387 protein-coding genes, 7 tRNA genes and 9 pseudogenes (2 of these 403 only partly in view) are annotated in these 461,373 nt (G+C 38.8%); 181 read left to right on the top strand and 222 right to left on the bottom strand.

Features of this window, described 5'->3' with window-relative positions; genetic code table 11:
* From HW278_RS02415 to rfbB, 13 genes and pseudogenes are all read left to right on the top strand, one after another.
* Positions 1–2,366: the 3' portion of a SusC/RagA family TonB-linked outer membrane protein gene (locus HW278_RS02415; RefSeq protein WP_178976820.1), read on the top strand. It extends 778 nt beyond the left edge of the window; the window shows 2,366 of its 3,144 coding nt (coding positions 779–3,144); its start codon lies beyond the left edge, outside the window; the stop codon is at positions 2,364–2,366.
* Between the two features lie 37 nt (positions 2,367–2,403).
* Entirely contained in the window at positions 2,404–4,074 is a 1,671-nt protein-coding gene (locus tag HW278_RS02410; RefSeq protein WP_002673155.1) for a RagB/SusD family nutrient uptake outer membrane protein, read from the top strand.
* Positions 4,061–5,440 carry a DUF4960 domain-containing protein gene (locus tag HW278_RS02405; RefSeq protein WP_009422054.1) on the top strand — a complete coding sequence of 460 codons (1,380 nt, stop codon included), beginning with the start codon at positions 4,061–4,063 and terminating at the stop codon, positions 5,438–5,440. The genes HW278_RS02410 and HW278_RS02405 overlap by 14 nt, the downstream gene beginning before the upstream one ends.
* Before the next feature lie 122 nt (positions 5,441–5,562).
* Entirely contained in the window at positions 5,563–7,020 is a 1,458-nt protein-coding gene (locus HW278_RS02400; RefSeq protein ID WP_111972695.1) for a glycoside hydrolase family 32 protein, read from the top strand.
* 36 nt (positions 7,021–7,056) lie between these two features.
* Entirely contained in the window at positions 7,057–7,209 is a 153-nt protein-coding gene (locus tag HW278_RS02395; protein WP_178976819.1) for a hypothetical protein, read from the top strand.
* 205 nt (positions 7,210–7,414) lie between these two features.
* Positions 7,415–9,631, top strand: a complete 2,217-nt coding sequence (locus tag HW278_RS02390) for a GH32 C-terminal domain-containing protein (protein WP_178976818.1) — start codon at positions 7,415–7,417, stop codon at positions 9,629–9,631.
* Positions 9,632–9,697: 66 nt separating this feature from the next.
* Positions 9,698–10,864 carry an MFS transporter gene (locus HW278_RS02385; protein WP_178976817.1) on the top strand — a complete coding sequence of 389 codons (1,167 nt, stop codon included), beginning with the start codon at positions 9,698–9,700 and terminating at the stop codon, positions 10,862–10,864.
* A 190-nt stretch (positions 10,865–11,054) separates the two neighbouring features.
* Positions 11,055–11,933, top strand: coding sequence for a carbohydrate kinase family protein (locus HW278_RS02380; RefSeq protein ID WP_178976816.1), 879 nt, complete (start codon positions 11,055–11,057; stop codon positions 11,931–11,933).
* 1 nt (position 11,934) lies between these two features.
* Positions 11,935–14,711 (top strand): annotated as a pseudogene (locus HW278_RS12785) (ABC transporter substrate binding protein).
* 955 nt (positions 14,712–15,666) lie between these two features.
* Positions 15,667–16,449, top strand: a complete 783-nt coding sequence (locus tag HW278_RS02370; protein WP_178976815.1) for a DUF481 domain-containing protein — start codon at positions 15,667–15,669, stop codon at positions 16,447–16,449.
* Positions 16,450–16,489: 40 nt separating this feature from the next.
* Positions 16,490–17,152: a DUF421 domain-containing protein gene (locus tag HW278_RS02365; protein ID WP_009418007.1), complete on the top strand. Its 663-nt coding sequence runs from the start codon at positions 16,490–16,492 to the stop codon at positions 17,150–17,152.
* Between the two features lie 87 nt (positions 17,153–17,239).
* Entirely contained in the window at positions 17,240–19,504 is a 2,265-nt protein-coding gene (locus tag HW278_RS02360; protein ID WP_178976814.1) for a GH92 family glycosyl hydrolase, read from the top strand.
* Positions 19,505–20,497, top strand: a complete 993-nt coding sequence (gene rfbB, locus HW278_RS02355; protein ID WP_178976813.1) for a dTDP-glucose 4,6-dehydratase — start codon at positions 19,505–19,507, stop codon at positions 20,495–20,497.
* A 95-nt stretch (positions 20,498–20,592) separates the two neighbouring features.
* On the opposite strand, the gene HW278_RS02350 is transcribed toward rfbB, so the two are convergent.
* From HW278_RS02350 to HW278_RS02330, 5 genes are read right to left on the bottom strand one after another with little or no spacing between them, the layout of a single operon-like run.
* Positions 20,593–21,297: a cell division protein FtsQ/DivIB gene (locus HW278_RS02350; protein WP_002673131.1), complete on the bottom strand. Its 705-nt coding sequence runs from the start codon at positions 21,295–21,297 to the stop codon at positions 20,593–20,595.
* 6 nt (positions 21,298–21,303) lie between these two features.
* Positions 21,304–22,185 carry a GTPase Era gene (gene era / locus HW278_RS02345; RefSeq protein ID WP_178976812.1) on the bottom strand — a complete coding sequence of 294 codons (882 nt, stop codon included), beginning with the start codon at positions 22,183–22,185 and terminating at the stop codon, positions 21,304–21,306.
* A 10-nt stretch (positions 22,186–22,195) separates the two neighbouring features.
* Complete coding sequence (locus HW278_RS02340; RefSeq protein WP_178976811.1) at positions 22,196–22,816, bottom strand: hypothetical protein; 621 nt, start codon at positions 22,814–22,816, stop codon at positions 22,196–22,198.
* A gap of 17 nt (positions 22,817–22,833) precedes the next feature.
* Positions 22,834–23,664: a DUF6048 family protein gene (locus tag HW278_RS02335; RefSeq protein WP_178976810.1), complete on the bottom strand. Its 831-nt coding sequence runs from the start codon at positions 23,662–23,664 to the stop codon at positions 22,834–22,836.
* Positions 23,630–24,067 carry a DUF6452 family protein gene (locus HW278_RS02330; protein ID WP_178977980.1) on the bottom strand — a complete coding sequence of 146 codons (438 nt, stop codon included), beginning with the start codon at positions 24,065–24,067 and terminating at the stop codon, positions 23,630–23,632. The genes HW278_RS02335 and HW278_RS02330 overlap by 35 nt, the downstream gene beginning before the upstream one ends.
* A 381-nt stretch (positions 24,068–24,448) precedes the next feature.
* Between HW278_RS02330 and HW278_RS12375 the strand changes: the two genes are divergently transcribed.
* Positions 24,449–24,583: a hypothetical protein gene (locus tag HW278_RS12375; protein ID WP_009417922.1), complete on the top strand. Its 135-nt coding sequence runs from the start codon at positions 24,449–24,451 to the stop codon at positions 24,581–24,583.
* A gap of 3 nt (positions 24,584–24,586) precedes the next feature.
* Positions 24,587–24,781, top strand: a complete 195-nt coding sequence (locus HW278_RS02325; RefSeq protein WP_002673120.1) for a hypothetical protein — start codon at positions 24,587–24,589, stop codon at positions 24,779–24,781.
* Between the two features lie 381 nt (positions 24,782–25,162).
* Here the strand turns inward: HW278_RS02325 and HW278_RS02320 are convergent, their stop codons facing one another.
* Positions 25,163–25,918, bottom strand: a complete 756-nt coding sequence (locus HW278_RS02320) for a response regulator transcription factor (protein WP_009410639.1) — start codon at positions 25,916–25,918, stop codon at positions 25,163–25,165.
* A gap of 48 nt (positions 25,919–25,966) precedes the next feature.
* Positions 25,967–27,565: a sensor histidine kinase gene (locus HW278_RS02315; RefSeq protein ID WP_178976809.1), complete on the bottom strand. Its 1,599-nt coding sequence runs from the start codon at positions 27,563–27,565 to the stop codon at positions 25,967–25,969.
* Positions 27,566–28,475: 910 nt separating this feature from the next.
* Here HW278_RS02315 and HW278_RS02310 point away from each other — a divergent pair.
* Together HW278_RS02310 and rpmF are read left to right on the top strand one after the other, a co-directional pair.
* The gene (locus HW278_RS02310) at positions 28,476–29,006 is read left to right on the top strand and encodes a YceD family protein (RefSeq protein ID WP_002673109.1); all 531 of its coding nucleotides are present in this window, start codon (positions 28,476–28,478) and stop codon (positions 29,004–29,006) included.
* Positions 29,007–29,022: 16 nt separating this feature from the next.
* Positions 29,023–29,217, top strand: coding sequence for a 50S ribosomal protein L32 (gene rpmF, locus HW278_RS02305; protein WP_002673108.1), 195 nt, complete (start codon positions 29,023–29,025; stop codon positions 29,215–29,217).
* A gap of 216 nt (positions 29,218–29,433) precedes the next feature.
* Here the strand turns inward: rpmF and HW278_RS02300 are convergent, their stop codons facing one another.
* Together HW278_RS02300 and def are read right to left on the bottom strand one after the other, a co-directional pair.
* Positions 29,434–29,847: a DUF5606 domain-containing protein gene (locus tag HW278_RS02300; protein ID WP_106096596.1), complete on the bottom strand. Its 414-nt coding sequence runs from the start codon at positions 29,845–29,847 to the stop codon at positions 29,434–29,436.
* 75 nt (positions 29,848–29,922) lie between these two features.
* Positions 29,923–30,513, bottom strand: a complete 591-nt coding sequence (def, locus tag HW278_RS02295; protein ID WP_178976808.1) for a peptide deformylase — start codon at positions 30,511–30,513, stop codon at positions 29,923–29,925.
* A 508-nt stretch (positions 30,514–31,021) separates the two neighbouring features.
* Between def and HW278_RS02290 the strand changes: the two genes are divergently transcribed.
* Complete coding sequence (locus HW278_RS02290) at positions 31,022–46,978, top strand: T9SS type B sorting domain-containing protein (RefSeq protein ID WP_178976807.1); 15,957 nt, start codon at positions 31,022–31,024, stop codon at positions 46,976–46,978.
* A 77-nt stretch (positions 46,979–47,055) separates the two neighbouring features.
* Here the strand turns inward: HW278_RS02290 and HW278_RS02285 are convergent, their stop codons facing one another.
* A complete protein-coding gene (locus tag HW278_RS02285; RefSeq protein WP_178976806.1) occupies positions 47,056–47,817 on the bottom strand; it encodes an acyl-[acyl-carrier-protein] thioesterase in 762 nt (253 codons plus the stop codon).
* Positions 47,818–48,176: 359 nt separating this feature from the next.
* On the opposite strand from HW278_RS02285, the gene HW278_RS02280 reads away from it, so the two are divergent.
* On the top strand, positions 48,177–48,344 hold the full coding sequence (locus HW278_RS02280; protein WP_172672731.1) for a hypothetical protein: 168 nt from the start codon (positions 48,177–48,179) through the stop codon (positions 48,342–48,344).
* Positions 48,345–48,933: 589 nt separating this feature from the next.
* Here HW278_RS02280 and HW278_RS02275 read toward each other — a convergent pair.
* From HW278_RS02275 to aspA, 10 genes are all read right to left on the bottom strand, one after another.
* The gene (locus HW278_RS02275) at positions 48,934–50,379 is read right to left on the bottom strand and encodes a beta-N-acetylhexosaminidase (RefSeq protein ID WP_178976805.1); all 1,446 of its coding nucleotides are present in this window, start codon (positions 50,377–50,379) and stop codon (positions 48,934–48,936) included.
* A gap of 111 nt (positions 50,380–50,490) precedes the next feature.
* On the bottom strand, positions 50,491–52,185 hold the full coding sequence (locus tag HW278_RS02270) for a right-handed parallel beta-helix repeat-containing protein (RefSeq protein ID WP_178976804.1): 1,695 nt from the start codon (positions 52,183–52,185) through the stop codon (positions 50,491–50,493).
* A gap of 115 nt (positions 52,186–52,300) precedes the next feature.
* On the bottom strand, positions 52,301–53,995 hold the full coding sequence (locus HW278_RS02265) for a RagB/SusD family nutrient uptake outer membrane protein (RefSeq protein WP_178976803.1): 1,695 nt from the start codon (positions 53,993–53,995) through the stop codon (positions 52,301–52,303).
* A 23-nt stretch (positions 53,996–54,018) separates the two neighbouring features.
* Entirely contained in the window at positions 54,019–56,898 is a 2,880-nt protein-coding gene (locus HW278_RS02260) for a SusC/RagA family TonB-linked outer membrane protein (protein ID WP_255493703.1), read from the bottom strand.
* Between the two features lie 8 nt (positions 56,899–56,906).
* Positions 56,907–57,182 carry a carboxypeptidase-like regulatory domain-containing protein gene (locus HW278_RS12365; RefSeq protein ID WP_255493702.1) on the bottom strand — a complete coding sequence of 92 codons (276 nt, stop codon included), beginning with the start codon at positions 57,180–57,182 and terminating at the stop codon, positions 56,907–56,909.
* Positions 57,183–57,364: 182 nt separating this feature from the next.
* Positions 57,365–59,152 (bottom strand): RagB/SusD family nutrient uptake outer membrane protein, encoded by a 1,788-nt coding sequence (locus HW278_RS02255; protein WP_178976802.1) that lies wholly within the window; start codon positions 59,150–59,152, stop codon positions 57,365–57,367.
* Between the two features lie 28 nt (positions 59,153–59,180).
* The gene (locus HW278_RS02250; protein ID WP_178976801.1) at positions 59,181–62,282 is read right to left on the bottom strand and encodes a SusC/RagA family TonB-linked outer membrane protein; all 3,102 of its coding nucleotides are present in this window, start codon (positions 62,280–62,282) and stop codon (positions 59,181–59,183) included.
* Between the two features lie 589 nt (positions 62,283–62,871).
* Positions 62,872–66,861, bottom strand: a complete 3,990-nt coding sequence (locus tag HW278_RS02245) for a glycoside hydrolase family 2 TIM barrel-domain containing protein (protein WP_178976800.1) — start codon at positions 66,859–66,861, stop codon at positions 62,872–62,874.
* On the bottom strand, positions 66,858–67,538 hold the full coding sequence (locus HW278_RS02240) for a DUF4328 domain-containing protein (protein WP_178976799.1): 681 nt from the start codon (positions 67,536–67,538) through the stop codon (positions 66,858–66,860). Before HW278_RS02240 ends, HW278_RS02245 begins: the two co-directional genes overlap by 4 nt.
* Before the next feature lie 100 nt (positions 67,539–67,638).
* The gene (gene aspA / locus HW278_RS02235; protein WP_009410654.1) at positions 67,639–69,030 is read right to left on the bottom strand and encodes an aspartate ammonia-lyase; all 1,392 of its coding nucleotides are present in this window, start codon (positions 69,028–69,030) and stop codon (positions 67,639–67,641) included.
* Positions 69,031–70,044: 1,014 nt separating this feature from the next.
* Here aspA and HW278_RS02230 point away from each other — a divergent pair.
* The 3 genes from HW278_RS02230 to HW278_RS02220 all read left to right on the top strand — a co-directional run bounded on the left by HW278_RS02230 (position 70,045) and on the right by HW278_RS02220 (position 74,414).
* Positions 70,045–71,001, top strand: a complete 957-nt coding sequence (locus HW278_RS02230; protein ID WP_002673067.1) for an acetyl-CoA carboxylase carboxyltransferase subunit alpha — start codon at positions 70,045–70,047, stop codon at positions 70,999–71,001.
* A gap of 184 nt (positions 71,002–71,185) precedes the next feature.
* A complete protein-coding gene (dnaB, locus tag HW278_RS02225; RefSeq protein WP_178976798.1) occupies positions 71,186–72,763 on the top strand; it encodes a replicative DNA helicase in 1,578 nt (525 codons plus the stop codon).
* Between the two features lie 163 nt (positions 72,764–72,926).
* Positions 72,927–74,414, top strand: coding sequence for a GH3 auxin-responsive promoter family protein (locus HW278_RS02220; RefSeq protein ID WP_178976797.1), 1,488 nt, complete (start codon positions 72,927–72,929; stop codon positions 74,412–74,414).
* A gap of 157 nt (positions 74,415–74,571) precedes the next feature.
* Here HW278_RS02220 and HW278_RS02215 read toward each other — a convergent pair whose 3' ends face one another.
* The 3 genes from HW278_RS02215 to gcvH are packed head-to-tail and all read right to left on the bottom strand — an operon-like array spanning position 74,572 to position 76,066.
* On the bottom strand, positions 74,572–75,309 hold the full coding sequence (locus tag HW278_RS02215; RefSeq protein WP_178976796.1) for an energy transducer TonB: 738 nt from the start codon (positions 75,307–75,309) through the stop codon (positions 74,572–74,574).
* A gap of 36 nt (positions 75,310–75,345) precedes the next feature.
* A complete protein-coding gene (locus tag HW278_RS02210) occupies positions 75,346–75,693 on the bottom strand; it encodes a VanZ family protein (protein WP_178976795.1) in 348 nt (115 codons plus the stop codon).
* Entirely contained in the window at positions 75,686–76,066 is a 381-nt protein-coding gene (gene gcvH, locus HW278_RS02205; RefSeq protein WP_178976794.1) for a glycine cleavage system protein GcvH, read from the bottom strand. The genes HW278_RS02210 and gcvH overlap by 8 nt, the downstream gene beginning before the upstream one ends.
* A gap of 228 nt (positions 76,067–76,294) precedes the next feature.
* Between gcvH and HW278_RS02200 the strand changes: the two genes are divergently transcribed.
* The 7 genes from HW278_RS02200 (at position 76,295) to queA (ending at position 82,205) form a co-directional block, all read left to right on the top strand.
* Positions 76,295–76,669: a hypothetical protein gene (locus tag HW278_RS02200; protein ID WP_220389387.1), complete on the top strand. Its 375-nt coding sequence runs from the start codon at positions 76,295–76,297 to the stop codon at positions 76,667–76,669.
* A gap of 144 nt (positions 76,670–76,813) precedes the next feature.
* Entirely contained in the window at positions 76,814–78,607 is a 1,794-nt protein-coding gene (argS, locus tag HW278_RS02195; RefSeq protein ID WP_178976793.1) for an arginine--tRNA ligase, read from the top strand.
* Positions 78,608–78,735: 128 nt separating this feature from the next.
* A tRNA-Gly gene (locus HW278_RS02190) sits at positions 78,736–78,808 on the top strand.
* Positions 78,809–78,832: 24 nt separating this feature from the next.
* Positions 78,833–78,918: transfer RNA gene (locus HW278_RS02185), tRNA-Leu, on the top strand.
* 152 nt (positions 78,919–79,070) lie between these two features.
* Positions 79,071–80,771 carry a bifunctional alpha/beta hydrolase/class I SAM-dependent methyltransferase gene (locus HW278_RS02180; protein WP_178977979.1) on the top strand — a complete coding sequence of 567 codons (1,701 nt, stop codon included), beginning with the start codon at positions 79,071–79,073 and terminating at the stop codon, positions 80,769–80,771.
* Between the two features lie 106 nt (positions 80,772–80,877).
* Positions 80,878–80,950: transfer RNA gene (locus tag HW278_RS02175), tRNA-Pro, on the top strand.
* A 205-nt stretch (positions 80,951–81,155) separates the two neighbouring features.
* Complete coding sequence (gene queA, locus HW278_RS02170; RefSeq protein WP_009410665.1) at positions 81,156–82,205, top strand: tRNA preQ1(34) S-adenosylmethionine ribosyltransferase-isomerase QueA; 1,050 nt, start codon at positions 81,156–81,158, stop codon at positions 82,203–82,205.
* A 161-nt stretch (positions 82,206–82,366) separates the two neighbouring features.
* Here queA and HW278_RS02165 read toward each other — a convergent pair whose 3' ends face one another.
* The 13 genes and pseudogenes from HW278_RS02165 to HW278_RS02105 form a co-directional block, all read right to left on the bottom strand.
* Complete coding sequence (locus HW278_RS02165; RefSeq protein WP_178976792.1) at positions 82,367–83,530, bottom strand: sigma-54-dependent transcriptional regulator; 1,164 nt, start codon at positions 83,528–83,530, stop codon at positions 82,367–82,369.
* Positions 83,531–83,657: 127 nt separating this feature from the next.
* Positions 83,658–84,209: a thioredoxin family protein gene (locus tag HW278_RS02160; RefSeq protein WP_002673044.1), complete on the bottom strand. Its 552-nt coding sequence runs from the start codon at positions 84,207–84,209 to the stop codon at positions 83,658–83,660.
* A 29-nt stretch (positions 84,210–84,238) separates the two neighbouring features.
* On the bottom strand, positions 84,239–85,249 hold the full coding sequence (gene lpxK, locus HW278_RS02155; RefSeq protein ID WP_178976791.1) for a tetraacyldisaccharide 4'-kinase: 1,011 nt from the start codon (positions 85,247–85,249) through the stop codon (positions 84,239–84,241).
* Entirely contained in the window at positions 85,246–86,247 is a 1,002-nt protein-coding gene (locus tag HW278_RS02150) for an NAD-dependent epimerase/dehydratase family protein (RefSeq protein WP_178976790.1), read from the bottom strand. The genes lpxK and HW278_RS02150 overlap by 4 nt, the downstream gene beginning before the upstream one ends.
* Positions 86,248–86,975: 728 nt before the next feature.
* Positions 86,976–87,823: pseudogene (locus tag HW278_RS02145) on the bottom strand (glycosyltransferase); the annotation flags it as partial.
* Positions 87,824–88,504: an ABC transporter ATP-binding protein gene (locus tag HW278_RS02140; protein ID WP_009410673.1), complete on the bottom strand. Its 681-nt coding sequence runs from the start codon at positions 88,502–88,504 to the stop codon at positions 87,824–87,826.
* A gap of 5 nt (positions 88,505–88,509) precedes the next feature.
* On the bottom strand, positions 88,510–89,091 hold the full coding sequence (locus HW278_RS02135; protein ID WP_178976789.1) for a non-canonical purine NTP diphosphatase: 582 nt from the start codon (positions 89,089–89,091) through the stop codon (positions 88,510–88,512).
* Positions 89,092–89,161: 70 nt separating this feature from the next.
* Complete coding sequence (locus HW278_RS02130; protein ID WP_178976788.1) at positions 89,162–90,994, bottom strand: DUF349 domain-containing protein; 1,833 nt, start codon at positions 90,992–90,994, stop codon at positions 89,162–89,164.
* 127 nt (positions 90,995–91,121) lie between these two features.
* Positions 91,122–92,276, bottom strand: coding sequence for a cysteine desulfurase family protein (locus HW278_RS02125; RefSeq protein WP_178976787.1), 1,155 nt, complete (start codon positions 92,274–92,276; stop codon positions 91,122–91,124).
* Positions 92,277–92,297: 21 nt separating this feature from the next.
* The gene (locus HW278_RS02120) at positions 92,298–92,564 is read right to left on the bottom strand and encodes a DUF6722 family protein (RefSeq protein ID WP_009417984.1); all 267 of its coding nucleotides are present in this window, start codon (positions 92,562–92,564) and stop codon (positions 92,298–92,300) included.
* 37 nt (positions 92,565–92,601) lie between these two features.
* Positions 92,602–94,461 carry an SLC13 family permease gene (locus tag HW278_RS02115; protein ID WP_178976786.1) on the bottom strand — a complete coding sequence of 620 codons (1,860 nt, stop codon included), beginning with the start codon at positions 94,459–94,461 and terminating at the stop codon, positions 92,602–92,604.
* A gap of 38 nt (positions 94,462–94,499) precedes the next feature.
* Positions 94,500–94,994: a phosphoribosyltransferase family protein gene (locus tag HW278_RS02110; RefSeq protein WP_178976785.1), complete on the bottom strand. Its 495-nt coding sequence runs from the start codon at positions 94,992–94,994 to the stop codon at positions 94,500–94,502.
* An 82-nt stretch (positions 94,995–95,076) separates the two neighbouring features.
* A complete protein-coding gene (locus tag HW278_RS02105; protein ID WP_178976784.1) occupies positions 95,077–96,264 on the bottom strand; it encodes a leucine-rich repeat domain-containing protein in 1,188 nt (395 codons plus the stop codon).
* A gap of 902 nt (positions 96,265–97,166) precedes the next feature.
* Between HW278_RS02105 and HW278_RS12360 the strand changes: the two genes are divergently transcribed.
* Together HW278_RS12360 and HW278_RS02100 are read left to right on the top strand one after the other, a co-directional pair.
* Positions 97,167–97,754 carry an SIR2 family protein gene (locus tag HW278_RS12360; RefSeq protein ID WP_255493701.1) on the top strand — a complete coding sequence of 196 codons (588 nt, stop codon included), beginning with the start codon at positions 97,167–97,169 and terminating at the stop codon, positions 97,752–97,754.
* Positions 97,694–99,055, top strand: coding sequence for a hypothetical protein (locus tag HW278_RS02100; RefSeq protein WP_255493700.1), 1,362 nt, complete (start codon positions 97,694–97,696; stop codon positions 99,053–99,055). The genes HW278_RS12360 and HW278_RS02100 overlap by 61 nt, the downstream gene beginning before the upstream one ends.
* A 53-nt stretch (positions 99,056–99,108) precedes the next feature.
* Here the strand turns inward: HW278_RS02100 and HW278_RS02095 are convergent, their stop codons facing one another.
* From HW278_RS02095 to HW278_RS01840, 52 genes and pseudogenes are all read right to left on the bottom strand, one after another.
* Positions 99,109–99,366 (bottom strand): RHS repeat domain-containing protein, encoded by a 258-nt coding sequence (locus HW278_RS02095; RefSeq protein ID WP_255493699.1) that lies wholly within the window; start codon positions 99,364–99,366, stop codon positions 99,109–99,111.
* Between the two features lie 9 nt (positions 99,367–99,375).
* Entirely contained in the window at positions 99,376–100,041 is a 666-nt protein-coding gene (locus HW278_RS02090) for a hypothetical protein (RefSeq protein ID WP_178976783.1), read from the bottom strand.
* Positions 100,035–101,033, bottom strand: coding sequence for a polymorphic toxin type 23 domain-containing protein (locus HW278_RS02085; RefSeq protein WP_255493698.1), 999 nt, complete (start codon positions 101,031–101,033; stop codon positions 100,035–100,037). Before HW278_RS02085 ends, HW278_RS02090 begins: the two co-directional genes overlap by 7 nt.
* Before the next feature lie 42 nt (positions 101,034–101,075).
* Complete coding sequence (locus HW278_RS12355; protein WP_255493697.1) at positions 101,076–101,483, bottom strand: RHS repeat domain-containing protein; 408 nt, start codon at positions 101,481–101,483, stop codon at positions 101,076–101,078.
* A gap of 90 nt (positions 101,484–101,573) precedes the next feature.
* Positions 101,574–101,903 carry a hypothetical protein gene (locus HW278_RS02075; protein WP_178976782.1) on the bottom strand — a complete coding sequence of 110 codons (330 nt, stop codon included), beginning with the start codon at positions 101,901–101,903 and terminating at the stop codon, positions 101,574–101,576.
* Between the two features lie 8 nt (positions 101,904–101,911).
* Positions 101,912–103,249, bottom strand: a complete 1,338-nt coding sequence (locus tag HW278_RS12350; protein ID WP_255493695.1) for an RHS repeat domain-containing protein — start codon at positions 103,247–103,249, stop codon at positions 101,912–101,914.
* A gap of 297 nt (positions 103,250–103,546) precedes the next feature.
* A complete protein-coding gene (locus HW278_RS02065) occupies positions 103,547–104,002 on the bottom strand; it encodes a hypothetical protein (protein ID WP_178976773.1) in 456 nt (151 codons plus the stop codon).
* 1 nt (position 104,003) lies between these two features.
* Positions 104,004–104,504, bottom strand: coding sequence for a hypothetical protein (locus HW278_RS02060; protein WP_178976772.1), 501 nt, complete (start codon positions 104,502–104,504; stop codon positions 104,004–104,006).
* Between the two features lie 8 nt (positions 104,505–104,512).
* Positions 104,513–105,673, bottom strand: coding sequence for an RHS repeat domain-containing protein (locus tag HW278_RS02055; RefSeq protein WP_410493732.1), 1,161 nt, complete (start codon positions 105,671–105,673; stop codon positions 104,513–104,515).
* Positions 105,674–106,046: 373 nt separating this feature from the next.
* Positions 106,047–106,295, bottom strand: a complete 249-nt coding sequence (locus HW278_RS02050; protein WP_178976781.1) for a GTP-binding protein EngB — start codon at positions 106,293–106,295, stop codon at positions 106,047–106,049.
* 4 nt (positions 106,296–106,299) lie between these two features.
* Positions 106,300–107,307, bottom strand: coding sequence for an RHS repeat-associated core domain-containing protein (locus HW278_RS02045; protein ID WP_178976780.1), 1,008 nt, complete (start codon positions 107,305–107,307; stop codon positions 106,300–106,302).
* 53 nt (positions 107,308–107,360) lie between these two features.
* Entirely contained in the window at positions 107,361–107,831 is a 471-nt protein-coding gene (locus HW278_RS02040; RefSeq protein ID WP_053580816.1) for a hypothetical protein, read from the bottom strand.
* A gap of 11 nt (positions 107,832–107,842) precedes the next feature.
* Positions 107,843–109,114: an RHS repeat domain-containing protein gene (locus HW278_RS12345; RefSeq protein WP_255493694.1), complete on the bottom strand. Its 1,272-nt coding sequence runs from the start codon at positions 109,112–109,114 to the stop codon at positions 107,843–107,845.
* Between the two features lie 256 nt (positions 109,115–109,370).
* Entirely contained in the window at positions 109,371–109,940 is a 570-nt protein-coding gene (locus HW278_RS02030) for a hypothetical protein (RefSeq protein WP_178957580.1), read from the bottom strand.
* A gap of 79 nt (positions 109,941–110,019) precedes the next feature.
* Positions 110,020–110,595, bottom strand: a complete 576-nt coding sequence (locus HW278_RS02025) for a hypothetical protein (protein WP_178957579.1) — start codon at positions 110,593–110,595, stop codon at positions 110,020–110,022.
* Positions 110,592–111,179, bottom strand: coding sequence for a hypothetical protein (locus tag HW278_RS02020; RefSeq protein ID WP_178957578.1), 588 nt, complete (start codon positions 111,177–111,179; stop codon positions 110,592–110,594). The genes HW278_RS02025 and HW278_RS02020 overlap by 4 nt, the downstream gene beginning before the upstream one ends.
* Positions 111,180–111,189: 10 nt before the next feature.
* A complete protein-coding gene (locus HW278_RS02015; protein ID WP_255493693.1) occupies positions 111,190–113,991 on the bottom strand; it encodes an RHS repeat domain-containing protein in 2,802 nt (933 codons plus the stop codon).
* A gap of 77 nt (positions 113,992–114,068) precedes the next feature.
* Entirely contained in the window at positions 114,069–114,467 is a 399-nt protein-coding gene (locus HW278_RS12340; RefSeq protein ID WP_255493692.1) for a hypothetical protein, read from the bottom strand.
* A gap of 16 nt (positions 114,468–114,483) precedes the next feature.
* On the bottom strand, positions 114,484–115,017 hold the full coding sequence (locus tag HW278_RS02005) for an O-acetyl-ADP-ribose deacetylase (RefSeq protein ID WP_178976779.1): 534 nt from the start codon (positions 115,015–115,017) through the stop codon (positions 114,484–114,486).
* Positions 115,018–115,026: 9 nt separating this feature from the next.
* Positions 115,027–115,314, bottom strand: coding sequence for a hypothetical protein (locus HW278_RS02000; protein WP_178976778.1), 288 nt, complete (start codon positions 115,312–115,314; stop codon positions 115,027–115,029).
* 3 nt (positions 115,315–115,317) lie between these two features.
* Positions 115,318–115,902, bottom strand: coding sequence for a hypothetical protein (locus HW278_RS01995; RefSeq protein WP_178976777.1), 585 nt, complete (start codon positions 115,900–115,902; stop codon positions 115,318–115,320).
* A 196-nt stretch (positions 115,903–116,098) separates the two neighbouring features.
* On the bottom strand, positions 116,099–116,356 hold the full coding sequence (locus tag HW278_RS01990) for a hypothetical protein (protein WP_178976776.1): 258 nt from the start codon (positions 116,354–116,356) through the stop codon (positions 116,099–116,101).
* A 7-nt stretch (positions 116,357–116,363) separates the two neighbouring features.
* A complete protein-coding gene (locus HW278_RS01985; protein ID WP_178976775.1) occupies positions 116,364–116,801 on the bottom strand; it encodes a DUF5958 family protein in 438 nt (145 codons plus the stop codon).
* A pseudogene (locus HW278_RS12335) lies at positions 116,798–118,351 on the bottom strand (RHS repeat domain-containing protein); the annotation flags it as partial. The gene HW278_RS01985 and the pseudogene HW278_RS12335, both read right to left, overlap by 4 nt.
* Positions 118,352–118,366: 15 nt before the next feature.
* Positions 118,367–118,732 (bottom strand): Imm40 family immunity protein, encoded by a 366-nt coding sequence (gene imm40, locus HW278_RS01975; protein ID WP_178976774.1) that lies wholly within the window; start codon positions 118,730–118,732, stop codon positions 118,367–118,369.
* 7 nt (positions 118,733–118,739) lie between these two features.
* On the bottom strand, positions 118,740–119,144 hold the full coding sequence (locus HW278_RS01970; protein WP_255493690.1) for a hypothetical protein: 405 nt from the start codon (positions 119,142–119,144) through the stop codon (positions 118,740–118,742).
* Positions 119,145–119,258: 114 nt separating this feature from the next.
* Positions 119,259–120,149, bottom strand: coding sequence for an Imm40 family immunity protein (gene imm40, locus HW278_RS01965; protein WP_255493689.1), 891 nt, complete (start codon positions 120,147–120,149; stop codon positions 119,259–119,261).
* 27 nt (positions 120,150–120,176) lie between these two features.
* Positions 120,177–120,422: a hypothetical protein gene (locus tag HW278_RS01960; RefSeq protein ID WP_053580821.1), complete on the bottom strand. Its 246-nt coding sequence runs from the start codon at positions 120,420–120,422 to the stop codon at positions 120,177–120,179.
* A gap of 21 nt (positions 120,423–120,443) precedes the next feature.
* Positions 120,444–120,812 carry an Imm40 family immunity protein gene (imm40, locus tag HW278_RS01955; protein WP_053580822.1) on the bottom strand — a complete coding sequence of 123 codons (369 nt, stop codon included), beginning with the start codon at positions 120,810–120,812 and terminating at the stop codon, positions 120,444–120,446.
* Between the two features lie 75 nt (positions 120,813–120,887).
* The gene (locus tag HW278_RS01950; protein WP_157466243.1) at positions 120,888–121,574 is read right to left on the bottom strand and encodes a hypothetical protein; all 687 of its coding nucleotides are present in this window, start codon (positions 121,572–121,574) and stop codon (positions 120,888–120,890) included.
* A gap of 4 nt (positions 121,575–121,578) precedes the next feature.
* Positions 121,579–122,964 carry an RHS repeat domain-containing protein gene (locus tag HW278_RS01945; RefSeq protein WP_255493687.1) on the bottom strand — a complete coding sequence of 462 codons (1,386 nt, stop codon included), beginning with the start codon at positions 122,962–122,964 and terminating at the stop codon, positions 121,579–121,581.
* A 225-nt stretch (positions 122,965–123,189) separates the two neighbouring features.
* Positions 123,190–123,645, bottom strand: coding sequence for a hypothetical protein (locus HW278_RS01940; protein WP_178976773.1), 456 nt, complete (start codon positions 123,643–123,645; stop codon positions 123,190–123,192).
* Between the two features lies 1 nt (position 123,646).
* On the bottom strand, positions 123,647–124,147 hold the full coding sequence (locus tag HW278_RS01935; protein ID WP_178976772.1) for a hypothetical protein: 501 nt from the start codon (positions 124,145–124,147) through the stop codon (positions 123,647–123,649).
* Positions 124,148–124,155: 8 nt separating this feature from the next.
* Positions 124,156–125,292, bottom strand: coding sequence for an RHS repeat-associated core domain-containing protein (locus HW278_RS12330; RefSeq protein WP_410493731.1), 1,137 nt, complete (start codon positions 125,290–125,292; stop codon positions 124,156–124,158).
* 35 nt (positions 125,293–125,327) lie between these two features.
* Entirely contained in the window at positions 125,328–125,858 is a 531-nt protein-coding gene (locus HW278_RS01925) for a DUF2247 family protein (protein WP_178976771.1), read from the bottom strand.
* A gap of 16 nt (positions 125,859–125,874) precedes the next feature.
* Complete coding sequence (locus HW278_RS01920; protein ID WP_255493685.1) at positions 125,875–126,429, bottom strand: hypothetical protein; 555 nt, start codon at positions 126,427–126,429, stop codon at positions 125,875–125,877.
* 153 nt (positions 126,430–126,582) lie between these two features.
* Positions 126,583–126,927, bottom strand: a complete 345-nt coding sequence (locus tag HW278_RS01915; RefSeq protein ID WP_178976769.1) for a hypothetical protein — start codon at positions 126,925–126,927, stop codon at positions 126,583–126,585.
* A gap of 174 nt (positions 126,928–127,101) precedes the next feature.
* On the bottom strand, positions 127,102–127,263 hold the full coding sequence (locus HW278_RS01910) for a hypothetical protein (RefSeq protein ID WP_178976768.1): 162 nt from the start codon (positions 127,261–127,263) through the stop codon (positions 127,102–127,104).
* Positions 127,253–127,747, bottom strand: a complete 495-nt coding sequence (locus HW278_RS01905; RefSeq protein ID WP_002672771.1) for a hypothetical protein — start codon at positions 127,745–127,747, stop codon at positions 127,253–127,255. The genes HW278_RS01910 and HW278_RS01905 overlap by 11 nt, the downstream gene beginning before the upstream one ends.
* Positions 127,748–127,756: 9 nt before the next feature.
* Positions 127,757–134,089 carry an RHS repeat-associated core domain-containing protein gene (locus HW278_RS01900; protein ID WP_178976767.1) on the bottom strand — a complete coding sequence of 2,111 codons (6,333 nt, stop codon included), beginning with the start codon at positions 134,087–134,089 and terminating at the stop codon, positions 127,757–127,759.
* A gap of 52 nt (positions 134,090–134,141) precedes the next feature.
* On the bottom strand, positions 134,142–134,588 hold the full coding sequence (locus tag HW278_RS01895) for a T9SS type A sorting domain-containing protein (protein WP_178976766.1): 447 nt from the start codon (positions 134,586–134,588) through the stop codon (positions 134,142–134,144).
* 40 nt (positions 134,589–134,628) lie between these two features.
* Complete coding sequence (locus HW278_RS01890) at positions 134,629–134,898, bottom strand: hypothetical protein (RefSeq protein WP_178976765.1); 270 nt, start codon at positions 134,896–134,898, stop codon at positions 134,629–134,631.
* 100 nt (positions 134,899–134,998) lie between these two features.
* Positions 134,999–136,864, bottom strand: coding sequence for a membrane protein insertase YidC (gene yidC / locus HW278_RS01885; protein WP_178976764.1), 1,866 nt, complete (start codon positions 136,862–136,864; stop codon positions 134,999–135,001).
* 21 nt (positions 136,865–136,885) lie between these two features.
* Entirely contained in the window at positions 136,886–138,505 is a 1,620-nt protein-coding gene (locus tag HW278_RS01880) for a CTP synthase (RefSeq protein ID WP_053580883.1), read from the bottom strand.
* 403 nt (positions 138,506–138,908) lie between these two features.
* Complete coding sequence (locus HW278_RS01875; protein ID WP_178976763.1) at positions 138,909–140,669, bottom strand: MutS-related protein; 1,761 nt, start codon at positions 140,667–140,669, stop codon at positions 138,909–138,911.
* A 2-nt stretch (positions 140,670–140,671) separates the two neighbouring features.
* A complete protein-coding gene (gene rodA / locus HW278_RS01870; RefSeq protein ID WP_009420452.1) occupies positions 140,672–141,961 on the bottom strand; it encodes a rod shape-determining protein RodA in 1,290 nt (429 codons plus the stop codon).
* A gap of 17 nt (positions 141,962–141,978) precedes the next feature.
* On the bottom strand, positions 141,979–142,221 hold the full coding sequence (locus HW278_RS01865; protein WP_002672980.1) for a DUF6327 family protein: 243 nt from the start codon (positions 142,219–142,221) through the stop codon (positions 141,979–141,981).
* Positions 142,208–142,576, bottom strand: coding sequence for a phage holin family protein (locus HW278_RS01860; RefSeq protein WP_178976762.1), 369 nt, complete (start codon positions 142,574–142,576; stop codon positions 142,208–142,210). Before HW278_RS01860 ends, HW278_RS01865 begins: the two co-directional genes overlap by 14 nt.
* 6 nt (positions 142,577–142,582) lie before the next feature.
* Positions 142,583–142,909 carry a YtxH domain-containing protein gene (locus tag HW278_RS01855; RefSeq protein WP_009420979.1) on the bottom strand — a complete coding sequence of 109 codons (327 nt, stop codon included), beginning with the start codon at positions 142,907–142,909 and terminating at the stop codon, positions 142,583–142,585.
* Between the two features lie 112 nt (positions 142,910–143,021).
* A complete protein-coding gene (locus HW278_RS01850) occupies positions 143,022–143,249 on the bottom strand; it encodes a hypothetical protein (RefSeq protein ID WP_012796932.1) in 228 nt (75 codons plus the stop codon).
* 2 nt (positions 143,250–143,251) lie between these two features.
* Positions 143,252–144,583: an MFS transporter gene (locus HW278_RS01845; RefSeq protein ID WP_012796931.1), complete on the bottom strand. Its 1,332-nt coding sequence runs from the start codon at positions 144,581–144,583 to the stop codon at positions 143,252–143,254.
* 1 nt (position 144,584) lies between these two features.
* Entirely contained in the window at positions 144,585–145,520 is a 936-nt protein-coding gene (locus HW278_RS01840) for a DUF368 domain-containing protein (protein ID WP_048746209.1), read from the bottom strand.
* A gap of 200 nt (positions 145,521–145,720) precedes the next feature.
* On the opposite strand from HW278_RS01840, the gene HW278_RS12325 reads away from it, so the two are divergent.
* The 13 genes from HW278_RS12325 to HW278_RS01780 all read left to right on the top strand — a co-directional run bounded on the left by HW278_RS12325 (position 145,721) and on the right by HW278_RS01780 (position 160,182).
* Positions 145,721–145,846 (top strand): hypothetical protein, encoded by a 126-nt coding sequence (locus tag HW278_RS12325; protein ID WP_255493684.1) that lies wholly within the window; start codon positions 145,721–145,723, stop codon positions 145,844–145,846.
* Positions 145,847–146,245: 399 nt separating this feature from the next.
* A complete protein-coding gene (locus tag HW278_RS01835) occupies positions 146,246–147,304 on the top strand; it encodes an NAD(P)/FAD-dependent oxidoreductase (RefSeq protein ID WP_178976760.1) in 1,059 nt (352 codons plus the stop codon).
* Between the two features lie 42 nt (positions 147,305–147,346).
* Entirely contained in the window at positions 147,347–148,459 is a 1,113-nt protein-coding gene (locus HW278_RS01830; RefSeq protein ID WP_178976759.1) for an RHS repeat protein, read from the top strand.
* The gene (locus tag HW278_RS01825) at positions 148,460–148,795 is read left to right on the top strand and encodes a 2Fe-2S iron-sulfur cluster-binding protein (protein ID WP_002672959.1); all 336 of its coding nucleotides are present in this window, start codon (positions 148,460–148,462) and stop codon (positions 148,793–148,795) included.
* Positions 148,796–148,879: 84 nt separating this feature from the next.
* Complete coding sequence (locus tag HW278_RS01820) at positions 148,880–151,807, top strand: M16 family metallopeptidase (RefSeq protein ID WP_178976758.1); 2,928 nt, start codon at positions 148,880–148,882, stop codon at positions 151,805–151,807.
* Positions 151,808–151,987: 180 nt separating this feature from the next.
* Complete coding sequence (locus HW278_RS01815) at positions 151,988–152,620, top strand: hypothetical protein (protein WP_178976757.1); 633 nt, start codon at positions 151,988–151,990, stop codon at positions 152,618–152,620.
* A gap of 25 nt (positions 152,621–152,645) precedes the next feature.
* On the top strand, positions 152,646–152,948 hold the full coding sequence (locus HW278_RS01810) for a winged helix-turn-helix domain-containing protein (protein ID WP_009420465.1): 303 nt from the start codon (positions 152,646–152,648) through the stop codon (positions 152,946–152,948).
* A 139-nt stretch (positions 152,949–153,087) separates the two neighbouring features.
* The gene (gene creD / locus HW278_RS01805) at positions 153,088–154,437 is read left to right on the top strand and encodes a cell envelope integrity protein CreD (protein WP_053580877.1); all 1,350 of its coding nucleotides are present in this window, start codon (positions 153,088–153,090) and stop codon (positions 154,435–154,437) included.
* A 267-nt stretch (positions 154,438–154,704) separates the two neighbouring features.
* Positions 154,705–154,956, top strand: a complete 252-nt coding sequence (locus HW278_RS01800) for a hypothetical protein (protein WP_178976756.1) — start codon at positions 154,705–154,707, stop codon at positions 154,954–154,956.
* Positions 154,957–155,035: 79 nt separating this feature from the next.
* Positions 155,036–155,392, top strand: a complete 357-nt coding sequence (locus tag HW278_RS01795; RefSeq protein ID WP_002672952.1) for a 4Fe-4S binding protein — start codon at positions 155,036–155,038, stop codon at positions 155,390–155,392.
* Between the two features lie 52 nt (positions 155,393–155,444).
* On the top strand, positions 155,445–156,698 hold the full coding sequence (locus HW278_RS01790; protein WP_178976755.1) for an NAD(P)/FAD-dependent oxidoreductase: 1,254 nt from the start codon (positions 155,445–155,447) through the stop codon (positions 156,696–156,698).
* An 89-nt stretch (positions 156,699–156,787) separates the two neighbouring features.
* Positions 156,788–158,791 (top strand): hypothetical protein, encoded by a 2,004-nt coding sequence (locus tag HW278_RS01785; protein WP_178976754.1) that lies wholly within the window; start codon positions 156,788–156,790, stop codon positions 158,789–158,791.
* An 80-nt stretch (positions 158,792–158,871) separates the two neighbouring features.
* Complete coding sequence (locus HW278_RS01780; RefSeq protein ID WP_178976753.1) at positions 158,872–160,182, top strand: phenylacetate--CoA ligase family protein; 1,311 nt, start codon at positions 158,872–158,874, stop codon at positions 160,180–160,182.
* Between the two features lie 41 nt (positions 160,183–160,223).
* Here HW278_RS01780 and HW278_RS01775 read toward each other — a convergent pair whose 3' ends face one another.
* Complete coding sequence (locus HW278_RS01775; protein ID WP_111972634.1) at positions 160,224–160,673, bottom strand: acyl-CoA thioesterase; 450 nt, start codon at positions 160,671–160,673, stop codon at positions 160,224–160,226.
* Positions 160,648–161,904, bottom strand: coding sequence for an ABC transporter permease (locus tag HW278_RS01770; protein WP_178976752.1), 1,257 nt, complete (start codon positions 161,902–161,904; stop codon positions 160,648–160,650). Before HW278_RS01770 ends, HW278_RS01775 begins: the two co-directional genes overlap by 26 nt.
* A 233-nt stretch (positions 161,905–162,137) precedes the next feature.
* Between HW278_RS01770 and HW278_RS01765 the strand changes: the two genes are divergently transcribed.
* A complete protein-coding gene (locus tag HW278_RS01765; RefSeq protein WP_255493530.1) occupies positions 162,138–163,097 on the top strand; it encodes an IS30 family transposase in 960 nt (319 codons plus the stop codon).
* 116 nt (positions 163,098–163,213) lie between these two features.
* Entirely contained in the window at positions 163,214–165,019 is a 1,806-nt protein-coding gene (typA, locus tag HW278_RS01760; protein WP_002672940.1) for a translational GTPase TypA, read from the top strand.
* 152 nt (positions 165,020–165,171) lie between these two features.
* On the opposite strand, the gene rpsA is transcribed toward typA, so the two are convergent.
* The 4 genes from rpsA to HW278_RS01740 all read right to left on the bottom strand — a co-directional run bounded on the left by rpsA (position 165,172) and on the right by HW278_RS01740 (position 170,932).
* Positions 165,172–166,932, bottom strand: a complete 1,761-nt coding sequence (gene rpsA / locus HW278_RS01755; protein ID WP_002672939.1) for a 30S ribosomal protein S1 — start codon at positions 166,930–166,932, stop codon at positions 165,172–165,174.
* A 289-nt stretch (positions 166,933–167,221) separates the two neighbouring features.
* Positions 167,222–167,785, bottom strand: coding sequence for an ACP phosphodiesterase (locus HW278_RS01750; protein ID WP_178976750.1), 564 nt, complete (start codon positions 167,783–167,785; stop codon positions 167,222–167,224).
* The gene (gene alaS / locus HW278_RS01745) at positions 167,785–170,418 is read right to left on the bottom strand and encodes an alanine--tRNA ligase (protein ID WP_178976749.1); all 2,634 of its coding nucleotides are present in this window, start codon (positions 170,416–170,418) and stop codon (positions 167,785–167,787) included. Before alaS ends, HW278_RS01750 begins: the two co-directional genes overlap by 1 nt.
* A 334-nt stretch (positions 170,419–170,752) precedes the next feature.
* Positions 170,753–170,932 (bottom strand): hypothetical protein, encoded by a 180-nt coding sequence (locus HW278_RS01740; RefSeq protein ID WP_178976748.1) that lies wholly within the window; start codon positions 170,930–170,932, stop codon positions 170,753–170,755.
* Positions 170,933–171,238: 306 nt separating this feature from the next.
* Here HW278_RS01740 and HW278_RS01735 point away from each other — a divergent pair, with 306 nt between their 5' ends.
* The 7 genes from HW278_RS01735 to HW278_RS01705 all read left to right on the top strand — a co-directional run bounded on the left by HW278_RS01735 (position 171,239) and on the right by HW278_RS01705 (position 176,870).
* Positions 171,239–171,853 (top strand): TetR/AcrR family transcriptional regulator, encoded by a 615-nt coding sequence (locus HW278_RS01735; protein ID WP_009744555.1) that lies wholly within the window; start codon positions 171,239–171,241, stop codon positions 171,851–171,853.
* Positions 171,854–172,074: 221 nt separating this feature from the next.
* Positions 172,075–173,367 (top strand): TolC family protein, encoded by a 1,293-nt coding sequence (locus tag HW278_RS01730; protein WP_178976747.1) that lies wholly within the window; start codon positions 172,075–172,077, stop codon positions 173,365–173,367.
* A gap of 109 nt (positions 173,368–173,476) precedes the next feature.
* Positions 173,477–174,409, top strand: coding sequence for an HlyD family secretion protein (locus tag HW278_RS01725; protein WP_178976746.1), 933 nt, complete (start codon positions 173,477–173,479; stop codon positions 174,407–174,409).
* A gap of 173 nt (positions 174,410–174,582) precedes the next feature.
* A complete protein-coding gene (locus tag HW278_RS01720; protein ID WP_002672919.1) occupies positions 174,583–175,182 on the top strand; it encodes a hypothetical protein in 600 nt (199 codons plus the stop codon).
* A gap of 5 nt (positions 175,183–175,187) precedes the next feature.
* Positions 175,188–175,478 (top strand): hypothetical protein, encoded by a 291-nt coding sequence (locus HW278_RS01715; RefSeq protein WP_002672917.1) that lies wholly within the window; start codon positions 175,188–175,190, stop codon positions 175,476–175,478.
* A 312-nt stretch (positions 175,479–175,790) separates the two neighbouring features.
* Positions 175,791–176,189, top strand: coding sequence for a hypothetical protein (locus tag HW278_RS01710; RefSeq protein WP_048747098.1), 399 nt, complete (start codon positions 175,791–175,793; stop codon positions 176,187–176,189).
* A gap of 123 nt (positions 176,190–176,312) precedes the next feature.
* On the top strand, positions 176,313–176,870 hold the full coding sequence (locus HW278_RS01705; RefSeq protein ID WP_178976745.1) for a hypothetical protein: 558 nt from the start codon (positions 176,313–176,315) through the stop codon (positions 176,868–176,870).
* Positions 176,871–176,878: 8 nt separating this feature from the next.
* Here HW278_RS01705 and HW278_RS01700 read toward each other — a convergent pair whose 3' ends face one another.
* A complete protein-coding gene (locus HW278_RS01700) occupies positions 176,879–177,208 on the bottom strand; it encodes a DMT family transporter (RefSeq protein ID WP_178976744.1) in 330 nt (109 codons plus the stop codon).
* Positions 177,209–177,258: 50 nt separating this feature from the next.
* Here HW278_RS01700 and HW278_RS01695 point away from each other — a divergent pair, with 50 nt between their 5' ends.
* Genes HW278_RS01695 through HW278_RS01670 form a run of 6 tightly spaced genes read left to right on the top strand, consistent with a single transcriptional unit; the run spans position 177,259 to position 182,212 of the window.
* Complete coding sequence (locus HW278_RS01695; protein WP_178976743.1) at positions 177,259–177,792, top strand: hypothetical protein; 534 nt, start codon at positions 177,259–177,261, stop codon at positions 177,790–177,792.
* Positions 177,793–177,809: 17 nt separating this feature from the next.
* Positions 177,810–178,235 carry a hypothetical protein gene (locus HW278_RS01690; protein WP_178976742.1) on the top strand — a complete coding sequence of 142 codons (426 nt, stop codon included), beginning with the start codon at positions 177,810–177,812 and terminating at the stop codon, positions 178,233–178,235.
* A gap of 35 nt (positions 178,236–178,270) precedes the next feature.
* Positions 178,271–179,242, top strand: a complete 972-nt coding sequence (locus HW278_RS01685) for an ABC transporter ATP-binding protein (protein WP_178976741.1) — start codon at positions 178,271–178,273, stop codon at positions 179,240–179,242.
* Complete coding sequence (locus HW278_RS01680) at positions 179,239–179,976, top strand: ABC transporter ATP-binding protein (protein WP_178976740.1); 738 nt, start codon at positions 179,239–179,241, stop codon at positions 179,974–179,976. Before HW278_RS01685 ends, HW278_RS01680 begins: the two co-directional genes overlap by 4 nt.
* Positions 179,977–179,979: 3 nt before the next feature.
* Complete coding sequence (locus tag HW278_RS01675; protein ID WP_178976739.1) at positions 179,980–181,086, top strand: ABC transporter permease; 1,107 nt, start codon at positions 179,980–179,982, stop codon at positions 181,084–181,086.
* A gap of 7 nt (positions 181,087–181,093) precedes the next feature.
* Positions 181,094–182,212, top strand: coding sequence for an ABC transporter permease (locus HW278_RS01670; RefSeq protein WP_178976738.1), 1,119 nt, complete (start codon positions 181,094–181,096; stop codon positions 182,210–182,212).
* 282 nt (positions 182,213–182,494) lie between these two features.
* Here HW278_RS01670 and HW278_RS01665 read toward each other — a convergent pair whose 3' ends face one another.
* The 6 genes from HW278_RS01665 to HW278_RS01640 all read right to left on the bottom strand — a co-directional run bounded on the left by HW278_RS01665 (position 182,495) and on the right by HW278_RS01640 (position 188,996).
* On the bottom strand, positions 182,495–183,223 hold the full coding sequence (locus HW278_RS01665; RefSeq protein ID WP_009410716.1) for a Bax inhibitor-1 family protein: 729 nt from the start codon (positions 183,221–183,223) through the stop codon (positions 182,495–182,497).
* A gap of 108 nt (positions 183,224–183,331) precedes the next feature.
* Positions 183,332–184,399 carry a class II fructose-bisphosphate aldolase gene (gene fbaA, locus HW278_RS01660; RefSeq protein ID WP_002672889.1) on the bottom strand — a complete coding sequence of 356 codons (1,068 nt, stop codon included), beginning with the start codon at positions 184,397–184,399 and terminating at the stop codon, positions 183,332–183,334.
* Between the two features lie 186 nt (positions 184,400–184,585).
* The gene (locus HW278_RS01655) at positions 184,586–184,744 is read right to left on the bottom strand and encodes a hypothetical protein (protein WP_220389378.1); all 159 of its coding nucleotides are present in this window, start codon (positions 184,742–184,744) and stop codon (positions 184,586–184,588) included.
* A gap of 136 nt (positions 184,745–184,880) precedes the next feature.
* Positions 184,881–186,251: a M16 family metallopeptidase gene (locus HW278_RS01650; protein WP_178976736.1), complete on the bottom strand. Its 1,371-nt coding sequence runs from the start codon at positions 186,249–186,251 to the stop codon at positions 184,881–184,883.
* A gap of 10 nt (positions 186,252–186,261) precedes the next feature.
* Entirely contained in the window at positions 186,262–187,530 is a 1,269-nt protein-coding gene (locus HW278_RS01645; RefSeq protein WP_178976735.1) for a M16 family metallopeptidase, read from the bottom strand.
* Between the two features lie 98 nt (positions 187,531–187,628).
* Complete coding sequence (locus tag HW278_RS01640) at positions 187,629–188,996, bottom strand: TlpA family protein disulfide reductase (protein ID WP_178976734.1); 1,368 nt, start codon at positions 188,994–188,996, stop codon at positions 187,629–187,631.
* A 330-nt stretch (positions 188,997–189,326) separates the two neighbouring features.
* On the opposite strand from HW278_RS01640, the gene panD reads away from it, so the two are divergent.
* Both panD and HW278_RS01630 read left to right on the top strand, forming a co-directional pair.
* Positions 189,327–189,677 (top strand): aspartate 1-decarboxylase, encoded by a 351-nt coding sequence (gene panD / locus HW278_RS01635; protein ID WP_002672875.1) that lies wholly within the window; start codon positions 189,327–189,329, stop codon positions 189,675–189,677.
* Positions 189,674–190,627 (top strand): YbhN family protein, encoded by a 954-nt coding sequence (locus tag HW278_RS01630; RefSeq protein WP_178976733.1) that lies wholly within the window; start codon positions 189,674–189,676, stop codon positions 190,625–190,627. The genes panD and HW278_RS01630 overlap by 4 nt, the downstream gene beginning before the upstream one ends.
* Positions 190,628–190,707: 80 nt before the next feature.
* On the opposite strand, the gene rimM is transcribed toward HW278_RS01630, so the two are convergent.
* Positions 190,708–191,241 (bottom strand): ribosome maturation factor RimM, encoded by a 534-nt coding sequence (gene rimM, locus HW278_RS01625; RefSeq protein WP_178976732.1) that lies wholly within the window; start codon positions 191,239–191,241, stop codon positions 190,708–190,710.
* Between the two features lie 4 nt (positions 191,242–191,245).
* Positions 191,246–191,797, bottom strand: coding sequence for a 30S ribosomal protein S16 (locus HW278_RS01620; RefSeq protein ID WP_178976731.1), 552 nt, complete (start codon positions 191,795–191,797; stop codon positions 191,246–191,248).
* A 152-nt stretch (positions 191,798–191,949) separates the two neighbouring features.
* Here HW278_RS01620 and HW278_RS01615 point away from each other — a divergent pair, with 152 nt between their 5' ends.
* A complete protein-coding gene (locus HW278_RS01615) occupies positions 191,950–192,978 on the top strand; it encodes a threonine aldolase family protein (protein WP_178976730.1) in 1,029 nt (342 codons plus the stop codon).
* 4 nt (positions 192,979–192,982) lie between these two features.
* On the opposite strand, the gene hemE is transcribed toward HW278_RS01615, so the two are convergent.
* The 8 genes from hemE to HW278_RS01575 form a co-directional block, all read right to left on the bottom strand.
* On the bottom strand, positions 192,983–194,008 hold the full coding sequence (gene hemE / locus HW278_RS01610; protein WP_178976729.1) for a uroporphyrinogen decarboxylase: 1,026 nt from the start codon (positions 194,006–194,008) through the stop codon (positions 192,983–192,985).
* Between the two features lie 74 nt (positions 194,009–194,082).
* On the bottom strand, positions 194,083–194,832 hold the full coding sequence (gene tpiA / locus HW278_RS01605) for a triose-phosphate isomerase (RefSeq protein WP_009420494.1): 750 nt from the start codon (positions 194,830–194,832) through the stop codon (positions 194,083–194,085).
* A gap of 250 nt (positions 194,833–195,082) precedes the next feature.
* A complete protein-coding gene (gene ychF, locus HW278_RS01600; protein ID WP_178976728.1) occupies positions 195,083–196,174 on the bottom strand; it encodes a redox-regulated ATPase YchF in 1,092 nt (363 codons plus the stop codon).
* Positions 196,175–196,253: 79 nt separating this feature from the next.
* Positions 196,254–197,195, bottom strand: coding sequence for an NAD(P)H-dependent flavin oxidoreductase (locus HW278_RS01595; protein ID WP_178976727.1), 942 nt, complete (start codon positions 197,193–197,195; stop codon positions 196,254–196,256).
* 3 nt (positions 197,196–197,198) lie between these two features.
* Entirely contained in the window at positions 197,199–197,618 is a 420-nt protein-coding gene (locus HW278_RS01590; RefSeq protein WP_178976726.1) for a VOC family protein, read from the bottom strand.
* Between the two features lies 1 nt (position 197,619).
* A complete protein-coding gene (locus HW278_RS01585; RefSeq protein WP_178976725.1) occupies positions 197,620–197,976 on the bottom strand; it encodes an MmcQ/YjbR family DNA-binding protein in 357 nt (118 codons plus the stop codon).
* A gap of 97 nt (positions 197,977–198,073) precedes the next feature.
* Positions 198,074–199,558, bottom strand: coding sequence for a cellulose synthase family protein (locus tag HW278_RS01580; RefSeq protein WP_009410730.1), 1,485 nt, complete (start codon positions 199,556–199,558; stop codon positions 198,074–198,076).
* A gap of 131 nt (positions 199,559–199,689) precedes the next feature.
* On the bottom strand, positions 199,690–200,202 hold the full coding sequence (locus tag HW278_RS01575; protein ID WP_178976724.1) for an NUDIX hydrolase: 513 nt from the start codon (positions 200,200–200,202) through the stop codon (positions 199,690–199,692).
* 342 nt (positions 200,203–200,544) lie between these two features.
* Between HW278_RS01575 and HW278_RS01570 the strand changes: the two genes are divergently transcribed.
* The 6 genes from HW278_RS01570 to mraY all read left to right on the top strand — a co-directional run bounded on the left by HW278_RS01570 (position 200,545) and on the right by mraY (position 206,824).
* Positions 200,545–201,801, top strand: a complete 1,257-nt coding sequence (locus tag HW278_RS01570; RefSeq protein WP_178976723.1) for a dihydroorotase — start codon at positions 200,545–200,547, stop codon at positions 201,799–201,801.
* Entirely contained in the window at positions 201,791–202,537 is a 747-nt protein-coding gene (locus tag HW278_RS01565; protein ID WP_009420501.1) for an alpha/beta hydrolase, read from the top strand. The genes HW278_RS01570 and HW278_RS01565 overlap by 11 nt, the downstream gene beginning before the upstream one ends.
* Positions 202,538–202,540: 3 nt before the next feature.
* Entirely contained in the window at positions 202,541–203,440 is a 900-nt protein-coding gene (locus HW278_RS01560; protein WP_178957530.1) for an ion transporter, read from the top strand.
* Positions 203,430–204,371, top strand: coding sequence for a tRNA (adenosine(37)-N6)-dimethylallyltransferase MiaA (gene miaA / locus HW278_RS01555; RefSeq protein ID WP_178976722.1), 942 nt, complete (start codon positions 203,430–203,432; stop codon positions 204,369–204,371). The genes HW278_RS01560 and miaA overlap by 11 nt, the downstream gene beginning before the upstream one ends.
* 485 nt (positions 204,372–204,856) lie before the next feature.
* Positions 204,857–205,555: a hypothetical protein gene (locus HW278_RS01550; RefSeq protein ID WP_178976721.1), complete on the top strand. Its 699-nt coding sequence runs from the start codon at positions 204,857–204,859 to the stop codon at positions 205,553–205,555.
* A gap of 33 nt (positions 205,556–205,588) precedes the next feature.
* The gene (gene mraY / locus HW278_RS01545) at positions 205,589–206,824 is read left to right on the top strand and encodes a phospho-N-acetylmuramoyl-pentapeptide-transferase (RefSeq protein WP_178976720.1); all 1,236 of its coding nucleotides are present in this window, start codon (positions 205,589–205,591) and stop codon (positions 206,822–206,824) included.
* 83 nt (positions 206,825–206,907) lie between these two features.
* Here the strand turns inward: mraY and HW278_RS01540 are convergent, their stop codons facing one another.
* From HW278_RS01540 to HW278_RS01525, 4 genes are read right to left on the bottom strand one after another with little or no spacing between them, the layout of a single operon-like run.
* Complete coding sequence (locus HW278_RS01540) at positions 206,908–208,077, bottom strand: MalY/PatB family protein (protein ID WP_178976719.1); 1,170 nt, start codon at positions 208,075–208,077, stop codon at positions 206,908–206,910.
* Between the two features lie 60 nt (positions 208,078–208,137).
* The gene (gene murA, locus HW278_RS01535) at positions 208,138–209,448 is read right to left on the bottom strand and encodes a UDP-N-acetylglucosamine 1-carboxyvinyltransferase (RefSeq protein ID WP_178976718.1); all 1,311 of its coding nucleotides are present in this window, start codon (positions 209,446–209,448) and stop codon (positions 208,138–208,140) included.
* Entirely contained in the window at positions 209,435–210,097 is a 663-nt protein-coding gene (locus tag HW278_RS01530; RefSeq protein ID WP_178976717.1) for a DUF4290 domain-containing protein, read from the bottom strand. Before HW278_RS01530 ends, murA begins: the two co-directional genes overlap by 14 nt.
* Positions 210,094–210,384: a DUF493 family protein gene (locus HW278_RS01525; RefSeq protein ID WP_178976716.1), complete on the bottom strand. Its 291-nt coding sequence runs from the start codon at positions 210,382–210,384 to the stop codon at positions 210,094–210,096. Before HW278_RS01525 ends, HW278_RS01530 begins: the two co-directional genes overlap by 4 nt.
* A gap of 658 nt (positions 210,385–211,042) precedes the next feature.
* On the opposite strand from HW278_RS01525, the gene HW278_RS12315 reads away from it, so the two are divergent.
* The 5 genes from HW278_RS12315 to hemW all read left to right on the top strand — a co-directional run bounded on the left by HW278_RS12315 (position 211,043) and on the right by hemW (position 214,412).
* A complete protein-coding gene (locus HW278_RS12315) occupies positions 211,043–211,204 on the top strand; it encodes a phosphinothricin acetyltransferase (RefSeq protein WP_255493679.1) in 162 nt (53 codons plus the stop codon).
* A gap of 89 nt (positions 211,205–211,293) precedes the next feature.
* Positions 211,294–211,986, top strand: a complete 693-nt coding sequence (gene pepE / locus HW278_RS01520) for a dipeptidase PepE (protein ID WP_178976715.1) — start codon at positions 211,294–211,296, stop codon at positions 211,984–211,986.
* Positions 211,987–212,154: 168 nt separating this feature from the next.
* A complete protein-coding gene (locus HW278_RS01515) occupies positions 212,155–212,688 on the top strand; it encodes a hypothetical protein (RefSeq protein ID WP_178976714.1) in 534 nt (177 codons plus the stop codon).
* Between the two features lie 13 nt (positions 212,689–212,701).
* The gene (gene ruvC, locus HW278_RS01510) at positions 212,702–213,247 is read left to right on the top strand and encodes a crossover junction endodeoxyribonuclease RuvC (protein WP_002672831.1); all 546 of its coding nucleotides are present in this window, start codon (positions 212,702–212,704) and stop codon (positions 213,245–213,247) included.
* Between the two features lie 13 nt (positions 213,248–213,260).
* Positions 213,261–214,412, top strand: coding sequence for a radical SAM family heme chaperone HemW (hemW, locus tag HW278_RS01505; protein WP_178976713.1), 1,152 nt, complete (start codon positions 213,261–213,263; stop codon positions 214,410–214,412).
* Here the strand turns inward: hemW and HW278_RS01500 are convergent.
* The 5 genes and pseudogenes from HW278_RS01500 to HW278_RS01480 all read right to left on the bottom strand — a co-directional run bounded on the left by HW278_RS01500 (position 214,386) and on the right by HW278_RS01480 (position 217,819).
* Positions 214,386–214,859 (bottom strand): hypothetical protein, encoded by a 474-nt coding sequence (locus HW278_RS01500; RefSeq protein WP_178976712.1) that lies wholly within the window; start codon positions 214,857–214,859, stop codon positions 214,386–214,388. The genes hemW and HW278_RS01500 overlap by 27 nt on opposite strands.
* The gene (locus HW278_RS01495) at positions 214,852–216,180 is read right to left on the bottom strand and encodes an exonuclease domain-containing protein (RefSeq protein WP_178976711.1); all 1,329 of its coding nucleotides are present in this window, start codon (positions 216,178–216,180) and stop codon (positions 214,852–214,854) included. Before HW278_RS01495 ends, HW278_RS01500 begins: the two co-directional genes overlap by 8 nt.
* A gap of 99 nt (positions 216,181–216,279) precedes the next feature.
* Positions 216,280–216,627, bottom strand: coding sequence for a 50S ribosomal protein L19 (gene rplS / locus HW278_RS01490; protein ID WP_002672812.1), 348 nt, complete (start codon positions 216,625–216,627; stop codon positions 216,280–216,282).
* Between the two features lie 156 nt (positions 216,628–216,783).
* Positions 216,784–217,475, bottom strand: a pseudogene (locus HW278_RS01485) (LrgB family protein).
* Positions 217,475–217,819, bottom strand: a complete 345-nt coding sequence (locus HW278_RS01480) for a CidA/LrgA family protein (RefSeq protein ID WP_009410752.1) — start codon at positions 217,817–217,819, stop codon at positions 217,475–217,477. The pseudogene HW278_RS01485 and the gene HW278_RS01480 overlap by 1 nt, the downstream one beginning before the upstream one ends.
* Before the next feature lie 127 nt (positions 217,820–217,946).
* Here HW278_RS01480 and HW278_RS01475 point away from each other — a divergent pair, with 127 nt between their 5' ends.
* Together HW278_RS01475 and HW278_RS01470 are read left to right on the top strand one after the other, a co-directional pair.
* Positions 217,947–218,912 carry a hypothetical protein gene (locus HW278_RS01475; RefSeq protein WP_002672807.1) on the top strand — a complete coding sequence of 322 codons (966 nt, stop codon included), beginning with the start codon at positions 217,947–217,949 and terminating at the stop codon, positions 218,910–218,912.
* A gap of 130 nt (positions 218,913–219,042) precedes the next feature.
* Positions 219,043–221,463 carry a glycosyl hydrolase family 95 catalytic domain-containing protein gene (locus tag HW278_RS01470; RefSeq protein ID WP_410493720.1) on the top strand — a complete coding sequence of 807 codons (2,421 nt, stop codon included), beginning with the start codon at positions 219,043–219,045 and terminating at the stop codon, positions 221,461–221,463.
* A 262-nt stretch (positions 221,464–221,725) separates the two neighbouring features.
* On the opposite strand, the gene HW278_RS01465 is transcribed toward HW278_RS01470, so the two are convergent.
* Positions 221,726–222,985, bottom strand: a complete 1,260-nt coding sequence (locus HW278_RS01465) for a M64 family metallopeptidase (RefSeq protein ID WP_178976710.1) — start codon at positions 222,983–222,985, stop codon at positions 221,726–221,728.
* A gap of 310 nt (positions 222,986–223,295) precedes the next feature.
* Between HW278_RS01465 and HW278_RS01460 the strand changes: the two genes are divergently transcribed.
* The 6 genes from HW278_RS01460 to HW278_RS01435 are packed head-to-tail and all read left to right on the top strand — an operon-like array spanning position 223,296 to position 229,748.
* Positions 223,296–224,333: a glycosyltransferase family 9 protein gene (locus HW278_RS01460; RefSeq protein ID WP_178976709.1), complete on the top strand. Its 1,038-nt coding sequence runs from the start codon at positions 223,296–223,298 to the stop codon at positions 224,331–224,333.
* A gap of 9 nt (positions 224,334–224,342) precedes the next feature.
* Positions 224,343–225,062 carry a head GIN domain-containing protein gene (locus HW278_RS01455; protein WP_009410756.1) on the top strand — a complete coding sequence of 240 codons (720 nt, stop codon included), beginning with the start codon at positions 224,343–224,345 and terminating at the stop codon, positions 225,060–225,062.
* A gap of 7 nt (positions 225,063–225,069) precedes the next feature.
* Entirely contained in the window at positions 225,070–225,489 is a 420-nt protein-coding gene (gene aroQ, locus HW278_RS01450; RefSeq protein ID WP_002672802.1) for a type II 3-dehydroquinate dehydratase, read from the top strand.
* A gap of 24 nt (positions 225,490–225,513) precedes the next feature.
* The gene (locus HW278_RS01445) at positions 225,514–228,309 is read left to right on the top strand and encodes an AsmA family protein (protein WP_178976708.1); all 2,796 of its coding nucleotides are present in this window, start codon (positions 225,514–225,516) and stop codon (positions 228,307–228,309) included.
* Complete coding sequence (locus HW278_RS01440; protein ID WP_178976707.1) at positions 228,266–228,790, top strand: methylated-DNA--[protein]-cysteine S-methyltransferase; 525 nt, start codon at positions 228,266–228,268, stop codon at positions 228,788–228,790. Before HW278_RS01445 ends, HW278_RS01440 begins: the two co-directional genes overlap by 44 nt.
* A gap of 13 nt (positions 228,791–228,803) precedes the next feature.
* Positions 228,804–229,748, top strand: coding sequence for a GSCFA domain-containing protein (locus HW278_RS01435; RefSeq protein WP_178976706.1), 945 nt, complete (start codon positions 228,804–228,806; stop codon positions 229,746–229,748).
* Between the two features lie 57 nt (positions 229,749–229,805).
* Here HW278_RS01435 and HW278_RS01430 read toward each other — a convergent pair whose 3' ends face one another.
* Positions 229,806–232,145, bottom strand: a complete 2,340-nt coding sequence (locus tag HW278_RS01430) for a beta-N-acetylhexosaminidase (RefSeq protein WP_178976705.1) — start codon at positions 232,143–232,145, stop codon at positions 229,806–229,808.
* Positions 232,146–232,406: 261 nt separating this feature from the next.
* On the opposite strand from HW278_RS01430, the gene HW278_RS01425 reads away from it, so the two are divergent.
* The 5 genes from HW278_RS01425 to HW278_RS01405 all read left to right on the top strand — a co-directional run bounded on the left by HW278_RS01425 (position 232,407) and on the right by HW278_RS01405 (position 237,577).
* Positions 232,407–232,550, top strand: coding sequence for a hypothetical protein (locus tag HW278_RS01425; protein WP_178976704.1), 144 nt, complete (start codon positions 232,407–232,409; stop codon positions 232,548–232,550).
* Positions 232,551–232,667: 117 nt separating this feature from the next.
* On the top strand, positions 232,668–233,666 hold the full coding sequence (gene pdhA / locus HW278_RS01420; RefSeq protein WP_002672792.1) for a pyruvate dehydrogenase (acetyl-transferring) E1 component subunit alpha: 999 nt from the start codon (positions 232,668–232,670) through the stop codon (positions 233,664–233,666).
* A 36-nt stretch (positions 233,667–233,702) separates the two neighbouring features.
* On the top strand, positions 233,703–235,319 hold the full coding sequence (locus HW278_RS01415; protein WP_178976703.1) for a pyruvate dehydrogenase complex dihydrolipoamide acetyltransferase: 1,617 nt from the start codon (positions 233,703–233,705) through the stop codon (positions 235,317–235,319).
* Between the two features lie 214 nt (positions 235,320–235,533).
* Positions 235,534–236,409: a succinate--CoA ligase subunit alpha gene (gene sucD / locus HW278_RS01410; protein WP_002672787.1), complete on the top strand. Its 876-nt coding sequence runs from the start codon at positions 235,534–235,536 to the stop codon at positions 236,407–236,409.
* A 16-nt stretch (positions 236,410–236,425) separates the two neighbouring features.
* Entirely contained in the window at positions 236,426–237,577 is a 1,152-nt protein-coding gene (locus HW278_RS01405) for a serine hydrolase domain-containing protein (RefSeq protein ID WP_178976702.1), read from the top strand.
* 58 nt (positions 237,578–237,635) lie between these two features.
* Here HW278_RS01405 and HW278_RS01400 read toward each other — a convergent pair whose 3' ends face one another.
* On the bottom strand, positions 237,636–238,046 hold the full coding sequence (locus tag HW278_RS01400; protein WP_009410210.1) for a BrxA/BrxB family bacilliredoxin: 411 nt from the start codon (positions 238,044–238,046) through the stop codon (positions 237,636–237,638).
* Positions 238,047–238,160: 114 nt separating this feature from the next.
* Here HW278_RS01400 and HW278_RS01395 point away from each other — a divergent pair, with 114 nt between their 5' ends.
* The 12 genes from HW278_RS01395 (at position 238,161) to HW278_RS01340 (ending at position 251,307) form a co-directional block, all read left to right on the top strand.
* Positions 238,161–239,423, top strand: a complete 1,263-nt coding sequence (locus HW278_RS01395) for an acetyl-CoA hydrolase/transferase family protein (protein ID WP_002672781.1) — start codon at positions 238,161–238,163, stop codon at positions 239,421–239,423.
* 549 nt (positions 239,424–239,972) lie between these two features.
* Positions 239,973–242,426, top strand: coding sequence for an endopeptidase La (gene lon / locus HW278_RS01390; RefSeq protein WP_178976701.1), 2,454 nt, complete (start codon positions 239,973–239,975; stop codon positions 242,424–242,426).
* Between the two features lie 37 nt (positions 242,427–242,463).
* Complete coding sequence (folE, locus tag HW278_RS01385; RefSeq protein ID WP_009410213.1) at positions 242,464–243,135, top strand: GTP cyclohydrolase I FolE; 672 nt, start codon at positions 242,464–242,466, stop codon at positions 243,133–243,135.
* Between the two features lie 376 nt (positions 243,136–243,511).
* Positions 243,512–244,867, top strand: a complete 1,356-nt coding sequence (locus tag HW278_RS01380; protein ID WP_178976700.1) for a Na(+)-translocating NADH-quinone reductase subunit A — start codon at positions 243,512–243,514, stop codon at positions 244,865–244,867.
* Positions 244,868–244,907: 40 nt separating this feature from the next.
* Positions 244,908–245,783: a hypothetical protein gene (locus tag HW278_RS01375; protein ID WP_178976699.1), complete on the top strand. Its 876-nt coding sequence runs from the start codon at positions 244,908–244,910 to the stop codon at positions 245,781–245,783.
* Positions 245,784–245,788: 5 nt separating this feature from the next.
* Positions 245,789–246,313 carry a ClbS/DfsB family four-helix bundle protein gene (locus HW278_RS01370; RefSeq protein ID WP_009410217.1) on the top strand — a complete coding sequence of 175 codons (525 nt, stop codon included), beginning with the start codon at positions 245,789–245,791 and terminating at the stop codon, positions 246,311–246,313.
* Positions 246,310–247,539: an NADH:ubiquinone reductase (Na(+)-transporting) subunit B gene (locus HW278_RS01365; protein ID WP_178976698.1), complete on the top strand. Its 1,230-nt coding sequence runs from the start codon at positions 246,310–246,312 to the stop codon at positions 247,537–247,539. The genes HW278_RS01370 and HW278_RS01365 overlap by 4 nt, the downstream gene beginning before the upstream one ends.
* A gap of 3 nt (positions 247,540–247,542) precedes the next feature.
* Positions 247,543–248,280, top strand: a complete 738-nt coding sequence (locus HW278_RS01360; RefSeq protein WP_178976697.1) for a Na(+)-translocating NADH-quinone reductase subunit C — start codon at positions 247,543–247,545, stop codon at positions 248,278–248,280.
* Positions 248,281–248,286: 6 nt separating this feature from the next.
* Positions 248,287–248,934: an NADH:ubiquinone reductase (Na(+)-transporting) subunit D gene (locus HW278_RS01355; RefSeq protein WP_009410220.1), complete on the top strand. Its 648-nt coding sequence runs from the start codon at positions 248,287–248,289 to the stop codon at positions 248,932–248,934.
* A 20-nt stretch (positions 248,935–248,954) separates the two neighbouring features.
* On the top strand, positions 248,955–249,698 hold the full coding sequence (nqrE, locus tag HW278_RS01350; RefSeq protein WP_009410221.1) for an NADH:ubiquinone reductase (Na(+)-transporting) subunit E: 744 nt from the start codon (positions 248,955–248,957) through the stop codon (positions 249,696–249,698).
* Positions 249,682–250,995: an NADH:ubiquinone reductase (Na(+)-transporting) subunit F gene (nqrF, locus tag HW278_RS01345; protein WP_009410222.1), complete on the top strand. Its 1,314-nt coding sequence runs from the start codon at positions 249,682–249,684 to the stop codon at positions 250,993–250,995. Before nqrE ends, nqrF begins: the two co-directional genes overlap by 17 nt.
* Before the next feature lie 150 nt (positions 250,996–251,145).
* Positions 251,146–251,307, top strand: a complete 162-nt coding sequence (locus HW278_RS01340; protein ID WP_178976696.1) for a hypothetical protein — start codon at positions 251,146–251,148, stop codon at positions 251,305–251,307.
* A gap of 83 nt (positions 251,308–251,390) precedes the next feature.
* On the opposite strand, the gene HW278_RS01335 is transcribed toward HW278_RS01340, so the two are convergent.
* Positions 251,391–251,464, bottom strand: a tRNA-Ala gene (locus tag HW278_RS01335).
* A gap of 89 nt (positions 251,465–251,553) precedes the next feature.
* Between HW278_RS01335 and HW278_RS01330 the strand changes: the two genes are divergently transcribed.
* The 8 genes from HW278_RS01330 to HW278_RS01295 all read left to right on the top strand — a co-directional run bounded on the left by HW278_RS01330 (position 251,554) and on the right by HW278_RS01295 (position 270,088).
* A complete protein-coding gene (locus HW278_RS01330) occupies positions 251,554–252,321 on the top strand; it encodes an enoyl-CoA hydratase/isomerase family protein (RefSeq protein ID WP_009420359.1) in 768 nt (255 codons plus the stop codon).
* Positions 252,318–253,427 (top strand): alanine racemase, encoded by a 1,110-nt coding sequence (gene alr / locus HW278_RS01325; protein ID WP_178976695.1) that lies wholly within the window; start codon positions 252,318–252,320, stop codon positions 253,425–253,427. Before HW278_RS01330 ends, alr begins: the two co-directional genes overlap by 4 nt.
* 70 nt (positions 253,428–253,497) lie before the next feature.
* Positions 253,498–253,570, top strand: a tRNA-Met gene (locus tag HW278_RS01320).
* Between the two features lie 484 nt (positions 253,571–254,054).
* Positions 254,055–265,907 (top strand): T9SS type B sorting domain-containing protein, encoded by an 11,853-nt coding sequence (locus HW278_RS01315; protein WP_178976694.1) that lies wholly within the window; start codon positions 254,055–254,057, stop codon positions 265,905–265,907.
* A gap of 379 nt (positions 265,908–266,286) precedes the next feature.
* The gene (locus HW278_RS01310; protein WP_178976693.1) at positions 266,287–266,742 is read left to right on the top strand and encodes a hypothetical protein; all 456 of its coding nucleotides are present in this window, start codon (positions 266,287–266,289) and stop codon (positions 266,740–266,742) included.
* A gap of 1 nt (position 266,743) precedes the next feature.
* Complete coding sequence (locus HW278_RS01305) at positions 266,744–267,193, top strand: hypothetical protein (RefSeq protein ID WP_178976692.1); 450 nt, start codon at positions 266,744–266,746, stop codon at positions 267,191–267,193.
* A 1-nt stretch (position 267,194) separates the two neighbouring features.
* A complete protein-coding gene (locus HW278_RS01300) occupies positions 267,195–267,641 on the top strand; it encodes a hypothetical protein (protein WP_009421345.1) in 447 nt (148 codons plus the stop codon).
* Positions 267,638–270,088 carry a S8 family peptidase gene (locus HW278_RS01295; protein ID WP_009421371.1) on the top strand — a complete coding sequence of 817 codons (2,451 nt, stop codon included), beginning with the start codon at positions 267,638–267,640 and terminating at the stop codon, positions 270,086–270,088. Before HW278_RS01300 ends, HW278_RS01295 begins: the two co-directional genes overlap by 4 nt.
* A gap of 214 nt (positions 270,089–270,302) precedes the next feature.
* Here HW278_RS01295 and HW278_RS01290 read toward each other — a convergent pair whose 3' ends face one another.
* A complete protein-coding gene (locus HW278_RS01290) occupies positions 270,303–270,626 on the bottom strand; it encodes a hypothetical protein (RefSeq protein ID WP_178976691.1) in 324 nt (107 codons plus the stop codon).
* A 1,346-nt stretch (positions 270,627–271,972) separates the two neighbouring features.
* On the opposite strand from HW278_RS01290, the gene HW278_RS01285 reads away from it, so the two are divergent.
* The 7 genes and pseudogenes from HW278_RS01285 (at position 271,973) to ftsZ (ending at position 279,635) form a co-directional block, all read left to right on the top strand.
* Positions 271,973–272,983 (top strand): beta-ketoacyl-ACP synthase III, encoded by a 1,011-nt coding sequence (locus HW278_RS01285; protein ID WP_002672722.1) that lies wholly within the window; start codon positions 271,973–271,975, stop codon positions 272,981–272,983.
* Between the two features lie 32 nt (positions 272,984–273,015).
* Entirely contained in the window at positions 273,016–273,519 is a 504-nt protein-coding gene (accB, locus tag HW278_RS01280) for an acetyl-CoA carboxylase biotin carboxyl carrier protein (RefSeq protein ID WP_002672720.1), read from the top strand.
* 11 nt (positions 273,520–273,530) lie between these two features.
* Positions 273,531–274,883 (top strand): acetyl-CoA carboxylase biotin carboxylase subunit, encoded by a 1,353-nt coding sequence (gene accC, locus HW278_RS01275; protein WP_002672717.1) that lies wholly within the window; start codon positions 273,531–273,533, stop codon positions 274,881–274,883.
* A 79-nt stretch (positions 274,884–274,962) separates the two neighbouring features.
* Positions 274,963–275,406 carry a DUF6790 family protein gene (locus tag HW278_RS01270; RefSeq protein WP_178976690.1) on the top strand — a complete coding sequence of 148 codons (444 nt, stop codon included), beginning with the start codon at positions 274,963–274,965 and terminating at the stop codon, positions 275,404–275,406.
* A 2-nt stretch (positions 275,407–275,408) separates the two neighbouring features.
* Positions 275,409–276,145, top strand: a pseudogene (gene kdsB / locus HW278_RS01265) (3-deoxy-manno-octulosonate cytidylyltransferase).
* A 251-nt stretch (positions 276,146–276,396) separates the two neighbouring features.
* Positions 276,397–277,824: a cell division protein FtsA gene (ftsA, locus tag HW278_RS01260; RefSeq protein WP_106095198.1), complete on the top strand. Its 1,428-nt coding sequence runs from the start codon at positions 276,397–276,399 to the stop codon at positions 277,822–277,824.
* 29 nt (positions 277,825–277,853) lie between these two features.
* On the top strand, positions 277,854–279,635 hold the full coding sequence (ftsZ, locus tag HW278_RS01255; protein WP_178976688.1) for a cell division protein FtsZ: 1,782 nt from the start codon (positions 277,854–277,856) through the stop codon (positions 279,633–279,635).
* 101 nt (positions 279,636–279,736) lie between these two features.
* Here the strand turns inward: ftsZ and HW278_RS01250 are convergent, their stop codons facing one another.
* The 5 genes from HW278_RS01250 to HW278_RS01230 are packed head-to-tail and all read right to left on the bottom strand — an operon-like array spanning position 279,737 to position 284,990.
* On the bottom strand, positions 279,737–281,020 hold the full coding sequence (locus HW278_RS01250) for a dihydrolipoamide acetyltransferase family protein (RefSeq protein ID WP_178976687.1): 1,284 nt from the start codon (positions 281,018–281,020) through the stop codon (positions 279,737–279,739).
* Positions 281,021–281,027: 7 nt separating this feature from the next.
* Positions 281,028–281,537: a DUF4252 domain-containing protein gene (locus HW278_RS01245; protein ID WP_002672710.1), complete on the bottom strand. Its 510-nt coding sequence runs from the start codon at positions 281,535–281,537 to the stop codon at positions 281,028–281,030.
* Positions 281,538–281,552: 15 nt separating this feature from the next.
* Complete coding sequence (locus HW278_RS01240) at positions 281,553–281,777, bottom strand: hypothetical protein (protein WP_009421325.1); 225 nt, start codon at positions 281,775–281,777, stop codon at positions 281,553–281,555.
* 17 nt (positions 281,778–281,794) lie between these two features.
* Positions 281,795–282,082, bottom strand: a complete 288-nt coding sequence (locus tag HW278_RS01235; protein ID WP_009421394.1) for a hypothetical protein — start codon at positions 282,080–282,082, stop codon at positions 281,795–281,797.
* A gap of 55 nt (positions 282,083–282,137) precedes the next feature.
* On the bottom strand, positions 282,138–284,990 hold the full coding sequence (locus HW278_RS01230) for a DEAD/DEAH box helicase (protein WP_178976686.1): 2,853 nt from the start codon (positions 284,988–284,990) through the stop codon (positions 282,138–282,140).
* 644 nt (positions 284,991–285,634) lie between these two features.
* Between HW278_RS01230 and htpG the strand changes: the two genes are divergently transcribed.
* From htpG to HW278_RS01170, 12 genes are all read left to right on the top strand, one after another.
* Positions 285,635–287,530, top strand: coding sequence for a molecular chaperone HtpG (htpG, locus tag HW278_RS01225; protein WP_178976685.1), 1,896 nt, complete (start codon positions 285,635–285,637; stop codon positions 287,528–287,530).
* Positions 287,531–287,696: 166 nt separating this feature from the next.
* On the top strand, positions 287,697–288,434 hold the full coding sequence (locus tag HW278_RS01220) for an EthD domain-containing protein (RefSeq protein ID WP_178976684.1): 738 nt from the start codon (positions 287,697–287,699) through the stop codon (positions 288,432–288,434).
* A gap of 114 nt (positions 288,435–288,548) precedes the next feature.
* Positions 288,549–289,121: a PhnA domain-containing protein gene (locus HW278_RS01215; RefSeq protein ID WP_002672699.1), complete on the top strand. Its 573-nt coding sequence runs from the start codon at positions 288,549–288,551 to the stop codon at positions 289,119–289,121.
* Positions 289,122–289,198: 77 nt separating this feature from the next.
* Positions 289,199–290,746 (top strand): sialidase family protein, encoded by a 1,548-nt coding sequence (locus HW278_RS01210; protein ID WP_178976683.1) that lies wholly within the window; start codon positions 289,199–289,201, stop codon positions 290,744–290,746.
* Between the two features lie 138 nt (positions 290,747–290,884).
* Positions 290,885–292,354, top strand: a complete 1,470-nt coding sequence (gene guaB, locus HW278_RS01205; RefSeq protein ID WP_178976682.1) for an IMP dehydrogenase — start codon at positions 290,885–290,887, stop codon at positions 292,352–292,354.
* Positions 292,355–292,492: 138 nt separating this feature from the next.
* On the top strand, positions 292,493–293,362 hold the full coding sequence (locus tag HW278_RS01200; protein ID WP_009417816.1) for a mechanosensitive ion channel family protein: 870 nt from the start codon (positions 292,493–292,495) through the stop codon (positions 293,360–293,362).
* Between the two features lie 12 nt (positions 293,363–293,374).
* Positions 293,375–294,703 carry a TrkH family potassium uptake protein gene (locus HW278_RS01195; RefSeq protein ID WP_012796825.1) on the top strand — a complete coding sequence of 443 codons (1,329 nt, stop codon included), beginning with the start codon at positions 293,375–293,377 and terminating at the stop codon, positions 294,701–294,703.
* A gap of 3 nt (positions 294,704–294,706) precedes the next feature.
* Positions 294,707–295,357 (top strand): potassium channel family protein, encoded by a 651-nt coding sequence (locus tag HW278_RS01190; RefSeq protein WP_048746314.1) that lies wholly within the window; start codon positions 294,707–294,709, stop codon positions 295,355–295,357.
* A gap of 329 nt (positions 295,358–295,686) precedes the next feature.
* Positions 295,687–295,977 (top strand): ATP-dependent Clp protease adaptor ClpS, encoded by a 291-nt coding sequence (locus tag HW278_RS01185; RefSeq protein ID WP_048746313.1) that lies wholly within the window; start codon positions 295,687–295,689, stop codon positions 295,975–295,977.
* Between the two features lie 51 nt (positions 295,978–296,028).
* Entirely contained in the window at positions 296,029–296,805 is a 777-nt protein-coding gene (locus HW278_RS01180; protein WP_053580788.1) for a 3'-5' exonuclease, read from the top strand.
* A gap of 30 nt (positions 296,806–296,835) precedes the next feature.
* Positions 296,836–299,034 carry a RelA/SpoT family protein gene (locus HW278_RS01175; RefSeq protein ID WP_178976681.1) on the top strand — a complete coding sequence of 733 codons (2,199 nt, stop codon included), beginning with the start codon at positions 296,836–296,838 and terminating at the stop codon, positions 299,032–299,034.
* 1 nt (position 299,035) lies between these two features.
* Positions 299,036–299,578 (top strand): RNA methyltransferase, encoded by a 543-nt coding sequence (locus HW278_RS01170; protein WP_178976680.1) that lies wholly within the window; start codon positions 299,036–299,038, stop codon positions 299,576–299,578.
* Between the two features lie 58 nt (positions 299,579–299,636).
* Here the strand turns inward: HW278_RS01170 and HW278_RS01165 are convergent.
* The 6 genes from HW278_RS01165 to HW278_RS01145 all read right to left on the bottom strand — a co-directional run bounded on the left by HW278_RS01165 (position 299,637) and on the right by HW278_RS01145 (position 305,374).
* Positions 299,637–299,709, bottom strand: a tRNA-Gly gene (locus HW278_RS01165).
* Positions 299,710–299,939: 230 nt separating this feature from the next.
* Entirely contained in the window at positions 299,940–300,074 is a 135-nt protein-coding gene (locus HW278_RS12310; protein ID WP_009417851.1) for a hypothetical protein, read from the bottom strand.
* A 1-nt stretch (position 300,075) separates the two neighbouring features.
* Entirely contained in the window at positions 300,076–301,131 is a 1,056-nt protein-coding gene (locus tag HW278_RS01160) for a heparan-alpha-glucosaminide N-acetyltransferase domain-containing protein (protein ID WP_048747483.1), read from the bottom strand.
* A 218-nt stretch (positions 301,132–301,349) separates the two neighbouring features.
* Positions 301,350–303,443 carry a carboxy terminal-processing peptidase gene (locus HW278_RS01155; RefSeq protein WP_009410250.1) on the bottom strand — a complete coding sequence of 698 codons (2,094 nt, stop codon included), beginning with the start codon at positions 303,441–303,443 and terminating at the stop codon, positions 301,350–301,352.
* Positions 303,444–303,499: 56 nt separating this feature from the next.
* Positions 303,500–304,450 carry a hydrogen peroxide-inducible genes activator gene (locus HW278_RS01150; protein ID WP_178976679.1) on the bottom strand — a complete coding sequence of 317 codons (951 nt, stop codon included), beginning with the start codon at positions 304,448–304,450 and terminating at the stop codon, positions 303,500–303,502.
* 9 nt (positions 304,451–304,459) lie between these two features.
* Positions 304,460–305,374, bottom strand: coding sequence for an LLM class oxidoreductase (locus tag HW278_RS01145; protein ID WP_178976678.1), 915 nt, complete (start codon positions 305,372–305,374; stop codon positions 304,460–304,462).
* Between the two features lie 920 nt (positions 305,375–306,294).
* On the opposite strand from HW278_RS01145, the gene HW278_RS01140 reads away from it, so the two are divergent.
* The 5 genes from HW278_RS01140 to HW278_RS01120 all read left to right on the top strand — a co-directional run bounded on the left by HW278_RS01140 (position 306,295) and on the right by HW278_RS01120 (position 310,607).
* Positions 306,295–306,603, top strand: a complete 309-nt coding sequence (locus HW278_RS01140; protein WP_255493675.1) for a hypothetical protein — start codon at positions 306,295–306,297, stop codon at positions 306,601–306,603.
* Between the two features lie 30 nt (positions 306,604–306,633).
* Positions 306,634–307,752: a lipid-A-disaccharide synthase gene (gene lpxB, locus HW278_RS01135; protein WP_178976677.1), complete on the top strand. Its 1,119-nt coding sequence runs from the start codon at positions 306,634–306,636 to the stop codon at positions 307,750–307,752.
* Complete coding sequence (locus HW278_RS01130) at positions 307,737–308,525, top strand: rhomboid family intramembrane serine protease (RefSeq protein WP_178976676.1); 789 nt, start codon at positions 307,737–307,739, stop codon at positions 308,523–308,525. Before lpxB ends, HW278_RS01130 begins: the two co-directional genes overlap by 16 nt.
* A gap of 147 nt (positions 308,526–308,672) precedes the next feature.
* On the top strand, positions 308,673–310,079 hold the full coding sequence (locus HW278_RS01125; RefSeq protein WP_178976675.1) for a TlpA family protein disulfide reductase: 1,407 nt from the start codon (positions 308,673–308,675) through the stop codon (positions 310,077–310,079).
* 6 nt (positions 310,080–310,085) lie between these two features.
* Positions 310,086–310,607, top strand: coding sequence for a hypothetical protein (locus HW278_RS01120; protein WP_053580781.1), 522 nt, complete (start codon positions 310,086–310,088; stop codon positions 310,605–310,607).
* Between the two features lie 79 nt (positions 310,608–310,686).
* Here the strand turns inward: HW278_RS01120 and HW278_RS01115 are convergent, their stop codons facing one another.
* From HW278_RS01115 to HW278_RS01085, 7 genes are read right to left on the bottom strand one after another with little or no spacing between them, the layout of a single operon-like run.
* Positions 310,687–311,382 carry a 5'-methylthioadenosine/adenosylhomocysteine nucleosidase gene (locus HW278_RS01115; protein WP_178976674.1) on the bottom strand — a complete coding sequence of 232 codons (696 nt, stop codon included), beginning with the start codon at positions 311,380–311,382 and terminating at the stop codon, positions 310,687–310,689.
* Between the two features lie 13 nt (positions 311,383–311,395).
* Positions 311,396–312,406 carry an FAD:protein FMN transferase gene (locus HW278_RS01110; protein ID WP_009417871.1) on the bottom strand — a complete coding sequence of 337 codons (1,011 nt, stop codon included), beginning with the start codon at positions 312,404–312,406 and terminating at the stop codon, positions 311,396–311,398.
* Positions 312,407–312,424: 18 nt separating this feature from the next.
* A complete protein-coding gene (locus HW278_RS01105; RefSeq protein ID WP_178976673.1) occupies positions 312,425–313,189 on the bottom strand; it encodes a class I SAM-dependent methyltransferase in 765 nt (254 codons plus the stop codon).
* Between the two features lie 12 nt (positions 313,190–313,201).
* On the bottom strand, positions 313,202–313,975 hold the full coding sequence (locus tag HW278_RS01100; RefSeq protein WP_178976672.1) for a phosphatase PAP2 family protein: 774 nt from the start codon (positions 313,973–313,975) through the stop codon (positions 313,202–313,204).
* A 50-nt stretch (positions 313,976–314,025) separates the two neighbouring features.
* Positions 314,026–314,835: an undecaprenyl-diphosphate phosphatase gene (locus HW278_RS01095; RefSeq protein WP_002672638.1), complete on the bottom strand. Its 810-nt coding sequence runs from the start codon at positions 314,833–314,835 to the stop codon at positions 314,026–314,028.
* A gap of 2 nt (positions 314,836–314,837) precedes the next feature.
* Positions 314,838–315,089: a DUF3098 domain-containing protein gene (locus HW278_RS01090; protein ID WP_002672637.1), complete on the bottom strand. Its 252-nt coding sequence runs from the start codon at positions 315,087–315,089 to the stop codon at positions 314,838–314,840.
* A 27-nt stretch (positions 315,090–315,116) separates the two neighbouring features.
* Positions 315,117–315,995, bottom strand: coding sequence for a cell division protein FtsX (locus tag HW278_RS01085; RefSeq protein ID WP_002672636.1), 879 nt, complete (start codon positions 315,993–315,995; stop codon positions 315,117–315,119).
* Positions 315,996–316,179: 184 nt separating this feature from the next.
* On the opposite strand from HW278_RS01085, the gene HW278_RS01080 reads away from it, so the two are divergent.
* Positions 316,180–316,416: a hypothetical protein gene (locus tag HW278_RS01080; RefSeq protein ID WP_178976671.1), complete on the top strand. Its 237-nt coding sequence runs from the start codon at positions 316,180–316,182 to the stop codon at positions 316,414–316,416.
* Positions 316,417–316,631: 215 nt separating this feature from the next.
* Here the strand turns inward: HW278_RS01080 and HW278_RS01075 are convergent, their stop codons facing one another.
* From HW278_RS01075 to secDF, 4 genes are all read right to left on the bottom strand, one after another.
* Positions 316,632–317,813, bottom strand: coding sequence for a proline dehydrogenase family protein (locus HW278_RS01075; protein WP_009410265.1), 1,182 nt, complete (start codon positions 317,811–317,813; stop codon positions 316,632–316,634).
* A gap of 131 nt (positions 317,814–317,944) precedes the next feature.
* Positions 317,945–320,293, bottom strand: coding sequence for an outer membrane beta-barrel family protein (locus HW278_RS01070; protein ID WP_178976670.1), 2,349 nt, complete (start codon positions 320,291–320,293; stop codon positions 317,945–317,947).
* 20 nt (positions 320,294–320,313) lie between these two features.
* The gene (gene lpdA, locus HW278_RS01065; protein ID WP_178976669.1) at positions 320,314–321,720 is read right to left on the bottom strand and encodes a dihydrolipoyl dehydrogenase; all 1,407 of its coding nucleotides are present in this window, start codon (positions 321,718–321,720) and stop codon (positions 320,314–320,316) included.
* Positions 321,721–321,857: 137 nt separating this feature from the next.
* Positions 321,858–324,845: a protein translocase subunit SecDF gene (gene secDF / locus HW278_RS01060; protein WP_178976668.1), complete on the bottom strand. Its 2,988-nt coding sequence runs from the start codon at positions 324,843–324,845 to the stop codon at positions 321,858–321,860.
* 317 nt (positions 324,846–325,162) lie between these two features.
* Between secDF and HW278_RS01055 the strand changes: the two genes are divergently transcribed.
* From HW278_RS01055 to HW278_RS01035, 5 genes are all read left to right on the top strand, one after another.
* Entirely contained in the window at positions 325,163–325,594 is a 432-nt protein-coding gene (locus tag HW278_RS01055) for a hypothetical protein (RefSeq protein ID WP_178976667.1), read from the top strand.
* Positions 325,595–326,024: 430 nt separating this feature from the next.
* A complete protein-coding gene (locus HW278_RS01050; RefSeq protein WP_009410348.1) occupies positions 326,025–327,617 on the top strand; it encodes a peptide chain release factor 3 in 1,593 nt (530 codons plus the stop codon).
* A 120-nt stretch (positions 327,618–327,737) separates the two neighbouring features.
* Complete coding sequence (locus tag HW278_RS01045; RefSeq protein ID WP_178976666.1) at positions 327,738–328,670, top strand: phospholipase A; 933 nt, start codon at positions 327,738–327,740, stop codon at positions 328,668–328,670.
* Between the two features lie 99 nt (positions 328,671–328,769).
* Positions 328,770–329,381 (top strand): TetR/AcrR family transcriptional regulator, encoded by a 612-nt coding sequence (locus HW278_RS01040; protein WP_178976665.1) that lies wholly within the window; start codon positions 328,770–328,772, stop codon positions 329,379–329,381.
* 175 nt (positions 329,382–329,556) lie between these two features.
* Positions 329,557–330,903 (top strand): TolC family protein, encoded by a 1,347-nt coding sequence (locus tag HW278_RS01035; protein ID WP_009419003.1) that lies wholly within the window; start codon positions 329,557–329,559, stop codon positions 330,901–330,903.
* 78 nt (positions 330,904–330,981) lie between these two features.
* Here the strand turns inward: HW278_RS01035 and HW278_RS01030 are convergent, their stop codons facing one another.
* The 9 genes from HW278_RS01030 to HW278_RS00990 all read right to left on the bottom strand — a co-directional run bounded on the left by HW278_RS01030 (position 330,982) and on the right by HW278_RS00990 (position 338,037).
* Positions 330,982–331,554: a DUF3109 family protein gene (locus HW278_RS01030; protein WP_009410352.1), complete on the bottom strand. Its 573-nt coding sequence runs from the start codon at positions 331,552–331,554 to the stop codon at positions 330,982–330,984.
* A gap of 3 nt (positions 331,555–331,557) precedes the next feature.
* Entirely contained in the window at positions 331,558–332,178 is a 621-nt protein-coding gene (gene recR / locus HW278_RS01025; RefSeq protein WP_009419002.1) for a recombination mediator RecR, read from the bottom strand.
* 18 nt (positions 332,179–332,196) lie between these two features.
* The gene (locus HW278_RS01020; RefSeq protein WP_178976664.1) at positions 332,197–332,664 is read right to left on the bottom strand and encodes a low molecular weight protein-tyrosine-phosphatase; all 468 of its coding nucleotides are present in this window, start codon (positions 332,662–332,664) and stop codon (positions 332,197–332,199) included.
* A gap of 126 nt (positions 332,665–332,790) precedes the next feature.
* Entirely contained in the window at positions 332,791–333,378 is a 588-nt protein-coding gene (nadD, locus tag HW278_RS01015; protein ID WP_178976663.1) for a nicotinate (nicotinamide) nucleotide adenylyltransferase, read from the bottom strand.
* The gene (gmk, locus tag HW278_RS01010) at positions 333,375–333,941 is read right to left on the bottom strand and encodes a guanylate kinase (protein ID WP_178976662.1); all 567 of its coding nucleotides are present in this window, start codon (positions 333,939–333,941) and stop codon (positions 333,375–333,377) included. The genes nadD and gmk overlap by 4 nt, the downstream gene beginning before the upstream one ends.
* Before the next feature lie 31 nt (positions 333,942–333,972).
* Positions 333,973–334,827 carry a YicC/YloC family endoribonuclease gene (locus tag HW278_RS01005; RefSeq protein WP_053580767.1) on the bottom strand — a complete coding sequence of 285 codons (855 nt, stop codon included), beginning with the start codon at positions 334,825–334,827 and terminating at the stop codon, positions 333,973–333,975.
* Positions 334,828–334,992: 165 nt separating this feature from the next.
* Positions 334,993–336,021 (bottom strand): quinone-dependent dihydroorotate dehydrogenase, encoded by a 1,029-nt coding sequence (locus tag HW278_RS01000; protein WP_178976661.1) that lies wholly within the window; start codon positions 336,019–336,021, stop codon positions 334,993–334,995.
* Positions 336,022–336,049: 28 nt separating this feature from the next.
* Positions 336,050–336,817, bottom strand: coding sequence for an alpha/beta fold hydrolase (locus HW278_RS00995; RefSeq protein ID WP_178976660.1), 768 nt, complete (start codon positions 336,815–336,817; stop codon positions 336,050–336,052).
* A 236-nt stretch (positions 336,818–337,053) separates the two neighbouring features.
* Positions 337,054–338,037, bottom strand: coding sequence for a hypothetical protein (locus HW278_RS00990; RefSeq protein ID WP_178976659.1), 984 nt, complete (start codon positions 338,035–338,037; stop codon positions 337,054–337,056).
* 71 nt (positions 338,038–338,108) lie between these two features.
* Between HW278_RS00990 and HW278_RS00985 the strand changes: the two genes are divergently transcribed.
* Entirely contained in the window at positions 338,109–338,858 is a 750-nt protein-coding gene (locus tag HW278_RS00985; RefSeq protein ID WP_178976658.1) for an SAM-dependent methyltransferase, read from the top strand.
* A 67-nt stretch (positions 338,859–338,925) separates the two neighbouring features.
* Here the strand turns inward: HW278_RS00985 and HW278_RS00980 are convergent, their stop codons facing one another.
* From HW278_RS00980 to rlmD, 6 genes are all read right to left on the bottom strand, one after another.
* Positions 338,926–339,273 carry a hypothetical protein gene (locus HW278_RS00980; protein WP_178958927.1) on the bottom strand — a complete coding sequence of 116 codons (348 nt, stop codon included), beginning with the start codon at positions 339,271–339,273 and terminating at the stop codon, positions 338,926–338,928.
* 139 nt (positions 339,274–339,412) lie between these two features.
* Complete coding sequence (locus HW278_RS00975) at positions 339,413–340,288, bottom strand: CPBP family intramembrane glutamic endopeptidase (RefSeq protein WP_178976657.1); 876 nt, start codon at positions 340,286–340,288, stop codon at positions 339,413–339,415.
* A 4-nt stretch (positions 340,289–340,292) separates the two neighbouring features.
* Complete coding sequence (locus HW278_RS00970) at positions 340,293–342,365, bottom strand: alpha-L-fucosidase (RefSeq protein WP_178976656.1); 2,073 nt, start codon at positions 342,363–342,365, stop codon at positions 340,293–340,295.
* A 210-nt stretch (positions 342,366–342,575) separates the two neighbouring features.
* Positions 342,576–343,853: an adenosylmethionine--8-amino-7-oxononanoate transaminase gene (gene bioA, locus HW278_RS00965; RefSeq protein ID WP_178976655.1), complete on the bottom strand. Its 1,278-nt coding sequence runs from the start codon at positions 343,851–343,853 to the stop codon at positions 342,576–342,578.
* Positions 343,850–344,479 carry an endonuclease III domain-containing protein gene (locus tag HW278_RS00960; protein ID WP_009421392.1) on the bottom strand — a complete coding sequence of 210 codons (630 nt, stop codon included), beginning with the start codon at positions 344,477–344,479 and terminating at the stop codon, positions 343,850–343,852. Before HW278_RS00960 ends, bioA begins: the two co-directional genes overlap by 4 nt.
* Positions 344,466–345,881, bottom strand: coding sequence for a 23S rRNA (uracil(1939)-C(5))-methyltransferase RlmD (gene rlmD, locus HW278_RS00955; protein ID WP_178976654.1), 1,416 nt, complete (start codon positions 345,879–345,881; stop codon positions 344,466–344,468). Before rlmD ends, HW278_RS00960 begins: the two co-directional genes overlap by 14 nt.
* Positions 345,882–346,669: 788 nt before the next feature.
* Between rlmD and recO the strand changes: the two genes are divergently transcribed.
* A complete protein-coding gene (gene recO / locus HW278_RS00950) occupies positions 346,670–347,386 on the top strand; it encodes a DNA repair protein RecO (RefSeq protein WP_178976653.1) in 717 nt (238 codons plus the stop codon).
* Positions 347,387–347,578: 192 nt separating this feature from the next.
* Here recO and lpdA (HW278_RS00945) read toward each other — a convergent pair whose 3' ends face one another.
* From lpdA (HW278_RS00945) to mutL, 7 genes and pseudogenes are all read right to left on the bottom strand, one after another.
* A complete protein-coding gene (lpdA, locus tag HW278_RS00945; RefSeq protein WP_009417852.1) occupies positions 347,579–348,976 on the bottom strand; it encodes a dihydrolipoyl dehydrogenase in 1,398 nt (465 codons plus the stop codon).
* Between the two features lie 483 nt (positions 348,977–349,459).
* Entirely contained in the window at positions 349,460–350,536 is a 1,077-nt protein-coding gene (locus HW278_RS00940) for an AI-2E family transporter (protein ID WP_178976652.1), read from the bottom strand.
* 17 nt (positions 350,537–350,553) lie between these two features.
* Positions 350,554–351,618 carry a chorismate synthase gene (aroC, locus tag HW278_RS00935; RefSeq protein ID WP_178976651.1) on the bottom strand — a complete coding sequence of 355 codons (1,065 nt, stop codon included), beginning with the start codon at positions 351,616–351,618 and terminating at the stop codon, positions 350,554–350,556.
* A complete protein-coding gene (locus tag HW278_RS00930; RefSeq protein ID WP_111972490.1) occupies positions 351,618–352,010 on the bottom strand; it encodes an SRPBCC family protein in 393 nt (130 codons plus the stop codon). Before HW278_RS00930 ends, aroC begins: the two co-directional genes overlap by 1 nt.
* A 39-nt stretch (positions 352,011–352,049) precedes the next feature.
* Entirely contained in the window at positions 352,050–352,823 is a 774-nt protein-coding gene (locus HW278_RS00925) for a DUF695 domain-containing protein (protein WP_178976650.1), read from the bottom strand.
* Positions 352,824–352,864: 41 nt separating this feature from the next.
* Complete coding sequence (locus HW278_RS00920) at positions 352,865–353,641, bottom strand: rhomboid family intramembrane serine protease (RefSeq protein WP_111972488.1); 777 nt, start codon at positions 353,639–353,641, stop codon at positions 352,865–352,867.
* Positions 353,642–353,721: 80 nt separating this feature from the next.
* Positions 353,722–355,559: pseudogene (gene mutL / locus HW278_RS00915) on the bottom strand (DNA mismatch repair endonuclease MutL).
* A 350-nt stretch (positions 355,560–355,909) separates the two neighbouring features.
* Here mutL and HW278_RS12300 point away from each other — a divergent pair.
* The 3 genes from HW278_RS12300 (at position 355,910) to HW278_RS00905 (ending at position 358,724) form a co-directional block, all read left to right on the top strand.
* A complete protein-coding gene (locus tag HW278_RS12300) occupies positions 355,910–356,041 on the top strand; it encodes a hypothetical protein (protein WP_255493669.1) in 132 nt (43 codons plus the stop codon).
* Between the two features lie 173 nt (positions 356,042–356,214).
* Complete coding sequence (locus HW278_RS00910) at positions 356,215–357,693, top strand: S41 family peptidase (RefSeq protein ID WP_178976649.1); 1,479 nt, start codon at positions 356,215–356,217, stop codon at positions 357,691–357,693.
* Positions 357,690–358,724, top strand: coding sequence for a ferredoxin--NADP reductase (locus HW278_RS00905; RefSeq protein WP_178976648.1), 1,035 nt, complete (start codon positions 357,690–357,692; stop codon positions 358,722–358,724). The genes HW278_RS00910 and HW278_RS00905 overlap by 4 nt, the downstream gene beginning before the upstream one ends.
* A gap of 39 nt (positions 358,725–358,763) precedes the next feature.
* On the opposite strand, the pseudogene ftsY reads toward HW278_RS00905, so the two are convergent.
* The 4 genes and pseudogenes from ftsY to rpmB form a co-directional block, all read right to left on the bottom strand.
* Positions 358,764–359,725: pseudogene (ftsY, locus tag HW278_RS00900) on the bottom strand (signal recognition particle-docking protein FtsY).
* A 113-nt stretch (positions 359,726–359,838) separates the two neighbouring features.
* Positions 359,839–359,991 (bottom strand): DUF4295 domain-containing protein, encoded by a 153-nt coding sequence (locus tag HW278_RS00895; RefSeq protein WP_002672546.1) that lies wholly within the window; start codon positions 359,989–359,991, stop codon positions 359,839–359,841.
* Positions 359,992–360,001: 10 nt separating this feature from the next.
* A complete protein-coding gene (gene rpmG / locus HW278_RS00890; RefSeq protein WP_002672545.1) occupies positions 360,002–360,184 on the bottom strand; it encodes a 50S ribosomal protein L33 in 183 nt (60 codons plus the stop codon).
* Between the two features lie 17 nt (positions 360,185–360,201).
* A complete protein-coding gene (gene rpmB, locus HW278_RS00885; RefSeq protein WP_002672544.1) occupies positions 360,202–360,438 on the bottom strand; it encodes a 50S ribosomal protein L28 in 237 nt (78 codons plus the stop codon).
* A gap of 741 nt (positions 360,439–361,179) precedes the next feature.
* On the opposite strand from rpmB, the gene lysA reads away from it, so the two are divergent.
* The gene (gene lysA / locus HW278_RS00880) at positions 361,180–362,376 is read left to right on the top strand and encodes a diaminopimelate decarboxylase (protein WP_178976647.1); all 1,197 of its coding nucleotides are present in this window, start codon (positions 361,180–361,182) and stop codon (positions 362,374–362,376) included.
* Positions 362,377–362,489: 113 nt separating this feature from the next.
* Here lysA and HW278_RS00875 read toward each other — a convergent pair whose 3' ends face one another.
* Positions 362,490–362,972 carry a hypothetical protein gene (locus tag HW278_RS00875; protein ID WP_002672542.1) on the bottom strand — a complete coding sequence of 161 codons (483 nt, stop codon included), beginning with the start codon at positions 362,970–362,972 and terminating at the stop codon, positions 362,490–362,492.
* 82 nt (positions 362,973–363,054) lie between these two features.
* On the bottom strand, positions 363,055–363,510 hold the full coding sequence (gene smpB / locus HW278_RS00870) for an SsrA-binding protein SmpB (protein ID WP_009410605.1): 456 nt from the start codon (positions 363,508–363,510) through the stop codon (positions 363,055–363,057).
* 78 nt (positions 363,511–363,588) lie between these two features.
* On the opposite strand from smpB, the gene HW278_RS00865 reads away from it, so the two are divergent.
* A complete protein-coding gene (locus HW278_RS00865; protein ID WP_053580750.1) occupies positions 363,589–364,191 on the top strand; it encodes a M15 family metallopeptidase in 603 nt (200 codons plus the stop codon).
* 71 nt (positions 364,192–364,262) lie between these two features.
* Here the strand turns inward: HW278_RS00865 and HW278_RS00860 are convergent, their stop codons facing one another.
* The 3 genes from HW278_RS00860 to HW278_RS00850 form a co-directional block, all read right to left on the bottom strand.
* Positions 364,263–365,441, bottom strand: a complete 1,179-nt coding sequence (locus tag HW278_RS00860; RefSeq protein ID WP_178976646.1) for a glycoside hydrolase family 6 protein — start codon at positions 365,439–365,441, stop codon at positions 364,263–364,265.
* An 80-nt stretch (positions 365,442–365,521) separates the two neighbouring features.
* A complete protein-coding gene (locus HW278_RS00855; protein ID WP_178976645.1) occupies positions 365,522–366,574 on the bottom strand; it encodes a glycoside hydrolase family 6 protein in 1,053 nt (350 codons plus the stop codon).
* 278 nt (positions 366,575–366,852) lie between these two features.
* A complete protein-coding gene (locus HW278_RS00850) occupies positions 366,853–367,023 on the bottom strand; it encodes a hypothetical protein (protein ID WP_178976644.1) in 171 nt (56 codons plus the stop codon).
* 361 nt (positions 367,024–367,384) lie between these two features.
* Between HW278_RS00850 and rfbA the strand changes: the two genes are divergently transcribed.
* The 3 genes from rfbA (at position 367,385) to HW278_RS00835 (ending at position 371,152) form a co-directional block, all read left to right on the top strand.
* The gene (gene rfbA / locus HW278_RS00845; RefSeq protein WP_178976643.1) at positions 367,385–368,266 is read left to right on the top strand and encodes a glucose-1-phosphate thymidylyltransferase RfbA; all 882 of its coding nucleotides are present in this window, start codon (positions 367,385–367,387) and stop codon (positions 368,264–368,266) included.
* A gap of 90 nt (positions 368,267–368,356) precedes the next feature.
* A complete protein-coding gene (gene radA, locus HW278_RS00840) occupies positions 368,357–369,721 on the top strand; it encodes a DNA repair protein RadA (RefSeq protein ID WP_178976642.1) in 1,365 nt (454 codons plus the stop codon).
* A gap of 12 nt (positions 369,722–369,733) precedes the next feature.
* On the top strand, positions 369,734–371,152 hold the full coding sequence (locus tag HW278_RS00835; RefSeq protein WP_178976641.1) for a lipopolysaccharide biosynthesis protein: 1,419 nt from the start codon (positions 369,734–369,736) through the stop codon (positions 371,150–371,152).
* Here the strand turns inward: HW278_RS00835 and ybeY are convergent.
* From ybeY to HW278_RS00820, 3 genes are all read right to left on the bottom strand, one after another.
* The gene (gene ybeY / locus HW278_RS00830; protein WP_015783089.1) at positions 371,139–371,558 is read right to left on the bottom strand and encodes an rRNA maturation RNase YbeY; all 420 of its coding nucleotides are present in this window, start codon (positions 371,556–371,558) and stop codon (positions 371,139–371,141) included. The two genes, HW278_RS00835 and ybeY, sit on opposite strands and share 14 nt — an antisense overlap.
* A 5-nt stretch (positions 371,559–371,563) precedes the next feature.
* A complete protein-coding gene (locus HW278_RS00825) occupies positions 371,564–371,773 on the bottom strand; it encodes a DUF2892 domain-containing protein (protein ID WP_002672528.1) in 210 nt (69 codons plus the stop codon).
* A gap of 101 nt (positions 371,774–371,874) precedes the next feature.
* The gene (locus HW278_RS00820; protein ID WP_053580744.1) at positions 371,875–373,032 is read right to left on the bottom strand and encodes an ABC transporter permease; all 1,158 of its coding nucleotides are present in this window, start codon (positions 373,030–373,032) and stop codon (positions 371,875–371,877) included.
* On the opposite strand from HW278_RS00820, the gene HW278_RS00815 reads away from it, so the two are divergent.
* The gene (locus HW278_RS00815) at positions 373,016–374,338 is read left to right on the top strand and encodes an exo-beta-N-acetylmuramidase NamZ domain-containing protein (protein WP_178977972.1); all 1,323 of its coding nucleotides are present in this window, start codon (positions 373,016–373,018) and stop codon (positions 374,336–374,338) included. The two genes, HW278_RS00820 and HW278_RS00815, sit on opposite strands and share 17 nt — an antisense overlap.
* A 156-nt stretch (positions 374,339–374,494) precedes the next feature.
* The gene (locus HW278_RS00810; protein WP_178976529.1) at positions 374,495–374,734 is read left to right on the top strand and encodes a hypothetical protein; all 240 of its coding nucleotides are present in this window, start codon (positions 374,495–374,497) and stop codon (positions 374,732–374,734) included.
* A gap of 115 nt (positions 374,735–374,849) precedes the next feature.
* Here the strand turns inward: HW278_RS00810 and HW278_RS00805 are convergent, their stop codons facing one another.
* Positions 374,850–375,434: a porin family protein gene (locus tag HW278_RS00805; protein ID WP_178976640.1), complete on the bottom strand. Its 585-nt coding sequence runs from the start codon at positions 375,432–375,434 to the stop codon at positions 374,850–374,852.
* 139 nt (positions 375,435–375,573) lie between these two features.
* On the opposite strand from HW278_RS00805, the gene upp reads away from it, so the two are divergent.
* Positions 375,574–376,227, top strand: coding sequence for a uracil phosphoribosyltransferase (upp, locus tag HW278_RS00800; RefSeq protein WP_002672507.1), 654 nt, complete (start codon positions 375,574–375,576; stop codon positions 376,225–376,227).
* Here upp and HW278_RS00795 read toward each other — a convergent pair.
* The 12 genes from HW278_RS00795 to HW278_RS12295 form a co-directional block, all read right to left on the bottom strand.
* Positions 376,201–377,133, bottom strand: a complete 933-nt coding sequence (locus HW278_RS00795) for a hypothetical protein (RefSeq protein ID WP_016479415.1) — start codon at positions 377,131–377,133, stop codon at positions 376,201–376,203. The two genes, upp and HW278_RS00795, sit on opposite strands and share 27 nt — an antisense overlap.
* Complete coding sequence (locus HW278_RS00790; RefSeq protein ID WP_178976639.1) at positions 377,133–377,609, bottom strand: hypothetical protein; 477 nt, start codon at positions 377,607–377,609, stop codon at positions 377,133–377,135. The genes HW278_RS00795 and HW278_RS00790 overlap by 1 nt, the downstream gene beginning before the upstream one ends.
* Before the next feature lie 20 nt (positions 377,610–377,629).
* Positions 377,630–378,244 (bottom strand): porin family protein, encoded by a 615-nt coding sequence (locus tag HW278_RS00785; RefSeq protein WP_178976638.1) that lies wholly within the window; start codon positions 378,242–378,244, stop codon positions 377,630–377,632.
* Positions 378,245–378,283: 39 nt separating this feature from the next.
* Complete coding sequence (locus tag HW278_RS00780; protein ID WP_002672503.1) at positions 378,284–378,514, bottom strand: ferredoxin; 231 nt, start codon at positions 378,512–378,514, stop codon at positions 378,284–378,286.
* A gap of 23 nt (positions 378,515–378,537) precedes the next feature.
* The gene (locus tag HW278_RS00775) at positions 378,538–379,788 is read right to left on the bottom strand and encodes a peptidase U32 family protein (RefSeq protein WP_178976637.1); all 1,251 of its coding nucleotides are present in this window, start codon (positions 379,786–379,788) and stop codon (positions 378,538–378,540) included.
* A gap of 121 nt (positions 379,789–379,909) precedes the next feature.
* Positions 379,910–381,775 (bottom strand): ABC-F family ATP-binding cassette domain-containing protein, encoded by a 1,866-nt coding sequence (locus tag HW278_RS00770; RefSeq protein ID WP_178976636.1) that lies wholly within the window; start codon positions 381,773–381,775, stop codon positions 379,910–379,912.
* Positions 381,776–381,798: 23 nt separating this feature from the next.
* Positions 381,799–383,109: a (Fe-S)-binding protein gene (locus tag HW278_RS00765; protein WP_178977971.1), complete on the bottom strand. Its 1,311-nt coding sequence runs from the start codon at positions 383,107–383,109 to the stop codon at positions 381,799–381,801.
* Between the two features lie 9 nt (positions 383,110–383,118).
* Entirely contained in the window at positions 383,119–384,069 is a 951-nt protein-coding gene (locus HW278_RS00760; protein WP_178976635.1) for an MlaD family protein, read from the bottom strand.
* Between the two features lie 20 nt (positions 384,070–384,089).
* Entirely contained in the window at positions 384,090–385,211 is a 1,122-nt protein-coding gene (locus HW278_RS00755; protein ID WP_009411845.1) for an N-acetylmuramoyl-L-alanine amidase, read from the bottom strand.
* 149 nt (positions 385,212–385,360) lie between these two features.
* Positions 385,361–386,107 carry a 2,3-diphosphoglycerate-dependent phosphoglycerate mutase gene (gene gpmA, locus HW278_RS00750; protein ID WP_002672496.1) on the bottom strand — a complete coding sequence of 249 codons (747 nt, stop codon included), beginning with the start codon at positions 386,105–386,107 and terminating at the stop codon, positions 385,361–385,363.
* 22 nt (positions 386,108–386,129) lie between these two features.
* The gene (locus HW278_RS00745) at positions 386,130–388,808 is read right to left on the bottom strand and encodes an AsmA-like C-terminal region-containing protein (protein ID WP_178976634.1); all 2,679 of its coding nucleotides are present in this window, start codon (positions 388,806–388,808) and stop codon (positions 386,130–386,132) included.
* A gap of 93 nt (positions 388,809–388,901) precedes the next feature.
* Positions 388,902–389,036 carry a hypothetical protein gene (locus HW278_RS12295; RefSeq protein WP_255493667.1) on the bottom strand — a complete coding sequence of 45 codons (135 nt, stop codon included), beginning with the start codon at positions 389,034–389,036 and terminating at the stop codon, positions 388,902–388,904.
* 553 nt (positions 389,037–389,589) lie between these two features.
* Here HW278_RS12295 and HW278_RS00740 point away from each other — a divergent pair.
* The 3 genes and pseudogenes from HW278_RS00740 to HW278_RS00730 all read left to right on the top strand — a co-directional run bounded on the left by HW278_RS00740 (position 389,590) and on the right by HW278_RS00730 (position 392,624).
* A complete protein-coding gene (locus tag HW278_RS00740; protein ID WP_178976633.1) occupies positions 389,590–391,008 on the top strand; it encodes an L-serine ammonia-lyase in 1,419 nt (472 codons plus the stop codon).
* Between the two features lie 25 nt (positions 391,009–391,033).
* A pseudogene (gene folP / locus HW278_RS00735) lies at positions 391,034–391,851 on the top strand (dihydropteroate synthase).
* A complete protein-coding gene (locus tag HW278_RS00730) occupies positions 391,848–392,624 on the top strand; it encodes a diadenylate cyclase (RefSeq protein WP_002672484.1) in 777 nt (258 codons plus the stop codon). Before folP ends, HW278_RS00730 begins: the two are co-directional and overlap by 4 nt.
* 98 nt (positions 392,625–392,722) lie before the next feature.
* Here the strand turns inward: HW278_RS00730 and HW278_RS00725 are convergent, their stop codons facing one another.
* On the bottom strand, positions 392,723–393,334 hold the full coding sequence (locus tag HW278_RS00725) for a fumarylacetoacetate hydrolase family protein (RefSeq protein WP_178976632.1): 612 nt from the start codon (positions 393,332–393,334) through the stop codon (positions 392,723–392,725).
* Between the two features lie 413 nt (positions 393,335–393,747).
* Between HW278_RS00725 and HW278_RS00720 the strand changes: the two genes are divergently transcribed.
* The gene (locus HW278_RS00720; RefSeq protein ID WP_178976631.1) at positions 393,748–396,126 is read left to right on the top strand and encodes a thiamine pyrophosphate-dependent enzyme; all 2,379 of its coding nucleotides are present in this window, start codon (positions 393,748–393,750) and stop codon (positions 396,124–396,126) included.
* On the opposite strand, the gene HW278_RS00715 is transcribed toward HW278_RS00720, so the two are convergent.
* Positions 396,121–396,507 carry an RNA-binding S4 domain-containing protein gene (locus HW278_RS00715; RefSeq protein WP_178976630.1) on the bottom strand — a complete coding sequence of 129 codons (387 nt, stop codon included), beginning with the start codon at positions 396,505–396,507 and terminating at the stop codon, positions 396,121–396,123. The two genes, HW278_RS00720 and HW278_RS00715, sit on opposite strands and share 6 nt — an antisense overlap.
* 80 nt (positions 396,508–396,587) lie before the next feature.
* On the opposite strand from HW278_RS00715, the gene HW278_RS00710 reads away from it, so the two are divergent.
* A complete protein-coding gene (locus HW278_RS00710; protein ID WP_178976629.1) occupies positions 396,588–397,421 on the top strand; it encodes an FKBP-type peptidyl-prolyl cis-trans isomerase in 834 nt (277 codons plus the stop codon).
* A gap of 1 nt (position 397,422) precedes the next feature.
* Entirely contained in the window at positions 397,423–398,130 is a 708-nt protein-coding gene (locus tag HW278_RS00705; RefSeq protein WP_178976628.1) for a CDP-alcohol phosphatidyltransferase family protein, read from the top strand.
* Here the strand turns inward: HW278_RS00705 and HW278_RS00700 are convergent.
* From HW278_RS00700 to HW278_RS00690, 3 genes are all read right to left on the bottom strand, one after another.
* Positions 398,116–400,026 carry a ComEC/Rec2 family competence protein gene (locus HW278_RS00700; protein ID WP_178976627.1) on the bottom strand — a complete coding sequence of 637 codons (1,911 nt, stop codon included), beginning with the start codon at positions 400,024–400,026 and terminating at the stop codon, positions 398,116–398,118. The two genes, HW278_RS00705 and HW278_RS00700, sit on opposite strands and share 15 nt — an antisense overlap.
* Entirely contained in the window at positions 400,023–400,931 is a 909-nt protein-coding gene (locus tag HW278_RS00695) for a C40 family peptidase (RefSeq protein WP_178976626.1), read from the bottom strand. The genes HW278_RS00700 and HW278_RS00695 overlap by 4 nt, the downstream gene beginning before the upstream one ends.
* A 65-nt stretch (positions 400,932–400,996) precedes the next feature.
* Positions 400,997–403,528: an ATP-dependent Clp protease ATP-binding subunit gene (locus HW278_RS00690; protein WP_015783069.1), complete on the bottom strand. Its 2,532-nt coding sequence runs from the start codon at positions 403,526–403,528 to the stop codon at positions 400,997–400,999.
* Between the two features lie 200 nt (positions 403,529–403,728).
* Here HW278_RS00690 and HW278_RS00685 point away from each other — a divergent pair, with 200 nt between their 5' ends.
* The 8 genes from HW278_RS00685 to rlmH all read left to right on the top strand — a co-directional run bounded on the left by HW278_RS00685 (position 403,729) and on the right by rlmH (position 412,809).
* Positions 403,729–404,538: a M48 family metallopeptidase gene (locus HW278_RS00685; protein WP_178976625.1), complete on the top strand. Its 810-nt coding sequence runs from the start codon at positions 403,729–403,731 to the stop codon at positions 404,536–404,538.
* Positions 404,539–405,635: 1,097 nt separating this feature from the next.
* Positions 405,636–406,592: a hypothetical protein gene (locus HW278_RS00680; RefSeq protein ID WP_178977970.1), complete on the top strand. Its 957-nt coding sequence runs from the start codon at positions 405,636–405,638 to the stop codon at positions 406,590–406,592.
* Between the two features lie 51 nt (positions 406,593–406,643).
* Positions 406,644–407,726, top strand: a complete 1,083-nt coding sequence (gene murG / locus HW278_RS00675; RefSeq protein ID WP_178976624.1) for an undecaprenyldiphospho-muramoylpentapeptide beta-N-acetylglucosaminyltransferase — start codon at positions 406,644–406,646, stop codon at positions 407,724–407,726.
* Between the two features lie 5 nt (positions 407,727–407,731).
* On the top strand, positions 407,732–408,640 hold the full coding sequence (locus HW278_RS00670; RefSeq protein WP_178976623.1) for a hypothetical protein: 909 nt from the start codon (positions 407,732–407,734) through the stop codon (positions 408,638–408,640).
* Between the two features lie 54 nt (positions 408,641–408,694).
* Positions 408,695–410,047 (top strand): UDP-N-acetylmuramate--L-alanine ligase, encoded by a 1,353-nt coding sequence (gene murC, locus HW278_RS00665; protein WP_178976622.1) that lies wholly within the window; start codon positions 408,695–408,697, stop codon positions 410,045–410,047.
* 60 nt (positions 410,048–410,107) lie between these two features.
* Positions 410,108–411,523 (top strand): S1C family serine protease, encoded by a 1,416-nt coding sequence (locus HW278_RS00660; RefSeq protein ID WP_178976621.1) that lies wholly within the window; start codon positions 410,108–410,110, stop codon positions 411,521–411,523.
* A 303-nt stretch (positions 411,524–411,826) separates the two neighbouring features.
* The gene (locus HW278_RS00655) at positions 411,827–412,291 is read left to right on the top strand and encodes a macro domain-containing protein (protein ID WP_178976620.1); all 465 of its coding nucleotides are present in this window, start codon (positions 411,827–411,829) and stop codon (positions 412,289–412,291) included.
* Between the two features lie 44 nt (positions 412,292–412,335).
* Positions 412,336–412,809, top strand: coding sequence for a 23S rRNA (pseudouridine(1915)-N(3))-methyltransferase RlmH (gene rlmH, locus HW278_RS00650; protein ID WP_178976619.1), 474 nt, complete (start codon positions 412,336–412,338; stop codon positions 412,807–412,809).
* Here rlmH and HW278_RS00645 read toward each other — a convergent pair whose 3' ends face one another.
* The 3 genes from HW278_RS00645 to HW278_RS00635 form a co-directional block, all read right to left on the bottom strand.
* Positions 412,810–413,604: a lysophospholipid acyltransferase family protein gene (locus HW278_RS00645; RefSeq protein WP_009417311.1), complete on the bottom strand. Its 795-nt coding sequence runs from the start codon at positions 413,602–413,604 to the stop codon at positions 412,810–412,812.
* Positions 413,605–413,789: 185 nt separating this feature from the next.
* Complete coding sequence (locus tag HW278_RS00640; protein WP_178976618.1) at positions 413,790–414,740, bottom strand: electron transfer flavoprotein subunit alpha/FixB family protein; 951 nt, start codon at positions 414,738–414,740, stop codon at positions 413,790–413,792.
* A gap of 6 nt (positions 414,741–414,746) precedes the next feature.
* Complete coding sequence (locus HW278_RS00635; RefSeq protein ID WP_178976617.1) at positions 414,747–415,493, bottom strand: electron transfer flavoprotein subunit beta/FixA family protein; 747 nt, start codon at positions 415,491–415,493, stop codon at positions 414,747–414,749.
* A 157-nt stretch (positions 415,494–415,650) separates the two neighbouring features.
* Here HW278_RS00635 and HW278_RS00630 point away from each other — a divergent pair, with 157 nt between their 5' ends.
* The gene (locus tag HW278_RS00630) at positions 415,651–416,310 is read left to right on the top strand and encodes a class I SAM-dependent methyltransferase (protein WP_178976616.1); all 660 of its coding nucleotides are present in this window, start codon (positions 415,651–415,653) and stop codon (positions 416,308–416,310) included.
* Between the two features lie 15 nt (positions 416,311–416,325).
* Here HW278_RS00630 and HW278_RS00625 read toward each other — a convergent pair whose 3' ends face one another.
* The 7 genes from HW278_RS00625 to lepA all read right to left on the bottom strand — a co-directional run bounded on the left by HW278_RS00625 (position 416,326) and on the right by lepA (position 424,263).
* The gene (locus HW278_RS00625) at positions 416,326–417,060 is read right to left on the bottom strand and encodes a shikimate dehydrogenase family protein (protein ID WP_178976615.1); all 735 of its coding nucleotides are present in this window, start codon (positions 417,058–417,060) and stop codon (positions 416,326–416,328) included.
* A 68-nt stretch (positions 417,061–417,128) separates the two neighbouring features.
* Positions 417,129–418,109 (bottom strand): polyprenyl synthetase family protein, encoded by a 981-nt coding sequence (locus tag HW278_RS00620; protein WP_178976614.1) that lies wholly within the window; start codon positions 418,107–418,109, stop codon positions 417,129–417,131.
* The gene (locus HW278_RS00615) at positions 418,106–419,956 is read right to left on the bottom strand and encodes a DNA topoisomerase IV subunit B (protein ID WP_178976613.1); all 1,851 of its coding nucleotides are present in this window, start codon (positions 419,954–419,956) and stop codon (positions 418,106–418,108) included. Before HW278_RS00615 ends, HW278_RS00620 begins: the two co-directional genes overlap by 4 nt.
* Positions 419,957–420,035: 79 nt before the next feature.
* Positions 420,036–420,974: a hypothetical protein gene (locus HW278_RS00610; RefSeq protein ID WP_178976612.1), complete on the bottom strand. Its 939-nt coding sequence runs from the start codon at positions 420,972–420,974 to the stop codon at positions 420,036–420,038.
* A 133-nt stretch (positions 420,975–421,107) separates the two neighbouring features.
* Positions 421,108–421,389 carry a DUF6331 family protein gene (locus tag HW278_RS00605; RefSeq protein WP_255493666.1) on the bottom strand — a complete coding sequence of 94 codons (282 nt, stop codon included), beginning with the start codon at positions 421,387–421,389 and terminating at the stop codon, positions 421,108–421,110.
* 4 nt (positions 421,390–421,393) lie between these two features.
* Positions 421,394–422,407 (bottom strand): hypothetical protein, encoded by a 1,014-nt coding sequence (locus HW278_RS00600; protein WP_016479454.1) that lies wholly within the window; start codon positions 422,405–422,407, stop codon positions 421,394–421,396.
* A 59-nt stretch (positions 422,408–422,466) separates the two neighbouring features.
* Complete coding sequence (lepA, locus tag HW278_RS00595; RefSeq protein WP_178976611.1) at positions 422,467–424,263, bottom strand: translation elongation factor 4; 1,797 nt, start codon at positions 424,261–424,263, stop codon at positions 422,467–422,469.
* A 316-nt stretch (positions 424,264–424,579) separates the two neighbouring features.
* On the opposite strand from lepA, the pseudogene HW278_RS00590 reads away from it, so the two are divergent.
* A pseudogene (locus HW278_RS00590) lies at positions 424,580–425,763 on the top strand (L-lactate dehydrogenase).
* Between the two features lie 91 nt (positions 425,764–425,854).
* Here HW278_RS00590 and HW278_RS00585 read toward each other — a convergent pair.
* From HW278_RS00585 to HW278_RS00575, 3 genes are read right to left on the bottom strand one after another with little or no spacing between them, the layout of a single operon-like run.
* Positions 425,855–426,739, bottom strand: coding sequence for a Ppx/GppA phosphatase family protein (locus tag HW278_RS00585; RefSeq protein ID WP_178976610.1), 885 nt, complete (start codon positions 426,737–426,739; stop codon positions 425,855–425,857).
* Between the two features lie 7 nt (positions 426,740–426,746).
* A complete protein-coding gene (gene pdxA, locus HW278_RS00580; RefSeq protein ID WP_178976609.1) occupies positions 426,747–427,805 on the bottom strand; it encodes a 4-hydroxythreonine-4-phosphate dehydrogenase PdxA in 1,059 nt (352 codons plus the stop codon).
* Between the two features lie 24 nt (positions 427,806–427,829).
* Entirely contained in the window at positions 427,830–428,747 is a 918-nt protein-coding gene (locus HW278_RS00575) for a leucine-rich repeat domain-containing protein (RefSeq protein WP_178976608.1), read from the bottom strand.
* Positions 428,748–428,813: 66 nt separating this feature from the next.
* Between HW278_RS00575 and HW278_RS00570 the strand changes: the two genes are divergently transcribed.
* The gene (locus HW278_RS00570) at positions 428,814–429,713 is read left to right on the top strand and encodes a GYDIA family GHMP kinase (protein WP_178976607.1); all 900 of its coding nucleotides are present in this window, start codon (positions 428,814–428,816) and stop codon (positions 429,711–429,713) included.
* 328 nt (positions 429,714–430,041) lie between these two features.
* Here the strand turns inward: HW278_RS00570 and bshA are convergent, their stop codons facing one another.
* Positions 430,042–431,166: an N-acetyl-alpha-D-glucosaminyl L-malate synthase BshA gene (gene bshA, locus HW278_RS00565; protein WP_178976606.1), complete on the bottom strand. Its 1,125-nt coding sequence runs from the start codon at positions 431,164–431,166 to the stop codon at positions 430,042–430,044.
* A gap of 100 nt (positions 431,167–431,266) precedes the next feature.
* Here bshA and HW278_RS00560 point away from each other — a divergent pair, with 100 nt between their 5' ends.
* Entirely contained in the window at positions 431,267–431,695 is a 429-nt protein-coding gene (locus HW278_RS00560; RefSeq protein WP_178976605.1) for a hypothetical protein, read from the top strand.
* 71 nt (positions 431,696–431,766) lie between these two features.
* On the opposite strand, the gene HW278_RS00555 is transcribed toward HW278_RS00560, so the two are convergent.
* Genes HW278_RS00555 through HW278_RS00545 form a run of 3 tightly spaced genes read right to left on the bottom strand, consistent with a single transcriptional unit; the run spans position 431,767 to position 436,124 of the window.
* A complete protein-coding gene (locus HW278_RS00555) occupies positions 431,767–434,136 on the bottom strand; it encodes an ATP-dependent helicase (RefSeq protein WP_178976604.1) in 2,370 nt (789 codons plus the stop codon).
* Between the two features lie 32 nt (positions 434,137–434,168).
* Positions 434,169–435,380 (bottom strand): metallophosphoesterase, encoded by a 1,212-nt coding sequence (locus HW278_RS00550; protein WP_178976603.1) that lies wholly within the window; start codon positions 435,378–435,380, stop codon positions 434,169–434,171.
* 18 nt (positions 435,381–435,398) lie between these two features.
* Positions 435,399–436,124, bottom strand: coding sequence for a copper homeostasis protein CutC (locus tag HW278_RS00545; RefSeq protein WP_178976602.1), 726 nt, complete (start codon positions 436,122–436,124; stop codon positions 435,399–435,401).
* Between the two features lie 91 nt (positions 436,125–436,215).
* Here HW278_RS00545 and HW278_RS00540 point away from each other — a divergent pair, with 91 nt between their 5' ends.
* From HW278_RS00540 to HW278_RS00510, 7 genes are all read left to right on the top strand, one after another.
* On the top strand, positions 436,216–436,458 hold the full coding sequence (locus HW278_RS00540; protein ID WP_178976528.1) for a hypothetical protein: 243 nt from the start codon (positions 436,216–436,218) through the stop codon (positions 436,456–436,458).
* A gap of 1,029 nt (positions 436,459–437,487) precedes the next feature.
* Complete coding sequence (locus HW278_RS00535) at positions 437,488–438,657, top strand: AGE family epimerase/isomerase (RefSeq protein ID WP_002672367.1); 1,170 nt, start codon at positions 437,488–437,490, stop codon at positions 438,655–438,657.
* A gap of 6 nt (positions 438,658–438,663) precedes the next feature.
* Positions 438,664–439,929: a cyclically-permuted mutarotase family protein gene (locus tag HW278_RS00530; RefSeq protein ID WP_178976601.1), complete on the top strand. Its 1,266-nt coding sequence runs from the start codon at positions 438,664–438,666 to the stop codon at positions 439,927–439,929.
* A gap of 134 nt (positions 439,930–440,063) precedes the next feature.
* Positions 440,064–441,296, top strand: coding sequence for an MFS transporter (locus tag HW278_RS00525; protein ID WP_015783040.1), 1,233 nt, complete (start codon positions 440,064–440,066; stop codon positions 441,294–441,296).
* Positions 441,297–441,441: 145 nt separating this feature from the next.
* Entirely contained in the window at positions 441,442–442,365 is a 924-nt protein-coding gene (locus tag HW278_RS00520) for a dihydrodipicolinate synthase family protein (RefSeq protein ID WP_128090685.1), read from the top strand.
* 68 nt (positions 442,366–442,433) lie between these two features.
* Positions 442,434–445,769: a SusC/RagA family TonB-linked outer membrane protein gene (locus tag HW278_RS00515; protein WP_178976600.1), complete on the top strand. Its 3,336-nt coding sequence runs from the start codon at positions 442,434–442,436 to the stop codon at positions 445,767–445,769.
* Between the two features lie 12 nt (positions 445,770–445,781).
* Positions 445,782–447,359: a RagB/SusD family nutrient uptake outer membrane protein gene (locus HW278_RS00510; RefSeq protein WP_111972438.1), complete on the top strand. Its 1,578-nt coding sequence runs from the start codon at positions 445,782–445,784 to the stop codon at positions 447,357–447,359.
* Positions 447,360–447,530: 171 nt separating this feature from the next.
* Here the strand turns inward: HW278_RS00510 and HW278_RS00505 are convergent, their stop codons facing one another.
* The 6 genes from HW278_RS00505 to HW278_RS00480 form a co-directional block, all read right to left on the bottom strand.
* Positions 447,531–449,237: a phospho-sugar mutase gene (locus HW278_RS00505; RefSeq protein ID WP_178976599.1), complete on the bottom strand. Its 1,707-nt coding sequence runs from the start codon at positions 449,235–449,237 to the stop codon at positions 447,531–447,533.
* A 93-nt stretch (positions 449,238–449,330) separates the two neighbouring features.
* Positions 449,331–450,110: a carboxypeptidase-like regulatory domain-containing protein gene (locus tag HW278_RS00500; RefSeq protein ID WP_178976598.1), complete on the bottom strand. Its 780-nt coding sequence runs from the start codon at positions 450,108–450,110 to the stop codon at positions 449,331–449,333.
* A 68-nt stretch (positions 450,111–450,178) separates the two neighbouring features.
* Positions 450,179–451,588 carry a CCA tRNA nucleotidyltransferase gene (locus HW278_RS00495; RefSeq protein ID WP_053580693.1) on the bottom strand — a complete coding sequence of 470 codons (1,410 nt, stop codon included), beginning with the start codon at positions 451,586–451,588 and terminating at the stop codon, positions 450,179–450,181.
* A complete protein-coding gene (kdsA, locus tag HW278_RS00490) occupies positions 451,588–452,379 on the bottom strand; it encodes a 3-deoxy-8-phosphooctulonate synthase (RefSeq protein WP_002672353.1) in 792 nt (263 codons plus the stop codon). Before kdsA ends, HW278_RS00495 begins: the two co-directional genes overlap by 1 nt.
* Before the next feature lie 93 nt (positions 452,380–452,472).
* A complete protein-coding gene (locus tag HW278_RS00485; RefSeq protein WP_009422166.1) occupies positions 452,473–453,054 on the bottom strand; it encodes a MarC family protein in 582 nt (193 codons plus the stop codon).
* A 574-nt stretch (positions 453,055–453,628) separates the two neighbouring features.
* A complete protein-coding gene (locus tag HW278_RS00480; RefSeq protein WP_178976597.1) occupies positions 453,629–453,856 on the bottom strand; it encodes a hypothetical protein in 228 nt (75 codons plus the stop codon).
* Between the two features lie 314 nt (positions 453,857–454,170).
* On the opposite strand from HW278_RS00480, the gene HW278_RS00475 reads away from it, so the two are divergent.
* The 7 genes from HW278_RS00475 to HW278_RS00445 form a co-directional block, all read left to right on the top strand.
* Positions 454,171–455,130: an IS30 family transposase gene (locus HW278_RS00475; protein WP_255493664.1), complete on the top strand. Its 960-nt coding sequence runs from the start codon at positions 454,171–454,173 to the stop codon at positions 455,128–455,130.
* A gap of 210 nt (positions 455,131–455,340) precedes the next feature.
* On the top strand, positions 455,341–456,990 hold the full coding sequence (rho, locus tag HW278_RS00470; RefSeq protein ID WP_178976595.1) for a transcription termination factor Rho: 1,650 nt from the start codon (positions 455,341–455,343) through the stop codon (positions 456,988–456,990).
* Positions 456,991–457,147: 157 nt separating this feature from the next.
* Positions 457,148–457,235, top strand: a tRNA-Ser gene (locus tag HW278_RS00465).
* A 253-nt stretch (positions 457,236–457,488) separates the two neighbouring features.
* Entirely contained in the window at positions 457,489–458,388 is a 900-nt protein-coding gene (gene lipA / locus HW278_RS00460) for a lipoyl synthase (RefSeq protein ID WP_002671622.1), read from the top strand.
* A gap of 3 nt (positions 458,389–458,391) precedes the next feature.
* The gene (locus tag HW278_RS00455; RefSeq protein ID WP_178976594.1) at positions 458,392–459,633 is read left to right on the top strand and encodes an ABC transporter permease; all 1,242 of its coding nucleotides are present in this window, start codon (positions 458,392–458,394) and stop codon (positions 459,631–459,633) included.
* A gap of 2 nt (positions 459,634–459,635) precedes the next feature.
* Entirely contained in the window at positions 459,636–460,574 is a 939-nt protein-coding gene (locus tag HW278_RS00450) for a 1-aminocyclopropane-1-carboxylate deaminase/D-cysteine desulfhydrase (RefSeq protein WP_178976593.1), read from the top strand.
* Positions 460,558–461,373: the 5' portion of a glucosaminidase domain-containing protein gene (locus HW278_RS00445; RefSeq protein ID WP_034554454.1), read on the top strand. 219 nt of this gene lie beyond the right edge of the window; 816 of the gene's 1,035 nt are visible here — the first part of the coding sequence; it begins with the start codon at positions 460,558–460,560; its stop codon lies off the right edge, out of view. The genes HW278_RS00450 and HW278_RS00445 overlap by 17 nt, the downstream gene beginning before the upstream one ends.

Raw genomic sequence — 461,373 nt, 5'->3', positions numbered from 1 at the left:
ATGAGTATGCACAAGTGCTTTGGAAAGCAGCTGTAAACCGTGGTAACGACCCTAACCAAAACGCTTTAGGTATTCACTACGATTATACTACCGATGCCAATGGTCACAGCACCCTTAATAATTTGTACTATCCACGTCAGTATTTTGATAAAACAGGAAGCCCTATGCTCCCTTCTAATACCGATTGGTTCAAGGAAATCACTCGTATGGGGGTAACTGAATCGTACAACCTTTCGGTTACCAATGGTACTGATAAAGGTAACTACTTCCTTTCGTTAGGCTATTATAACAACGATGGTTTGGTAAAGAATACTGATTTCTCTCGCCTCTCTGCGCGTATCAATACCGATTACAAACTCTTTGGCGATGTAGTAACCATAGGTGAAAACTTCACTGTAAACCGTACCAGCGAGGTAGAGCAACCTTACCAAATTACCGAAGCAGCAATGATAGCCGTACCTTTCATTCCGGTACGCACTCAAGACGGTAAGCATTGGGGAGGTCCTGTAAATGGGTTGCCCGACCGTCAGAACCCTGCTCGCTTAGTAAACGACAATAAGAATAATCGTTATAACTACTGGCGTATGTTCGGGAATGCTTTTGTAAACATTAAACCTATTGATAAGCTCAATATCCGTTCTAATTTTGGGGTAGATTACGGTAATTTCTATAAACGTACACTCAACCATTCGTATATTTCTGGTTTTATGGAAGAAGGCAAAGAAAAAACCTTCTCTCAACTCGAACAATCTCACTGGACGAAATGGAACTGGGCAAATACAGCTACCTACGACTTCGAGCTTGGCAAGAGCCGCTTTGAAACCTTAGCAGGTATGGAAATGTTCTCACAAGATGATATAAACTTCTCTGTAAAAGGTACTACTCTTGCCTTAGAAACTCCTGAATATATGTGGCCTAATCTCGCTACAGGAGGTATTACAGGAGGTGGTGGAGCTACCGGTTATAAGTTGCTTTCTTTCTTCGGAAAAATCAACTATGCTTATGATAACAAATACCTCGCTTCAGCTACCCTTCGTCACGATGGTTCTTCTCGCTTTGCCAAAGAGAACCGCTGGGGTACTTTCCCTGCTTTCAACTTGGGTTGGCGTCTTTCTCAAGAAGCCTTTATGGAGAATATTCGCAATACCGTTTCTGAAATCAAATTGCGCTTCGGTTGGGGGCAAAACGGTAACCAAGAAATCGGCAACTACTCTATTTACGATATTTACGATCCTTATTATGGGGTAACAGGCGACTATATTTGGTCTGGAACAGGTATTTGGAATACCTCTTACGATATCGAAGGAAAAGGCTCTGGTCAGTTAGCTTCTGGTTTCCGTCGCAGTCGTCTCGGTAACAAAGATCTCAAATGGGAAACCACCACACAAACCAACTTCGGGTTAGACTTCGGTTTCTTTAATAACAATCTCTACGGTTCAGTAGAATACTATATCAAAAAGACCAAAGACATCTTGGTAGAACCTCCTTATGCAGGTATCAAGGGTGAAGGTGCTACCCAATGGGTAAATGGTGCTGGTATGGAAAACAAAGGTTGGGAAGTATCAGTAGGTTATCGTAACGAGACCAAAGGCGGACTCAAATACGATATCAATGCCAACGTTTCAACCAATAAAAATAAAGTTACTGAATTACCAGAATCTGTAGTCAATGCTTACGGCGGAAATGGTAAATGGGATAATATCTTAGGTCGCCCTTATCAATCTTATTACGGTTATGTAGCTGATGGTATTTTCAAAACCCAAGAAGAACTCGATCAGCACCCTATACAAAACGGTAAAGGTATTGGTCGTATCCGCTACCGCGATTTGAATAACGATGGAGTAGTAAACGAAGACGACCGCACTTGGATTGGGTCTCCTTACCCTGATTTTATCTACGGTCTCAACCTCAACTTAGAGTACAAAAACTTCGATTTTACCCTCTTCTTGCAAGGCGTACAGAATGTCGATATTATCAACGATGTGAAAAAACATACTGACTTCTGGAGTGTGGTAGATACCTACTCCAATAAAGGTCGCCGTTTGCTCGATGCTTTCGACCCCGTTACCAATCCTGATTCCGATATTCCAAGTGTAGCTTACACCGATGATAATAACGAAGGACGTATGTCTACTTACTATGTAGAGAATGGCTCTTACCTAAAACTTCGTAACGTACAGTTAGGCTATACTTTACCTAAAGAAGTATCCGAAAGAATTAAGCTCAGCAAGTTGCGCTTGTATGTAAGCGGTCAGAATCTCTTTACTATCAAGAGCAAATCGTTTACAGGTAAAGACCCTGAAAACCCTAATTATGGTTATCCTATCCCAATAACATTCACTATGGGATTGAATGCTAGCTTTTAAATTATCAATAGTCTGACGTCTGATAAATAATAATAAAATGAAAAAGATAATATATACCACCACAATATTTGCAACTCTACTTACAGGTTGCAACTTCTTAGACGATAATCCACAAGGGATTATGACCGAGAAAGAAGCTATCTCTAAAGCCGATGAGTTGGTAACTACCGCTTATTCGTCTTTGGGTAACGACCACTACGATGCACCTTTTAGTCTTTGGATTTACGGTAATGTACGTGCCGATGACGCTTATAAAGGAGGTCAAGACGTGAGCGATATCCAGCATTTCCATTTCTATGAAATCGCTCAGAATATCGACCCTACTTTTGGTGAAGCTGACCGCTTTTGGTTTATGTGTTATATGGCTATTTCGCGTACCAATACTGCTCTGAAAGCCTTGCAACAGGCTTCCGATGCTGAAGTAGCAAATCGTCAATCGCGTATGGGCGAAATGTATTTCTTGCGAGGTCATTTCTATTTTGTGTTGAAAACTATCTTTGGGCATATTCCTTTTGTAGATGAGAATACACCTGATAGTGCTTACGAAACCACCCCTAACACTTTGCCTAATGATGAACAATGGCAAAAAATAGTAGCCGATTTCAAAAAAGCTTACGACTTATTGCCTAATACCCAACCTCAAAAAGGTAGAGCTGATAAATATGCAGCAGCAGCTTATTTAGCTAAAGCCTATTTGTACAAAGCGTATCGCCAATCAGAAAACAATAGTGTAACAGGTATCAATAGCCAAGATTTGCAAGAGGTACTTACTTATACAAGTTTTGCGTTAGGTTCTTCTTATGGTTTGGAAGATGACTTTGCGTTTAACTTCCTCCCCGGTGGTTATGAAAATGGTAAAGAATCTATGTTTGCGGTACAATACTCAGTGGACGATGGTACTCAGTACGGACGCCTCAACTGGGGTGACCAGCTCTCTGCTCCACAAAAGTTAGGTTGCTGTGATTTCCATAAACCAAGTCAGAATTTGGTAAACGCTTTCAAAACAGTGAATGGCTTGCCTGATTTCGATAACTTCAACAACAACGATTACAACGCTACTAGTGATAAAGCCGACCCTCGTTTGTTTCACACCGTTGCCTTACCTGGTTTGCCTTATAAGTACAATGCCGAGTTGATTTATAAGAATGATTGGAATCGCAATAGCAATGTATACGGTTTCTATGCATCACTCAAAGAGAATGTAGACCCTTCTTGCTCTTGCTTCCGCAATATCAACCCTTTCCGCGGTAACTCTAAGAATCGTATTCTTATCCGTTACGCCGATGTACTCCTAATGCGTGCTGAAGCTCTTATCGAACTCAATCGTAGCAACGAAGCCTTGTCACTTATTAACCAAGTGCGCCAACGCGCTAAACAAAGTACTTCTATGATTCCTTACGCTACCAATACTGATATAGCTGTATATCAAAATGGTGTAAACTGTACTTGGAATCAAGAATTTGCTCGCAAAGCACTCCGTTGGGAACGCCGTTTAGAGTTTGCTATGGAAGGCTCTCGTTTCTTCGACCTTGTGCGCTGGGGTATCGCCGACCAAGTGCTCAACGACTATTTCACTAAAGAGAAAACACGTCGTCCAGCGATATTCAGCAGTGCTTATTTCACTAAAAATAAAAATGAGTATATCCCTATTCCACAAAACCAAATAGGGTATGTAAAAGGTATTTACAAACAAAATGCAGGATTCTAATATGAAAACAATAGTACACAAACTCGCCCTTAGTGTAGTAGCTTTGCTCGGCTTACTCAGCTGTGACGAAAAGCACGAAGGCGAACTTATTAACGACAAAGAGGCAAAAATTAATGCCTTTCAAGCCGATGGTATCGATGGGATTATAGACGAGGAGAAACAAACTATCACGGTGTACGCTCCTTGGAATACCGACCTTACCAAAATGACCACTTCCCTCTCATTGCCCGAGGGAGCTACCTCAGTGCCTACTGCAGGAACGAATGTCGATTTGAGCAAAGGCGCCAAATACCGCATTTTCAACGGTAACCTTTATTGGGATTACACTGTTACCGCTCAATATCCACAGTTAGAGAATTTTGCTATTGGTAAATACAAAGCTACGATTGACCACAGTACGGGTAAGATAAGCGTGAAATACCCTAAGGGTGAAAGTCTTACTGCGCTTACCCCCACCTTCAGCACAACACCTAATGCTACTGTGAGCCCTGCTTCGGGAGTTACCCAAAACTTTACTCAAAGCGTTACTTATACTATGAGTTATCGTGGAAAAAGCTTTGTGTATAGCGTAGAGATTATCCCTACTAACTTTGCGCCTATTGCCTTTGTAGGTACAGCTAACAGTGCTTCTGCTATAGCCGATGAAGACGAGAAAACAGCTTACACTTGGCTTACCGAAAATTACGACACTGCTAAATACATTTCGTTTAGCGACATCAAGGACGGCAAAGTTAATCTCAACGACTACAAAGTGATTTGGTGGCATTGGGATAACAACAAAGAGTTGCCTGCTGAGGCCAAAGCAGATGCTGTCGTAAACAAGATGAAACAATTCTATGCTGCCGGTGGTTCGTTCTTATTGTCTTCTTGGGCAGTACAATACGTAGTCGATTTAGGTATCGCCTTAGACGGCAAGGTAGTAAACAATATGTGGGGTGAAAATAACGTTCCATTTACAGTAGGTGAAGATTGGTCACTTTGCTACAAAGGCAATGAAAACCACCCATTGTTTAAAGGATTGACTAAAAAGTCGGGGGTTGATTATATATCCTTCTTTCTTTCTAAAGGAACAAATACAAAAGGACATAATGCTATTTGGAACTTCGATTGGGGAGATTATGAACATAATGCTGCAGGTTGGCAAACTGCTGCAGGCTCCAAAATATTAGCAAGTTTGCATTGGGACGTAACGATGAGCAATCGCGCTGTCATCTTTGAATACCTCAAACGAGGCAATGCAGGTCGCACTATCTGTATAGGTAGTGAAGCTTACGACTGGTATAACGAAAACAATTCACCTGCCAATGCTTATAAGAGCAATATCGAATTGCTCACTGCCAACGCCTTAGAATATTTAGCGAATTAATAGAAACATAAAATACCTCTTTTCATACGTATATGTGATAACCGTCCTTTCTTCCCCCTTAAAAAGGGGGAATAGGAGGAGGTTAAATAATTAAAAAGAGGTTAAAATTAAATTAATAAACAATGAAAAAGACACTTACATTGGCACTTTGTGCTACCGCTTTAATAGCTTGTGAAAAAAAAGAATATTGTAGTAACGACCCTAATGCGGCTCCCGATGCTTCTACTTGTTATGCCGTACAAGATTACGGTCGCACTTATAAGCACTTCTTTCAGCCCAAGAACGCGTGGGTAGGAGACCCTATGCCGTTCTATGACAACGGTAAGTTCCATATCTTTTACCTATACGACCAACGTCCAGCACCTGCAACCTTCCACCCTTGGTATAGTGCTACCACTACTGATTTGGTGAACTATACCGATAATGGTGAAGCTATCCCTTGTGGTGCCGACGGTTCGCACGAAGATGCCCTCGGTACAGGTTCAGTATTCAAAGACGGGAATACCTATTACGCTTTCTACACAGGGCATAACGGCGATTTAGACCCCAAAGAAATCATCTATTGGGCTACTTCTACCGATTTGAAAACGTGGACAAAGGATACACAACATTCCTTCCGAGCTCCCGATGGCTATGACCGCAATGAGTTCCGCGACCCTATTGTCTTCAAAGAAGGAAATGCCTACAAGATGCTCCTTAGCACCCGTGCCGATATAGGAAGCGGTGTATGGAAAGGTGTCGTAGCACAATTCACTTCTACCGACCTTAAGAACTGGACAAAAGACCCGAACACTCCCTTCTTCTATACTGACCCCAGTGCTTTTATGGTAGAGTGTCCCGATGTGTTTACACAAGGAAACTATCAGTATTTAATATTCTCTAACATCGAAGAAAGCGTGCGCCGTGTGCAATACAGATACCGTCGTGTGGGTGACAAGAATTGGATTACCCCTGCACAACAAGATTTAGATGACCGTGTGTTCTATGCTGGAAAAACCGCTACCGACGGCACTCACCGCTATATATGGGGTTGGAATCCGTCGCGTATTAATTATGAAGACAATTCCGCCTATCACTGGGGAGGTTCTTTGGCAGTGCACGAGCTCACTCAAAACGCCGATGGTACCCTTAACGTAAAAATGCCTACCGCGTTCGATAGCAAACAAGCGATATCTGCTTCTTTGGGTAGCATTTCGTTAGATAATAATACTCGTGTATTCGACCGTCTCAGCAGTGGTTTCAATAAGATAGTTGCTAAAATAAAAGCCAATACCGCTACCGAGTTTGGGGTGATGTTTGGCGCTTGTGGTAACCTTTATGAAACCTATCGCGTAACGCTTAACCTCAACAAAGGAGAGTTACAACTCAACCGCGTGATTAGAGACGGAGGTACTGCTACCATTAATAGCATAAAACTCCCCGTGAACGCCAACAAGGAATACACCGTGAAAATAGTGCAAGAAGGCTCGGCAGCAGCAATCTATGTGAACGATGTAGTAGCCCTTTCTATCCGTTGCTATAAGATGAACCAAAACCCTTGGGGCATCTTTGCTAACGGAACAGCAAACTTTACTTTTTAGGTAAAAAGTAAAAGATAAGAGGTAAAAGGAGGAAGAGTGAACCTAAGACGAAGGAAAGACGAACAAAAGACGAACAAAAGACGAACAAAAGACGAAGGAAAGACGAAGGAAAGACGAACAAAGGACGAACAAAGGACGAAGAAAAGACGAACAAAAAACGAAGAAAAGATGAGTCTAAGGCAAAGCTAAAGCGAACCTAAGGCGAAGGACGGGTATAAACATCTTATCTTTTACCTCAAAAACAGATACTTTCATTACTTTATAAGTCTCAGCTTCCTCCCTCTCCTTAGTGAGAGGGAATGAAGATGAGGAATTAGTTTACTTATTTGCTAATTTAGATAAAAATAATGTATATTTGTACCATCTTTTAATTAAAAGAGATATAAAAAAGTATATGAATAACAAACTAATAGCAGGATTAGGAGTCTTAACGCTCACTGCCTGCCAGCAAAACACTGATGACCTCATTATTGAGGACTTCGAATCGGGTACTTATGCCAATTGGACGGTAGAAGGCGACGCCTTTGGCGCGACTCCCGCCACGGGTAGCTATACCGGTCAGCAACCCGTAATAGGCTTTGAAGGGAAATACCTTGCCAACAGCTTCAACAACGGCGACGACTCTCGAGGAGCACTAACCTCCAAAGAGTTCACCATCGAGCGCGATTACATCAACTTCCTCGTTGGGGGAGGCACTCACGCCGATACCTATATTGAGCTTTTGGTAGACGGAAAGAGTGTGCTACAATCGCGTTCTCTCTACGAAACCGAAACCCTACAATGGCTCACTTGGGACGTAAAACCCTATAAAGGAAAGAAAGCCACTATCCGAATTGTCGATAACCAACGTGGCGGATGGGGGCATATCCTCATCGACCAAATTGAACAAGGCAACAAACAAAAAAGCGTTTTTATGACTGATTACACCCGCACCTTTGAAGCCAAAGACAAATACTTGCTCATTCCTGTTGAAGACCAAGCAACCGAAAACAAAGTTCAACTATCGGTAGACGGTACCCCTATAGGCGAGCCAATGACCATTCGCATCGCCCAAAGCAAAATCGACTACTGGGTGCCTATTGCTATCGAGGCGTACAAAGGCAAGAAAGTAACCCTTACTTTCGCAGTAGCCAAAACTACCGATATGGGCTTAGCCGAAATCAAACAGTCGGCTGAATATAACTTCAACTACAACGAAAAATACCGTCCGCTATACCACTTCACCCCTCAATACGGCTGGATGAACGACCCTAACGGAATGGTATACCTCGACGGAGTGTTTCACCTCTTCTACCAATACAACCCTTACGGAGCGCGCTGGGGCAATATGCACTGGGGGCATACCGTTTCCAAAGACTTGGTGAATTGGGAATACAAGCCTTTAGTATTAGCCCCCGATAAGTTAGGAGCGATTTTCTCAGGCAGTGCTGTGATTGACCACGATAACACAGCCGGCTTTGGCAAAGGCGCTATGGTGGCAATTTTCACTTCAGCAGGCGAACGCCAAACACAATCTATCGCTTATAGTCTCGATGGCGGAAAAACCTTCACCAAATACGAAGGCAACCCCGTACTCACCGATGCCAATATTATCGACTTTCGCGACCCGAAAGTATTCTGGCACGCACCCTCTAAACAATGGGTGATGAGCCTTGCTACTACCCAAACGATTACCTTCTATGGCTCTAAGAACCTCAAAGAATGGACACGCCTCAGTGAATTTGGCGAAGGCTTAGGCGGACACGGCGGAGTGTGGGAATGCCCCGATCTCTTTCCGCTTACTTATGAAGGAAAAACCAAATGGGTGCTCTTCGTGAGTATCAACCCAGGCGGACCTAACGGCGGAAGTGCTACTCAGTACTTTATCGGTAATTTCGATGGCAAAACCTTCACCCCCGATACTATGAACTATCCACTTTGGTTAGACTACGGACGTGATAATTATGCAGGCGTAACGTGGAGTAATGTCCCCGCCACCGATGGTCGCCGTTTGTTCATAGGCTGGATGAGCAACTGGGATTACGCCAATGAAACCCCTACTCAAAATTTCCGTAGCGCGATGACCGTTGCCCGCGTTTTGCGTTTGATGCATAATGGCGAGCACTTGGTAGTAGCCAGTGAGCCCGTAAAAGAGTTGGAGAGCTTGCGTCGTGAAGCAGTGCTTTTAGGTGATAAAACACGTACCAACACCTCCGATGCTATAACGTTCGAAAACTTCTTGCCCAATAATCAAGGAGCTTACGAACTTACTTTTACGGTAACCCCTAACGAAACCGATAGCTTTAGCTTTGCCCTTGAGAACGCCAAAGGTGAAACTATCAAATACCTATTCGACGGCGCTAATAAAACTCTATCGGTAGACCGCAGTAAGAGCAGTGTAGCCTTCAATGCCAACTTCGCCGAAACGCTTATCAAAGCACCAATGGTAGCTAAGAAAAGCTATATCGTACGCTTATTGGTAGACAAAGCCTCAACCGAACTCTTTGTGAACAATGGTGAAGTAGTACAAACCAATGCGGTATTTCCTACCGAAGTGTACAATACTCTCCGCTTCAATACCAGCAAAGGTACCCTCACCCTTAACAATGTAACTGTCTATAAATTGAAATAATAATCCTCTCCCTCTGCACTCTCCCAAGGAGAGGGGAGTGTGTGAGACTAATAATATATTCATAGTATGCAACAGAATAACAACTATTTAAAGTATTTATTGCCCGTACTCCTATCATTCTTCTGTATGGGCTTCGTAGACCTTGTAGGCGCCGCCTCTAACTTTGTAAAAGACGATTTTGGCTTGACCGAAACCACCGCCAAAGCGCTCCCTGCAATGGTATTCTTTTGGTTTCTACTTTTCTCAGTGCCCACAGGTGTACTGATGAGCAAAATAGGGCGTCGTAAAACCGTACTCCTCAGCTTAGTGATTACTATCTTAGCAATGGTAGTGCCCTTTATCAGCTACAATTATACCACTATGCTGGTAGCTTTCTCCTTGCTTGGTATTGGTAACACGCTAATGCAAGTATCGCTAAACCCACTAATGTCAGTTATAGTAAAAGGCGACAAACTCGCGAGTTCACTCACTTTTGGTCAGTTTATCAAGGCGATAGCCTCGTTTTCTGCCCCCTTGCTGATGAGTTTCTGCTTTGATAAATTCAATGATTGGCGACTTTTCTTCCTACTCTTTGTAGCTATTTCGGTAGTAACCCTCTTGTGGCTTGGAGCTACCCATATTGAAGAAGAGAAAAACGACAGTAAGAACGCCACCTTTGCCGAGTGTTTTGCACTGCTTGCCAACCCTTATGTACTCTTGTGTTTCATTGGTATTATGTGCCACGTAGGAATAGACGTAGGAGTTAATGCCTCAGCACCTACAATCTTTATGGAACGTTTAGGGCTTACCACTACCCAAGCCTCTTTTGCCACCAGCTGGTATTTCTTGTTCCGTACCATAGGATGTTTGTCAGGAGCTTATATCCTCACCAAAGTATCTCCTAAGAGTTTCTTTACCCTTAGTGTGCTTTGTATGGTAGCCTCAATGGCGATACTGTTCTTTTTCAGTGATAAGACAATGCTCTACACCGCTATTGCTTTGGTAGGTTTTGGCAACTCCAATGTATTCTCAATCATCTTCTCGCAAGCCCTCTTGCAGAACCCTACTAAGAAAAACGAAGTATCAGGCTTGATGATTATGGGACTCTTTGGCGGTACTATCTTCCCTTTTGCAATGGGCTTAGCCTCCGATGCAATGAACGGCTCACAGATAGGAGCCCTTATTGTCCTCAGCATAGGAGTATTATATCTGTTGCTAATGAGCATTCGACTCAAAGCAAATGCTAACAATTAGTCGTTAGAGAGCCCTACAAAATGTATAAGTCGGATTAGTCAGAAAGGTTTGACGACTGATAGTATTTATTATTAGTAGTAGGAAATCTCAAAAAGAATTTATAACTTTGTACGCTGAAAAAGAATTAACAATAACACTCTCGCCTCCTTCCCCCAAGGGGAATACAGAGGAGAGGATAATATATAATACGATGAAAAATACAGTAGTAGGATTGGGGGAAATCCTTTGGGATGTTTTCCCTGAAAGAAAAGTATTAGGTGGTGCGCCCGCTAATTTCGCTTACCACGTGTCGCAATTTGGTTTCAACGGCTATGCTGTGAGTGCCATTGGTGGCGACCTCCTCGGTAAAGAAATACTAAAAAGTTTAGAAGAAAAAGAACTCAACTACATCATTGAGAAGACTGATTTCCCCACAGGTACCGTAAAAGTACAGTTGGACGGTCGCGGGGTGCCTACCTATGAGATTAGCGAAAATGTAGCGTGGGACAATATTCCATTCTCTTCGCGTATTGAGAACTTAGCAAAGAACACTAATACTGTGTGCTTCGGGTCGTTGGCACAACGCAGTGAAATATCGCGCGCTACTATCCACAAGTTCTTAGATTTGATGCCTGCCGAGAGTTTAAAAGTATTCGATATCAACCTCCGTTTGAAATACTTCAGCAAAGAGGTAATTGCCGATTCGTTAGACAAGGCAACCGCATTAAAAATCAACGATGAGGAAATAGTGAAAATTGCCGAAATGTTCAATTTGCAAGGAACTGATGAAGAAGTGTGCAAGCACCTATTGGAGAAATACAACCTCAAATTTCTTATCTTAACACAAGGTACAAGAGGTAGTTATGTGTTCACGCCTAATGAGAAATCGTTCTTAGGGACACCTAAGGTTACCATCGCCGATACGGTAGGTGCAGGCGACTCGTTCACGGCTGCCTTTGTAGCCTCTTACCTCAATGGTCGCAGTATTGCCCAATCACATCAATTGGCGGTAGAAGTATCGGCTTACGTGTGTCAGCAACACGGTGCGATGCCTCGCCTTGCCGATTCTCATTTAGAGTTGTTTAGATAAAATGACTTTTAGGAAGTATCATATACTTTTTTTATATTTCGCTCTCTTTGCTTGCTTAGCTTGCCAAAGGGAGCGAAACCCCCGTTATGTAATAGGGGTGTCGCAGTGCAGTGAAGACCTTTGGCGACAAACGATGAACGAGGAGCTAAAACGCGAAGTAGCCCTTTACCAAGCCAATACTGAGCTACTGATTCGCAGTGTGAAAGACGATACTCCCAAACAAATCGCCGATATAGAGTGGTTTATAGAGCAAAAGGTAGATGTGCTCGTCGTTTCGCCTAACGAGTCGGAAGCGTGTACACCAGTTATTGAAAAGGCTTACCAGCAGGGTATTCCCGTGATTTTGGTAGATAGGAAAATCGCTACTGAGAGTTATACTGCCTATGTGGGAGCTAACAACTACCAAATAGGCAAAGAAGCGGGACACTATGCGATAGGTATTCTCAAAGGCAAAGGCAATATAGCCGAAGTGCGTGGTACCAAAGGCTCAACTTCCGATGCGGAACGCCATAAAGGCTTTGTAGATGCCCTTAAGAACGCTCCTGAGGTGCGAATAGTAGCCGAGACCTGGGGCAACTTCCTCAAAGCAGATGCCAAAGTGCAAATGCAACAACTTTTTCAGCAACACCCCAATATCGACCTTGTGTTTGCGATGAACGACCCAATGGCAGCGGGTACTCACGAAGCAGCGATGCAATTCAACGGTAAGATACCCTTTATCATAGGGGTAGATGCGCTACAACAAGAAGGAATTAGCAATATAGAGAATAACGTGCAAGACGCGTCGTTTATCTATCCTACGGGAGGTGAAAAGGTTATTGACCTTGCAATGAAAATACTCCATAAACAACCTTTTGAGCGCGAGAATATCCTCAATACCACTGTGGTGGACAAGAGCAATGTGCGTATTTTACAGTTGCAAACAGAACAAATTGCTCAGAAACAAGCTAAGATAGAGGATATCAATCAGCAACTGAGTGAGAGCCTTATTCAGCATACTACTCAGCGCACACTCTTCTACATTTCTATTACTGCCATTGGGTTGATTACCATATTTTTGGCAATAGCTATCAGAGCATATCGCACTAAGAGTCGTGCTAATAATCTGTTAGAAAAACAAAACGAAGAAATCAAATGTCAGGCTACCGAATTGCAACAACAGAAAGAGCGCTTGGAGGAAATCTCGGCGCAATTAGAAGAGGCGACCCAAGCCAAATTACTCTTCTTTACCAATATTTCTCACGAATTTAAAACACCGCTGTCGCTTATCTTAGGTCCTGTGCAGACACTTTTGGCTCACAATTCACTTCCCAAAGAAGAACAGGACTTGTTATTCCTCATCAAAAAGAACAGCAACCGACTTTTGCATCTCATTTCCGAAGTAATTGAGTTCCGCAGTTATGAGAATGGCAAGATGCAAATGTACTTCACTAAGGGCAACCTGAAACGGTTTCTTACTGAACTCAATTCTTTTTTTAGTGACCGTATCAAACAAAAGAAACTCAACTTTCAATTTCTTGCCGAAGACACTTCTTTTGAAATGGCTTTCGATAAGGAAAAAGTAGAGAAAATCTACTTCAACCTACTTTCCAATGCACTGAAATTCACACCTCAAGGAGGAAGTATCACCGTGTCGTTAGAAAAAGAAGACCTCCCCCTAACCCCTCCAAAGGAGGAGTAGCTGTGCTACGTGTGTTCAACAGCGGTTCATATATTCCGAAAGACAAACAAAGTGAGGTGTTTGAACACTTCTACAAAATAAATCCCGATAGCGAAGGTTCGGGTATTGGTTTGGCTTTGGTACAAGCCTTAGTAGCCTCACACAACGGTACCATTAGCGTAGAGAGTACAGAAGGGGAGGGGACAACCTTCGTCATTCGCCTGCCTTTCACTCAAGAACAAGTATCGGTAAAAGCGGTATACGACAGCAATTACATAGAAACCCATCTCGACTTATTGCCTTCGTTGCCCGCACCTACCGAGAAGCTCAAACTACCTACGGCTTCTCCAACGGCTTCGGAGAAACCTACTGTACTGATTGTGGAAGACAACGAGGATATGCGTCAGTTTATTCGCTATATCCTCAGTGATGACTATAACCTTATCGAAGCTGAAAACGGTGAAGAAGGCTTTGAAGTCGCTAAAAAGCACCTTCCCGATGTAGTAATTAGCGATGTGATGATGCCCAAAACTGATGGCTTCGATTTATGTCAGTTGATAAAAACTAACGTGGCTACTAATCATATTCCTGTGATTTTGCTCACCGCTTATGCATTAGACGAGCAAAAGCAAGTAGGTTTTGAGAGTGGTGCCGATGCCTATATTGCGAAACCTTTCAACATAAAATTACTGAAAACACGGGTGCGCAAGCTCATAGAAAACCGTAAGAAGATACGTGAGAGTTTTAGTAATTTCCTCTTGAACGAAACTAAACAAGAGACTTTAGGTAAGGTAGAACAGCAGTTTATCACCGATTTTACGCATTACGTAGAGAACTCTATCGCCAATCCTGAAATGAATATAGACGAAATAGCCGACGCCTTAGGTTTGTCGCGCTCTAACCTATATCGTAAAATCAAATCTCTCACTGACTATTCACCTAATGAGCTTATTCGCACCATACGAGTAAAATACGCTAAGCAGTTGCTCAACAGCAAAGCCAAGAGCATCTCGGAAGTCGCTTATGAAGTAGGATTTTCTTCTCCTTCCTACTTTGCGAAATGCTTTAAAGATTTTTACAACGAGAGTCCGACAGAGTACTTGGAACGGATTAGGTAGTGTTATAGACTGCTTTAAAATCTTGCACTGATTTTTCCCAGATAATTTTTTATTAATGCGAGTTTGATGTAAGGAAAGTGTAGCTTACGCTACAGAAATCCTACAATTCTTTAAAAAATCAAACAAATAGGCAACAAGTTGCCTGAAAGTCTCGTATGGATTGTACGGATAGTCTTTCAATTGACAATTGATAATTGATAATTGACAAATGTGATGGGCACGAAATGGCAACTGCGTTGCTGGATTTCACAGATTGCAATGTAAATATAATTGTAAATCAGTATTATATATAACTGAGATTAATTAGCAAATGAGGGAATGAGGAAATTAGCAAATTTGGAAATTAGCAAATGGGGTAAATGCCAATAATACCAGAAATGCCAATAATACCACCAAGAGGAATGGACGGGTCGGACAGGTCAGAGGAGGGGTTAGAGGATTCGGAAGAAAACGGAGGAGTTCGGAAGTTAGTCGGGAGGAATTTTGATGAAAAAAGGCTGTGAGGAGGGTATGGTTAGCTTATAGAGAGCTTATAGGAAGCTTATACGAATCTTGGACGATTGGTATAGGAAGGGTATATAAGTGGTTGATTTATACTGTAATACAACAGTGAAAAAAATGTTAAAAACGGGGTTTCGAGGCGAAAGAAAAGGGAATAGGCACTAGGCCTTAGGCCATAGGTACTAGGGGGGAGTATGACGGAAAATCAAAAGAAACCTCCCCCTATTCACATACTCCGCTCTCGCGGACTTCCGTTCAAAGGGGGAATGTGATGACGGAAAAGGGAAGAAAAAATGAATGACGAGTGATGAATGATGAGGGTAATGTGGTGAAAAACTTCTCTTGGAAAATTGTTATAAAAAAGGTATGAAGCATTGGTTTTAAGTGAGATTTTTTTGTGTATTCGCGATTGATTTTCTACTTTTGTGCCTTATTAAATATATGCTTAAAAACGATGAAACGATTACTTTATATGTTATTGGCGCTATTGTCTTCGGCTTCTGCCTATTCACAAATGCTTTTTTCGGAAAACCTTACTATGACGATAGACAGCACCAAAACTTTGCAAGGGAGCCTAATGCCTATCTTGGATTTTAAAACCGAAAAAGAAGATGTCTTCACTTTTAAAAATACGGCTAATCTTAACTTGTTTATCAATTGCAATAGAGTTATTAATGTAATTAACAAGTTTGAGTTATCTACTTATGGTAGTCAAGTAATATTAAGTGGGGGCTATGTGCATATGGAGTACCGCTATCTGTTAGACCACGCTTTTGAGGTGTATCCTTATGCTGAGTCGCAATGGGCAGAGAGCAGGGGAATGAAACACAAGATTTCTACTGGCTTACAATCGCGTTATCGGTTGCTGAATACTCAATCCTCGCTGATGTTTGCTGCGGTGGGCTTCTTCTTTGAATACGAAAAATGGGAATATCCTGCTCCCGATAACGTTGAGGCTACTTATGCTTACAGTCGCAGTATCAAAAGTCATTTGTCGCTCAGTTATAAACTTCGAATAGGTGAAAAATGGGAGCTTACCACTACTGCCATTCATCAAACTAGACCTGATAGTACTTTTAAGGAAGCGCGCTATGGTGGGGCTATCGACCTCAAATACAATATTACGCCTACCATAGGTATACTTGGTACCTACCGACTTATCTACGACACTGCTCCTATTGTACCTATAAAAAAGGACTATCATTCGCTTGAAGTTGGGCTTAATATTTCTTTCTAATTTCCGCATTTGCTAATTTACTAATTTTCTGATTAACATTATGTATACAATTCCTTATATTGAATCCGAGGAGTTTTTCTATTTGGATGTATTTTTAAAATTGCTTTTAGGATTGTTGGCTCTTGCCTTAATCATCAACAAATCGGGCAAGGGTAATTTGGCACCGAGTTCGGCAATAGATCAGGTGCAAAATTACGTACTTGGGGGTATTATTGGAGGTGTAATTTACAGTCCATCGGTGAGTATCTTTCAGTTTGCTATCGTATTGGCTATTTGGGCATTCCTTATCATAGGGTTACGTGAGTTAAAAACTAAAAACCAAGCTTTTAGGAGGTTTATAGACGGCGCCCCTGTGATTGTTATCAATCGTGGTAAGATAGATATAGCCGCCTGCAAAAAAGCTAAAATTACGGCACACGAACTCGCTTTCAAACTGCGCAAAGAAGGGGTATACTATATCAGAGAGGTAAAAAGAGCGGTACTTGAACAGAATGGCGAACTCATTATCGTGTTGGCAGGAGAAGAAAACCCCAAATATCCTGTCATTACCGATGGAATTATTCAAAAAAGCGTGCTGGAAGATGTAGATAAAAGCGAAGAATGGCTACTTGGAGAGCTACAAAAGGCAGGATACAGCAATCCTTCCGAGGTATTTTTAGCAGAATACGAAAATGCTCAGATAAAAGTTATACCCTATATTTAGTAACAATGAGAAAGAAAAGCCCCAAAAACATTTTGCTATTCGTTGTTATTTTATTATCTTTGCCCAAAATACTTAATTGCTATTACAATGAAGTTAAAACATATTACTCTTTTGGTAGCCTCTACTTTTGTACTAGGGGCTTGTAATCAATCTAAAACAGCTTCTGAGCAAGAAGCGCAAACTCCTCAAAAACCGCTTATCAGCTATGTAGACCCGTTCATCGGTACAGGTGGACACGGGCATACCTACCCTGGAGCGACTACGCCTTTCGGTATGATACAAGTGAGCCCCGTGAATGGTCTCAGCAACTGGGATTGGTGCTCAGGTTATCACTATTCCGATAGCCTTATGGTTGGTTTTGGACATTTGAGCCTTAGTGGTACAGGTATAGGAGACCTAAACGACATCTTGCTAATGCCTACTACTAAAGAATATGACCTCAGTGTACTGAAATACGGACGCAAAGAGCAATACCCCGTGAATGCCCAAGAGTTTCGCGATATGGTACCTTACAAATCAAAATATAGCCATAAGAACGAAAAAGCAGAACCTGGCTATTACCAAGTGTATTTAGAAGACCCCAAAGTGAATGTAGAACTCACTGCGGCACAACGTTATGCCGTACATCGTTATACTTTTGAAAAAGGGGCAGAACAATCAGTACTATTGAACTTAGGATTTGCTATCAACTGGGATAGCCCTACCAAAACTTCTTTTAGCAAATTGGATAAGAAGTTAGACGCTAATAACAACGACAATATTATCACAGGTTATCGTTATAGTACTGGCTGGGCTGAAAACCAAAAAGTGTTCTTTGCGATTCAGTTTTCTAAGCCTATAAAAAATATTACCTATCAAAAACACAAAGATGATGTTACTTCAGGGCAAATCTTCTTTGATAATACTGATGAGAAGTTAGAGGTAAAAGTAGCTCTTTCTTCAGTGAATGAAGAAAATGCTTTAGATAACTTGGAGTTATATAACGCTCCTAATTTTGATAAAACCAAATCATTAGCACAACAGCAATGGGAAAAGACCCTTAGCAGTATAGTAGTAGAAACCCCTGTTGATTCTCTCAAAACCATCTTCTATACTGCCCTCTATCACGCGCAAGTAGCGCCTGTAACTTTTTCTGACAAGAATGGATGGTTTAGATTGCAAAACGACGAGATTGTAAAAACTGAAGGTACTGCTTATTCTACCCTTTCTCTGTGGGATACTTTCCGTGCCGAGCACCCACTGCTTACCCTTTTGCAACCCAAAGTAACTGCCGATATCATCAACTCAATGTTAGCCTACTATCAAGTGCACAAAGTATTGCCCGTTTGGACACTCTACGGCAACGAAACCAATACAATGACCGGCTATCACTCGGTAGCAGTGATTGCCGAAGCCTACCTTAAAGGGGTACGTGGGTTTGATGCTGAAAAGGCTTACGAGGCAATGAAAACTACAATGATGCAAGATGATCGCGGACTCAAAGCGTACAAAAAATATGGTTATATTCCTTATAACGCAGGGGTAGACGAGTCGGTTACCATTACCCTTGAATACGCTTACGACGACTGGTGTGTGGCGCAAATGGCTAAAGCCTTAGGTAAAAACGAAGATGCCGACTTCTTTACCAAACGCTCAGAAGCCTACACTCATTTATTTGATAAAGAAACGGGCTTTATGCGCGGTAAAAGCACTGATGGTAAATGGCGCACACCTTTTGATCCTAAACGCTCCGATCACCGCGAAAACACCGACTATACCGAAGGCAATGCTTGGCAACACAGTTGGTTTGTGCCTCACAACGTACAAGGTCTTATCAGCTTATTTGGAGGCAATGAGCCTTTTGTAACACACTTAGAAAAACTTTTTACCGAAAGTTCTGAAATCACCGGTGAAAACACCTCTCCTGATATCTCAGGACTCATAGGTCAGTATGCACACGGCAATGAGCCCAGTCACCATATTGCTTATATGTTCAACGTAGCAGGACAACCTAAGAAAACCCAATATTGGGTAGATCGCATCTTGCAAACTCAGTACAACACTACCCCTAACGGACTTAGTGGTAATGAGGATTGCGGACAGATGTCGGCTTGGTACATTTGGAGTGCTATGGGCTTATACCCTATGAATCCAGCTTCTACCGAGTATCAATTTGGTCGTCCACTCTTTGATAAAGTAACCATACACTTGCCTAACGGAAAGACTTTTACCATTATAGCCAAGAATGTGTCTAAAGACAATAAGTATATCCAATCTGTAAAACTCAATGGCAAAGAATATACCCAATGGCATATTTCTCACCAAGACCTTCTAAAAGGCGGTGAATTAGTTTTTGAAATGACAAACAAATAAATGAAAAGAAATATCTTAATCACAGGAGGAGCTGGATTTATCGGCTCTCACGTCGTGAGGCTATTTGTAAACAAATACCCCGACTATCACATTTTTAACTTGGATAAGCTCACTTATGCAGGTAACTTAGAGAATGTTGCCGACGTAGCCAATGCTCCTAACTATACTTTTATACAAGCGGATATTTGCGACTACGAGCGTATGAAAGCCCTCTTCGCTGAACATCGCATTGATGGGATTATTCACCTCGCTGCCGAAAGTCACGTGGATAGAAGTATTGAAGACCCTTTTATCTTCGCGAAAACGAACGTGATGGGTACTTTGAGCCTCTTGCAAGCAGCGCGTGAAGTGTGGAAAGATAATATGCAAGGCAAACGCTTTTATCACGTCTCTACCGACGAGGTATATGGAGCCTTAGAAATAGGCGAACCACTCTTTACAGAGCAAACTCCTTACGACCCTCAATCACCGTATTCGGCATCTAAAGCCTCATCAGACCATTTTGTGAGAGCTTATCACAACACTTACAAATTGCCCGTGGTGATTTCAAATTGTTCTAACAACTACGGTTCTCACCAGTACCCTGAAAAGTTAATACCGGTGTGTATCTATAATATTGTAGATAATAAGCCGCTACCTATCTATGGCAAAGGGGAAAATATTCGCGATTGGCTTTTTGTGGAAGACCACGCTCGTGCTATCGATACTATTTTCCACCGAGGAAAAGATGGTGATACCTACAACATTGGGGGCTTTAACGAATGGCGTAATATCGATTTGGTGAAGGTAATCATAAAAGAGGTGGATAAGCAGTTAGGTCGTCTCGAAGGTACTTCCGAAAGACTCATCACTTTCGTAACCGACCGTGCTGGTCACGACCTCCGTTACGCTATTGATGCTACTAAATTGAAAAATGAACTCGGCTGGGAACCTTCCTTACAGTTTGAAGAAGGTATACGGAAAACTGTAAAATGGTACCTAGCGAATAGGTAAAAGGTAAAAGATAAAAGGTAAAACAGAGGCTACTATATAGTAACCTCTGTTTTTTCTATTCTATAATTTGTTAATTATCTCATTTGCTAATTATCTCATCTTCTACATACCACTTGGTTGGTGTATTTTAGGTTTACGATGTTATATTCGTTCAGTTTATCAGTCTTCTCCAATTGCTTGTAAAAGGCTTTGAGGTTTGCTTTCTTGAGCGCTTCGTCTTCAAACTTGCCGAAAACGACCTTAAAGTGAGGTACACGCATTAAAAATTCGTATTCTCCGTTAGGTTTTACCAATACTTCGGTGATGTTCTCAGCCAGCCATTGGTCGTTTTGGATAAACTGCATCAGTGCATAGGAGGCTTGCCAATAGCGCTCGGTATTACCTCTGAGGATAGGCACGCGTGCTGAGTAAGAACTTGAAAGAGGCATCTTCTTTCCTTGTGTATCCATATAATACACTCCATTGCCGTCGTATACACGTGCGATAGGCTCTCGCTGTTTGATTTTAGCGTTTAGGGTACCATCAATAGTACAAAATACTTCCGATTTCTCAATCATCACATTGTTGTCTAAGAGTTTTTCGATTTCGCTTAAACGAAGGAGTCCCATAGGGTGTTTTGCTTGTGGGTCTTTGAAGATAGTGCGCCGTATGGCATCATCAGTTACATACATATTCTCGTCCTGATGGTCTACCACCACCTCTTTTACGGTACGTGTTTTATTACGCCCTGAAGCAAACAACTGTATACAAAAGGGCAAAAATACGATAACGAATATTTTTATGATTTTTTTTATGTACATTTTTCTTTATTTGATATCGTAACCAAACCTGCGCAATTGTCGCACATTGTTACGCCAATCTTTATTTACTTTTACGAAAAGTTCTAAGTGTATTTGTTTGCCAAAAAACTTCTCCAAATCGGTGCGAGCTTCTACACCTACCCGTTTTAAGGCTTCCCCTTTATGACCTATGATAATCCCCTTTTGGCTCTCGCGTTCTACCATTATCACTGAGCGAATGTGAATAATTGTCTCGCTATCGGCAAAACTTTCGGTCTCTACTTCTACCGAATAAGGGATTTCCTTTTTGTAATGCAATAGTATCTTTTCGCGTATAATCTCGTTTACAAAGAAACGCTCTGGTTTATCGGTGAGTTGGTCTTTTGGGAAAAATGCAGGTGACTCAGGTAAGAGTTCTATAATGCGGTTGAACACCACTTCGGTTTGAAAGTTGCGCAAAGCCGAAATAGGATATATCTCGGCACGAGGCACTTTTTCTTTCCAGTAGGCGACTTGTTCCTCTAATACATTTTGGTCGGAAGTATCCACTTTGTTAATGAGCAACAATACAGGCACGTCCAACTGGTCGATGCGCTTAAAGAAAGCCTCGTCTTTCAGCTCTTTTTCGCCTATTTCTACCATATAAATAAGAATGTCGGCGTCTTCGAAAGCACTCTTTACAAAATCCATCATCGAGGCTTGTAAGGCATACGATGGCTTGATAATACCAGGGGTATCCGAAAAAACTACCTGAAAATCATCACCACTTACGATACCAAAAATACGGTGTCGCGTGGTCTGTGCCTTGGAAGTGATAATAGAGAGTTTTTCGCCTACAAAGGCATTCATAAGGGTAGATTTTCCTACGTTGGGGTTCCCGATAATATTTACAAATCCAGCTTTGTGCACTTGTTAATTGTTATTTGTTAATTGACTCTGCCATTCCTTTGCCCCAATGAGGATGATTAGGCGTTTTTGGAGTAAAATGTTCGAACTTCTCTAAGGCTTTTTGGAGCATTGGTTTAGCTTTTGCTACGCCCCCACCAAATATTTTGGGTGTAAAGTAAATACCGATAGCACGAATGAGATAGGGTCTTGGGTTTTTGGGGTTTTCTTTAATAGATTTCTCGGAATACTCACGACTCAGCTTACCGTATTTAGCTCCGCGAAACATTGGGTTTACCTTCACTTTGGCACTATACAGATAGGCGTATAAGGCGTTGATTTCCGATGCATCGGCATCGGGTTGTTTTTGAGCTATCTTTATGTACTTTTCTGCCAGATTGCAATAACTGTCAATAGACCCTCCCGATGATTGGTCGGCAAGGCGAATGTTCACATAAGCCGCATAGTAATTTGCGAGCCAATGCGAAGGCACTGTGTTGGCAAGAGTTTCAAAATCTTTAGCTAAAGTCTGCAATTCTTTAGTAGCATAACTTTTGTCAAGGAGTTTTACTTTTTCGGTAAGCATTGTCTCCACATCTTGAGCATAAGCAACACTACAAAAAAGGAGCAAAAAAAGTGTAATATATCTGTTCATAACAACATTGTCAATTATTATCTTCTTCCTTTTGGTTTTTTAGTAGGAGCTGAAGGGGTAGGAGAGGAGTTAGTTTTTTGGGTATCTGTCTCTTCTTTCTTTTTCTCTTTTTTATAAAGAGGAATGAGATAGCTGAGAGTATAGTTGAAATTCACACCAAAACGACTCCCTTCATATACCCGACCAAAGGCAGGAATATAGTAGTTAGGGAAACCACTACTGCCCGTTTGAGCCACCAAAAGACCTACGCGTACGCTTGCTCCTGCGTAAAGGTTGTGTAAGAGTTCCGCTTTGATGCCCAATACAAGTTCCAACCAATGGGCTGTACGTCCGTCGTATTTCTTTAAGAAAGAAGGGTCGGAGCCTGTGATAGTTTCGTTCCAATATTGGTTATCTTTATGGATAATATACGAGGTAAGGTCTTGAGAGAAGAGCGAAATGCCATAGCGAGCCCCCACGTAAATCATATTCTCCATACCGTACCAATTGCCATAGGTGTTATAATCGAAGCCAGCACGTAAAAATTGACCTTCGGTAGAGTAAGTAAAGAAATCTTCGTTTTTAGTTCTTTTTTCCATACCGAGTTCAGCAGCGAAGTAGTAGTTGGTTGTTAGGCGGTAATCGCCTACCAATTCGAGTCCGTAGTAATCCTTATCAAAGAAAGGGCGTACCATTTTGCTCAGGTCGGCACCTACGCGCAAGCCATACCGCTGTTTGTACACAGGGGCTTCTTGTTTTTCGGGTAGGGCGATAGTAGTTTGTGAGGTCGTGCGGGTAGCCGTTTGAGCCATTGCACCTAAGCCCCACCAAATACTAATGATACAAATGTATATGAGCTCTTTTTTCATTATCTACGGTAGTGTTCTTGATGTTAAGACCTTTTAGCCAAGAGGTATTTGTATCTTGAATGGTAGCTGAAAGGGTGTTGTAAGTAATTTTCACTCCACAAGCCTTGCTTACGAACGACTGTTCGGGAGTATAAGTGAGCGTGAGGGTTGCGGTGCTAGTGGTAGTACCTGAAACTACGGTTTGGAACAAGTAGGTAGTAGGGGACTCCAAGCGCAAAGGTAGTGCAAGTGAATCTAAAGTTGCACTGCTTACCAGAGGCGTAGTATTTCCTTCGCCATAAACTGTAAGGTTAGCCACGCTAAAAGGTGTACGGGTGTTATTTTGGTTGTAGAAACGCACCACCAAGCGAGGTGTATTCACGCTGTGGTCGCAAAGGTCGTCGGACTCACAACTTACCAACATTGAAAGCGAGAGTATTAAAAATGATATAAAGATAGTTCTTTTCATTATCAAAAATAAAGTTGGTGCAAAGATACGAAATAATTACAAATGACAAAAAAAACTTCATAGGGCAACTTAGCATTGATACTTATTAGCTTGATGGACAAAGCTTATTCGAAGGGAGAGCGAAGCTAAAGCGAACCTAAGACGAAGGTAAGACGAACAATGAACGTACAAAAGATAGAGATAACCTGAAGCTAAGAAGAAACTTTTATGTGGCAAAAGAAGTTATTTGAGATTAGAAATTGATAAATAACCTTTCATTTAAATTTGTTAATTTACTGAGTTATTTTTATCTTTGTTGTCTTAAGTAGGTGCATTTCTTGGGGCTCGTGCCTAAAAATGCAATGCTTAAAAGAAATACAAGCCCTAAAAAAACGGCTTTCCATACCGCTACAAAAAGCCTCAGCTTTGCTCAAGCAAACTGAAGGTAACCTTAAAGGGGCTAATGGTGTAGGGAAATATATAAGATGCTGAAAAATGAACCTGAATAAACTCATAAATTCGCGACTCTTGAATGCCTCTATTGATAAAGTGATCAAAGTCAAAGAATATAACCTATTCTTAGGTTTTGTCGTAATAACAATAGCACTTTTTGTTTTCTTTATAGTGGCTATCGTTGTAATGGTAGTAGGGATACCTATTCTTTGGTTAGTGAATTTGTTTAAGAAATAAAATATGTATTGCAAAAAAATCGTAAATTACCAAGGGGAGAAATCTTCTTTGCAAACGATTTTCAAACAAGCAACTAAAAAATATTTAATTTGTTGTGATTTGTTCAATTGCTGAGGTGGTACCCTCATTTATTTTTACATCAAAAAACAAAGAGCCCGAAACGGAACGCTTCGGGCTCTTCGATATATTATACTATTCTTCTAATCAAGCAGATATGATACGATCATCACCTTCTAAAAAGGTAGAACTGATACGATATGTAATTTGACATAGGTCATTTTTCTTCGTGCACATCTTTATTTAGTTAAACAAATGTTTTTGAAATCGTGGACAAAGGTGTGACTATTTTTTGAATATGCAAGAAATAGGCTATTATTTTACCTAAATGAATTCATCGGCTTCTTTATTGGCAACCAAACGGAAGCCTTCGCCGTGAATGTTTAGGATTTCCACTTTGTCGTCTTTTTTCAAGAGTTTGCGCAGTTTTGCGATATATACGTCCATACTGCGAGAGGTGAAATAGTTGTCGTCTTTCCATATTTTGGAAAGGGCTAACTCACGTGACATAAAATCATCGGTGTGTAAGGCGAGCAAACGCAAAAGTTCATTTTCCTTAGGGGAGAGTTTTACAGGTTCTTCGTCCTTATATTTGAGAATACGCAATTTAGTATTGAGGAAGAATCTTCCTATTTCGAACTCAAACTTATTGTCGTCTACCATTGTTTCGATGCTTTTACGTTGCAAAATTGAACGTATTTTCATCAATAGGATTTCGGAGTCGAAGGGTTTGTTTAGGTAGTCATCAGCTCCTGAGCGATAGCCTTTTATCACATCTTCACGCATTGTACGAGCTGTAAGGAAGATAATAGGTATTTTCTCATCTTTCTCACGAATTTCTTTGGCTAAAGTAAAACCGTCTTTATAAGGCATCATCACGTCTAAGATACACATATCGTATGTTTCTTTCTTAAACTTTTCGAAGCCTTCCATACCGTTTTTAGCTAAAGTAACGTCGAAACCACTCATCACCAAATAGTCTTTTAGTACAGTGCCGAAGTTGGGGTCGTCTTCTACTAAGAGAATGTGTTTATTGTCCGTAGAAGCATTTGAACTGTAATAGTTTCCGTCTGTATTCATTTTTTTATTGTTTTAGGCAATTATGAATTAAATTGTTAAGTTCTTAAATTATATTACCGGCAATTTGATAAAGAAGGTACTACCTTTTCCTTTGTCGCTTTCTACATCGATGCTTCCTTGATGGTATTCTACGATACTTTTCACGTAAGCAAGCCCTAATCCGTGTCCTTTTACGTTGTGTAAATCGCCAGTATGTTCTCTATAAAACTTGGTAAATACGTGTTTCATAGCCTGTCTGCTCATTCCTTGCCCTCTATCTTTTACACGTATTAGTATTTTATTCTTTATATTTTCAGTATAAATGTCTATTTCGGGGGCATTAGGTGAGTATTTGATAGCATTTTCAATCACATTCACAAATACATTAGTAAGGTGTGATTTGTTTGCTGATACATCGCCGTTTTCTGCCAAAAAGTGAGTGCGCAATACGCCCCCACGTTCGTCGAGCATTACTTGTAGGTGCCCTATGGCATTGCTTATAAGTTCGTGCACGTCCAAGGGTTCTCTCTCTAAATGCAAGTTTCCTTTTTCGAGACGTGATATTTGTAAAATGTTTTCTACCTGAGCCAGCATTCGCTTGTTTTCCTGTTTGAGTATTTTTACATATCCTTTTATTTTCTCGGGGTCGTGCAGGGCAACAGGTGTTTTGAGACTGTCGAGCACTAAGTTCATAGTAGCAATAGGTGTTTTGAACTCGTGCGTCATATTATTGATGAAATCAGTCTTGATTTCGGAAATGCGACGCTGAGTGATGAGCTGGTGGAAGGTAACCACAAACACACCTATAACTATTAGTAAAAAGACTACTGATAGGGTTGCTACCCCTATTACTGATGATAGCACATAGCGTTCTCGCTGAGGGAATACTACTGCTAATTCATATACTGAATCGTCGGAGCTATTGCCTCCAAAAAGCAAGGTGCGATATTCCTTAGTTTCATTAGGGTCAAAGTACTTAGAGTGTATCTTCGATAAGATATTGCGGTTATACACGGCAAACTCGAAAGGTAAATTCAAGCCTCTTTTTTTGAGTTTCTGCTCTAAGAGTGTGTTTATTTGGCTTACGGACACTCGTTCGCTAATGGTTTGTTGCCTTATAATACTCTTAAATGATTCTTCTATCATTAAGCGTTCAATCTCGGGTAATTCACTTAGCTTTTCGTAGGCTTTTATGATAGGTAACTGTTTGTTATCTATATTATTACCTCTGTTGATGTGCTGGAAACTTTCTCTGTTTGTATAGTTCTTAAAGGTAAAAGAATCGGAGAGTTTCAAATCATCGATGAGTACGGGGTTGCGCAGATTGGTAGCTAAAGCGTAATCTTCCTCTAAAATACCGTGTTTATAAATAAAGGTCTCTTTGCTTAGTTTGTTTTCTTGCACATAGATAAACTCTCGCAGATGACTGTCTTTGAGCTTTAAGGTGCTATCGTTCTCGCGCAAATAGATAATTTGAGCTACGTATTTATCGACTTCATCTTGCTCTATTTGTTTAGCTACATTGTTGAGTACCTGCTGAATAGAATAAGTAAAAGCTTCTTCTTTATTATCGATGGCTGATTTAATCCAATACCCTTGTATGGCAATAATTCCTACAAGAGAAAGGCTTATGAGCACTACTGCGAGTATGTATAATCGCTTATTCACCGGGCAAAGTTAAAACAAATATTTAATATAAAAAACAAATTCTCTTAAAAATTTAACAAAAGATTAAGGAGTACCCTTTTTAAGAGGGCTAAAATACTGAGGTTTTTCTTTTATAAACCCTTGTTTTTACTAAGGAAGAGAAGCGACAATGTTAATATAATACCAAAAATGCCAATAATGCCAATAATACCGATGAGAAAATTAGGAAATGAGAAAATTAGGAAATTAGCAAATGGGTAGTGATAAAAAAGGTTTTTTGAAGGGTCTGACTTGTCGAACAAATCTGACTGGTTTGAGTTATCGGAGAAAAACGAAAAATATAAAAAGTGAGTTAGGAGAGTTTTTGATGAAAAAAGGCTATGAGAAGGGTGGGGTTAGCTTATAGGGAGCTTATAGGAAGCTTATACGAATCTTGGACGATTGTTATAGAAAGGGTATATAAGTAATTGACTCATACTGTGATACAACAAGGCTAAAAATGTTAAAAAAGAGGTTTCGAGGCGAAAGAAAGAGAAAAGGCAATAGGCCTTAGGCCATAGGCACTAGGGGGAGTATAACGGAAAAGTGTGAGCCACACAGGCAGGAGCGAGCCGCACGGGTAGGAGCAAGTCGCACGGTCAATGAGGAATGAACGAAGAATGGACGAAGAAAGAACGAAGAATGGACGAAGAATGAACGAAGAATGAACGAAGAATGAACGAAGAATGAACGAAGAATGAACGAAGATAAGACGGAGATAAGGCGGAGATGAGAATATTTGAGAAGAGGGAGTTGCTCAATGAAAGATGGGGTTTTTGAGGGGATATGATGTGGCTATGATAAAAAAGTGAGGTAAAAAGTTTGTATATAAAAATAAAGTTGTATCTTTGCACCTTGAAAAATGAACAATTGATTACTAAACTTGTAGAAAATGAGAAAGTTAAAAGAATACGATATTTCTTTTGCAGGCTTAAAACAGGGGAGACATCAATTTGTTTATGAGATTGACAAAGCGTTTTTGCAACTGTTTAATTTTGACGAGGTGAATGATATTCATCAGCAAGTAATCGTTGATTTAGACAAGAAGAGCAACTTGTTGGAACTGCATTTTCACAACAGGGGTACTGTGAATGTGAATTGTGATGTTTCTAATGAGCCTTTTGACTTGGCAGTAGAAGGAACACTTTTTTTGGTGGTGAAGTTTGGTGAAGAGTATAATGATGACGATGAAGAAATCTTGATACTTCCTCACGGAGAATACCAACTGAATGTGGCACAATATATATATGAGCTTATTGTGTTGTCAATCCCCGCTAAGCGCGTACACCCTGATGTTTTGAATGGGACGATGCACTCGGCAGTATTAGATAAATTGGAAGCACTTGCTCCAAGAGAGCACCACAATACAATGACTATAGACCCGCGTTGGGAAAGTTTAAAGAATTTAATAACAGATAAATAATATAAAGAATTAAGTAATGGCACATCCTAAGAGACGACAATCAAAAACAAGAAGAGATAAGAGAAGAACCCACGATGTAGCGGTAGTTCCTCAAATAGCAAAAGATCCAACAACTGGTGAAAACCATTTGTATCACCGCGCACACTGGCACGAAGGTAAATTGTACTATCGTGGACAGGTGCTTGTGGATAGTACAGAAGAAGCAAAATAGCTTTACTTCATTTGATTTTATAAGATTATAAAAAAAGAGAACAATATTAATATTGTTCTCTTTTTTTGCTTTGTGAGGGCGATTTGCAAATCGCCCTCACAATATAACTAAAGGAAATTGATTATCAAGATAGTCTACTCTGACAAAGGTCGTAGCAAGACAAGTGATTAAAATTTTAGCAAAATAATACTGATTGTAAAATGACTGTACTGTGAATTAGCTTTTTTGGGTGCCTTCTTGAGCGTCTTCTTCTAAGAAACCTTTGGCTAATAGAAGGTTGTACCATTGGATTATTTTCTTAATATCGCTGGCATACACACGGTCGCGGTCGTAATTAGGGAGCACTTGAGAGAAATACTCTTCGAGAGTAGCTCCATCGGATTTTGGAGAGATACGCGCTTCTTTTCCTTCTTCAAAGTTCTTCATATTAGTAAAAACTTCGGTGAGAGGCACTTCTTTTTCGAGTGTATAAATTGCGATTTCAGATAATAGGCTCACGTTGTTGCGAATGCCTACCGATATACGCTTACCATCGGCTAACGAAGTGGCTAAGAAACCAGAGCGTGTTTGAGTTTCTAAGTGATATAAACCAGGTTTGCCAGAAATGGCTAATACTTTTGTTAGATTCATTGTATTTATTTAAGAGTTAAAAAGTTAAGAGTTAAAAGTTATGAGTGTTACTAATTATAACTGTAAATTAGTGTACTATCTTTTGTTTTTGGCATCAAAGAATTTCATTCGGTAGTCTACCTTTACCTTTCCTTTACTGATATTAGTCAGCTTACTTTTGATGAGTTGGCGTTTAAAAGAAGAGAGTTTATCGGTGAACAGAATGCCTTCGATATGGTCGTATTCGTGCTGAATGATACGAGCCGCGAGTCCGCCAATAGTAAGTGTTTGCTTATTAAAGTCTTCATCAAAGTATTCAATGGTGATTTGCTTGTGCCTGCTAACGTCTTCTCGTACGCCAGGAATACTGAGACACCCTTCGTTGAAGTTCCAAGTATCGCCTGTTTCTTCTACTATTTTGGCATTGATAAAAGTTTTTTTGAAGCCTTTTAAGAAAGTTTGCTCGTCTTCTGAAAGCTCATCGTCATCGGCAAAAGGAGAGGCATCTACTACGAACAAGCGTATAGAGAGCCCTACCTGAGGAGCAGCGAGCCCTACGCCATAAGCGGCATTCATAGTGTCGTACATATTAGCAATCAGTGTTTTGAGTTGAGGATAATCGGGGGGGATTTCAGTTCCTACCTTTCTGAGCACTGGGTCGCCATAAGCAATAATAGGTAAAACCATTGTGTTTTAATTTGTTTATCGGGCGCAAAGGTAAGAATAATTTGGAAATTAGCAAATGAGGAAATGAGAGAATGAGAAAATGTGGAAATGAGAAAAGTTTGTTGTATCTTTGCACCAGAAAGAAAAGCTACACAGTTATACCGTGTAGTGTTTTTCCTTTTTTAGGGAAGAATGGAGGAAAAAACTCTTAATAAAACGCCTTTTTATTTAACAGAATACAAAATGCACAACGAGAGAGTGTAAAAGACGCTATCTGTTGATTTGCAATATATTTAATGTGTAAAAAGGTAATTTGTGTTGTGTAGCACTATGTTAAATAATGTTAAATATTTGTGTAGTGTATATTATATAAAATAAATATCTTACTTTTGCGTTTGAAGAGAGAGGTGTAACTATTATACAAAAAGATATATGAGACACCTTTATATATTATAAGATTTCAAGCAACAATATTAATAATTTCACTATTGCTATACTGCAATAGCATAAATACAAACATAACTTCCATATGAAAAAGTTATTACTATTACAATGTTTCTTTTGGGCGACCCTCTCAGTTGCCTTTGGGCAGAATTATATTCCTTTTGGTATTCGTTACCAAGGTACAGTAAAGGGGGATATGATTGTGGTGGGAAATACTATTCTTAGTCCACAGGGCAATCAAGACTATACAGGTACTCACGGGGATAATTCACGTATTGAGATGAAGTATATCAATGTGGTGCCTGAGTCGGGAGTGTTTAACTCGAGTTCGGCAACTGTGCTCGACCCTAATCCTGCATCTACCTGTAAAAAGGTAGTGAGAGCTTATTTGTATTGGGCAGCCACTTATACCAAAGAACGACTCAATAATCAAATGAGTCCTCGCTTAGAGAGAAGTAAGTTCAAGAATGTAAAATTTAAAGTAGGTTCGGGGGCTTATCACGATTTGGTGGGAGAACAAGTATATGATGGTTATGATATAGTTAGTACTATTGATAATAATGATTCCAATGCACAACGCGCTTATGTATACCGTTCTGAAGTGACCAATTACCTCAATGGTACTATTGCTAATACCTATACTGTAGGGAATATACAAGCGCCCAAAGGTAATGAAAAAACAGGGGTAGGTTATGCCGCTGGTTGGACGCTTGTAATAGTATATGAGGATTTGACTCGTGAAGCGCGTAATATAACTGTGTTTGACGGTTTTTCAGTAGTGAATAAATATAATAATCCTACTATTGACATTTCAGGATTTAAAACGGTACCTACAGGACCTGTAAAAGCTAAGATAGGCTTTGCTGCTTTGGAAGGTGAGTTAGGAATTAAAGGAGACCAGCTCACAATGATAAGAAGAGATGGCGTTTATGAAGCTCTTACAGCACCCGGTCGACCTTCTGATAACTTCTTTAATAGTACTCTTACAAATGAAAGTGGCATTAATCCTCATCGTAGACCTGCTTCTACCAACTTATTAGGATTTGATGCAGGGATTTTTGAGTTAGCCAATAGTGGCAAAACTTTTTTAGATAATAATAGTACTTCCACATCTTTTAGACCCTATTCAAACCAAGACGCATACTATCCTTTTATGTTCGCTTTTAACGTGGAAGTGATAGCACCCCATATTGTGATGGAGAAACGCGTGCTCAGCAGTGCAGGTGCCGATATTACAGGGCAAGATGTGCAAATGGGTCAGTCGTTACGTTATAAAATACGTTTCCGAAACATAGGTAATGACGATGCAAAAGATGTAGAGATTACTGATATACTTCCTGTAAACTTACAAGATTTTGACGCTACAACTGCGAATATCTCTGTACCTTCAGGGGTAACCTATACCTATGTAGCTGCTTCTCGTAAACTTACTTTTAGAATACCTGAAAATTTGGTAAAGAAAGGAAGTGTTGTACAAGAGCTTTCTTTTGGTGTAAAAGTAGTGAACGATTGTAACAAATGGCGTGATGCGTGTTCTAATGTAGTAGAGAATAGAGCCTCAGCAAGTTATAAAGGAGTGTCTAACTCAACATCTACTCCGTTGAAAGCAGGTAGCTTCAATACACAATTTACGGCTTGTAACGGTGGGGTAGAAGGTCCTTCCAATTTTATTGTAAAGCTTGATTTTACTAATTGTATGTTTAAAGCCACTACGGTATTGTGTGAGCGCACAGTTACCTTGGAGGCAGGAGCTAACTTTGACTCTTACAAATGGGAAAAAGTAGGTGGAGGTACTATAGGAGGTAACTCACGCACCTTAGTAGTAAGTGAACCAGGAGTTTACAAAGTAACGAAGAGTAAAGCAGGTTGTGCTACAATGTACGAAGAGCACACTGTGAACCCTAATGCTTATGCTAATGCAGTACACCCTATTAAAGATTTGCTTTCGAAAGGGAAATTAAATGGTGAGGTGTACATCTGTGCAGATACAGGGGGTACTGAGTATCCACAAGTGTATTTGTGCGGAGGTAGTACTACAGTGCCTGTAAGTCTTAGAATTACGGGGGCTACTGCTTATCAGTGGCAAAAATTAGGCTCTTGTGGAGCTTTGCCACCTACCCTAAGCAAAGAGTGTCCACCTTCTAACGACAACTATAACTGTAACTGGACAGATATAGGGAATAGTGGAGACATTACTTTGCGAGATGAAGGAGTATACCGTTTGGTAGTTACTTATGGCAACTGTGTGTCGCCTTATTACTATTTCCGTATTACCAAAAACAATGTAGACCCACAATTGGTAGGTCGAGACCTTATTTGTAATAAAAACGGTAGTATTACTGTAAATGGGGTGCCAGCAGGATATGAATACGGTTTGAAGAAAACAGGTTCTACTAGCTGGGTGAAAAGCTATCAAAGCAGTAATGTATTTGATATAGTAACTCCAGACAACTATACCGTGTACGTACGCCAAGTGCTTACCACTACCATTACTACAAAACCTTGTATTTTTGAAAAATCAATACAAATAAACAAACGAACTCCTGCAATGACTGCCAGCGTTACACCTATGGCTTGCAGTACCAGCAAGGGAGGTATACGTGTACAACTTAGCGGTAACCCTTATCCACCTTTTACTTATACTATTCGCAATAACAACGCTACAGGTGGAGTGGCTTATACTACGGTTACCAATACTACCGACTTAAATATTACTAACCAGTTTACTGCTGGTAATTACTATATAGAGGTAACGAGCCCAGATGGTTGTAAATTTACTACCAGTGTGCGCATTGATAAAGTGCCAGACCTTAAAGCTACGGCTTCGGTATTGCGACACTTGAGCTGTGGTACTGCTATAGTGCGTGTAACTGCGACGGGCGGTAAAACTAACAGAGCGAATGGCTATGGCTATAGTAATGATGGAGGAGCTTCCTACCAAAATAACTTCGCAAATAGTTATTACGACTTTACCTTTACTACTGCAGGAGTGAAAAACTTTAAGGTGATAGACGACAACGGCTGTATTGCTGAGGCTTCGGCTACTGTGAATACTTTGCCTACACCTGCTATCACAGCCAGCTATACCGTACAAAACTGTGGAGATAAAGCAAAGATAACTATTAGCGAACCTACTAACGCTTCCAGTTATAACGTGTTGCAATACAGTATAGACGGAGTGAATTTCCAATCAGGGCGAGACTTCCCGAACTTACAAACGGGAAGAAGCTATACCCCTGTATTGCGCTATGGTAACGGAGGAGCAGGAGCTTTATGTACAGTTACAGGTGCCACTATTACTATTCCTACTTTTGTGGGAGGTAACCTTATTGCCTCAGCAGGGGTAGAAGAATTGGTAGGTTGTGACACAGGAGTTAATGCCGGTAAAGCCCTCGTTCGTTTCTCGAACGTACAAGGTGGAAAAGAACCTTATGAATTTAACTTTGGTGATGGTAACTGGACTACTGATAAGAAAAAATGGATGTTACCAGGTACCTATAATATGGCAGTACGTGACGCAATAGGTTGTACTCGTGAAAACATAAAGGTAACTGTAGCCCCAAGAATTCCAGAACCTACCTTTACTCCTTCGCAAATTACTTACGACTGCCAAGGACGCGGTTCTGTTACGATTACTAATAACAAAAATAATTACAAATATAAATATTACATAGACGGTCAGCCTGCAACCGATAATAACTTTAAGAATCTTGCACCAGGTGTACATACTATTACTATTGAGTATGCCGATACGAATCCTCTTAGCAAAAACGTACTCTTTTTTGAGGACTTCGGTACAGGACGCAATGGTGGTAATGAATATATTAACAAGAAATACTATCTTGAATTACAAGATGGTTCAATGCCTAGAAACGGTTATGGGCAAACTTGGGCTGATGGGACGAATCACGAAGGCTTACGTCTTGCTGATGGTGAGTATATCGTTACTCAAAAACAAGATCCTAATAATCCTGCTTGGTGGCAACCTAATGACCACACAGGGTTAGCCAATGGTCGTATGTTTTTTGTGAACATTGGTAATGTATTAGGGACTGAGGGAGCTATTTTGTATCAACGTCCTATTAGAGACTTGATAGCAGGTAAAGAAGTAAAATTCTCGGTAGCCTTGATGAATTTATTAGGCTTTAATGACACTCGCTACCCTAGTGGAGCTCCAGATTTGGCCATAGAACTTTATACTGACCAAGCTGCTGTAGATGCCAAGAACCCTCTTGTTTCAGTGCGTATTGACCCCCGTATTCGTGGTTCTAAAGGTCCTAATATTAATGATTGGACAGTTTTTGAGCGTGCTCTAAACCCGGGAAATCATACTGAGCTTATTGCGGTAATACGTTCTTTCAGTTTGGTAACCAACGGTAATGACTTGGCAATGGATGATATCTACCTTTACCAAGAGCCAAAGGCTTGTGGCTTTACCTATACTACTACTGTAACGATTGCTAACGACAAGGCTTTCGGTTCTGACCCAGCCTCTCAAAAGATTGCACAACCTAACTGTAACAATGGGACAGGTAGTTATCAAATAGGCTTGAAAAATGCACCTACTACCTATTACGTACAAAAAGATAACACAGGTAGTTTTGTAGCTACTACAGGTAATCCTTTTAAATGGGATAATATACCTGCTGGTACTCATACTGTAAAAATACGTGCAGAACAAAACAATCCTAATTGTGAGGTAAGCCACACCTTTACAATTAACAATCCTACGGCTCTTACTCTTGCTTATACAGGGGATACCGTATTGGGTTGTAACCCTGCTGTGGCTACTGCCAAAGTAACCGCCTCAGGAGGAACAGGAACTTATAAGTATACCTTGTATAAAGGAGCTACCGTAATTACTACCCAAGTAGCACCACAGTTTAGTATTACCAGCGTGGGAGCTTATCGTATAGAAGTAGAAGACGCTAACGGTTGTAAAAAAGATGTGAACTTTACTATTACAGCCGCCAATGCTATTACCCTTACAGGCACTACCAATCCTGCTAATAATAACTACTGTACAACAGGAGGTACACCTGCCAAAGTGGAAGTACAAGTGAATGTAGCAGGAGGAGGCAACAATGCTCCTTATACTTTCCAACTCGATGGGGTAACCAAGGCAACCCAAAATAGTAATACTTATATCTTTAATAATCTGAGTGTAGGAACTCATATTTTTACTGTAATTGATAAATATGGTTGTAAGGCTACATATAGCGTAGAAATTAAAAACCCTATTACTATTATTACTCCTGCTGCTTCAATGGTAACCAAAGATATTTCTTGTCACCCAGGGGCGGCTGCTAATGCCAAAGTAGAGATAAAAGTAAAAGATGGTTATGCACCTTATACTTTTGTAGTGAAAAAAGCAGGAAATATTGTACAAAATACTACCTCAATGGCAGGTAATACAGCTACCTATGAAACTGCCACTCCAGGAACTTATACTATTGAAATAAGTGATGCCAAAGGATGCAAGGTGAGTGCTAATGTTACCATAGCTGCCAAAACAAATCCTACGCTCAACGCAGTAGCTACTGCTATAAGCTGTTATGGCACTAATAATGGTACTATTTCGGTAACTGTAACAGGAGGAAAGCCTCCTTACACTATTTTCTTAGATGGTGTAAACAAAGGTACGGGGGCTCAAAAAGTATTTAATAATCTTCCTGCTAAAGCTAATTACGTAGTAAAAGTAGTAGATGCTAATAACTGTGAGGCTAATCAAACCGTAGCCGTTACACAACCTGATGCCTTGAAAGGCTTCGCTTCGGTAACTCAGTTAATAGGTTGTGAAAACACAGGGACTAATAAAGACAAAGCCCAAGTGCGTATTACCAACGTAACAGGAGGTACACAGCCTTATCAATACAAATTTGAAGGCAATTATCAAGGAAATTCAATAGGTTATTTACCTGCTGGTACTCATACTGTATATGTAAAAGATGCTAAAGGTTGTGAATTGGGATTAACTGTAAATGTACCTACAAAAATATCAGAGCCAACATCAGTATATACTATTACCGGCTATGACTGTAATGGTAATGCTACTGTGCGTATTACAAGTACACCCACTACCTATGATTATGAATATGTAATTAATGGTAGAACACTTACAGGTACTACGGCTACTATTACAGGTTTAGCCCCAGGTACTTATACACTCACTGTTAGGTATAAGGATAAAAACTCACCTGCATCAGTAATATTAATGCAAGAAGATTTTGGATTTGGAGATCCAGAACCTTATGAGGGGGTTAATTCAGTATTGTTTACGTTCCACGATCCAAGAACGAGTGTAGTAGGACAACCTACACAATATACAAGAGCTGCTTATAAAGATTTTATTGCTCCTAATACATTCGGAACATCGAGAATGCCATACTATCCTACTAACCCAAATTCAGATTGGAGAGAGCCTGTTCAAGGAACTACTACTGGAGCAAATAACGACCGATTCTTATATGTAGATATGGCGCTGAATACTTATGGAAAAGTATTCTTAGAAAAGGAAGTAGAGATAGCCCCAGATAATCTTATAGAATTTAACTATCAGATAAGGAGTCACAACGCTCCTGTATCTAATTACGCAGGAGCATTAGTAAAACCTAATATGAGAATCCAAGTAGTGGATATGTCAAACAATATATTAGGATTTATAGATTCAGGAGCAATTCCTCACGATGGAGCTTGGCATTTAGTTTCTTCTAAAAACTTAGGAACTATTAACCCAGGCGGTGCTGTAACAAGAGTGAAAATTCAATTCTTGAATTCTGAACCAAGTTCTAATGGTAATGACTTTACTATTGATGATATCAATGTATACCAAGTGCCAAAAAGTTGTTATATAGAAATGGCACCTAAACAAGTACTTGTACCACAAGGCAAAGAATTTAGAGCTAGTGTAGTAAGCCAAACCAATGTAGCTTGTCAAGGAGGCAATACTGGTAAAGCTACCTTTAAGATAGAAAACTTGAATGGTGGTACTTATCACGTGCGGTTGAATGGAAGCCCTCACGGTTCTGGTGCAGGTTGGACAACTGATACTAATGCGACTACCTTTGAGATAACCGGCTTGACCGCACGTACACACCTTGTAGAATTTTTCCATAATGGTAATTGTAAAGCTACTCAAACAGTAACTATTACAGAACCTAATAAACTCACTCTTATGGCTACTATCACACAGCCTGCTATGTGTTCTAATAATAGTAAGGCACGTGTGACACTTACAGCAAATGGTGGAGTAGCTCCTTACACTTATGAGTATCTCATAGGCGGTACAGTGAAGGCAGGACCTCAAAGTAGTAATGTGTTTAATAGTGTAGAGACAGGAGCAGCTACTTTCAGAGTAACTGATAAAAATGGTTGTGTTACCAATTTAGGAAGCAACTTGAATATACCTACCCCACAAACCGTAAGCTTTACTCTTTCGGCTACTGATTGCTACGAAGGAGGTAATACTGGTGAGATAACCGTGAAAATAAATGCGGGTAATAGTGGTTATAAAGTGAAATTGAATAACGGTACTCCTGTAACTTTAGCAGCAGGAGTTACTGCTCACACCTTTACAGGACTTACTCAAGGAAACTATAGAGTAACCGTTACTGACCAATACGGTTGTAGTGCGGTACAGAATATTATAATTCGTCCTACTTTGAACACCAGTGTGAAGGTAACTAACGAAAGTTGTGTGCCAGGTAAGATAGAAGTAACTGCAACAGGAGGTGACGGTAATTATACCTATGCTTTTGCAAAAGGTTCAGTAACTACTGTTACAGCAGGAACTTTTGGAACTACCAATACTTACAATGTACCTACTATTACAGGTTCAGTACAGACTTATACCGTGTTTGTGAAGTCTGATCGTTGTGTGAAACGTCACGAAGTAGGGGTACGCAAAGCTCCAGCTATTACCTTCGATACCGAAACAATCACACCTACTTGTCAGGGTTCAGGTAACGGTAAGATAGTAGTGAAGCATATTACTGGTGATGCTAACTTTACCGTACGTTACGGTAATACAGGTACCCCAGTAATTGCTACTTTCACAGGTATTGCAACTAATACTTATACAATTGACAACTTGGTAGCAGGAGCTTACTCTATTACTGTAACCGACCGTTATGGTTGTAGTGCAAGCAAAAATGTTACCTTACAAGATATGCCAGCGCTTACTGCTAGCATCAGCTTAGCAAGTACGGCTACTTGTACAACAGGAAGTAATAAAGCCTTGCCACTTACCATCACCATACCACCAAACGTATGGAATGCTTATACCGCAGGTGGTAACAAAATATATTTCAGCTATGATAATGGTGCTAATTGGCACCCAATGACAACAAATCCATTTGATTTAGCGCCTATTAATGGTGTTACTGAACCTGGTAAGATATTTAACTTGCGTTTGGCTAATCGTCCAGCATTAGGTGGAGCTAATATATGTAGTACGAATGCTACGGCTCACGTAGTACCAAGTCCATTAGGAGGAGTGAGTGTAACTACTGATATCGGTGACTTCCATTTAGGTTGTACTGCCGCAGGTAAGACTTACTTTACTGCTACAGTGACTATTGCTAATGGAACTGGTAAAGCTCCGTTTAAGTTCAGAGTAAATGAGGGAGCTTGGGAAACCCCCACACCTGCTACATCAAGAACTCACGTCTTTACTAATTTGATAGTAGGTAGAACTTATAAGTTTGAGGTAGAGGATGATAATGGCTGTATTGCTGCCTTTACTGGTGATATCTACGGCAATGTAGCTACTCCTGCAATGACGATTACTGTATTACCCAAACCAGCTTGTAATGGTGGTCAGGGTCAAGTAACATTCAGGATTCATCGAGAACCACAATATACTACTGCAGGTACATCACTTACTTGGGTATTATATAAAAGAACACCAGGTGCAGGTTTAGGTACACCAATTGTGAATGGTACTGCTGTAATGCCAGCACCAGGTAATGATGCTACGATTACCCCAGCAGGTCCTTATAACTTAGCACCTAACGAAACTTACTATGTAGTAGTAACCGAAGGTAGTTGTAAGTGGGGTAGTCGTGATGCTCATATTAAAGAGTTAGGCACTCTTACTGCTACCGTATCAGCAAGTACACAAATTACTTGTGATAAGAACGGTATCTTAGAAGTGTTGAACCCATCAGGAGGTGGAGGTACCTATACTTATAAAGTGACTCCTGTAACACCAGGGGTTACCTTTGGAGCACCAATACAAACTGGTAACTCACGTGTTCAAATTATAAGAGATAATATTACAGCACCTGCATTGCCTGTTAATCCAGCTACACCATATTCATTCACTGTGAATTTGACAATGGAAGACCAATATGGTTGTAGTGCAAATCTTGGTAACTATACCTTTACAGTGCCACCAGCACCTAAGATTAACAAAGCTAGCTTAATGGGTTGTGTGAATGGTTCTATCAGTTTGACTATTGAACCACAAGCGAAAGCACCAGCAGGCTCTGGTACTTCGGCTACAGGAACAGAACTCAACGGTTATGAATACTCAATAGATGGTGGTTTGGATTACCAAGCAAGTCCTACTTTTGGCAACTTGGTAGCAGGTAGTTACGACTTGCAAATCCGCGATAAGGCGACAGGCTGTATAGCAACACTTACCTATACCGTTACTGCCAACTTAGAAGCTGAAGCATCACTTACTAAAGCCTTAGGTTGTGGTGCGACAGGAAATGCTGAAATTACTATAAAAGTAGACAGAGGAACCGGTAACTACACTTATGCTATTACAGGTCCTGCAGGTTATACAGTACCTTCTACAGCTATCCCACAAGTGAGTGGTAAATATGAGGCTAAAGTAAATAATATCACTACAGCAGGTGTTTATACCGTAACAGTAACTGATGTTAATGCCTCAGCAGGTTGCAACACCTTTACTAAGACTATAACCGTGTTGCCAGCAGAGTTACCACAAATAGAAACTGCAGTGAAATCAGTAACTTGTAGTGGAGGTAATGATGGTGAGATTTACATCACTGAGAAGAACGCTACTATAGGAACATTTAACTATACGAATGTACCTATTGTAGGTCCTGCTGGTTCTACACCTCTTTGGACAGCTACTACAAGAACTTACAGTAATTTGAAAGCAGGCGTGTACACAATTACAGTAGACGCTAATGGCTGTCAAGCAGTTTATACAGTAACAGTTGCAGAACCTAAACCAGTAACTATTAGCAGTACACAAATTGTGACACAACAGTTTGCTTGTACAGCGAGTGGTACAGCACAGCAAGCTACTATTAGTGTACCTAATGGAGCTATCAGTGGAGGTACCTCACCATATACAGTAGAATTTGTATATACAAGTCCTGCAGGTACTATCACTAGTACAGGCAATACTTTCACGGTGGGAGACATTCGCGGTGGAATAGTAACCATTACGGCTACCGATATGAATGGCTGTGCTACTACTACTACCCAAATGATTAAACCTTTTGAGGCATTAGACCCAGAACAAGTGAGTGTAACCGTACAAGGAACACCAACTTGTAACGCTCCAATACAAGTGAAAGTGGATATAGTAGCTGCACCAGGTATGCCTCCACTTACACAAAGTGAATTGCGTTACTATATGGGAGTTAATCAGCCTACTGTACCACCAAGTGCAGGAGCACCTTGGACAACAAATAATGTGTTCTCTGTAAATCCTAAGCAAACTTATACGTTCTGGATAGGTCACGCAGGTACAGATTGTGTAGTGAAAGCATTGTATGTAGCACCAGATCCAAATACGTTCCGCATTGTGAATCCACAAATTAAGAACGTTACTTGTAAAGGCAATAACGATGGTATAGCTACCTTCACATTGAGTAATACAGTAAGCACACATAACTATACTGTGAACTTAATAGCTTCAGGAGGAGTAACACCACCTACAGTACCAGCTGTATCAGGAGCTAATCCTACCTTTACAATTACAGGTTTGAAATCAGCTACTTATACAATGACAGTAACAAGTAGTGGTACAGGTTGCGTACAAACTTATACCTTTAATATATCAGAAGCTGACGTTGCTCTTACAGCAAGTATTAGTGTTCAGTCTATCACTTGTTTAAGTGCACCAAATTATGATAATGGTGAAATAGAGATTACCAATGCTACAGGCGGTTGGGGTGGATATCAGTACTATGTAAGTACTACACCACCTACTCCAACAAGTGCTGTATGGTCAGACACTAATGTGTTTACAGGCTTAACAGCGGGCACTTACCACGTAGTTATACGCGATAGAGGAGGTTGTATGGTAACGCTTAGCTCGACAGTGGTACTTGCTAATCCTAATAACATTACAGGTACTCTATCTATTACAGCACAAAACTGTACACCTAACTCAGGAGAGATAACCGTACAGAATGTAACAGGTGGTGAAGGACGTAATTATACTTTCCAACTCATTAGAAATGGAGTGTTACAGGGAGCTGCTCAAACAAGTACTGTATTTACAGGTTTAGGAGCAGGTACTTACCAAGTAGCTATCAGTGATACTTGGGGTTGTACCGCTACCCTTACTCAATCGGTGACTTTGTATGACCCAATTGATAGTGCAAGTATAGGAGTAGTATTTATCAAGCAAATTACTTGTAATCCTGCAACAGGAGCTACTTTATCAGTAACTCACCAAGGAGGTTCAACAAACTTGCGTTATACTTTAACTAATAATGCTGGAGGTACTCCACAAGTAAATAATACAGGTATATTTACAAATGTAGGTGCAGGTGTTTATAAAGTATCAATTGCTGACCTTACTACAGGTTGTGCTACCGTAACAGGTGCTGATATAGACGTAACAGACGCTATGCCTGTGAACTTTACTTATACCACTACGGCGGTAACTTGTCACGGTGCAAGCAACGGACGACTTGTGATTACCATACCAGGTACACAAATACAAACTGATTACCAAATTAATATTGCAGGAGCAGGAGGAACTCTCCGCAGTGAAACGGTGAACGTAACACCTAAAGATATTGAATTTGATGCAATGCCAGCAGGTACTTATACTGTAACTCTTACCTCATCACGCAATTGTACTGCTACTAAGGTTATTACTATAGGAGAACCTGATAAGTTGATAGTGAGCAATACTACGGTAACTACACACTTCAAATGTGACGCCAATAATAATGCACAACAAGCTATCATTCAAGCAACAGGTCGCGGTGGAACAGGTACTTATACTTTCAACTTTGAAGTATTTGACGGTACCTCTACTACTACCTCAGGTTGGGTAAACCATACAGGGGTATACAGTGTAACTAGCAATGGTACTCACACTCAAACAGTAATAGTGTATATACGCGATGCGAACGGTTGCCAAGCTGATAATAGTGCGAACCCATTAGTAATACCGCCATTAAAACGCATTACTAGTATTGATGTGAACCGAACAAGCCAAATAAGCTGTAATGCTACCGAAAGTATTACCTTAACTATTAATGGAGGTAATAACAAAGGATATCGTATAGAAGTAACCTCTACAGGAGCTGGAGTGGCTATCCCAAGTACACAAACGCTTACCGCAGGAGTGAACACAGCTAATATAGGCTTCAATACACCTGGTTACTATGAAATGAAAGTAATAGACCTTGAAACAGGTTGTTATGCTACCGCATCGCATACGGTTATAGATTTCAGCGATATAGAAGTAACTGCTGCACAAACCAAACCAGTATCGTGCGTAGGAGGCAATGATGGTGAGATTACCCTTACTGTAAAAGGTTATCAAGGTATTTATAACTATCAAGTGCTTAATGCGACTACCTTAGCTCCAACAGGAATAACAGGAACTGTACAAGCAAATGCGGCTACTGAGAGAAGAGAGGTAATTGCAGGTTTATCGGCAGGAACATATGTGATAAGAGTAGTGGAAACACAATCACCATACTGTACAGTAACCACTACTTCGGTGATGGTATCGGCTCCTACACAAGCTTTGACAGTGAGTCCTACTATTACAAATCGCATCACTTGTGAACCTAATGATAATAAAGGTGCCTTCAGTATAGATGTAACAGGAGGTTGGGGTGATTATCAATACCGCTTGTTAGTGGGAGGAGCTCCTCACGCTACTTATGGTACCTATACCACCACTACCTTATTTGAAGGATTGACTGCCAATACCTATACGGTAGAAGTAACAGACCGAGGAGGTTGTTCAACTACTACTAATGTAGTAATGGCACCACCAGCACCTATTTCGGCAAGCATATCATCAGCAACTACTGTTTTGAATTGCTTCAACGATAGAACAGGGGTAATAACAGTGGTGAGCCCAACAGGAGGAAGTGGTAATTACGCTTACGAATTGTGGAATGTGGGAGGTGCACAAATAGGAGGTGCACAAACTAGCACTACTTTCACTAACCTATATGCAGGTTCATATAACGTGAAGATTATAGATGGTTGGGGTTGTGATGTTACTATTCCAGTAACCATCGATGAACCTCGTGAAATGAAGGTAACTGCCTCAATTGCTAAACCGCTTATTTGCTGGCAACAAGCTACTATTTCAATTACTGTAACAGGTGGTACTCCAGGTTATACTTACTATATGGTAACCAACGGTACAACTACTACAACACTTACAGGAAATAGCACTCAAGCAGGAGTAGGAGAGTACGAGTTCTATGTGATAGATAGTCACGGTTGTCAATCGAAGTTGTCTAACAAGATAACGATAGAAGCATTACAACCATTACAATTACACGTAGATACTTCTGAGGCATATGTAAAATGTAATGGAGATAGTACAGCTAAGATTACTTTCTCAGCCACTGGCGCTTTGGGTAACTACCAATACAAATTGTATAAAGGAGGTGTAGCACAAACAGCTACTGCTACCCAAGAAAATGCTACTGATTGGGCATTTGGAGGTTTGTCTTCTGGTACTTACCAAGTGGAAGTAATTAGTGTAGACTGTGTACAAACTAGTACAGTTATAAATATTGGAGAGGCAGGACCACTTTCAGTAGCTACTGCAAGTACTGATATTAGCTGTAATGGTGAAGCCGATGGTACTATTTCGGTAACCGTAACAGGAGGTACAGGAAGAATCCTCTACGCTATTAGTCCACGATTAGACCGATTTGTAGATAGTGGTTACTTCACTAAATTAGCAAGAGGTAACTATATTGTAAGAGCTCAAGATGAAAATGGTTGCTATACTGATACTACCTTTGAAATCAAAGAACCTACTTTATTAGAGGCTTCAATAGACAAGATAACCGATGAGGTATGTAAAGGTGGTAATGATGGTACAGTATCTATCACTATCAAAGGAGGAACTGCTTCTTACAGTACTTCAATAGATAATGTAACTTGGACAGTAGGCAAGACCCTCTATACGGGATTAGCTTCTGGTACTTACACTATCTACGTGAAAGACGCTCGAAGCTGTACTACCGAAGTACCGGTAACAATCAAGGAAGGAGTAGACTTACAAGCTACTGCTACCGTAGAGTACAGTTGTGGTAATAATACCGTAGTGAATACTATTGTAGCTTCTTCTAATTCAAAATATGCAGGATATGTATCATATAGTATAGATGGAGGAGCACCACAAGCTTCAGGACGCTTTATAGTAACACCAGGTACTCACACTGTTACCATAGCACATAATAACGGTTGTACACGTACTATAACGGTAGATGTAGAAGCTTATACAAACCTTACAGTATCGTCTACTAAAACTGATATGAGTTGTTATGGTGTGAATGATGGTACGATTACTTATGCAACCACAGGTGGTACAGGAAGCTATACATTTACTATCTCACCAGAGGCAGGAACTTTTGATGGAACTAATAAGTTCACTAACTTGCCAAAAGGACAGTATATTGTGAAGGTGAAAGACAATGTGATAGGCTGTGAAGTAGAACGCACCTTTACCATTGTAGAACCTGAACAGTTGATAGCTCACGCAAGCACCGTAACAGAAACTTGCTACGGCACTAATGATGGAGCTCTAAGCTTCCGATTCACAGGTGGACGTGCACCATACAACTATACGTTGAAAGACCCATCAGGTAATGTGATAGGAACTTCAAGCAGTGTAGCAACAGGTACAGTAGTATCTAGAACAGGAATAGCACCAGGTAGATACCAATTAGAATATGGTGACTCTGGTATCTGTTCACAAACCTTAGAAATAACAGTAGCCGCTGCACCAAGCATTAATGCTACTTTTGAAAAAGGCTTTAACTGTTCTACTGTTTCTACTACTTGGACGACAGGCTACTTGATGCTAACGTTCAACAATTTGGACGGTGCACTCACACGAAGCAATACAAGCTATGCTATCAATAGTACTGATGCGCGTGATGCGAAACCATTTGAATCATTTGACGGTAATAGAGCTAAGACAGCACCTATTGAACCAGGAACGAACCAATATATAACTGTATTCTATCGCGGAGCAGGTGTAGCATCTACTTGTCAGGAAACTATTGCACAACGTTTTGATATAGAACGTTACCCAGGATTGGAATTGAAAGACAAGAGCGACCCACGTGAATTGAACCTTATAAAGGTAGAAGCAAGAGGAGGTAATCCTCCATACACTTACTACTTTAACGGAAGTTACGAAAACGGAAGCAATGAGTATACTCTTAAACCTACCGACCCAACTAGCCGTATAGTAAACGGAAGAGTATACAAAGTGGTAACCGCTACTGTACAAGATGCAAATGGTTGTGAAGCTGACTTGCGCATCGAGAAAGAGTTTATGAAGTCAGTACCACCTAACTTCTTTACACCGAATGATGATGGTAGCAACGATGGTTGGGATCCTGATAGATTCCGCAGTTATCCAAACTTGACTGTAGATATCTACGACCGCTACGGACGTTATATCACAACGTTGCGTTCAGGACAAAAATGGGACGGACGTTATGACGGTAAAGAATTACCAGCGGGTGACTACTGGTACATCTTGAAGACTCACGAAGACGGTGAAGATGCACGAGAATATATGGGTCACTTCACATTGTATAGATAGTAAGTAATATCTATAATAAATAAAACCCCTGCGAAGGAAACTTCGCAGGGGTTTTTTTATTAAAAGTAATAAATAGTTTAAATTCGTTCAGCAATCCAGCGAGATATGAACGCAGGTTTAGGAGCACCTATTTTTTGTGCATACAGATAAGTTTCTACCAAGTTATGGGCATCGTCGATGTATTTACCTTTGCTTTTAAATCCTTGCATTTCGTCTCCCATAAAAGTTTCGGATAAGAAATTGATATCATATTCTTTAATAACAAACTCACGATGGTTGCGCTCTGTCATCATATCGAGTGCCCACTGAGTGTATTTTACATTATTTACGTGTGAATTGACATCTAAATCGCTTACACGCACTTTAAAATCGTTGACCTGGTACATACCTTCTGGGAGATTGATACGGTCGGTATGGAAAGAGAGTCCGCCTTCGGTACGAGGAGAGAAGATTTCTTGGCGGTCAGTAAGCTCAATGGGGCGACGTGTTTGAATATCTAAGGTAATCCAAGTACTAGCACATTCACCTATTTTTTGGTCGTTGCAAAAAAGTTCGAATTCGCGAAAAGCATACACTCCTTTTACAGAGAGAGACCACGTTTTGACGGTGATACGTTCATTCCATTGAGGCCAATAGTACATTTTTAGTTTTTGCTGTATGAGTGCCCAAAAGAATCCTTTTTTTACTAACTCTTCATAGCCGAACCCTAAAAGAGAAGCGTGTTCGGCAGCGATATCTTGCAACATACCTAATACGCCATATAACCCGAGTTGATTGTTAAGGTTTACTTGTGTGCTACGCACTTTATAAGTTTCGGTGAAAATTGTTTTATCTTCCATAATATACTTTTTAATGATAATTTATTTTTGAATATGCAAAGATATAAAACTATTTTCTATTTACTTACTTTTTATGGGACAGAATAGAGGAAACGTACAAAATTTTCTTTAAAAAAGAAGTGTACTTGACAGTACAGAAATTGAAATAAAATAGGTGTGTGAGCCATATGAGCGGGAAAAATGAGAAAATGAGGAAATGAGAAAATGAGGAAATGAGAAAATGAGGAAATGAGAAAATGAGGAAATGAGAGAATGAGGAAATGAGAGAATTAGGAAATGAGAGAATTAGGAAATGAGAGAATTAGGAAATGAGAAAATGCCAATAATGCTAGAAATACTGATAATTAACTTTGCCAAAGATGCGAGCCGCACAGGCAGTCGTAGCACGACGGGCGATTAACTTTGGCAAAGTGTGTGCCGTAAAAGTGATACATTTGAGCTATCGGAAGGAAACGGAGAAGAACGGAAGAGGGTCGAGAGGGAATTTGATGAAAAAAGGCTATGAGAAGGGTGGGGTTAGCTTATAGAGAGCTTATAGGAAGCTTATACGAATCTTGGACGATTGGTATAGAAAGGGTATATAAATAATTGATTCATAATATGATAAAACAGTGCTAAAAATGTTAAAAACAGGGTTTCGAGACGAAAGTAAGAGAAAGGGATACTAGGCCTTAGGCCATAGGCACTAGGAGATAACATTCCCCTTTACACATACTCAGCTGTGCCTGACTACCTTCAAAGGGGAATATAATGACGGGAAAGTGAGAGGTACACTGGCGGAGGTTCGTAGGAGTTTTAGGAGAAGGTCAGAGGAGCTAGGTCGTCGTAGTGCGACAGACAATTTTAAAAATAATATTATATATTGAGGTAAGAAAAGTGTAGCTTACGCTATAAAAAAAACTACAAATTTTTACAAATCAAAGAGAAAGGCAACAAGTTGCCTGAAAGTCTCGTACAGATTACACGGATTGCACGGATAGACCAATTGACAATTGATAATTGACAAATGTGATAGACACGGATTGGCAACTGCGTTGCTGGATTTCACAAATTACAATGCAAATACAGCTGTATATCAGTATTATATACATCGAACTGACATTTACTAATAGACGGTTACTGATGCAATTCTACTGGAGGACGATAATTAATGCCTTTGTGTAGCAAATATTGCAATTGGAGGTCTAACTTTTGGGTGAATTGTTGCCAATCACGCTTAGACATCTCTGTCCACCCTGCTTCGGATAAGACTAAAGCGCGAGGATAGGTCATATAAAAAGCGCGGAATATATCTTTCACACTTTCGCCCCACAAAGTAGCTTCAACTCCTAAAATATATTGCTTTTCTTCTTCGGCTGTGAGCGAAAAGGCGGGATTAAATTCATATACGCGTTGTAGGGTGAGGGTAGGCATCCAATCTACATTAGGCAAATCGTTTTTGGCTTGTGGATAATCGAAGTAGGCGTATTCACCGGGGGAACAAATCAGTTTGAAATTATCTTTTTTAGCGCGCTCCAATACTTGCGGAGTAGTACGCATTCGCCATAGATACATCACACTATTTTTGGGATAGGAGGGGACTTCTAACTCTAACCAAATAAGAGGACGCTTGTGGTTTTTCTGTAATGATTGATTTACCCTTTTGAAAAACTCACTCATCAGTTGTTGGTTATTGGTAGTGTGAAGGCTTTGTTTGAGTTTGAGAGTAGGGGAGTGTTCAAGCCACTTGTCCATAGGTGCTTCATCACCCCCAATATGAAAATAAGGGCAGGGGAAAATAGCTGATAATTCGGTAATGACATCATCGATGAAAGTAAAGACTTCTTCTTTGCCTACACACAACAAATTATTAGAAACACCCGCGGTAGTGCGTACGCCAATGAGGGTATCGTTGCAACTGAGGAAAGGATAAGCGGCTATGGCAGCATCGCTATGACCTGGTACATCGAACTCAGGCACTAACTGTACATTGCGCTGAAGAGCGTATAGTACGAGATCTTTTATCTGCTCTTGGGTATAAAAGTCTTCGTTATTACGTTTAGAACCTTCGAAATCGGAGCGTTTGCTTCCTATTTCGGTGAGTTTAGGATATTTCTTGATTTCTATACGCCACCCTTGGTCGTCGGTGAGGTGCAAATGTAAGTAATTGAACTTGTAATGAGCCATTACATCAATGTATTTTTTAATATCGTCTATCTTCCAGTAATGCCGAGCGGGGTCAATCATTAGGGCGCGATAAGCAAAACGAGGTGCATCGGTAATGGTAAGACAAGGCAAAGATTTTTTGTGTGTTACCTCTGCCCCGAAAACAAGTTGGTTGAAGGTCTGTTCGGCATAGAACTTTCCTGCTTCGGTAGCAAACTTGATGATAATTTGGTTAGGTTTGATGATAAGCTGATAGCCTTCGGGATTATTGATGAACTTATCCTGTATATAGCTAATTTTGGTACTTATCGGACAAGTACCCTTATGATAAGTTATCTCATTAGGCTGTGGTACCACATTGATTTGTGCGTAAAGTGGTAAAGCTAAAAATAGTAAGATGTAAAATAGTTTAGACATAATATAAGAAAATGAATGATTATAAAAGTATAAAAGCCTCCCTCTCTCCCCTTAAAGAGGGGGAACTGTAGCGATGCAAAAGAGGCTTTGGTAATATTCTATTAGGGTGCATTAATCAATCTTTACATTCTTAGTGCGTTCTAACTTAAAACGTTCTTTATTCCAATGAAAAGGTTTGAACTCTTGATTTTTGATAATTTTATTATTGCGGTAAATGAGATTTTCTACTGATTTGGCATAGAGAATAGGCTCATCAAAAGTTTCAAACACATTGTTTTCAATAGTAATATTAGAATGGAAATACTTTTGTTGTGCTTCTAAGTTCGGGATTTCGGGATAGATGGAAATGATAGCGTTCGTAAATTGATAATTAGCGGTAAGTGCATTGATGAAGTGGTTGTTTTTGATGATAACATTGTGGCAAGCACCTGTTTCATACCAGCCATTACAATCGCCACAGAGTAAGATAGCAGTGCCGTGAGTATGGTCGAAGGTGTTATTGGCACAGACGACCTTTTTAGGAGTGCTAAACAGTGCTCCACGAGCCCGATTGTTACGCACTATATTGTTTTTGAAAATCACCTCAGGTGTCCAAGTAAGGTTTTCTACCCCACAGGGTGTATCGGGGTTTATTTCGGTAGGTAGTATTTCATCAAAAGTGATTTTAAATATCTTAGCACCTACTTCGGTAGGTTTATCAACGGCTTTAATGGCTTGAATGCGATAGGTTTTATCACCGATAACGTCCATTGTCTTGGAGGCAATGAACTGCACTTTATCACCTATATTGCCCCAAAGGAATCCCCACGATTGGGGGTGCATATACTGTGCTTTGATAGTGTGATTGTCTTCACGAGCTATTACTTTTAGGTAAGTGCCGTGTACGTTAATAGCATCATCAGCCATACCTTCATAGACTCCGTTTTCAGAGCGTATGAGCCCTTTGCAAGCTGAAAAGTGAGTTGCATCGGCTTGGGTAGTGAAATAGCGTTCGGTGCCTTCTTTTAAAGCTACGCGAAAGCGGTTGAGGGTTATATTTTCGGTGAGTTGCGCTAAGAGTCCCATACCTTGAGTATTATGCACAGTTATATTTTCTATCTTCACGTTCTTGCTTTCAGTAACGAAAATGGCAGGTGTAGGACGTGTGTAGGTGCGCAATACAAAACGCTCTCCTTTTTCCAAATAAGGTTGGGCTCCTATGCCTTCGATGCGGAACTCATTAGGGGTTATTTCGGTAATTTTAGTAGGGTTAAAATTTACGTCAGCTCGCTTATAAGCCAAACGTTTGTCAGCTCTGAATATCATACCTCCAAAGGGAGTTTCTTCATAATCTTCGCCAGTGAAGAAGAGTTTCCCGTTCTTGATTTTATAGTTTCCTTCGGGGTAGAGTTGGGCTTTTACGGTGTTATTTTTTGCATCTACTTCGGTAATGTGTAACTGACGCAAATGAGGGGTTGCAAAGTCTATCGAAAAGTTTTTAAGAGTGATATTGGTACAGTTTTTCACTACGATAGGCAAGATAGTGCCGTGAAAGAGCCATTCGCTGTTACTGCCGTCAATCACTACATCGTTTAAGTTTTCGAGATAAAGTCCTACTTTTTTGGGATTGGTTTGGTCGTGGTTGGAGATGTAGAGTTCTTTATCGGTAGTTTGGTTGAGATAAAAATGATAGGTATCTTTGTTAAGGACGATATGTTTATGGCTACCTACTTCCATTTGAGCGGGTGTAGCAGGGGTAGTAACGGCTGTTTTGCAAGCGACTAAAAGTAGTATCGTAAAGAATAATATAAAGTTAAAAATTTTCATTGTTTTTGGTAAGTAAATTTATAACAAACTTTGTCAAAGTCTTAGGGCTTTGACAAAGTTTTTGATACAAAAGAGAGTTTTTAAATGCCCTCTTGTATTATAAAAAATATACAAATTACCAACCAGGGTTTTGTGTGTATTTTACTAATTGTATCTGGTCGATAGGCAATGGGTATAGATATAGTTTATCGTTCCAAGTGTGGTGTCCTGCCGTAATAGAAGGGTAGATAATGAGGTAATTATCACTGTCTACAGGTAAATTACTAACGCCTGAGTTCGCAGGATATTGTGCTTTTAAGGCAGCATTGAGCTTCATTCCACGTATGATTTTAGGATTTTCAATCAGCTTTCCAGCTTTCCAGCGTTTGATATCATCGATACGAAAACCTTCACCAATGAGTTCAACACGGCGTTCACGGCGTATTTCGTACAACAAAGGGGTGACGGTATAACCGTAGTTTATAGCGTGAGTATCAGCGGTTACAGCAGTGGTAAGATGTGGCATTGCTACACGATCACGCAGTTTGTTGATAGTTTTATCTAAGTCAGCTTGAGAGAGAGAACCTAATTCATATTTAGCTTCGGCAAAATTAAGTAATATTTCGGCATAGCGGAATATAAAAAGGTCTAAATCACTTTGATTAGCAATCCACTGTTCAGGGTCACTGGAACGTCCTTTGATAAGCCAATAACCAGTGCTTGTTTGCCCTGTACCTACAGCAGGTAATGTTACTACTTGGCGTTTAGCAGGGTCAGAGTTTTCAGTCCATACAAAACCTGGAGTAGCGACTGTTTGAGCATAACGAGGATCTCGGTTGGCGGCTTCGCCTGCTGGGGTACTATCGTCATAAGTGAAGGTAGTAGTGCCAATAGGCAATCCATCAGTAAAGAGGTAAGATTCCATAAAATCCTTACTACAACCAGTGCTATTTTCACCTGCTGTACGGGTATAACCGTGAGTGCCTGTTCCTTTGATATAGGTACGGTAGAAGATAGCTTCGGAGTTGCGAGATAAATCTTGCTGAATAAACAAATTACGGTAATCTTTATCAGGGTTACCTGTAGTATAAATACTATATCTACCTGAATTAATAAGGCTTTCTGAGGCTTCGACAGCTGCTTGCAACCAAGAACTTTCATCACCCAATGTATGGTATTTGCGATAAGTACCTTCCCATAAGGCAACACGTGATTTTAAAGCTAAAGCAGCGTCTTTGTGTAAGCGTCCTGCTTCGGCTTGGGCTTTTTCAGGTAAGTTTTGGATAGCAAAATTCATATCTTCCATAACTTTGTCCATCACTTGTTTGTGAGCTACACGAGGTCCGAAAATAATAGGAGAGGCATCGTTTACTTTGGTAAGAATCAAAGGAACATCGCCAAAAGTTTTTACCTTATTCCAATAGTACAAAGCGCGGAAAAAGCGTACCTCGGCAGCATATTGTTCTTTTTTTGAACCAGTAGAGCGGTTGTAATTATCTAAGAAGAAATTGCAATTGTAAATGCCGTTCCAATCGCTAATACTCCAACCACCTCCTGTAGCAGGTATGGTGTAAGTACCTGCCAAGAAACTGTTCATATTCTTAGGAGCCATATTGTCAGAGTCGTTATCATTATAAAAGAACTGTACAGGCAAACTACCATAAAAACGGTTAGCAAAGATCTTTAAGTCTTCATCGCTATTAAAATATCCTTTTTCATTAAAAGCATCAGGAGGATATTTATCTAAGAAGTCATCATTTTTACAGCTTATTTGACTTAGCAAAGCACCTAAAAGGCCTATAAATGTGATATGTTTATATATTCTTTTCATTGTATTACTATTTAAATTATCAATTAGAAACGAGCTTGAACTCCAATCGTAATCACACGGTTGATAGGGTAATTCTGACTAAGTAGCTCAGGGTCGTATGATTTGATGAGTTTTGTCCATTCGCAGAGGTTTTGCCCTGTGATGAACAAACGCAAGTTTTGCAAACCTATATTACTTAAAACTTCTTTAGGTAAGGTGTAACCTAAGGTTATTTGTTTTAGACGTATGTAAGAAGCATCTTGCATATAGCGAGTTTGAGTTCGTGTATTTCCCCAACCACCGAAGCGCAAACGTGGATAGTAAGCGTTAGGATTTTCGGGTGTCCAGTGGTCTAATTGGTTAGTTGCAGGTACAGACCATTCGTCGGCATTACTGAATCCCCAGAAATACACATCGTTTAACATATAATCGCGTTTGCCAACTCCTTGGAAGAAAACAGTAAAATCGAAGCCTTTATATTCGGCATTTAAGTTCAAACCAAAGGTATAGCGCGCTTGGTTATTACCAATAACTGATAAGTCGCCGTGGTCATCTAAAGTATTTTTACCGTAATCGATTTTTCCATCGTTGTTTAGGTCTTTATACTTCACATCACCTGCCAACCACTTGTAGCCTGCTAATTTGGTTTTGTCAAGTTTAGCAGCATCTTCATCAGTTTGATAGAGACCTTCTGTAGTATATCCCCAAATTTCACCTATTTCTCTACCTACATAGTAATCTCCTAAGCTACCTGTAGGGTTCAAATCGTATTTAGTAATGAAAGAGCGACTATCCGCTAAGTTAAACGATATACCATATTTAAAATCTTCACCTATAGCATCGTGCCATCCGAGAGTGAGTTCAAAGCCTTTGGTTTCAAGGTCTGCAGCATTGCGTTGTGGAGCCCCTACGCCTAAAACAGCAGGTAGTGCTAATCCATTTACAAGCATACCCGTAGTGTTGCGGATGTAGTAATCAAAAGAACCAGTTAAGCGATTGTTCAAGAAGCCAAAGTCGACACCAAAGTTACGAGTAGCTACTTCTTCCCAAGTAAAATTATTGCTTACTAAACCAGGAGCTGATACATAAGGTAACTGTTGGGTACCGAAGATATAACCTGTTTGATTACCATAAGGCATAGTAGGTAAATAAGGATAAAGAGCGTTCACTTGTTGGTTAGGCAATTTACCGTATGAGACACGGAATTTCAAATCACTCACTACACTGTTGATAGGCTCAAAGAACTTCTCTTTGGAGATACGCCAACCTAAAGAAGCTGATGGACTAAATACATAGCGATTTTCACGACTGAAACGTGAAGAACCATCATATCTACCATTTACTTCTACCAAGTATTTTTGATTGTATACATAGTTTAAGCGAAAGAAAGATCCTATCAGAGCCCAGTCGGAAATACCACTACCTACACTCGGTTTATCATCATTATTAAGTTTGAGGAAAGGATAGTCTTGATTCACTAAGTTTTTCACTTGTACACTGAAAGATTCATTATGTTTAGACTCTTGGTTATAACCTACCATTGCTTTAAAGTAGTGTTTTTCAGCAAAAGTATTTTCGTATTGTGCATAAATATTAGCAGCCTTATAGAGGTCGTGGCTATTAGCTTCATACACAGTAGCAGGGTTGTTATGAGGGTAATAACCCAAATCAGTAGCCTTATCGGGGTCATAAATACTAGTACCATCAGTGGGGGCACCGTATTCTTTGAACATCTTTACGTTGTTTTTGCTATTCATATGATAAGGATTCCAAGTGTAATCACCAACTATTTTAACGTTTTTTATAGGGGTGAGAGTGAAACCAGAGGTTATCCATATATCATCTGATTTATAAGTATCACGCGCGCCAGTAGCAATTACAGCAAAAGGGTTCGTAAAGTTACCTTGCCCAGAGAAGTGTCCGTCAGGGTGATATACAGGCATTAACGGTTTTACATCGGTAGCGAAACGCTCAGCTGAAAATCCACGACCTACATTAGCAGGCTGGTCGTTATCTTTGTGATTGACTGTTGATTTCAAATGGAGAGATAACCACTTTGTAATATCGGTATTGATGTTTAGCGTAATGTTATAACGTTCAAATTTTTGTTTGGCTTTTTTGAACAAGCCATCTTCAGAAAACATACCCACTGAAGCCAAATAAGTAGTTTTATTTGTACCTCCCGAAAGCGATATATTATTCTGAGTTTGAGAAGCCCAACCAGGATACATTTCTTTTATCCAGTTAGTATTACCTACATATCGGTATTTTCGAGCATCGTTAGGGTCGATATATACTGAATTGGCAGGCGTAGGATTGGCTAAGTACTCTTTCGCTTTTTGAAGGTCAGTATCAGTGAAGTTTTGTGAACCAACCCCACTGCCGGTAGCACGACCAGTACGGTCAGCTTCCATATACATTTGCAAGTATTCTACTGAATTTACCAAATCGGGCAAACGAGTAGGACGTGTAATAGAGTAGTCGGAGGAGATGTTTATTTGCATAGGGGTTTCTTTCTTACCTTTTTTAGTGGTAATCAAAACTACCCCAAATGCAGCACGACCTCCATATATAGCTGCTGAAGCGGCATCTTTTAACACAGTAACGTTCTCTACATCGTTAGGATTGATTTGGTTAGGATCCATTTGAACGCCATCGACAAGTACTAATGGAGAACCACCGTTGAGAGAAGTATACCCGCGGATATTGAAAGAAGAACCAGAACCAGGACGACCGTTGCTAGTAGTGATGTTGAGGTTAGGGATAACACCTTGCAAGCCTTGTCCGATAGTAGTAAGGGGGCGACTTTCTAACACCTTAGCATCGACAGTAGCGATAGCTCCCGTAAGGTTTTCTTTCTTTTGAGAACCATAGCCCACTACTACTACTTCACCTAATTCTTGGGTGTCCTCTTTTAGTTTCACATTGATAATCAAGCTATTACCCCCCCCTTACCAACGGTTTTTTCTTGGGAGGCATAGCCCATAGAACTGAACAATAGCACGTTGCCTTGAGAGGCTTCAATGCTATATTTACCATCAAAATCAGTAGCTACCCCACGGGTAGTTGATTTGATTTGCACACTCACTCCGGGAAGAGGAGTGCCTTTCTCATCGGTAACAGTACCGGAAATTTGTTTGTTTTGTGCCCATAGCAGAGAGGTAGTACTCCATAGAGCTATGAGTAATAAGAAGATTTTTCGTTTCATACTTCCAAAACTTTTTATTGGTTATTTAATGGCGCAAATATATTAATAAAAAGTTATATAAAGCAAATATTTTCGCAACTTTTTATTAAAATATTTTGTTAAAAGTTTAACAATTCAATAATAAAAGGCTATCCTAAGAAAATAATTTTTCAAGATAGCCTTTTTGTGTTATTGAAATCTGATTAATATCCTGGATTTTGTTTCATACCAGCGTTTTTGTTTTTGTCTAAAGCTGTTTGTGGAATAGGCATATACATAAGGCGTGCAGACCAGGTTTTGGTAGTACCAGGGTTACCTACTACGTCTTTTATTTGTCCTCTCATTACCACACTTGCAGCTTCAGTGCCTTTAAAGCCTCCGTTACGAGTATCGTCTTCATACAAACGAATATCGAAAAAACGTAAGCCTTCACCTGCCAACTCTATACGACGTTCTTTGCGGATAAAATCGAGAGCATCGTTTTTAGAAAGACCGGTAGGTACTTCGGGCATACCCGCACGAGTGCGCAACTTGTTGAGCTCAGTTACTACTGTACCGTCATAACCTGTATTTTGGGTATGGGCTTCGGCATAGATAAGCATCATTTCAGCCAAACGAATGAGCGGGAAATCTACTCCTGTTGTGTAATAAGCGTCACCCCATACAGGCACTACGTCATCTGCACCGCTCATCTTCCTGAAGGCATAACCACTTTTACCGTAATTTACAATATCAGGAATGTATTGCTGATATTCGTTCATTCGGTATTTACTTACGGAGGAGAATGGAAAGATGATAGAAGCATACAAACGACTATCTCTATTCTTGAACTGTGTCATATAGGCTTTATCAGGCAATGTGTTCACAATACTATTTACTGCCTGACTGTAAGTAGATTTATTGGCTTCTTGAATTGCTTTTACTTCATCGGAAAGTGCTTTATAATCTAGAATACGTTGCTCCATAGTAGAAAGGGTAGGTTTGGTTTTACCATCAGTTGTCCAGTAAGCATCTACCAATTCTTGAATAGGGACAATAGTAGCCCAAGCGTGTTTAGACACTAAATTAGGAGTTAATAAGGCTGTTACTCTTAACCAGTTGCCTTCACGTTCACTTGCGATAAACTCCTTAGCAATAATGGTTTCTGGACTATTATCAGCTTTCCAAATGTTTTGATAATTGAATATGCCTTTGATAAAAATATCTTCATTAATACCATAAGCAGAAAAGTCAACAAACTTTTTGAAGTATTCAGCATCTTTTATCATATCGGGGGTAAGAGATGCTACTTGATGCAAGCGATAACCACCGTTATCAATTACATAGCGGGCTGCTGTTTCGGCTTGATCGTATTTACCAAAATAATAAGCTAAACGCGCTTTAATGGCATAGGTCATTGCTTTATTAAAACAACCTTTGTCATTAGTTTGAGGCAATATAGCAATGGCTTCGTCTAACTCTTTAAGCACCCACGATCTGATTTCAGAGGCTGGTGTTTGGGCTAACCCATCGGGGTAATCATTGGCAACGGTAGTTACGAAAGGTACATTATTAAAATAAAGCGTAAGGTTTCCGTAAATCCACGCGCGCATTACGCGAGCTTCAGTTTTATACTTCTCACGTAAATTGGCTGAAATCTGTTGAAAGTTATCGACTTGTTCAATAACTTGGTTACAAGCACGTATGCCTGAGTAAAAGCCATTATAACCATAGTCTTGAGATGATGTAAGTGTATTTCCTTGTACAGAGCTACCATTACTATCCCACAGATTTCGTGAATAGCCATTATCGGCATATCCGTCTTCGAAAATTCCGCCATAGCCATCATTTAAATGGCGATAGATACCATTTCGGAGCCCTATAAAAAGACGTTCATCTATCTTTGAAGGATCTAATGAATCTTGTGGGGTTTTATCGAAAAAGTCATCGCCACAACTCATTGTACCCATTAAGGCAAGCGCAATAAATGATTTTTGTATGATATTTTTCATTGTCTTTAAATTTAATAGTTATGATAGGTTAGAAAGAGAAAGACAGACCAGCGATATAGCTTTTTAACACCAATGAATAACCACGACCACTGGCTACTTCGGGGTCAAAGTCTTTCATACGTTTATCGCCTCTAAAAGTAAAGAGGTTTTCACCTGAAAGATATACACGCGCATTGGTTACTCCTAATATCTTTTGTACTTCATCGGGTAGTGTATATCCAAGGGTTATGTTTTTAATTCTGAAATAATCGGCATTAAATAACCAAAAAGATGAAGTTTGCGTGTTATATTTATAACGAGCATCAGAAGGGACAAAAAGTTTAGGATAAGAAGCTCCTTGATTTTCGGTTGTCCAGTTATCCCTTTGCCACTCACGAGGTACAGAGTTATCAAAGAATGATTGTGAGGCTTCATTCCTTAGATATACTTTTACGCCTTGAATACCTTGCCCCATTATGGAGAAAGAGAAGTTTTTGTAGTTAAGTTCAATGTTTACTCCATAGGTGTATTTAGGGACATCATTACCTACTACAGTACGGTCTTTGGCATCAATTTTTCCATCGCCGTTAATGTCTACATAACGAATCATACCAGCTTCAGGAACTTGTTCTCCCAGAGGCACAAATTTTCCGTCAGTAATCTCTTGTGGGGTATAGAGACCATTGGAGTCATACATATAGAAATCGCCAATAGAACCTCCTTTTTTGTATATCCAAAGATCCTCAGGAGGTAATTGGTCTACTTTATCACCTAAGTCGACAATTTCGTTGTGGTTAAAAGTGCCATTTAAAGAAACGTTATAACTGAAGTCACCAAAAGATTTATAATGAGAGAGTACTAACTCAATACCTTTATTACGTACTTTACCTACATTACGTGCAGGTATTTGACTAGAAGAGAGGCCAGTTTCAGCCATTATATCATTAGCACGGATAAGAATACCTTTTGTTAGGCGGTTGTATAAATCGGCGGTGATATTGATGAGCCCTTTACCAATACTCAAATCAAGACCTATGTTAGTGGAAGCAGTAGTTTCCCAAGTAAGGTCTGGGTTTCCTATACGTCCTTCGGTAAGGGTAGGAACGCTTACTCCACCTAATACTGTAGTACCTCCACTATCGTAAGTAGAATAAGTATCGTATAATCCTATGTTTTTAATATTACCATTCTCACCCCAAGAGGCGCGCAATTTGAGTCCGTCGAGCCAAGTGGCATTTTCCATAAACTTCTCTTGGTCTACACGCCAGCCCACTGAAAAAGAGGGGAAGTAACCCCAACGACCTTTTTTAGCGAAACGAGAAGAAGCATCGGCACGGAAATTGGCTTCGAATAGGTATTTTTGGTCGTAAGTGTAACCTATCCTACCAAAATAAGAATTAATGCTTTCTTCTTCGTAATAATTTATATTATTTTTTGTGTCTGTGAGTATTTGGTCTACTTCTTTTAAAGAACCACCTGAAAAGTCGTTCATATCATTGCTGGCGAAGTTTTTACGTCCTACGGTAAGACGCCTAAACGAATAGATATCGGTGTGCGCCCCTATCATTAAGGTTACGGCGTGTAGGTCGTTAAAGGTCTGGTCGTAGTTAAGCCAGCCGTCATAGATAAACTTATCGGAATAGAACCAATCTAAGTCCATTTGGTTATTAGTGGAGGCTGTACCTGCAATAATTCCTGAAGCAGGATTTAGGAAACTTGGTACACCTTTCTTTCTGTTAGCAAAAGAGAACCCTCGATAATCATAATAACTATAAGCGAACTGATTGGTAACTTTTACTTTTTCAAACGGACGTACTTCGGCAGCGATAGAACCTAAAAGGCGACGCGCTGTAGAACTACTTCTACCATTTTCAGCCCAAGAGCGGTAAGGGTTTGCGTTGGTTTCTTCAGAAGTTGTTTGTCGCCCGTTACGAACGGTACCCCATTCACCATTAGAATGTTTGGCTACTTGGGTGGGAGGTACGCGCAAAGCCTCTACAAAGTTAATACCACCGCGAGTATTGTTATGTTTGGTATAGATGAAATTAATATTAGAGGTAAGGGTAAGCCATTTTTTAATATCGGAAGAAGTTTTGGAGTTCAAGTTGTAGCGGTCGGTTACATCACCTATTGAAGCTCCTTCTTCTCTAAAGAAACCTCCGTCTAATAGATATTTGAACTTTTCTACGCCTCCTGAGAATTGTACGTTGTGTTTGGTAATAAAGCTTTGTTTACGCACAATGAGGTCGAACCAATTGGTATTGGGATAGCGGTCGGGGTCAGAGCCATCACGATACTTTTGTATCATCTCATCGGTAAAAGTAAGGTTGGCTTCAGGGACACCTGTGTTGCGTTCGGCTAAGCGATACATTTCGGCATATTCAGCTGAATTTACCATCTTAGGTAAGTAGGTAGGCATTTGTACCCCTGTAGCACCTTCGTAACTAATTTGCATCACGCCTGTTTTAGCGGATTTGGTAGTTACTAATACTACGCCATAAGCAGCTTTTGCTCCATAGATAGCTGCCGAAGAAGCGTCTTTTAAGAAAGAGATGTTCTCAATACTATTAGGATTCATAGCATTGAAGAAATTGCTACTTACCTCTATACCATCTACGATATAGAGAGGGTCGGAATTACCTAAGTTACCGCGCCCGCGAATGTTAAGAGTCGTACCTCCAGGACGAGAGATAACGGTAACCCCAGCTACACTTCCTTGCAAGGCTTTGGTAATGCTTGTTGCTAAACGGCTGGCTAATTTCTTAGCGTCTACCGCTGCTACAGCTCCCGTAAGGTTTTCTTTCTTTTGGGTACCATAGCCTACGACTACTACTTCACCTAGTTCTTGGGTGTCTTCTTTTAGCTTTATGTTGATAATCAAGCTATTACCCCCCCTGCCAATGGTTTTTTCTTGGGAGGCATAGCCCATAGAACTGAACAATAGCACGTTGCCTGGAGAGGCTTCAATGCTATATTTACCATCAAAATCAGTAGCTACCCCACGGGTAGTTGATTTGATTTGTACACTCACTCCGGGAAGAGGAGTGCCTTTCTCATCGGTAACAGTACCGGAAATTTGTTTGTTTTGTGCCCATAGCAGAGAGGTAGTACTCCATAGAGCTATGAGTAATAAGAAGATTTTTCGTTTCATACTTCCAAAACTTTCTATTGGTTATTTAATGGCGCAAATATATTAATAAAAAGTTATATAAAGCAAATATTTTCGCAACTTTTTAATTATTTTTTATTACGATGTAAAATATATAAGGAAAAATAAGAAAATAATAATAATACCAGAAATGCCAATAATACCAGAAATGAGAAAATGAGAGAATTAGAAAATTAGTAAATGAGTAGTGATAAAAATTGTTTATTGATAGGTGAGACTTGTCGGACAAATCGAATAGGTTAGAGAGAGCGGAAGGAAACGGAGAAGTTTGGAAGAGGCGAGAGAGGGTTTTTGATGAAAAAAGGCTATTAGATGGGTATGGTTAGCTTATAGAGAGCTTATAGGAAGCTTATACGAATCTTGGAAGATTGGTATAGAAAGGGTGTATAAATGGTTGAATAATAGCATAATATAACAAGGGTGAAAATGTTAAAAACAGTGTTTCGAGACGAAAGAAAAAGGAAGGATTGACGAATGGTGAATAACGAACAACAGAAGAGGCTGGCTCTTAAAGAGCCAGCCTCCCTTCAATTAAATTTAATTTAACTTACAATGACAACAAATTAAATTTCTATTCTAATATCACCATAAACTCGGCACCTGTGGCGAAATCTTCACCATAAAAATCACTTAGGGCGGTGAAACGCACATAGCGTGCTTTTACAACCTTGTCGAGCAACACTTGTTGGGCGCTACTCACATCTTTAAAAGCTCCTACTTTCACGGGTTCTCCCCAGTTCTTACCGTCGTTGCTCAGTTGTATTTGGTAATCTTTCACCTTTCCGCTCCAGCTATCAGTGCGCTGGGTAAAGCTAAAGCCTTTTACATTAACTACCTTTCCCATATCGAAATCTACCCAATGTGGGTGTTTGGCTACAGTAACTGAATAGGCGGAGTGCCAAATGGTATTGGGGTCGCCATCTACTAAATGTTTGGCGTCACCTACGTCTGCTTCTTCACTGCTGGCGAAAATTACTTCCATTGCCGTGCTTTCGGCTTTACCGAAAGTAAGGGTGTATTTCTGAGTTTCATTACCTGCAAACCACGCTTTTACAGTACCTCCGTTAGGCAAATCGAAAGGAAGGGTGTATTTCTGTGCTTTGCTATTATTGATGCTGTAATAGATAGTTGCAAGGGCATTGGCTGTACTGATAGATACTTTTCCTACTTTGCTACGAGTAATAGAAAGAGGTTGCTCACCGCTTGCACTTATATTGGTTATGGTTTGCAAATCTTCTTTGGCTGGACGAATAATGAAACCGAAATTATGAGGGGTTGCTAACAAACGGTCACGCAACAACGGACGAGGGCCGCAACTATGTCCGCCCAAACCTGTGTTGCCTATGTTCAGTTGCAAATACACGCCATCAGGTTCTGGCAATTGGTAGGGGTGTCCTGCCAAAGTCATATCGATAGCTTTATAAGACAAAGCTGCTACCGATAGCGGTTCAGCCCCTACAAACACTGCGCCGGCACTCTGAGCATTGGTAAGAGCTGCCCAGCGGGTTTCTTGGTGTTGCCCCATATCTTGTGGTTTAGGGAAAGGCACAAATTCATCGGCTACTTTACCGCTGTAGAGACCTACAAAAGCCCCCGATTTGCGGTCGGAATAATTATCTTGTTTACCGCGACCATAATAGGTGAAGTTCTCGTATTGCTTAGGCAGTTTGAGTAAATAGCCCAATTGTGGCAATACCAAAGAGGCATCGTTAGACACCACGCTAGCTTGTAGTTCGATAGAGCCGTCGGGATAGACGGTAAAAATTTGGTTGGTAGTGAACTTAAAGTCGTTTGCACCAAATTTCTGGTGGGTAAGTTCCTCTATCTTATTGCGTCCTGAGCTGGCACCACCTGTTATTTTAGCTGCATTAGGTGCTTGTGATTCCACCGTGAAATAGAATGTATAACCACCTTCTTTATTAGGTTTCACTGAGGAAGCAATAGCTTTATGACGCAGGTTATGCAATCCTTTTTCAAACCATTGTTCGTATATCCAATTGTCGTTATTGGTGAAGGCGCGGAAAGCGTTGAGACTTAGGTCGCTGTTGGCAATAATTGTATGCTCACCATAGCGTAGTGTGCCTATCGTACCTTTATCGAAATCAAAAGTTACTGAAAAGTCTTTTCCGGTAATGGTCTTTTTGTCTTTGCTAAGAGTGAGTTTTTCTCCTTTGGCTACAGAGGAAAGAGAAGGCTTTTGGGTAGCAGGTTGCATTAAGAATTGTTCGCGAGCTTGCACAAATCCTTTTTTAGCCCAAGGGGTATCTGCTTTAAGGCGGAATTCTACAATACTGTAATATTCTTCATTGTTATCTAAGGTTACAGGGGTAATAGTCACACTTGATTTTTGCTGTGGCATCACAGAAGGCACTTCAAAAGGACGCTCTTCTACAAGCACACCGTTCTTATAGAGTTTCCACATACCCTCATAGTTTGAAAGATCAGTAAAATAGCCTTTATTGAAAATTTCAAAAGTAAAGCTATTGAGTTTTTTCACGCCTATATTCTGATACACTTTCTGCACTTCGTAGTACTGTGGTTTTACTGTTCTATCGGCAAAGATAATGCCGTTCATCACAAACTGACCATCGTTAGGGAAGTCGCCAAAATCACCTCCATAGGCTTGATAGCGAATGCCGTCTTTGGTATAGTTGTACATCGCTTGGTCTACCCAATCCCAGATAGCACCTCCGCATAGAAAATTGGAGCTTTCGATAGCCTCCCAATAATCGGCGAGATTCCCTACTGCATTGCCCATAGAATGCGCGTATTCCGAGATGTGAAACGGATATTTGATGTCGTACTTACCTGTAGCAGCACCCTGTACCCACGCTACGGAAGGGTACTGGTTAGAGCCCATATCTACGATGTCGTTATTGCGCTCATATTGTACAGGGCGAGAAGTATCGAGTGTTTTGAGGTGTTTATAAGCCGTTACAAAGTTCTGACCAGGGCCTGCTTCATTACCAAGTGACCATATCACAATGGCAGGCGAATTATAGGTAGCCTCTACCATTTCGGTTACGCGGGCTGTGTGAGCCTTTTCCCATTCTTTAGGGTGAGAAAGTGATTCTTTGCCGTAGTAATACTCGTGAGACTCTATATTAGCTTCGTTTTCTAAATAAATACCATACTTATCGCAGAGGTAAAACCAATAAGGGTCGGGTGGATAGTGAGAGTTGCGCACGTGGTTGATATTGGCTCGCTTCATCATCATCACCTCTTCTTCCATTTGTTGATGTGTGAGCACGTGCCCTTGTGCGGGGTGACTTTCGTGACGGTTTACGCCTTTAAATTTGATAGTCTTACCATTGAGATAATAATACCTTCCTGCCTTTCCGAAAGCATCGTCTTCAGCCTTAGTATCTTTGATTTCTACTTTTCTAAAGCCAAAGTAAGACGATACTGTTTCTACCACTTTCCCTTTTTTATCCAAAAGTTGAGCTACGAGCACATAACGATGAGGCTCCTCAGCCGACCATAGTTTAGGATTCTTTACGGTTATTGTACCGCTCACCTTATCGATAGCGTTAGGGGCTACTGTTTTTAGGGGAATGCTTCCTTTGGTAGCAGTGGAGGTAACGTCGTCTTTATACAATGAGACTTCGTATACGTTATAGCGCACTTGATAATCTTTGACTGCTTTTGGGCTGAGGTTGCGCACTTCGGCATTTACTTTTAACTGCCAATCGGTGAGGTTTTGGGTATCTGTAAGAATGTTGAGGTTAAAGATTTGCACCTTAGGAGTACTGCGCAAGGCTACTGTTCTGAATATCCCAGGTAGGCGGAACATATCTTGTGATTCGAGAAAAGAACCATCGGAATTGCGGTATACTTCTACGGCTACTTTATTCTTGCCTTTGTGTAGATATTTGGTAATATCAAAAGAAGCTACATTGCGTGAGTTTTTAGAAAAGCCTACATACTGCCCATTAATCCAAAGGTAGAAGAAAGAGTCTACTCCATCGAAATCGATGAAGATTTCACGACCGTCCCAATCGGTAGGTACTTCAAAATCGCGGATATAAGAACCTACCTCATTGCGGTACTCATAGGTTGTCCACGTTTTAGGAGGTGTGCGCATTACTCCTTTACGCCAATCGTCTACCTTGCGCTCGTGATAGAAAATCACGGGTTGGTTTACATAGATAGGCACTCCATATTTGAGCGTACCGTTTTTTTGGATACCTTGTATATTCCAGTTAGAAGGCACAGGAATCGTCTCCCAAGCAGAAGCGTCGAAATCGGGTTTATAGAAGTCTTTGGGACGCTCTTCGGGGGTTTTGCACCAGTGGAATTGCCATTGTCCATTGAGAGATTTCCAATAGGGAGAATGTTCAGGCAATACTTGGGTAGCCGTCTTTTCGTCTTTAAACGAGAAGAAATAAGCACGAGGGTACTCTTTGTTAAGCGAGAGTTCTTCTACAGACTCCCATTCTTTACCCGTAGGGGCTGAGAGAGTGCCATAAGCAAAACCACCCAAAGGTTTGTGTTGGGCTAATAAATAAGGAGAGAGTAGTAAACTTAGTAGGGTACTTACTGTTCTAAAATAGTGTTTCATAAATTATTAGTATTAGTTTCGTCTTTTTGAAGATTGGATAATAAGGGTTCTACCTTGGCGTAATCTTTTACGACTTTGATGCATAAAAAAAGGGAAATGATTAACAAAAGAGTACCAATCACATTTATAATTGAGGTTGTATATGACATCTCGATAGTAGGATCATCAAGCATAGAGGCTCTAAAAACAAAGTAATTTACTACAGAAGAAATAATTGAAATCGTCCACCAAATGGTTACAAAATTAGTAGGTAGTTTGGGTTGTATGTCTCCCCTTTGTATGAAAAGATTGCGAGTACTATCGTATATTTCTTTCATTATGCGATATGGGAGTACCCAGTTAGCAAAAGGAATGAACCAGCTTCCTACTGCCCAACCATCGGTATATGAGAGGTTATTTTTCAGTTGGTGCAAGTTGTAATAAGCGCGCCTGAACCACATCAAAAAAAGAATACTCATTATAATGAATATCACAAGCCACAAAATACCTACTATACCTGAGAAAACATCACTCAGTTCAGCTCTTGCAAACAATTCGTCATCTATTTCACCTACAAGGAACTCTCTAATAATATATAGTTCAAAAATATCTGAAATCAGAAATATGAATAAAAAAGCAAAGGATATCCACAACATTATTATGGCATTCTTAGCACGGGTAGTATTATCTCTTAACATTTTTGTTGGTTTTTATAAGAAAAGGCGTAACTGGAAGTTGATATTAAAAAAGGTTACGCCTTTTCTTGTTGAATATTGAAATCTCTAAATTTATAAATTATTAAACGCCTAACATATTTTTAGGGTCTAAAATCTCATCGAGCTTATCCTTAGAAAGCAAGCCGTGTTCTAATACTAAATTGTACACTGACTTACCTGTTTCAAGGGCTTCTTTGGCTATCTTGGTGCTGTTCTTATACCCTATATGTGGGTTGAGCGCTGTAACGATACCGATACTGTGTTTTACCATATTGAGGCATACTTCGCGATTGGCGGTAATACCTTCGATACACTTGGTGCGCAAGGTGTCGATAGCGCGTTCTAAGAATACGATAGACTCGATAATGCACTGGCAGAGCACGGGTTCCATTACGTTGAGTTGCAACTGACCTGCCTCAGCGGCGAAGGTAACGGTAAGGTCATTACCAATCACTTTGAAGCATACTTGGTTCACTACTTCGGGGATAACAGGGTTTACTTTGCCGGGCATAATAGACGAACCAGGTTGCATTTTAGGCAAGTTGATTTCGTTGAGTCCTGCACGAGGTCCTGAGGAGAGCAAACGCAAGTCGTTACAAATCTTAGAGAGTTTTACTGCCATACGTTTTAGCGCAGAGGAATAAATTACATATGAACCGGTATCAGGGGTAGCTTCTACCAAGTTAGAGGCAGTAACGAAGGCTTCGCCTGTGAGCTTAGCTAAGTTTTCGGCACATAGTTTGGCATATCCCTTAGGAGCGTTGAGTCCTGTACCAATGGCGGTACCTCCCATATTGATTTCCAAGAAGAGCTTGGCGTTGCTTTGCAAGCGGGCGATTTCTTCTTCGAGGTTGGCTGCAAAAGCTTCGAATTCTTGACCAAGCGTCATAGGTACGGCATCTTGCAACTGGGTACGACCCATTTTTATTACATCGGCGAACTCTTTACCTTTCTTCCGAAAAGCCTCAATGAGCAATGATAGACGCTTGATGAGCGTTTCGTTCATCTTGATAACAGCTAACTTTACAGTAGTAGGGTAAGCGTCGTTTGTAGATTGTGATTGATTCACGTGGTCGTTAGGAGAGCAGTGTTGGTAATCACCGCGAGGATACCCCATAATTTCTAAGGCGCGATTGGCTATTACTTCATTAGCGTTCATATTCACCGAAGTACCAGCCCCTCCTTGAATCATATCTACGAGGAACTGATGGTTAAACTTCCCCTCGATTACTTCTTTGCAAGCCTCAGAAATAGGTTTGAGCAGTTCGTCGGGGAGTAATCCCAAAGCGTGGTTTGTTTGAGCTGCGGCGAGTTTTACATAACCAATAGCTTTTACAAACTCAGGGTAATCACCCATTTTAGTTCCTGTAATGCGGAAGTTTTCGATGGCGCGTTGTGTTTGTACGCCATAGTAAGCATCGGCGGGCACTTGCAAGTCGCCGATAAGGTCGGATTCTGTTCTAAATTTTGTCATAATTTTAAATTTTATATTTTTAGTAATTTTATATATGATACTTACGTTATGCAACGAAAATGTATTGGTTTAAAAAATTTCGGTAAAAGTACGGAAGTTTTTTTTAATAGAAAAGAAAAAAGAAAAATATTTTTTAAGACAACGTAACTTCGATTTAAAGGAGTGAGGTTATGCCTTAGAAATTAAATAAAAATTGGTAGATTAGTAAATTTAGAAATTAGCAAATTGGTAAAAGGAAGAGATGAAAATAGTTATTTGGCAGCTCGAACTTGTAGGACAGACCGGACGAGTCATACATTTGAGAATTGCCGAAGAAACTCCGAAAAACTCTGAGTTTTCGGGAAGGGTTGGAGAGGAAACAGAGATACTAAGGAGGTATCGGAAGAAAATGAAGAAAATCGGAAGAGGGTTGAGAGAAAAATTGGTGCAAAAAGGCTGTAAGGAGGGTGGGGTTAGCTTATAGAGAGCTTATAGGAAGCTTATACGAATCTTGGACGATTGGTATAGAAAGGGTATATAAGTGGTTGATTCATAACACAATACAACAGTGCTAAAAATGCTAAAAACGGGGTTTCGAGACGAAAGAAAAAGAATAGGCACTAGACCTTAGGCGATAGGCAATAGGGGGAAGTACGACGGAAAGGAGAAGGGATAATTAGGGAATTAGCAAATTAGAAAATTAGTAAAATGGGGAGGTGTGAGGTCTTAGGTCATAGACAATAGGGTTATGACGGAAAGTGGATAGGCGGATTGGGAAATTAGAGAATTAGCAGATTTGGAAATTGGCAAATGAGGACGAGAGGGACGAGGTAAGATGGGTGGGATAGAAGAGACGGGAGATTAAATTAGCAAATTGGTTGGAGTTATATTGAACAAACGTTGATAATCATTTAATTGCTTGGGAGAATTGCTGGACAAAAGAAAGAAGCTAAACTTATAAACAAAAAATATTAGTTCGTAATTCAAAATTATTTTATATCTTTGCATTCTAAAAAATCAAATAACGCTTAGTTTATGGAATATTTAGATTTTGAGCAACCTATTAAAGAGCTTGAAGAACAGATGGAAAAGTGTCAGGTCATCGGTAATGAAAGTGATGTGGATATGACTGATGCTTGCAAGAAGATAGAAAAGAAACTCAACCAAGTAAAGAAGGAAGTTTATGGTAATCTCACGGCGTGGCAACGAGTGCAAATCTCTCGTCACTTAGAGAGACCTTATACTCTTGACTATATCAACTCACTTGCAGGAAACACTTTTTTGGAACTTCACGGCGACCGTACAGTGAAAGACGATAAGGCGATGATAGGAGGTTTTGGAAAGATAGATGACCAGAGTTTTTTGTTTATTGGTCAGCAAAAAGGAGTAAATACTAAGATGCGACAATATCGCAATTTTGGTATGGCAAACCCCGAAGGGTATCGCAAAGCCTTGCGATTGATGAAACAAGCTGAAAAGTTTAACATTCCTATAGTGAGTTTTGTAGACACGCCAGGAGCTTTCCCTGGTATTGAAGCTGAAGAACGCGGACAAGGAGAAGCTATTGCTCGCAATATCTTGGAGATGTCACGTTTGAAAGTGCCTGTAATAGTGTTTATCATAGGCGAAGGAGCTTCGGGAGGAGCGCTAGGTATCGGTGTAGGTGATAAAGTGTATATGCTTGAAAATACTTGGTATTCGGTAATATCGCCAGAGTCTTGTTCCTCTATATTATGGCGTAGCTGGGAGTACAAAAAGGAGGCAGCTGAAGCTCTAAAACTCACCGCTCCTGATATGAAGAAGTTAAAACTGATAGATGAGATTATTAAGGAACCACTCGGGGGGGCACATCGCGATCGCGAAATGATGTTTGCTACTGTTCGCAAAGTGATATTGGACACTTATAAGGATTTGAAGAAGCTTCCCACCGATAAATTGGTTGAAAAACGAATGAACAAGTACCTGGCGATGGGAGTGTTCAGTGAGAAGTAAGAAAATGATAATATCAACAACTTATAAAGGCGCTATTTAAGCGCTTTTTTTATAAAATGAAGATAGTAAACGGTTGCTAAATAGAAGAGTAAAGAAAACTTTTCAGAAGTTATCAACAGACTATTAACAGTGTTTGTGGGTAAAATCATCTACCCCAAATTAAACTATTTCGTATCTTTGCCGTATGAACGAAACAGAAAACACATCAGTACCAGAAATTGTTCCTGCAATACAACCATTCTCGCGAACACAAGTGAGTTTAGAGCGAGGAAAGCTCCCTCCACAAGACCTCAATCTTGAAGAAGCTATCTTGGGAGCTATGCTCATTGACAAGAAAGGCGTTGATGATGTGATAGACATACTCAACCCTGAAGTTTTTTATAAAAAGCAACATCAACTTATCTATCAAGCTATCTTTGAACTTTTCAACGAATCGGAAGCTATCGACCTGCTTACGGTGGCAGAACAACTTCGCAAAAATGGCAATTTGGAGGCGGTGGGAGGAGAGTTTTACCTTATTAATCTCACCCAACGAGTATCATCATCTGCTAACGTAGAATTTCACGCGCGTATTATTTTACAAAAGTTCATCAAGCGCAAGCTCATTGAAATTTCTTCGGAAATTATAGAAGACGCTTACGACGATACTCGCGATGTGTTTGATTCGTTGGACAGTGCTGAGCAGAAACTCTATGAAGTAACACAAGGTAACCTAAAGCGTTCCAGTGAAGCAGCGGGAGATTTGGTGATAAAAGCACTCAAGAAAATACAAGACCTCTCTAATAAAACTGATGGGTTTAGTGGAGTACCTTCGGGCTTTACTAAACTCGACCAACTCACCTCAGGGTGGCAAGCGAGCGACCTTATTATCGTAGCGGCACGCCCAGGTATGGGGAAAACAGCCCTCACGCTTTCTATGGCACGCAATATAGCAGTAGGGCAGGGGATACCCGTAGCGTTTTTCTCGTTGGAAATGTCTTCGGTACAGCTTATTACGCGTTTGATTTCCTCAGAAACAGGTCTGTCGTCAGAGAAATTGCGTACAGGGAAGTTGGAAGAGCACGAGTGGTATGTGCTAAATACTAAGGTGAAAGACCTGGAAAAGGCACCTCTTTTTATAGATGATACGCCTTCTATATCAATTTTTGACCTCCGAGCTAAAGCGCGCCGACTCTCTACACAGCACGGCATTCAGCTAATTATTATTGATTACTTACAGTTGATGACGGCAGGAGGTAGCAAAGGAGTGGGTAACCGCGAGCAAGAGATTTCTACAATTTCTCGTAACTTAAAAGCTCTTGCTAAAGAGTTGAACATACCCGTAATAGCGCTTTCACAGCTTTCGCGTAATGTGGAATCACGTCCTGGACAGCAAAAGCGTCCGCAGTTATCCGACTTACGTGAATCAGGAGCTATTGAGCAAGACGCCGATATTGTATCGTTTATCTACCGTCCTGAATACTATAAAATTACAGAATGGGACGACGAATCAGGGACACCTACCGCTGGACAAGCTGAGTTTATTGTGGCTAAACACCGCAATGGAGGTTTGGATAGTATCCGATTGAAGTTTGAAGGACATTTGGGAAGATTTGCTAACTTAGAGGAATACGACAGTGGAAGCTATTTACCTATGGGAACACAAGAATTTGTTTCGAAGATGAATGAAAATGTGGCTTTTGAAACAGTGCCTACTGCCAATCTGGAGCAGGCTTTTGGCGCACCTTCAACAGCTTCAACCGAAGACGATATACCTTACTAAAAATAACTCTTGGAGTATGTAAATATTCAAGAAACCTTTTTTGCCATTCTTCTCAATAGCATAAAATGATGCGGAGAGAGGAATGGCTTTGTTATAAAATTAATACTTATCGTATTGCAAATTAAAAAAAGTAGTATCTTTGCGGAGTCAAACAGACTTCATTATGATTAAATCATATTTATTCAAAATATTTGCCTCTATCGTTAAAAAAAAGATAGACCGCTGGGCTAAAGCTCCAATAGACACACAACAAAAAGTATTCCAGTCGCTTATAGAACAAGCTAAAAATACGGCTTTTGGGCGTGACCATCATTTTGAGGAAATCCAAACGTATGAAGATTTTGTTGCTCGCGTGCCTATACGCGATTATGAAGCCTTGCGTCCTTATATCGATAGGGTAGTGGAAGGCGAAAAAGATGTGCTATGGAAAGGCAAACCGCTCTATTTTGCCAAGACTTCAGGGACTACCAGCGGGGCGAAGTATATCCCTATTACCAAAGACTCGATGCCCTTCCATATTCAGGCAGCACGTGATGCGATTTTATGTTATATACACGAGACTAAAAAAGCCGATTTTGTAGAAGGAAAGATGATTTTCTTGCAAGGAAGTCCTATTTTAGGTGAAAAAAACGGCATTAAAACAGGACGACTTTCGGGCATAGTAGCACACTATGTACCTGCTTATTTGCAGCGCAATCGTATGCCTTCGTATAAAACCAACTGTATAGAAGATTGGGAGACCAAAGTAGAAGCGATTGTTACTGAAACTTTTTCTGAAAATATGACTCTCATCAGCGGGATACCTTCTTGGGTGCTGATGTACTTCGAGCGATTGTACATGCGCTCTGGCATTAAAGTAGGAAAACTGTTTCCTAATTTCAACTTGTTTATTTATGGAGGGGTGAATTACGAGCCTTATCGCCAACAATTTGAGCACCTCATCGGGCGCAAAGTGGATAGCATAGAACTCTATCCCGCCAGCGAGGGATTCTTTGCCTATCAAGATAGTCAAACAGAGAAAGGAATGCTCTTATTGCTCAATTCGGGTATTTTTTACGAGTTTGTAGAAGCTGATACTTTCTTCAGTGATGCTCCCAAACGAGTGGCTTTGCAGGACGTACAATTGGGGGTGAACTATGTACTCATTATTTCTACCAATGCCGGCCTTTGGGGTTACAACATAGGCGACACGGTGCAATTTACTTCGCTTGCGCCTTACCGCATAGTAGTTACAGGGCGCATCAAGCATTTTATTTCGGCTTTTGGCGAACACGTGATTGGCAAAGAAGTGGAAGAGGCAATGCGCGAGGGGTTAGAGGCTACGGGAGCACGTATCACAGAATTTACAGTCGCTCCTCAGGTAAATCCGGTAGGGGGTGAATTGCCTTATCACGAGTGGTTTGTAGAATTTGAGCAGAAACCTACTGATATGAAACGCTTTGCCCAAGTGATAGATGAGGCTCTACAAAAACAGAATATGTACTACTACGACCTCATACAAGGTAAAGTACTCCAACCGCTCAAAATTACGGAAGTTCCCGAAGGCGGTTTTGCCTCTTATATGAAGTCGCAAGGAAAGCTCGGCGGACAGAACAAAATACAGCGATTGGCGAATGATAGAAGCGTTGTGGAGCGATTAGTTAAAAGTTAAGATTAAGACTGATTACTTAAGAAGCGCGGATTGCCTTACATATTGAGTTCTTTGCGACTTTGACTCTACAAAAAAATGCAAATCATTTTTGCTTAGCAATAATGTAGAATTATTAAATAAAAAAAGCCAATAGTAAAATGCTATTGGCTTTTGTTTTTTAGTTGTTTTGTAATTTGTAGTTGATAGGGTAAGCAAAGGTAACTGGTGTAGGTTTACCACGTTGTTTACCTGGGATAAGTCTAGGAAGTTTCATAATAAGCTTCTTAGCATCATCTTCCAAAATTTTATCGGGACCACGCACTCCTAAAACGGTAATAGAACCATCGGTATTGATACGGAAGTTTACAAATACTTTTCCTTGAATACCCATTTCGGCGGCAGCTTGTGGATAGCTAAAGTTCTTTACTACGTGTTTGTTCAAGTTTTCTTGAAAACATTTCATTTGTTGATCTTTAGGGACGTTTTTACAAGCTTCGAACATAGGTTTATCTTCGATAATAGTAAAAGGCACATCTACATCAGGAGCTTCTTCTACTACAGTTTGTTTAATTTCTTCTACTTTAGCTATTTGCTCATTTTTAGTAGTTTCAGTAATACCAATTACTTGTTCTTCGATTTTAGTATCGTTTCCCACTACTTTTACTTCCTCTACCGCTGTAGGGGCTGGAGGTGGTGGAGGTGGTGGAGTTTCAGGAGGGGTCTCCATTGTGTAGTTCTCTTGATTTTCGTCAAGAGCCTTATCCACATCTGACGTACGGTTGTCTTGAACGCTTTTGTCATACACTTTTGTTTCGAACCCCCATAAGGTAAGGGCTGATACAAGAGCGAATCCTATGGCAAAGAACAATCCGCTACTTTTTGCCAAATCGGCTTTCGGATTTTTTTTAGGTTGCATAATGATTTTCTTTTAAAAGGTTATTAAATATACTTTTTATCTGAAAAGCTTTTCATACTTTCTCATAAACAGTAGAGCAACAACTGTGCCAAATGTATTGAAGAGCATATCAATATAGTCGGCAGAGCGAGTAGTGGTGAGTAAGCCTTGTAATATTTCCATCGTTGCGCCTAAAAACAAGGCGGTGATTACTGCCCATAATTTATTTCTAAATGCTAATATAAACAGTGCCGTGTAACCGAAATAGAAGCCGAAATGAGCTACTTTGTCTAAATAGGGAATACGAGGTGCTTTGGGCATTTCGCTGGATGAGATAAGACTTAGAGCGATAATAGCTATCGTCCATATGCCCCATAACAAAGTGTATTTGTGTTTTTTAAGCATTTATTAGGGTTTTATACGCTTCGGCTGAGAGTAGATTATCTAACTGGGTAATATCGCTTATTTTCAGTTGTATTATCCACCCTTTGCCATATGGGTCGGTATTTACTTTCTCAGGTTTTTGGTTTAGCGGTTCATTAAACGCGATTACTTCGCCCGTGAGGGGCATAAATAAATCGGATACTGTTTTTACGGCTTCGATACTGCCAAATACTTCATCTTCATTAAGGGTATCGCCTATGGTTTCTACTTCTACATACACAATGTCGCTTAATTGGTGTTGAGCAAAATCGGTAATGCCTGCTGTGGCTATATCACCTTCGATGCGCACCCATATGTGTTCTTTAGTGTATTTTAAATCAGATGGAAAGTTCATTGCCCAATAAATGTCTTAAAAAGCGAGCCAAAGGTACTCTCTTTTTTTGTAACTACCAAATTTTTATTAGAAAAATTTTAACATTTTATTTGAGTTGTGGGATAATGGTCGGTAAATTAGTAGATTAGATGTGGGGTACACAACTGGTTAATGATTAATGGTTAATGATTAATTTGGGAGAGGATTATACGAAGCTTATGAGATAATCGAACAATAAGTGGGTCTACAGTGGGTCTACAGTGGGTCTATAGTGGCTTTATAGTGGGTCTACAATGGGTCTACAGTGGGTCTATAGTGGGTCTACAATGGGTCTACAGTGGGTCTACAGTGGGTCTACAGTGGGTCTACAGTGGGTCTACAGTGGGTCTACAGTGGGTCTACAGTGGGTCTACAGTGGGTCTACAGTGGGTCTACAGTGGGTCTACAGTGGGTCTACAGTGGGTCTACAGTGGGTCTACAGTGGGTCTACAGTGGGTCTACAGTGGGTCTACAGTGGGTCTACAGTGGGTCTATAGTGGGTCTACAGTGGGTCTACAGTGGGTCTACAATGGGTCTACAATGGGTCTACAGTGGTTCTATAGTGGGTCTATAGTGGCTCAATAGTGATAGATGACTAAAAGGAGGAGGGGATAAAATGAGGAAAAGCTGAGGATAAGAAGGTGGGTGCTGGGAATAAAACTGAAAGCAAAATGTTTTTATATATTAAATTATTTGTACCTTTGCCCTCTCAAAAGAAAGAATTTGCAAATGTTGAACTTAAACGATACCCTTAAACAACATATATTACAAGCTGTACAGGAACTATATGGTGTGAGCTTAGAAAGCGTTGAATTGCAACAGACTAAAAAAGAGTTTGTGGGCGATGTTACTCTTGTGGTGTTTCCGCTGTTGCGCCATATCAAAGGTAATCCTGTGCAGATAGGTGAGCAAATAGGAGGTTACTTAAAAGAAAAAGCAGGTGATTTGGTAACTGACTTCAATGTGATTAAAGGTTTTTTAAACCTTGTAATTGCTGATAGTTACTACATCGACTTTTTAAAAGAAGTGAAGAATAATCCTCAGTTTGGTTTGGCAACGCCTAATAGCAAAGAGGCTATTTTGGTGGAATACTCATCGCCTAATACTAATAAACCGTTGCACTTAGGGCATATCCGCAACAACCTCTTAGGGTATTCGGTAGCTGAAATCTTAAAAGCAGCTGGACATAAGGTGTATAAAACCCAAATCATCAACGATAGGGGGATACACATTTGCAAATCGATGGTGGCGTGGCAACGTTTTGGTAATGGTGAGACTCCTGAAAATACAGGGTTGAAGGGTGATAAATTAGTAGGGAATTACTATGTGGCGTTTGATAAGGCGTACAAAACTGAAATACAGCAATTAGTAGAACAAGGGAAGACCAAAGAAGAAGCGGAAAAACAAGCTCCTATATTTGTAGCAGCCCAAGAGATGCTTCGCCAATGGGAAGCAGGTAACCCCGAAGTAATAAAACTTTGGAAACAGATGAATGGCTGGGTATACGATGGTTTTGCTGTTACTTATAAGAATTTAGGTGTTGATTTTGATTCGTATTACTACGAGAGCAATACCTATTTATTAGGGAAAGACATTGTGGAACGCGGTTTGGAGCAAGGTGTGTTCTTCAAGAAAGATGATGGTTCAGTTTGGTGTGACCTTACCGCCGATGGCTTAGATGAGAAGTTGGTGCTTCGTGCTGATGGTACGTCGGTTTATATGACGCAAGATATGGGAACTGCTACCCAGCGAGTGAAGGACTATCCTGACGTAAAAGGAATGGTGTACACGGTAGGTAACGAGCAAGATTATCACTTCAAAGTGCTTTTTCTTATCCTGAAAAAGTTGGGTTACGATTGGGCATCACACTTGTATCACCTGAGCTATGGTATGGTAGATTTGCCCAGTGGCAAGATGAAAAGTCGCGAGGGCACCGTAGTAGATGCCGATGACCTTATTGCTGAAATGGAGCAAACCGCCAAAGAGATTTCACAAGAACTCGGCAAACTCGACGGTTATACCGAAGCGCAGAAAGAAGCCTTGTATCATACCATAGGTTTGGGAGCCTTGAAATACTATATATTAAAAGTAGACCCCAAGAAGCGCATTTTGTTTGACCCTAAAGAGTCTATCGATTTTCAAGGAAATACAGGTCCGTTTATACAATACACTTACGCTCGTATCCAGTCGATTATGCGCAAGTATGCTGAAATGGGAGGTAGGAATGAAGCAGCGGTAGAAAAAGTTAATGGTTTACACGAAAAAGAGAAGGCTTTGTTAAAGAGCATCACCCTATTTCCGTCGGTTGTACAAGATGCTGCTGATAGTTATAGTCCTGCTATTATTGCCAATTATGTGTATGATTTGGTAAAAGACTTTAATTCGTTTTACCAAAATGTATCGATTTTAGGAGAGGAAGAGGAGAGCAAGCGTGATTTTAGGGTAATGTTGAGCAAGAAAATAGGGGAAATTATAGCAGAGTCTTTTAAAATGCTAGGTATACAAGTTCCTGAGAGAATGTAGGTTATAATAGTAGTATAAAAAAGTTATAAAAAAAGTATTCAAAAAATTTGCAGGAATGAATAATTGTTGTACCTTTGCAACCGCAAATAAAGGAAAAACCAGTTGCGAATTTATTGGAAAAGAAATAAGCGAAAATAGCTCAGTTGGTAGAGCGCAACCTTGCCAAGGTTGAGGTCGCGGGTTCGAACCCCGTTTTTCGCTCTTTTTTTATGTTTATCATAGAAGGCTCGGATGGTGGAATCGGTAGACACGCTGGACTTAAAATCCAGTGGGCAGTAATGCCTGTGCGGGTTCAAGTCCCGCTCCGAGTACAATCTTCAATCACTACTTACGAAGAGAGGTAGTGATTTTTTTGTTATTATATACTTCTTAAATATTAATGTAATGAAGTAATTATCCTTCACTTTTATTGTTTTTATCATTAAAAAGCGTACCTTTGCCTGCACAATAAAATAACAAGATGATGAATACAGGTTTTTTCAAAGGCTATCAAGGGGCAGAGTTATACTTCTACGAATGGAATTACAAGCCTCAACAAAAAACACTTATTGTAATACATCGCGGTCACGAGTACGGTGAGCGCTTACAGGAATTTGCTACACACCCGCTGTTTGCGTCCTATAATATTTTTGCTTTTGATATGAGAGGACACGGGCATACTAAAGCTTCAGTATCGCCTGCTTTTATGGATTCAGTACGAGATTTAGATGCTTTTGCTAAGTTTTTGCAACAAGAATACGACGTGCAAGAAGAGGATATCTTTGTAGTAGCCAACAGTATAGGAGGGGTGATTGTATCGGCTTGGGTACACGATTTTGCTCCACGTATTGCTGGAATGGCACTTTTAGCACCTGCTTTTGAAATCAATTTAATAGTTCCCTTAGCCAAGCAAGCTATAGAATTAGCACTAAAAGTGAAACCTAATCTTGTTGTAAAAAGCTATGTTAAATCTAAAATGCTCACTCGTGACCCTGAACAGCAACGCGCCTATGATACAGATAGGTTTATCACGCGGTCTATCAACGGCAAACTGCTTATAGATTTAGCTAATGCAGGTAAGCGATTGGTCGAAGATGCTGCTGCTATTACTATTCCCACACTACTGCTTTCAGCTGAAAAAGACTTTGTGGTGATTAACAAGCAGCAGAAGCAATTCTATGTAAACTTATCTTCTGAAATAAAAGAATTTGTTACCTTAGACGGATTCCACCACGGCATTTTGTTTGAGCAAGGCAGAGAAGAGGTATATAAATTACTTGAACAGTTTATCAGTAGAGCTTTTGAAACACCTCTTGTATCACCTTCTTTGAAACCCGATACTTTTACTCAAAAAGAGTACGAAATAATGCAATACGAGCTCATACCCAATAGAGAAAAGTACTATTACCGATTTCAGAAATGGGCACTGAGTAAGTTAGGACACCTCAGTGGCGGAATGGCGATAGGACTGGAATATGGATTTGATTCAGGAGCTTCAATGGATTATGTTTACAAGAATATTCCTCAAGGGAAATGGGGTATAGGTAGACTGATGGACAAAAGTTATCTCAATGCCATTGGGTGGCGAGGCGTACGTATACGCAAAGCACACTTATTGGAGCAAGTAGATAAAGCGATACAAGCTTTGCAAGCCGAAGGGAAGAAAGTAAAGATACTTGATATTGCTGGAGGAGTAGGTAATTATTTGTTTGACATCAAAGAAAAGCACCCAGAGGTAGAAATTGTCATCAATGAGTTTTTACCAGCTAATATAGAAAAAGGGGAGCAAACCGTCAGAGAAAGAGGCTTTCAAGATATACGATTCACTAACTACAATTGTTTTAAAGCCGATAACTACACAAGTTTAGACTATAGTCCTAATATCACTATCATATCTGGTATTTTTGAACTTTTTGGTGATAATAAATTAGCTAATGAGGCGGTAAAGGGAGTTGTCTCGATTTCAGAAAACGGTTTTTTGATTTATACAGGACAGCCGTGGCACCCACAACTCAAAACGATAGCCTTTGTACTAAAAAGTCATCAAGAGAGAGATTGGGTGATGCGTCGCCGTAGTCAGCGAGAGTTAGACGGAATATTTTCTCTTAATGGAGTGCAAAAGCAGGATATGCTGATAGATGATTTTGGAATCTTTACAGTTTCATTAGGGAAGATAGAAAAATAGGACTTTTCAGTATATCAAATAAATAGCCCTTGTTGTAAAATATTTTAATCTATTTATTTGGTAGTTTCTGTAAAAGGTAGTAGCTTTGCGCTCTGAAATTAAAAATCGGGATGTGGCGCAGTTGGTAGCGTACACGTATGGGGTGCGTGTGGTCGCTGGTTCGAGTCCAGTCATCCCGACTTTTTCTTTTTATACAATAGCTATTTGAAATGAATAAGGTATATCTTCCTTTGTTATTATATCTCTATTTTACCCTTCTTTAGCGTCTATTTCTTGAATGTATATCTACGGATATTTATGGTGGAGAACAATATGGATTGTTCTAAATTCAGCATAAAGATTAGGATACCATTTATAAACTGATGATTATTATATAGAAAATATATGAAACTTTCAAACTTTAATTTTGAACTTCCTAAAGAGCTATTAGCTGAGTATCCCAGTGAGAACCGCGACGAAGCACGCTTAATGGTAATACATCGTAAAACAGGAGAAATCGAACACCGACTATTTAAAGATGTAATCGACTATTTTGACGATGGAGATGTGTTTGTACTGAACAATACTAAAGTATTTCCTGCTCGCTTGTATGGGAATAAAGAAAAAACAAAGGCAAAGATAGAAGTATTTTTGTTGCGTGAACTCAGCGCTGAACAACGTTTGTGGGACGTACTTGTAGACCCTGCTCGCAAGATACGGATAGGCAATAAACTCTATTTTGGCAAAAATGCCGAATTGGTAGCCGAGGTAATAGACAATACTACCTCTCGTGGTCGCACTCTTCGTTTCCTATACGATGGTACTTATGAAGAGTTTCGCCAACATCTTACAGAATTAGGGCAAACACCTCTGCCTAAATACATCTCTCGTCCGGTAGAACCTGAAGATGAAGAACGCTACCAAACTATCTATGCTAAATACGAGGGCGCCGTTGCTGCACCTACTGCGGGTTTGCACTTTTCTAAGCACTTGATGAAGCGTTTGGAAATAAAAGGTATTACCTTCGCTGAGGTAACTTTACACGTGGGGTTAGGAACTTTCAATCCTGTAGAGGTAGAAGACCTTTCTAAGCACAAAATGGATAGTGAAGAGATACATATTCCTGAAAGTCAAACAAAAATCATTAATGCAGCTAAGGTGAATAAAAAACGTGTATGTGCGGTAGGAACTACCGTAATGCGCGTGTTGGAAAGTTCAGTTTCATCTGATGGTTTTCTAAATCCATTTGACGGTTGGACAAATAAGTTTATTTTTCCTCCATATGATTTTAGTATAGCCAATGCAATGATTACCAACTTTCACACTCCTAAATCTACCTTGTTAATGATGGTCTCGGCTTTTGCGGGGCACGACCTCATTATGCGTGCTTATAAAGAAGCCGTAGAGCAGAAATATAAATTCTATTCTTACGGTGATGCGATGCTTATTCTATAAGAAGGGTTATATATAAAGAAAATGACGGTAGAGAGAACTCCTTGCCGTCATTTTTTATTTCTGAATAGTTATAGAGAGGAATTTTATTTTGTTCATAGTTAATCGGTAAGATTTTGTAACGCTTACTTATTTCCTAATTTAAAGTGCCAGTGCAGTTCGCACTATTTTCCTGCAAACGCTTTTACATCATCTTCTGAGATTTCTTTGCCTCCTAAGATAATGAGTCGCTCTACTACATTACGCAGTTCGCGAATATTACCCGTCCAATCTTGTTTTTGAAGAAGCTCTATTGCTTTTTTGCTAAATTTCTTCGGACTAATACCTTGTTCCTCGGCTATTTTTGCTGAAAAATAATCAATAAGTAGCGGGATATCGTCTCTGCGTTCGTTAAGTGACGGTACTCTGATGAGAATTACTGCCAAACGGTGGTACAAATCCTCACGGAAACGACCTTCGGCTATTTCTTTTTTTAAATCTTTATTGGTCGCCGCTATTACACGTACATCTACATTGATGTCCTTATCACTTCCCACGCGGGTAATCTTGTTCTCCTGCAACGCACGCAACACTTTGGCTTGGGCAGAGAGACTCATATCGCCTATTTCATCCAAGAAAATAGTACCATTGTTAGCAGCCTCAAACTTACCTGCACGGTCTTTTACCGCCGAAGTAAACGCCCCTTTGATATGTCCGAAGAGTTCACTTTCTATCAGTTCGGAAGGAATAGCGGCACAGTTCACCTCTACCATCGGAGCTTCACTACGCTCGCTTTGGTAATGAATGGCGTGAGCTACCAACTCTTTACCTGTACCATTAGAGCCCGTGATGAGCACACGCGCTTCGGTAGGAGCCACCTTTTCTATCATCTGACGGATTTGTTGCAAAGGTGCACTTTCTCCTATCATCTCATAGCTCTTGCTCACCTTCTTTTTGAGGTGTTTATTCTCTACCACTAATTTCTTCTTGTCGAGAGCATTGCGCACGGTGTTGAGCAAGCGGTTTAAATCAGGTGGTTTTGAGATATAGTCGTAAGCCCCTAAGCGCATTGCGTTTACTGCCGTCTCGAGGTCGCCGTGACCTGATATCATCACAAAGGGGATTTCGGGTTTGAGTTTCTTGATCTCAGCGAGTACTTCCATACCGTCCATCTTAGGCATTTTGATGTCGCATAGCACTAAGTCATAGTCCTCTTTTTTGAGTTTTTCAACGCCTTCTACACCATCAGCTGCTTCTTCTACTTCGTACTCTTTGCTTTCTTCTACCAATATTTTGGTAAGCACACGGCGAATTGCCGATTCGTCTTCTATGATGAGTATTTTTGCCATAAATTCAATCTTTCCATTTGCCAATTTGGATAATCTCCTAATTACTCCGCAAAGGTAGTAAAAAAATAAAAAACTCTTGACATTCTGCCAAGAGTTTTTGACGTGTGTTTATGAAAAAGTGTATTTATTAGTTTTTAAATGTAGGTTTGAACTTCGATTGATATACTTGAAACTCTTGTTGAGTAGTGATTTTTTTGTAATCATTGTTGTTAAACATCTTCAAGTAGAGTTCTAATTGAGTAGGCGACATATAGCCGGTAATACCTGTTATCAAATCGTTATTTTCGTCTAAGAACACCATTGTTGGGTAAGCCTGTACTTGCATATAGCCAGTAAGTGGGTGTGTGGCATTACGACGTTCAGCCAATGCAGGGTCATAGCCTTTGTTCTCAAACTTTTGTCCTTTGTAGTTCGCTACTTCGTTACCTTCACCATTGAACTTTACAGCGTAGTAATTATCGTTCACATACTTTACTAAGTCTTTGTTCTTAAAAGTGTTGTTCGCTAGCATTTTGCAAGGTCCACACCAATTAGTGTATACGTCAATAAATATTTTTTTAGGTTTTTTCTTCTGAGCAGCAATAGCTTGGTCAAAAGTCATCCATTTAATTTCTTGAGCTTCAAGAGTAGCAGTAGCTACCAAAACAAAAGCTACAATAGCGATGAGTTTTCTTGTCATACTGATAAAAGTTTGTAATTTTTTCGTGTTTATAGATTTTCAAAAACCGTGCCAAATGTATGTTCATCAGTGGGGGTGAGGAATTGCATTGCGATAGGCAGGTAGTACAAGTCTTGCAAATGAGGTTGCAGGCGCACGTAGTCTTTCTCAGTGGTCAAGATTCGCTTGCCTTGCAATTGCTGTATTTCTCTCTTGGTAAAATGATGATGGTCGGCAAAAGCTAAATACTGAAAATCTGCTCCTTGTTCTTTCAAGAATGTGAGTAGCGGATTCGGATTGGCAATGCCTGTTACCAAAGTAAAAGGTTCTTGAATGAAAGTCGTCAAAGATATGTTTCCCGTCTCTGAAAATACTTGCTTATCATAGGCAATGGTTGCAAAGGCAATAGGACAAAGGCAATGCTTCTGTAAACGCGCTATGAGCTGAGTACGTTCTTTTTCTGACAATGAGGGAGGACATTTAGTTACAACCACTATATCGGCTTGTTGCACTCGGCTTACTACATCGCGGAGTCGCCCCATTGGCAGTAGCCAGTCGTCAGTAAACAGATGTCCGTAAGCGGTGAGCACTATGTTGATTTTTGCTTTTACGGGGCGATGTTGGAAAGCGTCGTCTAATATAATGAGTTCAGGAGGCATAGGCAAGGTGAGGATTCGTTCCACACCTTCTACTCGGTTGGCACAAACAGCTAAGATAATATCTTTAAATTTCCACCAAAATTGGAAAGGTTCATCACCTAAATCCAATACCGTAGAAGTCTCGGTAGCTAATATAAAACCCCTTGTCTTGCGTTTATAACCACGACTGAGCACGCCCACTCTACGCTGTTTATGCCATCGCCTGATGAGGTATTCCACCATTGGGCTCTTACCTGTCCCTCCTACTGCTACATTGCCCACGCAAATAGTAGGTACAGCAAAAGTATGTTCTTTAAAGATACCCACGTTGTAGCACCAATGGCGTAGACGAACTATTGCACCATACAAACACGCCAAAGGGGAAAGAAGTATTTTAAAAAGATATTTTAACCATTTTCTCATAGTGGATATTTTGCACAAATCTCTTGGATTACTTCATCGATATCACTGTACTGAAAATTGATAAACTCTTTTATTTTATTGCCATTATAAGTCCTTATTAAGCCGAGAGCATCGGCTGTTTGGAGAGTGAGGGTTCGTTTTTTGATACCCAAGAAACTCAAAAAGCCGTCTAAACGTGCCAAACGACGCAATACTTTATGAGAAATCTTTTTAGTAGGAGCTTTCACTCCTAATCCTTTGGCTATCTTCTCAAAAAGTGATTGATAAGTAAGATTAGCCGTATTCAGCACAAAGCGTTCTCCCGTAACCTCAGAGAACTGTAGCTGTATCATTGCACGCACCACATCGTCTACCGCCACAAAACCTGTACCCCCTGTGGGGTAATATTTCTGTCCATCAGCTACTTTTTTAAACCACAAGCCAGAGCCTTGTTCAGAGAAATCAGCACCCAACACCACTGAAGGATTTACAATAACCACTGGCAATCCTTCTTGCGAGCCACGCCATACCTCCATTTCGCCACCGTTCTTACTGATAGCGTAATCAGTGTTATTGTCCTCACTATTCCAGTCGTTTTCCTCATCAATAGGCGTATGAGGCAAAGCCGAAAGGGTAGCTACAGAGCTCACATAACAGAGTTTTTTTACCTTAAAGTCAATACACAAGTTTACGATATTAGCCGTTCCTTCGACATTCACTTTGATGAGCTGAGCAAAATCTTTAGGTTGGTAAGAGATAAAGCCTGCACAGTGAAAAACAAAAGAAACATTCGCAAACGCTTGTTCGAGTGCGGGAATGTTACTTATATCGGCTTCTACCCACTCAATAGAGCGGAATTGTTCCGCTCCATTGGGGGATTGTTGTATAAAAAGTTGTTCGATTTTTTCTAATGAATGGGCATTGCGATAGATAGCCCTTACTTTATGCGCCTTGTTTTGGGTAAGGTGAAAAAGTAAACGACTGCCAATCTGCCCTGTTCCGCCAGTTACTAAAATCATTATTTCTCGTCTAAAAGAATGTGTTTATCAATAAGTTTAAGAGCTATAGGCGAATCTTTTTCGTCGTAGAACTCGAAGAGGTCAAGAATAGAACATACCTATTCTTTACTCACTTGGTCGCTCAGTAGTTCAATAATTTCAGTGGGCAAACTGGTTTGTGTTCTGCCATACTTGTGTTTTATCATTCTTGAACCTTGTTTTTTTAGTTTCTTAGTCGGGGCAAAGATAATAATTTTTTGCCAAATATGCCATTTGACGCATAAAAATAACTGAAAAGCATTTAATTAGGAGTGGGGTAGGGATATCCTTTGTATACTATTACTTTTGCGGTATGGGTTTTGCTAAAGTTTCAAACTTTGATAAAGTTAAAAACACCCAATTGTCTCTCTTCTTACTTCCGTCTTATTTTTACTTTGTGTTCGTTTATTCTTCATCTGCTCGTCCTACTCGCACTGTCATTTGTATGAACATTGCCAAAGTTTCAAATTTTGGCAATGTTGAAATTTATTAATAACTCTCTTTTTATGTCTATCTTAGCTTTAACTTACCTTCTACTTAGGTTCGTTCATTGTTCGTCTTTTGTTCGTCTTTTGTTCGTCTTTTGTTCGTCTTTTCTCTATCTGCCCGTGCGGCTCGCACTTTGTTTGGTTGCCTGTCGTACTACGACCTCGTATCATCATCGATTTAGTATTATTGGCATTATTGGCATTTTTGATATTATTACTTTTTTTCACTACTTTACTGAAAATCCCTTTCCACCGGTATTGTCTTACCCATTTACCTTCTTCAGGAGTGAGTAAGTAAGGTTGTTTTTCTTGTTTAGCTTTATAAAATCCTTTGCAATAATCTAAGAAGAGTTTACCATTGCGTTTTCTTATGGCTAATTTTATGGCAGCGAGTAAAGTGAGGAAAAAACCGTATCGCAGACGGTAGAAAACGCTTCCTTGCAGGTAACGGGCATTGCTTTTATAGCCAGCACCTGTCGGGCGTAGGTGTTTTACGTGAAGAGTATCGTCAGTTTGTACTGTCCAACCGTGGTAGCGCGCCAATAGCTCATCGGCGGTGTCCCAGCCCATAGCTATTTTAAGTCCACCTATCGCTTCAAAACACGCCTTCCGATAAGATTTTACAGCACCTCTTAGGTGGTCTTTATTAGTGAGATTCTCAAGTATCCAAGAGCCATTTCTCTCAATATAACAAAAGCCCCCAAACATTCCCAACTTTGGATTTTCACTGTATTGCTTGCACATTGTTTCGAGATAGTTGTTAGGGAAGATGAGGTCGGCATCAAACTTGCAAATCACCTCTACGGCTTCTTTTAGGTAAGGAAGCCCATAGTTAAAAGTCTGCACTATTTTAGCCCCTGGTAGATGTTCCCCTTCTCACTGCGTTGCACCAATTGTACTACGGAATATTGGGTAGCAATTTGGTTCACTACCTCAGCAGTGGTATCGGTAGAACCGTCGTCTACTACTATAATTTGATAGGGAAGATAGGTCTGATTTAGCAGAGATTGCAAGGTAACACCAATGCTTTCAGCTTCGTTATAAGCAGGGATAATAATTCCGATATTCATTTACTTAGCGCTATCAGTTTCTATAAGTCCGTCTTTTAAGCGGACAATCCGTTTGGCATACCGAGCAATGTCTTCTTCGTGGGTTACCAAGATAACGGTATTCCCTTTTTGGTAGATTTCGTCAAAAAGGTTCATTATTTCATAAGAAGTTTTAGAGTCAAGGTTCCCAGTAGGCTCATCGGCTAAGATAATTGAAGGGTGGTTTACCAAAGCTCTCGCTATAGCTACTCTTTGGCGTTGCCCTCCTGATAGTTCATTGGGTTTGTGAAGCATACGGTCTTCTAATCCCACTAATTTCAGTACTTCTTTAGCGCGCTCGTGTCGTTTTTCTTTCTTAACGCCTGCGTATACCATAGGTAAAGCTACATTGTCTAAAGCCGTAGTACGTGGCATTAGGTTGAAGGTTTGAAATACGAAGCCTATCTCTTTATTGCGAATGTCGGCTAATTCCGAGTCGCTCATCTTGCTTACATCTTTACCGTTCAGAATATACTCGCCTGAGGTAGGCGTATCTAAGCACCCTAAGATGTTCATCAAAGTAGATTTACCAGAGCCCGATGGTCCCATAAGGGCAAGGTATTCTCCCTTCTCTATAGATAGGTTGATGCCTTTCAGTACGTGCAGTATTTCAGACCCTAATCTAAAATCTCGTTTGATATTTTTAATCTCTAATAAACTCATTTTTCTTACTGAATATTTTGGTTTAAGAAATGTAATAGCTTTCCAAAGGCTTTTCCACGGTGACTGATACGGTTCTTTTCTTCTTGGGTCAGCTTGGCAAAAGTTTGGTCAGAACCCTCAGGAATAAATATAGGGTCATACCCAAAACCGTTAGTGCCTATAGGGGTAGTGCCTATACGTCCCTTTGCGATACCTTCAAAAGTATATATAGAGCCATCTAAACATAAAGCAATAACCGTTTTAAACTGAGCCTCTCTGTGTGAGATTCCTTCCATATTCTTTAGTAGCAAATACATATTGTCTGTATCGCTTTTGTGCTCACCTGCATACCGTGCCGAATATACCCCAGGAGCATTGTTTAGTGCCTGTACTTCTAAGCCTGTATCATCGGCAAAAACGTTGCAATGATAATGCTCTTTGATGTATTGAGCTTTCAGCAAAGCGTTGCCCTCAATGGTAGTAGCAGTCTCCGCTATATCGTCATCGCATCCTATGTCGCTCAAACTTAGTAGTTCGATATTTTTAGGTAAAAGGGCTTGTATTTCCTTTAATTTATGCTGATTATGGGTAGCAAATACTAATTTCATACAGATATAAAACTCGAAAAGAGGTTACTTAGCAAGCATAACCTCTTCTCTAAATATGAAAACAATAAAATTATTCCTTTTCTTCTATCTTTTCTTCAGAGGCTTCAGCTAATTGTGTTTTTTGCAAATGCTTTAGCTCACGAAGTTTATTTTCCCACGTTTTAAGAGCTTCTTTTTGGTTGTTGATGTTCTTAATCACATCGCGTACTAATGGATTCTTCTCGTCGATATTACCAAAGAAAGCTAAGTTGTTTTCTAACTGTAGTATCTCCGATTTGAGTTCATCAATACGACGTCTTACAAAAATCACCTCATTGTTAAGGGAGTTCTCGTTATCATCGTTGATAAGTCGTTCTAACTTGTTGTTATACTTGATAAGCTCAATTTCTTGCTTATCAAAATTGAGTTTCTTGTACAGTGCATCGATAATCTTATGGAATTTGATGTCGATGGTTCTCTTAGAATGATGAGTGTTTCCTATAGCATTCCATTCATTCACAAAGTTTTGTAAGGTTGCTATCTCTTTATCTCTATCGGTACCTAATTGATATTCTTTCAGCTTATCCAAAAAGGCTTTCTTTTGTTCAAGCGCATCAGACTCTTTATTTTTAGAATGCTGAATAGTCTCAGCAAATCTACTGAAATACGTATCACAAGCTCTCTTGAATTCCTTCCAAATTTTTTCGGTATTTCTAAGAGGAACGCTTCCTATTTCTTTCCACTCTCTCTGAATGTTCTTCATCAGTTCAGTAGTGGTTTCCCAATCGGTGCTATTTTGGTTAGCTTTTGCTATTTCTAATAAGGCTAATTTCTTAGTGAGGTTCTCTTGTTGCTCTTTTTTGAGTGTTTTGTAAAATTGGTTCTTCTTCTTGTTAAAAGCACGTAAAGCTATATTGAAAGATTTCCATACCTCATCAGCTTGTTGTAAAGGTACTTTTCCTACATTTAGGAACGACTGACGTAAATCTTCTACTTGCTTAGAAAGCTGTTTCCAAGCGCTGTGAGTAGTAGGCTCTTTCTCACCGAGTTTCTTAATCCGCTCAATGATACCTTGCTTCTTCACTGCATTTTCTTCGTATACCTTATCTAAGTTTTTGAGGTAATATTGGCGTTTGTCGTGTATTTTCTTAGTAAGTTCACTGAAACGTTGCCATATGCTTTCGCGGTGTTCTTTATCTACAGGACCTATTTCCTCTTTCCAAACACGGTGTAACACTTGTAGCTCACGAGAGGCAATGAGAGCATCTACGTCGTCTTGGGCAAGTGCTTCGGCACGCTCAATAATTTTTAGTTTTTCTTCTAAATTGCGCTTAAAGTCGATGTCACGCAAGTCTTTGCTGAGGTGGATAAAGTCATAGAAGTTCTCTACGTGGTGGTGATAAGTATTCCACAAATCCTCATAATCGGCATTAGAGACGGCTCCTGCTTTGCGCCAACGCTCTTGCAATTGTTGGAACTGCTTGAAGGTAGTACCCAAATGTTCTTCGGCATTGAGAAGACTTTTGAGTTCTTCGATGATTTCTCGGCGTTTAGCAAGATTTTCTTTATGGGTTTTCTCAATCTCTTTATAGTATTGATTGCGCTTTTCGCGATAATCGTTGAAAGCGGTGTAGAATTCTCTATAAACAGGAATTTCGTAAGAAAAATTATACAATTCTCCTCCGTCGGCTATGAACTCTTCTTTTTTCTCTTCTACAAGAGCGTCGTATTTTTTGTCGAACTCATAACGAATAGCGTCCACTTGCTTTTTGATAGCTTGGGTTTTCTCAGTTTGGAGTAGTTCTTTTAGTTCTTTGGTTAATTCACTAAGAGACATTGCCTCATAGTTTACTAATGACGCATCTTCTAAACGGTTGTCCTCGCGGTTATCCTCTATGGCTAATGTGTTTTTTTCCTCTGACATATCTAAGATTTAAATGCAACTATTGTTTAAAAACGCTACTAAATTACAACAATATTTTGAATTACCTACTATTTTTCTGTAAATATTTTTCTGCTTAATGTGTAATAGTAATGTAAGTAGTTTATTATCAGTGATTATTATGGGAGATTTCTTTAAGGCTTTCGATAAGAAAATCGACGTCTTTTACTGTGTTAAAGATGGAAAAAGAGCATCTGAGCGAGGGATATTGTAGAGCTTCCTCAGGTAAAAAAGCCGATAGTACGTGAGAGGTTTGCACGCTTCCACTTTGGCAAGCACTCCCTTTGGAACAAGCAATGCCTTTTAAGTCTAACTGAAAAAGCAGGGTGCTATTTTGGTTTTTCAATGAGGGAAAACCTATGTTCACAATGGTGTAACTGCTTTCGTCTAAAGTATCCGACATTCCGTTAAATACCGCCTTTGGGAAATGATGTTTGAGTTGTTTAATAAAATAACGCTTTAGGTCTTTGAGCTTTTCAGTGTTTCTATCTAAATTAGTGTATGATAGACTAAAAGCGACTTCCATTCCTACTATATTATGAACAGCTTCGGTACCTGCACGTAAGCCTTTTTCTTGTTCGCCCCCTGTGATACTGCTGTGTAGCCCAATACCTTTTCTAATAAAAGCAAAGCCTATTCCTTTAGGTCCGTGAAACTTATGAGCTGAAGCCGTAATAAAGTCGGCAGGTATTTCCTCTAAATCGATAGGGTAATGCCCCACAGACTGTACGGTATCTGAATGGAAATAAGCATTGTATTGTTTACAGAGTACAGTTACTTCTTTTAAAGGTAGAATGTTCCCTATTTCGTTGTTTATGTGCATTAGGCTCACCAATACCTTTTTTTCAGTATATTGCTGGAGCAAGTATTCTAAATGGGAAAGGTCTACGACCCCTTTGTTAGTAAGGTTTACGTAAACTATTTTTATAGGATATTCTTTGGCTAATACCTCCAAGGTATGCAAAACAGCGTGATGCTCTATTGGGGAAGAAATGACAACTTGTACACCTAAATCGTGCACACAACTGCGCAAGATAAGGTTATTAGCTTCAGTACCCCCTGAAGTGAAAATAATTTCAGAGGGTGAAGCATTCAGTTGTTTAGCTATTTGTTTGCGACTATATTCAATAAGCGACTTGGCTTTACGCCCAAAGGCGTGTGTAGAAGAGGGGTTGCCATAAGTATCCCTCAGTACTTCCGTCATCTTCTGTATTACCTCTGGATAGACGGGGGTAGTAGCCGCATTATCGAAATAGACTTTCATAGTTTTGAGAGGAAGAAATAGTTATGCTCTGTTAGAAGTTGTATTATTTCTGCTATTATTGTTCTTGCGATAGTTTTTGTTGCGGTTGTTATTGTTGTTTTTATTCACCGCTCCTTTTTTCTGTTTAGAGAGGAAAAGCCCTACTATAAGAGCTAAAATAGCTACGGTAAAAGCGCACCAATAAGCATCGTTGCACGCGAAAGTTGAGTTAAATAGTGGAGCGATTAATAAGCCCGCAAATACGTATTTAGAAACGTCTAACAAAAAATCTGAAATTCTTTTTTTCATTCTTTACTTTTAAAAATTTCGGCAAAGATACAACTTTTTATTGAAATGGGAATAATAATGGCAATACGAATACCATTACAATCCCCATAATGATTTGCAGAGGTAAGCCTACTCTCACGTAATCCATAAAAGTGTAACGCCCAGCCGACATTACTAATGCATTGGGCGGAGTGGAGAAAGGAGAAGCAAAACACATACTCGCACCTACGGCTACTGCAAACATAAAAGCGTGGGGCTGTAAGCCTAACGATAAGGCGGTTTTAATAGCAATGGGTGCCAAGAGTACGGCTGTAGCGGTATTGCTGATGAACATCGTCATAAGCGAAGTGGTAAAATACACGCCTGCCAAGAGTATATACGGACTCTTATCGCCTAAACTCCCTACTAATGCATTCGATACTAAGGCTGATACTCCTGTTTTTTCCAAGGCTAATGCCATAGGAAGCATACCTGCAATGAGTACAATACTCTCCCAGTTAATCGTCTTGTAAGCAGCTTCGATATTGCGCAAAGCTCCTGAAATAACCATCAATAAAGAGGCGATAAGCACAGCAGTAACGGGTGCTATGGGGATAAAATCGAACATCATCGCGACTACCATTCCTACCATTATCAGCGCAGCGATAGGAGCTTTGTGGGTGAGGGTTACCTTAGAAGCCTCGGCAAGAGGTTGCCCTAATACTACCAACTGACTGCGTTCAGCGTCCATTTTAGCAATGTGCTCCCAAGTTCCTTGCACCAATAGTATGTCGCCAGCGTGCATCTTTTCGTCTTTTAAGTTTTGCAAAATATAGTTATCCTTGCGCTGAATACCTAAGATATTGAGCCCAAAGTGTTCGCGTAGTTTGCTATCACTGATGCGGGTGTTTACCAATTTTGAAGCGGGCATTATCAGTACTTCGGCTATGCCTATATCGTGGAAGTGCAACTCGTTAGGCAAGCGTTGTTCGGGGTGGTGTGTATCGAGAAAGTTTAAGTGATTTTCGGCGTTCATTTGTTCAATCGACTCAAAGCTACCGCGCAAATAAAGAATATCTCCTTCATAAATTACGGTATCAGCATTTACTACCTCTTGGTTGCCTGTTTTGAAAAAAGGATTGTTAGAAGTAGGTTTGCGCCTGATTTCTAATACCGAAATGTGATAACGTTGCGAAAGGTTGATTTCTTTGAGCGTTTTACCTATAAATAAAGTGTTTTCTTCTACTAATACGCGATATAAGTTATTGGAGAGTTGATATTCACGTACCAAATCGGTAAGTGATTTGCCATTTCGGTTTCCTTCTTGCTTAGAATCACCTTTTTTAGAAAGAAAAAACTTACTGGTGGGAATTAAAACTAACAGTCCTATTGCCAAACACACCAATCCCACTGGGGTAAAGGAAAAGAAAGTGAGTTTATCGTAGCCGTTTTTCACTAACTCTCCATCGATTACCAAGTTAGGAGGCGTACCGATGAGCGTCATCATACCGCCCATACTACTGGCAAAAGCCATAGGCATCAACAGGCGACTACTGTTGATGTTACCACTCATTGCCATACTCACCACTATGGGCATCATCAAGGCTACCGTACCTGTATTGCTTACAAAAGCCCCAATAAAAGCGGTAACGAGCATTACCAAGATAAGGAGTTTTACCTCGCTATCGCCTGCCAAGCGTAAGATTTTACTGCTCATCATCTTTGCTAATCCCGTTTGGAAGATAGCACCTCCTACCACAAAGAGCCCTATCATCATCACTACTACCTTGTCCGAAAAGCCCGATAAAGCTTGCTCAGGCGTTAATATGCCAAAGAGCACCAAGAGCACTAAGGCACACATAGCTACCAAATCGGAGCGCACCTTCCCGCTCATAAAAAACAAAGCCGATATAAAAAGAATGATAAGAGTGGTATACATAACAAATTAGTTAATTAGCAAATGAACAGATTAGCTTATTAATTTGATAAATCAACACTATACTTACTTGTGTCGAATGTTACCGAAACGTGTTCTTGCAGTGAAGTAGATAGTGATATGCCTTTAAAATCGGCTTTTACAGGATAGTCCTTGTGATTGCGATTAACTAATACAGCGGTAGTAAGTCGCTTTAAGGGGGCTTCCAAGAAGTGTTTTACCCCATAGATGAGCGTACGTCCTGAATTGAGCACATCGTCTACCACTATCACTGCTTTATTGGTGTATTGTTCCGCAGGAATAGAAGTAGCAGTGCCTGCCAATGGGTTCTTCTTATTCATTATAATTTGGCATAAAACTACTTTCAGAGGGGCTATACTTGCAAGTGCTACTGCAAGTTTCTCAGCAAACACATAGCCATTGCCATTAATGCCTGCTAGCACAATCTCCTCTTCATTGAGGTGTGTTTCGTAAATCTGATAAGCAATCCGTCTTATCTTGTGTTCAATATCAGTGTGGTTTAATATCTGTGTCATTGTATGCTTTTTTATATAATGTGCCAAAGATACAAATTGTATTGCTAAAAAGCAAGAAAAAATAGGTTATCTATCAAATAACTTATTTAATAGCTTGTATTTTATCGGCAAATTTGTTCCAACCATCAGCCTTTTTATAAGTCTCTACACTATTAGCAGGCACATAAATAGCATTAAGCGGAGTATCGCTAAAAGTACCAGGCCAACTATCGATATTTATGATGGGAGGTGTACCTCCTTTTAAAGTAACCGACTTTAATGCAGGACATTCAGCAAAAGCATTATTTCCTATACTTTTTACGGTATTAGGAATAGTAATAGAAGTTAAACCGGCAGCCAAAAAAGTTTTTTCCTCAATGCTAGTAATACTATTATTATCAGGGAAGGTGAACGATTTCAATGCAGAACACAAACTAAAAGCACTTTCTCCTATATTTGTTACAGTATTAGGAATGGCAATAGAAGGTAAGGACTTACAAGAACTGAAGGCACCGCTACCTATGCTTGTTACGGTATTAGGGATAGTAACCGAGGTCAAAGCTTCACAATTCATAAAAGTTGAATCTTCAATTTTTGTTATTCCCTTAGGAATTACTATAGAGGTTATAGCCTTACAGTTTGCAAAAGCACCCTCTCCTATGCTTCTTACAGAAGTAGGAATAACTAACGAAGTAAGCTTTTGACAATCAAAAAAAGCCCATTTCTCTATACTTGTTACCGTAGTAGGGATAGTAAACGATTTTAAGGCAGGGCACGAAAAAGCGCGCTCTCCTATGGTTACTAAACCTTTGTCAGGGATAGTAATTTTGGCTAAATTTGTACACTCGGAGAAAGCTCCATATCCTACGCTTGTAACACTGCCCGGGATAGTAACCGAAGTTAAGGCTCCACACCACGCAAAAGAACCCTCTTCTATGCTTGTTATCCCCTCAGGAATAACAATGGAAGTTAATTTTGAACAGCTTTTAAAAGCACATTTCCCCATTTTCTTTAAGCCTTTGGGCAAAGTCACTGAGGTTATTTCTCGGTGTTCTGCAAAAGCATAATCTGAGATAGCAGTTACTTTGCTCAGCATCTCGTCTGCTGCCATATCAATGGTAGTTTCTTCATCAGTAAGCCATTTCACTAATGTCGAGCCATCTTCAGTAATTTCAAAATTCTCGTAAATCTTAGTTTTTAGCTCCTTAGGAGCGTCATCGCCCCCTTTCCCACAATTGCTAACAGTCAGTGCTACTAGCACAGCTACTGCTATAAGAATAACTTTTCTCATCGTTTTTTAATTATTAATCTTCTTTCCTAATGTTATATAAATGCGACAAAAGTACAAACTATATTACTAAAAAACAAGAAAAAACAATTTTTCTATTAGCCGCCCATTCCACAATCAAGTGCAATTTTTCAGATTACTTTCTGATAGAATAAATCTTTTGGTTTTTCAAAGTCTAATACTTTCTGTCGTCCTACGACCTTTATTAAAGTCTGAAACACAAGCACCTCTCCTTCCAGAACCCTTTCATTTTTCTCCACTTCTCCTCACTAATTTACCTATTTGCCAATTCGTATTGCCTGTCGTGCTACGACTGCCCGTGTGGCTCGCTCCTACCTGTGTGGCTCATACTGTCTTACCTTTGTTTTTGCATCGCCACACTCCCTTTTCACAGTATGGACTTTCCCAAAATTTCAGACTTTCCCAAAGCTGAAAGCTCCCAATAGTCTCTTTCTTACCTACATTATATCCTTAATTTAAATTTGTCTTTTGTTCGTTCATTGTTCGTCTTTTCTTCGTTGTAGACCCACTGTAGACCCACTGTAGAGCCACTGTAGAGCCACTCATTGTTCGTTTATCCTATAAGTTTTCTATAAGCTAAACATAAGATACTTCAAATAAAAAAGAGCCTTTTTCTATTATTTGTATTTTTGTTTTATTACCTTTAGAAACGGTAGTCTTTATAGGTTTCCAATAAATTGGCAACAGTATTCTTCATTTTTTTCAAAGATAATTTTATTCCCTATTAATTTTTTTACCCCTTTTTACTATCTTTGCACCTTGACAATTAAGACAATGTAATTCTATTACCAAAATTACAAATTTTGTTGTAATTATCCATTTTTTATCATACTTTTTGAATCACTTCCGATAGTTAAAAACAAGAAATTATCGTTATGGAATCTATGAAAAACATATATAAAGAAAGTTTATTTCAATCTATAAGTAAGGGTGAGGTAGTTCTTTGGGCAGGGGCAGGCTTGTCTTTGTATGCTGGTTTACCATCAGGAGCACGACTTAGAGAGATTCTATACGAAGGCTTAACTCCTTTAGAGAAAGAAGAAGTTAGAAAAAATTCAGACCTATCTCATTTAACAGATGAGATTTGTAAACTTAAAGGAAATAGGAATTATATTATCACGGTACTAACAAGTACTTTTACAAAAGATTTTTCATCAACAGAAACTCACAAAATTATTTCTAAAATACCTCATTTCAGGAATATAATAACAACTAACTATGATAGGTTATTTGAAAACGCATATGGTAATAAACTAAATCTAATTTTCTCTGACAGCCATACTCCGTATATAGATGATAAAAAGGTAAATCTTTTCAAAATACACGGTGATTTATCAGATCCTGATTCTATAATTATAACAAAATCTGATTATAATAGATTTTTTGAAAATGATACAGAACAAAATACTATTTGGAATATTATCAAAGGAATAGTTGCAACCAAGAGTATCCTATTATTGGATACAATTTAGAAGATTCCAATGTTGAAGTTATTTTTAATAAAATAAAGAATAAAACGGGGAAGAATGGTAAAGAATGCTATTTTGTAGCTCCTTATATTCCTCCTATCAAGTCAGTTAATTTAGAGAAAGCAAATATACATCCAATTTCTCTTACAGGAGAAAAGTTCTTTGAAGAGCTCATAGAATATCTAAGAAAGAATATCACAAAGAACTTTGAGAATAAATATATCTCATCTGATGTCTATTCCGAGTTCATAGGTAATTTTGATTTGAAATCGGAAATAGAAGTAGATTCATCAATAGGGAAAAATATTGTGAAAAATCTTACAGGAATAAAAGGAAAAGATACAAAAATAGAAATGACATTTTCTGTCAGTAAATCTTTTGATGAAATCAATAATAAAGTAAATAATTTAATAAGTATAGGAGATATTTCTGAAGAAATGACTATTGACAAAGAAATGTTAAGAGGTTTCAATCTTGATATAAATGGCATTAGTTATAGGAATATCGATGACATCAAAAGTATAAAATTTACCTTATTACCTTGTTTCGACAAAAAAATAGATGTCGTCTTTGAGAATGGAGAGGAAATTAATAATATAAATTTAAAAGTAATTTCTTTAGATATAATTGGAATAAAAGCAAAAGTAATAGCTCAGTTCTATGGAAATAAATTAGAAATCGTTTTTTATCCATCAACAAAAAGAGAAATAGAAACTATATTTTCTTATACAATATCAAAAGAAATTAGTAATATTTCCAAGCAAATACTTTTCTTTGAATTGATTAAGCATCTCTCAATGAGACAGCTTTTTTCAATTTATGTAGATGGAAAAAGAGCTTTTGAGGGAAGATTTGGGAAAGAGGCAAGTTTTCTATCCCCAAAGAATGAGTTCTATTTAACTTATTTTAAAAAACTAAAGGAAATTGAAAAGTTAGGTAATTTTCGCTTTTCTAATATTAATATCAATGATGTTACTCCTAAGAATTATAATCTTTTGGAGATAGTTATTGCAAAATTTAAAAATAAGTCTATTAAAAAAAGAAGTCCTCAGATTCTTCTAAAACCAAAAAGTTTTGATTACACAGCATACAAAAATAATTTTGATTTGAATTTTACTCAAAACTTAGGGGATATAGTTATTCACAATCAAACTTTTAAGATAGGAGAAATAACAACACAAATATCAGACGCTTTTATTTCAAATTATGAGGAAATAATAAGTGATAGAACAAAATCTCCTATTATCGAAAGTCGCTCTAAAAGAGCTTTAATAACATTTAATAATTTAAAACAGCATACGTAAAAAAACAGGGAGAATGAGAATATTAGCCTAAGAATATAGGGCTGAATTAGGTCTTATACGTAGTTATCGGGTTGTAAGAAACGGTGTAGTGCTGGGTCGTACAACCGTCCGTTCATATGTATAAAGCCTACCGTTTGCAGGTGCTCGTGCCCTGTAAAACCACGGTCTAATAGGGTGAGTTTATCTAAGGTATTACCTGCGCCATCTTCTACTTTTAGTACTTGTCCCCAAGGGTCAAAATGGCGTCTTTCTGCAATGTTACCCTCTTCATCGGTGAGCATTACAATGCTTCCGAGATAGTCGCGGTGCAAATATAGTTGTTATTTCCTTTTCTTCATATATTTTTCATATTCTTGAGAATTACACCAAAACCATTTTTTACGTTTAAGCCATACATCTGGTGTAACGCTTACATTTTTTTCAATAAAATGAATAGTAGCCATTGGCTCAACTTTATTTGTAGGATTATCGTGTGTATAACTTTTGTCAAGTATTGTTTTTAAGGTATCACCTGAAATAATATACCAATATTCAGAATGATACCAATAAGGATTAGGCCATATTTGGTCATTAACTGTCATCATTTTTATAGTATCTCCTGAAATTTTATAAAGACCATAAAATTCATTTACATTTTTTGATACAGTATAAGCATAATCTTCTGAGGTATAGTAGTACAAAGTATCATTATCTGCTAATAATTCCTTTTCAAAATTAGCCTTACTAATCATTCTCCAACTTGTAGCACAAATCCCATCAGGAAAAAATCTCATATACTTAGAAGAGCAATTTTTATTGCATTCTATAGATATAGAATCGCAGTAACAAATCTTATAAATTCCATTGAATTTCACAACAGAATTTTTGCTATAATCCGTATGAGGGTCGTAGCAATAGGAAAAGTTCTTGCTTACTCTCTTAGGAATATAATCGGCACAAGAGACAAGCAGTACGCAAGCAATTAATATTTTAAATATCTTTACCATAATGAATAAGGATTGTTAAAACCAGTGTAATTATAAAAGCCTTTCTTAAACTCATCATATCTATTAAAGAATTGAGTTCTAGCCCAAGGCACAAATTTATGAGTTACATTTTGTGTCCTATCTTGTACCATTGGGTGGCTATAACCAAAACGATAAATCGTAGAGCCAGCTCCTTTTACACCAATCCATAAAGGGCTTGAATAAGTTTGTCCTTCTTTCCAAGCTCCCATCGGTTTCCCTTTATAAGGCCTATTAGGTTTACCATTAAGCATTTTTCCATTATAATCAATTTCTGCTTTTTCTCCTACATCATTATTATATAAATTAGAACCTAATGTAAAGTTACCTACAGTCAGTTCAAAAGCATTTGAACGAAAACGATCGTGTCCATCGCCAAAAAAGTCATTTTCCAGACGGAAAGAAACATCTCTAAAATATAGTGAGACACCTCCTACCACCTGATTGTCAGCACTTGAATAATTAGTTCTAGTGTAACCTAAGCCCCAGCCTTTATATCTTGCGCTTGCTCCCCAACCAGAATAATCTCCTGCACTTCCACTTCCAATACCCCAGCCTAAAGATGCCGAAAAATCACCATTTGTATAATTTAAAGAAGTGTTCAATCCCAAACCTAATGTTCCACTACCAAATCCTAATCCTAAAGAAGCTGAAAAAGAAAAATTATTGGATATAGGAATATTAAAACTTGGTATAAAACTGTTAAATGTAGAGGATAACATATAATTCCCTGCAAAAGATAATCCACCAGAAAGACTTCCACCTGCTGCGAGACTAAATCCTCCCATTGTATAGTAACTTAACAAGGCAGTTCCAGCACCTAGTCCTCCTGATCCAACGGCATTCCAACCCCAATCTCCCGTTGTAATTCCGTGATAAACATAACCAAAAGCAAATCCTGCTACACCAACAATTAAATCATCTAGTAGAAATAGTTCCCCGTTTTGGTCAGTATAGAGTAGCGAATTATTCAAGCAGTACCCATACCTATTAAAGTTTTGAGTATTAAACGGGTCTTATACGTAGTTATCGGGTTGTAAGAAACGGTGTAGCGCAGGGTCGTATAACCGTCCGTTCATATGTATAAGTCCTACGGTTTGCAGGTGTTCGTGCCCTGTAAAGCCTCTATCTAAAAGGGTGAGCTTGTCTAAAGCATTACCTGCACCATCTTCTACTTTTAGTACTTGTCCCCAAGGGTCAAAATGGCGTCTTTCTGCAATGTTGCCGTCCTCATCGGTGAGCATTACAATACTTCCCAAATAATCTCTATGTAAGTAATAGAGTCTTTGCGCTTCACCGTCCGAAATGAGTATCGCAGGGGCACTATAGGCATCACCTCCTAAGTAAAATACAAACTTGGTGCTGTTATCGGTTTTATTACATACTATCTCTACACTACCATCGTGGCTGTAGTGTTTAAGCATTGGGCGTTTAGTTTTCTCTACTTCGGCATTGCCATAATAACAGTGTGAACGCTCGCCAAAGGCGTTATATTCAAAAGAAAATAAATTTTATTATTTTATTATTCTTAACATTTCTTTTTTTCTTTCATCATTTGGTACCCGTACTTGATGTGTATTGTATACATAGAAAACATAATCATACTTTTTACGCCTTTCGAGATTAGTTGCTATCAATATAAAACGCAAAGGATAGAAAAATGTTTCTCTTTGTTTTAATTCTTCTACTTTATCCTCTGAAATTTGTTCTCCTTTATAAACATAAGCAACTCTCTTACCTAATATAGCGATTTCTCCTGCATTTTGAGTATAAATTGTGTCTTTACTTTGCGCACCTACACAAAGATAGAAAAAAGAAAGTAATATTAAAAATAGCTTGTTCATATTATTTATTATTTTGATAACCAAAGAGTATTATAAAAAGGATATCTAAATATAGGAAGTCCTGTATTTATAGAGGTATATATTCCAAGTCGAGATTTCCACATCTCAAAAACGAAAATATTTTCCCTCCCTATTACATAAGAGTTCACATTTTGTACACTAGCCACTGCAAAATCACTTGAACTATGAGATTCTAAATAACCAGTTTTTACACTATTTGGATGAGTGTGAAATCTTCCTATTGCACTATTAGGCTTAGTTGATGGAGTATGAAAATCTTTTCCTCTTCCTAATGGAGAGTCTATTAATACATCATCATTAGCAATCCAACCTCCAAATTCTTTTTCTCTTGCGAAAGAACGTTGAGAAGCAACACTAATTTTCCTATATTGTTTATAACTCCATTCTCCTCCCCCCTTTTTATATTGATTATAAGAGTTTCTCATTTGAATATTATATAATCCATAAGATATAATTCCTCCCATAATACCTGAATAGAGTGCATTTTCAAAATTTTCTCCATATAGGAGTGAGTTTGTAAAACTACCACTCATACCTCCCATAAAAGCGCCTCCAAATCCTCCAATATAAGATCCTATTGCTCCTCCAACAAATCCACTTACCATTCCATTCAAAAAACCTTTAAAAATATTATTTCCTCCCATTGCTGAAAATCCAGCCCCTGAAATACCACCTCCTATTGAAGCTCCTAATAATGCACCATTAGAAGATAAAGAGCCTAATCCTATAGCAGAGGCTACAGAACCTCCCACATAAGCACTTAAAGCACCTATAGCTGCACCTCCTAATATATATCCCCAATTATCAGAATAATTCCATTTTATAGGATTAGCTTCTCCATTATTAGCTATTGTTCCTCCAGTATAGGCTCCTATTATTGCTGCTGCTCCAATGATCCACCATACAAACTCTCCATTCTCATCCACATACACTAATGGGTTATTCAAGCAGTACCCATACCTGTTAAAGTTTTGGGTGTTAAAAGGGTCTTGTACATAGTTATCAGGTTGTAAGAAACGGTGTAGCGCTGGGTCGTACAAGCGAGCATTCATATTGATAAGTCCTACGGTTTGCAGGTGTTCGTGCCCTGTAAAGCCTCTATCTAACAGAGTGAGTTTGTCTAAGGTATTGCCTGCACCGTCTTCTACTTTTAGTACTTGTCCCCAAGGGTCAAAGTGCCTTCTTTCGGCTATATTGCCGTCTTCATCGGTGAGCATTACAATGCTTCCGAGATAGTCGCGGTGTAGGTAATAGAGCTTTTGTGTCTCACCGTCCGAAATGAGTATCGCAGGAGCACTATAGGCATCACCTCCTAAGTAAAACACAAACTTGGTGCTGTTATCGGTTTTATTACATACTATCTCTACACTACCGTCGTGGCTGTAGTGTTTAAGCAGTGGGTGTTTGGCTTTTTCTACTTCGACATTGCCATAATAACAGTGTGAACGCTCACCAAAGGCGTTGTATTCATAGCTTATTCGCTCTTTATCCTTTACATATATCTGCTCTGGGGCTTTAAAAGCGTTATACCTTACAGTAGGTAGTGGGTATTTTTCTAAATACGTCTCACCTGCTTCATTAGTAGTGAGCTTTTGTTGTTGGTAGCTGTGTTAGAGATGTATCTACACCCCCATTGCACTGTGTTTTAGGTAAAATTCATGAAACTTAAAAACACTCTTTTCTTTCACTCTATCAAATATTTCTTCAATAGAAACGTCCTCTAATTCGTTTCTTTTACTTTTTAGCGATGAGAATTGACTTCTACAATAAAAAGGTAATTTTTTAACTAAAAGATTGTATACTTGCATAATTTCTACATTTAGTTCTCCTATTTCTTCTGGAGAAACTTTTTGTTCTTGGTTTGTAATCATTATATACTTGCTGAGAATTAAATAAATAGCTATACATTGTAATTTACTCAATTTTAAATGATACTTTTTAGCTTTTAAGTCTATTACCCACTGTTTTAAGGTACTTTCAGCAAAAGTACAATATTTTATAACTTCTCTACTCTTTACTCTTGAAAAATGTAGATATGCAAAAATAACTGTTAAGTATTTTAAAAAATCTTTTGTCATTTCAGTTTATTAGTTGAGTTGTATTGTGAATGTCTCTTATTATATGCTCACAACCTAATTTATCGAGTACTTCATCAATAGTATCAAAAAGCTGTCCATTTAAATCATTTTGGTTGTAATGTTCTACATAAGCATATTTTTTTTGATCTCTAAAAGAAACTTTTGATTCTAAATAACTATATATATCAGCTGTAAACCTAAATATCTCATCTCTCAATTCAAAAGCGGGAAAAGATTTTTCTCTTACGAAAAGTATAAATTTACTAAGTATTTCATACATAGCAATATACTCCAAATGGACAGTTGTTGTTCCCCAAAGAGACACTCTCATCCCTTCTCTGTGCATTTTTCTATTCAACAAACGTTTGGTATATAAGTAGTATCTCATTCTTTTTTCAAAAAAAGCAAAGTATGCTTCTTTCTCAACTTCATTACATCTGAGTATAGAGAGGTATATTTGCCTAAATATTACCACTAAAAACTTTAGTTCTTCTTTTGTCATACCACGTATTAAAACTTTATATTATAATAGTATTGTGGTTTATAACTAGGCTTAATAATAAAATTATTATCAAATCCTGTATTTACTCTAAAATAATATGGTTGGGTTGGAGAAGGACTAGGTACTAGTATATTCTTAGGAAGTACTAACTCTATAAAAGCTCCTTTCCCTGCTTGTCCAAAGTTCTGAATCCCTTTAAAATTGGGAGTTGCCTCAAAATCTGTCCCTATAAAGTTATAATCCGAAACTCTTGAAGGAGTTATAAATTCATTCTTTTTTATAGAATAAAGTCCTTCTGAGCTTGTATGATGTCTCACAACTATCTCTCCTTCTGAAATAATTCTTTCTCCTGTCCAAGGATTTAAATTATTTCTTGATGAGTATCTAAGAGAAGATGAAACACCTGATATAATACCCAAAGGAGCTCCTATCTTAGCTCCAAACATACCAGAATGATGGGCATAATTTAGATTACCTGTTCCCATATAGCCTACAACAAATCCACTAGCATATCCTCCAGCAAATCCTCTTATTAATCCATTTACCACTCCTTTTACAATAGGACTTGTAACTTTTAGGCCATTAATCATAAGATTAACTCCTTTATTTGCTAAACTACTTGCAGCTCCTCCCACAACACTTGACACAACACCAATTCCTGCTCCTAATGCTATATCTTCTGCCTTAGTAGCTCCTCCTAACCAAGCATTAGTAGCTCCAACTGCACCTCCTCCCCAAAGCCATCCTCGAAACTCTGGGTATAAAGCACCCCAACCTGCTAGTGCTCCTGCTCCAAAAGCTGCAAATCCTCTGCCAACTCCTCCCCAAAAACCGTGTCCTCCTAAATTTCCTTGTATTGCATTTACAGTCAAATTAATTATACCTCCGAAAACCGCAGCTACTATATCATCTACAAGAATATACTCTCCCGTAGGGTCTGTGTATAACAATGGATTGTTAAGCACATATCCATACCTATTAAAATTCTGAGTGTTAAAAAGATCTTGTACAAAGTTATCGGGTTGTAAGAAACGGTGTAGCGCAGGGTCATACAACCGTCCGTTCATATGTATAAAGCCTACCGTTTGCAGGTGCTCGTGCCCTGTAAAACCACGGTCTAATAGGGTGAGTTTGTCTAAGGTATTGCTTGCGCCGTCTTCTACTTTTATGGGTTGTCCCCAAGGGTCAAAATGTCTGCGCTCGGCTATATTGCCATCTATTTTCTATTTAGAGCACAAGAATTTTTGTAAATGCCAATTTGCATCTATTTTTTGATTAGTCTCTGGTGTATATTCTGTAGATAATCTTATTCCACAATGAAAATTAAGTTCAGGACTAAATTTATGCCAAAATATAAATCTTCTTTTTGTAAATATAAGTTTTACTAAAATAATTGTCTCTTTTTCTAAAGAAAAGTATAGACTCAGATCTACCCAAGTAAGAAATTTCTTATGTTTTTCTATTTTTCTTACTAATTCCTCCAAGCTAAGAAAGTTCTTTTCACTAAACAACTTATAATTCTCTCTTTATACCTCCCTAAATTTATCCGTTAGAGGCATAATATCTTCTTAAAATATCTGTAAATTTATATTTTTCACAAACACTTTTTAAGTAATTTTCAAATAAAATTGTTTCATCTTCTTCAATTAGAATTAATGCAGGTAAGTATTCTATTTCATCTAATAATTCAAACATTTGCTCTTTAGAAAAATCAAAAACTAACATTCTTGCACGAATAATAAGATTATGTATAGCTAAAATAGCTTTTTGTGTTTTTTCTCGTTGTACCATTTTACTATTTTTTAAAATAAATCTCGTTTATAGGTATTCCTCTATTGCCTTTGTTAACATAAATTGGAAGTAATTCTTTTATTTTTGTTAATTCATAAACATTATTAAACCTTTGCAAGTTCTCCATCGTACTAATATCTATAAATTTTTTATATGGGGATCTTAAGTTTTTAATAGGAACCTCAAAAGTTTTTCCAGAGTTGTCCATTACATTAATAGTTTCTTTCCCTAACATTTGAGCTGCTTTTGCTCTTCTAACTCCATCTGATATTTCGTACAAATGCTCTTGTCCATTCCAAGGATCAATATTATTCCTAATACTATATCTATATGCTGATACACCTCCACTAATAGCTCCTATAGGAGCTCCTGTTAGAGCTCCTTTCCATCCATATTCATGAGCCACCTCCCAATCTCCTGTTAATATTAATCCTGCTGAAAGACCAGCTGTATAACCTCCTACACTTCCCCCTATTACCCCTTTTATAGTGCCTTGTAATATAGGACTACTGACTTTCATCCCATTAATCAATATTCCTCCAATATATTTAGAACTAACATGTCCAACTGCTCCTCCCACAACACTTGACACAACACCAATTCCTGCTCCTAATGCTATATCTTCTGCCTTAGTAGCTCCTCCTAACCAAGCATTAGTAGCTCCAACTACACCTCCTCCCCAAAGCCATCCTCCAAACTCTGGGTATAAAGCACCCCAACCTGCTAGTGCTCCTGCTCCAAAAGCTGCAAATCCTCTGCCAACTCCTCCCCAAAAACCGTGTCCTCCTAAATTTCCTTGTATTGCATTTACAGTCAAATTAATTATACCTCCGAAAACCGCAGCTACTATATCATCTACAAGAATATACTCTCCCGTAGGGTCTGTGTATAACAATGGATTGTTAAGCACATATCCATACCTATTAAAATTCTGAGTGTTAAAAGGGTCTTGTACGTAGTTATCGGGTTGTAAGAAACGGTGTAGCGCTGGGTCGTATAACCGTCCGTTCATATGTATAAGTCCTATCGTTTGCAGGTGCTTGAACTATATATTCAAAAAATATTTTATGTAATCCAAAGTTCTAAATATTCTATAATATTCCATTTATTTTCTACTCTTTTTAATATATATGTCATACCTGATGCGCTACCTATTTTTCTTGCGATAATCACAGAAACAATACAATAATTGTTTTTTGCATCAAAAATAGGTTGAGATATACTTACCAAAGCCTTTTTTTGTTTTTTTTTCCATTTTAATTGCGATTTACAAGGTAGGCACCATTTTCCTAAGTATTTTTCATCTATTTCTTTTGCTACTTTTTCGAATTCATCTAAAATATTCAATGGAATATTAACTTCATTTTCATAATCTTTCCGTAAGAAAAATATTTTCTCTTTTTCACATTGGAGAAACTCTTTGTCAGGATTGTATTTTATCTCTTCAAATATAACTTTTAATATTTGAATCTCATCTTTCTGAGAATAAATTAGTGTAGAATATAAAAAAATATATATAAGTAATTTTTTTTTCATATCTTAAAAGATTAAAAAGGGTATCTAAATTTAGTATTGAATGTCCAAGGAAATCTCATATATCCTAGAGAATTAAAGAAATTTGGAAATTCTCTATATAATTCACGTATGGCTTGTTGATTAAATCCTCCTGCATTACCACTTCCTAAACTAAATTCAAAACTATAAGCATGATATTCTAATAAATCCATAAAATTTTTAGTCACAATTCCTGCAGATTGTCCTGCTAATGCAGTATACTGAGATAGATGAACTAACTCGTGTCCCATACAATAAAAGAGTTGTTTTGCACTAGAAAACGCTTGCCCACCGGTATTATAATAAATAGAAGCATTTCCAGTAATGATACCATTTGAGTATTGAGGAATAGTTACCGCTGCTGCGCCATTTTTATTCATCAGATTTATATATTTCGTAGGAACATTTTCAACACTATGATTGAGAAGGTTATTTGTTGGAGCATCTGGATACCAAGCTTCTTGTGCTCTTTTTATAAAATCATCAGTCATAGGAACAGCCTCATTACTATCATTTATACCTAATAGAGAATTTCCTTTCCTAAAAGCTCTAAGTTGTCTAAGATTTCTTATTCCACTAAATGAGACATTTATAGCACCCCCTATAAATCCACTTGTGGTTCCCATATTAACACCTGAATAAATTCCTTGTAAAAAAGAGTTCCCATTGATCCAAGAGTTTCCTGCTCCACTTATAAAGCCACTTGAAAAACCAGCAGAGAAGCCAGAAGCAAAACTACTAAAAAGACTCGAAGATACAGCTGTTCCTGACATAAACCCTCCTGCAAACGTACCTCCAGCCAATGAAGCACTCACTCCAGAACCTATACCAGCCCCCACAGCCCCTGCCACGGCTCCTACTGCGAAATAGCCAAGTCCTTTAGCATCAAGACGTGCACCATTGAAAGCCCAATTTAGTATTCCTCCTACAACAGCTCCTATTATTAAATGAAAGAACTCCCCATTCTCGTCCACATACACCAGCGGGTTATTCAAGCAGTACCCATACCTATTAAAGTTCTGCGTGTTAAAAGGGTCTTGTACATAATTGTCGGGTTGTAAGAAACGGTGTAGCGCTGGGTCGTATAACCGTCCGTTCATATGTACCAAGCCTACCGTTTGCAGGTGCTCGTGTCCCGTAAAGCCTCTATCTAATAAAGTTAAACCTTGTAACACTTTTCCCGCTCCGTCTTCCACTTTTATGGGGTGTCCCCAAGGGTCAAAATGGCGTCTTTCAGCGATGTTACCCTCTTCATCAGTAAGCATTACTATAGAGCCTAAGTAATCTCTATGTAAGTAATAGAGCTTTTGTGTCTCACCGTCCGAAATGAGTATCGCAGGGGCACTATACGCGTCACCTCCTAAGTAAAGTATAAACTTGGTGCTGTTATCGGTTTTGTTACATACTATCTCTACACTACCGTCGTGGCTGTAGTGTTTAAGCAGTGGGCGTTTGGCTTTTTCTACTTCAGTATTGCCATAATAGCAGTGCGAACGCTCGCCAAAGACGTTGTACTTAATTTTACTTCTTTTCTATAAACCAAGAAGGTACTATCTTATCAAAACAGCAATTTACAAATTTTTCCCATCCATACATTTCTATCCCATTCCAAAAATTACTAATCACATATAAATTATTGTCCTTAATACAAATATAATGACTTAATATTCCCATAGAAAACATAAAATCAAACTTCTTATCAAAAAGAAGCTTTGCAAATTCAATTTCTCGAGGATGTGATTTATATGCTCTTGAGTTTGAAACAAATCTTGCATCTCCTGTTGCAATCAATTCACCTTTACTATCAGTAATATAAGCATAGGTTTGTAAATATTTTTTATTTTTCTTAAAAAGTCCTTGAAGTTTAATATCATAATAATTTGGTTTCAAAAATTGCAAAAAAGAACCATTCAAATATTCCTCTTTATCTGCTTTGTAATTAGGTATGCCAAATAAAGTATTATTAGAAAGAAATATGTGGAACTGTTTAATTTCTTCTGTTTCATTTACTATCTTAGCTTTTCTCACAAGATACTCTATTCTATCCTCTAACTCTTTAAACTCATTTTTGATATGTAACCTATCAATCATATTGATAGTATCTTGAGAGTACAAAAAACCTTGAGAATAAATAATTATTATAAAAATTATACCTCTGTAATGCATATTATCATTTAAACTTTTCTGAACTATTTAACCAACTACAATCTTTTATTTCTGATAAAGGAGTAGATATTAATTTTTCATTATCATCAGACAAATATATTACAATTATTTCACTATCCTTATAACAAAAATACATTGGATTGATAGTAGGGCTATCTATATTATAGAAAATGTATTCAGGTTTTAAATAAGTGAAAAAGTCAATATACAAATATTCTTTATAATATACAGAATTGAAGTTTTTCAGCACTCTATCTTTTTCTGTAGTTGCTAAAATACAATTTTCCTCATCATAGATGTAACACTTGAAAGGTTTATTTCTACTCAGTGAAAGGTATTCTAATAAATCAGTACTTGAACATTCTTTATTTTTTTCTGTCTGATATTGAAAAAACACTATAAAGTAAGCTAATGCCCCGATTGTTGTTCCTTTAGATATTCCTAACTTCTTTTTAGATGATTCTATAGCTTTTTGCTCTATTTTCTTTAGATCATACTTTGCAACTTTTGAAAGAATATTTTGTGATATTCCTTCAACAGTATAACAAAACAATAATATTATAAAAAAAATCTTTTTCATAATTTATCAAATAACCCTTCTGATGCGTTTAACCAATCACAATCTTCTATATCAGATAGTGGCGTACAAATTATCTTTTCATTATTATCTGATAAATACACTATAAATATTTCATTGTCTTTATAACAAAGATACATTGTGTTTTTTGTACGACTGTCTAAGTTTAAAAATATGTATTGAGGTTTAAATTCAGTAAAAAACTTTATATATAAATACTCTTTAAAATAATCAGGACTGTATTCTTTAAAAACATTTCCTCTATAGGTTGTTTTTGCTAATATCACATAATTATTTCTGTTATAGACAAAACCGATAGGATTAGTTTCTAATTTTAGGTATTTAAGCAATTCATTACTTGAACAAGGATTCCCTTTTCTCATATGTTCAGAAAAAGTAACTACAAAATAATGAATTGTACCTACTGAAAGCTCTTTAGGTAATCGCAATTTCTGTTTTGCTCTTCTTATAGCTCTTAGTTCTACTTCTTTTAAATCATATCTTTTAAGATCTGAAAGGATTCTTTGCGCTTGCCCTTCTATAGTATAAAAAACACAGAAAAGTACTATTAAAAATGTTTTTTTCATAATAACAAGATTAAGGTCTGGGTTGTATTCTAAATATATATTGCATAGAATTAGTTCCAACAGTCCTATAAGCTCCAATAGCAGGATCCATAACTTGATAAATCACTTTATAATAAAGACTTCCGGATATTCTTTGGTAAGTTCTAAGTAACACGCTATTTAATGCTGTTGCGTGAGTAATACCTTCCTCTGCACTTTTAGATATTAAATAAAAATGACTACCTCTATTCATCATTCCAGCTACGTATTCTGCACCAAGTTTATCTTTAGGTAAAAAATTATTAAAACGGATAACATTTCTACCTGTTACATTTTTAATTGCATCATTAAAACTATTAAGATTTACAGGATTTATATCAGGATCTCCGTGTAGAATATTACGATATCTTGTTTGTGATATACCTGTTGTAGATTCTCCGGTAGCAGGTGCACAGTTGTACTTTCCTTGTTGTTTTACTAAAGGTAACTGTTGGTTTGCTAAGTATTTTTCATCTAAAAGTGTAGCTCCATCCCAAAAACGTCTTCCGTCAATAGCGGCATCTATACCTCCTGAGAGACCTCCTATAACACCTCCCATTGCCATTCCTATCAATCCATTAGTTATACCACTACCTAAGGCTTGTCCGATATTTTGTCCTCCTACTAATCCATTACCAAATCCTCCTACAAATCCAGCACCTAAGCCAGAGGCTGCCCCTATAGCAGCACCATTTATAAAACTCGAAGAAACCGCCACTGAGGTACTCATAAACCCTCCTGCAAACGTACCTCCAGCCAATGAAGCACTCACTCCAGAACCTATACCAGCCCCCACAGCCCCTGCCACAGCTCCTACTGCAAAATAGCCAAGTCCTTTAGCATCAAGACGTGCACCATTTGAGATCCAATTTATCACTCCTCCTACAATAGCTCCTATTATTAAATGCCAAAACTCCCCATTCTCATCTACATACACCAGCGGGTTGTTCAAACAATAGCCATACCTATTAAAGTTTTGGGTGTTAAAAGGGTCTTGTACAAAGTTGTCGGGTTGTAAGAAGCGGTGTGGCGCAGGGTCGTACAACCGTCCGTTCATATGTATAAGCCCTACCGTTTGCAGGTGTTCGTGTCCTGTAAAGCCTCGGTCTAATAGGGTGAGTTTGTCTAAGGTATTGCCTGCGCCGTCTTCCACTTTTATGGGTTGTCCCCAAGGGTCAAAGTGTCTTCTTTCAGCGATATTGCCGTCCTCATCGGTGAGCATTACTATAGAGCCTAAGTAATCTCTATGTAGGTAATAGAGCTTTTGTGTCTCACCGTCCGAAATGAGTATCGCAGGGGCACTATAGGCGTCACCGCCTAAGTAAAACACAAACTTGGTGCTGTTATCGGTTTTGTTACATACTATCTCTACACTACCGTCGTGGCTGTAGTGTTTAAGCAGTGGGCGTTTGGCTTTCTCTACTTCGGCATTGCCGTAATAGCAGTGTGAACGTTCGCCAAAGGCGTTGTATTCATAGCTTATTCGCTCTTTATCCTTTACATATATCTGCTCAGGAACTTTGAAAGCGTTATACCTTATAACGGGCAAAGGGTGTTTTTCTAAATATGTCTCGCCTGCTTCGTTGGTGGTAAGTTTTTGCTGTTGGTAGCCATTACGCGTGTATTCATAGGTACCTATGGCACTGTTTTCGGTAATGCGACCCCGTTCGTCGTATTGGTGGGTGGCATTGCCCCAGCGGGTGAGGCGGTCGGTGGTGTCATACGCAAATTCTTCTTTTTGGTTATAAAAACTATAAGTGCGATGATTCAGCAGTCCTCGTTGTGGGTTGAAATCGTATTGCAATACATTTAGTAGAGTATCTTCTCGTTGTACAGTTTGTGTTTTAGGGAAATGACTGTTGTACTGCAAATTCTCTTGGGTCTTTCCTTTGTAAAGGCTCAGCGGTTGTCCGTATTCGTTACTTGCGCTCAGTTTCCAAAGGGTCGCTCCGCTCGGTGTTTTCATTTCTATGAGTTCCCCATTCTCGTAGCGGTATTGCACGGCACTGCTCACACGCTTGCCTGCCGTTTGGGCGGTAGTAGTCTCTTGTTGCACACGTCCAAAGGCATCATAAGTATAGTTTTTAGTAAATACCGCTTGCGGGTTGGTTTCGGTAGTTTGAACCAATTGTTTGAGTCCATTATACTCATAGCGGTAACTGTCGTTATTGCCGTCTTTATTTTGGTTGTCTATTTGGGTGAGCAGTTTGTCGGCGTTATAAGTATAGCGTATGTGCATATCGGTATAATCGCCCGTAATATGTTTTTCGGTGAGGCGGTCGGTGCCTTGCCCATAGCTAAAGGTGGTCTTACCCTTAGGGGTAGTCTCTTCGGTGAGGTTGCCCCACGTATCGTATTGATAGGTGTAGCGCCCTGCTGAGGGGTCTGTGAGGCTCGTTTTGCGTCCCCAGCCGTCTTGGGTTATCTTTTGTATGGCACCTCCATAGTCGGCTGTTTTCAGGCTACCATTGGCAAAGTAGGTATAGCGCACAGTACCACCCGTGTCTTGGTGTTCTACAATGTTACCTTGGGCATCGCGAGTGCTTACAATTTGTTGCTGTCCGTCATCAGCGGTTGTTTTGAGTTTGTCGTAGGTAAAACGGGTTATTTTACCTTCGGGACTGGTGATAGTGGTAGGTCGCCCATACACATCGTATTCTGTCCTCTTCACCTTTTGAGAAGCACCTCTTGTGGGGTGAGGTGTGCTTACAGCTACTTGTTGCCCTATACCGTCGTACTCGTAGCTAACTGCATAGTGGTTGTTAAAAGCATCGTTGCTTTCTTTTTCTAACAACCAGCCTAAAGTGTTATAGCTCTCTGCACTGTAAGCACCTTCTTCGTTTTCTGTAATGATCTTAAAAATACCTCCATCTAATTAGCTACAACTCTCCCTTTTTCTAATATTTCCCTTACTATATCCGCACTAAAAAATAAGAAAAACATACTTATCAAAAAAAATAGAATAGTTAGTATTATGGAAGCTGTTTTACTACCAAAAAACTTAGGTTTTTCTTTTTCAACAATTCTTTTTCCCTTACCACTTTTGTAATACTTAAAGTAAAACAAAAGCATCAGAAGTGCTGTTATACTTACCATTTCAAAAGTACTTAAAGTATAACCGAAAAAAAATGCCAGTCCCATATCAAGTGAAAAGTTGACTATAAAAGCAGATATAGCTCCTAATGCCCAAACAGTGTTTGAATGTGGGTAATCATCAGGGAGAACCTTTGCATAAAAAAGAAAAATATAATAATAAAAAACGTCCATCATTTGCCATAATTATTAATTACCATTGTCCATTATTTGGTGATAGGGTATCCACATAGGTCTTATAATTCTCTTCATCAAAACAAACAAAAAATACTTGTTCAATAATGCTATCTTTCTCAAGAAATTCTAACACTGACTTTATGGCTATTTGAGCCGCTTTCTCTTTAGGAAATTTATACCTTCCTGTGCTAATATTCGGAAAAGATACACTCTTAATACCATTTTCTGAAGCTAGCTTGAGACAATTTTTGTAGGTAAGAGACAACAACTTCTCTTCCTCATTGTTTCCTCCTTTCCAAACAGGACCAACTGTATGAATCACACATTTAGCAGGAAGGTTTCCTGCAGTTGTTAAAACTGCTTCTGTGATTTTACAACCTCCTTGCTTGTCCCTTATCTTTTCACACTCTTGCGTTAATGATTTGCCTCCTGCTCTATGTATTGCTCCATCAACGCCACTTCCTCCAAGTAAAGATGTATTTGCAGCATTTACAATAGCCTCTACCCTAATTTTTGTGATATCTCCTTTTATAACCTCAATTGGAATCATATTTACAAATTATAATAGTTTTAACAAAGAAGCTAATACTTCATTTTGCTTATCTTTTTCATTGGAGTCTAAAAGAATATTTAGTATAACATCTTCTGTTTTATAATCTACTAAAAGAACTCCTAACCATTCTTTCTCCCAAAAATCAATTACTCCTCCTTTTGTTGATGATTCTAAAACTACTTGATTTAAAGCCCCAAAATCCCCTTCTTCATACAGCCTATAAGTAATATCATAACCTGAAAGATATGTGGCAATATTCTTTTTAAACCATTCTATTTTTTTTTGATTTTTCATTATTTATTTTACTTTTAAGACAGGGGTTATATTTTTAGCCTCAGGTAATATTTGCCCTCCTTGTTTTTCTAACAAAAACCTCTGACTTTTACTTGCATTGGGGCCAATCAGTTTAAACCAATTTGATTTTCCTCCTTGTAAAAGACTATTAGTAGGAACTTGAAATTCTACATAAACAGACCCTTTCGGTGCGGCATTAAAAGCTCCTGAACCACCCGTAGCTACAAAAGTTTGCCCACCTGCTCCTTCAACAACACGTCCTGTTTTGAGCATTATATCATATTCTGCTCTTGACATCCAGCGCCCAACGGTTGTCATTTCTGTAGCCATAGGAATAGCTGCTCTTGTCATCTCCAACCCTGTCACAATTCCTCTATACGCTATATCAAAAACTAAAAAGGCACTACTTGCAAAACCTATAGCTGCTTCTTGGGTTGTCTTAGAAGTCCCGTTAAGGTTCCTCATATTGGCAAATTCACAATTTACACTGCGCCCCATAAGAAATTGTACCGGTGTATAAAGATCATTAATCACTCCATAAATCACCTTCTCAAGATAATTCCCCTCTGACATTGCTGTCATATTCATCCCTAAGAAATAATGTTGGGTAGGTGGACGTATCTGCCATACTTGATTTTTGTAAGCTTCTTCTGTTGTTAGATATTCCGTTTTTCCCTCTCTCGGTGAGCCATCTCCTTCAAACCAGCCTTTTACAGAATTATATTGCTTTGAGAACCATTCCCCTACACTTCTTCCTTGTTTTTCAAACCATTTGTAGGTAAAACTATTTTTGAGAACTCAACATCTCTTGTATTATTCTATCAAGTTCCTGTTTATGTTTATCATTATTTTTATCATATCCTGTATCCAATTCATCTGTTAAAATATGCTCTAAGTAAGATATCAAATCATTCTTGTTTTTCAGTCTTTTTACTATAGTAGGAATATATTTTTGATATTTATCTTTTGCTAAATTTCCTCCTACATTAATAGGAACCCAGTCAGATAAAATATCATTTATGTGTTCAAAAATATTTTCCATAAATATTTTAATTTGAATTATGAAAGCCTTCTAATATTCTCTCTACATTGCCATTATCAGACAAATCCCAATACCACCATTTATTTATGTTATTCATCTCTTCTTTAAACCTTCTACTATAAGCTATTTTGAATATACTCATAAATAGAATAAAAGTCTTTATCATTTCATTTTCGGGAAGGTTAATCACTCTTTCTAAATTATAAGAACTTATTCCTTTTTTTAATAATACACAGGGCGTATAACCACTTTTTAGCTTTTCTTTCTTAATAGCTAAGTCTACATCTTCTTCTTTAGGTTTTGATTGAATAATTAAAAAACTCATTTCTTGTAAAAAACTTCTTTTTTGATACAATGAATAAGCATCAAATTCTTCTTGCAAAACACTCAAAGGTATTAATCCTTGTCCGTATTTATTAATTAATATTTCTATTTCAATTTTCATCGTGGATATATTGTTATATAAGGTTTACTAGTATCAACAGACCCTTTGAAGATATCTATATTTCTTGGAGTATTATCTAATAAGGAACGAGAGCCTGGTAGAGAGTTTTTTATTTTACTCCAACTCTTTCTGTTGAGACCTTCTATAACATAATCCCAATCCGAATAAGCTCCTGCTTTGCCACTCGCTCTGCTCCCTACAACTGTTATAGGTTTTCTAATCCTCGTTGCTGCATTTTGAATGCGCAAATAATCTCCGTGTGACAATAAATTACCCGTAGTTTCTGCAGAAACTGAACTTGCTCTAACTGCATTACTCGTCATCTCCAACCCCGTTATAACACTTCTTAAAGCTATATCATAAACTAAAAAGGCACTACTTACCAAACCTATTGTTGCTTCTTCGGTTGTTTTAGAAGTTCCGTTAAGGTTCCTCATATTAGCAAATTCACAATTTACACTGCGCCCCATAAGCATTTGCACAGGGGTATAAAGGTCATTAATCACTCCATAAATCACCTTCTCAAGAAAATTCCCCTCTGACATTGCTGTCATATTCATCCCTAAGAAATAATGTTGAGTAGGTGGACGTATCTGCCATACTTGATTTTTGTAAGCTTCTTCTGCTGTTAGATATTCCGTTTTTCCCTCTCTCGGTGAGCCATCTCCTTCAAACCAGCCTTTTACAGAATTATATTGCTTTGAAAACCATTCTCCTACACTTCTTCCTTGTTTTTCAAACCATTTGCCTGTACTTCTTGCATTACGCCCTACCCAATCTTTTATATCTCCCCAATTTTCTTTTACTGTATAACCAATACTTGCTATAAGTCCTGCTAAACCTCTTTGTTGATTAGGTGTTAGCCCTTCTTCTCCATACTCTCCCGTAGGGTCTGTGTATAACAATGGATTGTTAAGCACATAACCGTATCTATTAAAATTCTGCGTATCAAACGGGTCTTGTACGTAGTTATCGGGCTGTAAGAAGCGGTGTAGTACAGGGTCGTACAAACGAGCATTCATATGGATAAGTCCTACACTCAATAAATGTTCGTGCCCTGTATAGCCTCTGTCTAACAATATGCCCTCCGCTGGTATAGTAGTCTTCCCTTCGGCATTCCAATAGTTCGTGATATTGCCCCAAGCATCAAAGTGTCGTCTCTCTATGGCATTACCTGTGTTATCGGTGATAAGGGTGATACTACCCAAATAATCGCGGTGTAAATATAGGTATTTTTCACTGTCATCAGTAACTGAGAGCACTGCTGGAGCGCTATAGGCATCTCCGCCTAAGTAAATATAAAATTGTGTTTGCCCCGTAGTGCGGTCGTGTTTTATCTCAAAAGTGCCGTCGTGGCTGTAGTGTTTAACATAACGGCGTTTTTGCTTTTCAGGGGCTGTACCTCCGTAGTACATCGTCGCTCTACTTTCAAAAGCATCGTATTCATAGCTTATTCGCTCTTTGTCCTTTACGTATATCTGCTCCGGAGCTTTAAAAGCGTTATACCTTACAATAGGCAAAGAGTGTTTTTCTAAATATATCTCGCCCGCTTAGTTAGTGGTAGGTTACAAAATCATCTCATTAAAAAAAAGATGTTGTTTAATATTTTCATCTCTTACATTAAGTACAAGAATAAAATAAGCATTATCCTTTTTGTACTCTAAAATGTATTTAATAGCTCTTTTAGCACTTCTCAAAGCATAATCAGCATCAGACTCATTTTTTTTTCTTTCGCAGCTCCAATTGTCATAATTATGTTCAAAATAATTATTTTTATACTCTACTACATCTCCTCCAAAAACTGTAATTTTTAGTTTTAGGCATTCTTCTAAAATCTCTAAGGCGTCTTTTTTCGAAAAAGATTTTTGTATTGTTCCGTATACAGGAGTTCCTCTTTTTAGTACTGTGATTAATTTATCAGTTAAATTCATTTGTTTATTAATTCTTAATTTGGCGGAATAATCTATGATTAATCATTCCATCACGTTCTCTTATAAATTCAAAATATCCTTCTCTTCCTCTATAGCTTCCTGGAATTTTTAGTATTGGTCTTATAATTCCATCATTCCCTTTTAGAGGAGTTACAACCCCGTCCATTTGAAAGGCTTTTATATTCTCAGGAAAACTATGAAAAGCATCAGAAGTATTAGACATCTGTCCTAATACTTTATTAGAGTACCAAGTCCCCTCAAAAAAGTCATTTCTCTTCCCTGTCCAGGGATTTACATCATATCCTCTTGCATATTGAAATCCTTGCACAAATCCAGAAATAGTTCCTAAAGTTAAACCATATCCACTCCCTCTTAAGCCATCTTTAAAAGCTTGATCTACATCTCCATTCATTATATAAGAAGCTCCTCCTGAGACAACAAAACCAGAAGCTGCATTACTAGTGCCACTTATCAATACATTCCTAAGAATATGTCTCGACTGCTTAGTTAGCGGTAGGTTACAAAGTTAATCATCGAAAAAAAGATATTTATTGATGAAATTATCATCTTTTACATTAAGAACAAAATAAGCATCATTTTTTTTGTACTCGGAGACGTACTTAAAAGCTGTCTGTATGCTTCTTAAAGTATAATCAATAATAGCTTCTCTCTTTTTCTTTTTACAGTTCCAACTATCATAATTATGCTCAAAATACCCGTCTTTGTATTCAACTACTGCACCTCCAAGAACTGTAATCTTCAATCTTAAACATCTATTTAAAATGTCTAAAGTTTCTTCTTTTGAAAAAGCTTTTTCTGTTGTGCCATACACAAGAGTTCCTTTGCTCAATATATCATTTAATTCATTTGTTAGTTCAACAATTCTTTTTTTTTGTCTTTGTATTTCTTTTCCTCTTGTGATAAGATTATTTTTGGAAATAGACAGTGCTTGTTCAACAGTTACATTAGGATAATAAACGGTTTCTTTTAAAGAATACTCTATATTGATTAATAGCACTTTATACTCTGCTTTGTTTTTTATAAGATAGCTCACTATTTCATCTATTGTACCATAACTAAGAGCCGTTAATCCTAAAACATACTTTTTATTTTTATTACTTATCAAATCTTTTACAACCATAAAATATCGGTTAGGACCATCAGAATAATTATCAAGTTCCTTTACCGTTTTAACATCAGGAATAAATCTATAAAAAATCTTATAGATAAAAGCTAAAAAACAATTGTTAGTCTTTAATTTTTTCTTCTTAAAATAATCATATGTCCTTATGGAAAAGGGCGTGCCTACATTGAAAAAAATTATATTCTTATCCTCTTCTCTTAACTGATAGACTATCCTATCGTGCTCTTCATTACTATTGCAGTTAAATATACTGATACCTCTTGTTATCTCCATAATGTTATCTTAGAAAAACAGTGTATGCTATCCTTTTTGATATCTATACCATATAGGCATAAAACTATATTTTTCACATATTTCTTTCAAATATTCTTCAAACTCTTGAGTTCTGTCTTTTTCATCTAACATCAAGACAGGAAGGTATTCAATCTCATCTAAAAGGTTAAAAGTTTCTTCATAAGGTTCTTTATACCCTGTTCTAATTTTTACACGTATTATAAGTTGGTGTAATGCCTCTAAGGCTATTCTATTTTTTCCTGATGTTATCATATTGGGTTATATTTTTTCTAATTATAAAGTTATATCCTTAAAAAAGAAATATTTATTTGTATTACTGTCTTTTATATCAAATGAGATACAAAAATAAACATTATTTAGTTTATAATTAGATATATATTTAATGGCTTTTTCTATACTTCTTAATACATAATCTACCTCGCTTTCTCCTTTCTTTCTATTATAACTCCAATTATCATAATTATATTCAAAATAGCCATTATTATTAATATTGACTACATCTCCTCCCAAAACAGCAATTCTACTCTTTAGACACTCTTCTAAAATCTCTAAGGCATCATTCTTTGAAAAAGATTTTTGTATTGTTCCATATACAGGAGCTCCTTTTTTTAGTAGTGCTATTAATTTATCTGTTAATTTCATAACAAAACTATTATTATCACATTATCTAACGGTAATTTAAAGTCTTCACAAATATTTTCCAAATTCTTTTTATAGCTATAAAACAATCTCTGAATAAGGTAATTTTAAAATCTTTTTACTTTGTTTGTTGATTTCAATTTGTCTTAGAAAAGTATCTCTACTATCTATCACTTCTTGCAAAGAGACTAACCAACTATTTATAAAACAATTAGATTCTTCAAAAGATTTATTATCCCATTTTACATTATAAATATCTCTAAATACTTGTTGAGCTCTTTCTTTATTCACATATAAGGCTATTTTCATTTTAATTTCTTGATATTTTGCATAACTGAAAGAGTTAGTAGCTCCTCCATTAAAAGGGGCTTTTCTAATATAACTTTCTAAAAGAACATTTATTTTATCAATTTGTATGTCTACTTCTAAAGAAATTGGAAGTTGTTTATCAATACAACTTACTGCTTCTTTAAAATACTCATTGTGTTTTAGATAAGGTATATCACACTGAAGTCCTTTCTTATTATGAAACTCTTGTAATAATATTTCTTCAGAGAGGTTTGTGTTTAAATCTTTATCAAACAGAGTATAGATAACAAAAAGAGGTCTATATTGTTCCATAAAAGGAACTTTTATCAATTCTATACCAATAACAAGAGTCCCTAAAACTTTATAAAGTTTATTTTGGGCATATCTTCCTAGCTGGGGGAAAGCACTTTGCCATTCTTTGTTAATTTCTTGCTTGAGTTCTTTGTTTATTTTCATATTACTATGGTTTGATCTTAAAAATTTTATAACCTTTATAATTCCTTTGATATTTTTCAAATTGTCCTTTTCTCCAGTCAGCACCTCCAAATTTAAAATCATATATATTCATAGTTTTATGATTTACTACATCTAAAAAACCTCTATTGCCAAGTCCTAGAATCTTATTATTATTAAAATATTCTCCAAATCTTAGTCCTCTATCTCCATAAATATTTTGATATCTTTTTAAAAGAGTACTAGCTGCTTGATGTTTTAGAGTTCCTGTTACCCCATCATTTTTTGTAAAGGGGACAAAATCATCCGCAAAAATAGCTGATCTTTGCATCAATTTTTCTTCATAGATTATCCCATTCCAAGGATTAACACCTTTTTCTCTTGCATATTGAAATCCTTGCACAAATCCAGAAATAGTTCCTAAAGTTAAACCATATCCACTCCCTCTTAAGCCATCTTTAAAAGCTTGATCTACATCTCCATTCATTATATAAGAAGCTCCCCCTGAGACAACAAAACCAGAAGCTGCATTACTAGTACCACTTATCAATACATTTCTAAGGACAGGACTTGAAACATCTTTAAATATCTTTGAAGATATTCCCGAAAATTGACCTCCTATATAAGCAGTTCCAATTCCTATTCCTGTATCTATTATAGCACTTGTCCAATCAATATTACTCCACCCATTCTGCGAAACTTGTGTGGTGATATTATTTCCAAATCCTAATACAGCGCCACCCGCTAAAGGACCTCCATATAAACTAGCAGCTCCAGCTCCTACTCCTACCACAAAGTAACCAAGACCATTCCAAAAAGAAGTTACATTTCCTTGTATAGCATTTATGGTTAGATTTACAGCCCCTCCTACTAACATCACAATAACATCATCTATTACAAACCATTCTCCCGTAGGGTCAGTATAGAGTAGCGGGTTATTCAAGCAGTACCCATACCTATTAAAGTTCTGCGTGTTAAAAAGGTCTTGTACGTAGTTATCGGGTTGTAAGAAACGGTGTAGCGCTGGGTCGTACAACCGTCCGTTCATATGTATAAAGCCTACCGTTTTCAGGTGTTCGTGTCCCGTAAAGCCTCTATCTAATAAAGTTAAACCTTGTAACACTTTTCCTGCGCCGTCTTCTACTTTTATGGGTTGTCCCCAAGGGTCAAAATGTCGTCTTTCTGCGATGTTGCCGTCTTCATCGGTGAGCATTACAATGCTTCCGAGATAGTCGCGGTGTAGGTAATAGAGCTTTTGCGCTTCACCGTCTGAAATGAGTATCGCAGGAGCACTATAGGCATCACCTCCTAAGTAAAACACAAACTTGGTGCTGTTATCGGTTTTATTACATACTATCTCTACACTACTGTCGTGGCTGTAGTGTTTAAGCATTGGGCGTTTGGCTTTTTCTACTTCGGCATTGCCGTAATAGCAATGTGAACGTTCGCCAAAGGCGTTGTATTCATAGCTTATTCGCTCTTTGTCCTTTACGTATATCTGCTCCGGAGCTTTAAAGACGTTATACCTTACAGTAGGTAGTGGGTATTTTTCTAAATACGTCTCGCCTGCTTCGTTGGTAGTGAGCTTTTGTTGTTGGTAGCTGTGTTAGAGATGTATCTACACCCCCATTGCACTGTGTTTTAGGTAAAATTCATGAAACTTAAAAACACTCTTTTCTTTCACTCTATCAAATATTTCTTCAATAGAAACGTCCTCTAATTCGTTTCTTTTACTTTTTAGCGATGAGAATTGACTTCTACAATAAAAAGGTAATTTTTTAACTAAAAGATTGTATACTTGCATAATTTCTACATTTAGTTCTCCTATTTCTTCTGGAGAAACTTTTTGTTCTTGGTTTGTAATCATTATATACTTGCTGAGAATTAAATAAATAGCTATACATTGTAATTTACTCAATTTTAAATGATACTTTTTAGCTTTTAAGTCTATTACCCACTGTTTTAAGGTACTTTCAGCAAAAGTACAATATTTTATAACTTCTCTACTCTTTACTCTTGAAAAATGTAGATATGCAAAAATAACTGTTAAGTATTTTAAAAAATCTTTTGTCATTTCAGTTTATTAGTTGAGTTGTATTGTGAATGTCTCTTATTATATGCTCACAACCTAATTTATCGAGTACTTCATCAATAGTATCAAAAAGCTGTCCATTTAAATCATTTTGGTTGTAATGTTCTACATAAGCATATTTTTTTTGATCTCTAAAAGAAACTTTTGATTCTAAATAACTATATATATCAGCTGTAAACCTAAATATCTCATCTCTCAATTCAAAAGCGGGAAAAGATTTTTCTCTTACGAAAAGTATAAATTTACTAAGTATTTCATACATAGCAATATACTCCAAATGGACAGTTGTTGTTCCCCAAAGAGACACTCTCATCCCTTCTCTGTGCATTTTTCTATTCAACAAACGTTTGGTATATAAGTAGTATCTCATTCTTTTTTCAAAAAAAGCAAAGTATGCTTCTTTCTCAACTTCATTACATCTGAGTATAGAGAGGTATATTTGCCTAAATATTACCACTAAAAACTTTAGTTCTTCTTTTGTCATACCACGTATTAAAACTTTATATTATAATAGTATTGTGGTTTATAACTAGGCTTAATAATAAAATTATTATCAAATCCTGTATTTACTCTAAAATAATATGGTTGGGTTGGAGAAGGACTAGGTACTAGTATATTCTTAGGAAGTACTAACTCTATAAAAGCTCCTTTCCCTGCTTGTCCAAAGTTCTGAATCCCTTTAAAATTGGGAGTTGCCTCAAAATCTGTCCCTATAAAGTTATAATCCGAAACTCTTGAAGGAGTTATAAATTCATTCTTTTTTATAGAATAAAGTCCTTCTGAGCTTGTATGATGTCTCACAACTATCTCTCCTTCTGAAATAATTCTTTCTCCTGTCCAAGGATTTAAATTATTTCTTGATGAGTATCTAAGAGAAGATGAAACACCTGATATAATACCCAAAGGAGCTCCTATCTTAGCTCCAAACATACCAGAATGATGGGCATAATTTAGATTACCTGTTCCCATATAGCCTACAACAAATCCACTAGCATATCCTCCAGCAAATCCTCTTATTAATCCATTTACCACTCCTTTTACAATAGGACTTGTAACTTTTAGGCCATTAATCATAAGATTAACTCCTTTATTTGCTAAACTACTTGCACCTCCTCCCACAACACTTGACACAACACCAATTCCTGCTCCTAATGCTATATCTTCTGCCTTAGTAGCTCCAACTACACTTCCTCCCCAAAGCCATCCTCCAAACTCTGGGTATAAAGCACCCCAACCTGCTAGTGCTCCTGCTCCAAAAGCTGCAAATCCTCTGCCAACTCCTCCCCAAAAACCGTGTCCTCCTAAATTTCCTTGTATTGCATTTACAGTCAAATTAATTATACCTCCGAAAACCGCAGCTACTATATCATCTACAAGAATATACTCTCCCGTAGGGTCTGTGTATAACAATGGATTGTTAAGCACATATCCATACCTATTAAAGTTTTGGGTATTAAAAGGGTCTTGTACGTAGTTATCGGGTTGTAAGAAACGGTGTAGCGCAGGGTCGTACAACCGTCCGTTCATATGAATAAATCCTACCGTTTGCAGGTGTTCGTATCCTGTAAAGCCTCTATCTAATAGGGTGAGTTTATCTAAGGTATTGCCTGCGCCGTCTTCTACTTCTATGGGTTGTCCCCAAGGGTCAAAGTGTCTTTCAGCTATTATACCTTTTTCAGCTCTATAGTCTTACTCTCTATTAATTGCTTTGTAGAGTCATCTATATATTTCAATATATCTTCATATATAGGTTCTACCCCAATTTTTCTACTTTTTTTAGGAGGATTATAATATATAAGATAATACCAATCGTCAGGATAATTGAAATTTGCATATAAAAATCCTACTTCGTCTAACTTATATCTTTTATCTTTATCTAAAGCTACTACTTCAGATAATTTTTCCACTGCCCAAAAAAGATAGTAATTTTCACCTCCTATTTGACGTCTTTCATAAAGATTGTCATCAATTTTTTCCCAAATAGAGTTAGGGTATACCTTTCTTATTAAGTTTAAAAGATTTTCATCTGAGAGTTCAGATGACATATACATCTCAGTAAACATTTCCTCACTACATAGTATATACCCATATTCACAATAAGATAGTACTTCTTCAGGAGTAAACCAATGTTTTTTTAATCCTACATATACAGCTCTCCAGTCGTTTAGCATAAAACCTTCGTCAAATATTTTCATCTGATATATCAAAATTTTAATAAGGATTATAATTCTCGTAACAATACATCAAAGATTCTATCATATAACTCCCTGCAAATCCATATTGTTTCAGCCAATCTAAAATTTTCTTATTTTTAAATAATATTACTTTGGAAAGTATATAAACTCTCTCTTTTTCATTTTTTGCAAGAGCATATCCCCATTCATATAAGATATTTTTAGGTTCTATATCAAAAGCTCTTTCTTGAAATTCAAAAGCTAATGTATTATCTTTTAATCCGAAAAACCATTCTGAAATATATAATATTTTTCCTATAAAAAATAAATATACAGCATCATTCTGAAACCTATTATTGGTTTCTAAAAACCATTTTTGCAAAAAATAAGACATCTTATTTTGTTCTTCAAACGGATATTCTTCTTCTACCAAAATATTGTGCAATATATAAATGGCTCTAATATTTATCTTTACATTTTTCTTATATTGTTCTAGTTTTTTGTCTATATATACGATTTTAGATAGCCAATCAATCTCTTTATGAAATCCAAACTCTTTTTCTATTTTAGTAAATTCATTTTCTAAAAACATATTCATATCCTCAATTTAATTTAGTACTGTTTTTAATGATATTTAAGTTTTTCTTTCATTATTTGGTACCCGTACTTGATATGTATTATTTACGTAAAAGATATAATCGTACTTTTCGTGTCCTTCAAAAATAGTTGTTATGTTCATAATTTTTTAAATATTCTCACATTCTAAAACTTTTACATAATCATTTACTTTTTTCTTAGTTATATCTCCATTTATTTCAGGATTAGCTAACTCAAAAATAAATTCTTGTATCACCGAAGGAATTTCTATATCATCTCTACATTCTACCAGATTAGCCCACTCTTCTAATTCATCAGTTGATATATCCCCTTTGATGTATTTTGTTAAAACAAAAATCATAGATTGTGTATCTATTTTAACAATAGGAGACACACTATCCCAAGAATATTTAGAAAGTTCTTTTTTTATATCTTGAGTCTTGTCTTTTAAAAGAATTAAGTCTAAAAGTAACTGTTTCCTGTCTGTCATCATAATTTTGATTTTACGTGAATAATATCTCCTTGTGGTGAAAGCGTACATCTCTCAGCTACCACATTCTTTTCAGTTCAAATAAAACCATAGCAAATTCTCTTTAAATTAAATAAGAAGGAATCTCTTCCCTTTTGTAACCATAGATATCATTGGCTAAAATTTCATTTATTTTATCTAATGAATAGGCGCATTCATCACCTCTTCAAAACACTTGTTTATGATTTCAAAATCTAAAGATACTACTTTTAGCTCTTCATCAATAAGTAATAAATCTTTTTCGTTACAAAGTAGAGTAATCTGTTTTAGGATAAAACTATAATCTTTTCTATGAAGCATATTCAATAATACCATATATATATCTTCCTAGTAACCCTTTTGAATATAACTCCTTTTGTATTGTTTTTTTTCCTAAGAGATGTTTAGCATATTCCTTTTTCTTGTTTTTTTTATCAAGATAGAAAAAGTAAACCCATTGGTATAACTCATTTTTAGGTTCTATTTCTGATGCTTTTGTCATCATTTCTACGGACTGTTCAAAAGTCAAATTGAAATACCATTCTCCCATAGAGATAATGAACCCTGTATAAAATAAGAATTCTGCATTATCTGAATATTTTTTCGAAGATTCTAAAAATATCTTCTTTAAATAATCAGTATATAAAAGATATTCTTTTTCATTATAAGGTTCTTCTTTCAAAAAATAGGTAATAACAAATAGAACTCGTAAATAGTTAATAATATTTTTATTTTGATTATCAGCAATATATTCAATAGCCTTAGGTATATCTAAGGATTCTTCTATTTTGTTTAATTCAAGCATAATTATTTATTATTTAGGTATATACACTGTATTAATAATAGGAACTCCTTGATTAATGTATCCACGAACATAAATTTGAATTCCATCTATAGTTGTAGAAACTTGAAAAACTCCCGAAGTATTAGGTTGTATTTTTCCGCTAACATTCTTAAGGATAGATTCTATAACATTTTGATTACCTCCCATTTTAGTAGATAAATCATTTAACCAAGGTTTGGGGTGAAGTTTATTTGCAAAAATATGAAGCTCTTTTTGTGACATTGTCAGTCTCACCCCTTTATCTATAGAACTCTCTGAAAATTGTGAAATTAATTTTATTCCTCCATCAGGTGTTTCAATAGGAATTAGTTTAGGCTGTTGAAGATCTAAAACCGAATTCGTTGTTGGAGCATTTAATTCTAAATTTCCTGTTATATTATTCTCAGCATCTAAATGAATATTTATAGGAGCTCCTTCTAAGGTTTGAACAGGTTGTTGTATTTCTCTTCCTGTCCAAATATTATGTCCTTTAGGGGTGGTAAGAGCTCCTGTAGCTCCTCCTATTACAGCTCCTCCTACAAAACCAGACAAAGCTCCCCATCCTGCACTACTCCAAAACTTCCCATTCCCTCCGGGTAGTTGAGACATAAAGCCTCCGCTTATAAAACCTCCCACAAGTCCACTTGTGGCTCCTACTACAGCACCTCCTATAACTCCTCCCGTAATTCCATAGGTGGCTAATCCTGCCGCAACTAACCCTCCTGCATAAGCCGCTACGCCCCCCGAGACGCCTCCTACTACAGCTCCTCCTACCATTCCTATCCAAGTATCAACATTGTTAAAGTCCCATTTCAAAGGATTATAGGTACCATTGGCTTGAGAACCTCCTATATAAGCACCTATTATAGCCCCTACTATGAGAGCTGTTATAATAAACTCCCCATTCTCATCCACATACACCAGTGGGTTGTTCAAACAGTACCCATATCTATTAAAATTTTGAGTATTAAAAGGGTCTTGTACATAGTTATCGGGTTGTAAGAAACGGTGTAACGCAGGGTCGTACAACCGTCCATTCATATGGATAAGTCCTACCGTTTGCAGGTGCTCGTGTCCCGTAAAGCCTCTATCTAATAAAGTTAAACCTTGTAACACTTTTCCCGCTCCATCTTCTACTTTTATGGGTTGTCCCCAAGGGTCAAAATGGCGTCTTTCAGCGATGTTGCCGTTCTCATCAGTGAGCATTACAATACTTCCCAGATAGTCGCGGTGTAGGTAATAGAGTTTTGAGGTTTCTCCGTCCGAAATGAGTATAGCAGGAGCACTATAGGCATCACCGCCTAAGTAAAGTATAAACTTGTTGCTGTTATCGGTTTTGTTACATACTATCTCTACACTACCGTCGTGGCTGTAGTGTTTAAGCAGTGGGCGTTTGGCTTTTTCTACTTCGGCATTGCCGTAATAGCAATGCGAACGCTCGCCAAAGGCGTTGTATTCATAGCTTATCCGTTCTTTATCCTTTACATATATCTGCTCTGGGGCTTTAAAAGCGTTATACCTTACAATAGGCAAAGGGTGTTTTTCTAAATACGTCTCACCTGCTTCGTTGGTGGTAAGCTTTTGTTGTTGGTAGCTGTGTTGGGTGTATTCGTAGGTACCCATCGCGCTATTCTCCGTGATCCTTCCGCGTTCGTCGTATTGGTGGGTGGCATTGTTCCAACGGGTGAGGCGGTCGGTGGTATCATACGCAAATTCTTCTTTTTGGTTATAAAAACTATAAGTACGATGATTCAGCAGTCCTCTTTGCGTATTAAAATCGTATTGCAATACGTTCAGCGGAGTATCTTCCCGTTGTACAGTTTGTGTTTTAGGAAAATGACTGTTGTACTGCAAATTCTCTTGGGTCTTTCCTTTGTAAAGGCTCAGCGGTTGTCCGTATTCGTTACTTCCGCTCAGTTTCCAAAGGGTCGCTCCGCTCGGTGTTTTCATTTCTATGAGTTCCCCATTCTCGTAGCGGTATTGCACGGCACTGCTCACACGCTTGCCTGCCGTTTGGGCGGTAGTGGTTTCTTGTTGTACACGTCCAAAGCTGTCGTAGGTATAGTTTTTAGTAAATACCGCTTGCGGGTTGGTCTCGGTAGTTTGAACCAATTGTTTGAGTCCGTTATACTCATAGCGGTAACTATCGTTATTGCCGTCTTTGTTTTGGTTGTCTATTTGGGTGAGCAGTTTGTCGGCGTTATAGGTGTAGCGTATGCGCATATCAGTATAATCGCCCGTAATATGTTTTTCACTCAGGCGGTCGGTACCTTGTTCATAGCTAAAGGTGGTCTTACCCTTAGGGGTCGTTTCTTCGGTGAGGTTACCCCACGTGTCGTATTGATAGGTATATCGCCCTGCCGAAGGGTCGGTAAGGCTTGTTTTGCGTCCCCATCCGTCTTGGGTTATCTTTTGTATGGCACCTCCATAGTCGGCTGTTTTTAAGCTACCATTGGCAAAGTAGGTATAGCGCACAGTACCGCCCGTATCTTGGTGTTCTACAATGTTACCTTGGGCATCGCGGGTGCTTATCACTTGTTGCTGTCCGTCATCAGCGGTAGTTTTGAGTTTGTCGTAGGTAAAACGGGTTATTTTACCTTCGGGACTGGTGATAGTGGTAGGTCGTCCATATACATCGTATTCTGTCCTCTTCGCCTTTTGAGAAGCACCTCCTGGGTGAGGGGCACTCACGCTCATTAGTTGCCCTATACCGTCGTACTCGTAGCTAACCGCATAGTGGTTGTTAAAAGCATCGTTACTCTCTTTTTCTAACAACCAGCCTAAAGTGTTATAGCTCTCTGCACTGTAAGCACCTTCTTCGTTCTCGGTAATGCTCTTAAAAATACTTCCGTCAAAGCTATAACGCATCGTGGTTTTCTTGCCTAAGAAATTCGTAGTTTGGGTAGGTCTACCCCAAAGGTCATAGGCATAAAGAGTACTTTGTCCTAATGGAGTCGTTTCGCTTTCCAGCAGACCTCTATTGTTATAGCTAAACTTGGTTACCTGTCCTTCGTGGTCGGTATGAGCTGTTACAAAACGGTGGCTTGGGTCATAGGTATAGCGTTCGGTACGTTGTTGTCCGTCTTCAGCAGTGGCGGTTTGTTCTATTACGTTGCCGTACTCATCATAACCATAAGAAGTAGTACGCCAACCCGTACCATTGCCTTGGGTTTTATGGGTAGTGAGCAAACCTTTCTCATAAGCAAAAGTTTCAGCGGTGCTAAAACTATCGCCTGACAAGGTGGTGGTCGTCTCTTTCTGTTGAGGTAAGCCTGAAAAATACGGACTCTCACTCTTTGGCAAATAGCTCACGCGCGTACTTTGGCTATAGCCGTCCGTTTGGGTGCGTTGTTCCGTGAGGTTACCGTCCACATCATAACTAAAATTATTGGTAGTCGTCAGTCCCGAAAGTTTATCTTCGGTAGTCTGCTGGGTAAGTTGTAGCTTGAAGACCTTGTTAGGACTGAGGGCATCAGTATATTGGTAGGTAGTTGTTTGAAAAGGTATTTTATTAACAATATAGGTGGGGAGAAACCATTGTTTTTCTATAATATATTCATTGGTTAAAGCACCTCTAAGCAGAGGGTTCATTTCCTTAAAAGTAAATAGTACTTGTTCTTTTTCCTTGCTGGGCTCAAACCAATTAGTTTGCCCCATAGCTTTAAAGCCAAGAAAACCCAACCCTTGTGTATGAGTAATTGCATTGTAATATACATAACGCCGAATAGCTTTTGGTACCCTTATACCTTCACGTTCTAATTGAGAGACCAAGCGTACCGTTTGCATATTAGGAAGTGTAGTGTATGGGTATAACTCATCAAAGTAATTAGAAACCCAATAATAAGTTCCTTTTTCTTTATCCAAATCAGGTAAGGTAGCCATATTTTTGTAATTAATGTTTTGCTTAACGTCTCCATTAATCACATTTCTAACTAATACATCTTCTCTATTGTTCTCTCGCAAAGAAAGGGTGTGTATCTTATCACCTGAAAATAAGGAAATGTCAGTTACTCTATCGCGTTCATCAGGAGATGAAAATATAATATGAGGAGTATATCCCTTTTCTAAAGACTTTGACTCACCTGCACTAAAAGTTATCTCGCTTCCTTTTTGTGTATTAGTAAAAACTTCTATTTCACGATGGCTCTCTACCCCATTAATAACATCATAGTTATTTTTTGCTATTACTGAGTGATATTGTACAATATCTGTTTTTCCATCATTGTTGAAATCTATGGGAATAAGAGTATTATTATGAATAAAAGTTTGATATATAATAAATTGGCTTTTTATAGGAACTCTTTCCTCATATGATTTTTTAAAACTAAATGAAAAATATCGGTCAGTAGAAAAAAAACGAATACCAGCATTAAGCAATACCTCAAACTTATTGCTTTTATCTTCAGTAGGAAGCAGAAAATCTATTTTACCATCTCCATTAAAATCGCCTGTTATAGGATGCTTCTCATCTATATGAATATTAGGACTATGATGTTCATTGATAAGTTTTAATTCCTTATTTTCATTCATTTCATATATGTAAATACCTCCTTTTGCAATGCGTACAAGGTCTGTTTTCCCATTGCCATTCATATCCATTGCCCACAGTAAATCAGTTCTCGAAAGGTCTCCTATGTAGCCAATACCATAAGTATAGTCTTTATTTTTCCGTCTGTCTAAATCTATCAAATAGATACCTCTTCCTTTTTCTACTACATCACAGAAACATTCTCGTTTCATTATATGGCATCTTTCATAAGGAAAAGCGTACTCAATCCCTAATAATTCTGTAAGACCATCACCATTAAAGTCTCCTGATAATAGTTTGTAATTTGGATTTTCTATGTATTTCTCTTTTGGAGGATTAGGTAGAGAAGCTGCCCTATTGTCTAATATTCCTTGGTAATAAGCTCTTTCATCCCAGTAAGTAGGTAAGTTCCATTCTTTAGTATCTTCAACAATTATAGAATTTGTTCCTTGCTTACAAACCTTTAGAATAACTTTTTTAAATTCTTGTGTTGCCATTACAAAGCCTTGCGCTTTATATAGGTGACCACTATTAGTAAGCATTTTTACCGCAAAAATATTATCAAATTTAGGAACTGTAGCCTTATATGCTACAGTTCTAAGGTTTTCCTGTCTAAAATTATCAAAGAAAAAAAGTTCTTTTTTAGCTTGTTCCTTTATTGTAGGATATAGAATAAAATCAGTGAAGTTATCTGCATTGAGATCTATAGGGATAGTAGCTGTGTTTAGAGCATTTATTTTTCCCAAAGAAGTTTCTACAGTTGAAATTTTAGTTAAAAATCTTCTTTTACGTCTCAACCTATGATGACCGATTGTATCCCAATATTTAAACTCTATAGGGGAGCGTTCTTCTTCTCCTACATTTTCTTGTACTGAAGTTAATCGGTTATATTCCAAACTATTAGTATTGTAACTAAGTTTGTAGTTTCTATAAGAAGTGTTATTGTCTGTTATATTAATCTGTGATAGTATCTTTCCATTTATAAATTCCATACCTCCTACGTATGCTACTTCAGGACGTGTACGGTCGTCATAATTAAATTCAATCTTTGCATTATTACCGTATTCAATATGCTTAATACGAAGAGAATTATTTTCTATTGTATAAAAATATTCTATCCTTACTCCCTGTGCATTCTCCCAAGAACTTATCGCATATTCCATAGGCGATTGGCTATTGTTTTCCTTCCCATAATACGCCTTAGAGCCATCAGGGTAAAGTACCTCAAAGTAATCAGGACCAAAAGCCACGTTCTTGCTCTTGCCTACTGCCTTAATACGTACTTGCGAGAAAGTTTCAGTCTCGTACACCGCTCCACTCTCACCGTGTTTGCCTTCTTTCAGCATCAACCGCTGTCCGTCCAACGCAAACTGGTCTGTTTCCGTAAGGTTTACTTCTGTAATCTTACCATTGTGATACATCGTGCTCCCTACTCGGCTTATCACCGAAAGCCCCGCTAAGTGCCAACCGTAACCCGCAATGCCATTACCACTCTGGCTATTGTAGGTCAATGCCAACGTAGGTGCTACACCTCCTATGCCTTTAGGTACCGCAATAGGCACGGTATACACTGCAGCTCCTGTGCCTGATACACTCAGTTCACCCGTAGTCAAGCCCACAGTATTACCCCCGCCATCTCGTGCTGCTATGTTCCCCGAAGGAAGTGCCGTTTCAGTAGGAGGGTCAACAGGCTCTGCATAAAATGAAGTGCGTTCAATAGCCTGCAAAGGATAACTCTCTTGAGCTACACTGCCAAGAGTATAACAAACAGATAGTAATAATAACAACTTTTTCATATGCCTAATCGTTTATAACTTAATATTAACCATTAATCATTAACCATTAATATCATTGTTTCACCACCTTAAACACCTTCCTACTGCCGTCAGAAAACGTAGCTACCAAAAAGTAATACCCTGCTGACCAAGTCGATACGTTAATGTGAAAAGGCTCATTCGCAGGAATTCGATCTGTTCTATACATCATCTTGCCGTCTACCGAAAACATAACAAGTTGCGTGAGCACTCCATTTTCACTGTGATGCCAATATACCGCCAAGTTATCAGTTACAGGGTTAGGGGCTCCTTGCAGAGTAATTTTAGAAGAATTATCAGCCTCTGAAGATTTCAAAGCCTCAGGTAGTTCGTCAAAGAGCTCCTCATCGGTAGCGTTGTCTTTGCCGTTGAGGCACAAAAGCGCACTGCGCTGGTTACCCGCGCTGTCGTACTGAAAACAGTACTCTTTTTGAGCATAGATACTAAGGGTACCTAAAAAGAAGATAAGATACTTTAGCATTGTCCAACAGGTTTTGGTTATATGACCGCAAAGGTCAGAACTATTTTTGAATAATGCAAGTTTTTTTACGTTTTTTCATTTTACATTCTAATAGTAACGTTCCCCCTAATATATTAATCCTTTTGGCTATCTCCCCCCCGAGATTCTCAACATCTCTCCGAGCCTCTCCTAAAATCCCAAGCAAACCCACACCCCCATTTTCCCATTTCCACATTCCCACATTTCCACATTTTCCCATTTCCACATTTTCCCATTTCCACATTTTCCCATTTCCACATTTTCCCATTTCCACATTTTCCCATTTTCTCATTTCCTCATTTCCCCATTTCCTAATCTATAACTAAAAAGGTACTCCATCTCCCTTATGTTAAGGGCTCGGAGTACCTTATAATTATTTTTTAATCCTTCGGTTATCTCTTCTGTTGTGCCTTGCGTTGGGCTTCAGCTTGCTCCATCATCTCACGCATCTTGGCTTGGAATTTACTTTCCTTCTTAGGTTTTTTCTTGTTTTCTTGTATCTGTGCGTGAATCTTCTGCTCGTCTATAATCCAATACTTGATAGCCAACATAATGCCTATGGTCAATAGGTTAGATATAAAGTAGTACAAACTCAGTCCGCTGGCGTAGTTGTTAAAGAAGAACAACATCATCACTGGTGATAAGTAGATGAGGAACTTCATATTAGGCATTCCAGGTTGCTGAGGTTGTGCAGTCTGTGCCATTGTCATCATTGAATAGATGAAAATAGCCACAGAAGCCAACAATGGAAACAAACTCACGTGACTTCCGTAGAACGGTATAGAGAAAGGAAGTTCAAAAATAGCATCGTATGACGATAGGTCGTGAGCCCATAAAAAACTCTTTTGTCTCAACCCAAATTCGGTAGGGAAGAAGTTAAAGAGTGCCAAGAACACAGGCAACTGTAACAGAGCAGGAATACAACCGCTGAGTGGGTTCACGCCTGCTTTGTTGTAGAGCGCCATAGTTTCTTGTTGGCGTTTCATAGGCTCTTCATATTTCTTGTTGATTTCCTCAATCTCAGGGCGTAATACCTTCATCTTAGCCTGCGATACGTACGATTTGTAAACGATAGGCGACAATAATAAACGCACGATAATGGTCATCAAAATAATCACCAATCCTACCGAGAAATAATCAGTGAGGAAGTTGTAAAGCGGAATGAACAACCATTTGTTGAGCCAACCAAAAATACCCCAACCTAACGGAATGAGCTCAGTAAGTTCATACTTGTCATTGTACTGTTTGAGCACGTTGTAATCGCTAGGTCCAAAATAGAAGTGTAACGACTCGCTTAGCTCTCCGCTTTTCGCTTGTATAGGCAAAGAAGTAAGGAAGTTCTTGGTGTATTTTACATCTTTTCCTTCGCTCATAGCGATATTGTGAGAAACGAAATCGCCTTTGGCAAACGGGTTGTCAGAAATGAGCACCGATGTAAACAAGTGCTGTTTGTAAGCCACCCAGTTCACTTTCTCTTCTTTTTGCTCGTCATTACCCCCTTGACTCAAGCGGTTAATACGGTCGCCGTCGTACTGCACAGTCGCTTGCGTATAACGGTTTTCATAGGTGACGCTCTTCTCCATACGGCGTGCCTGTAACTTCCAGTCGATGTTCATAGGCTTAGAAGTATTCACAATACCCGATAAACCTTGTGAGCGCACTGCCACGTCCAACATATAACCCTCTTTTGGTAGGGTGTACACATATTCTAAATAAGCGTTTTCTGAAGTTTTGAGCTTCATCGAAAGCACTTTGTTGCCGTTGTTTTCGCTTAGCGTAGGTTCAAAATACAAGTCTTTAGAACTTAGGTTTTGGTTCTGAGCGGTAGTAAAATTGAGGTTAAAAGTAGCATTCCAATCTTTAATTAAGTAAACAGGCAAAGAATCATAAGTTTTAAATTCTTTGAGCAAAACCTCCTTGGGTTGTCCGCCTCGGTTGCTGATAGTCAGCTTGATGTCTTTGTTTTCCAATACAGTTACCCCCTCTTTTGCCGACGGTAGAGTAGCCGAATAGGCAAAAGCACCTAAGTTGGCTTTGTACTTTTCTAAGGCTACCGAATCAGTAGGGACACCTTGGAAGGTAGCGGTATGGGTGTCTTTTTGGGTGTTAGTAGCTTGATTTGCTTGTTGTTCTTGTTGAGCTTTGCGTTTAGCTAATTCTTCTTCACTTGGTTTATTGTTATTCATAAACCACATCAAAAGTATAAAAATCAAGGTAAAACCTATAATACTCTTTAAATCGAATTTTTTTTCTTCCATATAAGTGTTTTTATCCGTGTTTTAGTTCTTTTTTAGTTTATTGTTTAAGGCTGCCCTCACAAAAGCTACAAATAGCGGATGCGGATTGGCAACGGTGCTCTTATATTCGGGGTGATACTGTACGCCCACAAACCAAGGGTGATTTGGCAATTCTATCACTTCCACCAAACCCGTATCGGGGTTGATACCAGTGCACTGCAAGCCTGCCTTTTCGAGCTGTTCTTTGTAGTCGTTGTTAAACTCATAGCGGTGGCGATGTCGTTCCGAAATCTCTTTTTTACCATAGGCTTCGTATATCTTACTGCCTTTGCTAAGCTCACAAGCCCAAGCCCCAAGGCGCATAGTGCCTCCTTTGTGAGTAATTTCCTTCTGACTTTCCATCAAGCTGATTACGGGATAAGGCGTTTGCTCGTTCATTTCGGTAGAATTAGCCCCTTTAAGTCCAGCTATGTGTCGCGCAAATTCAATAACTGCCATTTGCATTCCAAGACAAATTCCCAAAAACGGAATGCGGTGTTCACGCACGTATTCAATAGCTTTTATCTTGCCTTCAATACCGCGACCGCCAAAACCTGGGGCTACGAGCACAGCATCCAGATGACCTAATTTGGCTTCTATATTTTCTTCATTGAGGTGTTCTGAGTGAATACTCTCCACATCCACGCGCACTTCGTTCGCCGCTCCGGCGTGTATAAAGGCTTCTAAAATCGACTTATACGCATCTTGTAACTCTACGTATTTGCCTACTAACCCTACTTTTATGCGGTGTTTGGGGTTCTTGTAGCGTTGCAAAAAAGTGTTCCATTGGGTGAGGTCGGGCTCGTTTTTACAAGGGAGGTCTAACTTCTTGAGTGTCACTTTGTCCAACCCCTCTAAAAGCATCATATTAGGTACATCGTAAATAGTAGGCACATCAATAGACTGGATTACTGCCTCTCGCTTCACATTGCAGAAGAGTGCCAGCTTGTATCGAAGCTCGTCCGAAAGTTCGTGTTCGGTACGGCAAACCAGTATATCGGCTTGAATACCGCTTTCCATCAGGGTTTTCACGCTGTGTTGCGTAGGTTTGGTTTTCAGTTCACCCGCCGCAGCAAGGTAAGGTACTAAGGTAAGATGTATCACGATGCCATTGTGCTCTCCTAAGTCCCACAAAAGCTGTCTTACTGATTCTATATAAGGCAACGATTCGATGTCGCCCACCGTACCACCTATTTCGGTAATCACAATGTCGTATTCGCCTGTTTTGCCAAGTATCTGAATGCGTTCCTTAATTTCGTTGGTAATGTGTGGTATTACTTGCACCGTTTTGCCCAAGAACTCACCACGGCGTTCTTTCTCGATAACGCTTTGGTAAACGCGCCCTGTGGTTACATTATTAGCTTGCGAAGTGTGTACGTTTAGGAAACGTTCATAATGTCCCAAGTCGAGGTCAGTCTCAGCACCGTCTTCGGTCACGAAACATTCGCCGTGTTCATAAGGGTTGAGCGTACCAGGGTCTACATTGATGTAAGGGTCAAATTTTTGTATCGTCACCCTATAGCCACGAGCCTGCAAGAGCTTGGCAAGCGAAGCCGCAATGATGCCCTTCCCCAAAGAAGAAGTTACGCCCCCAGTTACAAATATATATTTGGTATTTGCCATTTCTATTTAATTTGGTGCAAAGGTAGTGAATAATTACCAACTAACAATATTTAAAGCCTAAAATGTTAGTTTAAAGGCATAAAAAATAGAAGAAACTTGCCTTACACGTTCAAGTATTCTTCTACTTAGTACTAGCTTAGCTACACTCTTCCTTCGTTCATTGTTCGTTCTTCCTTCGTCTTTTGTTCGTCTTTTGTTCGTTGTAGAGCCACTGTAGAGCCACTGTAGACCCACTGTAGAGCCACTCTTTGTTCGTTTATCCTATAAGCTTCCTATAATCTTCTTCCAATTTCACCATTCACCATTAACAACACTTCCTATTTGCTAATTTTCAAATCTGCTAATTTGCTAATCTTTATTTGGCATTTCTGGCATTTTTGGTATTATTGGCATTAATTCGGTATTACCTAATGATTCCCAATTTCTTCATCAAGAAAGTAGCATTTTTGTTTTGGCAAACGCCCTCTCTTAACTTATAGTCGAAAGTGAGTTCTCCATTGGTGATGTCAGACTCAAAGCATTTATTTTGAAGTTGATGAGGATATTGTTCAGTAAGTTTACACACTTCTATATCGTGAGTAGCCAGCACACCCAAAGCTTGTAAGGAAAGCAATCGTTCGATAATCTTAATAGTGCCGTACTGTTTGTCTTCTGAATTAGTACCCCGTAGTACTTCGTCCAAGAGCACAAAGCAACGTTCGTCCTCTAAGGTCTCCATTATCTGCTGTATGCGATTGATTTCAGCAAAGAAATACGATTTGCCGTCGTTAAGCGAATCAGCAAGACGCATAGAGACAAGCAAACGCAAAGGGTGTATATTGGCTTTGCGCGCACAAACAGGTAACCCAACAAGGGTAAGCAACATATTAACCCCCAAAGTGCGCAAGAAAGTACTCTTACCCGACATATTAGAGCCTGTAAGCAATACAAAAGCGTGCTCGCCTAGCGTAATATCATTGGTAATCCGATGTTCAGTAGAGATAAGCGGGTGTCCTACGGCTTCAAAAGCTATTTTATAATCATTGTTCAGGGTAGGATAAACAAATTCAGGGTTGTTATAACTAAAATTAGCAAAACTACACAACACTTCCGTCTCCCCCACCGACTCTAACCATTCTTCAATACAGCTTGCATATTGCGACTTCCATTGCAAAAGTTGCTGATAGCGATGTACGTGATAAAAAGAGAAAAGGTTTAGGGGTATAGAGACTAATATATTACTCACGTTGTCCAAATCGTCTAACAATCGGGAAAGTTGAGCTATTTTAGTGCTTGCTTGTTTGTTTTTCTCAGGAAAACGCGCTTCTACTTGTGCAATACACTCCTTAAAAGCATATAACATCGTATAAGTACGCTCAAAACCGAGTTTTTCTTTCGTCATTTTACCAATAAAAGAGAAAAACAGTAGCAAGTTTACAGTGATTAAGAGCTTTCCGACGCTTTTTAGTAGTTCATTGTCGTTCCCATATCCTATCAAAAGACTTATGATGAGGAATATAGGTAGAACAATGAGAGTATATTGCATTGTTTTGCTCAATAGTTTCGCAGTACTGCTTGCCCAAGTGCGTAGTTTAATGTAAAAATCTTTGCTGTCATCTATTTGTTGAGCATAAGCAGTAAAGGTTTGTCGCCAGCTTAGGTCGGGAGTAAGTGCTTTTATCTGTTCTTGTGTGTTGATAATGTCCTCAGAAGAAGGAGAGAGAAGTCGCTTGGCTAAAAGTTTTTTGCCTAAGAAAGTATGCGTACGGTTAAGGTAATGATAGAGTGAATGTTCACCTAAAATATCCAAATCGTAAGCAAAAGGGTGGTTTTCTTCTTGAAAATCTTTGCCGTTATCGGTGAAGAAAGTATGCTGTTCTAAAAATGCAATTTCCTGCTCATTGAGACGTATTTTAGTTTTGGCAATACTCCGCAACGCACTTATTTTCTTGTGTTTTACTATCAAAAGAAGGAAAACCACAATAGTAAGCATACAAAATAGCCCCATTACTACTGATGGAGCTTTTATAAGTTTGTATACTGACCAAATGATAAGTAGCATTTCAGCTAATCGGAGGAAGCTAATTTGGTTGTATTGTTTAGTAAGTTTTAGGTATTGCTGTGTTGCCTCTGAAAGTTTTTCTTTATATGAATTTGTTATCATTCGTAATTTGTCATTCATCATTATTATCGAATCCAATCGTTCAGTCTGTTAGCATCTAATCGTAAGAAGATAAAAAGCAGAATAGTAAACGCCCAAAGCCCAGAACCTCCATAGCTGAAGAAAGGCAACGGAATCCCAATGGTAGGAATTAAGCTAATCACCATACCGACATTGATACAGAAATGCACAAACAGTATTGATACCACACAATACCCATACACCCTGTTAAACTTAGATTTCTGTCGCTCGGCAAGTACTATAAGTCGCAATAGTAAAAAAGAGAAGAGTATGACCACTAAGGCAGTACCCATAAAGCCCCATTCTTCACCTACGGTCGTGAAGATATAGTCGGTATGTTGTTCAGGGATAAAGCTCCCTTTGGTACGAGTACCTTCCAAGAAACCTTTCCCAAAAGTACCTCCTGAGGTTATCGCTGATTCAGCCATATTAGTATTATAGGCAAAGTCGCGCTTCATTGCAGCTATCTTCTGAGGGTCAGTTTCAAGACGTAGCCATAAGTTCAAACGATTGCGGTGGTGTTGTTTGAGTACGTTGTCGTATACTGGGTGCGTAACAAACGCCGTAAGCAAGCATATAACCGATAAGATAAATATATTTTGAAACGGAATGCGTTTTGTTTTTCTCTTATGCCAAAAGCCGTAAAATCCAATACAAGCTGCACAAGCAAACAGAGTGAAAGTTGTTCCAAACTTTAATGAGGAAACAAATACTACTCCTGAAAGAAATAGATAGAAGAGTAGGGCAGAGGGCATACCTTCGCGGAAAAGCACAAAAGCTAATGAAAAAAACACTAATAAGCTCCCTACGTCGGGTTGTAATAAGATGAGTACGGCAGGAATACAAATAATTGCAATAGCCCGTAAGAGGTCAGGAGTACGGCGAATATCGGTGTGGATATCGCTCACATAACGCGAAAAGGCAAGAGCTGTAGCTACTTTAGCAAACTCACTGGGTTGTACCGTAACTGAGCCAAAGGCATACCAAGCTTTAGCTCCATTCGTCTCTTTACCAAAAATAAACAGTCCAGCTAATAGTATAATAGAAATGATGTAGAATATTACTGAAAAGTTGATATAAAACCTGCTATCTATGGCTAAGATAAAGATAATAAGCAAGAAACTAAGCCCAATAAAAAGCAACTGCTTTCCGTAAAACTGATTGAGGTCGAAGATAGAAGTAACGTTTAAGTCGCTGTAAGTAGTGGAAAAGATAGCTATCCAACCACACATTACCAATAGTAAGTATAGTATTACTGAAGTCCAATCGAGGTTCTTTACAAGGCTATGTCTCATTGTAAGTTATAAGTGGGTTATTTGCGTTTTCTTCTGAAAAGGAAAAACATAGCGTATTCAATAGCTAAGTTTAGCCATCTTCTTTCGTTAAACAAAAAAGAAAGCCACGTATGAGCGAGTAAATTTTTAGGTGTTAAACTCTCTGCCACTGCCGATACTTGATTGGTAAGTGATAGTCGGTCTATTTCCTTTTCTAAGCGCAGTATTTTAAGGTCGTTATCAATTTCTTCAAAAGAGCTATAGATTTTATTCTTCGTCATCGGGTTCAGCTTTAAAATAGATTTCAGAGAGTTTTTCTAATAGAGGCTTTTCAATAAGTTTTTTTCGGAAAGCCAATACTATTACAGCAATCAACACATAGAAAGCTCCTACAATAGCAAAACCTAAGGCATTGCTACCAAGTGCTTCACCAATAGCATACGCTCCGGCGAAAGACAAAAAGAACAATACCAACAAACTCGCAAAGGATACTATAAAAAAGGTTATAAGTCCGTAAGACGATTTACCTATAAACCTAAAAAGGAATAATTTATAGTAAGCTATCTGCGAATTGAGAGCAGAACTTGCTTTTGTAGGAACTTCCTCAAAAGTTTCTTTGATAGAGTGGATAGACATATGTGCTTATTTCTGCAATTTAGCGTTAGCTGCTTTTAAGGCGGCTAATTTCTTTTCTAAGAAAGTAATCACGTCTTCGGCTTTATAGCTTGATTTGGAAAGCAGGGTATCTACTTTTTCTTCCAAAGAGCCTTTTAGTTCCGCTGATTTTTCTTTTACATTCTCAGTTAAACGGTCGAGTTGTTCTTTTAGCTTTTCAGCCTTGTCACTCACACTATCTTTAATCTTTTCGCGGGTGACTTTACCCTTATCAGGAGCAAAGAGAATACCTAAGCCCACTCCAATAGCAGCTCCTGCTGCCAATCCTAATAATATGTTTCCTGTTTTTGCCATAATATAATAAATTTTAGTTTTACTTACGATTAGAGTTATTAGTAGTATACTCTAATAAACGCACAAATATACAAAGTATTTTTGAAAGGTGCAAATTTAAAGAAAAAAATAATTACAAATCAAATACAGAGGTGCGTTTAGCAAAGAACAAATCTTTAATTCTTAAAAGTGATGCTAAAAGCAAATATACACCAAACCAAGCTCCTAAGGTGGCAAAGGTGCCGTAAATAAAAACAATACGAACGTCTTTGGCACGCATTCCTAACTTCTCGGCTAAACGCGATGATACTGCAAAACCGTATTTCTCAAGGAAAAACCTAAATTCAGAAAATATCTTCATAATTATTCATTAGCTACACGACTTACTTTTCGCACTTTAAAAAGCAGTAACATTCCTAAAACAAAGAAAACTATTAGTGAAATAGTAGCATTGCGCATATTATTGGTAAATTGGTCTATCATACCATAAACACCCATTCCTATTACAATACCCAATTTCTCAGTTACATCGTAAAAACTGAAAAAGGAAGTAGTATCTTTAGTTTCGGGTAAGTAAGCAGAATAGGTGGAACGTGATAGCGTTTGTATGCCCCCCATTACAAGCCCTACTAAAATAGCTATTGCATAAAACTCAGTAGGTTTATATACGCAATATGAAAGCAAACAGATGCCTACCCATATAACATTAAGCCCAATGAGCACTGCAATATTACCCCATTTGCGCACTGTTAAAACCGTAAGGTGTGCTCCTAAAATAGCTACTAATTGAATAATGAGTACACTTATAATGAGCCCCATAGTGCTTTCTTCGGAGTTTGCCCATTGTATTTCTTGCTCTCCAAAATAAGTGGCTATCAGCATAACGGTTTGTACACCCATACTGTACACAAAAAAAGCAATAAGATACCACTTCAAACGAGGAGAAGCTGAGAGAGATTGCCATACTTTGCGCAGTTCTTTAAAACCGTTGAAAAGAATGCTTTTGCTGAACTCCCCTCTGCCTTTTTTATAAGAGGGAAGATAATAGAAGGGGATACTACTAAAACCTATCCACCATATTCCTACTGTAATAAACGAGATGCGCATAGTGGTGAGAGTAGTTTCAGCATCAGCAGTAGCAAAGCCTACCCATTGTGGTTTCATTACCATTATAAGGTTAAAAATAAGCAGTAATACACTACCAGTATACCCTAAGCTGTATCCTTTGGCACTTACAGCGTCGTACTGTTCAGGGAGAGCAATATCGGGTAAATAAGAATTATAGAATACGATACTCCCCCAAAAGCCTACTACGCCGCAAAAATAGCACAAGAGTCCGAAGTAAATATGTTCTAAGGAAAACCAATATAACCCTACACAAGAGATAGCTCCTAAATAGCAGAAAAAGCGCATAAAGCTCTTTTTATTCCCTAAGTAATCGGCGATACCACTGAGGATAGGGGAGAGTACTACCACTACTGCAAAAGCTAAAGCGGTTACAAAAGCAATCACAGAAGTGCTTTTAATCACCATTCCAAAGAGCTCAATATGGGTGAGCTTTGCAATACGAAATAACAATCCGTAGAAAATAGGGAAGATAGTAGAGACAATGGTGAGAGAATAGACAGAGTTAGCCCAATCGTAAAAAGCCCACGCATTGAGTAGTTTTTTATGTCCTCGTTCTAATGGTTTCATATTAATTTTGAGTGCGTTTTGCGCCTAACTTTTCAATAGAGTAAATCACACAGAAACCTATAATAGCCAATAAGATAGCGGTTAGGATTTGCGGATTGGTATTGGTGATTGTTTTGAAAGCCCAAGGCGATATGCTTTTTTCCCATATCACACTGCCATTAGTAGGGTCTGTTTCGAGAGTTTCTTTCCAAGGCCATACTTTGTTTAGTGACCCAATAATAAAGCCTGTGAGTCCTGCAAAGGTAAGGTTTCGGAATTTAGCAAATAACCATTTTAAGGCTTTTGAAAAGCTAAGAATACCTGTGATAGCCCCAATAGCAAAAACGCCAATCACTTTAAAATTCCAAGAACTAAGCGCATCTAAAACAGTGTGGTAAGCCCCCAGAAGTACCAATACAAAAGCTCCTGATATACCTGGGAGTATCATAGCGCAAATGGCTAAGGCACCACAGAAAAAGATAAAGATAATACTTTGGTTACTGCCATTTACCAAAGGAGGAATAACAGTGATAATATAAGCAACAATCCCTCCAACTACCATAGTTAAGACAGCGGCGAGATTCCAACGTTTTATTTCTTTTGTTAGGAAAAAGACACTTGCAATCATTAGTCCGAAGAAGAAAGACCATACCATTATGGGGTGATTTTCTAACAGCCATTTCATACCTTTGGCAAGTGAGAGGATACTGATACCTATCCCTGCAAAGAGAGCTACAAAAAAGTTCCCATTGATGTGTTTCCAGAAAGCAACTAACCCTTTTGTAAAAAGGAGTTTGAAGGCTTGTAAGTTTACTTTGCTGATAGAATCGACTAACTCTTCATAAATACCCGAAATGAAGGCAATAGTTCCCCCTGAGACTCCTGGTACTACATCGGCAGCACCCATAGCGAGCCCTTTGAGGGTGATAAAAAAGTAATCTAAAAATGTACGTTTCATAAAGAACGGTTTCTGTTTCAATATTGAACTTAACGGGTGCAAAAGTAATAAAATAATATTCATTGACCAAAAAGATAGAAGTTTAAAAATCTTCGTTATTCACTTTGCAAGCGAAGTTAATGGTTAGTGGTTAATGGTTAATGGAGAAATTGGGAGAGGATTATATAAAGCTTATAAGAAGCTTATAGGATAAACGAACGATGAGTGGGTCTACAGTGGGTCTACAGTGGGTCTACAGTGGGTCTACAGTGGGTCTACAGTGGGTCTACAACGAACAAAAGACGAACAAAAGACGAACAATGAACGAACAAAAGACGAACAAATGACAAACAAATGACGAACAAATGACGGTGCGAGCCGCACAGGCAGATGAACAAAAGATGAAGGAAAGACGAACAATGAACGAACAAAAGACAAATTTAAATTAAGGATATAATGGAGGTAAGAAAGAGATTATTGGGAGCTTTCAACTTTACCAAAGTCTGAAACTTTGGCAAAGTCCATACTGTGAAAAGGGAGTGTAGCGAGGCAAAGAAAGTGCGGGCTGTACGAACAGACGGACAAAAGATGAACCTTATGTGATAGTATACAAAAGGCGTATTAAGAAGATGCTGGTAATCAATAGGTATTTTGGTGAATAGAAATATGGTAAATATGCTTATTTTGCTGTTTTGCTTTTTGCTTTTCAGTTTTTTTTAGTAATTTTGCACCCAAAATAACAATGAATGAAAGAAACGGATATCATCATTATAGGGGCGGGACCTACGGGATTGTTTGCTGTGTTTGAGGCAGGATTGCTTAGGTTAAAATGTCATTTGATAGACACGCTGCCTCAGGTGGGCGGTCAGCTTACAGAGTTGTACCCCAAGAAGCCTATTTTTGATATACCAGGATACCCGAGTGTAGGGGCTTCGGAATTAGTAGATAATTTAATGGAGCAAATCAAGCAGTTTCAGCCTGAATTTACGCTTGGTGAAACAGCGATGACTCTTACTAAAAATGATGATGATACTTTTGTGGTTACTACTGATAAAGGTACCCAAATAAAAGGGAAAGCTGTAGCTATTGCAGGAGGATTAGGTACTTTTGAACCTCGCAAACCTGAACTGCCGAACCTTGAACAATACGAAGATAGGGGAGTGGCTTACTTTGTGAAACACCCCGAGAGTTACGCAAGCAAACACGTGGTGATAGCCGGAGGAGGCGACTCTGCACTCGATTGGAGTATTTACTTAGCCGAGAAAGTAGCAACGGCTTCGGTTACCTTAGTGCACCGCCGTAATGAGTTCCGAGGGGCATTGGATTCGGTTGAGAAAGTGAGAGCCCTCAAAGAGGCGGGGAAAATCAACTTAAAAACGCCTTATGAGGTAGTGGGACTAGGTGGAGAAAAGCATTTGGAGTCGGTAGTATTGGAGCAGGAAGGGGGCGAAAGAGAAACTCTTGTGGCTGATGCTTTTATACCTTTGTTTGGACTTACTCCTAAATTAGGACCTATTGCTGCGTGGGGTGTGGAGATTGAAAGAAATGCTGTGAAGGTGAACAATGCCTTAGACTATCAAACTTGTATAGAGGGAGTATACGCCATAGGCGACGTAAATACTTACCCAGGGAAACTGAAACTAATACTTTGTGGCTTTCACGAAGCGACCTTAATGTGCCAAAGTGTGTACAACCGCATTTACCCTAATAAGAAATACGTGTTAAAATATACTACGGTAGTGGGTATAGACGGTTTTGACGGGTCTCGCAAAGAGGCTGAAAAGGCAGTGGTGAAAGCGATTTAGATGAGGTAAGAGAGATAAAAAATACTAATAACTAAATATAAAATGAAGAGCATAAATGTACTATTAGCAAGTGTCTTATTGGCAGGTGGTGTTTCGCTACACGCCCAAATAGATACTTTGGGTAGTAAATCCCTACAACTGAAAGGGAAAGTAAAGAAAGTAGAGGATTATTCATTTCTTCTGGAAGCGAGTCCGAAAGGTACTAAAACTTTTGATGGGAATACTTATAACGTTTTTCCTTATTCCGAAGAATGGAAGGTGGAAAAAGACGAAAAGAAGTATTCTAAAACTAATATATCTTATTTGTTCGACAACGGAGGGCGCAATCTTGAAATTAAAACCTATAATGCTGAAAATCGACCTTTTGGAGGAATGCGCTTCTTTTATGACAAGAAGGGAAAAATCAATAAAAGTCAGTCGGTGTTTACCTTGGGAGACGGAGAACTGACGGTGAACCGACAGTATTTTTACAATGAGAAGAATCAGTTGGTAAAGATTGATGAGAATGATGGGGTGACCAATGAGTGGCTTATCACTATCACGTATAAATACGACGATTTAGGTAACTGTATTGAGAAGAATAAGGTAGCTAGCGTATCGGCATTGGAGAAAGATATTCAACGATATGAGCAGAAGAACCTTGTATTGGAACAGAAAATACGTCCGGAGTACACCAAAGAGAAGTCGTATAAATACAACAATATGAACAAGGTGAGCGAGACAGAGGAAAAAGTGCTCAACAAGAATGTGTTTTTAAAAACAGAGAACGAATACGACAAGGATAAGAATTTAACCAAAGCGACGTATATTAACCAAGCAGGACAAGAGACCGTATGCCAGCACAAATACAACAAAGCAGGGCAACTCATACAGACCATTTGTACGGCTAATGACGATCCTAACTTTTACGTAGAGACGAATTATATGTTTAACAAATTTGGGGAGACGCAGACTATTAAAACACGGAAAGGGGTAGCCTCGACCAAAGTGTATGATGAGCACAACTTGCTTACTGCTTATACTACTCCTGATTTCAATTATAAATACCGTTATACTTTTGATAAAATGGGTAACTGGACACAGATTATAATGTTTGAGAACGACAAGCCCGTTTGTGCTCGCGTTCGCAGAATAGAGTACTTCCCCGCAAAATAAATGAACGAGATACATCTTAAAATAACCGATCGCGAGGGGCTTCTATACGAAATAGAAGCCCCTACTGATATGAATATGAACCTTATGGAGGTAATGCGTGCTTATGAAATTGCCCAAGATGGCGAGATAGGCATCTGTGGTGGTATGGCAATGTGCGCCTCTTGCCAGTGTTATATTCAGAATGCAGAAGAGGTGTTGCTTCCTGAGATGTCAGCAGAAGAAGAAGCAATGCTTTCGGAGGCTTTTTACGTGAAGCCTAATAGTAGATTAGGTTGCCAAATTCCGATTACACCTGAAATAGATGGTTTGGAAGTGGTATTAGCACCATTTGCATAAGAAAGATAAAAAATATTGAGAAGTATTTTGTAGTTGAGCATTAAATTACTACTTTTGCGCTGTTTAAATATTAATTCGCCAAATATGTTAAAAAGGAATCTATTCTTATGGCTCTTTACAGTAGCTATAACATTCGGTGCTTCCGCTCAAAACTATGAGTGGAAAGAAGCTCAAGGAGGCGGTTACACTTATAAATATGTAACACACGACCCCACTAATGCAAGGTTTTATACCTTGAAAAACGGACTTACAGTTATTTTGAGTCCTACGAATAAAGAACCTCGCATTCAGTGCTATGTAGCTGTGAAAGCAGGTAGTAAAACCGACCCTGCTACTAATACAGGGCTTGCACATTATTTAGAGCATTTGCTCTTTAAGGGAACTGATAAATACGGTTCACTTGATTGGGCTAAGGAAAAAGTAGAACTCGACAAAATCGACGCCCTCTACGAAGAGTACAATCACACCAAAGACCCCGCTAAACGGAAAGCTATCTATAAACTGATAGATTCGGTTTCAGGAGTAGCCAGTAAGTATGCTATCGCCAATGAGTACGATAAGATGATGACTGCTATGGGGGCACAAGGTACCAATGCTTTTACTTCGTTTGAAAAAACAGTGTATACTGACGATGTGCCTGCTAATGCTATCAACAAGTACATTACTGTACAAGCTGAACGCTTTCGCAACCCTGTACTTCGTATCTTCCATACTGAATTGGAGGCTGTATACGAAGAGAAAAACCGCTCTTTGGATAGCGACAATAGCGAGGTGTTTGAAACTCTCTTCTCTGAGCTATTCAAAAAGCACAATTATGGCTTGCAAACCACTATCGGTACAGTAGAGCATTTGAAAAATCCTTCACTGAAAGAAATTCGCAAATACTTCCATACCTATTACGTGCCCAACAATATGGCAGTAATATTGGCAGGAGATTTCAATCCTGATACTGTTATCGCTCAAATTGATAAGGCATTTAGCTATATGCAACCCAAAGCAGTGCCTCAATATACTTTTGAGAAAGAAGCTCCTATTACAGCACCTATCATTAAGAAGGTAGTAGGACCCGATGCTGAAAGCGTTTCGATGGCATTCCGCTTGCCTGGTAACCAAGATAAAGACGCCCTTTTAGCCGATTTAGTAGGAGAAATTCTTACTAATGGTAAAGCAGGTCTTATCGACTTGAACCTTGTAAAAAAACAAAAACTTCTTGGGGCAAGTGCCTTTGCTTATACGCTTATAGACTATGGCGTATTATACCTCTCTGGAAAACCTCTACAAGGGCAGTCGTTAGAACAAGTGAAAGACCTTATGTTGGGGGAAATAGAAAACCTCAAAAAAGGGAACTTTGATGATGACCTTATTCCTTCTATCATCAACAACTTGAAAAAGCAAACCATTCAAGGGACTGAGTCTTATGGCAACCGCGCTAATATGCTAATGTCAGCTTTTACTGATAATCTCGACTGGAAAGACCAAGTAGCTTATGTGAACAACCTTTCTAAACTCACCAAAGCTGATATCGTAGCTTTTGCCAATAAATACCTCGGTAATAACTACGTAGTTGTGTATAAAGAGAAAGGAACTCGCCCTAATGTAGAGAAGATTGAAAAACCGGCTATTACTCCCGTTGAGACCAATGCCGATAAACAATCAGCTTTTGTGAAAATGGTGAACGAGATGCCAAGTACTCCCGTAAAGCCTGTTTTCTTAGATTATAATAAAGACTTGCAGAAAGGAAAATTAGGCAAAGCAGAAATACTTTACGTGCAAAACAAAGACAATGAATTGTATCGTCTTACTTTCCGTTATAAAGTAGGTACTCTTAATGATTTGAAATTAGCAATGGCTGCTAATTATAGTCAGTTTTTGGGTACTGATAAAAAATCAGCTGAACAGCTTACCAAAGAATTCTATAAAATAGCTTCAAGCTTTAGAATTTCAAACAGTGACGAGTACACTACTGTAAATATAGAAGGTTTACAAGAAAACTTTGAAGCAGCTGTGAAACTTTACGAAGACTTTATTGCCAATATTAAAGTAGATGAAGAAGCCCTTAAAGCCTTGAAAGCGCGTGTAGTTAAATCGCGTATAGATGCCAAAGCTAATAGAAATGCTATTATGCAAGCCTTAACAAATTATGCAATGTATGGGGCTAAAAACAAATATAACTACACCTTCTCTGATGCCGAAATTGAGGCTATTACAGGGAAAGAGTTAGTAGATAAACTCAAAAACCTAAACAATGTAGAGCAAACAGTTATTTATTATGGACCTGCTACCCTTTCAGAACTTACTAATAAACTAAAAACCTTGCATAAAGTGCCTGCTAAGTTTGCCAAGGTAGCTCCTAAAAAAGAGTTTAAACAAGTAGAGCAAACTAAGAACCAAGTGCTCTTTGCCGATTATGAAATGGTACAAGCTGAAACTCGTTGGATACGCAATACCGTTCCTTTTAATCCAGCTGAAAGTACTGTAATTAGTGCGTTCAACAACTACTTCGGTGGCGGTATGGGTTCTTTGGTATTCCAAACCATTCGCGAAAGTAAAGCTTTGGCATATAGCACTTATGGTTTCTACGCTTCCCCAAGAAAGAAAGCTGATAAATACTATATGCTTGCCTATGTAGGTTCACAAGCTGATAAGTTTAAAGAAGCCGTTGAAGCAATGAATGAACTACTCAATACAATGCCTGAATTGCCTGCTAATCTCCAATTAGCTAAACTACAAATCAAGCAAGAAATAGAAACCGAGCGCATTACACAAGACGGTATTATTTATAGCTATTTAGCCGCACAAGAATTGGGTCTTAAAGACGATATACGCAAGCAAGTATATCAAAATGTAGATGGTATTACAATGAAAGATATCAAAGCTTTCCACGACAAATATCTCTCTAAAAAACCTTATACTTATGTGATTTTAGCTTCAGAAAAGAAACTCTCAAAAGATGACCTCCAAAAAATAGGAGACTTTAAGAAGCTCACATTAGAAGAACTCTTCGGATATTAGAATAAGAAATTATTTTTTATTTCTCATAATCAGTGTTAAAGTCGCACGACTTTAACACTGATTATTTATATATAAGACACTCATTTACAATACTCAGTTAAAATATTTTAAAGATTTGTGATAAAAATATTTGGTAGTTATTATTATTATCCATTACTTTGCGCCACAAAGTACTTCATTATGGAAGAGAATAAATACTTAAACGACCTACACGAGATACGCCAGATGATGCGTAAGTCTACCCTTTTTCTTTCGCTTAGCGGACTTTCGGGGGTATTGGCAGGTGTGTATGCCCTGATAGGTGCGGCAGGGGTATATATGTTGTTGGAACATCATTACATCTATTATCCTTATGTGCTTATAGAAAGTCATACCTTTAAAGCTATTATGGCAATTGCATTAGCGGTGCTTGTAGCCTCATTGGTGACGGCTTACTTGTTTTCGGCACGTAAGGCGAAGCGCAGTGGGGAAAGTCTTGTGAATGCTACCGCCAAAAGGGCTCTTTACAACTTTGCTATTCCGCTACTTACGGGTGGACTACTCAGTGTATTGCTCATCAAAAATGGGTACTACGGACTGCTTGCACCAATGACGCTTATTTTCTACGGATTGGCGTGTGTGAATGTGAGCAAATACACCTTTGGAGATGTACATTATTTGGGAATTACTGAGATTGTTTTAGGCTTGTTAGCGGTATATTTTCCTGGTTACGGACTCTTGTTCTGGACATTAGGCTTTGGTGTATGCCACGTTCTCTATGGAGGCATTATGCACTTTAAATACGAACGCAATAAAGGAAAAGACCAACAGTGACATAAGTCGGGACGAATAAAGAAAATTGAAGACTTTTTTAGCACATATCAATAAGGCTTTTGACCATCGCATTCGCTTAGCCATAATGTCGGTGTTGATGGTGAATGACAGTGCCGACTTTAATACCCTGAAAGAACTCTTAGGGGTAACCGACGGCAATCTGGCAAGCCATACCCGTGCCTTGGAAGCTGAAGAGTATATCACTATTGAAAAATCGTTTGTGGGAAGGAAGACGAATACGAGTTATAAGGTAACTAAAAAAGGAAAAGAGGCGTTTCAAGAACATTTGAATGCACTCGAGAAGATTATAGGGAAATTAGGAAATTAGCAGATTTGTCGATTTGCCCCCGAACCCCCGAAGGGGGGACAATCCGTAAAGGAGTAACATTATCTCCTTTCTTTTTTATAAATACACTTTGAAACGCAAAGTGCTTTAGTGTGAATTATTAATTGTAAATTTAAATATTATGTATCCAGAAAAACCATCAACAACATCTAATGTATGGCAATCAAACACTTTTCGTTTGGTGCTTATTGGGGCACTTACTTTGGTATTGCTCATTCCGCTCTTATTAGTGCAAAACTTAGTGAGAGAGCGCAAAGAACGTCAGCAGGAGGTTATCAATGAGATTGATAGCAAGTGGGGGCGCGAGGTCTTTTTCTATGGACCTATCCTCAAAATTCCTTACAAAGTGTACAGCGACAAGAACAAAAACGCTTTTGAGACACAGTACGCTTATTTCTTCCCCGAGGAACTGAAAAATATTTCGAATGTAAAGACTGAGGTGAAGAAGCGCAACAACTACGAATCGGTGGTGTTTAATGCGTCTATGGACTTTACAGGTAGTTATGTAGCTCCTAATTTTATAGCCAAAGGAATTCCTAACGAAGATATCAGTTGGGATAAGGCTACGATTCTCATTCGCACTACTAACCTCGCGAGTATTAAGAATGGAGTAAGCATTCAATTAGGTGGCAAGGATTACGCTTTTGAACCTATCTATGAGCAAAAAGACAACGAGGATTATTACTATGAGAATGATAGTAAAGCTAATGAGGTGGCATCGCTTGAAACAGGCTTTATTAACTATCAGGAGTTTTTGGCTAACCCTTCGTTTAGTTTTACGGTGCAGTACGACGGTAGTAAGAAAATAGCCATTGTACCCATAGGGAAGACTACCGAGAGTACCCTTACCTCTAACTGGGCTAACCCCAGCTTTACAGGTAGCTTTTTGCCTTACACCAAACAGATAAACGGCAATGGGTTTAACGCTTCGTGGAAGGTATTGCACATTAACCGTCCGTTTGCACAACAATCGTTTGGGAGTTTACCGAACATTTCGCAATACACTTACGATGTAGATTTTATCATTCCCGTAGACCAATATCAGCAGAATGAACGCGCTACTAAATACGGTTATTTGGTGATATTCCTCACTTTCTTGATATTCTTCTTGATACAAAGCATTAGCAAGATAAAGATTCACATCTTCCAATACTCAATGATAGGCTTGGCATTGGTGTTGTTTTACACTTTGCTCATATCGATTACAGAACACAGTAGCTTCTCGTTTGCTTACTTTATATCATCGGTAATGACGGTAGGACTTATCAGTTTGTATTCGGTTTCTATACTGAAAAACAAGAAGTTCCCTACTTTTATAGGACTTTCATTAGCAGCACTCTACGGTTTTATTTACGTGATTATTCAGCTGGAAAGTTATGCTTTATTAGTGGGAAGTATAGGTTTATTTACCATTTTGGCTATTGTGATGTATGTGTCGCGGAAAGTGGAATGGTCGGATTCAGGTAAATAGGTAAAAGATAAAAGATAAAAGATAAAAGATAAAAGGTAAAAGGTAAAAGGTAAAAGGTAAAAGGTAAAAGGTAAAAGGTAAAAGGTAAAAAGGACTGTTAGAGAATATCTGGCAGTCTTTTTTAATACCATAATGCCAAAAATGCCAATAATACCAAGTTAATGACGGTGTGAGGTCGTAGCACGACAGGCAAATAAACAATAAACGAACAAAAGACGAACAAAAGACGAACAAAAGACGAACAAAAGACGAACAAAAGACGAACAAATGACGGTGCGAGCCGCACGGGCAGATAGAGAAAAGACGAAGAAAACCTCCCCCTTACACATACCCAGCTTTCGCTGGCTTCCTCCAAAGGGGGAATTACAGCGACGTAAAGACGAACAAAAGACGGTGCGAGCCACACGGGCAGATAAACAAAAAACGAAGGAAAGACAAACAAATGACGAAGAAATGATGAAGGATAAGGCTTGCAAAATAGTAGGAAAAGTGGAGTTTGTAGAAGGTGATTATGGGTAGTTGTTGAATAATAGAAATAAAAGTATTATCTTTGCACCCTTTTTAACTGATAATTCATAACTAAAAACATAAAACTCAAGTGGCTATAATAATAACTGACGATTGTATCAATTGCGGGGCTTGCGAACCCGAATGTCCTAACAATGCTATTTATGAAGGTGCTGACGATTGGCGTTATAGCGATGGTACGACCTTAAAGGGACGTGTGGTATTACCGAGCGGATTGGAAGTAGATGCGGACGAGCCCCAAAAAGCTATCAGTGATGATATTTACTTTATCGTGGCGGACAAGTGTACTGAATGCATTGGTTTTCACGATGAACCCCAATGCGCTGCTGTATGTCCTGTGGATTGCTGTGTGCCCGATGATGCCTACCAAGAAACAGAAGAAGAACTTTTGGCTAAAAAACGCTTTATTCACGACGAAGAAGCGTAGTTTTACAAAAAAAGTAGTATATTTGTCCCCATACTTTTAAAAAAGAGTATCTATGAAAAAAGAAGTAACAGATGTATTGGTAATTGGCGCAGGTCCTTCGGGTTGTGTATCAGCAGCCTATTTGCACAACAACGGTGTGAAGGTGCGTGTGGTAGAGAAAACTAAATTCCCGCGCTTGGTAGTAGGAGAGAGCCTTATTCCGCGTGTGATGGATCATTTTGAGGAAGCGGGTTTTATGCCAGCCTTGGAAGCCCAAAAGTACGAAGTAAAATGGGGTGCCCGTTTTATTCGTGGGGAACAAGTATGTCAGTTTGATTTTGGCAAGAAGTACGGCAAAGGTTGGAATTGGACGTGGCAAGTGCCTCGTGCCGATTTCGATAATGTTTTGGCACAAGAGGTCATTCGAAAAGGAGTAAATCTCACTTTTGAAACCGAAGTTACCAATGTGCAATTCTTCCCCGACCATCAGGTCACTACGGTGAAAGACGCTAATGGCGAGGTGAGCGAAATTACCTCTAAATTTGTAATTGATGCCAGTGGTTATGGGCGTGTGTTGCCTCGCTTGTTAGACCTCAATTCGCCTTCGAAGTTAGACGACCACTCGTCTATTTTTACTCATATCAAAGAGGATAAGGTACGTCCTGCGGGTGAAGAAGGTACGCTTATTTCATTTGATGTATTGGAGCGTGAAGTATGGCTATGGGTAATTCCGTTCTCTAACGGCAATACTAGCGTGGGCATTGTAGGACCTACGCACTATATCAACGCTTTGTCGGCTTCGGGAGATACCGAAGAAGCACTTCGCAAAGCAATTAAACGTTCTGACTTCTACCGAGCACGCTTTGAACATTCGGATTTTCTGTTCAAGCCCAATAAGATACAAAGTTATTCCTGCTCGGTGAAAAAACTCTTTGGCGAAGGGTTTGTGCTCACGGGCAACAGTACCGAGTTCTTAGATCCTGTGTTCTCCTCAGGAGTGGCTTTTGCTACCGAATCGGGGATGTTGGCGGCTAAATTGGTAAAACGCGAACTTGCGGGTGAAAAAGTAGATTGGCAAAAGGAATACGCCGAGTATATGCAACGTGGTATAGAGGTGTTTACTTCTTATGTAAGAGAATGGTATACAGGCAATTTACAAACGCTCTTCTTTCATCAGCCAGGAAATGAAGAGGTGAAGAAGAAGATATGTTCGGTACTCGCAGGTTACGTGTGGGATACTACCAATCCGTTTGTAACCAAACACAAGCATATCATTGAAAATATGGCGTATGCCATTGATAACGGTTTGGGAATGAAGGAGGCATAAACTTTTTTGGTTAAATGGTAAAAAAGTAGTACCTTTGTGCCCACTTAAATACTCTTATAACTCTTAATTTTAAACTCTAAACTAAAAAAGTGCAAACAGAAGAAAAAGAATTGTACCGCTTTGTAGAAGCGGGAGATTGGACAAATTCCCTTTCAGATAGTGAAATGGAAAAACTTTTAGTAGAGACTGATTTCTCTCGAGAGCAAACCGACGAGGGACGTGACTACTGCTATTTCTTACATAAATACAGCAAAATAGACGATAATAGTGCCTCTGACTATACGTTGATGGCTTATACCCTTACCCAACCCGAAAACTTGGAACGCGCTTCGATGTATGATATGATACTTGAAGAAAATGAGTATTTCAGTATACACCGCATCAGTGTGTATCGCAACGGTCAGCTGATTGACAAAACAGCTGATACTACTATAAAAGTATTGGACAACGAAGGACAAAGCGGTCGTGGTATTATCAGCAGTTCTAAAAAACTGAACTTCTCCATCAAAGACCTTCACTTAGACGATATCCTCATTTTGGAAGACACCAAAGAAAAGGTATTTACTGAGAAAGAGTTCTTGCGTCGGGACTTTATGAAATACGTATATGTAACCCCTGATACTTATTGGGCGTACGGTAAATACCACTTCAAACTCATCAATAATCGCGACAAACGCGTGGCTTATAAAGATGTGTTTTTCCGCGACGAACAAGGCAACGTAATCCCAAGTCAGGTGAAGTACTTAGCACAAGGAGAGGCATTTGAGATAGTACAAGAAAACTACATCAACCCAGTAGACCCTAACCGCGAAATCTTCCCTTTTATAGACTTCGCTACTGATAGTACTTGGAAAGAACTTTCTAACTATATCTATCCGCTTTACGAAGAAGTGTTCAAAGCACAACCCACTGATTTTGCTCCCGATTTGGTGGAGAAACTCAACGGTATGGCTACCCTCGACGAGAAATTGCAATACGCTATAGAGTTCGTGCAAAACAACATCTACTACGTGTACAACGCCGATGAGATGAATGGACACAAACCGCAAGCACCTGCACTTACTTACCAAAATAAGCAAGGTGATTGTAAAGCGAAATGCGTATTGTTAAAATCAATTCTCAACTATCTCGGTGTAGAGGCTTCAGTGATATTGGTGAACTACAATTCTGATTATTACTTGCAATTCTATCTCCCTTCGTTGCTTTCGTTCAATCACGTAGTGGTGAAAATCAACTACGAAGGTAAAGAATACTTTGTAGATGCCACTGCTCGTAATGAGTTTGGTAAATTGGAGAAACGCGCAGTGATTTCTTTTTGTCACTTTATGGAGATATTGCCTAACCAAGAGTTACAAGTGCGCAAACCTACCTATTTCGACAATTTTTGTATAGATGAGCACATCACTTTAGAAGCCAAAGGTAATACGGGCAAAATACAACTGCTTACTACTTATCGTTACAATCGTGCAAACTCTATGCGAGCTTACTTCAAGTCGAGCAACAAAAACGAACGTTTGGACAGCTGGAACAACTCCTTGTTTTATGCACTCAACTATGTGAACGACCGCAAAGGCAAAGATTTCCGCGAGATTTTCAAAGATGCTACTTTGCAAATAGTGAAGGACGATAAGGTGGAAAATGAATTTGTAGTGAAGTACGAAGCAACTATTGAACAGCCTTATTTTATAGACAATGAAGGTCGTCGTTTCTTGATGTACTACGATGGTAGTGTTTTGAAAAATAGTATTCGTGAACACCAGCACAGCGATGCGAGCTTTTGGCATAACTTCGATAGCGAGCGTTACGAAATAGAACTCAAAACCGATGAAAATATCGATACTAAGGAAAAATATACCGTACAAGAGTGTGATATCGAAAATGAGTATTTCACCCATAAAACCCAGAAGTTTATCACTAAGAACTCTGGTAAGGTGATTGTAGAGTACAATCCGCTCACGAATATTGAGTTGCCATTAGATAAATTGGAGCCTATTCGCGAAGATTATCACACTATGGCTGATAGCAACTTTGGTATCGGCATCGATGTGGTAGAAAAAGGATTCTTAAATTCCTTAAAACGACTTTTTAAATAAGGAAATTTACATACAACTTTGCCAAAGGTGTGAGCCACACGGGCATTAGAACCTTTGGTAAAGTTTTATTAACAAAAATAATGAGTGCACTTATTCCAACCATAGAAACCCAATCGGAAGCCGAGATTATCGCTTTTCAAGAAGAAAAACTGCGAGAGCTATTGCAATATCTCAATGAAAAATCGGTTTTTTATCAAAATCTCTTCCGCAAGCACCATATCCGTATAGAGGATATCCGCACCCTTGCCGATTTACAAAAAATACCCACAACCCATAAAGACGATTTGCAACGCGAGAACGACGCTTTTCTCTGCGTACCTAAAACTGCTATTGTAGACTATGCTTCTACCTCAGGCACTATGGGAACGCCCGTTACTTTCGGTCTCACTGACAGGGATTTAGACCGTTTGGCGTACAACGAAGCTATCTCATTGGCTTGTGCAGGCATTCAAAAAGGCGATGTAGTCCAACTGATGACCACTATCGACCGCCGTTTTATGGCAGGCTTGGCTTATTTCTTAGGCATACGCAAAATGGGAGCGAGCATCATTAGGGTAGGGGCAGGAATACCTGAATTGCAATGGGATTCTATCCGATTGTACGAACCTAAATATCTTATTGCGGTTCCTTCCTTTGTGCTGAAAATGATAGAATATGCCGAAAAGAATGGTATCGACTATCGCGCTTCTTCCGTAAAGGGAGTAGTGTGTATAGGCGAGGCGTTGCGCAATCAGGATTTTAGCCCTACGCTCTTAGCGAAAAAGATTACTGAAAAATGGCAGGGATTGCAACTTTACTCCACTTATGCTTCTACCGAGATGAGCACTACTTTCACTGAGTGTGAATACCAGCACGGAGGGCATCACCATCCAGAGCTCATCATCACTGAGGTATTAGACGACGAAGGACACCCCGTACCCGATGGTGAGAGTGGAGAGCTCACGATTACCACTTTAGGAGTGGAAGGTATGCCATTGTTGCGTTTTCGCACAGGCGATATAGTAGCGATGCACAGTACCCCTTGTAAATGTGGGCGACATACGGCACGAGTGAGTCCTGTACTGGGTCGCAAACAGCAGATGATTAAATACAAAGGAACTACTCTTTACCCGCCAGCCCTAATGGATTTACTTACAGGCTTTGAGGCTATAGAGAATTACATTATAGAAATCAATACCAATGATATCCTCACCGATGAAATTCTCATCAAAATAGGGACAAAAACCCCTACCGAAGCCCTTCGTGAGCAAATAAGTCATCACTTCCGCGCCAAACTCAGGGTCGTCCCTAAGATTGAGTTCTGCGATATAGCCCTTATTGAGCAACAGCTCTATCCGTTGGGCAGTCGCAAACCGATGAAATTTGTAGATAAACGCAAACCATTAAATTAATTATATATGAAGACAAAAAATCTATTAGCAGTAGTATATTGTTACCTGTTACTTGTTATTTGTTTCTCCCATTCTTCAAAAAACTTAGGTTTATACAGCGATAAGCTATTGTCTTTTAATGAAGTAAATACCTGTACAGTTTCTCCCGTACAAACCAACTCATTGACTTCATTGTAGATAAAATACTGAAAGATGAGTTTCGCTACATTGGTAGGGATATAGTGAGTATCAATGCACAAGCGTTCGCCATAACGCACCATCTTCTTGTGTTCACATACACTCTTCACAATAGGAGTTGCATAGCCTTCGCGCTCTACATCAAGGTAAGAAATACCGTACTTTCTCCCAAACGCCTCACGTCCGTCTTCAAAATATTTGATGTAGTTGCCGTGCCACACAATACCAAGCGGATCGGTTTCGCTAAAGCGTACCGTAATAATAAGACTCTCAGATAAATTCGCAGGTTTATACGTTTCTTTTGGCTTTGTCATAATAAATAGAGATAAGAATACAACTGATGAAAAAGAGCAGTGAAGCTCCTATTTTAGGTAGCAAACTACTCGCAGAACCGCCTCTTAGCAATACCTCGTAGAAGGCTTGTAATCCCCAGTTCATAGGCGAAATATTAGAAAGCAATTGCATAATGTGGGGCATTGCAAAGGTAGGTATCCACACGCCCCCAATGGCTGCAAAAAGTACCGTGAGGGTAGCTCCCAAGGGTGCTGATTGTTCTTGTGTTTTTGTTAAAGTCCCCAAGAGTACCCCCAAGCCTATAGCCGAAAGCCCTGAGACTATGGCGACTAATAACAAGGATAAAAGTTTACCTCCCACGTCTAATATCGGTAAGCCTAAGTAAGGAAATACAAACACGCCCATTACTACCATCAAAGCGAATTGTAGTAAGCTAATCATCAGAAAAACAATGATTTTAGCAGTGAGTAATGCCCAGTAGGGTAGGGGACTCGTGAAGAGTCGGAGTCCTGTGCCTTGTGTTTTTTCCTTTACAATACTCGCCGATAGCGGTATGGTAATGAAGAAGATAGCAAAGAGAGCCCACGCGGGTACGTTGTGCTGGGTAGCGTTGGGGATAGCAGCAGTAGCCGTATTAGGATTGATTTCTCTAAAACTCACTAATGCTTCTGTTTTTGGTAAACGCACCCCTTCCTCTAACTGACTCTCAAAGGCTTTATAAATATACTGATTTTCTATTTGGTATAGCAATTTGTCAATGCCACTCTTCACACTTTCTTTAAACGAAGTCTGCAAAGTCGGGTCAAAATAAAGGCGTATTTCTTTGGTAGTATAAGCCGTTTCAGTAGGTGTTACGGTCTCGCCTGCAAAAGTGTTGATAATCGTCTCTACATTCTGTTGCACTTTATTTTGCAAGCTGGAGGAGAGTTCAGCAGGAATTACAATAGCCAGTAGGTAGTTGCCTTTCAGCACCTGCTCACGCGCCATAGCTTCGTCAATAGGTTTTCCGTCCAGCGTTTTCACCATTTCGAAAGCACTTCTTTCTAAACTCTTACTGATATTTTCGGCAATTTCACCGCCATCGTTATCCACTAACAAAACGGCTGTTTTCTGCTCACTGATATTCTTAAAAGCTCCGTCCTGCAATAGCGTAATAGTTACCACCAATAGCAAAGGCATCGCAAAGAGAATGATAAGTGCCCCCACATCGCGTAACAGCAATAAGGCTTCTTTTTTTATAGATTGAAACATAATGGTTTGAATAGGGGGCAAAGATAGTAAATAAATACCAAATGATTCCAATAATTTCAGAAAAGACTGTAAGTTCCACTAATAATTGCAATTTTAAGTAGTAATTTTTAGTAAAACTTTTATTTTTCAGAGGGTTTTGCCTCTAAGGGGCAACCCTCTGAAAAATAAAAAAAGAGAAAAAACTATAAAAGTCTTTTCTCTTTCAAAATAAATGCTTTTCTTTGTAAATGACAATGAAAGAATATAAGCATTTAAATTTGGTGCAAAGGTCGGTAATTTCTGCTTTAAAAGCAAGCGGAATCAAACAAAAAGATATTGCTCTTTATGCAGAGTGTAATCCCTCTACCGTCAGTCGAGAGCTGTCAAGAAACAAAACAAAGACAGGAAAATACAGTCCAAAAGTAGCTCAAGAAATCTCAGAAGAGCGTAAAGAACGTTTTAGGAAAGAACGTAAATTTACTAAAGAAATGAAAGTTTTTGTTATTAAGCATATCACTGAAGAACAGTGGTCTGTTGAGCAAATTGTAGGGTATTGTAAAAAAAATAGAATACCAATGGTTGGAAAAACAACTATCTATAATTTCATTCACCAAGACAAAGAAAACGGAGGCGAACTATACAAACACACTCGTCATCAGCTTAAGCATAGAAGTAGAGCATTGTACACTTGTAAAAAGAAAGTAGAAGATAAAAAGTCTATTGAAGAACGTCCTGAGGTTATAAGTCAGAAAACAGAGTTTGGACACTGGGAAATAGATTTAATTGTAGGAGCAGGAAATAAAGGAGCGATACTTACATTGGTTGAAATGACTACTAAAATGTTATTTATGAAAAAGTTAAAAGAAGGAAAGAAAGCTAAATCATTAGCAGATGAACTTATAGATATGACCTTGCCTTACAAAAACTATATAAAGACAATTACTGCTGACAATGGTAATGAATTTTCTGATTTTAAGCGAGTTGAAAAGAAATTGAACCTACAATTTTTCTTTGCTCATCCTTATAGTTCTTGGGAGCGAGGTCTTAGTGAACACACCAATGGTCTTGTACGGCAATACATACCTAAAAATACTGATTTTAAAAATATTACAGATAAAGAAATTAAAGAATATCAATATAAAATTAATAATAGACCAAGAAAAGTATTAGATTTTGAAAAACCTAAAGATTTATTCTATCAGAAAGTAATCTGAAAAATTGCACTTGATGGTGGAATGGGCGGACAATAACTGTCAATTTACGAATTTGCTAAATTGCTAATTACTTCGTACTTTTGCACCCTCAAATTTTTAAAACACAAATTATATCTATGACCGCTATTAGAAATATAGCTATTATTGCCCACGTAGACCACGGCAAAACTACCTTAGTAGACAAGATTTTACACCACTGCGCTCTCTTCCGCGAAAATCAAGATTCAGGCGAACTGATATTAGATAATAACGACCTCGAACGCGAACGAGGAATTACTATTCTCTCTAAAAACGTTTCAGTAGTTTATAAAGACATCAAAATAAACATTATCGATACACCTGGCCACGCCGACTTTGGAGGGGAAGTGGAGCGTGTACTCAATATGGCTGATGGCGTGCTCTTGCTTGTTGATGCTTTTGAAGGTCCTATGCCTCAAACGCGCTTTGTACTCCAAAAGGCTATAGAGATGAAGTTGAAACCCATTGTGGTAATCAACAAAGTTGATAAAGAAAACTGTACTCCTGATGAGGTACACGAAGCTGTATTCGATCTTATGTTTGAACTCGGTGCTGAAGATTGGCAGTTAGATTTTCCTACGGTATATGGTTCAGCTAAACAAAATTGGATGTCAGAAGATTGGCATAAGAGAACCGATAGTATTGCACCCCTACTCGATATGGTGGTAAAGTATATTCCAGCTCCTCAAATAGAAGAAGGTAGCTTGCAAATGCTTATTACTTCATTGGATTATTCTAGTTTTACAGGACGTATTGCTATTGGTCGTTTGCACCGTGGCACCCTAAAATCGGGTATGAATATTTCATTAGTAAAACGCGACGGAACAATTGTAAAATCTAAAATTAAAGAGCTACACCTCTTTGATGGTTTAGGTCGTAAGAAAGTAGAAGAAGTACAAGCAGGCGACATTTGTGCGATTGCAGGCTTAGAAGGCTTTGAAATTGGTGATACTATCGCCGATTACGAAAACCCCGAAGCACTTCCTACTATTGCTATCGATGAACCTACTATGAGTATGCTCTTCACTATCAACGATTCTCCTTTCTTTGGTAAAGACGGGAAGTTTGTAACCTCTCGCCATATCAAAGAACGTTTAGAGCGTGAATTAGAAAAAAACCTTGCTTTACGCGTAGAACCTACTGATAGTGCCGATAAGTTTATTGTTTATGGTCGTGGGGTATTGCACCTCTCTGTACTCATTGAAACAATGCGTCGTGAAGGTTATGAATTGCAAATTGGTCAGCCACAAGTTATCATCAAAGAGATTGATGGAGTGAAATGCGAGCCTATAGAAGAACTTACTATTGATTTGCCTGAGAATGTAAGTGGTAAGGCAGTAGATTTAGTTACCCTTCGCAAAGGCGAAATGCTAAGTATGGAACCTAAAGGTGAACGTATGATTATTAAGTTTATTATTCCGTCTCGCGGTATTATAGGGTTGCGAAATCAATTGCTTACAGCTACTGCTGGTGAAGCTATTATCCACCACCGTTTTTTGGAGTTCCAACCTTTCAAAGGTGAAATAGCAGGGCGTATTAATGGTTCGCTTATTTCTATGGAACAAGGCACTGCTATTCCTTATTCTCTCGACAAATTACAAGACCGAGGCAAATTCTTTATTTTCCCTGGTGAAGATATTTATACAGGACAAGTAATCGGTGAAAACTCTCGTAGTGGAGATATAGTAGTAAATGTAACGAAGACTAAAAAACTTACTAACGTACGTGCTGCGGGCTCCGATGAGAAAGTGAAGTTAGCACCACCTATTAAGTTTTCATTAGAAGAAGCCTTGGAATATATCCAAAAAGATGAGTATGTAGAAGTAACTCCTAAAAATATGCGCTTACGTAAAATCTACTTAGATGAGAATGAACGCAAACGCCACGAAAAGGAGTTTAAGTAATCTTTAATATTTAGTAAAAGAAAGCCTCAGTGTTTTTATACACTGAGGCTTTCTTTTATGAATAATAGATATATGATAAATAATAAAAAAAGTCGTCACTTCCCAGCAACGACTTTTCCTCATTAAAACAAAAAATTATGAAAAAAACTAAATTACTTCTCTTTTTCCATCTTGTCTTTCAACTCTTGTAATGCTTCAAGATCACCAAGTGTTGATTTTTCGACTGTAGATGAGCTGGTATTTACAGCAGCTTCTTTAGCTATTTTCTCTTCTTCTTCTTTGAAGATAGCAGTGTGAGAAGCTACTACACGTTTAAATTCTTTGTTAAATTCAATCACTTTGAAATCAGCAGTGTCTCCTTTGCCCAATTTCTTTCCGTCTTCTTTTTCTAAGTGACGTGAAGGAACAAACGCTAAGATATCGTCGTTGAAAGGAACAGTAGCACCTTTATCTACCATTTTAGAAATAGTACCTTTGTGAACTGTACCTACGGCAAATTCAGTTTCGTATTTGTCCCAAGGGTTAGGAGTGGTTTGCTTATGTCCTAATGACAATTTGTGTCCTTCGGCATCTAATTCAAGTACTACTACTTCAATCTTATCACCAGAGTTTACAAATTCTGATGGGTGTTTAATTTTCTTAGTCCAAGAAAGGTCGGTGATGTGAATAAGACCATCGATACCTTCTTCGAGTTCTACGAATACACCGAAATTAGTGAAATTGCGAACAGTACCTGTATGTTTAGAACCTACTGGATATTTTTCAGTGATGTTAATCCAAGGGTCTGGGGTAAGTTGTTTAATGCCCAAAGACATTTTGCGCTCGTTGCGGTCGAGAGTCAAGATAACAGCTTCTACTTCGTCGCCGAGTTTTACGAAATCTTGAGCAGAACGCAAGTGAGTACTCCAAGACATTTCAGAAACGTGGATAAGACCTTCTACACCATCAGCGATTTCTACGAAAGCACCGTAGTCGGCAATTACCACTACTTTACCTTTTACTTTATCGCCTACTTTAAGGTCATCAGCAAGAGCGTCCCAAGGGTGTTTGCTAAGCTGTTTTAAACCTAATTGGATACGTGATTTGTTGTCGTCGAAATCGAGGATAACTACGTTCAATTTTTGGTCTACTGATACCACTTCGCTTGGGTGATTGATACGAGCCCAAGAAAGGTCGGTGATGTGAATCAATCCGTCTACGCCACCAAGGTCTACAAATACACCGTAAGAAGTGATATTTTTCACAACTCCTTCGAGTACTTGTCCTTTTTCGAGTTGACTGATGATTTCTTTCTTCTGTTCTTCGATATCTGCTTCGATGAGCGCTTTGTGAGAAACCACTACGTTTTTGAACTCGTGATTTACTTTCACAATCTTGAATTCCATTGTTTTGTTTACGAATTGTTCGTAATCGCGGATAGGTTTCACATCGATTTGAGAACCAGGTAAGAATGCTTCGATGCCAAATACATCTACTATCATACCGCCTTTGGTACGGCTTTTTACAAAACCGTTTACGATTTCGCCGTTTTCGTGTGCCAAGTTAATTCTATCCCAAGCTTTAAGCGTACGTGCTTTGCGGTGTGAAAGTACTAACTGACCGTTTTTATCCTCACGGATATCGATAAGCACTTCTACTTTGTCACCTACTTTGAGGTTCGGATTGTAGCGGAACTCGTTGAGAGAGATAACGCCTTCTGATTTAGCGTTGATGTCGATAATCGCTTCTCTGTCAGTGATGCGAGTTACTACTCCTTCTACTACTTCATTGTCTTGAGTGTCAACGAAATTGTTTTTAACCAATTCTTCGAAGTTTTTCAATTGGTCTTCTTGTACGCTGTCAATACCTTCTTGGTACTTGTCCCAATCAAAGTTCTGTAAGAACTCTTCTGGATTTTGAGTGTTTTCAGCCATTTGCTGATAATAAAATTTGTATTTCCTAATTAGGAATGAGAGTATTTTAGTAGGGTTATTTCTAATAGGAAAGAATGAAACAATAATGATAAATTAATACTCTATGCCCTTAAAAAATTATGGCAAAATTACAAATAATCTTTGAACTAGCCAAATAATTTTATGATTTTTGAAGATGTTTTTTTATTTGTAACTGTGTATCTGTTTGTTTATTAGATAATTATATGGGTATTGTATTAAGTAGAAATATTACTAAGAAACAATCGATTTTACTGAAAAGTTTTTGTAATTACATCATTTGTATTTCTTTAAAGAACTGAGTAAATTCTTCTTCATATAATTTTTCATCTCTTTTTAAATCTTCTATGGCATATTGCATTTTCGAAACAAAGCCTGTACGCCTATCCATTCGGTATAATATGGAAGAGATGCCTTCAAAGGTTTGATAGCTTTCTAACCAACGTTCGGCAATGATGTATTTACTCAAAGTTTGAGCTTTATTGTTGAGCAATTGTTGATGGCGTTCTAAGGTGTCGTAGAAGTGCTGAACATATTGTTCTAAGGATTTATCAGAATATTCTTTCCAATGTTTAGCAAGACAATAATCGTAAAAAATATCTACCAGCACCCCTGCGTAATGGTTGTAAGTAGGCACCAATCGGTGTTTACTTTTCCGGAAAATGGCGTGTGCATCAGTGAAAGTATCTATTCTGCGATGTAATAAAATACCCCGTTGCATTGCTTCGGGGTATTGTAAGTATTCTTTGCCTCGTACGGTATCGGCGATAAAGTTGCCAATAGTGAGCAGTTCATCGCCTTCGCCTGAAAGGTAAATATGAGCCAAAAAGTTCATTATAAATAATCTTTTACCTTAGAAAGTGCTTCGGTAATACCACTGGGGTTTTTACCTCCTGCGGTTGCGAAGAATGGTTGACCACCTCCACCTCCGTGAATGTATTTACCTAATTCGCGTACTATTTTGCCAGCGTCTAAACCTTTGGCTTGTGCCAATTCTTTATTGATATAGCATAACAAGAGTGCTTTGCCTTCTTCGTGAGCTGATGCAAAGAATACAAAAGCATTTTTTACCTCATTACCTAACTCGAAAGCAAGGTCTTTGAGAGTTGCCACTTCTGCATCTACTTGTTTTACGAGACACTGAACACCATTTACTTCTGTAAATTCAGCTTTGATGCTTGTTTTAAGTTGTTTAGCTTGTTCTTTTCTCAACTGTTCAAGCTCTTTGTGTAAAGCTGCATTTTCTTCTTGCAAGTGCCTAATCGCTTTTACAGGGTCTTGCGCGTTTTTCAGCGTTTCTTTTATTTGTTCTACCAGCTGTTCTTGTTCTGTAAAATACTTCATAGCTCCTCCACGGGTAATCGCTTCAATACGGCGGATACCTGCTGCTACTGCACCTTCTGAGATGATTTTGAAATACCAAATATCGCCTGTGTTCTTTACGTGAGTTCCCCCACAAAGCTCTTTGCTATCACCAAACTGAATCATACGCACACGGTCTCCGTACTTTTCACCAAAGAGTGCCATAGCTCCTGATTCCACTGCTTGTTGCATAGGAATATTACGATGCTCTTGCAAAGGAATTTTCTCAAAAATACGTTTGTTTACCAATTGCTCTACCTTTTTGAGCTCTTCCTCAGTAAGTTTAGCAAAGTGTGAGAAGTCGAAGCGCAAAGTTTCAGGAGCTACACGAGAGCCCTTCTGTTCAACGTGTGTACCCAACACTTCGCGTAAAGCTTGGTGTAATAGGTGGGTAGCACTGTGGTTAGCTTCTGCCATTTCACGTGATATTGAATGTACTTCTGCTTTGAAAGGGTCGTTTAAATTAGTAGGCAGGTGTTCTGAAATGTGAATGATAAGGTTATTTTCTTTCTTGGTATCTAAAATATAGATAAGCTCACCGTTAGCACTTTGAAGAGTACCTTTATCGCCCACTTGTCCACCTCCTTCCGGATAAAAAGGAGTAGTGTTGAATACCAGCTGAAAATGAGTACCGTCTTTCTGACTTTCCACTCTGCGATATTTCACCAATCGCACCACAGCCTCTAAGGTATCATAGCCTATAAACTCCTCTTCATCGTCGTCGCGGAGTATTACCCAGTCGTCAGCTTTTATTTGAGCTGCTGCACGTGAACGCTCTTTTTGTTTTTGTAATTGTTCTTCAAAACTAGCTTCGTCCATAGTGAGCCCTTTCTCCGAAAGAATGAGCGCTGTCAAATCTTTGGGGAAGCCGTAAGTGTCGTATAATTCAAAGGCTTTACCGCCCGATAGTTGCTTTCCAGGACTGTTTTGTATCATTACATCTAGCATCAATAAACCCTGTTCAAGCGTGCGCAAGAAAGAGGCTTCTTCTTCTTTTATGACGCTCATAATCAGGAATTGCTGTTTCTCCAATTCGGGAAAAGTACCTCCCATTTGGTTAGAGAGTGTCTCTACTAATTTGTATATAAACGGTTCTTTTTGGTCTAAGAAAGTAAAACCATAGCGAATAGCACGACGCAAAATACGGCGTATCACATAACCAGCACCATTGTTAGAGGGCAACTGACCGTCGGTAATAGCAAAAGCCACAGCCCTAATATGGTCTGAAATCACACGAATCGCAATATTTACTTGTTCTTGTTCAGGAGTTACACGGTCGCCTGAGGTATATCTACTTTGGGTAATCTCTTCCACTTTGTGAATGAGTGGGGTAAACACATCGGTATCGTAATTTGATTGTTTCTTCTGCAATACCATACAGAGGCGTTCAAACCCCATACCTGTATCCACGTTGCGAGAAGGTAGTTTTTCGAGACTACCGTCGGCTTTGCGGTTGAACTCCATAAACACATTGTTCCAAATCTCAATTACCTGAGGGTGGTCGTTATTCACAAGGTCGCGACCTGGCACTTTCGCTTTCTCTTCATCTGAACGGATATCCACGTGAATTTCGGTACAAGGACCACAAGGACCTTGGTCACCCATTTCCCAAAAGTTATCTTTTTTATTTCCGAGAAGTATATGGTTTTCAGCAATCCGTTCTTTCCATATATCATAGGCTTCTTGGTCAAAAGGCACGCCGTCTTCTTCACTGCCTTCAAAAACGGTTACATAGAGGTTTTCTTTGGGAATTTTGTATATTTCGGTGAGCAATTCCCACGCCCAGCTAATGGCTTCTTTTTTGAAGTAATCACCAAACGACCAGTTGCCAAGCATCTCAAACATCGTGTGGTGATACGTGTCGCGACCTACCTCTTCCAAATCGTTGTGCTTCCCTGATACGCGCAAACACTTTTGAGTATCGGCTACCCGTTTGTATTTAGGTTTAGCATTACCAAGGAAAAACTCTTTAAATTGGTTCATACCAGCGTTGGTAAACATCAGGGTAGGGTCGTTTTTGACCACCATAGGAGCCGAGGGGACAATAGTGTGCCCTTTGCTTTCAAAGAATTTTAGGAATTGTTCTCTTATTTCTTGCGAAGTCATATATTTTTAACTAACGATTGACAGTTAATAATTAACATTTTCAGGGCGCAAAGATACGAACTAATTAGCAAATTCACAAATTTGCTAATCTGCTAATTTCTTCCTCAGCTTTAACTGAGCAATCCGCAGAATAATGATGTTTTACAAAAGAATTATCTGTGCTAAATCTGTGTAATCCGTGAAGTCTTTGCGAGACTTTCAGATAGCTTACTGACTATTTGTTTTATTTGTAAAAATTTGTAAGATTTCTGTAGCGTAAGCTACACTCTTTTCACATCAATTAATTCAACCCTTGATTGATATTAGTAACATTCTAAATTCAATTACTATTCAGTTAGTATTCAATTAATCTTTGGTCAGTCTTCATTGTAGAGCTACTGTAGAGCCACTGTAGAGCCACTGTAGAGCCACTGTAGAGCCACTGTAGAGCCACTGTAGAGCCACTGTAGAGCCACTGTAGAGCCACTGTAGAGCCACTGTAGAGCCACTGTAGACCCACTGAAAAGCCACTCATTGTTTAATTATCCTATAAGCTTTCTATAATCCTCTCCCAATTTCACTATTAATCATTAATCATTAACCACTAACCATTAATCATTAACCATTAACCATTAATCATTAACCATTAACCATTAACTACACTTCCCATTTGCTAATTTTCTAATTTTTCACCTCTCCATAGGTTCTATTTATATATGTAAATGTATAACTTTTAGTTTGTTACTACTACCTACGTACTATGTAATTTAAATTTTTGTTCTAACCATTTGGTTAATTAAAAAACTTGTTGTACCTTTGTCCCCGAAAATCAGAAGTAACGATGAAGAAGACAAAAGATATAAGCACCGAAGAACGCATCAAAGCCGCTGCCCGCAAAGTCTTTCATCAGAAAGGTTTTGCAGGTACACGCACTCGCGACATCGCCGAAGAAGCGGGTATCAACCACGCAATGCTCAACTATTATTTTCGTAGTAAAGAAAAGCTCTTTGAAATGGTAATGATGGAAACAATGGCGCAATTCTTTAAAGGAGTAAACCTTATGCTGAACGACGAAAGTACCTCTCTCGATGAGAAAATAGACCTCATCGTCTCTAACTACGTCGATTTACTCCTCAAAGAACCCGAATTACCTACCTTTATACTCAATGAGGTGCGTCCTAACCCGCAAGCGTTTGTAGAGCAAAACCCTATTAAAGAGGCACTTACTCACTCTGTGCTCACCCGTCAATATGCCGAAGCTGTAGCTCGTGGCGAAATCACAGAGCCTAACCTAATGCAAGCTATCCTAAACGTCATCGGGTTGGTGATATTTCCTTTCATTGCAAAACCTATCCTAACCTCAATTGTCAACATACCCGAAGAACAGTACAAAGCCCTAATGCTCCAGCGTAAAACCCTTATCCCCCAATGGATTAAAGCAATACTATGGAAATAATAATACGATTTCTCTTAAACAAATGTCTTTGCGGATTGTCCCCCTTCGGGGGAACGGAGACTAAATAACATTTTTTTATCTATACCCTAACCAAATGGTTAAACTAATTTATTAACACTATAATACCCCTAAAAGCCTTAATTCATCAGTCTTTTACTCTGTTTTATGGCTTGCTTGCCCCCTCTCCGAAAGAGAGGGGAACGGGGGTGAGGATTGCCACTATGAAACACCTTATTTTAACACTCACCGCATCTATAGCCCTCACTCTCACCGCGCAAGCGCAGGCTATCCTTTCTTTGGAGGACTGCTATCGTCTTACTCGTGAGAACTACCCTACCGTCAAAAAGCTCGATTTGGTAGCCAAAACCGAAGGCTATACCCTTGCCAATGCCAACCGTGCTTACCTCCCACAGGTCTCTATCCTAGGGCAAGCCACTTACCAGTCGGAGGTAACCGACCTCACTAAAACCATTGTAGGAGCACTTCCACTGCCTCCTAACGTCTCTTTGCCTACGATTGACAAAGAGCAATATAAGGTAGTAGGCGAGGTGAGCCAGCTTCTCTATGGAGGTGGTGCGATTCACAGTCAGAAGGCAGTCGCCAAAGCTCAAAGTGCCGTGCAAGCACAAGCGGTCGAAACCCAATTGTACACCCTAAAACAACGCGTGAGCAACCTATATTTTGGGGTGCTCCTCATCAATGCGCAGCTATCTCAAAACCGCCTTAATATCGAAACGCTTGAGTCACAACTCAAGAAGGCGGAAGTAGCCCTAAAAAACGGCACGATCCTCCCCAGCAATGTAGACGAGCTGAAAGCCGAAATCCTCCGCGTGACAATGCAAACCACTGAGTACGAAGCCACCCAAGCTACCTACTTGCAAATGCTGTCTACTTTTATAGGCAAAGAGCTCACCAACGCTTCCCAGCTCACACAGCCTGAGTCTCAACCCCAGTCTCAAACCCTATCCACCGAAATTTTTCGTCCTGAACTCAAAGGGTTTCAGCTACAGGAATCGTTACTTAAAGCGCAAGAAAAACAGCTTAATAGCGAATATATACCTAAGCTCAGTGCTTTTTTTCAAGGCGGTTACGGGCGTCCCACGCTTAATATGCTCAGCAACCAAGCGGATTTCTATTACATCACGGGGCTTCGTTTGCAGTGGAATTTAAGTCCACTATACAACCTTTCAAGTAAGAGACATATCCTACGCCTCAACCGCGAAAGTCTCATAGCCGATCGCCAAGCCTTCTTACTCAACACAAAACTCGAACTCACTCAGCAGTCCGAGCAACTCAAAAAGTTACAAAAGCTGATAGAACAAGATGAAGCATCGGTAACTTTGCGCCACTCTGTCGCCAAAGCAGCTGAAGTCCAGTTAGACAACGGGGTTATCACCACTCACGAATACTTGCAGAAAGTCAATGCTTGGCATCTTGCCCAGCAAACTCTTATCCTGCACCAAATACAACTCCTCCAAGCACAAGAGAACCAAAAACTAATTGTTAATGATTAGTAATAAATAGCACATCCATCATATAATTAAATAACCAATTAATAGAATAAAAACCGCCCCTTTTGCGGATTCTCCCCCTTCGGGGGCGGGGGGCTAAACATCTAAACCAATGAAAAAGATAGCACTTATTACCACATTGATAGCTTTAATAGCTTGCAATAATAAGAACAAATTCGACGCTTCTGGCAACTTCGAAGCCGACGAAGTCATTGTTTCTGCCCAACAGACGGGGCAACTCATCGACTACGATGTAGAGGAAGGCAAAACTCTTACCGAAGGTCAAAAGGTCGGTCAGATAAACGTCGCCCTCCTCAAGATACAGAAAGAGCAGGTGGAAGCCACTATTGCCTCACTCAAAGAGAAAACCCAAAACCCTGCCGACCAGGTGGCACTCATTCGTAGCCAACTCGAAGTACAGCGTGCACAACTCGCCCAACAGGAACGTGAACTCACGCGTACGCAGAACTTAGTACGTGGTGGAGCTGCCACACAAAAACAATTGGACGACCTCTCCGCCCTCATCGACCAGCTTCGCAAGCAGATAGCCGTAACCGAAAACCAACTCAAGGTGAGCCTAACCAACATCAACACCCAGAACCGCAACGTGCTCAGCCAAGAAGCCCCTCTGCAAAAGAATGCTCAGGCTGTTCAAGAGCAAATCAATCAGGGTGAAATTATCAACCCCATTGCGGGCACTGTGCTTACTAACTACGCCCTAAAAGGAGAAATGCAGACGTTTGGAAAACCACTCTATAAGATTGCTAATACTGATGTACTAACCCTCAAAGCCTACATCACCGGTGACCAACTATCCCAAATCAAGTTAGGGCAGCAAGTTACCGTGCGCACCGATGCCGGAAAAGGCGCATACCGCACCTATCAAGGCGAAATTATCTGGATATCCCAAAAGAGCGAGTTCACTCCCAAAACGATACAAACAAAATCTGAACGCGCCAACCTCGTATACGCTATCAAGATAAAGGTTAAAAACGACGGCTATCTCAAGATAGGAATGTACGGAGAAGTAGTGTTCAAAAAATAAACTGACCAAAGAAAAGTGACTATTTTCAACATCTTTCCTTATTAGTTTTAGGTATATTCCCCTACACATATGAAATATGTATGGAAAGAGAAATTGTATAGGAGAGGATAGGGAGAAAAACAAAAAATTCGTATCTTTGTCATTATAATAGCAACAAAAATATCTAATAATTTATGAACGAATTTATCAAAGCATTGCATTATGACAAAAAAGACCCACGCATACCGGAAGAATATGATTTTTTCGGTGCTTTGGTGGGCGAATGGAATATCGAATGGGTAGACCATCTGGAAGCCGACGAACCCAGACGCGTAAAAGGCGAATGGATTTTCTCTTGGGTGTTGGAAGGTACGGCGATACAAGATGTTTTTATTGTCCCCTCACGCTCGGAGCGTTTGCAAAACAAACAGCCCGATGCCGAGTACGGCACCACGCTACGTATATTCAACCCCCGAAGCTCGACGTGGGATATTTTCTACGGTTGCAGGGGCGAGGCTATCCGTCTGACAGCTCGCACTAATGAATATGGTATAAGATTCCATGACAAGGGTTTGAAAGCTACGGCAAATGGGCGTTATTTATTTGAAACTTTTCCAGCTTCACGTAATAGTCTTGCTATTAAGCCCGAATGGAATAACATGACAGATATAAAACAATGGCAAATAAAAAAAGGAACATTACTTTTTGAAGGCGTTGCTGCTCCTCAAGGGAACTTAAGCGGAGGGCAAATTCAAAAATTTGTGGTAGATGACCCTGTAACCAGTTTAATTTAATTCATATGGAAAGTTTTGCTAATAATTTAATTTGTTTAATATCAGAGTTGAAGGCAGAACTTCAGAAGAAAGATAGTTACTTTCCTGCCCATCAACTGGAGAAAGCAATTTATATCTTTTCTATCATACGTGATAATATTTCATCTAAATCATTTGGTGATAATTTATCCAATGATTTAGATAAGATTATGCGCTGGTCAATAGATTCTTGGCCTTGGGATAACTTAATTACCAAAAAAACATGGTCTATCATTGAAGAATACAACAAGATAAAAAAGACATTACCTATAAAATAATATATTTACTTATCCGATAAAGTTTTATATAGACTATATCAAAAAGTTATCAACAGGTCTTTTGCTTGTTTTCCCTTTTTTCTTCTGATGGTTTTAAGGGATTGAGGTATGCTTCGTTTTTCATGTATATTTGTCCGTTTTTCTCTTTCTTTTTTAGTCTGATTATTGGGGCTTTCTTTATCCAGTTCATTTAAAGGGAGAACAGGTATGGAGTGATTGAACAACTCTGGTCGGAATTCTATACCCCGATATAAGTTCCAAAATAAAACAAATGATTTTAGAAATTAAATTAGTAACAATTATAAAAAAAATATGATACGTAATTATTTTTACCTTGTAGTGGGAGTATTTTGCTTACTCTCTGCCGTTACTCACGAGATAAACGGCTTTGCAACTGTTTTCCCTGCCTTGTCAAACACAAATATTGATGCTGAAAGTAGGGTAACATTCAATTATCTTTGGCATATCATAGCCGCCGAAAACGTAGTAATGGGTATCGCTTTAGTGTTAATGGCACTGCGCAAGAACGACAACGCAGGCAAGTATATTGCTCAGTTTGTAATGGCTTTATTAGCAGTACGTTGGGCAAGTATTGCATTTAGTACCCTAACAAGCGATGGAGGTAACCTTACCAAAATACTTCCTGAAAGTGTTATAATGTGGCTACTTATATTCCTATTGTGGTTAGGTGCAAGAAAAAAAGAACAATAAAAAGAGATTTATATATGAACCCCCCCGCTGGCGCGAGCCTGTGGCTCGTGTGTCTATCAAAAATAGAGCTTGTAGCTCACATTCTTAGCACATTTTTTGTAGCTTACTAACAAATACAACCCTATGTTAAAGAAATACGACAAAGTAATAGCAACGATTTTCGTCCTGCTTACCATAGTTTTTATAGTAGTCTTTCTCACTAATGACTCCTTTTTTGAGTGGACTTTTGCGCGACATCACAATATATTGAGCTGGTATGTGCGCCCACTCTTTATCGTGCCTATGGTGTATTTTGCTTTGAGAAAATCGTATGCAGGAGTGTCATTGAGTATCTTTTGCCTATTTACTAGTATGTTTTGGTTCACCACTCCACAACAAACCGACCTTAAGGTGCTCGGCTTCTTAGCCTACGAAATGGACTATCTCAAAGGCATGTGGGACACAAAAAAGATACTTTTCTCACTAAGTGTACCGCTCTTTTTCTATCTGCTGATAGTCTCAGCGTGGAAGAGAAAATGGCGCTTATTGCTCTACACCGTAGTGTTAGCAGCGCTTTTAAAACTATTATGGAGCGTGGTGAGCAGTGGAGCAAGCGGTTGGTCAGTAGCCAAACCCGCTCTTGTAGGACTGGTAATATGCGTAGTATTTATTTTGATAACAAGAAGAAAAGACAAAAAATAAAAGGAAAATCAGTGTCCATTTGCCTTTGAAAAGAGGTTAATCACCACCACCCCAGCGATGATAAGCAGGGAACCCAATACAAAAGGCAAGTCTATTTTGTTCTTAAAAACAAGAATACTCACGATAGCTGTCAGTACAATCCCCACCCCCGACCAGATAGCATAGGCTACCCCCAGCGGAATATTCTTGAGGGCTAAGGATAAAAAATAAAAACAAACACCATAAGACAACAGCGAGCCTAGCGCAAACAACCACTTGGTAAACCCTTCTGATTTACCTAAAAGAGCAGTGGCTAAGACCTCTAAAACAATCGCTAAAGTGAGGTATAGGTAATGCATATAAGTATAGTATCTAAATTCGTGGCAAAAATATAACAATTTTACTGAAAATGAAATTAAAACTCATAGAACACATAAAGCTCACTAAAGAGCTCGTAGACCGAGAACACTTTTTCTCTGTGGGCTATTGCGAAGCAATCGAAACCCATTTGATGAAAGTACTTGTAAGTTGGGTAGCAGGCTATGAACGCTATTACCGCATAAGTGTCGAAGATTACGCATCGTTCGAAGAAGACCGTCCTGTATTCTACGAATTGTACAAAAACGAGCTCGGAGAGGATAACGAATGCTTTACTCAGAAGTTTATGGGGGCGCAAGCTCTACGCGATTATGACGGTCGTAAGAACTTTCAGACGTGTTATCCCTCAAAGAAAATGAACCCTTTTGGGCATTATGCCTATTGCAACGGAGTACTATATGCTCAAATCCTCTGGAACAAAGGCACTGTATATGTACCCCCTTATCAGAAAGTAAAAAACCTTAACGGCGATTGGGACTATCCCTTGCGAAAAGATTGTTATATAGAAAAAGACCCCGAAGGCAGAGACCTCTGCTTTTGCCTTGATACAGAAAACGAAAAATAACCTCATAATTAGTAAATATGTTTGATACAGAAGAATGTAGAATAACCCTTCTCACAGAGCGCACATACGAAGTAGCTTACTTAGGAGGGCGTATGTTGTTAAGATATGAAACACAACCTCCACACGGAGATGAGATTTGCTCAGTATATTTCCCTGAGTCAAACAACGAATTACCCTATTGGTGCTACCTGAGAAATATCAAGCAAATAAGTATAGATAAATTGACCAAAAGTCTCTTTATATCAATAGAAGCCGTGAAACCTCATCAGTGGTCAGGTGTTGTAACCCTAATTATTGATCCGAAACATAGTAAATATGCTTCTTTAGATGACTGGTATCCTTCTGTCAAAGCGGAAGAAAATAAGATTTGTTTTTATAATAGTTACACGGGAAAAGAATATATTTTAGATGATTTCCAACTGCTTAACTGGCAATCATTTTAAGAAAATAACATATTGATGAATCGACAAATCAACAAATGACAAGCATAAGTATACATAACCTCAGCAAGTCCTACGGCGATACTCACGCCGTGCAACACTTTTCCTTAGAAGTTAAAAAGGGCGAACTTTTCGGGCTCATCGGTCCCGATGGGGCGGGCAAAACCACCGTCTTTCGTATGCTCACCACCCTCCTCTTGCCTGATGAGGGCACTGCAAACATCGAGGGCTGGGATATCGTTAAGGACTATAAGGAAATCCGCAAGCACGTGGGCTATATGCCTGGGCGCTTCTCTCTGTACCAAGATCTCACTGTTGAGGAGAACCTCTCCTTCTTCGCTACCGTTTTTGGTACGACTATTTCTGAGAATTACGACCTTATCAAGGATATTTACGAGCAAATAAAGCCGTTTAGCAACCGTCGCGCGGGCAAGCTCTCAGGGGGTATGAAGCAGAAGTTAGCCCTTTGTTGCGCCCTCATTCACAAGCCCAAAGTCCTTTTGTTAGACGAGCCCACCACAGGGGTAGATGTGGTTTCACGCAAAGAGTTCTGGGAAATGCTGAAGAAACTGAAGGAGCAAGGCATCAGCATACTCGTTTCCACCCCTTATATGGATGAAGCCAGCCTGTGCGACCGCATAGCCTTAATACAATCAGGCAAGGTGCTTTCCACCAGCACCCCCGAGCAAATCATCGCCCAGTACCCTACGGCACTCTATGCTATCAAGGCTCCCGACCTATATGCTCTGCTTCAGCACCTGCGCGAGCACCCCAACATTGATAGCTGTTACCCCTTTGGCGAGTACCTACACATTACTCTCAAAGAAAACACCCACATTCTCATATTCGAGCAACAGCTGAAAACCACCTTCCCCCACCTCGAATGGGAAGCCATTACCCCCACCATCGAGGATAGTTTTATACGATTAATGGAGGGTGATGTAGGGGCGAATGGCAATTCGCCCTCACCTAATATCAACAAATTGACAAATCGGCAAATTAACAAATGAACGCAATCCACTGTCATAACCTAACAAAGCAATTCGGCGATTTCAAAGCCGTGAACAACATTTCCCTTACCGTTGAAAAAGGCGAAATCTTCGGTTTCCTCGGTGCCAATGGTGCGGGGAAAACCACTGCTATACGCATCTTCTGCGGACTCTCCTACCCTACTTCGGGCGAGGCTAGCGTAGCAGGCTTTGATGTCTATCGAGAGCAAGAGCAAATTAAAAAGCACATCGGCTATATGAGTCAGAAGTTTTCGTTGTATGACAACCTCACCGTGCAGGAAAACATCACCTTTTACGGAGGTGTCTATGGCTTGAGTCGCAAGGAAATCAAAACCCGCAGTACCGATCTTATCACCAAGCTCGGCTTGGAGGCAGAAGCCAACAAACTCGTAGGGTCGCTACCTCTTGGCTGGAAGCAGAAGCTCGCCTTCTCGGTGGCTATCTTCCATCGTCCCGAAATCGTATTCCTCGACGAGCCCACCGGTGGCGTAGACCCCATAACGCGCCGACAGTTCTGGGATATGATATACGAAGCCTCCGCACAGGGCATCACCGTATTCGTTACCACCCACTATATGGACGAAGCCGAATACTGCCACCGCATCAGCATAATGGTAGACGGCAAAGTGGAAGCAATGGATACGCCCACCCGACTTAAATCACAGTTTAATACCCATTCAATGGACGAGGTGTTCTACCAACTCGCCCGTAAAGCAAAACGTTCAGCAGACTAAACAATGAAACAGCTTATCGCCTTTATACGCAAGGAATTCTATCACGTATTCCGCGACCGTCGCACGCTACTGATACTCTTCGGTATTCCCATAGCGCAGATTATCCTTTTCGGTCAAGCCCTCAGCAGCGAGGTCAAGAATATCGGTATCGCTGTATTAGATGAGGCAAACAACACCTATAGCCAAGAAATCACACACCGCTTGCAGGCGAGTCCGTATTTTAAGTTAAAAGAGCCTCTGCTTCGTTACGACCAAGTAGAAGACCAATTCAAGCGTGGCACAATAAAAGCTGCGCTCATCTTCCCTTCCGATTTCGGCAAAGATCTCTACACCCCCAGTGGTACCTCGCTACAACTCATCACCGATGGGAGCGACCCCAATACGGCTAAAACAGTGCAAAACTACTTCTCGGCTATGGTAGCAAGCTATCAGCAAGAGCTGAACCCTACTGTGCAACTACCCTACCAGATAACCGTTGAAAACCGAATGCTGTATAACGAGGAGCAGAATGGCTCTATGAACTTCGTACCTGGGGTGATTGCGCTCGTCTTTATGATAGTGAGTACTGCCCTCACCTCGGTAGCGGTGGTGCGCGAAAAAGAGTTAGGCACTATGGAAATCCTTTTGGTATCGCCTTTCAAACCTATAATGATACTCATTGCCAAAGCTGTGCCTTACCTTATTCTCTCGCTCATCAACTTTACCGTGATACTCCTGCTATCGGTCTATATGCTTGATGTCCCGATACGTGGCAATCTGCTGTTGCTTTACGCCGAGAGTACTTTGTTTATCATCATCTGTTTGTCGTTGGGGCTACTCATATCCACCGTTACCGCCTCACAACAAACAGCTATGCTCATCGCTATGATGGGAATGATGCTCCCCACGGCTTTCTTTACCGGCTTTATGTTCCCCATAGAGAATATGCCTCTTATCTTTCAGGGGATATCTAAAGTCTTCCCCTCAAGTTATTACTACAGTATCGTGAAGAAAGTAATGCTCAAAGGATTGGATTTTACTTATGTATGGAAAGAAACGCTGATATTAATAGCAATGGCAGTAATTTTCTTAAGCCTTGCAATGAAGAAGTTTAAGATTAGATTACAATAAAGAAGAAATGAAAACCTTATCATTTATACTCCAAAAAGAATTTAAGCAGATATTCCGAGATAAGACCATCTTGGCAATGATGCTTGTGGCGCCTATGATGCAGCTGATTATATTGCCCTTAGTTGCCAATTTCGATGTGAAGAACATTAACCTTGTGTATATCGACCACGACCAGAGTACCTATTCTCACCAACTGATACAGAAGATTACTGCCTCGGGTTACTTTAAACTCGTAGAGGCTCCTTTCTCTTACAAAGAAGGCATCGCCCTGATAGAAGACGGTAAAGCTGATGTAGTTTTGGAAGTATCCGAAGGTTTTGAGCGCAACCTCGTACGCGAAGGAAAGCAGACACTCGGTCTCTCTATCGATGCGATTAATGGGAGCAAATCGTCCTTAGGGGGAGCCTATTTGCTTTCGGTAATACGCGATTTCAACACCCAGCTCGATATAAATGTGAAAACACCCCAACGGATAAGCAATATAGCCAAATTCAGTGTGGCGAATACACACTGGTACAATCCCTATATGCAATATACGCGCTATATTGTTCCAGGCATTTTAGCTATATTACTCACTATTATCGGGGGCTTTCTTTCAGCTCTCAATGTAGTCAAAGAAAAGGAAATAGGCACTATCGAGCAGATTAATGTAACGCCTATCAAGAAGTGGCAGTTTATCTTAGGCAAGCTCATTCCCTTTTTGGTAGTGGGGCTCATTCTCTTTACCTTGGGGCTCACCGTGATGTATGTAGTCTATGGTATCTTCCCCGCAGGAAATCTACTCACCTTATACGCCTTTGCGATAATGTACCTCATCGCGATTCTCGGCTTCGGACTTCTAGTTTCCACCTATGCCGATTCGCAGTTGCAAGCTATGTTTATCGCCTATTTCTTTATAATGATATTCCTTTTGATGAGTGGTTTCCTCACCAGTGTAGACAGTATGCCCGCGTGGAGTCAACAGGTGAGTAATGCTATTCCGGTAACCCATTTTGTGAATGCTGTCCGCTTAATTGTGCTCAAAGGCAGTAGTTTTGCACAATTACACATAGAGTTTTTGTATCTTGTAGGATTCGCTGTGCTACTTAATAGTTGGGCTATTTGGAATTATAAGAAGACAAGCTAACATAATCTCTCATATAACCTCATATAATACAAGAGTTCCATCAAGAGTACTAATCTCATTGTACTCAATGATGGAACTTATCATTTACAGTCTATTAGAATTGGTTTGCAAATTTTGCGTCGCTACACTTTGCCAAAGTTTCAGACTTTGGCAAAGTTGATACACTAATAATCAGTTATTTTTTTAGTATATCGTAGAGGCAATTTGCAAATCGCTCTCTAAGGACAAGTCTATTTATTCGCAATTTATTTTTGTTTGACTATAATATTTTAGGAGAACAGATTAGTCTCTTCTCGACATAAGTATTCTCAATATATACCAAAAAAGTAGCATAATAGAAGAGAACAACTGCAAGGCTGCCCCTACGTATTGGTCTGTGCTATATACATTTTTGATGTTATAAGTTTCATATAGTATACCACCTGCTGCCAAAGCAACCATTGCTACTGAGAACCAAAGTCCTAAATCGAAACCAAAGATAGCTCCTGCCACGATAAGTCCTAAGGCTACAAAACCTCCTATTACCAATATACTACGCAAGAACGAAAAGTCTACACGGGTGAGGAATACCACCGCTGTAAGTCCGCCAAATAAAGCAAGTGTAATAATACCGGCTTGCGAGAGGATAGCCGTACCATCGGTAAAGTACATCGCCAAAAAGATTATTGGCATAAAGATAACAGCTTCAAGTAACACATAAAGCCCTAAGCCCATATATTGGGTATTCTTATCTTGTGCTTGCGTCCATTTGCTGGCAAGGATTGAGCCTAACCAAAAGCCTCCCAAAATCAATAGCCATACCCATTTGCCACTTACCATAGAGATGATAAGGCTTTCTGGTACTACATTTAGCAAAATAGCTTCTACAGCTATAAATGCCAAAAGTGCCATTGCTACGTGTGAGTAAGTTTTGCGGTAAAAGGTAGCTTGTGCCTCATTAGTAGCATAGCTTACTATTTGAGGTGATTGATAGTTAGTGTTGTAACTGTCGTAATTTGAATTATATCCCATATGTTTAATTAAAAATGTTTGTGTTCATATATCAAAAACTTTGCCAAAAAGTCTATTGGCAGAGGTTGCTGTAGCTTTTTGGCAAAGTTATCAGGTGGGGAAATACTACTATAAAGTATTTACGTTGTTAAGGTCTTCAAACGCTTTTTTCAAACGAGTAACAAATGTCTTTTCGCCTTCACGAAGCCATACACGTGGGTCGTAGTATTTCTTGTTAGGCGCTTCGGGACCTTCTGGGTTACCTATTTGTCCTTGCAAGTAAGCTGATTTAGCTTTCATATAGTCGCGAACACCTTCAGTGAAAGCGTATTGCAAGTCGGTATCAATATTCATTTTGATTACACCATAAGAAATAGCCTCGCGGATTTCTTCGAGGGTAGAGCCTGAACCTCCGTGGAATACGAGGTCAAGTGCGTTGTGAGGCAAATTGTATTTCTTTGAAACGTAGTCTTGTGAATTTCTTAAAATTTTTGGTGTCAATTTCACATTGCCAGGTTTGTACACCCCGTGAACGTTACCAAAAGCAGCTGCAATGGTGAATTGTGAGCTAATTTTAGAAAGTTCTTCGTAAGCGTAAGCTACGTCTTCTGGTTGTGTGAAGAGCCTGCTACTATCTACGTGTGAGTTGTCTACCCCGTCTTCTTCACCACCGGTCATACCGAGTTCTATTTCCAAAGTCATATCCATTTTGCTCATACGTTCAAGATAACGTTTGCAAGTTTCAATATTTTCTTTGATAGGCTCTTCCGATAGGTCAATCATATGTGAGCTGAACAATGGTTTACCTGTTTCTTTGAAGTGTTTTTCTGATGCTTCAAGCATACCATCAAGCCAAGGAAGTAATTTTTTAGCGCAGTGGTCAGTGTGCAAAATGATAGATGCTCCGTAGGCTTCTGCCAATTGGTGAACGTGTTTAGCACCTGCTACCGCTCCGAGAACTGAAGCGCGTTGGTTGTCGTTATTCAATCCTTTACCAGCCATAAACTGAGCACCACCGTTAGAAAATTGGATAATCATTGGGGCATTTACAGCTACTGAAGTTTCTAATGCAGCGTTGATAGAGTTTGAACTGATAACGTTGGCTGCAGGAAGAGCAAAGCCTTTTTCTTTAGCGTATTTAAATACTTCTTGTACTTCTTTTCCAAGAATTACGCCTTTTTTAATGTTATGTGCCATTCTTTAATATAATTAATTTTAGTTTTCAGAATTACTCATTATGTCATAATTGACGGCAAAGATACGATTTTCTCATATATCTTCAAAATAAATCTTATATTTTTTAGTTCAAATAACCAAAATTACTTCGTATTTTTCACCACTTATCTTCGACTTATATTTGGTTTAGATGTTCCCTTTCTTCGTTCATTGTTCGTCTTTTGTTCGTCTTTTGTTCGTCTTTTGTTCGTCTTTTGTTCGTCTTTTGTTCGTCTTTTGTTCGTCTTTTGTTCGTCTTTTGTTCGTCTTTTGTTCGTCTTTTGTTCGTCTTTTGTTCGTCTTTTGTTCGTCATTCCTTCGTCCCACTTTTCCGTTACTACACTCCCTCTCCTTGGGAGAGGGTTGGGGAGAGGATATTTTGTTCATCTGCCTGTCGTGCTACGACTGCCCGTGCGGCTCGCACCTGCCTGTGCGACTTGTACCTTTAACGCTTCATTTTTCACTAAATTGCTTCCCCATACTTATCAAAATACTTCACAAAGATTTTTTTCCCCTCAAAGCTAATATTTTCAAGCTCTCTTGCTATCTCACTGCCTTTGCCTACAATGATGATTCTGAAGTTTTCTAATAGGAAATAGCTATTAGCAACTCGTTGTACGTCTTCTTTGGTTACTGCATTGATGTTTGCAATATAGTTCTTGTAAAAATCTTCGGGTAGGTTGCGCACTTTTATATTGATAGCGTAATTGGCAATCGTCTGCGGACGCTCGGTAGCCAGTACAAACTGACCTAAGTACTGTGCTTTGGCTTGTGCCAACTTTTCTTCACTCACTACACTAGTTTGTATGCGCTTCACTTCTTTGAGTATCTCCCTAATAGCAGGTGCTGTTACGGCATTCCCTACTTTGGTCTTGATGCTGAAATTGCCTTTTGTCCATTTATCCGTTTTGAAAGTAGAAAAAGCTCCATAAGTATAGCCGTGTTCTTCCCGCAAATTCATATTGATATAACTGCCAAAATCTCCACCTAAAATACTGTTGGCTACCAATAGAGGAAAGTAATCAGGGTGCGACATTTTTAGGTCGATGAGGTTCGTAACCCTTATTTCCGATTGTAACGCGCTGGGTAAGTCTATAAAGTTGATTTGTGTTTCACTTACATTCTCAGGAATATATAAGGCAGGAGCTTCTTCTGAAAAAGGTTGCCAATTAGCGAAATGTTCGTTTACCAAAGTAATTACCTCTTGGGGGTTTACATCACCTGTAACAACCAAATAGGCGTTGTTAGGTACAAAACGTTTGCGGTAATAGTTAGTTACATCGTCTAAGGTGAGGGTAGCGATGTGAGCTTCGGTAATGTATTCGCCGTAAGGGTGAGCCGTACTGTAGCGCAAGGTTTGTTGTACGCGCTTCATAATTACTTCGGCATTACTCTCATTGGCACGAATACTTTGGATAATGCGTGCTTTTTCTTTTTCCATATCCTCTACGGTGAAGTTAGGGTGCAGGGCAGCATCGGCAATGAGAGCCAACACACGCGGGAAGTATTTAGAGAGTACTTGGGCATAAACGCCATTAGAAGCGATAGAGAGAGTCGCTGCGAGATAGTCTATTTCCTCATTAAAATCGTCTTTACTGATAGAGGTAGAGCCATTGCCCGCCATTAGCGAAATAAGGTCAGAAATCCCTTTCTTTTCTTTTTCTAATTCCGGACATTCGTCTAACGAAAGGCGAATTCCCACTTGAGGAAGTTTATGGTTCTCCACAATAAGGAGAGTGAGTCCGTTCGGGAGGGTATGAGTAACAGGTGTCCCTAAATTAATGATAGGAGCAGCTCCTGGGGTGGGTTGTATAGAGCGGTCTATATGTGTCATTTTTGTTTACTTATAGATTTGAAGGTAAATAATTGAGGTCTAAACGTTGGTTTTTGTCCAAATACTTGCGTGCAGCCTCTCTGATATCCTCTCGGGTAATAGTGCGATAGTGGTCTATAGCCTTGTTAATAAGGTTAGTGTCTTTGTAGAAAGTATAGTTATCTGCCAAAGAGAGGGCAATTCCTTCCATATGGCTATTTTGAGCCACAAAGTTAGCCTCTATCTGGTTTTGTAACTTTTCATATTCTCGCTCACTGATGAGTTCGGTTTGTAGTCTTGTAATTTCTTCGTCCATTTCTTGTGCCAAAGTTTCCAAACTCACACCGTCCATAGGGAGTGCTCCCATTATATAAACGCCATAATCTTCTTGAGCGTCCGAAAAAGCCAATACCTGCAAAGCTGTTTGATGCTCGTCTATCATCTTTTTGTAGAGGCGAGCGCTTTTGCCGTCAGTGAGAATGTTAGAAAGCAAGTCGATAGTAAACGAATCTTTGTCCGTCATTGCGGGAGTGCGATAGGCATATAGTTTCAGTGGGATTTGTATATTAGGGTCGTATTCGGTTACCTCAATAGTTTCAGTGATAGGAGCTTCTTCTATTTTGTTGCGTTGTATAGCATTACCTGTATTAGGAATGGTCGCAAAGTATTGTTCTATCCATTCTTTGGTCGGTACCGTATCGAAATCCCCTGCCACCACCAGTACAGCGTTGTTAGGGTTGTAAAACTTCTTCTTAAATGCGATAAACTCCTCTAAGCTCGCAGCGTCTAAATGTTCCACTTTTCCAATTACTGTTCCCGAATAAGGGTGTTTTTTAAAAAGGTACGGATTGATAACCGAGCGGTACATTATCCTACCGTAAGGTGCATTGTCTATACGTTGGTTTTTCTCTTCTTTTACCACTGAATTTTGAGTCCTTACTCCAATCTCATTGATAACAGGGTGCAACATACGTTCAGCTTCCATCCACAAGCCTAATTGCAAATTGTTAGACGGGAAGACTTCATAATAATAAGTTTTGTCCTGCGTAGTAAAAGCATTGTTATGTCCGCCATTTGCCGATACAATATCAAACCATTTGGCACGTGCTATATGCTGAGTGCCTTCAAAAAGGAGATGCTCAAAAAAGTGGGCAAAGCCAGTGCGGGTAGGGTCTTCGTCTTTGGCACCTACGTGATACATTACTCCTATGGTAACCACAGGAGCTGAGTTATCTCGGTGAAGAATCACGTGTAGTCCATTAGAGAGGTCGTATTCTTCAAAAATGAGAGATTGAGCCATAGTTAATTAGTCGATTTGTCAATGAGATAATTAGCAAAAAAACTTTGCTAAAGTCTGTATGGCTTTAGCAAAGTTGTTCAATATGAAAAAAGTATTTGTTATAAATTCGCGTTGATAAGTTCTTTTACCTTAGCATCTGATGGTCTAGGTGCACTAATGCTAATGATTTTACCATTCTTTACTAACATAAAACGAGGAATACCGCTTAGGTCGTAGTTATCTATGAAATCGCGGTTCATACTTAGGTTAGTGTATAGTTGGATACCACTCAGCTTCTCACGTTGTACGGCAGCTTTCCAAGCCTCTTTGTCTTGGTCTACTGAAATACTTACAAAAGTAACGGGTTTGCCTTTGTATGCTTCTTGCAAAGCCTTCATACTTGGTATTTCTTTTATACAAGGTTTACACCAAGTTGCCCAAACGTCGATGTAAAGTAATTTGTCTTTAAGACTTTCATAAGATACTGGTTTACCATTCAAATCTTCAGCTGTAAAAGGAGGAAAATCTTTGCCAGGTTTTAGTCTTTCAAGTACCGCTATACGTCTGTCTAACTCTTTTAAGGCAGCAGTGTCTTTCACGTTTTCTTTGATACTTTTGATGAGTTCAGCATTTTCTTCAGGAGTGTTAGCTACTGAAACTCCACTGATAAAATAACGAGTAAGGTCTGCTTTAATGTTTTTAGATTTCAGACCTTTTACGTGTGCGATGAGTTTACCCCAAGGGTTTTCGTCGCTTTCGTTATCCTGAAACTTATCGAATAGTTTATTAGTAACTAATTCTTTGTAAGCTCTGTAGGTATTATAATCTTCAGCGATATCATAATCTATCTTAGCGAGCTCATCAGCAAACTCTTTAGGAAGTGCTACCTCTTCTTGAGTAAGTTTTTGGTGTGCATTTTTGTAAATAGATTTTAAGTAAAGCATTTCGTAGTTAATAGCCTTTTCCTCTTTTTTGACAAAGTCTTTAGAGAGGTTCTTAGTGTTTTTCAAAAGGTCAGTATACTTTTTGCTATACTCATTTACGGCTGTTTTAAAATCTGCAGGTGCTTTAACTAAAAGTTGTTGCATACCACCACTTTTCTGAATTTCCATCGTAAGGTCAGCTTTCTTGTGCAAATAAGCATTTGCAAGCGTATCTTTGCCCGAGAACTTTATTTCTAAAGGCATCTTAGTGAGGTCGATATTAACCCCAAGTTCGTCTCCTTGCTCTAAATACAACGGAATTTCTATTCCCTGAGGATTGAAAATAGTATAGTAATTAGAAGGTACGCGAAGCGTGTCTTGAAAAGTACCATCGGGTTTGATATGCAATGGCTGGTCTACTTCACCACCTATTATCTTCAGCTCCAAAGGAATCCCATTAGTGCCTTCTACTTTTCCTGAAAGCACTATATAATCAGCTCGTTTACTACAAGCTACAAAGCCTATTGCGGCTAACGACAAAATAAATAGTCTTTTCATCATCATTTGTAAAAATATAATTAGGTGGCAAAGATAAGAATATTTTTTAGTAAACAAGCACTTTCTTCCTATTTTTTTCTATTGTAATTTATGCAAAATAAATCTTTCTAACTAAAAACTGAGAATGACAACCTCATTTATATAAAATTACTATTCTTTAAGATGTTGAATATTAAACTTATAAATACTCTTTGTATAACAATCGTCCAAGATTCGTCCAAGGTTTGTATAAGCTAAGGGTAGGGCAGAGGTAAGCATAATTTTTTTCTTTCTTACACTGTTTTCAATTTTTTAACGTACATTTGCGCCGTTTTTTAAAACAATACAAATATAAATATGCAAATAGAAGTATTAAAATCTAAAATTCACCGCGTTAAGGTTACAGGAGCCGATTTAGATTATATCGGAAGCATTACCATTGACGAAGATTTGTTGGAGGCAGCTCAAATGATTGAGGGAGAAAAGGTGTCGATTGTAGATGTTAATAATGGCGAACGCTTCGAAACTTATATTATTAAAGGGAAAAGAAAATCAGGTGCTATTGTACTGAATGGTCCTGCTGCTCGTAAAGTGCAAAAAGGTGATATCATCATCATCATATCCTACGCTTTAATGGATTTTGAAGAAGCTAAAACTTTTAAGCCTTCTATTATCTTCCCTAATGAAACAACCAACCTAATCGAATGAAAAAGTTCTTAAAGATAGCCCTTCCGATATTTGTAGGCGTTTTCTTGTGTTGGTATGCTTATCGCCAATTTAACGAAGAGCAGTTTGTCCAAATAAAACACACTTTTCTAAACGCCGATTACTTCTATATCATTTTGGCTGTTTTTTTAGGATTTTTAAGTGATCTTTCTCGAGCCATACGTTGGCATTTGTTGCTAAAACCTTTGGGTTACCGCACAGCTTTCTTACATAGAGCAATGGCTGTGTTCATTGGTTATTTGGTGAATGTAACCATACCGCGTTCAGGCGAGGTCTCTCGTGCGTTAGTAGTAAGCAATTACGACGGAGTCCCTTTCGAGAAATCATTAGGCACTATCATCTCCGAACGAATTATCGACCTGCTTTTACTTTTCCTATTCACTATGCTCGCTTTCATTCTCCAATTCGAGGTTATAAGCAACTTTCTTCTCTCCAAAATCCCTTTCCAAAAACTAATGTGGTTAATGGGTATAGGAGTTTTTTCGTTTATAGTTTTTTTGTATTTCATTTACACTTCCGATAAACCTTTTTTTATCAAGGTAAAAGTCTTTTTAAACGGAATAAAGGAAGGAATCCTATCAGTCGTAAAAATAAAACATAGAACACTATTTCTTTTTCATACTCTTTTTATTTGGGCAATGTACTTTTTGATGTTCTATATTCCATTTTTTGCCCTACCCGAAACCGCACATATCAGTTTGCCCAATGTGCTTACAGCCTTTGTGGTGGGTAGTTTTGCAATGACCTTCACCAATGCAGGCTTTGGTTCTTATCCCTTTTTTATTGCCGAAGTACTATTTTTGTTTGGAGTAGCTACTCCTGTGGGTACAGCCTTTGGTTGGATTGTATGGACGTCACAATTTGCTATGACGCTCTTATTGGGAAGCCTTTCATTCTTCTTTCTTCCCTTGTTGAAGAAGCATAATCCGTAGATTTTTTTCTTATTAAGGTAAATAAAACAAGGTTATCAAAAGCTGTTTTGATAACCTTGTTTTATATTTTATGCTTGTACTTAATTTTCTAAATACAAATCAATAAGCCCTTCTGGGGTTTTTACAATAATTTTCTTGTGGGCTCTATCTATCTTCTCAATAAACTCATCAGCCATAGGAATAAGTATCTCATTTCCGTTCTCATTCTCAATTTCAAATAACGCTTGAGAAGTACTGTCGTTTATTCCAACTATTTTCCCTACTACTCCGTAGTACACATCTTCCACCTGAAACCCTATCACTTCGTGGTAATAAAACTTATTCCCCGATAGTTTAGGCAATACCGCAAGAGGTAAATATACTTTGTGCTTCAATAGAGCTTCTGCATCAGCCTCAGTTTCTATCTCTTCAAACTTCACGCGCAATAAATCCGACTTGTGTAAAGTGCTCTTTTCAATAAAAAAAGGAACCAGATTATTGCCTAAGGCAATAAATACTGATTCCATTTCTTCATACATTTCAGGGTCGTCGGAATCTAACTTAATTAGCACCTCGCCCTTAAAACTAAACTTCGACACAATTGTTCCTATATAAAAACAATCTTTTAAAGTCATAGGGTTATGCCTCAGTTTCGTTATTTTCTTCAGCAGGAGCTTCAGCTTCGGTAGCTTCCGTAGCTTCTGTAACCTCTTTGGTAGCTTCAGCTGTTGCTTCGGTAGCTTTAGCTACAGCAGCATTCTTGCGTTTCTCATTAGCTTCTTTTTCAGCGTCCAAAGCCTTTGCTTTTGCTTCTGCTTTCTCTTTAGCTAATTTTTGCTCTTTTGTAGATACTTTGTTAGCTTTCTCTTCTACCCAAGCATTGAACTTAGCCTCTGCTTGTTCTTCGGTCAAAGCTCCTTTGGCAACTCCACCAAGCAAGTGGTATTTAAGCAATACCCCTTTGTAAGAAAGAATACGACGTGCTGTGTCGCTAGGTTGTGCTCCGTTTTTCAACCATTTTACAGCTGCATCTACATCTATTTCAATCTGAGCAGGATTGCTGACAGGATTGTAAGTTCCTAACTTTTCAAGGAATTTACCATCTCTTTTTGCACGTGAATTAGCAGCTACAATCCAATAGAAAGGCTTGCCTTTTTTTCCGTGACGTTGTAATCTAATTTTTACTGGCATAAAAAATTTAATTAGTGAGGTTCACGACCTCGTTATTAATTCGGGCGCAAAAGTAATAAATTTTTTCATATTCACAACGTTCTTACATAAAAAAGTTTTACTTTTGCATTCTGAATTCGTAATAGCAGCTCTCTATTACCTTTGAACAAACTATGAAAATATCATTTAAAAACGACTATTCCGAAGGGGCTCACCCTTCTATTTTAAACCGAATGTTAGAAAGCAACCTCGAACAACAACAAGGATATGGTTGTGATACTTATACTAATAAAGCAAAAGCTCTTATTGCCGAAAAACTAAATAATCCTCAAAGTAAAATATATTTCGTAAGCGGAGGTACACAAGCCAATCTCTTAGCATTAGGAGCAATGTTACGTCCTTATGAGAGCGTTATTACTTGCGAAACCTCTCATATTTGCGATAGCGAAACAGGTGCTATCGAAGCTACCGGACATAAAATACACCTCACCCCCGCAATAGATGGCAAAATACAACTTGATGATATTCGTGAAGTAGCTACTTGTTACACCAATTTTCCTCATCAAGTAGTGCCCCGATTAGTATATATTTCCAATGCTACCGAAGTAGGCTCTATCTATACGCTTCAAGAATTAAAAGATTTGTACCACCTGTGTCAAGAACTAAACCTTTTACTCTATATCGATGGAGCGCGTTTAGCTCACGCTCTCAATGCTTCTGGCAATGATATTACTTGGGAAGATTTAGCTCGTTATACCGATGCTTTCTATATAGGAGCTACTAAAAATGGGGCAATAATGGGAGAAGCAATTGTTTTAAACAATCCTGAACTTCAATTGGGCTTTGAGTACCATATCAAACAAAAAGGGGCTTTACTTGCCAAAGGAAGGTTTCTCGGCATACAGTTCTTGGAGCTTTTCCAAAACAATTTATTTAACGAATTAGCCCTTCACGCAAATGCTCAAGCTAAACGTATCCAAGACGCTTTTATAGAAAAAGGAGTACACTTCTTGTCGCATACTCCTACTAATCAGGTGTTCCCTATTCTCACTAATGAGCAAGTAGCTCTTCTCCAAAGGCAATTCGATTTTTATATATGGAAGAAAGTCGATGAAACCCATACTGCCATACGTCTTATCACTTCTTGGGCTACTAAACCAGAAAATGTGGATACTCTCATTAACGTTATTAAAAAACTATAGCTTTTTATAAGCGATAAGATTTTACTGCCTCTACAAAAGCAATAGCGTTTTCTACGGGCACATTAGGTAAGATACCGTGCCCTAAGTTAGCGATATAATGGTCTTTTCCAAAAGCATCTATCATCTCTTTCACCTTCTGTTTGATTTCGGCAGGAGGTGCTAAGAGTCGTGAGGGGTCGAAGTTACCTTGTAATACTTTTTTACCTCTTGTAAGTTCGCGCGCTATTTCAGGAGCACACGTCCAGTCTACGCCCAAAGCAGCTACATTAGAAGTCGCCATTTCAGGCAAAGCATACCAACAGCCTTTCGCGAAGACAATCACTTTGGTAAAAGGAGCAAGAGCTTCTACTATCTGGTTGAGGTATTGCCACGAGAATGTGCGATAGTCGTTAGGAGCTAACACTCCTCCCCAGCTATCAAAAAGCTGTACGGCATCTACCCCTGCTTTTACTTTTTCTTTCAGGTAAAGAATCGTTGTGTCAGTAATCTTTTGCAATAAGCTATGTGCTACCGAAGACTGCGTAAAACAAAGCTCCTTAGCCGTCGAAAAATCACGTGAACCTGAGCCTTCCACCACATAACAGAAAATCGTCCAAGGCGAACCCGCAAAGCCAATTAAGGGCACACGATTGTTCAGCATTTGCTTAGTGAGCTTTACTGCCTCCATTACGTAGCCCAAACGCTCTTCAATATTAGGCACAATTACTTGTTCCACATCTTTAGCTGTACGGATAGGCTTAGGCAACCACGGTCCCACGCCTTTTTTCATTTCTACTTCTATATTCATAGCCTGAGGCACTACCAATATGTCCGAAAACAATATCGCAGCATCTACCCCTACTATATCTACCGGTTGTACGGTGATTTCCGCAGCCAGCTCCGGTGTCTGACAGCGCGTAAAGAAGTCGTATTTATCGCGTAAAGCTCTAAATTCGGGCAAATAGCGTCCTGCTTGACGCATCATCCACACAGGCGGTCGTTCAGTAACCTCACCGTTGAGTACTCTTAAGAATAAGTCGTTTTGTATCATATTTTAATTTACATAAAGAAGACTGCCCAAGAACAAAGTTCATTGGACAGTCGTTATAAAAGGAATAATAACTTTTAAATGCTTTTGATAATAGTAACAAAATCATCAGCTTTAAGGGCAGCCCCACCTATGAGTCCGCCATCTACATCTTCTTTTGCAAAGATTTCTTTTGCATTATCCGGTTTTACACTACCTCCATACAAGATGGATACTTTATCAGCAACCCCTTTGCCATATTTGTCAGCAATAGTTTTACGAATAAAGTGGTGAATTTCTTGTGCTTGGTCAGGAGTAGCGGTTTCGCCTGTACCAATAGCCCATACAGGTTCGTAAGCCAATACAATATGTTGCCAAGCCTCAGCAGGCAAGTGGAACAAACCATTTTTGATTTGGCTACCTACCACATCAAAGTGCTTATTAGCTTTGCGGTCAGCTAACTCTTCACCAATACAGAACACTACACGCATATTGTGTTTAAGGGCTGTGTTCACTTTTTTAGCTAAACTCTCATCAGTTTCGTTAAAGTAAGCACGGCGCTCAGAGTGTCCTAAAATAGTAGTTTTTACCCCAATACTGCCTAACATTTCAGCCGAAATCTCTCCCGTGTAAGCACCGTTTTCAGCAAAGTGCATATTTTGCGCAATTACTTCGATGTGGCTACCTTTTACTGCTTCTACAGCTGGAATAAGGTTTACAAAGGTAGGGGCAATCATTACCTCAGTATTTGTTTGAGGTACTTTTTTTAATAGGTCGGAAATAAGTGCTAACGACTTGTTAAGGTCGTTGTTCATTTTCCAGTTCCCTGCTACAATTTTTTTTCTCATATAATGAACTTTTTATTTTCTAACATCTCGGCAAAGATATAAATAATTTATCAATTAGCAAAATTACTGATGAACACTACTAACGAATTACCTAATTAGCTAATTTATATTGTTTCTAATAGAATATTGCCATATCTTTGCCTCGTCTTTTAAAAGCGATTGCTTTTCAAGCACAAAGTTGAACCATAAAGATTATTTAATTTAGAATTATTTTTGTCGGTAAGCGATGGGAATCTGCTTACCGGCTTTTTTATACGTTAAAGCGGAAGTGCATAATGTCGCCGTCTTTCACGATATATTCTTTACCTTCCACGCGCATTTTACCAGCTTCTTTTACTTTAGCCTCACTGCCATAAGTAATAAAATCATTATAAGCGATTACCTCAGCACGAATAAATCCTTTCTCAAAATCGGTGTGAATTACCCCTGCGGCTTGAGGAGCAGTGTCTCCTTGATGAATCGTCCACGCACGCACTTCTTTTACCCCTGCGGTGAAATAAGTTTGTAGGTTCAGCAGGTGATAAGTTGCACGAATCAGTTTAGAGGCTCCTGGTTCTTCTAAACCTATATCCTCCAAGAACATTTGGCGTTCTTCGTAACTTTCCAATTCGGTGATGTCAGCTTCAGTGGCTACTGCCAATACAATCACTTCGGCATCTTCACCTTTTACGGCATTTTTCACTTGTTCCACATAAGCGTTCCCATTTTTAGCCGATTTTTCATCTACATTGCACACATATAGCACAGGCTTGGTAGTGAGCAGTTGGAAGCTGTCCAGCAATTCTTTTTCTTCATCGCTTACTTGCACCGCACGAGCCGAAACACCCGTGAGCAATGCCTCCTTTACACGGTTGAGCAAGTCCATTTCTTTTGCCGCTTTCTTATCGCCTGCTTTCGCTGCACGCGTTACTTTCTCCAAGCGTTTTTCAACCGTTTCAAGGTCTTTTAACTGCAATTCTATATCAATAGTTTCTTTATCGCGTATAGGGTCTACACTTCCATCAACGTGAACAATGTTGTCATTCTCAAAACAACGCAATACGTGAATAATCGCATTACACTCACGTATATTTCCCAAAAATTGGTTACCCAAACCTTCGCCTTTACTGGCGCCTTTCACCAGTCCAGCTATGTCTACAATCTCTACTGTTGCAGGCATTACACGCTCAGGTTTTACAAGGCTTTCGAGTTTCTCTAAACGGGGATCAGGTACGTTTACAACACCCAAGTTGGGCTCTATAGTACAAAAAGGGAAGTTAGCACTCTGTGCTTTAGCATTTGATAAACAATTAAATAAAGTAGACTTCCCCACGTTGGGCAGTCCTACAATTCCTGCTTTCATATATATTTATTGTATAATTTTAGGGTGCAAAAGTACGGTAAATAACAATAATGACAAATATTCTAATAATACTATTTTATCAATGAGGTAATTTCTTAATACTTCTCCTGTATTCCATCACCATCTCGTCAATTACTTCTTTTACGCTTTGCACCTGGGTAATGAGACTCGCTACTTGCCCTATTTCTAGCTCGCCTTGTTCTACGTCTCCTTCAAACATTCCTTGTTTGGTACGGCGATTACCTACTAAGGCTTTAAGGTTTTCGACAGTAGCTTGCTGAGTGTTGTAGAGCTCTTTTACTTCCTTATAGAAGCCGTTTTTAAGCAAACGTACAGGAGCTAATTCCTTTAACGTAAGTTCTGTATCACCTTCGCCAGCTGCTACTATTCTTTCTTTAAAATTAGGGTGTACAGAAGCCTCGGTAGTAGCTACAAACCTACTGCCTATTTGTACCCCTTCGGCTCCTAAGGCAAGAGCAGCAAGCATTCCGCTACCTGTAGCAATTCCTCCTGCAGCAATGAGAGGAATATCTAATACTTTGCGCACAGCAGGAATGAGTACCATTGTGCTAGTTTCTTCACGTCCGTTGTGACCACCCGCTTCAAAGCCCTCAGCTACCACAGCATCTACGCCAGCAACTTGGGCTTTAAGGGCAAACTTACTACTACTCACTACGTGAGCTACTTTTATGCCTTCTTTTTGCAATAAAGAGGTATAGGTAGCTGGATTTCCTGCTGAAGTAAATACAATCTTTACCCCTTCGCGCAAAATCACTTCAATAGCTTTGTCCATTTCGGGGTACATAATAGGAATATTCACCCCAAAAGGTTTATCGGTAGCCGCTTTACACTTACGTATGTGTTCTGCAAGGGTTTCGGGGTGCATAGAGCCTGCGCCCAATAGTCCTAAACCGCCTGCATTGCTCACTGCTGAAGCTAATCGCCAACCACTTGCCCATATCATTCCTCCCTGAATAATAGGATATTGAATATTAAAAAGTTCTGTAATACGTGTTTTCATTGTCTACAATTTAAGATTGTTATTCTCATCGAACTCCCAAAAAGGATTATAAGCGACTTCAAACACATAACCGTCTAAATCTTTAAAGTAACCGCTATAGCCACCCCAAAATACTTTTTGAGCAGGTTTTATTATAGTTGCTCCTAATTCTTTAACTTTGGCTAATACAGCGTCTACTTCCGCTTCTGAGGTAGCATTGTAGCTGATAGTCATTCCTGCAAACGAACTTGGCTCATAAGGCAAAGTAGTATCTTCTGAAAGTTCTTCTAAGGGGTAAAGCCCCAATACGATGCCTCCCAAAGGAAAAAGAGCATAGTCGTCCATACTTTTATTTGACTTTTGCCAACCTAAGCCTTCGTAGAAACTAAGGGCTTTTTGAAAATCGCGAACGCCCAAAGTAATCAAAGTAAATTTTTGTCTCATACTATTGATTTGTTAAAAGTTCTTTTTCTTTTTTAGATACTTTGGCGAGTACTTCTTCGTAAGAATGTTGTACCATTTCTTCAATAAGAGAGGGAGGAAGGCTCTCTACCAAAACTGTATTCCAAAGTTTTTTGTTTAAGTGATAGCCTGCTATAATCTTTTCAGGGTATTGCTCACGAAGCTCCAAAGCGCGCTCAGGGTTGCATTTGAGACTTGCCCTCAAAGGGACGCTTTCTAAATTCGTAAGCACAAATATCCTTCCACAAATGCGAAAAGCCAATATGTCCTCGCCGAAAGGCATATCTTCAGTAGTATGTGGTAAGGACAAACAAAGGTCTCTGAAAGTTTCTAAGTTCATTGTTTTAGGTAAGAGATAAGATAAAAGGGTTGCCTATTATTCAAGACAACCCTTTATTTTATACATTCATTTGTTAATTTACAAATATACTAATCAATTAAGCTTTTGAGGTAAGTGATTTGAAGAATACAAAACCAAAACCTAGGGTAAGCATACAGTGGAATGGGAACATACCAAAGTCGTTAAGACGAACGGCACTGTATAATCCAAAGAGGAAATACAACATTAGTAAGAATTCTACTATCATATTAGGCGATAGTTTGGTATTGATGTATTTGTTGTTTTTCCAGCTATCGGAGAGTGCATTGATATTGAATTTAGGGGTACGCACAAACTCACTGCGTTTACCTGTGTGTCCTTCGAGTACTGCAACAGTGTTATGGAAAGAGAAACCTAAGGCTACTGAGAAGAACGTTACAAACAGTTTGATGTAGTTTAAAAAGTCGTCGAAGGTCTTTCCTTGCAGGTTCTTATAAGTAAACCAATAGCAAATAAACAAGATAACAGTACTAATGATAAAGAAACTAGTAATGTGGAATATCCACGCTAAATGTCCGTATTGATTTTTGATGTACAACATAGGGATACTAAGGACTGATACCACAAATACCCATAAGAACATAGAGCTATTGAGGAGGTGCATTACCCCGTGAAATTTGGTTTTCCAACCTATGTTTTTAGCTGCTAATACACGGCTTACTGTTTTACGGAAGTTCTCAGCTCCTCCTTTGTTCCAGCGGAACTGTTGAGAGCGTGCTGCTGAAATAACTACTGGAAGCTCGGCAGGCGTTTCTACATCTTCCAAATATTTGAATTTCCAATTTTTTAATTGAGCGCGATAACTAAGGTCGAGGTCTTCGGTAAGGGTGTCGCCTTCCCAGTTACCTGCATCGTAAATGCACGCTTTACGCCAAATACCTGCTGTACCGTTGAAGTTGATAAAATATCCTTTAGAATTACGCCCTACTTGTTCAAGAGTGAAATGGACATCAAGAGCGAGAGCTTGTATTTTAGTAAGGATAGAATAATTGCGGTTGATGTGCCCCCAGCGAGTTTGTACTACGCCTATTTCAGGGTCTTTGAAGTATACTACTGTACGTTTAAGCCAATCGGGTTGAGGCATAAAGTCGGCATCGAAGATGGCAACAAAATCACCTTTGGCAATAGCTAACCCTTCTTTAAGAGCACCAGCCTTAAAGCCTTCGCGATTGGTGCGACGAATGTGCTTAATATCTAAGCCTGTAGCTTGTAGTTCTTTTATGATTTCAGCGGTTTCGGCTACTGATTCGTCGGTAGAGTCATCGAGCACTTGAATTTCGAGTTTGGTACGAGGGTACTCCAATTTTGCGATATTTTCGAGCAAACGACGTACTACATACTTCTCGTTGTAAAGTGGTAGCTGGATGGTTACGTACGGAATCTCCTTAGGGTCAAGCAAGTTAAACTTAGGAGCCTCGTCGTTTTGTTTGCGATGTTTGAGATAGTTCAGTAGCAAACTAAGCATTGAAAGGCTATATAAGAAAATGCCTACTAATGCTGTACAATAGATAATAATAATCGCGTAATTGATAATTGTTGCCATAAATTATTGTTTTATGTTCTTTCTTTTAGATTTTGCAAATGTACGTGTTTTTTTGAAAACACCAAGCAAAAAAGAAATTATTTTTTAAGAAATCTCTCTTTTTTCTAAACTAATAAACTGTATATCAATAATTAGCTTTGAAGTTGTTTTATGACTGTACGTACTGATATAAAACCAATTTCTTCTTCTCGAATATCTTTAAGAGCTATCCACCGGAGTTCTTTTATTTCATCGGGGGCTACAATATGTACCTCTTCGGCTTTGAGCTCGCATTCAAAAAAGATATCCATAGTGCGGTAGGGTACATTTTTGTACAGATAATTATTGGGGTAGGTGGTGATGAAGCGCAGTTGCTCAGGTTTGATGATGAGTCCCATTTCTTCCTTTACTTCGCGACAAGCTGCTTCTTGAGCCGTTTCGTTGGGGTCGATAAAACCGCCTGGGAGGTCGAGTTTTCCTTTGTCGGGGTTCATATTACGGACTGTAAATAGTATTTTATCTTTATGCTTGAACACTACTGCTACTGCGGCGGCAATATTGTGGAAATAGGTAAAACCGCAATCGTGGCAGAAAAAGCGCACATTATTGGGAAATTCGATGTTTGTAGAAGTACAATTCGGGCAATGTTTAAATATGCTTTCCATAGTTTTTGGGTGTTTTCTAAAATTAGGTGAATGTTGAGATAACAGATTTTTAAGGTTAGAAAAATATTCTGTATACCTATCTTGGACAAACCTTATACGAATCTTGGACGAATCTTGGACGATAGCTATATCTGTGGTATCACTGTGTAAAGGGTGTTTTGTAGAAAAATTTTCTACATCTTATAGGGCTTCACTTATAAAAATAACTTTTTGTACTTGTTGTCTTTTTTTATTAGGCGACAAATGTACTAAATTTTGTTATCTGAAAAAAATAATTTGTAAAAATAGTTTTTAATTGTTTTTTTAGTTGTACCTTTGCAGAGAAATTAAAAGCGTAATTCTATGGATATATTACTCAAGTCGGCAAAGATTATTGATGAAGAGAGTGCCTATCACTGTGCTGTAAAAGATATTTTAATTTCAGATGGGGTTATTAAGCAGATATCCAATCATATTGCTGCCGAAGGGGTAGATAAGGTACTGGAAAACACTTATATATCACAAGGTTGGACGGATAGCAGTGTTTGCTTTGGCGAACCAGGCTTTGAAGAGCGGGAGACCTTAGAGAATGGAATGCTTACGGCACAGAGAAGTGGTTTTACACACGTGCTCGTCAATCCGCTTACTCACCCGGTAGCCGACAACAAGCAAGCTGTAATGTATATCAAAGAAAAAACGAAGCATTTTGCTACTACCGCTCACCCTATTGGGGCACTAACGGTAGAGAGCAAGGGGGAATTTCTTGCCGAGCTTTACGATATGCAAAATGGAGGGGCTGTGGCTTTTGGTGATTATAAGAAGCCTATACACAACAGCAACCTGCTGAAAATAGCCTTGCAGTATACACAGCCTTTCGGTGGTATTGTTATTTCTTTTCCTAACGATGCTAAAATTATGGGTAAAGGTGTGGTGAATGAGCACATAGAAAGCACACGATTAGGACTAAAAGGTATTCCTGCTTTGGCTGAAGAACTGTGTGTAGCGCGTGATTTGGCTATATTAGAATACGCAGGGGGGAAGTTACATATTCCTACTATATCCACAGCAAAATCGGTAGCGCTTATTGAGGAGGCAAAAAACAAAGGATTGGACGTGACTTGTAGCGTAGCTATCCATAATATTCAGTTTACTGACGAGGTTTTAGAAGGGTTTGATACCAATTACAAGGTGTTGCCCCCTTTGCGCGATACTGAAAATGTAAAGGAACTAAGAGACGCCTTACAAAGAGGAGTGATAGACTTTGTTACCTCTGACCATAATCCGTTGGACATAGAACTCAAATTTAAAGAGTTTGACCTTGCCTCGTTTGGAACTATTGGGTTAGAAAATGTGTGGGGTGTGCTGAGTCAGTATACAACTGTTGAAAGAGCGGTAACACTGCTTACCTCGGCGCGCAAACGTTTCGGGATACCTACTACGCCCATAGCTGAAAATACAGAAGCTGACGTTACTATCTTTACTCCCGAAGGAGAGACTGTTTTTACAAAAGAGATGATATTATCGGCTTCAAAGAATAGTGCTTTTATAGGTGCGACGATGAAAGGGAAAGTATTGGGGATTATTGCCCACAGACAAGAAATATTGAACGATGGAGTTTAAGAAATGTCTTACCTTTGTTATAGGGAGCTTGATTTTATTATTTACAAACTGTTACTTTAAAACAAAGAAAAAAACAATGGAAACACATAAAAAACTACCTTTAGAATACGTAATTCGCGAACCACAGGTAAGGACTAAACGTTCACCTGTAATATTTATGTTGCACGGTTATGGGAGCAATGAGGAAGACCTTTTCTCCTTTGCCGATGAATTACCCAAAGAATACACGATTATATCATTGCGTGCGCCTTATAATTTAACCTCATTTGGTTATGCGTGGTATATGATTAACTTTGATGAAGACCAAGCCTATTGGAGCGATAATGAGCAGGCTATTGAATCGCGTGAATTAATAATGAGATGTATTGATGAGGCTTGTAAGGTATATGATTTGGATACTAGAAATATAAACCTCTTAGGATTCAGTCAGGGGAGTATATTGAGTATGGCTATTGCGATATCTTATCCTAAGAAAATACGCAGAGTAATAGCACTGAGTGGTTACTTAAATGAGGATATCTTGAAAGACGGATATAAGAAAGAGAACCATTCGGCTACGCACTTTTACGTATCGCACGGCACCAGTGACCAAGTAATACCTGTGGAATGGGACAGGAAAACTCCTGAGTTTTTAAAATCGATAGGGGCTAAATGCACTTATGAAGAGTTTCCGATAGGGCACGGTGTATCACCACAAAACTTTTATTCATTCCGTGAATGGCTTAGTAAATATTGATTTATGGACAAAGCAACACTTAAATCAGAATATAATATATTCAAGCAAAAGGCTTATATTATTATCTATGGGACGAATACACGCTTAGGTAAACTATTTGACCTTGTGCTGTTGTCGCTCATTACTATCAGTGTGATAATGGTAATGCTTGAAACCGTAAAGGGTGTTGACTACCATTTGCACGGTTTGTTAGTGTTTATGGAGTGGGTGATAACCGTTTTCTTCTCGCTTGAATATATCTTGCGCATTATTACCAATAAAAAGCCTTATAAATATATTTTTAGTATGTATGGCATTATAGACCTCATTGCTATTTTGCCGATGTACATATCTTTCTTCGCTCCTGGTGCAAAGGCAATATCAGTAGTGAGGGCTTTGCGCTTATTGCGTATTTTCCGTATCTTGGATTTAGCGAGTTTTATGAAGCAAGGGGAGGAGCTGAAAATGGCTTTGCGCACTAGCCGAGACAAAATTCTTATCTTCATTTATTTCATATCGGTGATTTGTATACTCTTAGGGTCAGTAATGTATGTAGTGGAAGGACACCAGAACGGGTTTAGCAGTATCCCACGCGGTGTTTACTGGTGTATTGTAACAATGACTACCGTAGGCTTTGGAGATATAGCTCCGCAAACTACATTGGGACAGCTGATAGCTTCGTTTGTAATGATATTGGGTTATGGCGTTATTGCGGTACCTACGGGTATTGTTACTGCTGAATATACCCATATGAAAAAGAAACATTCTATTGAGGGGAGCAAAAAGCAACACGAAGAGAATGAGGTTGCTGGAAAATTGGTTTGCAAACGATGTTCTTTTGACAAACATTTGCAGGGGGCTAAATATTGTAGCCAATGTGGTAGTGAGTTAATACTCCAAAAGAGCAATCACGATGAAGCATAAAAAAATACTTTTGAGTGTGGTAGGACCTACTGCTATTGGAAAAACGCGAATGGCTATAGCCTTAGCACAACACTTCGGTACTGAAATCATCTCTTGCGACTCACGTCAGTTTTTTAAGGAGCTTTCTATAGGCACAGCAGTTCCTTCGCCCTATGAATTAGCTCAGGCAAAGCACCATTTCATTCAGCATAAATCTATTTTTGAGCCTTATTCGGTAGGTGATTTTGAGCGCGATGCTATTAGCTTGCTCAACACACTTTTTAGAACTCACGGTGTGGTAGTAATGGTAGGAGGAAGTGGACTTTATGCCAATGCAGTGCTCAGTGGGTTAGATGATTTTCCTGAAACCGATGAACAGATAAGAAAAGAGCTGAATGCGCAGTATAAAGCAGAAGGCATTGTTTTTTTGCAACAAAAGCTAAAAACTTTAGACCCTGTGCAATACGAGAAAATAGATACAAATAATCCGCAACGAATGATACGTGCCTTAGAAGTGTGTATGGTAACAGGGAAGCCTTATTCGTCTTTTTTAAACAAAAAAGAAACGGTGAGAGACTTTGAGAGCATACAAGTAGGACTTACGGCAGAACGAGAGGTGCTTTACAATCGCATTGATGAGCGAGTAGAGCAAATGCTTGAAGATGGGTTGCTTATAGAAGCACAAGATATGTATCCGCACAAGGAACTCAATGCCTTGCAGACAGTAGGCTACAAGGAGTTATTTGCTTTTTTTGAAGGGAAGACCTCGTTTGGCTTTGCGATAGAGGAAATTAAGAAGAACACTCGTCGATTTGCTAAGCGACAATTTACGTGGTTTCACAAAGATAGTTCTATACATTGGTTTGATTATAGGACAACGGTGGAGGAAGTTCTTCAGAAAACCACAATGCCAATAATACCAGAAATGCCAATTATTGAAGGTAAAAGATAAAAGGTAAAGTGCGAGGTCGTAGCACGATAGGCAGGTGATGAAAAGACTAGTGAGAAGCCCCCGAACCCCCGAAGGGGGACAAGCCTTAAAGAGAAATTGATAAAGGCTATCGGTCTGAAAGACAAAACTTATTCGAAAATAGAGCGAAACCGAATCAAGCCTAAGAGAAACAAAAGACGAAGCGAGCCACATAGGCAGGTGTAATTAGCAAATTAGCAAAATTGAGAATTAGCAAATGGAGGCGGGAGAATGAAATAATGTAGATATGGAGAGCTTATAGGAAAGACGAACAAAAGACGAAGAAAGGACGAACAAAAGACGAACAAAAGACGAACAAAGAACGAAGGGAAGGCGGAGTTAAAACAAACCTAAGAAGGAGGATAGAGGAAGATATTTTGAAGTAAAAAAGGTGTGTTTGATTTGAGGAATGATAGAAGTATTGTAAAAAATATTATCTTTGCCCCGAAATTTGTAATTGATAACTAATGAAAAAATTGATTTTATTAGCTTTTGCACTACTGGCATTGCAATCTTGTAGTGTAACAAATACCTTTACATTTCATAAAGATGCTACCATTTCTACCGATATGGCAGTAGATATGAGTGAAATGCTTGCTATGCAAGCGAAGGCAAAACAAGGAGAAAACAGTTTGAAAAACGTGAATATGCCCGAATTTCCAAAAGAATGGCAATCGGTTTACGACTTTCAAAAAACAGTAGAAAAGGATAGCATTCCTGCTGATAAAGCCGAATTGCTGAAACGCGCAGCTATTAAAGGACTTTTTAAAGACAATAAGGAAGTAGGTTTTCAGGTTAGGTTCGACCATTTTGCGCCTGAAGAATACGCTTCAATCACCGCCGCTATTGATAGAGGGACACGCAATAACAACCCTTTGAGTATTTCGGCTTTTAAATGGGACGGCAAGGAGTTGCGCCTCAATATTGCTGCTTTGGAACAAAATACAGATGATGAAGAGCAAGCAGAGCGCGTAGCACAGATGAAGAAGATGTTTAATATTGATATCAATAATACGCTTGTATTCGAGGGCAAAATAAAGAAGATAAAAGGCAAACACCCTTATATTGAGAAAATAGATGCTCACACCGTGAAAATTGATTTAAAAGCCACTGATGGCAAAAAGAAAAAGAGACGCGATAAAGAGATTGTAATCGTTATTAAATAGTTTTTATCTCTTACCACTTAACTATTACTTAAAATGTTATATTATTTATTAGAAAACCTTGAAAAATATTACGACTTTCCAGGGTCGGGGCTTTATAAATACTTATCGTTTCGCGCAGGTTTGGCTTTAATGCTTTCCTTGCTTATTTCTACCATCTATGGGAAGCGTATTATTCGCCTCCTACAACGCAAACAGATAGGCGAGACGGTGCGAGACTTAGGGCTTACGGGGCAGAATGAGAAAGCAGGCACTCCTACTATGGGGGGGATTATCATTATTCTTGCCACGCTTATTCCTGTACTGCTGTTGGCTAAGTTAGATAACGTATATACCCTATTGCTACTCATCACTACTGTGTGGATGGGAGCTATTGGCTTTGTCGATGATTATATCAAGACTTTCCGCAAGAATAAAGACGGACTGAAAGGACGTTTCAAAATATTAGGACAAATAGGCTTAGGAATTATCGTAGGGGCGACGCTCTATTTTAATGATAATGTAACTATTAAGAGTGAGAAAACAGGTATTGGGCGAACACGTACTGAAGTAGTAGCAGAAACAGCCACAGAGAATTTTGTTCCAGAAGTGAAATCGACGAAAACTACTATTCCGTTTGTGAAGAATAACGAGTTTGACTATGCTGACCTGATTGCGTGGGCAGGAGATAATTATCATCATTATGTGTGGCTGGTGTTTATTCCCATTGTGATTCTTATTGTTACAGCGGTTTCTAACGGTGCGAACCTTACTGATGGTATAGACGGATTGGCAGCGGGAAGCTCGGCTATTATAGTCCTGACATTAGGGTTATTTGCGTGGATTTCGGGTAACATTATTTTCTCGGAATACTTAAACATTATGTATATCCCAAGAGTAGGGGAGATGACAGTATTCATAGCCGCTTTTGCAGGAGCTTTGGTGGGCTTTTTGTGGTATAATACCTATCCTGCCCAAGTGTTTATGGGCGATACAGGGAGTTTGACCATAGGCGGGATTATAGCTGTGATAGCCATAGCAGTACGCAAAGAACTCTTGTTGCCTGTGCTCTGTGGTATCTTCCTCATTGAAAACTTATCGGTGATATTGCAAGTGGTTTACTTTAAATATACGAAGAAAAAGTATGGTGAAGGTAGACGTATCTTCTTGATGTCGCCTTTACACCACCATTACCAAAAGAAGGGGTATCACGAGAGTAAAATAGTGATGCGCTTTCTTATTGTAGGGATTTTCTTAGCGGTGATTAGCATTGTAACGCTGAAATTGAGATAAGAGCTCAATTAAAAGCTTGGATGTATTAGAGAATAAAAAAATGAAAAGCGCCTAAATAATCTGATTATTTAGGCGCTTGACTTTTATATTGATGTTATTGCGTCTTTGAGTTGAGCTAAGGCTTGCCTTACCACACTACGCGGACAAGCTAAATTGATGCGCATATAGCCATTGCCTTCTTCACCATAAATACTACCGTCATTTAAGGCTAAGTGCGCCCTATTGGTACATAGAGCGACTATATCTTTTTGGTTGAGCTGTAACGCACTGAAATCAATAAACACTAAATAAGAGGCTTGAGGTATGATGACTTTTAGTTGAGGTATGTTTTCCTTGATATAACTTACCACTTCATCAATATTACCTTGAACGTAGGTGAGCATTTGTTGTAACCATTCTTCGCCTTTGTTATAGGCTGCTACAACGGTATTAAAAGCAAAGACATTGCCGGCAGCCAATTCGTTCCCTTCTACATAGCTTTCGAAGCGACGACGCAGGGTAGGATTAGCAATTACCGCATAAGAGGTAGCTAAGCCTGCCATATTAAAAGCCTTACTGGGAGATGCAAATACAACGGAGTTCTGTTTAGCTTCTTCGCTTACTGAGGCAAACGGAATGTGCTCGTAGGGAAGTAAGGTAAGGTCGGCGTGGATTTCGTCAGCTACTATTATTACGTTGTTCTGAGCACAGATAGTTGCTACTTTTTCGAGTTCTTCGCGCGTCCATACACGTCCGCCAGGGTTATGAGGGTGACAGAAGAGAAAGAGCTTACAGCCTTTTATCTTTTTTTCGAAGAGTTTAAAATTGATGTGATATTGCCCATCTTTCAGCTCTAATGGACAGTTTACTAATTCGCGATGGTTATTGCGGATTACCTGAGCGAAAGGATTATATACAGGTTGCTGAATCATCACCTTTTCACCACGCTGAGTAAATGCCTGTACTGCCATTGCCAAAGCTGGTACTACCCCAGGTACGAATGAAATCATTTCTTTGGTAATCGTCCACTTATGACGGCGCTTTTGCCAACTGATAATGGCTTCATACCAACTTTCGGGTTTCGCTGTGTAGCCAAACACTTCACATTCCATACGTTTTTTCATCACTTCCACTATGAAAGGAGGTGTTTTAAAATCCATATCGGCTACCCACATAGGAAGCAAATCGGTGCGTCCCCAGCGGGGGGCTAATGCTTCTAACTTGAGAGCATCGGTGTGTTTTCTGCAAACTACTTCGTCAAAATTATAATTCACTTTTTAATGATTAATGTTTAATGGTTAATGATTAATATGTTACGTGTTATCGGATATCTATTAGGAAACTCTTACTATTTGGGCACCGAGGGCTTTGAGTCGTCCGTCGATGTTTTCGTAACCACGGTCTATTTGTTCTATATTGTAAATGGTAGAGGTGCCTTTGGCTGAAAGAGCTGCAATAAGCAAGGCTATACCGGCACGAATATCAGGTGAGGTCATTAGGGTTGCGCGCAAAGGTGAACGGAAATCATTACCGATAACGGTAGCGCGGTGAGGGTCGCATAGTATAATTTTAGCGCCCATATCTATCAGTTTATCGATAAAGAATAGCCTACTCTCAAACATCTTTTGGTGAATAAGCACTTCCCCACGAGCTTGGGTAGCGACTACCAGCACGATACTGAGTAGGTCGGGGGTAAAACCAGGCCAAGGGGCATCGGCTACGGTTAGGATAGAGCCATCGATATAATTTTGGATTTCATAGCCGTTAGTATGAGCGGAGATATGAATATCGTCGTTTTTCTTTTCGAAGGTAATACCTAATTTCTGGAAGATAGTAGGCATAATACCCAAATGCTCCCAGCCTACATTCTTAATGGTAATTTCACTGCGAGTCATAGCAGCTAAGCCTATCCAACTACCTATTTCAATCATATCGGGGAGGATAGTGTGTGTACAACCCTCTAAGCGTTCTACCCCGTTGATAGTAACGAGGTTGGAACCGATACCTTGTATATCAGCTCCCATAGCGTTGAGCATATGGCAGAGTTGTTGTACATAGGGCTCGCAAGCTGCGTTATAAATAGTTGTAGTGCCTTCGGCTAATACGGCAGCCATAATGATATTGGCAGTACCTGTAATAGAGGCTTCTTCTAAAAGCATATAGCTTCCTTTTAGTTTCTCGGCTACTACACTATAAGTAAAGTTATTCTCATCATATTCGAAGTGGGCACCTAATTTGATGAACCCTTCGAAGTGGGTGTCGAGGCGACGGCGACCTATTTTATCACCTCCCGGTTTAGGAATATAGCCTACTCCAAAACGCGTGAGCAGAGGGCCTACTATCATAATAGAACCTCGCAGGGCTTGCCCTTCGGTATGAAAAGCCTCAGACTTTAAATAGTCTATATTGATATCGTCGGCTTGAAAGCTATAAGTACCTTTCCCGAGCTTTTGGATTTTGACTCCTAAATTCTCGAGCAAAGAAATTAGTTTATTCACATCTTGAATATCGGGAATGTTGTGAATGGTAACTTTTTGGTCGGTGAGTAAAACTGCACAAAGTACTTGTAGAGCTTCGTTTTTAGCTCCTTGTGGTGTAATACTTCCTTTGAGGGTATGTCCACCTTCTATTTTAAAAACGCCCATTGTTATTTTTTTTATTGGTTGAGAATATTCTTTTAGCTTGCTGAGGTTGCGGTTGAGGAGAGCGTTTAGTTAGATTTTGCTTCGTGCGGATAAGGTCACGACTATTAGTAAGGTCTTCGTTAGCCTTTCTCAAATCAATTTGCCCGTTACTCAGTTCGTATAGATGTTCAAAAACTACGCTATCGTCTACGCTTTCCTTATTCCAAGTGAGGAAGCATTTCTTCATATGGTTAGCGATAGAATACTCTAAAGCTTCACGTAGGTCGCCTTTTTCCCAATTTACGCAAGTGTTTATCATACGAATAATTACGTTGCCGTAGAAGCGGTAGCGGGGATGTGCTTGAGGGTATCTAAGTCTTTCGGGGTGTTTATGAAGTGTGGAAGGCGTGGGTTTTTCATAAGGGGAATCGACGTCTAACTGAAAATTGGACATTATAAAGAGCTGGTCCCAAAGTTTATGTTGGAAATCAGGGACGTCGCGCAAGTGAGGGAATAAGTTTCCCATTACGGCGACGATACTTCGAGCCGTTTTATTACGTGTATCGCGGTCTTTAAGGAGTACCGCTTTTTCTATCATTTTTTGAATGTGTCGCCCGTATTCAGGGATGATTAAGTGAGGGCGTTCGGTGTTATATTCTAAGGTCGTCATAATGATAATATTCCTTTTACTTTACCTGCTTCTTTGTAATAGGCAATTACCTCATCGGGGTTTTTAACGGTAAGGCTTACCGAAACACCTGTGTACTTATCGTTAGACGATGGGCGTGTGGTGATTTCGGCATCGGTATTTTTGAATACCTCTTTGAGCTGATTGAGTTTGGCTTCATCAGTAGGTATTACGAATTTATAGAGATAACGAGTGGGGAAGAGCGAAGTCTCGATGAGTTCATTCTTTAAGCGCTCGTAAAATTCGGTTAATTCTTGTTCTGTTTTCATTGTAATATTTGCTTAATTATATGAAATGTAATATTGAGTGCAAAGGTACGAAAATAGTTGGAAAGAAAAAAGGAAAAGGTAAAAAAGTGTATTTAATGCCAATAATACTAATAATGCCAGAAATACCGATAATTAACTTTGCCAGTGGAAAATGAGGAAATGAGAAAATTAGAAAATGAGGAAATGAGGGAATGAGGAAATGAGGGAATGAGGAAATGAGGGAATGAGGAAATGAGGGAATGAGGAAATGAGGAAATTAGGAAATGGGTAGTGATAAAAATGGTTTTTTGACAGGTGAGACTTGTCAGACAAATCGGATAGGTTAGAGAGGGCGAAAGAAAACGGAGAAGTTCGGAAGAGGAGAGGGTGAGTTTTTGGAGAAAAAAGGCTATGAGGAGGGTGGGGTTAGCTTATAGAGAGCTTATAGGAAGCTTATACGAATCTTGGACGATTGGTATAGAAGGGGTGTATAAATAGTTGATTCATAATATCATACAACAGCACTAAAAATGTTAAAAACGGGGTTTCGAGGCGAAAGAAAGAGGAAGAGGTACTAGGCCTTAGGCCATAGGCACTAGGGGGAAGTATGACGGAAAATCAAAAGAAACCTCCCCCTTTACACATACCCAGCTATTGCTGGCTACCTCAGAGAGGGGGAATGTGGCGAGTCGTTTATTCGGTAAGCCCCCGAACCCCCGAAGGGGGACAAGCTGGAAAAGGAGGCAAACCTCTCTCCTTACACATACTCTGCTCTCGCGGTGCACAGGCCCAGCTATTGCTGGCTACCTCAGAGAGAGGGAATGTGACGAGGGAAAAGTAAAGGTAAAATGGAGGTAAAATAAAAGAGGAAGGGATACAAGCTATTTGATTTTTTATTATCTTTGCGTGTTATAACTAAATAAAACAGTGATGAAAAGAATATTATTAGCGAGTACTTCTACTGTATATGGGGGTACTTATCTTTCTTATTTACAAGATGAATTGATTGATTTCTTTACAGGAATTGACGAAATATTGTTTGTGCCTTATGCACGCCCCAGTGGTATTACGCACGATGAATATACTCAGATTGCGCAACAGTTTTTCAATAGGGTAGGGAAGAGGATAGTGGGCTTACACACATTCGCTGACCCTAAAAAGGCTATTAGGCAGGCAAAAGCGATTTTTACAGGCGGAGGGAATACCTTCGTGCTGGTAAATCAGTTGTACGGATTGAAAGTGATGGACGTATTGCGTGAAGCAGTAGAAAATGGGACGCTTTATATGGGAACAAGCGCAGGGAGCAATATCGCTGGACAGACAATGCAGACTACTAATGATATGCCTATTGTTTACCCGCCTTCGTTTAAAACCTTAGGGCTTGTTCCTTTTAATATCAACCCTCATTACCTTGACCCAGACCCCCAAAGTAAACACAAGGGAGAAACTCGCGAAACGCGAATTAAGGAATTCCACGTTTTTAACGATACTCCTGTGATAGGTTTGCGCGAAGGTAGTTGGCTACGTGTGGAAGATGAGAAGGTTAGCCTTAAAGGCGATTTGACGGCTAGAATCTTCCTAAAAGGGCAAGAACCTTACGAAAGTACGGAAATTTTGTTGTAGGCAATGGGAGGAATGTACTACACTTATAATCAGGTTGTTATACAAGAGGTTTGACGAAAAAGAAGATTAGAAGGGAATATTTTTACGAAGAAAAAGTGTTATTTATTTTTGTAAATCAATTTTTTGTAATACTTTTGAGCCGTAAAAACACTTATTAGACATTTAATTATGAAATTTTACTTTTGTTTTTTAGCCTTATCATTGGCACTTGTAGCGTGTAACGACAATGGTAACCAACTCACTCCTGAGCAGAAAGAAGCAAAATTGCAACATAAGTTGGACTCGATAGCTGAAATAAAATTCTCGGAAATACTGAAGGAAGACGTAGACTCTTATCCTATTTTTAGAGGGGTATGTGATACAGCAACTACGAAGATAGGACAGAAAGAATGTTTTGAGAGGACTTTTACAACCCTTTTTCAAGAGCGTTTGAAAAAAGCTCCTTATGAAGTAACAGAACCTGTTACCGACCGTGTATTACTGAATATAAAAGTGGATAATACAGGTAAAATAGTGCTTATAGATATAGAAGCCAATGATAAAACAAAAGAATTACTAAGTACTGATAGTGAAACCTTCGAAGACTCGTTGCGCGCTAATTTATCGGCACTCTCAGAGCAAGATGCTATCGTACCAGCTACCAAGAACGGACTGAACGTGAGTACGCAATTTAATTTGCCTATTGAAATTAACGTTAAATAATTAGTTGTAGCTTTTGGAACGCATTATTTTAGGTATCGACCCAGGCACTACTATTATGGGGTTTGGGCTTATTCAGGTGGAAAGAGATACTATGAAGCTCTTACAGCTGAATGAGCTTCAACTTAGTAAATACAGCAATCACTACTTAAAACTAAGTGTGATTTTTAATCGCACTTTGGAGCTGATAGATACCTATAAGCCTGATGAATTGGCTATTGAGGCACCCTTCTTTGGCAAGAATGTACAATCGATGTTGAAACTTGGAAGAGCGCAGGGAGTGGCGATGGCAGCGGGGCTATCGCGTGAAATTCCTATTACTGAATACGAACCTAAAAAGGTGAAAATGGCTATTACGGGTAATGGTAGTGCCTCCAAGGAACAAGTAGCCAAAATGCTTCAGCAACTTCTGAATATAAAAGAACTCCCCAAACACTTTGACGCAACCGACGGTCTGGCGGTGGCTGTTTGTCACTTTTTTAACGGTGGCAAGTCGCAAAAACAACAAAGTTATAGTGGTTGGGACGCTTTTGTAAAACAAAATCAAGACCGTATAGGTTAAAAAATACTTCATTTTGTATAGCTTATACATTCATATTCCCTTTTGTAGGCGTGCTTGTTATTATTGTGATTTCCATTTTTCGACTACTCTGAAAAGAAAAGGAGAAATGGTAAATGCCCTTTGTGAGGAACTCATTTTGCGCAAAGGGGAAGCCGTAGGTAGTGAGTTACAGACAATCTACTTAGGAGGAGGGACGCCCAGTATCCTTTCGTATGACGAATTACAACAACTTTTTCGCACTATCTTCACACATTACAAGGTAAATACCACAGCTGAAATTACCTTAGAAGCTAATCCTGATGACTTTTTTAGAGCTACTTCTCCCGAGCAATTTTTGGAACAATTACGCTCTTTGGGTATCAATAGGCTCAGTTTAGGAGTGCAGTCGTTTTTTGAAGAGGACTTGCGATTGATGAACAGAGTACATACGGTAAGCCAAGTAGAAACTTTATTACAAATAGCTCCACAGTATTTTAATAATATCACGATTGATTTGATTTACGGCATTCCCGAAATGAGTGAGGAACGCTGGCAGGAGAATATTGATAAGGCACTGTCTTTCGATATTCCGCATATCTCAGCCTATGCGCTTACGGTAGAAGAAAAAACAGCTTTGCACAAGTTTATTGCTACGGGTAAAATCGCACCTATAAGCGATGAACAGGCTTACACTCACTTTCAAATGTTGATAGATACTCTGGAAACAGCGGGTTTTATACAATACGAGTTTTCAAACTTTGGCAAAGAAGGGTATTTTAGCAGAAATAACACGGCTTATTGGTTTGGCAAGTCCTATATGGGAATAGGTCCTTCAGCCCACAGTTTTAACGGGAAGGAGCGTAGTTGGAATATCGCTCATAACATTAAGTATATACAACAAATACAGCAAGGAATTTTGCCGCAGGAAAAAGAAGAACTTACCCTTAATAACCGATATAACGAACTCATCATCACGCGTATACGCACGATGGTAGGGATTGATTTAGAAGAAGTGAGAACAGTATTTGGGGAAGGTTACCACCAATATTTGTTACAACAAGCACAGAAGTACCTTGCCGATGAGCTTTTAGTTATAGAAGAAAACCATCTGAAAGTAACGCGTAAAGGCAGATTCCTCTCAGATGGTATAGCTTCGGATTTATTTAGGGTGGATGACCTCACTTAGTGGTTTGAAGGTAGGGTTTAGATTCCCGTCGATATGGTATTCCAAAAGAAGGTCACCCCACAATTCACCATCAGTAAATTCACAAATTACCCATTTTTCATTCAGTATTCTTATTTTATTAAACAAGAACTTCCCATTGCTTTCAGATTTGATGTAAGGGTTTTTAGTGTCCTTTACATTTATCTCCATTAAAGCATTAACAACAATTTGTGAAGGATTTTCAATTTTCAAATCTTCGAAATACTGTTGTGCTAACTCGTTTGTTTCGAGGCTGAAGTTAAGCGCTTCGATGCGTTGTTCATCGAGTTTCTTGATAGAATCGGTGAGTTTTGAAATCTTCTCAGCTGATTCTTTCATCGCTGTAACATTTGCATTGCTATCTGTTTGGTTGCAACCGGCTAAAAGGGCAAAGGCTCCTAAAAGCGTAATAAAAATTCGTTTATTCATTATGATAAGGTTTTTGTTCGCTTAGATTTAGCACTTTTACTTTGGGTTTTCGTCGCAAGTAAGCGTGCAAAAGGTGACGGTTTGTTAATGAATTGGGTAAAGGAGTGATGAGGTTTTGTAACATCTCTAATTGAGTAAGCTGGAAATTCAGATTAAAGAAGGCATAGCCTTGAATATTGCCATCGACTACTAAAATAATGCTTTTCTCGCCTATTACTCTACCTTTATCTACAATAGCTACATTTCGGTGCATAAGTCCGTATTTTGAAAGCACCTCAGAGGCGCGTGTGTTATACTCCTCAACGGTTTCGTTATTGAAATCTACTTCGTTTAAATGGTACTCTTCAGTGATTTGATTTAAAAAGTGCTGGGCTTGTTCTTTGGTTTCAAAAGTAGTGATAATTTCGTTTTGAGTGGATAATAATTCTATTGAAAAACAAAGATATCCCTTAGTATTAAAGTGAGAAGTGAGTGCATAAGTGATATTTATTTCTTTTTCAGGATTTCGTCTGTTGCATTTTGGGAGGTTGAGGTGTATTTCTTCTAACCTTTTTAAAGTAGCGATGAGTTCATTGCCTGTTTCTTGATAAGTAACTCGATAAGTATGACGTTGCAAGTATCTATCGCGTTTGGACGGAGAAGTGAAGAGCCTGTTTACTTGTTGTTTGATATTTTTGTGTTTCCCGATGTAAATGACCTTACCTTCTTCGTTATGCATATAAAAAATCCCTAATGTTTCAGGGAGAGTGTCGAGTATTTTTAGATGGCGAGAAGCCATTTCTAAACGAATATCTTGCTTGACAGAGGTAGTAATGATATCCTTTTTGGTGTCCTTTTCGAGTAGGTATTTAAAGAGTTTTAGGGTAGCCAAGGCATCACCAGAAGCACGATGCCGGTCGCTTACAGGAATACCTAAGGAGCGCACTAACTTACCTAAACTATATGATTCTTTATTGGGAATGAGTCGCTCGGAGAGTTCTACGGTGCAGAGCGTTGTACGGACAAAGTCGTATCCTAAGCGGCGAAATTCGGTTTGCAAGATGCGATAATCGAAGGCGGCATTATGACCTACGATAATGCAATCAGTGGTAATTTCGACAATGCGTTTGGCAACCTCATAGAATTTAGGGGCATTGCGCAACATTTTGTTGTTGATGCCTGTAAGTTTAGTAACGAACTCTTGAATGGGGCGTTCGGGGTTTATCAATGATATGAACTGGTCGGTTATTTCGTGCCCGTTGAACTGATAGATGGCGATATCGGTAATGCCCTCTTCGTTGTATTTACCTCCTGTGGTTTCTATGTCGAGTATTGCGTACAAATGTTTAGGTGTTAGGTTTTATGGATTAGGTATTAGAAAAGAAAAAAGCAAAGAGGAAGGAAGGTCTTACTCTTTGCTTTTATAAGTTTGTTTAACTGATTAGCGAACTTCTTTAATACGGGCTTTTTTACCAGTAAGTCCTCTAAAATAGTAAATGCGAGCACGTCTTACTTTACCTTTTTTGTTTACTTCAATTTTTTGAAGGGCAGGCATATTGATAGGGAAGATACGTTCTACACCTACGGTTCCTGACATTTTACGAATAGTAAAAGTAGCGGTTACGCCGTGACCTTTGCGTTGAATAACAACGCCTTTAAAAAACTGAGTACGTTTTTTATCACCCTCTTTAATCTCGTAATACACAGTGATAGTATCACCAGCTGAGAAATCGGGGAAGTCCTTTTTTTCGATAAAGTTGTCTTGTACGTACTTTAATAATGGTTCCATAAAAAATATAAATAATTATGTTATCAATGGGCAACATTCACGACTCTCGCCAGAGGTTACTCCAAATCGGGGGCAAAGGTAGTACTTTTTTTTGAATTAGCAAGATACCTGTAAAAGAAAAATTTTGTAATGTGCTAATGAGATGTGATAAGTTACTTAAAAAAGCAAATGTACTACTGGGGGTGCTAATACAGCGGTAAAGATGCCGTTAAAAATCATTCCTAAACTAGCATATACTGCGTATTTTTCACTTAGGTTGAACGCCGCCATAATACCCAAAGCGTGAGAAGCGGTACCTAATGAAATGCCTTTAGCCATAGGGCTTTTGATGCGGAACCAATTCAGGAAGGTAATACCAAAAAGATTCCCTAAAAAACCAGTGGTCATTACCGCCATTACTGTAATAGGTTCAATACCATTGAGCATACGCGATACTTCTAACGCAATGGGGGTAGTAACCGATTTAGGGGCTAATGAAATAGCGATATCGTCTTCGAGCCCTAACCATTTGGCTACCAAACAAACTGTAAGTACCCCTACTAAACTACCTACAAACTGAGAGAGCACTAAGGGTATCAGCTGTTTTTTATCTTAGAGAGCTGTAAATAGAGAGGTACCCCCAAGGCTACAATAGAGGGTTTGAGCCAAAAATCGATATACTTACCGGCTTCTTCGTATTTTTGAGGAGAAATACCAAAGATTATTAGATAAGAAATAAGCACTAAAACAGTGATTAATACGGGATTTAAAAAAACCGAATTATATTTGCGTTGCAAAAGTAATACCCCGTAATAGAGGATAAAAGTAATAGCCAAAAGGAAGGCTTCGTTTTCTACAAAAGGTTTCATTATTTTAATTTTTTACGGAAGAATTGATATACGTGACCAGTTATAACAATCACTACTACGGTACTGATGATAATAGAAAGGAAGATAGCTAAAAAGTTTTCACCTATCTGTTTAAAGTATGCCATAATGCCAATACTTGGGGGTACGAAAAATAATCCTAAATTAGAAATTAATAAATCTGAGAGAGCTTTTATAGACTGTAATTTCACCCAACCAAGCTCTAAAAATAGGGTGAGAAAGAGCATTCCTATGATACTTGAAGGAAAAGGAATGTGTGTGAGAGCAACGATGAGTTCTCCTAAGCCTAAACAGCCGAAAACGATTGCAAAATAACGTATTAACATAATAATTTTGTACTTAAAAAACGGTTGCAAAAGTACTATTTCTTTTTTTAATAGTGTTAAAAAAAATATAAAAATTTGCTTGTTATATATTTTTTTACCTACATTTGCGGAGTAAAAATCATAAGTTATGAGTAATAATTACGACAAACCTATTTTTATGGACTCAGCGTCCAATGGAACAGATGGAGGGCAATCGTATCCTTCATATCCCAATGATGATGACAGACCGAGAGGTGGTGTTTTATCGAAAATTTTAATTGCTATTTTGGCTTTGGTAGCAGGAGGCTTAGGTTATTATACCTATTCTCTTAACAAAAACAAAGAGGCAACGGAAGCAGATCTTAACTCTCAGAAAGAGCAAGTGCTTAAAGATTTGAACGCTTTGAAAGGAAGCTACGACAAAGTAGTGGACGATAACAAAAACGTGAATCAGGATTTGCTTGATGCGCGTGACAAGATTGGCAAGTACATCGACTCATTGCAGAATATGAAACTTAATGTTTCGGCATTGGCTCGTTTTAAAAACCAAGCGTTTGCTCTTGCCAAAGAGCGTGATTTCTTAATCAGAAAGAACGACTCATTGGCACGTGCCAACACTGCTATCAGAAAGGATTTAGACAGTGTGTCAGTAAAATTAGACGACACAAGTGCTAAAGCCGATTCACTTGCTCGCCAAGCCAATAGCTTAAAGAAAGTGGTAGAAGCTGGTTCTGCACTTCAAATTAGCAAACTTACAATAGAAGCTGTAAAAGGCACTAAGAACAAAATTACCGAAAGAGGTCGTGCAGCTGAGAAATTAAGAGTTTGCTTTACTGTAGGAGCTAACAGAATAGCAAAATCAGGCTCAAGATACTTCTATGTGAAAGTAGTTTCACCATCGGGAGTTACCTTAGGAGCTAACGACTCTACCTCAGAAGGAGAAAACACAGTGAATTATAGTACAGCTACTCACTTCATCTACGACAATAAGAATGTGGATGTGTGTGACTTTATCAGCAGAACAGGAAAAGAGTTTGATAAAGGCACTTATAAAGTAACTGTTTATGATGACCGCCTCAACGAAGTAGGTTCAGCAAATTTATTATTGAAATAGCAGTTTCTTAATATAAAAAATAAAAACAGTTCCATAAATAGTATGGAGCTGTTTTTTTTTGAACAATATTTGGAAGTACGCTACTTGTTTTGTACTTTTGCGACATCTTAATTAAAAATATACCAATCTTATGAGAACCAACTTATTAATTATGTTATTATTTTTAGGAACGCTACTCAAAGCACAACCTCAAGATGTATCAGTAGTGTTTCATAAACCAGCAAATCATTTTACTGAAAGTATCCCTATTGGGAATGGACGTTTAGGAGCTATGCTCTTTGGAAAGACTGATGTAGATAGAATTGTACTCAATGAAATCTCGTTGTGGTCAGGAGGGACACAAGAGGCTGATGACCCTAATGCGCACAACTATCTGAAAGAAATTCAGAAATTACTTTTACAAGGGAAAAACTTAGAAGCACAAGCACTCTTACAACAGCATTTTGTAGCCAAAGGGAAAGGCTCTTGTTTGGGACAAGGTGCTAACTGTAGCTATGGTTGTTATCAAGTATTGGCAGAACTGCTTTTAGATTGGAAAACCACGTCACCGATTCAAGATTACAAACGAGTATTACGCCTTGATGAAGCAACAGCTGTTACTTCGTTTAAACGAGATAATAACTCAATAGAACAAACAGCTTTTGCTGACTTTAAAAACGATGTGATATGGGTGAAAATAAAAGCTACCTCGCCACTTAATTTAGATATTTCACTCTTCCGCAAAGAGAATGCTACGATTACCTATCAGAATAATAAAATCACTCTTAATGGAGTGTTACCGAACGGTGGTAAAGAAGGAATGCACTTTGCATCGGTAGTTGATATACAAACTGATGGAAAGATAGAGAGTACCCATAAAGCTATAGCTATACAGTCGGCAAAAGAAATTACTTTGAGGATAAGTGCTGTAACTAATTATAACTTTAGCAAGGGAGGACTTTTGGATATTTCAGTAACTAAAAAGGCTAATGAGTATTTGCAAAAAGCCCCTATGAGTTTTGATAAAGCGAAAGCTGAGAGTAGTATTGTTTTTCAGCGATTGTTTAACCGCAATCGCTGGTATGGAAAAGCAAATGCCAATACGGAAGGTCTTACTACTTTTGAGCGATTAGGACGCTTTTATAAAGGTGAGCAAGATGCTTTATTACCTATTTTGTATTACAACTTTGGACGCTATTTGCTTATCTCCTCTTCACGTGAAGGGCTTTTGCCTGCCAATTTGCAAGGTTTATGGGCTGAAGAGTATCAAACGCCTTGGAATGGCGATTACCATTTAAACATCAATATACAGATGAATTATTGGCTTGCTGAGCCTACCAATTTGTCGCAACTTACCGAACCTTTACAAAGGTTTACTAAAAACTTAGTACCCAATGGAAGCAAAACAGCAAAAGCCTATTACAATGCTAATGGGTGGGTGGCTCACGTTATTAGCAATCCTTGGTTTTATACTTCCCCAGGTGAATCGGCGACGTGGGGTTCTACTCTTACAGGAGGCGCTTGGTTATGCGAACATATTTGGCAACATTATCTCTTCACTAAAGATATTAACTTCCTAAGAGAGTATTACCCTGTACTTAAAGAAGCTACAACCTTCTTTGAGAATCTGCTTATTAAAGACCCCAAAACGGGTTATTGGGTAACAGCCCCTTCAAACTCTCCTGAAAATGCTTATGTATTACCAGAACTGAAAGACGGTAAAAAACAAATAGGAACTACTTGTGTGGCTCCTACTATGGATATGCAAATAGTGCGAGAACTATTTACTAATACAAGTGATGCAGCTAAGATATTAGGTTTAGACAGTAAGAAACGCACAGAGTGGGAACGTATCAGCAGAAATACAGTTCCTAATCGCATAGGTAAAAAAGGAGACCTTAACGAATGGCTTGACGATTGGGAAGATGCTGAACCACAACATAGGCACGTTTCTCATCTTTACGGCTTATACCCATATGATGAGATTACTCCTTGGGATACACCAGATTTAGCCAAAGCCGCTAAAAAGACATTAGAAATACGCGGTGATGCAGGTACGGGGTGGTCACGTGCGTGGAAGATAAACTTTTGGGCACGACTACAAGACGGCAATCACGCATTGCTTTTGTTGCGCCAATTATTACACCCTGTAAACCCTAATATAACTGATGGACAAGGAGGAGGCACTTATCCTAATTTGTTTTGTGCGCACCCTCCGTTTCAAATAGATGGAAACTTTGGGGGTACAGCGGGCATTGCTGAAATGCTCTTACAGAGTCACGGGAAGGGTAATGTTATTCGCTTTTTACCTGCTCTTCCTTCTCACCCCGATTGGGAAAACGGCGTTATGAAAGGTATGAGAGCTCGCAATGGTTTTGAAGTAAATTTTGAATGGCAACAATACAAATTGGAGAAAGCCGAAATTACTTCGTTAAATGGAGGAGAATGCAGTGTGTTATTACCTGCCAATAAGAATGTTTATAGTAAAGGAAAGGTGATTGTAAAAGGAAGTAATAAAGATAAAGTGATAACGTTCAGAACAGAGAAGAACAAAACATATAATATTTATTAAAAGAGCTCAATAAAGGGAAAAGAGCCTGTACAAAAAGTTTTGTTTTGTGAGGACGATTTGCCAATCGTCCCTACAATATAACTAAAAGAAATTGATTATTGAGGTAATCAACTTTGCCAAAGGTGCGAGCCACACAGGTAAAAACTTTGGCAAAGTGTAGCGACCCATAAAAGAAAAAGACGCACTAAGATTTTCTTAGTGCGTCTTTTTTATTTATATATCAAGAGGCTGAGCGTTGAGAGGGTGTTTTATGGCTTCCTCTTTATTTTGTGTAAAAGTCTACTATTTTGCGAATAGCACGTTCACACACGGGGCAGAAGCCTTTTGGTTCGTTAGATTTCATACGACAGTCTTGAGCAGGACTGTAAATGCCTTTACTGGTATAACCACCTCCTTCGAAAGCACCTACAACATTTTTATATTTAGGAGTGCGAGGAGTAGGGATAGGAGTCTTCTTTTTTACCATATCCTTCCATTTGCTCTCAAAATTCACCAATGAGGTAATGTTTTCTTCCCAAGGTTCAATTTTAGTATTGTACATCTCTTGAAAAGTGGGATCCCAATCGTAGTAATATTCATCGGCGAGACCTACAAAACCGTGTCCGAACTCGTGTATGTATACCTTTTCAGAAAGGTCGTTATCAGCAGTGCCTAAATTTAGGTGATTGTAGAAACCACCCCCACCATAAGTTTCAGTATTTACTAAGATATAGAGTTGGTCGTAAGGGACTACTGAGGCAGCATCGGCTATTTCACAAATACTGTTGGTGGTGAGGTAGCGTTCTTGATTGAAAGTGTAGAAGGAAGAGTTAAATGCAGTGTTTTTAAAAATGTTCTTTCCGGGTATATCGGTACCACTTTCTTGAGAAGGTACGGCTATGGCATATACATTGAAATTGTTTTTGAGCTTATCGAAAGGGGAAATGGTGAACATATAATCGGTCATACGTTGCGCATCGGCATAGAATTTATCGGTTTCGGCTTGGGTGTATCCTTCTGCTAAGATGGCTATATCTACTTTTTTGGAAGCCTCACCATTATACAGTATTTTCTTCACAGGGAAAGCAACGGTCTTTTCTTCTTTTATAAAATAGTCGTTAGGGTCAATCTCACGAGAAGCAATCGTTTCGAAAACACCTTCACGGTTTCGTTTATCGATGTGCAGAGACAGTTTCTTTTTAGGAAAAGGAATTTGCATAGCGTGATAAAAGAGTCGTTTTTCAGTCTTGGCTTCTTCGATTTCCATCCACTCATCGGCGAGGGAGTTGAAGCCTTTTGAGAAGACAAGAGTTTCGCCGTCGAATAGTTGAAGGCGCAGGTTTCCTAAGTTCGGAAAAACAAGGTGAGTGTGCGAGCCTCCCCAATGAGGTTCACTTTTGAGCTGTTGAAAAATTACCTCTATACGCTGGGCATTGGCTAATAGATTAAAGTCGATTCTAAGACTTCGGGAACAATCGAAAACGGTACTATTTTGAGCGAAAGCAGACTGTACGATAAAAAAAACTAAAAATAAGTGTCTCATATTATAAATTTTTACTACATTTGCATATCCATTAACAATTTTTAATCTCAATTATAAGGCAAGAGTGAAGGCGAATACTATACAGAAAAATATACTATCTTATAGGTACCTTATACAAACCTTATACGAATCTTGGAAGATAGACGAAGGCATAATGAACCAATTTCGAACCTTACTTATCTATAAATCGAAGATAAGATAGAATAATATTCTGTTTTCACTAAATGAATTAGCAAAAACAACTTTATCAAAGGTATTCTTTCTATTGAGAAGCCAAAGGTACTAATAAAACTTTAAATACCAAAACAAAATGGAACATTTAGCTATTTTTAGAATGTCGGCAATGGGAGATGTAGCCATCAGTGTGCCGGTTGTAACAGCTTTTTCGGAGCAATATCCCGATGTAAAAATCACTTACCTCACGCGACCGTTATTTGCACCGATGTTTTCACATATTCCTAACTTGGAGGTATTCACTCCTGAAATTAACGGGAAACACAGTGGTTTATCGGGGCTGTACAAATTGTATAAGGAATTGATGGCGAAGGGAATTGACGGTGTGGCAGACATTCACAATGTGTTGCGTACTAATGTACTGAAATTCTATTTTAAGGGTAGCAAAATACCTTTCAAGCAAATAGACAAAGGGCGTAGAGAAAAGAGAGCACTTACCAGTTATAAGTGTAAAGTGTTTGAGCCTTTAAAGCCTTCGTATGAGCGGTATGCTGATGTGTTTGCTTCTTTGGGTTTCCCGATTGACCTAAGTGAACCATATATTTTACCGCCAGAAGAACCGAGTGAAACGGTACAGAAATTGCTGTGTGAAGGAGTGCATATAGGGGTTGCTCCGTTTGCGTCGTACATAGGTAAACAGTATCCATTTGAAAAGATGTGCGAGGTGATAACGGCACTTTCTCAACGGTATGACAGTGGCAAGATTTACATCTTTGGAGGAGGAAAAGAAGAGGAAGAGCAGGTGAGCAAAATAAACTTACCTAATGCTGAAAATATGGTAGGGAAGCTCTCGTTTAAACAAGAGTTGGAGCTCATTTCGCACTTAGATATAATGATAGCAATGGACAGCGGGAATGCGCACCTATCGGCGATGTATGGAGTTCCGACGCTTACTTTATGGGGAGTGACGCACCCTTATGCGGGGTTTTATCCTTATTTACAGCCTAAGGAGAATGCTCTTTTGGCAGATAGAGAACGGTATCCACTCATTCCTACTTCGGTATATGGGAAGAAATACCCAAAAGGTTATGAGAAAGCCATAGAGACTATTACGATTGAAGAGATTATGGCGAAGACAGAAGCTATACTAAGTGACTTAACAGAAGAGAAATAATTAAAACAGATGAAATATATGAAAAGATTTATTACATTTATCCTTGTAACATTAGTTGTAGGCATAGGATACAGCCAAAAGAAGACAGAAAAAGACAAAGAAGTTATCACCGAAAACAGAAAAGTAGCGAATTATGACGCTATAGAAGTTTCGGGAGCTTATAACCTTGTGCTTACAGAAGGAGAGGTAGGCAAAATAAAAGTGAAAGGACAGAAAGAGGTACTTTCGTATTTAGAGACCAAAGTCTCCAACAATGTGCTTTATATAAGCATTGATAGGAAATACTCGCTTAAAACCTCTATTACTGTGTACGTACCTATCGACACTCGTTTAAAGAGAGTAGTAGGGAAAGGAGCTGTGGATATATCTACAGAAAAGAAGTTGCAAGTGGGTTCTTTGTTAGTAAAATTAGAGGGTAGTGGAGACCTTGAAGCATCGGTAACGGCTACTTCACTTGATTTACAAGTGGCTGGAGCAGGAGGTATAGACATTGCAGGAGAAACCAAAAACCTAAGCATATACGTGAAAGGAGCTGGCGATGTAGATGCTGATGAGCTTAAAGCTGAAAAAGCTACTTTGCGCATAGCGGGAGCAGGAGGTATATCGGCTTATGTAACGCAAGAGGTAGATGCTTCTATCGCAGGAGCAGGAGGCATTACTGTGAAAGGGAATCCGCCTGTATTTAAGAAAAGTGTGAAAGGAATAGGGCGTATTAAAATAGAAGAATAACGTAGATATGAAGAAAATCATCATTATCAATGGACCGAACTTGAACCTGTTGGGCATTCGAGAGCCTTCGGTTTATGGCAATCAGACCTTTGAGGATTACCTAAAAGAACTGCATAGGAAATATACAGATATTGAATTGTATTATTTCCAGAGTAATTACGAGGGGGCACTGATAGACAAGTTACACCATATAGGTTTTGAGTATGATGGCATTATACTGAATGCAGGAGCCTATACACATACTTCTATAGCCCTTGCCGATGCGGTGGCAGCCATTACAACGCCCGTAGTAGAAGTGCACATTTCTAATACTTTTACGCGTGAAACGTTTAGGCATCAGTCGTTTTTATCGCCAGTGGTGAAGGGTGTAATAGGAGGTTTTGGCTTGAAGAGCTATGAATTGGCACTACAGAGTTTTATAGATTAAACGGATTAGGCTTTTATTGTTTTGATGAAGAAGTATATCCTCAAAAGCTTAAAGATATTGGGAGTGCTGATAGCATTGCTATTGGCATTCATTATCATTTTTCCAATGGTGTACCCTGAGTACGTAACTGAGAAAGTTAAGAAGCTTGCCAATGATAATTTGAACGGAGAAATCAACTTTTCTAAAGCTAAGTTATCTTTCTTTACCCATTTTCCATCGCTTACGCTTAACCTTGATAACTTCTTGATGAAGGGCTCTAAACCCTATGAGAATGATACGCTTGTGGCAGTAAAGCAAATTTCTTTGGGGATAGACGTAAAGGATTTGTTGTTCTCTAAGAAGATAGACATAGAGGAGATATACCTTAAAAATGCTTTTGTGCATATAAAAGTAAACAAACAAGGCGAGGCTAATTACAACGTTTACAAATCATCGGGAGAAGAAAGCACCTCGGAGAGTGATGATACACGGGTGAATTTACAGCGTATTGAGCTGAGAAATACCCGACTGATATACGATGATAAATCGACAGAGATTTACCTTCAAGCCAATGGTTTTAATTACTTAGGAAAAGGAGGCTTAGAGGCTTCTATCTTCGATTTGCGTACCAAAGCAGAAATACAATCATTGGATTTTCTTTTTGCAGGGGAAACCTACTTTAAGAACAAACACGTAAACGCAGAGCTAATTACCCAGATTAATACAAATTCATTGGCTTTTATCTTTCGGCAAAACAACTTAAAGATAAACCGATTGCCTGTGGATTTTAAAGGGAAGTTGGATTTTTTGAGCAATGGATATGACATTGACTTGGAAATAGAATCTAAGGATAGCAATCTTGACGACTTCTTTACTGCCTTGCCTCCCCAATTTACACAATGGCACAAGAAAGCCACTCTTAAAGGAAAGACCGATGTGTTCTTTTCGATGAAAGGGCAATATATAGCCTCACAGAATTTGAGTCCCGATATTTATCTAAAAATGAAGGTAAGAGATGGTTATGTAGGCTATAAGGGAGTACCAGCTCCGGCTGAGAATGTGTACTTGAATATAGAAACGAGATTGCCTTCGCTGGACGTAGATAAAGTGGCAGTAAAGCTCGATTCGGTTTACTTTGATATAGGTAAGGAGTACTTCTCGGGCATTGTAAGTCTTGATGGGATAAAACCTCCTGTAATTGATGCTAAAGTGAGAGCAAACATCAATGTGGAGAATGTGATGTACTTGATGGATATGAAGGACTTCCAACTGAAAGGAATGCTCTTGGCAAACGTGAAGAGTAAGGGTACTTATGCTCCTGAACAACGATTGTTCCCTATCACGAAAGGGCTTTTGGAGTTTTCCGATGGTTATGTAAAGACGCCCTACTACCCCAATCCGGTTACTGATATTCACTTCAAAGGGAATATTGAGAACACTGATGGCTCGATGAAAACTTTGGCAGTAAATGTGTCTCCTGCGACGTTCTTGTTTGAAGGAAAGCCTTTTACGGTGAATTTATCGATGGAGAATTTCGACGATATCCGATATGATATACAAGCCAAAGGAGAGTTAGACATAGCCAAAATTTATAAAGTATTCTCACAAAAAGGTTTGGAATTAGAAGGTTATGCCAAAGCCGACCTTACCTTACAAGGCACTCAGAGCGATGCCACTAACGGGCGTTATCATCTTTTGCACAATAAGGGAGTGATAGAACTGCGTAATATCAAAACCACTACAGAATACTTACCTAAACCGTTTATCATTCAGCAAGGGGTCTTTCGCTTCAATCAAGACAAAATGCACTTTACTGACTTCCGTGCCACCTATGGGAAATCGGACTTCTTGATGAACGGACGGATGAGCAACGCTATTAACTTCTTCCTATCAAACAACCAAGTGCTGAAAGGAAACTTTACGGTAAGCTCTAACTATCTTGATGTAGATGAGTTTATGTATACTTCTGCTCCTGCTCAAGAGACAAAAGAAGCGAAGGAAGCAACGGTTACCAATGATACTCCAACTGAAAAAGGGGTGGTGATTGTACCTAAGCTCTTTAATTTTAATTTAAATGCCAATCTTAAAAATGTAGCTTTACAAGGACTGACTATTCACAATTTGAGAGGTAATACTCAGCTTAATAGAGGAACCTTAGCTCTGCAAAACGTCAGTTTTAATATTATAGGAGTTTCTACACAAATAGATGCTAAATACGCAGATGAAACGCCTAAACGCGCTAATTTTAGTTTTAAGATTAAAGCCAAAGACTTTGACGTGCAAAGAGCCTACAAAGAAGTGAAGATGTTCAGAGAAATGGTGGCAATGGCAAAAGATGCCAAAGGTATTATTTCATTGGATTACGCCGTAGAAGGAAAGCTGAATGATGAGATGTTACCTATTTATCCTTCAATAAAAGGAGGAGGAGTGCTATCGGTGAAGAACGTTCAACTAAAAGGGTTTAAGCTTTTTAATGTTATCAGTGATAGAACAGGTACAGACGGACTGAGAGATGCTAGTCTTTCGACTATTGACATCAAGAGTAGTATAAAGAATAATCTTATCACGGTAGAGCGGTTTAAGTTTAAGGTTTCAGGGTTTAGACCACGTATAGAAGGGCAGAGTAGCTTTGACGGTAGATTGAACTTTAAGATGCGTTTGGGCTTGCCACCCTTGGGGATTATTGGAATTCCTATAAAAGTAACGGGAACACAAGAAAACCCTAAAATAGGTTTAGGCAAAAAGTCTAAAGATTTAGAAGAAACGGAATACGACCCTAATAACACAGAAGCTATCAATGAAGAGGAACAAAATGGTGAAACTATACAAAAAGAGAATTAACACCCCCATAGGTGAGATGCTCGCCATAGCTACTGATGAGGCAATTTGTATGCTTGACTTTGTTGATAGTAAAAACTGGCTTAAAGACCAAGAAATACTCGTAAAACATTACGGGGCAACACAAGTAGCTGAGGATAGTTTGTTGTTATCGGAGTTGGAGAAACAATTGAGAGAGTACTTTGCCAAAAAGCGTAAAGAGTTTAGTCTGCCACTGGCTTTGGTGGGGACTTCTTTTCAAGAAGAAGTATGGAAAGTGTTACAAACTATTCCGTATGGGGAAGTGCGTTCGTATAAAGAACAGGCTACGGCTGTGGGGAATCCCAAAGGCGTGAGAGCTGTTGCTAATGCCAATGGGAAAAACCGTATTTCAATCGTTATTCCTTGTCATCGTGTTATAGGTTCGGACGGGACACTTACAGGCTATGCTAGTGGAATTGAGAGGAAGCAATTTCTGTTGGATTTAGAAAGGAGTAACGTTTAATTATTTTATCGTTATGGAATTTAGAACTATTGTGCCTATACCCAAGACTACTAAAAGCATTACTTATCACTCGCAGATACTGAGTATAGGTTCTTGCTTTGCTGTGAATATGGCACAAAAGTTTAGTTATTATAAAATTTTTGTTACGGTAAACCCTTTTGGGATACTCTTTCACCCCTTAACTATTGAAAATGTGCTTAGCAGAGCAATAGAACACATTCCTTATGAGGCTGAAGATTTCTTTTTGCACAATGAACTTTGGCACAGTTTCGACTTTCATTCGGATATGAGCAAACCGAGCTTAGAGGAAGCGGTTCATCTTGCCAATATACAACAAACAGCACTTTATAACACACTACAAAAAGCCGATTTCTGTTTTATCACTCTTGGTACAGCTTGGGTATACATCTATAATAGTACTGATAAGATAGTGGCGAATTGTCATAAAGTACCACAACAACACTTCTCAAAACGACTATTATCAGTAGAAGAGATAGGGGAGAGCCTTACCCATATTATAACACTGTTGAAGAAGGTGAATAAAGACTTGCAATGTGTTTTTACTATTTCGCCTGTACGACACTTGAAAGATGGTTTTTTAGAAAACCAAGTGAGCAAAGCACATTTGTTGGTAGCACTTTATTCGGTACTTTCATCGGGGGTGTGCACTTATTTTCCAGCCTATGAGTTGCTTTTAGATGAACTTCGCGATTACCGCTTTTACGCTAATGATATGGTACACCCATCGGAGATGGCTATAGACTATATTTGGGAACGCTTAGTAGAAACCTATATAGATAAGGCTACTCAGGCAGATATGAAACAAGTAGATGCCATACAAAAAGGGTTGCAACATCGTCCGTTTAACCCTAAAACAGAGAGTTATCAGCAGTTTCAAATACAATTACGACAGAAAATAGAGGTTTTTAAAAAGAAATACCCGCATATTGAGATATAAAAAAGCTATCTAATAAGAACTATTAGATAGCTTTTTGTTTATTGTTATGTAAGCCTATTACAATACTTGAATTTCATCGATGAAGAGGAAGCCAGGTTTACCAGCTGCTCCTTGATGGAAAGAAGGAATTTTGTTTACTCCATTTATCTTCACTTTTAGATAGGTTACTTCTTTTTCAGGGAAAGAAAGAGAGTAAGTTTTTATTTCTTTGAGAGGTTCCTTAGGAAGCGCATAGTTTTCTTTAGCGAGTAAATCATAACTTTTACCGTCCTTAGACCCCGATACTTCAAAGCTAGTAGGAGGGTAAATCCAATCACCTGTTTCAATAAGAGCATTGAAGCGCACTTCTTTTACAGGAGTGTTTTCTTTTAGGGTAATCACCACTTCACAAGGTGCTTCACTAAAACCTAACCATTCTCCAGAGCGTGAATTAGTACCCCCTTTTCTACCATCAACTAAGGTAATAGCGCCCCCAAAAGTATAGTTGTAACTAGGTTTACTGAGGAACTCAATAGGGCGTACGGTTGCTTTGTTGAAAAGGAACTGTTGTTCGAAGCTACTTTCGGTTTCTTGACCGAATACTTTAGCTTTTAGATGGGTATCTTGGGTGAGTTTTAAAGGTTCTTTATACACGTTAGAACTTTTAGTAGGTTCACTCCCATCGGTAGTGTAATAGATAGGTGTATCTTGTAAACAAGAGAGTGTTACTTGTATATCACCTACCTCAGGTTTTACTTCGGCACGAAGATCGAATATGTGTTTAGCATAGTTATAACCTTCTAACTGGTAGATAGGAAGTAAGCGCATTAAGCGTTGTAAAAACTGATTGTAGTCTTTAGGTTTTGCAGGGTCTTCCCATTGTACTTCGGCTAAGGCTGCAAAACGAGGCAATACCATATATTGTACGTGTTTGAAAGTCTTGATATACTCTGTCCAAACATTGGCTTGTACTCCTAAGATGTGTTTTTGTTGCTCTTTATTAAGCGCATCGGGGTAAGGATTGAAAGAGTAAACACGTTCTACCGGTACATAACCACCAATAGCAAGAGGTTCTTTATCGGTTTTATCTGTTTGATAATAATCGAAGTAGCAATAAGAAACAGGGGTCATAATAGCATCGTGATTAGACTTAGCTGCTTCTATAGCGCCCCCGATACCTCTCCAAGACATTACAGTAGCATTAGGAGCTAAACCTCCTTCAAGGATTTCGTCCCAACCAATGATTTTGCGACCTTTTTTAGCTAATACATCTTCAGCGAATGTAATTATGTGACTTTGTAAGTATTCTTCGGCTGTGTGTTTAGCATCACCTTTAATACCTAACTCTTTTATCTTAGCTTGGCATTTAGGACATTTCTTCCAGCTATCTTTAGGACATTCGTCACCTCCTATATGGATATATTCTGAAGGGAATACTTCAGTTACTTCTTCTAATATATTTTTAATGAAATCATAAGTTTCGGGGTTACCAGCACAAAGTACATCTTCGGCTATGCCCCAAGTTTCTCTTACTTTATAAGGACCTCCTGTACAGCCTAATTGTGGATAAGTAGCCAAAGCAGCAACCATATGACCTGGGAGGTCTATCTCAGGAATAACGGTAATATTGCGGTCGGCGGCATATTTTACAATGTCTTTCATTTCTTGCTGAGTATAGAAGCCTCCGTGAGGTTTACCATCGAAGGTGTCCCACTGTTTGTTTACCATAGTTTGGCTACGAGTGCTTCCTACCACAGTAAGTTTGGGGTATTTTTTAGATTCAAAACGCCAACCTTGATCATCGGTGAGATGCCAGTGGAATTTATTGATATTGTGGAGTGCTAACATATCGATATAAATGCGCACAGAGTCGGCAGTAAAAAAGTGACGGGCACTATCTAAATGTGCACCACGATATGCGAAATAGGGTTTATCGGTTATTTCTTTGGCAGGGAAGATGACTTTGCCTACTTTTTGTACCGGAATGGATTTTCTCAAGAGTTGTACTCCATAGAAAGTACCCGCTTTAGAAGCTCCATTTACAGTAATATTCTTTGCATTCACCACTACTTGGTAAGCCTCTTTGTTGTTGTTTTGGTAATTTTGCAACAAGGCAATAGTGTTGGTCTCATTGTTTTGGTTAGGAGCGATATTCACTTCAATTCCTGCTTGTTTTTTGATATACTCTTGCAAGAATCCAGCGTACTGCTGTAAAGAAGCATCACCTTCTGGATAGGTGATTTTGGTATCAGCCGTAAGTACGAAAGGTTTATCGGCATCAGCTTGGGGAGTGGTAATCATTTCGGGTAGTGGAATTACCTCATAATTAGCAGTACTCTCTCCTTGATTGTTTGTAGTTGATTTACACGAAATAATCGTTATCAATAACAAAAGTGCGGAAGTTAATTTTATCTTCATTACATTTAAAATTTGAATTAATGGGACAAAGGTATAAAATTTTTTTTGAATATTTTTTGGTTAGGTGATATTTTTTTTGCACCTTTGCAAATATTTTTAGAAAGTGATTTAAAACTGCTCAGAAAGCTAAGAGGTAAAAGCTGAAAAGTTTAATACCATAATGCCAAAAATGCCAATAATACCAAGTTAATAACGGTGCGAGCCACACGGGCAGATAGTGCGAGCCGCACAAGCAGATAGTGCGAGCCGCACAAGCAGATAGTGCGAGCCGCACAGGCAGATAAAGGAAGGACAAACAAAAGACGAACAAAAGACGAACAAAAGACGAACAAAAGACGAACAAAAGACGAACAAAAGACGAACAAAAGACGAACAAAAGACGGTGCGAGCCGCACGGGCAGATAAAGGAAAGACGAAGGATAAACAAAGGAAGAGTCAATTTAAGAGGGACTCATAGCGGAACATAATAGAAAATATACTATTGTAAGAATACTAATAGACTTTTATATACATCAAAAACCAATGAAAAAATTTGATAAAGAAGTGTACCTAAAATGGTACGAGGATATGCTTTTTTGGAGGAAATTTGAAGATAAACTCGCTGCAGTTTATATTCAACAAAAAGTAAGGGGGTTCTTGCACCTATACAACGGTCAAGAAGCGGTAGCTGCAGGTTGTTTGCACGCTATTGACCCTACCAAAGACAAAATGATTACTTCTTACCGTTGCCACGTACACCCCATAGGTTTGGGCGTAGACCCTAAACGTATTATGGCTGAATTGTACGGTAAAGGTACAGGTACTTCTCACGGTTTAGGAGGCTCTATGCACATCTTTTCGAAAGAACATCACTTCTATGGTGGTCACGGTATCGTAGGAGGACAGATTGCATTGGGTGCTGGTTTGGCTTTTGCCGATAAGTACTTCAATAGAGAGGCGGTTACACTTACCTTTATGGGTGATGGTGCGGTGCGTCAAGGAGCTTTTCACGAAACAATGAATATGGCTATGTTGTGGAAATTGCCTGTGGTTTTTATTGTAGAAAACAATCACTACGCAATGGGTACATCGGTGGAAAGAACTGCTAACCACGTGGATATTTGGAAACTCGGGTTGGGTTACCAAATGCCTTGCCAACCCGTAGATGGCATGCACCCTGAAACAGTAGCCGAAGCGGTGTATGAGGCAGTAGAACGCGCTCGCCGTGGAGAAGGTCCCACTTTGCTTGACATTCGTACTTATCGTTATCGTGGACACTCAATGTCGGATGCGCAACACTACCGTACTAAAGAAGAGGTGGAAGAGTACAAAAAACAAGACCCAATCACCAATGTACTTGCGGTTATCAAAGAGAAGAAATATGCTACCGATGCTGAGTTAGAAGCTATCGACGAACGTGTGAAAGAACGTGTGGCTGAGTGTGAGAAATTTGCAGAAGAATCACCTTATCCAGAAACACATATTATGTATGATGTGGTTTACGACCAAGAAAATTACCCTTTCTTGCCCAGTAGATTATAATAAAAAAGGAAACACTAATTAAATATAACAACATAAATGGCAGAAATTATTACTATGCCACGTTTGAGCGACACTATGGAAGAGGGTGTTGTAGCAAAGTGGCTTAAAAAAGTAGGCGATAAAGTAAATGAAGGCGATATCTTAGCAGAAATCGAGACGGATAAAGCTACGATGGAATTTGAATCATTCCATACAGGAACCTTATTGTATATAGGTTTAAAAGAAGGAGAAAGTGCTAAAGTAGATACCTTATTGGCTATCATAGGTAAAGAGGGTGAAGATATTTCGGCACTTATAGCTGGAGGAGCTCAAGCATCGGCTCCTAAAGCTGAAGAAGCAAAACCTGTTGCTGAGGTAACTACGGCTCCTGTTGCTGGTGCTACTATACCAGCAGGAGTAGAAGTGGTAACAATGCCTCGACTCAGTGATACAATGACGGAAGGTACTGTGGCTTCTTGGCTCAAAAAGGTAGGTGATACTGTAAAAGAAGGTGATATCTTAGCTGAAATTGAAACCGATAAGGCTACAATGGAGTTTGAATCATTTTATTCAGGTACTTTATTGTATATAGGTTTAAAAGAAGGAGAAAGTGCAGCAGTAGATTCATTATTGGCGATTATAGGTCCTGCGGGTACTGATGTGAACGCAGTTTTGGCAGCCGTGAAAGCTGGCGGAGCTTCAACTTCGGCTCCTGCAACTCCTAAGGCTGAAAGCAAACCGGCTGAAACAGCCACATCAGCCACTACTTCGGTAGCTAATGCAAACGACCGCGTATTTGCTTCTCCTTTGGCTAAGAAAATAGCACAAGATAAAGGTATTAACCTTACTGAGGTGAAAGGAACAGGTGAAAACGGACGTATTGTAAAGAAAGACGTAGAAAACTTTACACCAAGTGCTAAGGTTGCTACGGCTACTACGGCTACACCTGCAGCCGCTAGCGCAGCTATTCCAACTGTAATTCCTGTGGGAGTGGAAGTAACTGAAGAGGTGAAAAACTCACAAATGCGCAAAACGATTGCGAAACGTTTGGCAGAATCTAAATTTACTGCACCTCACTACTATTTGGCAATAGAAATTGATATGGATAACGCGATGGAATCTCGCGCTCAAATCAACAATTTGCCAGACACCAAAATATCTTTCAACGATATGGTAGTGAAAGCCTGCGCAATGGCACTTAAAAAACACCCTCAAGTAAATACTTCTTGGAAAGGCGATACAACCCTTTACAACAAGCACGTGAATGTAGGGGTGGCTGTGGCTATTGAAGATGGCTTGGTAGTACCTGTTATCAAGTTTACGGATACTTTAACGCTTACTCAAATAGGCGCCTTGGTAAAAGACTTGGCTGGTAAGGCACGCAACAAGAAACTTACTCCTGCCGAAATGGAAGGAAGCACTTTCACCGTGTCTAACTTGGGTATGTTTGGGGTAGATGTATTTACTTCTATCATCAATCAGCCAAACTCTGCTATTCTTTCAGTAGGAGCTATTGTTGAGAAACCTGTAGTGAAAAACGGACAAATAGTAGTAGGTCACACTATGCAAGTAACTCTTGCTTGCGACCACCGTACTATCGACGGGGCTACTGGAGCTCAATTCTTACAAACACTCAAAGCTTATATTGAGAATCCTGTAACAATGCTCGCATAACGAGTGTTGGGGACAGCATATTACAAAAGGGTTACCTATGTGGGTAGCCCTTTTTTGTTATGAGAATAGATGAAAAAGGTAACACTGCAATAGATTGATAATTAATATGATAAAAAGAAGAACGTAAAATAATAATCGATTTCTTTACGAAAGATTTTGAAAGTATAGAAGTTTTATTTATCTTTGCTATAAGAAAACAAAAAAAATAATTGCAATGAGTGTATTAGTTAATAAGAATTCAAAAGTAATAGTACAAGGTTTCACAGGAAGCGAAGGTACTTTTCACGCTGAACAAATGATTGCATATGGCACTAATGTGGTAGGAGGAATTACCCCTAATAAAGGAGGGCAAACACATTTAGGAAAGCCAGTGTTTAATACGGTAGCTGATGCTGTGAAGGCAACAGGAGCTGATGTATCTATTATTTTTGTACCACCCGCTTTTGCAGCTGATGCTATTATGGAAGCTGCTGATGCAGGGATAAAAGTAATTATTACTATTACAGAAGGGATTCCGGTAGCTGATATGGTGAAAGTAGCAGCCTACATAAAGAATAGAGATTGCCGCTTGGTAGGTCCTAACTGTCCGGGAGTGATTACGCCTGAAGAAGCAAAAGTAGGCATTATGCCAGGCTTTATCTTTAAGAAAGGACACGTGGGGATAGTTTCGAAATCAGGGACACTTACCTATGAGGCAGCTGACCAAATTGTAAGGCAAGGATTAGGGATTACCACAGCTATTGGTATTGGAGGAGACCCTATTATTGGTACTACTACTAAAGAGGCTGTAGAATTATTGATGAATGACCCAGAGACTCATTGTATTGTGATGATAGGTGAAATAGGAGGACAGTTAGAGCCAGAAGCAGCCCGATGGATAAAAGCCAATGGTAATAAAAAGCCTGTAGTTAGTTTTATAGCAGGTGAAACAGCTCCTAAAGGAAGAACAATGGGACACGCCGGGGCTATAGTAGGAGGTGCTGATGATACAGCTGAAGCTAAAAAACGTATTTTACGCGAATGTGGTGTTCACGTAGTAGATTCGCCTGCTAAAATAGGGGAGAAGGTAGCTGAAATAATGAAAAAATAGCATTTGTTAATAATTTATGAAGAAACTAATACTTATTGTTTTGTTTAGCACTATTATTTCATTTTTTAATTCATTATTTGCACAAAAGAAGCTTCAAGATGTAGACGTATTTAAAAGAAATCCTTCTGAAGTAATCTCGTTTGACGATGCACGTACTGAAGGTGAGAAAATATTACAATACCTAATACAAGAACAAATTATACCAGGAGCCTCTGTAACTGTAGCCAAACAAGGGAAAATAATATGGCAAAGAGGTTATGGATATGCTGATATTACCAAAAAGACAACTATTGACCCTAAGAATACGCTATTTAGGGTAGCGAGTATGTCGAAAGCTATTACAGGAATGGTACTGGCTAGACTGCAAGAGCAAAAGAAGTTTGACTGGAATACTTCAATTTATGAATATATACCTGATTACCCGCAAAAGCCTTTTGATTTTACCGTGAAACAACTTGCAGGACACTTAGCAGGCATACGCACTTATAGGGCTAATGAATATACTTTAAATAAAGCTTACAGTATTGAACAGGGAGTGAATTTATTTAAAGATGACATATTACAGTCGGCACCAGGAACAAAGTTTTTGTATAGTAGCTACGGTATAAATTTGATTTCATTGGCTATAGAAAAGTGTTTGAATGAGAAGTTTGAGAATGTGGCTAAAGAGGAAGTGTTTAAGCCTTTGAATATGTGGCGCACTTTCCCTGATAGAGGAAAAATAATTAAAGATGAGGCTACACCTTATTCAAGGTCTAAAAAAGGAGGACTCACCAAAGCTCCTGATGTGAATAACTACTTTAAGCTGGCAGGAGGAGGCTTTCTTTCTACTTCTAACGATATTGCTAAAATGGGAATTGCCATAGAGCGCCATAATTTTCTTTCTCAGCCTATAGAAAACGAGATGCTAAAAAAGCAATGTACTTTTGATGATACTGAGGTGAGTTATGGTATATGTTGGCAAAACCAGCGAGACTGGAATGGGCGTGATTATTTTGGACACACAGGAATGGGAGTGGGAGGTTACGGTTGGCTATCAGTATACCCAAATGAGCAACTGGTAATTGTATTGCTGTTTAATGTAACTGACCCGCAAATTAATATCTACTTACAACGCTTAACCGACTTTATTATTGAAGGGGCAGAGCGTATTCCTAATCAGTATTAAAAAATCCTTTTGTGATATCTTTGGTATCACAAAAGGATTTTTTAGAAATGAAAATTGATTAACAAAATTCATTATAGGCTTGTTGGAGATTTTCAGCGATAGCTTCAGCCATTCTACCTTCGATATGATGGCGTTCCAACATATGCACTAATTCACCATCTTTAAACAGAGCTATACTAGGAGAGGAGGGAGGAAAAGGAAGCATAAAGTTACGAGCTTCTTCAGTAGCCTCTCTATCGACCCCAGCAAAAACAGTGGTAAGATGGTCGGGTTTCTTAGCGTTTTGCAAGCTGTAAATTACTGCAGGTCGCGCATTACGGGCAGCACAACCACATACAGAGTTTACTACCACGAGGGTAGTACCTGCTCTTTTCAATGCTTCTCTTACAGCCTCAGCTGTTTTTAATTCTTCAAAACCAACCGCTGTTAGTTCTTCTATCATTGGTTTAACCAATTCAGGTGGATACATAATACTTCGTTTTTAAAATTGGGGACAAAGGTACTAAAAAAAATTATATTACTAATTATTTTGCCAATTGGATTTAATGTAGTACTTTTGAGCCATTAACTAATATTATTTTAAATGGCAAAAATTACGACTGCTCAAGAAGCCTTAAAGGTTGTAAAGAGTGGTGACTTTGTTTATATTCACGGAGGCGCTGCTGTACCTGAAATACTTGTAGATGCTCTTGTAGAGCGTGCATCAGAACTACGCAATGTAAGTATAGGGCACATTCACATTGAGGGAGACGCTCCTTATGCTGACCCTAAATACAAGGATAGTTTTTATGTAAATTCTTTTTTTCTATCGAGGAATGTGCGAGATATTATGAAAAATGGGAATGGTTCCTATACCCCTATTTTTTTAAGTGATATGCCTTTATTATTTGATAGGAAGCACGTTAAAGTAGATGTAGTGCTTATACAAGTATCGCCTCCTGATAAGTTTGGTTTTTGTTCTATGGGTGTGAGTGTAGAGGCTTGTAAATCGGCGATACGCAATGCAAAATATGTGATTGCAAAAGTAAACAAGCAAATGCCTCGTACTTACGGTGACGCCCTTCTACATATTGATGAAATAGACTTCTTAGTGGAACACGATGCTCCTATCTTCTCATTGCATCTTACAGAACCTGATACTATTGAAAAACAAATAGCCCGACATATTGTGCCTCTTATTGAGGACGGTAGTACATTGCAATTGGGTATTGGTAACATTCCTAATGCTACTTTGGGAGAGATGGGACACCTAAAAAACTTAGGTATTCATACAGAACTGCTCACAGAAGGAGTGCTTGATTTGGTGAAAAAGGGCGTGATTAATGGTTATGAAAAGAAGATAGACAAAGGCAAGATTATAGCTTCGTTTGTGATGGGTACACAAGAGTTATATGATTTTATTGACAAAAATCCATCAGTGGAAATAGCTGAAGCTTCGTACACTAATGAGGTGTCGGTGATACGTCAGAACCCGAAAATGATATCTATCAATTCAGCAATAGAGGTGGATCTTACGGGACAGGTGTGTGCTGATTCTATTGGAACAACTATTTATTCAGGATTTGGTGGACAGATAGACTTTGTAAGAGGTGCAATGCTTAGTGAAGGAGGTAAATCAATCATTGCGTTTCCTTCGACCACAAACAAAGGAGAGAGCAAGATTGTGCCTTTTCTTAAACAAGGGGCAGGTGTGGTAACCACTCGTGCTCACGTGCAGTATATCGTTACTGAATATGGTGTGGCTGAGCTTTTTGGCAAGAATTTATGTGAAAGGGCTAAGGCATTGATTGCAATAGCGCACCCTAACCACCGTGAAAACTTAGAGAGGAGTTTTATGATGAAATAGGGTAGTGAGAGCCGCAATTAGCAAATGAGGTGCGAGCCGCACGGGCTATTAACTTTGGCAAAGTTTGAGATGAAAAAGCGATGTGTTGGGGCGGTTAGGAGGAGACGGAAGATATCGGAGGAGAACGGAAGAGAGCTGAGAAGAATTTTGGTGAAAAAAGGCTGTAAGGAGGGTGTGGTTAGCTTATAGAGAGCTTATAGGAAGCTTATACGAATCTTGGACGATTGGTATAGGAAGGGTATATAAATAATTGATTCATAATATCATACAACAATGCAAAAAATGTTAAAAACGGAGTTTCGAGGCGAAAGAAAGGGAAAAGACACTAGACCTTAGGTCATAGGCAATAGGGGGGAGTGTGACGGTAAAGACGGAGTAAAGAAGAAAGTAAGAAGGAGGTAATTTTTATGGCACACCTATTGTAATACATAGGAAGCAATGTACATTTTGTAGTATATAAGAAATTGATTTTAAACTGTATAGATATAATGAGAATATTTATATAGACAAGTGACTACTGACAAAATGGCATATAGTAACGATCTAAATATGAATATAGGAAATTTTGACAGCCTTTTGGCTGAACATATAGACGAAGATACAGAGTTCATTCCGCTTCTTACTTTGGAAGATGAAGAAGAGATAGAACGCGAACGCATACCACACGTGTTACCTATTCTTCCCTTGAAAAACACTGTGCTATTTCCAGGAGTAGTAGTGCCTATCAGTGCGGGGAGAGATGCGTCTATTCACCTTATCAACGAGGCATATGCTACTACTAAGACTATTGGTGTTGTAGCTCAATTAGACGAGAAGACCGAAATACCCGAGGGCAAAGACCTCTTCCGTTTTGGTACGGTAGCCCGTATTCTCAGAGTTTTGAAAATGCCTGACGGCAATGTAACTATTATCATTCAGGGTAAAAAGCGCTTCGAAATAGAGAGTATTGTAGAAGAAAAGCCATACATCAAAGCGATGATAAAAGAGATGCCGGATGTGAAACCCGATGCGAACGATAAGGAGTTTGAAGCGACTATTGAAGCTGTGAAAGACCTCTCTATCAAGATTGTACAAGAAAATCCGAATATCCCTTCGGAAGCGGCTTTTGCTATTAGGAATATAGAGAGCACATCGTTCCTGATTAACTTTATATCGTCCAATATGAATGCTACCGTTTTGGAAAAGCAAGGCGTATTGGAAATTGACGAACTAAAAGAGCGCGCTACGGCTATCTTAAAATATTTGAACATCGACTTGCAACGCCTTACCTTGCGTAACGAAGTACAGTCGAAAACGCGTATTGACATCGACCAGCAACAGCGTGAATACTTCTTGCACCAGCAGATGCGTACTATTCAGGAAGAATTAGGAGGCGTGTCGTACGAGCAAGAGATGGAAGAGCTGAAAAAGAAAGCTAAAACCAAGAAATGGGACGACAAGATAAAAGAGCTCTTTGAAAAGGAACTGAGCAAATTGCAACGTACCAATCCTAATAGTCCAGATTATGGCATTCAGCGTAATTACTTAGAAGTATTATTGGAATTGCCTTGGAATGAGTATTCTAAAGACAACTTTGACCTAAAACGCGCTCAGAAAATTCTCGATAAGGAACACTACGGATTAGAAGAGGTGAAACGCCGTATCATAGAGTATTTGGCGGTGCTTAAACTCCGTAATGATATGAAATCACCTATCTTGTGCTTCTATGGGCCTCCTGGGGTAGGGAAGACCTCCTTAGGACGCTCTATTGCCAAAGCTTTGAGCCGTGAGTACGTGCGTATGTCGTTAGGAGGTTTGCATGATGAGGCAGAGATACGCGGTCACCGTAAAACCTATATCGGGGCAATGCCGGGGCGTATTTTGCAACAGCTTAAAAAAGCTAAGACTTCTAACCCTGTATTTGTATTAGATGAGATAGATAAATTAGGAAACAATAGTTACCAAGGCGATCCTTCTTCGGCTATGCTAGAAGTGCTCGACCCTGAGCAAAATAAAGAGTTTTACGACAACTTCCTCGAGATGGGTTACGACCTTTCTAAGGTGATGTTCATCGCTACTGCGAACGACCTTTCGACCATACAGCCTGCTTTGCTAGACCGTATGGAACTCATCAACGTAACGGGTTATACCATAGAGGAAAAGACCGAGATAGCTAAACGTCACTTATTACCTAAGCAACTCAAAGAACACGGTATGAAAACTACCGACTTGCAATTAGGCAAAAAGGAAATAGAACGTATTGTGGAAGGTTATACTCGCGAATCGGGGGTACGCGCTTTGGAAAAAGAAATAGCAAAAGTAGTGCGCTACGGAGCTAAAAACTTAGCAATGGAAGAAACCTATGACCCTAAACTTACCGTAGAGACCATAGAAAAAATATTGGGGCCTGCCCGCTTAGAACGCGATAAATACGAAGATAACGAGGTAGCTGGCGTAGTTACTGGATTGGCGTGGACGAGTGTAGGAGGAGATATTCTGTTTATAGAATCTGCCTTATCGAAAGGTAAGGGGGTGCTTAATATCACGGGTAATTTAGGTCAGGTGATGAAAGAATCGGCTACTATTGCTTTGGAATACCTAAAAGCCAATGCTGAGCGCTATAACCTCAATGTGAAACTCTTTGATAGTTACGATGTGCATATACACGTACCCGAAGGGGCAACCCCTAAAGATGGCCCGAGTGCGGGTATTGCGATGCTTACCTCACTAATGTCGCTCTTTACTCAAAAGAGAGTGAAAAAACACTTGGCAATGACCGGAGAGATTACTTTGCGTGGAAAGGTACTACCGGTAGGTGGACTTAAAGAGAAGATTTTGGCAGGGAAACGCGCAGGTATTAAAGAATATATTTTGTGCAAAGACAACGAGAAAGATATCTTGGAAATCAAGCAAGAATATCTTAAAGGACTTACTTTTCATTATGTAACGGATATGGAAGAAGTGATACGTTTGGCAATTACCAATCAAGATGTAAAACACAAAAAAGTTTTAACCTTTGAGTAATAATTAGTACTTTTGCACTTTCATAAGATAAAGAACAATGAATAAAAATCAAGAAGAAGATATATTAGGAGATAACCATATAGCAACTTCGGCAGTTACACCACTTAGAGCAGATGCTTTTCAGATGAGTGAAACCGAAAAGATAGCGGAAATAGAAACTCACGTACGTGCTATTTTGCATACTTTGGGAATGGATTTAACCGATGATAGTTTGAAAGGCACTCCCAGGCGTGTAGCTAAGATGTTTGTAAAAGAGATTTTTGGAGGCTTATTACCAGAGCGAAAACCTTCGATGTCTACTTTCGAGAACTCTTACCATTATGGTGAGATGTTGGTAGAGAAGAATATTGTAGTGTATTCCACTTGTGAACACCACTTGTTACCTATTGTAGGGCGTGCTCACGTAGGCTATATTTCTAACGGTAAAGTGTTAGGGCTTTCGAAGATGAATCGTATTGTAGAGTATTATGCGAAACGTCCGCAAGTGCAGGAACGTCTTACGATGCAAATAGTACAAGAGATGCAACGCGCTCTCGGTACCGAAGATGTGGCTTGTATTATAGATGCCAAACACCTATGTGTGAACTCTCGCGGTATAGAAGATATTGATAGCAGTACGGTTACTGCTGAGTTTGGTGGTAAATTCAAAGACCCTGAGGTAAGAAAGGAGTTCTTAGAATATATAAAATTAGACACGAGATTCCATTAAACTAATGTAAGTTTGATGTAAGGAGGTGATGTTGTGTTTCAGAAAGCTGTAGCACGGCAGGTAATAGAAAATAATATTTGTTATATTGAGCAGATGTTAATTAAAAGAATAAAATACCCCTAAAAGTTTAGATACTTTTAGGGGCATTTTTTATGAATAAAGATTTTAGGAGAGGGAAAGGTAAAGAATAGTAGTTTAAATATTGAATTTTAAAAGTTTATAGATGAAATAGGAGGCTATTTTTTAGCTGTGAAATAGGAAGATATTATACGTAAATTTCATATGTTGAGCTAAAAAAAAGGAGTAGATTATTTTAAATCAAAAATAAATTTGTATATTTGCACCTAATTTAATAAAACTAACTAATATTATTTATATGTCAAACGACATCCGCATTCGAAAAGGGTTAGACATACACTTGGAAGGCGAGGCTGATAAAACTACACAACAGCTTCCGCTTGCCTCTTTGTATGGTATTAAACCCAATGATTTTCACGGTGTTATTCCTAAGCTTTTATTGCGTGAGGGTAATGAAGTGAAAGCAGGTGAAGCACTATTCTTTTCAAAGAGTGATGAGCGTGTTTTGTTCCCTTCTCCGGTAAGTGGTACCATTAAGGAGATTGTACGAGGTGAGCGTCGTAAAGTGTTGGAAATACACATTGCGCCCAGTCAAGAACAAACCTTCAAAGACTATGGGAAGAAAGACGTAGAAGAGATGCAGGGTGAAGATATTAAGGCACACCTCCTTTCAGCAGGTTGCTGGCCTTTTATCAAACAACGCCCTTATGACGTGATTGCCAATCCCGACGGGAAGCCTAAGGCTATCTTTGTGTCGGCTTGCAAAACCAATCCGCTCGCTCCCGATTACGACTATGTGCTCAAAGGAAAAGAGCAAGTTCTGCAAACCGCTCTTACCGCCTTAGCTAAACTCACCACAGGGAAAGTACACGTGTCCGTTTTCAAAGACAGCTCGTTGTCACCTTTCCGCAACCTTAAGGGCATAGTGGTGCACAATGTGTCAGGACCTCACCCAGCAGGGAACGTCAGTACACAAATAGCCCAAATCAGTCCGATAAACAAAGGTGAAGTGGTATGGGTGGTAACGCCTCAAGATTTGGTGGTGATAGGAGAACTCTTCTTAACAGGTAAAGTGAACCTCACCCGTACAGTAGCTCTTACAGGTTCGCGCATTGAGAAACCTCACTATGTTACAGCCCTTGCTGGAGCTCAAATCAGTGGCGTCGTGGGTAGCCAGGTAAAAGACGTGGCTGCAACCCGTATTATTAGCGGTGATGTGCTTACTGGTACTAAGGTGAGTGAAACAGGCTTCTTAGGTTTTTACGACGACCAAATTACAGCAATTCCCGAAGGAAATGATTATGATTTGTTCGGTTGGGCAAAACCAGTAGCCAACAAGATTTCGCTTACACGTTCGCTTACTTTCTCGTGGTTGAACCCTAAGAAAAAGTACGACCTCAATACCAATACCAATGGTGAACAACGCGCTTTTGTGGTAACAGGTATGTACGAAGAGGTTTTCCCGTTGGATATTTATCCGATGCAACTGCTCAAAGCCTGCTTGTATAAGGATTTGGACGAGTTGGAAAACTTAGGAGCTTACGAAGTAGCACCAGAAGATTTTGCACTTACTGAATTTGTATGTGTATCTAAACAACCACATCAGCAAATTATCAGAGATGGACTTGATTTAATGATGGCGGAATTAGGTTGATTCATATAAAAGTAAGTAAACAGTTTTAAATAATTGAAATATGTCTAATTATTACAAACCTTCAGGGAAGTTTTCACCTATATCATTTGTGTATTTCATATTAGTATGTACAATAGCATTGCCTATATTGGCAACTATTTATGCGTACTTAATATGGTATATTCCAATTATATATCTTAACTTCTTAGTAACATTTGGTTTTGGTTTTGCTATAGCCTTTACTGTTGGTTATTTAGTAGTTAGATTGGGTAAAGTACGTAATTATGGCTTAGCTATTTTGTTTGCTCTCATAGCATCACTTGTTGCTTATTATCTTCAATGGGTAGTATGGGCTGATTTGGCTATTAATACGAGTGAAGTGTATGGTAATAAGCAAATAGGTGTAGCCGTAAGTAATGTGCAAATTGAACAATTGCTGTACTTATTAGGGCATCCATCAGACCTTTTTGGATTGATAGGACTTATCAATGAAGAAGGGACGTGGGCTATAAAAGGGAATACTGTGAGTGGAGTTTTCCTTACTATTATTTGGATAATTGAATTCTTAGTAATTGTGATTATGGGAATAGTTGCCTCTGTAGGTAGAGCTAAAGAGCCTTTTAACGAGCTTGCAGATGAGTGGTTTAAAGAAGAAGAATTACCTGCTTTTTCTTATATAGAAAATGTAAGTGACTTTAAACAACAAGCTGAACAAAGTAATTGGGAACAACTTTCTACAGTTATTCAAAGAGGTGATAAAGGAACTAACCATAGTGTTTTTACTTTGTATACCTCGGCTAATGAGTATTATCTTTCAGTTTCTAACGCTACAGCAAAAAAGAATAAGAAAGATAAGATAGAGTTTGATACCGAAGATTTTATAAAATATCTCAGTATTGATAAAACTGTTTATGACTTATTGAAAAGTAAAATCTAAACATTATGGCACGTCCGCAATCTAAATTAGGGCTTGTAGTATCAGCAGAAAGAAATTACAATGAATTGATTTCTTTGATTGATACTATTCCCGAAGACAAACGAGAAAAGGAGTTTCCTAAGGGAACAATGAATCGAAATCTCCGAGATGTACTCGGGCATTTATATCATTGGCATTTGCTTTTTTTATCTTGGTATGAGGAAGGAATGAAAGGAGGTAAACCTAAAATACCCAAAGAGGGTTATACTATGAAAGACACTCCTAAATTAAATCGAGAGATATGGAAGAGTTGCCAAAAAGTACCGTTTTCTAAAATGTTTTCTCTGTTTAAAGATTCACATAGTAAGGTTTTTCATATTATAGAAAGTCATACTGATGAGGAACTTTTTACAAAGAAAAGATATCCTTGGACGAAGACAACTTCGTTAGGTTCTTATTTAGTTTCGGCAACATCAAGTCATTACGATTGGGCTTTAAAACTAATTCGTAAATCAATAAAAAAGAATAATTACTTATCATCAAGAAAATGAGTTTAAAAAGTAAATTAAATACATTAAAAGAAAAGTATAAAGGAACGAAGATGGAGACGACTTTCAACGCCCTCCACACATTCCTCTATACGCCTAATGAGGTAACCCACGGAGGTACCCACATTAAGGCTGCTGACGACCTAAAACGAACAATGAATATGGTGGTTTTGGCACTGATTCCTTGTTTGATTTTCGGTATTTTCAATATAGGTTACCAGCACGAAGTGGCTTTCGGTCACTTAACACACCCCGCCGAAGGCTTAGCTTTTTGTAGTGGAGATTTTTGGAATTGGACAAATTTTAGTATTGGTTTTATAAAAGTATTTCCTCTTGTAGTAGTGTCGTACGTAGTAGGGTTGGGCATTGAGTTTATCTTTGCTACCATCCGTGGTCACGAAGTAGAGGAAGGATACTTGGTAACCGGTATGTTAGTGCCACTTATCGTTCCAGTAGATATTCCACTTTGGATGCTTGCTGTAGCAGTAGCCTTTGGAGTAATCATCGGTAAAGAGGTATTCGGGGGTACAGGTATGAATATCTTAAACCCTGCGCTTACCATTCGCGCCTTCTTATTCTTTGCTTATCCTACTTCAATGACAGGGGATAAAGTATGGGTAACAGGTGTATTAGATCGTTCTAAAGAAATTGCTGCTGGGGCAAACTTAGATGCTGTTTCAGGCGAAACTATCTTAGGTAATTTAGCGCAAGGACACCCTATTCACTATACCGATTCTGACCTTCTTTTTGGTTTTATACCAGGTTCAGTAGGTGAAACTTCTACTATCATTATCCTCTTAGCAGGTTTATTCCTCATCTATACCAAAATTGCTTCTTGGCGTGTGATGGTTAGTATGTTTATAGGAGCTTGGGTAATGGGTGCTATTTTCAACGCTTTAGCACCAAGTATGGTAGGCACTTCTTTCTACGCTATTTGGAGCGTACCAGCTTATCAGCACTTGCTCATTGGAGGTTTGGCTTTCGGAGCTGTATTTATGGCTACCGACCCAGTTACAGCAGCACAAACGAATACTGGTAAGTATATCTATGGCTTCTTAGCTGGTTTCATTGCTATTGCTATCCGTTGCTTCAACCCTGCTTATCCTGAAGGGGTAATGCTTGCTATCCTATTAATGAACGTATTGGCTCCTACTATCGACCACTTCGTAGTACAAGCTAATGTATCTCGTCGTAAAAAACGTTTAAAAACAGTTACTAAAACCGCATAAATTATGGCAGTAAAAACAGAAAGTAATTCGTATACAGTGATTTTCGCCATTATAATGGTGGTAATCGTAGGAGCTTTGCTCGCTGGTATTTCGTCAGCATTGAGCAGCGATATCAGTAACAATAAAAAGTTAGAAAAGAAACAGAACATCCTCTATGCTATGGGTGTAAATCACAACCAAGGTGAGCTCGGAGGAGGTAAAGTAGAGTTTCTTTCTACAACTGATGCTGAAAAAGAGTTCCCTAACTATGTGAAAGAACAATATCTTATCAAAGGGAATACCGCTGAAAAAGTAGAAGGTGCTAACGACCTTATTAACTTCAACGGTCATCGCGAAGGTTTGCCTCTTTATGTAGGTGAAAAAGATGGAACTACCCTCTACATCATTCCCGTAAACGGACGTGGTTTGTGGGATGCTATTTGGGGATATATAGCCGTAGATAAAGACCTTATCGTACGTGGCGTTTTCTTCGACCACAAAGGAGAAACTGCTGGTTTAGGAGCTAATATCAAAGAACGTTTCTTTATGGACGACTTTATCGGGGAACATTTATTGGATGTTGCTGGTAACTTCCAAAGCATTCAAATTTCAAAAAGCAATGGTGACCCTGAAAACAAACGTAAAGAAGATGGGAAAATAGATGCTATTGCAGGAGCTACCCTTACTGGTAATGGAGTGCAAGCAATGATACGCGATGGCATAGAGCCTTATATATCCTATATTAAAAGTTTAAACAAATAAGAGACTATGGGACTATCAAAAAAAGATACAAAATTAGTAACCGACCCTCTATGGGATAACAACCCCGTAACGGTACAAGTATTAGGAATTTGTTCAGCTTTAGCGATTACAGCGCAATTGAGAGCCGCTATTGTAATGAGTCTTTCCTTTACCTTTGTACTTGTAATGGGTAACGTAACCATTTCTTTACTTAGAAATGTAATACCACCTAAAATCCGTATCATTGCCCAGCTAATTGTAGCAGCTGCTTTGGTAATCGTGGTGGACTTTGTGCTGAAAGCCTATGTGTACGACCTTAGCAAACAGCTATCGGTATATGTAGGGCTTATCATCACTAACTGTATTTTGATGGGACGCTTTGAGGCGTTTGCCTTAGGAAATCCTCCAGGAAAATCGTTCTTAGATGCTATTGGTAATGCAGGTGGTTATTCTATCGCTTTGCTTATCGTCGCCTTCTTCCGTGAACTATTAGGTTCAGGCACTTTGCTCGGTTTCCAAGTATTAGGAGACCCTATTAAGAAAACAGGTGTATATGCTTGGGGCTATGAAAACAACGGTTTTATGTTGTTAGCGCCTATGGCATTAGTAACTTACGGTATAGTAGTGTGGGTACAACGTTCACGTAATAAAGCCTTGATAGAAGACAGTCATTAATCATTTAAAAAGAAAAGAAAATGTTAGAATATTTAACACTGATTTTTAAATCGGTATTCGTAGAGAATATGATTTTCGCTACCTTCTTAGGTATGTGTTCGTACTTGGCTGTATCTAAAAAAGTATCTACTGCCATAGGCTTAGGAGCTGCTGTTATTTTTGTACAGACTCTTACCGTACCTATGAACTACTTGTTGAACCAGTATATCCTCAAAGAAGGTGCTTTAGCTTGGTTAGGTCCAGAGTATGCTAATTATGATTTGAGCTTCCTTACCTATATCTTGTTCATTGCCACTGTAGCTACGATGGTGCAGTTGGTAGAGATTATTGTAGAGAAGTTTTCTCCATCGTTATATAACTCGTTGGGTATTTTCTTGCCTTTGATAGCCGTAAACTGTGCTATCTTAGGAGGGTCACTCTTTATGCAATCACGTGAGGAAACTATTCACTCTTTTGGTCTTTCAGTAGCCTACGGGTTCAGTTCAGGATTGGGATGGGCTATCGCTATCTTAGCGTTGGCAGCTATCCGTGAGAAAATACGTTATTCACACGTACCTGCACCCTTGCGTGGCTTGGGTATCACCTTTATCACTACAGGGCTTATGGCTATCGGCTTTATGAGTTTTGGTGGTATGCTTACAGGTGGTAGTAGCAAAAAGGAAGCTAAAGAAGCTCCTAAACAAGAGACTACTATCCAACAAGAAGTTAAAACTGATAAATTAGCTCATAACACAAAAGATTTAAGCAATGATATTAGCAAGTGAAATATTAACAACTATTACGGTAACGGTAATAGGATTATTGGTAATAATCCTGCTGTTAGTAGCTATTTTGCTTTACGTAAAACAGAAACTAACCCCATCGGGACCTGTGAAAATTACAATTAATAAAGACAAAGTAATTGAAGTGCCTATTGGCGGTTCATTGCTTTCTACTTTGGGTAACGAGAAGATTTTCTTGCCATCAGCTTGTGGTGGTAAGGGGTCTTGTTTACAATGTAAATGCCACGTGTATGAGGGAGGAGGAGAGGCTCTTCCTACAGAAACGCCTCACTTTACAAAGAAGGAACTCAAAGAAGGTATGCGTTTAGCTTGCCAAGTGAAAGTAAAACAAGATATGCAAATAGGCGTGCCAGAGCAAGTGTTTGGTATCAAGAAATGGGAAGCTACTGTAGTGAGCAACTATAATGTGGCTTCATTTATTAAAGAGTTTGTGGTAGAACTCCCAGAGGATATGGACTACAAACCAGGAGGATACATTCAGATTGAAATTCCTGCTTGTGAAGTTAAATATTCTGATATTGACATCACTGCACACCCTAAAGAACACCCAGGAGAGCCTGATAAATTCAGAATGGAGTGGGATAAGTTTAAGTTATGGCCTCTTGTAATGAAGAATCCAGAACCGGCAGAGCGTGCTTACTCTATGGCTTCCTATCCAGCAGAGGGACGCCGTATAATGTTGAATGTGCGTATCGCTACGCCTCCTTTTGATAGAGCTAAAGGAGGATGGATGGACGTAAATCCTGGGGTAGCTTCTTCTTATATTTTCTCACGTAAACCAGGTGACAAGGTAACCATCTCAGGACCTTATGGTGAGTTCTTCATCAATGATTCTAACGCTGAGATGTTATATGTAGGAGGGGGAGCTGGTATGGCGCCTATGCGTTCGCACTTGTATCACCTCTTTAAAACTTTAAAAACTAATAGGAAAGTTACTTATTGGTACGGAGGTCGTTCAAAACGCGAGTTGTTCTATGTAGAACATTTCCGTGAATTAGAGCGCGAATTCCCTAACTTTAGATTCTTTATTGTACTTTCTGAACCACTACCTGAAGATAATTGGAAAGTGAAGAAAGATATTAATGATCCTGAAGGCGATGGTTTCTTAGGATTTGTTCACAACGCTGTAATTGAACAGTATTTGAGCAAACACGAAGCCCCAGAGGATATAGAATTGTACTTCTGCGGTCCTCCAATGATGAACAAAGCCGTTCAGAAAATGGGACAAGACTTTGGTATGCCTGATGAAAACATTCGTTTCGACGACTTTGGTGGTTAATAACTACCTACATTATACAAAAATCCGACTTAGTAATAGGTCGGATTTTTTTATTGATAATGGAATGAGAGAAAAAACTAATAACGTCGATAATGTCAATAATGCCAGAATAAGGTATGCTTAGCTTATAGAAAACTTATATGAAAGACGGTGCGAGCCGCACGGGCAGATGAAGGAAAGACGAACAAAAGACGAACAAAAGACGAACAAAAGACGAACAAAAGACGAACAAAAGACGAACAAAAGACGAACAAAAGACGGTGCGAGTCGCACGGGCAAATGAACAATGAACGAAGGAATGACGAAAGATAAACAGAGTGAGCTTCGCAGACAGAAGAAGAATAAACAAAGAAAAGATGATTAAAAGTAGAACTTTTAATCATCTTTTTTGCTTGTGGAGAAGATGGGGCTCGAACCCACGACCTTTTGGCTGCCAGCCAAACGCTCTAGCCAACTGAGCTACATCCCCGTTTGTGAGCGCAAAGGTAAAATATTTTTTCTAATTACCAAACCTATTTGCGAAAAAAGTTATACTTTTGCCATAAATTTATAATAACAATGACTGATAGATTGCAAGGTTCGTTATATACGAAAATAGATAAAAAACTGGCTGTTACTACTTTTGGACATCCTAATGCGAATTCCTTCCCTTTGGAGTTGCTAAACAGACTTACCAAAGAAATTGATGCGCTTTCTGAAAATGAAGAAGTAAGCATTATACTTCTCAAGAGTGAAGGAGATAGAGCCTTTTGTGCAGGAGCTTCTTTTGACGAACTCTTAGCCGTTAGCAATGAAGAAGAAGGAAAACGTTTCTTTGAGGGCTTTGCGCATCTTTTTTTGGCGATGCGTCGCTGTAAAAAACTTATTATTGGGCGCGCTCAAGGCAAGGCTGTTGGCGGAGGAGTGGGCTTACTTGCTACCTTAGACTATGTGTTTGCTACCGAAACAGCGAGTATCAAGCTATCGGAACTTTCACTGGGCATAGGCCCTTTTGTGATTGCTCCTGCAATCTTACGTAAAGCCGGACAAGCAACGCTCAACGAGCTTTTTATGGCTCCTGACCAATGGAAAAGTGCTTATTGGGCTCAACAGAAAGGGTTGATTGCTCGCGTGTTCGAAAATACAAAAGATATGGACGAAGCGATAGACCATTTTATAGATACGCTTCTGAAATCCAACCCAGTAGCTTTGTCGGAAATGAAACGCATCACTTGGCAACACACTGAGCATTGGGAACAAGAGCTCATAAATAACGCAGCTATTTCAGGAAAATTAGTACTTTCAGAGCAAACAAGATTAATGTTAGAAAAATTGAAGAATAAATGAAAACAGAAGAAACCGTTTTAGAAATCAACCTTACCGACTTAGAAAAAAACGTTCTTTACTTAAAAAGCCGACTCAAACCTACAACTTTGTTTTTGGGAGTGGTAAAAGCTTCCTCTTATGGGAATAATTCAGTACCTATAGCTTTACATTTGCAAAAGAAAGGATTGGCGAATTACTTTGCAGTTGCCTACACTTCCGAAGGTAAAGCTTTGAGAGAAGCAGGTATTACACTTCCTATATTGGTGTTACACCCACAACCTATTAATTTTGATGATATTGTAAAATATCAATTAGAACCGACATTATATTCACAGCGTATTACAAAGCTATTCTTGGAGTATGCTGAGAAACACCATTTGGTAAAATATCCTGTGCACCTTAAATGTAACACAGGGCTTAATCGCTTGGGGTTTGATTTAAATGAAATAGACCAAGAGCTTACTTTGTTAAAAAATAATACTACGGTGACAGTGAAAACGGCTTATTCTCATTTAGCGGCTTCAGAGGATATGAATGAGAAAGAGTTTACTGAAAATCAGATTAAGACTTTTATTGCTTTTCAAGAAAAGATAAACAAAACTTTCTCTCATAAAGTAATTTACCACCAGTGTAATACTTCAGGTATACTGAATTATGCCCACGCTCAGTTTGATATGGTGCGTTGTGGTATAGGAATGTATGGCTTTGCCAATGACGCTCAGCTACAACAATATCTTACGCCTATTATGACTCTCAAAAGCGTTATCTCACAAATACACACTTTGCAAGTAGGTGATAGTTTAGGTTATAATCGCGGTTACATTGCTGACCATATTACTAAAACAGCCACTATACCAGTAGGTCACGCTGATGGAATCAACCGTATTTACGGTAAGGGGAAAGGCTTTGTATTTATCAATGGGAAGAAAGCGCCTATTATAGGTAATGTGTGTATGGATATGATATTGGTAGACGTTACTAATATTCCTTGTGAAGAGGGAGGAGAGGTAATTGTATTTGATAAAGACCATACAGCTGAGACATTAGCTGAATCGGCAGGTACAATTTCGTATGAACTTATTACCTCTATGGCGCACAGAATCAAGAGAGTATATATAGAAGAGTGAAAAGTGTAAAAAATAATACCTAAAAAATTTTGGTATATAAAAAAAAGGTTGTACTTTTGCACCCAGAAATCGCGGGATAGAGCAGTAGGTAGCTCGTCGGGCTCATAACCCGAAGGTCACTGGTTCGAGTCCAGTTCCCGCTACAAAATAGGCGTAATTAGTTTGATAATCAACTAATTACGCCTAACTTCTTAAAATAAGTGCATCGGATTTGTGGCTATTTTCCTGCACGAGGAAGGTAGCCGTAAATAGAAAACATCTCTTCACTTTTTATATAAAGTAATTTAGCAATATTTAATTTAACGCTATAGATATTTTTAATGTGTCTTATATATTTGTTAGATAAAATATTATTGAAATCGTATTTTATTTCTGCAAAAAGAAAAGTTTTTACAACTTAAAAAACATCTAAAATGCATTTGGGTAAAACTTTAACAAGACTTTAACATAGTGTAAAATATTGGAAATGAAAAACCTATATTTTTTTTGATTTAAAAACGTAAAAATATATACTTTAATGATGTGTAATTAAAAAAAAAAGATTACTTTTGTCGCACTAACTCTGTATACATAATATACATATTAGTTTTAAGAATAGCAGTTTTATATACCATAGTTTAATAACTAATGATAATGAAAAAGTTTTTATCAGCAATTTTGTTTTTGATGTTCGCAGGAGTTGCGTCAGCTCAATGTATAGACATAAAAGTAACGCCTACGGCGGGTACTTGTTACTCCGATGCACAGCTAAAGGTAGAGGCAAAGCCAGTATCACCTCTTCCTTCGGGTTGTCCTGCGCCTGGTAGTGAAGGTTATTTTGTACGCTTAGAGGGTTACGGAACTGATTCAGGTTTAGAGAGAATGGCAGGAGGTACCTCAGGGCAATATACTTTTACTAGTTTAAATCCTGGTAACTATACGGTAACAGTATATGATGCGAAAAATGGGAACTCTGAAGCTAAAAGCGTAAAGGTTATTTCTAGCTATAAGATAATGAATATCCAGAGTCTACAAGCCATTGCTCCTGCCTGTAATAAGAACAATGGTGGTGTGAAATTTAAAATACCTAATGGAGGTATAGGTCCTTTTGAGGTAACCCTACTTGATATGAGTGACCAAGTGCTGGTGCCTGCACAAACCTTTACTCGTCCTGCAGGTAACAATTATATAGAAGTAAGAGGAAATAATTCTCATAAGGTACTTCCAAATACTTTTATAAAGGTGAAAATAAAAGATATTACAAATGTACATAACAACTGTGGTGAGGAACGCATACTTCCAAAAGTACAAATTCCAGCTTTACAAAATGACTTTAGTTGTATTGACATAAGAATTAGCAATCGTTATTTAACGAGAAGTAGAACTGATTGTAATAAATATGAAGTTGAATTAAAAATAAAAGAAGTAGGACCGGTGGATCGTTGGCTAACTCAGAATCCGAATGTAACATATTCAGAGATGAAAAGTTTCTTTACTCAACCTGGTAGAGCCGTGGTGCGCTTTTTAAACAGTTCTAAACCGCAAGTAGATATTTCTAGTACTTTTGATGGTTATGGTTTTAAATTGAAATTCCCCTCTTTTATTGAAAAAGGTGATGAAGTAGAGATTATTATAAAGGGACCTAATAATACGATTACTGAGCGAGTACGTTTTAATGAGCAAATCACAACTCCTTTGTGTGATGCCTTTAGAACTAGTAATGATTCTTATAAGAAAAATAAACCAGGTTCCTGTGGAAATTTTGAGCAACGTTTATCTCTTAGTTATTATGCGATAGGAGGATTTTGGAGAAAACTACCTAACTTGGATGGGGGTACTTATCACTATGATGTAACTTGGCCAGTAGCTCCCTTTGAAATAGGGCAATTTAAGTTAGAAAAGAGTACAACTGGTAATTCTGCAGGACCTTGGGTAGAAATACCGATAGTGGCAGGGAACAACCCTGGAGCGGGACAAGCAGGATGGACAAGTAATACTATTTATTTAGATAAGGTAGGAGAAGGACTTTATAGGCTTACCTATAAAGACCCTATAGGATGTAGAGGAACTTGTGTTAAAGAAATATATATAGAATATATAGATAAAACTACCTCTAATCCGATTGAGAAAATATGGAACTATTTAAAAATAGGCTATGGTAGTTATGAAGGGACAGGAGCTTTTCGTTTTGAAGAAATAGGTGATAATAAATTTTATTATCCATTGAAATTTAAGATAGAACCTGTAGATGGTACTAAATCGGTTACTTATCAAGGAAAATTGGCCTTAGGAAGCTCTGTTACTCGTACTATTACATATCCAATAAATTATACGAATGAAGGTGATATTAGAAATTTTGGTTGTACCAATTTGCCTTCTACTAATTATAGAATAATAGTAACGGATGCTTGTAGTAATACTACTACACGAGATTACGTGCTTCCAGCAATGCGATATAATCCAATCTTGAAATATGAAAGAGATTGTGAAGTAGGAAAGATTATTTTTGACATAGGGCGATTAGTGAATAATACTGGATCCGATTCAGAAAAAGTATATATAGAACGAGATGTAGTAGACGCTTATGGCAATCACTCTTGGCAACCTGTGAAAGTAAATGGTAATGATAGTTATATAAAGAATAGTAAAGGAGAATTTATTAATTTATTGACTGGGAAATATAGGATATTTTCCGACTGGGATAATAAGTATGGTTTTATTCCTTCTTCTACTTTTGGAATTTATCGAATTCATAATTTAACAGATCCTACTATGCCTCCTATAAATAGCGAAAATTACCAAGAGATCTCTATTCCAGAGATGGAGAAATTAAACCCTGTTTTAAACCCTGCAGTATGTAATAGTGGTAGCAACACTGGTATGATTTCAGTAGATTTAACAGGACAGCAAGTGGCTTTCCCTGTTACCTATGAATTATACTCTAAACCGAGTGCTACTTCTACTCAAACTACTTTTGTAAAAAAAGCAACTTACCAGCAGTCACAAAACCAATATTATCATATTTTCTCTAATTTACCTATGGGGCATTATATGGTGAGGACTATTCACCGTTGCCAAACAGTAAATAAAGATATAGAGATAAATAGTACTGGTGATTTTGATCCTTATTTATTAGTAGATAAATCAGGATTATGCGAAACTAATACAGTTAAAGTATTTCTTGGAGTATCAGGACATCTTTTTGATATTCGATGGTTTAAGCTTGATGCTAATGGACAAAAAACTACTTCGTCTCCACTTCAATCGGGTCCTTCATTCTCTGAGGATATTACGACCACTACTCACTATTTGGCTGAATATAACTTGAAGCCAGGTATAGGTTGTGGTAATGCTAAAGTATACACTAAATCTACTACTGTACAGGTGGCTTCAGGAAGTGATGCCATTAAGTTTAGAACATCTTGTCCTAATGATATTACAGTTTTTGCTGATCAGGGAGCCTGTGGTAAATCGGTAAATTGGCAAGAGCCTTCGGCTTATAACACTTGTAGTGGTACTATCACTACTACAAAGAGCCATACACCTCCATATTATTTCAATATAGGAGTTCATACCGTTACCTATGCGTTTTCTGATGTAAAGGGAAATACTATTAGTTGTTCTTTCACTGTTACAGTGAAATCTAACGCTACTAAACTAAAATCGAACCATCGTTATACTGATACTTCTGGAAATACTATTACTCAGTTGACCCCTAATCAGGAGTTCTTCTATGTACTTACTTATCAGAACGACGGTTCAGAAAATATCAATAAAGCAACTATAAATGTAAAACTTCCTGCTAATACTACCGTAGTTACTAATGGTAACCCTGACCTTAATGGGGCAGGTGATGGCACAGTGAATAATCCTCTTCCTCAAAGTAGCTATAACAATGCTACTAAGAGCTACCAGTTTGTGATAGGAGGTAAAGCAGGAGGCGTACAGTTGCAGTCTACGCTTAAAGCTGGAGACCCTGTTCGTACAATACGTATTCCTCTTAAACTTGTAGGCGATTGTAATGACTTTTTAAAACCTTGTGAGAACTTCTTGAAAACGTCTATGAATATAGACTACGAAGGAGGGGTTGCGGGTTGTACAGGAAATCAACAAACGGAAGCAGGTACTAAAACAATCACCATAAATACAACGGATTGCAATCGTCAGGAAGTGTTCTGTGGTACTGGAGCGATGACTTTTGAAGCTGTAGGAGGCTTTACAAGTTATCAATGGTATAAGAATGGAAGCCTCATACCAGGAGAAACAAAACAATCAATCGTTGCTAATTCACCAGGTGTTTATAAGGTAGAGAAAACGAATTTTTGCGAGGGAGTTTCAGTAGTAACAGTAGAAACTATCAACTATCAAGGTATTTCACCTACTACTGACCCTATTCGCGCACAAGCTCAGAATATAGGGGTAACTTGTCCTGGTGATGGTAGTTGGACAAGCCACTTCTACTTCTGTCAAGGAGGAAGTAAGAATATTAGGGTAAGCTATAAAAACACTGCTTTTGAATGGCAACAATGGAGCGGAGGTTGTACAGAAGCTTCTCCTGATTGTCGTAATACCGATGATAATTGTTGGAATCCGGTACATTCTAACGCTACCTTTACAGCTAATAGTGCTGGTAAATATCGTTTACACTTGAAAGATTGTAATGAAAACTTCTATTTTGAAGTATTTACAGCAGGACTAAGTGGTAACCTTACTGATAAGATTGATGAAACAAACTATTCACAAGGTTCAGTGAGATTAACTCTTAGCACTAGTGGTGTAAACTATAAGGTAGAAATCTACAAAGGAGCTGTACTTCTAAGAACTGACAATATCAATACAAATGATTATCGTATTCCTAACTTGCGACAAGATACTTATGATATTAAGGTTACCTCAGTACAAATACCAGGTTGTGAGTATAATGGTAATGTAACGATAGATAAGCTCACTGAAATGACAATGACTGCTGCCTTCAAAGGTTGGAAAGATTGTAACACTGCTAAATTACAACTTAAAGCTGAAGGAGGTAAACCTACTTATCGTTTCTATATTTGGAGTATCAATGGAGTACAACAATTTGCTGACGAACAAACGGCAATTGCTTCTGCTACACCTATTGCATTACAGTTAGGACACCAAACAAGCGTAGATGTAGATGTACCAAATATCACCCAAGTAGGAGAGTATGTATTTATAGTAGGTGATATGGATAATGGTAAGTTTGCTTTATCTAACAAGGTAACGATTACACCACCAGATCCACATAGTTATACCTTATCAGTAACCCAAGAAATTGAGTGCGAAAGCAATCCTAATAGTGGACATATCAATATGATATTCCCAGCAGGTAGCCAACACCAAAATCGTACTATTAACTTGTATAAGTTAGATAATAATGGTAATCGCATCACACCTGCTTTCAAGACAAGTTCAGGAGGATTATTTACTGGTTTGCCCGCAGGAAGCTATGAGATAGAAATGAAATCGAATGTAGGGGGTAATATATGTACTTACAGTCAGAAACCTATTGTAATAGCTCCTACTAAAGATCCTCTTAGAGCTTTTGCAGGAGTAGTAGCCGATAAAGATTGCGATGCAAGTAACCAATATAAAATAGCGGTAAACAATGTTGCAGGAGGTACACCTCCTTACCGTTATAGTTTTGATGGAGAAACTACTTATGGAACCAATAACGTTGGCTTTATGGGAGGTTCAGGTAATGTGTATGTAAAAGATAGTAAGGATTGCCGTATTGTTATCCCTGTGAATATTGTTGCGCAAACTGTACCGACTCTTACCGTTGCCAACCCTATTACCTATCGTTGTGATAATGGTTATGGAATGGTAACTGTAACGATTGCTTCAACTACTAGTCAAACTTATGAATACAGTATAGATGGTAGTGGTAAAACAGCTATCACAGGTAATACTTTCAGTAGATGGTTAGCGCCAGGTACGCACTCTATTACTGTGTACTATAAGACTTTGAATACAGCTACTACGCCTAATGTATTATACGTAGAAGATTTTGGCAAAGGTGCTAATGAGTGCTTATCAGGAGCCACTACAGGTTTAGTGTGTAAGACTGATGGTGACTTGGCTGATGGTAATTATGTAGTTACTAAACAAGTAGGTACTAATGCCTCTTGGGTACCATCGCCTACTGACCCTTCGGGAGGACGTTATTTGGCTATTGCAGGAAATGGTAGTAGCGAATTAGTGTATGAAAAACGCATTACAGGAGCAACTGCTCTTACTCCTATAACTGTAAGTTTTGATGCCTTGAATCTTATTTCAAGTACCTCAGGAGTAGCACCTCGTTTCAGTGTAGAATTACACAAGAGCGATGGAGCACTGCTTCGTGGCAAGAATGTAGGCACTGTGAATGCTACAAGCTGGAAGAATGTAAGTGTTACCTTTACCGAAGCTGAATTAACAGGTCTTACCGATGGTATTCTTATCGTTAAGATTGTAAATACAGCGGCCGCAAGTTATGGTAACTTAGGCAATGATTATGCTGTGGATAATATTAAAGTAGCGCAAGCTACACGATATTGTGCTTCACAAGTTTCTCAATTAGTGAATATTGAGAAATTCAAGCAAATGCGTATTGAGAAATATGGTGCTGAGAAGAATGTAAGCTGTAAAGGAGCTAGTGACGGACAAGTGCGTATTAGAGTGATAAATCCAGCTTCTAATACTGTTAAATATTCTATTGACCCTCACCAAGCAGTTTGGACTACGACTACCCTTGACGCACAAGGAGTCTTTACCATTACAGGATTAAGTGCTACTCAAAACGGTGTAGTAGCTGTACAAGATGCTAATAATCCAAACTGTATTACTACCTTACAAACGGGTTACAAGATAGGAGAACCTATCTCTATTGTACCTACTGCCGTAGTAATGGAGAAAATAACTTGTTACAATGGAGGAAAGGCTAAAGTAAAAGTATCGGCTACTGGAGGTACACCAGGTTATCAGTATCAAGTGGGATTGGTAACAGGTACTTTAAGTGCTCCACAGCCAGCTGCTAAAACACCTAACCCTTATGAGTTTAATAACCTTGTAGCAGGAACCTATAGTTTAGTAGTAACTGATGCTAATGGATGTAAAACAGAAACTACTTTTGAGATTGAAGATAAAGCTACTATTTCAGCGACTGCCGAACCTCAATCTTACTGTTATAGAACAGGTGATGAGAAGAAAGTAGTTATTACAATGCTCAGTGGTAATGGTAATTATAAAGTACAACGTGTGGGAGGAGCTATCTATTCATTCAACACTAATAGCTATGTATATCCTGATGCTTTGCCAGCAGGAAACCATACCTTTGTTATGACTGATGGATTTGGTTGTAGTACTACTGTTACTACCCAAGTATACGACTCATTGACATTACAGGTATCGCCTACTACCCAACAGTATGCTGATTGTAAAGGAGGTAGTGTAACCTACACCCTTACAGCACAAGGCGGTATCCCAACAGCAATGAAAGAATTTAAATACAGTGTAGATAATGGTGTAACTTATACTACCATAGCTACGGCTCCTTCACAAGCTACTGTAGCAGTGAGTGTAGCCACTACTACTGTTATTAGATTCCAAGTAACCTATAAACCTGACGGTAGCGAATGTACTGCTGAACGTTACATCACTTTATTAAGCGATTCACCTCGCTTCTTGAAACCGTTCACTACTATTAAAGCTACTTGTGGAAAAGCGAATGGTTCAGTAACAATTACACCAAATGATTACTATGTAGGTACTGCTTCATATACCTTAGTGATTAAAGATACTGGAGGAACTGTACAATCAGCTACTGCTTTAGCACAAGGTAACTATGTAGCTGAATTAACCGATAATCGTGGTTGTGTGGCTTCTCAAACCTTTACTGTAGGAGCAGTACCACAGCTTACTGCTACTGCTACGGTTACCAAACAAATGGGCTGTACATCAGCAGCAGCTGATTTAGCGGCTATCACTGTAACTCTTGTTAATGGAGGAGGTACTCCACCTTTTGCAGTACATTTGAGAAATAACTTGAACGGTTATGAAAGTACACATACTTTAACCGCTTCTAATAATATGCCAACAGAGTTCACTGGTTTGGATTATGGTAATTATGATATTACCATTACTGATGCTAATAGTTGTGAAACTAAACTTAGCACTGTAATTAATCCTAATTCTAATGTAATGTCTATCACTGCTGAAACGCCTACAAGTTGTACAACAACAAGTAGTATGGTTATAAAGGCAAGTAATGGCACTACATTCAGTGCAACTACCAATGCTTACTTTGCTGTATATCGCCCAGGAATTGTAAATCCACCAAATGCATCAACAGCAACACAAGTAACGACCACTAACCTCAATGGAGGTACTGATACTTGGTATAAAGGAACTGCTTCTGGTACAGGAGTAGCTGTGACAATACCAAACTTAACACCTGGTGTTCAATATACCTTTGTGGTGTACAACATCACAACAGGTTGTAGATATACTCAACAAGCTACTATGCCAGTGCCTACGGCTTCTACATTAGGTGCTACCTTACAAGTAGCCAATGTGAAATGTGCAGGAGGTAATGACGGTACAGTAAGCTATACCTTAACAGGTTTCCAAGGTAGCACAACAGCTATTACTTGGAAGATATTCAGAGAAGATAATCACCAACAAGTAGGTGCAGGAGGAAGTGTAACAGCTCCGTTCCATACCACACAAAACACCAATAGTAACTTGCCAGCAGGTAAATACTATATTGAGTTTACTGAAAATACAGGTTGCGTGAAAGCCTTCCCATTTGAAGTAAAACGCTCAGCGGTAGCATTACAAGTATCTACTATAGCTACTCAGAAAGCCTCTTGTAGTACACTTGGTCAAGCGTGGTTGAATATTAAAGGAGGTACTGCAAGCTATACTTACGGTTATGTAACCGCAGGTGGAGCTTATAACCCAGCGGTAATGACAGGCACTACGCAAGCTTCTACTTACATCAACTTGCCAGCAGGTAACTGGGATGTATATGTAAGCGATGCTTATGGCTGTATACAGCACGCTGCTGTAACCATAGGAATGTTTGATGTACCAAGTATATCGGATGTTACAGCCTTGAATTGCCAAGCCTATAACAATATAACAGGTAAGATACCAGTGAGAGTGACCCTCAACCAGATAGGTCAAGGTAACCACTATTACACCTTAGATGGTAGTGCTGATCAGCCTGTGGTTTGGACAATAGCTAATCAAGCCTTTGAGGTAGAAGTAAGCCCATTAATAAATCACACTATCGTTGTGAAAGATGTGAATGGTTGTGCTACTAGTACAACATTCAGTACTACGGCTATCATCACAGCTACGGCTACCGTAAGCAAAGTAAAAACGTGTGCTACACCTACGGCTGAAATAACCGTAGTAGCCACTGGAGGTACAGGTGTATACAGCTATACCTTAGAGCGTTTAGATAACGGTTCGTTAGCAGGTGAAATTATCAGAGAGAATGTAGCCTTGCCAGCAGGTGGTGTAGTAACTATTACCAACCCAACTGAGGCTGCTACCTACCGCATCAGTATATTTGATGCTGAAACACGCGATTGTCCTATCGTGAAAGAAGTTCAAGTGGTAGACCCAACACCTATCGACCCATCGACCATAGTAACTCAAGCTTATAACGAAAAATGTAACTTAGGTCTCACAGCTACCCCAACAGGAAGCATAGACGTAGCTATCCCTACCGACCCTGATACCTATACATTTAGAATTACAAGTGCCATAGACTTAACCGATGGTAGCAACGTAACGGTAACTACTACGCCTTCAACCGCAGGAACTCATAATGCTACCTTTACACAGCTACGAGGTACTACGCAAGGGGTAAGATACCAAATAACCGTTACTAATAGTACGGGGTGTACCGCAATGGTAGAAACAATACTTACTTCACCAGAGCCTTTGAGCTTTGATGCAGATGTTCTTTCAGCTACTCAATATGTATGTGAGGGAGGTGCAGGAATGACTACACCAAAAGTAAGTGTAGATGTAACTAAGATACGAGGAGGTATACCTCCTTATACTACTGAGTTCTTTGACGGAGCAGGTAATAGTTTAGGCACAGGTACTGAGTACACCTTAACAAACCTTAATGGAGGTAGCTTCTACGTAAGCATAAAAGACGCTTCGGGCACTTGCAGTACTAATACCGCCAGCGTAACAGTAGCTCCTGCCTTTGCTCTTACCTCAATGAGCATCACCACAACTACCTCAGTAACTTGTGTGGTAGATGAAGTGATAAATATTAGCTTAACGGTAACGCCTACTTATATAGCAGGCACTCCATTGCGCTATACTATCCGAGGTACTGATAATGGATTTGTGGCTATTACTTCTACTACTGCTACTACCCTTAGTGTACCACTTACAGGTTCAAGTGGCTTTGGTAATAGCAATTATACAATAGAAGTAATTAACGAACGTACTAGTTGTAGCATTACAGGGGTACACAGTATTAGACAGCCTAATACTTTTGCGATAGAATCAACTAACCCAGTGAGAGCGGTTTGCCATAACGACAATGGTTCTATCACACTCGGATTAGTGGATACAGACCTTTCTAACGGCGATCAATCAACAAATGGATATACTTATACCATTACCTCAGTGGGAGCTACAGTAGCTACTTCTACTTCGGCAACGATACCAGCAGGTACACGTAGCTTTACTGTGAACTTGAAAGGTGGTTCATATGATATTGAAGTAACAGTGAATGGAGTAGGATGTAAAGTACCGAAAACACGCTTTACTATTCCTTCTAACCCTGCTGAGATAGAAGTGAGAGATGCTCGACAAAAAGTATCTGTCGATTGTGCTAATAAGAACGGGGTAGCAGCCTTAACAGTAGTAGGAGGTCAAGAAACCTTTACTGTAACACTTACTCCTGTAGGAGGTGGTACTCCACACGTACAAACTAATGTGAGAGCAGGTGCTCCAGGAATTGAGTTTGGTGGCTTAGACGCAGGTAGCTATATTATATCAGTAACTGATGCCTTAGGCTGTGCAACCGCTACAGGTACTTTGAGTGTTACTATTGACCCATATAGTGGTATCAATACCTCTACTATTTCAGTAACCACAACCCCAATCACTTGTATTGATGCTAATGACGGTACTCTTAAAGTAACAGGTGTAACAGGAGGAGCACGTCCTTATCACTATATTTTAGTGAGAACATCGGCAACGGGCAGTGATTTACCTGAAATAGCTACTAATGAAGGTGAAGCAACCTTTACAGGTATTAAACCAGGTACTTACCGTGTGGATATAGTAGATGCTAAGAACTGTTCAGTAACCGTAGCAGGAAGTTATACCTTTACGAATCCGCAACCTATTACTGCTGATATTGATGTGACTAACTCAACCTTCTTTACTTGCTATGGTGAGAATGGAGGAAGTGTAACAGTTTACAATATCGCAGGCGGTACAGGTTCTTATACAGTGAATATCGTGAGAGCTGATAATAACCAAAAGATAGACGGACGCTCAGGAGTAACAGCAGGTTCATCAGAAACGTTCTCAGGATTAGCTCCATCACCTAAGAACACTTATTATCAAGTAGTGATACAAGATACTAATAAGTGTACGATGACTAAGACACTCAGCTTTACTGTAGAAGAGTTCCCTGATATAGCTATAAGCTATGTAGAACAAGAAGGTACTTGTGAAATGAATACGAATAACTATGTAGACCATTTGATAGTACGTTTCAGAAATACAGAAGTAGATTACTCTAAGATAACTTATAGTCTTAACGGTACGGCAAGTCGTACAGCCTTTACTCGTACGGTAGGTAATATAGCTTATATCGATAACTTTGATAGAACAACCCGCACTCAAACTATTCATATACATTACACTGCGGTAGCTCCTATCACAGGATATTGTACAACAAGCAAGACCTTTACGGTAGACCAAATCACTCCGCTTGTATTGAGTCAGGTAACCAACACTACCCTCAATACGATAGAAGTGATAGCTACAGGAGGGGTAACTAGCACAGTGAAGGGCTATACTTACTACTTCAACGGAGTAGATAGTGGCGATAACCGTATATACAAAATTAAGCATAATGACCCTGAACGAATAGATAATGGAAGACGCATTAAAATCATAGAAGTGAAGGTGGAAGATGCACAAGGTTGTGTACGTACAATGACGATAGAAAAAGAATATCTTGACATTGAAGTACCGAACTTCTTCACCCCAGATGGCGATGGAATTAACGATGTTTGGAAACCTAAAAACTTAGACAACAACGTGAATGCTCGCTTCTACATCTTCGACCGCTATGGTAGACGTGTAGCTCTGCTCAAATCAGGAGAGGGTTGGGATGGTAATTACGACGGTCGTAGTTTACCAGCTGGTGACTACTGGTATATCATTGAGGTGAACGATGAATTATACGACAAACGTGAGTTCTACGGCAACTTTACATTATACCGATAATCGTTAATAGTTTTCATAACTAAAAAGAGCTGTTCAGCAATGAACAGCTCTTTTTTTAATTTATTATGGGAGTTCAACGTAAAAAGAGTAAGGCTAAAGCCTTAAAAAAAAATCAAACAAGTAGAGGCTTAGCTTTTTAAGACAAATTGATTAAAGAGGCTTGATTGCTTGGAGACCTTTGAGAGGAATGGAGAGTATTTTAGAACAGCAGACAAGTGTTTTGTGGATTGCTCACCTTTGCCACTGGATTTTAAGAACAATAAAAATACAGCTGTAAATCATAAAATAGATAACCCAACAAAGATTTCTGTAAAATACAATATATTATAACAAATTTTTTCGTAACTTTGTAGCATAAAACTTTAAAAGCAATATAACTATGAAAATCAAAACATTTTTAGCACTACTGCTATTGGTGATAGTGGGGTGCGGTTGCTCAAAAGCAGACAAGGATACTTCTCCTGAGGCTGTGATTGTAAGAGAAATTCCTCAAGAGCAACTCTTGGGAATTAATCTTGAGAAAGATACTCTAAAAGTAATCCAGAGTAGGAAAGAATTACAAGATTTGTTTCCTAATCAGAATATAGGAGAAAGAACTATTTTTAAAGAAATAGATTTTTCTACACAGACCGTTTTATTAGGAAGTAAGTTTTTTGTTCATACTTATGGGGTGAAATCTTACGATTTTAGAAAAAAAGGGAATAATGAGTATACTCTCGAAGTTGGTCTTTCGGATACATTTTTTACTCAACCAAGAGTACTTTATTATGGTATTATAGTGAAGAAAATATCTGACAATGTTAATATAAGTTTTAACATTCAAAAAAGTAATTAAAATGAAAACAAAAACATTTTTAGCACTACTGATATTAGTAATAGCGGGTTGTGGTTGTTCAAAAACAGACAAGGATACTTCTCCTGAGGCTGTGATTGTAAGAGAAATATCTAAGATAAGAGTTTATTTGGGTGATGAAAAATTTGGCACCTATAAAGTGATACAAAATAGAAAAACATTGGATAGTGCATTTTCTAATGTAGAATTTAGTACTCTTGAACAGTTTAAGGATATAGATTTTACAACAGAAACTCTTTTATTAGGATATGATAATTATGCTAATCAAGCTGATTTTCATTTCCAATTCGTGAAAATAAAGGCTAATAACTATAGTCTAACAGTTAAAATATCAGGATTGGCAACAAAACCTGATACTTTTCTCTATGGTATTGTTGTTAAGAAACTACCTAACAATGCCAATGTAAGTTTTAATATTCAAAAAAGTAATTAAAATGAAAACAAAAACATTTTTAGCACTGCTGCTATTGTTAATAGTGGGGTGCGGTTGCTCAAAAAAAGATAACTTTAAAGCGGTACCTTTTAGAACATTGTTTAGTGGTTGCAATCCTCCTGATTTAGAATATATCAATAAAAAGGAAATTATTTCTAACGAAGTTGAATTGCAAAAAATTGGAGAAGTGTTAAGACTCACCACAGAAACTATAAACAGTTTTAAAATTGATTTCTCACAAAAGCAAGTAATTATTATTTGGGGAAAGGAAGAACGCTATACACCTTCTTCTATTAATGTAACTTCTGTTGCAGAAGATAACACTTCTATTGTAGTTCATACGGTTAGTGAAGTTAAAGGATTGGGGGCTGCTTTCAGCTGTCCTTTCTGTATAGTTGAGATTCCTAAAACTAATAAAAACATCACATATAAAAATAAAGCATTATGAAAAAGATCTTTTTCTACACATTAGCGCTCTTTTGTTTTATTACAAATGCACAAACCAAGTATTTCTATTATTATAATGGAAATAAAATTCTATTAAAGCTTGATACAAATAACTTAAATATCATCAGTGATGATATAAAGAGTATTCCTACAAGTAGGATTTACACCCCTATAGAACAAGACAACAAATCTTATATCAAAATGCAGTCTGTAGGGAATGTAACAGAAAGAGAATTTGAATCTCAATTAGAGAATTTAAAAAAAGCATCGAAAATAGTAGGTCTTTATTTTAAAAATGGTGAAAAATCAATCGGAACATCTAAGTATTTTTATGTAAAGATTAAGCGTCCTAATGATTTTCAAGTGTTAAAAAACTTTTCAAGTGAAAGGAATGTTGAAATAATTTCTAATGTGCCTAATATGCCTTTATGGTATATTTTAGCGGTAACGGATAGCAAATACACCTCCTTAGAAATGTCGAATCTGTATTATGAATCAAAATTATTTTCTGATATTGACCCTGCGTTTATTTTTGATTTTAAAGGAGAATGTGCAAACGATCCTTATTTTAAGGATTTATGGGGATTAGGCAGTATCAATATATGTAAGGCTTGGAATTTAAGTACGGGTAGCGGTGTTAATGTTGCTGTTGTTGATCACGGGATTGACAAATCTCATAATGATTTGAGACAAAATATTCACCCCTTAAGTTTTAATACAGTTACAGGGAAAATAGGGAGTGATTTTAAAAGCAATAAAATTCATGGAACCCACGTAGCTGGAATTATCTCTGCAGTTAAAGACAATCATCTACAAGTGGTAGGAGTGGCTCCAGATGCGAAAATAATGTCTGTAAGTAATCCTTTGGTGGCATCGGAAAATATTTCCGCAGAATTAGCAAGCGGTATAAGTTGGGCTTGGAAAAATGGAGCAGATGTAATTAATAACTCTTGGGGAGATCAAGGAGGTAGTGGTTATGAAAAATTACACAGCAAGATTTTAGAAGATGCTATTTCAGAGGCTATAGCACAAGGTAGGAATGGTAAAGGAACTATTGTTTTATTTGCCTCAGGAAATTTCAGTCCTAAAATTGATTATCCTGCCTATGCAAATCCAGATATTTTAGTTATAGGGTCTATTCAATCAAATAAAAGAAGAAGCAATAGTTCTGGTTATGGAAGAGAATTAGATGTAGTAGCTCCAGGAGTTGGGATTCTTTCAACTGTCCCTAATAATTCAGTGAGTAGTGAAGATGGTACTTCAATGGCTTGTCCTCACGTAGCAGGAGTAGCTGCCTTAATACTCTCGGTAAATCCTGATTTAACAGCTAAACAAGTAGCTGATATCATAGAACAAACTGCACAAAAAGTAGGAGGTTATAACTACCAAAACACTTATACTCGTCCTAATGGCACTTGGAACAATGAGATGGGTTATGGTTTGGTGGATGCTTATAAGGCTTTGCAGAAAGCCACTATTGCAGGTCCTGATGAATTTTGCTTGAAAACAGATGCTACTTTTGAGTTAATCGCTCCTATCCCTAATGATGCTACTATTAAATGGGAAGATCCTGAATATAAATTGGAAATTGTTTCAGGACAAGGTACTAAAAGTTGTGTGTTTAGAGGTACCTATTGGGATGGAAATAGAACTATTAAAGCTGTTGTAACTTATAAAGATGGCACTGTAAAATCTTTTGAAAAAGAGGTTTACGTGAGATACCAAGGAAATTGGGCTAACGCTCAATATACTATCAAAAATCACCCACAATCACCTTACAGCACTCCTTGTTGTAATGGAAGTACAAGGGTAATAAAACACGTAATATTGGATGATTATATGGGAGGAGCGTCAATAAAAGTAGAGTGGAAAAATACTATTGTTTACAAAGACCCCAAGGACAATTTTGAATTTAGAGGTACAAATAGGGAAGAGGAATTTGTAGCTACACGATATACTTTTACTCCCTTTATTGTAGAAACCAAAATGAGATATATATCAGACTGTGGTACCCCTACAAAATGGTCTAATACTATAGCTCGTTATTATGGGGCAATAAATGAAACTTCATTTAGGTCGGCTTCTGCTTATAATAGTCCCGTTAAAAGCACAAATGAAGATATTCCTGTATATGAATTTTTCACGAATAGGGCTTCGACTTTGCGTGTTCAAACAGAGGATTTACAGCAATGGTTAGACGCTAAATATTCAGGAAAAGAGTTAAACGATAAAGAGCTCCAAAAAGTATTATACTACTTAAATAATCGGGATAATTTAGATAAAATTGGAGTTAAAGTATTTGACTTTTCGGGTAAGAGAATTTTACAAGGAGATTTAGATTTCGGCAAAAGCTTAGATTTTAATATGTCGAGATACGCAAAAGGATTCTATATTATCATTTATGAGTTTGGGTCTATTTCTAATGGTAAAGTTATTTATAAGCCTTAAGGTAACTAAGTATAAGGTTTAATGAAATTTTGTTCTAAAAGAAGTGTCGCAAACGACAGATTTGAAATAAAAATTAGTTACAAATTAAAAGAAAATAGAGCTTTATTTTTTTTAAAGTCTCACACAGAGCGGATAAAAAGAGCTGTTCATTGCTGAACAGCTCTTTTTTATTAAACTCATCGTAATTGAGTTATGAATACAATAACTTGCCTATTTATTTGTTTAGTAAAATTGCTATGCAAAGTAGTGCTGAGAATATTGCTACTAAAAGGGTAGTGGGGGCAGGTACTTTTATTGCTAAAAATACTGTAAAAAGTACTAATAGCACGTTTATAGCAAGTACATAACGAAAAGTAATAGGCAGTTGTAACTGATAGTGTAAGCCATTGGCTAAACCGGAAAAAATAAGGGCTAACCCTGCACTGAAAAACCAAAAGGCTTCTGCCGAAAGTTGGTCGTATTTCTTGAAACTAAGTGCTGAATGCGCTATGCCCAATAGCATAATTCCAATAATAGCAACCGCATAGAATGTTTTCATTGGTACAAAAGTTTATAATTACTTTGCAAAGATACGAATTGAAACTGAATTAATACCATAATACCAAAAATGTTAATAATACTGATTAATATCAGAAATGTCAGAAATACCAATAATACCCAATCAATGACGCTGTGAGGTGCGAGCCGCACGGGCAGGTGCAAGCCACACAAGCGGGTAAAATTAGTAAATGGGTTAATTAGCAAATTAGCAAATGGGGGAGGGGAAATAAAATAATGTAGATTTAGAGAGCTTATAGGAAGCCTTATTTAATGATTAATGGTTAATGATTAATGGTTAATTTGGGAGAAGCTTATAGAAAGCTTATAGGAAAGACGGTGTGAGCCGCACGGGCAGATAAACAAAAGACGGTGCGAGCCGCACGGGCAGATAAAGAAAAGACGAATAAAGAACGAATAAAGAACGAATAAAGAACGAATAAAGAACGAATAAAGAACGAATAAAGAACGAATAAAGAACGAATAAAGAACGAACAAAGAACGAACAAAGAACGAACAAAGAACGAACAAAGAACGAACAAAGAACGAACAAAGAACGAACAAAGAACGAACAAAGAACGAACAAAAAACGAACAAAGAACGAACAAAGAACGAACAAAGAACGAACAATGAACGAACAATGAACGAACAATGAACGAACAAAGAACGAACAAAGAACGAACAAAGAACGAACAAAGAACGAACAAAGAACGAACAAAGAACGAACAAAGAACGAACAATGAACGAACAATGAACGAACAATGAACGAACAATGAACGAACAATGAACGAACAATGAACGAACAATGAACGAACAATGAACGGTGCGAGCCGCACGGGCAGATAAAGAAAAGACGAATAAAAGACGGTGCGATTTGCACGAGCAGATGAGGGAAAGACGAATAAAAGACGGTGCGATTCGAATGAGCAGATGAGGAAAAGACGAAGGAAGAGCGATGCTAAAGCGAAGGTAAGTTGAAGTTGAGGTAAAGATAAAAAGATGATTATTGGAGGTTTTCAACTTTGATAGAGTTTCAAACTTCTACAAAGTTTATACATAAACGAATGATGAACAAATGAAACCTGAGTAGCAGGGTGGAGATAGGGTGTTTTATAATAGTTTAAAAGTTCATTTTATTAGGGTTTTATTTATTTGTAAAAATTTTGCATCATTAAAAATAAGCTCTTAAAAGGATATTCAGTAAAAAAACTCTTTGCATATTGGTGCTAAATCAAAAATATTATGTACTTTTGCCCCAAATTTACATAGTGGGCTTTGTGAAAAAACTACTTATTGGAGTTAATAATCACTATGTGAGTTATATAAAAATTAATTTAGAGAATTACGATGGAGAAAATAACCGCTGCCATTACGGCTATCGGAGGCTATGTACCTGAAGATGTTCTAACCAATGAAATGTTAGAAAAAATGGTAGATACTAACGATGAGTGGATTTACACCCGTACAGGTATCAAAGAAAGACGCATACTTAAAGACCCTAATAAAGGTTCATCATTTTTAGGAATTGAAGCCGCTAAAGACCTTATTCGCAAAACAGGTCTCGACCCCAAAGAAATAGACTTAGTTATTTTGGCTACGGCTACCCCTGATATGCCTGTAGCCCTTACAGGTCCTTATGTAGCGTCGCAAATAGGCGCTGTGAATGCTTTTTCATTCGATTTGCAAGCTGCGTGTTCGAGCTTCCTATTTGGGGTTTCGGTAGCTGCTAAATACATAGAATCAGGGCGTTATAAAAAAGTACTCTTGGTGGGGGCAGATAAGATGTCATCTATCATAGACTATACCGATAGAGCTACTTGCATTATCTTCGGCGATGGGGGAGGGGCTGCACTCTTTGAACCTAACTATGAAGGTTTAGGTGTACAGGACGAACTCTTAAGAAGTGATGGTATAGGACGTAACTATCTGTACATAAAAGCAGGAGGTTCTCTCTGTCCGACTACGGCTGAAACAGTGGCTAACAAAGACCATTTTGTATTCCAAGACGGTAAAACGGTGTTTAAATATGCGGTTACAGGAATGGCTGATATAGCAGAGGAGCTTATTAAACGCAACGGTTTGACCTCAAACGAAGTGCAATGGCTTACACCTCACCAAGCTAATAAACGTATTATTGATGCTACTGCTGAGCGTATGGGATTACCTGCTGAAAAAGTGATGCTCAACATTCACAAGTACGGCAATACAACTTCGGCAACCATCATCTTAGCTCTTAACGACTACGAAAACCAACTCAAAAAAGGAGACAATATAGTATTGGCAGCCTTTGGGGGAGGTTTCACTTGGGGAGCTATTTACTTAAAATGGGCATACGACGGAGCCCTTTATCACAAATAAGGAACAACCATTGAGAAAAATACAATACACGTATGGATTTAAGAGACATTCAAAATTTAATTAAGTTTGTTGCCAAGTCGGGGGCAAGCGAAGTGAAATTGGAAATGGAAGATGTAAAAATCACCATTAAAACGAACCCTGATGAAAGTGGCAAAGAGCAAGTGTTTGTACAACAATTGCCCGTAGCACAACAGCTACCGCAATTGCCTTTGCAACAGCAAGTACCTGTACAACAACTTCCTACAGCTGAACCTGCTGACAGCAAACCAGCAACACCTGCCGATGACGATAGCAAATACATTACTATCAAATCGCCGATGATTGGTACTTTTTATCGTCGTCCTGGTCCAGACAAACCGCTATTTGTGGAAGTAGGTTCTACCATAGCCAAAGGTAGTGTGATTTGCATTATTGAGGCGATGAAACTCTTCAACGAAATAGAATCAGAAGTTTCTGGTAAGATAGTTAAAATATTGGTTGATGATTCTTCACCTGTAGAATTTGACCAGCCATTGTATTTAGTGGATCCTTCATAAACCAAACAATTATGTTTAAAAAAATATTGATAGCCAACCGTGGAGAAATAGCCTTACGCGTGATACGTACGTGTCGCGAAATGGGTATCAAATCGGTAGCCGTATATTCTACTGCCGATGCTGACAGCTTGCACGTGCGCTTTGCCGATGAAGCTGTGTGTATAGGTCCTCCACCCAGCAAAGATTCATACTTAAAAATACCTAATATTATAGCCGCTGCCGAAATTACCAATGCCGATGCCATACACCCAGGCTACGGATTTCTTTCGGAAAATGCGAAATTCTCGAAGATTTGTGCAGAACACGGCATTAAGTTTATAGGCGCATCGCCTGAAATGATTGAAAAAATGGGTGATAAGGCATCAGCTAAAGCGACTATGAAAGCCGCAGGAGTTCCTACCGTACCAGGTTCTGACGGGCTCGTAGAATCGTTGGAGCACGCTAAAAAGATAGCTGCTGAAATAGGCTACCCTGTGATGCTGAAAGCTACTGCCGGTGGGGGAGGTCGCGGTATGCGCGATGTGTGGAAAGAGGAAGACCTCGAGAAAGCCCTCAACAGTGCGATGCAGGAAGCAGGAGCTGCCTTTGGTAACGATGCGATGTATATGGAAAAGCTGATTGTAGACCCTCGTCACATTGAGATACAAATCGTAGGCGACCAATACGGTAAGGCTTGTCACCTTTCAGAACGCGATTGCTCGATACAGCGTCGCCACCAGAAACTTACCGAAGAAACGCCGTCGCCTTTTATGACGGACGACCTTCGCAAGCGTATGGGAGAAGCTGCAGTGAAAGCTGCTGAGTATATCAAATATGAAGGGGCAGGAACGGTAGAGTTCTTGGTAGACAAAGACCGCAATTTCTACTTTATGGAGATGAATACTCGTATACAAGTAGAGCACCCTATCACTGAACAAGTGATAGACTACGACCTTATTCGCGAGCAGATATTGGTAGCTGCCGGAGTGCCTATCTCAGGTAAGAACTACACGCCTAAACTGCACGCCATAGAGTGTCGTATCAATGCGGAAGACCCTTATAACGACTTCCGTCCGTCGCCAGGTAAGATTACCACTTTGCACGCCCCAGGAGGTCACGGAGTGCGCCTCGATACTCACGTGTACAGTGGTTATGTAATTCCGCCTAACTACGACTCGATGATTGCGAAACTCATCACTACAGCGCAAACCCGTGAGGAAGCAATTGCCAAGATGAAACGCGCCTTAGACGAGTTTGTAGTAGAAGGAGTGAAAACCACGATTCCGTTCCACTTGCAACTAATGGACGACCCTGATTACTTAGCAGGCAATTACACTACTAAGTTTATGGAGGATTTCCAGATGAAACCCCAAGTGGCAGAATAATGAAGTAGAAATGATTATATAAAGAAAGGGACTGTCTAACTCAAGAGAAAGATAGTCCCTTTTGTATAGTTACAATACTATGATATATCTTGTTGTATATTTTATTTGTTGGATATTAGCTGTTGTACTGTATGCTTTTTCTTTCGATGAAAGCTTTGTATATACCGCATTATACACTCATTTGGTTTATGGAGTAGGCTTTTTCGGGTTGTTTAACTTTGTAGGGCACTCGGTACTCAGTGAGAAAGTAGCTAAAACCATAGGATGGATATCTAATGGTTTTCAAAAAGAATTGGGGTTTGTGTCGTTGGGGATAGGCATTTGTGGTATATTGTGCCATTGGTTTCGCGACGGATTCTGGTTGGCAACGGCTATTCCGTTTAGCGTATTCTTGATAGGAGCAGCCTTGTTACACATTGCTGAGATGAAGCGAAAACACAATTTCAACAAAGGGAACGTATGGATTATTCTTCCTGATTTGCTAATGCCCCTAACGTTATTAATATTGTTTATACTGAATTAGAGATGAAACTCATAGCAATGATACCTGCCCGCTACGGAGCGACCCGCTTTCCTGCAAAGCTGATGCAAGACCTTTGTGGCAAGCCTGTAATTGTACATACTTATGAACGTGTAGCTGATACCCGTTTGTTTGACGAAGTGTATGTGGTAACTGATGACGACCGTATAGAAAAAGTGATACGGGAGGTAGGAGGCAAAGTAATTCGCAGTAAAAAAGAACACAATAGTGGCAGTGACCGTTTGGCAGAAGCTTCAAGAGATTTAGACGTAGATATTATTGTAAATGTACAAGGAGATGAGCCTTTTACCGATAAAGAAAACTTACAAAAAGTAATTGATATTTTTGTTAAAGACCTTACTAAAAGCATAGCGGTAGCAAGCCTAATGGAACGTATTACTGACCCAGATGATATTGCAAACCCGAACAATGTGAAGGTAGTAGTGAACAAATTTGGAGAGGCGCTCTATTTTTCGAGGAATATCATTCCCTTTCCTCGTGACCCTAACACCAAGGTGTCTTATTACAAGCACATAGGTATTTACGCCTATCGCAAAGAAGCATTACAACAGTTCACCGAGTTACCTCCTTCCTTATTAGAAGAAACGGAAAAATTAGAACAACTTCGTTATTTAGAAAATGGGTTTAAAATACGTTTAGCGCTAACCGATATTCCTACCATAGGGATTGATACCCCGAAGATTTGGAGAGGGCACGTAAGCGATTGATTACACAAAAGTGATAAAAATAGAGATAAAAAGACTAAAATTGAGGGAAATAAAGCAGAAATTTAGCAAATTATTAACATTGATTATCAGCTGTTTATAAAAATGTTGATAACTTATTAATAAAAAAATGCTGTAAAATTTCTTTTTTTCTATATCTTTGCTACGTCTAAAGAAGTGTAAAGACACGAATAGAGCGACCTAATTAATAACGAATTAAACAAAAAATTATCGGCTATACATCTAGATATAGTTGTTTAAGTGAAAAATGAAATATAACAAGTATTACGTAGGGTTAGATATCGGGACTACCAAGATTGTAACTATGGTAGGGGCAAAGAACGAATACGGGAAGATTCAGATTTTAGGTTATGGGCAATCTAAAAGTGAAGGCATCAATAAAGGAGTAGTAACTAACATTGCTAAAACTACTCAATCTATTATGGATGCTATTCAAGATGCCAAAGAAAAGACAGGCTTAGAAATTGAGAACGTAGAAGCAGGTATCGCAGGACAAAATATCATAAGTCGTTCACATAGCGATTATATTACCCGTACAGACCCTGAACAACTTATAGACTTTGACGATTTGGAACGCCTGAAAGAACAGGTGTTCTCTATAGCACTTTCACCAGGACAAAAGATAATTCACGCACTCCCTCAGGACTATAAAGTAGATAATGTGGGAGATATTAAAGAACCTATCGGTATGATGGGAACCCGTTTAGATGCTACTTTTCACTTAGTTATCGGGCAAGTAAGCGCTATCAAAGGGATTACTCGTTGTGTGGAAATGGCACATCTAAAGCCTATAGGTCTTACTTTGGAACCTATTGCTTCTGCTAAAGCTGTATTAAGCGAAGAGGAAAAAGATGCAGGAGTGGTGTTAGTGGATATAGGAGGTGGTACCACCGATGTAGCTATCTTTAAAGATGGTATTATCCGCCATACAGCCGTAGTGCCTTTAGGAGGTAATATTATTACTGATGATATAAAAGAAGGTTGTGGAATACTCACCCGTCAAGCCGAGATGCTGAAAGTAGAATTTGGGTCGGCTTGGCCAGGAGAGAACCGAGATAATGAGATAGTATCTATTCCTGGTATTAAAGGGAAGGAGCCTAAAGAAATAACACTTAAAAACCTTTCTAAAATTATTCACGCAAGAGTAAGTGAGATTATCAATTTAGTATTTAACGTGATTAAAAATTATGGTCACGAAGAAACTAAAAAGAAACTGTTTGCGGGAGTAGTACTCACAGGAGGTGGAAGCCAACTGAAGCATATTGTTCAGTTAGTAGAATATATTACGGGAATGGATGCTCGCATAGGTTATCCTAATGAGCACTTAGCAGGTAACTCTGACCCTAAACTTACTTCGCCTATTTACTCTACGGCTATAGGTCTTGTAATGAGCGCTATTGAAAATGAAGCAGAAGAGCAATTTAAAAAACGCTTCCAGGAAGTAAAAGCTCAAGAGACAATAGAGAACGGAAAGGGAATGGCAGTAGAGCCTTTATCAGCAGATTTGCAGGATTCATCACTTGAAAAACAACCTATCACAATAGTAGATTCACCAAAAATAAATGTTTTTCAAGATAAAGATGAAGATGATGAATTAGAGATACATAAAACTAGTAGAGGTTGGTGGAGTAAATTAAATGAAAAACTAAAGGACTTTTTAGATAGTGAAGATTAAGTAGAAACAAATAATTATGATTTTTTGATATGAATTCGGACATTCAATTTGATTTGCCAAAGAATATTAGTAACTATATCAAAGTTATTGGCGTAGGAGGCGGAGGGTGCAACGCCGTGAATTTCATGCACAACGAAGGTATAAAAGGGGTAGATTATGTGGTCTGTAATACAGATGCACAAGCTTTGGAAAACAGCCCTATCCCTAATAAAATTCAATTAGGAGTTACCCTTACTGAAGGATTAGGAGCAGGAGCCAATCCTGATATTGGTGAAAAAGCGGCTCTTGAAAGTATTGAGGATATCCAACGCACTTTGGAAGGGAATACCCAAATGGTGTTTATCACAGCTGGTATGGGTGGTGGAACAGGAACAGGAGCAGTGCCCGTAATAGCTAAGCAAGCTAAGGATATGGGTATTCTTACTGTTGCTATTGTAACTACTCCATTTAATTATGAAGGCTTAAAGCGCAGTCGACAAGCACAAGCGGGTATTAAGAAACTACGTGAATGTGTAGATTCTCTTATTGTTATCAATAATAATAAAATCAACGAAATATACGGTGATTTGAGTATTAAAGAGAGTTATGGAAAGGCGAATGAGATATTATTAAAAGGAGCTAAAGGTATGGCTGAGGTAATCAGTAAGCATTACCTTGTAAATATCGACTTACGCGATGCTCGTACCGTACTTGAAAACGGGGGTACAGCTATTATGGGCTCAGCCTCAGCTGAAGGTGATAATAGAGCTTATGAAGCTGTAGCAGCTGCTTTAAACTCTCCTTTACTAAATGATAATAAGATAGCAGGTGCTAAAAATGCTCTTCTTTTGATTACTTATGGTAAAAAAGAAGCAACTCAACGTGAAGTTACAGAAATAAGTAGTTTTATTCAAGAGCAAGCAGGTGATAATATGGCTGACCTTATCTATGGGATAGGTGAAGATGAATCATTAGGAGAAGCTATTTCTGTGATAGTAATTGCCACAGGCTTTGATGCTGATCAACAACAAGAAATAGTGAACGCTGAAACCAAAAAGGTAATACATATTCTTGAGGAAAACCAAACAGCTACTCGTGATTTAACAGAGCCCAAAGGAACTGTGGTTAATGCTATAAGTAGCAGTTATCCTATTTCCTCAATCTCTGATATAAAGAAAGAGTCTTCGCTATCAGATTTATTTAATATTTGGGTGGATTGTGAAATAGTTACTGCTGTAAATGATGAGTTTGTAATAGTAGATAAGTCTATTCCTAAAAAGAATAGTTTTCAGACTATTGAAAAAAAAGCTGAAGTGCAAACCCAGCAATCAACATCAGTAAAACACGAAGAGCCCCAAAAAGAAGCTCCAATTATTCACCAATTGAGTGAGGATATTCATAAAGAAGCTCCTCAAGTAGAACGCCGGAAGAATCCTCCTGTTGTAAATCAAGAGGGAGAAATTCGTTATACTTTAGAAGACTATACAGAGCTTGAAAGAACTTTTATAGAAGCAAAGCCAACTTCTTTTACAGAAGATAAAAACTCAAACGAGTTTATTCTTTATAAGAAAGAAGAGGATTCTAAGTCCAAAACTTCTACTTCTTCAGGTCAATTAGATATGTTTGCAGAAGAAGAGGATATAGAGTCTTCTTTGAACCCTATTGACAGTAGAATCTCTGATGTAATGAAACGCTCTCGTTCCAATCGTTTGCAAGATTATAACTACAAGTTTGGAAGTAATAATCAATCACGTACCTCTATGGGGAAAGATAGCGCAGGAGAGATGCAAATAAGAAAAAACAATTCTTATTTACACGACAATGTAGATTAGTTTTATAGGACTCATCTATGAGAAAAACCATATTCTAATAAAAACGGGAAGTTTAATTAAAACTTCCCGTTTTTCTATATAATCACATTATTGAAATTATTTTATAGTACTCTATTCATATCCCACTCTTCAAGATATTTAGCTACACGTTGTACAAACATTCCTCCTAAGGCCCCATTTACAACACGATGGTCATAACTGTGAGAAAGCATTAGTTTATAACGAATCCCTATTGTGTCTCCTTCTGGAGTTTCAATTACAGCAGGAACTTTTTGGATAGCTCCTATTGCTAAGATACCTACTTGTGGCTGATTAATAATAGGAGTACCAAACAAAGTGCCAAATGAACCTATATTGGTTACTGTATATGTACCATCTTTCACTTCATCGGGCTTGAGTGCATTAGCACGAGCTCTATTAGCAAGGTCATTTACTACTTTTGCCATACCTCTTAAACTGAGCTCATCAGCGTTTTTTATAACGGGAACAATTAGGTTACCGTCTGATAGCGCAGTAGCCATACCTATATTAATATTTCTCTTCTTGATAATGCTATCTCCTTCTACTGAGACATTCATCATAGGAAAATCAACAAGTGCTTTGGCTACCACTTCCATAAAGATAGGTGTAAAAGTGAATTTCTCACCTTCGCGCTCTTCAAATGCTTTTTTTACTTTATTGCGCCATTTCCATATACGGGTTACATCTACCTCAATAAAACTTTGTACGTGTGCTGAAGTAAGTTTGCTTTTTAGCATATGCTCTGCAATGAGTTTACCCATACGGCTCATCTCAATTCGTTCTTCACCGCGTTTGGTATAAACTCTCTTATCGGCAGGAGTAGCATCAAAAGTAGCTGAAGGCTTTGCTTTTCCTTGTGTCCTATGCGATAGATAGTCAAGAATATCACTCTTGGTTACGCGGTCGTTTAACCCCGTTCCTTTGATGCTGTCTAACTCACTTAAACTGATACCTTCTTTCTTAGCGATATTCTTTACCAAAGGTGAATAGAAACGCTCTGTTTTGCTGAAGTCTACTTGTGGGTGAGCTGAGGTACTTTGTTGTATGTTAGCAATGTTTTTTTCTAAACTTGCAACCGATTGTTGTACAACATCAAGCGCCTCTCCAGAAGTGCTAATCTCTTCTTGTGTCTCAATAACAGCTATTACTTCACCTACTTTCACAACGTCATTCACTTGAAACTTGATTTCAGCCAATATACCCGACACATCAGTAGGTACTTCAGTATCTACTTTATCTGTAGATACTTCCACAATACTTTCTTCGGCTTCTACAGGATCGCCTACTTTTTTCAGCCAGTTGGTAACAACAGCCTCTGTTACACTTTCTCCTAATGAAGGGAAAATTAATTCATATCTTGCCATTTTCCTGCTACTTTATTTCTTTAACCTCTTGTGGGAGGTTCATATTTTTGGTTAATACGCTTATTTTATTAAGGTCTATATCGCCTGTGAGCGATAATACAATAGTTTGTTTTGAAGTCTCGGTCGGTTCTACAAGCATTAGCAGTTCCGATACGTGGGTAGCATCTTTCCCTTCTTTGGTGTAGAATTTCACATTTTGAGCTTTGTCTTTTACTCGCATTAGTTCTGATAGCCCTGCTGTTTTAAGGTACTGTTGTGCTTCTGTTTTCATTAGCCCAGCAGCCGTTTTACTCTCAGTCGTGAATATCTTCATTCCTTTGAGCTTATTAGCAACTTCCATAAACTCTTTAGCTTCCGCATCTTTACTGTCAATTTTTGATAGCATCTGAAACATCTTCTGTGATACTACCACAGTGCTAATATCTTTATTGGTTTCTAACTTTTCAAAGGCTGTTTGTCCGTTAACAGCTATGGTCACCCAAAAAGCAGATAGCATTAATATTTTCTTTATTTTCATAGTAACAATATGTTGTTAATGTTCTTTAACGATTTTGTTTTTAGTTTCTTCATATTCTTTGAGGTATTGCACTTTCTCAGCGCCTTTATTATATTCCTCTGAGAGTATTAAAAGCCCTTTTCTTATTACTTGGTAGTTGTACTCTGCTTCTTTGCATTCGCGTTGCTGTTTCACCCAATAAAAAGAGCCTAATCCTATCGCCACCGCTATGAGTACACAAATTGCAATAGTTTTTTTCATATTTTCTTGTAACTTTGTTAATGTCTTCTGAATATTGATAAATCAAAGTCAAGGAAGTAAAGTGTTATCAATATTAATACTAATAACACTATCCAAAAAGTTTTGTTTACCCCTGCGTTTTTTCGGTTGCGACTCTCACTGCGGATAGAACGCCATTCTTCCGTGAAGTGCTTCGTTACAGTTTCGCGGTCTTTGCGAATGCGGGAGCCCATCTCAAAAGGGTTGCCTTCTTCCTTCCCTTCGTAGTAACGAGGAGTATAGTTAAAGCGCTTGTTCTTTGGTAATTTAAATAATCTAATCTTCATAATAATGCAAAGGTAAAAAATAATTGATAATTAACAATAAAATATTGCACAAAAATTATTCCAATAAGCTATCAATTTGTTCCATTACTTCCTTAATGATGTGATTTTCATCGATAATGTTTTCGGAAAGTTCTGTTTTACTTTTCTGTAATTTGATGATTTTTTCCTCAATGGTATCCTTGCTCACAAAGCGTATCACGTTCACTTTATTTTGTTGCCCTATACGGTGAGCCCTCCCAATAGCTTGCTTTTCAGAAAACGGATTCCACCACGGGTCTAATAACAAAACATAAGAGGCTTGCGTGAGATTTAACCCTACCTCACCTGCTTTAAGCGAAATGAAAAAGAACGATATACTAGGATTGTTCTGGAACATCTCTACTTGGTTCTTGCGCTCAAACGAAGGTGTTTCGCCTGTTAGTTTAGCATATTTTATCCCTTTTTTGTTACACCATTCTTCATAAAGTGCTAAATGACTCACAAAATTGCTAAAAATAAGTGCTTTTCGCGATGATTGTAGCAACTCCTCCATATAATTTATCACTTCTTCGTACTTTCCTGATGCAATTTTACTCTCTTTGTCTACTAATTTAGGGTGTAAGCTTATTTTTCTAAGCCTCATTAGCATATTTAGAGTATTAAATTCAGTGATTGGCTCATTAATTTGTAAAAGCTGGTTACGCACTTTCGATTTTTCTGTTTCATACCATTTGTGTTGGGCTTCACTCATAGGACAGTAGATAATTTGCTCTTCCATTTCTGGCAAATCGTCAAGCACTTGCTCCTTTGTCCGCCTTAGTAAAAACGGACTGATAATAGTCTTTAACTCCTCTAAGGCTTGCGCGTTTTTCTTTTTGCTGATTTCCACTTCATAGTTCTTGTAAAACGAAGCATAACTTTTCAGTATATTCGGATTAATAAATTGCATCTGCGACCATAAGTCACTGAGTGAATTCTCAATAGGTGTCCCACTCAGCGCAATGCGATGAGTCGCTTTTAAGGTATGTATTGCTTTGAATGTCTTTGAGTTCTTGTTTTTAATACGCTGGCTTTCATCTAAAATGATATACCTAAATTCGTACTTTTGGAACAGTTCCACATCGCGTTCTACTATCGGATAACTGGTAAAAACCACATCGTAATTGCCTAAGCGCTTGGCTTTTACTTTTCGGTCAGTCCCCACGTATTGTGTGCATTTAAAATGTGGGGCAAACCTTTTAGTCTCGTCATACCAATTAAAAATAAGCGATGAAGGCAGAATAACCAATACTTTTAGAGCCTCTTTACTCTTTTCTATTCCTGAAAAAAGGTCGGCAGTTTCAATCGCTTTTTCGGGTAAAGCATCGTGTATAGCCACCAATAAGGCAATGGTTTGTAGTGTTTTCCCAAGTCCCATATCATCAGCAAGGCACGCCCCCACACCATTGTAATAGTGTTGTAAAAGCCATTCCACACCTTCTATTTGATACGGACGTAAGGTAGCTCGTAGGTTAGGCGAGGGGGTATAATTCACTTTTTCTACTAAGTTCTGAGGTTTTATCTCGGGTACAGCTTCCAGAAGTGCATAGTTACTCTTGCTAATTTGCAGTTTCTCCTGCCTAATTTGTGCATATTTGGCAATACTACCAAACTTACTAAACCATTCTTGAGGAATAATGAAGGCTTTCCCATCAGGAAGTAAGTAAATAGGGTTATTTTCTTTTAAATTCTTGATTAAATCTTTAAAATGAAAGCTATTTTCTCCTTGTTTTACTCTTATATTGAGGTCAAACCAATCGTTTTCGGTACTTGTTTCTGCAAAAATGAGCTCAGGCAGATGTTCACTGATCTGTTTTCCTCCTTCTATGCTGAAAGTATGAAAGCCAAAACCTGCTTCTTCCAAATCTTTTTTGCAGTGCAACAGATGAAAATACGAAGCAAAAGGGTCTTTACTTTCAACTGAAAAAGTACCTCCGTCGTTCACAAAACCTAACTGTTCCAAAAGGCGATACTTTCTTGTTTCTTCTTCTTTATTTCGTTGGTAATTGTATATTTTTATGTCGTTATTGGGGCTTATTTCTAAGTTCGACTGATTGTTTTTCGCTTGATTACTGTCAAAAGTATAACCATTGTAATCAAAGTGTATGTATATTTTGTAATGATTGGCAAAGAAATTGTATAAAATATCCAATTCACTACCTTTTAATTCATTCTGAGTAATAATTTTAAAGCCTTTTGCTTCTACCTGTGCATTTCTAAGTACTTTTTTAAGGAATTTCTCGAAGTATTCGGGGAAAGTTTTTTCGGGAATAAAGGTGCTTTCTTTATTCAAGAAAGGTTTTAAGTGCGAAGCTTTAATATGAGCTACTCGCACTACTTGCCCTTTGAGTACAATCCAAGCGTATGAGTTGTTCAGCAGTTCGATATGGCTTTCACAAGGCAATAATTTTTCATCGTCTTTCTGTAACAACAACCGATAACTAATACCTCCTTCAATTTTTGTAAATTCCAATAGAGGTTCAATTATATTCGTGCTTATGGGTAGTATTTTCTTACTGATATCGTCTTTGTGATTGTGGTTAGTAGTGATAAACAAACTATTTTCTGCAATAATAGAAAGTAATTCAGCCGTTTTTTCTTCTATTTGTTGCTGAATATGCTTTTTTATTTGGGCATTTTTGTATATTTCCTCAAAACTATCCCCTTTTTTGATATATTTTTGATGTAGAATATTAGGTTGTAGACTATTTACGATACTTAAAGCCTCTTTTTCTCTTTCTGATAGTTCAAAGTTACTCAAACTATGTAATACTTCTGTGGTAGCTTTCTTGTAAAACGAGGCGTATCCGTTTTGTTTTTCGGCTAAATAAGCATTAGGCAAAGCCAGTTCTATGGTAGGGTGAAAGCTAAAGTCAAAAAATAAAAACATAACTCAATAATGTAACTGCTGTAAGGTTTTGTATTCAGCGGACAAAGGTACAGTATTTTTACAGGAATAAAAAAACTAAGTAGCCTCTTTTTATCAACATCGATAGGAAAAAAACTTTATTGAACAACACCTTGCAAGATATTTGTCCTCACTTTGCGAAAATTTCAAACTTTGGTAAAGTTAAAACTTGATATATTATATCTTCACCTTACCTTTATTTTTCACCATTTATCCTTCGTTCATTGTTCGCCTTTTGTTTATCTGCCCGTGCGGCTCGCACCGTCTTTTGTTCGTCTTTTGTTCGTTCATTGTTCGTTCATTGTTCGTTCATTGTTCGTCTTTTGTTCGTCTTTTGTTTGTCTTTTGTTCGTTCATTGTTCGTTCATTGTTCGTTCATTGTTCGTTCATTGTTCGTCTTTTGTTCGTCTTTTGTTCGTCTTTTATTCGTCTTTTATTCGTCTTTTATTCGTTAATTATTTATCCGCCTGTGCGGCTCGCACCTGCCCGTCGTGCTACGACCTCTCACCTGCCATTTTGTCACCTCTTCCTACTTTGGTACTCTTTTCGCTATATTCCCCCTAGTAAATAACAAATTAAGAGATACGAGTCTTACCTCTTATCTCTTACCTCTTAACTAAATAAAAATGAAAGGAAATATAAACGTCTCTGTGGAAAACATCTTTCCACTTATTAAAAAATTCTTGTACAGCGACCACGAGATATTCTTGCGCGAACTCATCTCCAACGCTACCGATGCCACCCTTAAACTGAAACACCTCACTACTATAGGCGAGGCAAAAGTGGAATATGGGAACCCTATCATCGAAGTGAAGGTCGATAAGGACAATAAAACCCTCCATATAATCGACCAAGGTATCGGTATGACCGCTGAAGAGGTCGAAAAATACATCAACCAAATTGCCTTTTCAGGAGCTGAGGAGTTTTTGGAGAAATATAAAGATACTGCCAAAGACGCCGGAGTGATAGGTCATTTTGGATTGGGCTTCTACTCTGCTTTTATGGTAGCCAAACAAGTGGAAATCATCACCAAATCCTATACCGATGCTCCAGCCGTGCGCTGGGTATGCGACGGTAGTCCTGAATTTACCTTAGAGGAAACCGACCTGCGCACCGAACGCGGTACTGAAATTATCTTGCACATCGCCGATGACTCTACTGAGTTTTTGGAAGACTTCCGTATCGAAGAGTTATTGCGCAAGTACAATCGCTTTATGCCTATCCCAATTAAATTTGGTACAAAACAAGAGCCGTTACCTCGTCCTGAAAATGCCCCTGACGACTATAAAACGGAATATGTAACGGTTGATAATATCATCAATAACCCTAATCCTGCTTGGACGAAACAGCCAGCCGATTTGAAAGATGAGGATTATAAGGCGTTCTATCACGAACTCTACCCAATGCAGTTCGATGAACCCCTGTTTCACATTCATCTAAACGTAGATTATCCGTTCCACCTTACCGGTATTCTCTATTTCCCTAAGCTCACTAACGATATGCAGTTGCAGAAAGACCGCATACAGTTGTATCAAAACCAAGTATTTGTTACCGATAACGTCGAAGGTATAGTGCCCGAGTTCTTAACAATGCTCAAAGGGGTGATAGATTCGCCAGATATTCCGCTAAACGTATCGCGCTCTTACCTCCAATCCGATGGTAATGTAAAGAAGATTGCCAATTACATCACTCGTAAGGTAGCTGATAAGCTGAAATCACTCTTTACCAATAATCGCGACGACTTCCAAAACAAGTGGAACGATATCAAAATAGTACTCGAATATGGTATGCTTACCGATGATAAATTCTACGAAAAAGCAGCCGATTTTATGTTGTACCCCACTACCGATGGCAAGTATTACACTTTGGCAGAACTAAAAGAAGCTATAAAAGCTAAGCAAACTGACAAAAATGATACATTGGTAGTGTTATACGCTCAAAATAAAGAACAACAATACACAGCTATTGAGCAAGCTAAAGAAAAGGGCTACGAAGTGTTGTTATTGGATAGCCCTATCGTATCGCACTTGATACAGAAGTTAGAAGGTGATAATGAAAAACTTACTTTCACTCGTGTAGATGCTGCTCCTGTAGCTAAGTTAATTCAAAAAGAAGAACCTACTATTGCTAAACTCTCTGACGAAGAGAAAAACACGCTGAAAGCTGAAATCGAAAAAGTAATCCCTAAAGAAGGCTATATGGTGCAGTTAGAAGATTTAGATAGCAATGACACACCATTTGTTGTCAATCAACCTGAATTTATGCGCCGTATGAAGGAAATGAGTGCTACTGGAGGAGGTGGTATGTTTGCTATGGGAGGTTTCCCCGAAGTATATCACTTAGTGGTAAACAGCAATTCTCCTTTAACCGATGCTATCCTCCACTCTAAGGACGAAGTTCAAAAAGAAAGCCTTATCAAGCAAGCCTTCGATTTAGCACGACTTTCACAAGGTCTCCTCAAAGGTAAAGAACTTGCCGACTTTGTAAAGAGAAATTGGGAAATTAACAAATTAGCAAATTAGTAAATGAACACCATTACACTTTGCCAAAGGTTTTAGTAGCTTGTCGTGCTACGACCTTTGGCAAAGTTGAATATAATGATAGTCAGGTATTTTTACAATATATTTTGTAGAAACGTTTTGTAAAATTCCTTACAATCTTTTAATTATTCTGATAACTTATATTGATATGTTTAAGATTATAATGTTTGTGCGCAAGAAACAGCATCTTAGCACAGAAGAATTTATAAAACTATGGGAAGCACATTCTCAAAAAGTAATAAACTATAAAGAAGCCCTGCTGATAAAGGATTATGCTAAAACATTTCCTTTTCAACCTACTGATGAAAAATCGTCTACACAGCGAGAAACCCTCCCTTTTACCTTTGATGCTATGGGTGAGTTGTGGTATGAAAGTAAAGACGATTTTCTCAGAGCCCGAAACACTCCTGAGGGGCAAAAAGCCTTAGCCGACCTCCGTGTCGATGAACTCAAATTTGTAGATATGGCAAACTCCGTAATGTGGCTCGGTACTGAGGAAAGAATATTTGATAAATTACCTTTTGAAGTTAAAAGTTGGACAGTTCTTGATGAGTATTTCTATTTGTCAGATTATGCAGGAAATAGTGTAGCAGACTTTGATAAGTTAATAGCTTTGTTTTCTGAAGATATTACAATGTTAAGTGCCGATGGTTCACAAATGAAAGGGAAAACTGCAGTAATCTCTTTTTTTAAACAATTCTTTGAAAGAAATAAAACTACAAAACATCTTTGGGAAACTATTAAAGTTGCTGAAAATACTCTTGAAACTCATTGGGCTGTCTCAGGAAAACGAAAAGATGGTACTTTCTTTGCCTTTAAAGGTAAAGATACAGCAAAACTAAATTCAGAAGGTAAAATCAATTATTTAAAAGTAGAGTTTTTATAATAAAAATCATCACACGCTGGCACGAGCTACAAGCTCGTGCCTCTTTTTTGTAGTTCAGAGAAAAACTTTTATATTTGCACATTGATTAATTGAAAATCGACAAATTAAATTAAGATGTTACAAGAACTAAAATCCCGTAGTGGTAATTGTTGTGAGCTCTGTGGAGCTACTGAAAACCTAAGTGTATATACAGTGCCTCCTGCTAGAAACGAAAGTACAGATGATAGCCTTTTGGTGTGTGGTACTTGCCTTAGTCAAATACAAAATCCCGAAACAATGGATAGCAACCATTGGCGTTGTCTTAACGATAGTATGTGGAGCGAACACCGCCCTGTAAAGATAATGGCGTGGCGTCTCCTCAACCGACTCAAAAACGAAGGCTGGTCGCTTGATCTTCTCAATATGATGTATTTAGATGAGGAAGAATTGGCTTTTGCCCAAGCCTCCGACGACCATTTGGAAGAGAGCGAAAAGGTAATTCACAAAGATAGCAATGGAGCAGTACTCGCTAATGGTGATAATGTAGTACTTATCAAAGACCTGAAAGTAAAAGGCACTAGTATGACAGCTAAACAAGGTACTGTTGTGCGCAAAATCACTCTCGACCCCGAAAATGCTGAATATATAGAAGGCAAAGTTGATGGACAACAAATCGTTATCCTCACTCAATACGTGAAGAAAGCCTAATATTGTATGAATTTACATCACAACTTTGACAAAGTCTATAATATTAATAATCAATCTCTAAATCAATAAATTAACAAATGAAACAACTATTTACCATTATTGCATTATGTTTTCTTAGCTTTGGCTATGCCCAAAAAGGAATGACTTTTACTCAAACACAAATGCCTTTGGCTACTGATAAAGATAATCTTATTACCTCATTTGTACTACCTATAAAGCAAGGAACAGAGGTAAAAGAACTTTCTTTGCAGTTTAAGAGTAAAAAGCTCAATCTCTCAGAACTCTCTGTTTATGTAGGTGCTAACGCTAAAAGAGAACAAGCAACTCTCTTTGCTAAAACTTCAAATCTCGGTTGTAACACCAAACTACAAGGAAACTTCAAAACTACTAATGATACGCTTTTTGTTTGGGTTTCTGCTCGTACTACTCAAAAACCAGACCTCTTACAAAAACTCTACTTATCAAAGATAAAACTCATCACTAATGAGGCAAAAATCACCCTCAACAATGCTAAAAAAGAAGGACAACGTTTTGCTATTGCTCTTCGTCACCGTAAACAAGATGGTATAGAATGTTACCGCATACCAGGGCTTGTAACCACTAATAAGGGTACGCTGATAGCCGTTTACGACAATCGTTACAACAACTGTAAGGATTTGCAAGAAGATATCGATGTGGGAATGAGTCGCAGTACTGATGGCGGACAAACGTGGGAACCTATGAAAAAAGTGATTGATATGGGGGAATGGGGAGGAAAAACTAACCGCCTTAATGGGGTAGGAGATCCTGCAGTTTTGGTAGACGAGCAAACTAATACTATTTGGGTGATGGGCTTGTGGCAGCACGGCTTAGATCCTCAAACAATGAGTTGGTGGGGCTCTAAAAGTGGAATGACTCCTGAGGAAACAGGACAAATAGTAGTAGTAAAAAGTGAAGATGATGGTAAAACGTGGAGTGAACCTATCAATATCACCTCTCAAATCAAAAATCCTGAATGGAGACTCTTTTTCCAAGGACCTGGAAGAGGTATCTCGATGAGTAATGGTACCTTAGTGTTTGCAGGTCAGTTTAAAGATAAAGACCAAGTGCCTCATTCTACTATTATTTACAGCAAAGACCACGGCAAGACGTGGCACGTAGGTACAGGAGCTAAAACACACACTACTGAGGCGCAAGTGGTAGAACTCTCCGATGGTTCACTAATGCTCAATATGCGCGACGACCGCAATCGCACCAACTATAAGCTCTCTGATAACTATCACGGGCGTTCAGTAGCCGTTACTGCCGATATAGGCAAAACGTGGATAGAGCACAACACTTCCCGCACTGCCCTCACCGAGCCCAATTGTATGGCAAGCATTATCTCGTATAAGGACAAAAAGGGAAAACAGTATTTATTCTTCTCTAATCCTAATGATGCAAAGAATAGAGTAAATATGACTATCAAAGTTAGTGATGATGAAGGTAATACTTGGGATAAACTACCTTCAATATTGTTGTATGAGCAAGCAGCTATGGGCTATTCTTGTCTTACGGTAATAGATAATAAATACATAGGTATTCTTTACGAAGGTGATGGAGACTTGTACTTCCAAAAAGTGCCTATCAAAGAGTTTATCAAGTAAAGCAAAAGAATTTGTAACCTTAATAGAGACGATATAAAAAGTATCGTCTCTATTTGTTTGATTTAAAATACTCGAAAAATTTGCTTCGTATATAAAAAAAGAAGTACATTTGCACGCAACTAAATTCTCTTTTTTAAAATGAATTTCCAAGATAAAATTATTAATGAAGGATTTACCTATGATGATGTCCTTCTTATCCCTAATTATTCTGAGATATTACCTCGTGAAGTATCAATAACCTCACGTTTTACCCGTAACATCACCCTAAATGTACCCATTATCTCAGCGGCTATGGACACTGTAACCGAAGCTGCTATGGCTATAGCTATGGCACGCGAAGGAGGCATAGGGGTACTCCACAAAAATATGACTATTGAGGAGCAAGCTAAACAAATACGCAAAGTAAAACGTGCCGAAAGCGGTATGATTATCGACCCTGTTACGCTTCCGTTAAACAGTAAGGTGAGTGATGCAAAACGCTGTATGAAAGAAAACAATATTGGCGGTATCCCCATTGTTGATGCTAACGGAATTTTAAAAGGCATTGTAACTAACCGCGATTTGCGCTTTGAACACGATAATAATCGTCCGATAACCGAAGTAATGACCTCTAAAAACCTCGTGATTGCCAACGAAGGCACTTCTATGAAGGAAGCTGAGGGTATTTTACAACGCAGTAAGGTAGAAAAACTTCCCGTAGTAGATAAAAACTACAAATTAGTAGGTCTTATTACTTTCCGAGACATTGCCAACTTGCAAGAAAAATCTATTTCTAACAAAGATAGCTTAGGACGCTTGCGCGTAGCGGCAGCCTTAGGTGTTACTGCCGATGTGGTAGACCGATCCGAAGCTCTTGTACAAGCAGGAGTTGATGCCGTAGTTATCGATACAGCTCACGGACATACAAAAGGCGTAGTGAATGCTCTTAATGCCGTAAAAAGCAAGTTTACCGACTTAGAAATAGTGGTAGGAAACATTGCCACTGCCGAGGCTGCCCTTTATTTGGCTGAAAATGGCGCCGATGCAGTAAAAGTAGGCATAGGTCCAGGCTCTATATGTACTACCAGAGTGGTAGCAGGCGTGGGGTATCCTCAATTATCAGCGGTAATGAACGTTGCAAACGCTCTTAAAGGTAAAGGAATCCCTGTGATTGCCGACGGGGGCATTCGCTACACCGGCGATATCGTAAAAGCCATCGCCGCAGGTGCCAATAGTGTGATGCTTGGCTCTCTGCTTGCCGGCACTAAGGAATCACCGGGGGAAACTATCATTTTCGAAGGCAGAAAATACAAATCTTATCGCGGTATGGGTTCGGTAGAAGCGATGAACCAAGGTAGTAAGGACCGTTATTTCCAAGATGTAGAAGACGATATCAAAAAACTTGTGCCCGAAGGCATTGTAGGGCGCGTGGCATACAAAGGCGAACTACAAGAAAGTATGCATCAGTTCATCGGAGGCTTGCGCGCAGGTATGGGATACTGTGGAGCCAAGGATATCGAAACATTGCAAGCTGTGAGTCGCTTTGTGCGCATCACTGCAAGCGGAATTACCGAAAGCCACCCCCATAATATTACCATCACCAAAGAAGCTCCTAATTATTCACGTTAATAAACGAATATAACTTCCATAAATGAGGCTGTCTGCAAAGATTAGACAGCCTCATTTATGTAATAAATAACAAAAAAGTGCCTATCAATAATATATTTTGTACTTTTGCCATTTGGTAAAACAAACTTATTAGACTCAATGGAAAATGGAATAGTAAATGATTACATTAATATTATAGAAGTATTCACTAAAAAAATACATCTATGGATTCAACTCTTCATCGATAAAACACCTAATATCGTTATAGCCTTATTAGTCTTTATTTTAGGTTTTTATCTTTCTAGACTTATCAAAAAAATAGCCATTCGTATCTTAGAAAAGCGTGGCGTAAAACCTTCTTCACGCATAATGCTTGGCAATATTATTTCTGTGTTGGTAGTTATTACCTTCTTTATGTTTTCGCTAAATATTTTAGACCTCGAAAATATGTTTAAAACCATTTTGGCAGGGGCAGGAGTAGCAGGTTTAGCTATCGGTTTGGCATTACAGGGCACGCTTAGCAATACTTTTTCAGGCATTACCTTATCTTTTAGTAAGAGCATTCGTATAGGACATCAAATTGAAACTATGGGCTATACAGGTACTATTGAAGATATAAATTTGCGTACTATCAAGCTTAAAATGGCTGATGGAAACTATGTGTCGATACCCAATAAGCTTATAGTTGATAATCCTATGAAAAATTATTCTGAAAGTGATACTGCCAATGTATTAGTTACTTGTGGTGTAGGTTATGAATCGGATTTGGAGCAGGTGAAAATGCTTACTGAAACTACCATTCGGCAGATGATGAAACAAAAAGAGCTTGATACTACCATTTCTTTTTATTATACTGAGTTCGCCGATAGTTCTATTAATTTTATTGTGTATTTTACTATTCCTTCCAAGAAACTTTCTGAGTCTTTTTTGTATAAATCAGAAGCTATAATGGCTATCAAGAAGTGTTTTGATGCACATAATATAAATATACCTTTCCCTATTCGTACCATTCAGATGGATAAACAATAAAAATTGAATCCAATGTTAAAAAAAATATCACCATATAACCTCATAATGCTTTCGTTTATAGGCTTAATAGTCGTAGGAGCTTTGCTTTTGATGATGCCTTTTGCACATACGCCTCAGAAAGATATTTCTTTCCTCGAAGCGCTTTTTACAGCTACTTCGGCGGTTACCGTTACGGGTCTTTCGGTGATAGATATAGGAGCGACCTTTACTATTTACGGGAAACTCATTTTATTGGTGCTTATTCAGTTTGGCGGATTGGGAGTGCTTACTATTTCCTCTGTTTTAGTATTGCTTATTGCTAAACGCATCGGTTTTTATACTAAAAAAATAGTAGCCGAAGGGCTTAATCACAACAAAAGTTACGATATTTATGCCGTAGCAAAGCGTGTGGTGTATATTACTTTGCTTTTTGAAGCTACAGGAGCGTTGTGTTTGTTTATTTCTTTCATTCAAGAATTCCCTTTTGGGAAAGCGTTATTTTTCTCGGTGTTTCACTCGGTATCAGCTTTTTGTAATGCGGGTGTTTCTTTGTTTCCTCATAGCTTCGAAGGTTATACTTACAATGTTTTTGTGAATATTATTATCGCTTTTTTGGTTATTTTTGGTGGTTTAGGCTTTACAACTATTATTCAATCCTATGAATACCTTCGGAAAAAGAGACGAAGACTCGATATTAACTCACAATTTTCAATTTTGATGACAATAATCTTGCTCGTTGCGGGTACGTTCTTGTTTTTTATCTTAGAATATAAAAATTATCACACACTTTACGGGAAAAGTTTCTTTGGACAGATGCTTATTAGCTTTTTTCACTCTGTAAGTTTGCGTACAGCAGGTTTCGATACGATTCCGTTGGAGCATTTAAGCAGTGCCACCATTCTTTTTTGCGTAACGTTTATGTTTATAGGGGCATCGCCAAACTCAACAGGTTCTGGTGTGAAAACTACTACTATTGGTATCTTGTTTCTTGGTATTAAAACAGCATTACTCAATAAGAACTATATCGAATTTTCAAAGAGACGCATCTCTTGGAAACTCTTTAATAAAGCATCTGCACTCGTGTTTATTGCGATGATGTATGTGATTACAATGATTGTAATACTCACAGTCTTAGAACCCGATTTAGAATTTACAAAAATAGCTTTCGAACTCATTTCGGCATTCAGCACTTGCGGACTTTCTACTGGAATTACCTCACAATTAGGCAACAGTTCAAAATTTATTTTGATATTTACAATGTTTTTAGGCAGGGTAGGACCGCTTACCATTGCGCTCGCCTTGTCGAGACCACGTGCCGAAGGAAATTACAAATACCCAAAAGAAAATATTTTAATAGGATAGATTATGAAGAATTTTTTAGTCATAGGATTAGGAGAGTTTGGCAAATCGGTAGCCAAAACACTCTATAAGAACAAAGCCACTGTGCTAGCAATAGATTCGCGTGAGAGTGTTATTAAGCAAGCTCTCAGTGAAAACATCATCGATGAAGCTGTGATTTTGGACGCTACCGATGAAATTGCTCTCAAAAACGTAGTGAAAGACGATTTCGACACTGCTTTTGTGAGCGTAGGCGATAATATTCAGGCGAGTATCCTTATCACCTTGCAGTTAAAGGATTTGGGAGTGAAGAATGTCATTTGTAAAGCCGTAAATCACACCCAAGAAAAGGTTTTATACAAAATAGGTGCTACGCAAGTAGTATTCCCAGAGGAATTAATGGGTGAAAAAGTAGCCTATTCCATTTTGCGACCTACTATTATAGAATATTTTAAGTTTGCCGAAGATTATTTTATCTACGAAGTAAAAGTGCCTAAGAGCTATATAGGAAAATCGTTGATGGAACTCAATTTGCGACATAAGTATGAGATAAATATTTTGGCAGTAAAGCATTCCGATGGCAAAATGAATGTAACGCCCGACCCGAATGTCAAACTTAATAAAGACGATCTTCTAGTTATACTCTCCAATACCAATGTAATTGATAGAGTAGTATAAAATATTGCTTCTTTATGCTAAAAAATAGCTTCTGTAAGCAATTTTTTAGGTATTAACATTGCTAAAGTTTTAAACTTTGGCAATGTTAATGATTATAGAAGATAATTAAATGATTTATAATTTAAATTAAAAGAATATGGATTCAAATAATAATAAATGTATCATATATGATAGTAATGCTATGGCAAGAAAAAGATAAAACGCTAAAAGAAAACACTTTCTTTTAGCGTTTTTGTGCTTATAACTTTTGCTAAAATCTTATTATATCCGTTAAGCATTTGCACAATTCATTTATTTGCTGTACTTTTGTATCATCATAAGAACAAATTATGTTACGGAATAATTATCAAGAAGAAACTTTTGCTGAAGGTGATGTAACGGAACTTTTGGAAGACGAATGTCATCTCATTTTATACAATGATGATGTCAATACTTTCGACCACGTTATCGATACCTTAGTAAAGGTTTGTCATCACACCTTTGAACAAGCCGAGCAATGCGCTATTATTGTGCATTTCAAAGGAAAATGCGATGTAAAATCAGGAAGTTATAGCTTCCTTAAACCGCTCTGCACCGCACTTCTTGATGCGGGACTCTCTGCCGAAATAGAAGAAGCATAATTTTTTTATCTTAAACTATTTGTTCTTAACTTTTAACTATTCACTAAAATCGTGGAACTAAAATTATCAAAACCTATTTGTTTTTTTGACCTTGAAACTACGGGCATCGATATTACCAAAGACCGCATTGTTGAAATATCTATCTTGAAAGTCTACCCCAATGGCAATAAAGAAAGCAAAACGTGGTTAGTAAACCCTACTATTCCTATCCCCAAAGCTGCCTCAGATGTGCACGGCATTACCGATGAGCGCGTTGCGGGTGAGCCTACTTTTAAAGAGCTTGCCAAGCAAATCCATAATATGATAAAAGATTCCGACCTTGCTGGCTACAATTCCGACCGCTTTGATATTCCTTTGCTTGCCGAAGAAATGTTGCGTGCCGAAGTAGATTTTGATTTGGGAAACCGCGTATCAGTAGATGTACAAACTATTTTTCACAAAATGGAACAGCGTACTCTCTCAGCAGCCTATAAGTTCTATTGTGGTAAAGACCTTATTGATGCACATACGGCTTCGGCAGATACCAATGCCACTTATGAAATCCTCAAAGCCCAGCTCGACCGTTATGACAACTTAGAGAACAACATCAAAAAGCTCAGCGAGTTTACTTATCGCAAACAAATAGCCGACTTTGCTGGTTTTATTGGCTATAATGACAAAGGCGAAGAAATCTTTACCTTTGGGAAACACAAAGGCAAACGTGTAGAAGATATTTTTGACGAAGAACCAGGATATTTTGGTTGGCTTCTCAGTGCCGACTTCCCATTGTATACAAAAAAAATCCTTACGGCTATCAAGCTCCGTAAATTATCCGCTACTATTAAATAGATTTTTGAAAATCCTCTTTTGTTCTTTGCTATGGAAACAAACATCGACTTAGAAGAAGAAAAAAAAGCCATTGCGCGCGAGTATAAAGAACTCTTGCGTATCAGCTATCAAACCCTTAGTGATGAAGATAAAAAGCTTATTCGCTTGGCGTTTGACACCGCTGTTGATGCGCACAAAAACCAACGCCGAAAAAGTGGGGAACCTTACATTTTTCACCCTATTGCTGTAGCTAAAATTGTTGCTTCACAAATAGGATTAGACGCCATAGCCATTGCGTCGGCTTTGTTACATGATGTAGTAGAAGATACCGACTATACGATTGAAGATATGGAACGGCTTTTTGGTAAAACTGTAGCTCATATTGTAGAAGGACTTACCAAAATTTCGAGTATGAGCCGTGAAAATGACATCTCTTTACAAGCCGAGAACTTCCGAAAGCTCCTTCTTACAATGAATGACGATGTGCGTGTGATTCTCATCAAAATTGCTGACAGACTCCACAATATGCAAACGATGGATTCGATGGCAGACTATAAACAAGCCAAAATAGCTTCGGAAACACTCTATATTTATGCACCTATTGCTCACCGCATTGGCTTGTATAACATCAAAACAGAACTAGAAGACCTTGCCCTTAAATACACTGACCCCGAGCGCTACAATAGTATCCTAAACAAAATGGAGGAATCCAAAGAAGAACAACAGGAATACATTGAGGCGTTTACCAAAATCGTTGAAACCTCTTTGACACAACAAAAAATTGATTATTCCATCAAAGGGCGACCCAAATCAATCTATTCTATTTACAGAAAAATGGAATCGCAAGGTGTGAGTTTTGAAGAAGTTTACGATAAATTTGCGATTCGCATCATCTATAAAAGTGAACCAGCCGAAGAAAAGTTTTTGGCTTGGAAAATATACTCTATTGTTACCGACCACTTCCGTCCCAATCCCACCCGATTGCGCGATTGGATTTCCTCACCCAAATCTACAGGTTATGAAGCCTTACACATTACCGTAATGGGTCCAAAAGGCAAATGGGTAGAGGTGCAAATACGCAGCGAACGTATGCACGAAATTGCCGAAAAAGGTTATGCAGCCCATTTTAAGTATAAACACGGCGACCAAAAAGAAGAAGGCATCGAAATGTGGCTTAATAGGTTGCAAGAAATCTTTGAAAACAGCGAGGCAAATGCGGTGGACTTTGTAGAAGACTTTAAACTCAACTTGTATTCCAAAGAGATTTTTGTCTTTACCCCTAATGGCGAGATAAAATCCCTCCCGAAAGGCGCAACACCCTTAGATTTTGCTTTTTATATCCATACAGGAGTGGGCTTAAAAACGCGGGGAGCTAAAGTAAACAATAAATTAGTGCCCTTAAACTATGTGTTAAAGAGTGGCGAAACGGTGGAAATCATCACTGCCGAAAATGTAAAACCTACTAAAAACTGGCTCAACTATGCTACCACAGCCAAAGCTCGTAGTAAGATAAAAAATGCTTTAAAAGAAGAGACAAAAACCGTTGCCGCCGAAGGAAAAGAGATTTTAGTACGAAAATTAAAACAATTGAAGATTACTCTCAACGAAGAAGTGATGAATGAGATGGTGAGTTACTTTAAAACAAAGACGAGCTTAGATATTTACTATCAAGCAGGCACGGGAGAAATCAGCAACCAAATGTTGAAAGACTTTGTATCGCATCGCACGTCTTTCTTTGGCTTATTCAAAAATAAAGCAGTAAAAAAACCTACCGACGAACCAATTTATTCGCCCAACGTTCACTATGATAGCATTGTGTTTGGCAAAGAAGAAGAATCGTTAGACTATACTTTTTCAAAATGTTGCAATCCTATCCCTGGTGATCCTATTTTTGGATTCGTTACTATCAACGAAGGGGTGAAGGTACACAAAAAAACTTGCCCGAATGCTATTTCGATGCAATCGAATTACGCTTATCGTATCATTCAAGCCAAATGGGTAAAATCTGATGAAAGAGATTTCAAAGTGAGTCTTAGAATTAGTGGTATTGACCGCGATGGACTCATCAGCGATATCTCAAAAGTGATTTTGGACAGCAAATTTGTAAAGCTCACTAACATTAATATTGATACCGAAGGCAATGTATTCAGCGGGAAAGTCTCTATTTCTATCAACAATAATGCTACTTTAAAGAAATTGATGCAAGATATTAAGAACATTAAAGGAGTAGATAAAGTAAACAGACTCTAATATGCGAAAATTAACAAATAGTGAGCTCAATAGGTTGGATATTGAGCAATTTAAGAAGGCAGAAAAGACACCTTTAATAGTAATTTTGGATAATGTGAGAAGTTTGAACAATATAGGTTCTGTTTTTCGTACTTGCGATGCTTTTTTAATTGAAAAGATATACCTCTGTGGGATTACCGCCACTCCTCCAAACAAAGAGATTCACAAAACAGCTTTGGGTGCGACCGATAGTGTGGCGTGGGAATATGTAGAAAACACACTTTCGGTAGTAGAAAAGCTAAAAGAGCAAGGTGTTTATATTATTAGCATTGAGCAAGCTGAAAATTCCACGATGCTGAATGATTTTCAGCCTAACGGAAAGCAAAAATATGCTATTATCTTTGGCAACGAGGTAAAAGGAGTGGAACAAGAAGTGGTTTCAGCTTCTGATGAGGTGATAGAAATCCCACAGTATGGTACTAAACATTCTCTGAATATTTCGGTAAGTGCAGGAATTGCTATTTGGGAGTTAGCAATGAAGCTCAGGAAGCATACAATGTTATAAAAATAGAAATGATAAACAAAAAGCCTGATAACAATATGTTATCAGTTTTTTTTTGTAGAGCGGGAGACGAGGTTCGAACTCGCGACATTCAGCTTGGAAGGCTGACGCTCTACCAACTGAGCTACTCCCGCAATTACAATGATATAAATAATTTTTCGAGTGCAAATATACGGACATTTGTTATTATATTCCAAATTTTTTAAAACTTTTTTATTGTATTTTCTGTAGATAAAAAAGTAAAGACTTATAAATCAGTGATTATTTTTCTCATTACTTTTCTTCTGATAAAGATAAAGACAAACGAATGAAGATGAAATTTTACGTAAAGTTTTTAAATGTATATTTATACTGATTTTTATCTTTATTTATAAGTAGCTAAACTTTCTAAAAGTAGCGAAACAAGTTCTTTATGACTGATTTTCATTGTGAAACTTGTAATACTGATAGGAGCTCCATAGATTTTCTTTTTGCTGGTAAAGATTTCTATGGCTACCATTTTATTTCTCAATGGTTTTCTTGTTTAAATATTTTTCTTTTATATATTTGCTGACTTTGTGATAATAGAATGAAAGAATTAAAATACCTATCACAAAGGCAATAGCACCTATCACAGCTTCGATAGGATTTAAGCTTTTATGAAGATAATGGTCTAAGTTGAAATATGGAATAAAGTGATAGAGCGCAATACTATGAATGATGTAAATAGAAAGGGTGTTTTGCCCTATACGTTGTAAAAATTGGGCAGTAAGTACATTTCGTAAGATTACAAATACAGCAAATGTCCAAAGAGTGTCACCCATTCTCAAAAAAAGAAAGCCATTGCGTGCTAAACTTTCAAAGTGTCCCCACCCTGTAATGCTGTATAAGAAGTGAAATGTGTGATATTGGAAGTGAAAAATGGCTCCGATGCCAATAAGTAGTAGTGTATATACTGTATATAAGTGTTTGGTGTTTCTGTAATAGTAAAATAGCGATCCCATAAAGCCTCCTAAGGTTACAAAGCCTAACCACGGAAAAATGGTAAAGAAAGTACCGTATTTCGGAGTAAAGTAATTGGCTACTACTTGGGGTAACCAAGAGTATTCATATTGGTTATAGGTCTCGTTGAAGGTGAAAAGTAGTAAAGTAATGCCGATGAGCATTGTAGGAAGGAAATGCCTCACGTGATTTCTAGCTAATAAGTAGAGTCCTACCATTATGATGAGAGCTAACCCTATACAATGCAAAATATCTACGAAATAGATGCTTTTCCGCAAAATACACGCCACAGCTATAAGCATTAATCCGCGTTTTGCTCCTTTCTTCACACGTGGGTTCTTGAGTCCTACACCACTGCGTTCGCCTTCTCGAATGAGCAAATAGGTAAAGATAAAGCCTGAAATGGTAAGGAATACAGGTGCGGTAATACCTGTGAAATAATGCCAAATATGATAGTAAGGGTTACTTTCGTCACAGTATGGTTCAGCAAGTAAAGCGGTGATAAAATGCCCTTGTAACATCATACAGATGGCATAAGCACGTATTACATCGATAAATATCAGTCGTTGTTTCATTATATTTTTATAGTCTATTACTATGGTTTATTTTTTCTTTTGTAGTGGTGGTGATTCTTATTTCCATATATAATACTAAGTATCTTAAAACGCATTTCTATTTAGGTAACAGACAAAATGTAGTGCAAAGGTATAACAAATTTCCCATATGCCCAAAATAAAAACATTGGCAAAGCTCCTCGCTCTGCCAATGTTTTTATAATGTATTACTTATTGTCTTATTTGTTCAAATCTTCCAATACTTTCACAGCTTCATCTATATACACATCTTTTTCAAGACTTTCGTGCCAACGATCACGACGTAATTTTAGGTCTTCACTGTTTTTTATTTTAGCCTCATCAGAAGCTACTGAAGTGAATTTCAAGTTAGATTTGTAATCGTTAATTGCTTTGAACTTTTTAGATTGCTCTTCGTTTTTCTCAATTACTTTTTTGTAAGCTTCGTAGTTGAGAGGGAAAACGTTGTCTTTCTGTTGCTGTTTTATCCATCGAGCGTTTTCGTCAATCAGCTTTAAGTATTGATTTTCACTGATGCGTTTTTTGCTGTTTTCTATTGCCTTATCAAAGTTAGCATTGTTAGTCCAAGGAGTGTACTTAGCAGGCTCTATTTTATCCCAAGGCATAGCGTTGGGCATATCGCGTTCGCCTATGTCAATATATTTGTATTTATCAGGCACTACGATATCGCTTTCTACACCTTTTAGCTGGGTAGACCCTCCGTTGATACGATAGAACTTCTGAATAGTAATTTTTATAGCACCAAGGTCGCCGTAATTGTTTTGGCGCAAGAAACTATTAAGGTCTACAAAACTTTGTACAGTACCTTTACCAAAGGTTTGTTTACCGCCTATGATGATAGCGCGTTTGTAGTCTTGCATAGCCGCTGCCAAAATCTCTGAGGCTGATGCCGAAAGCTCATTGGTAAGGATTACCAGCGAACCGTCCCATTGTGTTTTAGGGTCGTTGTCAGAGAGTACATCACGACTTCCGCGTGACGATTTTACCTGTACAATAGGTCCCTTAGGAATAAATAAACCTCCTATATCCACTACTGTTTTTAAGGAGCCCCCTCCATTGGTACGTAAATCTACAATAAGCCCGTCTATATTCTCTTTTTTGAGCTTTTCTATTTCAAGAGCCACATCAGTTGCAGCATTGCGTTGGTTTACATCTTCAAAATCAATATAGAATTTAGGTAAGTTAATAAGTCCATAGCGTTTACCATTAGCCGTTATCACTGCCGATTTGGCATAAGTTTCTTCAATCTCTACCACATCGCGAATGATAGACACTACTTCTATTGTGCCGTCTACGCGTTTTACGGTAAGGCGTACTTCAGTGCCCTTAGGACCTTTAATAAGTTTTACCGCATCATCTAAACGCATTCCTACTACATCTACGGGCTCACCGGCTCCTTGTGCTACTTTTAGGATTTGGTCGCCTACTTCAAGGAGTTTACCTTTCCATACTGGCCCTCCCAAAATCACATTGGTAATAGCAATTCCATCAGTCTTCTTTTGTAATTGTGCCCCTATACCTTCAAACTTACCCGACATATCTCGGTCGAAACCTTCTTTGATGTCTGGTGCCATATAGTTGGAATGGGGGTCGAAAGTCTCAGTAATAGCGTTCACAAACATACTGAACCACTCTTCACGAGTGATGTCGTTGTACATACTGAACATATCAGCCAATGTCTTTTGAGTAGCTTCTATCGATTCTTTTTTGAGCACCTCATTGGTTTTAGGCTGATATTTAGCGTCCTTTTCTTTCTTGCTCGCTTCTTCCTTTTGTTTAGTGATATAAGTAGAAAGCGTAGTGAAAATAATTACTTGTTTCCAGCGGTTTTGTAACTCAGCTTTGTTCTTTACAAAAGGCAACTTCTCATAGTCGGTATTAATCGTTTCATTGGTATTTAGGTTGATAGGTTTAGCAAAGATAGCTTTGGTAATTGCTTCTGCTTCTTTCATACGTTGTTTGAGGCGTTCGTAAGAAAGGTTGAAGAATGCAATTTCTCCGTTTTTCAAATCGTCGTCCAAACGGTTTTCGTACTTTTTAAACTCGTTGATATCTGATTGTAGAAAATAACGCTTCTGCCCATCAATATTATTCAAATAACTGTCAAATACTTTCTTAGAGAAAGCATCGTCCATTTTTATCGGACTAAAATGCGCATTTTCCAGTACGTGTTGTACAATGTCCAAAAGCACTCTATCCTTGTCTTTATCTGGATTGTCAAATTTCTTACTTGTAAAACTACAAGACGCAAATGAAATAAATAATAAAAATAATACTGCTGAAATATTTTTCATTCTAAAATTGTTTTTTAATAATTTAGCTAACTTTCAATTCTTAGCTCTTAGCTTTATCAAATTCTGTGCCTTTCTCTTGTTGGGCTGATAATTTTTACATTTTGGAAAACAATAGCCCCTCGTATAACCCCTGCAATAGTGTCGTGTAAGGCTTTGATGATTTGCATTTTTAGTTCGTTTTTGTGATATACCAAGCTGATTTCGCGCGCAGGGTAAGGCTCAGCAAAATAGTGAATCCGTTTCTTTTCTTCCTCTTTCAGTTCCAAAGAGTGTAAATATGGTAACAAAGTCATTCCTAAGCCTTCGTTAGCCAAGCGTACCAAGGTTTCAAAACTACCACTTTTTAGTTGGAAGTGCTCTTTTGAGTCTATCACATCCTGGTTGCAGATATTCAGTACACTGTCCTTAAAACAATGCCCGTCTTCAAACATCAATATATCGTTGATATCCAAATCCTCAGAATAGATAGTCTTAGAGTTTTGCAAACGGTGATTTTGTGGAATATAAGCTACAAAAGGTTCATAGTATAACGGTCTTTCTACTATCGACGGATTGTGCAGAGGGGTTGCCAAAATCCCTGCATCATAACTCCCGTCCTCTATCTTTTTCAAGATGTTTTCAGTAGTTTGCTCCTCAATTTTTAGGCATACCTTAGGGTATTTATTGATGAAATTAGTGAGAAACATAGGTAGTAGAGTAGGGGAGACGGTAGGGATAATTCCCACGCGAAACTCACCTCCTATATACCCCTTTTGTTGCGCTACTATATCGTTCATTCTCCCCGCTTCATTTACGATTACTTGGGCTTGCTTAACGATTTGTTCTCCTATTTCAGTAACCTGTAAAGGCTTTTTGCTCCTGTCAAAAATAGTAACCCCCAACTCTTCCTCCAATTTCTGCACTTGCATACTCAAGGTAGGCTGGGTAACAAAACTGTGTTCAGCAGCGGTAGTAAAGTTCTTGTACTTCGCCACAGCCAACACATATTGGTATTGAGTAATGGTCATAATTTGCGCTTATTTTAAGTGTGGCAATACTTCTTTTCCTATTTCTTCAAGCACTTCACTTGCAGGGCGAGAGCAGTATTTTAGTACGAGCATAATATGGTTAACCCCTATTTTTCCGAGTTCTAAGAACATATCCAATAAATAGTTACGTCCTAAACGGAACCCTAAGTCCATTTTCTGTGGTTCAAAATCAGGGTTATCTTTTAGGTCGATATACACAGGTTGAATATAAGGTTTAGGAGGTTCTCCTTCTTGTTTAAGAGCTTTGCGCCAGTCTTGTATTATCTTCTTAGTGAGAGCAAAATCTCTTGGGTAGTAAATCCACCCGTCCGAGTTTTTCGCAATCCATTCCAAATTCACCCCTCCTATGTGCCCAGTGGCATACATTGGTATATTTTTATTCAAAGGCTTAGGCACTACATCACCCATTTTTTCCATTAGGGTACCATACTCATTGTTATAGGTAGGAAACTCTTTGCTCCACAAGTCGCGTAACATAGCCATATGCTCCAATACACGAGTACTCCGTGATTCATAAAGTTCATTAAAAGCAGGATATTCTACAGGTCGGTCACCAGAAGCAACTCCCATCATAAAACGCTTCGGAAATAGCACGTCAAGACTCGCCGAAGCTTTGGCTACGTGTAAAGGGTGACGCAGTGGTAGTATTACACTCGCAAAGCCAAACTTAATACTTTGGGTAAGAGTAGCAATGTGTGCCAAATATATCCACGGGTCAAACATTTGTCCTACTTCGTTAAAATCAGGAGTGTATAGAGGAATGTCACGCACCCACACAGCATTAAAGCCTAACATTTCAGCTCGCTGAATGAGTTGTACTTGGTTTTCCATCTTAGGAATAGCTCCTTCGTATGCTTCAATAGGTAGTAGTAAACCAATAGATAATTTGTGTGCGTCTATCATAATGATGAGTTTGTTTAGAACGGCAAAAATAAGAAAAAATAATGTATAAATTCACTAATATCGAAAATCTTTTTTGCTCATATATAATATCTATTGATTTTCAGTAATATATATCCCTTTTTACAAATCTCTAATCACCCTTTCTTTATCCTTTCAAAACCAACTTTCCTACCTTCATTCTTTATTTGCCCGTGCGGTTTACCCCCTCTTTCCAAAACGAACTCTGCCAAAGTTTCAAATTTTAGTAAAGTTGAAATCTACTAATCACCCTCTTTTTATCTCTATCTTAGCTTTAACTTACCCCCACTTTTCCTTCGTTCTTTGTTCATCATTCGTTCGTTCTTTGTTCGTTCTTTGTTCGTCTTTTCTTCGTCATTCGTTCGTTCTTTGTTCGTCATTCGTTCGTTCTTTGTTCGTCATTCGTTCGTCTTTTGTTCGTCTTTTGTTCGTCTTTACGTCGCTACATTCCCCCTCTTTGAGGGGGCTAGGGGGAGGTTTCCTTCATCTTTTCATTATCTGGACTGTGCGACTCGCACCGTCTTTTGTTCATCATTCCTTCGTCTCATTTTTCCGTTACTACACTCCCTCTCCTTGGGAGAAGTCTCCGAATAGGAGAGTATGTGACTGGGGAGAGGATATTTCCTTCATCTTTTCTTTATCTGCCCGTGCGACTCGCACCGTCTTTTGTTCGTTCTTTGTTCTTCTTTCCTATAAGCTTCTCCCAAATTAACCATTAACCATTAATCATTAACCATTAAATAAGCCTTTCATCTACATTATTTTATTCTTCCGTCCCCATTTGCTAATTCTCAAATTTGCTAATTTACTAATTATACCCGTTTGTGCAACTCACACCAATTTTGATAAACCAAAAATTTGCCATACCTTTGCACTATTAATTCCAAAAAACAATTTGTATTATGGCAAGAAGTCGAAATGTTATTTTAAACGGACTCTCTGGTATGATTGGTAAAACGTTCGTTTTCCGAAAAGTTAAAGGACAAACAGTAGTTTGTAAAGCTCCTTCTAAGTCCCGCGTGCCAGCTTCCGAAGCTCAATTAGGCTGTCGCACTAAGTTCCAAGAAGCCGTGCGTTATGCCCAGCTCGTCCTTAAAGACCCACAGCTCAGGGCTTCCTATGAAGTATTACCTAAGGTCAAAAAAGGCACCTCATCAGTTTATCACGCTGCCATCACAGCGTATCTAAACAATACTGCCGTTAAAAACTAATAATGTATTAAACTTTCAAACCGCAGAAAAATGAAGTATTATATTATAGCAGGCGAGGCTTCTGGTGATTTGCACGGTGCTAACCTAATGAAAGCTCTATTAGAAAAAGACCCAAAAGCCGAATTCCGCTTTTGGGGGGGCGACCAAATGCAACAGGTGGCAGGTACACAAGTAAAGCATTACCGAGACCTCGCTTTTATGGGCTTCTGGGAAGTGATTACCAACCTACGCACTATCTTGCGCAATATCGATTTCTGTAAGAAAGATATCACCCAGTTCAAACCCGATGTTCTTATTTTTATAGACTATCCCGGTTTTAATATGCGCATTGCCCAATGGGCTAAACAACAACATATCCCTACTCATTACTACATCTCACCACAAATATGGGCTTGGAAAGAGAACCGCATAAAAGCAATCAAACGCGATGTAGATTTTATGTACGTCATACTCCCGTTTGAAAAAGATTTCTACGAAAGAAAACACCAATACCGCGTGCACTTTGTTGGTCATCCTTTGCTCGATGCTATTGCACAGCGCAAAGAAGTAGATGAGCAGACTTTTAAAAAGGAAAATAACTTAGATGTGCGCCCTATTATAGCACTCTTACCAGGTAGTAGAAAGCAGGAAATAGCCAAGATGCTAAAAATAATGCTCTCTATAGTCGATGATTTTCATCAGTATCAGTTCGTAATAGCAGGAGCCCCCTCAATTGATTATCACTTCTATAAACGTTTTATCAAAGAAGAAAACGTGCATTTTGTAAGCGGTAAAACTTATGATTTGCTCTCGGTGTCTTATGCAGCGCTTGTAACCAGTGGTACGGCAACCTTAGAAACCGCCTTGCTCAACGTCCCCGAAGTGGTGTGCTACAAAGGCAATTGGATTTCCTATCATATAGCCAAACGCATTATCAAGCTCAAGTACATTTCGTTAGTAAACCTCATTATGGATAAGCCTGTGGTTACTGAGCTTATTCAAGGTGACCTTACTAAAAAGAATTTAGAAGCTGAGCTTAACAAGCTCACTACTTATAGGCACCGTTACGAAGTGTTTAAAGATTATGTTTTGTTGAGAGAAAGGTTAGGCGGAGAAGGTGCAAGCGAAAAAACAGCCTCATTAATATTACGTCAATGTCAGGAAAATTAAACACAGCTAATAGCGTAATTGTGGTATGTACATTGCTATTGGGTATAAGCAAACTTGTAGTGTATACTAACAAAGTAACACAAGAGCAGCTTAACCAGTGGCTATGTATGCCTCAATCGTTACCTCTGTTTTTAAAACAACCTTGGACGCTCATTTCTTATGCTTTCTATCACGTAAGCATTCAACACCTGTTTTGGAATATGCTCCTATTATTTTTCACAGGGCATATTTTCTTCAATCTCTTTAACGGAAAACAATTTGTGAAAGCGTATAGCTTTGGGATTATAGGTGGCGGAATCACTTTTCTAACCATAGGTCACTTCTTCCCCTCCTTCACTGATAATACGATGCTCTTAGGAGCTTCAGCTGCTGTTATGGGAGCTTTAGCCTTTGTGGTAACCCTGTTTCCCTCTTATAATGTCTATATTTTTACCTTTAAAATAAAATTGCTGTACGTTATATTGGCTTTTATCCTTTTCGATATACTAAATATATCAGTAAACACAGGAGGTAAGATAGCCCACTTCGGAGGTATTTTAGGAGGGATATTCGCAGGACTTACTTCAAAGTACAGTTTTCGTATTCCTAAAAAAGCAAAAATGCCCCAAGAAGAGTCTCCTAAAAAAGAGAAGAAAGTCGTTTCAGAAGAACAACAGATACGAGCACATCAGGTCAATCAACTGTTAGAGAAAATCAGTGCCAGTGGTTATGCAAGTTTAACCGACCAAGAAAAGAAATTCCTCTTTGAAGTGAGCAAGGAGAAAGAAAGCTAATTTGCTATCAATGAGAAGCTAATTCAAACGGCGAATTACTAATAAATGTTAATATTTAGTAGTGGGTATATTTTTAACATATTCTTAACTCACCGTGTTTAGATAATGTTATATTTTTGCCCCCAAATAGTTGAATGTTTATTGGTGATGAAGATGAATCGGCTAATATTATGGGTGCTTTTTAGCACTTTAATCGCTTGCAAGGGTAAGCATAATGAGCCTACTATAATAAGAGGCTTTTTCCCTAATGCAAACGATTCTTTTGTAGTGCTATACAGTAACGATGTCCCCATTGATACCGCTTATTTAGATAAGAATAAAACTTTCCTGTTTAACCTAAATATAACCGAAGGAGAGTTGTTTAACTTTGAAACAGATGGTAAGTATCAATATGTGTATGTAGAACCTAAGGACAGTGTGGTAGTGTATGCCAATGCACTCAGTTTTGAAGAAAGTATTTCATTCTCGGGTAAAGGCTCTGCTATTAATAACTTCTTACTCTCACAATCTAAGATGTCAGATGCGCAAGAAGAAGTTTTTAGGAAGTTTCATTCTTTACCACCTATGCAGTACAAAAACAAAAGTGATTCCTTATATCAAGAAAGAAAACGGGAGTATGATGATTTTCTCAAACTAAATCCTCAGCTCACCGAGAAAGCAAAAGATTTAGCCTTAGTAAGCGCTACTTTTCCTATCTATAAAGAAATGGAGATATATCCTTTTGTTTATCAAAATAAGAACAACATTTCAATCGTAGATTTACTACCCTATAACTTTTACGACTATCGTAAACAAATTAATTATAACGATAGCTTTTTAGAGTATTTCCGCCCCTATTATAGGTATATGGTAATGTATGTCAATAATCTGGCTTTTACTCAATACACCTATGATACTCACACTTTGGTAGATGTAAGTAGGGAATTAGGTTTCCATTTGCAAAAGATTAAAATCATCGATAGTCTTTTTACCAATGGAAGTTTGAGAGATAACCTATACCGAAATGCAGCTTATGCTTATATTTTTAATATCCAAGAACACACCGAGTATAAAGATTACTTCGATAAATTTGCTAAGTATAACAAAGATAACAAGTATAAAGCTGAATTAGATAAGGTTTTTAGAAACGTAATAGCACTACAAGCGGGAAGAATTCCTCCCGATTTTGATTTGATTAATGCAAACGGTGAACCTACTAAGTTTTCGGAAATACAACAGCCGGAGGTAACTATTTATTACTTTTGGTCAGTCAATCAGAAAGAGCTTTCTAAACTTATCTTCGGAAGAGTGAGTCAGTTAAAGAAGCTATTTCCCAATGTAAAGTTTGTAGGTATTGATATAGGGCAGGATAAAACTCAATGGCGCAAACAAATCTCAAATACCGATTGGACTGACCAATATCACTCTATCAATTTCATAGATTTGTCGCAAAAGTTTTTAATTAATAATATTAACAAATCAGTAATTATAGATAAAAACGGACGTATCATATCGGCTTTTGAAGATATTTTCAGTCCAAACTTAGAAAAAATATTATTATCAAAAGAATCTTAATTATTTATGTCTGACCAGATTATTACCTTTATTATGTATTGCGTTCCGGCTCTTATTGTAGGAGCGGTAGCCTTTTATTTTTTTAGAATACATATTGAAAATGAAGATAAAAAGCGATTGTTTCTTCTTCATAAAGAAAATCAAAAGTACACAATGCCTATCCGCTTACAAGCATACGAGCGAATGACACTTTTCTTAGAGCGAATGTCTCCTCAACAACTGTTTTTGCGCATTCCTCCTCATAATTTTTCTAAGAAAGAGTATGAAGCATTGCTTGTAAACTCTATTGATGAAGAATTTGAACATAACTTAGCACAACAAATATACCTCAGTGAAAAGCTATGGAATATTATTCGTACTGCTAAAATGGCTACTATCCAAATAATCCGTAAAGTAGCCCTAACCGAAGATGTAAAAGACTCACAAGCTATGGTAGAAGCTATATTTAAAGAGTTTGTAGAGAAAGCCACTCCTTCGGCTAATGCACTAAGTCATTTAAAAGAAGAAGTACGTCAGTTTTTAAAATAGGAATATTTCTTTAAGTATAAAAAAAATAAGGGATTCAGTTGTATAACTGAATCCCTTATTTGTTATATGTGTACTTTTCCTATGTTTCAGAGATAGAGGCTAAGAATGCTTTTATAATAGTTGCAGACAGTTTGCCTGCCTCTACTACAAAAGTCTCATATGATACCGCATTCCCTTCGCCTGCCTTATCAGAAATAGCGCGAAGCATTACAAATGGAATGTTTAATAAATAGCAGGTTTGAGCAATAGCTGCTGCTTCCATTTCTACGGCTTTTGCTTTAGGGAAGGTATTAGCAATTTCTTGTAGTCGAGTGGGCGAGGAAATGAAAGAGTCTCCACTTACTACTTGTCCGTAGTGAAGTGTATGACTGTATCGTTCGGCTACTTGTTTTAGTTTCTCTGTCCATTGCGTGTTAGCAATAAAGGCAGGAGGCATTTGTGCTTGCTGACCTATTTCATACCCAAAAGCCGTAACGTCTACATCGTGGTGGCGTACTTCATTAGCTAAGATTATATCGTGTACCGAAGTATCACCTAAGCCTCCGGCAGTACCTGTATTAATAATAAGCGATGGATTGTATCTTTCTATAAGTAAAGTGGTCGCAACCGAAGCGCTTACTTTACCTATACCTGAAAGTAATAATACTACTTCTATCCCATTAAGAGAACCTTCATAAAAAACAAAACGCCTTATTTTAGTTTCTTTGCAAGACTCAATAGAAGCTCTTAAAGTATCTATTTCAAGCTCCATTGCACCTATAATTCCTATTTTCATAAATAAAAAATCTTTACTGAATTATTAATTCTTCAAAAGCCTTTGTCTTAAAGGTAAGTTCTTCGTTTCGTTCGTTACTATACACTAAAAGTACAGCCATATTGGGGTGTTTTTCTAAGAAAGCTTTGCTCTTTTCCAATCCCATTACCATAAACATAGTGGCATATCCATCAGCAAACATAGTGGAAGGAGCAACTACTGTAGCACTGAGCACATCGCTTTGGGTAGCGCGTCCGGTAATAGGGTTAATAGAATGTACATATTTGCGCCCGTTACTATCTGTCCATACTTTGCGATAGTTACCAGAGGTTGCCAATCCTTGATTGGTAAATTGTATAGTAGCTACCAATTCGCGGTCGTCCAAAGGTTTGATAGGGTTTTCTACGCCTATCGTCCACGCTTTGTTCTCTACAGTATTCCTTCCTTTCAGATACATCTCGCCTGCTATCTCCACTATATAATTCTCAATACCTTTTGAGCTGAGGAAAGCCGCTACTACATCGGAGGTATAGCCTTGTGCTATGGCATTAAAGTCAAACAGTATTTCAGGAGACTCTTTTTCAATATGGTTGTCAGCTGTGAGATGTACTTTATTAAAGCCTACATATTTCTTCAGTTCTGCTATTCTTTCATCTGTGGGGAGTTTATCCTCAGTTATCTTTTGTTTACCGAACCCCCAAGCATTTACTAATACACCTACCGTAGGGTCAAACAAACCTTCACTTTCTTGCCATATTTGCTGAGAGGCTTCAAAAACCTTTCTGAAATGTTCGTCTACCACTACATTTTTATCTCCTGCATTGATTTTAGAAATGTCAGAATCTGGTTTATAGGTAGACATAGACTTATCTATCACTTGTAAAATAGAGTCTATGGCAGGTTTTAAGTCTTCTTTAGTTTTGCTAATGTACTTAATGTGATAAGTACTACCTTGCGCTTCCCCACTTATAAGATGAATTTCATCTTTTACGGAAGACTGGCAAGCTACTAAACCTATTGCGATACTTAAAAATAAATATTTCATTATTTAATTATTAAAATTTTACTTCTTCTTGCATAAAGGGATAATTTCTTCAGCAACAATACGATACCGTTCTATTTCTTCAGTTGTGAAATGGGAAGCGTATTGCAGTTCCTCTACTTCAAAGCCTATACTGCGCAATTTATCAAAATAGTCTAAACCGTAGACCCTTACGTGGTCATACTGACCAAAAATACGGGTGCGTTCTTTCGGGTCAGTAATGGTGTTATCTTCAAACGTAATGGCTCTTTGGTAGTCCTGTGGTACTTGAAAAATACCCCAACCACCCTTTTTCATCACACGATAAAGCTCTTTCATTGCTTGGGTATCATCTTGGATATGCTCCAATACGTGGTTGCAAAATATCACATCAAAACATTCGTCTTCAAAAGGCAAAGCACACAAATCGGCTTTTACATCTGCCAAAGGAGAATATAGGTCGGTGGTGAGGTAATTGAGATTAGGTTGTTTTTTAAAGCGTTTATAGAAAGCTTGTTCAGGAGCGACGTGTAGCACTTTTAGCTCACGTGTAAAGAAATCGGTTTCACGAGTAAGATAGAGCCAAAGCAATCGGTGGCGTTCAAGCGATAAGGTAGAGGGCGAGAGTACATTGGGGCGAGCTTTGCCGTAGCCATATGGTAAGAATTTCCTAAAAGTCTTGCCATCAATAGGGTCTTGGTACTTCTTTCCTCGCAAGTAGAAAGCTAAAAACGGACGCACCCAATAGCTCATCTTTATAAGCCAAGGGCGTGGAACTTTGTTTAATATAGTGGTAATAATAGCCATTAGAAGGTGTTTTTAGCGAAATAAGGTGAGCCCCACTCCTTTCATTTCTTCGGAATAAACGGGGTAAACAACCATTTGTACTGAAGATTTCTCTTTGCGTGTAAGCCATTTGGAAGTATATGGCAAGAGCCAATAGGCTGTTTTGGCACTAAGGATACCTATACCTGCCCCTACAAACACATCGCCTATCCAATGGCGATTATTGTACAAACGCATTGCACCTACGGTGGTAGCTATAGCATAGCCACTGATACCTACCCATATATTCTCATCTTTGTACTCTTGCCAAAGGATTTCCATACCTGTAAAAGCAGTAGCTGTATGTCCTGAAGGGAAAGAATTGTAAGCACTTTCATCGGGACGATGTATTCTGACACTATATTTTACTCCGTTTACTAAGGCTGCTGTAATGGCATAAGCAGTAGCTCCTACTATGAGCCGTTCCTTTACACTGTGCTTGGCTTTTATACCTAAATTGCTATAAGCAAAGACGCTGGCAATAGGTAGATACTGCAAATAATCATCGAAGCGCAACTTCTGTCCGCCGGAATATCTATAAGCGTGTCGTTGTACATAACGATTGATATAAGTAGCATTGGAGATAACTCCTAAGGTAATGAGAGAAGCAGGAAGTAATACCTGTTTGAGTTTAGGTTTTTCAGTAGCTACTTGCAAAGTATCGGCTGTGAGTACCGACTCTTGGAGTACTGATAAGCTATCGGTTTGAGCTTTTATAGATTGAATGAGAATAAAACAGAAAGCTACAATTAAAAGTAATATTTTCATTTTAATGCAAAAGGTAAAAAGTAAAAGGTAAGGGTAGGAGGGAAAAATAACTAATTGTTAATTGAGAAATAAATCAGTAATACTGCTCCAATAACAATGCGGTAAATGCCCCATACTTTAAAACCAAATTTGGTGAGGATATGTATAAAGAATTTCACGGCTATCATTGCTACCACAAAAGCTATTACATTACCTATGATAAACAACCAAAAACTCTCATCAGTTTTCATTATCAGCTCGTAGCCTTTCTCTTGGGCAGTACCCCATTTCTTCAAGAAAATAGAATACACGGTTACAGCCAGCATTGTAGGAACGGCTAAGAAGAAAGAGAACTCAGCGGCGGCTTTGCGAGTAAGCCCTTGCGTCATTCCGCCAATAATAGAAGCAGCAGAGCGCGAAGTGCCTGGCATCATTGCTAAACACTGCCAAAAACCAATAGTAACGGCTTTCTTTATTGTGATGTCTTTCTCGTTGTGAATCGTAGGATGTTTGAACCAATTGTCTACAAAAATAAGGATAATACCGCCTACAATTAGGGTAATAGCAATCGCTTTTTGGTTGCCCAAAACTGCTTCAATCTTATCATCGAAAAGCTTACCTAATATAAGAGCAGGGATAACGGCGCACGCTAATTTGAAATAGAAGTTCCAATTAGAAAAGTCGAAGAACTTGCGCCAATACAGTACTACTATCGAGAGGATAGCACCAAACTGTATGGAAACTTGAAACATTTTCAAATACTCATCGTCGGGCATTCCCATAAGGGCAGCGGTAAAACCCATATGTGCGGTTGATGAGATAGGAAGGTACTCGGTGAGTCCTTCGATAATAGCAATAATAATAGCTTGCAGTGTACTCATTCTTATTTTTCTTCTTGTTTTTTATCAGTTTTAGGATTTACCAGAATGGCGTAAATTTCAATGGCAAAACCTAAAAGTACCAAAGCAGGAGCTAAGTGAATACGTCGGAAATTGAAAATAGAGGGGTCGAACACAGCGGGATTATCGCTACCACCACCGCTCATTGTTATAAAACCAAGGGCTATTACTATTAAGCCAATAGCCATAATAAGATAGTTTTTCTTTTCAAAAATGAAAGTTGAATGATGTTTCATCAGTGATTAATTATTAATGATTAATGGTTAATAATAAAGGTCGTTGGTATTGAGGTTTAGGAAACGTTGTGTAGCAAAATAGGTGCTTAGCCAACTGATGAGTATCCCGATGGTTATAATGCTTATAAAAACAATGCTTAAAGTACCTGTGTCCATTAAGATATTAAACTCAGGATATGACTTTACAATAGCTAATAACGATAGATAAAAAAGCACTATGGCTATTAGAGCGCTGAGAATGCCCAAGCGTACATTTGTCCATAAAAACGGACGGCGTATGAAACTGCGCGTAGCCCCTACTAATTGCATTGTTTTGATGATAAAACGTTTGGAATAAATGGAGAGGCGAATAGAGGCATTGATAAGCAAGATAGATACAAAAGTGAATAGGGCGCTGAAAATTAATGTAACAATACCTATTCTGTTCACATTTTCGTGAATAAGAGCTACCAAAGATTGGTCGTATACTACTTCGGTAACAAAAGAGTTTTGCTCTAACTCACGTTTGATTTCGCGCATCTTATCGGGCTCGGCATATTCGGCTTTTAGGCTTAAATCGATGGTGTTTTGCAGAGGGTTAGTACCGATGAAGGTAACAAAATCTTCGCCGATATCCTTACTGAACTTTTCGGCAGCAACTTCTTTTGATACAAAACGCACTGACTTTACAAAACTCGCTACTGAAAGAGTTTTCTGTAACTGTTCGATGTCGGCATTTTTAGCGTCGTCCTTTATCAAGACGGTAACGGTTACTTGCTCTTTGAAGTAATTGGCTAATTTATTAGCACTTAATACTAAAAAACTAAAAAAGCCCATAAGAAAGAGCACTAAGGTAATGCTCACTATTACCGAAAAATAGGAGGTAATTAATCTTCGTTTGTTAAATGAATCGATGGAACGTGCCATTCTTATATTTTTTGTTTTAAGATAGAAAATCACGCAAAAGTACAACTTTTTTTTGAATTAGCAACTAATTTAATACCAATAATGCCAATAATGCCAAAAATACCAAATCAATGGTAAGTGATAAGTGACGGTGTGACAAAAGCCCCCGAACCCCCGAAGGGGGACAAGCTTTAAAAGGAAACCGATGCGAGGTCGTAGCACAATAGGCAGTGTGAGCCGCACAAGCAGGTGCGAGCCACACGGACAGGTGCGAGCCGCACGGGCAGATAAACAAAAGACGAACAAAAGACGAACAAAAGACGAACAAAAGACGAACAAAAGACGAACAAAAGACGAACAAAAGACGAACAAAAGACGAAGAAATGACGAACAAAGAACGAACAAAGAACGAACAAAGAACGAACAAAGAACGAACAAATGATGGTGCGAGTCGCACGGGCAGATAGAGAAATGACGAAGAAAACCTCCCCCTTACACATACCCAGCTTTCGCTGGCTTCCTCCAAAGGGGGAACTACAGCGACGTAAAAACGAACAATGAGCGAAGGTAAGAGGGTAGTAATTGGGAATAAAAATAACTCTCGTTTTTGCGAGAAGTGCAAAAACGAGAGTTACAACGAATAATAAAAACTTATTTTTACTGGTTAGCAGTTTCTTTTCGGCGCTTTTTCTCTGCTTTTAGCAAAGTGAGTTCACGTCCTGTTTGCCCTGCTACTGAGGTATTTTCTTCGGCTCGGCGGATAAGGTAAGGCATCACTTCGCGCACGGGACCAAAAGGCAAATACTTGGCTACGTTATAGCCTTCCTTAGAGGCATTGAAGCTGATATGGTCGCTCATACCGTAGAGTTGTGCTATCCACACGCGTTTGTCGTTAGGTTGCAAGCCTTTTTTGTGCATCAAATCCATTACCAGGGCAGCACTTTCTTCGTTGTGAGTACCTGCAAAGAGGGCAATCCTATCGATATGGTCAATAATATAGCGCACAACAGCGTTATAATTATCGTCGGTTGCTTGCTTGCTGGGGCAAATGGGAGTGGGATAGCCTAGCTCGGCAGCACGTTCGTTTTCTTTTTCCATATAGGCACCTCGTACGATTTTTACGCCTATGTAGAAGCCTTTATCTACGGCACGTTCATAAAGTTCTTTTAGGTAAGGCAAACGGTCGTGGCGGTACATTTGCAAGGTATTGTATACGATAGGTTCTTCTTTGTTGTACTTCTGCATCATCTCTTCTACGAGGTCATCGGCAGCAGTTTGCATCCAGCTTTCTTCGGCGTCTACCAAAATAGGAATTTTATACTCGTAGGCGCGCTTGCAGGCTGCGTCGAAACGAGATTTGATGCGCTCCCATTCTTTTTCTTCTTCGGGGGTAAGGGCTTTTTTCTCGGTGAGTTTTTGGAAGATGGCAAAACGCCCAAATCCTGTAGGTTTAAATACCACAATAGGAATACCTTCGTTGCGATGGAGATTACCAAAATCGATGGTTTCCATTGTTTTTTCGAAAGTAGCTTCGATAGAGGATTCGTCTTCTTTACCTTCTACGGAATAGTCGAGCACAGAGCCTACTCCTTTTTGATGCATCTTTTGGATTACGGGAAGGCAGTCTTGTTCGGAGATACCTCCGCAGAACTGCTTAAAGACGGTGCGCTTGATGAGTCCTTCGACGGGCAGGCGCAGTTTTAGGGAGAAGTTGGTAAGGGCAGTGCCCACACGAGTAAGGGTATTACTGCCAATAAGTTTAAAAAGGCGGTAAGCCCAGTTGAGTTCGGATTGGCTTTTGAGGGCAAAAGCGGTTTGGGTATCGGAAAATCTACTCATAATATTTTAATGATTAAAGGTTAGTTGAGGCAAAGTTACTATTTATTTTGAAAGAAACAAACTTTTTCTTAATTATTTTTATCACTGTATTTACCACTAATCATTAACTATTCAGCATTAGCCACAAATCATTATCGTTTAAGTCTGTTTTTCTCGTCTTCTGCTCCTGTGTTTCTTATATTGTCATTCACTTTTTTACCTTTGGCAAAATCATAATTGATACCAATATAAAAACTACGGGTGTTAAATTTATAATAAGATGTATTATAAATGCCGTTGAAATCGTATTCGCTTTTAGAACGAGAGGTGTTAAATATATCATCTAATGAAGCTTTTAACTGAAAAGAATCAGAAAGAGGAATCATTAGGTTAAAGTTGAGCTGGTGATTGTAATAGTTTTTGATATACAAACTCTTATTGGTTGAGGTATATTGGTAAGTGAGAGAGGCTTCGATATCTTTGGGGAGGTAAAATCGCTGTGAGGTGTAAAACTCGGCATATAAGGAGTTGAAAGCATTCCCTAAATACTTGAAGTTAAAATACCCTCCTGTGAATTTTGCATTGCACTCCCACCAATCGGTGAACTTAGTAAAACGGGATAGGAACAAAAACACATCGTTTTTATAACCTACATTCTCGGGGCGAGTAGTTATTACGCCAGCAATAGCGGTAGGAATGTTAAGCACATTTTTTTCGGAATAGCAGTAAGCCACAGCCATATCTACTTTTTTCCACCTATAACCCGATTGCAACGTATATCCTTCTATGGGACTTAAATCTTTATTACCTGTATAGGCATCGGTAGGAGAACTTTTGATATAGGTAGGGTTGAACAGACTGTAATTCACCCTGCTGAACCATCGGCGAGCAGAAAAGAAGAAGGTTTCTTTGCCGAGCTTGGTAGTATAGAGGGCATTGAGTGACCATTGTGTGTTGTCGTTATGGAAATTATCTAAGTGATTGCTAAACGTATTGTAATTATATTCAGAACGTAAGCCTACTGAGAACTTTGATTTTTGAGTAAGAGGGAAGGCGTAATTGGCAAAAGTGGCGAAGATGTGTTCTTTGAAGTAGAAATCCTTAGAAAAGTTAGTGTTTTTTAACTTTTGGGTAGGCAAAATATCAAAATAAACAAACTCATCTTGATTGTCTACCAATGAATAACGCAATCCAAGCACTAAGTTCTGCTTTTCTGAAGGGTATTTAGAGGTAAAAAACTTACTCCAAGTAGTTTTGAAGGCGTAAACATCGCTGTAAGAATATGAGTCTCGCTCGCTATTTTCTTCGGTAGTTACTGTGCGGTAATAAATATCTTTTTCAGTAAGAGGACTTTCATACTTTTTCTTAACCAAGTCTAAGGCTATTTTGATATTTGAACCTAAGGAGTCAGTAGTGCGGTCGAAGTTCAGTGAGAAAGAGTGGTCATTAGATATGGCGTCCCATTTTCTGTTCGTACTAAAATGATGGTTAAGCACATTGTTGTTATACACGTTAGTTAAACCATTGTATTCTTTGTCGGCATCAGCATCATAATTATAAATATACAGAAAGCTAAGAGTAGATTTTTTATTGAAATAGTAATCTGCTCCTAGTGTTATTCCGTTTTCTTTCCGCTTTAACTGTAGTTCTGAGGTATTTTGATAAAGAGTATTGTTATTTCTCAAAAGAGATTGTTCCTTATCTTCGCTAAAAGAGTGATGTCGGCTGTGGTATAGGTTAGTAAAAAGGCGATATTTATCAGTAGAATAAAACAGTGTTGCATCGTCTGTATAACCTAATTTTGGGTCGTAAAAAAAATTGTGACTTAACGAGCCTACCCAGCCGTATTTTGCAATAGTCGTTATTTTTATGACGCCTGCTTTTGAGCTATCGACACTGGCATCAATCTTATCAACTACTTCAATATTTTTAATACTCTTGACGGGTATCTTATTTAAGAAAAACGCTATTTTGTCTTTATCGAGGTGTAATTCCTTACCATCGAGCATTATTAAAATATCGTCATTGCCATAGATTTTCAAGCCATTAGTAGTGGAGATGCTGGGAGCATACTCTAAAATATCGGTCACCGCAGAGCGATAGGCGAGCCGTGTGCCTGTTACTTCAATAAGTGAGCCCGTTTCAGTAGGGATAACAGGATTTTTCCGACCAGTAACAGTTACTTCTTTAAGGTTTTCTACTTTCTCGGTAATCACAATATTGCCTAATGCGATATTCTTATCTACCATTAGCTCTTGCTGAAAAGGCTCATAGAAAATAGAAACCACATTTAGCTGGTATTGCCCTGCTGAAAGGTTTTCAAAAGAAAAAGTACCCTTTTCATTTGAAGCGGTAGTATGCACAACTTTGCCCTGCGAGAGGAGCTTAACGACACAGTTGCTCACAGGTTGTTCTTTACTGATTAGGTTTCCTGTAATGCTATATTGCGAAAAAGCGCACAAAGGGAGGCAGAATAGGCAAAATAAGATGGTTGATTTCATATAGCATTAATTATTAATCATTAACTATGGATAGCGCGGTTTTCGGTGGTAGCAAGGGCGGCTTCCTTTATTGCTTCGGTAAAGGTAGGGTGAGCGTGGCAGATGCGAGCGATATCTTCGGCACTGGCACGGAACTCCATTGCGGTAACGGCTTCGGCTATCATATCGGCAGCACGAGCTCCAATGATGTGTACGCCGAGCACTTCGTCGGTTTGGGGGTCAGCTAAAATCTTTACAAAGCCGTCGGTATCCATACTGGCACGGGCGCGCCCTAAGGCACGAAAGGCAAATTGCCCTACTTTATAGGCGATGCCGTCAGCTTTTAGTTGCTCTTCACTTTTGCCTACTGAAGCTACTTCAGGCCAGGTGTAAACAACACCAGGGATAAGATTATAGTCGATATGTGTTTTTTGTCCAGCGAGTTGTTCTACTACCAATACGCCTTCTTCTTCGGCTTTATGGGCGAGCATAGCTCCGCGTACTACATCACCTATGGCATAGATGTTAGGCACATTGGTTTGCAGGTGGTCGTTTACTATTACCCTACCGCGCTCGTCTTTCTGTACACCTGCTACTTCGAGGTTAAGACCCTCGGTATAAGGGCGACGACCTACGGCTACTAAGCAGTAATCACCTTTAAGGATAAGCTCTTCGCCTTTGGAGGTAGTAGCTTTTACAGTTACCGTTTTGCCCTTGCGAGTTACTTCTTTCACCTGATGACTTGTATAGAAAGCAAAACCCTGTTTTTTGAGTACTTTGGTGAGTTCGCGCCCTAAGCCTCTATCCATCGTAGGGATAATGCTATCGGTGTATTCTACTACCGATACTTTAGCTCCTAAGCGACTGTATACTTGCCCCAATTCTAAGCCTATTACGCCCCCACCAATCACGATGAGGTGTTCTGGTACTTCTTTTAGCTGGAGGGCTTCAGTAGAAGTAATAATACGTTCTTTATCGACTGTAATAAAAGGTAAGGAGGCAGGTTTAGAGCCGGTAGCAATAATGGTGTGCTTGGCTTCTATGGTCTCTGCTTTGCCTTTATTAGGAGTAATCTTAATTTGTGTGGGTGATACAAAGCTCCCTACCCCGGTAAAAACATCTACTTTGTTTTTCTCCATTAGGAACTTTACCCCTGCGCAAGTTTGCTCTACCACAGCTGCTTTACGAGCAATCATTTTCTCTAAGCTAAACTTTACTTTGCCTGTGATTTCAATACCGTGGGCTTCGAGGTGTTTGGAGGCGTCTTCGTAGTGGTGAGAAGAGTCGAGTAAGGCTTTAGAAGGGATACAACCTACATTAAGGCAAGTGCCTCCTAAGGTATTATATTTTTCAATAAGGGCAGTTTTAAAGCCCAATTGACCTGCACGAATAGCGGCTACATAACCGCCAGGACCTGAACCGATGATAACAATGTCGTATGTTTTCATATTACTTAGTTTTTTGAAAGGCAAAGTTAGGGTTTATAATTGATATTTGCAAGTAGTTTTTCACTTTTTTCTACCCGTATAGAAAAAGGGACTATCCTTTTTAGGACAGTCCCTTTTATATATTCAGTAATTAGATATTACTTCTTAGATTGTTCTTTAGTATGGTCAGCTTCGTCCTTTACAGTGTCGTAAATGAGAGGAGCTGCCACGAAAACAGAAGAGTAAGTACCGATGAGTACCCCGATAATCATTGCGAACATAAAGCCACGCAAGGTTTCACCACCAAAGATAAAGATAGTAACGAGTACTGCCAAAGTAGTGAATGAGGTGTTCAAGGTACGGCTAAGGGTAGTGTTGAGTGCGTGATTAATTTTCTCTCTTGACCAATGAGGTTCACGCATTACTTCCCTGATACGGTCGTAGATAATCACCGTGTCGTTTAGTGAGTAACCTACTACTGTAAGGATAGCCGCAATAAAGGCTTGGTCGATTTCCATATTGAAAGGCATAATGCTATAAGTGAGCGAATAAATACCGAGTACCATTAGCACGTCGTGCGCTGATGATACAATCGCACCCATAGAGAATTGCCATTTTCGGAAACGGAATAAGATATATAGACCAATTACAATAAGAGAACCGATAACAGACCAAAATGCACTGCTCTTAATATCTTCAGCGATAGTAGGTCCTACTTTCATAGATTGCATAATACCAATTTTATCAGTAGAAGTAGCTTTAGCAAAACTATCGAATGAAGTTCCTTCGGGTAAGAATTTCTGTAATCCTTTGTACAAGAGCTCTTGTATTTCATTATCTACCTCAGTGCTTTCTTCTTGTACTTTATATTTAGTAGAAATTTTCACTTGGTTAGGAGCTCCAAAAGTCTTCACTTCCACATTCCCTAAAGTAGTTTTGAGCGCATCGGCTACTTGGGTAGGGTTTACTTCGTGCTCAAAACGAATTTGGTAAGTTCTACCACCTACGAAATCGATACCTTGGTCGAGACCACGAGTAGAGAGAGAAATGATACCTATTATTGATAGGATAATAGAAAAAGCATATCCTATTTTGCGCTTGCCGATGAAGTTAAGATCTACATTTTTGAACCAGTTCTTAGTAATAGGAGTGGTGAAAGTAAGCGTGTGTTTTTTCTCAACGCTATAGTCGATAAACAAGCGAGTGATAAAGATAGCGGTGAACAAAGTAGTTGCAATACCAATGAGCAAGGTAGTTGCAAAACCTTGGATAGGACCACTACCAAAGAACAACAAGATAAGAGCAGTAAGCGCTGTAGTAATGTTAGAGTCTAAGATAGATGATAGGGCGTGTTTGAAACCATCAACCACTGCTTGATTGATGTTTTTACCTTTGCGCAGTTCTTCTTTCGACCGCTCGAATATCAGCACGTTCGAGTCGACTGCCATACCAATGGTAAGCACGATACCCGCAATACCAGGGAGCGTAAGTACAGCTTCTATACTTGCTAACACTCCAAATATAAGGAGTATATTGAATACCAAAGCGAGGTCGGCATAAATACCGGCACGACCGTAGTAGAATATCATCCACGCAAAGATGAAGATAGTAGCGATAAGGAAAGAGTTCATACCGCTATCGATAGCTTCTTGTCCCAAAGAAGGTCCTACGATTTCAGATTGTACGATATCAGCGCTTGCAGGTAATTTACCAGCACGGAGCACGTTAGCAAGGTCGACAGCTTCATTTAAAGTAAAATGCCCTGTAATTTCAGAGCGACCTCCTGAAATAGCACCTGTAGTTACTCCTGGTGCTGAATATACGATGTTATCGAGTACGATAGCAATATTGGTATTTTGAGTAAATGCTTTACCAGTAAGCGCTTCCCAAATGCGTGCTCCTTTGCCGTCCATTTGCATAGATACGGCAGGCTGGTTGCGAACGTCGTAAGTTTGTTCGGCTTGGGTTACTACGTTACCTGTAAGAGGAGGGGTGTTATCGCGGTTACCTTTTAGGGCATAAAGTTCGATAAGGGAGGTCTTTTTATCAGGTTTACCCCAAGCGAATTTTACATACTGCAATGAAGCAGGAATCAAATGTTTTGCTTCAGGAGAATTGATATAGCTATTTACTTGAGCAGTATCTTTTAAACTTACTGTAAAAAGTACAGGAGAACCCTCATAAGAATTAGCTTTGATAAGGTCAAACAAAGGATTTCCTTTTCCTGATTGAGTAGGAACAGAATCCTTCTTTACATCAGTAAGTAGAGAGTCGATAGCACTGCTACCTGATTGAGTAGCGGCTGTGAGCGTATCTTTTACTTTATCAGTGGTTTTAGCAGTAGATTTAAGTTGCGCGTTGAGGGCTTGTAAATAAGGAAATACATCAGTATTCTTATAAGTTTCCCAAAATTCAAGCTGAGCGGTACTTTGCAAGAGTGATTGCACACGAGTGATATCTTTAGCACCTGGAAGTTCTACAAGGATACGACCTGAGTTACCAAGGCGCTGGATATTAGGTTGAGAAACACCAAATTTATCGATACGTTTGCGCAATACCTCAAAAGCAGATACGATAGACTCGTCTACGCGTTTTCTGATGATAGGGCGTACCTCACTATCACTCATTTGGAAGTTGATTTGGTCGCTGAGGGTTTTATTAGCGAACACATCGGGGGAGGCTAATTTACCTCCGTTCTTAGCGTAAGCCTCGAAGAACAAATCCAAGTAGGTTTTGTCGGTTTTGCGGAGCTGTTCATCGGCTTCGGCTAATGATTTGTTAAAGATAGGGTCTTTGGAGTTGTCAGCAAGACCTCTCAAGATGTCTTTTACGGAAATTTGCAGAATCACGTTGATACCGCCTTTAAGGTCAAGACCGCGGTTCAATTCTTTAGCTTTTACTTCAGCATAAGTGAATTTTGTAAAACCGAGGTTATAGACATCTTGCCCCATTTTATCGTCCAAATACTTCGCTTCTATAGCTTCGCGTTTAGCGATATAGTCAGCTTGAGTATTAGGCACTTTTGCCTCAGCGAATGCTTTGGCTTCATCTTCTACTCTACCTGCCACGTAGGTGAATGAAAGCTGATAAATACATATTAGCCCAAACAATATGGCAAATAGTTTCACAAGTCCTTTGTTTTGCATCTTTTTAATTAAATAATTTACTTATTTTATCTCTTCAAACGGCAAAGATATATATTTTACTGAACATAGAAAAATAAAGTCCTAAAAAAATATATTTTATTTACATTTGAAAGGCTGGTATAAGGGGTGAATATTCTTATATATTTATTGATTATCAAATGGATATATGAGTTTAATACTACAATGCCAAAAATGCCAATAATACCGATTGTTTAATGATTAATGGTTAATGATTAATGGTTAATGATTAATTTGGGAGAAGCTTATAGGAAAGACGGTGCGAGCCACACGGGCAGTCGTAGCACGACAGGCAGATAATGAAAAGACGAACAAAAGACGAACAAAAGACGAACAAAAGACGAACAAAAGACGAACAAAAGACGAACAAAAGACGAACAAAAGACGAACAAAAGACGAACAAAAGACGAACAAAAGACGAACAAAAGACGAACAAAAGACGAACAAAAGACGAACAAAGAACGAACAAAGAACGAACAAAGAACGAACAAAGAACGAACAAAGAACGAACAAAGAACGAACAAAGAACGAACAAAGAACGGTGCGAGCCGCACGGGCAGATGGAGAAAGAACGAACAAAAGACGGTGCGAGCCGCACGGGCAGATGGAGAAAAGACGAACAAATGACGGTGCGAACCGCACGGACAGATGAGGAAAAGACGAAGAAAATATCCTCACCCCAGTCACATACTCTCCTATTCGGAGACTTCTCCCAAGGAGAGGGAGTGTAGTAACGGAAAAGTGAGACGAAGGAATGACAAACAAAGAACGAACAAAAGACGGTGCGAACCGCACGGACAGATAACGAATAAGCGAAGGAAAGGTGGGGGTACGTTGAGGTTAAGAGGTGGTTTAAATTAAGGTAAAGTGAATTTTTTACTTATTTATGTCTCTTTTTGGAGTTTATTCACTACTTTTGCCCCCGATTTTAAAACAAAATATTAGTAAGAATAAAAAGAATCTTATTAATATTCAGTGTGGTAGCGCTGTTGCTTACAACTTATGGTTGTTCGTATGTAAGTACTTACGAAGAATGTTCGACCAAGAAGGTAACAGCATTAATGATAGTGAACTTGCTACCAAATTATACTCTTAAAAAAGCTAATTAACAAATTAGCAAATTAGCAGATTGGAAAATTAGCAGATTAGCAAATTAACTTTATGTCTTTACAACAAGAAATACAAAAACGCCGTACCTTCGGCATCATCTCTCACCCCGACGCGGGAAAGACAACCCTTACCGAAAAACTCTTACTCTTCGGGGGGGCTATCCAAGAAGCTGGTGCGGTGAAATCGAATAAAATAAAGAAAGGAGCTACCTCCGACTTTATGGAGATTGAACGCCAACGCGGGATTTCCGTAGCTACTTCGGTGCTGGCTTTTAACTACAAAGAGCATAAAATAAACATCTTAGATACCCCCGGGCACAAGGATTTCGCCGAGGATACCTTCCGCACTCTCACGGCTGTGGACAGTGTAATCGTGGTTATTGACGTTGCCAAAGGGGTGGAAGAGCAAACCGAAAAACTCGTTGAGGTGTGCCGTATGCGTAATATTCCTATGATTGTGTTCATTAATAAGTTAGACCGTGAGGGGAAAGACGCCTTCGACCTGTTGGACGAAGTAGAACAGAAGTTGGGCTTAAAGGTTACTCCGCTGAGTTTCCCCATAGGGATGGGGTATGATTTCAAAGGGATTTACAACATCTGGGAGAAGAATATCAACCTTTTTTCAGGCGACAGCCGTAAGAATATAGAGGAGACTATTGCCTTCAACGATATTAACAGTCCTGAATTAGAGAAGATTATATCCGAACAATCTGCCGAGAACCTCCGTTCCGATTTGGAGTTAGTGTATGAAGTATATCCTAAATTCGATAGAGAAGCCTACCTCAAAGGAGATCAACAACCTGTATTTTTTGGCTCGGCATTGAACAATTTTGGGGTAAGAGAACTCTTGGATTGTTTTGTGGAAATTGCTCCTTCGCCACGCCCGAAAGCCAGTGAAGAGCGCATCGTAAACCCTGAAGAACCTACTTTTACGGGCTTCGTTTTCAAGATTCACGCAAATATGGACCCTAACCACCGCGACCGTTTGGCGTTTGTGAAAATTGTTTCGGGCACTTTCGAGCGTAACAAACCTTATTTACATACGCGTTTGGGTAAGAAGTTGAAGTTCTCCAGTCCGAATGCTTTCTTTGCCGAAAAGAAAGAAGTAGTGGATATCTCGTATGCGGGGGATATTGTAGGATTGCACGATACGGGGAACTTTAAGATAGGCGATACACTCACCGAAGGTGAAGTATTACATTTTAAGGGGATACCGAGCTTCTCTCCTGAGCACTTCCGCTACATTAACAATGCTGACCCACTGAAATCTAAACAATTAGAAAAAGGTATCGACCAGCTAATGGACGAAGGGGTGGCACAGCTCTTTAAGTTAGACTTCAACGGTCGCAAAGTAATTGGGACGGTAGGAGCACTCCAATACGAGGTAATTCAGTATCGATTAGAACACGAGTATGGGGCAAAGTGTAGTTATGAAAACTTCCCTATTTATAAAGCTTGTTGGGTAGAGACGCCTGAAAACCCCAAAGATGCTGAGTATCTTGATTTCTTACGTGTAAAACAGAAGTTCTTAGCACGCGATAAGCAGAATCAATTAGTCTTCTTAGCCGACTCAGCTTTCTCTATTGAGATGGTAAAACAAAAATATCCGAACTTAAAGTTGCACTTTACATCGGAGTTTGAGTAAGAAGAAGTATTGATATACATAAAGTATCAGAAAAGAAAAAGTTTCCTCATATTAAAATGTAGGAAACTTTTTTTGTTTATAAAGTTTATTTGCTGTACTTTTGCACCCGCAAAAAACAAAATGATGAAATATACTTTATTTATAATGCTCTTGGCTATTGCAACACCTATTTTTCCTCAGGAGGTGGAGAATGACACATTGCAGGAACTTCCTAAGACAGGAATAAAAGCCGATAGAAGAGCCCAGTTAGAGAGGGCTATTTCTAAGCTATGGGAGCTTGACCGAGAAGACCAAAGAGGTACTTTTAAATTTGTGGATTACTTACCTATGTACGTAATGCCTTTCCGTTTTACGGATAAACCTACGGAACAACCTATAAGTTTGAACCCCGACCGCCCTATACCTGAATGGCGCGACTACCAGCACGTAGAGTTAAAATTTCAAGTGAGCTTAAAAGCTAAGATTATGCAAGATGCTTTTGGGAAGGGTGATGTGTGGGTAGCTTTCACTCAGCAATCGTATTGGCAGATGTACAACGGTGAGCTTTCACGTCCGTTTAGAGAAGTGAATTACGAACCTGAATTGATATTTACTTATCCGCTGAACCTCTCGGTGGGGAATTTTAAAATGAAAATGGCAGGACTATCCGTAAACCACCAATCTAATGGTAAAGAAGCGGCACATTCCCGCAGTTGGAACAGAATTATTTTATCAGGTATTTTCCAATGGAATGATTTAATGATTATCAGCCGTTTCTGGTGGCGTTTCTCAGAAAAGGCAAGAGAAGATGACAATCCCGATATTGAGAATTATATAGGACGTTGTGAATTGGGCATTGCTTACCCCTTCCGTAAAAGTGTCTTTAATTTGCAAGTGAGGAATAATTTAAATTTTAATCATAATCGCGGGCACGTGGAGCTGAACTGGGTATATCCGCTGAGTCGCGACCTGCGTATTTTGTTGCAAGCCTCTCACGGTTATGGAGATTCCCTTATCGATTACAATTATAAACAAACTATTGTGGGAGTAGGCTTTACTTTCTTAAGTCTTTAAACAGATAAGAAGTAAGAGGTAAGAGGTAATAAAGGAAACTTTTTTTGTTTATTAAGTTTTTTTGTTATACCTTTGCCCCCGAATTTAAAGATGAGAGAGATGAAAGAAGAAATCGTGAAAAGAGCCTTAAACGACTTTATACAGTATGGGTTTAAAACCTTTACTATGGATGATTTGGCTAACAAAATGGGGATATCTAAAAAGACGCTTTACGAGTATTTTCCTTCTAAAAACGACTTGGTAGAAACTACATTAGATTACGCTTTAGAGATAAGTTGTAAAAATGCAGATATTTTTGTACAAGGAGAAGGTTCGGTGATAGAAAATGTATACCGCAACCAAAAAAAGGTTCAAGAAGTTTTTAACATCAATAGCGACCGTCCTATTTGGGAATTGCAGAAATACTATCCTAAAACATACGAACGTATGAATGTAGAGACTGCCAAGGCAGATGCGATTTTTATAGATAAAGTAATGGAAAGAGGTATACAGGAGGGACTTTTTAGAGAAGATATCAATCTTAAATTCTTTAAGATTTTCTATACGGCTGTAAAACGAATGAAAGCACAATCGGAGTTATTTCCTGAAACTGAGTTTTCTTTTTGGGAAACTATTTATACTATTATAGAGTATTTTTTCAGGATACTTGTCAATGAAAAAGGACTTAAAGAATTAGAACGAGTGCTTAAGGAGGTAAAAGATAAAAGGTAAAAGGTAAAAGGTTAATTTAATACTATAATACTAAAAATACCAATAATACTAATCATCAGAGATGAAAAAGTAAGGTCAGTGAGAGAAGGGTGTCTGAATAAATAAAGTAAAAAGAAGTTATAACAGAATTAAAAGGACAATATAAATAAGCCTATTAATAGGCAATTGAATTATTATGAAAAAAATCATTACGAGTGCTTTGTTGTTCCTCAGTTTTATGAGCTTTGCACAACAAAAAGAATTGACTTTAAAAGATGCTATTCGTTATGCTTTAGAGAATAAAGCGGACGCTGAGAAAGCGCGATTGGAAGTAACCAAAAGCGAATACAAAATACAAGAAGTACGCGCTAACGCACTGCCTAGTATTTCGGCTTCGGGCGGTATGGTGTACAATCCTAAGTTACAAGCTACTTATATTGATGCCAGCACATTTGCTTTCCCGGGTATGTCCGCAAGTAATGAGCCTATAAAGATGGAAATGGGGCAAAAATGGTCGGCTAATGCTGAAGCAAAACTTACCCAAGTGTTGTTTAATCAAACGGTGTTTATGGGCTTGAAAGCGGCTCGTACGACACGTGAGTTTTATATGCTTAACCAACAGCTTACCGAGAATGAAATCATTGAGAAAGTAGCACAAGCCTACTACCAAGTATACCAAACCCGACAAACATTAGAAAATATAGAAAGCAATTTGGCTCTTACCGAGAAAACGGCTAATGTTGTAAAAGGGTTAAACCAATCGGGGTTGTCAAAGAAAATAGACGTTGACCGCACTACTGTGGCTGTAAATAATCTCAAATCGGCACGCCAACAAGCCCTTAATGGGGTACAACTCTCGGAGAACGCGCTTAAATATATGATAGGTATGCCGATGAGTGAAGTAATTACTTTGCCTAAAGAAGGCTTTGAAGCTAATTACGATTTGGCTTTTGAGAAAGGTAATAGCAATACTCGTATAGAGTTACAAGTACTCGAAAAGCAAAAGCAACTTCTTGACCTCAATACCAAGGTACAACGTGCAGCACTTTATCCATCATTAGCGTTGCAGGCTACTTATGGTTATTTGAGTATGGGACCTAAAACACCGATTATTTACGGCAAGAAAGATAAAGTGTACGGAGCTGACTATTCGGCTATTACATTGGGAGTGAATATACCTATATTTTCGGGTTTCGGTACACGTGCTAAGATACACCAAGCACAGATAGAAAGTCAAGCGCTTGAAGCGACCCTTAAAGACACTCGTTTGGCAATGGATTTGGCTTATGAGAATGCCCACAGTCAGCTTACTAATAACCTTCTTACTATAGATTCACAAAAGGAGAATGTAAAGCTTGCAGAAGAGGTATTGCTCAACACCCAAAACAACTACCAACAAGGTTTGGCTTCCCTTACAGATTTATTGGAAGCAGAACGCTCTTTATCGGATGCTAAGAACAATTACACCAATGCTTTGTTGGACTACAAATTAGCAGAAATACAGTTGCTCAAATCACAAGGAAAGTTAGAGACAATGAAGTAAGAAATCCCATAATATCTATATAAGAAAGAGACAGTACTTTTAATATTGTACTGTCTCTTTTATTTTGTTATTTGTATATTACTTTTTCAAGTGCTCAGCTATAAGCTCTAATTCTTGGTACCACTCTTCTCCAAACTTTCTAATAAGAGCCTCTTTTACGAATTTGTAGATAGGCACTTGTAACTTTTTACCCAAGACACAAGCATCATCGCATATAGGACTCCAACGATGGTAATTGACTGCTGTGAAGGAACTGTACTCTTGTAATCGTATAGGATATAGGTGACACGATATAGGTTTCTTCCAGTCTATCTTTTTATCGTTATATGCTTGCTCGATAGCACAAAGAGCCCAACCTTTTTCATTGCGTACTACATAAGCGCATTCGCCTCCATTGATGAGAGGAGTTTCCCATTCGCCGTCTTCTCCTTTGATGTATACTCCTTGCTCCTCAATAGCTGTACGACCTTCCTCGGTAAGGTAAGGAGCTACTTCGGGATAAATGCGTTTCATCACTTTTAGTTCGCTTTCTTCTACGGGTGCTCCTGCATCACCTTCTATACAGCAAGCACCTTTACAAGCATTAAGGTTGCATACAAAATCGCAATCTATGATATCTTCCGAAATAATGGTATTGGCTACTTGTATCATATTTTAAACGGCTTTAATAGCTTTTTCAAAAGGAATGCGCTGAGTAATACTTCTGCCCAAAGTTACCTCATCAGTATATTCGAGTTCGCCTCCTACGGCTATGCCTCGGGCAATGGTAGAAATGGTGATATGGTAAGGCTCTACTTGTTTGTAAATATAGAAATTGGTAGTATCGCCCTCCATTGTATTGCTCAGAGCGAGGATTAACTCAGTTACTTTACCTGTCTTTACTTTTTCTATCAGTGAGGCAATGTGTAGATTGGAAGGAGCGATGCCATCAATAGGGGATATTTTGCCTCCTAAGACGTGATACTGACCAAAGAATTGCCCTGTGTTTTCTATTGCCATTACATCTCTAAAATCTTCTACAACACAAACGACTCCCGTATCACGCATAGGGTTAGCACATATCTCACACAAATCTACATCGGAGATGTTGTGGCAGTTTTTACAATACTGGATATGGGTGCGTAAAGCCACAATAGCTTGTGCCAATTGTAGTGATTGCTCTTCGGGTTGTTTGAGCAGGTGCAAAGCTAAACGCAAAGCCGTACGTTTGCCTATACTAGGCAATTGGGCTATTTCGTAGACGGCGTTTTCTAAGAGTTTAGATGAGAAGTCCATTTTAGGAGATAATAGTAGTTAGGGGTTAGGAGATAGTTTGCGAGCAACTTTGGTACAAGCCTCGTCAATGAGCTGATAGACGTTTTCGAAATCAGCTTTTGTGCCGTAATAAGGGTCGGGGATTTCGTGTTGTGTCATTCCACCCAAAGCATCAGCTAAGAAATGTACTTTAGCACGCTCTTTTTCGTTCTTAGCAAGCCGGATAACGTTTTGGTAATTGCTTTTATCCATTACAAAAATATAATCGAAAAGGGCAAAATCTTTGGCTGAGAACTGACGACCTCTGAGCATAGAGATATCTACTCCGTGTTTTTTGCCAGAGGCGATAGAACGAGTGTCAGGAGCATCGCCTACGTGATAGTTGGCGGTACCAGCTGAATCTACTTCAAAGTTATCGGAAGGGAGTTTGCTCCTCATCACCCCTTCGGCTAAAGGAGAACGGCAAATATTGCCTAAGCAAACCATTAGTATTTTCGTTTTTTTCATATATTAAAAGAGATAAGGCTTACGCCTTAGAAATTAAACAAAGAGATTATTGGTTTTAACTTAGCCAAAGTGTGAAACTTTGGCTAAGTGTGTGACGGAAAAATGTTACTTGTTACTTGTCAATTGTTAATTGAAATAGAGTCCTAATTTATCAATGTATTGCCATACTTTTTCGGGGAGGAGCGGGCGTATATTGTGTCCAGATTTGAGCTCTTTACGGATAAAGGTGGCTGAGAGTTCGATAATAGGGGCGGGTACACGGGTGATATGCGGGTGCTCAGTTAAAGCTTCGGGCACTGTACCTTCTGAAATACGAGGATAGACATAAATAAAGTAATTTGCTAAAATATGCTCGTAGTTCTTCCATTTGTGAAAGCTTTTTAGGTTGTCTTCCCCCATAATTAGGGCAAAGTTAGTATTAGGGTGTTTTTCCTCTAAATAGGCTAAGGTGTTAACTGTGTAATTAGGTTGTGGCAAGTGAAACTCGATGTTTGAGGCGCGTAACTTGGGATAGCTCTCTATTGCCAAATTCACCATTTCCAATCGCAAGTGATTGTCTAATAACGATTGTTTTTCTTTAAACGGATTTTGAGGTGTTACCACAAACCACAGTTCGTTCATTGCACTGTGCTCTACCAAATGATTGGCGATAATGAGATGCCCTATATGAATAGGGTTAAATGAGCCAAAGAATAAGCCTATTTGTTTTTTCATCGGTTGATAAAATCGGTTACTATGCGCTCTGCCTCTTGTAGGGCTTGTTGTAGATTATCGTTTTTGATAATCACATCAAACTGGTGAGCAGTTGCCATTTCTTGTTCGGCTTTGTTGAGACGCATTTGTATTTTCTCCTCTGTTTCGGTCTTACGGTTGCGCAAGCGTTCTTCTAAGGCAATAAGGCTTGGCGGTTCAACAAATACTGCTAAGGTTTGTTCTGGATATTGTTGTTTGAGACGGAGACCTCCTGCGACATCAATATCGAATATCACATTCTTTCCCATTGCCCATAGGCGTTCTACTTCTGATTTTAATGTGCCGTAATAACAACCTGTGTATACCTCTTCCCATTCCATAAATTCGTTGTGCTGAATACGTTTTTTGAATTCATCAGCAGAAAGGAAATAGTATTCTTTGCCGTGTTGTTCTTCACCACGAGGAGCACGAGAAGTAGCCGAAATAGAAAAGGCTAAGTTTAGTTTTTTGAGCGAGAGTAAATGCCTCACTATGGTAGTTTTGCCGCTCCCAGAAGGAGCTGAGAAAATAATTAGTTTGTTCATTTTTTAATTAGCAAATTGGTAAATTAGCAGGTTATAATACGTTTAGGACTTGTTCTTTAATCTTTTCGAGTTCGTCTTTCATTTGGACTACTAACTGTTGCATAGGGGCGAAGTTAGCTTTTGAACCTAAGGTATTGATTTCTCTGCCTATTTCTTGTGCAATAAAACTCAATTTACGTCCGTTAGAATCTTCGCTGTGAAGGGTTTCGAGAAAATAGTCTAAGTGTTTTTTGAGTCGGATTTTTTCTTCTGTGATGTCCAATTTTTCTAAGTAGAAAATGAGTTCTTGCTCAAAGCGGTTGGCGTCTACACTCTGGATATCAGCTACCGCTTTTTCCAAGCGTTCGCGAATGAGCGCTAAGCGTTCACTGTCGAGAGCTTGTACCTCTTGCAGTAAGCTATCGATGTTACTAATACGCAAAACGAAGTCTTTTTCTAAAACTTTACCTTCTTGAATGCGGAAGGTTTGCAAATCGGTAATGGCGAGGCTGATATGTTCGAAAATAGCTGAAAGTTCTTCTTCGGAAACGCTTTCGGTAGTGGTTTGTAAGGCATCGGGCATACGTACTGCCATTTTTAGCAGTTCGGTAAGGTCACCATCAACAATAGTACGCATTTGCTCGATATAGGATTTTACGATATTAGGATTGATTTTAGAAGGTGTTTGTGTGCCTGTATTTTCTACAAAGATACTAAAATCTACTTTCCCGCGTAAGAGCTGCTCGGCAATGAGTTTACGGAAATCAAGTTCTTTTTCGCGATACGCTTGCGGAATACGTGTATTGATATCAATACTCTTACTGTTTAGGGATTTGATTTCTATACTAATATGTTTATCGGTGAGAGATAGTACACTCTTGCCAAAGCCTGTCATTGACTGTATCATAATATCGTTTTTGAAAATAAGTGCAAAGGTATAAAATAATTAGTAATTGACAATATTTGTGAGGTGAGTATGTTTATAAAATTTCATCAAGACTTTTATTTCATCAATGCGTTTGTTTTGTATCGGTGAATTAAGAATCGCAAATAACAAATAACGGAAATAATGCTAATGTTGGTTAGAATTAGCAATTAGCTGTTTATTAATGCGCTTTATAAGACCTGCACCTTCGTAAATGAAACCTGTATAGAGCTGGATAAGTGAGGCTCCTGCTTCTAACTTTTCGAGGACATCGGTTTCACTAAATATTCCTCCAACGCCAATGATGGGAAATGCGTGGTTGCTCTTTTCACTTAGAAAACGTATTACCTCAGTGGAGCGATTTTTTAGAGGTTTCCCACTAAGTCCGCCGGTTTCTTTTTGATTATCGGATACTAACCCTTCTCTACCAATCGTGGTGTTGGTAGCTATTACGCCTGCAATATGAGTTTCTTGTACGATTTCAATAATATCTAACAGTTGTTCGTCGGTAAGGTCAGGGGCGATTTTTAAGAGGATAGGCTTAGGGTTTTTATGAGTTAGGTTTGTGTTTTGCAAAGTGCTTAAAAGCTGTTTTAGAGGTTCTTTTTCTTGTAATGTACGCAAATTTGGAGTATTGGGTGAGCTTACATTTACTACAAAATAATCGACATAATTAAAGAGTTGTTCAAAACAAATCAGGTAGTCGTTTACCGCTTCTTCATTTGGGGTAGTTTTATTTTTACCAATATTTCCTCCTATCAGTACATTGGTATTCTTTTTAAGGCGCTTTACAGCAGCTTCAACTCCTTCGTTGTTAAAGCCCATACGGTTTATAATTCCTTGGTCTTCTATGAGTCTGAACAATCGCTTTTTTGGGTTTCCCAGTTGTGGTTTGGGGGTAATGGTTCCGATTTCGATAAAACCAAAACCTAAATTGGCTAACTCTTTGTACAATTTAGCATCTTTATCTAATCCTGCGGCTAATCCTATTGGATTTTTGAAATGTAGCCCAAAGACTTCGCGATGTAGAGAAGGGTGTTCTACATTGTATATTTTGCGAATGAGCAAAGGCACTAAGGGGATTTTGTGAACAAACTTTAAGTATTTAAATGTAAAGTGATGAGCTTTCTCAGGGTCGAGACTGAAAAGGAATGGGCGAATGAATAGCTTATACATATCTTGGAATTTGAGAAAAAGGGTTAGATTAGGGTTGTGCCATAAAATTGCGCAAGGCTTCTATGGTTTCGGCTTCGTTTTCAATATATACTAAATGTCCGCCTGAAAGCAAGGTATAGCTTGCACCTGCTTTTTGGGCTAATGCTATCAAACTATCAGAAGGAATAAGAGCGTCTTTTTTACCCATAATGATATGCTTTTTAGCGGTTAGTTGTTCGAATAGTTCAGTACGGTCGGGGCGTTGTTTCATTCCTAAGGAAGCTGCTTTGATACCTTCGTTAGGGGTGTGCATTGCTATATCGATTAGTTTGTTGAGCGCGGGTTTCATCAGCGTTTTGTTTTCATCGCTAAATAGGTTTGTAACGGCAGTGCGCACGAAGAGTTCTTTCTCTTTATCGATTACTTTCAGCACTCGGTCTCTATTTACTTTTTTCTCTGGGGAATCGGGTAGGGTAGTGGAGTTTAACAATACTATTCCTTCTACTTTTTTGGGAAATAATTCGGCAAAAGCTAAGGCTACATAACCTCCCATTGAGTGCCCCACGATGGTGCAATGTTCTATTTCTTCTTTTAGTAAGATATCGTTTACTTGGTTTGCCATCATTTCCATTGTGTGTACTGGGGCGATAGTGGGGGTCTGCCCGTGCCCTAAAAGGTCGATAGATAGTGTGAAATATTCGGTAGAGAGAGCTCTAGTAATAGGTTGCCATATAGTATGGTCTTCTAAAAAGCCGTGAAGGAAGACGATTATCTTATTCTTTCTTTTTCCTTCTTTTTGATAAAAAGACTGTTTCATTGTGATAATTAGTTTGTTAGGTGCTTTTTTGGGTTTGTTTTGCTGTTGTTGTAAGAGCTTGATAGTTAAGGGATAGATATAGAAAGCTTATAGGAAGCTTATACGAATCTTGGACGATAGATATAGAAAAGCTATACGAATGATATAAGGTAGTAATCCCTATTCTAATTTCGTTTTATATAAGATATATTTCGTTTTGAGAGATAAAGTACTTTTTAGAGCTGTTTAATAGGAGGTTATTCTCTTGGAAAAGAGGTGTTTAGTAGTCGTTCTTTACTCAGTACGACGCCTCCTTCGTCAGCTCCTTGTCCGCCTGCGTAGTTTACCCAATTAACGGTTTTCCAATGAGGGGCAACTGTAACGATGCGGGTAGAGCCAAAAGCCATATAGTAAGTAGTTTTAATGCCTTCGTGGCGGACGTCCATACCAGCTTGTATGCCTACTTTGGCGTTGGGGGTACTTGGGTCGAGACGTACCTCTACTTGCATATACACGCCTTCGACTTTGCTAGGGGTGAACTCTCCCACAGGTTTCATAAGTTTAGAACCAAAGTGGTTTACTAATATTTTGGCATCATACCATTTGCCGTCGTATTTTCCTGATTTGGCAATAGGGATAGTGGAATAGTTTTTTTCTTGTATTACTTTAATCTTCCCATTGCCTGCTTCTGTTACGATATTTTTATAATATGTAGCCGCCCACGTGATAGGGGCTTGGTCGGTAATATCAGTTTCAGGAAAATGAACTCTCCGCCATACGTTTTCACCTTTGTAAAGCACGTAGAAGCGGAAGTTTTTTACATTTATCAAAGCGTTAGGGTTCTGATTGTTCTTTTCAGAAAATAGCACCCCCCAAAGGTTGTACAATTCAAAATATCGGTTTTCGTTAGGGTACTTACAGTAGCCTTCTTTGCCATAAAGCCCCCAATAACAACTTTTATAAATGATTTTGTCGTGATTAAGAGACGCAAAATTTAAGGCAGCCCCGATGGATATGTTACCTCCTTTTTCGAACAATCTCTTGGAAGTATTACTATAACCATTGAAAATGAAAGGAGTGTTGTCACTAAAATTTGTGTCGTGTCCTGCTTCGGTATTGCGCATAGCTTGTTGTAGCATTTGTTGGGAATGCTCAGAAAGGTTATTGCTGTTGCTGTCTTTATTACAGCTTATCAGTGTAATAACCGAGAAAATGATACTATAAGAGAGAATGTTTTTCATTTGTTGTGATTATAGATTGTTGAGATATACGCGACAAAGGTACAAATAATTAATCATTTAATACTATAAGTATGATGAAAAAAATATACCTTTGCAATCTGTTAGTAATGTTGATACAAACAACGATGGGAAATATTTATTTAATACCGAACTTATTAGGAGGTGTTGCTCTTGATGTATTGCCAACACAGGTGGCAAATGTAGTGCAATCACTTACTTATTTTGTAGTAGAAAACGAAAAGTCGGCAAGGAAGTTTATCAAGCTCGTTACTCCGGACAAGGTGCAAGCAGATTTAAAAATAGTTGTGATAGATAAGCACCATCAGGATACTGACTATCAGAGTTTTTTAACCCCTTGTATGGAAGGACACTCGATAGGGATTATCTCGGAGGCAGGTTGCCCAGGTATAGCCGACCCAGGAGCTGATATTGTGCGGGTGGCTCACCAAAAAGGACTGAAGGTGATTCCGCTGGTAGGACCTTCTTCGTTGTTACTGGCAATGATGGCGAGTGGACTTAATGGGCAGAATTTTGCTTTTAACGGATATCTCCCTATTGATAAGCAAGAGCGAAAGAAGGTACTTAAAACCTTAGAGCGCAAAGCACGAGAAGGACAGTCGCAACTATTTATAGAAACGCCTTACCGCAATAAGCAGATGCTTACTGACTTGATAGAGACATTACAGGCTAATACTCTTTTATGCGTGGCTTGTGATATTACACTTCCTACAGAAGAAATTAAAACACTCCCTGTACATCGTTGGAAGAAAACGAATATTGATGTGCATAAGAGACCTACTATTTTTATTATAGGGAGCTAAAATGATATGTAATTTTATAGAAAAAGGCTATCTGAGATTCTTCTCAGATAGCCTTTTTTGTAAATTCTTATTGTACTGGCATTGAAGAAACAGCTGCCGCTGTTGCAAAAACAGTAGCTAAAAGAATAAGGATAACAAGCCCAATTAAAGAGAGCACAAGCCCTGCAATGGCTAATCCTTTAGGAGTTTTAGTAACACCTATACCTGAAAGGACAAGTCCTAAAAGCCAGATAATCCACCCTAAAACAGGAACCCAACCTAAGAATACAGCTATTAAAGCTAATACGAAACCAGCGGTGCCTATTCCGTTGCTCTTAGAGGAGTTTTGGATAATGATGGTTGGGTTGTTTTCTTTAGCAGTTTGCTGTTCTTGAGGAACAGATTGCTCTTGTGTTGAAGTTGTATTTTCTTCCATAAAAACTGAAAATTAAAATTACTCCCTACTCTGTTAAAGGCTTTTCGGGATATCGCCTTTTGCTATTTAAAACCGGTGGCAAAGGTATAAAATATTATGATATGAAGGAAATTATCTTAATAAAAAATTAAGTTTTCTTTTATAACAAGTGTTTTTTCCACTCTTTCCAATGGTATTTCTTGGCGTAGATATACAATAAAAGAGGGAAGCAGAACAATAGAGGAGCCCATACACTGAAGCCTAAAGAGGGTTCTGAGACATCACGCAAGACGGAAGGAACTTGGAAAACTGTCCAGTCGGAAGTTACTAAAAGAGCTGTAAAAAGGTTGTTGGCGGTGTGAAAACCTAAGGCTAATTCCAAGCCATCGTCCATTAAGGTAGTGATACCTAAGAACAAACCTGTACCTATATAATAGATAAGCAAGCTGTATCCTAATTTTTCTACCTCGGGGTTGGCAATGTGCATTAGTCCGAAGGTGATAGAGGTAAAAAGCAAAGGAAACCACGCATTGCGCATAGCAAGTCCTAAGCCTTGCATTAGGTAGCCACGAAAGAATATTTCTTCAAAAGCGGTTTGCAGAGGAATGAACAGCACTACTATCACGAGTAGTTTTAAGAAAGGTATCCACTGAAAATTCCAAATATAATCATCGGGGTTAAAAAATAAGTAGTCGATACAAGTTATGCCTATGGTTACGCCTCCCCACAACAAGAAAGCAAACCAAAAACGCTTCCAACTGATACGAGGTCGCGCTGTAATAAGTGCTACCAAAGGCTGGCGATGTATGAACTTCACGCATAGTAACAATAACCCTAAGAAGATAGCAAAGACAACTAAGTTCTCAAACAAGAATTGTAATTCACCTTTTTGGGCAATTTCCGACTGTATAAGTGTAGTAGTATCAAAAAACTGTGCTACTAAAAAGTTCAACCCTGTAAAGGCAAAGAACAGGGTTGGAACTATAATGTAAAGCCATTTAGGACTCTGTGACAATCTTCCGTTTTTAAGATACATAGCTTTATTGTGTAATGATTCCTATTTCGGCATACGATACTTTATTGGTATCATCTACAGTTTTGGTAGCGGTAAGCTTGATATAACGGGCTTTCTCGGCAGGGAAAGTAATGCGTTGTTCAATAGGATTGTTCTTGATATTGCCAAATTCTCCCTCACTTAGCTTCTTCCAATGTACATTATCAGTACTCACTTCAAAAATGTAATGACTGATAGTTCCTTCAGCCCAGCGGTCCTGTGAAGGCAAATAGGTAAATCCTTTTAGATTTAACAGCTCTCCCAAATCAATAGTAATGGCAGTGGGTGTATTGCCCTTTTCTTGAGCAAACCACGTATTAGGTTTCTCATCAATTACTTTCTGGATATCAGAGGAAGCAGAAGATAATACTTTCCACTTTGCTTTGGGGGTATCCAATGCGTAAGAAGCTACTTCACTGTACAATTGCTGCTTGCGGTCATAGGCTACAAATTTTAAAGAAGTAGGCTGAGTAACAGGGAAAGAAGCTGTATAACGCAACGACTGTTCAGTAGGCTGACTGCCGTCTAAGGTATAATAAATTTCAGTTTCGGTATCAGCGGGAGTGAGGGTTACTTGACCATTCTTATCACGAGAAAGCTGAGGAGTTACCAATAACACGGGTGCATTGTATAACCCTATATTGCTAATCAATGGTGAACCTTTAGCTTCTAAAACTGTGAAACGAACCTTAGTAGCCGTTACTGATGGGAAGCGTAGTAATCGCTTGTAGCCAATAGTTGTTTGTTCATCTATAGTTTCCCATTTGCCATCTTTTTGGTATTCTAATTTAAACTTCTTTACACGTTGCCCCAATGGGATATACTCTTGTGCCATAAAGCGATTAAAGGTAGTAGGCTTGGTAAAGTTTAGTTCTATAGAAGCTTCTGTTACTCCTTCGTCGGTTGTCCAATAGGTGTTTTTATCAGTATCGGTAGTTTTTTCAGGGTTAAATTGCTTGTTATTTTTACGAATATTAGAAGCCGTTACAGAGGCATCAGTTACGAGGTTATGTGCAAAATCTGCTTCTATAACTTTTTTGAGTTCCATAAGTCTCTTGATGTCATTTTCGTGTACTAAGCCACGTCTATCCACGGGAAGATTTAGTAATAAGTTGTAACCGCGACCTACTGAAGCGTAGTATATATCTACCATTTTTTCTAATGGACGCACTTGGTGGTCTTCTCGTGCGTGGTAATACCAACCTGGGCGAATAGATACATCAGCTTCAGCAGGAATCCAATTTAGGCCATTTTCATCACCTTCACCCAAATGATGTAAGTGGTCTTTTCCTTGTAAAGAAGGGTTAGAGGTAAAAGGATTCCAGTTAGTAGGAGTACCAAAGCCTTTTTCATTACCTATCCAGCGAATATCCGGACCTTCATCACCAAAGATAGTAGCATTAGGCTGCAATTCGCGTACAATGGCAAATGTTTTATCCCACTGATAATAAGTATGAGCATCAATAGTACGAGTTTCGTTAGCTCCACCGTAATAACCTGAACCACCGTTGGCACCGTCAAACCATACTTCAAATATTTCACCGTAATTGGTAAGCAATTCTCGTAGTTGGTTATGGAAATAGGTTACGTAGGCTTCTCTGCCATACTCAGCGTGGTTTCTATCCCAAGGTGATAAATATACTCCAAATTTAAGTCCTGCTTTGTGGCAAGCATCGGAAAGTTCTCTAATTACATCGCCTTTACCGTTTTTCCAGGGTGAGTTTTTTACAGAATGCTCGGTGTACTTTGATGGCCATAAGCAGAAACCATCGTGGTGCTTAGCCGTGATGATAACACCTTTCATACCAGCGTCTTTAATCACTTTTACCCACTGATTTACATCTAATTCGGTAGGGTTGAATAAAACAGGGTCTTCGCCACCTGTGCCCCATTCCATATCGGTAAAGGTGTTCATATTAAAGTGAATAAAAGCATAATATTCCATCTCGTGCCACGGCAACTGACGTGCGGAAGGAATAGCTCCCACTGACTTGGGTGCTTCAATACTTTTGCAAGCCACCATACATAAAGCGGTGGCTAATAAGACTAATTTTTTCATTGTGTACAGTATTTAAACTTCTTTGTTATAAAGTTTTCATAAGTGGTGCAAAGATATAGAATATTTTCTTACTATCAAAATAAAATTCTAAAGATTGCATCTCGTACTAATATCTCAATAAAATTATTTTAACTTTTCTCTTGTGTTACTAAATAAAAAAGAGACTATTCTCTTATGAAAATAGTCTCTTAAATGTGTTTTTCTCTTCTCTTACTGATTAGAGAACTTCTGTATTGCTTCTTCTAAAACATCGTACACTCGGTCTAATTGAGCATCTGTGATGATGTAAGGGGGCAAAATGTAGATAATATTTCCCACCGGACGCAGTATTACGCCTTCTGAGATAAAGAAGTTGTACAGTTTATCCCTGAATGAGCCGTAGTAGTCAGTATTTTGAGAGGTTTTGAGGTCGAATGCCAAAATAACACCTAAGGTACGTGCATTTTCTACCGATGGATATTTCGCAATACGGGCTAAAAACTCCTGATGACGGCGTGCAATACGTTTTAAGTTGGCTTGCATTTCGTCACTTTCCAATATGCGAATAGCTTCTAAGGCAATCGCACAGCCCGTGGGGTTTGCTGTAAAGGTATGTCCGTGGAAAAGAGCTTTGTTCACGTCTTCACTGTAAAAACCGTCAAATATCTCTTGGGTAGCAGTAGTTACTGCCAGCGGAATTGTTCCTCCTGTAAGAGCTTTCGATAAGCACATAATATCGGGTTTATGAGTGAGATAGTCCGAAGCAAAAGTGCGTCCTGTACGCCCGAAGCCTGTCATTACCTCGTCGGCAATGGTAATCACACCATTTTCTTGTGCGATATGAATCAGCTTGTCTAAGGCATCAGGTTCATAGATTTGCATTCCTGAGGCTCCTTGTACTAAGGCTTCAAATATAAAGGCGGCAGGGTGATGTTCGGCAATCACTTCTTTTAGTTTTTTAGCAGCTGCATCGCTTCCTTTTTTGGGTAACGGTATGCGCACTACTTTCAACAAGTGTTCTTTAAAAGCATCAGTAAAGAATGAAATACCCGAAGCTGCCATAGCGGCAAAGGTATCTCCGTGAAATGCATCTTCAAAAGCAACTACCGTAAAGCGTTTCTCTCCTTTATTGAAAAAGTACTGTAACGCCATCTTGATACCTACTTCCACTGCTGTCGAACCGTTGTCCGAGAAGAATACTTTCTGTTGGTTTTTAGGCAGAATACTGATGAGCTTTTCAGCAAGCTCTACGGCAGGTCGGTGTGTAAAGCCACCAAAGAGTACGTGCTCTAACTGGGTGAGTTGTTTGTAGGCAGCTTGGGCTAATCGCTCGTTGCTATGCCCATAGGGGTTCACCCACCAACTGGCAATGGCATCTATGTATTCTTTGCCGTCCTCGTCCCAAAGGAGAGCATCTTTTCCTTTCACAATTCCAATAGGTTTGGCAGCCGTTTGATGTTGGGTATACGGGTGCCACAAATGTTTTTCGTCTCGCTGTTGTAAATTCATTTTTTCGATTGTATAATGGTTTTGGTTATAATATCTTTTTCCATATTCCAGCCTCTCGCCGGACTGTATTCGCGCCCGTACAAGATGATTTGCACGTGCAGTTTGTTCCATTTTTCTTTGGGGAAGAGTCGTTTGGCATCTTTCTCAGTTTGCACTACCGAACTACCGTCGGAAAGTTTCCAGCGGTGCATCAGTCGGTGTATATGGGTATCAACGGGGAAGGTCGGAATGCCAAAGGCTTGTGCAAGAACAACGCTGGCAGTTTTATGTCCTACTGAGGGGAGAGCCTCTAAAGCCTCAAAGGTTTGAGGAACTTCGCCGTTGTATTTGTCTATAAGTATTTGGGAAAGCCCGTGAATACCTTTAGATTTCATAGGGGCAAGCCCTAAGGGTTTGATAATTTCCTGTATTTCGTCTACCGAAAGTAGTACCATATCATACGGATTGTCCGCTTTGCTAAATAGAATAGGCGTGATTTGGTTCACCCGTGCATCGGTAGTTTGTGCCGATAAGAGTACGGCTATCAGTAGCGTATAAGGGTCTTTGTGTTGTAGGGGTATAGTAATTTCAGGATAGATACTTTCCAGTGTATCGATGATAAAGTTTACTTTTTCAGCTTTTTTCATTTCTCTTTTCTAATAAAACAACATTCTCTACGTGGTAGGTTTGTGGAAACATATCCACAGGCTGAACTTTGGTTACTTTATAAGTTACATCAAGCAAGGAAAGGTCTCGCGCTTGCGTTGCACTATTGCAACTTACATATACTATCTTTTTGGGGGCTATTTGAAGAATTTTAGCTACTACATCTTTGTGCATACCGTCGCGAGGAGGGTCGGTGATAATCACATCAGGGGTGCCGTTTTCTTCTATAAAAGTGTCGTTGAAAATGTTTTTCATATCTCCCACGTAAAAAGTAACATTCTCAATACCATTGGCAAAAGCATTGTCTTTGGCATCTGCTATAGCTTCTGGTACAGCTTCTACCCCTATCACTTTTTTCGCTTTTTTCGCTACAAATTGCGCAATAGTGCCCGTCCCTGTATAAAGGTCGTACACTAATTCATCGCCCTTTAAATCGGCAAAGTTACGAGCTACTTGGTACAGCTTGTACGCTTGTGCCGAGTTAGTTTGGTAAAACGACTTGGCATTGATTTTAAATCGCAACCCTTCCATTTCCTCATAAATACAGTCAGTACCTTTATAGCAAATAAGTTCTTGGTCATAAATAGCATCGTTGCCTTTGCTATTGATACAGTATTGCAAAGAGGTAATCATCGGGAATGTCTCTGCAATATGGTCGAGGAGCAGTGTAATTTTAGGGTCGTTGCGGAAGAACTGTATCACTACCATTATTTGCCCAATGGAGCTAATGCGTATCATCATAGTACGCAATAAGCCTGTTTGTTGCCTCGGACTGTAAAAAGGCATTTCGTTCGCCAAGGCAAAACGCTTTATCTCCAAGCGTATCGCGTTAGAAGGGTCGGCTTGCAAGTAACATTTATCTATGTCCAAAATCTTGTCCCAAGCTCCTGCTATGTGAAAACCTAAGGCATTCCGATTGTCTATTTCGTCGGCTTTCTTAATTTCATCGGGAGTAAGCCAGCGCATATCCGAAAAAGAAAACTCCATTTTGTTGCGGTAGTAATAAGTCTCGTCAGAGCCTATGATAGGCATCACAGCAGGAATTTCTATCCTGCCCAACCGTACTAAGTTGTTTTCTACTTCTTTCTGCTTGTAAAATAGCTGACTTTGGTAGTTCATATCTTGCCATTTGCAACCGCCACAATAGCCGAAGTGAGAACATACGGGCGTTACTCGTTCTTCTGATAGTTGGTGATATTTAGTTACAAAACCTTCATAATAAGCCGATTTCTTCTTGGTGGTCTGCACATCTACTACATCACCAGGAATAGCGTTACTTATAAATATCACACGTCCGTCAGGGGCTTTAGCAATGCTTTTGCCTTTGGCTCCTGCATCAATCACGGTTACATTTTCAATGGTTATATGCTTATTTTTGCTCATTATGGGTGCAAAGGTACAAAATAATTGCGAATTACAAATGCTCTCATTATATTCAAACTCCCTCCAAGATTCTCCAATATTCCCACTAACCTACTAATTTCCTAATTCACTAATTCTCTAATTTCCCAACCCGCCCATTCTCTTTCCGTCGCTATATCCCCCTCTCCTTGGGAGAGGGACGGGGTGAGGATTCCTCTTTCTTTCGCCTCGAAACCCCGTTTTTACCATTTTTTGTATCGCTGTATTGTACTATAAGTCAACTATTTATATACCCTTCCTATACCAATTGTCCAAGATTCGTATAAGCTTCCTATAAGCTCTCTATAAGCTAACCCCACTCTCCTTACACCCTTTTTTCACCAAAAATCCTTCCAACTCACTTTTTATATTTTTCGTTTTCCTCCGATAACTCAGACCAGTCCAATTTGTCCGACAAGTCAGACCCGTCAAAAAACCTTTTTTATCACTACCCATTTGCTAATTTCCTAATTCTCTAATTTTCTATTGCCCGTCGTGCTACGACCTTTGCCAAAGTTAATGTTCCAAAAAGTTACTTCACAAGGCACAGTCTCATTCCTCTAACTCAAGCTCGTACCCCATTTACTAATTCTCTAATTTTCTAATTTTCTCATTCTCTAATTTTCTCATTCTCTAATTTTCTCATTCTCTCATTTTCTCATTCTCTCATTTTCTCATTGGTATTATTGGCATTACCTTTCATTTATATCATCAATTACGTCCTATTGAAGTCTTTTTTGTATTTTTGCAACGCTATTTATAGAAGAAATATGTACGATAAAGTCCGAGCCATAGTTATTTCAAGCCTCAAATACAGTGATAACAGTCTTATAGTGAAGTGTTTTACTCAAACGATGGGTACTCGTAGTTATTTGTTACAAGGCGTTTTAGCACAGAAGAAAGGGAACTTAAAAATAGCCCTTTTTCAGCCTTTTATGCTGTTAGAACTGGTGGCTACCCATAAAAATAACGGTACGTTAGGACGTGTAAAGGAAGCTAAGATAGCAGCCCCTTATTACTCGTTACATACTGATATGTATAAGAGTGCTGTAAGTATGTTTCTTTCCGAAGTATGTGCTTTTGTTTGCACATCTGAAGCTCCCGATGAAGAAATGTTTTTGTTTTTAGAACAGAAGCTCCTCTTTTTTGATAGAAACGACTTCTCAGCCAATTTTCATTTAAAGTTTCTGCTTGATATCACTCGCTATCTCGGCTTTTACCCCGATACCACTCACGAGCATTTGCCCTCCTTTTCGTTGGAAGACGGCATTTTCAGTACTACCGATGAAAGCAAATACACCATTACAGGCGCTACCTTGTTGCTATTCAAAACCCTCCTACACACCGATTATCCTCAGTTATCAACCGTTAAAAGCAATAAGAACGAGCGCAATGCATTGCTTTTTCAACTGCTTAAATACTACGAATGGCACTTCCCCAGTTTTAGACAAATAAAATCATTAGAGGTGCTACAAACGCTCTTTTAGCACTATTTTAACATAATACAATGCTGTTTTTTACTCCCACACTTAGCTAAAGTTTTAAACTTAGCCAAAGTTAATCATAACTAACAGTCTGTTAGATTTCTTATCTCAAATTTCCACTAATAAAAAAAACTCCAAGTAAAATCTTTTTTACTTGGAGTTTCTTGCGTTTATGAATTTATTGGAACAAAAATATTAAATGTCGATAGCTTCACCATAAGCAGCTGCTACTGCTTCTTTTACACCTTCGCTCATTGTAGGGTGTGGGTGTACCGCTTTGATGATTTCGTGTCCTGTAGTTTCCAATTTACGAGCTACTACCGCTTCAGCAATCATATCAGTAACGCCGGCGCCAATCATATGGCAACCTAACCATTCGCCATATTTAGCATCAAAGATTACTTTTATGAAGCCTTCAGTAGTACCCGCTGCATTTGCTTTTCCTGAGGCAGTGAATGGGAACTTACCTACTTTTATTTCATAGCCTTTTTCTTTAGCTTGTTTTTCGGTCAGACCTACTGAAGCAATTTCAGGAGTGCAGTAAGTACAACCAGGGATATTACCATAGTTAAGTGGTTCTACGTGCATTCCTTTAATCTTTTCAACGCAAATAATACCTTCTGCTGAAGCTACGTGTGCTAAGGCTTGACCAGGAACTACGTCGCCAATAGCGTAATAGCCAGGAACATTAGTTTGGTAGAATTCATTCACGAGAATTTTATCGCGCTCAGTTTTGATACCTACCGCTTCCAAACCGATATTTTCAATATTTGTTTTGATACCTACTGCTGAAAGCAAGATATCAGCTTCTAAAACTTCTTCGCCTTTGGCTGTTTTCACAAATGCTTTTACACCTTTGCCAGAAGTATCTACTTTGGTTACCTCAGCCGAAGTCATAATATTGATACCTGATTTTGTAAGGCTCTTTTCTAATTGTTTAGAGATATCCTCATCTTCCACAGGAACAATATTAGGCATAAACTCTACGATGGTTACTTCAGTACCCATAGCGTTATAGAAGTAAGCAAACTCAATACCGATAGCCCCACTACCTACCACAATCATTTTCTTAGGTTGCTCAGGGAGCGTAAGTGCTTGGCGGTAACCGATAATTTTCTTGCCGTCTTGAGGTAAAGCAGGCAACTCGCGTGAACGTGCTCCAGTAGCAATAATAATGTGGTCAGCACTGTATTCAGTTACTTTGCCATCTTTATCTTTTACGTCTACTTTCTTGCCAGCTTTTAGGGTACCATAGCCCATTATCACATCTATTTTGTTCTTTTTCATCAAGAACTGCACCCCTTTGCTCATTGTAGCAGCTACCTCGCGGCTACGTTTGATAACCGCATAAAAATCTTTGTCAAAAGACTCTTTTTTTACGGTGATACCATAGTTCTCAGCGTGCTTTAGGTATTCAAACACTTGCGCTGATTTTAACAAAGCTTTCGTAGGAATACAACCCCAGTTCAAACAAATACCTCCGAGGTTTTCTTTTTCAATAACAGCGGTTTTAAACCCTAATTGAGAAGCGCGAATGGCAGTAACATACCCACCAGGACCACTTCCTAATACAATAACGTCGTATTTACTCATTTCTTTTAAAATTTATCAAGTTTGATATTAGGCTACAAAGTTACGAATAATATTTTGAATAAAAACTATTTTAATCATTTTTTTATTTATATGTAATTTTATATGTTTGAATAATAGCTATTTAAATCCTGATTGTCCGAAGTAAATCTCATTTACTTTATTGAAGTCTAAAAATCATAAAAACTCTAAAATCATTGCGTTTTTTCCAAAGTTTTATTACCTTAAAAAAGCAATTAGTATTCAGTTTTCTAAGATTATAGCTTTGTCTTAGCTTTAGTTTAGCTTCGTTCATTGTTCGTTCATTGTTCGTTCATTGTTCGTTCATTGTTCGTTCATTCATTATTTGTCTTTTCATTATCTGCCTGTCGTGCTACGACTGCCCGTGTGGCTCGCACCGTCATTTGTTCGTTCATTCTCTTCCTAAAAATCGGAGTTTTTCACCATTTGTTTAATTCAAAACGAAGAGAGCAAGAGGGTTCATAGCTATATGTTTTTAGTGAGAAGTTCTACAATCTTGTTGTTCGGGAAAAACTCTTTTAATACTACTTTCAGTACCGTATAGGCGGGAATAGCCACTACCATTCCTGTTATCCCGAAAAGCGTACCACTGATAAGGGTAATGAGGAAAATCTCTAAGGCTGTAGATTTTACTGAATTAGAGAAAATAAGCGGTTGAGAGAAGAAATTATCAATAAACTGACCTATTATGAACCCTATCAACACATAGATAGTAGTAGGCAGACTTACCGTCATAAAATCGTTTTGTAGGTTGCTACTCATTGTAAGTAAAGCCATTAGTATAAAACCTATCATCGGACCTATATAAGGAATAAGGTTCAGTAAAGCACATAAAAGGGCTATGATAAAAGCATTTTCTACCCCGAAAATAAGCAATACTATGGTGTAAATTATAAAAAGAATAGTAAGCTGTAGTATTAATCCCACAAAATAACGCGACAATAGGTTGTTTATTTTGAAAATAGAAGTTTTAAGTTTGCGTTTGCGTTTAGGAGAGAAAATTGAAAGCAATGCGATAAGTATTCTGTCACCGTCTTTCATAAAGAAGAAGGTAATAAAAAGCACTGAGAAGAATCCTACTCCAAAACTACTGATAAACGAGATAAAAGAGTTTAGGAAGTTAGGAATATCGATAAAATTCAACATCTCTTGTACTCCAAAAGAGTAATCTTCTCTCTGAAGTCCGACCTTGCTAAGAGTTTGGTGGAGGAGGGCGTCGAGGTTGTCCTTTAGCAAGTCTATATTAAGGCTTGAGAGGTTCTTGCCTTGCGAAATAAGCAAAGGGATAAATAAACTGAATACCCCAAGGCTCAATACCACGAACAATAACATTGTAAGAACCACACATAAGGTTCGGTTTTTTATCTTCAGTTTTTTGTAAAAAAACTGTATAAGAGGTTTGCCCATCAATGTCAGTACCAGCGATACAATGAGGTAAATGATAATAGATTGTAGCAAGTAAAGGGTGTAGAGCCCTAAGGCTACCAATACAATAATCCCTACGGCACGCAATATACCATTTGCTATTTCTTTTGAGTTCATTTTTTAATGATTAATTGTCAGAACTGATAACTATTATTTAACAAGTAAAAATCTAATAATACGATTGCGGTCATAGCCTCGACGATAGGTACTGCACGAGGTACTACACAAGGGTCGTGTCTTCCTTTACCTCGCATTGTTACGATGTTGCCGTGTGTATCGAGTGCGGGTTGCTCTTGCATAAGGGTAGCTACGGGCTTAAAAGCTACTCTAAAATAAATATCCATACCATTGCTGATACCGCCTTGTATCCCGCCTGAATAGTTGGTTTGGGTAGTGCCATCAGGGTTAAAAAGGTCGTTGTGCTGGCTACCGCGCATTGCAGTACCTGCAAAACCACTGCCGTATTCAAAGCCTTTAACCGCATTGATAGAGAGCATCGCTTTGCCAAGCTGTGCGTGGAGCTTATCGAATACAGGTTCACCTAAACCTATGGGTACACCTTTTACTACACAACTTACTACCCCGCCTACGGTGTCACCCTCCTTACGAATGGCTTTGATGTAGGCTTCCATTTGTTCCGCTAAGGTAGGGTCGGGACAGCGTACGGCATTAGTTTCGGTTATTGCCAAATTGAGTTCAGTATAGGGTTTGGTAAGGGTAAGCTCACCTACACTCGATACATAAGCGGTAATTTGTACACCTTTCAGTATCTGTTTTGCAATAGCTCCTGCTACTACTCGACAAGCTGTTTCACGCGCTGATGAGCGACCGCCTCCACGATAGTCACGTATACCATATTTCTGTTGATATACATAATCGGCGTGGCTGGGACGATACACTTCAGCAATATGGGCATAGTCAGCTGAGTGCTGGTTCTCGTTCTCAATGATAAAACCAATAGGAGTACCCGTGGTTTTACCGTTTAAAATACCCGAAAGGAAGCGTACCTTGTCGCCCTCTTTGCGTTGCGTAACAATAGCCGACTGCCCTGGTTTTCGACGGTCGAGTTCGTGCTGTATGGCTTCAAAGTCTAAGGTTATATTAGGTGGACAGCCGTCTATAATTCCTCCTAAGGCTTCGCCGTGCGATTCGCCAAAGGTGGTGAGCCTAAAGAGTGTACCTATACTATTTCCAGCCATTATAATTCTTTCATTTTGGTTACTAAGGTCTCCATAAACTTGCTGATAGGTGTCTTTACCATCATTGCCATTACGGGGTTGAAGTTGCCCTCGAAAAGTAGTTGTACCTCACTCTCATTGTTCGATATTTCCGTAATATTGGCAGTAAGCTGAAAAGGAATCTTACCTTTTGCTTCACCTAATACCAACTGACTGCTGGGGGTACTACTTTTCTTTTCTAAAGAAATTTCAGGCATTCCTTTTAGAGCAAACACAAAGGATTGCTCACTGAGCATTTGGAACTTACTAATATTATCGGGCATCAGTCGTTCAAAATTAGCTACATTTTCTAAGAGTGCAAAGAGGTCTTTAGCACTTTTCTCTACAATTGTTTTTTTACTTTCTAAGTTCAAAATAATGATTAATGTTTAATGATAAATGGTTAATTATTTTTACTTAACTAAAACTGTTTCCCAGCCGTCGTATTCGCCGTGAGTATCGAGAGCGAGGTCTATCAAATCCCACGTATCGGGGTCGATGTTGTCTACACTATTTACTTTACTGAGGATAAGGCGGTAACCTAAATCTTCATTTGGGTCTTCACCCTCTTCGGGTTCTATTTTACCTCTGTTATATACTAAAAATCCTAAGGTTTCAGCTTTTGTAATAGCACTATTCATATCCTTTTCAGTTTGGAAATACAACCAGTGTTCAATAGGGCGCTCTTGGTCGGTATGGTCGCCTGCCTCTTCACAATGTTCTTGCAAATTACTATTGTGAATGCTTTGCATTTCGTAGATATTAGGGAAAAGAAATTCAAAGTAAATCTTCCAATCAGTATCGTCAGTAGTTTTGATTTGAGTGCTATAATCAGGGTGTTTGGTTACTACTGATTGCAAGCGTTTTTCTAAATCAAAAGTATTTTCGGTATAAAAATACCACGTGATAGTGCCTTGATAAGTGACAATACCCGCTAAGATATCACTTTCATTAAGTAAAGGCATTACTTCTTCATCTTCTATCGTATAGAGGAAGTCACGTTCTCGGTTATTTGAAAAACCGTTTTCATCAGGTTCTTTTAGCTCAAAAGTAAGGCGTACGCTTTGAGGGTATTGGGTGATAGGAGCAATTTCCTCTAATCCTAAATTGAGGCGGAATACAGCGGGGTTATCTTCTAATCTGCCGATATAGACAGTCCAGTTTTCTGGAATTTGAATATTTTGCATATCATTTGTTATTAAAAAATAGGATTCTACTTAAAGGCTCTTTACAATCTTCTGTCCCATCTATTCTTATCAAAGTTGTGCTTTTTCCAGTACAACATAATTAGGAAGCCTATGAGAGCCCCTCCTACGTGTGCAAAGTGAGCGATATTACCACCGAAAATAGTAATTCCTCCCACAAATCCCATTATTAAGTCTAAGGCTACAAGTAAAGGGATAAAATAACGAGCCGCTATAGGGTAGGGGATAAAGAACAACATCAGTTTGGCATCGGGGAAGAACATTCCAAAAGCTACTAATATACCATAAATAGCACCTGAAGCGCCTACGGTTGTACTTGCGAAAGTAGATCCCATATTATTAATAGCATTGACTGAAGCTACTTCAGTCCACACGCGGGGATAAGAATTAGTATTGACAGTGTTTATTAAATCTTCCATAGTAACTCCCATACTGCCAAGAGCATCGAGGGTGTGGTGTACATAGTAGTAATTTACTCCCGTATGAAGTAAGGCTGCTCCTACGCCACAAGAGAAATAGAAGAATAGAAACTTATTGCGCCCCCATATATTTTCTAAAGGTGTCCCGAATGCCCATAAGGCGTACATATTAAAGAGCAGGTGTGTAAAATCAGCGTGCATAAACATATAGCTGATATATTGCCACCAGTGAAAGTTAGGATTCTCAAAATAATGTAAGGCAAAAGAACCAACTATATTTATTTGAGGTAAAAATAGTCCTTTTTCATTCAATGCGGTAAGTATTAATACTATCGTATTGATAATAATTAGATGTAGTACTGTTTTAGATATTCTGTCCATTTTAGTCTTTAGTTATTAGTTGTTAGAGATTGGTTAATTAGCAATGTCCATAATGCTTGTATTGCCTATCCGACTCGCATTTAAAATAGGTTTTCTATTTCATTTACTGAAAGGTTGTAATAAATTCGCTTTCCAAAAGGCGAAATTAATACTTCTTGACAACTAAACAAATTATTTATCAAAGTTTCTTGTTCTTCCTCACTGAGTACTTGTCCGGTTTTTACAGCTAAGCTCTTGCATAAAGCTTTGGCAAAGGCTTCTTTCTGAGTGTTTTCGGTAGAGGGTAATGCCTCGATATGCTGTTGCAAGAGTTCATTGAAAATATTAGGAATCTCACTATCGGTGAGGTGAAGAGGAATCCCACTTACTACAATCTTGTCGGTTTCTAAGGTAAACATAAAGCCACTGCACTCAAAGAGCTCGCGCAGTTGTGCAATCACTTCCAACTCGTGTGGTGCAAAAGGCAGTTCGTAGGGGAACATCAGTTGCTGACTTGCACTATGGGTGGATTGCAGATGCTTCATAAAATCTTCGTACAAGATGCGTTGGTGCGCCCTGTTGATATTGATGATGATAAGCCCTCCTTCCAAAGTAGTTATGAGGTATTTCTTTGCCAAAGCAATGATTTTCTTACCTTGGCTTCGTGTAGGTTCAGTTTCAAAGAGCGAACTCACGATAGTTTCAGGGGTTGAGGTATTGATGGAAGATTCAATGCCCGTGTACAAACTCTCCCACGTAGGTGCTTTTTTGCTGTAAGAGCCGAAATTACTATGGCTATCGCTTCCACTGCTTCGGCTTACATATTCTTCTTTAAATGGGTTGAAATTGGGGTCTACTTTTATCTTAGGGAACTCTGGGGTTTTATCCTTGTAGTTATAAGGAATATCGAAAGTAGGGTCTTTGCTAAAATCGAGGGTAGGAGCAATATTAAACTGACCCAAACTGTGTTTTACTGCCGACTTCAGTAGGGCATAAATACTATGCTCTTCTTCAAACTTAATTTCGGTTTTCGTAGGGTGAATATTGATGTCGATAGTTGTGGGGTCTACTTCTAAACTGATGAAATACTCCGCCTTCTGGTCGGTGTGGATAAGACCTTCGTAAGCCGAAGCAATTGCGTGGTTGAGGTATTGATTTTTTACAAACCTATGATTGACCATCAAAAACTGCAAGTTTTTAGTCTTTGCTAAATACTCAGGTTTTACGATAAATCCGCTGATTTGCACCAAAGGTGTGTCTTCGGCGATGATAGGCACTAACTTTTCATTGGTTTTGCTTCCAAAAAGATGTACAATGCGTTGGCGGAAATTGGTAGCTGGTAGGTTGAACAGCTCGTTGCCATTGTTGTACAAAAAGAAATGAATTGCAGGGTGTGCCAAGGCAACACGGTGAAACTCATCGAGTATATGACGGAATTCCACCGTATCCGATTTTAGAAAGTTGCGACGCGCTGGAATGTTGAAAAAGAGGTTCTTCATCGCAATGCTCGTACCGGTAGGGCATACGCAGGGCTCTTGGCGCGTAATCTTACTGCCTTCGATGTGTATTTCGGTACCCAACTCGTCCTCTGGGCGCTTGGTTTGCATCTCTACGTGCGCAATTGCCACTATGGAGGCAAGGGCTTCCCCCGGAAACCTTTAGTTTTCAAATGGAAAAGGTCTTCTGCTTTTTGTATTTTGGAGGTGGCGTGACGCTCGAAAGCCATACGCGCATCGGTAGTACTCATTCCCACACCGTTGTCAATCACCTGCACGAGGGTCTTGCCTGCGTCTTTGATGAGCAGTTTTATTTCGGTAGCACCGGCATCGATAGCATTCTCCATCAGCTCTTTGACTGCTGAGGCGGGACGCTGAATCACTTCGCCAGCAGCTATCTGGTTAGCTACGTGATCGGGGAGTAATTTTATAATATCTGACATTCTATCTATTTAGGTAAAAGGTAAAAGATAAAAGGTAAAAAGTGCGAGGTCGTAGCACGACGGGCAGTGTGAGCCACACAGGCAGGTGCGAGCCGCACGGACAGTCGTAGCACGACAGGCAGATAATGAAAAGACAAACAATGAACGAACAAAAGACGAACAAATGACGAACAAATGACGAACAAATGACGAACAAATGACGAACAAATGACGAACAAATGACGAACAAATGACGAACAAATGACGAACAAATGACGAACAAATGACGAACAAATGACGAACAAATGACGAACAAATGACGAACAAAAGACGAACAAATGACGAACAAATGACGAACAAATGACGAACAAATGACGGTGCGAGCCGCACGGGCAAATGAACGAATGATGAACGATGAACGAACAAATGACGAACAAATGACGGTGCGAGCCGCACGGGCAAATGAACGAATGACGAACGATGAACGAACAATAAGCGTATGAAAACCGAAGGAATCTTCTATTTTAGTTGAAAAAAAGAGCTACTTTTTATGCTGTAAAACAGAAAATTTTGTTTTTCACACTTCACGTATCGGTATTTAGTTTTACTTCTTATCTGGTACAAAATTTGTGCAAATATAAAAAAAGTATTACTTTTGTGGAAAAATATTTTCAATATGAAACACTTGTTTATCTCTATATTCATAGCTATCAGCTTGTTATCTTGTGCTAAAGAACCTGTTACTAATGGCAATGAGGTGTCTTTTATGGGCTCTGACTATACCGGTAACGATACCGATTTGCGCGTACGCGATTTTATTTGGAAGGGACTTAACACGTATTATTTGTGGCAGGCCGATGTGCCTAATTTGCAAAACAACCGTTTTGGTAGTTTAGCTGATACCAAAGCTGATAAAAATAAGAGTTATACTCAATTCTTAAAGAGTTTTAGCAATCCTAAAGTCCTTTTCTATAAAGGGTTACTTAATAGATATGAAGAAATAGATCGCTTTAGCTATATCACCGATAATTACACCGATCTCGAAAACCAATTCAAGGGTATTACCGCCAGTGTGGGTATAAACTACGCTTTTGGTTTTGTAGACGAAACAAAAACTAGAGTTTATGCTGTAGTGCGTTATGTAGTGCCTAAATCGGAGGCAGAACAACAAGGTTTGCAACGTGGAGATGTGATATTGAGTATCAACGGGCAATCACTTAACCGTTCTAATTATCTTCAACTGTTGCAAAATACGGCTGTTATTTCGTTTTCAACCTTTAGAATTGTGAATGGCAAAGCAACTTCTACAGGGAAAACCTATACTTTAAATCAAAACCAAACCCCTGAAAACCCTGTACTTATTCATAAAGTATTCAACAAGGGAGGTAAAAAAATAGCTTACCTGATGTACAATGCTTTTGTATCTGATTTTGATGAGACACTGAACGATGCCTTTGCAGATTTTAAAGCACAGGGAGCTACTGACTTAATACTCGATTTGCGTTACAATGGTGGGGGAAGCGTTAATTCGGCTACTTACTTAGCATCGATGATTACAGGTCAGTTTAACGGACAGGTGTTTGCGGTAGAAAAATGGAATAGCAAGTTGCAACCTTTTAGAGGGAATGAAAGAGAGTATTTTACGTCTAATATGGTAAAAGGCAGTCGGCAGGTGGCTATCAATAGTCTGCGACTTAACAAAGTGTATGTAATTACTTCGGACGGGACAGCTTCAGCCAGTGAATTGGTTATCAATGGTCTTAAAGCCTACATAGATGTAGTGCAGATAGGTGAAACCACAATGGGTAAGAACCAAGGCTCGGTGACTGTTTACGACTTTACCGATAAGCAACGAAAAGTTAAAAACCCTAAGCACAAATGGGCGATGCAACCCTTGGTAATGAAGATAGAAAACGCCAAAGGCATAGGCGATTACGTAAATGGCTTAGAACCTAATATCCAGATTAGTGAGATTGTAAATGATTTAGGGGTATTAGGCGACGAAACTGAACCTCTTTTGGCTCGCACTTTACAAGAAATTACAGGGAATGTTGCCGGAAGAGCTTCGCGATCAGCGTCGAAAGAAACTTTTTACTTTGAGAAGCTTGGTACTTCTACCTCTGGCTATTTTGGCTTGAATGAAATGTACAAATGAATCGATTTTACGAACTAACCATATCTAAAATCACACAACTTACTACTTCATCGGTAATGATTACCTTTGAAGTACCTGAGTTATTGAAGAAAGTATTTCACTTTGAAGCTGGCGAATACCTTACTCTCCAACAAACGATTAGTGGAGAAAAGGTGCGTCGTGCTTATTCTATTTGTTCTGGAGTGAACGAAGGTGAACTGAGCGTAGCCGTAAAGCGCGTGCCTAATGGTGTGTTCTCTACCTATGCGACGACCCAACTCAAAGCAGGTGATGTATTAGAAGTGATGCCTCCTATGGGTTCTTTCGTATTCTTCTACGACATTTTTGGCAACCGGGATATTATGCTCTTCTCGGCAGGAAGTGGCGTAACCCCTATGATGAGCATTGCTAAAACAGCCTTGTCTAAAACGAATATCAAGGTAGTATTCGTCTATGGTAATAAGTCTAAAGAGGAAGCTTTGTTTTTTGATGAAATAGAAGCCCTCCGCATTCAGTATCCCGAACGCTTTTTAGTCCACTACGCTTTCAGTCAGCAGCCTTGGGGCGACCACTATACGGGGCGTATCAACGATAGGATAGTAAACGAGATTTTTGCCAAATACAAAGATTTTAACTGGGGGCGTTACTACGCTTGTGGCCCTACGGAATTGGTGAAAAACCTCCGTGAGATACTCTTGTTAAGAGGGATAGATAAAGACCGCATTTTTACAGAGCTTTTTGAGGCATCGCCAGCTGAGATAGATTACAGCACCCTACAAGGCAATGTCACCATTACTATTGAACTTAACGGACAGACGCACAGCTTTGAGAGTGCGCGCAACCAAACACTTCTCAGTTCGGCACTCTTACGTGGCTACGATGCACCTTACTCTTGCCTGAACGGCGTGTGTAGTAGCTGTATCGGTAGGGTAGAGGAGGGAGAAGCCAAAATGGCGAAGAATGAAACCCTCAGCGAAGAAGAAGTATCGCAAGGCTATATTCTCACCTGCCAAGCTTATGCGATGACCGATACAATAAAGGTTCGCTTTTAGTATAATGTTAATCAATTACTCATTTTAGTTTTGAAGTTGTTATTCTTTAAAGAAAGAATCTACGAACTCATATTTGTTAAAAATTTGTAAGTCGTCTATACCTTCTCCTACTCCTATGTATTTTACAGGAATCTGAAATTGGTCAGAGATGCCTATTACCACCCCCCCTTGGCAGTACCGTCCAATTTAGTAACAGCCAAAGCGGTTACTTCAGTAGCTTTGGTAAATTCTTTAGCTTGCTCAAAGGCATTTTGTCCAGTAGAACCATCGAGTACTAACAGCACTTCGTGAGGAGCATCAGGAATCACTTTTTGCATCACGCGCTTGATTTTAGAAAGCTCGTTCATTAGATTGATTTTGTTGTGCAAGCGTCCTGCTGTATCAATAATTACTACATCAGCATTTTGTTTTACCGCCGAACTAAGGGTATCATAGGCTACCGAAGCAGGGTCGCTACCTAACTGCTGTTTAATCATTGGCACTCCGGTACGGTCTGCCCATACTTGTAGCTGGTCAATCGCAGCGGCGCGGAAAGTATCAGCAGCACCTAATACTACTTTCAAGCCTTTTTTAGTAAACTGACTTGCTAGCTTGCCGATAGTAGTGGTCTTTCCAGCTCCGTTCACCCCTACTACCATCATCACATAAGGTTTTTTGTCAGTAGGTAAAGTAAAGTCTGTTGCTTCTCCTGTATGAGTTTCTGATAGAAGTCCTGCTATTTCTTCACGAAGGATAGTATTCAGTTCAGAAGTATTTAAGTACTTGTCTTTAGCCACACGAGCCTCTATACGGTCAATGATTTTAAGAGTAGTATTCACCCCTACGTCACTGGCAATAAGCACTTCTTCAAGGTCATCGAGCACCTCTTCATCTACTTTCGATTTCCCAACGAGAGCTTTTCCTAAGCGGTCAAAAAAGCTGTTTTTAGATTTCTCTAAGCCTTTATCTAAGGTTTCTTTCTTTTCTTTTGAAAAGATATTTTTCAGAAATTGCAATGCCATAGCTTATTGTATATTTTAGGATATGAGTGCAAAGGTAGTAAAAAAGTTTATATATGCAAAAAAGCCGTCTCACGACAGCTTTTTTAAATATGATAAAAATAGAGAAAATTTAATTATTTCTTCTTCAAAAATTCATCAACGAGCTCAGGAGCCATTACGCTTTCTACGAAAGTATAAGCACCTGTTTTAGGTGATTTCACCATTTTGATAGCTTTAGTATGCTTCTTAGATTTACCTTGTAGGGTTGCTACTGTTTTCTTTGCCATAATGTTTTAATTATTTAATTTCTTTATGAACAGTTACTTTCTTTAGGATAGGGTTGAACTTCTTAAGCTCTAATCTATCTGGAGTATTTTTTTTGTTTTTGGTAGTGATGTAACGTGAAGTTCCTGGTAAACCAGACTCTTTGTGCTCAGTGCACTCCAAAATAACCTGAATTCTATTACCTTTTTTAGCCATTTTAGTATTCTTTTAAATTAGTTAATATATCCGTTACGTTCCACTTCTTTAAGTACTGCATAGATACCTTTCTTGTCGATAGTTTTAATTGCAGTTGCCGATACTTTTAGGGTAATCCAACGATTCTCTTCTGGAATGAAGAAACGTTTTGTACGGAGGTTTACATTGAATTTACGTTTAGTTTTGTTCATTGCGTGTGACACGTTATTGCCCACCAATGCTTTTTTGCCTGTTAAGTCACAAACTCTTGCCATTTTTTTCTCTATTTATTAATGTGTTATTTATATTCAGGGCGCAAAGGTATAACTATTTTTTGAAACGGCAAAACTTTTTTCTCTTTTTTCAGATTATTTTTGTGTATACTAATTTATTATATACTGTATTCCAGTCGTTTAATTAATTTGAAATTATTATTTAAATATCTGAAAACTACTGTTTTTCACACATAAAACAACCCCATCTTCATATACCCTTCGCCGTTGCAGTATGAATTCTACTAATAACCTTCTTCTTATTTCCACCTTAGCTTTATCTTTTCTTCATTCATTGTTCGTCATTCGTTCCTTTGCCCGTGCGGCTCGCACCGTCTTTTGTTCGTCATTTGTTCGTTCTTTGTTCGTCTTTTGTTCGTCTTTTGTTCGTCTTTTGTTCGTTCATTGTTCGTCATTTGTTCGTCATTTGTTCGTCATTTGTTCGTCATTTGTTCGTTCATTGTTCGTCATTTCATTATCTGCCTGTCGTGCTACGACTGCCCGTGTCGCTCGTACCGTTTTTTGTTCGTCTTTTCTATAAGCTCTCTATAAGCTTCTCCCAAATTAATCATTAATCATTAACCATTAAATAAGGATTTCATCTACATTATTTTATTTTCCCGCCCCCATTTCCTCATTCTCTCATTTCCTAATTTTATCCGCCTGTATTATTAGTATTATTTGCCATTTTGCTAATTATTTGTACTTTTGTGCCCTATAATCATTTAAACAACAGTATATTCAATGAAAATAAACGATTTACTAAACATAGCACATACTTACGGTAGCCCTGTATATGTATATGATGCCCAGAAGATTGCTTCTCAATATAACCGACTTACCAATGCCTTTGCCTCAGTACCCAAGTTGCGCATCAACTATGCAATGAAAGCCCTTTCTAATATTTCTATCTTGAAATTGATGAAGGATTTAGGTGCTGGTCTTGATACCGTTTCTATTCAGGAAGTACAGTTGGGATTGCTGGCAGGTTTTGACCCTCAGCAAATTATTTTTACGCCTAATGGTGTCTCAATGGACGAAATTGAAGAGGCTATGCGCTTAGGAGTACAGCTCAACATCGATAATCTTTCGTTCTTGGAGCAGTTTGGCACACAACACCCTGAGATACCTGTGTGTATTCGTATCAATCCACACGTGATGGCAGGCGGTAATAGCAATATTTCGGTAGGACATATCGATAGTAAGTTTGGTATTAGCATTCACCAAATACCGCATATCTTGCGTATCGTCCAGAATACAAAGATGCACATCAACGGTATTCATATGCACACAGGTAGTGATATTTTAGATATTGATGTGTTTCTTTACGCTGCCGAAATACTCTTTGAAACCGCTAAACACTTTAAGGATTTACAATTTATCGACTTTGGCAGTGGCTTTAAAGTGCCTTATAAAGAGGGAGATATACAAACCAATATAGAAGAGTTGGGCGAACGTCTCAGCAGTCGCTTTGCTGATTTCTGCAAGGAGTACGGTCGCAACCTTACATTAGCTTTCGAGCCTGGTAAGTTTTTAGTAAGTGAAGCAGGCTACTTTTTAGTAAAGGTGAATGTAGTAAAGCAAACCACTTCTACGGTATTTGCAGGTATCGACTCTGGTTTTAATCATCTTATCCGCCCAATGTTCTACGGGGCTAATCATTATATCGAAAATATTTCTAACCCCGAAGGTAAGAAGCGTTTCTATTCAGTAGTTGGGTATATATGCGAGACCGATACTTTTGCCTCTAACCGACAAATAGCTGAGATTACTGAGGGTGATATATTGTGCTTTCACAATGCAGGTGCCTATTGCTACACTATGGCGAGCAACTACAATTCACGCTTGCGTCCAGCAGAAGTATTGTGGCAGAATGGGGAAGCTAAACTTATCAGAAAGGCAGAAACCTTCGAAGACTTACTAAGAGGACAGATATATTAACAATAAAAAAGGCTGTCCGAAAAGTCTTAAAATCGCATTTGCGTCGCTACACTTTGCCAAAGTTTCAGATTTTGGCAAAGTTCATACTTCTTCTATTGCCTGTACAACTTGCGCTATAAAAACCGGTTGTGCCAGCTGTCTTCCAAAGGCACTTCCCAATTCTCTTCGTATTCTATTTTAGTATTCACCAAATTGTTGAACACTATAGTCTGTGCCGATACTGCTTTTTCTTTTACCATTTTTTTGAAATCGGCAAGGTTTTTATAGGCGATGTGTTCACCTTGACGGTAACTCACATTCATACGGTCAAGCAATGTAACGTTGTATTGGACTTCAAGCTCTTGAATAAAGTGCGCTAAAGCATCAAGAGAACAACCTCCTACACCGTGGGCATCGGGTAATGCTCCTATAACTATAAAACGGTTATAGCGCAATTCAAATGATGATAACAAATCCTTGCCGTGCACCATCCAGTGATTTATAAATTCTTCTAATTGTGTATGCAGTTGCTTTTGCTCATCTTCTGTAAAGCTACGGTTGCATTGGTATACCCATACACGGGCATCATCGGGGAGTTCTTTAAAATCTCTATACACTTATCTAATATCTAATGATTAATTGTTAATGATTAATTCACAGTTTGCCCCTCTCCTTAGGAGAGGGGAACGGGGAGAGGACTTACTTCTTCATTAGCCTATCCAAGTTTCTCTTGTTATCACGGTCTTTAATAGTTTCGCGTTTATCATACAATTTCTTACCGCGTACTAAGGCTATATCCATTTTAGCCAACCCCTTTTCGTTAATAAAGAGTTTGAGAGGTACAATAGTAAGCCCGCTATTTTTCACTTCTTTATTGAGTTTGCGAAGTTCTTTTTTCTGCAAAAGCAGTTTGCGTTCGCTTTTGGGGCGGTGGTTGTAATAGGTGCCAAAGTCATATGCTTCAATGGTAGAGTTAATCACGAAAAGTTCTCCTTTATCGTTAAACTCGCAAAAACTCTCAGCTATCGAGGCTTTTCCCATTCGTATAGACTTTATCTCGGTACCCACAAGTACAATCCCCGCCGTGTATTTGTCGAGGATTTCATATTCAAATTTCGCCCGTTTGTTGAGTATTTGTACTGTTTTCTGAATCATAGCACAAAAGTAGTAAATTTGTTACATATAGCAAGCTTTTTTTAAGTTTTTTTTGTACTTTTGCCGAAAATCACTCTTATGAAATACCTCTTACAACTTTTTATATTATTATCAGTATCCTCACTTTTAGCACAGCAGAATGATTTTGTGCTCCTCAGAAGTCTTTCTAATGACTTTGTATTCGATATGAAATACGCCACCCCCGATAATTTCCTCAAACAAGCAGTATATGATTGTGGTGAGTGTTATCTCCGCAAGAGTACTGCAAAGGCTTTGGTCAAAGCTAATGAAGAGTTTAAATCGTTGGGATACCGCATTAAATTGTTCGACTGCTACCGACCGCTTTCGGTACAGAAAAAGATGTGGAAGATACTTCCAGGTACCCACTATGTAGCAAACCCCGCGAAAGGTTCTAAACACAATCGCGGGGCTGCTGTCGATCTTACCCTTGTAGATGCACAAGGCAAGGAATTAGATATGGGTACTCCTTTTGATTTCTTTGGTAAAAAAGCACATCACACTTGCACGACCCTCCCTAAAAAGGTACTTGAGAATCGCAAGTTGTTGAAGGATGTACTCAACAAATATAACTTTAAATCTATTTTCTCAGAGTGGTGGCACTATGAGTACCGCCCCGAAATGCAATCTAAAGTCGAAGACTTCCAATGGCAATGTAAATAAAATGTCTCTTCTGTCGTGCTACGACTCTTCACACACTTTGCCAAAGTTTCTAATTGCTTGTCGTGCTACGACTATTTTAAGTTTTGAGGTACTTCCAAAATCTCTATACTCTTTACTCTTATAGCGTTTTGCACCAAGTGTCTTGTATATTCAGGATAAGGCTTTCCCGCTTCCGGGGCTCCCATATTACATTCACCATCAGAGCCACCTCCTCCGTTAATCCACAAATAAGCATCGGCGTGTGCACCTGTGGTTCTGGTAGTGCTACGTGGGCCTAAAGCTGCATTAAAGTTATTGCAAGAGTTATAAGGAGGGTGTTCATTTTGGTGTTTAGGTCTATTGATACCACTGCGCCCTGTGTCAATCACGTAATGCACATCTTTAAAACCTTTAGAAGCCAAGTAAGTTACAAATCTTTCTGCTCCTGCTTGTTCTTCAGCAGTGCCTCCTAAGCCCGAAACATTCAGTGCAAAACCACGCATATATTTTAAACCTCCATCTATAATGGCATTAGCAACAGCTTCGGAGTGTTGTGTCACCAAAGATCCATTTCCAGCGTGAATATAGCTCGCTACATTAGGGTTGTTCTTATTTAGTTTTTCAGCGGCATAACTAAGCAGTTCAGCACGTTCATTGTATTTAGCTGAGCCTCTTGGGGCACCGCAGTAGTTAATGGCATCGGGTTCAATAATAACCACCGCCCGGCGTTGTCCAATAATGGCACTTACACGGTCTATCCACTCTTTGTAAGAAGCCGCATTAGGATGTCCACCTTTTGAAAACGAACCACAATCGCGATTGGGGATACCGTAAAGCACTACAATAGGCGTTTTGTGAGCGCGTTCTGCTCCCTCAACAAAGTTTTTAAGCCAACGGTCATTTTTCTCTTTACCACCACTACCAGGACTAACACCGCCGTCATACCAACCTCCGCAGGGCGTACCATACACTTGGTAATACAGCTTTTTCAACTCGGCATTTTTTTCATTTTTTACTACGTCTAACCGAGAGGGCTCCAAGTAAAAATCCCAGTCATAAGCTACCGGCTTTTTACCTTGTGGTGGGTTAGGTGGAATAGGAGGGGTAACCGGAGGCGTAATAGGAGGTGTAGTAGGGGTCTGAGTAGTAGGAGTTTGTGTAGTAGAGGTTTGCGTTGTTGGAGTCTGTGTAGAGGGGTCGGTCTCTTCCCCTGATTTTTCACAGGCGGTCATTACCCATAAAAAAGCTACTAAGGATAGTAATTTATTCATAATCTTTAATTTTATTTATCTGTATTATTCTTATCTTTGCAATGATAAAGGTTATTTTATAATTGCTTGTCGTGTTACGACTATTTTAAGTTTTGAGGTACTTCCAAAATCTCTATACTTTTCACTCTCATAGCGTTTTGCACCAAGTGTCTCGTATATTCAGGATAAGGCTTTCCCGCTTTTGGGGCTCCCATATTACATTCACCATCAGAGCCACCTCCTCCGTTAATCCACAAATAAGCATCGGCGTGTGCACCTGTGGTTTTGGTAGTGCTACGCGGGCCTAAAGCTGCATTAAAGTTATTGCAAGAGTTATAAGGAGCATTTGCATTCTGGTGTTTAGGTCTATTGATACCACTGCGCCCTGTGTCAATCACGTAATGCACATCTTTAAAACCTTTGGAAGCTAAGTATTTTACAAATGTTTCAGCTGCTGCTTGTTCTTCAGCAGTGCCTCCCACTCCCGAAACATTCAATGCGAAACCACGCATATCTTTTAAACCAGCATCAATAATGGCAGTAGCCATTGTTTCAGAATTATTGGTCACCAAAGGTCCATTCCCGGCGTGGATATAGCTCGCTACATTCGGGTTGTTGTTCTTCAGTTTCTCAGCAACATAGCGTAATAATTTAGCACGCTCCTCGTACTTAGCCGAGCCCTTTTTATGTCCACAGTAGTTAATAGCATCGGGTTCGATAATTACTACTGCACGGCGTTTTCCAATAATAGCACTTACGCGGTCTATCCACGCTCTGTAAGAAGCAGCATTAGGGTGTCCGCCTCCTGAGAATGAACCACAATCGCGATTGGGGATACCGTAAATCACTACAATAGGCGTTTTGCGAGCGTGTTCAGCACCTTCAACAAAATTCTTTAGGTAGCGGTCGCTATCCTCACTATTGGGGTTAATTCCATCATACCAATCTCCGCAGGGCGTACCATATACTTGGTAATACAGTTTTTTCAACTCAGCATTTTTTTCATTTTTTACTGCATATAACCGAGAAGGTTTCAAATAAAAATCCCAATCATAAGGTATTTGAGTTTGCGTATTTTGGGGCGTATCTTCCCCTGATTTTTCACAGGCAGTCATTACCCATAAAAAAGCTATTAAGGCTAGTAATTTCTTCATAATCTTTAATCTTATTTATGTCTTAATTTGGCAAAGATAGGAATTTATTTTCATTTACCCAAAATTATTTTCTAATTAATTTTTCCAGTCGTTTTCCTCCGTTTGCTCTCCGCTTTTTCACCACCTTGTCTCTACTTTTCCTTTGTTCATTGTCTATCTGCCGTATGGCTCGCTCTGTCATTTATTCGTTTATATGTACGAACTTTGCCAAAGTTTCAAAATTTGCCAAAGTTGAAATCTACTAATAAACCTTTTTTTATTTTTATCTTAGCTTTAACTTACCCCCACTTTTCCTTCGTCATTTCTTTATCTGCCCGTGCGGCTCGCACCGTCATTTGTTCGTCTTTTGTTCGTCTCACTTTTTGGTTACTACACTCCCTCTCCTTGGGAGAAGTCTCCGAAAAGGAGAGTATGTGACTGGGGAGAGGATATTTTCTTCGTCTTTTCATTATCTGCCCGTGCGGCTCGCACCGTCTTTTGTTCGTTCATTGTTCGTCTTTTCTATAAGCTCTCTATATCTACATTATTTTATTCACCCGCCCCCATTTGCTAATTGACTCATTTACTAATTTACTAATTTTATCTGTCTGTTGCGCTACGAGCTCATACTTTACCTTTTATCTTTTACCTTTTACCTTCAACAATTGGCATTATTAGCATTGTGGTATTAATAACACATTTGCTAATTTCAAATAAATACTGTACCTTTGCCAAAGTTTTTTTGATAGCTTGTTGTATAAGGACTTTGGGCAAAGCTCAATATAATATGAAAGTTACACTAATTACTAACGTCTAGAAAACTAACAACCGATGAAAGGAATTATATTAGCAGGCGGTTCAGGTACACGCCTTTACCCCATTACTAAGGGAGTTTCTAAACAATTACTCCCTATTTACGATAAACCAATGATTTACTACCCATTATCAGTACTGATGCTTTCGGGTATTCGCGAGATATTGGTAATTTCTACTCCTCAGGACTTACCAGGTTTTGAGCGCCTCTTAGGTGACGGTTCCGACTTCGGTATTCGCCTTAGCTATGCCGAGCAACCCAGTCCCGATGGCTTGGCTCAAGCTTTTATCATAGGCGAAGAGTTTATAGGTGATGACGATGTATGCCTGGTATTAGGAGATAATATTTTCTACGGACAGAGTTTCTCGAAAATGCTCGCTCAAGCGGTAGAGAATGTAAAGAAAGAACGCAAAGCTACTGTCTTTGGTTATTACGTAAAAGACCCTGAACGTTATGGAGTAGCTGAGTTTGACACCGAGGGTAATGTGCTTAGCATTGAGGAAAAACCCACACAGCCTAAATCTAACTATGCGGTAGTAGGACTCTATTTTTACCCCAATAAAGTAGTGAAAGTAGCCAAAAGTATCAAACCCTCAGCACGAGGTGAATTGGAGATTACTACGGTGAATCAAGAGTTTCTAAACGACGGCGAATTAAAAGTACAACTCTTAGGGCGCGGTTTTGCGTGGCTTGATACGGGTACTCACGATTCACTTAGCGAAGCATCAAACTTCGTAGAAACCTTAGAGAAACGTCAAGGATTGAAAATTTCTTGTTTGGAAGAAATAGCCTATCGTAAGGGTTGGATTACTGCTGAAAAGTTGCAAGAGTTAGCAAAACCAATGCTCAAAAACCAATACGGGCAATACCTTTTGCAATTAACGATGAACAATAGATAATTTGCTTTTCCAAATAATCTAACGCTAAAACTTAATCTATGCTGGCGCGGGCTTGTAGCTCGTGCCTCCTAACATCTAATCTCCTAAAAAATGGCAAAACTAAAAACAGCATATTTCTGTCAGAATTGCGGAGCACAATACAGCAAATGGCAAGGACAGTGTTACGTCTGCAAGCAGTGGAATACCATTGTGGAAGAAGTCGTACAGAAAGACACTGCTCCTGCTTGGCAAGAGAAAGAATCACCTATCAAGAGTAAAGCTCCTAAGTATATCTCTATTTCGCAAATCGATACACAACAGGAGACGCGCCTTAACAGCAACAACCACGAATTGAATAACGTCTTGGGTGGGGGAATTGTACCGGGGTCGGTTACTCTTTTAGGGGGTGAACCTGGCATCGGTAAGAGTACGCTATTGTTGCAAATAGCTCTTAACTTGCCTTATCGTACCCTCTACGTATCGGGGGAGGAAAGTGAGAAACAGATAAAAATGCGCGCCGACCGTATTCCGCATAAGCTCGATAATTGCTTTATCCTCACTGAAACTAAGACGCAAAATATCTTTCAGCAGATAAAAGAACTCTTACCCGAAATCGTGATTATCGACTCTATTCAAACCCTACAATCCGATTATATAGAGGCTTCGGCGGGGAGTATTTCTCAAATTAGAGAATGTACCTCCGAACTGATTAAGTTTGCTAAAACTACTCATACTCCTGTAATACTCATTGGGCATATCACTAAGGACGGACAAATAGCAGGACCTAAGATATTAGAGCATATGGTCGATACAGTTTTGCAGTTTGAAGGCGACCGTAATCACGTGTACCGTATCTTGCGTTCACTGAAAAACCGCTTTGGCTCTACTTCTGAACTAGGTATTTACGAGATGCTTAGCAACGGATTGCGTGAGGTAAATAATCCTTCGGAGATTCTCATTTCCAAAACCGATGAGACGATTAGCGGTACCTCCATAGCTGCCACCTTGGAAGGTATGCGTCCGCTGATGATTGAAATACAAGCACTCGTAAGTACAGCGGTATATGGTACACCTCAACGCAGTACTACGGGCTTCAATGCCAAACGCCTCAATATGCTTTTGGCAGTGCTTGAAAAACGTGCAGGTTTTCGCCTTGGAGCTAAAGACGTCTTCCTAAATATCACTGGAGGTATTACTATCGACGACCCTGCAACTGACCTAGGAGTGGCGATGGCTATCCTATCTTCTAACGAAGATATAGCGATTGAAAAGGACGTCTGTTTTGCCGGCGAAGTAGGATTAGGCGGTGAAATACGCCCTGTACAACGCGTAGAGCAACGCATTACTGAAGCTGAGAAATTAGGCTTCAACACTATTTTTGTATCAAAATATAACAAAATAGCCCTTAAAAATACTAAAATTAGGATTGTAAAAGTTGCCAAAATAGAAGATGCAATACAAGAACTATTTGGATAATAAAAACGCCTTATGTTGAAAAAACTCTTTAAAGATACCATTATCTACGGCATTGCTACTGTACTCCCTCGTGTGCTTACTCTATTGCTCACAAGGTTGTACGTGAATAAACTCGATACTGCCGATTTTGGTATCTATTCAGGGTTGTTTGTCTATCTTATCTTGGGGAACGTACTGCTATCATATGGTATGGAAACAGCTTTCTTCCGCTTTATGAATAAAGGCGAACGGAAGAAGAAGGTACAATCTACTGCACTTACTTCTCTTACAGTCAGCTCTTTGTTTTTCCTGCTGATTGCCTACTTATTGCGACACTTTATTGCCTCCTGGCTGAACTACGATGTACAGTATATTGTCTTTGCCATTTATATATTAGTACTCGATGCCTTAGTGGTCATTCCGTTTGCGTGGCTCAGGAACAAAGGCAAAGCCAAACTTTATGCTATTGTTAAAATAGGGAATACAGCAGTGAATTTAGCTCTTAACATTTACTACCTGAACTATTTACCTGCTGAAACCCTTGCTACCAACGGTGGTGTATATTATATCTTTTTAGCCAACGTTATAGCGAGTTTAGCGACTCTCATTGTCTTACTGCCCATCTATTTCAAAATACATTTCCGTTTTGATTATCGACTTTGGAAAGAGATGATGGTTTATGCTTTCCCTGTATTATTGGCAGGTATTGCTTTTGCGGTAAATGAAGGTTTTGACCGAGTGTTCTTGCGTATGCTCCTTCCCGCTGATACTGCCGATGGAACTATAGGTATTTATTCTGCTTGTTACAAAATGGGGGTATTTATGAACCTCTTTGTTACTGCTTATAAACTTGGTATAGAACCTTTCTTTTTCAGCAGTGCACAGGATAAGAATGCACCTAAAACCTATGCTCGTATCACTGAATATTTCATTGTGTGCGGAGGCTTTATTTTGCTCTTTATTACCGTATTCACCGATGTTTTTAAACTTATTTTGATACCTAACAAAGCTTATTGGGAAGCCCTTTGGATAGTACCTATTATCTTGTTAGCTAATCTATGTTTAGGTATTTACCATAGTCTTTCGGTGTGGTACAAAGTAACCGACCGCACCAGCTTTGGAGCTATTGTATCCTTAGTAGGAATGGCTATCACAGTAGTGTTCAACTTTGCGCTTATTCCTTGGCTCAGTTATAAAGGGGCGGCGTTAGCAACACTCATCACCTATGGGGCGATGATGTTTATTTCGTATTACTACGGACAAAAATACTATCCGATACCCTACAAAAAAAGGAAGATAAAAATCTTCCTTGGAATGAGTGTCGTTTTCTCATTTGTAAATTTCTATGCTTTTGACAATAGCATCTACATAGGTACCTTACTTTTGCTTATTTATGGTTATTTAGCGAGTTTTACTATAAAGCTCAAATCTACTCTTCCTAAACAACCGTAAAAAGGTTCATCTTTTCTTCTTCTTTGTTGCGCATTAGCGCACTGTCTTCCGGTGTTTTATCCTTATAACCGCAGAGGTGTAACAAGCCGTGTGCCAATACCCGCAGGAGCTCTCTTTGGAATGGCACTTTAAAGATGTTAGCATTCTCCTTTACACGCTCTACCGAAATATAAATATCCGAATGGAGCACTTTGCCCTCAGAATAATCAAAGGTGATGATATCGGTAAGGGTGTCGTGTTGCAAATACTCTACATTTATTTTGTGCAAATACTCATCATCGCAAAAAATATAGTTGATATTACCCACCTCTTTACCTTCGGATTGGGCTACGCGTTTCACCCAACGTTTTACTTCGTTTTTCTTAAAAGGAAAGACAAAGGGAGTTTCGTTAAAAAAAGAAGTCATAATAATTATTTTTCTTTAGGCTTATAGGTACTGATACCTAAAAGTGCGTAAATGGGTGAGAAATTGATGAGAATGGTTACCAAAAGCAATATAGAAACGCCTGATAACACGGAAGCAATGGTAATAGAAAACTCGTTAAAATAACCCAATATTGCAGTGATAACGATAATGAGCAAACGGATATTCTTGTCCAAAGTGCTAATATTTCTTTTCATATAGTCACATTTTTTAATTTGTGGCAAATGTACTTCTTTATTTTGAATAAAACAAAGATTTTAAATAATTATACACTCACTTTTGCGCTATCTCAAATTATTTACGCAAACTTCATAGATTTAGTAGGTGATATTTTGGTAATCACATAGGTAGGAATGAGTAGCATCAGCAAGCACAATAGCAAAACGCCTATATTGAGCAATAACACCCACAGAGGAGTGAAAGCAATCGGTACTTCGGTTACGTAATAGGTGGCAGGGTCTAACTTGATAAGGCTGTAACGCTGTTGTAACCAGAGCAATAAGAATCCTAAAACATTCCCCCATAAGAGTCCCAAGCCTATGATATAGGTGGCATTATACAAAAATATCTTGCGGATACTGCGGTCAGAGGCACCTAAGCTCTTTAAAGTACCTATCATTGGTGTTTTCTCCAATATGAGCACGAGAATAGCCGTAATCATATTAAATCCACCAACAACTATCATTATCCCGATGATGAGGTAAATATTGAAATCGAACATACCAAGCCATTCGAAAATAAAAGGAAACTTCTGAATGATAGTTTGCGAATCGAGGAATGAACCTACCTTGCCGTACACTTGTTTGCCTACTTCTTCTATACGGTCAAAATCTTTGATAAAAAGCTCGAAATTGCCTATTTGGTCAGGTTGCCATTTATTGATTTTCTGAATATGACGTATATCAGTGAAGATGTATGACGCATCAAATTCTTGAAAGCCACTATTGTAAAGCCCTACAATTTTAAAACTACGTTGGTTAGGAGCTTGGGCAGCTTCGTCTTTTAAAAAGATAGCTTGGCAACGGTCGCCCAGTTTTAGGTGCAATCTGTTGGCTAAATAGGTAGACATTAGCACCTCATCGGTTACTTCTTCACTCGCTACATTAGGGGTGCGCCCTTCGGTAATAAAATCGCGAATAAGCGACCAATTGTAGTCTTTCCCCACACCTTTAGCGAGAATCGATTCATAAGTGGTTTCAGTACGGATGATACCACCTTTGGTAGCTACTGCTTGAATATGGGTAACTTCGGGTACTGCTGAAAAAGTAGGGTAAAAATCTTGTTTTATAGCAATAGGTTTGGTAGTAACTTGTGACGCATTACTGCTATAATCAAAAATCTGAATGTGCCCGTGAAAGACTACCAACTTCTCCCTAATCTTGCGTTGCAAGCCAATACCCGTAGCAATGGCAATGAGCATCATCACCATACCCACAGCAATGGCAGCTATTGCCATTTTGATAATTGGGGAAGAAATTGTACCTTTGTCCCCTTTCGAAAAAATAACTCTTTTTGCTATGAAATATTCAACATTCAAAACAATAATGCCTTTTAGAAGTGCCAAAATTACACTTTTTTTCTTATGTACGCTTATATCGTGCAAAAATAATGGACAGACACAAGGTAATGCTTCTGTGCAAAATACTGAAAAACAGATGAAAGAAGTGGTGGTGGGCGCTAACCGAATGTATCTTTACATTAAGGATTTACGCGCTAAAAATATAGCTATCGTTACGAATCAGACTGGAATTGTGAAAGCCGAAAAAGGGAATTATGTGCATTTGGTGGATACGTTATTAAAGAAGAAAGTATCTATCAGTAAGGTTTTTGCTCCTGAACACGGATTCAGAGGGGAAGCCGATGCAGGTGAAGTAGTGAAAGACGGCAAGGACTCTAAAACCGGCTTGCCTATTGTATCGCTCTATGGTAAAAACAAAAAACCTACTGCTGAGCAACTGAAAGGTGTAGACCTTGTACTCTTTGATTTGCAAGATGTAGGGGTGCGCTTTTACACTTATATTTCTACTTTGCATTATGTGATGGAGGCTTGTGCTGAACAGCATATTCCTGTAATAGTACTCGACCGTCCGAATCCTAATGCGCATTATATTGATGGAGCGGTATTGCAACCTGCTTTTAAGAGTTTTATTGGGATGCACCCTGTACCAGTAGTTTACGGAATGACTATTGGCGAATATGCTCAGATGATAAATGGTGAAAAGTGGTTGCAAGCAGGCGTTACTGCTGACCTTAAAGTGATTCCTCTTGCCTATTATACACATCAAACGTCTTATAGCTTACCGGTAAAACCTTCGCCTAACTTACCTAATGATATATCGGTGAACTTGTACCCAAGTTTGTGTTTTTTTGAGGGGACAAATGTGAGTATGGGACGCGGTACCGATATGCAGTTTCAGATTTATGGCTCTCCTTATTTTGATAAGACGGCTTTTAGCTTTACGCCACACCCTAATGCAGGCGACAAGAATCCGAAGTTTAACGGTGAACTATGTTACGGTGAGGACTTGAGAAAAACGCCTCGTTTGGATAAACTAAATCTCACTTGGCTTAAAAAAGCTTTTGAGCAAGGCAAAGGAGTGAAAACACCTTTCTTTGCTTCATCGTTCAATAAGATTGCTGGTAATGATATATTAAAGAAGCAAATAAGCGAAGGGAAGACCGAAGACGAAATACGCCAATCGTGGCAAAAGGATATAGAGCAGTTTAAGGAGATGAGAAAGAAATATTTACTATATCCGTAATTAATACTATAATGCCAATAATACCAATTGTTGAAGGTAAAGTGTCAGCTCGTAAGACGATAGACAGTCGTAGCACGATGGGCAGATAAACAAAAGACAAACAAAATATCCTCTCCCCAACCCTCTCCCAAGGAGAGGGAGTGTAGTAACGGAAAAGTGAGACGAACAAAAGACGAACAAAGAACGAACAAAGAACGAACAAAGAACGAACAAAGAACGAACAAAGAACGAACAAAGAACGAACAAAGAACGAACAAAGAACGAACAAAGAACGAACAAAGAACGAACAAAGAACGAACAAAGAACGAACAAAGAACGAACAAAGAACGAACAAAGAACGAACAAAGAACGAACAAAAGACGATGCGATTCGCACGGGCAGATAAAGGAACAATGAAGGGAAGGTGAACCTAAGGCGAAGAGTAATTAAGGTTGTTTAAAAAATAAGAAAGGGTTTAAGTGATTTATAAATCACTTAAACCCTATTTCTAATTAACTAATATTCCTATTTTCTAAAAACGTACCCCTACGCCCAATTGTATTTGTTGGGTAGTTGCTTTTTCTTTAAGGGCGTTACTAATATCACTGTAACCCCATACATAGCGACCGTAAGCAAAAAGAGGACCTAAATTTACTTCGGCTCCTGCTACTAATGAAAAATCAGTATCTTTAAAGAGTTTTTCTCCGTTTTCCCAAGTACTTTGGTCGCGGTTGGCAAGGAAACTAAATTGAGGTCCTGCGTGTAGTGAAATCAATCCGCTAGGGTTGTATTTCAAGAGTACTGGTACACTTACGTAGTTCAGTGTTTTTTTCTTTTCGAACTTGTCGTCCCAAACAGATTGGTAGCTATCGCGGAGCTCTGTATTGGTTTGACTAAAAAGTACTTCACCCTGTAGCCCCCAGCTATCATTGAAATCAAATTCGACGAAACCACCTAATTGATAGCCCAATTTAAAGTTTTTGTCATAGGCTACACCTTCTACTTTACCTAAGTTAGCACCTGCTTTTGCTCCTAAGTGAAACTCTTGAGCATAGGTAGCGGTGGTGAGTAGCATTATCGCAATAAAAGCTGTTAATTTAGTGATTTTGTTTTTCATACGCTTAATTATTGTTTAATGATTCAGTATAGTTATTCCAAATAGTGTGCCAAAAAAAATAATTTACCAAATTACAAATTTGTAAATTAGCAAATTATATACTACTTTTGTGGCGTGAAAATATAAAGCTAACAGACCAATGATTATACATCATTTAGGCGAAGAGCCTTCCGTATTAAACCGATTTATCGCCCAGTTGCGTGATGTAAATATTCAAGCAGACCGTATGCGATTCCGTAAAAATTTGGAACGAATAGGGGAGGTATTGTGTTACGAGATGAGTAAGTTTCTACACTATAAAACGGAAACAATTACTACACCTTTGGGCGAAAAGAAGGTACAACTTCCGAAAGACGAGATAGTAATTTGCTCTATTTTGCGTGCTGGTTTGGCATTGCATCAAGGCTTGATGAACTACTTTGATAATGCTGATAATGCGTTTATCTCGGCTTATCGCAAACACACTTCCGAGACTGATTTCGATATAATGGTGGAGTATCTGGCTTCGCCGTCCTTAGAAGGTAAAATCTTATTCTTAGCTGACCCAATGCTGGCTACAGGGCGTTCGTTTGCTAATGTATTCAATGCGCTGAAACCTTTAGGGACACCTAAAGAAATACATTTGTTTGCTGTTATAGGGGCACAGCAGGGGATAGAATACTTGGAAGATAAGTTTCCTGAGACTACTCATTTATGGATTGCTACCATAGATGCTCACCTTAACGACCACGGCTATATAGTACCAGGTTTAGGTGATGCGGGTGATTTAGCTTTTGGTAATAAAATGGAGTAGAAGCCCTATGGCAGGCATAGATAATAGTGACCATAGTACGATTTCTTTTAGCCACCACACACGTATTTTCTCTACATAAAGAGCAAAGAGAATGGCAATAGGGGCAAAGGTGTATATCACTTCTTTGGAAAGGAATACTACTATAAGTCCTATCCAGAGGAATTGTATTACTACTAATGAGCTGATACTGTGATAAACACTTCTGAAATAGTATACTGCTAATGCCACTAAAAGAAGGAGCGCTAAGCTACATACTGCTATTGTTGTAGCAATGGAATGAGAGGAAAAGTTTAGAAGATTATTTATATCTGAAGTGATGAGATTTGTAAAATCATCAATAGGAAAAGGCTCTTGAAGTATTAATAAAATAGCCCCTAATAAGATGCTAACAGTAATGATTGCTAAAAGAGGTATAAACCAATAACGGCGTTTTTCAGCTCCGTAAAAGAGCAGAGAAATCCATACATTTAGCAGAAAAATTAAAGCCCAAGGGTGCAACAAGCCTGCACAAATGATTAGTAGAGAAGTATCGAATAGTTTTTGTGGAATGCCTTCACCTGTTTTAAGAGTAAGTACACGCCACAAGGCTACAATGATAAGTAAGTTAGCACCTACTAATTTCACTTTATCAAAAAGGGTAGGGAAGAGCACTACGAAAATACTAAAGAAGGCTATAGAGTAGCAGTTTTTAGTGTCAGTAAGTTCATTCCACCGGTCTATTTGATGAAGTAATAATAAAGAAAGAAAGAGTAATACAAAAGTACTCATTAAAACAGTGAGATGAGACACGTCACTGAGAGGAAGTTGTAGTATTTTAAATTGAAATAGCCCATCACCTATCAATAGTGCTAATAGCACAATGATAAATGTGATGGGCTTTGTATTTTCAAAACGTACTGATAGCATTAGTTACTAATAGTTAAAATATTACCAGCTACTGAAACATTATAATTTAGTAAAGGATAAGGTTTGGCAATTTGCCCAATAGCAATAGGAGCCCCTGATATTAAATTGTAAACTGTTTTACCACAAGAACATTTGGCAAAAGTATAGTCGTGACCAGTCTTCTCATAGCTATTTTCATCTTCTATAGCCCTTATGCCAAACAGGCGACTATGACACTCTTGTAAATTATGATTAGGACAAGTAGCCTCCCAAGCACGATATCCTCCATTACTATAACAAGTCACAAAAAATCCTTTAATACCTCCGTAGGGTATAAAAACCGTATTCATAGGTGTTTTTAAGCTGTTATAGAGAGGTAAACTTATATCGATAGTATAGGTGAAATGTACTTCTCCTAAGTTAGGGTTACGCGTTTGTCGCTCTTTCTCACAAGAAAGTAGTCCAATCAAAAATATTACATATATCAGTCTATACATCTTGTTACCTATTATTTAGCTTAAAATTGATACCCTACTCCCATTGAGAGTGTTCTATTTTTAAAGTCGTAAGAATTAGCAATGCCCGTACTAATGAGGCTTGCCTCATCGCCTTCAAAGATATTAGTGAGTCCTTGTACCCAACGTATTTCGAAAAACCAACCTGCATCAGTAGTGTAACCTATCCCTGCAGTCATAGCTACATCTATAATGTCTATGGCATCTGATTTTACACGAGTTACGGGTTCTGTACCATTGAAGTAGAAATTAGGCTGGTCAACGCGATATTCTATCTGAGGACCTACGTGCAAATTAATACCCTTCCCTACATTGAATCGTGCCATTACAGGAGCCGAAATATAATCAAGAGCCAAAGTAGCATTCCCATATCTATCAGATTTTATTTGTGCACCACGACGATTGTAGATACCTTCTATCTGTAAAGAGAACAATTTAGATAGGGGAAACTCTAAAGTAACCCCAGCATAATAACCGTGATATGGTTTAAAACTTGCCTCACTACTTACATCTCCTTTTAAGGTAGCATAATTGTACCCTGCTTTCACTCCTATGTATTGTGCTTTTACATTGTAAAAAGCAAACAAACATATGGCTAATAATACTATTCTTCTCATTGTTTATTATTTTTAGATGTTAGTCGTTTGTTGTTAATACTATAATTTTTTGGTAGAGATAATCTTCACGGGACAGGCTTTTTGTGCTTTCTCACAATCCTCAAAAATACTATCGTCATAACTTTTTAGGGTGAAGAAGCCTTTCTTTTCAGTGGAACGTAATAACACGCTCTTGCCATCTTTTTTCGACATCTGGAACTGCTCAGGAGCCATCTCTACGCAGTAGTTACAGCCGATGCATTTTTCACGCTGTAAGGTTACTATTACCATATTAAACTAAATCTGCTAATCTGCTAATTGATATTTGTTTTTACTATTTTATACAGTTTATCTGATAACCTTATTCTGAAATTGGTTTTGATAGTACAAGAATCACCTTTCTTAGCTCTTTCAGCAGGAGTATCGTTTACCATCATTGAGGTCAGCTCTATTTCTTGAACGCCTGTTGAAGGTCCAGTGATGAGCAACTTGTCGCCTATCTTTATATCAAAAGCTTCAATAGCAAACTCTGCAATACCAGTCTTAGGAAAATAGTGTTTGCCTTGCCCAATGTACACTTTCTTTTGGGTAGCATTAGAGCCTGGGTTCTCGCTCCATTCACCGAGTTTTTGCCCTAAATAATATCCACTCCAGAAACCGCGATTGTACACCGTTTTGAGGGCTTCTATCCAGCCTTCAAATTTTTCTTTACTGTATGTGCCTGCGTAATAAGCATCTATTGCTTCTCGGTAGGTGCGAATAACGGTAGCCACATACTCAGGAGCGCGCCCACGTCCTTCAATCTTTAATACCTTTGCCCCTGTGTCGATTACTTGGTCTAGGAAGTCAATCGTGCAGAGGTCTTTAGGCGACATCATATACTCGTTATCCAATTCTATTTCAAAACCGCTTTCTTGGTCGATTACAGTGTATTTCTTGCGGCAGTTTTGCTTGCAAGCTCCGCGATTGGCTGAGGAATTGTGTGAGTGCAAACTCAGGTAGCACTTGCCTGATACCGCCATACAAAGCGCCCCGTGTCCAAATATTTCTATTTCTACCAAATTGCCCGAAGGTCCTTTGATTTGCTCTTTTTCTATCTGCTCACATATCTTCTTGATTTGTCGCAAGCTCAATTCACGGCTCATTACCATTGTATCAGCAAACATCGCGTAGAAGCGCACGGTTTCAATATTAGTGATATTGATTTGAGTAGAGATATGCACCTCCATTCCTATTTGTCGAGCATAAGCTATGACTGCCTGATCCATAGCTATTACAGCTGTAAGACCTGCTTTTTTGGCAGCGTCTAATAGTGTTTTGATGATAGATAGGTCGTGGTCGTAAATAATAGTATTAAGGGTGAGATAAGTGCGAATGCCCTTAGGAGCACAACGACGCGCTATTTCATCAAGGTCGCCAATCGTAAAGTTGATACTTGCCCTTGCGCGCATATTCAGCTGGTCTACCCCAAAGTACACTGAGTCGGCACCATTGTCTATTGCCGCTTGTAGCGACTCAAAATTACCAGCTGGTGCCATTAGTTCAATTTTTCCTGAATGAGTCATTATATAGTGAGTGAGGGGGCAAAGATACGAAAATAAAGTAGAATTTGAAAATTGTAATGCATAAAATTAAGTAAATAGCGAAAATACTCTTAATATGCTAACTTGTCAGTGAAGTAAAATATTAATGTTCTTCTAGCTTCTCTGTTAGTTCAAACCAGCGTTCGGTCTTTTCCTCTATGGCAGTAAGTGTCTCTTGCAAGGCTACTGATTGTTCTTGTATTTCATTACTGCTAAGACTTCCTTCGGCAAAAGTAGCTTCTATAGCAGTTTTTTTCTCTTCTAACTGCGCTATTTCTTTTTCCAATCGGTTGTATTCCTTCTGCTCGTTGAACGATAAACCTTTCGTTCCGTCCTTGCGCCAAGTGTTTTTGGTGGCTTCTTTCTTGGGAGTATCGTCTGTCGGAGGAACGCTCTCTTCGTACACGCGGTAATCGGTGTAGTTACCAGGGAAATCCTCTACTTCGCCATTGCCTTTGAAGACAAAAAGGTGGTCTACTATTTTATCCATAAAATAGCGGTCGTGCGATACTACCACCAAGCACCCTGGATAGTCTAACAAAAAGTCTTCTAATACGTTCAGAGTAACAATATCGAGGTCATTCGTAGGCTCGTCTAAAATCAGAAAATTGGGGTTTTGAATGAGTACAGTACATAGGTATAAGCGTTTGAGTTCCCCTCCACTGAGTTTCTCTACATAGTCGTATTGCTTTTTATGGTCGAAGAGAAAGCGTTCCAATAGCTGTCCTGCTGAGAGAGTGCGCCCTTTAAGTAGAGGAATGTAATCGCCATACTTTTGTATCACTTCTATTACCTTTTGTCCTTGTTGTACCTCAATACCATCTTGGGTATAGTACCCGAACTTAATAGTGTCTCCCACTACTATTTTACCACTATCAGGCGTGATAGTCGAGGTGAGCAAGTTGAGAAAGGTGGATTTGCCCGTGCCGTTCTTACCTATAATTCCCACTCGTTCGCCCCGCAAGAAATTATAATTGAACTTATTGAGCACGCGCAAGTCTCCGAAGCTCTTGCTCACATTGTGAAACTCCACCGTCTTGCTTCCCAATCGCTCCATATTGATTTCGAGCTGTACCGAGTGCTCCTTCCGACGCTTGTGGGCTGCCTCCTTTATCTTATAAAAATCGTCTATACGCGATTTCGATTTGGTAGTCCGTGCCTTAGGTTGCCTACGCATCCAGTCGAGTTCCTTTACATAAAGGTTTTTAGCCTTCTCTACCGATGCCTGCTCTTGTGCTAATCGCTGTTCTTTTTTCTCTAAGAAATAGGAATAGTTCCCTTTGTAGCTGAATAGTTCGCCATTGTCCAATTCCAGGATTTCATTGCATACGCGTTCTAAAAAATAACGGTCGTGCGTAACGATAAAGAGTGTGAGGTTTTCTTTGGCAAAGTACTGTTCTAACCATTCAATCATTTCTAAGTCGAGGTGGTTCGTAGGTTCGTCCAATATCAGCAAGTCAGGTTTGCTAATAAGTACATTGGCTAAGGCGAGGCGCTTTTTCTGTCCTCCCGAAAGGTTTTTTACTTTCTGTTGAAGGTTGTCTAATTTTAGGCGGAAGAGTATTTGTTTGTATTGTGTTTCAAAATCCCAGGCATTATGGCGTTCCATCTGTTCAAAAGCCTTTTGATAAGCCATTTCGTTTTCAGGGTGCTGTAAAGCGTGTTCGTACTCCTGAATCAATCGTAAAATAGGATTGTCGGTTGCAAAAATAGTCTCTTCTACCGTGAGTTCTTCGTTAAAAGAGGGATTTTGTGAGAGAAAACCTATATGTATGCCCTTGCGGAATACTACTTGTCCGCTATCGGGTTGGTCTTTGCCTGCAATAATATTGAGTAAAGTAGTCTTTCCTGTACCATTTTTAGCGATAAAGGCTATTTTTTGGTCTTTATTGATACCAAAAGAGATGTTTTCAAGGATTATGCGTTCGCCAAAGGCTTTTGATATATTTTCTACGGATAGTAAGTTCATTTAATTTAGATAATAAATTAAAATTAATTTGTGATGTTTCTATCTGCTTGGCTATACGCCCAAGGGGCTCCGTTGTTCTCTATATTAGTCATCATCACATTGAGTTCGGTAGGGGCTGCCGATTCTTCCATTACCAAATACTGCCTCATATCCATAATAATAGATAACGGACTGATGCTCACAGGGCAGACCTCCACACAAGCATTGCAAGTGGTACAAGCCCATAGTTCTTCAGGAGTAATGTAGTCGCCTAAAAGTTGTTTGCCATCGGGTTCAAAAGTACCGTGTTTGTCGATATTGCGCCCTACCTCTTCTAAGCGGTCACGTGTTTTCATCATAATCGCGCGAGGAGAAAGCTTTTTACCGGTGAGGTTCGCCGGACATTCATCAGTACAACGCCCGCACTCGGTACAAGTATAGGCGTTCATCAGCTGTAACCAAGTGAGGTCGGTCACGTCCGAAGCTCCAAACTTATCAGGAGGGGCTGTGTCTTGTGGTGTTGCAAAAGGGTCGGCATTGGGGTCTAACATTAGTTTCACCTCTTGTGTTACCGCTGGGTTTACCTTAGAAGCTCCTAACGGACGAATAGGTGCGTAGTACGTATTAGGGAAAGCTAACAGTATGTGTAGATGTTTGGAGTAATATAAGTAGTTTAAAAAGCATAAAACCCCAGTAATGTGTAACCACCAACAACTGCGTTCTACAACTATAAGAGTGCTTACCGAAGCGTTTCCTAACAAGGGGCGTAACCATTCGCTCACAGGAAAAGAACCTGCTTGCACATAGTGGGTTACGTGTAATGTTTGTAGCTGACCATCGGCAGCGTTCATCAGTAGGAAAAGACTCATCATTGCCATTTCGGCATAAAGGATATTGCTTGCATCTTTTTTTGCCCACCCTCTGATTTCTGCCTTGCGAAAGCGTGGTAGTTTTAGTACGTTTCTCCTTATCCAAAATACGGTTACTGCTACAATCACTAAGAGAGCTAATACCTCAAAAGAAGCTATCAAGAAGTTGTAAAACACCCCTAAGAAGGCAAATATGCGGTGGGTTCCTATGATACCGTCAGTAATAATCTCTAAAAGTTCGATGTTGATAATCAAGAAACCTGCATATACAATAATATGCAACACACCCACTATGGGGCGTACCAACATTTTCCGTTGCCCTAAAGCGAGCCACAACATATTTTTGAGTCGCTCTTTGCGGTTGCCAGAAGTGTCTTCCGGCTTGCCTAAACGAATATTCCTAATGAGTTTCCGTAGATTATAAATAAAAAAGCCTCCTCCTATACAGAGAAGTATTATAAATACTATGTTAGGAAAGAAGCTCATCAATACAGTTTATTCTCCTTTTTCTTCGTCTTGAGGCTCGTATGTTTTAGCTTTTTTACCAAAAACGGAGAAATGAAGATAACGCTTAGGATTTAAACGAAGGTCTTGTAAGAGCAATTCGAGCTGTTTAGCCGATTTGTCTAAATCTTTATAGAGCGTTTCGTCTTTTAGTAATTTTCCAATAGTACCCTTGCCGCTTTCTACTTCAGCCAAAAGAGTATTGAGGTTGTTAAGAGTTGTTTGTGCATTGGCAATTACTTTATTGAGTTCAGCTTCCGAAAGCTGTCCTGATACTTTTGATAGATCAGTAGTGATTTTATTAGCATTGCTTAAAGTAGTATTCAAATTGGCTTGATTAGCTACCAACATCTTATTGAGGTTTACTGATGCCTGATTTAGGTTGTGCATTGTCGCGCTCAGTTCGGCAATGGCAATTTTTAAATTGTTAGTAGTTTTAGCATCTAAAACACTGTTCACTCCTGTAAGAGTGGTATCGGCTTGTCCTAAAAGGCGATTGAGTTTGTCTTGTGTAGGTTTGATTGACGAAGAGATAGAGGCGAGCATATCTTCTTGTACACGTGCTTCTAATACATCTCCCGATACGGCTATAGGAGCATTATCGAAGGCGGGAATAATTTGCAGTCCTGCACCTCCAAGCAAACTGTTGTAAAGCTCGGCTACACTATTCTTAGAGAACTTAAAATCGTCTGAACACTCCATCGTGATTTTTATCTTGGCACTTTTCTCTTCTAAGTCCACTGCTTCCACACTCCCTACTTTCACCCCATTCACAGTGATTTGTGTACCTGTTTTTAACCCTCCTGAATGAGGAAAATAAGCGTAATAAGTATTCGTTTTATTAAATAATGATTTAGACTTTAAGAAGTTAAAGCCTATATAAAAAGCGGCAATACCCGCCACAACTATAATAGCTGTTTTTATTTCTCTGGATAGTTTCATCAGTTTCTATTTGAATAAGTTTACTTTTCTATTTGTTTAGCTCTTTCTACTGTAATGCGTTTCTTTTGGTAAAAAGCTACGATATAAGCATCTTTATACCCTTTTTTTTTTGCTTTGTTCAGTAGCTCAAGGGCTTCTCTGTGCTTCGAAGTATCACCATAGTAATACACATATACACGCCCGTCTTTTTCAACCGATATAGGCGAGAGTCCTTTGAAATTAAAAGCCTTTGTTTCTAAATTTTTAGGGCTTGATGATATCTGTACTTTATAGCTCAAATCGCTGTTGTTGATAGTGCTATTACTTGTACTTTGTCTCGGGGTATTACTTTTTTCTCTTACTTGTGAAATACTGTCGTCAGGGGTAGTATAAGAACTTTTGTCTTCTATCCATTTCTTGTAAGCGAGTATCGCCTCAGCAATGTTCTCTGCAAACTCTTCTTGCCCCTTAGCCGAGGTGAGGAATTTGCGTTCCTCGTTGTTAGTAAGGAATGCTGTTTCTATAAGAATACTGGGCATATAGGTTTGGTGCAAGACGATGAATCCCGCTTGGCGCACGCCTCTGTTAGTGCGTTTCATCACTCCTGTGAGTTGGTTTTGCACTAACTTAGCTAGCTGAATGCTCTGCTCCAAGAACTCTTCTTGCATAATAGATAGCCCTATTACCGATTCAGGTGAGTTGATATTGTACTTAGCGTATTTCTTTTTGTAATCATCTTCCAAGTAGATTACCGAGTTTTCAGCTTTGGCAACCTCAAAGTTCTGCTGGTTGGCGTGTAGCCCTAATACATATGTTTCCGCACCGTCTACTTGTGTTTCGTGAGCGTTGCAGTGTACTGAAACGAATACATCGGCTTTGTTCCTATTGGCAATAGCTCCACGCTCATAAAGGTCAATTAGCACATCGGTTTTGCGAGTGTAAATCACCTTTATGTCAGGGTAAGCCTCTAACTTTTTGCCTACTAATAATACTATTTTCAGCACCACATCTTTCTCAAAGATGTTTTTCTGTACTACTTTACCGGGGTCTTTACCTCCGTGACCCGCATCTAAAACTACTTTAAACACAGGGTTCTTCTGTCCATAAAACAGACTAAAAGTACTACTGCATAGTGAAAAAAGAAGAATGTATATAAATTTCATTAATATATGTTCTGCTTAAAATTGGTGCAAAGGTAATTATTTTACTCGAATATACAAAAAGCGTGACGTTAAAGTTTCATTTTTAAAGGAATAAAGGAGGTTATCTGCAATAAATAACCTCCTTATTCTATCAATATATCAAGCAAATTTTATTTTGATTTACCTTGATTTGCCACGCTGTTGATAGCGGCTGCAATAGCTTCTTGGTCGCCTAAATAATAATGTTTGATAGGTTTTAAATTAGCATCGAGTTCATATACCAAAGGTACTCCCGTTGGGATATTGAGCTTTAAGATTTCTTCTTTTGAAAGCCCGTCGAGGTATTGTACCAAAGAACGCAAGCTGTTACCGTGTGCTGCGATAATCACACTCTTGCCTGCTTTAATGTCTGGCGCAATTTCGTTAAACCATATAGGCAACATACGGTCATAACAATCTTTCAAACTTTCGCCTGCTGTTTTTTCTTCTTTGGTAAGTGAAGCGTAACGACGGTCGTGTGAGGGGTGACGTTCGTCCGATTCTTCAATAAGTGGAGGACGAACATCGTAAGAGCGTCTCCACAAAAGTACTTGGTCTTCACCGTATTTAGCAGCAGTTTCAGCTTTGTTCAAACCTTGTAGCGCCCCGTAACTCTTTTCATTGAGTCTCCAGCTTTTGTGTGTAGGCACCCAAAGGTCGCCCATTGCCTCCAAAGCATTGTTCAAGGTTTTGATAGCTCTTTTGAGCACTGAAGTATAGGCAACATCAAATTTGAAGCCTTCTTCTTTCATTACGCGTCCTGCTTCACGTGCTTCTTGTACGCCTTGCTCTGTTAAATCTACATCTTGCCACCCTGTGAATAAGTTGAGCTTGTTCCATTCACTTTGCCCGTGGCGTAAAAGTACTACTTTATACATATATATTTAATTAATTTTATTTTTATTCTTCTCCTTCTTTTTTACCCAAACCTCTGAGGAAATTGCCTATTTGTTTTTTGGCTTCTTTTTTAGCCTCTTCTTTGGCTTTCTCTTTCACTTTAGTCATTGTGCTGTCTTTGTTCTTCATCAGTCCTCCCACGGTTTTGGTTATTTCGCTTGCTGTACCCGAACTTGTTTTACCTCCTAAAGCCTTTTGTAGTGCGTCAGTGCCTTTAGTGGTAAGGTTGTTAATTTGGTTTTTAGCTATTTGGGTAGCCAAATTTTTTACTACGGCTTTAGCATCGGTGCTTACTTGTGGTTTTTTGAAAGTTCCACCTACGGTTGCTACCACAGGCAAGTTGTTTATCTTTTTCTGGTTTTCAGGAGTCAGTTTTGCTAACAAACCTTCTGCTTCTTTACCCAACATTTGAGGCGGTACATTAAAGGTGAGCTTGTAATTCATCTGTTGGTCAAATCCGTGAGAACCAGCTACCTCTATGGCTACATCTTTATATTTGATAGTAAAAGGCTTGATTTTTACTTTTCCATCTTCAAAATCAACCGCTGCTTTCACATCTTTTAGGTTGAGATTGGCTAAATTTAAACCTGTAAATTGGCTGTCTAAGGCTGAGAGTAGAGGAGAACCGTGGCTGTCAATCTTAGAGTCGATAAGTGCTGCAAATAGGTCGCCCGAGATACTGTTAATTTGAGGAGTTAAATCGTTTTTCAAATTACCTTTTACGTTGATAACCGTATTCACTTTCCCTTGTACAACTTTCGCAATAGGCGCTATCTTTTCGAGCATAGTAATTTGCGTAAAAGCATCGGATATGTTAAGGCGGTTGAGGTTTAAATCTACGTCAAAGGTAGGTACTTTTTCTTTGGTCGATACATCTCCTGCAAGAGCTATATTTCCTCCAAAAATATCCGATTTTAAGTTCTCTAAGGTTACTTTTTGGTCTTTTATAATCAGTTTGCCCGATACATTACTCAATTTCAAATTGTCGTATAACACCGTATTGGCTTTTGCAGTAAGCGCACAATCTAAGAAAGCTGGTACTTTTATAGCCGCTTCTTTTGTAGAGGTCTTATTAGCTTTAGGTGCTTCTTTGGTTTCTTGTTTTGCAGGAGCAGACGATTCTGTTGCGGGTTGCATAAAATCGTTTACTACTAACTTGTTCGAAGATAGATTAAAGTTTCCTTTGAGGATTTCTTTTCTGAAAGCAAAACCGTACAGATTATCTATCGTTCCAGTAAGGTGTAAGTCGCTATCACCTGTGCGAGCATCAAATTTTGAAAGCCCAATGTGCGACGGATTAAAGGCTACGTTTAAGTTATCAATATGGAAAGGTTTTACAAACTCCTCACCTGCATATACAAACTGAGAAAGCGACAAATTACCTTGCGCTTTAATTTTTTGATAATTCTTAGCCTCTACTGATTTCATATCCAATTGTGTCGCTATATCAGCACGTAAGATTCCTGCCAACTTCTTGTTTAACGAAATAGGGTATGCTTGCGATAAGTTTGCCAAGTTGATAGTCCCTTTTACTGCCATATCCACAAACGGGTTTACTACCACATTGCTCACATTGGCACGAGCCGAAAAATGGTCTTGGTCGATACTCATCGTAAATTTGTTGAGGTTCACTTTGGTATCGTTGGTAATACCCGTAGCGTTGTTTACTTTTAGGTCGATAGTGATGTCACGTACCGTTTTAGGCAGGTTCGGATATTTAAAAGAAGCATTGTCTGCATACATTTCAAGTCCGAAAGTAGGGATTTTATCACCTACCATATCACCTTTGGCAAAACCTTTCAGAGTCAGATTTCCTGTGGTATTTACATTCTCAATGCTTTTAGAGTACTCTTCGGGAATGAGCGCTAAAAAGTTTTGAAATGAATTGGTAGGGGTGCTAAAAGTAAGGTCGTAATGTTGTCCTTCCTCCAATAACTGAATAAAACCATCGAATACCAAATCCAAACGATTTACAGTAGCTTTGTTTTGCTTGAAAGTATATTTCTGATTTTTGAGGTCGATGCCCAAAATAGCCTGCAAGGTGATAGGCACTCGCTTCATAAAAGTGCTCTTACCCATTGCAAAAGTTAGGTTGGCTTTCGTCTGAGTGTCTAAGTCCAATACCTCTTCGGCAAAGTTTCCTTTCCCGCTGTGGTAAATATCGGCTGCTTCCATAAAGAGGTTGCCGTCGTCCATTTTGAAAGTAAATTTCAGATTTTCTACATTGTACCGCTGAATATCTAGCTTGATAGGTGCTGACTCTTCCTCAGGTTTATCCGAAGGAATAGCGATATCATAGTTGCCTTCTCCCTCCTTGTTAAGGTGTATATACACCGAAGCATCTTTCACATTAGCTCCTAACAAATTGTAGTTGCCCGCTAATAAATCTTTGATGCTAAGCGTTACATCTATGTGTTTAGCAGCAAAAAGTGTATCACCTACGAAAGGCTCTTTGTTTACCAAAACAAAATCGTTGAGGGTAACACGTGCCTTAGGAAAGTTTTTAAACAGACTAATATCAACATCTTGCAATCCGATGTTCGCCTTTAAGTTTTCATTTGCCATCTCAATAACCTTTTCCTTGATAGTATCTTTAAAGAAAAAAGGAAGAGCAATCATTGCGATGATGAGGAGCAGTAGGGTTATACCTCCCCATTTCAGTATTTTTTTAGCTATTTTCATTCGTGTTTTAGCAATTATGTTTTCTGAGTGCAAAGATACGAAATAATTAACAATTAGCAATAAATTCTGAAATAATTATTTTGTTCATTGTTTTTATAGTCTACCAGAATTGGTCTGCAAGTTTTCATCTTGCACTTTACCAAAGTTGAAATCCACCAACATCCTCTTTTTTAACTCTCTCTTAGCTTTAACTTCCCTTTGCTTTAACGCCACTTTTTCTTCGTTCATTGTTCGTTCATTGTTCGTTCATTGTTCGTTCATTGTTCGTTCATTGTTCGTTCATTGTTCGTCTTTTCTTCGTCTTTTGTTCGTTCATTGTTCGTTCATTGTTCGTTCATTGTTCGTTCATTGTTCGTCTTTTCTTCGTCTTTTGTTCGTTCATTGTTCGTTCATTGTTCGTCTTTTCTTCGTCTTTTCTTCGTCTTTTGTTCGTCATTTGTTCGTCTTACTTTTTCCGTTATTACACTCCCTCTCCTTGGGAGAGGGTTGGGGAGAGGATATTATCTTCATCTTACTTTTTCCGTTATTACGCTCCCTCTCCTTGGGAGAAGTCTCCGAATAGGAGAGTATGTGACTGGGGAGAGGATATTTTGTCCGCTGATTCTTCGTTAGAGGTTTAGAGGAAATTTTATTAATCATTTTTGTTCAATTTCTACACCCAAGCTATACTTCTTTTACTTCACTAATTTAGTGTGTTTTATCTAATATGCTAATTTTCAAATTTGCTAATTTGCTAATTTCTCTCTATTTTTGCATTCTTATAAAGTCTTATAACGAAAAAATGGAGCAGATAAGTGTATTCGATATGCTAAAAATAGGGGTAGGTCCTTCCAGCTCTCATACTTTAGGTCCTTGGCGTGCTGCTGAGGCTTTCCTTAAAGAATTGAGAGAGAAGCACCTCCTAACCCGCACAACCAAAGTGCACGTAGATTTATACGGCTCACTCTCTCTCACAGGCAAAGGTCACGCTACCGATTTGGCAGTAATGTTAGGTCTCAGTGGTGCCGACCCTGAGTATGTGCCTATTGAGAGTTTAGATGTGATTATTACGGCTATTACTAATAATCAAGAGCTATATTTGGGCAATGAGTGCATCATTAGCTTCAATCCTAAGGAAGACATTATTTTCAATAGAGATTTTTTGCCTTTTCACCCCAATGGTCTTACTTTTACAGCTGAAGGCGAGGGGTTCAGTTATGTTTCTACTTTCTACTCAGTAGGAGGTGGTTTTATAGTAAAAGAAGGAGAACAAGCAACAGTCAAGGAAGATACTCAGCAAAACTTTCCTTTCCCTATTGATAAAGCTGAGCAGCTCATTAGCTATTGTTGCCAAGAAGGAAAGAAAATATCCGAAATCGTCTATGAAAACGAAAAAGCCTTGCGTACTGAGGAGCAAATCCATAGCGAACTAATGCGTATATGGCATACTATGTTAGAATGTACTTATATAGGTTGTCATACCGAGGGCGTACTCCCTGGCGGTTTACACGTGCGCCGTCGTGCTTATGATATCCACAAGAACCTCATAGGGGTAGTCACCTACGATAGTCCAGAGAATTGGCTGAACTCTATCAAGAAAACGAATATCAAATTTCGCGAAATCCTTAAATGGGTAAGTTGTTTTTCGCTGGCAGTTAATGAAGTGAATGCTTCGTTGGGGCGTGTAGTTACGGCACCTACCAATGGTAGTGCAGGGGTGATTCCCGCCGTGTTACTCTACTACATAACTATCGAAAACCAACAAGCTACCGAGGAGCAAATCCAGCAATTTCTATTGGTAGCGGGCGAAATAGGCAGTCTCTTCAAAAAAGGGGCAACCATTTCAGCAGCTATGGGCGGTTGTCAAGCCGAAATAGGTGTATCTTCGGCAATGGCGGCAGGTGCGCTCTGCGAACTCTTGGGTGGTTCTCCTGAGCAGGTACTCATCGCTGCCGAAATAGCAATGGAACACCACTTGGGGCTTACTTGCGACCCTATTGGCGGATTGGTGCAAATCCCTTGTATCGAGCGCAATGCTATGGGGGCAATCAAAGCAATTAACGCTGCCGAATTGGCTATCGAAACCGACCCTAAGAATGCGAAAGTACCTTTAGACAAGGTTATCAATACAATGTGGCAAACTGCCAAAGATATGAACTCTAAATACAAAGAAACCTCAGAAGGGGGCTTAGCAGTAGCTGTAAATATGGCTGACTGCTAATCTAACGACTAATAACTAACAATTAATGACAATAAACTGTAAAGGAGAGCTTCTCTCTATGGATACCCCGCGAGTGATGGGAATCCTTAATCATACCCCCGACTCTTTCTACGAAGGAAGTCGTGTAACCGAAAAAACACTCTTACAACGCGCAGAAACAATGCTCGCTCACGGCGCAGATTTTATTGATGTGGGTGGTTATAGCACCCGCCCCAATGCCCCGAAGTCTCACAAACCGAAGAACTCAGTAGGGTAGTGCCGGTAGTGCGCTCTTTGATGCAACATTTCCCCGAGATACGTATCTCGGTAGATACTTTCCGCAGTGAGGTAGCACGCCAATCGCTTTTAGAAGGAGCTTGTATTATCAACGATATTTCTGCCGGACTCTTAGATGAGCAGATGTTGGCTACAGTAGCGCAATTTCAGGTGCCTTATATTGCGATGCACCTCGTAGGTACACCCCAAACAATGCAACAGCACACCGATTATAAGGATATCATCAGTGATATGCGCTACTATTTTTCTGAGCGCAAAGCTTTAGCTTTGCAAGCGGGGATTAACGATTTTATAGTAGATGTAGGCTTTGGTTTCTCTAAAACCTTAGACCAGAATTATGAAGTGTTGAAGCACTTAGAGCTATTCCATAGCTTTGGTTGTCCGCTATTGGTAGGCTTTTCCCGCAAGTCGATGTTGTACAAATTGTTAAACACTGACCCTGCTGGTGCGCTGAATGCTACGACAGTAGTCAATACCATAGCCCTGATGAAAGGGGCACACATTTTGCGGGTACACGATGTAAAAGAAGCTAAAGAATGTGTAACACTCTTTGAAAAAATACAATGAAACTATTCGATATTTTAGACTTTACAATCGTCGATGCGATTGATATAGTGCTGTTTGCAGCCCTCTTGTACTACCTCTACCGATTGATTCGAGGCACGGTAGCCATTAATATTTTTATGGGTATTGTGATTATCTACTTGATATGGAAGATTACCGAAGCTTTGCAAATGCAGTTGCTTAGTAGTATATTAGGTCAGTTCATTGGGGTAGGAGTCTTCGCACTGATAGTTGTATTCCAGCAGGAAATACGTCGCTTCTTGCTCACCATTGGTTCTACCAATATCACTGCGCGCAACAAGTTACACCGTGCTTTTCACTTCTTCAAAGAGAAGGAAATTCTGCTTAATATTGAGAGTTTGATAAATGTATGTCAGAAGTTAGCCAGTACCAATACAGGGGCGCTTATCGTTTTGGAACACAATATGCCTCTCGACTTTGTAACCCAAACTGGCGACAAGGTGAATATAGAGTTCTCCGAGCCTATTATCGAAAGTATCTTTTATAAGAATAGTCCGCTACACGATGGAGCCATTGTGATAAAGGGTAATCATATTATAGCTACAAGGGTAATACTGCCTGTTGCAAGTGAAATCAATTTGCCTAAACGCTATGGTTTACGTCATCGTGCTGCCATTTCTATCACCGAAAAAACAGACGCTACTGCCTTAGTCGTTTCTGAAGAAACCGGACACATTTCCTACTTCAAGAATGGCGCCTTTGTAAAGTTCAAGAATAACGATGAACTCATCAAAGCTGTACAATCCGATTTTTAATTGCTTGTTGCGCTACAACCTTTTTCAGATAGCGAGCTTCAAGCATTCACTGGCTTCGGGGCTTCTATGGCTAATCGTTAAATTTGCTAATTTCCAAATTATCTAATTTTCAAACTAAATCCTTTCTCTCCCCCTAAAAATCCCTCTAACACATCACCTGCTGCTACTTTCCCTGCACCTTTAGGTGTTCCCGTAAAGATAAGGTCGCCTTTGCGAAGGGTAAAGTATTGTGATACCTCCGAGATGATAACGTCAAAGCTTCTAAGCATTTGTGTCGTATTGCCCTTTTGTACAGTAGAGCCATTTTTATCTAAGTGAAACTGAATAGAGGAAGAATTCTCAAAAGTTTCTTTAGAGACAAACTTTCCTACGATAGCTGAGCCATCAAAAGACTTCGCCAGCTCCCACGGTAGTCCTTTTTGGCTCAAATCCGCTTGCAGGTCGCAAGCGGTAAAGTCAATGCCCACCGCAATCTCGTCGTAATATTTATGTGCAAATTTTTCCGAAATACACTTTCCATTCTGGTTGATTTTCAGTACTAATTCTATTTCGTAATGCAAATCCTGTGTAAAATCAGGAAGGTAGTAAGGAATTTCGAGATTATGAATAGCCGTATCAGGCTTCATAAATACCACTATGGGCTGAACCGTTGTTTTATCAAATTTTTCGATAGTCTCGTGGTAATTTTTACCTATACAAATAATTTTCATATTTATTTTAATGTGAGTTTGATATAAAAATACTATTTTTCAGTCGCTTTTACGTTGTTACAATTCCTTTTTATAGGAATAAGGTCTATGAGGCAAAAAGCGCCTTTCTTTTATTTATAATTTGGTTTTCTTTCCTTTGGGAAGGGTTTTATTTTATAAAATCTGTGAGAGGTTTTAAAGTAACAAAACACCTATTTGTTCAATTTAAAAAATAGTTTATTGTGATAAGAATACGCTTCATATGCAATGATTTCCCATTACTGAAATATAGCTTATAGATTGCAAAAGTAAAAATAAAAACTGTATTATGTTTGTAAATTAAAAAAAAAGTAATACATTTGCCCGAGTTTTTTGTAACAAAACAAAAAACGATTGTGAAGTAAAACGAATAATATCATTTTAAGATATAACCAATGAAAAAAGAAGATATTTTAGAAGACTATGGCATCGCTGTTCTCAGTAGGGAATGTAGCTTGATGGGAAGAAAAGAAGTGCTTAGTGGTAAAGCAAAATTTGGTATTTTTGGAGAAGGAAAAGAAGTACCTCAATTAGCTTTAGCAAGAGCCTTTCGAGATGGTGATTTCCGAAGTGGTTATTACCGCGATCAAACTCTTATGATGGCTCTCGGGGTGCATACAGTAGAGAATTTCTTTGCAGGAATATATGCACACGCTGATATAGAGGCAGACCCCACCAGTGCTGGACGCCAAATGGGTGGACACTTTGCTACTCATAGTTTAGATGAAGAGGGAAATTGGAAAGATTTATTAAAACAAAAGAATAGCAGTAGCGATATATCGTGTACTGCAGGGCAGATGCCTCGTTTATTAGGTTTAGCACAAGCCTCTAAAGTGTATCGTGAGTTACCGAATGCTGAAAGTAAAGGCTTCTCAAATCACGGTAATGAAGTAGCTTGGGGTACTATTGGTAATGCAAGCACCAGTGAAGGTCACTTTTTTGAAATCCTCAATGCAGCAGGGGTAATGCAAGTGCCTTTAGTAATGTCTGTTTGGGACGATGAGTATGGTATTTCTGTTCCTAAAGAATATCATACCATTAAACAAAGTATTTCTGAAGCATTAAAGGGCTTTGTGCGAGACAAAAAACATAAAGGTTTTGAACTATTTGTCGTAAAAGGTTGGGATTACCCGACCTTATATGAAACTTATCAAAAAGCAAGTAAGATAGCTCGTGAACAACATATACCTATATTGATACACGTTCTTGAACTTACTCAACCTCAAGGTCACTCTACATCTGGTTCACACGAGCGTTATAAAAGTCCTGAACGACTTCAATGGGAAAAAGATTTTGATTGTATTTCCAAAATGCGTGAATGGATATTAGCGGAAGGTTATGCTACTGAAGAAGAATTGCTAGCTATAGAACAACAGGCTAAGAAACGTGTGAATGAAGGAAAGAAAAAAGCTTGGGAAGCTTATATTAAACCTATTGAACAAGAGAGGAAAGAACTTACTGCTCTTCTTGCTTCATTATTAATAAATACAAATAATAGTACTATAAAAGAAAAAGTAGAAAGCCTATCCAAATCTCTTCTTAAAGTGGCCTTACCTAATCGCAAAGATGTGTTGAGCACTGCCAGAAAAGCCTTACGTTTATTATTACCTGAAGGTGAAAATAGAATACTTCCCTTACAGAATTGGATAAAGAGCTATATAAAAGAAAACGAACCCAAATATAGTCGATTTCTTCATACTGAAAATAAACAAAATCCTATCCATATAGAAGAAGTACTCCCCACCTATGATACATCAAAAGAACTTGTTGATGGACGTATTGTACTGAGAGAGAATTTTGATGCCTTACTTTCTAAATATCCTAATTTATTGATATTTGGTGAGGACGTAGGGAACATAGGTGATGTAAACCAAGGATTAGAAGGATTACAGAAAAAACACGGAGCTATAAAAGTAGCTGACACAAGTATTCGTGAAACTGCTATAGTAGGACAAGGTATAGGTATGGCCATGCGTGGTTTACGTCCGATTGCTGAGATACAATATTTAGATTATATTCTCTATGGTTTACAAACGTTAAGTGATGATTTGGCTAGTTTGCATTATCGCACTTTTGGAAGGCAAATGGCTCCTCTTATCATCAGAACAAGAGGACACCGTTTACAAGGTATTTGGCACGCAGGTTCTCCTATGGGGATATTGTTAGCCTCTCTTAGAGGAATGTATATCCTTACTCCTCGCAATATGGTAAAAGCAGCAGGATTCTACAATACACTTTTAGAAGGCAATCAACCTGCGGTAGTGGTGGAATGTCTTAATGGTTACCGCCTGAAAGAACCAATGCCCACGAACCTCACCGAGTTCAAAACGCCTATTGGAGTAGTCGAAACACTTCGTGAAGGGAAAGATATTACAGTCGTATCTTATGGATCTACTTTGCGCATCGTATGTGAAGTTGCTGATGAGTTAGCTTCTATGGGTATTGATATAGAGATTATAGATGCACAATCCTTAGCACCATTCGATGTGCGTCACGATATAGTGAAGAGTATACAGAAAACAAACCGACTGTTGGTTGTAGATGAAGATATGCCTGGTGCTACTTCGGCATATATTTTGCAGAAGATTGTAGAAGAACAAAATGCTTATCAGTATTTGGACAGTGCGCCACAAACCTTAGCAGCAGGAGAACATCGCCCAGCGTATGCTACTGATGGTGATTACTTTTCTAAACCTAATGCTGATAGTATCATTGAGAAGATATACAGTATAATGCACGAAGCTAATCCTGAAAAATATCCAACCTTGCTATAATTCATTATCTTCTTGAAAATCGTTCAAGAGATTATCAATAGCACGGCGATCTTTTTTAGTAGGGCGACCTTCGCCTTTCTCGCGATAATAGTCTTGCGCAAGTTTTTGTATTTCGGCTTGTTCAAAAGCATCAGGAGGCGTGTTGTCTTGGCGATAAAGGTCTACTAACTTAGCCCCCACACGGCTCTCAGGGATATCTAAGACCTCTATTTGGTAGTTGATTTGGTTCTTACGCACTACTATTTGGTCGTTTTTGTAAATTTCCCTTGAGGGTTTTGCAGTCTCACCATTCACCTTGATGTGTCCTTTTTTGCAGGCTTCAGTAGCTATATTACGTGTTTTGAAGTAACGCACACACCATAAGTACTTATCAATTCGCATTCTTTTGTGATTTTAGAAAAATAATAAGTGCAAAAATAATAAATAATTGTATCTTATACTAAGAAATAAAGAAATTTTATATGATGAATAAATTTATATTTGCTATTAGCACAATAGGTTTGCTATTTGCTATTTCGTGTAAGAAAAATGAAAACTCTAATGTAACACCTCCACGTGATGTTACAGAGGTGAGAAATGAGAATAATCAAAGTATTGAAACATTCTTGAAAACGCATACTTACACTTTTTCAGCAACAACTACTATTTCTGAAATGGTTACCTTTGCAACAACCTCTAATACTACAGCGTCTATCTTCAATGATAGCAAGCTAAAACGATTGGAATTAGATGTCTATGATGCTAATAATACTCTTGTACGTCATACGCTTTACTATCTTATTTTGCAAGAGGGGACAGGAACTACCACTACTATTGCTGATTCAGTATATGTGAATTATAAAGGACAATTATTAGATTTAAGTGTATTTGATGAAACAACAACACAATCTACTTCTAATTGGATGGATCTTATAGGTAATATTGTTACCAATAAGCCTTCAGGTACTATTAGAGGTTTTAGGGAGGGTGTTGCTCAACTAAGAGCATCGGCTACAGGACTTACAAACAATAGTGATGGTACTCTAAAAGCTCCTACTGATGGAGGAGTTGGAGTTTTCTTTATTCCTTCAGGTTTAGGCTATTTCAATAACAGCCAAGCTAAAATACCTGCTTATTCACCTTTAATTTTTACAGTAAGACTTATTGCTACACGTCGTGCCGACCACGATCACGATGGTAAACCTTCTATAAATGAGATTGTGCGTAATGAATATGGCGTGGTAACTTATCCTGATTGTGATGCTAATAAGGATACTTCATACCTTCCAGATTATTTAGATGCCGATTGTAAGTAGAATGAAGAAGTATGTCCCTAATCTTATCACTTTATCCAATCTCTTTTGCGGAACAATAGCGATCGTCTTTGCCGTAAGAGGAACGATTGATTGGGCTGCTTTGTTTGTGGCAATAGGTATCTTCCTCGATTTTTTTGATGGTTTCTTTGCTCGTTTGCTACACGTAAAATCCGAAATGGGCTTACAGTTAGATTCCTTAGCCGATATGGTTACTTCTGGAGTAGTTCCTGGCATTGTGATGTTTCAGTTGTTGAGTAATAGCACCTATGTATTACAAACTGAGGGGACTTTTGCTATGTTGTTGCCTTATGTTGGTTTCCTTATTACTTTAGCTTCTGCCTATCGTTTGGCGAATTTTAATATAGATACACGGCAGACATCTGGCTTTATAGGGCTTCCTACCCCAGCTAATACAATGTTTATTCTTTCTTTGCCTCTTATATTACAATATCAGCCTACTGAATTATTCGATAGTTTATTGCATAATATGTGGGTCTTGTTAGGGATTACTTTGTTGAGTGCTTACTTGTTGAATGCTGAAATAGCACTCTTTGCGTTGAAGTTTAACGATTATTCTTTTAAGAAAAATGCGTTGAAATATATATTCTTAGCACTTTGCGTCATTTTACTTCTAAGTTTAAAAATAATTGCTATTCCGCTAATTATTTTATTGTACATTATTCTTTCCTTACTACTACCTAAGCGATAAATCTCGTTTCATTCTATCCAAATTGATTTTAGGTTTCTGTAAGAAGATAACACTATCAATAACTACTTGCTTGGATTTTGGGTATATCCCTAAACTATCCATTAGCAAGTAGTTTTTTTGTTTGAAACGCAATATATAAGGCATCTTCTTAAGCTCAATATTGTTGATACCTTTATTTTTTATGTAGTTCATTACTACAGGGTCAGGAGAAATTGTATCTGTTTGATAGATACTTAGTTTATCACCTTGTCTAATAGTGATTACTTTCTGTTTATATTTGCTGAAAACTAGCATTTCTTCAGTAGTTTCTAATTGATATTTGTAATAGAAAAGTACCCCTTGAAATAAAATAACAGATAAGAGAAGTGCTATCAATATTTTGTATTTCCTATAATGTACAAAAACAATGAGTATGAACACCGTCAATAAGGAAGAAAGAAGTAGGGGAGTAGTAAAAGGTATGTTTCGTATGATAAACATTTCTTGATGAGCTATAAATGCTACCAAAAAGTTCATCAAAGCGATTAATTTTTCTAAGACGAAAACTATGGCATAAGGCAGAATACCAAAACTTCCCAAACATAAGGCAATGATACCTCCTATGAGTATAGGTTGTAATAAAGGTACTACTACCAAGTTAGAAACGAAAAACAATATAGGAAACTGGTGAAAATAGTACAAACTGATAGGTAAAACTACTATTTGAGCAGATAATCCTACCAAAAATAGTGACCATATCCATTGTAGGTATTTATTCTCAGGTTGCCACCATTTGCGCATCACAGGGTAGAATTTCATTATAGAAAATACCGCTGCATAACTCAACTGAAAGCCTACATCATACAAATAGTAAGGATTGATAAGCAACAGAAATAACATTGAGAGCATTAACGCATCAAACCTGCCTTGTTTCCTGCGTATAAGAGTACTCAATCCTACAAAGCTGAACATTACAGTAGCCCTCAGTACCGAAGGAGAGGCGCCTGCTATGAAAGCAAAAGTCCATAAGCCTGCTAATAGTATAAAGTATCGCAATGGACGATAAAAACCTAAATTAGGCATCTTTTGCAGTAATAAAAGGAGTATAGCAGTAATAATCCCTACGTGTAATCCCGAAATAGCTAAGATATGCACCGCTCCCGCATCAACATAATGTTGATAGACTTCGTTATCTAAATCAGTGCGTTTTCCTAAGAGTAGTGTTTTTAATAGAGCAGAAGACTCTTGATTAAAATGTTTATCTATTACAATAGCTAAATGAGAGCGTGTTCTCGCAATACTCCCCATAAAACCTATTGTATTATTTTTTACAACAGAAAAAGCAACTACTTCTGTTCGCCCATATACACCTTTTCGCTCCATATACCGTTTATAGTTGAATTGATATGGATTTTTAGGAGGAGATATAGGAGTATATTTGCCTACAAAAACCAATCTATCTGTTGGAGCTAATGTTTTCACATCATCGGTAATTGTTTTAGAAGGAAAAAAGCACAGAATTTTTCCTTCTGTACTTGTATGGTTAGCCGTTAAGAGCTCGGCTTTAAAGGTAGTACCGTAATCTGTTTGTGAAGTTTGCTCTATTATGTCAGCTTCTAAAGTGTAATACTCATTAGCATTTAGTTTTTGTGTGTAATGCTTAGGGTTATAGGTGGGGGTATGAAGGATCGTTATCAGTATACCCACTGCTACAGAAGTGAGACCTACGTGTATTACAATTCCGTGACGAAAAGTATATCGTTTGGTAGCTAAAAACTGATGTATTGCCAAAGTAAGCAGTAAGCATATACAACTACTTATTGCAAATAAAAAAGAGGGAGCTATTACATCAGTGATAGCAATCCCTCCTATGAGTCCTAATAAGATAGTTAATATGGGAGTATTTACAAATCTCACATTACACGTTTTGCCATACGAAATGTTTTCTTGTAATATTCATCACTTAATGAAGAAATCACAACTCCTCTTTTAGAGGAAGAGTGTATGAATTTAATATCTCCATCTATATCTACTACCATACCTACGTGTGATATTCTGCTTTTCCTAGTCGTTCTGAAGAAAAGTAAATCGCCTACTTTTACATCTTCCAAGTCAATTTTAGTTCCTTGTGTAGCCATTTCTTGTGAGGAGCGAGATAATGGTACTGAAATAGATTTGAAAGTAGTACTTACAAAACCAGAACAATCCATACCATTACGGGTAACACCTCCGTGTCTGTAAGGAGTTCCTAAATATGAGAAAGCTGTATCTAATAATACTTTCTGTTGTTTGGTATCTACTTTACTTTTAGAGAGTGCAGTAAGCGCTATATCGGTAGTTTCATAGCTTTCAGGTTCCTCAAATAGTTCTTCGTCTTCTAAGTCGTCTTCCAATTCAGTGTCTGCGAGAGTATTCTCAGCGTATTGTTTTAGGGCTTTATTACCGGTGTGTTTTTTAGGAGCATATCTCTTACTCTTAGCAACAGCTATATCTGCTTTTACAGGCTTTTTCTTTTTATCAGTTATAGCTAAAGCTCTCTTAACAGGAGGTTTTTTTACAGACTTTTTAGCAGAATGATGAGCTACACTGCGTTTAGGAGGTAACTTATGACGTTTTTTAGCTGTTGAAGCCACTCTGGTGGTAGCTTTTTTCCCTTTCTTAGGAGGAGAAAATGTTTTCTTTTTAGGCTTGCTCTTATTTTCCACAGCCTTTGTGGTAGCTGTATTTACAACTACACTCTTTTCGGTATTCTTTACTGCCTCTGAAAAGGAAGATAAGCTGAGTAGTAGTGTAAATAAACCTAAAATTCTTAATACGTACATAGTAATTTGAGCGTTTAAATTCTGAACTTTGAGGGAACGCCTAAAAGTTCAAAAGGTTGATGTTATTAAATAAGTTCTTTTTGCGTTATTATGAGGTTTTCTCCTTTCTCATCTAAATCAAAATGAATGCTATCGCCTTCGTGCACTTGGTTAGATACTATTTCTTCGGCTAATATGTCTTCTACATATTTCTGAATAGCGCGTTTCAAAGGTCGAGCACCATATTGTTTGTCATAGCCTTTATCTGCAATGAATTCTTTTGCTTTTTGGCTGAGTTGTACTCCATAGCCTAAATCGTTGATACGTGAGTACAGTTTAGAAAGCTCAATATCGATAATTTTAAAGATATCTTCTTTGCTAAGAGGATTGAAAGTAATCACATCGTCAATACGGTTTAGAAACTCAGGAGCAAATACCTTTTTCAAAGCATTTTCGACAATAGATTTCTCATTAGCTTCGGATTGGGCTATTCTTGCTGAAGTGCCAAAACCAACACCTTGTCCAAAATCTTTTACTTGACGAGCTCCTATATTAGAGGTCATAATGATGATAGTATTTCTAAAATCAATCTTTCGTCCTAAACTATCAGTTAAGAAACCATCGTCAAGCACTTGTAAAAGCATATTGAAAACATCGGGGTGTGCTTTTTCTATCTCATCTAAAAGCACCACAGAATAAGGTTTGCGACGTATTTTCTCGGTGAGCTGACCGCCTTCTTCATAACCTACATACCCTGGAGGAGCTCCTATGAGACGAGAAACTGAAAACTTCTCCATATACTCACTCATATCAATGCGTACCATTGTTTCTTCTGAATCGAAAAGTTCTTTGGCAAGCACTTTAGCGAGTTGTGTTTTTCCAACTCCTGTTTGTCCTAAAAAGATGAAAGAGCCTATAGGTTTATTCGGGTCTTTTAAGCCTGTACGATTGCGTTTGATAGATTTCACTACCTTTTCTACCGCTTCATCTTGACCAATGATTTTGGATTTCATTATCTCGGATAATCCTGAGAGTTTGCTCATTTCAGTTTGAGCAATTCTGTTTACAGGTACGCCGCTCATCATTGAAACTACATCGGCAATATGGTCGGCAGTTACTACATCACGGTGTTGTTTAGATTCTTCGTCCCATTTCTTATTCATTTCGACTAATGAATTTTCGATAATTTTCTCGTTATCGCGCAAACGGGCGGCTTCTTCAAACTGCTGACGTGAAACAGCTCTGTTTTTGGCTTGAGTAGCTTGTTCTAAACGTTCTTCCAATTCCACGATATATTGTGGAACTTTTACTTGCATAATATGTATTCTTGCACCTGCTTCGTCTAAGGCGTCAAGAGCTTTATCGGGCAAATAACGGTCGGTAAGATAACGATTGGTGAGCTTTACACAAGCCTCGATAGCCTCATCGGTATAGGTTACGTTGTGATGTTCTTCGTATTTTCCTTTTATATTGCGAAGGATTTGTATGGTTTCATCTACGCTTGTTGGTTCGATGATTACTTTTTGGAAACGGCGTTCTAAGGCGCCATCTTTTTCAATAGATTGACGATATTCATCTAAGGTAGTAGCTCCAATACATTGTATTTCACCACGTGCTAAGGCAGGTTTAAACATATTAGAGGCATCTAAGCTACCTGAGGCACCACCAGCTCCCACTAAGGTGTGAATTTCATCAATAAAAAGAATGATATCTTTATTCTTTTCGAGTTCACTCATTATGGCTTTAAGGCGTTCTTCAAACTGTCCGCGATATTTAGTTCCAGCTACTAACGAAGCTAAATCGAGTGTTACCACACGTTTGTTATACAATACTCGTGCCACTTTTTTCTGAATAATGCGCAAAGCTAATCCTTCGGCGATGGCGCTTTTACCAACACCAGGTTCACCGATGAGTATTGGGTTATTCTTCTTACGGCGGCTCAATATTTGGGATACGCGTTCTATTTCCTTCTCGCGACCTACTACGGGGTCTAAACTACCTTGTTCGGCTAAAGCAGTTAAATCTCTACCAAAATTATCTAACACAGTGAGTTTTCGTTGCCCATATTGCCCCCCTTGATTGGGTTGCTGACCTTTGTAACCCGATTTGTTTTCGTGAGGTAAACTATAGTCTCGGTCGTATTCGTCAACTTCATCGGTGGGTGATGAGACTTGATAATTATCGTCGCGTATGGGTTGGAATTTATCTCTTGCTACTTCATAATTTACGCCTAGCTTGTTGAAAACTTTAGTAGTAGGGTCGTTTTCGTTACGCAAAATGCTTAGTAATAGATGAGCTGTATTAATCATATCATTCTGGGAGCGTTTTGCTTCTAAGTAAGTAGCCTGCATTGCTCTTTCGGCTTGTACGGTGAAATGAACGGCATTGAAGTTAGGAGGGTTGAGACCACGTGCAGAAGTGAGCGTGTGGATGTTTTGGCGCAGTCTTTCCATATCGATATTTAAACTGTGCATTAAATCGATTGCACTACCTTCACCTTCTTGCAATATGGCTAACACAAAGTGCTCAGTGCCTACCGTAGATTGCCCTAAGCGAATGGCTTCTTCTTTGCTATATGTGAATATCCTTTTAACTCTTGGTGAAAAGTTATCGTTCATAAATCTCCTCTTGTTTTGTATTAAATAGTTGGGTAGTAACAAAAACTATTCCAGTTCTCCTTATCAGGAAAAAAGGCAGTCTTCTACACTGCGGGCAAAGGTACGAAAAAAAATATTAATACGAAAGAAAAATATAAAAATATTTTGTTTTAACCATAGAAAAGCATAAATTTGCGCCATTATTATTAAAAGAATTTCAAATGAAAAATTTTATCTTAATTGCAATGTCTATAGGGCTATTTTCTATGGGACAAGCTCAAAAAATCAATTTAGGGAAAGCCGCAAGTGCTGTTACAAAAGGAGCACAAGCTTTATCATTTACTAATGAAGATGCTAAAAGGCTTTCAAAGGAATCAGTAGACTGGATGGATGCTCATAATCCGGTAGCAGGCAAAAACAGTCCGTATACTAAACGCTTGAATCGTGTGTTTAGGAAACACCAAAATGAGGACGGTTTGAAGCTCAATTACAAAGTGTATCTGGTAACCGATATCAATGCGTTTGCTTGCGCTGATGGGAGTGTGCGTGTGTTTTCATCGTTGATGGATTTGATGACTGATGATGAATTATTGGCAGTTATCGGTCACGAAATAGGTCACGTGAAGAATGAGGACACTAAAGATGCTATCAAATCTGCTTATATGCGTGCTGCTGCACAAGATGCTGCAAGCTCGGCTTCGGGGGTTGTAAGAAAACTAAGCGACACTGAATTGGGTGAAATGGCTAATGCTATCCTTGATGCTAAACACAGCAAAAAACAAGAATCACAAGCTGATGAATATTCTTACAATTTTATGAAGAAACACGGTTATAATGTGGTGGCTGTTTATACAGCATTTAAGAAATTGGCTTTGCTTTCAGGTGGAGCAACCCAAAGTAAATTCCAAAAGATGATGAGTTCACACCCTGATAGCGAGAAACGTGCTGAAGCGGCTAAAAAAAGAGCTATCAAAGATGGGCTTTGGAAAGACCCAGGAGAAGTTACCTTGCCTAAAACGCCTATCAAATAAACTGTTTTATCAGTAAAAAGTACGATAAAAATAAGAATACCTCCAAAAAGTGAATAGCTTTTTGGAGGTTTTTTATTAGTGATTAATGATTAGTGGTTAATGGTTAATTAGGTGGGGGCTTATACAAAGCATATAGAATAAACGAACGATGGGTGGGTCTATGGTGGGTCTACAGTGGGTCTACAGTGGGTCTACAGTGGGTCTACAGTGGGTCTACAGTGGGTCTACGGTGGTTTAAGAATGCTTGATGAATGAACAAAAGACAAATTCAAAATAAGGATATAATGGAGGTAAGAAAAAGACTATTAGGAGCTTTCAACTTTGCCAAAAATACCCAATCAATGACGAGTGACAGTGTGGCGAAAGCCCCCGAACCCCCGAAGGGGGACAAGCTTTAAAAGAAAACCGATGCGAGGTCGTAGCACGATAGGCAGTGCGATCCGCACGGGCAGTCGTAGCACGACAGGCAGATAATGAAAAGACGAACAAAAGACGGTGCAAGCCACATAGGCAGGTGTAATTAGCAGATTAGCAAATTTGAGAATTAGCAAATGGGGGCGAGAGAATGAAATAATGTAGATATGGAGAGCTTATAGGAAAGACGAACAATGAACGAACAAAAGACGGTGCGATCCGCACGGGCAGATAAACAAATAACGAACAAAAGACGGTGCGAGCCGCACGGGCAGATAAACAAATAACGAACAAAAGACGAACAAAGAACGAACAAAGAACGAACAAAGAACGAACAATGAACGAACAATGAACGAACAATGAACGAACAATGAACGAACAAAGAACGAACAAAAGACGAACAAAAGACGAATAAAGAACGAACAATCAGCGAAGGTAAATTAGAGTTGAAATAGAGATAAAAAGAAGGTTAGTGGAAGGCTTCAACTTTGCCAAAGTTTTAAATTTTGGTAAAATTCATAACACTAAAGCGAAAAAAGAATGGGGCAAATGCGAAAGGTGAAGGGGAAAGGGTAGATCTTGATTTTTCAGATGATTTTTTGAAGCAGTTTGCAATAAAAATAGTACCTTTGCACTTTCAAAATTAAATTATTTATCAAATGAAAAGAATATTATACTTATGTATGGCAATCGTTTTTATAGCTTGCCATAAAAACAATGACGAAGTTCCCCAACCAGACCCTAATAAACCTACCCCTGATAAGCCAATTCCAGACAAACCCAAGCCTGATAATCCCAAACCTAATACCCCTACGAATGCCTATTTGTATGGCATTACTATAGACGACAGTTGGGAGGAAACCGGAGTTACTGTTCAGCAGATTGTGAGTGCTATCAAGGCGATGCCTGTAAAGCCTACGGTGCGCATTGTGATGTCCAAGGGTACAGCGATAGCTAATTACAAACCACTTTTTTCGGCCGTTCATCAAGTAGCTTATGTGATGGCAACACCTGCCGATTCAGAAGATATGAAGGGTTACAAAACTGTGGATAGTTATGTAAAGAGATTTCAGGATTCGTATAAAGAACTCTCGGCATATACGGATTTTTGGGAAGTGGGCAATGAAATTAACGGAGAGGGAAAAGATTGGTTGGGTGACGACCCTCAGTTTATTGCCGATAAAGCCTATGGTGCTTATAAGTTTATCCGCAGTAAAAATGCGAAAACAGTGCTTGTGAGCTACTATTTTAAACCAGGTGACCAAAAGGTGACGATGGAGGATTGGCTAAAAAGATATATCCCCGAAGATATGAAAAAGCAGTTGGATTACGTGTTAGTAAGCTATTACGAAGATGATAACGATAATTACCAGCCTAATTGGCAAGAGGTATTTAACAATTTAGAGTCTATTTTTCCGAGTGTTAAATTGGGCATAGGGGAGTGTGGCAATAACGATTATAAGAAGTACTCTGTACAGAGTAAAGTGGAAAGAGCTAAGCACTATTATTCGATGCCTAAATATGTAAAGAACTACGTGGGCGGTTATTTTTGGTGGTATTGGGTACAGGACTGTGTACCTCATCAAAACAGTGAAGTTTTTAAGGCTATCAATAGCAGTATTAAGCAAACGCTTAAATAATATTGCTTTTTGTGAAGATTTGCGTACCTTTGCACCAAATTAGAACGAGAAATGAAAAAGTTTATCATATCAGGAGGAGGTACAGGCGGGCATATTTTTCCTGCTATCGCTATTGCCGATGAATTGAAAAGACGTATTCCAGATGCCGACATTCTGTTTGTGGGCGCCAAAGACCGTATGGAGATGCAAAAGGTACCACAGGCGGGTTATCCTATTGAAGGGCTTTGGATTTCGGGTATTCAGCGTAAAATTACCTTGCAGAACCTGTTATTTCCCCTAAAATTCATCAGTAGCTTGCTGAAATCTCGGAGCATTATCAAGCGTTTTAAACCCGATGCCGTGATAGGTACCGGAGGTTTTGCCAGCGGTGCTGTGGTGAAGGTAGCAGGCGGAATGGGTATTCCTACTTTCATTCAAGAACAGAATTCGTATGCGGGTATTACCAACAAAATGCTTTCTAAAAAGGCAAAAAAAATATGTGTGGCTTACGATGCAATGGAACAGTTCTTTCCCAAAGAGAAAATCGTAAAAACAGGTAATCCTATTCGCGGTGGGCTCTTGGATATAGCAAAGCACCGCACAGAAGGACTGACATATTTTCAGCTGAACCCTGAGCAAAAAACGTTATTGGTATTAGGGGGTAGTTTAGGAGCCAGACGCATCAATCAGCTGATAGAAGAGCAGTTGCCTTTATTTGAAAAACTTGGGGTACAAGTGTTATGGCAGTGTGGCAAACTGTATTATGAAGAGTACAAGAAATATGAAAGTGAGCGAGTGAAAGTTTTAGCTTTTATTGACAAAATGGAGTTGGCTTATGCTGTTGCCGATGTAATTATCTCTCGCGCAGGAGCCAGCTCGGTGAGCGAATTGTGTGTAGTGGGGAAACCTGTGATATTTATTCCTTCGCCCAATGTGGCAGAAGACCACCAGACCAAAAATGCACGAGCTATTGAGCAAAAACAGGCTGCTATTTTGATACGCGAAACAGATTTAGGCACTACTTTTGCTACTACTTTTACCGAACTCATAAACGATGAGGCAAAACAGCAGAGCCTGTCGCAACACATTAAGACGCTGGCTTTGCCTAATGCTACTGAGGAAATAGTAAATATTATCTTAGAAAATAAGAATTAAAACAGATGAAGAAACTTTTTACATTTATAGCACTGGGGTGTGCCGCATTTACTTTTGCGCAAAACCAATTGGGAAAACAGTTTTTTATAGATACTAAAAGCGATGAATTTAAAAGAGGCATCGTGGAAGTGAAGGAATACGTGAATTACGACGCATATTTGCAGTTACAAAGAAACCTTAAATCGGGCAATTCGGCAGGTATTAATAGCGATATGATTCGCCAAGCGTATATGACGCGAAAGGTAGCTCTGCCGAAAGGAAATTACGTTATTGACAACGATGAACAGCACTTTGAATTCGAGATAGGCAACAACGGGCAGTTTGTAGGTGAAGGGCAGTTTGAAAACAAGGAAAAAAACCTAAAATCTACCTATATCTTCGCCAATGGGAAGCTCTCGGAAATACACATATTCAATACCGAAGGTAGATTGCGCAAGAAAAACATCTTCAAAGGGAACATTATTGAAGGACACGTGTTTGACCACGCTGGTAAGCTTGCCCAAAAGATAGAAATACACACCGACTTGAAGGAAGGAGCCGACCAAGTAGTTACTACTTACCACAAGAATGGTAACCCTAGTAAAGAAGTGAATACAATCAAGAGTACTACAAAGGAATTTTACCAAAACGGGAAGCTGAAATTAGACCAAGTGGATAGTAAAATCACTACTAAATATGACCCTACTGGGAAAATTACTGAAAAATGGTATGTTACTGAAAACGGCAATTGTCGTGAAACTTATGACAAAGGAGTAATTAGCCAAAAAACTTGTGAAGACCGCAGTACAAAAGAGACTACTGTTTCCATCTACAAGAATGGAAAATTAGACAATTACACTGTAACTGATACTAAGAAAAAGGAAGTTCGCAAATACGATGCTTCAAAAAAGCTAATAGAAACTAAAAAATTATGAGGTAATTGAGTGAAGAATTAAAAACTCTTACCTCTTACTTCGCATTTTATACAAATGGATTTACAACCTATACAGAACGTTTATTTTATAGGCATAGGGGGCATAGGAATGTCTGCCCTTGCTCGTTATTTTAATGCCAATGGCAAAAAGGTATGTGGTTATGACCGTACCCCCACTGAAATTACTGAAATGCTTGAAAAAGAAGGTATAAAAGTACATTTTACCGATGATGTAAATGCTATTCCTGCCTCTTTTAAAGACAAGCGCACTACGCTGGTAGTCTATACACCTGCCGTACCCAAAGACCATAAGGAATTAAACTATTTTCAGCAAAATGGCTACGAAGTAGTAAAACGCTCGGAAGTATTAGGGTTTATCACCAAAAATACATTCTGTCTTGCAGTGGCAGGTACGCACGGTAAGACCACTACTTCAAGTATTCTCGCCCATTTATTAGTGGAAGCAGGAGCCTCAGTAAGTGCGTTTTTAGGAGGGATTGCTGAAAACTTTAACAGCAACTTAGTACTGAAAGGCAGTGAGTACACTGTGGCAGAAGCCGATGAGTTCGACCGTTCCTTCTTGCGACTCTCGCCCAATATAGCTTGTATCACCTCTATGGATGCCGACCATCTCGACATTTATGGCGATAAAGAACACTTGATAGAAGGTTTTAGAGAGTTTGCAGGTAAGATAAAACCAGGGGGAAGTCTTATAGTGCGCAATGGTTTAGATATAGAAGGTGAGACCTATGGATTGGAAGATAATGCCGATTATACTTTTCAAAATATAACCGTAAAGAACGGTATTTACCATTTTGATTTTCATTATAAAGGAGGCGTCTATAAAGACTATACTTTATTGAAGCCAGGAAGACATAATCTACTCAATGCCTTAGCAGCCGTATCGATGGCGGTAAAAGCAGGATTTGCCCCTGAAAAGTTACTCCCTCATTTGGCTACATTTAAAGGTGTGAAAAGGCGTTTCTCATATATTATCAAGGAAGACAACTTTGCCTTTATAGACGATTATGCACATCACCCTTCGGAAATTAATGCGTTGTTCCAAGCGGTAGAGGAGATGTACCCACACACTCCTAAAACTATTGTCTTCCAACCCCATTTGTTCACCCGTACACGTGACTTTTTAGACGATTTTGCAAAAAGCCTATCACAGTTTGACGATGTAGTTCTATTGGATATTTACCCTGCTCGAGAGCTACCTATTGAAGGTATTACTTCACAAGTATTGTTAGACAAAGTGACGGCTAAACAGAAAATATTGGTGAGTAAAGCAGAATTGATACCTTTATTGCTTAAAAAACAACCAAAATTATTACTTGCTGTAGGAGCAGGCGATATAGGAGCTGAAGTAGAGAAAATTAAAGAAGCTTTTACCGTCGGTCATTAAAATGGCACAGTTGTTGCCTAATTGTTTTATGATATAAAACAAATTAGTAAAACAAAGAATATGATGAAAAATTATGCAACAATGATAGCTGCTGCCTTTCTCGGCGGGGCTATGACCTTAGGAGGGTATAAACTCTTTATAGATAAACACGATGCCAAACAAGAAGCGCTAGAGCTGCTCTCACGTCCTGCTTTGGTACAAACTAATCACACTACCCCTGAAAGAACGGTAGCAGGTGAAACTAACTTTGTGGAAGCAGCTAACAAAACGGTGAATAGCGTAGTGCACGTAAAGAACACTGTAAAATCACAAGGAGGCGTTACCTCTATCTTCGACCTTTTTTACGGTAATGGAGGTGGCGAACAAACCCAAGTAGGTACAGGTTCTGGGGTTATCATTACCCCCGATGGCTATATAGTAACCAATAACCACGTGATTGCCAATGCTACTACTTTGGAGGTTACCCTCAACAACAATAAAACTTATACTGCTAAACTTATAGGCACAGATGCTTCTTCGGATATTGCCCTACTGAAAATAGAAGCCGACGAAAAACTACCTTTCCTCACTTTTGCGGACTCCGATAATACGCAAGTAGGCGAATGGGTGCTCGCGGTAGGGAATCCTTTCAACTTAAATTCTACCGTTACTGCGGGAATCATCAGTGCGAAAGCGCGTAACATCAGCGAGCGCGGTAGCGATAAAATAGAATCATTCATACAAACCGATGCCGTGGTGAATATGGGGAACAGTGGGGGAGCTTTGGTAAACCTCAACGGCGACCTCATAGGTATCAATACTGCTATCTCATCTACTACGGGTGTGTATATGGGCTACTCGTTTGCTGTGCCTAGCAATATCGCTAAGAAAGTGGTAGAGGATTTGATAGAATACGGGAATGTACAACGCGGAGTGATGGGCGTACGCGGACAAGGATTAGACTCTGAAGTAGCCAAAAAACTCAATATCAAAGAAACTGAAGGATTCTATGTAGATTCAGTAGACGATGAGTCAGGAGCAGGAGCTGCCGGACTTAAAAAAGGAGACATCATCAAGCAAATTGACAATGTGAAGATACATAAATACTCTGACCTTAGCGGTCACATCGCTTCTAAACGTCCTGGTGATATGCTAAAAGTAACTTACGTACGCGAAGGTAAAGAACGCACTGCCAATATTACCCTTAAGAAAAACACTACTTATGTAATACAATCCTTAGGTTTGGAAGTGAAAAACCTTTCAGATGCTGACCACAAGCGATTTAAAACTAAAAACGGAGTGAAGGTTACCGCTGCGGGTCAGTTTTATGAGTACAATAATATCAATATAGTGGGGAAAGTGTTGCTTTCAGTGAATGGAAAAACCATTAAAGATGTAGATGAATTGAAAAATATAATGTCTACCCTTTCTTCACGCAATCGCAACTCGTTAGAATTCCTGAACGAAAGAGGAGAAAAAGAAAGATTCTTCTTCTAATGATAAAACAATAATGATAATCACTCTTGCATTATAAAAAAGAGATGAGAAAAGTCTCCAATCTCCTTTACATCACAAACTTTGTCAAAGTACTTAAACTTTGACAAAGTTTTTTTATGAATCTAAATATTATACTTGTATGATTTATTATAAGTATTCTGTTCCCTTATAAAAGTTTTTAATATAGAATTTGCCTTAAATAGTAAAAAAGAGTTGTTTATTGTGATGAAGGTAATAAAAAATTGTTTTTGTAGTGTTAATAAAAATTAGTTATCTTTGCCAAAATAACAAAAGATTTAAGCGATGATACACTATTTAAAAGCAGATGCTACGGTGCCACAAGCCGAAGGAAACATTGTTATCGCCCATATTTGTAATGATATAGGCGCTTGGGGGAAGGGATTTGTGTTAGCACTTTCCAAACGCTGGAAATACCCCGAAAAACAATACAAACAATGGTATAAAGAAGGTGAAGATTTTGCCTTGGGAGAGGTACAATTTGTGTCGGTAGAAGAGAAGATATGGGTTGCAAATCTCATTGGGCAACACAATATATATAGAGATGAAAACGGTGACCCGCCTATTCGTTATGAGGCAGTGGAAAAAGGTTTGCAACAAATAGCCGATTTTGCTTATGAAATAAATGCCAAAGTACAAATGCCTCGCATAGGTTGCGGATTGGCAGGAGGCTCTTGGGACAGAATTGAGAAACTTATAAGGCAAACACTTTTAAGGAAAAACATCGAAGTATTTGTTTGTGATTTATAACCTTATTTTTATTTTTTACCTTTTAGCTTTTATTCTGAAAAATAATGAACATCAAACTTCTCGCGGTGGGCAAGACCGATAATTCTGCTTTGCAACAGCTTATTGATATGTATGAAAAACGACTTTCGTATTACATCAATTTTGAATTGCAACTCCTGCCCGATATTAAGAATAGCAAATCACTATCGGAAGAGCAACAAAAAGCAAAAGAAGGGGAGCTTATCCTCGGCAATGTAGCCTCGTCTCATCACCTGATACTCTTAGACGAACGTGGCAAAGAGTTTACCTCAGTAGCTTTCGCCGATGAATTGCAAAAGAAAATGAATGCCGGCATCAAGCAGCTCACCTTTGTGATTGGGGGACCTTATGGTTTTTCAAAAGAAGTATACGACCGTGCTAATGGCAAGTTGTCACTTTCCAAACTCACCTTTTCACACCAAATGATACGCCTATTTTTTGTAGAACAACTCTACCGTGCTTTTACGATTCTCCGTAATGAGCCCTATCATCATCAGTAATTAAGGTTGTGGCGTTGTTACTGTTTTAGGAGCTTCTTCACCGTCTAATTTCTTAACTTTAAGGAATGATTCGTGTTGTTCGATAGCCATTTCTATTTTAGCTACAATTTCTTCAACCGTATCATTTTCGTAATCTATTTGCAAAGGCGATTTGATAATCATCGATTGTTGCACTCCTTTCTTTTTGATATTTATTCCCTTTTTATCAAACGAGCGACGGAATCCATCGATTACGATGGGCACCACCACAGGTTTGTATTGCTTGATGAGGTGTGCAGTACCCTTGCGGATAGGTTTCCACGGCGAGGTAGTGCCCTGCGGGAAGGTAATCACCCAACCATCGGCAAGGGCGATACCTATGTTTTCCACGTCGGCTTGGCGGACTTCGCGATGTATTTCTTTCCCTTTTTCGCGCCAAGTTCTGTTCACCGGTATAGCTCCTGCGTAACCTAATATTTTGGGCAGAATCCCTGATTTCATAGTCTCGGAAGCCGCCACGTAATAAATGTTGAGTTTTGGGTTCCACAGATAGCCCATATTATCCAAAGTATCTTTACGACCTTTAAGACTTGCGTTGAACACGTGAAACATAGCCGTTACGTCGGCGAAATAAGTCTGGTGATTTGAAATGAACAGTACATTCTGTGGTGGCAATTCGCGAATAACGTCCGAACCCTCAATCTTCAGTTGGTTAAAACCATCATACCTGCTGTGAGTAAGGATACCAAAAACGCGGATGAGCCATCGTTTTACGAAAAGTGTATGTCCGAAAGGGTCTTTTTTAAATAAAGGCATTGTTCAATTTTTTGATTAGGTGATGAGCTAAAAAGTCAATTACTATAGTAACAAATTAACTCATTAACTCATCAGTTTAGTTTATTGAAAAGTCTCTCTTGCCATCTGCATAGCATTCTTTGTATTTGTTGTAAATCTTCACAGTTTCTTGGGCATTTCCCAGCCGTGAAAAGTTATTACAAATATTAAAGTTTAGCTTTTAGTTTTTCTATAAGCTTGGGAACAACTTCGAAAGCATCGCCTACCACACCGTAATCGGCAGCTTTAAAGAAAGGAGCCTCGGCATCGGTGTTGATAACCAGCTTCACTTTTGAGGCATTAACCCCCGCCAAGTGTTGTATAGCCCCTGAAATGCCAATGGCAATATACAAGTTAGGCGCAACGGGTTTCCCTGTTTGTCCTACGTGCTCAGCGTGTGGACGCCAACCCATATCGGCCACAGGCTTAGAACAAGCGGTGGCAGCGTCGAGTACTTCGGCAAGATCTTCGATTATGTACCAATTCTCGGCGGCTCTTAATCCGCGTCCTCCTGATACCACAATAGAGGCATCGTCTAACGGTACTTTTCCTGTAGCCTTCTCGGTAGCGATTGTCTTTATATCGAAATCACTATCTGAAAGGGTAGGGGAGAAGGGTTCTACAATTGCCGGAGTAGGATTTTCTTTTACTCCGAAGGCATTAGGAGCTAATCCTACTATTTTTATAGGTGTTGTGATTTTGTTTAAACTTACGGCTTTGTTTGAAAAGGCATTACTTTTAATAGTAAAATCGTTTTCAGGGAGTGAAATGGTGTTAGGTACATAACCTGCTTGTAGAGAAATGGCTAATAAAGGGGCAATATTCTTGGCTTGCGACGAGGCGCTGAAAAGCACCGTTGTACTCCCTTCTTTCTTCACTGCCTGTTGTAATATTTGTGCTACAGCCTTCGCCGAAAAGTGTTGTAGCTTTTCATTGGTTACGTTCAATACTTTATCAATACCATAAGTGCCTAACATTTCAGGATTATCAATATTGATAGTTACTGCTACTATTTTGGTATTTTGTTTCTGAGCAAGAGTTTTGGCATAAGTAGCCACTTCATAACTACTTTTCTTTACTTTTCCGTTTTCGGAATCTATATATATGAGTATGGACATTTTTTATTAAATTACTTTAGCTTCGTTGTGTAATAAATCGATAAGAGTATCTAAATCATCAGCCGATACCATTTTTACAGGTTTTTTGGCAGGAAGTTTCTCAAAACCTATGGTTGTTACTCTCGTATCTGTATTTTCAGCAGGCAACACGGTAATTACTTTAGTGCGAGCTGCCATTAGGTTGCGCATATTTGGTATACGAAGGTCTTTCTCTTGGGTAAGTCCTTTTTGTCCCGCAATTACTAACGGAAGAGTTGCGGAGAGTTTTTCCTTACCGCCGTCTATTTCTCGTTCAGCTATTACCTCTGTCCCATTGATATCTAAACCTATGCATTTGTTGATAAAGGGTAGATTTAGTAATCCTGCCAAAAATCCTCCCACCATTCCGCCGTTATAATCAATAGACTCCTTTCCTGTAATGATAAGGTCGTAATTTTCCTCTTTAGCTACCTTAGCCAACTGAGTAGCTACAAAAAAAGCATCAGTAGGAGTGGCATCAATACGGATAATATCGTCAGCACCAATGGCGGAAGCCTTGCGCAATACGGGTTCTGTTTCTTGGGTGCCTACATTCACAAGGGTGATAGTAGCGCCTAACTTTTCTTTAAGTAAGATTGCCTTAGTGAGGCAGAATTCATCGTTAGGATTGATGATAAACTGCACTCCTGTAGGGTCGAACTTCTTATTTTCATCAGTAAATTTTATTTTCGAAGTAGTGTCGGGGACGCTACTGATACATACTAATATCTTCATAATCTTATAGATAATATAATTAAAATGATACATTAATAACCAAAAGATGGTTATTTTTGAAGCGGTAAAAGTACTTCCTTTTGTATAACTGTGCAAACTATTATGCGAAAAAAATGTACCTTTGCCGTCTAACTATTTGAAATACTAAATAGAAATAATGAATCCTCCAGTAACCGATATGCAACTTTTAGGACAGTTATTGCGTTGCCCCAGCGGAATATATGCAAAAGAAGTAGGTGAATATACTTTCTTTTCCAATCGCACTATGATTTTCAATACTATTGATTATTTATCACTTTTGCCTAATAGCAATGTTTTAGAAATTGGCTTCGGCAATGCTAGCCATTTACCTTATTTATTTGAAAAAGAACCAACCATTCACTATACAGGAGTAGAAACTTCTGGGGAAATGATAACTGAGGCTACTGTAAACAATCCCGAATTGGTAGCGCAACAATCTGTTTCTTTTCTGCAAGTACAACCCAATGAGAGACTTGAGTTTAATATACTTTTTGATGTTTGCTTTTCAGTCAATACACTTTACTTTCTCAAAAGCCCTACTCGCTATTATCGCAATATTTATCAGTTGCTCAAGCCTATGGGAAATGTAGTGATTACTTTTATTGACAAGTCAGTAGGTGAGAAAGCTCCTTTTGCACAAGTGGGATTTAAGTTTTATACCGTTCTTGAAATGCGAAAAATACTATCACGCATAGGGTTTAAGAATATCAAAGAGTATACTTTTGAAGAGACACTTGTTTCTAAGAGTGGCAAGAAAATACGTCGTCCTTATTGCATAATAATGGGAGAAAAATAAAAACCTCTCTGCTTTTTATTCTTTATTCCATATTTCCCACGCTTTTTCAGCTTGAAGTTCTAACATTAGTTGCCCATTACAAGTAGTAGCTCCCTGCTTTTCCCCTCTGTGTAGAAATGTAGTTTGTGAAGGATTATAAATAAGGTCATAAAGTAAGTGCTCAGGAGTGAGATACTGATAAGGAATAGGAGGACAGTCGTTAATATTAGGAAATGTACCTAAAGGAGTACAGTTAATAATAAGATGATAATTTTCTATAATCTCTTTGGTAAGCTCTGTATAACCAAACTGATTTATCTGTGGTGTGCGGGATATAAAACGATAATCAATATTTAGTTTCTTGAGCGCATAAGCAACAGCACTCGATGCACCTCCCGTACCTAAGATAAGAGCGTGAGTATGCTGTGGTTGCAATAAGGGAGATAATGATTTACTAAAGCCATAGTAGTCGGTATTATAACCGACGAGTCCATCAGGAGTAACTTTTATAGTATTCACAGCTCCAATGGCTTGTGCAGTAGCATCAACGGCAGTAAGTAGCTTCATTACTTCTCGCTTATACGGAATGGTAACATTCATTCCTCGTAAATTGGAAGTGCTTTTTAAGAGAGCGGGTAATTCATTGAGATTTTGTATATCAAAATAGATATATTCGCAATCATTAATACCTTCTCGTTTAAATTTCTCAGTGAAATATTTTTGAGAAAAAGAATAGCCAATATTACGACCCACAAGAGCAAAAGTTGTCATAAGAAAACGCTTTTTTTAATAGATAAACTATACATATTATCTATACTGAATGTTACCTCTTACCTAACTTAAATTTTCCTATCAATCACGTAATTTACCATTAGGTTTAAAGCTTCTTTATAAGGTGAGGTTGGGAATTCATCCAATATATTTAGGGCTTTTTGTTGGAACTCTTTCATTTTAGTTGTAGCGTATTCCAGCCCTCTATGATTCTTTACAAATTCAATTACTTCCTTTACGCGTTTTTTGTCTTTGTTGTATTTTTTTACCGAATTGATAAGCCATTGTTTTTCTTCTTCGGAACAAGTATTGAGTACATAAATAAGTGGTAGGGTCATTTTTTGTTCTTTAATATCAATACCCGTAGGTTTGCCAATTGCGTCTTCGGTATAATCAAAGAGGTCGTCTTTTATTTGGAAAGCCATTCCTATGTATTCACCAAAGAGTCGCATTTTCTCTATCAGTTCGGTTTGTCCTGGCTGTACCGAACAAGCTCCCATCGCACAACAAGCGGCTATAAGCGTCGCGGTTTTCTGACGGATAATCTCGTAGTACACCTCTTCTACAATGTCTAACCGACGAGCTTTTTCTATCTGCAAGAGTTCGCCTTCACTCATTTCACGTACGGCTACCGAGATAATGCGCAATAGGTCGAAATCACCATTGTCTATAGAGAGTAGTAAGCCTTTAGAAAGTAGGTAATCACCCACCAATACAGCTATCTTGTTTTTCCATAAGGCATTGATTGAGAAGAACCCTCGGCGCTTGTTGCTGTCGTCCACTACATCATCGTGTACAAGGGTAGCAGTGTGTATGAGCTCTATTACTGATGCTCCCCGATAGGTGCGTTCGCTCACCTTACCTCCCGATACCATCTTGGCTACTAAGAACACAAACATTGGTCGCATTTGTTTGCCTTTGCGGTTTACAATATAGTAGGTAATACGATTCAGCAAGGCAACCTTAGACGACATCGAGCTACGGAACTTCTGTTCAAAAAGTTCCATTTCTTCACGGATAGGTTCTTTTATTTGAGCTGTTATCTTCATTGCTCGAAGTTATCAATTTCTACTTTTAGATTGTTGATGATAAACTCTTGACGGTCAGGAGTGTTTTTGCCCATATAAAACTCCAAGAGCTGTTCGGTATGGATAGTTTTGTCCATCATTACAGGGTCTAAGCGTATATCTTCTCCTATAAAATCTTTAAACTCATCGGGGGAGATTTCTCCCAATCCTTTAAAACGAGTAATTTCAGGTTTGCCCTTTAACTTGTCTATGGCTGCTTCCTTTTCTTCTTCGCTGTAACAATATATTTTTTGCGTTTTGTTGCGCACACGGAATAGAGGTGTTTGTAGTATATATAAGTGCCCTTCTTTGATGATTTCGGGGAAGAACTGCAAAAAGAAAGTGATAAGCAAAAGACGAATGTGCATACCGTCTACATCGGCATCGGTGGCTACAACGATGTTATTGTAGCGAAGGTCGTCCATAGAGTCTTCAATATTTAGGGCGGCTTGTAATAGGTTGAACTCTTCATTTTCATACACTATTTTCTTACTCATTCCGTAGGTATTCAAAGGTTTACCACGTAGTGAGAAAACGGCTTGTGTGGTTACATCACGCGATTTGGTAATAGAGCCCGAAGCTGAATCTCCTTCAGTAATGAATAAGGTACTTTGTAGGGCACGCTCGTCTTTGGTATCGGTGAGGTGCACGCGACAGTCGCGTAGTTTACGGTTGTGTAAGCTTGCTTTTTTAGCTCTTTCTTTTGCCAATTTGCGAATACCTGCCAAGTCTTCACGTTCGCGTTGTGCCTGCATAATCTTCCGTTGTAGTGCATCGGATATCTCAGGGTTTTTATGTAGGAAATCATCTAAGTGGCGACTGATGAAATCATTGATATAGGTGCGTACAGAAGGCATTCCTTCTCCCATTTCGGTAGAACCGAGCTTAGTTTTCGTCTGGCTCTCAAACACAGGTTCCATCACTTTGATTGAGAGACCCGCGATGATAGACTTACGCACATCGGAGGCATCATAGTTTTTTTTGTAGAAGTCGCGAATGGTCTTTACATAAGCCTCTTTGAAAGCGTTGAGGTGCGTACCCCCTTGTGTAGTGTTCTGACCGTTTACAAAAGAGTAATACTCCTCACTGTACTGAGTTTTGCTGTGAGATATGGCAATCTCAATATCTTCACCTCTAAGGTGAATGATAGGGTAAAGAAAATCCTCTTCATTGTTGTTTTCGGTGAGGAGGTCTTTGAGTCCGTTTTCAGAATAGTACTTTTCACCATTGTAGTTGATAGTAAGTCCCGGGTTCAGGTATACGTAGTTTTTGAGCATACGCACCACATACTCATTACGGAACTTGAAGTTCTTAAAGATAGTGTCGTCTGGAATAAAAGTTACGCTGGTACCGCGTCTTTTCTGGCTTTCTTCAATGGCGCTTTCTTCTTTTAGCAGACCTCTCTCAAAAATAGCCGATTTGCATTGACCATCGCGCACCGATTCCACTTTGAAGTAGGTAGAAAGGGCATTCACAGCCTTTGTACCTACCCCATTGAGTCCGATGGATTTCTTAAAAGCTCGGGAGTCGTACTTACCTCCCGTATTCATTTTCGATACTACATCTACTACTTTTCCTAAGGGAATACCGCGCCCATAGTCACGTACTTCTACTTGGTTATCGGTGATTTTTACATCGATGGTCTTACCAGCTCCCATTACGAACTCATCTATACAGTTATCGATGACCTCTTTGAGAAGAATATAAATACCGTCGTCGGCTGAAGAGCCATCGCCCAACTTCCCGATATACATACCAGGGCGTGTGCGAATGTGTTCTTGCCAGTCCAAAGAGCGGATACTATCCTCGTCATATCTAATTTCTTCCATAAAGTTTACTTTCGTTTTTAGATGTGCAAAAGTATTAAAAATTATTCATATCCAAAAAATAAATATCTGTCTCCTTTGCTTACAATTGTTTTGAAAAACAATTATAACATAAAGGTGTCGCTACCGTTACTTTCTTCTCCTCTCCACAGCAATGGCAGTAGTTTTCCTCATAAAAGCGATTGCCGGACTTTGCCCATTCTTGGTAACAACTGTTACACAAGGGCATCAATGGGTTAAAGGGTATTTCTGTATTACAACGAATACAGTGTCCTTTCTTTTCCTGTGATGTGGCTTGCGGTGCCTCTTGAGGCGAGGTTGTTTGTAGGTTTTCTGTCGGAGTATCCTCTTGTACTACTTTTTCAGGAGTAGATTCAGGTTCTACGGGTGGTCTGTTATCGGTATGGGTATAGTTTTCGGGTATAAAAGAGGAGTAGCGGATAGGCTTCACCTCTCTGTTAGACAATACATCGTCTACCAAATCCAAATGCACGGTAGAGCCTACATAGTCTTTCGCCAGACCTAAAAACTTCTTGTTGTAGTTAGGACGTTTGGCAAAGATAGTGTAACCGCTGTCGAGCACACTCATAATGGTGTTTTTAGAAGTCTCGAAGAAGTTGTTTTTGTTTACAAGGTCGGTGAGGGCTTTTTCGGCGAGTACGCCAAACTCTACCTTGTTTTCCAGCGAGTAATCCAAAAGGTTCATAGAGGTAATCACCGATTGCTTTTCGTTGGCATAATATTGTCCGTGTAACTGTGGAATATACACCATTGTGATATTCGGGAAGCCCAAAAAGTACTCAATATCTTCACGCTTACAATTTTCTTCTCCATTAGAGGTACTTTTACCAAACCCAATGAGTATATGCAGTTTGGTGTTATTTAAAAGCTGTTTAAAAACATTGTCTTTGAGGTAATTCCCCAGCTGAATATAAGGCGAAATGATAATAAGCTCCTTTTCCGCCTTAAAAAGGGTATCGTAAATAGTATCCGATAGTGGTTTTCCTGTTAAAAAGTCCATAAGTATATTGTTATTTTTTCTGCAAAATTATAACTATTCTCCTAAAAAAGCAATATTTCCTTCAGTGGTTTTTATAATATGTGCTAACAGTTGCAAAAATACTTTTGTATCAAAATTATTGTTTAGGATAGAACTACCTATCAGTCTTGTACCACCATTGTTCCTCAATAGCTGTTTGCGTTGCTTTGAGTTGAGTTACAATAGTTTCGGCAGAGAGTCCTACAAGTGCCTTGTGGATATCCTCAGGCATAAACGAAAACGTCTGAATACCACAACACTCCCTAACACATTCTACCTCTAACCTATCAAAAAATGTATTTAGCGGTGTAATATAAGGGTCGAGATCTAACAGTTTTCCAGTGTAATCTACTGGGAGTTCTTTGATAAAGAGGTTATTGCCGATGAGGATGGACATAAGATTACTTTACAAAAATCTTTTTATAGTTAGAAAACTTAAAAAAATGAAAAGTATTATCTATGTACAAGTTGTTTTTATCAATAAAAATTCTATTTACAGAACTCCAACTTATTTGAGTATAAGAATTAGGTTGAGAAAGTTTTACTCTCAATAAGTTGGTGATTAAAGTACGTCCTTCTGCTGTAATTTCCTCTTTAGTATCATCTATAAAATATTGAAGTAAGGTATTATTAGTAGGGTCAAACTTATATACTTTATCTGATAATACTAAAAGATTATTATCTTCATCTGAAAAAATATCTCTAAGATTTTGGGGGAAATTAGCAATAAGAGTGGTTACATTATAAGAATCTGAAGCGGCATCATACACTATTTTTCGTAAGTTCTTATCTGTATCAACTACATATATCACCTTATTGATGATTACGACATTATCTATTCTACCAAAAGAAGCTTCATTACCTTTTCCATCTTTTATACCTCTTGTAGCAGCAGTACCTGCTATATAAGTACAAGATTTACTTTTGGACTCAAATAATAAAAGTCGAGATTCTCTATCTCCTACTAAGATATACTTATCTTCATCTAATTGTTTTATATTTGTTAACATTTGAGAAGGAGTAGTATATTCTTTTTCTCTATTAGAATTAAAAGGTAGTGCATACACATTACGTCCTACAGAAGTGGGGGTATCAGTAACAAGATATATAGAATCCTTTTGAGGAGATAACGCCATACCCATATTATTGAAAAATAAGTGTTCTATTCTGCTTAATATAGTAACTTCCCCTTTCTTATTTATTTTCTTTATAGATGGATCAAAATCGCCATATCTATCTCCAGAATAGAGAGTATAAACTTCTCCATCTTTTACAAGGAAGTCTTTGCAAAAACCTAAAGGTATTGCATATTCAGCTATTATAGCATCTTCACCATATTTCTTTTGGTGATTTTCTTCCTTTTTACAAGAAATATAGCTTGTGATAGCTATCAATAATATAATTATTTTTTTCATATTTGTTAATATTTATAAGATTTGTAAAATAAATATTGACTTTGACAAAGCTTGTGGTGCTAATCATTCAACTTCAACACCGCCATAAACGCACTTTGTGGTATCTCTACGTTCCCCACTTGACGCATACGTTTCTTACCGGCTTTCTGTTTCTCCAATAGCTTACGCTTACGCGAGATGTCCCCTCCGTAACACTTGGCAGTAACGTCTTTGCGGAGGGCTTTAATAGTCTCACGCGAGATAATTTTAGCCCCAATAGCCGCTTGTATCGGAATGTCAAACTGCTGGCGCGGGATCAGTTCGCGCAGTTTCTCGCACATCTTCTTGCCTATATTATAAGCATTATCGGCGTGGATAAGGGCAGAGAGCGCATCTACCGATTGCGAGTTGATGAGGATATCCACCTTCACAAGGTTAGAAGCACGCATCCCAATAGGCGAATAGTCAAAGGAAGCATAGCCCTTGCTCACCGTTTTTAGTCGGTCGTAGAAGTCGAACACGATTTCGGCAAGAGGCATATCAAAGTTTAACTCTACACGCTCAGGGGTGAGGTAGTGTTGGTTGGTTATCTGTCCGCGTTTCTCAATACAGAGCGACATCACCTGTCCTATAAAATCCGATTTGGTGATGATGCTCGCCTTGATATATGGCTCTTCCACGCGGTCTAATTTAGAAGGGTCGGGTAGGTCAGAAGGGTTATTTACGATAATCGCTTTTTCGGGTTCTTTCTTGGTAAAGGCGTGGTAACTTACGTTGGGTACGGTGGTAATCACGGTCATACCAAACTCGCGTTCCAAGCGTTCTTGTACGATTTCTAAGTGCAACATCCCTAAGAATCCACAGCGAAAGCCAAAGCCCAAAGCAGCAGAACTTTCGGGGGTAAACACCAGCGAGGCATCGTTCAGTTGGAGTTTTTCCATTGAGGTGCGTAGCTCTTCGTAATCTTCGGTATCTACCGGATAAATTCCTGCAAATACCATTGGTTTCACGTTCTCAAAGCCGTCAATAGCTTCTGTACAACCGTCTACTGCTGAGGTAATGGTATCACCTACCTTCACCTCACGCGCATCCTTAATACCGGTGATAAGGTACCCCACATCGCCAGTACTAATAACCTGCTTGGGTACTTGGTTGAGCTTGAGGGTACCCACTTCGTCCGCATCATAAATTTTGCCGTTGGACATAAATTTGATTTTCTGCCCTTTGCGTATCTCACCGTTCATCACCCGGAAGTAAGTCTCCACCCCGCGGAAAGAGTTGTATACCGAGTCGAATATCAACGCTTGTAGTGGTGCCTTAGGGTCGCCAGTAGGGGCGGGAATACGCTCTATAATAGCCTCTAAAATTGCCTCTACGCCCAAACCTGTTTTACCACTGGCAGGTATAATCTCATCGGGTGAACAACCCAAGAGGTCTACAATGTCGTCTTTCACCTCTTCGGGGTTAGCACTGGGTAGGTCTATTTTGTTGAGTACGGGAATGATTTCAAGGTCGTTTTCGAGAGCCAAGTAGAGGTTAGAAATTGTCTGTGCTTGTATGCTTTGGGCAGCATCTACGATCAGGAGCGCCCCCTCGCAAGCAGCGATGGAACGCGATACTTCATAAGAGAAATCTACGTGACCGGGGGTATCGATAAGGTTGAGAATATACGTTTCGCCTTTGTACACATATTCCATTTGTATCGCGTGGCTCTTGATGGTGATACCGCGCTCACGCTCCAAGTCCATATTGTCGAGCAATTGGTCTTGTTTTTCGCGTTCGGTTACGGTTTGGGTAAAGTCGAGCAAACGGTCGGCTAAGGTACTCTTTCCGTGGTCGATATGTGCAATAATGCAGAAATTACGTATGTTCTTCATTTGTTTCTTAGTGTTTAGTTTTTAGTGATGAGTTGTGAGTTGTCTGTACCGAGAGACAACGAACTAATAATTAAAGGTGCAAAGATAGAAAATAATTGTCAATTCACAAATTGAAAGTTCTATCGTGCTTCAAAGAGGTTCTCATTTGTAGTCTGTCGGATTATTTGCAATATTTTTTTGATTGTAAATTTACTTTTTCAAAAGAAAAAGTTGCTAAATCAAAATTATTGTTTATATTTGCGACCAAATTAGAAAAAGAAAACAATATCTATTTCTTTAAAAGTATTAAGATTATCAATTTAAAAAACTTATCCAAATGAGAGATTTAACTAAAATGACAAACATTGAGGACTTGCGTGTGGTGTGTAAACGCAACGTCCCTAAGATGTTCTATGAGTATGTAGACACCGGCTCTTGGACTGAATCAACTTACAGAGAAAATGTTTCCGATTTTAACCCTATTAAATTCCGTCAACGTATATTAGTGGATATGGATAACCGTACCCTCGAAAGTACTCTTTTAGGGCAAAAGGTAAAGTTTCCCGCTATGACGGCTCCTGTTGGCTTTATGGGAATGATGTGGGCTGATGGTGAAATCCATATGGCAAAAGCCGCTCAAAAATTTGGAATCCCCTTTACGCTTTCTACGATGTCTATCTGCTCTATCGAAGATTTGGTAGAAGCAGGAGTAGAGCCCTTTTGGTTTCAGTTGTATGTAATGCGCGACCGCGATTTTATGAAAGACCTTATTCGTCGTGCTAAAGATGCTAAATGCTCTGCTTTAATGATAACCGTAGATTTGCAGGTGCTCGGCAATCGTCATCGCGATATCAAGAATGGACTTTCCACCCCTCCTAAGTTCACTATCCCTAATATGATTAACCTTTCTACTAAAATTCCTTGGGGTTGCGCTATGTGTTTGGTAACCGCCGTTGGACATTCCGCAATATCGCAGGTCACGCAAAAAGCGTATCCGACCTCTCTTCACTTTCCTCTTGGACAAAAGAGCAGTTCGACCCAAGTCTTAGTTGGAAAGATATCGCCGAAATTAAAGAATTGTGGGGGGGACCTATCATCTTAAAGGGTATTATGACTCCTGAAGATGCTATCGAAGCTGTGAAATATGGTGCCGATGCGATTATTGTCTCTAACCACGGTGGTCGCCAAATGGACGATACTATTTCCACTATCAAAGCACTCCCCGATATTGTAAGCGCCGTAGGTAGCCAAACCGAAGTATGGATAGACTCTGGTTTCTATACAGGGCAAAATATGCTCAAAGCGTGGGCGTTGGGTGCCAAAGGTATTATGCTTGGTCGTGCTCCTGTATATGGGCTCGGTGCTTATGGCGAAGAAGGCGTAACTCGTGCTTTGCAAATATTATATGACGAAATGGATACTACTATGGCTTTTTCAGGTCATCGTAACCTCCAAGATGTAGATAGTAGTATTTTAGTAGAGGGTACTTATCCTCTACCAAGCAATAATTTCCGAGTTTAGTTTAACTTTCATTGTAAAAAGAAAGAGCTTAATACGAATGATGTATTAAGCTCTTTCACTTTTTATTACAAACTATTAAAATTTAAACCACTTATTCTTCATTATAAATGCTCCTTACAATCCCGTCGGCAAGACCAATGCGGGGTACGTGTACAATTTCTGCTCCTGACCATTTCATCGCATTGATGAACACTGTAAGTGCATACAGAATTACGTCGGCACGGTCGGGATTAAAGCCTAAGAGCCTGATGCGTTCATCGTAAGTAAATCCCGATACATAGTTAAGGTAATCGGTGAGGTACTGATAGCTCAGTGGTTCTCCTTCTCTGCTGTTGGAGTTCTTGTGTATCTTGTTGATGTTCCCTCCTGAACCAATGGCTTCTATATGCTCACAGTCTTTCGTATGCTTTTTTATCCAATGCTCCACTTCTTCCCACGTTTTATTGCTTACTTTGTTGTCTAATAGACGCACTGTACCTATGGGAAACGAACGCGACTTCTTTACCTTCCCCTTCGAGAAGACCGTAAACTCAGTACTACCCCCGCCTACGTCTATGTATAGGTAATCTTTATCTTTTTGTATTAAACTTGAAATATCGGTAGAGGCAATAATGCTCGCCTCTTCGGCGCCATCTATAATATCTATGCGCACTCCTGTACGTTTGTATACCTCATTGGCTACTTGTTGTCCATTGGTAGATTCTCGCATTGCCGAGGTCGCACAAGCGCGATACTTTTCTACTTGGTTTACTTTCATCAGCAAACTGAACGCTTGCATCGTGTCTGCCAATCTATCGGTGTTTTCTTCTGAGATGAGTCCGTCTAAAAACACATCAGCTCCCAAACGGATAGGCACGCGCACCAAGCTGGCTTTGGTAAATTTCGGAGCTTCGTTAGGCTCTTCCAATACGTTCGATATGAGCAATCTCACCCCGTTCGACCCTATGTCTATCGCTCCTAATTTTTTGATATTCATTTCGTAATTATTTGTCTTTGTCCATTTCTAAAGAGCGCACTTTTAGCGGGTTCTTGGTCAGTTCAGCGTATTCTTCACGGTTTCTAAACACATCTAAAGCAGTGAAAATAGCGTGACGAAACGACTCAGGGTCGGCAATGCCCTTGCCTGCTATTTCGTAAGCCGTACCGTGGTCGGGCGAAGTGCGTACTTTGCTAAGTCCTGCTGTGTAGTTCACGCCACTGCCAAAGGCAATGGTTTTGAACGCAATAAGCCCTTGGTCGTGGTAAGGTGCTAATACCGCATCGTAGTTCCGGTAGGTTTGTGAACCGAAGAAACTATCAGCAGCAAAAGGTCCAAATACCAATATATTCTCATCAAAATACAGCTTTTTCAAGGCTGGGCGTAACACTTCGTCATCTTCGTTACCTATCACGCCTTTATCTCCGCAATGTGGATTAATGCCCAATACGGCTATTTTAGGGCGTTGTAAGCGGAAGTCCTTAATTAGTGATTCGTTCATCAGGCGCGCTTTCTTCATAATGAGGGCTTCTGTAATAAGAGAAGAAACCTCTTTCAAAGGCACGTGGTCAGTAAGTAAACCCACTTTCAGGTCTTCGCTCACCATAAACATCAGGCTAGTACCGTTGAGCTCTTGTGCCAAATAATCGGTGTGACCAGGAAAGTGAAACGCGTCCGACTGTATGTTGTTCTTATTGATAGGAGCGGTTACTAGCACATCAATACTGTTGTTTTTTAATGCTTCCACCGCAGCTTGTAATGATAAAAAGGCATATTTGCCACCTTCTTCGGTTGCTTGTCCGAAGGTAACCGTAGGGGTTTCTTTCCAGCAGTTTAGCACATTTAGCTTGCCGTCAATAGCAGCTTCCACATTGTCGATTCCTTGAAAATTGGCAGTGGTATTGAAATGTTTCTTCTGAAAAGAAACTAACTTGTTCGAAGCAAAAATAATAGGCGTACACAATTCCAATATTTGGTGGTCTTCAAAGGTTTTTAGGATAATTTCAAGTCCTACACCGTTCATATCACCAATGGAAATTCCTACTTTTATGGGTTTTTCTTTCATAAAATGAAATGCATTTTAGGGTACTTATTCTTCTCTCTGAGTGTAGAATACGCTTATTCTGGGCAAGCGTTTTTCTACTTCTTCGTATTGCTGAGTAGTGAAATTACGGTTGTTGATGTACAAAACACCCTTCCACTGTATTTTCTCTATTGATTTTATAAACTGTTTGAAATCAAGCGGATTGTCGTTGATATTCACGTAAGTTAATCGTGGATTTTCAGCCAATGCTTGTGGTAATTTAGTGAGGTTGTTCGCATTGAAGTATACGTTTTCTAACTTTGGTAAACGTCCTACTGAGGCAGGTACTTCGCTAAGTGCAGCATTGCGCAACGATAGTTCTTCAAGTAGTGGCAACTTGTCGAAGTTATCAGGAAGTACTTTTATTTTGTTCTTCGTGTCAAACTGACTGATGATAAGTGATTTCAATTTAGGCAAGGCAAATACTTGCTCAGGGAAATCTGTAAATTCAGCTCCTTCAAACTTCAAATTTTCTAACTGTTTTAAGTTCATAAGTGACGCAGGTACTTCGGTAATCGGGTTATAGATATCTATAGTTTGCAAAACCGAAAGACTGCCGATGTTCTCAGGTAATTTGCTTAGGTTATTGAGGCGTAACACCAATACTTTTAGTGTTTTATTTTCAACACTTAGCTCAGGAAAAGAGGCTATCCCCACTTCCTTTATTTCCAATACTTCAAGTTGCTGAGCTTCACTGAAAAGCCTTCTTAATAAAGCCTCACTTACTTGCACTTCATTACTTGAATTACTATAAATTCTAACTTCTTTTAGCTTAGCAAAGTTAGTCTTCATAAGCTCCTCAGCGCTCCTAAAACTTTCTTCATCTCCGCTGGTAGTGGCAATTCTTATTTGCATAGATTGTGCCCCTGCAACAAACGGAATTGCGAGGGCAAACACGCATAAAAGTTGTTTTATTTTTTTCATTGTTCTATTTTTTATCTGTAAATAATTATTACTTTTGTCCTTTCAGAGTGCAAAGATATAAAAAATATGGGAGTAACACAAACTTATTCTTTTCATAGTAATGGTAAATTGCTCATTACGGGCGAATATGCAGTGCTCGACGGGGCGCTCGCTTTTGCTTTACCCACCCAAAAAGGACAGACGATGAAGGTAATAGAGGGAGCAAACGAAAACCGATGGCAAGCCTTTGATGCCAACGGTGATTTGTGGTTCGACAGTGCGACACTCACTACTGAAACCGACCAACAAATAGCACAAACATTGCAAAAAATTCTCACTACGGCTACTCACCTCAACCCCAATTTCAAAGACAAATGGTTACACTCTCAAGTGCAAACTCATTTAGAGTTCCCTCGTTTGTGGGGCTTAGGCACTTCCTCTACACTCATCAACAATATAGCGCAGTGGGCAGCCGTAAATCCATACGAACTGCTTTTTAAGAGTTTTGGTGGCAGTGGTTACGATATCGCTTGTGCCAAAAGCAATACTCCATTGTTGTATAAGTTGGAAGGAGGCAAACCACATGGTTACCCTTTGCGCTTTCTTTTTCCTCATACGCATCAAATCTACTTCGTTTATCTCAATCAGAAACAAAATAGCAAGGACGGAATTGCGCGTTATCGGTCAGTAACTAAAAGTAAACGTAAACTTGCTGAGAGCATTACTCGCCTTACTGAACAGTTTGTTTTAGCGCACACCATAACCGATGTTTGCCAGATATTAAACGAACACGAAACCCTCATTAGCAACTACTTGAGTATGCCCACCGTTAAAGAACACCTTTTCCCCGATTTCAACGGCACAGTGAAGAGTTTGGGCGCTTGGGGTGGTGATTTTGTATTAGCCATTTCCGAAACCGAAGATACCCCCGCTTATTTTGCTTCCAAAGGTTTTGATACTTGCGTCCCTTACAACGAAATGGTATAACATAAACCTCTGAATTGCTACTGTTGCATTTTTTCTGTTAAAATTGAGGTTTTACCCTTAATTTATTCAACATTTTAAAATCGTCTTATCTCCCTCTGATATTCAGTATAGTAAGCTCATTCCTTCGTCTTTCCTTCGTCTTAGGTTCGTCTTTCCTTCGCTTTAGCTTCGAGTTTCCTATAAGTTACCTATAAGATACGATAATGTTTAGTTGTACTGTTTTTCAGTACTTTATAAATTTGGAGCTAAAAAACATTTTACTGTCTTATTTTGAAGAAAAATTGCTGTTTTAACTATTTTTAACAGAAAAAACGCAAAAGTACTTTCCCTATTCATTGCCGATAGCACTATAGTAAAGTGCTTCATACATTGGCACTATTTTATCCTCGTCAAAACGTTCAGCTACTTTGCGGGCGTTCTGTTTAAATTGTGCCAATCGGGCTTTGTCTTCAAGTATGTAAATAGCCTTCTCTGCCATTGCTTTTACATCGCCTATGGGGCACAGATAGCCCGATACGCCCTCTTCATTCACTTCTGGAAGTCCTCCGGTATTGCTCGATACTACCGGAACGCCTGCTGCCATTGCTTCTAATGCCGAAAGTCCAAAGCTCTCAGAGGCAGAAGGGAGTAAGAATAAATCGGTGAAACACAAAATGCGGTCTATATCAGAGGTATTACCTAAAAACAGCACTTTGCTTTTGATGCCTAAATCCTTGCAGAGCTGGTCGGCTATCTCGCGCTCAGGTCCGTCGCCTACCATTATCAGCTTAGCGGGAAGTTTCTGCTGAATGCCATAAAAAATTCTCACCACATCGTCTATGCGTTTTACCTTCCTAAAATTACTAATGTGTGTAACGATGAGTTCCTCAGGCTTTGCCATTACAGTGCGTTTGCAAGGAGAAGTTTCTTTGGATTTTTTAATATTTGTGAAGTTAGGAATTACTTTAATATCTTTATCTATACGGAAAAGTCTTAGAGTATCTTGCTTCAAACTCTCGGACACTGAAGTTACAATATCCGATTCGTTAATGCTAAACGTGACTGCCTCTTTGTAAGTAGGGTGGTTGCCCACAAGGGTAATATCGGTGCCGTGAAGGGTCGTTACCATAGGCACTTCTATCCCTTCCCGTTTGAGCATTTGTTTAGCCATATAACCTGCATAAGCGTGCGGAATGGCGTAATGCACGTGCAAAATATCTATGTGATAGGTTTTTATCACATAAGCCATTTTGCTAGACAATGCTAGTTCGTAAGGCTGGTAGTGAAACAAGGGGTATTCTTCTACGTGCACTTCGTGAAAGTGAATGTTCATCTCCAAGAAGTCTAAACGCACGGGGTAACTATACGTGATAAAGTGCACCTGATGACCTTTGCGAGCTAAGGCAATCCCGAGTTCGGTAGCTACAACACCACTCCCTCCAAAGGTAGGGTAACACACTATGGCTATATTCATATTTGATATATATTAGAGAGGCAAAGGTACTAATTTTTCTGTGGGTATTGAAAATATTAACAAAAAATTATATCTTTGTACTCACTAAATAGTGTTCTATATGAAAACTTTAGATTCTTTTATAAATATTAAAAACGGCGATTTTCTCCTTATAAAAGGAGAGACCATCACTGCTGATACTACTTTTACAATTCTTAGAGAACGTTTTCCTAATAACGAAGTATGGGACGTAGGGACAGGCTATTATTGGTTGTATTTCAGCGATTGTTCTTTTGAGGGGAAGTTATTTAATGTGTCGCTTTGTTTTGAAGGAGAACAGCTAAAATTCTTAGGTTTTGCAATGAAGAATGAAAAACAAACCTCGTGGGACGATTGGAGTGAAGTATACGAATTGCAGACTGAAAAATACTATGACCAATGGCTTACAGCACATATAGGCAAGGAACGCACTTTCTCTTGGGGAACTATTAAATCTATTTACGACCACAAAGGAGGGGGTACAGCTATTTGGGTGAATTATAACAAATAAAAGAGGAATTGGTACCTCAGCTTAAAAGCTATAATGCTCTTTAATTTGAAATGACGAATAGGTAAAGCGGGTTATAAATCTTCGTTCAAACTATCAATAATAGTTAGTTTAGCAAAGCGTAATAATATATTTTTTAAGCCTCCTGTCTCGAAATTTATTTGCGCCTTTTTATCATTTCCTGCTCCTTCCAATGAAATTACTTTACCACGACCGAAACGTTCGTGATAAACTACTGTTCCTATATCCAGTCCGTTATAAGTATTTTTATTATTACTATCAGAATTATACAAAGCATTCACAGGTTTTAACTTCCTGAGTTTTTGTTGTTCTTCTCCTGTTGGGGCGTTTTTATGAGGAGGTATTCCACTTATAGGTTTCTGCAAACGTAGTTTACTTTTATCTACTTCACCAAAAATATCCCTATCAATAAGTGGTTTATATCGATAATTAGGATTAGAAATAGAAGGTGTAAGATACTGCAAATAGCGTTCATCTATTTCTTCGATAAATCTACTTGGCTCGGCATCAGAAAGTTTTCCCCAACGATAACGGTTTTCTGCATAAGTTAAATAGGCTTGTTTCTCAGCACGGGTGAGTGCTACATAAAATAACCTTCTTTCTTCTTCCAAATCATTACGCGATTGTATGCTCATTGCCGAAGGAAACAAATCTTCTTCCATTCCTACCACGTATACATACGGAAACTCCAATCCTTTTGCCAAGTGAATAGTCATCAAAGCTACACGGTCATCATCACCTATCTCTTTATCCATATCAGTAGCCAAAGCAACATCTTCTAAATATTCTGAAAGACTTGCCCTGCTATCTGCTACATCTTCTTGTCCTTCTACAAAATCTTTCATACCATTAAGCATCTCTTCGATGTTTTCCATTTTGGCTATACCCTCGGGAGTACCATCTTTTTTAAACTCTTGCAAAAGCCCTGTTTTCTTTGCGACTTGTTCGGCAACTTCAAAAGCATTTGCTTTTTGATTGAGAGCTTGAAAGTTAAGAATCATTACCACAAAATCAGTAAGTTTTTGCTTTGTAGTAGTATTGATGTGCAGTTCTGGAAGTTTATTGATGTTATACATTATCTCGAAGATAGACTTCTTATAATGATTTGCTGCCAAAGTAAGCTTTTCCATTGTAGTTTCTCCAATACCTCGTGCAGGAAAATTGATAATGCGCACCAAAGCTTCCTCATCATTTGGATTGATAATAAGTCTCAAATAAGCAAGCATATCTTTGATTTCCTTACGCTGGTAGAATGACAATCCGCCATAGATGCGATATGGAATATCACGTTTTCTAAGGGCATCTTCAATAGCACGCGATTGTGAGTTAGTACGATAAAGTACCGCAAAATTACCATTAGGGAGCTGGTATTGCATCTTGTTTTCGAAGATAGAGCTCGCTACAAAACGACCTTCATCAGCATCAGTAGGACTTCTATGCACTTTAATAGGTTCACCTAATTCATTTTCAGTGAAAACTACCTTTTCCAATCGTATTTTATTGTGTTCTATCACACTATTAGCTGCTTCCACAATGTTTTTTGTAGAACGATAATTTTGCTCTAACTTATATTCTTTTGCTTCTGGATAATCATTTTTGAAATTGAGAATATTATTGATGTTTGCTCCCCTAAAAGCATAAATACTTTGCGCATCATCTCCTACTACACAAATGTTATGAAAACGGTCAGCCAAAGCCTTCACGATAAGATATTGAGAGTGATTGGTATCTTGATACTCATCTACAAGAATATACCTAAACCTATTTTGATATTTTGCCAATACATCAGGATATAGATTGAGGAGTTCATTTGTTTTCAGCAGTAAATCGTCAAAATCCATTGCTCCTGCTTTAAAACACCTATCTACATATTCTTGATAAATTTCTCCTAAACGTGGTTGTCTTGCCATTGCATCAGCTTCCATCAGTTCAGGATTATTAAAATAGGCTCTCACCGTAATAAGACTGTTTTTAAAGGAAGAAATACGCGATTGTATTCGTTTATACTTATAGATATCCTTGTCCAACTCCATCTCTTTAATGATACCATTAATAAGGCGCTGAGAGTCTTGAGTGTCATATATAGTAAAATTTTGAGGATATCCCAATTTATCGGCTTCGATGCGCAAGATTTTAGCAAAAACAGAGTGGAATGTACCCATCCATAGGTTCTTTGCTTCGTTGTTGCCTACAAGACTGGCAATACGCTTTTTCATTTCGTTGGCAGCCTTATTAGTAAAGGTAAGAGCAAGGATATTGAAAGCATCTACTCCTTCTCGCATCAAGTTGGCTATACGATAAGTAAGCACGCGAGTTTTACCAGAGCCTGCTCCTGCTATCACGATGATAGGTCCATCTTTTTGAAGCACGGCAGCACGTTGAGGGGCATTTAGACTTTCTAATTCCTTTAAAAATGTATCCATAATAATCTTCGCAAAAGTATGATGTATGTATATTATCCTCGTTTGAGTTCTATGACAGTAATTTCAGGCCATACGCCTAACCTTCCAGGGAATGCGTGATACCCAAACCCACGATTTACGTTTAAATATTGTGCTCCTTCTTGATACATACCTCCCCAATATTTATAAATATATTGTGAGGGACTCCACCGCCATTGGGGTATTTCAATCCCACACTGCATTCCGTGTGTATGACCGCTAAGGGTGAGCGCTATGTTCTTTCTCTCGGGCAAAACAATTTCTTGAAAATGAGTAGGGTCGTGGCTCATCAGTATTTTAAAATCTTCTTCGTTTACCCCCTCCATAGCTTTATTGAGGTCGCCGTATTTAGAGAACCTGCCGCGCCCCCAGTTTTCAACGCCTATAAGGGCAATCTTTTCGCCATTGCGTTCTAAATAGCGATGTTCATTGAGGAGTAAGTCCCAACCCATTTCCTTTTGTAAATCAAACAAGTGTTCTAAGTTTTTGCGCTTGGCTTCAACGCTTTCCCAAGAAGAGTAATCGCCATAATCGTGGTTACCCATAATAGAAAAGACACCATCAGGAGCGTGCAACGTAGCAAACAAGCTTTTCCAATCGTGAACCTCCTCTGCCAAGTTATTTACTAAATCGCCCGTAAAAAGAATGACATCACTCTTTTGAGCATTGATAAGTTCTACTCCATAACGTATCTTTTCATAATTGTCAAAACTCCCACAGTGAATATCAGAGATTTGAGTAATTCGATAGCCGTCGAACGCCTTAGGAAGGTCGGGAAAATAAAGGGTATACTTCCATACCTTGTAATTGTACTTTCCTTTAAAAATAGCGTAGAGGATAGAGGCAAAAGGAATAGCCGCCAAGCCCCAACCCAGCATACTGATAAACTTGCGTCGCGAGGGCAAACGAGGAGCGTTTTGCTTTTTCTTGCTGAAAAGAGCGCGTATAAGCCGAGTAATATCTTCTATAAGCAAAGGTAAACTGACAAACAAGCAGATGATGAGCCACGTAAGCAGTCCTGCCACAGCATATTGCTGAGGAGCACTCCACACCGTTTTACCTCTGTTGAACCAATGATAAAGGAGGTTGAGAACAATCGCTACTGCTATTCCCCAAAAAGTCCAATGTATCCATCGTGCTGCGGCAAGAGTCTTTAAACTTCTGCTAGCATAAAAACTCAATAAGAAATACAGCGTAAAGATACTGATAAGTATAATATAAATCATAGAATATTTGCCTATTCGTTAATTTGCTAATTTGCTAATAATCTCACGAATAACTTTAACGTTAGAAATAGGTCTTTTGGTTTCATCTAAAAAACTTTCTGTTTTGAACGAGAAAGGTAAGGTAGTACCTAAATCTTCGAAAACAGTACCTGAGAAATGTACTTCGGTAAAACCGGCAGCTTTTATCTGCACGATACTTTGCGCATTGATGCCACCACCGGGCATAATAGTAGGTTGTCCTCCGCCAATGCGATTGAGTTCTTTTAGAAGAGCGAGCCCCTCAATAGCCGATTTCTTACCTCCTGAGGTGAGAATGCGTTTCACTCCCAAACGTTTCAAGGTTTGAATAGCTACAATGGGGTCGGGGGCACAGTCGAAAGCGCGATGATAGATAAATTCCATATCACCAGAGGCTTCAATGAGGCGTGCGGTGCGTTCTTCATCGATGGTATTGTTGCGGTGCAATACACCCGTTACTACGCCCATACAACCCAGCTCACGGCAAAGAACAATATCGCGCAACATTACATCGAATTCTTCTTCGGTATAAGTGAAATCGCCACTGCGTGGACGTATCAGCACACAATTGCCGATGCTCAGTTCGTCCATTACTTTTTTAATCAATCCGTAGCTGGGAGTGATGCCTCCTACTCCCAATTCACTGCATAATTCAATGCGAGTAGCACCTGCTTCTTGTGCATTTTTAGCCGACTCGAATGAGCTGGCACATATTTCGTAAATCATAATGTCTTTGTTAATTTGGAGTGCAAAGGTAGAGAATAATTAGCAAATGAGCAAAATTTTAATTAATGGTTAGTGGTTAATGACGAATGTAATGTGGAAGAGGGATTTCAACTTTGATAAAGACAGTAAGGGAGGTGTGGCGACGGAAAGGCGAATGATGAGTGGGTCTACAGTGGGTCTACAGTGGGTCTACAGTGGGTCTACAGTGGGTCTACAGTGGGTCTACAGTGGGTCTACAGTGGGTCTACAGTGGGTCTACAGTGGGTCTACAGTGGGTCTACAGTGGGTCTACAGTGGGTCTACAGTGGGTCTACAGTGGGTCTATAATGAATAAAAGACAGTGTGAGTTACACGGACAGATATAGAAAAGACAAAGGTAACCTCCGCCTTACACATACCCAGCTTTCGCTGGCTTCCTCCAAAGGGGGAACTACAGCGACGTAAAGACGAACAAAAGACGAACAAAAGACGAACAAAAGACGAACAAAAGACGAACAAAAGACGAACAAAAGACGAACAAAAGACGAACAAAAGACGGTGCGAGCCACACGGGCAGATAGAGAAAAGACGAACAAAACCTCTCCCTAACCTGCTCCAAAGGGAAAAATAAAGCGACGTAAAGACGAACAAATGACGAAGGGAAAGTGAAGGTAAGTTAAAGCTAAGATAGAGATAAAAAGAAGGTTATTAGTGGATTTTAACATTGCCAAAGGTTTGAAATTTTGACAATGTTCATACAAACAACGGTGCGAGTGATACGGGCAGATAATGGAACAATGAAAGAGAATAGGTTTTGTGAAGTAATATAAGTGTTGGAATATAGGGAGTGGTTTGTAAATGACTAATATATAATGTGTAACAGAAAAGAGAGAGACTCTATTGTAATAGGAAAATGATGGATTTATTCTTGGAAATAAATTATAGTACGAAGTTATGTGCTTTGCTTTATACATATTAATATAACCTTTCTATTTTATTATTACGCGCTTTATTTTCTATTTCGAATAAATTAATAGGCTGTTATTAATTAAAAGTTTTATTATTGTAGTTTTTATGCTATGTAGAATTTGTAAAATAAAATATTTTAAATTATTCTTTATGATAGATTTTTGAATGAAATAGAAAATAAAAAGATTGTTTATAGTTGTTTTTTCGAAATAATACGAAAATATAATACTTTTTGTTTAATTCAAATATATATGTAAATCAGTTTGTTATGCCTAAAATCAACATTTCATAAAATTTATATATAAAAAAACTTTATTAAATATTTGGTCATATCATTTTTTATTTGTTATTTTGCCCCGTCGATTAAAGAAGAATAAAAACTAAATCACAATTAAAACTAAGATACTATTTAATAATGGATTTTAAACAATTAGAAAAACAATATCGCGATGAATTGTTACAAAACGTGATTCCGTTTTGGCTAGAGAAATCGCAAGACAAAGAATATGGTGGTTATTTTACTTGTCTTGACCGCCAAGGAAATGTATTTGATACCGATAAGTTTATTTGGCTACAAGGGCGTGAAGTATGGCTCTTTGCAATGCTTTATAACCGTGTAGAAAAACGGCAAGAATGGTTGGACTGTGCTATACAAGGGGCAGAGTTCCTCAAGAAATACGGACACGACGGAAACCTAAACTGGTATTTTTCATTAGACCGACAAGGTAACCCTCTTGTGGAACCTTATAATATTTTCTCTTATACCTTTGCTACGATGGCTTTCGGTCAGTTGAGCATTGCCACAGGCAATCAAGAATATGCCGATATAGCCAAACGCACTTTTGATATTATCCTTTCTAAACAAGATAATCCTAAGGGAAAATGGAACAAAGCCTACCCAGGCACTCGTTCGCTTAAAAACTTTGCCTTGCCTATGATTCTCTGTAATTTGGCATTAGAGATAGAACCCTTATTGGACGAGGCTTTTATCGAGAAAACGATGGATACTTGTATTCACGAAGTAATGGACGTATTTTTACGCCCTGAACTGGGTGGCATCGTAGTAGAAAATGTAAATGCAGACGGTTCGCTATCTGATACTTTTGAAGGTCGTCAGCTTACTCCCGGTCACGCCATTGAGGCAATGTGGTTTATAATGGACTTAGGCAAGCGTCTCAATCGTCCTGAGCTCATCGAAAAGGCGGTGCAAACAACTCTAAAAATGATTGACTACGGTTGGGATAAACAGTATGGCGGTATCTACTACTTTATGGATAGAAAAGGCTGTCCGCCCCAACAATTAGAATGGGATCAGAAACTGTGGTGGGTACATATAGAAACGCTTATCTCGCTGATAAAAGGATATCAACTCACTGGTAATAAAGAGTGCTTGCAGTGGTTTGAGAAAGTGCATCATTACACTTGGGAACATTTTAAAGACCCTAAACATCGCGAATGGTGGGGGTACCTCAACCGCCAAGGCGAAGTGCTCTTAGACCTCAAAGGCGGTAAATGGAAGGGCTGTTTCCACGTACCACGTGGCTTATATCAAGTGTGGAAAACAATTGCAATGATTAATGGTTAATTGTTAATGGTTAATGATAAAAGACAAATAATGAACAGAAAAACTTTGACAAAGTCTAAGCTACTTTGCCAAAGTTTCCTGCCCGTGCGGCTCGCACCTTTGGCAAAGTCTGCACTACTTATTTTATATCTAATAGTATTGACGGCTTGTACAGAAACCCAAAAAGAACAACCTATGAAAATTAATATTACAACACTTACCACCCAAGGCTTGGAAGGCGATTTGCAGAAAGGCGTTTCGGCTTCTTATGCTGCCCTGCTCAACGGTGAATTATTGGTAGCAGGAGGGTGTAACTTCCCTGATAAACTCGGGTTTGAAGGCGGAAAGAAAGTGTTTTACGATGAAATACTTCACTTCAATAAAACACAAAACCAATGGCAAACAGTGGGCAAACTTCCTGAAGCAGCGGCGTATGGGGTATCGGTAGCGATTCCTGCTGGCTATCTGTGGATAGGAGGACAGACGGCTACACACTCTTTAGCCAATTGCTATAAGGTGCAGTATTCAAAAGAAAAAGGCATTACGCTTACTTCTTTCCCTTCTTTGCCTGAACCACTCGACAACTTTGCAGGTGCGAGTATAGGTAGCAAGGTGTTTGTAGCAGGAGGTAGTGCTTCGGGAAAGCCCTCTAACAAAGTGTATTATATTGATACTGCTACTGATAAAGAGTGGCATCGCTTGCCTGATTTCCCCGAAGAGCCCAGTGTACAACCTGTATTAGTAGCGATGGAACAAGAGGGTGATACACACTTATTCTTGTTAGGAGGCTTTTTCGGGGGGGATGCTACCCGCGTGCCTACCCTCTCTACTGCTGTGTGGAGGTATAGTGTGCAACAACAGCAATGGCAAAAAGTAGCTACACAAGAAAGTCCTGATAAAGTGATATTTTCGCTCACAGGAGCTACAGCTTTGGCTATTGATAACCGCTATATTGCTTGTTTTGGAGGTGTAAATGCGACACTTTTCTTAAAAACCATCACCGACCTCTATCATATAGGTCGCGATACTACCCTCACTGATGAGACACGCAAGCAGAAAAACTACGATTATATGTCGCATTATATGACACAGCCTATTGAGTACTATCGTTTCAATAAAGAGTGTTATCTGTTCGATACTCACACGCAACAGTGGTCGGTGCTCGATACACAAACTGATTTCGCTCGAGCAGGTGCTACCTTAGTAGGCTCTCCAGATGAGTTCTACCTCGTGCAAGGAGAACTAAAACCGGGTGTACGTAGCAATAAAACTTTTAAAGTTGTGGTAAAATAGTATATACTTATTTAAGGGAGAGACAATGTCTCAGAAATCAATCAAAAAAACAAAATCAAACAAACTTTTGTTAATCTGTTAGATTTTCTGACCGTAGGGAGGCTCTTTAACAAACCAATATAACAATTGATACTATGAAAAACAGTAAAATATACCCTTGGATAGTAGTGGCATTGCTATGGGTGGTGGCACTATTGAATTATTTAGATCGACAAATGCTCTCCACGATGCAGGAGTCGATGAAAATGGACATCAAAGAGCTTGCTGTGGGAGAAAATTTTGGTAGGCTGATGGGAGTCTTCCTTCTTATCTACGGATTGATGAGCCCTGTGGCTGGTATTATTGCCGACCGCGTGAACCGCAAGTGGATGATTGTAGGGAGCCTGTTTGTATGGTCGGCAGTAACTTATGGTATGGGTTATGCGACAACCTTTAATCAGGTGTATTGGCTGCGCGCCTTAATGGGACTCAGTGAAGCGCTTTACTTAGCTACTGCTCTTTCTATGATAGCCGATTACCATACTTCAAAAACACGCTCTTTGGCTATAGGTATTCATATGTCGGGGCTTTATGCAGGGCAAGCCTTAGGAGGCTTTGGAGCTACTATTGCCTCTAACTATACTTGGCATACTGTGTTTCACTGGTTTGGTATGGTAGGGATAGTGTATGCTTTTTTCTTGGTATTTACTCTCTTTGATATAGAGCGCAAACCACAAGCAACTACACAAACAACGTCAGCACCGAAAAACTCATTGTTGTCGTCGCTTGCCCTTGTGTTTGGCACTTTCTCTTTCTGGATACTCTTGTTCTACTTTATGGCATCGAGCTTTCCAGGCTGGGGAACTAAGAACTGGTTGCCTACGCTCTTTGCTACTAACTTAAATGTACCGATGGCTACCGCAGGACCTATAGCAACAATTTCTATCGCTATATCTTCTTTCTTAGGAGTGCTCATAGGAGGTACATTGTCCGACCGCTGGGTACAGACAAATATCAAAGCGCGTATCTATACTAGTACTATTGGTTTAGGGCTTACCATTCCTGCCTTGATACTCATAGGCTTTGGAGAGTCGTATGTAGCAATGATAGGGGCAACCTTGCTTTTTGGTATTGGTTACGGAATGTTTGATACCAACAATATGCCTATCTTATGCCAAATTATTCCACAACAGCAACGCGCTACGGCTTATGGCATTATGAATATGGGAGGCGTATTTTCGGGCTATGCTGTTACCTTAATGCTTGGTACTTCTACCGATGCGGGTAATTTAGGAGCTGATTTTAGCAAACTCTCGGTGATTATCTTAATAGCCATTGTACTGATGTTGTTATTCTTAAAACCTAAGAGAGAATTGTGTGGAGAATAATAATCCCCAACCCCTCCCAAGGAGGAGCTAATTGAAATAGAATTATTAATAAACACTCTCCTTATTATTGCTTTTGAGGTTCCCCTTCCCCTTCCTTTTTGGGAGGGGAAGAAAGGAGAGGGAGAGGAATAAATAACTAAATAAAATGACATTTGAAAAAATTAATGGGCTGATAGTAGCGCCCTTTACACCTTTTGACAAGAAAGGAGAAGTAAATTTAGACCCTATTGATAAATATGCAAAACTCTTGCAAAAAAATGGATTGATAGGCGTATTTATCAATGGTTCGTCAGGTGAAGGCTATATGATGACGGTTGAAGAACGTATGAAGATAGCCGAAAAATGGGTATCAGTAGCTCCCAAAGGCTTCAAAGTGATTGTACACTGTGGGGCTACCTGCATCAAAGATAGCCATAAAATGGCACAGCACGCCCAAGAAATTGGAGCTTTCGGTATAGGGGCAATGGCTTCACCTTTCCCCAAAGCGGGTAGGGTAGAGGAGCTGGTGAAATACTGCGAGGAAATAGCTTGTGGAGCGCCTAATCTGCCTTTCTATTTTTACCATATTCCTGTGCTCAATGGGGTGTACCTTCCTATGTTGCCGTTTCTTAAAGCCGCTGACGGACGTATTCCTAACTTAGCGGGTATCAAATACACCTACGAACCACTTTATGAGTACAACCAATGTATGTTGTACAACAATGGCAAATACGATATGCTCTACGGCTTAGACGAGACTATCCTCAATGCTCTTGTAATGGGGGGTGCTCGTGGTGGCATTAGCGGTACTGGTAGCTATATAGGCAAGGTATTGGTAGGTATCATAGATGAATATCACAAAGGCAATATTGCCAAAGCTGCTGAGTTGCAAAACTACGCCCAAGACGTGATAAATGTAATTGCTAAATATCGTGGCAACATAGTGTGCGGCAAGCGTATAATGAAGTTGCTTGGTTTAGACTTAGGTATCAATCGTACGCCTTTCCAAAACATTACTGATGAAGAGGAAGCAGTCATTAAGAAAGAATTGGAAAGCATTGATTTCTTTAACAAATGTAACCAAATGTAGTATATATAAAATGTAATTAACCTACCACCCCATTGTATTTATAAAATCAATCAGTAAAAATTAAAGTAATGAAGCAAAAGTATTTATTTAATGTATTCTTCTTGTTGTTTTTTACCACAATAGGTTGGGCACAAGAGATAATGGTGAAAGGGACGGTTTCTTCTGATGAAATGCCGTTGCCAGGTGCTGCTGTAGTTGTGAAAGGTACCACACACGGTACCCAGACCGACTTTGAAGGGAACTATACCCTCACTGCAAAGGAGGGTGATATTCTTGTATTTAGCTTTGTAGGATATACTACCCAAGAGAGAAGAGTAACAGGTAGTCGCCCTATTAATGTGTCGTTAAAGGAAGAAGCGAATGTATTGGAAGAAGTAGTGCTTACTGCTTATGGAGGTACACAAAAGAAAGCAAAAGTAACGAGTTCTATTGCTTCAGTGAAAACAGAAGTATTATCAACCGGTTCTTTTTCTAACCCTGCTCAAGCTCTTTCAGGAGCAGTGGCCGGACTTAGGGTAGCACAGACTTCAGGAAGTCCAGGAGCTGCTCCTACCTTAGTACTTCGTGGAGGTACTAATCTTGATGGTTCAGGCTCACCCCTTGTTATCATAGATGGACAAATCAGAGGGGGATTGAATGACATCAACCCCGATGATATTGAATCAATGGATATATTAAAAGATGCTGGTGCTACTGCTATTTATGGAGCAAGAGCTAGCAATGGGGTAGTATTGGTAACTACTAAAAAAGGTAGATTAGGTGTTTCGTCACTGAATGTAAAATTGAAGCACGGATTTGCTTATATGAATAACCAAGTGGAGTTTCTTAATGCACGTGATTATCTTTATTGGCAACGTACAGCGGTACGTAATAGTGCCCGTGTATGGCAAAATGCTTCAGGTGATTGGAAAGGATTTACTAACGAAGCGAGTTTAAGTGGTGCACAACCTTACGGTACTGGTAATATACACTTCAAAAGTATGACCGATGATACGGTATTAAATCCTAATGAAAGTGCTAATTCATATTGGTCTACTATGTTCTCAGAAAGCCTTTCGCCTTCTCAAAAACAAAAACTTCTTTCAGAAGGATGGCAAACGATGACGGATCCTATTACAGGTAAAGAGCTTATTTTTTATGATTTTGATTTCAAAAAGGCAGCTTTCCGTCCTTTTGCTCTTACTAGAGACTATTCGTTATCAATGACAGGAGGTAATGACAAAGGAAAATATTATGCTGGTTTGGGCTATTATAACCAAGAAGGTTTGCCTATCAAGAGTTGGTATAAGCGACTCACTGGTACTTTGAACGCTGAGTATAAGTTAAAACCTTGGCTTACTTCCACCAGCAACTTCTCAATAGCCTATGCTACTTGGTATAAAAATGTGAATACTTCTGCAGATGATGCTTATTTTGGACGTATGCTTTCAGCTCCCCCTACTCAAAAAGAAAAAGTAAATGGGCAGATAGTAATGGGACGTGGAGGAGGTGACGGTAACCCACGTTTTTATGAAAATATATTTCTCCGTGATAATAATACCAATAAAATTAATTTCGGACAAAGTCTTAGAGCTGATTTGTACAAAGGACTTTCATTAACAGTGAGTGGACAAGTGATGTTTGATGAAGAATATTATGAAAGTTTTAATAAAGACCACCAAACCTCACCAGGTAAAGCAGCTAACAACTGGAGTAGAACTAGAAGTACTTCAGCCAGCTTTGGAAGAACTATACGCCAAACTTATAATAGTATCTTAAACTACAAGTTTGACATAAAATCTCATCACTTTGATGCTATGGCAGGTTATGAGTACTACGACAGCTATACACGCGGGCTTAGTGCTTCAGGCTCAGAAGCACCTACTGATGAATTCCAAGACTTAGGTTTGACTTCTAATAAAGAAGGTAAACGTGGGATAGATTCATATCATTATGGCAATAGAATCAAATCATATTTTGGACGTTTAAACTATGACTATGCTGATAAGTATTTGTTTTCATTTACTATTCGCCGTGATGGATATTCTCGATTGATTAATAATCGTTGGGGTAACTTCCCAGCAGCTTCTCTGGGTTGGATTATCACCCGTGAAGAGTTTATCCCTGACAATATAAAACGAGTACTTTCGTTTGCAAAACTCAGAACCAGTTTTGGTTTGAATGGTAATGTACCTGACAAATTTATAGGTGATTATACCTTACAAGGTTCTTATGGCACTAATAAGTACAATGGGGCAGTAGGCTATGTCATAGGTACTTTTCCTAATAAAGGACTTCGTTGGGAGAAAACGCGTACCTTTGAAGTTGGATTAGATTTAGGTTTTATCCAAAACCGTATCAATGCTAATTTTACATTGTACGATCGTTTGACAAGTGATAAGATACAGTCAATGACACTTCCACACTCATCAGGAGCTTCTGCTATCAATACTAACAATGGGTCTTTCAGAAACAGAGGAGTAGAGATAGAAACCAACTTCCGGATTATTGATAAGAATGATTTGCATTGGAGTTTAGCGATAAATGCTGCTTATAACAAAAATACGGTAGTAAAACTACCTCATAACGGTTACCCTAATAATAGGCAAGATGCTATTGAGGTCTATAATCCTACCACAGGTGAAAAAGAATGGGTAGGAGGTTATCAAGAAGGGCAAGAGCCTGGTGATATGTATGCTCACGAAGCGTTAGGTATATACCAAAATGAAGAACAAGTAAGACGCTTAGCTGATAATTTGGTTGATGAAACCGGATCTAAAAAGCTATACGGGCCTGCCGCTTGGGCAAGACTAAGTGATGCTGAAAAAGAAAAAGGACTTCCTATCCAGCCTGGAGATGTAATTTGGAGAGATGTGAATGGAGATGGTAAAATTGATAATTATGACTTAGTGAAAGCTGGTAATATTTACCCTAAATGGACAGGAGGTATCAATACTACCTTAAGTTATAAAAATATTCGACTTTCTGCTCGTATGGACTATGCGCTCAACTTCAAACAGCGTATCTCAATAGGTAACTCATTACCTTGGTACTTAGGTAATATGCAAGGTACTTTTAACACTGTTAAACAGGTAAATGATACTTGGACACCCGATAATCCTACTGCTAAATATCCTAAATATTATTGGGCTGACCAGCTTGGTAAACGTAATTACTACCGTAGTTCAACAATGTTTATTTATGAAGGAAGTTACTTAGCCTTCCGTGAGATAGCTCTTAGTTATAATTTCCAAAAAGATATAGTTAGTAAAATGGGACTTGATAATTTAGAGCTATCTTTGATAGGTCAGAACTTAGGTTACCTTACTAAAGCCGAAACTTATTCTCCTGAGGCTTTGGGACAATCAAACTCAGGCTATCCATTGCCAAGGACTATTATCTTAGGATTAAATCTAACCTTTTAAAAAATGCAACATATGAAAGTTTTAAAATATATAACAATTATCGCAGGGCTATTACTTACAGTCTCTTGTAATGATTTAGACCTTGTTCCAGAGGACTATAATGGTAGTGGTAACTTCTGGAAAAATGAAGCTCAAGTAGTAGGAGCTATCGAGGGAGTGCATAACCAATTTAGGAGTAATGATTTTAACTATTGGATAATGGGTGAAGCACGTGGAGGTACTATGGTGCCCGGTGGTACGTCATCATTAGAGCAGAATATATATTATTCCGATATAAAAATACAGAACTTTTCTGCTCAAAATCCTAATAACAGTTCTTGGTTTGACTTTTATGGAAAGATTTTTAATATCAACAATGCTATTAAGAATATTCAAGAAGCCAATTATTTAAGTGAAACCAATAAGAATTATTATTTAGGGCAAATGTACGGAATGCGTGCGTGGTACTATTTTTGGCTTTACAGAACCTATGGGGGTGTACCCATTAAAACTGGAACTGAAATATTAGACAAGACGCCTAGTAGTGGTAAAGAATTATTTACGCCTCGCAGTACTCCAAAAGCTACTTTAGATTTCATAAAGACCGATATTAATAACTCTGAAAAATATTTTACAGATTCTAACAGAGTGAATAATTTTGATAGAATACATTGGTCATATTATGCTACCTTGATGCTCAAAGCTGAGATTTATCTTTGGTCAGCCAAAGTCACTACTGGTGACCAAGTTCCTTCTGCATCTGATTTAGACACTGCAAAAGAAGCATTAGACAAGGTAGCTAGTTCAGGTAAATTTAGTCTTTTGCCTAACTATGCCGATGTATTTGCTTACAATAAAAAGCAAAATAATGAGATTATATTTGCAATGGCTTTTTTAGAAAATGAAGCAAGTACTCCGTTCAACTCATTTATGTATTATCCACCCAATTTTATCAATAAATACGATGAAACTGGGAAAGCTTTTCCTAATAACGACCCCTTGAAGATTCAGTCAGGGTTCTTATTCAATGAGTATAAATTTGAATTGTTTCAGGCTTTTGATGCTACTGATACCCGTAGAGCTACTACATTCCTATCGTTCTACTCTAATGCAGCTAAAACACAAGGGAGAGGGATAGCTCTCATTAAATATATAGGCTTTATAAACTCAGCGAACACTCGTGTTTTCTCTGATGATATACCTGTATACCGCTATGCCGATGTACTGTTGATGTATGCTGAGATAGCTAATAAGCAAGGCTCTGACCCCTCTACTTATATCAACCAAATTAGACAGAGGGCTTATGGTTCAAATTATACTTCAGCTAATGCGTATACACATACTAACTTTGCTGATGGTGAGTTAGCTATCTTGAAAGAACGTGATAAAGAGTTTGTAGCCGAATCTAAACGCTGGTTTGATGTTCGCCGTCTACAAGATGCTTCTGGTAAACCTCTTGTATTTTCAAAAGAGGCAAGTTATGGTACAGTGGCGGGCAATGTAGAGCCTATACTGAACCAAAATACAGAAGCACATAAGCTACTTTGGCCTATCAATTCTGATATTATCAGCAGAGATACACTCGTTACTCAAACACCTGGTTACAAATAAAGATAAAGATTTTTAGCTTTATTGAAGATGAAAACGGAGTTCCTTGTAAGAGGGGCTCTGTTTTCTGTTTTATATATTTCTTTCTTCAAAAAAAGTATCTCTGCATTCAATTGTTGAATGCAGAGGTACTGTCTATTTGCGGACTCTATATAGAGTATATAGAGTGGTTCACTATTTTAATTTCAACTCTTCTACTATCTTTTGGATTTTTCCGTCCAAAACCTTTTGAGTTGCTTCAAAAGCGTCTACACTGCTCAAAGATGTATTTACACTGAAATAAAACTTAATCTTAGGCTCTGTACCGCTGGGGCGTGCTGCTACGCGGGTACCCTTATCGGTGTGGTAGATGAGCACATTCGATTTAGGAACGTCTATATCTTCTACTTTACCAGTAAGTGGGTGGAATGCCTTAGACGATTGGTAATCGCAAATCAGCGTTACTTTTTCTCCGTTAATTTCCTTCAACGGATTTTCGCGCAAGTTTTTCATCATCTTAGCAATCTCTTCTGAGCCCGAAATACCTTTTTTCACTAAGGAAATGAGGTACTCTTTGTAGAATCCGTATTTAGTATAAGCGTGTAGCAATTCTTTGTAGAACGAACTGCCTTTAGCTTTAGCAAATGCAGCAATCTCACAAGCCAATAGGGTCGCAGTTACGGCATCTTTATCGCGTACGAAATCACCAACCATATAACCGAAGCTTTCCTCTCCACCGCCTATGAAAGTGAGCTTAGGGAAGTCTTTTATCATCTTGGCAATCCATTTAAAGCCCGTGAGTCCTTCTTTGTATTGCACTTTGTAAGCATTAGCAATTGCGTGAACCATAGGAGTCGAAACAATAGTAGAAGCTACAAACTCATTGCCTTTAAAGCCTTTTTTGCTTTGTTGTGCCAAGAGAAAATCGGTCATCATTACCATTGTTTGGTTACCGTTAAGTAGGACCATTTTGCCGTGAAGGTCGCGAACGGCTATACCTATTCGGTCACAATCGGGGTCGGTACCTATTACGATATCAGCTCCTATTTCGTCTGCTTTTTTGAGTGCCAACGTAAGAGCTTCGGGCTCTTCGGGGTTAGGTGATTTTACAGTTGGGAAGTTACCATCAGGTACAGCTTGTTCTTCTACGATGTGTACATTAGTAAAGCCTGCGCGTTTGAGCACATCGGGTACCATAGTGATAGACGTTCCGTGCAAAGAAGTAAATACAATTTTTAGCTTGTCTTTCTCAGGAGCATTGAAGTCCCCGTGTTTGATAGATGCTTCGGCAAAAGCATTGTCAAGTTCTTTGTCGATATAGTGAATAAGACTCTCATCGGCGTTGAATTTGATGTCTTTGAAGTCAATTGCTTCAATAGCTTTCATAATATCGCCATCTTCAGGCGGTACAGTTTGTCCGCCGTCTTCCCAATACACTTTATAACCGTTGTATTCTGGGGGGTTGTGAGAGGCGGTAAGCACGATACCCGCTTGACAGCCTAAGTAGCGTACTGTAAACGAAAGCTCTGGGGTAGGGCGGAGGTCAGAGAAGAGGAATACTTTTATGCCATTAGCCGCAAACACATCGGCTACTATTTTGGCAAACTTCTTAGAGTTATTGCGACAGTCGTGAGCGATAGCCACTTTAATCTCTTGGTTAGGGAAGCATTTTTTGAGGTAGTTGCTCAATCCTTGGGTATTTTTGCCTAACGTGTATTTGTTGATGCGGTTAGTACCGATTCCCATAATACCGCGCATACCACCAGTACCGAACTCTAAGTTCTTGTGAAAGGCTTCGTTGAGCTCATCGGGATTTCCGTCGATGAGGGCTTGAACCTTGTTGCGGGTTTCTGCATCAAAAGTGTCAGAAAGCCACATTTTTGCTGTTTCAATACTTTTCATAAAATTAATTTTATATAGAGGCTGACTCTTGTTATATATTTTATCAGCGTTGTTTTTCGTTAGCAAAGGTACAAATTAATTATTAAATAACAATTAATTATTAACATTTTTTTTTGTTTCTTCTTTCTGTAAATTAGTTAATTCATTCCACCATTCGTATAACATAAACTCTAATTGCTTGTTGTCTTTTCGCTCTACAAGCCGGTGTGCTTCGGGTTTTTCCATTACATAGAAAGCCAAGGTGCCTATTTCTTCTTCCGTTAGGTGATGTTCATTTTTGAGGTAGTTGCTCATCTCATTTACGATGTAATGTGCCACCCTTAGGTTCTTTTCATTGATAACTTGTTGCTTTATAATCTTTGCTTTTCCGTTCAGGTGGTTGATAATTGCATTGAAGTTAAAACTCACATTTCCTACTAGTAGTTTGTAGAGAGTGAGTTTGTCTATTTGAAGAATATCTGTATTAGCGTACTTCCGTTTCTCTTCCCAAGTGCGTTCTTTTGGAGTGTGTTGTAAAATACCCAAACTCTGAGCAGTAATCTTAGGTTTTTCAGTAACACTCACTTCTTCTAATGCAATAGTAATATCAGTCATTTTCAAAACAACCAATCGCTGTAAATCCACTTGTGTAAGGCTGTGGTAAAGTGTTTTCTTGCCTACATACGTAGCTTTTAAGCTCTGTCCTTTGGTAGCGTCTATCGAAAAAGACCCCTCAGCATCGGTAGTAGTATAGTGCTGGTTGTCTATGTTTTGAATATGCACCCCTTCCAAAGGCGCATTGTTGTAGAATACTTTTCCTCTGATACGCGTCATTTCTTGCCCCCTCATCAAAAGCGGACTCATCAGCAATAATATGAAAAACCATAATTTCATTACTAAATTAATCGCTTGTACGGCTCGTCCTGCCTGTGTGGCTCACACGGCCTGTGCACCTCGCACCTCTAAATCAATTTCATCTTCTTTGCTTTCTCCATCATAAAGGCTTTGGCAGCCTCGTATTCATTAGGAATTTTCCCCTCTAAAATCGCTTCTTTTATCGCTTCTTTTAGCATTCCTACCGGTTGTGAAGGAGGTAAGTTGAACGTCCGCATTATCTCTTCACCGCTTACCGGAGGTTGGAAATTGCGAATGTGGTCTTTCTCTTCTACTTCCACTACCTTTTGGCGTACTATCTGGAAATTGTCGTGATATTTTTTGAATTTCTTAGGGTTTTTAGTAGTAATATCAGCTTCGCAGAGGGTCATTAGGTCTTCAAACTCCTCTCCAGCATCAAATACCAAACGGCGTACAGCCGAATCAGTAACAATATCATCAGCGATGATAATAGGGCGCGAACTCATCTTTACGATTTTCTGCACGTATTTCATCTTGTCGTTCAGAGGCATTCGCAAACGTTTGAAGAGGTGATATACCATCTTGCTCCCCACAAACTCGTGTCCGTGAAATGTCCAACCTATCTTCTTGTCGAAGCGTTTGGTAGGTGCTTTGCCAATGTCGTGTAAGAGCGCAGCCCAGCGTAACCAGAGGTTATCGGTGTTTTCTGATATATTATCCACCACTTCTAAGGTATGCCAAAAGTTATCTTTATGGCGTTGTCCGTCGTGTTCCTCCACCCCTTGCAAGGCAATGAGTTCTGGGAGGATATAGTGCAACAAGCCCGTTTCGTACAGCAATTTCAGTCCAATAGAAGGTTTAGGCGAAGCGAGTATCTTGTTCAGTTCCTCTACAATACGCTCGTTCGAGATGATTTTTAGCCGTTCCTTATTATCAGTAATAGCTTTTAGCGACTGCTTTTCAATCTTAAAATTCAGTTGGGTAGCAAACCTGATAGCACGCATCATACGCAAAGGGTCGTCTGAATAAGTAATATCAGGGTCTAAGGGGGTGCGAATGAGCTTTCGTTTTAAGTCGCCTAAGCCGTCAAAAGGGTCGATAAGCTCGCCAAAAGTATCTCTGTTCAGAGAGAAAGCCATTGCGTTGATAGTGAAATCCCTACGGTTTTGGTCGTCTTGTAGCGTGCCACTCTCTACATAAGGCTTGCGTGAGTTTGCCTCATAGCTTTCACGGCGCGCCCCTACAAACTCAATATCTAAGCCATCGGCTTTAATCATTGCTGTGCCAAAGTTTTTAAATATCGATACTTTAGGAGCATTAGGCAATCGCTCAGCTACTTTTTCAGCCAACGAAATACCACTACCGATTGATACTACATCGATGTCTTTGGGAAGTTTTTTCTCTAATAAATAATCGCGTACAAAGCCCCCAATCACGTAACTTTCAACCGATATCTCAGCTGAAATATCGCTTATGAGTTTAAAAATAGGATTAGAAAGCGCTTCAGTATAGTTCATTAAAATTCGTTAATTGTTTTGCGAATGGCAACCAAACGCGTTAAAAGACCTTCAAGGAGGTCGAGATGTAGCATATTTGCCCCATCACTTTTGGCATTAGCAGGGTCAAAATGGGTTTCAATAAAAAGTCCGTCGGCATTGTTCACAATAGCAGCGCGGGCAATGGTTTCAATCATATCTGGGCGACCGCCTGTTACCCCACTACTTTGGTTAGGCTGTTGTAGCGAGTGCGTAACGTCCATTACTACAGGAGCAAACTTGCGCATCGTCGGAATTCCTCGAAAATCTACTATCAAGTCTTGATAACCGAACATCGTGCCACGGTCAGTTATCAACGCTTTTTCATTGCCACTATCAAATACTTTTTGCACGGCAAATTGCATACTCTCAGGACTCATAAACTGACCTTTTTTTAAGTTCACTACCTTGCCCGTTTCGGCTGCTGCCACCACCAAATCAGTCTGGCGCACCAAGAAAGCTGGTATTTGCAGTACATCTACATATTCGGCAGCCATCGCCGCATCGCTCACCTGATGAATATCAGTAACAGTAGGAACATTAAAGGTTTGCCCTACTTTTTGGAGTATTTTTAGTGCCTTTTCATCGCCTATGCCCGTAAACGAATCTACGCGACTCCTATTGGCTTTCTTAAAACTTCCTTTAAAAATGTAGGATATATTCAGTTTATGAGTGATATTCACTATATGTTCAGCAATTTTCATCGCCATATCTTCCCCTTCTATAGCACAAGGTCCCGCTAAGAGAAAGAAATTATCTTCTTTGTTTATCATTTTGTTTAATTGTTAGTTATAATTCTTTGAGGTTAGTAGCTTTTTCGTAATTTTTTATTTGTCGGTGAGGTTCGTACTGTCATTTATCATTCATCATTGCCCAAATAACATCGCCCTAATATTAGTAGTAAACAAGTTTACTGCAATCGCTAAAAGTATAACTCCAAAAAGGTTGTGAATTACGGTAATGCCCTGTTTGCCTAAAAACTTCTCTATTTTCTCCGAAGATTTAAGCACTACATACACAATAATCATATTAATGAGGATTGCCACTATAATATTCTCTACATAAAACTTTGCCCTAAGGGAGAGTACAGTAGTGAGTGCCCCTGCTCCTGCCACCATAGGGAAAGCCAAAGGGACAATAGAGGCAGTCTCAGGCGTAGTACCTTTGTAGAGGGTGATTCCTAAAATCATCTCTAAGGCGAGAAAAAAGAGAATAAATGCCCCAGCTACAGCAAATGCCTCAACCGTTACTCCAAACAAATTGAGTAATTGCTTGCCTATAAATAAAAACAGAATAAGCAAAATACCGGCTACAATAGCTGTTTTCTCAGATTGTATACGTCCTGCTTTTTTGCGCAGATTAATAATGATAGGCACACTCCCGATAATATCAACTACCGCAAAGAGCACCATAGTAGCAGAGATAATCTCCTTTACATCGAAATTCATAATCTAAAAAATTTGTGCAAAAGTACTAAAATAATTGCGAACGATGAAAAAAAAATCTCCCAATTTGTTAATTAATTGATTTACCAATATTTCAATATAACTAAAAGCTCTATTTCACTTACATCATAATACGATAAAAACGCTTTTTTACAATTATCATAGCCTCATCTTTCCTTCATCATTTGTTCGTCATTTGTTCATTTGCCCGTGCGGCTCGCACCGTCTTTTGTTCGTCTTTTGTTCGTTCATTGTTCGTTATTTCATTATCTGCTCTTGTGGCTCGCACCGTCTTTTGTTTTCCTTAGACTTGATTCAGTTTCGCTCTATCTTCAAATAAGTCTTGTCTTTCAGACCGATAGCCTTTACCAATTTCTCTTTAAGGCTTGTCCCCCTTCGGGGGTTCGGGGGCTTCTCACTCGTCTTTTCTCTATCTGTCCTTGTATCTTGCACCGTTTTTTGTATGAACTTTGCCCAAGTTTCAAACTTTGGCAAAGTTGAAATCCACTAATAACCTTCTTTTTATCTATCTTTTAGCTTTAACTTAGATTTATTCATCATTCGTCTTTTATTCGTTCTAGACCCACTGTAGACCCACTGTAGACCCACTGTAGACCCACTGTAGAGCCACTGTAGAGCCACTGTAGAGCCACTGTAGAGCCACTGTAGAGCCACTGTAGAGCCACTGTAGAGCCACTGTAGACCCACTGTAGAGCCACTGTAGACCCACTGTAGAGCCACTTATTGTTCGATTATCCTGTAAGTTTCCTACAAGTTTTGTGTATTCCTCTCCTAATTTCATCATTAATTAATTTCACCCCCAAAATGCTCGCTGTGCTACGACTGCTTGTCGTGCTACACCTACCCGTGCGGCTCGCACCTGCCTGTGTGGCTCGCACCTGTCTGTGCGGCTCGCACTACCTGTCTTTAATAAATAGAATACAGTAATGGTATGTAAGTTCCACTAATAATTGCAATTTTAAGTAGTAAATTTTAGTAAAACTTTTATTTTTCAGATGGTTTTGCCTCTAAGGGGCAACCCTTTGAGAAATAAAAAAAGAGAAAAAACTATAAAAGTCTTTTCTCTTTCAAAATAAATGCTTTTCTTTGTAAATGACAATGAAAGAATATAAGCATTTAAATTTGGTGCAAAGGTCGGTAATTTCTGCTTTAAAAGCAAGCGGAATCAAACAAAAAGATATTGCTCTTTATGCAGAGTGTAATCCCTCTACCGTCAGTCGAGAGCTGTCAAGAAACAAAACAAAGACAGGAAAATACAGTCCAAAAGTAGCTCAAGAAATCTCAGAAGAGCGTAAAGAACGTTTTAGGAAAGAATGTAAATTTACTAAAGAAATGAAAGTTTTTGTTATTAAGCATATCACTGAAGAACAGTGGTCTGTTGAGCAAATTGTAGGGTATTGTAAAAAAAATAGAATACCAATGGTTGGAAAAACAACTATCTATAATTTCATTCACCAAGACAAAGAAAACGGAGGCGAACTATACAAACACACTCGTCATCAGCTTAAGCATAGAAGTAGGGCATTGTACACTTGTAAAAAGAAAGTAGAAGATAAAAAGTCTATTGAAGAACGTCCTGAGGTTATAAGTCAGAAAACAGAGTTTGGACACTGGGAAATAGATTTAATTGTAGGAGCAGGAAATAAAGGAGCGATACTTACATTGGTTGAAATGACTACTAAAATGTTATTTATGAAAAAGTTAAAAGAAGGAAAGAAAGCAAAATCATTAGCAGATGAACTTATAGATATGACCTTGCCTTACAAAAACTATATAAAGACAATTACTGCTGACAATGGTAATGAATTTTCTGATTTTAAGCGAGTTGAAAAGAAATTGAGTCTACAATTTTTCTTTGCTCATCCTTATAGTTCTTGGGAGCGAGGTCTTAGTGAACACACCAATGGTCTTGTACGGCAATACATACCAAAAAACACTGATTTTAAAGATATTACAGATAAAGAAATTAAAGAATATCAATATAAAATTAATAATAGACCAAGAAAAGTATTAGATTTTGAAAAACTAAAAGGTTTATTCTATCAGAAAGTAATCTGAAAAATTGCACTTGATAAAGGAATTGGCGGGACAATAAAAAAAAGAAAATAATTTGCTAATTGCTAAATGTTTTATATCTTTGCACCCGATTTCAGTACCTCTGATTAAAAAATACTTTCAATAATATCCCATCTTAACTATATAAAAAGAGGAATTTCACTTATCTTGACTACTGAAAAAAATCACTTACTTTAATAATAACTATTTAAAATGCTTAACATTGTAGAGTTAAAATCTAAAAAGCTAACTGAGTTACAGGAAATAGCAAAACATTTGGATATACCTAAATTTCGGTATGTAAATAAGCCTGAACTCATAGACCTAATTCTAAAAAATCAAAAAAAAGAACTCCCCAACAAAAAAGAAGAAGTTCAAAAAGACAATTCTCCTATTATTACAACTGAGAACACAATTGAACCCAAAAAAAACAGTCGTAAAAAGAAAATAGAAGTACCTCAAAAAGTAGGCAGTTCTAAACAAGAAAAGACTTCAAAAACACCAACCGTTAAAAAGGCTTCTTCGGCAGATGAATCTAAAACGTATCAGAAGAAAAACACTACTTCTGTGGTTTCTAACAATCATCAGAATAATGCTACTCCAACAAAAAACTACAGTTCCCCTGTACAAAATGGCAATGGCAATAATGGTAATTACAATCAAAATGTGAACAATGGTAATACTATTGTTAATAATGAGAATTTTGATAAAGAAAAGAAAAACCGTTATCGCGCCCCCGATTTTGAATTTGACAGCGTGGTAGATTGTGAAGGGGTTTTAGAAATCACTTCTGACGGTTATGGTTTTTTGCGTTCTTCGGACTATAACTATTTGGCTTCACCTGATGATATTTACGTATCTTCTTCACAAATACGACTTTTTGGCTTGCAAACAGGAGATACTGTATATGGAGAAGTGCGTCCGCCTAAAGATGGCGAAAAGTATTATCCGCTACTAAAAGTTATAAAGATAAACGGACTTGACCCCCAAGTGGTGCGCGACCGAGTACTATTTGAACACCTTACGCCTCTTTTCCCTGATGTAAAATTTGAGTTGGCAGGCAAAGGCTCTACTGTTTCTACTCGCTTGATAGACCTTTTTGCTCCTATTGGGAAAGGACAACGCGGTATGATAGTGGCACAACCTAAGACGGGTAAAACAATGCTTTTAAAAGATATTGCGAATGCCATTAGCAAAAATCACCCCGAAGTGTACCTAATGGTACTCTTGATTGATGAGCGACCTGAGGAGGTAACTGATATGCAACGCAGTGTGCGAGGAGAGATTATCTCTTCGACTTTTGATAAGGAAGCTACCGAACACGTGAAAATAGCTAATATTGTACTTGAAAAAGCAAAACGATTGGTAGAATGTGGTCACGATGTGGTTATATTGTTGGATTCTATCACCCGTTTGGCTCGCGCTTATAACACAGTGCAACCAGCTTCGGGAAAAGTGCTTACTGGTGGGGTAGATGCTAACGCTTTACACAAACCTAAACGCTTTTTCGGAGCAGCACGTAATATTGAAAACGGCGGCTCTCTTTCTATCATCGCTACGGCTCTTACTGAGACAGGTTCAAAGATGGACGAGGTAATTTTTGAGGAATTTAAAGGAACGGGTAATATGGAGTTACAATTGGATAGACGTATCTCGAACCGCCGTATTTTCCCAGCTATTGACCTAATAGCTTCGTCTACTCGTAGAGATGACTTGTTGCTTGATGAAAATACGCTTAATCGCACTTGGGTATTGCGCAAGTATTTGGCAGAAATGAACCCGATAGAGGCGATGGAATTTATGGAAAAACAAATTAAGCTAACGGGCAATAACGAAGAGTTTTTGGCAACGATGAACAATTAGTTTTTTACAAAGGCAATAAAGTTCGTATCTGTAAAACAATAAATTATAAAAAGGAGAGAAAAAATATGTAATTTTTTGCTTTTAAAATTTGCAGATAATAAAAATAGTTGTACCTTTGCACCCGCATAATTGAGAAAACAATTGTGATTGTGCACTTGGAGAGATGGCAGAGCGGTTGAATGCGGCGGTCTTGAAAACCGTTGAGGGTAACACCTCCGGGGGTTCGAATCCCTCTCTCTCCGCCAAAGTCAGAATGTTGATAAAATTATTTTTAAGGCTAAAATAGAACGTTTGTTTCTGTTTTAGCCTTTTCTGATATAAGAAAAAAATAGGCTTTTACTTTAGTAAAACTTGGGTTAGATATAAGAAAAAGCTCTTTGTGCTTCACTTATAATCAGTACTTCCGATAGGGAATAGATATTTTTTCGGTTTAAAAACTTTTGTAATCATCAATTTTGTAGTATCTTTGTAAAAAATTATATAGAACATTAAAAAATAATGAATGCAGAAACACTTGCTGTAGATGAAATAGAAACCACTACCACTACTACCTTAAAGAGCAATAAACCAGAGTGGATACGGGTAAAATTACCCACTGGTAAAAAGTATACTGAGCTGAGGAGTGTGGTGGACAGATATAACCTTCACACAATTTGTACTTCGGGTAGTTGCCCCAATATGGGAGAATGTTGGGGAGAAGGCACTGCTACTTTTATGATATTGGGGAATATCTGTACGCGCTCGTGTGGCTTTTGTGGCGTAAAAACAGGGCGACCTGAAAGTTTGGATTGGGAAGAACCTGAAAAGGTGGCACGTTCTATCAAACTGATGAACATTAGGCACGCAGTACTAACCTCGGTAGACCGAGATGATTTAAAGGATATGGGAAGCATTATATGGGCTGAGACGGTGAGAGCCGTGCGCCGAATGAACCCTAATACCACAATGGAGACCTTGATTCCTGATTTTCAGGGAGTAGAACGCAACTTAAACCGTATACTGAAAGCTGCACCTGAAATCATTTCGCACAATATGGAGACGGTACGCCGATTGACTCGTGAAGTGCGTATACAAGCTAAATACGACCGAAGTTTGGGTGTGTTGCGTTACTTAAAGGAAAATGGCGCGAACCGTACTAAATCGGGGATTATGTTAGGACTTGGAGAAACTGAGGAAGAGGTGATAGAAACCTTGCACGACCTTAAAGAGGCAAAAGTGGATATTGTGACTATCGGTCAGTATTTGCAACCTTCGAAACAGCACCTTCCTGTAAAGAATTTTGTCACTCCTGAACAGTTTGCCAAGTACAAAGAAATAGGCTTATCATTAGGTTTTCGTCACGTGGAAAGTGGAGCGTTAGTACGTTCATCTTACCGCGCTCATAAGCATTTGTTATAAACCGTGTGGATTGTAATTCGTGAAAATATAAAAATAGCTCTTGACAGTATCAGAGGGCAACTATTGCGCACAATTCTCACCGTGCTCATCATCGCTATTGGCATTACGGCATTGGTAGGAATCCTGAGTGTGATTACTGCTTTGCGCAATACGCTTGAAGGCAATTTCTCGAGTATGGGAGCTAATACTTTTTCGATTACAAGGTATCAATACAGTCAGCGAGCCGAGGGGAGTGGTACCACCCAAAAGCCACACCCTTTAATTACCTATCAAGAAGCAGTAGCTTTTAAACAACAGTTAGATAATCCGTTTGCAAAAACGAGTATTTCTATGAATGTTGCCTCCTCAGCTGAGGTGAAGTACGAGAACAAAAAAACTGACCCATTAGCCGTAGTGATAGGCGTAGATGAATACTACGTTGGCAATTCGGGGTTAGAAGTGGAAGAGGGACACAATTTTAGCGATTTCGATATACAGAACAATAGCTATGTGTGCGTGATAGGTCCGGATTTTAAGAAAACACTACTCAAAGATGTAAATCCATTAGGAAAGAGTATTTCGGTACGTGGTTATAAGTTCAAAGTCATAGGTATACTTAAAGAACAAAGTTCCTCCTTTGGCAATTACGAAAACTTTCAAGTGTTGATTCCTTTAGGAATTGCACGCAGTATTTTCCCCATAGATAATCCTAATTTTCAACTCAAAATAAGCGCTCAGAGCAAAGACCAGTTGGACGGACTTATAGATGATGCTACCGTAGTGATGCGTAACCTTAGAGGCTTAGCACCTTTACAAGAAAATAATTTCGGGATAGAACGCAGTGACGACTTATTGCAACGCATAGGTAGTATTACGGGTACCCTTTCTGTTGCTGGTTTTGTGATTGGGCTTATTACCATCTTGGGGTCTTCAATCGCCCTATTGAACATTATGCTCGTTTCGGTAACCGAGCGCACTAAGGAGATAGGCATTCGCAAAGCGTTGGGAGCTAAACGCAAATCTATTACCTTACAGTTCTTTACCGAGACCCTAATAATAGCTCAATTGGGAGCACTTACGGGTATTGTATTAGGTATCAGTTTGGGATATTTGATATCTAAAGCCGTTAAGTTTGATTTTACCATTCCGTGGGGTGTTATTATTATTGCTATATGTATAGCTCTTGTAGTAGCGGTAATATCAGGATTGTATCCGGCAGTAAAAGCCTCGAAATTAGATCCTGTAGAAGCGTTGAGATATGAATAACTATGCAGCCTTTATTATTCAATAACTTACATATAGAAAACGAACCCGTGAATATCCCGTTGCCTGATGGGGTTACCCTTACGATAAAGCGAGAGGACAAAAATCACCCTTTTGTATCAGGGAATAAGCTCAGAAAGCTTAAGTACAACATAGTACAAGCCCAGCAGGAAGGCAAGGATACGATTCTCACTTTTGGAGGAGCTTATTCCAATCATATTGCTGCGTCAGCGGCTGCGGGACAAATAGTAGGTTTGAAAACCATAGGTGTGATTCGTGGCGATGAGTTAAGTTCTAAAATAGATGTTAATCCTACGTTAAAGTTTGCTAAATCTTGTGGTATGGATTTTTATTTTGTTACAAGAGAGGCTTACCGACGAAAACACACGCCAGAGTTCCTGGAAAATCTTAGAAAACGCTATGGACAAAACATCTATATAGCCCCTGAAGGAGGTACTAACGAGCTGGCAGTGAAGGGGTGTGAAGAAATCCTTACTCCTGAGGACAACGCTTTTGATGTGATATGCAGTGCCGTAGGAACAGGAGGAACGATTTCAGGGCTCATCAATGCAAGTGCTAATCATCAGAAAGTCATTGGTTTTCCAGCTTTGAAAGGAGCGTTTTTAAGTGAGGTAATCAAACAATATACAACTAAAAACAATTGGGAATTAGTGCACGATTATCACTTTGGTGGTTATGCTAAAGTAACTGATGAATTAGTAGATTTTTTAAATGATTTTAACAGTCAGACGAAAATTTTATTAGACCCGATATATGTAGGTAAGATGATTTTTGCTATCTTTGCCCTCACAAAGCAGGGATATTTTGCACCTAATACCCGTATATTAGCCATTCATACTGGTGGTTTGCAAGGGATTAAAGGTTTTAATAACGAACGAATTAAAAAACATAAAAGTATATTGAATTATGATGAAAAGATTTAGTTTGCTATTGCTAATTCTCTTTATAATATCATCGTGCTCTGATCAGCCTTACAGGAAAGGGAGAAATTCTCATTCGGTAATCTATCGAGGACAAAAGCCGACACCGAGAGTGGAGATGAAAAAGCCTACCCATTCGGAGATAGCCCAAAGAAATAAGGCTTTAGCTGATTCAAAACACAATCGTATAGATATCTCAGAAGACAGCTTTCACGAGATAACTCCTGCGGTGCAAGTTACGGCAGCCGTTACTCAAAAGTATATTCAGGATTATAAAGATATTGCAATGGTAGAGATGCAACGTTACAATATTCCTGCGAGTATTACTTTGGCACAAGGCATTTTAGAAAGTGGCTCGGGGCAAGGACGCTTGGCACGTTATGGCAATAACCACTTTGGAATTAAATGTCACGCTACTTGGGACGGTAAGACTATCACCCACGACGACGATGAGAAGAGCGAATGTTTTCGCAAATATAGATATGCATACGAATCGTTTGAAGACCATTCACAATTTCTTGTAAATCGCAATCGTTATAAAGCACTGTTTGACCTTAGTCCTACAGATTATGAAGGTTGGGCACACGGGCTCAGAAAAGCAGGTTATGCCACTGACCCTACTTATGCAAAAAAATTGATAGCTCTTATCAAAAAGTTTGAATTACATCAGTATGACAATCAAGTAATAGCAGCTAAAGGAGGAGATATAACTTCTTCTAATACCCAAGTAGCAACTGTTTCAACCCCTAAAAAAGAAGTATCTAAACCAGCTACAGCCATTAAATCGGTGTCTAAACCCACT

This window comes from Capnocytophaga sp. oral taxon 902, from assembly GCF_013394735.1.
In the GTDB taxonomy this organism is placed as follows: domain Bacteria; phylum Bacteroidota; class Bacteroidia; order Flavobacteriales; family Flavobacteriaceae; genus Capnocytophaga; species Capnocytophaga ochracea.
The sequence above is the reverse complement of the archived record's forward strand: the minus strand, read 5'-3'. Positions and strand labels throughout refer to the sequence as shown.

Excerpts from the sequence above, each read along its gene's own strand:
- HW278_RS02410 (WP_002673155.1), top strand. The coding sequence starts at position 2,404 with ATGAAAAAGATAATATATACCACCACAATATTTGCAACTCTACTTACA.
- HW278_RS02405 (WP_009422054.1), top strand. The coding sequence starts at position 4,061 with ATGCAGGATTCTAATATGAAAACAATAGTACACAAACTCGCCCTTAGT.
- HW278_RS02400 (WP_111972695.1), top strand. The coding sequence starts at position 5,563 with ATGAAAAAGACACTTACATTGGCACTTTGTGCTACCGCTTTAATAGCT.
- HW278_RS02390 (WP_178976818.1), top strand. The coding sequence starts at position 7,415 with ATGAATAACAAACTAATAGCAGGATTAGGAGTCTTAACGCTCACTGCC.
- HW278_RS02385 (WP_178976817.1), top strand. The coding sequence starts at position 9,698 with ATGCAACAGAATAACAACTATTTAAAGTATTTATTGCCCGTACTCCTA.
- HW278_RS02380 (WP_178976816.1), top strand. The coding sequence starts at position 11,055 with ATGAAAAATACAGTAGTAGGATTGGGGGAAATCCTTTGGGATGTTTTC.
- HW278_RS02370 (WP_178976815.1), top strand. The coding sequence starts at position 15,667 with ATGAAACGATTACTTTATATGTTATTGGCGCTATTGTCTTCGGCTTCT.
- HW278_RS02365 (WP_009418007.1), top strand. The coding sequence starts at position 16,490 with ATGTATACAATTCCTTATATTGAATCCGAGGAGTTTTTCTATTTGGAT.
- HW278_RS02360 (WP_178976814.1), top strand. The coding sequence starts at position 17,240 with ATGAAGTTAAAACATATTACTCTTTTGGTAGCCTCTACTTTTGTACTA.
- rfbB (WP_178976813.1), top strand. The coding sequence starts at position 19,505 with ATGAAAAGAAATATCTTAATCACAGGAGGAGCTGGATTTATCGGCTCT.
- HW278_RS02350 (WP_002673131.1), bottom strand. The coding sequence starts at position 21,297 with ATGTACATAAAAAAAATCATAAAAATATTCGTTATCGTATTTTTGCCC.
- HW278_RS02340 (WP_178976811.1), bottom strand. The coding sequence starts at position 22,816 with ATGAACAGATATATTACACTTTTTTTGCTCCTTTTTTGTAGTGTTGCT.
- HW278_RS02335 (WP_178976810.1), bottom strand. The coding sequence starts at position 23,664 with ATGAAAAAAGAGCTCATATACATTTGTATCATTAGTATTTGGTGGGGC.
- HW278_RS02330 (WP_178977980.1), bottom strand. The coding sequence starts at position 24,067 with ATGTTGGTAAGTTGTGAGTCCGACGACCTTTGCGACCACAGCGTGAAT.
- HW278_RS12375 (WP_009417922.1), top strand. The coding sequence starts at position 24,449 with ATGCAATGCTTAAAAGAAATACAAGCCCTAAAAAAACGGCTTTCCATA.
- HW278_RS02325 (WP_002673120.1), top strand. The coding sequence starts at position 24,587 with ATGAACCTGAATAAACTCATAAATTCGCGACTCTTGAATGCCTCTATT.
- HW278_RS02320 (WP_009410639.1), bottom strand. The coding sequence starts at position 25,918 with ATGAATACAGACGGAAACTATTACAGTTCAAATGCTTCTACGGACAAT.
- HW278_RS02310 (WP_002673109.1), top strand. The coding sequence starts at position 28,476 with ATGAGAAAGTTAAAAGAATACGATATTTCTTTTGCAGGCTTAAAACAG.
- rpmF (WP_002673108.1), top strand. The coding sequence starts at position 29,023 with ATGGCACATCCTAAGAGACGACAATCAAAAACAAGAAGAGATAAGAGA.
- HW278_RS02300 (WP_106096596.1), bottom strand. The coding sequence starts at position 29,847 with ATGAATCTAACAAAAGTATTAGCCATTTCTGGCAAACCTGGTTTATAT.
- def (WP_178976808.1), bottom strand. The coding sequence starts at position 30,513 with ATGGTTTTACCTATTATTGCTTATGGCGACCCAGTGCTCAGAAAGGTA.
- HW278_RS02290 (WP_178976807.1), top strand. The coding sequence starts at position 31,022 with ATGAAAAAGTTATTACTATTACAATGTTTCTTTTGGGCGACCCTCTCA.
- HW278_RS02285 (WP_178976806.1), bottom strand. The coding sequence starts at position 47,817 with ATGGAAGATAAAACAATTTTCACCGAAACTTATAAAGTGCGTAGCACA.
- HW278_RS02280 (WP_172672731.1), top strand. The coding sequence starts at position 48,177 with ATGCGAGCCGCACAGGCAGTCGTAGCACGACGGGCGATTAACTTTGGC.
- HW278_RS02275 (WP_178976805.1), bottom strand. The coding sequence starts at position 50,379 with ATGTCTAAACTATTTTACATCTTACTATTTTTAGCTTTACCACTTTAC.
- HW278_RS02270 (WP_178976804.1), bottom strand. The coding sequence starts at position 52,185 with ATGAAAATTTTTAACTTTATATTATTCTTTACGATACTACTTTTAGTC.
- HW278_RS02265 (WP_178976803.1), bottom strand. The coding sequence starts at position 53,995 with ATGAAAAGAATATATAAACATATCACATTTATAGGCCTTTTAGGTGCT.
- HW278_RS12365 (WP_255493702.1), bottom strand. The coding sequence starts at position 57,182 with ATGAAACGAAAAATCTTCTTATTACTCATAGCTCTATGGAGTACTACC.
- HW278_RS02255 (WP_178976802.1), bottom strand. The coding sequence starts at position 59,152 with ATGAAAAATATCATACAAAAATCATTTATTGCGCTTGCCTTAATGGGT.
- HW278_RS02250 (WP_178976801.1), bottom strand. The coding sequence starts at position 62,282 with ATGAAACGAAAAATCTTCTTATTACTCATAGCTCTATGGAGTACTACC.
- HW278_RS02245 (WP_178976800.1), bottom strand. The coding sequence starts at position 66,861 with ATGAAACACTATTTTAGAACAGTAAGTACCCTACTAAGTTTACTACTC.
- HW278_RS02240 (WP_178976799.1), bottom strand. The coding sequence starts at position 67,538 with ATGTTAAGAGATAATACTACCCGTGCTAAGAATGCCATAATAATGTTG.
- aspA (WP_009410654.1), bottom strand. The coding sequence starts at position 69,030 with ATGACAAAATTTAGAACAGAATCCGACCTTATCGGCGACTTGCAAGTG.
- HW278_RS02230 (WP_002673067.1), top strand. The coding sequence starts at position 70,045 with ATGGAATATTTAGATTTTGAGCAACCTATTAAAGAGCTTGAAGAACAG.
- dnaB (WP_178976798.1), top strand. The coding sequence starts at position 71,186 with ATGAACGAAACAGAAAACACATCAGTACCAGAAATTGTTCCTGCAATA.
- HW278_RS02220 (WP_178976797.1), top strand. The coding sequence starts at position 72,927 with ATGATTAAATCATATTTATTCAAAATATTTGCCTCTATCGTTAAAAAA.
- HW278_RS02215 (WP_178976796.1), bottom strand. The coding sequence starts at position 75,309 with ATGCAACCTAAAAAAAATCCGAAAGCCGATTTGGCAAAAAGTAGCGGA.
- HW278_RS02210 (WP_178976795.1), bottom strand. The coding sequence starts at position 75,693 with ATGCTTAAAAAACACAAATACACTTTGTTATGGGGCATATGGACGATA.
- gcvH (WP_178976794.1), bottom strand. The coding sequence starts at position 76,066 with ATGAACTTTCCATCTGATTTAAAATACACTAAAGAACACATATGGGTG.
- argS (WP_178976793.1), top strand. The coding sequence starts at position 76,814 with ATGTTGAACTTAAACGATACCCTTAAACAACATATATTACAAGCTGTA.
- HW278_RS02180 (WP_178977979.1), top strand. The coding sequence starts at position 79,071 with ATGAATACAGGTTTTTTCAAAGGCTATCAAGGGGCAGAGTTATACTTC.
- queA (WP_009410665.1), top strand. The coding sequence starts at position 81,156 with ATGAAACTTTCAAACTTTAATTTTGAACTTCCTAAAGAGCTATTAGCT.
- HW278_RS02165 (WP_178976792.1), bottom strand. The coding sequence starts at position 83,530 with ATGGCAAAAATACTCATCATAGAAGACGAATCGGCAATTCGCCGTGTG.
- HW278_RS02160 (WP_002673044.1), bottom strand. The coding sequence starts at position 84,209 with ATGACAAGAAAACTCATCGCTATTGTAGCTTTTGTTTTGGTAGCTACT.
- lpxK (WP_178976791.1), bottom strand. The coding sequence starts at position 85,249 with ATGAGAAAATGGTTAAAATATCTTTTTAAAATACTTCTTTCCCCTTTG.
- HW278_RS02150 (WP_178976790.1), bottom strand. The coding sequence starts at position 86,247 with ATGATTTTAGTAACTGGCGGAACAGGGCAGATTGGCAGTCGTTTACTT.
- HW278_RS02140 (WP_009410673.1), bottom strand. The coding sequence starts at position 88,504 with ATGAGTTTATTAGAGATTAAAAATATCAAACGAGATTTTAGATTAGGG.
- HW278_RS02135 (WP_178976789.1), bottom strand. The coding sequence starts at position 89,091 with ATGAAATTAGTATTTGCTACCCATAATCAGCATAAATTAAAGGAAATA.
- HW278_RS02130 (WP_178976788.1), bottom strand. The coding sequence starts at position 90,994 with ATGTCAGAGGAAAAAAACACATTAGCCATAGAGGATAACCGCGAGGAC.
- HW278_RS02125 (WP_178976787.1), bottom strand. The coding sequence starts at position 92,276 with ATGAAAGTCTATTTCGATAATGCGGCTACTACCCCCGTCTATCCAGAG.
- HW278_RS02120 (WP_009417984.1), bottom strand. The coding sequence starts at position 92,564 with ATGAAAAAAAGAATTTCAGATTTTTTGTTAGACGTTTCTAAATACGTA.
- HW278_RS02115 (WP_178976786.1), bottom strand. The coding sequence starts at position 94,461 with ATGTATACCACTCTTATCATTCTTTTTATATCGGCTTTGTTTTTTATG.
- HW278_RS02110 (WP_178976785.1), bottom strand. The coding sequence starts at position 94,994 with ATGACACAGATATTAAACCACACTGATATTGAACACAAGATAAGACGG.
- HW278_RS02105 (WP_178976784.1), bottom strand. The coding sequence starts at position 96,264 with ATGAGAAAAGTTATTCTTATAGCAGTAGCTGTGCTAGTAGCACTGACT.
- HW278_RS12360 (WP_255493701.1), top strand. The coding sequence starts at position 97,167 with ATGAAAAACATATATAAAGAAAGTTTATTTCAATCTATAAGTAAGGGT.
- HW278_RS02090 (WP_178976783.1), bottom strand. The coding sequence starts at position 100,041 with ATGGTAAAGATATTTAAAATATTAATTGCTTGCGTACTGCTTGTCTCT.
- HW278_RS12355 (WP_255493697.1), bottom strand. The coding sequence starts at position 101,483 with ATGCTTAAACACTACAGCCACGATGGTAGTGTAGAGATAGTATGTAAT.
- HW278_RS02075 (WP_178976782.1), bottom strand. The coding sequence starts at position 101,903 with ATGAACAAGCTATTTTTAATATTACTTTCTTTTTTCTATCTTTGTGTA.
- HW278_RS02065 (WP_178976773.1), bottom strand. The coding sequence starts at position 104,002 with ATGACAAAAGATTTTTTAAAATACTTAACAGTTATTTTTGCATATCTA.
- HW278_RS02060 (WP_178976772.1), bottom strand. The coding sequence starts at position 104,504 with ATGACAAAAGAAGAACTAAAGTTTTTAGTGGTAATATTTAGGCAAATA.
- HW278_RS02050 (WP_178976781.1), bottom strand. The coding sequence starts at position 106,295 with ATGGTACAACGAGAAAAAACACAAAAAGCTATTTTAGCTATACATAAT.
- HW278_RS02045 (WP_178976780.1), bottom strand. The coding sequence starts at position 107,307 with ATGAACGGACGGTTATACGACCCAGCGCTACACCGTTTCTTACAACCC.
- HW278_RS02040 (WP_053580816.1), bottom strand. The coding sequence starts at position 107,831 with ATGAAAAAAAAATTACTTATATATATTTTTTTATATTCTACACTAATT.
- HW278_RS12345 (WP_255493694.1), bottom strand. The coding sequence starts at position 109,114 with ATGCTTACTGATGAAGAGGGTAACATCGCTGAAAGACGCCATTTTGAC.
- HW278_RS02030 (WP_178957580.1), bottom strand. The coding sequence starts at position 109,940 with ATGATTGATAGGTTACATATCAAAAATGAGTTTAAAGAGTTAGAGGAT.
- HW278_RS02025 (WP_178957579.1), bottom strand. The coding sequence starts at position 110,595 with ATGAAAAAGATTTTTTTTATAATATTATTGTTTTGTTATACTGTTGAA.
- HW278_RS02020 (WP_178957578.1), bottom strand. The coding sequence starts at position 111,179 with ATGAAAAAAACATTTTTAATAGTACTTTTCTGTGTTTTTTATACTATA.
- HW278_RS12340 (WP_255493692.1), bottom strand. The coding sequence starts at position 114,467 with ATGATGGACGTTTTTTATTATTATATTTTTCTTTTTTATGCAAAGGTT.
- HW278_RS02005 (WP_178976779.1), bottom strand. The coding sequence starts at position 115,017 with ATGATTCCAATTGAGGTTATAAAAGGAGATATCACAAAAATTAGGGTA.
- HW278_RS02000 (WP_178976778.1), bottom strand. The coding sequence starts at position 115,314 with ATGAAAAATCAAAAAAAAATAGAATGGTTTAAAAAGAATATTGCCACA.
- HW278_RS01995 (WP_178976777.1), bottom strand. The coding sequence starts at position 115,902 with ATGAATATGACAGCAATGTCAGAGGGGAATTATCTTGAGAAGGTGATT.
- HW278_RS01990 (WP_178976776.1), bottom strand. The coding sequence starts at position 116,356 with ATGGAAAATATTTTTGAACACATAAATGATATTTTATCTGACTGGGTT.
- HW278_RS01985 (WP_178976775.1), bottom strand. The coding sequence starts at position 116,801 with ATGAAAATTGAAATAGAAATATTAATTAATAAATACGGACAAGGATTA.
- imm40 (WP_178976774.1), bottom strand. The coding sequence starts at position 118,732 with ATGAATTTAACTGATAAATTAATCACAGTACTAAAAAGAGGAACTCCT.
- HW278_RS01970 (WP_255493690.1), bottom strand. The coding sequence starts at position 119,144 with ATGAATGGAGATGTAGATCAAGCTTTTAAAGATGGCTTAAGAGGGAGT.
- imm40 (WP_255493689.1), bottom strand. The coding sequence starts at position 120,149 with ATGGAGATAACAAGAGGTATCAGTATATTTAACTGCAATAGTAATGAA.
- HW278_RS01960 (WP_053580821.1), bottom strand. The coding sequence starts at position 120,422 with ATGATAACATCAGGAAAAAATAGAATAGCCTTAGAGGCATTACACCAA.
- imm40 (WP_053580822.1), bottom strand. The coding sequence starts at position 120,812 with ATGAAATTAACAGATAAATTAATAGCACTACTAAAAAAAGGAGCTCCT.
- HW278_RS01950 (WP_157466243.1), bottom strand. The coding sequence starts at position 121,574 with ATGAAAATAAACAAAGAACTCAAGCAAGAAATTAACAAAGAATGGCAA.
- HW278_RS01945 (WP_255493687.1), bottom strand. The coding sequence starts at position 122,964 with ATGCTTAAACACTACAGCCACGACAGTAGTGTAGAGATAGTATGTAAT.
- HW278_RS01940 (WP_178976773.1), bottom strand. The coding sequence starts at position 123,645 with ATGACAAAAGATTTTTTAAAATACTTAACAGTTATTTTTGCATATCTA.
- HW278_RS01935 (WP_178976772.1), bottom strand. The coding sequence starts at position 124,147 with ATGACAAAAGAAGAACTAAAGTTTTTAGTGGTAATATTTAGGCAAATA.
- HW278_RS01925 (WP_178976771.1), bottom strand. The coding sequence starts at position 125,858 with ATGAAAATATTTGACGAAGGTTTTATGCTAAACGACTGGAGAGCTGTA.
- HW278_RS01920 (WP_255493685.1), bottom strand. The coding sequence starts at position 126,429 with ATGTTTTTAGAAAATGAATTTACTAAAATAGAAAAAGAGTTTGGATTT.
- HW278_RS01915 (WP_178976769.1), bottom strand. The coding sequence starts at position 126,927 with ATGATGACAGACAGGAAACAGTTACTTTTAGACTTAATTCTTTTAAAA.
- HW278_RS01910 (WP_178976768.1), bottom strand. The coding sequence starts at position 127,263 with ATGCTTCATAGAAAAGATTATAGTTTTATCCTAAAACAGATTACTCTA.
- HW278_RS01905 (WP_002672771.1), bottom strand. The coding sequence starts at position 127,747 with ATGCTTGAATTAAACAAAATAGAAGAATCCTTAGATATACCTAAGGCT.
- HW278_RS01900 (WP_178976767.1), bottom strand. The coding sequence starts at position 134,089 with ATGAAAAAGTTGTTATTATTACTATCTGTTTGTTATACTCTTGGCAGT.
- HW278_RS01895 (WP_178976766.1), bottom strand. The coding sequence starts at position 134,588 with ATGCTAAAGTATCTTATCTTCTTTTTAGGTACCCTTAGTATCTATGCT.
- HW278_RS01890 (WP_178976765.1), bottom strand. The coding sequence starts at position 134,898 with ATGAGAAAATGGGAAAATGTGGAAATGGGAAAATGTGGAAATGGGAAA.
- yidC (WP_178976764.1), bottom strand. The coding sequence starts at position 136,864 with ATGGAAGAAAAAAAATTCGATTTAAAGAGTATTATAGGTTTTACCTTG.
- HW278_RS01880 (WP_053580883.1), bottom strand. The coding sequence starts at position 138,505 with ATGGCAAATACCAAATATATATTTGTAACTGGGGGCGTAACTTCTTCT.
- HW278_RS01875 (WP_178976763.1), bottom strand. The coding sequence starts at position 140,669 with ATGATGAATGACAAATTACGAATGATAACAAATTCATATAAAGAAAAA.
- rodA (WP_009420452.1), bottom strand. The coding sequence starts at position 141,961 with ATGAGACATAGCCTTGTAAAGAACCTCGATTGGACTTCAGTAATACTA.
- HW278_RS01865 (WP_002672980.1), bottom strand. The coding sequence starts at position 142,221 with ATGACGAAGAATAAAATCTATAGCTCTTTTGAAGAAATTGATAACGAC.
- HW278_RS01860 (WP_178976762.1), bottom strand. The coding sequence starts at position 142,576 with ATGTCTATCCACTCTATCAAAGAAACTTTTGAGGAAGTTCCTACAAAA.
- HW278_RS01855 (WP_009420979.1), bottom strand. The coding sequence starts at position 142,909 with ATGGCAAAAACAGGAAACATATTATTAGGATTGGCAGCAGGAGCTGCT.
- HW278_RS01850 (WP_012796932.1), bottom strand. The coding sequence starts at position 143,249 with ATGAAGATATTTTCTGAATTTAGGTTTTTCCTTGAGAAATACGGTTTT.
- HW278_RS01845 (WP_012796931.1), bottom strand. The coding sequence starts at position 144,583 with ATGAAACCATTAGAACGAGGACATAAAAAACTACTCAATGCGTGGGCT.
- HW278_RS01840 (WP_048746209.1), bottom strand. The coding sequence starts at position 145,520 with ATGAAACGTACATTTTTAGATTACTTTTTTATCACCCTCAAAGGGCTC.
- HW278_RS12325 (WP_255493684.1), top strand. The coding sequence starts at position 145,721 with ATGAGTGGGTCTACAGTGGGTCTACAGTGGGTCTACAGTGGGTCTACA.
- HW278_RS01835 (WP_178976760.1), top strand. The coding sequence starts at position 146,246 with ATGAAAGAAACGGATATCATCATTATAGGGGCGGGACCTACGGGATTG.
- HW278_RS01830 (WP_178976759.1), top strand. The coding sequence starts at position 147,347 with ATGAAGAGCATAAATGTACTATTAGCAAGTGTCTTATTGGCAGGTGGT.
- HW278_RS01825 (WP_002672959.1), top strand. The coding sequence starts at position 148,460 with ATGAACGAGATACATCTTAAAATAACCGATCGCGAGGGGCTTCTATAC.
- HW278_RS01820 (WP_178976758.1), top strand. The coding sequence starts at position 148,880 with ATGTTAAAAAGGAATCTATTCTTATGGCTCTTTACAGTAGCTATAACA.
- HW278_RS01815 (WP_178976757.1), top strand. The coding sequence starts at position 151,988 with ATGGAAGAGAATAAATACTTAAACGACCTACACGAGATACGCCAGATG.
- creD (WP_053580877.1), top strand. The coding sequence starts at position 153,088 with ATGTATCCAGAAAAACCATCAACAACATCTAATGTATGGCAATCAAAC.
- HW278_RS01800 (WP_178976756.1), top strand. The coding sequence starts at position 154,705 with ATGACGGTGCGAGCCGCACGGGCAGATAGAGAAAAGACGAAGAAAACC.
- HW278_RS01790 (WP_178976755.1), top strand. The coding sequence starts at position 155,445 with ATGAAAAAAGAAGTAACAGATGTATTGGTAATTGGCGCAGGTCCTTCG.
- HW278_RS01780 (WP_178976753.1), top strand. The coding sequence starts at position 158,872 with ATGAGTGCACTTATTCCAACCATAGAAACCCAATCGGAAGCCGAGATT.
- HW278_RS01775 (WP_111972634.1), bottom strand. The coding sequence starts at position 160,673 with ATGACAAAGCCAAAAGAAACGTATAAACCTGCGAATTTATCTGAGAGT.
- HW278_RS01770 (WP_178976752.1), bottom strand. The coding sequence starts at position 161,904 with ATGTTTCAATCTATAAAAAAAGAAGCCTTATTGCTGTTACGCGATGTG.
- HW278_RS01765 (WP_255493530.1), top strand. The coding sequence starts at position 162,138 with ATGAAAGAATATAAGCATTTAAATTTGGTGCAAAGGTCGGTAATTTCT.
- typA (WP_002672940.1), top strand. The coding sequence starts at position 163,214 with ATGACCGCTATTAGAAATATAGCTATTATTGCCCACGTAGACCACGGC.
- rpsA (WP_002672939.1), bottom strand. The coding sequence starts at position 166,932 with ATGGCTGAAAACACTCAAAATCCAGAAGAGTTCTTACAGAACTTTGAT.
- HW278_RS01750 (WP_178976750.1), bottom strand. The coding sequence starts at position 167,785 with ATGAACTTTTTGGCTCATATTTACCTTTCAGGCGAAGGCGATGAACTG.
- alaS (WP_178976749.1), bottom strand. The coding sequence starts at position 170,418 with ATGACTTCGCAAGAAATAAGAGAACAATTCCTAAAATTCTTTGAAAGC.
- HW278_RS01740 (WP_178976748.1), bottom strand. The coding sequence starts at position 170,932 with ATGAGTGGCTTTTCAGTGGGTCTACAGTGGCTCTACAGTGGCTCTACA.
- HW278_RS01735 (WP_009744555.1), top strand. The coding sequence starts at position 171,239 with ATGAAGAAGACAAAAGATATAAGCACCGAAGAACGCATCAAAGCCGCT.
- HW278_RS01730 (WP_178976747.1), top strand. The coding sequence starts at position 172,075 with ATGAAACACCTTATTTTAACACTCACCGCATCTATAGCCCTCACTCTC.
- HW278_RS01725 (WP_178976746.1), top strand. The coding sequence starts at position 173,477 with ATGAAAAAGATAGCACTTATTACCACATTGATAGCTTTAATAGCTTGC.
- HW278_RS01720 (WP_002672919.1), top strand. The coding sequence starts at position 174,583 with ATGAACGAATTTATCAAAGCATTGCATTATGACAAAAAAGACCCACGC.
- HW278_RS01715 (WP_002672917.1), top strand. The coding sequence starts at position 175,188 with ATGGAAAGTTTTGCTAATAATTTAATTTGTTTAATATCAGAGTTGAAG.
- HW278_RS01710 (WP_048747098.1), top strand. The coding sequence starts at position 175,791 with ATGATACGTAATTATTTTTACCTTGTAGTGGGAGTATTTTGCTTACTC.
- HW278_RS01705 (WP_178976745.1), top strand. The coding sequence starts at position 176,313 with ATGTTAAAGAAATACGACAAAGTAATAGCAACGATTTTCGTCCTGCTT.
- HW278_RS01700 (WP_178976744.1), bottom strand. The coding sequence starts at position 177,208 with ATGCATTACCTATACCTCACTTTAGCGATTGTTTTAGAGGTCTTAGCC.
- HW278_RS01695 (WP_178976743.1), top strand. The coding sequence starts at position 177,259 with ATGAAATTAAAACTCATAGAACACATAAAGCTCACTAAAGAGCTCGTA.
- HW278_RS01690 (WP_178976742.1), top strand. The coding sequence starts at position 177,810 with ATGTTTGATACAGAAGAATGTAGAATAACCCTTCTCACAGAGCGCACA.
- HW278_RS01685 (WP_178976741.1), top strand. The coding sequence starts at position 178,271 with ATGACAAGCATAAGTATACATAACCTCAGCAAGTCCTACGGCGATACT.
- HW278_RS01680 (WP_178976740.1), top strand. The coding sequence starts at position 179,239 with ATGAACGCAATCCACTGTCATAACCTAACAAAGCAATTCGGCGATTTC.
- HW278_RS01675 (WP_178976739.1), top strand. The coding sequence starts at position 179,980 with ATGAAACAGCTTATCGCCTTTATACGCAAGGAATTCTATCACGTATTC.
- HW278_RS01670 (WP_178976738.1), top strand. The coding sequence starts at position 181,094 with ATGAAAACCTTATCATTTATACTCCAAAAAGAATTTAAGCAGATATTC.
- HW278_RS01665 (WP_009410716.1), bottom strand. The coding sequence starts at position 183,223 with ATGGGATATAATTCAAATTACGACAGTTACAACACTAACTATCAATCA.
- fbaA (WP_002672889.1), bottom strand. The coding sequence starts at position 184,399 with ATGGCACATAACATTAAAAAAGGCGTAATTCTTGGAAAAGAAGTACAA.
- HW278_RS01650 (WP_178976736.1), bottom strand. The coding sequence starts at position 186,251 with ATGACACATATAGACCGCTCTATACAACCCACCCCAGGAGCTGCTCCT.
- HW278_RS01645 (WP_178976735.1), bottom strand. The coding sequence starts at position 187,530 with ATGGCTCAATCTCTCATTTTTGAAGAATACGACCTCTCTAATGGACTA.
- HW278_RS01640 (WP_178976734.1), bottom strand. The coding sequence starts at position 188,996 with ATGATGATGAAAAGACTATTTATTTTGTCGTTAGCCGCAATAGGCTTT.
- panD (WP_002672875.1), top strand. The coding sequence starts at position 189,327 with ATGCAAATAGAAGTATTAAAATCTAAAATTCACCGCGTTAAGGTTACA.
- HW278_RS01630 (WP_178976733.1), top strand. The coding sequence starts at position 189,674 with ATGAAAAAGTTCTTAAAGATAGCCCTTCCGATATTTGTAGGCGTTTTC.
- rimM (WP_178976732.1), bottom strand. The coding sequence starts at position 191,241 with ATGACTTTAAAAGATTGTTTTTATATAGGAACAATTGTGTCGAAGTTT.
- HW278_RS01620 (WP_178976731.1), bottom strand. The coding sequence starts at position 191,797 with ATGCCAGTAAAAATTAGATTACAACGTCACGGAAAAAAAGGCAAGCCT.
- HW278_RS01615 (WP_178976730.1), top strand. The coding sequence starts at position 191,950 with ATGAAAATATCATTTAAAAACGACTATTCCGAAGGGGCTCACCCTTCT.
- hemE (WP_178976729.1), bottom strand. The coding sequence starts at position 194,008 with ATGATACAAAACGACTTATTCTTAAGAGTACTCAACGGTGAGGTTACT.
- tpiA (WP_009420494.1), bottom strand. The coding sequence starts at position 194,832 with ATGAGAAAAAAAATTGTAGCAGGGAACTGGAAAATGAACAACGACCTT.
- ychF (WP_178976728.1), bottom strand. The coding sequence starts at position 196,174 with ATGAAAGCAGGAATTGTAGGACTGCCCAACGTGGGGAAGTCTACTTTA.
- HW278_RS01595 (WP_178976727.1), bottom strand. The coding sequence starts at position 197,195 with ATGAAAACACGTATTACAGAACTTTTTAATATTCAATATCCTATTATT.
- HW278_RS01590 (WP_178976726.1), bottom strand. The coding sequence starts at position 197,618 with ATGAGACAAAAATTTACTTTGATTACTTTGGGCGTTCGCGATTTTCAA.
- HW278_RS01585 (WP_178976725.1), bottom strand. The coding sequence starts at position 197,976 with ATGAACTTAGAAACTTTCAGAGACCTTTGTTTGTCCTTACCACATACT.
- HW278_RS01580 (WP_009410730.1), bottom strand. The coding sequence starts at position 199,558 with ATGGCAACAATTATCAATTACGCGATTATTATTATCTATTGTACAGCA.
- HW278_RS01575 (WP_178976724.1), bottom strand. The coding sequence starts at position 200,202 with ATGGAAAGCATATTTAAACATTGCCCGAATTGTACTTCTACAAACATC.
- HW278_RS01570 (WP_178976723.1), top strand. The coding sequence starts at position 200,545 with ATGGATATATTACTCAAGTCGGCAAAGATTATTGATGAAGAGAGTGCC.
- HW278_RS01565 (WP_009420501.1), top strand. The coding sequence starts at position 201,791 with ATGGAGTTTAAGAAATGTCTTACCTTTGTTATAGGGAGCTTGATTTTA.
- HW278_RS01560 (WP_178957530.1), top strand. The coding sequence starts at position 202,541 with ATGGACAAAGCAACACTTAAATCAGAATATAATATATTCAAGCAAAAG.
- miaA (WP_178976722.1), top strand. The coding sequence starts at position 203,430 with ATGAAGCATAAAAAAATACTTTTGAGTGTGGTAGGACCTACTGCTATT.
- HW278_RS01550 (WP_178976721.1), top strand. The coding sequence starts at position 204,857 with ATGAAAAAATTGATTTTATTAGCTTTTGCACTACTGGCATTGCAATCT.
- mraY (WP_178976720.1), top strand. The coding sequence starts at position 205,589 with ATGTTATATTATTTATTAGAAAACCTTGAAAAATATTACGACTTTCCA.
- murA (WP_178976718.1), bottom strand. The coding sequence starts at position 209,448 with ATGGGCGTTTTTAAAATAGAAGGTGGACATACCCTCAAAGGAAGTATT.
- HW278_RS01530 (WP_178976717.1), bottom strand. The coding sequence starts at position 210,097 with ATGACGACCTTAGAATATAACACCGAACGCCCTCACTTAATCATCCCT.
- HW278_RS01525 (WP_178976716.1), bottom strand. The coding sequence starts at position 210,384 with ATGAAAACAGAACAAGAATTAACCGAATTTTACGAGCGCTTAAAGAAT.
- HW278_RS12315 (WP_255493679.1), top strand. The coding sequence starts at position 211,043 with ATGTGGCGAGTCGTTTATTCGGTAAGCCCCCGAACCCCCGAAGGGGGA.
- pepE (WP_178976715.1), top strand. The coding sequence starts at position 211,294 with ATGAAAAGAATATTATTAGCGAGTACTTCTACTGTATATGGGGGTACT.
- HW278_RS01515 (WP_178976714.1), top strand. The coding sequence starts at position 212,155 with ATGAAATTTTACTTTTGTTTTTTAGCCTTATCATTGGCACTTGTAGCG.
- HW278_RS01500 (WP_178976712.1), bottom strand. The coding sequence starts at position 214,859 with ATGAATAAACGAATTTTTATTACGCTTTTAGGAGCCTTTGCCCTTTTA.
- rplS (WP_002672812.1), bottom strand. The coding sequence starts at position 216,627 with ATGGAACCATTATTAAAGTACGTACAAGACAACTTTATCGAAAAAAAG.
- HW278_RS01480 (WP_009410752.1), bottom strand. The coding sequence starts at position 217,819 with ATGTTAATACGTTATTTTGCAATCGTTTTCGGCTGTTTAGGCTTAGGA.
- HW278_RS01475 (WP_002672807.1), top strand. The coding sequence starts at position 217,947 with ATGAGTAATAATTACGACAAACCTATTTTTATGGACTCAGCGTCCAAT.
- HW278_RS01470 (WP_410493720.1), top strand. The coding sequence starts at position 219,043 with ATGAGAACCAACTTATTAATTATGTTATTATTTTTAGGAACGCTACTC.
- HW278_RS01465 (WP_178976710.1), bottom strand. The coding sequence starts at position 222,985 with ATGAGACACTTATTTTTAGTTTTTTTTATCGTACAGTCTGCTTTCGCT.
- HW278_RS01460 (WP_178976709.1), top strand. The coding sequence starts at position 223,296 with ATGGAACATTTAGCTATTTTTAGAATGTCGGCAATGGGAGATGTAGCC.
- HW278_RS01455 (WP_009410756.1), top strand. The coding sequence starts at position 224,343 with ATGAAATATATGAAAAGATTTATTACATTTATCCTTGTAACATTAGTT.
- aroQ (WP_002672802.1), top strand. The coding sequence starts at position 225,070 with ATGAAGAAAATCATCATTATCAATGGACCGAACTTGAACCTGTTGGGC.
- HW278_RS01445 (WP_178976708.1), top strand. The coding sequence starts at position 225,514 with ATGAAGAAGTATATCCTCAAAAGCTTAAAGATATTGGGAGTGCTGATA.
- HW278_RS01440 (WP_178976707.1), top strand. The coding sequence starts at position 228,266 with ATGAAGAGGAACAAAATGGTGAAACTATACAAAAAGAGAATTAACACC.
- HW278_RS01435 (WP_178976706.1), top strand. The coding sequence starts at position 228,804 with ATGGAATTTAGAACTATTGTGCCTATACCCAAGACTACTAAAAGCATT.
- HW278_RS01430 (WP_178976705.1), bottom strand. The coding sequence starts at position 232,145 with ATGAAGATAAAATTAACTTCCGCACTTTTGTTATTGATAACGATTATT.
- pdhA (WP_002672792.1), top strand. The coding sequence starts at position 232,668 with ATGAAAAAATTTGATAAAGAAGTGTACCTAAAATGGTACGAGGATATG.
- HW278_RS01415 (WP_178976703.1), top strand. The coding sequence starts at position 233,703 with ATGGCAGAAATTATTACTATGCCACGTTTGAGCGACACTATGGAAGAG.
- sucD (WP_002672787.1), top strand. The coding sequence starts at position 235,534 with ATGAGTGTATTAGTTAATAAGAATTCAAAAGTAATAGTACAAGGTTTC.
- HW278_RS01405 (WP_178976702.1), top strand. The coding sequence starts at position 236,426 with ATGAAGAAACTAATACTTATTGTTTTGTTTAGCACTATTATTTCATTT.
- HW278_RS01400 (WP_009410210.1), bottom strand. The coding sequence starts at position 238,046 with ATGTATCCACCTGAATTGGTTAAACCAATGATAGAAGAACTAACAGCG.
- HW278_RS01395 (WP_002672781.1), top strand. The coding sequence starts at position 238,161 with ATGGCAAAAATTACGACTGCTCAAGAAGCCTTAAAGGTTGTAAAGAGT.
- lon (WP_178976701.1), top strand. The coding sequence starts at position 239,973 with ATGAATATAGGAAATTTTGACAGCCTTTTGGCTGAACATATAGACGAA.
- folE (WP_009410213.1), top strand. The coding sequence starts at position 242,464 with ATGAATAAAAATCAAGAAGAAGATATATTAGGAGATAACCATATAGCA.
- HW278_RS01380 (WP_178976700.1), top strand. The coding sequence starts at position 243,512 with ATGTCAAACGACATCCGCATTCGAAAAGGGTTAGACATACACTTGGAA.
- HW278_RS01375 (WP_178976699.1), top strand. The coding sequence starts at position 244,908 with ATGTCTAATTATTACAAACCTTCAGGGAAGTTTTCACCTATATCATTT.
- HW278_RS01370 (WP_009410217.1), top strand. The coding sequence starts at position 245,789 with ATGGCACGTCCGCAATCTAAATTAGGGCTTGTAGTATCAGCAGAAAGA.
- HW278_RS01365 (WP_178976698.1), top strand. The coding sequence starts at position 246,310 with ATGAGTTTAAAAAGTAAATTAAATACATTAAAAGAAAAGTATAAAGGA.
- HW278_RS01360 (WP_178976697.1), top strand. The coding sequence starts at position 247,543 with ATGGCAGTAAAAACAGAAAGTAATTCGTATACAGTGATTTTCGCCATT.
- HW278_RS01355 (WP_009410220.1), top strand. The coding sequence starts at position 248,287 with ATGGGACTATCAAAAAAAGATACAAAATTAGTAACCGACCCTCTATGG.
- nqrE (WP_009410221.1), top strand. The coding sequence starts at position 248,955 with ATGTTAGAATATTTAACACTGATTTTTAAATCGGTATTCGTAGAGAAT.
- nqrF (WP_009410222.1), top strand. The coding sequence starts at position 249,682 with ATGATATTAGCAAGTGAAATATTAACAACTATTACGGTAACGGTAATA.
- HW278_RS01330 (WP_009420359.1), top strand. The coding sequence starts at position 251,554 with ATGACTGATAGATTGCAAGGTTCGTTATATACGAAAATAGATAAAAAA.
- alr (WP_178976695.1), top strand. The coding sequence starts at position 252,318 with ATGAAAACAGAAGAAACCGTTTTAGAAATCAACCTTACCGACTTAGAA.
- HW278_RS01315 (WP_178976694.1), top strand. The coding sequence starts at position 254,055 with ATGATAATGAAAAAGTTTTTATCAGCAATTTTGTTTTTGATGTTCGCA.
- HW278_RS01310 (WP_178976693.1), top strand. The coding sequence starts at position 266,287 with ATGAAAATCAAAACATTTTTAGCACTACTGCTATTGGTGATAGTGGGG.
- HW278_RS01305 (WP_178976692.1), top strand. The coding sequence starts at position 266,744 with ATGAAAACAAAAACATTTTTAGCACTACTGATATTAGTAATAGCGGGT.
- HW278_RS01300 (WP_009421345.1), top strand. The coding sequence starts at position 267,195 with ATGAAAACAAAAACATTTTTAGCACTGCTGCTATTGTTAATAGTGGGG.
- HW278_RS01295 (WP_009421371.1), top strand. The coding sequence starts at position 267,638 with ATGAAAAAGATCTTTTTCTACACATTAGCGCTCTTTTGTTTTATTACA.
- HW278_RS01290 (WP_178976691.1), bottom strand. The coding sequence starts at position 270,626 with ATGAAAACATTCTATGCGGTTGCTATTATTGGAATTATGCTATTGGGC.
- HW278_RS01285 (WP_002672722.1), top strand. The coding sequence starts at position 271,973 with ATGGAGAAAATAACCGCTGCCATTACGGCTATCGGAGGCTATGTACCT.
- accB (WP_002672720.1), top strand. The coding sequence starts at position 273,016 with ATGGATTTAAGAGACATTCAAAATTTAATTAAGTTTGTTGCCAAGTCG.
- accC (WP_002672717.1), top strand. The coding sequence starts at position 273,531 with ATGTTTAAAAAAATATTGATAGCCAACCGTGGAGAAATAGCCTTACGC.
- HW278_RS01270 (WP_178976690.1), top strand. The coding sequence starts at position 274,963 with ATGATATATCTTGTTGTATATTTTATTTGTTGGATATTAGCTGTTGTA.
- ftsA (WP_106095198.1), top strand. The coding sequence starts at position 276,397 with ATGAAATATAACAAGTATTACGTAGGGTTAGATATCGGGACTACCAAG.
- ftsZ (WP_178976688.1), top strand. The coding sequence starts at position 277,854 with ATGAATTCGGACATTCAATTTGATTTGCCAAAGAATATTAGTAACTAT.
- HW278_RS01250 (WP_178976687.1), bottom strand. The coding sequence starts at position 281,020 with ATGGCAAGATATGAATTAATTTTCCCTTCATTAGGAGAAAGTGTAACA.
- HW278_RS01245 (WP_002672710.1), bottom strand. The coding sequence starts at position 281,537 with ATGAAAATAAAGAAAATATTAATGCTATCTGCTTTTTGGGTGACCATA.
- HW278_RS01240 (WP_009421325.1), bottom strand. The coding sequence starts at position 281,777 with ATGAAAAAAACTATTGCAATTTGTGTACTCATAGCGGTGGCGATAGGA.
- HW278_RS01235 (WP_009421394.1), bottom strand. The coding sequence starts at position 282,082 with ATGAAGATTAGATTATTTAAATTACCAAAGAACAAGCGCTTTAACTAT.
- HW278_RS01230 (WP_178976686.1), bottom strand. The coding sequence starts at position 284,990 with ATGTTTTTATTTTTTGACTTTAGCTTTCACCCTACCATAGAACTGGCT.
- htpG (WP_178976685.1), top strand. The coding sequence starts at position 285,635 with ATGAAAGGAAATATAAACGTCTCTGTGGAAAACATCTTTCCACTTATT.
- HW278_RS01220 (WP_178976684.1), top strand. The coding sequence starts at position 287,697 with ATGTTTAAGATTATAATGTTTGTGCGCAAGAAACAGCATCTTAGCACA.
- HW278_RS01215 (WP_002672699.1), top strand. The coding sequence starts at position 288,549 with ATGTTACAAGAACTAAAATCCCGTAGTGGTAATTGTTGTGAGCTCTGT.
- HW278_RS01210 (WP_178976683.1), top strand. The coding sequence starts at position 289,199 with ATGAAACAACTATTTACCATTATTGCATTATGTTTTCTTAGCTTTGGC.
- guaB (WP_178976682.1), top strand. The coding sequence starts at position 290,885 with ATGAATTTCCAAGATAAAATTATTAATGAAGGATTTACCTATGATGAT.
- HW278_RS01200 (WP_009417816.1), top strand. The coding sequence starts at position 292,493 with ATGGAAAATGGAATAGTAAATGATTACATTAATATTATAGAAGTATTC.
- HW278_RS01195 (WP_012796825.1), top strand. The coding sequence starts at position 293,375 with ATGTTAAAAAAAATATCACCATATAACCTCATAATGCTTTCGTTTATA.
- HW278_RS01190 (WP_048746314.1), top strand. The coding sequence starts at position 294,707 with ATGAAGAATTTTTTAGTCATAGGATTAGGAGAGTTTGGCAAATCGGTA.
- HW278_RS01185 (WP_048746313.1), top strand. The coding sequence starts at position 295,687 with ATGTTACGGAATAATTATCAAGAAGAAACTTTTGCTGAAGGTGATGTA.
- HW278_RS01175 (WP_178976681.1), top strand. The coding sequence starts at position 296,836 with ATGGAAACAAACATCGACTTAGAAGAAGAAAAAAAAGCCATTGCGCGC.
- HW278_RS01170 (WP_178976680.1), top strand. The coding sequence starts at position 299,036 with ATGCGAAAATTAACAAATAGTGAGCTCAATAGGTTGGATATTGAGCAA.
- HW278_RS12310 (WP_009417851.1), bottom strand. The coding sequence starts at position 300,074 with ATGGTAGCCATAGAAATCTTTACCAGCAAAAAGAAAATCTATGGAGCT.
- HW278_RS01160 (WP_048747483.1), bottom strand. The coding sequence starts at position 301,131 with ATGAAACAACGACTGATATTTATCGATGTAATACGTGCTTATGCCATC.
- HW278_RS01155 (WP_009410250.1), bottom strand. The coding sequence starts at position 303,443 with ATGAAAAATATTTCAGCAGTATTATTTTTATTATTTATTTCATTTGCG.
- HW278_RS01150 (WP_178976679.1), bottom strand. The coding sequence starts at position 304,450 with ATGACCATTACTCAATACCAATATGTGTTGGCTGTGGCGAAGTACAAG.
- HW278_RS01145 (WP_178976678.1), bottom strand. The coding sequence starts at position 305,374 with ATGATAGACGCACACAAATTATCTATTGGTTTACTACTACCTATTGAA.
- HW278_RS01140 (WP_255493675.1), top strand. The coding sequence starts at position 306,295 with ATGGCAAGAAGTCGAAATGTTATTTTAAACGGACTCTCTGGTATGATT.
- lpxB (WP_178976677.1), top strand. The coding sequence starts at position 306,634 with ATGAAGTATTATATTATAGCAGGCGAGGCTTCTGGTGATTTGCACGGT.
- HW278_RS01130 (WP_178976676.1), top strand. The coding sequence starts at position 307,737 with ATGTCAGGAAAATTAAACACAGCTAATAGCGTAATTGTGGTATGTACA.
- HW278_RS01125 (WP_178976675.1), top strand. The coding sequence starts at position 308,673 with ATGAAGATGAATCGGCTAATATTATGGGTGCTTTTTAGCACTTTAATC.
- HW278_RS01120 (WP_053580781.1), top strand. The coding sequence starts at position 310,086 with ATGTCTGACCAGATTATTACCTTTATTATGTATTGCGTTCCGGCTCTT.
- HW278_RS01115 (WP_178976674.1), bottom strand. The coding sequence starts at position 311,382 with ATGAAAATAGGAATTATAGGTGCAATGGAGCTTGAAATAGATACTTTA.
- HW278_RS01110 (WP_009417871.1), bottom strand. The coding sequence starts at position 312,406 with ATGAAATATTTATTTTTAAGTATCGCAATAGGTTTAGTAGCTTGCCAG.
- HW278_RS01105 (WP_178976673.1), bottom strand. The coding sequence starts at position 313,189 with ATGGCTATTATTACCACTATATTAAACAAAGTTCCACGCCCTTGGCTT.
- HW278_RS01100 (WP_178976672.1), bottom strand. The coding sequence starts at position 313,975 with ATGAAAATATTACTTTTAATTGTAGCTTTCTGTTTTATTCTCATTCAA.
- HW278_RS01095 (WP_002672638.1), bottom strand. The coding sequence starts at position 314,835 with ATGAGTACACTGCAAGCTATTATTATTGCTATTATCGAAGGACTCACC.
- HW278_RS01090 (WP_002672637.1), bottom strand. The coding sequence starts at position 315,089 with ATGAAACATCATTCAACTTTCATTTTTGAAAAGAAAAACTATCTTATT.
- HW278_RS01085 (WP_002672636.1), bottom strand. The coding sequence starts at position 315,995 with ATGGCACGTTCCATCGATTCATTTAACAAACGAAGATTAATTACCTCC.
- HW278_RS01080 (WP_178976671.1), top strand. The coding sequence starts at position 316,180 with ATGCGAGGTCGTAGCACAATAGGCAGTGTGAGCCGCACAAGCAGGTGC.
- HW278_RS01075 (WP_009410265.1), bottom strand. The coding sequence starts at position 317,813 with ATGAGTAGATTTTCCGATACCCAAACCGCTTTTGCCCTCAAAAGCCAA.
- HW278_RS01070 (WP_178976670.1), bottom strand. The coding sequence starts at position 320,293 with ATGAAATCAACCATCTTATTTTGCCTATTCTGCCTCCCTTTGTGCGCT.
- lpdA (WP_178976669.1), bottom strand. The coding sequence starts at position 321,720 with ATGAAAACATACGACATTGTTATCATCGGTTCAGGTCCTGGCGGTTAT.
- secDF (WP_178976668.1), bottom strand. The coding sequence starts at position 324,845 with ATGCAAAACAAAGGACTTGTGAAACTATTTGCCATATTGTTTGGGCTA.
- HW278_RS01055 (WP_178976667.1), top strand. The coding sequence starts at position 325,163 with ATGAAAAGACGAACAAAAGACGAACAAAAGACGAACAAAAGACGAACA.
- HW278_RS01050 (WP_009410348.1), top strand. The coding sequence starts at position 326,025 with ATGTCTTTACAACAAGAAATACAAAAACGCCGTACCTTCGGCATCATC.
- HW278_RS01045 (WP_178976666.1), top strand. The coding sequence starts at position 327,738 with ATGATGAAATATACTTTATTTATAATGCTCTTGGCTATTGCAACACCT.
- HW278_RS01040 (WP_178976665.1), top strand. The coding sequence starts at position 328,770 with ATGAAAGAAGAAATCGTGAAAAGAGCCTTAAACGACTTTATACAGTAT.
- HW278_RS01035 (WP_009419003.1), top strand. The coding sequence starts at position 329,557 with ATGAAAAAAATCATTACGAGTGCTTTGTTGTTCCTCAGTTTTATGAGC.
- HW278_RS01030 (WP_009410352.1), bottom strand. The coding sequence starts at position 331,554 with ATGATACAAGTAGCCAATACCATTATTTCGGAAGATATCATAGATTGC.
- recR (WP_009419002.1), bottom strand. The coding sequence starts at position 332,178 with ATGGACTTCTCATCTAAACTCTTAGAAAACGCCGTCTACGAAATAGCC.
- HW278_RS01020 (WP_178976664.1), bottom strand. The coding sequence starts at position 332,664 with ATGAAAAAAACGAAAATACTAATGGTTTGCTTAGGCAATATTTGCCGT.
- nadD (WP_178976663.1), bottom strand. The coding sequence starts at position 333,378 with ATGAAAAAACAAATAGGCTTATTCTTTGGCTCATTTAACCCTATTCAT.
- gmk (WP_178976662.1), bottom strand. The coding sequence starts at position 333,941 with ATGAACAAACTAATTATTTTCTCAGCTCCTTCTGGGAGCGGCAAAACT.
- HW278_RS01005 (WP_053580767.1), bottom strand. The coding sequence starts at position 334,827 with ATGATACAGTCAATGACAGGCTTTGGCAAGAGTGTACTATCTCTCACC.
- HW278_RS01000 (WP_178976661.1), bottom strand. The coding sequence starts at position 336,021 with ATGTATAAGCTATTCATTCGCCCATTCCTTTTCAGTCTCGACCCTGAG.
- HW278_RS00995 (WP_178976660.1), bottom strand. The coding sequence starts at position 336,817 with ATGAAACAGTCTTTTTATCAAAAAGAAGGAAAAAGAAAGAATAAGATA.
- HW278_RS00990 (WP_178976659.1), bottom strand. The coding sequence starts at position 338,037 with ATGAAAAACATTCTCTCTTATAGTATCATTTTCTCGGTTATTACACTG.
- HW278_RS00985 (WP_178976658.1), top strand. The coding sequence starts at position 338,109 with ATGATGAAAAAAATATACCTTTGCAATCTGTTAGTAATGTTGATACAA.
- HW278_RS00980 (WP_178958927.1), bottom strand. The coding sequence starts at position 339,273 with ATGGAAGAAAATACAACTTCAACACAAGAGCAATCTGTTCCTCAAGAA.
- HW278_RS00975 (WP_178976657.1), bottom strand. The coding sequence starts at position 340,288 with ATGTATCTTAAAAACGGAAGATTGTCACAGAGTCCTAAATGGCTTTAC.
- HW278_RS00970 (WP_178976656.1), bottom strand. The coding sequence starts at position 342,365 with ATGAAAAAATTAGTCTTATTAGCCACCGCTTTATGTATGGTGGCTTGC.
- bioA (WP_178976655.1), bottom strand. The coding sequence starts at position 343,853 with ATGAATTTACAACAGCGAGACGAAAAACATTTGTGGCACCCGTATACC.
- HW278_RS00960 (WP_009421392.1), bottom strand. The coding sequence starts at position 344,479 with ATGAAAAAAGCTGAAAAAGTAAACTTTATCATCGATACACTGGAAAGT.
- rlmD (WP_178976654.1), bottom strand. The coding sequence starts at position 345,881 with ATGAGCAAAAATAAGCATATAACCATTGAAAATGTAACCGTGATTGAT.
- recO (WP_178976653.1), top strand. The coding sequence starts at position 346,670 with ATGTACGATAAAGTCCGAGCCATAGTTATTTCAAGCCTCAAATACAGT.
- lpdA (WP_009417852.1), bottom strand. The coding sequence starts at position 348,976 with ATGAGTAAATACGACGTTATTGTATTAGGAAGTGGTCCTGGTGGGTAT.
- HW278_RS00940 (WP_178976652.1), bottom strand. The coding sequence starts at position 350,536 with ATGAACTCAAAAGAAATAGCAAATGGTATATTGCGTGCCGTAGGGATT.
- aroC (WP_178976651.1), bottom strand. The coding sequence starts at position 351,618 with ATGGCTGGAAATAGTATAGGTACACTCTTTAGGCTCACCACCTTTGGC.
- HW278_RS00925 (WP_178976650.1), bottom strand. The coding sequence starts at position 352,823 with ATGCAAAATATTCAAATTCCAGAAAACTGGACTGTCTATATCGGCAGA.
- HW278_RS00920 (WP_111972488.1), bottom strand. The coding sequence starts at position 353,641 with ATGGACAGAATATCTAAAACAGTACTACATCTAATTATTATCAATACG.
- HW278_RS12300 (WP_255493669.1), top strand. The coding sequence starts at position 355,910 with ATGACGGTGCGAGCCGCACGGGCAAATGAACGAATGATGAACGATGAA.
- HW278_RS00910 (WP_178976649.1), top strand. The coding sequence starts at position 356,215 with ATGAAACACTTGTTTATCTCTATATTCATAGCTATCAGCTTGTTATCT.
- HW278_RS00905 (WP_178976648.1), top strand. The coding sequence starts at position 357,690 with ATGAATCGATTTTACGAACTAACCATATCTAAAATCACACAACTTACT.
- HW278_RS00895 (WP_002672546.1), bottom strand. The coding sequence starts at position 359,991 with ATGGCAAAGAAAACAGTAGCAACCCTACAAGGTAAATCTAAGAAGCAT.
- rpmG (WP_002672545.1), bottom strand. The coding sequence starts at position 360,184 with ATGGCTAAAAAAGGTAATAGAATTCAGGTTATTTTGGAGTGCACTGAG.
- rpmB (WP_002672544.1), bottom strand. The coding sequence starts at position 360,438 with ATGGCAAGAGTTTGTGACTTAACAGGCAAAAAAGCATTGGTGGGCAAT.
- lysA (WP_178976647.1), top strand. The coding sequence starts at position 361,180 with ATGAAAATAAACGATTTACTAAACATAGCACATACTTACGGTAGCCCT.
- smpB (WP_009410605.1), bottom strand. The coding sequence starts at position 363,510 with ATGATTCAGAAAACAGTACAAATACTCAACAAACGGGCGAAATTTGAA.
- HW278_RS00865 (WP_053580750.1), top strand. The coding sequence starts at position 363,589 with ATGAAATACCTCTTACAACTTTTTATATTATTATCAGTATCCTCACTT.
- HW278_RS00860 (WP_178976646.1), bottom strand. The coding sequence starts at position 365,441 with ATGAATAAATTACTATCCTTAGTAGCTTTTTTATGGGTAATGACCGCC.
- HW278_RS00855 (WP_178976645.1), bottom strand. The coding sequence starts at position 366,574 with ATGAAGAAATTACTAGCCTTAATAGCTTTTTTATGGGTAATGACTGCC.
- HW278_RS00850 (WP_178976644.1), bottom strand. The coding sequence starts at position 367,023 with ATGAAAAGACGAAGAAAATATCCTCTCCCCAGTCACATACTCTCCTTT.
- rfbA (WP_178976643.1), top strand. The coding sequence starts at position 367,385 with ATGAAAGGAATTATATTAGCAGGCGGTTCAGGTACACGCCTTTACCCC.
- radA (WP_178976642.1), top strand. The coding sequence starts at position 368,357 with ATGGCAAAACTAAAAACAGCATATTTCTGTCAGAATTGCGGAGCACAA.
- HW278_RS00835 (WP_178976641.1), top strand. The coding sequence starts at position 369,734 with ATGTTGAAAAAACTCTTTAAAGATACCATTATCTACGGCATTGCTACT.
- ybeY (WP_015783089.1), bottom strand. The coding sequence starts at position 371,558 with ATGACTTCTTTTTTTAACGAAACTCCCTTTGTCTTTCCTTTTAAGAAA.
- HW278_RS00825 (WP_002672528.1), bottom strand. The coding sequence starts at position 371,773 with ATGAAAAGAAATATTAGCACTTTGGACAAGAATATCCGTTTGCTCATT.
- HW278_RS00815 (WP_178977972.1), top strand. The coding sequence starts at position 373,016 with ATGGCAGCTATTGCCATTTTGATAATTGGGGAAGAAATTGTACCTTTG.
- HW278_RS00820 (WP_053580744.1), bottom strand. The coding sequence starts at position 373,032 with ATGGCAATAGCTGCCATTGCTGTGGGTATGGTGATGATGCTCATTGCC.
- HW278_RS00805 (WP_178976640.1), bottom strand. The coding sequence starts at position 375,434 with ATGAAAAACAAAATCACTAAATTAACAGCTTTTATTGCGATAATGCTA.
- upp (WP_002672507.1), top strand. The coding sequence starts at position 375,574 with ATGATTATACATCATTTAGGCGAAGAGCCTTCCGTATTAAACCGATTT.
- HW278_RS00795 (WP_016479415.1), bottom strand. The coding sequence starts at position 377,133 with ATGCTATCAGTACGTTTTGAAAATACAAAGCCCATCACATTTATCATT.
- HW278_RS00790 (WP_178976639.1), bottom strand. The coding sequence starts at position 377,609 with ATGTATAGACTGATATATGTAATATTTTTGATTGGACTACTTTCTTGT.
- HW278_RS00785 (WP_178976638.1), bottom strand. The coding sequence starts at position 378,244 with ATGAGAAGAATAGTATTATTAGCCATATGTTTGTTTGCTTTTTACAAT.
- HW278_RS00780 (WP_002672503.1), bottom strand. The coding sequence starts at position 378,514 with ATGGTAATAGTAACCTTACAGCGTGAAAAATGCATCGGCTGTAACTAC.
- HW278_RS00775 (WP_178976637.1), bottom strand. The coding sequence starts at position 379,788 with ATGACTCATTCAGGAAAAATTGAACTAATGGCACCAGCTGGTAATTTT.
- HW278_RS00770 (WP_178976636.1), bottom strand. The coding sequence starts at position 381,775 with ATGAACTTACTATCCGTAGAAAATATATCAAAAGCCTTTGGCGAACGC.
- HW278_RS00765 (WP_178977971.1), bottom strand. The coding sequence starts at position 383,109 with ATGAGCTTCTTTCCTAACATAGTATTTATAATACTTCTCTGTATAGGA.
- HW278_RS00760 (WP_178976635.1), bottom strand. The coding sequence starts at position 384,069 with ATGAAACTATCCAGAGAAATAAAAACAGCTATTATAGTTGTGGCGGGT.
- HW278_RS00755 (WP_009411845.1), bottom strand. The coding sequence starts at position 385,211 with ATGAAATTTATATACATTCTTCTTTTTTCACTATGCAGTAGTACTTTT.
- gpmA (WP_002672496.1), bottom strand. The coding sequence starts at position 386,107 with ATGTATAAAGTAGTACTTTTACGCCACGGGCAAAGTGAATGGAACAAG.
- HW278_RS00745 (WP_178976634.1), bottom strand. The coding sequence starts at position 388,808 with ATGAAAATAGCTAAAAAAATACTGAAATGGGGAGGTATAACCCTACTG.
- HW278_RS12295 (WP_255493667.1), bottom strand. The coding sequence starts at position 389,036 with ATGAACGAAGAAAAAGTGGCGTTAAAGCAAAGGGAAGTTAAAGCTAAG.
- HW278_RS00740 (WP_178976633.1), top strand. The coding sequence starts at position 389,590 with ATGGAGCAGATAAGTGTATTCGATATGCTAAAAATAGGGGTAGGTCCT.
- HW278_RS00730 (WP_002672484.1), top strand. The coding sequence starts at position 391,848 with ATGAAACTATTCGATATTTTAGACTTTACAATCGTCGATGCGATTGAT.
- HW278_RS00725 (WP_178976632.1), bottom strand. The coding sequence starts at position 393,334 with ATGAAAATTATTTGTATAGGTAAAAATTACCACGAGACTATCGAAAAA.
- HW278_RS00720 (WP_178976631.1), top strand. The coding sequence starts at position 393,748 with ATGAAAAAAGAAGATATTTTAGAAGACTATGGCATCGCTGTTCTCAGT.
- HW278_RS00715 (WP_178976630.1), bottom strand. The coding sequence starts at position 396,507 with ATGCGAATTGATAAGTACTTATGGTGTGTGCGTTACTTCAAAACACGT.
- HW278_RS00710 (WP_178976629.1), top strand. The coding sequence starts at position 396,588 with ATGATGAATAAATTTATATTTGCTATTAGCACAATAGGTTTGCTATTT.
- HW278_RS00705 (WP_178976628.1), top strand. The coding sequence starts at position 397,423 with ATGAAGAAGTATGTCCCTAATCTTATCACTTTATCCAATCTCTTTTGC.
- HW278_RS00695 (WP_178976626.1), bottom strand. The coding sequence starts at position 400,931 with ATGTACGTATTAAGAATTTTAGGTTTATTTACACTACTACTCAGCTTA.
- HW278_RS00690 (WP_015783069.1), bottom strand. The coding sequence starts at position 403,528 with ATGAACGATAACTTTTCACCAAGAGTTAAAAGGATATTCACATATAGC.
- HW278_RS00685 (WP_178976625.1), top strand. The coding sequence starts at position 403,729 with ATGAAAAATTTTATCTTAATTGCAATGTCTATAGGGCTATTTTCTATG.
- HW278_RS00680 (WP_178977970.1), top strand. The coding sequence starts at position 405,636 with ATGGCAATCGTTTTTATAGCTTGCCATAAAAACAATGACGAAGTTCCC.
- murG (WP_178976624.1), top strand. The coding sequence starts at position 406,644 with ATGAAAAAGTTTATCATATCAGGAGGAGGTACAGGCGGGCATATTTTT.
- HW278_RS00670 (WP_178976623.1), top strand. The coding sequence starts at position 407,732 with ATGAAGAAACTTTTTACATTTATAGCACTGGGGTGTGCCGCATTTACT.
- murC (WP_178976622.1), top strand. The coding sequence starts at position 408,695 with ATGGATTTACAACCTATACAGAACGTTTATTTTATAGGCATAGGGGGC.
- HW278_RS00660 (WP_178976621.1), top strand. The coding sequence starts at position 410,108 with ATGATGAAAAATTATGCAACAATGATAGCTGCTGCCTTTCTCGGCGGG.
- HW278_RS00655 (WP_178976620.1), top strand. The coding sequence starts at position 411,827 with ATGATACACTATTTAAAAGCAGATGCTACGGTGCCACAAGCCGAAGGA.
- rlmH (WP_178976619.1), top strand. The coding sequence starts at position 412,336 with ATGAACATCAAACTTCTCGCGGTGGGCAAGACCGATAATTCTGCTTTG.
- HW278_RS00645 (WP_009417311.1), bottom strand. The coding sequence starts at position 413,604 with ATGCCTTTATTTAAAAAAGACCCTTTCGGACATACACTTTTCGTAAAA.
- HW278_RS00640 (WP_178976618.1), bottom strand. The coding sequence starts at position 414,740 with ATGTCCATACTCATATATATAGATTCCGAAAACGGAAAAGTAAAGAAA.
- HW278_RS00635 (WP_178976617.1), bottom strand. The coding sequence starts at position 415,493 with ATGAAGATATTAGTATGTATCAGTAGCGTCCCCGACACTACTTCGAAA.
- HW278_RS00630 (WP_178976616.1), top strand. The coding sequence starts at position 415,651 with ATGAATCCTCCAGTAACCGATATGCAACTTTTAGGACAGTTATTGCGT.
- HW278_RS00625 (WP_178976615.1), bottom strand. The coding sequence starts at position 417,060 with ATGACAACTTTTGCTCTTGTGGGTCGTAATATTGGCTATTCTTTTTCT.
- HW278_RS00620 (WP_178976614.1), bottom strand. The coding sequence starts at position 418,109 with ATGAAGATAACAGCTCAAATAAAAGAACCTATCCGTGAAGAAATGGAA.
- HW278_RS00615 (WP_178976613.1), bottom strand. The coding sequence starts at position 419,956 with ATGGAAGAAATTAGATATGACGAGGATAGTATCCGCTCTTTGGACTGG.
- HW278_RS00610 (WP_178976612.1), bottom strand. The coding sequence starts at position 420,974 with ATGGACTTTTTAACAGGAAAACCACTATCGGATACTATTTACGATACC.
- HW278_RS00605 (WP_255493666.1), bottom strand. The coding sequence starts at position 421,389 with ATGTCCATCCTCATCGGCAATAACCTCTTTATCAAAGAACTCCCAGTA.
- HW278_RS00600 (WP_016479454.1), bottom strand. The coding sequence starts at position 422,407 with ATGAAAAAAATAATTATATTATTGATAGCTATCACAAGCTATATTTCT.
- lepA (WP_178976611.1), bottom strand. The coding sequence starts at position 424,263 with ATGAAGAACATACGTAATTTCTGCATTATTGCACATATCGACCACGGA.
- HW278_RS00585 (WP_178976610.1), bottom strand. The coding sequence starts at position 426,739 with ATGAATATCAAAAAATTAGGAGCGATAGACATAGGGTCGAACGGGGTG.
- pdxA (WP_178976609.1), bottom strand. The coding sequence starts at position 427,805 with ATGAAAGAAAAACCCATAAAAGTAGGAATTTCCATTGGTGATATGAAC.
- HW278_RS00575 (WP_178976608.1), bottom strand. The coding sequence starts at position 428,747 with ATGAAAAAAATAAAACAACTTTTATGCGTGTTTGCCCTCGCAATTCCG.
- HW278_RS00570 (WP_178976607.1), top strand. The coding sequence starts at position 428,814 with ATGGGAGTAACACAAACTTATTCTTTTCATAGTAATGGTAAATTGCTC.
- bshA (WP_178976606.1), bottom strand. The coding sequence starts at position 431,166 with ATGAATATAGCCATAGTGTGTTACCCTACCTTTGGAGGGAGTGGTGTT.
- HW278_RS00560 (WP_178976605.1), top strand. The coding sequence starts at position 431,267 with ATGAAAACTTTAGATTCTTTTATAAATATTAAAAACGGCGATTTTCTC.
- HW278_RS00555 (WP_178976604.1), bottom strand. The coding sequence starts at position 434,136 with ATGGATACATTTTTAAAGGAATTAGAAAGTCTAAATGCCCCTCAACGT.
- HW278_RS00550 (WP_178976603.1), bottom strand. The coding sequence starts at position 435,380 with ATGATTTATATTATACTTATCAGTATCTTTACGCTGTATTTCTTATTG.
- HW278_RS00545 (WP_178976602.1), bottom strand. The coding sequence starts at position 436,124 with ATGATTTACGAAATATGTGCCAGCTCATTCGAGTCGGCTAAAAATGCA.
- HW278_RS00540 (WP_178976528.1), top strand. The coding sequence starts at position 436,216 with ATGTGGAAGAGGGATTTCAACTTTGATAAAGACAGTAAGGGAGGTGTG.
- HW278_RS00535 (WP_002672367.1), top strand. The coding sequence starts at position 437,488 with ATGGATTTTAAACAATTAGAAAAACAATATCGCGATGAATTGTTACAA.
- HW278_RS00530 (WP_178976601.1), top strand. The coding sequence starts at position 438,664 with ATGGTTAATGATAAAAGACAAATAATGAACAGAAAAACTTTGACAAAG.
- HW278_RS00525 (WP_015783040.1), top strand. The coding sequence starts at position 440,064 with ATGAAAAACAGTAAAATATACCCTTGGATAGTAGTGGCATTGCTATGG.
- HW278_RS00520 (WP_128090685.1), top strand. The coding sequence starts at position 441,442 with ATGACATTTGAAAAAATTAATGGGCTGATAGTAGCGCCCTTTACACCT.
- HW278_RS00515 (WP_178976600.1), top strand. The coding sequence starts at position 442,434 with ATGAAGCAAAAGTATTTATTTAATGTATTCTTCTTGTTGTTTTTTACC.
- HW278_RS00510 (WP_111972438.1), top strand. The coding sequence starts at position 445,782 with ATGAAAGTTTTAAAATATATAACAATTATCGCAGGGCTATTACTTACA.
- HW278_RS00505 (WP_178976599.1), bottom strand. The coding sequence starts at position 449,237 with ATGAAAAGTATTGAAACAGCAAAAATGTGGCTTTCTGACACTTTTGAT.
- HW278_RS00500 (WP_178976598.1), bottom strand. The coding sequence starts at position 450,110 with ATGAAATTATGGTTTTTCATATTATTGCTGATGAGTCCGCTTTTGATG.
- HW278_RS00495 (WP_053580693.1), bottom strand. The coding sequence starts at position 451,588 with ATGAACTATACTGAAGCGCTTTCTAATCCTATTTTTAAACTCATAAGC.
- kdsA (WP_002672353.1), bottom strand. The coding sequence starts at position 452,379 with ATGATAAACAAAGAAGATAATTTCTTTCTCTTAGCGGGACCTTGTGCT.
- HW278_RS00485 (WP_009422166.1), bottom strand. The coding sequence starts at position 453,054 with ATGAATTTCGATGTAAAGGAGATTATCTCTGCTACTATGGTGCTCTTT.
- HW278_RS00480 (WP_178976597.1), bottom strand. The coding sequence starts at position 453,856 with ATGATGAAATTAGGAGAGGAATACACAAAACTTGTAGGAAACTTACAG.
- HW278_RS00475 (WP_255493664.1), top strand. The coding sequence starts at position 454,171 with ATGAAAGAATATAAGCATTTAAATTTGGTGCAAAGGTCGGTAATTTCT.
- rho (WP_178976595.1), top strand. The coding sequence starts at position 455,341 with ATGCTTAACATTGTAGAGTTAAAATCTAAAAAGCTAACTGAGTTACAG.
- lipA (WP_002671622.1), top strand. The coding sequence starts at position 457,489 with ATGAATGCAGAAACACTTGCTGTAGATGAAATAGAAACCACTACCACT.
- HW278_RS00450 (WP_178976593.1), top strand. The coding sequence starts at position 459,636 with ATGCAGCCTTTATTATTCAATAACTTACATATAGAAAACGAACCCGTG.